The sequence below is a fragment of the Glycomyces terrestris genome (genome assembly GCF_003933745.1).
Classification (GTDB): domain Bacteria; phylum Actinomycetota; class Actinomycetes; order Mycobacteriales; family Micromonosporaceae; genus Glycomyces; species Glycomyces terrestris.
Map to the genome: position 1 here is coordinate 114,343 of NZ_RSEB01000003.1, position 455,062 is coordinate 569,404.

Here is a 455,062-nt window from a genome sequence, read left to right on the forward strand (position 1 = left end):
GTGGCCCACTCGCCGACGAGCCGGCCGTTGCGCAGCACCGTCATCCGGTCGGAGATCTCGTAGACCTGGTCGAGGAAGTGCGAGATGAACACCATCGCGGTGCCCTTGGCGGCGAGGCGGCGCATGACCCCGAGGAGGACCTCGACCTCGTCGCGGTCGAGCGAGGAGGTGGGCTCGTCGAGGATGAGGACCTTCGCCTCGATGTCGACGGCGCGGGCGATGGCGACGAGCTGCTGCATCGCGATCGAGTAGGACGAGAGCGGCGCGGCGACGTTCAGGTCGATCCCGATGTCGTCCAGGAGCTCCTTGGCGCGGCGGCGCATCGCGCGGAAGTTGATGAACGGCCCGAGGCGCGGTTCGCGCCCGGCGAGGAGGTTCTCGGCCACCGACAGGTTGTCGGTGAGGTTGACCTCCTGGTAGACCGTGGAGATGCCGGCGGCCTGGGCGGCCTTGGGGCTGGAGAAGCGGACCGGCTCGCCGTCGAGGAGGATCTCGCCGGCGTCGTGGCCGTGCACGCCGGTGAGCACTTTGATCAAGGTGGACTTCCCGGCGCCGTTCTCCCCCATGACGGCGTGGATCTCGCCGGGCCTGAGGGTGAAGTCGACGCCGTCGAGGGCGCGGACGCCGGTGAAGTCCTTCACGATGCCGGTCATGCGGACCAGGGCAGCGTCGGACATGTTCCCGTCCTTCGGTTGAGGGTGGAAGCGGCTCCGCCGCCCGGGCCTCGGGCCCGGGCGGTGGATCCGGTTCTGGGGCTAGAACTGGCGGTTCGGGAGCTCGGCCTCGAACTGGGAGGCGTCGAAGACGCCCTCCTCGACCGGCGTGAACTTCTCGACCTCGTCGCCTTCGGACACCGCGACCACGACGTCCATGAGCTGCTCGCCGAAGACCGGGTTGCACTCGACGATGTAGTTGAGCTTGCCGTCGACGCCGGCCTGGAACCCGGCCTTGGAGCCGTCGACGATGATGATCTGGATGTCGGTGCCGGGCGCGTAGCCGGCCTCCTCGATCGCCTGGATCGCGCCGAGGCCCATCTCGTCGTTGTGGGCGTACAGCAGGTCGATGCCTTCGAGACCGTGGGTCGTGATGAAGGTCTCCATGACCGCCTTGCCCTCTTCGGCGGTGAAGTTGCCCGACTGGGAGTCGACGAGCTCGTAGGCCAGGCCCTCGCCGTCGAGCACCTCGAAGAACCCGGCCTTGCGGTCGTTCGCCGGCGCGGAGCCGGTGGTGCCCTGGAGCTCCAGGATGCGGGTGACGCCGTCGGGGTCGGCGGCGAACGTGTCGACCGTCCACTGGCCGGCCTTGCGGCCCTCCTCGGCGAAGTCGGAGCCGAGGCGCGTCACGTACAGGTCCTCGTCGGCCGCCTCGATGCCGCGGTCGGCCAGCACCACGGGGATGCCGGCGTCCGCGGCCTCCTGGAGCACGTCGGTCCAGCCGGTCTCGACCACCGGTGCCAGGACGATGACGTCGACCTGCTGGGTGATGAAGTTGCGGACCGCCTCGATCTGCTTCTCCTGGTCCTGCTGCGCGTCCACGAACTTGAGCTCGGCGATGCGGTCGTCCGCCTCGGCGGCGGCCTGCACGGACTCGGAGTTGGCGGTGCGCCACGCGGATTCGGCGCCGACCTGGGCGAAGCCGACCACGAGGCCGTCGCCGCCCCCGTCGCCGGAGTCGTCACCGTTGCCGCAGGCGGCGGCGAGGGGGAGGAGGAAGACACCGGCACCGATGCCGGCAAAGGTCCTTCTTTTCACGGCGGGGGTCACCTTTCAGAATGCGGGGTGAATCAGAGAGTTGTGGATATTTGCGAGTACGCATGTTACCGCTCATATCCTTACCCGTGTTATCGCTCTCGTCAAGCGCGGCCCCCGTCCCGGAGCCGTAACGATTTCACAACGCGGCGCGAGCGCCCGCTCGGTAACTCCTGCGACGCCCGCGGCCTCCACAGCACGTCGCCGCCCGGATTCGCCTTGCGCGCCAAGACGAATAGCAGGTCAGACAGCCGGTTCAGGTAGGTCACGGGCACCGCGTGCGTGATCTCCGGCTCGGCCTCCAGGAGCGCCCACACCGACCGCTCGGCCCGCCGCGCCACCGTGCACGCCTGGTGCAGCAGCGCCGCCCCCGGCGTCCCGCCCCGCAGGATGAACGACCGCAGGCTCTCCAGGTCGGCGTTGCATTCGTCGATCCAGCCCTCCAGACGGGTCACATAGGACTCGTCGATGCGCAGCGGCGGGTGCTTCGGGTCCGGCGCCACCGGCGTCGACAGGTCCGCCCCGACGTCGAAGAGGTCGTTCTGGACCGCGAGGAGGATCGCCGCCTCCCGCTCCCCGATCTCCCCCGTCTGGAGCGCGAGCGCCGCGCCGACGACCGCGTTCGCCTCGTCCACGTCGCCGTACGCGGCGAGCCGCACATGGGTCTTGGGGACGCGGGTGAAGTCGGCGAGCCCGGTCGTGCCGTCGTCGCCCGTCTTGGTGTAGATCCTGGTGAGATTGACCGCCATACCCCCGACCATATAGCCTCCCCCCATGACACAAGTCGCGGTAATCGGTTCGGGACTCATGGGTTCCGGGATCGCACAGGTCACAAGCCTCGGCGGTTCCGACGTCACGCTGATCGACACGGACGAGGGGGCGCTCGACCGGGCGCTGGCGGCGATCCGCTCCTCCCTCGACCGCTTCGTCGCCAAGGAGAAGACCACCGCGGCGGCCGCCGACGCGGCGCTCGCGCGGATCACCGTCTCGACCGACATCGAGGCCGCCGCGGGCGCCTCGATCGCCGTCGAAGCGGTCTTCGAGCGCCTCCCGGTCAAGCAGGAGGTCTTCCGGAGGCTCTCGGCGGTCGTCGCCCCCGAGACGGTCCTCGCCACGAACACCTCGGCGATCCCGATCACGGAGATCGCCGCGGCCGCGACGCACCCCGAGCGGGTCGTCGGCACCCACTTCTTCTCGCCGGTCCCGATGATGCAGCTGTGCGAGCTCGTGCGCGGCATCCACACCGGCGACGAGGCCCTCGCGGCCGCCCGGGCCTTCGCCGAGGCCGCCGGGAAGACCTGCGTGGTCGTCAACCGGGACGTCGCGGGCTTCGCGACCACCCGCCTGATCTGCGCGCTCGTGAACGAGGCCGCGCGCCTGGTCGAGAACGGCGTCATCTCCGCCGAGGACCTCGACACGGCCTGCCGCCTCGGCTTCGGCCACCCGATGGGCCCGCTCGCGACCGCCGACCTCACCGGGATCGACGTGATCACGCACGCGACGGAGAACATCTACGACGACACCGCCGACCCGCAGTTCTTCCCGCCGGCGCTGCTGCGCCGCCTGGTCGCCGCGGGCGAGATCGGCCGCAAGAGCGGCAAGGGGTTCTTCGACTACGCGGAGTTATCCACAGGGCTGTGGACGACGCGTCCGCGGGCTACCGCACGACCAGGGTCGCGCGGGCGGGTGCCAGCACCCGCTCGCCGGCGCTGGTCGCGGTGACCGCGATCTCGACGGTGTCGCCCTCGACCCTGCGGACCTTGCCCTCGATCTCGACGGCGGTGCCGCCGGCGGGCACGACCACGGGCTTCGCGAAGCGCGCGGAGAACTCGGTCATGCGGGCGTCGACGCCCGCGGCGGCGAGCCATTCGAGGATCGCGCGGGAGACGAGGCCCATCGTGTACATGCCGTGGGCGATGACGTCGGGGAGCCCGGCGGCCTTCGCGGCGGCCTCGTCGAGGTGGATCGGGTTGTGGTCCCCGGAGGCGTCGGCGTACCGCTGGAGGTCCGCGCGCGCGACGGGGTAGGAGGTGGAGAAGACGACGGCGCCGGCTTCGAGCTCGGGCTGCATCACTGGGCGTCTCCCGCCACGAACAGGGTCGTCCACACCTCGGCGGCGAGGCCCTCGGCGTCGCGGACCTCGGTGCGGAGCGACAGGAGGTCGCTCCCGGCGACGGTCTTGATCGACTCGACGGTGACGGCGCAGGTCACCTCGGCGCCGGCGCGGAGCTCCCGGTGGTACGCGAAACGCTGCTCGCGGTGGAGGACGCGGCTCCAGTCGAGCCCGAAGTCGGGGTCGTCGATGAGCCGGTCCGCCGCGGGCAGCGTCAGCGAGATCAGGTAGGTAGGCGGAACCAGCCCGGTGTCGGCGAGGCCGAGGGCCTCGGCGAAGCGGGTCACCGACTCGGCGGTGACCGCCACCGGTTCGGTGGTCGGCAAGGACCGGCCCACATACGAAGTGTTGAGCATGTACCGGGAGCGGGGAAGACTAGCGGGTCTCTTTGTGGACCTGCGAGGTCTTGCAGCGCGGGCAGTACTTCTTGAGCTCGAGCCGGTCGGGGTTGTTCCGCCGGTTCTTCTTCGTGATGTAGTTGCGCTCCTTGCACTCCACGCACGCCATGGTGATCTTGGGGCGGACGTCAGTAGCCTTGGCCACGGTGAGTGCCTTCCTCTAACGGAGCCCGCCGCTCGGCGGGCTCGCCTTGCAAAACAAAAACGGCGACCAGCGTAACGCAGTGGTCGCGGATTGCCAAAAGTAGCGATGGGCAGGATCGAACTGCCGACACAACGATTATGAGTCGTTTGCTCTACCACTGAGCTACACCGCCGTGTGCTCACTGCCGCCAGATTGGCTCTGGGTGAGCAGTACAACACCAGTCCGCTTTCGCTTCGAGGTGTTTCCGAGCCCCCTTACGGAATCGAACCGTAGACCTTCTCCTTACCATGGAGACGCTCTGCCGACTGAGCTAAGGGGGCGTTCGCGAGGCTTCCCTCGCGGCCTTGACAAGAGTACATGACGGCGCCCGGTGTGCCGAACCGGGGCCCGCCTTGCGGTGCGGGCCACAGTCCCGGTTCAGACCACCCGCAGGCGCGCCTGGCCGCGGGTCCAGCCCTGCCCGTCGAGCCACGCGGCGAACCGGTCGGGCGGCAGCGGGCGCGAGAAGTAGTACCCCTGCCCGGCCTCGCAGTGGAGCTCCCGGAGCTGCTCGACGGTCTGGTGCGACTCGATGCCCTCGGCGACGACGTCGATCGCGAAGTGCCGGGCGAGGCCCAGGACGGCCTCGACGATCGCCCGGTCGTCGTCGTCGGTCGCCATGCCCTGCACGAACCGCAGGTCGATCTTGATCTCCTGCACCGGCAGCCGCCGCAGGTACGCGAGCGAGGAGTACCCGGCGCCGAAGTCGTCGACCGACAGCCGCACCCCCATCTCGTGGAGCCGGTCGAGGGCCGGGGTGAGGCGCGGCTCGCCGGAGACGACGTCGTCCTCGGTGATCTCGAACGTGAGCCGCTCGGCGGGCACCCCGTGCCGCTCGAGGAGCTCGGCGACCCGGTCGGGGAACCCGGCGTCGGCGAGGGTGCGCGGCGACAGGTTGACCGACATCGGCAGCGGCCCGTCCTCCCCGGCCCATTCGGCCGAGCGGCGCAGCGCCTCGTCGAGGACGGTCTCGGTGAGCTGCCCGAGCTGCCCGGTGGACGCGGCGATCGGGATGAACTCCTCGGGCGCGACGGTCCCGTACGTCGGGTGCGGCCAGCGCACCAGCGCCTCGGCGCCGACGACGGCCCCGCCCGCGTCGAGGGCCCGGTCGAGCCGGACCTTCGGCTGGAAGTGGACTTCGAGCCGGCCCCGGTCGAGGGCCCGGCGCAGGTCGGCGGCGAGGCCGATGCGCCGCAGGCTCTCGGATTCGAGCCCGGCGTGGTAGAGCTGGACGCCGTCGGCGGCGTCCTTCGCCTGCCTGGTGGCGCCGTCGGCGCGTTTGAGCAGCTCGTCGGCGTCGGCCGCGAAGTCGGGGTGGGTGACGACCCCGACGGCCCCCGAGAGGCTCACGGAGACGCCGCCGACCTCGAAGGGGCCCTGGATGCCCGCGCGGATGCGCCGCGCGGTCTCGACGGCGGCCTCCGTGGAGGCGAGCCGGGTCTGGAGGATGAACTCGTCGGAGTCGATGCGGCCGATGAACGACGCGGCCGGGGCCTGCTCCTTGAGCCGGCGCGCGAACTCGCGGAGCGCGGTGTCGCCGGCCTCGTGGCCGAGCGCGTCGTTGATCTCGTGGAGCGCGTCCACGTCGAACATGAACACCGCCACGACCTCGTTCGGGACGGTGATCGACAGCGCCTCCTGGAGCGCTTCGAGCGAGCGGCGGCGGCTCGGCAGCCCGGTGAGCGGGTCGTGGTAGGCGTCGTAGCGGAGCTGGTCGAGGAGGCGCTCGTTCTGGACGGCGATGCCGACGTTCGCGGCGATGGTCTCCATGAGCTGGAGGTCGACGGGGTCGAAGTGGGAGATCTCGCCGCCGATGCGGTCGGCCACGGACAGGCAGCCGTAGACCTCGTCGCCGGAGCGGAGCGGGACGAGCATCGCGCCGCGCAGGCCGGCCTCCTCGAGGGCGGCCTGCTGGGCCTTGGTGCCGTTCTTGGAGCTGAGCAGCACGCCTTCGCCCGAGGCCATGACGCCCTCCTGGAGGGCGCTGGGGATCGGGTCGAGGTCGGTGAGCCCGGCGTCGTCCAGTCTGGAGGTGAGCCTGATCTCCGGGTAGCGGCCGGACTTGGGCACCCACACGGTCGCCGACTCGGCGGTGAGGATGTCGCGCAGGCGCCCGAGCATCGCGTCGATGAGCCGGTTCGAGCTGACCGAGTCGACGACGAGCTGGGTGAAGTCGTTGAGCTCGCGCAGCACCTGCCGCTGCCGCCGCAGCGCCATGTAGCTGCGCGCGAGGTACACGAATCCGACGACGACGAGGCCGATGAGCAGGGCCGACCACGGGGTCGCGTCGAGGAGGACCACGAAGAGGACGCCGATGCAGGCGGCGAGCAGGGGCCCGATGAGCGTCACGAAGAAGGCGATCCACGCCTTGGCGACGCTGTCCCATCCGGACAGCGACCACAGGAGCGCCGAGATGAGCACGGTGGTGACGACGCCGACGGTGACGATGGCGCCGAGCAGGACCATCCAGGTGTAGGGGTCGACGGGGTCGCCGACGCCGACGACCTGCACGAAGATGACGGCGACCGCGGTGCCGGAGGTGGTGAGCCCGACGTTGAACAGCGGTTTGAGCACGCCGATGTCCTCGCGGAGGTACCGGCCCATGTAGTGGACGATCGAGACCGCGCAGCGCGCGGCGATGACCCAGAACGGGTCGAGGTACATCAGGGCGACGACGAGGGGGACGTCGGTGAGGTTGAAGGAGATCCGCAGTCCGCGCGCGTGGTGCTGGATCAGCAGGGTCTGCGAGACCCAGAACGCGGGGACGAAGATGAGCAGCTTGAGGATCGGGAAGTCGTCCGGGGGGCCGTACCACAGCAGTGATCCGGCCCCGAACGCCAGCACGAGGCTGGTGATGATCCAGGGCAGGACCCGGTACAGTGCCGCGAAGCGCGTCCTCGTCACTGCCCGGCTCCTGTCAGGACGCCGCCGAGGCGGCGGTCGTCACGCCACCTCGCCGGAGGAGGCGGGGAACACGGTCGTCTGACCGCTGTCGGGCGATCCGACCTCGCCCGAGCTGCCGCCGTGGGCGGAGACGGAGCCGACTTCGCCGGAGCTGCCACCGCCGTTCGCAGAGCCGACCTCGCCTGAGCTGCCGCCGGCCGCGGACGCGGTGCCGGCGATCAAGCCCAACAAGATGAGGCCCGTGGCGACGGCGGCGCCGAGTCTCTTCAGAATTCTGGCCGGTTTCACAGGGCCTCCCGTGAGTGGTGGGTACGTTCAGTCAAGGGGACCAGTTGAGCCCATGGTGCCACAGTCGGATCGCACTAGGGAAGGCTTGCGACCGTGATTCTCGCGCTCTTTCTGGTTCAGCCTTACGTGTCGGTAGGGCCGGTGGCCATTGTCTCCGATGGCCCGACCGGACTCGCTGACGGGTCGGCCGTTCGCTGCCCGTGACACGTATGACGCATGTAGGTTAGGCTCGCCTTACTCTCGCTGACGATCACACCTCGATGAAGGAATGACGCCAATGTCTGCTGACACCGCCTCCGCGCTGTCGTTCTCGGCCCGGATCCGCGAGGCATCGTGGTCGCGCCACCAGGGGCTCGACCCCGCCGCCGGAGCGGACGGCGATCGCGAGCCGGGCCTGTTCGACCGCCTCTTCGATGGTTCCCTGTCCGTCGCCGATTACACCCGCTGGCACGGGCAGCAGTTCTTCGTGTACGAGGCGATCGAGGCCGCGGGCGAGCGGCTCGCCGGCGATCCGGTGGCCGGGCCGTTCCTCTTCCCCGAACTCGCACGCCGCGAATCGCTCGAATCGGACTTGCGCTTCCTCATGGGACCGAAATGGCGCTCGGGGCTCGAACCGCTCCCCTCGACGCGCGCCTATGTGGACCGCATCCGCGCGTCGGCGGCCGCGCCGGCCGGGTACATCGCGCACGCCTACACGCGCTATCTCGGCGACCTCTCGGGCGGCCAGGCCTTCGGGAAGGCCGCGCGGCGCAACTACGGCTTCGACGGCGAGGGCGCCTCGTTCTACGACTTCGCGGACATCCCGAGCCCGAAGGCGTTCAAGGACGAGTACCGCGCCCGCCTGGACGCGGTCGACCTGCCCGGGGACGCGAAGGACGCGCTCGTGGCCGAGGTCCTGCTCGCCTACGACCACAACGGCGCGGTCCTGGCCGAACTCGGCGCGAACCTCGGGCGGAACCCGTTCGAGCCGAAGGTCGTGGCCGCGATCTGCCACCACATGAACCACGACCACGCGGACGACACGCTCGTGATCTGCCGCGGCGCCGGCGGGCAGCCGCGGGCGCACGCGGCCCGCATGACCGGCTTCGACGGCGAGGGCGCCGACTTCGCCGCGGCCGTCGGCGAGACCGAGGTCGCGATCCGGGTCGACTGGGCCCGGCCGCTGAGCGAGCGCGCCGAGGTGCGGCCCGAGATCGTGCGGATCTTCACCGAGTCGAAGGAGGCCCTCGACGGCGAGGCCGGGGCCGCCTGACCACTACCGTTCGGGATCGTCCTGATCGTCGCGACACGCCGGGCGGTGACGAATCTCCCCCGCCAGGCGTCCGCGGCGTTACCGTGGGCCGGTTGCCAAGCTCACGGACGGCCCCCCGGAGCCCGCGCGAGTCCGCGGTCCGACGCCCCGTCCGATGAGTCAGCCACTGACCCGGGAGTCTCGTTGTCCGACACCGGACCGGTCGCCGCTCCGATCAAGCGGCACGCCGCCCGGCCGCACCGCACGAGGGGCCAGCACCGCGCCTCGTGGGCCGCAGAGCTCTCCCCGCTGCTGGCGGGGACCCAGCGCCGCTACACCGCCGTCGTCGGCTCGGCCGTCGCCGGCGCCTCGATCGTCGCGATGGCGACCGCCGCCGGGCTGCCGTCCGGCGAGGAGCCCGCCCCGTCGCGCGCGGTCGACGACATCGCCGCCCTCGCCGCGGAGGCGAGCGTCCCCGAGACGGTCGCCTCGGGCGGATCGGAGGGCGCGACCGCGTCCCCGGCGGGCGCCGCGGCGGCCGCCGCGGAGGCGCCCGCGCAGTCGGAGCGCACCACCCCGGTGACGGGGCAGGACGCGCAGATCCGGTGGCGGCCGATGCTCGACCAGATCACCATCACGTCCCTGTTCGGCCAGCGCTGGGGCCGCAACCACAACGGGGTCGACTTCGACGCCGAGACCGGCGACCCGGTGTACGCCGCGTACCCGGGCACGGTCAAGCACGCGGGCTGGGAGTCCGGCTTCGGGAACCTCGTGGTCATCGACCACGGGGACGGCGTCGAGACGTACTACGCGCACAACTCGGCGCTGAACGTCGCCCCGGGCGACTGGGTCGACGCGGGGGCGCACATCGCCGACGCGGGGAACACGGGCTTCTCGTTCGGCTCCCACGTCCACTTCGAGGTGCATGTGGACGGGCAGCCGGTGGAGCCGCTCGGGTACCTGTCCGAGGCGGGCCTGGACCTGCGCTAGCGGTGCCCGGCGCCCCCGCGGGGCGCCGCCTACAGCTTGGTGACCGGCGCGAGCCTGAGGATGACCCATTTCGGTTCGCCGTCGCCGAAGTCGATGCGCGCCTGGGCGCGCGGGCCCGAGCCCTTGAGTTCGACGACGCGGCCGAGGCCGTACTTGTCGTGGGTGACGCGGTCGCCGACGTCGAGGACGGGCACGTCGCCGGAGTCGCGCATGACGATGGGCTGCCCGAAGGAGGGCGCCTTCGACTTGACGACGCGCGGCGGCGGGGCCGACTCGGACCATTCGATGAGCTCGCCGGGGATCTCGGCGAGGAACCGGCTGGCGGCGTAGTACTCGGGCTGCCCGAAGACGTTCCGGGTGCCGGCGCGGGTGAGGTGGAGGTGCTTGCGGGCGCGGGTGAGGCCCACGTACGCGAGGCGCCGCTCCTCTTCGAGGTCGCCGGGCTTGCTCATGGACCGCTCGTGCGGGAAGAGGCCGTCGTCGAGGCCGGTGAGGAACACCGTGTCGAACTCGAGGCCCTTGGCGGTGTGGAGGGTCATGAGCGTGACGACGCCGCCCTCCTGCGCGTCGGGGTCGGGGATCGAGTCGGCGTCGGAGACGAGGGCGACGTGCTCGAGGAAGGACGGGACGTCGGCGGCGAGGTCCTGCTCGTCGTCGTCGACGGTGCCGCGCACGACGGACTCGGTGAACTCGTGGGCGACGGCGACGAGCTCCTGGAGGTTCTCGATGCGGCCCTCGTCCTGCGGGTCCTTGGACTGCTCGAGGCCGTCGAGGTACCCGGTGTCGGTGATGAGCCTGTCGAGGACCTCCTCGGGCGGCGCGGTGCGCGCGAGCTCGGTCGCGGCGTCGATGATCTCGCAGAACCGCCTGATGCCGGGCCGGGCCCGCCCGGAGAGCCCGGGGGCCTCGTCGGCGCGGTGGAGGGCGGCGGGGAAGGAGATCCGCAGCCGGGCGGCGAGGGCCTCGATCTCGGCGACGGCGCGGTCGCCGACGCCGCGCTTGGGCGTGTTGACGACGCGCATGGCGGAGACGGTGTCGTCGGGGTTCGCGGTGAGCTTGAGGTAGGCGAGCATGTCGCGGACCTCCTTGCGCTCGTAGAAGCGGACGCCGCCGACGACCTTGTAGGGGATGCCGCGGCGGACGAACACCTCTTCGAACGCGCGGGACTGGGCGTTGGTGCGGTAGAAGATCGCGGTGTCGCCGAAGCTGGTCTCCTTGGCGTCGACGAGCTCGTCGATGCGGCCGGCGACCCAGGCGGCCTCGTCGTGCTCGTTGTCGCCGGTGTGGCCGAGGATGCGGCCGCCGGGGCCCTCGTCGCTCCAGAGGCGCTTCTCGCGGCCGCGCTCGGTGTTGTTGCGGATGACGCCGTTGGCGGCGTCGAGGATCGTCTGGGTGGAGCGGTAGTTCTGCTCGAGGAGGATCGTCTTCGCGTCGGGGAAGTCGCGCTCGAACTCGATGATGTTGCGGATGGTGGCGCCGCGGAACGCGTAGATGGACTGGTCGGCGTCGCCGACGACGCACAGCTCGGACTTGTCGTCGCCGGTGCCGACGAGTTCGCGCACGAGCGTGTACTGGGCGTGGTTGGTGTCCTGGTACTCGTCGACCATGACGTGCCGGAACCGCATCCGGTAGGACTTGGCGACCTCGGGGAAGGCCCGGAAGAGGTGCACGGTGGAGCCGATGATGTCGTCGAAGTCGACGGCCTGGGCGAGGCGGAGGCGCTCGTCGTACTGGGCGTAGACGTCGGCGACGAGCGTGGCGCGGGCGTCGTCGGCGGCGGAGGCGGCCTGGTCGGGGCCGATGAGCTCGTTCTTGAGCCGGGAGATCTCGGCGGCGAGCCAGCGCGGGGAGTGCTTCTTGGAGTCGAGGCCGAGGTCCTTGACGATCTGGGTGAGGAGCCGGCGGGCGTCGTCGGTGTCGTAGATCGTGAAGCTGGGCTTCCAGCCGAGGCGGTGGGCCTCGCGGCGGAGGATGCGCAGGCACGCGGAGTGGAAGGTGAGGACCCACATGGCGCGGGAGCGGGGGCCGATGAGGCCGTCGACCCGTTCGCGCATCTCGGCGGCGGCCTTGTTCGTGAAGGTGATCGCGAGGATCTCGCCGGGGTGGGCGCCGCGCTCGCTGAGGAGGTAGGCGATGCGGTGGGTGAGGACGCGGGTCTTGCCCGAGCCCGCGCCCGCGACGATGAGCAGCGGGGACCCGGCGTGTTCGACGGCTTGGCGCTGCGGTTCGTTGAGGCCGGTCAGGAGGTCGTTCATCGCCGTCAATTATGCCGCGCCGGGTACGACACTCCTCCGGCGCGGCATCACTCTTTCGGGGGCCCCGTGCGCGGCGGTCCGCCGCGGCTCGGACGCCGCTCCGGCGGCCCGCCCGGGCCCGGCGGCGCTTCGCTAGAGCGGTCCGCGGCCGGCGCGGAGGACGAGCATGGCGATCTGGACGCCGTCCTCGCCGAGGGCGGTGCGGTACTTCTCGAGGATGGCGCGCTCGCGGTCGAGGACGAGGCGGGTGCCGCCGTTGGCCATGCGGATCTCGCCGATGCGCTTGGAGACGGCGGCGCGGCGCTGCCAGAGGCGGATGAGCTCGTCGTCGAGCGCGTTGATCTCGGTGCGCAGGGCTTCGAGCTCGTCGGTGGTCACTTCGGTCTTCATCAGGGTCTCCTTGCGAGCGGATTCGGATCTCGGTCTCGGTCCGGGCGGTCGGCCCTGAGCGTGAAAAAAGCCCCGGGCGATCCGCCCGGGGCTGTAGGTCTGAGTTCAGCGCGACCTACGGCTCGGGAGATCCGTGCCGTAGTAAAAGTAAAATCGCGCGCTCTGAGTCACGCCGCAAGTATGCCACACGCCCGCCGGTCCAGCCAGCGGGCGTGTGGCCGTCATCGCACTGCGTGCGGTGGCGTCTAGCTGTCCGAGCCCCAGTCGGCGCGGGCGGCGCGGCGGCGCATGAGCACCATCGCGACGACGCCGGCGGCCAGGACCGCGCCGCCGATGGTGGCGACGTAGGTCAGGCTGGAGCCGGTGACGGGGAGCTGCGGCTTGGGCGACTCGGAGGGGACCTCCTCGACGACGATCTCGAACTCGATCTCGGCGGCGTACTCGGAGGCGAACTCCTCGGCGAGGATGAGGCGCTGGCCCTCGACGTCGGCGCCCTCGGCGTCGACCGGCACGAAGGTGCGGCCGGCGGGGGTGGTCCAGGTGATCGTGTCGGTCAGGAGCGTGACGCTGCTGGAGACGGCCTCGTCGAACTGGACGTAGAAGGTCTGGCCGTCGGTGAACTCGGTGACCTCGTCGCCGTTCTCGTCGATGACGGTCGCGCCCTCGGGCTGCGCGAAGGTCAGCGAGTCGAAGTTGGTGGCCACGGTGAAGGGGCCGACCTTGGTGCCGTCGGTGACGGCGTCGGCGTCGTCGACCTCGAAGTAGGGCTCGAAGTCGGGCTCCTCGACGGGCTCGGAGTTCGCGAGCAGGTAGTCGTGGACCGCGAGGACCGCGGTGTCGACGCCGGCCTCACCCTCGGTGGGGTCGGAGGCGGTGATGGCCCAGCCGTCGGTGAGCTCCCAGATGGCGGCCTGGGTGCCGGCGTAGGCGATCTGCTCCTGGGTGAACGGGTCGATGGTCTCGCCGGCGACGCCGGCGGCCTCGAGGAGCTCGGCGGCGTTGGTGCCGTCGTAGCCGTTCAGGAGGACGCCGAGCACGAGCGGGAGGTCCTCGACGGGGATGTCCTCCCAGGGGCGCTCCTCGTGGATCAGCTCCTCTTCGAGGCCGACCGTGATCTGGATGCAGTAGACGGTGCGGGTCTCCCCGTCACCGAGGTCGAGGCCGAGCATGACGGCCGTGGGGTCCTGGCTGTCGCCGTTGAGGCGGATGCCGGGCTCCTCGACGACGGTCCCGGACGCTCCCGACGGGGTGGGTTCCTCGTCCTGCGCTTGGGCCGCGGCGACGCCGCTGAGTCCGAGCATGACGCCCGCTGCCGCAGCGACCGTCCCTTTCAGGGCTTTGCTCATCATTCGTAGAAGTCCCTTTGCTTTTCCGAGGGATTGACGCGTTGAATCTTCCTCCGACACGTTAGCGGCCGCCCGCCGGTTGCACGCGGGGCGTGCGGGACGCTGAACTGGGGTCCCTTTGCGGGGCAACGAAAGCGGCGCGACCTCGATGAGGCGCGCCACTATAACGATTCGGTATCGACTCACGCTGTGCAGTGGGGACGGTGACGCGGGGCGACTGCTGGGGCGCGAGTGGCCGGAGCCGCGGGCGGATCGCTTGCCCGCGGCTCCGGCCGCACCATGCGCCGGGCCGAGATGAGAGCCGCTGGAGCGCGCCCGGGTCCGGACCGGGTCGACGTGGTCCGGAACGCTCCGGCGGCAGCGGGCGGGCCGGGGCCCGCCCGCGTCCTTGCGGTCTAGTGCGAAGCGCTGCGGCGCTTGGCGAACACGGTCGCGGTGAGGCCCGCGATCAGGAGCGCCAGGCCGCCCGCGAACGCGGCGGTCAGGCCGGCCCCGGTCTTCGGCAGCTGCGCGCCGCCGGACTCGGAGGGCCGGTCGGTGGGGGCGTCGAGGGCGAAGCGCCACTCGGCGGGGACGGCGCCCTCGCGCGGCTCGGCGAGGATGAGCTGCTGCGAGTCGCCGGAGATCACCCGGTTGGCCGCGTCGCCGGAGAGCGAGGACTCGGTGGTCGCCAGGAAGACCCGGCCCACCGGGAGGTCGTACGCGGCGGTGCCCTTGACGGTGATCTCGCTGCCGCCCTCGTCGAGGACGATCCAGAACTCCTCGCCGTCCTCAAGGGACTCGACGATGTCGCCGTCGGCCTCTTCGAGGCGGCCGCCGTCGGCTTCGAGCTCGACGGGCCCGGCGTTCGAGCGGATCGTGTACGGGCCGAACCGGCCGTCCTCGTAGCCCGCGTCCTCCTCGCCTTCGAGGTCGACGACGAACTCGGACGGGTCGGGCACGCGCCCGGGCTCCTCGGTCAGGTGCTCGTACACCTTGAGGACCGCCTCGTCCTCGCCCTCGTTGCCGCCCTTGACCGGGTTGTCGGCCAGCAGCTCCCAGTCGTCGGTGAAGTGCCAGACCGCGGCCTGCGTGCCCGCGTAGGCGACCTCGACGACCTCCTCGTCGGTCCACTCGGGGTTCACCTCGCCGCCGGCGGCCTCGATGAGCTCCTCGGCGCCGGCGTTCGGGTAGCCGTTGAACAGCACCCAGCGCACCGACTCGAGGTTCGCGACGCCCGACTCCTCCCAGTCGCCCTCGGCGTACGGGCTCTCGGTGTCGAGCGGGGTGCGGATGTCGATGCAGTACACCGTGTACGTCTCCTCGGAGCCGTGCGGCGTGAGCCCGAGGATGTTGGCCCACACGTCGAACCGCTCCCCGTCGAGGCGGCCGCGCAGCTCCAGGCCCGGTTCGGCCGTGGGGTCGCCCGTGATCGGCTCGGGCTCCTCCTGCGCGAGCGCCGGCCCTCCCGCGAGGACGGCGGCGAGCGCCGCGGCGGCGGCGAGCGGGGTGCGGATCGTTCTGAGTCTCATCGTGATTCGGTCCTCCTGGGAGTGGATTCGAGAGTGCGAGGCCCCTGTCATGTGGGGAACGAGCGCCCCCGCCGCGGCGGCGCGGGCGCTCCACCGAACGATGTGGAGAATCCTCCGAAAGTACGAGCCCAAACCGGGGCAAGGGCCGCGTGCCGCACTCCCGCAACACGCGAGCGCGGGCCGGACCGCCCCGCGGCGCGCTCTATAGTCGGAGTCATGCCGATCTCGAAAGCCGCCGCTCGCGGCATCACCGACGAATTCGCCCGGCGGAGGGGCCCCAAGACCGGGCTGGTCGTGGGCGCGCCCTGGGGGAACCCGGTGCTGACGGCCGCGCTCGAGGCGCTCATGCCCGCCGACCGCCTCACCGTCGTCGCCGACGCGCACTCCATTGAGGACCTCCGCGCGGCGCTCGCCGCCGAGGGCTCCTGGACCGCCGGCAACGTCACCGCCGTCGCCGACCTCGAAGAGGCCGAGCCGGCCGAGGACGTCATGCTCGCCGACCCCGTCACCGTCGAGGCCGAGGCGTTCATCGACCGGATCGCGCTCCTGCGCGAGAAGGTCGAGCCCGGCGGGGTCCTCTCCTTCGCCGCCACCCTCACCGCCCCCGCGCGCGAGGAGATCGCCGAACTGGTCGCCGACTACGGCATCGGCACCGACCTGATCGTGCGCTCCCTCCCGCCCGTGCGCATCCACAAGCTCCGCATCGGCTCCGCCTCCAAGCACGAGGGCGAGCCGCGCGCGATCGCGCCCGCCGAGGACCTCGCCCCCGCCTGGCGCGCCTCCTCGGTCGCCCTCACCCCGAACCTGCACCTCGACTCGAACGGCGTCATCGCCGCCGGCCTCCTCCTCGGCGCCGCCTGGGCCGCGAAGCAGGCCCGGCCCTCCTCGAAGGCGTGGGTCCTGCCCGCGCTCGCGGCCGTCCCGGTCGCCGCGTTCTTCCGCGACCCCCAGCGCGACGCCGACCTGCGCGGCGAGGACGACGAGCCCGAGGCCGTCATCGCCGCCTCCGACGGCCGCATCATGGCCGTCGAGACCGTCGTCGACGAGCGCTTCGGCGCCGCCACCGGCGCGGCCGGCGCCGAATGGCTCCGCATCGCCGCCTACCTGTCCCTCACGGACGTGCACATCAACCGCTCGCCGGTCGCCGGGGAGGTCGTCGACGTGTTCACCGAGAAGGGCGGGTACGCCAAGGTGGGCACCCCCGAGGCCGAGCACAACGCCGCCTGCTACACGGTGGTCGCCACCCCGCGCGGGCGCGTCGTCGTCGCCCAGCGGACCGGGGCCGTGCTGCGCCGCATCGTCAACCGCACCAAGCCCGGCGCGTCCCTCGCGAAGGGCGAGCGCTACGGCCTCATCCGGTTCGGGTCCCGCACCGACGTGTACCTGCCCGCGGGCGCGGCCGAGGCGGCCGTGGTCCCCGGGGAGGCGGTCCGGGCCGGCGAGACGGTGATCGCCCGCTGGCGCTAGCGGCGGCTACGCCTGGGCGGCGAGGTTCTTCAGGTCCACGACCTGGAGCGCGTCCTCGACGGCCGCCGACAGCGGCAGGTCGTCGAGCGCGTCCGCGTCCCACCAGCGCGACTCGCTGGTGGAGCCGCCCGCGGCCTCCACGACCTGGGCGGCGGACGGGTCGGGCACCGTCGCCGAGTAGATCGCCCGCACCCCGTGCCAGTCGAGCGGGTACCCCTCGGGGCCGATCGCGCGGCGGTGCCGGAACGACGTGACGTTGAGCAGGGTCCCGACCAGGGCCTCCTGGCCGGTCTCCTCGTAGATCTCGCGGGCGACCGCGGCCTCCGGGGACTCCCCGAAGTCGACGCCGCCGCCGGGCAGGTGCCAGGTGCCGCCGCCGGGGTAGCCCTCGGCGATGCGGGCGAGCAGGATGCGGCCGCCGCCGTCGGCGACGACCCCGTACGCGCCGAAGCGCTGGCCGCGGCGGCGCCGGCCCTTCTTCGCCTTCGCGGGCGGGACCGGCCGCGCCTCCTGCGGGGCCTTGTCGACGCGCCCGGCGAGCCGGTCGTCGGCGAGCCCGAGGGCCGCCGAGACGAACGGCGAGTGCGGCTCGGCCGCGGCGCGGGCCGGGTCGACCCACTCGGCGGCGTCCCCGGGGAAGTCCGGGTCGGGTCCGCCGGTGACGCGGGCGCTGTAGACGATCGCGTTCGTGTGGACGCCGCGGCGGGCGACCGCGACGGCCTCGAGCGGCCCCCCGACCGCCACCTCGTACCCGGTGTGCTCCCCCACGAGCCGCCCGGCGGCCCGCTTCGGGGGCTCCCCGTGGTCGATGACCCCGCCCGGCAGGTGCCAGGGCCCCGCATCCCTCCCCGCGCGCTTCCGGCGCGTCAGCAGGACCCGGCCGTTCTCGTCACGTACCTCCCCGTACGCAGCTATCCGGAATTGCATCCCTCAACTGTACGGCGTGTTCACGTGCGGTCGGCGAAGCTTGCGAGCGGCGGGCGGGGAGAGGCTACTCCCATTCGATGGTGCCCGGCGGCTTCGAGGTGACGTCGAGCACGACGCGGTTGATGTCGGCGACCTCGTTCGTGATCCGGGTGGAGATCTTCGCGAGCAGCTCGTACGGCAGGCGCGACCAGTCGGCGGTCATGGCGTCCTCGGACGAGACCGGGCGCAGCACCACCGGGTGCCCGTAGGTGCGGCCGTCGCCCTGCACGCCCACCGAGCGCACGTCCGCGAGGAGCACGACCGGGAACTGCCACACGGACCGGTCGAGGCCGGCCGCGGTGAGCTCGGCGCGCGCGATCGCGTCGGCGGCCTTGAGGATGTCGAGGCGCTCCCTGGTGACCTCGCCGACGATGCGGATGCCGAGGCCGGGGCCGGGGAACGGGTGGCGCCACACCATCGCCTCGGGCAGGCCCAGCTCCAGGCCGATCGCGCGGACCTCGTCCTTGAACAGGGTCCGCAGCGGCTCGACCAGGTCGAACTGGAGGTCGTCGGGCAGGCCGCCCACGTTGTGGTGGCTCTTGATGTTCGCGGTGCCGGTGCCGCCGCCGGACTCGACCACGTCCGGGTACAGCGTGCCCTGGACGAGGAAGTCGATGCCCTGCTCCTCGGCGATGCCGCGCGCGGCCGCCTCGAAGGTGCGGATGAACTCGCGGCCGATGATCTTGCGCTTCTCCTCGGGGTCCGTCACGCCCTTGAGCGCGGTGAGGAACTGCTCCGAGACGTCCACGGTGCGCACGTCGATGCCGGTGAGCTGCGCGTAGTCCTTCTCGACCTGCTCGGCCTCGCCGGCGCGCAGCAGTCCGTGGTCCACGAACACGCACGTGAGCTGGTCGCCGACGGCCTTGTGCACGAGCGCCGCCGCGACCGAGGAGTCCACGCCGCCCGAGAGGGCGCACAGGACCCGCTTGTCGCCGACCTGCGCGCGGATCGCCTCGACCTGCTCGTCGATGATCGCCGAGTTCGTCCAGTTCGGCTTGATCCCGGCGATGTCGTGCAGGAAGTGCCGGATGACGGCCTGGCCGTGCGGGGTGTGCGCGACCTCCGGGTGGTACTGGACGCCCGCGAGCCGCGACTCGAGGTTCTCGAACGCCGCCACCGGCGCGCCCGCGCTCGTGGCCACGACCGAGAAGCCCGCGGGGGCCTCGGTCACCGAGTCGCCGTGGCTCATCCACACCGACTGGTGCTCGGGCAGCCCGTCGAGGAGCTTCGACGGGCACAGCACGTCGAGCTCGGTCCCGCCGTACTCCGACCGGCCCGTCTTGGCGACCGTGCCGCCCAGGGCCTTCGCCATGGCCTGGAAGCCGTAGCAGATCCCCAGCACCGGCACCCCGGCCGCGAACAGGGCCGCGTCGACCTGCGGGGCGCCCTCGGCGTACACGCTCGACGGACCCCCGGACAGGATGATCGCCGCGGGCTCCTTCGCGAGCATCTCCTCCGCGGGCATGGAGGAGGGGACGATCTCCGAGTAGACGTGGGCCTCCCGGACTCGGCGCGCGATGAGCTGCGCGTATTGGGCCCCGAAGTCGACCACCAGCACCGTTTGTCGCATGCCACCAGCGTAACCGGTACTCGGCCTCACACCCGCAGGCGCGGCTACCCTTTTGACGTGCTCAACAACCCGGGCGTCGACGAGTCGTTCCGCCGGGTCGGCGACGACCTCAGGTCGTGGACCCCCGGCGAGGCCGCGCCGGTGCTGGCGGTGCGCGCGGCCTGCGGCATCGCCGTCGCCATGGCCGCCGTCGCGCTCCTGGGCCACCCGGGCTGGGGCCAGGCCGCGGCCATGGGCGCCTGGCTCGGCGGCGTCGCGCTCCTCACCCCCGGCACCCGCACCGGGCCCTCGCTGCCGCTCCTCGTCGGCCTCGCCGGGGCCCTCGGGGTGGCCCTCGGCGCGATCGCGAACCCGGTCGCCCTCGTCGCCGCCGCGGCCGCGTACGCGTTCACGCTCACGTTCGTCGGCTCGGTGACGCACATCGCGGGCGTCACGTTCACCGTCTCCGGCATCATGTTCTTCCTCGCCGAGCACATCACCACCGGCACCACCGTGCTCCTCGCGGCCGCCGCGGTCCTCGCCGGCGGCGTCCTCCAGGCGCTCATGGCGCTCCTGCCCCCGTACTTCCGGTGGGCCGAGGACCGCCGCACCCTCGCCGACGCGTGGCTCGCGCTCGCCGCCGAGGCCGAGACGCTCGCGTCGAACCCGAACGCGCCCTTCGACACCGAGGCCCTCCACGAGGCCGCCCGCGAACTCGACCGCCGCCGGGCCCTCCCGGCCGCGATCCTCGAGGCCCGCCGCCAGATCTACGCCGTCTCCGCCGCGATCGGCCGCACCGCCTCCGCGCGCGCCCGCGCCGACGCCCAGGACCGCGACACCGTCGCGTTCTACTCCGAGGCCCTGGAGATGGCCGCCCGGCTCCTCACCCACTTCGCCGGGCGCATCACCGCCCGGCGCCCCGCCGAACTCGACTGGGACGACCTCCTCGCCGGCCTGTCGCAGAACCCGATCGCGACCTCGACCGGGACGATGCCCACCGAGATCGGCGGGCTCCTGCGCACCCTCCACGACACCGGCGGCTTCGCCGAGCGGATCACCGCCGGCGGCGACGCCGTCGTCGCCGACCCCGCGCTCGCGCACGCCACCTCGACCGCCCGCCAGGCGATCGGGCAGCTCCGCGCCCGCCTCCACCGCCGCGACCCCGTCATCCACCACGCGCTCCGCCGCGCCGGCGTCATCGCCCTCGCCATGACCATCGGCCTCGTCTGGCCCACCGGGCACGGCTACTGGATCCCGCTCACCGCGTGGCTGGTGCTCCAGGCCGACTTCTCCGGGACGCTCACCCGCGGCACCACCCGCGCCGTCGGCACCACCGGCGGGGTCCTCATCGCCTCGCTCCTCGGGCTCCTCATCCCGCAGGGCCAGGTGTGGATCAGCCTCACGATCCTCGCGTTCGCGCTCGTCGCGTACCTGACGCGGCCGGTGTCGATGCTCGTGTTCGCCGCGGCCGTCTCCGGGTTCACCGTGTTCCAGATCGACCTCACCGGCGAGAACCCGGTGCTCGCCGCCGTCGACCGGGGCGCGTGCACGCTCACCGGCGCGGCGCTCGCCATCGGCTTCTACGTCCTGGTCCCGACCTGGCAGACCCGCCGCCTCGGCGACCTCCTCGGCGACCTCGTGGACGCCTACCGCGACTACGCCCGGCTCGTCCTCGACCGGCAGGCGCACCCGGCCGACTACGACCGCCGGACGATGCACGCCGCGATCGACCAGGTCCGGGCCCGCCGGGCCGCGCTCACGCAGGCGGCCGACCAGGCGAAGGCCGAGCCGGTCGCGGGCCCGGGGCCGCTCTCGGCGGACGTGCTCGGCGCCGAGGCCGCGCTCTCGCGGGCCGCGCGGGCCCTGGTGGCGGTGAACGCGACGATCGGCCGCGACGAGGAGGTCCCGGGCCTGGCGGGCGTGGACGACTTCGCGGACGCGCTCGACGCGGCGTACCTGCGGCTGGCGGCGCTGGCGCGGAACGCGGCGCCGCCGCGGGGCGTGGACCTGAGCGGGGCGACGCAGCGGCTGGACCGGCGCCTGGGCGCGATCGAGGACCGGGCGACCCGCACGCGCCGCAACGTGCTGCGCTGGGAGTCGGACAACGTGGTGGACGCGCTCGACGACGCGGCGCTGCTGATGTCGGGGTGGATCGACTAGAACAGGGCGGCCCGGGCCGCGGCGAGCGCGGCCGCGGCGCGCGCCTCGTCCTCCGCCCGGAGCGGTTCGAGTTCGATGAGGTCGAGGCCGACGACCTGGAGCTGGTCGGGCAGGCTGAGGTCGTTCGGGAGGCGCGGCACGGGCCGCCGCTCGCGGCCTTCGACGTCGGCGGCGAGGTCGGCGAGGGCCTGCACGAGTCCGTGCATCGCGTCGGCCCCGGAACGCCAGCGAGCGGGCGACCAGTGGCGCGTGCCTTCGACGACGCGCCCGATCGCCCGCTCGAGTCCGGAGCTCAAGTCCGCTACTCGCCCTGGAAGTAGGAGAGGAGGCGGAGCAGGTTCCAGTACAGGAAGATGAGGCCCGCGGTGAGGCCGAAGGCGCCGGCCCACGCGTACTTCTTGGGGGCGCCGTTCTGCGCGGACCACTCGATCATGTCGAAGTCGAGGATGAAGGAGAACGCGGCCCACAGGGTGAGCGCGATCGCGATGATCCACTGGAGGGTGGTCGGGTCGCCGCCGGGGGCGGCGAACAGGCCGAGGTTGACGCCGAACAGGCTCGCGACGAAGTTCACCAGGAGCAGGCCCGCGATGCCGAAGCCGGCGCCGACGATGACCTTGGTGAACACCGGGGAGTTCTTGAGGATGCGGAACTTGTACAGCGCCAGCATGCCGAAGAACACGAGGATGGTCGCGACGAGGGCGTTCACGACGATGCCCGGGAACTGCGCCTCCATGATCGCGCTGAACCCGCCGAGGACGAGGCCCTGCCCGATGCCGTACGCGAAGGCCACGAAGGGGTTCGTGACCGGCTTGAAGATCGAGAAGATGATGACGACGATGCTCACCAGGCCGCCGAGGGCCATGAGCATCCCGGCCGTGCCCACGGAGGAGGCGTCGCCGCTGCCGACCATCCCATAGGTGAGGAGCGCGGCGACGAACGTCGCGCCGACGAGGGCGACGGTGCGCACGATGACGTCGTCGATCGTCATGGCCTCGGCGCGGGGCGCCTGCGTCATCTGGCCGTAGGGGCCGTAGGCGGCGCCCATGTGCTGCTGCTCGTTGTACTGGGCCTTCGCCATGCTGCGAAGGGATGAGTTCCTGCTCTGCATTGCCATGACCTGAGGTCCTCCGTGAATGTTTCAGGGTGGTACCAGCCTATCCGGTTCCCGCCCCGATGACGACATCCGGCGGGGGCCTCGCGGCCCCCGCCGGATGTGAATCTACTCAGGAACTACGACAGGACGGTGATCCGGCCGAGCTCCGGCGCCTCCAGCGGGGACTCGGCGGTGCCGAACTCGGCGATGTAGTCCTCGAACGCGTCCACGTCGAGCTCGCCGAAGAGGCGGTTCTCGCCGGCGGCGAAGGCGGAGAAGGAGTCGCCGCCGTCGGCCAGGAACGAGTTCACGGTGACCCGGTAGACCTGGTCGGCGACGATCGGCTCCCCGTGGAGGGCGAGGGAGTCGGCGACGATCTGGTCGGTGCCGGTCTTCGTCTTGTCCCACGTGTACGTGAAGCCCTCGGAGACCTGGAGGACCAGGGTCGTCGAGCGGTTCGCGCTCGGCAGCTGCTGCTGGAGCGCCTGGAGGATCTGGGCGCCGGTCAGGTCGAGGGTGACGACGTAGTTCGCGAAGGGCTGCACGGTGAACACCTCGGCGTACGTGGCCTCCCCCGGCGTCCCCTCCGCGTACAGCAGGTCGGCCCTGACGCCGCCGGGGTTCATGAACGCGATCTCGGCCCCGCCGGTGTCGGCGCCGGCGGTGTTCCACAGCTGCGCGTCGGCGATGAGGCTCCCGAGCGGGAACTCCTCGGCGCGGGTCTGGCCGCGCTTGATGTCCTCGGCGAGGTGGCCGACGACGCGGCCCCCGGCCTCGGCCGCGAGCGGGCCGTACTCCTCCAGGATCGCGGTCTGGTCCTCGTCGGCGGCGACGTCGCGGGTGACGACGGTGTTGGAGCCGACCACGGTCGAGCGCACGATGTCCTTGGTGCGCTTGCTGTACGTCGCGTCGATCTCGGTGAACACGCGGCCGTAGTTGGACGCGGAGGTGACCAGGCGCGGGTTCCCGGCCGGGTCGTCCACGGAGCAGACGTACTCCTGGTGGGTGTGGCCGGAGACGATGACGTCGACGAGCGGGGTCATGGTCTCGGCGATGTCGACGATCGGGCCGGACATGCCGGTCGCGGTGCCGGCGGCGGACTCGCAGTCGTGGCCGGTGTCCCCGGTGACGGGGACGCCGCCCTCGTGGAGGAGCACCACGATCGCGTTGACGCCCTGGCGCTTGAGCTCGCGGGCGTACTTGTTCGCGGTCTCGACCTCGTCCTTGAACACCAGGCCCTCGATGCCGGACTTGGAGACGATGTCGCCGGTGCCCTCGAGGGTCATGCCGATGAAGCCGACCCTGACGCCGCGGCCGAAGTCCTTGACCCAGTACGGGTCGAGGACGGGCCTGCCGGTGACCTCGTCGACGACGTTCGCGCCGAGGTACGGGAAGTCGGCGCCCTCGAAGTCCTCGTCGCCCTCGATGATGCGGTTGAGCTCCTCGAAGCCGGCGTCGAACTCGTGGTTGCCGACGGCGGAGACCTCGACGCCCATGGCGTTGAGGGACTCGATGGTGGGCTCGTCGTCGAAGACCGCGGACAGGAACGGGCTGGCGCCGATGAGGTCGCCGGCGGCCACCGTCGTCGAGTAGCGCTCGCCCTCGCGGGCGAGGTCGAGGTGGGTGGCGAGGTACTCGGCGCCGCCGACGGGCGCGGTGTGGCCGGGCCAGGTCAGGCTCGAGGCGGCCTCGATGTTGCCGTGGAAGTCGTTGATCGCCAGCAGCTGGAGGTCGACCTCGCTGCCGTGGCCGCTGCCGTGGCCCGGGCCGAACGACCAGGCGCCGACCGCGATCGTCGTCGCCGCGAGCGCGAGCGCGGCGCCGGCCGCGACGGCGCGGCGTTTGAAGTTGAACATGGCTCTCCGTACGGGGTGGGGTGCGATGGGCGGGGCGGACGCGGGCCCGGCCTGATCCAATCATGGGACGATTGCCCGCGAGTCAACGCAGCATAACGCCTCGGCGAAGACCGGGCAACGTAGCACGCCGTGACCGTTCGCGCCCCCTTGCTCCCGGATGCTGGGAGGAACCGGTTTCCTTGGGCCGCAACGGTTCGTTACCGGCACGTAACCACCGTACGTCCACTTTGCCGAACCTTGCCCCATGCGATAACGGTTGCTACAGTCACTGCGAGAACATTTCGCATATACAGCTTGTCACTTGGTGGGGACCACCGCACCATGTGCGGACATCGACGAGCGCACGCCCACAGGGGGGTTACCCGTTGACGACCGGCTATTTCATGACCGAACAGCATGACACCCTCAGAGCCCGGGTCCGGGACTTCGCCGAACGCGAGGTCCGCCCGCTCATCCCCGAGATGGAATCCCGGAAGACCGTCCACCACGAGTTGTCCCGGCTCATCGCCGCGCAGGGCTGGCTCGGCGTCACCATTCCCACCGAGTACGGCGGCATGGGCATGGGCCACCTGGCAAAGACCGTGATCATCGAAGAGCTCGCCCGGGTCTCCGGCGCCATGGGCGCCATGGTCCAGGCCTCCCAGCTCGGTGTCGCCAAGATCCTCCACTTCGGCTCCGACGAGCAGAAGAAGACCTGGCTGCCCAGGGTCGCGGACGGCACCTGCCTCCCCACCATCGCCGTCACCGAGACCGCCTCCGGCGGGCACGTCCTCGGCATGCGCGCCAGGGCCGTGCGCGACGGCGACGACTACATCCTCAACGGCCACAAGGTGTTCGTCGGCAACAGCCATGTCGGCGACCTGCACGGCGTGGTCGTGCGGACCGGCCTGGGCCCCAAGGGGCTCACGGCGTTCCTCGTCGAGGCGGACCGGCCCGGGTTCGCGCTGGCGCCGCAGCAGTCCACGATGGGCCTGCACGGCTTCAGCTTCGGCGAGGTCCTGTTCGAGAACTGCCGGGTGCCCGCCGCGAACCGGCTGGGCGACGAGGGGGACGGCCTCGCGGTCGCCTACTCGTCGTCGATCCTGTACGGGCGCGCCAACCTCACCGCGGTCTCGCTCGGCATCCACCAGGCGATCCTCGACGCCACCGTCGAGTACGCCTCGGAGCGGGAGCTGTACGGCAAGCCGATCGCGGAGCTCGACAACGTGAAGCAGAAGATCGGGCAGATCACCTCGCGGCTGATGACGGCCCGCATCACCGCCTACCACGCGGCCCACCTGCTCGACCGGGGCGAGCCGTGCGACATCGAGCTGATGAACGCCAAGCTCGTCAACGTCGAGTCGGCGCTCGACTCGGCGCGCGAGGCGATGGAGATCCACGCGGCGATCGGCCTGACGACCGAGCGGCCGGTGGAGCGGTTCCTGCGGGACGCGTACCACATCTTCGCGCCCGCGGGGACGTCGGACGTGCAGCGCCTGCGGCTCGCCGAGGCCGCGATGGGACGGACCAGGGGCCAGTGGTCCGAGCGCATCGCGGCGAACGGCGGCGCGGTGGCGGTGCACTAGAGCGCACCATCCGGAGGGATCGGCCGGATCGGAACGCGGAAGAGGAGGCGGATACCGCCTCCTCTTTGCATCTCACCCCTGGAGCGGGTTCTCGCCGCCGTACGGGTCGCGGCCCTCGTTGCGCTCGCGGATGCGCTCCATCACCTTGGCCGCCATGCCCTTGATGATGTCCAGGCCCGGCCGGCCCCAGTCGTGGGTCTCGGTGTCGACCACGCACACGGTGCCGAGCGTGTTCCCGTCGTCGTCGATGAGCGGCGCGCCCAGGTAGGAGCGGATGCCGATCTTGTCGACCACGGGGTTCCCCGCGAAGCGCGGGTAGTCGCACACGTCGCCGAGCACGAGCGCCTTGCCGCGGACCACGACGTGCGGGCAGTAGCCGTGGTCGCGGTCCATCTCGCGGCCGACCTCGACCGCCTCGCCCGCGCCCGCGATGGCCTGGTTCCCGGCTTCGGCCTCCGGGGCGGCGAGGCCGGCGAAGTACTGCCGGTCCTCGTCGATGAAGTTCACCATCGCGTAGGGCGCGCCGGTGAGCTCGGTGAGCTCCTTCGCGAGCTGGTCGAACTCGGGGTCCGGCAGGTCGCCGATCCCCAGCTGGCGCAGGCGTTTGACCCGTTCGGGCGCGCGCGGGTCGTCGGGCGTGATCGTGAGACGGAACTCGTTCTCGGGCATGGACATTGCTGGCTCCTTTACCGGACGCTCGATGCAGCGGCCGACATCAGGTGCTTGGTCAAGGTGACCAGCACCAAGGTTGCGGAACGTGGATCGCGTGCGTCGCAGCAGACGATCGGGATATTCGGTTTGAGGTCCAGTGCGGCCCTGACTTCCTCCGGCTCGTAGTGGTACCCGGAGTCGAACTCGTTCACCGCCACGATGAAGGAGGTGCCGCGCCGCTCGAAGAAGTCGAGCGCCGGGAAGCAGTCCTCCAGCCGCCGCGTGTCCGCGAGCACGACCGCGCCGAAGGCCCCGTCCGACAGCTCGTTCCACATGAACCAGAACCGGTCCTGCCCGGGGGTGCCGAACAGGTACAGGATGTGCTGCGGGTCCAGGGTGATCCGGCCGAAGTCCAGGGCGACCGTGGTGGTCGTCTTGTCCCCCACGCCGGTGAGGTCGTCGGTGCCGATCGACGCGGTGGTGATGGTCTCCTCGGTGCTCAGCGGCTCGATCTCGGAGACCGCGCCGACGAAGGTGGTCTTGCCGACCCCGAAGCCCCCGGCGACGAGCAGCTTGATGGCGGTGGGCAGGGCTGGTTGTTGTGCGGGCGCTCGGTCAGAGTCGCCGTTGTAGGCCATTGAGGAGTGCCTCCAATACGGTTTTGTCGGTGGGATCGACGGCGGGATCGGGTGCGTGGGCGGTGACGGCGCCGCAGTCGACGAGGTCGGACAGCAGCACCTTGATGACCATGGCGGGGAGCCGCAGGTGGGCCGAGACCTCCGCGACCGAGATGGGCTCCCGGCAGAGGATCAGCGCTTCGGCGTGCTCGGCCTCCAGCTGCGAGGGACGCAGCTGCCCGGTGGAGCGGACCAGCGAGAGCAGGTCCAGCTTCGCCGTCGGGGCGGTGCGCCCGTTGCTGACGGTGTACGGCCGGACCAGCGGTCCCGCGTCCTCGTCGAGCAGTGGCCGGTGCTCGAAGTCGCCCATCAGCTCACCATTTCGCCGCTCGGTCTCCGGACCGGTGTCTCCAGGTACGGCCGCACGCTCTTGACCAGGATGGACATCTCGTAGCCGAGGACGCCCGCGTCCGCCTCCCTCCCGGCCGCCACGGCCAGGACCGCGCCCTGCCCGGCGGTCGAGACGAACAGCAGCGTGTCGTCCAGCTCCGCCACCACCTGCCGCACCCCGCCGGCCGAGCCGAACTGGGCGCCCGCGGAGCGGGCCAGGGAGAACATGCCCGACGCGATCGCCGACAGCTGGTCGGCCTGGTCGGTGCCCATGCCGTGGAACGCCTTCTTGATGCCGTCCGAGGACAGCAGCAGCGCGCTGCGGGTGTGCGGGACCTTCCTGATGAGGCCCGCCAGCAGCCAGCTGAGATCCGTGTGCGCGCCTGCCTCGTCGCCTGCCATTAGAACTCCTCATTCCTGTACGGAGAAGAAACGGATTCGGTGGGGATCTGCGGACCGGCGTCCGCGCGCTGCTGGCCCTGCTGGAACGCCGCCATGAGGCCGGGGTCGTGGCCCTGCTCGGAACCGCGCGACGACGGGACCGGGGCGTCCCGCAGCTGCGGCGCGAGGTGCGTCTGCTTGCTGCGCTTGGGCAGGGCGGGCCGCCCGTCCGGGCCCGCGGCCGGGGGGCCGCCGTGGCCGTTCGCGCGGGGGGACTCGATCGCCTGCATCTCCGCGGTCACCGGCAGGGCGCCGGTGTCGACCGAGACGGGCGTGTACGACGGCGCCGGGGCGTCCATGCGCGGCTGCGGCATCCCGTACGGGGCGTTGCCCGCCGAGGGCAGCGGGCGCAGCTGCACCGACGGCAGCTGCGGGGGCGTCTGGGCGCCCGGCTGGCGCACCGGCATCTGCGGGCTCGCGGCCGGCAGCTCCCGGGTCGGCTCCTTCGGCGGCGGCGTGTCCTCGCCGAGCAGCTCCTCGGGCACCACCAGGATCGCCTGGGTGCCGCCGAAGATGTTCGACTGCAACTGGACCGTGAGCGCGTGGCGGCGCGCCAGGGACGAGACGACGTACAGGCCGATGCGGCCGTCCGCGAGCAGCTCGTCCAGGTCGACCCGGTCCGGAGTCGCGAGCATCGTGTTGTAGCGGTTGCGCTCGTGGTTCTCCATGCCCAGGCCGCGGTCCTCGACCTCGACCGCCAGGCCCGTGCGCACGCGCTGGACCCGGATGAGCACCTGCGTGCCCGGCGCCGAGAACGTCGTCGCGTTCTCGACCAGCTCGGCCACCAGGTGGATGATGTCGGCGACCGCGTGGCCCTTGAGCGTGCCCTCGATGGGGCGCACCAGCTTCACGCGCGCGTACTGCTCCACCTCCGCGACCGCGGAGCGCAGGGCCTCGTACACGTTGACCGGGCGCGACCACTGGCGGTGCGAGGTCGCCCCGCCGAGGACCGCGAGGTTCTCGGCGTGGCGGCGGATGCGCGTCGCCAGGTGGTCGACCGAGAACAGGCCCTTGAGCAGGTCCGGGTCCTCGACCTGGTTCTCCAGCTCGTCCAGCTGCTCGATCTCCCGGTGGACGAGCGACTGGAGGCGGCGGGCCAGGTTCACGAAGATGCCGACGCGCGAGTGGACGTCGACCGCGTCGATCGGGCCGGTGGCGGCCGTCGGCTGCGGGACCGGGGCGCCGGCCGGCACGGGCGGCTGGGCGGGGGCCTGGGGGGCGACCGGGCGCACGCCGCGGGCCGCGACCGCCTCGGCGGCGGCGCGCAGGTGGCGGGCCTCGGAGGCGAGCAGGCGCAGGGCCTCCTCGGTCGAGGCCGCCCCGGCGCCGGGGTTCGGCAGGGGGACCGACCAGCGCTGGTCCTGCGGGAGCTCGCGCTGGAGGTCGTCGAGGATCTGCCAGACCTTGTAATGCGTCTCCACAGTGGAGCGGCGCACGGCCTGGACCTGGCGGCTGAGGTCGGCCTCCGCCTTCGAGGCGGCGCTCATCGCGAAGTACGCGACGACCGCGGCGAGGACGAGGGCGGAGCCGAGCACCGCCGGGACCATCCAGGAAGGACGGTCGGAGCCGGTCGCGGCGAACATCGCCGCGACGCCCGCGCCGAGCACCGCGACCGCAGCGAGCGGCAGCAGTGCGAGACGCGTCAAGCGGGGTTTGAGTTCCACCGGGGCGCCGGCCTCTTCGCCGGTGAAGCCTTGGGGCGCAGGCCCGGAGGGTTGAAAGCTATGAGTTGTGGACCGAGGTGTTTCGGGCATCGCCATCCTCACGACACTGGCCTATCGGCTTCCGCGATACCGGGAAGTGACAAAGTCATTGCAGCAGAAGAGAAGGCATCGCCCCCACCGGCTGACTCGACAGAATGGTATCAGCGCTCAGTTCTCTGGATAGCACGGCGGCCCTGCGCCGTCAACCTGCCGATGCATTCTGCTGCAAGGGGGAAACAGGCCGTTCACAGTGGCGCTTCGGCAGCTCAGCCCTCATGCGGTGGCGGAGCGTGACCACCTCCGCAGGAGCCCGGTGCGATCACCCGTTCGGGAGGTTCGCCCGGAGATGCTCGCGAATGCGACAAACGACACTCCGGGACCGGACGGTCCCACCCCGTCCGATCCCGTTGCCTCCCAAGTCCGACGCGCTGGCTCGTGCCCGAGACGGGACTTGAACCCGCAAGTCTCCCGACGGCCGGTTTTAAGCCGACTGTGTCTACCAGATTCCACCACTCGGGCCCGTATGCTGCCACGCTATCGGCTCCGCGGCACCCGTGGATTCCGCGAGTTTAGGGGTATACCGCTTCTACCTGCGAAGACCGCCAAGTGTCAGCATCCCGACACTGGGTCTGTTTTCCCAGGTGATAGAACGGCCCCTTCACGCACCACCGTCCACAAGGTCCCACAATCGGCGACAGCAGCGCGGCATCGAACCCGGCCCCACTTGGGCTTTCAAACGCACTCAGAGCGGACGCGCCGCACCACCCTGAAGTCTCCTTAGGACTCACATTCACCCCTCAGAGTGACGTCGCCCGCCCCACAACCTGACACAACTGAACTACCGCAACACAAGCCACAAGAGAGAGGAAGGCGGTCCCGAAGCACTCATCAGCGAGGGGGCGGCGTCGGATTGGGGTGGGGAGGTCTATCGGATACCTGACAGACCGTCTTCCGTCCATTTCGGATCGGTGGTTGAGCGCCTCCTGCCACCATGGGGCGGCGTGTTCATTTCAACTCACAGCAAAGGTGGCGAAATGCGAAGAGTTCTAGCGGCTTCGGCCATGGCCCTGATGATCGGGGCGGGGTGGGCCGCGCCCGCCTCCGCCGGGGCGGCCGAGACCGACCGGATCGTGCCGGCGGACGCGTCCGAGAGCGTCGTCTGCCAGCTCGCCTTCACGCAGGACACCAAGGTCCGGGAGATCCCCTACGCGAACTCGACCGTGCTCGGCGAGATCCCGGCCGGGGAGTGGGCCGACGGGACCTGGTGCGTCCCGTTCACCACCGGGGGCAAGCACACGACCTGCGGGACCTGGTCGAACATCTGGGTCGCCGTCGACGTGGACGACACCTGGGGCTTCGCGCACGTCGGCTGCCTGAGCGACTACTGGAGCCACTAGGACGCGACGCCGAGCAGTGAACGGAAAGGGCCGCCCCGCGCGATGCGGGGCGGCCCTGTCGCACGTCCGGAACTAGACGAGCTGCTTCTTCCTGGCGAAGTGGCAGGCCGCGCGGGTCAGGCCGTCGTGGTCGGAGCGCAGGAGCGGCTCGACCTCGATGCACTTGCGCTGGTCGTCGGCCGACAGCTCCTTGAACAGCGGGCAGCGCGTGCGGAACCGGCAGCCCGACGGCGGGTTCGACGGGCTGGGCACGTCGCCCTGGAGGACGATCCGCTCGCGGGTCCGCTCCTTGCGCGGGTCCGGCAGCGGGATCGCGGACATGAGGGCCTGCGTGTACGGGTGGGCCGGGCCGGCGAAGAGCTGGTCGGTGGTCCCCTCCTCCACGATCTTGCCGAGGTACATGACCGCCACCTTGTCGGCGATGTGCCGCACCACCGACAGGTCGTGCGACACGAACAGGTACGACAGCCCCAGCTCGTCCTGGAGGTCCTCGAGCAGGTTGATGACGCCGGCCTGGATCGACACGTCCAGGGCCGACACCGGCTCGTCCAGCATGAGCACGCGCGGCTGGAGCGCGAGCGCGCGGGCGATGCCGATGCGCTGGCGCTGGCCGCCCGAGAACTCGTGCGGGTACCGGTTGCGGTGCTCGGGGTTCAGGCCGACGATCTCGATCAGGCTGTTGACCCGGTCGCGGCCGCCGTTCTTGAACAGGCCGTGCACGCGCAGCGGCTCGGCGATGATCTCGAAGACCGTCATGCGCGGGTCGAGCGAGGCCATCGGGTCCTGGAACACCAGCTGGATGTCCCTGCGCATGGGCCGCATCTGGTTGCGCGACAGCTTCGTCAGGTCCTTGCCCTCGTAGAGGACCTCGCCGGACGTCGGCGTGATGAGGTTCATCATGAGCCGGGCCGTGGTGGACTTGCCGCAGCCGGACTCGCCGACGAGGGCAAGGGTCTCGTTCGCGCCGATCTCCAGGCTCACGCCCGAGACGGCGTGGACCGCGCCGACCTTGCGCCGCAGGATCCCCTTGGAGCGCACGGGGAACTCCTTGACCAGGTTCTTCCCGGCGATGACCGGGCTCGCCGCGGTCTGCGGAGTGTCGAGCATGGCGTTCACTTGTCCTCCTCCTCGTGGAGCGCGGCGGCCTCGGCCTCGGCGGCTTCGACCTCCGCTTCGACCGACAGGTCGGTCGCGACGGGCGCGAAGACGTCGTCGGGGGCCTTGCCCTCGAGGCGGTCCGAGAAGTGGCAGGCGGCCACGTGGCCGGAGCCGTTGATGGGCAGCAGGTCCGGCTCGACCTCGGCGCAGATGTCCTGGTGCATGGGGCAGCGCGGACGGAACGGGCAGCCCGGGGCCAGGTTGAGCATCGACGGCGGCGTCCCGTGGATGGGCGTGAGCCGGTGCTCGCGGCTCTCGTCCATGCGCGGGAGCGAGCCGATCAGGCCCAGCGTGTAGGGCATGCGCGGCTGGTAGAAGATCTCGTCGACCGAGCCGTGCTCGACGGGGCGCCCGGCGTACATGACCAGGACCTCGTCGGTGTGCCCGGCGATGACGCCGAGGTCGTGCGTGATGAGGATCAGCGCGGCGTTGACCTCTTCGCGGGCCTTCTCCAGGGCCTCGAGGACCTGGGCCTGGACGGTCACGTCGAGGGCCGTGGTGGGCTCGTCGGCGATGATGACGTCCGGGTTGTTGGCCATGGCGATGGCGATGACGACGCGCTGGCGCATGCCGCCGGACAGCTCGTGCGGGTAGGCGTCGACCCGCTGCTGCGGGTTCGGGATGCCGACCGAGTCGAGCAGGTCGATGCAGCGCTTGCGCGCCTCGGCCTTGGAGATGTCCGAGTAGTGCGTGCGGATCGCCTCGGCGAGCTGGAACCCGACGGTGTAGACCGGGTTGAGGCTCGTGAGCGGGTCCTGGAAGATCATCGAGATCTTCTTGCCGCGGATGCGGGACAGCTCGGCGTCGCCGAGGCCGAGGAGCTCGTCGCCCTCGAGCTTGGCGGAGCCGCTGATCTGGGCGGTCTTGGGCAGCAGGCCCATGATCGCCATCGAGGTGACCGACTTGCCCGAGCCCGACTCGCCGACGATGCCGAGGCTCTGGCCGCGGCGGAGCTCGTAGGAGACGCCGCGGACGGCGTGGACGAGCCCGTCGTCGGTCGGGAAGGAGACGGCCAGGTCCTTGACGGACAGGACGGTGTCGCCCTTCGCGCCGACGGCCCGGGACTTGTCCCCGTTGGTGGTGACCGAGATGTTCGACATGCCTATCGCCTCACCATCGTCTGTCGCGGGTCCATCGCGTCGCGCAGGCCGTCGCCGATGAAGTTGATCGTCAGCGCGATGAGGATGATCATGACGCCCGGGATGTAGAACAGGTACCAGTGCTCGTTGAACGCCGACGCGCCGGCGGCGTCGATGAGGAGGCCGAGCGAGGTGTCGGGGCTCTGGATGCCCAGGCCGAGGAACGACAGGGTCGTCTCGGAGAGGATGGCGAAGGCGATCTGGAGGGTCACGGACACGATGATGACGCTCATCGTGTTCGGGATCAGGTGCTTGGTGATGATGTGCCAGTCGGAGCCGCCCGCGCTGCGCGCGGCCTCGATGAACTCCTTCTCGCGCAGGGACAGCACCTCGGCGCGCACGGCGCGCGCGATCGAGGTCCAGCCGAACACGGCGAGGATGATGGCCATGTGGTACCAGCGCACCGAGGTGTCGATGGCGCCGGCGAGCGCACCGGTGATCACCAGGAACGGGATCACGAACATGATGTCGAGGAAGCGCATCAGGATGGAGTCGACCCAGCCGCGGTAGAACCCGGCGACGGCGCCGTAGAGCGCGCCGATGACGGTGGAGCCGATGGCCACGACGAGCGCGACGTTCAGGGACTGCTTGGTCGCCTGCATCATCGCGCCGAGCATGTCGCGCCCGGCCTTGTCGGTGCCGAACGGGTGGTCGAGGCTCGGGGCGGCCCAGGACGGGATCTCCGAGTGGATCTTGTAGTCCCACTTCCACAGGAAGGGCCCGACGTACGCGAACAGCACGATGACCAGGAAGATCACGAGGCTGATGACGGCGGCGCGGTGCCGGAAGAAGCGGCGGGCCACCATCTCCCACTGGCCGCGTTCCTTGGTGTTGATGGCCTCGGCGTCGAGGCGCGGGGCAGCGGTGTTACTCATAGCGGATCCTCGGGTCGAGCACGCCGTACAGGATGTCGGAGACCAGGACGCCGACCAGGACGACGATGCCGGAGATGAGCACGTAGGCCATGACGGCGAAGGTGTCGCCGGCGTTGATCGCCTCGAGCGAGTACACGCCCAGGCCCCGCCAGCCGAAGATGGTCTCGGTGACCATCGCGCCGCCCATGGCCCCGGAGAGGGCGAGGGGGGCGAAGGTGGCGACCGGGATGAGCGCGGTCCGCAGGGCGTGGCGCCGCATGACGGTGCCGTTGCGGACGCCCTTGGCCCGGGCGAGGCGCACGTAGTCGGAGTTCATGACCTCGAGCATGCTGGCGCGCTGGTAGCGCGAGATCGCGGCGTAGCCGCCGAGCATGAGCACCAGGGTGGGCACGATGAGGTAGGGCAGGGAGTCGACGAAGACCTCCCAGCCGTTGCCCTGGAAGCCCGTGGTCCCGGACCCGTAGGTCTGGAAGACGGTGGAGCCGATGATCTTGTTGAGCTGGACGGCGCCCTCCTTGAAGAGGGAGCCGAGCCAGAAGACCGGCATGGCCAGGAACAGGAAGCCGAGGAACGTCAGGACGTAGTCGGTCCTCGAATACTGTTTGACCGCGCTGACGACACCGGCGAGAATGGCGATGGCGATGGACGCGATGGTGGCGAACAGGACCAGCCGGAGGGTGATCCAGAAGCGCGAGGAGATCTCGTCGCCGATGGGCAGGGCGGTGCCCTCGATGGAGGGGCCCCACTTGCCCTGGAGGAGGCCGATGTCGCCGTTGGTGTCACCGAAGCCGGTGAGCCAGATCCAGTAGCGCTCGGGAACGGATCGGTCGTAGTACCACTGCGCCTCGAGGGCGTCGATGGTCGACTGGGGTACCGGCTCGCCGGTGGACTGCTCGAGCTCGAAGACCCTGTCCTGCACCGGGTCGTTCGACAAGTCGACCAGGGCGAAACACAGGATGGTGGCCCCCAGCAGCACCGGGATCATCATCAGGGTGCGCCGGATTATGAATACAACCATAATGCCTCGTTAACGGTTTCTCTGCTGTGGACCGGTCCGCCTGCCGACCGGCCCCGCCGCGCTCCCGCGCGGCCCTTCACTGGGCTCACTGACTCCCCATTCTGCGGCCCCGGGTTCTCGCGGGCCCTGCCTGTGAGCGATTGGCACTCTCTTTGGATCACTGCTTCCCGCCGGGCGGCCGGCGCGCTGCCTGCTGCGCGCCGGACCGCCGGTCAGGAGTGGGCGACTTGCGGGTAACTACTCCTCAGTGTCAGCCACACCCCATTCTGCAAGCCTTTGCAGAGATACGGGGGGTGTCAGGCAGTCTATGCCTCACTGTCTGCTACACCCCACTCTGCAATGTTGTAGGCGGCTCGTTGCTGGGAAGCCCAATTGTCCCGGACGTTGACCAACCTATCGGAGACCATCACCATCACGGGTGCGTCCACGATCGGGAGGACGTAGGCGTCCTCGATGACGCGCTTCACGGCCTCGTTGGCGCGCGCGGCGGCCTCGTCCATGTCCAGGGTGCCGTTGATCTCCTCGATGAGCGCGTCCAGGTCCGGGTCTTCGAGGTGGCCGTAGTTCGAGCCGGACTCGGAGTTCCAGTACTGGGCCGCGGAGCCGACGAACAGCGGGTCGGAGCTCCAGCCGAAGTTGATCATGTCGAAGTCGCCCTCGGCGAGGACCTCGCCGAGGCCGTCGGCCGGGATGGCGCGCAGCTCGACCTGGATGCCGAGGTCGGAGAGGGTGGCCGCGGTGAGCTCGCCGGTGATCTTGCGGGACTCGCGGGTCTCGAGGTAGCGGAAGTCGAGCTCGACCTCCTCGCCGTCGGGGGTGAGGAGGTTCCCGTCGCCGTCCCACGTGTAGTCGGCGGCCTCGAGGGTCGCCTTGGCCATCTCGATGTCGCCGGTGCCCTGGCCGGTCGCGGTCAGGAAGTCCTGGTAGTACTCCGAGCCGTTGCGGAAGAGGTGGTTGTTCTTCCGCTCGATGTCGGACTGCACGAACGCGTAGGTGCGGTCGATGATGTTCTCCAGGTCGATCGCCTGGAACACGGCCGTGCGCAGCTCGATGTCGGAGAGGAACTCGTTGCGGGTGTTGAGGTCGATGTGCTCCCAGTTGGGGCCGCCGGCGACCGAGTAGGAGACGCCGTCGGCGGTCTCGAGCTGGGAGATGGCCTCGGAGGTGGCCGAGAACGGCGAGGCGCCGTCGATCTCGCCGTTGCGCAGCGAGGTGACGATGTTCTCCAGGCCCTCGATGACGCGGAAGGTGAGCTTGTCGAGGGTGACCTCGGTGTCGCCGGCCCAGTCCTCGTTCGGCTCGTAGATGACGTACTCGCCCATGGCGGCGTCGGCGACCTTGTAGGGGCCGGTGGTCCAGGTGGGGGCGGTCTCGGAGAAGTACGCCTCGGCCGCGGCCATGTCCGCGGGGTCGTTCCGCCAGTCGAAGCCCTGCTCGTCGGCGATGTGGGAGGGGAGGGAGAGGACTTCCTCGAACTTCCACTCGGCGGAGTGGTAGGACTCGACGTACGTGACGGTGACCGTGCCGCCGTCGCCTTCGATGGAGGCGACCTGGGAGCCGTAGGTGGTGTTGGCCGGGGTGCAGCCGGCGCACAGGTCCTCGTTCCCCGAGCGGGCGTACCAGTGGTAGATGAAGTCGTCGACGCTGATCTCGGTGCCGTCGCCCCAGTTCGCGCCCTCCTTGAGGGTGTACTCGACGGTCACCGGGCTCTCGCTCACGAGCTCGGGCTCGGCGGCGAAGAGGCCCTCGTTGACGATGAACTCGCCGTTCTGGTCGAACTGGCCGGTGTACGGCCACATGCCGGCGAGCGCCACGCTCACGTACGCGTTGTTGCCGTCCGCCGTGTTCTGGTTCCAGCTGCTCCATCCGGCGTCGATGGCCCACGTGATCTCGCCGCCGTCCGCGCGCTGACCCGAGTTGCAGGTCGCGGCGTCGGTGATGCAGTCGTCCAGGCTGGACGAGGCCGCACTCCCGCCACCGCAGCCCGCCAAGGCCAGGGTGGTGCAGGCGAAGGCGGCGACGGCCGCCATGTGGTGTCGCTTCATGGTTCCTCTCGTGGGTGTGCGCCGCCGGACCGGACGGCGGGGAGGGCACCGTGGGGGGCGGTGTGCCTGCCGGGCCGAGTCGCCGCCTGGGGCCGGTGGAGGCTCCGTGTTCCGGTCGTGCCTTGCGAGCAGGGCCGGGGCGGCGGTCGGGTGACGCGAGGTACAGCCTTCCACGGGAAACGCGGGTTTCCAGCGGCCGAACCAGGAATGAGCTTCGTTCGTTATGTTCCCGTGATGTTCATTCCCTGAATGGCTGCGAAAGGTGGGATTTTCACAGCCTGCCTGGGAAAACCCGTCGCGACAGTGGAACGGGTCGGCCCGGCGGGCGCGGTCGCGGGTGTTGGAGGAGTTCGGGTCGCGGGGTGCGGGAGGGCGGCGGTGCCGCCGGCGGCGCAGCGCCGGCGAGGTCCGCCCGGGGCGCTCCGTCACCGGGGGGCCACCCGGCCGGATTCGCGCCAGAAACCAGACGAGCGGCGGAGCCCCCGAGGAGGGCTCCGCCGCCAGGGCTCAGCGAACCCTTACTTGATCTTCCACTCGCGGACGTTGAAGAGCGGGCCGGACTGCGAGTAGCCGTTGGCCAGCGGGCCCTCCAGGACCTGCGGGTTCCAGTAGATCGCCTGCGGCTCGTCGAAGACGGGCAGCGTGTAGGCGTCCGGGACCACGATCGCGTCGACGTCGTTCGCGAACTGCGCGGCCTCGTCCAGGTCGAAGGTCGAGCGGACCTTCGCGATCGCCTCGTCGGCGACCGGGTTGGAGTACTTGCCGTAGTTCGAGCCCGAGCCGGTCTCGAAGTACTGCGAGGGCTGCACGGTGAACGCGGCCGAACCGGACCAGCCGAAGATGATCAGGTCGAAGTCGGCCTCGGCCAGGACGTTGCCCAGCTCGCCGTCCGGGATCGCGACGAGCTCGAGCGCGATGCCGATCTGGGCCAGCTGCGCCTGGGCGAGCTCGGCGGCGAGCTTGCGGACCGGGTTCGTCTCGCCGTAGCGGACGTTGAAGGTCACGGCCTTGCCGTCGGGGGTCGTCAGGGTCTGGCCCTCGGCCGCGCCGGTGTAGCCGGCGGCGGTCAGGATCTCGGCGGCCTTGGCGATGTCGCCCGAGCCCTGGCCCGTCGGGCCGATGTGGTCGACGAAGTACTTGTTCTCGTTCGAGAAGAAGTGGTTGAGCTTCTGCGGGACGCCCGTCTCCGGGTAGTTCTTGTCGCAGATGTCCTGGCAGTTGATCGCGGTGAACACGGCCTTGCGCAGCTCGACGTCGGCGAGGAACTCGTTCTGGACGTTCGAGTCGAAGTGGATCCAGATCGAGCCGGTGTAGGTCTCGATGCTCATGTTCGGGTCCTCGGCGAGGAGCGCGTTCTGCTCCTCCGAGAACTCGCTCGGCCAGGCGCCGTCGATGGTGCCCTGGCGCATCTCGGTGACGATGGCCTCGGTGCCCTCGATGACGCGGAGGGTGAGCTTCTCGATGGTGGGCTTGATCGAGCCCTGGTAGTTCTCGTTGATCTCGTACACGATGTACTCGCCGAGCTTGGCGTCGACGACCTTGAACGGGCCGGTGCCGATGAGGCCCTCGCCGTCCGCGGTGGGGGTGGTGGTCTCGAAGTACTGGATCGCGTCGCCCATGACCTCGGGGTCGGTCTGCCAGTCCGCGAAGCCCTTGGCCTCGGCGACGTGGCTGGGGAGGTAGATGGTGCTGGCGAACTGCCACTCGGGGTCGGAGTAGCCGTCGACGTACGTCACGAGGATGGAGCCGTCCTCGGCCTGCTCGATCGAGGCGATCTGCGAGCCCCAGTCGATCGAGGCGGGCAGGGCCTTCTCCTGGTTGGCGTGCTCCGGCTTGCCGGACATCGAGTACCACTGGAAGATGAAGTCCTCGACGCGGACCGGCTGGCCGTCGGACCACTGGGCGTTCTCGTTGAGGACGTACTTGATCTGCATCGGCGCTTCCGAGACGAGCTCGGGGGCCTGCGCGAAGATCGCGTCGTCGTAGTGGAACACCGCTTCGGCGTCGAAGTCGCCGGAGCCGGCGGCCATCGGGGTCATGGCCTGGTGGCCGTAGGAGTTGTTGCCCGCCTGCGTGTTCTCGTTCCAGGAGGCCCACGCGGAGGAGACCGCCCAGACGATCTCGGTCTTGCCCGAGCCGCCGTCTTCGCCGTCGTTGCCGCCGCAGGCGGCGAGGGTGAGGGCAGCGCCGCCGCCGAGGGACAGGCCGCCGAGAGCTCTACGAGTCAGAGCCATGAGTGTTTCTCCTCCAGATATCGATGCCGAGGGGGCCTCCGGCTGGCCGCGAAAGCGCCGATGCCTCGCGTCCGGACGAACGGGTTGGGGGAAGGCGTGCTGCCCTCGGCGGTGTTGTGACAAACACTGGCACAGACGTGAGCGGATTGACACGGCGGAGGGCCCAACTGGAGTTTATTCGTGATGTATTCGTGACTTTGCGCCCTGCTCCGTGTGGTCTGAATGGACCGTGGGGCCGATGTGGCATCGGCCCCACGGGGGAATTCAGTGAATTATCGGGACGGAACGCAGTGAATCGGCGCCGCGATGCAGAGTCGAATTCGAGTCGCGTTCACCACTGCCCGCACCCGGCCCGGGTCACGGGGCCTGCCACTCCCGCACGTTCCAGGTCGGGCCGGCCTGGCTGGCCGGGTTCACCGGGTCGGTGAGCTCGATGAGCTTCGCGTTCCAGATGACCGACAGCGGGCTGGAGTACAGCGGCAGGGTGTACGCCTGCGCGACCGCCTGGGCGCTGATCTGGTTCGCGAAGTCGGCGGCCTCGTCCATGTCGAACGTGCCGCGCACCTTCGGGAGCAGCTCGTTGATGACCGGGTCGTCGTAGCCGCCGTAGTTCGAGGCCGAGTCCGTCGCGAAGTACTGGTTGGGACCGGTGGTGAACGCCGGGGAGCCGACCCACGAGAACACGATCATGTCGAAGTCGGCGCTGGAGAGCGTGCCAGCGAAGTCCTCGTCGCCGAAGCCCTTGAGCTCCAGGTCGATGCCGAGCGGCTCGAGCTGGGCCTGGATGACCTCGCCGGTGAGCTTGCGGATCTCGTTCGAGGTCGCGAAGCGGAAGTTGAAGACGACCTGCTCGCCGTCCTTCTCCAGCTTCCCGTCGCCGTTCCAGGTGTACCCGGCCGCGGTGAGGATCGCCTTGGCGGCGTCGAGGTCGCCGAGGCCGTAGTTCGCCGGGGTGAGGTAGTCCTGGTAGTAGGGGCTCTCCTCGGTGAAGAAGTGGTTGCCCAGCCACGGCACCTCGGTGCCGGGGAAGGCCCGCTCCTTGATCTCGCCGATGTTGACCGCGGTGAACACGGCCTTGCGCAGCTCGACGTCGGCGAGGAAGCCGTTGCGGACGTTGATGTCGAAGTGCGACCAGGTCGCGCCCGCGTACGTCTCGTACTTCCACTCCTCGGGGTTCTCGTCGAGCTCCTGGAGGATCTCCAGCGAGAAGTCGTTCGGCCAGCAGCCGGCGATGGTGCCCTGCCGCAGCTCGGTCACCTCGGCCTCGATGCCCGTCACCGGCCTCATCGTGAGCTTCGTGAACTTCGCCTTCTTCGAGCCCTGGTACTTCTCGTTGGGCTCGTAGACGATGTACTCGCCGAGCTTGTTGTCGACCGGCTTGTACGGCCCGGAGACGACCGTCCACAGGTTCTCGTTGAACCAGGTGATGGCGTCGCCCATGACCTCGGGGTCGGTCTGCCAGGCGGTGAAGCCGCCCTCCTCCTCGGCGTAGTGGCTGGGGAGGTAGACGCCGCCGGTGAACTTCCACTCCGGGTCCACGTTGCCCTCGGCGAACGTGAAGACGATGACGCCGGGCTCGGGCTCCTCGATGGAGGCCACGGTCGAGCCCCAGGCGGTGGTGGCCGGGAGGGCCTTCTCCTGGTTGGCGTGCTCGGGGTTGCCCGACAGCGAGTACCACTGGAAAATGAAGTCCTCCAGGCGGATCGGCTTGCCGTCCGACCACTGGGCGCCCTCCTTGAGGGTCACCTGGATCTGCATCGGGGCCTCGCTGATGAGCTCCGGCTCGCCCTCGAAGATGGCGTCGTCGTAGAAGACGTTGCCCTCGGGGTCGAAGTCGTAGCCGCCGCTGCCGGCCGACACCATCGGGGCCATCGCGAGGTGGCCGGCGGAGTTGTTGCCGGTGCTCGTGTTCTCGTTCCAGGCCTCCCACGGGTACGCGATCGCCCAGGTCAGTTCGCCGCTGGGTCCGCCGCCGCCGTCCTCTTCGTCGCCGCCGCAGGCCGCCAGCATGAGCGCGGACGACCCGCCGATGGTCAGTCCGCCGAGTGCTCTACGGGTAAGAGCCATGTGCTGTGTCTCCTCCATTGGGTCGGCCGAGGAGGAGCGCCCGTTCGCGGGTCCCGGGGAGGCGCCGTCGCCGGCCGGGCCGCGGAGGGGGCGGACGGCCGCCTCGGCAGTACTGGCACAAACGCTGCCATGTCGACCGACCGAAGGGAACGAGTCGGTACGGATTTGGCGGACCATTGTTACCCGACCGATATGTGCGGCGGGGGGCCGCCCGCAGTCGGACGGCCCCCCTCGCGCGCGGCGGTTCGCCTACGCGGGCTTCCAGTTCTGGACGTCCCACAGCGGACCGGACTGGCTGTTGCCGTTCGGGGTCACGCCGGCGAGCAGGTCCTGGTTGTAGATCGTGGACTGCGGCTCGTCGAGCAGCGGCAGCGTGAACGCGGCCGGCATGACGAGGGCCTCGACGTCGTTCGCGAACCCGGCCGCCTCCTCGAGGGAGGTGGTCGAGGTGACCCGTGCGATCGCCTCGTCGAGCCCGTCGAGCGAGTACGAGCCGAAGTTCGAGCCCGAGTCCGAGCCGAAGTACTGGAACGGCGCGGTGGTGAACGCGGGCGTGCCGGACCAGCCGAAGATGACCAGGTCGAAGTCGGCCTCGGAGAGGACCGGGCCCAGCTGGCCGTCCGGGATCGACGTCAGCGTCACGTCGATGCCGATCTCCGCGAGCTGCGACTGGACGACCTCGGCGATGAGCGTGCGGGTCGCGTCCCCGTCGCCGTAGCGGAACGTCAGCGTGACCGGCTCGCCGTCGGGCGTCATGAGCGTGTCGCCGGTGGTGTACCCGGCCGCGGCGAGCGCGGCGTTCGCGGCGTCGGCGTCGCCCGAGCCCTGCTGCGGGTCGGTCTGGCTCAGGAAGTCCTCGTGGAACTGGCTGTTCTGGCCGAAGAAGTGGTTCGTGCGGGCCGCGACCTCGGTGTCGGGGTAGGCGCGCTCGATGAGCTCCTCGTTGTCGATGGCGGTGAACACGGCCTGGCGCAGCACCTGGTCGGACAGGAACGCGTTGTTGGTGTTCGCGTCGATGTGGAGCCAGACGTTGCCCTCGTAGACGTTGACGGAGACGGCGTCGTTGCCGTCGAGCTCGTCGAGCGCCTCCTGGCTGAACTCGCTGGGCCAGGAGCCGTCGATCTCGCCGTTGCGCAGCGCGGTGACGATCGCGTCGGTGCCCTCGACGACCCGCAGGGTCAGCTTGTCGAGCCCGGGGTCCGCGCTGCCCTGGTAGTTCTCGTTGGGCTCGTAGATGATGTAGTCGCCCACGGCGGCGTCGGTGGGCGTGTACGGCCCGGCCGACCAGGTCGGCGCGGTGGTGCCGAGCCAGTCGGCGCTCGCGCCCATGACCGCCGGGTCGCTCTGCCAGTCCTCGAAGCCGTTCGCCTCGACGATGTGGCTGGGCATGAGGTTCGGGAACGCGAACTGCCACTCGGGGTTGAGGTAGCCGTCGATGTAGGTGACGGTGACGACGCCGTCGGCCTCGGTGATGGAGGCGACGTTCGCGCCCCAGTCGGTGGTGGCGGGCGCGCACTGCTCCTGGTTGCAGAACTCGGCGTTGCCCGACATCTGGTACCAGATGTAGATGAAGTCCTCGGCGCGGATCGGCTCGCCGTCGGACCACTGGGCGTTCTCGTTGAGGGTGTAGGCGACCGTGAGCGGGGCCTCGGAGGTGAGCTCGGGGAGCTTGGCGAGGACCGCGTCGTTGTGGACGAAGTCGCCGTCCGGGTTGAAGTCGCCGAAGGACGCGGCGGCGGGGGTCAGCACCTGGTTAAGGTAGCTGTTGTTGCCGTCGCTCGTGTTCGGGTTCCACGATTCCCAGCCCGAGCTGATCGCCCAGGTGACGTCGCTGTCGCCGCTGCCGCCGTCGCTGCCGCCGCAGGCGCCGAGCGCCCCTGCCGCGAGTGCCGCCGCGCCGGCCACGGCCAGTGCGGTCGCCCTTGCAGGTCGCATATGACCACTCCCCCTACTCTCCCTTGTGGCCGCGCCCCGGCGGGCGCGACTGGAACATCGTTGCACCTTGTCGGCCCGATTTCGGGGAGTTCCACGCAAGTCGGCAGGGCCGGTGCGCGAGGCGCCGGCCCTGGTCGCGAGGGTCATTCGGCTCTGAGTCCCCATTCGGCGACGTTGTAGAGGGCGCGCTGCTGGGAGGCCCAGTTGTCGCGGACGTTGACGAGTTCGGGGGTGGCGATGACGGCGACGGGGGTGTTCACGAGCGGGAGCTGGTAGGCGTTCTGGACGACGCGTTCGGCGATCTGGTCGCCGATGGCGGCGGCCTTGTCGGGGTCGGGTTCGAGGGCGAGGCTGTCGATGAGGGCGTCGAGTTCGGGGTCGTCGAGGCGGCCGTAGTTGGTGGGGGCCTCGGAGTCCCAGAACTGGCGCGCGGAGTTGACGATGACCGGCTGGGAGGTCCACCCGAAGGCGACCATGTCGAAGTCCGACTCGTCGAGGGTGGGGCCGAGCTCGGCGGCGGGGAAGGGCTTGAGCTCGACCTCGATGCCGATGTCGGCGAGGTTGAAGGCGACGAGGTCGGCCATGGTCTGGCGGTCGTCGGAGCCGTCGGCGTAGCGGTAGTTGAAGGCGACCTGCTCGCCGCCGGGGGTGTGGAGGAGGCCTTCCTCCCAGGTGTAGCCGGCCGCGTCGAGGGTGTCGCGGGCGAGTTCCATGTCGCCGGCGCCCTGCCCGGTGGAGGTGAGGTGGTCCTGGAAGCCGGGCGCGTCGTTGCGGTAGAGGTGGTTGAGTTTGCGGGCGGCGTCGGACTGGACGTTGGCGTAGGTGCGGGCGATGATCTCCTCGACGTCGATGGCCTGGAAGACGGCGGTGCGGAGGGCGGGGTCGGCGAGGAACTCGTTGTTCACGTTGATGTCGATGTGGTGCCAGAGGGGGCCGCGGTCGACGTTGAAGTGGATGCCCTCCTCGCCGGCGAGCTGGACGACGTTCTCGGCGCTGACGTTGCCGGGGCTGGCGCCGTCGACGTTGCCCTGGCGGATCTCGGTGATGATCGACTCGAGGGAGTCGAAGGACCTGAGGGTGAGCTTGTCCAGGGTGACCTCGGTGGAGCCGGCCCAGTCCTCGTTCGGGGCGAAGACGGCGTACTCGCCGACCTTCGCGTCCTCGATGATGAAGGGCCCGGCGGACCAGGTGGGGACGGTGGCGGAGAAGTGGGCTTCGGCCGCGCCCATGTCGGCGGGGTCGTCGCGCCAGTCGAGGCCCTGCTCGTCGGCGATGTGGGCGGGGTTGGAGAGGACGGGCTCGTACTTCCATTCGGAGGAGGCGTACGCATCGGTGTAGGTGATGACGATCTTGTCGGCGGTGGCGCCCTGCTCGATGGAGGCGACCTCGGCGGCGGTGGCGGCGGCGGGGGTGCAGCCGTCGCAGCGGTCGGGGTCCCCGGAGCGGGCGTACCAGTTGTAGACGAAGTCGTCGAGGCCGATGGGGTTGCCGTCGCCCCAGTTGGCGTCGGGGTTGAGGGTGTACTCGACCTGCATGGGGTGCTCGTTGACGAGTTCGGGCTCGGCGGCGAGGATCGCGTCGTTGACGACGAAGTCGGCGTGCTGGTCGAACTGGCCGATCGCGGGCCAGTAGGGGGCGGTGACCTGGAGGGTGTAGACGGTGTACTCGGCGCTCTGGTTGGGGTTCCAGCCGGTCCAGGAGCCGTCGATGCCCCAGGTGATCTCGCCGCCGTCGGCGCGCTGGCCGGAGTTGCAGGCGACGGGGTCGGCCGCGCAGTCCTGGAAGCCGCGGTCGCCGGGGTCCGCTCCGGTGCCGCAGGCGGTGGCGGTCATGACCAGGGCGGCGCCGAGGCCGATGGCGCCGGTTCGGGGTCGTCGTGCTCGCTGCATCCCTCTCCTCGTGGTGCTCGTGCGCTCGGGCGCCGGGAACGAGCCGGTTCACGCGGCTCTAGGCGAATATGAGCACGGGATGCCACTGCGCCCGAACTGTCCTCATTGACCGTCCATTGGGGGCAGAATGGAGGCGGCCGGGACGCGGACGCGCAGGTGGGCGGGGGCGCGGGGCGATTCCGGAAGGGAGGCGCGGATATCGGCGGTTTCACCGACATTCTCCGCGTTCGCCGCGGCGTCCGCCGATTGTGATCGAATCGGTATGAAGTTTGCGGGGGAGGCCGCACCCGGCCTCCCCCTGTTCACGCCGGCCGGCTCAGGCGTTCATCTCGGCGGGGAGGGGGCGCGAGTGGACGACGGTGAGCCGCGAGACGGCGCGGGTGAGCGCGACGTACAGGTGCCGGAGGCCGACGCCCTCGACGGTGGCGCCGCCGGTGGCAGGCGCCTCGACGATCTCGACCGGTTCGACGACCACGACGTGGTCGAACTCGAGGCCCTTGGCGAGGCTGGCGGCGACGAGTTCGACCCGGTCGAGGCCGGCCAGGAGGGGGGCGAGCGCCGCGGCGCGCTCGTCGGCGGCGATGACGCCGACGAGTCCCTCCTCGTCGAGCGCCTTGGCGACCGCGTCGCGGACGCCGGAGTCGAGGTCGGCGGCGGGGACGACGTCGAGGGAGCCGTCGGAGCGGATCGAGCGGGCGGGGGCGACGCCGACGCGCAGGTGCGGGAGGACCCGGTTGGCGAGTTCGATGATGACGGCCGGCACGCGGAACCCGGTGGTGAGCTCGGTGTGCTCGACGGCGTCCTTGCCGAGGTGCCGCATCTGGTCCTCCCAGGAGGCCGCGGCCCACGGGGTGGTGCCCTGGGCGAGGTCGCCGAGGACGGTGACCGAGCCCTTCCCGGAGCGGCGGGCGATGACCCGGCACTGCATCGGGGACAGGTCCTGGGCCTCGTCGATCACGATGTGGCCGAAGGAGGCCGAGGGGTCGCGCAGGTTCAGGTGCGACTCGAGCTCGTCGGAGACGAGGAGGTCGGCCGCGGTGGGCCTGGCGGGCCTGCCGGTGAGGAGCGCGGCCTCGGCCTCGGTGAGGATGCCGGCGGTCGCGTCGGCGCGGAACGCCGGGTCGCCGTAGAGCTTCTTGAGGACGGTCTTGGCGTTGAGCTTGGGCCACAGGGCGTCCAGGAACGACCGGACGGCCGGGGTGCGCTTGATCCCGGTCCCCCACTTGGCGTCCGGGGAGTGGCCGGAGCGGATCTCGGCCTGGCGGCGCACGCCCTGCACGATCGCGTCCTCGAGGGCCTTGCGTCCGGCGGTGTAGGTGCGGGAGTGCTTGCGGGCGTTCGCGAGCGCCTCTTCGAGGTAGGTCAGGCCGAGGCGCCAGCGCCAGCCGCCGTCGGCGATGAGCAGGCCCTCCTCGGGGGCGGCGCCGGCGGCGGCGAGGGCGGCGGGGACGGTGCCGACGTGCCCCCAGACGGCGCGTTCGCAGACGAGGGCGATGCGCTCGTCGTGCTTGACGAGCGCGGCCTCGTGGGTGTCGGCGGCGGTGGCGGTGTGGGCGCCGGTGAGCTGCTGGACGGTGGTCTGCCAGACGGAGGTCTCGCCGAGGGTGGGGAGGACGCCGGAGATGTAGGAGAGGAAGCCTTCGTTGGGGCCGACGATGAGGACGCCGGACTTGGTGAGCTTCCCGGTGTAGTTGTAGAGGAGCCAGGCGGCGCGGTGGAGGCCGACGGCGGTCTTGCCGGTGCCGGGGGCGCCCTGGACGCACAGGTTGACGGCGGCCTCGCGGCGGATGAGCTCGTCCTGGTCGGGCTGGATGGTGGCGACGATGTCGCGCATGGGCCCGGTGCGGGGGCGCTCGATCTCGGCGGTGAGGATGTCGGAGGCGACCTCTTCGCCGAGGACGAGGTTCTCGTCCTCGAAGCCGGTGAGGCGCGCGCCCTGGAAGCCGAAGCGGCGGCGCTTGGCGACGTCGCGGCGGTCGTGGGCGGAGGCGCGGTAGTACTGCTCGGCGAGGGGGGCGCGCCAGTCGAGGACGAGCGGGTCGTTGCGCTCGTCGCGGATGTGGCGGCGGCCGATGTGGAAGTCCTCGCCGTCGTCCATCCAGATGCGGCCGAAGAACAGGGCGATGTCGCGGTCGCTGAGGTCGGCGAGGCGCGGCACGGTGTAGTTGGCCATGGCCCAGCCGAAGTGCTGGTCCGAGCCGACGTCGCCGATGCCCAGGTTCTTCCCGGACTCGTCGAATTCGCCGGCGTAGGTGCGGTGGATGGCCTCGGTGAGGTCGCGCATGGCGGCCATGCAGGCGCGGGCGCGCTCGTGGTGGGCGATCTCGGTCTGGAGTTCGGCTTCTGACACAGGAGTCTCCCCGGTGGATTTGTCAGACGGTGCGTGGCTCGCGCGCGGGGCGCGGCCGGAGGTGCCTGAAAGGCGAACCGTCGACCCTACCGGGGCTTGACCTGGGCCTGCAATCGATTTACCGCACGCTCAGCGGCTTCACGTCCACGAGCCGCCCGTCGTCGCGGTGCAGGACCCAGCCGCCGCCGGGCGGCAGCTCGTCGGCGGGCTCCTGGGTGTGGGCGGCGAGGTCGTGGCCGTCGAGCGCGGCGACGGCGACGAGGAGCGCGGCGAGCACGGGGGCCTCGGCGCAGACGACGGCGGTGCGGCGCGGGTCGGGGAGGGCGCGCAGGGCGCGGGCGCCGAGCCAGACCGCGGCGTGCGCGGGCGTGAGCTTGGGGGCGTCCGCGGCGAGGTCGGCGGCGACGGCGCCCTGGAGGGCGAGGCGGCTCGCGAGCGGCGCGAGCGTGTCGGCGCAGGCGCGGCCGGGGCCGGACAGCAGCGTCGTGGGGTTGTACAGCTGGAGGAAGTCGGCGAGCGCCCAGGCCCGCCGGGACTGGGCGTCGGTGAGCCGGTCGTCGGGGCCGTCGGCGACGTGGCGCAGCAGGATGAGCGCGGACAGCATCAGCGGCCCCCGCTCACTGCGGGGGCGGGCGCGACACGGCATCGAGTCGGCCGGGCGAGGGCAACCGGGGGACGCATACCGTCGATGCTTCATCGGCAGATGAACGGCAGTTGAACCCGGACCTTGCGCGCAGGTGAACACTCCGCGGCAGAGCGGCCTAGCGCCCCTTCGGAAGTCGTGCGGCCCGGCTAGGAAGGCCGGTAGCGGAGGTCCTCGTACTCCTCGTGCCGCTGCATCCACCGGTCCACGAACGGGCAGGTGGGGTACGCCTTCGCGCCCTTGGCCCGCAGGTCGTCGAGGGCGTGGCGCACCAGGCGGTCGCCCCAGCCCTGGCCGCGCAGCGACCGGTCGACCTCGGTGTGCGGCAGCACCATGAACTCCTCGCGCTCGAGGTACTCGAGGTAGCCGAGCACGGCCCCCGAGTCGTCCCGCAGCTCGTACCGCTGCTCGTCGCCGTTCTCGACCACAGAAAGATCCGCCATGCCGCCACCCTATCCGGCCGGAGGCGCCCTCAGCCCGCCTCGACGGCCCGCGTCACGTCCGGCCGCCCCGGCAGCGCGGCCGAGGCGGCGGCCCCGGCGAGGCAGATGGCCGCGGCGGCGGTGAACACGTCGGCGTACTGGGCGGCGAGGGCGCGGTCGAGGGCGTCGAGGTAGACCGCCTGGCGTTCGAGGAACTCGGCCTCGGAGACGCCGAACGGGAGCGGGGTGTCGAGGTCGGCCGTGGACTCCTGGAAGCGGTGGAGGCTCCAGGCGGTGAGGGCCGCGACGCCGATGAGCATGCCCATCATGCGGGCGACGACCGCGAACGCGGCGGCGGTGCCGTGGCGGTCGGCGGGGACGGCGCGCAGGGCCGCCGAGGAGAGCGGGGCGACGGTGAGGCCGAGGGCGAGGCCGGCGACGGTGAGGCCGGGGCCGACGTCGGGGACGGTGGCGGCGATCCACGCGTACGCCCCTGCGGCCGTGGCGAACCCGGCGATCGAGGGGAGGCGCTCGCCGCAGCGGGAGGCGAGGGCGCCGCCCGCGACCGCGCCGATCGGCAGGCCCGCGAGGAACCACGTGAGCAGGAGCGCGCCGCCGGCCGAGTCGAGGCCGAGGAGGGTCTGGGCGAGCAACTGCGTGTCGACGAGGGTGACCATGAGGACCGCGCCCGCCGCGGCGCTCGCGGCGAGGCAGGCCGCGTACGGGACGCGGCGCACCCCGGCGGGGTCGAGGAGGCGGACCTTCGCGACGCGCTGCTGCACCGCGAAGAGGGCGAGGACGGCGAGGCCGCCCGCGATGGCCGGGAGCCCCCACGCCGGGAGCACCGCGTCCTCCGGCTCGGGGTTGTACAGGCCGATCGTGAACAGCCCCAGGGCGACCGCGAGGAGGGCGCCGCCGATGACGTCGATGCGGGCGTCCCGGCGCGGCGCCGCCGCGGGGAGCGCGACGTGGACGGCCGCCATGGCGAGGACCGCGAGCGGGACGTTGACCCAGAAGATGCCGCGCCAGCCGACGAGCGCCGCGATCCCCGCGCCCGCGAGGGGTCCGAGGACGGCGCCGAGCTCCTGGGCCGCGCCGACCCAGCCGAGGACGGCGGCGCGGCGGCGGGCGGCGAAGAGGTCGGCGGCGAGCGCCATCGTGACCGGCAGGAGCGCGCCGCCGGCGAGGCCCTGGAGGGCGCGGCCGGCAACGAGCGGGGCCAGGTCCTGGGCGAGGGCGCTGACGACGGAGCCGATCGCGAAGGCGGCCAGGCAGGCGTGGATGACGGGGCGGCGCCCGAACCGGTCGGAGACGCGCCCGAGGAGCGGCATCCCGGCGATGTAGCCGAGGAGGTACCCGGTGACCAGGGGCGTGGCGCGTTCGAGGTGGTTCACGGGGATGTCGAGTTCGTCGATCATGTCGACGAGGACGCTCACGAGGACGTACGCGTCGATGGAGCCGAGGAGGACGGCCGCCCCGGCGGCCCCGAGCGCGAGGCGCCGGCGCTCCCTACTGCGGGGCAACGATCTCGACCGGTTCGTCGTAGTCGTCGAAGGCGAGGGCGACCGTGGCGTCGCCCTGGGCGAACTCGGCCCTGACGACGCGGAGGCGCTCCTGGTCGAACCAGACGGTGGCGGTGTTCCAGTCGCCGGCGGCGGGCAGGAACTCGGCGAACGCGGCCGGGTCGAACACGACCTCGTACCGGTAGGTCGCGACGCCGTCGATCGTCTCGGCGTCCTCGGGGGTGGCGGACTCGACGGCGTCCAAGAGCGCGGCGACGCCGCGGTCGGGGTCGAGGAGCACGGTGGGGTCGTACGGGAGCATCTCGTCGCCGACGGGGATCTCCTGGTAGCCGCCGGTGGCGCCCTTGACGTAGGCGCTGTCGCCGACGATCGTGTAGTCGATCTCGAGGTCCATGCCGAGCGCGGTGATCACGCCGGCGCCCTCGGCCTCGCCGTCCGCGGTGACGACCCCGTCGGCGCGCTCGACCGCGAGCCCCTCGACGTCGCCGTCCACGGTGAGTTCGAAGTGGACGGACTCGGCCGCGGCCATCGCGGCGGCCGCGCTGGGCAGCGCCTCGTCGGCCGGGGGGAGGTCGTCGGCGCCGCCCGAGCAGGCGGCCAGGAGCGCGCAGGCGGCGAGGGCGGCGCCGGTCAGGGGGTGTCTCGATCGCATGCGCCGATCCTATGCCGCGCACGCTCCAGTGGGGAACGGCGAGCGCGGCGACCGCCCGCGGGGAGAGTGCGGGCGGTCGCCGCGGGGGACCCGGCGGTTGGGTGGCCGGGGCCCCCGCGCCGGCCGGACCGGGCGTGCCTAACTGCACGCGACGGTCGGCCAGTTCCAGTTGCCGTTGGCCTGGATGGTGAGGCCGAACGTGTTCCCGGCGCCGTTCGGGGTCGCGACGAGCTGCTGCGCGGTCGGGTAGGACGCGTTGCAGTTCCAGGTCGCGATGACCTTCGCGGGCGAGGGGATGTTCAGCGTGGTGCGCCAGTCGGACTTGCCGGAGACGGTCACGTTGAGGTTGTACCGGTCGCTCCAGCGCTGCCCGGCCGACAGCGTCGCGGTGCAGGCGCCGCCGCCACCGCCGCCACCGCCGCCGGTGGAGCCGACGGTGATGTTGGAGCTGCCGGTGGACTGGTAGCCCTCGGTCGCCATGATCATGTAGTAGCTGAAGGCGCCCAGGTTCATGCCGGCGCGGGCCCAGGCGTCGAAGTGGGCGCCGGTGTCGATGGTGCCCGAGCTGCGGGCGCCCTGGCGGACGCTCCAGTACTGGTTGAAGGTCCTGGTGCCCTCGACCGACGGGGCGTTGTAGCGCGTGGACTGGCCGAGCCAGTAGTTGCCGCCGTTGATGGTGGCGTTGCCGCGGTGCGAGGCGCCGCTGCTGGGGTTGTACGGGCCGTGCGATTCGACGATGTAGTACTCGACCAGCGGGTTCGACGTCCAGCCGTAGAGGGCCAGGTAGCCGTTGCTGCCGTGGTTGACCCAGCCGCTGTAGTCGACGATCCGGCGGCCGCCGTTGGCCCAGCCCTTGCCGCCGACCCAGTTGTTGGCGCCGTTCCAGGAGCTGCTGTAGTTCCCGCCCGCGCCGAGGGTCATCGAGGCCCGGCCCTGGGTGTCGGTCCAGAAGGAGTAGTAGTACCCGTTGTGGGTGCCCTCCTGGTTGGTGGTGATGACCTGCTGCGCCTGCGCGGCGCTCGGCATGACCAGCCCGGAGGCCCCGAGCGCGAGCGCGCCTGCGCCGCCGAGCAGCAGATTCCTGCGGCTGAAGATGCTTGGGGGCGGGTTGTACTTCATCCTGACTCCTCGGAAGGGTGTCGAGCGGCTCGTGCAGAACACCCGAGCCGCATCGAGAGACATCTATCTCTCGGTAGACACCATCGTGGACCGGACATAGGAACGTGTCAATAAGTTTCGGAAAACTATCGGAACTTTTCAAGGTCACTTGACCCGAAACGACCTGTGAACCCACAGCTCACGCCCAGACTCGCACGAAAAGCCTCGAAATCCGCCATCGTTGACCCGCGAAAGGATCACCCGACCCGCCGACCGAACTTCCGGAACTTTCAGAGCGCATGCAGCCGCGGTCCGCACCAGCTTTCGCAGCACGGCGGAGACAGCGAAAACGCCACCCGCGATGCGGATGGCGTCGAGGTTCTGCGTGGTGCCCCCGGCAGGATTCGAACCTGCGACACCTAGAGGATGTCCCGCTATCGATGGTGGTGCTGTCGTCGACCCGCTCTCGGTCAGACGGTGCGGGCAAGGTTGTTCAGGCGGGCAATGCCGAGCATCGCGACCGCGACGCCGTCGCCAGGCTGGCCGGTCGGGTGCTCGTCGATCGACGAAGCCGGGGATGGAGGTCGGGGCCCAGATGCCAAGGGCAGGTGTCATGGACGCGGTGGCCGACGTGGTCGTCTGCGGGACATTTCAGCGGCGACTGCCACGTAGAGTGGGGTGGCCAAGATGGCACGGGTGTGGCGAGAAGGCTGTGCATCATTGGGAACCTCGCCTTGGATGAGTGGCACGGCGAGGTATTCGAGGTCCTGTGATGGTCCGCTGAGCCTGATGCGGGTGGCGTCATGCAGCCCGTCTTCGGGATGGCCGAGCACTGCCATCGCAGCTTCGTTGCCGATGTCGGCATCCGCTCGGAGTAGGCGCCAGTCTTCGGCGAGGTCAGGTCGTGCTGAGAGGTTTTCCGCGATCACCGCCATGATGTTGGGGGTGGCTGAATACGCGACCAGCCTCTGGTTCTCTTCTGTAGGCTCTTCGCCGAGCACGTGGCGGCGGGACCCGGCGAGCATCACAATGCCGTTGGCGTCCTGCCCCCGAAAGAAGACGGTGTCAAACCCGTTCGTCGGACTCTCGGGCTCGTATCCGTTGCTGAGCCACCCCCAGCGCATCGGCATCGACCCTCGGAAAAATGCCGCCCCCGGCTGCACCCCTGTGCCGACCTGGTGGTGCCGGTCGATGTAGCGCTCTACGATGCGGAGTTTCGCCAGCCGCGCAGTGCGCGGCGGATCACCCTGGCGCAGGACGACGCTGGCGAGTTTCAAGTCCAAACCGAGCTCCATGCTCACTCGCCGGCGCTGCGCTGGGTCGATCTGCTCGAAAAGCATGTCGAGCTTGGCGTCTGAGATATACAGGAAGTACCGCAGCGGTGCTTTCCTCCTCCAGAACACGATGGCATCCTTTCGGGCTCGGCCAACCTTTCCATCGTCACAGATAGACCCGAGTTCCGCTGTCCACCACGGGCTCGCGAGCAAGCTGAGATTTCCTGGACTGTGCTGGTCCGTAGAACCCGTCAGCCATGGCTTCGGCGGATCCATCGCCGCGGAGGCGGCAATCGCGAAGCACTTTCCAGACTTTCAGTTTCGCGAAGGTGTGCTCGATGCGTGCGCGGACGTGGCGATGGGAGGCATTGTGGGCTTCCTTCCACTCCACCAGCGGCTCGTCCTTCTTCTGGCGCCGGTGCGGGATGATCGCTCGGGTGCCGGGGTAGCCGCCGTCGGCGATCACGGTCGCGGTGCGGGTGGCGTGGTCGATGCCGGACTCGCCGAATGCCTTCGAGTCGTTGCGGTTGCCCGGCAGCGGGATGCCGACGGCAACCACGAGCTGGGTATCAGCGTGAATGACGACCTGATGATTGGTCGAGTACCGGTAATTCTTCGACTTCGCGGCCACCGCGTGGTCACGGGTGGGAATCAGAGTGCCATCGACGATGAGGATCGTCTCGGGTGCGAAGCGCTGCCGTTGACGAAGCGCGAGTTTGGGGCGAGGTCGTCGATGATGCGGTCGGCAGCGGACTTCGACGTGCCGAACAGTGCCGCGATCTGGCGCATGGTCAGGTTCGTGCGCCAGTAGGTGGTCACCAACAGGACCTGGTCCTCGAATGCGAGACCCCAGGGGCGGCCCTTGAGCGTGGGATCGGCGCCCTCGGCGCGCAGTTGCCGAACGAGCTTGGCGAACTGCCGCGCAGTCAGGCCGCTGAACGTCTCGATCATCGCCTTGTCCGCTGCACTGATCACCCGTGTCACGCACGCATGATTGCATGCGCCCCAACATCTTCCGGGGCGGTGATCAGGGCGCTTCCAGGACGAGGAAAAGGAAGCACAGGAACGCCGAGTCGGGCGTCTTGACATCGTCGGGGAACTTCTCGTGGGCTCCGGGCGCCGGGGGCGGCTCGCTGACGACCGCAATCCGGAACCCGGCTTCGATGAATGCCCCGGTGACCGCCTGCAGCGGCCGGTGCCATTGCGACAGCAAGACGCTCTGGCCGCTGAAATCGCACTCCAAGCCGTACTCGTGGGTCGAGAAGTAGTTCCGGTCGGGATAGGACAACTTGTAGACGAAGGGGTGGTGGACGGCCACGATGAGCCGCCCGCCCGACACCAGCACGCGCCGCAATTCGGCGAGCGGTGCCGTCCAGTCCTCCAGGTAGTGCAGGACCAGGCATGCGACGACATCGTCGAACGCGTCGTCGGGGAATGGTAGGGGATCGTTGAGGTCTGCCTGCTGGAGTGCGGCGTCCTCGCCGAGCCGCCGCCTGGCCAGCTCGAGCATCTTGATGCTGGGGTCGACGCCGGTGACGATGGCGCCCCGGTCACGGAGCTCCTCAAAAATGGGTCCGGCACCGCAGCCGACGTCGAGGATCCGTCGCCCGGCCACATCCCCGGCCAGATCCAGGATCGCGGGCCGCGCGTAGTAGGCGTTGAGGAGGCTGGATTCGTTCTCGGCGGCGAATGCCTCGGCGAAGCCGTCGTAGTCGGCGGTCGGCGTCTGGTCGACGAGTCCGGCGGCGTTCTCGTGGTCTGAAGGCATGCGGGCCATTCTGACACGACTCGACCAATCCGCGACGGGAGGCAGCGACTGGCCTCGTTGCAAAGCGCACGACTGCTCCCACCGGAACATCCACTGACGACCTGGTGGCTGGTGGAGTAGCGGTAGTTCTTCGGCGGGGACCAGGGTGCCATCGACGATGAGGACGGTCTCGGGAGCGAAGCGTTTGCGGGGCCGCAGTGCCAGCTTCGGTCCCAGGTCGTCGATGATGCGGTCGGCGGCGGACTTTGAAGTCCCGAACAGGACCGCGAGCTGGCGCATCGTGAGGTTGGTGCGCCAGTAGGCCGTGACCAGCAGCACCCGTTCAGCAAAGCCCAGACCCCAAGGGCGGCCCTTGAGCGCGGGGTCGGCTCCCTCAGCTCGGAGCTGGCGGACGAGCTTGGCGAACAGGCGCGGACTCAACCCGCTGCACAGGTGCACCATCGTCTCGTCCGCCGCGCTGATCACACCGTCACGCAGGCACGATCCCATGAGCCTCAACCACTCTCGAGCTCAACCTGAAGCGCGGCGTTCGGTCAGGAGCGCGAATCCGTGGCGGTCAGATTTCACCGGTCTCCTCCGCGTCGCCGACGACCGCAATTAAAGGCCGCTGAACTCCGGCGTCCCCGACGTGCTCTGCGGGTCCGTCACGAACCCATGGCTTCTCGGGCGCGGTAGGCCCGGAGCTTGTTGCGGTTGCCGCACCGTTCCATCGAGCACCAGCGTCGTGTGCCTGGGCGCGAAGAGTCAACGAACACCATCGGGCAGTTGTCGCTCGCGCACTCGCGGATGCGCTCGGCCAGCGGCCCGGACAGCAGCGCGATCATCTCCCGTGCCAGCGTCGACAGCGCCTGCGACGCCCGCACGGGCGCTGCCCATTCAGAGGCGATGCCGTCCCCGGTGAGCCTGGGGGCCAACGGCGGGGCGGCGGCCGCCCGGTTGAGAACCGCTACCGCCTTCTCGGGGAGCGGGCGGTCCGCCGCGCGCGCATGCGCTGCATCCCAAATCGCCTGGCGCAGAGCCTTGCCCGCAGTCAGCTCACGGGCCGTCACGGGCACCGTGACCACTGCGTTCAACGGCGGCTGTGCCACCCAATCGCCCAGGTCGCCCGGTTCGTGGAGGATTTCGAAGACTGCGTACTGGCCTTCGCCGCCCGCGTGGGCGAAGTCCAGGCAGACCGCCCCGGCATCGAACCAGAACGATCCACCCTTCGGATCGTGCAGCAGCCGCCCCGTCGTACTTGCTCTCATGTAACCACTATAATCGGTTTCTCAGTCAACACCAGTTTAAGTGGTTACATCAGTCGAGGAGGCAACCGTGGTCGCACGGCACATCAACCCCGCCGGACTGCATCGGAGTCCGGCGTTCAGCCAGGCCGTCGTGGTCGAGCAACCCGCGAAGACGATCTACATCGGCGGGCAGAACGGCGTCGACTCCGAAGGCAAGCTTGTGGGCCCCACCGTCGGGGAGCAGTCCCTTCAGGCATTCCGCAACCTCGCGACCATCCTTGAGAGCGAAGGGGCGAGCCTGGCGGACATCGTGCACTGGCGGATCGCCGTGGCCGACGGCCACTCGTTCGACGAGGGCGTGGCCGCGTTCCAGGAAGTGTGGAACCGGGCCGACCCGCCGCCGGCCATCACCGTCCACGTCGTCGCCGGCCTCGGGCCGGGCTTCCTCGTCGAAATCGACGCCGTCGCAGCCGTCTGAATTCCAAGAACGTGACCGTCCACGGATCGGTGGACGGTCACGTCCCCTTTCCCAGCAGAGAAGCGACAGCAAACCGTGACGACCGTCCGCGACACCCCGAACTCCCAGCCGAACACTCCCGCGCCCATCTCAATCCGATCGACCATTGCGCTCGTCTGCCTCGCGCAGTTCATCATGGTGCTCGACGTGTCGATCGTGAACGTCGCGCTGCCCGCCATGCAGTCGGAGCTCCGCCTCGATCCCCAAGGGCTGCAATGGGTGGTCAACGCCTACCTGCTCACCTTCGCTGGCTTCCTGCTCCTGGGAGGCCGAGCCGCCGATCTCTACGGACGCCGACGCGTCTTCGTCGCGGGCCTGACCGCATTCGCCGCCGCCAGTCTCATCGGCGGGCTCGCCATCACACCCGGAACGCTGATCGCCGCGCGTGCGCTGCAAGGGCTCGGCGCGGCCATCGTCTCCCCGGCCACACTGACCATCCTGATCACCTCGATCCCCGACGGCCCGCAGCGCGCCAGGGCAATCGCCACCTGGGCGGCGGTCGGAGCGGTCGGCGGCGCAGCCGGGTCGCTCATCGGCGGCGTCCTCACCGACCACCTGTCATGGCGCGCGATCCTGTTGATCAACGTGCCGATCGGAGCGGTCGCCATCGTCGCCGCCCTGCGCCTCCTTACCGAAACCCGCGACCTTCGGGCCCGCAGGCTCGATCTCATCGGCGCGATCACGGTGACCTTCGGGCTCTTGGCGCTGGAGTTCGGGGTGCTGAACGGGTCGGGGCACGGCTGGGGATCGCCGCACGCGCTGCTGCCGGTGACCGCAGGCGTGCTCGCGCTGGCCGTGTTTGTCCTGGTGCAGGCCAGGTTCGCTCGGGTGCCGCTGATGCCACTGTCCGCCTTGCAGTCCCGCTCGATGTCGGGTGCCCTCCTCATGCAGCTCCTCCTGGGCGCGGCAGGGTTCGCGGTCTGGTACTTCCTTTCGCTCTACATGCAGCAGGAGCTGCACCTCAGCGCGCTCCAGGCGGGCCTGGCATTCCTGCCGCACACCCTCGCCATCATCGTCGCCTCCAAGGCCACGCCGCAGCTGGTCACCCGGATCGGCACGCGTCCCCTGCTGATCACGGGCGCACTGGTCTCGGCGACGGGCTTCGGCTGGCAGGCCACGGTCACACCGGAAAACGACCTGATCACCGGCATCATCCTGCCCGGAATACTCATCACCGGCGGCATGGGCCTGTGCTCCGCACCAATCACGATGACCGCCACCGCCGGGGCGAGTCCCGACGATGCGGGGATGCTCTCCGGCATCCTGAACGTCTCCCGCCAAGTCGGCGGTTCACTCGGCCTGGCCGCGCTGACTGCGCTGGCCGCAGGCGCCTCCGGGCGTCAGTCCTCCGAGTACGCACTGGAGTTCTGGGTCTGCGGTGCGCTCGCGACCTCCTCAGCGGTGGCCGCGGCCGTCCTTCCGAAGGCGCCGAGGAGCGAACCGAAAATGCCGAAGGGGGCTACGGCCCCGCCCGCGGCAGGAGCGATTGAACCTCGGGACTGCCTCCGCGAAGGAGCTGTCTAACTGATGAAACGTCCCGGTTGGCGTACTTCCCGCGGGTCACCGTCGTCTGTCATATGCCGCCCTCAAAGCGACGAGCCACGAGGGGGCTTCAGGATCCGGTCGCGTTGGGCGATGATGAAGGTCGCCGCCGCAATGCCAACAGTTCCAGCGGTCAGCCACGCCGGAACACTCCCGTAATCAAGTCCGCTAAGAAATTCGATCATGGGATCAGGCTAGGTCTCGGCAGGTCTACCTCTCCTCAAACCACGCCCCGCGGCGGAACGCTTGGCACACGAGATCATCCGTTCGACCGAAGCCGCTCTACGCGGAAGGAGGAGCCGCCCTCTTCCAGAGGCTGCGCTGTGGTTACAAGTAGCCGAGAGGGTCTACACGGTGTCGCGTAAGCCCCCCTTCTGGCTCATGGCCACCTGGGGGCAGGCGTGATCGCCTCGTGGTTTGAACGGAAATGTGCCCTCTAGCTGGGCTGACGTAGAGTGCCCCCGGCAGGATTCGAACCTGCGACACCTGGTCCCGGAAACCAGTGCTCTATCCACTGAGCTACGGAGGCGCGCCCGCCGGAGCGGACTGCACGATGCTACCAGTCCCGGCCGCGGGGGTCGAACGCAGTTCCGCCGGTGGAGATCACACCTTCGCGCGGTCCCGCGATTCCGGCCCGCGAGGGCGGGGCGGCGGGCATAGTCTGACTCCGCCGAAACCTCCGAGCCTAGCGGACACGCTGCGGTTTCGCGCCCTGAATCACCGACGAAACACATCATCTTGGGGAGCCCCCACGGTCCGACCACAACATGTATGATTCCCCTCTGTCAGGTCGGTGCTGTCGTACTCCACTCCCACCGCGTGGGGAGGGCGGCGCCGCCGTGCCGCCAGACCGCACGTCACGAGGGGACGCAGAGATGACCGGGCTCGCCACCACGCCATCCGCCACCACCACCGCTCCGCAGCAGCGCGGACCCGAGCCAGGCCCCGCCGCCCGGATCGCCGAGCGCATCCGCGCGCACGCCGCCGGACTGCCCGACGTGGACGCCGAGAAGGTCATCGCCCAGATCGAGGCCGGCCTGTGGCCCGGCGCAACCGAGACCGCGCTGCGCGAGCGCGCCGTCGAGATCACCTCGTCGAGCGTCGCCTCCGAGCCCACCTACTCCAAGCTCGCGGCCCGGCTCCTCGCCGAGCACATCGCGGAGGAGACCGCGGGCGAGGGCGTCACCTCGTTCACCACCTCGATCGCGGCCAGCCGCGACAACGGACTCCTCGCCGACGACCTCGTCGCGTTCGTGGAGGCCAACGCGGAGGCCCTGGACGCCGTCGTCGACGACGCCGCCGACGACCGCTTCGAGTACTTCGGCCTGCGCACCGTCTACGACCGGTACCTGCTGCGCCACCCCGAGCACCGCACCGTGCTCGAGCGCCCCCAGTACTTCATGCTCCGCGTCGCGTGCGGGCTGAGCCAGTCCGTCGAGGAGGCCGCCGAACTCTACCGGCTCATGTCGGCCCTGGCGTACCTGCCCTCCTCGCCCACGCTGTTCAACTCCGGCACCCGCCGCGCCCAGCTGTCCTCGTGCTTCCTGCTCGACTCCCCCAAGGACGAGCTCGACTCGATCTACGAGCGCTACAGCCAGGTCGCGCGCCTCTCCAAGTACGCCGGCGGCATCGGCATCGCCTGGTCGCGCGTGCGCTCGCGCGGCTCGCTCATCCGCGGCACCAACGGCCACTCGAACGGCATCGTGCCGTGGCTGCGGACCCTCGACTCGTCCGTCGCCGCCGTGAACCAGGGCGGGCGCCGCAAGGGCGCCGCGTGCGTGTACCTCGCCACCTGGCACGCCGACATCGAGGAGTTCCTCGAGCTGCGCGACAACACCGGCGACGTGGAGCGCCGCACCCACAACCTCAACCTCGCCAACTGGATCCCCGACGAGTTCATGCGCCGCGTCGAGGCCGACGCCGAGTGGTCCCTGTTCGACCCCAAGGAGACCCCCGAGCTCGTGGACCTGTGGGGCGACGAGTTCGACCGGGCGTACCGCGCCGCCGAGGCCGCCGGGAAGGCCCGCAAGACGATCCCGGCCCGCGAGCTGTACGGCCGCATGATGCGGACCCTCGCCCAGACCGGCAACGGCTGGATGACCTTCTCCGACACCGCGAACCGGACCTCGAACCAGACCGCGCGCAAAGAGAACGTCATCCACCTCTCGAACCTGTGCACCGAGATCCTCGAGGTCACCAACGACTCCGAGACCGCCGTGTGCAACCTCGGCTCCGTCAACCTCGCCGAGCACTGCACGCCCGAGGGCTTCGACTTCGAGCGGCTCGAGACGACCGTGCGCAGCGCCGTCAAGTTCCTCGACCGCACCATCGACCTCGGCTTCTACCCGACCGCCGAGGCCGAGAAGGCCAACCGCAAGTGGCGCCCGGTCGGCCTGGGCTGCATGGGCCTCGCCGACGTGTTCTTCAAGCTGAAGCTCGCCTTCGACTCCGAGGAGGCGCTCGCGCTCTCGACCGCGATCGCCGAGCGGATCGCCCTGGTGGCGTTCGAGACCTCCACCGGCCTCGCCGAGCAGCTCGGGGCGCACCCGAACTTCGCCGAGACCCGCGCCGCCGAGGGCGTGCTCCACATCGACCACTACCCGAACGCGCGGATCACGCTCACCGAGCGCTGGGACGCCGTGCGCGGCCGCATCGCCGAGCACGGCCTGCGCAACTCGCTCATGATCGCGATCGCGCCGACCGCCACGATCGCGTCGATCGCCGGCTGCGCCGAGTGCATCGAGCCGGTCGTCTCCAACGTGTTCAAGCGCGAGACGCTCTCCGGCGAGTTCCTCCAGGTCAACCGCCACCTGATCGCCGAGCTCAAGGAGCGCGGCATCTGGAGCGAGCAGGTCCGCCAGGCGATCGTCGTCGCCGAGGGGTCCGTGCAGGGCATCGCCGAGATCCCGGCCGACCTCCAGGAGCGGTACCGCACCGCCTGGGAGCTCCCCCAGCGCGCCCTGATCGACCTCGCGGCGGCCCGCACGCCGTTCATCGACCAGGCCCAGTCGCTGAACCTGTTCCAGGCCAGCCCGACCATCGGCAAGCTCTCGTCGATGTACCGCTACGCGTGGCAGCAGGGCCTCAAGACCACGTACTACCTGCGCAGCCGCCCCGCGACGCGCATCAACCAGACCACCGTCAGCGCCCAGCCCGCGGCAGTGGCGCAGCCGGCCGAGCTGGAGGTCATCCCGGCCGACATCGCGTGCTCCCTGGAGAACCCGGAGAGCTGCGAGGCCTGCCAGTAGGACCCGGCGAGGGGCGGCCCGCCCGGGCCGCCCCTCCCCCATGACTTCGAACTGCCCTGCACCCCAAGCGAACCCATAAGCGAGAGGACCCGCCCATGCTGCTCGACCCGGGCATGAACCTGACCCTGCGACCGATGAAGTACCCGGACTTCTACGACCAGTACCGGGCCGCCATCAAGAACACGTGGACCGTGGAGGAGGTCGACCTCGCCTCGGACCTGACCGACCTCGCGAAGTTCACGCCGCAGGAGCAGCACCTCATCCACCGGCTCGTGGCGTTCTTCGCCACCGGCGACACGATCGTCGCGAACAACCTGGTGCTCAACCTGTACCAGCACGTCAACTCCCCCGAAGGGCGCCTCTACCTCTCGCGCCAGCTCTTCGAGGAGGCCGTGCACGTGCAGTTCTACCTGACGCTGCTCGACACGTACCTGCCCGACCCCGACGAGCGCGCCAAGGCGTTCGACGCGGTCAACAACATCCCGTCGATCAAGCGGAAGGCCGACTTCTGCTTCAAGTGGATCGACGAGGTCTTCGACATGCAGGAGCTCAAGACCGGCGAGGACCGCCGCAAGTTCCTGCTCAACCTCATCTGCTTCGCCGCGTGCATCGAGGGCCTGTTCTTCTACGGCGCCTTCGCGTACGTGTACTGGCTGCGCAGCCGCGGCCTCCTCGACGGCCTCGCGACCGGCACCAACTGGGTGTTCCGCGACGAGTCCTGCCACATGAACTTCGCGTTCAGCGTCGTCGACGTGGTCCGCCAGGAGGAGCCCGAGCTGTTCGACGAGCAGATGCGGCAGCAGGTCACCGACATGCTGGAGGAGGCCGTCGAGGCCGAGCTCCAGTTCGCCGAGGACCTCATCGGCGAGGGCATGCCGGGCATGACCGTCAAGGACATGAAGTCGTACCTGGAGTACGCCGCCGACCAGCGCCTCGTGCGCCTCGGCATGCCGAAGAAGTGGGGCTCGGAGAACCCGTTCCCGTTCATGGCGCTCCAGGACGTGCAGGAGCTGACGAACTTCTTCGAGCGCCGGCCGACCGCCTACCAAGTGGCCGTGGAGGGCAAGGTCGACCTCGACGAGGAGTTCTGATCCCGGGCCGCAGGACGTCTCCCGCCTGCGGCCGAAAGGGCCCGGTGCGCATGCACCGGGCCCTTCCTCGTCCGTTCGCGCCGCCCCGGGGCGGCGCGCTTCGCTCGGCTAGCCGGCCCTCGCGAACGTCGAACCGGTGGCCTCGGTGCCATCGCCCAGCTGCGCGACGCACAGGAACGTGCCGTCGCCGGGGAGGTGGACGTCCGTGGTCCAGTCGACCGCGTCGCTGGAGACGAGCTGCGAGAGCGGCCCGCCGTCGGCCTGGCCGTTCACGCACGCGGCCGCCACGGTGGCGTCGGCGCGGGCGGCCTCGACGTCGGCGACCCCCTCGGGGAGCGGGCCGGTCGCGTACGCCTCCCACGCGTGGGGGGCGTCGCAGTCGGCGGCGGCGAACGCGGCGTCGAAGCAGGCCGGCTCGGTGACGCAGCCGGCGCCCTCGACGGCGAGCGTGCACTCGGGGGCGTAGTCGTCGACCATGGACTGCGCGGCCAGGTCGGTCGGCTCGTCGCCGCCGCCGAAGAGCCACACGCCGCCGACGACGAGCAGGGCGAGGATGGCGAGGCCGACCGCGCCCATGCCGATGAGGCGGCCCAGGCCCGAGCCGGTGTCGCCCTCCTTCAGGCGGCGCTCGCGGCGGGTCAGGCCGGTCTCGTTGCGCGGCACGGGGACCGGCAGGCGCGAGTCGCGGTCGTTGCGGTCGTGGCCGCCGCTGCCGAAGGACTCCCAGCGGGCCGTCTCGCTCGCGAGGCCGCCCGAGGGCGTCCCGGCCGCGGCCGGGCTCACCGGGGGGCTCACGGGCGGGCTGGGGAGGCGCGCGGGGCCAGCGGGGGCGGGCGCGGCGGCGCGGCGCGGCGGCGCGGGGTTCGCGGCCTCCGGGTCCGGTCCGCGGCCGCGGCGCTTGGCCGGGGCGAGGCGGAGGGTCTGCGGCGAGTCCGGCAGGCCGCCCAGCTCGGCGTAGCCGGGCGCGGGGGCCGCGGGCTCGCGGAACTCGGTCGGCGGCGACGCGTAGGCGCCGTAGAGCCCTGGGGAGGCGGGCGAGGGCGCGTGCGGCGGCTCGTCGGTGACGCGCGGGATGATCCCGGTGGACGCCTCGGGGATGCTCGCGAGGAACTCGCGGAACTCGACCGCGGTCGGGCGCCCCTCGGGGTTGTTGATGAGCGCCGTGCGCAGCATCTCGAGCAGCAGGGGCGATATGCCGGGGATCGCCGGGATCGGCTGGTCGAACAGGGCCGCAACCTCGTTGATGTCGAGGACCCCGTCGGCGGGGAAGCGCGGCGGGTTGCCGCTGAGCATCGCGTACAGGGTGGCCGCGAGCGAGTAGACGTCGGCGCTGGGGCCGACCTCGCGCATCTGGAAGACCTCCAGGGGCGCGTAGGCGGGGGTGGCCATCATCGAGAACCGCTCGCCCGGGCGGGGGGCGGGGATGAGGCTGGAGAGCCCGAAGTCGGCGAGCACGGCGTGGCCGTGGTGGTCGATGAGGAGGTTCGCGGGCTTGATGTCGCGGTGGACGATCCCGGCCTCGTGGGCCGCGGCGAGGGCGTCGGCGATGCGGATGCCGATCTCGATCGTGCGGTGCGGCGGGATGGTCGTGTGGCGGTCGAGCAGGTCGGCGACGGACCCGCGGCAGCGCTCCATGACGACGTAGGGGTTCGCCTGGTGGGTGAGGCCGGCGGAGAGCATCTTGACGACGCACGGGTGGTCGGAGAGGCGCCCGGCGGTCTGGACCTCGTGGCGGAACCGCTCGCGGGAGGCGTCGTCGGTGAGGGGGCGGGCCTCGATCTTCACGGCGACCTCGGCGCCGTCGTCGAAGCGCGTGGCGCTGTAGACGGTCGAGTAGGCGCCGCGGTCGATCTCGCTGAAGCCGGTGAGCCGCTCGATGCCGTGGAGGAGGGCTTCGGGGTCGAATTCGGCGCGCGCCCGCGGCGGGGAGAACGTCGCGGTCGCGGAGCCCTGAGGGGAGAGCGGACCGGTTGGAGCACCGTAGGACGACATGGTGTCCACTGGAAGCAGCCTCCGTTCTCGGCAGGCGGGCCCGCCGAAATGGGTATTGCATGGTTCAGGTCGTGCGCGGTCGGCGCCGGGGTGCTCGCCGCTGGTGCGATGACCCGGGCCTGGGGGATCCGAGTCATGGGACCTTTGACGAATAACGTTACGGCAACGCGCCCTCGATTCTGTATACCCCTAGACGAAAAGCCAGCGATAACTGGCCGAACGGATGATATGTCGCTTCCCGAGGGCGAAGCCCCGGTGGCGCATAGTGAACGCATCCCCCGTGTAGCGCGCGGGAGGACGGGCATTCCGGCGGCCTCCGCGGGAGTGCCCGTCCGCCCGCCGCGTCCCCCGCTCACGCCTCCGCCGCCGTGCCGTCCGCGCCCGCGCCGAGCGGGGCGCCGAGGGGGTGCGACTCGTCGAGGTAGTGCGCGGCCCACGCCGTGGCCTCCGGATCCTCGCCGAAGGACTTCAGCGTGATCCGGGCCCACGTCGCGGCCTCGCCGGGGCGGCCGTCCTCGTCGAGCAGGCGCGCGTAGCGGGCCACGATGGCCCGGCGCGGCCGGCCCAGGGACGGCTCGTCGTAGTGGGCCGCGAGGGCCTCCAGCAGCCGCAGCGCCTCGGCGCGGTCGCCCTTGGCGGCGTGCACGTCGGCCAGGAGCGCGGTGTTCGCGGCGCGGCCGGGTTCGAGGACGTCGTCGGTGACGAGCGCGAGCGCCTCCTCGGCCGCGGCCTCCGCGGTCGCCGGGTCGCCGGCCTCGAGGGCGCAGCGGCCTCTGAGGTTGTGCGCCAGGGAGATCAGCAGCGGGTGCCCGGTCTTCGCGCCGTACTCCTCGGCCCCGGCGGCGAGGTCGAGCGCGTGGTCGAGCGCGCCGATCGAGCGGGCCGCGAGGGCCCGCACGTACTTCGCGAAGCCGCGGCCCCAGTCGTCGTCGATGCGCTCGAAGTCGCGGAAGGACTTGCGCGCCAAGGCGTCGGCGCCTTCGGGGCGGCCGAGGCCGATCTGGGCGGCGGCGCCGATGGCGCGCAGGAGTCCCACGGCGAACACGTCGCCCGAGCGCTCGCCGATGGGCATGAACACGTCCGAGAGGCGCTTGGCCTCGGTGAAGCGGCCGGCCATGAGGAGCGCGAACGCGGACACGCCGCGGACCCAGGCGCGGCCGACCAGGTCCATCTGGCGCGCGAAGGCCTTCGCGGCCTCGCGCAGGACCTCGTCGGCGCCCTCGAAGTCGCCGCGGGCCACCAGGACCCAGGCGCGGTGCTGGAGGGCCCAGGCGAGGCGCTTGTCGTCGCCGACGCCGACCGCGACGTCGTAGGCGTCGAGGAAGCGGGCCTCGGCCTCGGACAGGTGCCCGGCGAGGAAGTCGAGGAGGCCGATGCGGCACTGGGCGTCGCAGCGGGGCCCGGCCAGGCCCTCGCGGCGCGACAGCGCCAGCGCGGCCGTCCAGGCCCCGCGGGCCTCGGCGAGCTCGCCCTTGTAGCGGTGCAGGCGCCCGCGGAGCAGGAGCAGCTGCGCGACGAGCTCGGAGGCGTCCTCCGGGAAGTCGTCGCCGAACAGGCGCGGGGACGGGTGGTCGTCGTCGCCGTGCGCGTGGTCCTCGTCGGGGATGAGGCCGATGTCGATCGCGAGGCCCTCGATCTCGGCCTCGGCCTCGACGGTGCGGCCGAGGCGGGTGAGGGCCCGGCCGCGCAGGAGGCGGTCGTCGTTGGAGAGCGTCGCGATGCGCTCGACGCCGTTGAGGAGGGCGACGGCGCGCTCGGGCTCGGAGGCGTCCATGGCGCGGTCGGCCTGCTTGCGGACGGCGTCGACCGCGAGCGGGAGGACGTTCCAGACCTCGTCGATCGCCTCGATCTCGACCTCGCGGGCGAGGGTGACGGCCTGCTCGGCGTGGAAGACGACGAGGTCGTCGGCGCTCTGGCCCTCCAGCTCGGTGTCGGCGGCCCAGCGGGCGATCTCGGCGTGCGCGTGCGCGGCGTCCGCCTTCCCGATGGGCGCGTACGCGGCCTGGCGCAGCAGCGGGGTCACGAAGCGGTAGCCGCCGTAGGAGCGGCGGCGCAGCATGCGGCGGTCGAGGAGCTCCTGGAGCGCGGGGTCGAACTCGCCGGGGACCTCCTTCTCGAGCAGCTGCGTGGCCTCGGGCGGGACGGCGTCGCCGAAGATCGAGGCGGCGCGCAGGAGCGCGCGGGCCGCGGGGCTGAGGGCGTCGATGCGGGCGCCGAGGACCTGCGCGAGGTCCCGCGAGAGGACCTTGCCGGTGAGCGAGCCCGCGGCGAGGCGCCACTGGTCGCCGGTGCCGGACAGCAGGCCCTGCTCGGTGAGGAGGGTGACGAGCTCGGCGAGGTAGTACGGGTTGCCCTGGGCGAAGCCGAGGAGGCGGTCCTCGTCGGGCTTCGGGAGGCGGCCGCCGCCGAGGAACTCGCGGAGCAGGCGGGCGGCGTCGGCGCCGGCGAGCGGCGGCAGCGGGTGGACCTCGGCCTCGGAGATGCGGGTGAGCACGCCGGAGGAGCGGGTGAGCTCCGGGCGGCCGTACAGCAGGACGAGGACGGGCCCGTGGATCTTGGCGAGGGCCACGCCGAGCGCGTCGATGCCGTCGAGCGAGGCGGTGTGCAGGTCGTCGATGATGAGCACGAGCGGGCCGTGCGTCGCCATGTGCGTGAGGAGCTCTGCGACGGCCTCGGGGATCGTGTACGCGTCGGACTGCTGCCCGGTGAACCCGCCGACCCGGTCGGCCGCGCCGGGGCGGCCGTGGCCGAGGAGGCCGAGGAGCACCGTGATGTTCAGGCGGCACTCGCCGTGGTCGGGGTGGCCGTCGGCGATGCGGCGGATCTTCGCCTCGGCGGTGGCGCGGTCGTCGTCGAAGCGCAGGCCGGCGGCCTTGCGCACGAGGTCGGCGAGGGGCCCGAAGCGGCGGCCCTCGCCGTAGGGGGCGACGCGCACGGTGAGCACGCGGGCGCCGCGCTCGGTGGCGAGGGTGCGCACCTCGCGGCCGAAGCGGGTCTTGCCCATGCCGGCCTCGGCGGTGTGGATGAGCACCAGCGGCTCGCCGCGGTCGATGACGGCTTCGAGGCGGCCGGTGACGCGCCCGATCTCGGCGTCGCGGCCGATGAACGGCGCGGTGTCGCCGAGGCTGGCGCGCGTGCCGGGCTCGTCCTCCAGGCCCAGGAGCTGGAACACCTCGACGGGCTCGCGCTTGCCCTTGAGGCGCACGGGGGTGAGCCGGCGCCAGGCGGCGGCGTGCTTGGTGGCGCGCATGGTCTCCTCGCCGGCCCAGATGGTGCCGACGGAGGCGATCGCGCAGATGCGCGCGGCGGTGTTCACGGTGTCGCCGATGACGGTGTACTCGAGGTTCGCCTGCATGCCGGCGACCACGAGGCCGGAGCGCAGGCCGATGCGCAGGCCGATCGGCAGGCCCCCGCCGGACTCGGCCTTGAGGAGGCGGCGGACGCGCTTCTGCATGGCCTGGGCGGCGCGGACCGCGCGCTCGGCGTCGTCCTCGTGCGAGAGGGGGGCGCCGAACACGGCCATGATGCCGTCCCCGGTGAGCTTGTCGACGTGCCCGCCGAACTCGTTGACGGCGGAGACGCACTCGGCGAGCAGCCGGTCGGTCACGGACGAGACCCGTTCCGGGTCCAGGCTCTCCGACCAGGTCGTGAAGTCCGAGAGGTCCCCGAAGAGCACCGTGACGTAGCGCCGCTCGGTCTGCGGCGCGGTCGCCTCGGGCGACAGGGGCGCGCCGCAGTTGTGGCAGTAGCGCGCGCCCGGGACGGTGGGCACGGAACAGAACGGGCAGGTCACAGCAGCACCAACGCCGAATCGGGGTTGTGTTGTTCCCCACTCCTTGTGGGAACGGGGCCAATCTTGCGCTTCACGCTGGCAAGGATACGTGGCCTAGCTGACAGCTGCCTGTGTGCAAGTCCCGTTTCCGCCCCCGGGACCGCCCGGAGCGCCGCAAACCCCCCGTGCAGGGGACGGCGGCCTCCTCCGATATCGCCGACCGGGGCCCGAACGGGTGAACGCGCCGGGGCCCGGGCGCGGCGTGCGCGCCCGGGCCCCGGGTCGGGTCGGTGCTAGGCGGTGACCAGGCTGGCCTTCTGGAACTCCTTGACGGAGGTGTAGCCGGTCTTGGCCATGGCGCGGCGCAGGCCCCCGAAGAGGTTCTGGGAGCCGTCCGAGGAGTTCGACGGGCCGTAGAGGATGGCCTCGAGGTCGGGGACCTCGATGTCGCCGGAGTCGCCCGGGCGGAAGCGGCCGCGGGGCAGCTTCGGGTGGGACGCGGCGGAGTGCCACCAGGCGCCGGCGGCCGGGGACTCGGCCGCGTCGGCGAGGATCGAGCCGAGCATGACCGCGTCGGCGCCGCAGGCGACGGCCTTCGCGATCGCTCCCGAGTTGGTGATCTCGCCGTCGGCGATGAGGTGCACGTAGCGCCCGCCGGTCTCGTCGAGGTAGTCGCGGCGGGCCGCGGCGGCCTCGACGATCGCGGAGGCCATCGGCACGTCGATGCCGAGCACGGTGTCGGTGGTCGACCAGTCGTCGGAGCCGACCCCGACGATGACGCCCGCCGCGCCGGTGCGCATCAGGTGCATGGCGGTCTTGTAGTTCGTGGCCCCGCCGACGACGACCGGGATGTCGAGGTCCGCGATGAACTGCTTCAGGTTCAGCACGTCGCCGCCGGAGGAGACGTGCTCCGCCGAGACGATGGTGCCCTGGATGACCAGCAGGTCCACGCCGGCCTCGACCGCGAGCGGCGCGAGCTCGGCCGTGTGCTGCGGGCTGAAGCGGATCGCCGTGGTGATCCCGCCGGCGCGGACCTCCGCGATCCGCTCGGCGATGAGCTCGGGCTTCACCGGTTCGGCGTAGATCTCCTGGAGGCGCTCGATCGCGTTCTCCGCGGGCGTGTCCGCGAGCTCCTTGAGCAGCGACGTCGGGTCGACGTAGCGGCACCACAGGCCCTCGCCGTTCAGGACGCCGAGGCCGCCGAGGCGGCCCATCTCGATCACGGACGCCGGGCTCATCGTCGCGTCGGACGGGTGCGCCACGGCCGGGATCTCGAACCGGTAGGCGTCGAGCTGCCATTCGGTGGAGACATCGTCGATGTCCCTGGTGCGCCGGGTCGGCACGAGCGCCACTTCGGACAGCCGCCAGCCGCGCGCCACGATCTTGCCGGGGCCGATCTCGACCAATTCCCGCACAGTCTCTCCTCCTACCGGGCCCGACTACCGCGTGTGGTAGTTGGGCGCTTCCACGGTCATCTGGATGTCGTGCGGGTGGCTCTCCTTGAGGCCCGCAGCGGTGATCCGGACCAGACGCCCGCGTTCATGCATCCCCTCGATGGTACCGGCCCCGGTGTAGCCCATCGCGATGCGCAGACCGCCGACCAGCTGGTAGACCACCTGTGCGAGGGTCCCGCGATAGGGGACCTGGCCCTCGACGCCCTCGGGGACGAGCTTGTCGTTGGAGTCGACCGCGTCCTGGAAGTAGCGGTCCTTGGAGTAGGACTTGGCCTGGCCGCGGGACTGCATGGCGCCCAGGGAGCCCATGCCGCGGTAGGACTTGAACTGCTTGCCGTTCATGTAGATCAGCTCGCCGGGGCTCTCGGCGCAGCCGGCGAACAGCTGTCCCATCATGACCGTCGACGCGCCCGCGACGATGGCCTTGGCGATGTCGCCGGAGTACTGGATGCCGCCGTCGGCGATGACCGGGACGCCGCGCTCGCGGGCGACGCGGACGGTGTCCATGATCGCCGAGACCTGCGGCGCGCCCACGCCCGCGACGACGCGGGTGGTGCAGATCGCGCCGGGGCCGACGCCGACCTTGATGCCGTCGACGCCCGCGTCGATGAGCGCCTGGGCGGCGCCCGCGGTGACGATGTTGCCGCCGACGATGTCGACCTTGTGGCCGAAGTCCTTGGCGATGAGCGCGATCATGTCGAGCACGCCGCGGGAGTGCCCGTGCGAGGAGTCGACGACGAGGAGGTCGACCCCGGCCTCGACGAGCTGCCCGGCGCGCGCGTACTGGTCCTCGCCGACGCCGATCGCGCCGCCGACGCGCAGGCGCCCGGAGTCGTCCTTCGACGCGTTCGGGAACTCCTCGCGCTTGGCGAAGTCCTTGACGGTGATGAGGCCGCGCAGGTAGAAGTCGGCGTCGACGATCGGGAGCTTCTCGATCTTGTGGCGCTTGAGCAGTTCGAGGGCCTCCTCGTTGGAGACGCCCTCGGGCGCGGTGACCAGGTTCTCCCTGGTCATGACGCTGGCGACCTTGACGGAGTGGTCGGTCTCGAAGCGCATGTCGCGGTTGGTGATGATGCCGACGAGCTTGCCCTTCTCGTCGGTGACCGGGAGGCCGGAGATGCGGTACTTGCCGCAGAGCTTGTCGACCTGGTCGAGGGTGTCCTCCGGCGAGCACGTGACCGGGTCGGCGACCATGCCGGACTCGGAGCGCTTGACGAGGTCCACCTGCTGGGCCTGCTCCTCCGCGGGGAGGTTGCGGTGCAGGATGCCGAGGCCGCCGAGCCGGGCCATGGCGATCGCCATGCGGGCCTCGGTGACGGTGTCCATCGGCGCGGTCAGGAGCGGCACCGAGATGCGGATGTTGCGGGTGAGCTGGGAGGAGGTGTCGACCTCCGCGGGAACCACCTCGGACTCGCCGGGCAGCAGCAGCACGTCGTCATAGGTGAGGCCGAGCGGGATGGCGCCGGCCGAGCCCATGGGCACCGTGGTGCCCCCGACACGCTCGCCGGCAGCGCCTTCGAGCCCTTGAATTCCGAAATCCCCTGAGAACGCCATGGACCAATGGTAGTGCCGTAACGTGCGTCGCCCCGCGTCGCACACGTCCCCGTGGGGTGTGATTCACGGCCCGGACCAGGTCGTCCGATGACCGGACGGAACGAGCGCGGAGCGCGGGGCCGGACCGGCGGGGACCGGAGCGGCCCGGAGGCGGGGCGCCTCCGGGCCGTCATGAGTGCGTCAGGGTGCGTTCCGCAGCGGGGCTACTCGAAGAGCTCGCCCGCCTCCTCGGAGATGCTGTCGACCACGTCGCTGTCCGAGACCGCGTCCCAGGCGTCGCCCGCGACGTCGCTCACGTCCTCCCACACCTCGGTGGCGTCGATGTCGGTGACGATGTCGGCCGCGCCGTCCACCACGTCGTCGAAGATCTCCTCCACGTTCTCGCCGAAGCTGTCGTCGCTCATCTGCCGTCTCCTCGCATCCGTCGGGGTTGTCTGCGGCCCATGCTAACCAGCGGCGCACGCCGTGTCAGCACCCGATTGCGACCCTGGCACGCATCCGGGAGTCATGCGCCGCGCACCCGCGCTCACCTGGCGCCGTCGGCTCGGGGCGTTAGGCTGGAACCGTGTATGAGGAGCCTCGCGACCCGTTCGCCGACGATCCCGACCACGCGGAGGCGCTCGCGCCGTTCGAACCCGAGCTGGACGACGACGACCGCGCCGACCTCCTCGAAGACCTCCACGAACTGGAGATGTTCGAGAAGGTGCTGCAACCGCAGGGCTTCCGGGGGGTCGTCGTCGACTGCGCCGACTGCGACGAACCGCACTACTTCACCTGGGGCCTGCTCATGGCCAACCTCCGCGGCCTCCTGGAGGCCAACTGCGCGCAGGTCCACGAGCCGGCCTTCGACCCCGACCCGGCGCACTACGTGACCTGGGACTACGCCCGCGGGTTCTCGGACTGCTGGCTGAAGACGCACGGCCAGGCCGACTGAGGTGGCCGACCCGTTCATCGCCCTCGTCGACGACGCCGGCTGCCCCGGCCCGCTCGCGGGCCTGCGGCTGGCCGTCAAGGACCTGTTCGACCTCGCCGGCACGCCGACGGGCGCGGGGAACCCGCGCTGGCTGGAGACGCACGCGCCCGCGGAGGCCGACGCCGAGGCCGTCGCGCGGCTCCGCGCCGCCGGGGCGCGCGTCGTCGGCAAGACCGTCACCGACGAACTCGCGTGGAGCCTGAACGGCTCGAACGTCCACTACGGCGTCCCCGAGAACCCGGCCGCGCCCGGGCGCGTGCCCGGCGGCTCGTCCTCCGGCTCGGCCTCCGCCGTCGCACTCGGCCTGGCGGACATCGGACTCGGCACCGACACCGGCGGGTCCATCCGGGTCCCGGCGTCCTACTGCGGCCTGTTCGGGCTGCGGCCCACGCACGGGCGGGTCAGCCTCGCCGGGGCCGTGCCCCTCGCGCCCACCTTCGACACCGCCGGGGTCCTCACGCGCGACGCGCGCACGCTGCGCCTGGCCATGGAGGCGCTCCTCGACGAGCCCGAGGAGGCGCACGCGCCGATCACGCGGCTCCTCGCGCCGCGCGACATCTGGGACGAGGTCCCCGACGCGACCCGCGACGCCCTCCTGCCCGCGGTCGAATCGCTCGGCCTCGACGTGGACACGGCCCCGTTCTTCGACGACCCGCACTTCGGGCTCGAGCACGAGAGCGCCACGGGCGCGAGCGGCGTCACGCCGCTCGAGTCGGCGCGCCGGGCCTACGCCGCGCTCCAGGCGTGGGAGGCGTGGCAGGCGCACGGCGCGTGGATCGAGGCGTCCCGGCCCGAGTTCGGACCCGGCGTCAAGGCGCGCTTCGCGAACGCGTCCAAGCTCACCGGGGCCGATGTCACCGGGGCGCAGCGGGTCCGCAGCGGCGTGGTGGCGCTCGTCAGGGACCGGCTCCCCGAGGGCACCGCGCTCGCGATCCCCGCCGCGCCCGGCCCCGCGCCGCTCATCGGAGCGGAGCCGGATCGCGAGGCCATCGTGCGCTTGACGTGCATCGCAGGGCTGTCCGGGGCGCCCGGGCTGGCCCTGCCCGCCGGCGAGGTCGAGGACCTGCCGGTCGGTCTTCAGCTCGTCGCCACTCCGGGAGGCGACGAGGTCCTGCTGGCGCTCGCCGACCGCTGAAGCGGCGGCGCCGCGGACCGGGCGGCCTCCCGTCCTGCCAGGCGGGGACCCGCGTCGGTCCGGTGTGGACGGTTCAGCAGACGAGCCCCGAGCGGAACGCCTCCGCCACGGCGTGGGCCCGGTCGCGCGCGCCGAGCTTGCGGAACATGCGGCGCGCGTGGGTCTTGACGGTGTCCTCCGAGACGAACAGGTCGCGGCCGATCTCGGCGTTCGACTTGCCCTCGCTCATGCCCCGCAGGACCTGGAGCTCGCGCTCGGTCAGCTTCATCCCCTGGAGGGTCGAGCGCTGCCGGGGGACGGTCTCGGTGACGCGCTGGAGGCTCGGGGAGGCGAACATGATCGCCTGGGCGAGCGCGACCAGGAGGTCGTCCGAGTTGTTGGACGGCGTGCGGATCACGCCCCGGGCGCCCGCGGCCACCACCATCGCGGCGGTACGGGGGTCCGCCGCGCCGGACAGCAGGACCCCGGTGCGGGGCGAGCGGGCGCGGACGGTCTTGACGAACTTGACCGGGTCCGGGGCGGCGAGCGCCACGTCCACGAGCACCACGTCCACCTGGCGGCGGCCGAGCTCGAGGAACAGCTCGGGCGATCCCTCGACCGACTTGACCGCCTGCGCCAGGCCCATGCGGGTCGCGCAGGCCGAGATCTTCTGTCCGGCTTGAGGAGTCTTAACACAGACCAGTACGGTTCTCACTTTGTTCTACCTTTCGGTGCGGTAGGCCGTGCGTGTCTCTCTAGATCCAGCACGCAGGCGGTCCGCCGCCATGACGCGGATTCGCGCGAATTTTTCGAGTGACTTTTCGAGGTTTCCGGGAGGAGGCGTGGACGCTTGGTGTTCGGGTTCGCTGACGCGAAAGCCTCGACCCTGATGGGAAACTGGGGGCATGACACAGCGAAGAGGCGGACGACAGCACCGGGCCGAGTCCCGCGATTTTGGTGATCATCGTTCACATCCACCTCGCCATGACCTGTCTAACGAACTAACGGCCCTGGAAGGTACGAGTTACGGCCGATATAAATCCTTGCGTGGCAAATGGTGGACAGGTCCGGCGATTCTCGACATTTCGCAGGTGCAATCGGATCCGTTCGCGCCGCCGAGCCGCGTCGCGCTCCGCTTCGACGCCGACGCCGCCGACCTCGTGCCCGCATGGCACGCCACGCCGGAGCGGCGCCGGGCCCTCGCGGTGCTCCTCGCGAAGCGGTTCCGGAAGGCCTGCCCGACAAGGGACCTGCGGATCGACGCGGGCGGCCAGGAGATCCTGCGCCGGGCCTCGTGCGAGGTCGGCGCGGACGGCGCGGTCGTGTTCCGGCTCGGCGCGCAGCTGCCGGGGCACGGGCGGCGCATCGCCGGGCGCCAGGCCGCGCGGCTGCTGTGCGAGGACCTGCCCGACGCCGCCGACGACGCGCTCGCGGTGGGCGAGGAGGAGGCGGAGCGGTGGATGCGGCACGCCGATGACGTTGCGGCCCTGCGGGAAGCGGTTGCCGCGCAGGGGCTGGTGGCGTTCGTCGCCGACGGCGCGATGCTCGCCCGCAGGTCCGGAGTGGACGACCGGCCGCTGGAGTCCGGGGTGCCGTTCCGCTCCCCCGACGCGCTCGCGGTCGAGGTCGAGCTCCCGCACGCGGGCACGGTGCGCGGCATGGGGATCGGGCCCGGCGTCACGCTCATCGTCGGCGGAGGCTTCCACGGCAAGTCGACCCTGCTGCGGGCCCTGGAGGCCGGGGTGTGGGACCACGTGCCCGGCGACGGCAGGGAGTTCGTCGTCGCCGACCGCACCGCCGTCAAGATCCGCGCCGAGGACGGGCGGGCCGTCACCGGCGTCGACGTCCACGCCTTCGTCGACCACCTGCCGTCCGGGGACGACACGCGGCACTTCTCGACCGAGAACGCCTCCGGCTCGACCTCGCAGGCGGCCGCGGTCGTCGAGTCGCTCGAAGCGGGCGCGCGGGTGCTGCTCATCGACGAGGACACCGCCGCGACGAACCTCATGATCCGCGACGCGCGGATGCAGGAACTCGTCGCGAAGGACCGCGAGCCGCTCACGCCGCTGGTCGACCTCGTGCGGTCGATGGCCGACGACCACGGCGTCGCCGTCATGCTCGTCATGGGCGGTTCGGGCGACTACATGGACGTCGCCGACCGGGTCGTGCTCATGGACGCGTACGTGCCCGAGGACGTGACCGCGCGCGCGAAGGCCCTGGCCGCCAAGCCGACCGGGCGGAAGGTCGAGGCCGGCGGGTTCCGGATGCCGCGGGCGCGCGTGGTCGACGCGCGGTCGGTGTCGTCGGAGTCGCGCGGGAGGCAGAAGATCCGCGCGGGCGGCACCGACGGGCTGCGGTTCGGGGAGTCCGAGATCGACGTGCGGGCCGTCGAGCAGATCACCGATCCGTCGATGACCGCCGGGATCGGGCTCGCGCTCGAGGCGGCCGTGCGGCGCGGCTGGATCGACGGGCAGGCGACGGTGGCCGAGGCGCTCGACCGGCTCGACGCGGCGCTGGAGGCCGACGGGGAGGCGGAGCTGCTGCGGATCAGGGACGCGGACTTCGCGATCCCGCGCCGGTTCGAGGTGGCCGCGGCGCTCAACCGGATGCGGGAGCTGCGGGTGCGGCAGGGAGAAGAAGGGGCGGCGTAGCCGAGGGGGCGGTGCTCCCGGGCGGGGCAGGTGAACCGGCCGTTTTCCGGCGCAAAAGTGCCTTCGCGGCTCCGATCCCCAAAGGCCGCGAAGGCACTTGAACTCTATCGGTTTCCCGACAGCTCCGCGACAAACTGTCGGGATGTTGACACTTGGGGTTCTCCCGCGGGCCGCGAGCGCAGGTGGGGACGCCGGAGGGCCGCCGACGATGTCGGCGGCCCTCCTCGTGTTCGCTTGTCGCCCAGGTGCTCCGGTGGACCGGGCCTAGTGGGAGTGGCCGTGGCCGCCGTGGGAGTGCGAGTGGCCGTGGCCGGCCTCCTCCTCTTCCTCCGGCTTGTCCACGATCGTCACCTCGGTGGTGAGCGCGAGGCCCACGATCGAGGCGGCGTTGAGCAGCGCGTTGCGGGTGACCTTCACCGGGTCGAGGATGCCGGCCGAGACCAGGTCCTCGTAGACGTCGGTGGCGGCGTTCCAGCCCTCGCGCCAGCCCTTGCCGGCGACGTTGTTGACGACCACGTCGCCCGACTCGCCGGCGTTGACGGCGATGCGGCGCAGCGGCTCGGAGAGCGCGGACTCGACGATCTTGAGGCCGACGCGGGCCTCGGGGTCGTCGAGCTCGACCTTCTCCAGGACGGTGATCGCGTGGACGAGGGCGGCGCCGCCGCCGGCGACGATGCCCTCCTCGACCGCGGCCTTGGTCGCGTTGACGGCGTCCTCGATGCGGTGCTTGCGCTCCTTCAGCTCGACCTCGGTGGCCGCGCCGACCTGGATGACGGCGACGCCGCCGGAGAGCTTCGCGAGGCGCTCCTCGAGCTTCTCGCGGTCCCAGGAGGACTCGGTGGTCGAGGCCTGCTGCTTGATCTGCGCGATGCGGGCGTCCACGGCCTCCTTCTCGCCGGCGCCGTCCACGATCGTGGTGGCGTCCTTCGAGACGGTGACGCGGCGCGCGCGGCCCAGGTGCGACAGGTCGGCGGCCTTCAGGTCGAGGCCGATCTCCGAGGAGACGACCTCGGCGCCGGTGAGGGTCGCGATGTCGCCCAGGATCGCCTTGCGGCGGTCGCCGAACGCGGGGGCCTTGACGGCGCACACGCGCAGGGTGCCGCGCAGGGCGTTCACCGTCAGGGTCGCGAGGGCCTGGCCCTCGACGTCCTCGGCGATGATCAGGAGCGGCTTGGAGGTCTCGACGACCTTCTCCAGCACCGGCAGGAGCTCCTCGATCGAGGAGACCTTCGCGTTGGTGATGAGGATGTAGGGGTCCTCGAAGACCGTGGTGCGCGAGTCCTGGTCGGTGATGAAGTTCGGGGAGATGAAGCCCTTGTCGAACTGCATGCCCTCGGTGATCTCGAGCACGGTCTCCAGCGTCGAGCCGTCCTCGACGGAGATGACGCCCTCGGCGCCGACCGCGTCCATGGCCTTGGCGATGAGCTCGCCGATCTCCGGGTCCTGCGCCGAGACGGCCGCGACCTGCGCGATGTGCTCGTGGTCGGAGATCTCGATGGCCTGGCGGAGCAGCTCCTCGGACACGGCGTTCGCCGCGGCCTCGATGCCCTTGCGGATCGCGATCGGGTTGGCCCCGGCCGTGACCGCCTTGATGCCCGCGCGGCTCATCTTCTGGGCCAGCACGGTCGCGGTGGTGGTGCCGTCGCCCGCGACGTCGTTCGTCTTGGTCGCGACCTCCTTCACCAGCTGCGCGCCGAGGTTGGCGTACGGGTCGGCGAGCTCGATCTCCTTGGCGATGGTCACGCCGTCGTTGGTGATGAGCGGCGCGCCGAACGAGCGCTGGAGGACCACGTTGCGGCCCTTCGGGCCGAGCGTGACCTTGACGGTGTCGGCGAGCTGGTCGATGCCGTGCAGCAGGTTCTGCCGCGCGTCCTCGGCGAAGTTGAGAATCTTCGGCATGGTTTCCCTTCCTAGGACACGAACGGGCCCTCGCTCACGGTGCGGCCGGCAGGCCGTCCGCGGGCGGGCGAGGGCCCGACGCGTTGGCTACTGCTCGACGACCGCGAGGACGTCGCGCGAGGACAGGACCAGGTACTCCTCGCCGGCGTACTTGACCTCGGTGCCGCCGTACTTCGAGTAGATGACCACGTCGCCGACCTTGACATCGATCGGGAGGCGGTTGCCCTTGTCGTCGAAGGCGCCCGGGCCGACGGCCAGAACGGTGCCCTCCTGCGGCTTCTCCTTGGCGGTGTCGGGGATGACGAGGCCCGAGGCGGTGGTGGTCTCGGCCTCGTTCGCCTGGACAACGATGCGGTCGCCCAGCGGCTTGATGGCAGCCTTGCTCACTTGGTTTCTCCAAACCTGACGTGTTCAGTACGGTTGTCCGCCACGACAGCGCGGGTCTCGTCGTCGCGGGTGCCGAGGCACCGGCCCGTGGCTGGCACTCTCACGGAGAGAGTGCCAATGCGATCATAGCGCTTAGCAATCTCGCCTTGCGAGTGCTAAGGCAGAGGTTAGTTCGTGCAGGTCGGGGCGTCAACCGCGGGTCTGCGACGTCATATCCCGCGGCACGCGGGCGCGGCCCGTGGGGGATCATGGGTCGCGTGGAACCCAGCCTGCTCGACTCCCTCACCGCGGACCCCGGCCTCCAGCGCACCGCCGCCGAGGCCCTGGAGCGCGACGGCGACCGCGCGCCGCTCGCTCTCCGCAAGGCGGGCGTCGACCCGGCCCTCGCCGCGGCGGCGCTGACGCTCGCGGACCTCCGCCGGCACGCCCGCGGCAAGTTCGGCGACCTCGCGGAGCGGCTGTACTTCACGCGGGCGGGCCTGGAGCAGGCGACGCGGTGGCCGGTGGCGCGGCGGCGCGCGGCCCGGTTCGCGGCGGCCGCGCACGAGGTCACCGACCTGTGCTGCGGCCTGGGGACCGAGGCGCTCGCGTTCGCCGAGGCGGGGCTGGCGGTCGCGGCCGTGGACCTGAGCGACGCGACCGCGGCGTACGCGAGGGCGAACGCGGCGGCGACGGGGCTGCGGGTCGACGTGCGGGTCGGGGACGCGCTGGAGGCGCCCCTCGCGGAGGCGGTGTTCGCCGACCCGGCGCGGCGCTCGGGCGCGGGCCGGCGGTTCGACCCGGCGGACTACTCCCCGCCCCTGGACGCCCTCCTGGACCGCCTCGCCGGGGCGCGCTTCGCGGCGGTCAAGCTCGGGCCCGGCATCGGGCACGAGTGGATCCCGGCGGGGGCCGAGGCGGAGTGGGTGTCGGTGGACCGGGACGTGGTCGAGGCGTGCCTGTGGCTCGGCGACGCGGCCGAGGTGCCGCGCCGGGCGAGCCTGCTCAAGGCCGGCGAGTGGCACGAGCTGACCGGCAGCGGCGAGGAGCGGGCCGAGACCGGCGCGGTCGCGGAGTACCTGTACGAGCCGGACGGCGCGGTCATCCGGGCCGGCCTGGTGGCCGAACTGGCCCGGGACCTGGAGGCGCACACGGCGAGCGAGCGGATCGCGTACCTCTACGGCGACCGGCTGACGGCGACGCCGTTCGCGCGGGCCTGGAGGGTCGAGGAGGTCTGGCCGCTGCACCCCAAGAAGCTCAAGGCGCTCCTGGCCGAGCGCGGCATCGGCCGCCTCACGATCAAGCAGCGCGGCACCGGCCTCGACCCGGCCGCGCTCCGCAGGCAGCTCAAGCTCAACGGCGCCGGGGAGGCGACCCTGGTGGCGACCAGGATCGGCGAGTCCCACGCCGCCCTCCTCTGCTCGGAGGTCTAAGCGGTCGCGAGCGGCCCGGCCTAGTCCAGCTTCGCGGTGAGGTCGACCTCGATGAGCTGGTCGGCGTAGCCGAGGCAGGTGACGCCGGTGACCGTGCTGGCGGCCTTGAAGGCCGGGCCGAGCTCGGGGTGCTCGGCGAGGCGGTGCCAGGCGCCGCCGACGACGCCGCTCTCGCCGCTGACGACGTAGACGACGGACCGCACGACGTCCGCCGGGCGGGCCCCGGCCGCGGCCAGCGCGGCGAGGCAATTGGCGGCGACCTGCTCGATCTGCCGTTCGAGGTCCCCGACCCCGACGACCCGCTCCTCGGCGTCCACGGGGCACTGCCCGGCGAGGAACGCGAGGCGCCCGCCCTCGACGATCGTCACGTGCTCGTATCCGCCGGTCGGGTGCAGCTGAGAATTCGACACGCCCCGAGGCTAGGGGCCGCAGTGCGGCGGGGCAACCGAATTCGCTTCCGGCCTCAGGCGATCCGGTAGCGGTGGTCTTCGATGCGGATGGCGATCTCGGCGATCGGGGTGCCGGTCATGAGCGCGATTGCCTCCCGGGCCGTCTCCTCGACTTCGACGAGATCGCGGCCCTGGGTGAACACCCCCGGCACCTCGGGAACCTCCACCGGGAACCACTCCCCGTCCTTCGGACCGACTATCGCGGTGTACGCCTTCAGCTCAGGCTCCCTTCGCCGTACGGATGACGCCCCGGGCGGTGTGCTCGGGCACCTCCCGGCACCTCGGCACGATGAGCCGGTCTCGTTGTCTCCGCTGCGAATCCGGGGAGGGTGTCACCCGGAAGAACGAGGCGGCCGCGCCCGGGGGCACGCAGGTGTCGCATACGCGACACACCGCGCGCCGGCGACGCTATTCGGGGTGGGCGAGGCGGTGGCGGAGGTTGGCGTCCTTCTCGGTGACCATGCGTTCGAGGTCGACCTGGAAGTTGGCGATGCGCTCGCGGAGGGCCTCGTCGGCGGCGCCGAGGATGCGGACGGCGAGGAGGCCGGCGTTGCGGGCGCCGGCGATGGAGACGGTGGCGACGGGGATGCCGGCGGGCATCTGGACGATGGACATGAGGGAGTCCATGCCGTCGAGGTGCTTGAAGGGCACGGGGACGCCGATGACGGGGAGCGTGGTCGCGGAGGCGACCATGCCGGGGAGGTGGGCGGCGCCGCCGGCGCCGGCGATGACGACCTGGAGGCCGCGGGAGGCGGCGGAGTCGGCGTAGGCGAGCATCCCGTGCGGGGTGCGGTGCGCGGAGACGACGCGGACCTCGTAGGGGATGTCGAACTCGGCGAGGGCGAGGGTCGCGGGCTCCATGGTGGGCCAGTCGGAGTCGGACCCCATGATCACGCCGACGCGGGGCTTCTGGTCTGCCATCTACTCGCCTTCCTGGAGCCAGTGGGCGGCCCGCAGGGCGCGGCGCCGCAGGAGGCCGGGGTCGTCGCCGCGGACGGTGACGTGCCCGATCTTGCGGCCCGGGCGGACCGCCTTGCCGTAGAGGTGCACGTGCGCGCCGGGGTCCTCGGCGAGGAGGTGCTGGAGGCGCTCGTCGAGGCGGGGGCCGCCGGGGGCGCCGCCGAGGACGTTCGCCATGACCGTGCAGGGCGCGACGGTCGCGGTGGAGCCGAGCGGGTAGTCGAGGACGGCGCGCAGGTGCTGCTCGAACTGGCTGGTCTCGGCGCCTTCGATGGTCCAGTGGCCGGAGTTGTGGGCGCGCATGGCGAGCTCGTTGACGAACAGGCCGCCGGCGGTCTGGAAGAGCTCGACGGCTAGCATCCCGCAGACGCCGAGTGCGGTGGCGACGGTCTCGGCGATGCGCTTCGCCTCGGCGGCGGTCGCGTCGTCGAGGTCCGGGGCGGGGGCGATGACCTCGGTGCAGATGCCGCCGGTCTGGACGGTCTCGACCACGGGGTAGGCCGCGGTCTCGCCGCGCGGGGAGCGGGCGATCTGGATCGCGAGTTCGCGCTGGAGGCCCATGCGCTCCTCGGCGATGAGGCGGATGCCGGAGGCGAGGACGGGCTCGGCGTCGGCGGGGGTGTCGACCATCCAGACGCCCTTGCCGTCGTAGCCGCCGGTGGCGGCCTTGAGGACGCAGGGGAGGCCGAACGCCTCGACGTCGGCGAGGGAGGCGACGGGGGCCCAGCGGGGCTGCGGGAGGCCGAGCTCGGTGAGCCGGGTGCGCATGGCCTGCTTGTCCTGGGCGTACAGGAGGGCCTCGGGGCGGGGCTGGACGTCGACGCCGTCGGCGGCGAGCGCGTGCAGGGCGTCCTGGGGGACGTGCTCGTGGTCGAAGGTGACCACGGTGCAGCCCTCGGCGAAGGCGCGGAGGTCCGCGAGGTCGCGGTAGTCGCCGAGGACGGTCGCGGTGGCGACGGCGGCGGCGCTCTCGGCCGGGTCGCCGGCGAGCACCTTGAGGCTCTGGCCGAGGGCGATGGCGGCCTGATGGGTCATGCGGGCCAGCTGGCCGGCGCCGATCATGCCCACGGTCGGGAGTTGGGTCGCGGCATCCACGGCGAGAGCCTAACCCGGGCGGGCGGCGGGCCGTCGGCATTGCGCACCGGGGGTGACCTGGGCCCTCGGCGCAGCTCGCGGCCCGTGTATTGGCACCGTCAACCTGTCATCGGATGTTCCGCGCCCGCGTCTTCGGCGAGTTGCTCGGGGGCGACGCCGAGGACGCCGCAGAGGGCCATGATGGTGAAGAACGCCGGTGTGGCGATGCGGCCGGTCTCGATCTTGCGCAGCGTCTCCGGGGAGATGCCGGCCTCGGCGGCGACGTCGAGGAGGCTGCGGGAGCCGCGGGCCGTGCGCAGCGCCCGGCCGAGGGCGCGGCCCCGGTCGTGCTCGTCGGGCCGCAGCGGCGGTCGGATCATACCGGTATTATAGTACCGGTATACAAATACCGGAACCGTCTGAGAGGCCGTCCATGATCGAGCTGTACTCCCCCGCCGAGATCGAGGCGATGCGCCCCGCGGGCCGCTTCGTGGCCGCGACCCTCGCCGAGCTCGAGCGGGTCGCCGAGGTCGGCATGAACCTGCTCGAACTCGACGACCTCGTCGCCCGCCGCATCAAGGAGGCGGGCGCGGTCTCCTGCTACGTCGACTACCACCCGTCGTTCGGCGGCAGCCCGTTCGGGAAGGTCCTGTGCACCTCCGTGAACGACGCGGTCCTGCACGGCCTGCCCTACGACTACAGGCTCAAGGACGGCGACCTGGTCAGCTTCGACTTCGCGGCCGAGGTCGACGGCTGGGTCGCGGACTCGGCGCTGTCGATCGTGGTCGGCGAGGCGCGCGAGCAGGACCTGCACCTCATCGACACCACGACGCGGGCGCTCGAGGCCGGGATCGGGGCGGCGCGGGCCGGGAACAAGATCGGCGACATCGGACACGCGATCGCGACCGTGGCGCGCGGCGACGGCCTGAGCGTGAACACGCAGTTCGGCGGGCACGGCGTGGGCCGCACCATGCACGGCGACCCGCACGTGCCGAACGACGGCCGCCCGGGCCGGGGCATGAAGCTCAAGCCGGGCCTGGTCATCGCGATCGAGCCGTGGTTCCTCCAGACGACCGACGAGATCGTCTACGACCCGGACGGGTGGACCCTGCGCAGCGCCGACGGCTCCCGCGGCGCGCACATGGAGCACACGGTGGCGATCACCGAGGACGGCCCGATCATCCTGACCGCCAGGGACTAGCGGGCCGGGCCGAGGGGACCGGAGGCTACGCGGCCGGGCCCGAGGACGCCGGCCGCTCCGCCTCGGCGCGCCGGAGGCGCTCCATGCGGTCGATCATGCGCTCGGACGCGATCTCCTCGGCGGTGACGGCGTACCCGTAGTGGTCGCGCCAGTCGCCGTCGATGTAGAGATACCGCTTGTGGAGCCCTTCGCGGCGCAGGCCGAGCTTCTCGGCGACGCGGTTCGAGGGGCCGTTCTCGGGCCGGATGTTCACCTCGATGCGGTGGAGGCGGCCGACCGTCAGGGCGTGGTCGACGACGAGGGCGAGCGCGGTGGCGGTGATGTTCTTCCCGGCGTGGCCGCGGTCGATCCAGTAGCCGGCGTACGCGGAGCCGAAGGCGCGGCGCACGATGTTGCCGACGGTGAGGCCGCCGACGAGCGTCCCCTCCCAGCAGACCGCGAGGGGCCAGCTGGTGCCGTCCTTGATCGAGCGCTTGAGGCCGCGGAGCATGGCGCGGAACGCGGCCGGGGAATGGGCTTCGTGCCAGGTGGTGCCGGTGCCGGGTTCCCAAGGGGCGAGCCAGGCTTCGTTGGCCCGGCGCAGTTCCGACCAGCGGTTCGCGTCGGAGCGGCGGAAGGGCCGCACGCTCACCGAACCGTGCTCGAGGCGCACCGGCCATCCGGGGTTGGAAAGGGTCATCGGTCTCGGTCCAGCTGCGGTAGTGGGACGGTCATCGGGGGCCGTCCGCTCTGGTATCAACGTGTCTCATCGGTTCCTGTCCAGCAGGAGCACGTCCACCGTGGACCCGGCGGGCACCCGGGTCGCGTTCTCGCCGATCGTCATCAGGCCGGTGGCCTCGGCGAGTCCGGAGAGCGTGTAGGAGCTCGAGCCGAGCGGGGCGACGGTGTAGCCGCCGCCGCGGCGCTCGGCGACGCGGACGGGCCGGAACTCCCTGAGCCCGCTCGGTGAGGATACGGGCTCGGTCAGGTTGGCGCGCACGCTGGGCCGGAAAACGGGCTCGGCGCCCGCGAGCCGCTGGATGAGCGGCCGCGCGATCACCTCGAACGCGATGGTGGCGGCGACGGGGTCGCCGGGCAGGCACACGACGGGGACCTCCTCGGGCCCGATCGTGCCGAACCCCATGGTCTCGCAGAGGTAGACGGCGATCGGGGTGAAGTCCACCGCGCCGTCGCGGGAGAAGGTGCGGCGGACCATGTCGCCGGGGCCCGTGCCGGTGCCGCCGGTGGTGATGACGAGGTCGGCGCGGAGGATCTGGTCGTCGAGGACGGAGCGGAGCGCGTCGGGCTCGTCGTCGCAGATCCCGACCCGGTACGCGTGCGCGCCGGCCTCGGAGGCGGCGGCGGTGACGAGGTGGGAGTTGACGTCGATGAGCTGGCCGGGCTGGGAGGGCCGGCCGGTGTCGACGAGCTCGTCGCCGGTGGCGATGACGACGACGCGCGGGGTGGGGCGCACGACGACGTCGGCGATGCCGGCGGCGGCGAGGAGGCCGACGAGCTGAGGCGTGACGCGGCGGCCCTCGTGGGCCAGGATCTCGCCGGCGGCGCGCTCGGAGCCCATGCGGCGCACGCCGTGTCCGCGGCGCGGCACCTGCCGGACGTCGACCGTGGCCATGCCCTCGTCGGTCCACGCCAGGGGCACGACGATGTCCGCGCCGACCGGGAGCGCGGCCCCGGCGGCGACGGAGAAGCAGGTGCCGGCGACGAGCCGCACCGGCCGCCACGAGGAGGCGGCGAGGTCGCCGAGGACCTTCAGGCCGACGCCCCGCTCGGGGCTGGCGCCGGCGATGTCGTCGGCGCTGCACGCGTAGCCGTCGATCGCGGCGTAGTCGAAGGCGGGCAGCGGCCCGGGGTTGACCGCGTTCTCGGCGAGGACCGACCCGGTCGACTGGGTCATGTCGATGTCGACCGGGGGCAGGGGTCGGACGAGCGCCAGCGCCTTCGACAGGAAGTCGGCCAATGGCGTCGCGTCGCCGGTCCCCATCGCTCCTCATCCCCCCGTCGGTCAGTTGCTCACCTGCGCCGCCTGGCGGCGGTGCAGTCAGTCCAGTGTCGCACTGAATTCGCGCAGCCAGGCGTTGAAGCCGGGCAAGTCGTGGCGCTGGGTGGCGAGCTCGATCAGGGTCTGGAGGTACTCGACGGGCTGGCCGGTGTCGTAGCGGCGGCCGCGGAGGATGACGGCGTGTACAGGGGTTCCGTTGGCGCGCATGGCGTCCATGGCGTCGGTGAGTTGGATCTCGCCGCCGCTGCCGGGCTTGGTCCGGTCGAGCACGGGGAAGATCGCGCCGGGCAGGACGTAGCGTCCGATGAGGATGAGGTTGGACGGCGCGTCCTCGCGGGCGGGCTTCTCGACGAGGCCGGTGACGGCGACGACGTCGGGCGTGTCGGTGGCCTCGACGGAGGCGACGCCGTACCGGGAGACCTCCTCCTCGGGGACTTCGAGCAGGGCCAGGACGATGCCGCCGGTCTCGGCCTGGAGGTCGATCATGCGCGGCAGGAGCTTGTCGTCGACCTCGTAGAACTCGTCGCCGAGGAGGACGGCGAAGGGCTCGTCGCCGACGTGGGCGGCGGCGCGGCCGACGGCGTGGCCGAGGCCCTTGGGGCGGCCCTGGCGGATGGTGTGGATCTCGGCGATGCGCTCGGGGGCCTTGACGACGTCGATGAGGTCGTCCTTGCCCTTCTCGGCGAGGGCGTCCTCGAGGTCGGGGCGGGTGTCGAAGTAGTCGACGATGGGGCCCTTGCCGCGCGCGGTGATGAGGGTGACGTCGTCGAGCCCGGCGGCGGCGGCCTCCTCCACGATGTACTGGAGGACGGGCTTGTCGACGATGGGGAGGAGCTCCTTGGGGACGGCCTTGGTGACCGGCAGGAAGCGGGTGGCGTTACCCGCCACGGGAATGACTGCTTTCGTGGCGCGGGGCGCGGTATCAGACATATGGCGAGGGTATCGTGGGCACGCTCCGTCAGGTCTCGGCCACCCTGGAGAACAGAACGTGAACGTCCCGCGCTCCCGGGCCGGCGGCCCCCTGCGGGCGCAGCCCGCCCGGTCGGCCGCGCCTCAGACGACGGCGACCCGCCAGGTGTCCCGGCCGGCGGCCTTGGCGGCGTACAGGGCCTCGTCGGCGGCGGCGAGGATCTCGTTCGCGGTGTCGGCGTGCTCGCCGAGGACGGCGACGCCGATCGAGACGGTCACGCGGAGTTCGCGCCCGCCGGAGGCGTCGTTCACCTTGAAGGGGCGGGCGGCGACGGAGCGGCCGAGGCGCTCGGCGACCGCGGCGGCCCCGGCGGCGTCGGTCTCGGGCAGCAGCACCATGAACTCCTCGCCGCCGTGGCGGAACGCGAGGTCGACCTCGCGGATCTGGCCGGTGACGCGGCGGGCGAGCTCGATGAGGACCTGGTCGCCGACCGGGTGCCCGTAGGTGTCGTTCACAGCCTTGAAGCGGTCGAGGTCGATCGCCAGGAGCGCGGAGGGCCGCTGGTAGCGGCGGGACCGCTCGGCCTCGCGGCGCAGCGACGTCTGCATGAACCGGTAGTTCCACAGGCCCGTGAGCGGGTCGGTCAGGCTCAGGCGCTGGGCCTGGCGGTGCAGGAGGACGTTCTCGACCGCGACCGACGCCTGCCCGGCGAAGGTGCGGAGCGTGTCGACGTCGCCGGGCTCGAAGTCCTCGCCCGCGATGCGGTTGTAGAGGACGAGGACGCCGAGGACGCCGGACTCGGTGCGGGGGGCGCCCGCGTCGTCGGTCTCGGCGGGGGCGCGGCCCTCGAAGGGCACCGCGACGATCGTGCGGGCGTCCGGCTCGGTCTCGGCGCGGCGGCGGCCGTTGAAGACGCCGTCGGCGATGCGCCCGTGCGCGGGCACGCCGCTCGCGGCGATCGAGCCGATGATGCCCTCGCCGAGGCGGATCGCGGCGGGCTGGTCGATGCCGAGGTCGCCTTCGCCGGCCCGCTGGCGCAGCTGGTCGGCGTCGTCCACGTCGACGAGCATGACGACGCCGGCCTCCGCGCCGGCGGTGACCATCGCGGTGTCGAGGATGACCTCCAGGATGCGGTCGAGGTCGAGCGTGGCGGTGAGCGTCTGGCCGAGGCGGCCGAGCTGGCCGCGCATCTGGTCGCGGGAGGCGGTCAGGGCGTTCACGTACGCCTGCGTCTGGGCGGTCATGCGGTTGAACGCGAGCGCGAGGTGGGCGACCTCGTCGCGGCCGTGGACGGGGACGCGCACGTCGAGGTCGCCCTCGGAGACGCGCTCGGCCGCGGCGGACAGCTCGTGGAGGGGCCGGGTGGTGGAGCGGGCGAGCCAGGCGGCCAGGCCCATCGCGCACAGCGCAGAGACGGCGACCATCGCGGCGAGCGTCCAGTACATGGGGGTGACGTTCGTGGCGACCGTGCCGATGCTCAGCGGCAGGAACGCGTCGGTGGCGTCCCAGCGGCCCGCGTCGACGTCGCCGACGCGCAGCGGCTCGGGGCGGCCGTCGCGCAGGACCAGGTCGGCGTCGGCGACGTTCGCGATCCGGTCGAGGAAGCCGCGGTCGACGACGCGGAACGCGGAGAACACGGAGACGGTGCCGTCGGCGTTCTGGACCTCGGCCTGCGCGCCGAGCGCGACGATCGGGCCCGCGCCGGCGTACGCGGCGGCCTCGCCGCAGTCGACCCAGGCGCCGTCGGGCGCCTCCGCGCCGACGTCGGGCGTGGCGACGTTCCCGGCGTCCTGGAGGCCGGTGAAGACGACGCCGTCGACGACGCGGCGGTCGACGACGAGCTGCGCCATCTCCAGCGCGTCGGCCGTGCCGCCGCTACTGTGGCTGAGTGCCACCACCGCGGCCGAGGCCTGGATGCGCTCGCAGATCGTGCCGAGGGTCGAGTCGACCGTCGTCACCGCCGAGCTCGCCAGCGCCTCCCCGCGGGAGTCCGCCAGGTGGGACATGACGGCAGCGACGAAGACGGCCCCCACCAGGACCGGCCCGAGCACGACGACGAGGAACGCCGTGGTGAGCCGTGAGCGCAGCGACACCGAAGCCCCCTCAAGTTCACTCCCTAGAAGACTACCTAGAGCTACCGACTGGACACGACATGGCATCTGGTTTTCCGGCAGTCTGGCCGAAAGGACGACTGCAATCGCCTTTTCGGGGGAATCCTTCCAGGTGAGCCTTGACAACGGAGGGATTTGGCATGCATGAGTCGAAGCGGGCGGCGCGCCGGGCGCTGCTGGAGGCGCGCACCGCGATGCCCGGGGCGGCCCGCGCGGCCGCCGACGTGGCGACGTGGAAGTCGTTGCGGGACTTCCTGATCGAGGCCGTCGACGAGGGCGCCACGGTCGCGGCGTACCGGCCCTTCGGGGCCGAGCCGGGCTCGGCGCTCGAACCCGAACTGCCCGAACGGCTCGCGGTGGTCTACCGGGTGATCGTGCCGGTGCTGTTGCCGGACAACGACCTCGCGTGGGAGCGGGTGAGCGGCGAAACGGCCCAGGAGGAACCGGGGCGGCCGGAGCCAGAGCAGGCGGGCGGGCCGCCGCGGATCGAGGACGCCGCGGCGGTGATCGTCCCCGGCCTCGCCGTCTCACATGACGGGATGAGGCTGGGCCGCGGCGGGGGCTCGTACGACCGGGCGCTGGCGCGGGTCGGGCCCGGGGTGCCGGTGGTGGCGCTCCTGCGCGACGGCGAGTTCGGGGTCGAGGTCCCGGCCGAGCCGCACGACCGGCCCGTGACGGGCGTCATCACGCCGTCGAAGGGGTTCGTGTCGCTGCGGTAGGGCGCGGGCGGGCGTGTCCGGCGGCGCACCCGCGGGGCGGATGGAATTAGCAGTCTCGGGCGTTGACTGCTAATGTCGATCGGGTCCCGTGTGAAGTCCTGGAGGTTGGACGTGCCTGTCTACGAATACCGCTGCAAGGAGTGCGGTTACGAGTTCGACAAACACCAGTCGTTCTCCGAAGCCAGACTGACCGACTGCCCGAGCTGCGAGGCCAAGGGCGCGCTCCGGAAGGTCTTCGGGAACGTCGGCGTGACCTTCAAGGGCAGCGGCTTCTACCGCACCGACTCGCGCTCCACCGACTCGTCGTCGCTGAGCTCGAACGGGTCGAAGAACGGCGCGAAGCCGAGCGAGTCGAAGACCGAGTCGAAGTCGGAGTCCAAGCCCGCGAAGACGGCGGCCGCGAAGGCAGCCTAGCGCCGCTCCCCGAGTCTCACGACGCCGGCGCCGCGGATGCGGCGCCGGCGTCGTCGCCGTTCACAGGGCGAGCACGACCGCGGTGGTGAGGACGAGCTGGGCGAGGGCGATCGGGACGAGGCCCTTCCAGCACAGGGCCTGGATCTGGTCGACGCGCAGGCGGGGCCAGGCGACGCGGAGCCAGATGACGACCGCGGCGAGCGCGCCGGTCTTCAGGAGCGTCCACAGCCAGCCGAGCGAGTCGGGGCCGGGGCCGCGCCAGCCGCCGAGGAAGAGGACCGCGGTGAGCGCGGCGACCACGACGATGCCGACGTACTCGGCGAGGAGCAGCAGCGCGAAGCGGAGCCCGGCGTACTCGGTGAGGTAGCCGAAGACGAGCTCGGAGTCGGCGACGGGCGCGTCGAACGGGGGCCGGCGGATCTCGGCCAGGCCCGCGGTGAAGAACACGAGCGCGGCCGGGGCCTGCCACAGGAGCCACCAGGGGTTCCAGGCGGTCACGATCGCGGGCAGGCTCAGCGTGCCGGCGGCGACGGCGACCGACGCGGCCGCGAGGACGAGCGGGAGCTCGTAGGCCATGAGCTGGGCGGCGCCGCGCAGGGCGCCCACGAGCGTGTACTTGTTCGCGGAGGACCAGCCGGCCATGAGGACCGCGAGGACGCCGACGCCGACGAGCGCGACGACCACGAACAGGCCCATGTCGAGGGCGGAGCCGACGAGGTCGCCGGGGCCGAGCGGGATGAAGAGGAGGACGAGCAGGTAGGGCAGGAGCGCGACGGCGGGCGCGAGCTTGAAGACGGGCTTGTCGGCCGCGTCCGGGACCAGGTCCTCCTTCTGCGCGAACTTGACGCCGTCGGCGATGAGCTGGGCCCAGCCGTGGAAGCCGCCGGCGTGCATCGGCCCGAGCCGGCCCTGCATGTGGGCCATGAGCTTGTGCTCGGTCTGGCCGACCACGAGCGGCAGCACCAGGAAGGCGGCGAGGACCGCCGCGGTCTTGACGGCGATCTCAAGCAGCATCGGGGTCCATCCAGTCGTCGGGGACGCCGGGCGGCCGCTTGGGGGCGCGCTTGCGGGCGGCGCCGTGCCCCTCGCCGGGCTCCTTCGCGCCCGGCCAGGGCTTGACGACGCGGGAGGCGAGCACGAAGTCCTTGCGGAGCGGGTGGCCCTCGAACTCGGGGGCGAGGAGGAGCGGCCGGAGGCCGGGGTGGCCGGGGAAGTCGACGGAGAACATCTCGTGCGTCTCGCGCTCGTGCCAGTCCGCGCCCGGGTAGAGGCCGGTCACCGAGGGGACGGCCGCGGCGGTGAGCGTGCGCAGGAGGACCCCGCGGCGGCCGGCGACCGACCAGAGGTGGGCCACGATCCGGAAGCCCTCGGGGCCCTCGTCGACGGCCGAGAGCCAGTCGAAGAAGTCGCAGCCGAGGACGTCGCGGCAGGTGCGCACGGCGTCGGGCCAGCGCTCGGGGGCGACGTCGGCGACGGCGCGGGCGCCGTCCGCGCGGGCCTCCGCGACGCCGAGGGCGTCGCGGACGCGGTCGGTCCAGGGCGGCTCGCCGGTCATTCGGGCCTCCGCAGGGGCGGGCGCAGGCTCGGCCGCTTTGCCGCCTGTCCGGCCCGCGGGCGCCGGAGCGGCTCGGCGGCGATCTGGCGCTGGAGCTGCCCGATGCCGTGCAGGAGCGCCTCGGGGCGCGGCGGGCAGCCGGGGACGTAGACGTCAACGGGGATGAGCTGGTCGACGCCCTTGGTGACGCAGTAGGAGTCCCAGTAGGGGCCGCCGGAGTTCGAGCAGGCGCCGAAGGAGATGACGTACTTCGGTTCGGGCATCTGGTCGTAGAGGCGCTTGACCGCGGGCGCCATCTTGTCGGTGACGGTGCCGGAGACGACCATGAGGTCGGCCTGGCGCGGCGAGTGCGCGAACGGGATGACGCCGAGGCGCATGAAGTCGTGGCGGCTCATCGACGCGGCGATGAACTCGATCGCGCAGCAGGCGAGCCCGAAGTTGAAGACCCACAGGGAGTACCGGCGGCCCCAGTTGAGGACGAACCGGATCGGCTCGCCGACGACGCCGGCGGATGCGCCGTGTCCGGGGCCGGGCCGCGCGGGGAACGGGAGCCTCACCGCCACCGCAGGACCCCCTTCCGCCAGGCGTAGGCGAGGCCGAGGGCGAGGACGCCGACGAACAGGCCCATCTCGGCCGCGGCGGTGGCGCCGAACGCGCGGAAGACCGCGGCCCACGGGAACAGGAACACGGCCTCGACCGCGAAGAGCACGAACAGGAACGCGTACACGTAGAAGCGGATGTGGACCTGGGCCCAGTCGCCGCCGACGGGGTCCACGCCGCACTCGTACGCCGAGCCCTTGGCGCGGGAGGGGGCGCTCGGGCGCAGGAGGGCGTTCGCGGCCATCGCCGCCGCCACGAACGCGAAGCCGGCCAGCAGCAGCACCCCGAAGGCCGCGTAGTCGCCCAGGCGCGAGGTGTCCATATCGACACCCTAATGCCGCGAAGGGGTCCCGCGATACCCGTGCGCGCGGGTTTCGGGGCCGGAGCGGCGCGCGGACGACGCGCGGTCGCCGCGGATCGGTGCCCCGCGCGCCGCAACCGAGCGGCACTCACACACGTGTTGGTCCCGTACACCCGCAGATCGAGCTGACACAGGAGAGGGGGCACCGCCCGTGACCGCTGCCGGCGCACCGCCGCTCCGCGACCCCGCCGCGGTCGAGGCCGAATTCGCCCTGGTCGTGGGCGGATGGGCGCAGGACGTCCTTCGGGGACCCCGTGATCGGGCCGCCGACAGTATTGTCGACATGGCGACCCCCCCTCGTGTCTCCGGCTTCGCGAAAGCGACAATGGTTGCCGCCGGGCACGAGCTTCAGGGCCCGTTGAACGCCCTTGTTTCCCCTACCTGCGCAGGAGCCGATGTGCGAACGGAGGCGGAGTTCACCGACCTCTACGAGAGCCACTTCTCGGAGCTCGCCGCCCAGGTGTGCGCGTACCTCGGTGACGCCACCGAGGCCCAGGACCTCGTGCAGGAGGCGTTCCTGCGGGCCTGGCAGCGCTGGGACAAGGTCGGCGGGTACGAGGAGCCGGTCGCGTGGGTGCGCCGCGTCGCGTGGAACCTCGCCACGAGCCGGCACCGCCGGAACCAGGTGGCGCGCAGGTTCCTCCAGAAGTCGCAGGCCCCGGAGGCCGCCCCGGCCGCGAGCCCCGACCACGTGGCGCTCGTCGCCGCCCTGAAGCAGGTCCCGGCCAAGCGGCGCCAGGCGCTCGTCATGCACTACATGGCCGACATGACGATCAGCGCGATCGCGAAGGAGACCGGCGCCCGCGAGGGCACCGTGAAGTCCTGGCTGCACCGCGGCCGCAAGGAGCTCGCCGCGATCCTCACCGACCCGAACGACACCGCGGTCCTGCGGACCGCCCCGAAGGCCGCGGCGGCCCGCGCGGCCGAGACCGACCCCGACACCATGCCGATCCGCATCCGCCGCGCCGTCACCGGCGCGCCCCGCGTGCCCCGCGCCGCGAACCGCCGAGCTTCCGTGAAGGAGGACCGTTCATGAGTTCCGATCGCGAGCACGAGACGGTCAAGGCGGCGTTCGACGACCTCAAGGCGCAGTCCTCCGCGCAGTTCCCGCCCCCGCCCGTCGACGAGCTGATCATGCGCGGCCCGGCCGCGCTGCGCCGCCGCCGCCTCGTGTCGCTCGCCGCCGTCGTCGGCGCGTGCACCGCCGTGACCGCGGGCGGCTTCGCCGTCGCGCAGACCCTCGGGCCGCTCAAGGGCGAGCCCGACGCGGCCGAGACGCCGGAGAGCTCGGTGTCCGCGGGCGAGTCCGACGAGGGCCCGACCGGGCTCCCCGGCAGCCCCACCCGCGACGAGAGCGACGGCGACACCGCCACCACGTTCACGCCCTCGCCGCCCGCCGACGACATCGAGGCGCTCCTCATCGAGGGGCCGTTCGCGGGCGCGTGGGCCGAGGCGTGCGCGCCGGGCCTCCAGGACGCCGACTTCGAGTCCTGGGAGATCACCGGCGACACCGGCTGGACGATCGCGTTCGCGGCCGAAGGCGACGCGGACGGCGACGGCGAGACCGACACCGTCCTGGCGCTCACCTGCGGCGGGCAGACCGGCGTGGCCGCGTTCGCCGCCGCCGAGGACGAGGACGGCGAACCCGTCCTGGCGTCCTTCGGCTGGGTGTGGCAGCCCGACGGCGCCCACGAGCCGACCGCCGTCACCGCCGTCGCGGACGGCACCGTCGCGGTCGAGGGCCTCGACGCCGCCACCGGGGAGGCGTGGACCGCCGCGTACGCGTGGGACGCCGAGGAGCAGGCGTTCGCGCCCGTCGAGGACGGCGCCACCGGCGAGCCCACGGCCGACCCGAGCGAGACCGCCTCCACGCCCGCCGAGACGCCGTCCTCCGACGGCGCCACGGACGGCACCACGACGTCCTGACGGAGCCGCGCGGCCGCCCCTCCGGCGTGTCGCGCGTCCAGCATCCGGGACGGCCGGATCGGCGCAGATGCGGCCCCGGACAGCCGAAACCGGAGGTCTGTGTCACCCATCCGGGCCGCCGGTCCCATACAGTGAGAGAAAGCGCACCTAGTGGTGTCGCCTACATCGCGCCCGCCGCGCTGGGTTGGCACCGCCGCCGCGCGCCCGCGTAGCATCGCAAGTAAGACCATGGCAGGACCCGCCGGAAGGCGCGGCCCGGCCGGCCCGATCAAGCCGCAGTCCCTGCGCGCCCCAGAACCCGCAAGAGGAGAACTAGGTGAACACCGTCCGGCAGCTCGACCGGGTCGTCATCCGCTTCGCAGGGGACTCCGGCGACGGGATGCAGCTCACCGGTGACCGCTTCACGGCGGAGACCGCCAAGCTCGGCAACGACCTGTCGACCCTCCCGAACTACCCCGCCGAGATCCGGGCCCCCGCCGGCACCCTCCCGGGCGTGTCGAGCTTCCAGATCCACTTCGCGGACACCGACATCCTCACCCCCGGCGACCAGCCCGAGGTGCTCATCGCGATGAACCCGGCCGCGCTCAAGGCGAACCTGCGCGACCTCAAGTCCGGCGGCACCATCGTCGTCAACACCGACGAGTTCACCAAGCGGAACCTGACCAAGGTCGGGTACGACGACAACCCGCTGGAGGACGGATCGCTCGACGACTACCAGGTGCACCCGGTGGCCCTCGCGAGCCTCACGATCGCCGCGCTCGCCGACTTCGACGTGTCGAAGAAGGACGCCGAGCGGTCCAAGAACATGTTCGCGCTCGGCCTCGTCTCCTGGATGTACTCGCGGCCCACCGAGGCCACCGAGGACTTCCTGCGCGCCAAGTTCAAGTCGAAGCCGGCCATCGCCGAGGCGAACATCGCCGCGCTCAAGGCCGGGTGGAACTACGGCGAGACCGCCGAGGCGTTCGCCGTCCGCTTCGAGATCCCGCCGGCGAAGCTCGCCGCGGGCACCTACCGGAACATCACCGGGAACACCGCGCTCGCGTGGGGCATCACCGCCTCCGGCGTCGCGTCGGGCCTGCCGGTGTTCCTGGGCGCGTACCCGATCACCCCCGCCAGCGACATCCTCCACGAGCTGTCCAAGCACAAGCGGTTCGGCGTCACCACGGTCCAGGCCGAGGACGAGATCGCCGCCGTCGGCGCGGCGCTCGGCGCGTCCTACGGCGGGGCCCTCGGCGTCACCACCTCCTCGGGCCCGGGCATCGCGCTCAAGTCCGAGACGATCTCGCTCGCGGTGTCCCTGGAGCTGCCGCTCGTCGTCGTCGACGTCCAGCGCGCCGGCCCCTCGACCGGCATGCCGACCAAGACCGAGCAGGCCGACCTCGTGATGGCCATGTTCGGCCGCCACGGCGAGGCCCCGATCGCGGTCCTCGCGCCGCAGTCCCCGTCCGACTGCTTCGACATCATGCTCGAGGCGGCCCGGATCGCGCTCACCTACCGGACCCCGGTCATGGTCCTCTCCGACGGCTACATCGCCAACGGCGCCGAGCCGTGGAAGCTGCCGGAGCTGTCCGACCTGCCCGACCTGTCGGTGGAGTTCGCGACCGAGATGAACGCCGTGGACGCGAAGGGCGAGGAGATCTTCCTGCCGTTCCAGCGCGACCCCGAGACGCTCGCGCGCCCGTGGGCCGTGCCCGGCACGCCCGGCCTCCAGCACCGCATCGGCGGCATCGAGAAGGCCGACGGCACCGGCGACATCTCGTACGACCCGGTCAACCACGACCACATGGTGCGCACCCGCGCCGCGAAGATCGCCGGCGTCGAGGTCCCCGACCTCGAAGTGGACGACCCGACCGGCGACGCGAACGTGCTCGTGCTCGGCTGGGGCTCCACGTGGGGCCCCATCGGCGCGGCCGTCAGGGCCCTGCGCGAGAAGGGCGTCTCCATCGCCCGCGCGCACCTGCGGTACCTGAACCCGATGCCGCGCAACACCGGCCGCGTGCTGGAGCGGTACGACAAGGTCGTGGTGCCCGAGATGAACCTCGGGCAGCTCGCCCTGCTGCTGCGCGGCGGCTTCCCCGGGACCGACGTGGTCGGCTACAACAAGGTGCGCGGGCTGCCGTTCACCTCCAACGAACTGACGGACGCCCTCGAGGAGGTCATCAAGAATGGCTGATGCGGTGAAGCTGGACGCCCCCAAGCTGAAGGCCAAGGACTTCAAGTCGAGCCAGGAGGTGCGCTGGTGCCCCGGCTGCGGCGACTACGCGATCCTCGCCGCGGTCCAGTCGTTCCTGCCCGAGCTGGGCCTGGAACGCGAGAACATCGCGTTCGTCTCCGGCATCGGCTGCTCCTCGCGGTTCCCGTACTACCTGAACACGTACGGCCTCCACTCGATCCACGGCCGCGCCCCGGCGATCGCCACCGGCCTCGCCGTGTCGCGCCCGGACCTGTCGGTGTGGGTCGTCACCGGCGACGGCGACGCGCTGTCGATCGGCGGCAACCACCTCATCCACGCGCTGCGCCGCAACGTGAACCTGAAGATCCTGCTGTTCAACAACCGGATCTACGGCCTCACGAAGGGCCAGTACTCCCCCACCTCGGAGCCGGGCAAGCTGACGAAGTCGAGCCCGGTCGGCTCGGTCGACGCGCCGTTCAACCCGCTCTCGCTGGCGCTCGGCTCGGAGGCCACGTTCGTGGCCCGCACGCTCGACTCCGACCGCGCGCACCTGCACGAGGTGCTGCGGGCCGCGGCCGAGCACGAGGGCTCGGCGTTCGTCGAGATCTACCAGAACTGCCCGATCTTCAACGACGGCGCGTTCGAGGTCCTCAAGAACCCCGACACCCGCGACGAGTCGCTCATCCGCCTCCGCGACGGCGAGCCGATCCGGTTCGGCGACAAGGTCGTCGTGCAGTCCGGGTACGGGCTCCAGGTCAAGGACGCGGCCGAGGTCGACGAGTCCGAGGTCGTGGTCCACAAGGCCGACGTCGACGACCCGGCGTACGCGTTCGCGCTCTCGCGCCTCTCGGGCGTGGCCCTCGACCACACCCCGATCGGCGTCTTCCGCAGCGTCAAGCGCCCCACGTACGACAAGGGCGTCCGCTCCCAGGTCGACGAGGCCAGCGCCGGCGTCGACCGCAAGGAGGCCCTCGACCGGCTCCTGCACGCGGGCGACACGTGGACCGTGCTGTAGCGCAGGCGAACTGAGGACGGCCGGGCCCGTTCGGGCCCGGCCGTCGTGCTCACACGAGGGGCTGGAGTTCGGCGGCGGCCTCGCGCAGGCGCGCGCTCATGGGCTCCCAGCGCTCGCGGATGTCGGTGAGCGGCATGGCGACGGCGAAGACGACGCGTTCGGCGGGGCTGCCGTCGCGGCGGACGACGACGCCCGCGCAGGCGACGTCCTCCTTGAACTGGCCGAGCTCGGCGTAGACGCCGGACTCGCCGTAGACGGCGAGGTCGTGCTCGAAGGCGTCGGGCTCGATGAGGGTGCGGCCGGTGAAGCGGCGCATCCCGGCGGCCTTGAGGAAGCGGGCCCGGTCGTGCGGCGGGAGGGTCGCGAGGAGCGCCTTGCCGAGCGCCGTGGCGTGGGCGCCGTCGTCGAAGCCGACGATGAGGTCCTCCACGTGCGGGCTGCGGTTGCCTTCGATGACCTCGGTGACCGCGGGGCGGTCCTCCACGAAGCGGGCCACGAACGTCGAGTAGCCGGTCTCGGCGGAGAGGCGGCGCATGTAGTCGCCGCAGGTCTTGGGGCCGGCGATGGCGCGCGTGAGCTCGGAGTAGCGGTCGGAGACCTCCAGGCCGAGCGAGTAGCGGCCCTCGCCGTCGCGGCGCAGGTAGCCCTCGTAGACGAGGGTGCGCAGGAGGTTGTAGGCGGTGGCGCGGTTGAGGCCGCACTCGAACGCGATGCGCGGGGCCGAGACGCCGTCGGCGTGGCGGCCGACGAGCTCCATGATGCGCAGTGCCCGCTGGACGCTCTGGATGAGCTTCGTCGGTTCGGCGCGCGCGGGCGCGTCGTCCGCGTCGCCGTCGCGCTCGGACGAGATCCCTGGTCGCTGCCGGTCCACCATGCCGCCGCTCCAATTGCACACCCAGGACCTGACGGCTGCGGCGCCGCGCGGGCGCCCGCCAGGTCGGCCGTGATCTAACTATATAAACAACAGCCGGTTGCGTTCCGGTCGCATACAGGGCAGTATCGAGGTGTCAGCACCGTTCGCGAACCGGCTCCGGCCGGCCGCGGACAAACCGCGGCGGCGGCGTCGAGTCCCCACCAAACTTCCTCGTCGAAGCCGCGGAACATTCGAATAAACGAAACGCGGCGGCTCCCTCCCACCAGGGCCGCCGCGTTTCGCATTCCCGCCGCAGGGCTCGAAAGCCGTTGCGGGGCAAGGCGATCCGCGGTCGATCCCGACCTGTACCGGCTGATCACGCCGGGTTCAACCGTCGCACACGCTGCGTGCGCGAGTCAAGGCCGATCACTCGTCTTCGTGAACGCACGGGCCGAATCCCGCGTTGTGAGCGCGAATCCGGGCGCTTGGAGTACGGTTGCCGACGTGCCCACCGCCGTCCGGGACCCCGCCCGACCCAAGACCTCCACGACGATCGCGGCCGCCATGAGCGTGCAGGTCGCGGCCGTCCTGCCGCTGTTCCTCTTCGGCGGCCTCGCCGTGCAGATCGCCGCCGAGCTGCGCATGGGCGTCAGCGGGATCGGGCTCGTCTCGGGCCTGTACTTCGCGGTCTCGGCGCTCACCACGGTCCCCTCCGGACGGCTCGTCGACCGGTTCGGGGCGCTCGTCACCGCCAGGGTCGCCGTCGGGCTGTCGGCGCTCGCGCTGCTGCTGATCGCGGCGGCCGCGCACCATCCGCTCGCGCTGGCGGCGTTCCTGGTGCTGTGCGCGCCCGCGAACGGGCTCGGGCAGCTCGCGTCGAACGTGGTCCTGAGCGAGTGGGCGCCCGCGAACCGGCGCGGGCTCCTGTTCGGGGCCAAGCAGGCGTCGGTGCCGCTGTGCATCATGCTCGGCGGCCTCAGCGTGCCCGCGGTGGCCCTGACGCTCGGCTGGCGGTGGGCGTTCGTCTTCGGCGCGGCCCTGGTGCTGGCGGCGCTCGTCCCGCTCGCGGGGCTCGGGCGGCCCGCGACGCGCCCGAAGGTTCCCGGCGCGAAGGCGTTCGACCGGCAGCTGCTCGTGTTCGCGGTCGCGACGTTCCTGGGGGCGACCGCGGCGACGCCGATCGGGTCGTTCCTCACCACGTACACGGTGGACATCGGCGGGTCCGAGAGCTGGGCGGGGCTGAACCTGACGATCGGCGGCATCGCCGGCGTCATCGGGCGCACCGCGTTCGGCGCGGTCGGCGACCGCGGGAACGCCCGCGAGTTCCTCGTCATCACGCTCATGCTCGCCGGCGGGGCCGCGGGCGTGGCCACGTTCCTGTTCGAGCAGCCGTGGCTGCTGCCGCTGGGCACCGTCGCGGCGTACGCGCTCGGCTGGGCTTGGCCGGGCCTCATGAACCACGCGGTGACCCGGCGGTACCCGGACGCGCCCGCGGTGGCGACGTCGGTGACGCAGACCGGGATCTTCCTCGGCGGGGCCGTGGGGCCGATCGGCTTCGGGCTGGTGGCCGACCACTTCGGGTGGGGCGCGGGCTGGATCGCCGTCTCGGCCGCGATGGCGGCGTCGGCGCTGTTCATCGTCGCCGGCAGCACGGTCTTCGCGCGGCCCCGGCATTGACGTTCCTCGTTGCGGCGCGGACGACTCCCCGTTCCCGCCCCGTCTCGTCCGACACCGTCACACGATAAGGTGAGGCTGTGGTGACCACCCGACGTGCGCAGACCGCGCTGACCTTTACCGACGAGGCGTTCGCCGAAGCGATGCGCGCCTCGCTCGACCTCGTCGAGGAGCGGCTGCTCAAGGCCGTCGACACGGAGCAGCCGCTGCTGCGCCAGTCCGGGTCCCACCTGATCCGGGCCGGCGGGAAGCGCTTCCGGCCGATGCTGACGCTCACGTGCGCGCACCTGGGCGACCCGAGCCGCCCGAACATCCTGGAGGCGGCCGTCGCGCTCGAGCTGACCCACCTGGCGACGCTCTACCACGACGACGTCATGGACGAGGCCCTCGTGCGCCGCGGCGCCCCGAGCGCGAACGCCCGCTGGGACAACTCCGTCGCGATCCTCACCGGCGACTACCTGTTCAGCCAGGCCGCGCAGATCATGGCCGAGCTCGGCACCGAGGCGGTGCGGCTCCAGGCCGCGACGTTCGCGCGGCTCGTGCGCGGCCAGATCAACGAGACCATGCCCCGGCCCGAGGGCATCGACGCCGTCGAATGGCACCTGGAGATCCTGTCGGAGAAGACCGGGTCGCTCATCGCCACGTGCGCGAAGTTCGGGGCCTGGTTCAGCGGCGCCGACAAGGCGGTCACCGCGATCGCCGAGGAGTACGGCGAGGTCATCGGCGTGGCGTTCCAGATCGCCGACGACATCATCGACATCGCCTCGGACGCCTCCGGCAAGACCCCCGGCACCGACCTCCTCGAAGGCGTCCCGACCCTCCCGGTCCTGTACGCCCTCGCCGACGACGACCCGGCCGGCGCGCGCCTGCGCGAGCTCGTGGCCGGCCCCGTCGCGGAGGAGGACCTGGAGGAGACCCTCGCGCTCCTGCGCGGCTCCGAGGCCCTGGAGCGGGCCAAGGAGACCCTGCGCCAGTACCAGGCCCGGGCCCGGGCCCTCGCCGCGTCCCTCCCCGAGGGACCCGCCCGCAGCGCCCTGGGCGACATCTGCGACTACATGCTCGAACGCGACGCCTGACACCGGTGCCCGCCGACCTGGCATAATCGATCGTGCTCGTATATACGAGAACACACGGTGATCGAGGAGGCACGATGGTCATGACCCTCGCACGAGAGACGAACGACGCAACCGACTACGATGGTGCGGAACGGGAGTTCCGTGAGCTTCTGACCATCGCGGATGAGATGGACGCTCCCAACCACAATGTCGAAGTCTTCGGGGGGAACATCGTCGTGTCGCCGTGGTCGAGGTGGACGTACGCCAAGCCGATGGAATCCGTGCTCGAACAGCTCCGGAGCCACGCGCCGGAGGGGTACTCGGCCCGAGAAGCGCCGTTCAAGTTCATCTTCCCGACGTCGCACGGAGCGCTTGGGCCGGACCTCTATGTAGTGAACCTCGATATGGCGCAGAACGACACACCGTTCGCCCCGGGCGAATCGCTCGCCATGGTCGGCGAGTTCACCTCCCCCTCGACCCGCGGCAACGACCTCACCGTCAAGCTCGACATCTACGGTCGTACGGTCCCGGTCTACCTGCTCTTCGACATGAAGCAGCGGGAGCTGACGGTGTACTCCGACCCGTCGGAGCGCGGGTACCTGACCCACACCACGGTCCAGTTCGGCAAGCACGTCCAGATCCCCGCACCGTTCGACTTCGAACTCGACACCTCGGCGTTCACCGCCTGACCGAGCGCACAAGGAGAGGCCGCGGGGTTCCCCGCGGCCTCTTTTTGTGCGTCAGGTGTTCAGGAAGGTCCCGGCCTGGGCCACGATGTCGAGGAGGAAGCCCGGGGCCACGCCGAGGACGAGGGTCGCGGCGACCCCGGCGGCGACCACGGTGCCCGCCATCGGGCTGGGCAGGTTGACCGTGGGCGCGTCGGGCGCGGGCTCGTTGAGCCACAGCAGGACGACGACCCGCAGGTACGGGAACGCCAGGATCGCCGAGGAGACGACGCCGACGATCACCAGGCCGAGCTCGTCGGCCTGGAGGGCCGCCGCGAACAGCGAGAACTTCGCGGTGAAGCCGCTGGTGAACGGGAGCCCGGCGAGGGCGAGCATGAGGATCGTGAAGATCACCGCGGTGCCCGGGGACTTCTTGCCCAGGCCCGCCCAGCGCGCCAGGTGGGTGGCCTCCTCGTCGCCGTCGCGCACCAGCGAGACGACCGCGAAGGCCGCGATCACCGTGAAGCCGTAGGCGGCCAGGTAGAACATGGTCTGCCCGACGGCCTCGCCGAGCGCGATCACGCCGATGAGCAGGTAGCCCGCGTTCGCGATCGAGCTGTACGCGAGGAGCCGCTTGATGTTCCGCTGCGTGACCGCGAAGATCGCGCCGCCGATCATCGTCGCCACCGCGATCACGGTGAGGATCAGGTGCCAGTCCCACGCCGAGGACGAGAGGCCGACGTTGAACACGCGCAGCAGGCCGCCGAAGGCCGCCACCTTCACGCACGCGGCCATCAGGGCCGTCACCGGCGTCGGCGCGCCCGTGTAGACGTCCGGGGTCCACATGTGGAACGGCACCGCCGCGGCCTTGAACAGCAGCGCGACCGCGATCATCGCGACGCCGATGTACAGGAACATGCGCGGCTGGCCGGAGCTGACGCCCGCCTGGTTGATCCCGGCGAGGTCGACCGTCCCCGCGAAGCCGTACAGCATCGCCATGCCGTACACGTAGAACGCGGACGCGAACGCGCCCAGCAGGAAGTACTTGAGCGCGGCCTCCTGGCTGATGAGGCGGCGGCGCTTCGCGAGGCCGCACAGGAGGTAGAGCGGCAGGCTCAGCATCTCCAGGGCGACGAACATCGTGAGCAGGTCGCCGGCGGTCACGAACATCATCATGCCGGTCACCGCGAACAGCGTCAGCGGGAAGATCTCCGTCGCGCCGTCCTCGCGGCGCTGCTCCACGTCCGCCGCCGAGTCGGCCACGACCGCGGCCTCCGCGACGAAGTCGCCGCCCTTGACGGTGCGGCGCTCGGCCAGCAGCAGGACCGCCACGATCGACAGGATCGCGATGGTGCCCTGGAGGAACAGGCCTGGACCGTCCACGATGACCGAGCCGATCGCGGTGCCGCCCAGGGAGAACACCGGACCGCTCTTGTCGGCGTTCAGGACGACCGCGACGAACGCGCCCGCGAGGGCCGCCACCGCGAGGACGACCTGGACCGGCAGCCGCCGGGCCTTCGGGACCGCGGCCTCCACCAGGAGCCCGACGAACGCCGCGACGAACACGACGACCATCGGGGCCAGGCCGGCCCAGTCGATCGTGACCGCTGTGGACTCATTCATTGGTGGCCCCCAGGGGAAGGTCGGCGGGCTCGTCGGCGACGAACCCGAGCGTGTGGTCCACGGCCGGAGCGACCGCGTCGATGAGCGGCTGCGGGTAGAACCCGAACCCGAGGATCGCGATCACCAGCGGCGCCACGAGCGCCTTCTCGCGCAGCGTCAGGTCGCGCTTCATCGCGGGCACCTCGTCGAGCGCCGGGTTCCGGTCGCCCTGCATGGTGCGCTGGTACATCCAGAGCACGTACGCGGCGGCGAGGATGATCCCGAGCGCCGCGACGACCGCGACCGGCTCGTTCTCGGTGAACGCGCCGAACAGGACCAGGAACTCGGAGATGAACGGCGCCGTGCCCGGCAGGGACAGCGACGCGAGGCCCGCGAACAGGAAGATCCCGGCGAGCAGCGGCAGGGTCTTCGCGGCCCCGCCGTAGTCCTTGATCTGCGCCGAGCCGCGCCGCAGCGTCAGGAAGCCCACGACGATGAACAGCAGGCCCGTGGCGAGCCCGTGGTTGAACATGTAGAGGACCGCGCCCGTCGCCGACTCGGACGTGAACGCGAAGATCCCCAGGCCGATGAAGCCGAAGTGCGCGATCGAGGTGTACGCGACCAGGCGCTTGAGGTCGGTCTGGCCGATCGCCACGAACGCCGCGTAGACGACGCCGATGACGGACATGCCGATCACCCACGGCGCGAACGTCCGCGTCGCGTCCGGGAACAGCGGGAGGCAGTACCGCAGGATCGCGAACGTGCCGATCTTGTCCATGACGCCGACCAGGAGCGCCGCGACCGCGGCCGGGGCCGCCCCGCCCGCGTCCGGGAGCCAGGTGTGGAACGGGAAGAACGGGGCCTTGATCGCGAACGCGATGAAGAACCCGAGGAACAGCCAGTTCTGGAGCGTCCCGGCGGCCATCGGCTCGGCGTCCACGAGGGTCTGCCAGTCGAACACGCCGCCGTTGTTCACCCACAGGGCGATCACGGCGACGAGCATGAGCAGCCCGCCCAGCAGCGAGTACAGGAAGAACTTCACCGCGGCGTACTGCTTCTTCGGGCCGGAGCCGTAGGAGCCGATGAGGAAGTACATCGGCACGAGCATCGCTTCGAAGAAGAAGTAGAACAGGAGCACGTTCGAGGCGAGGAACGTCGCGAGCATGGCCGCCTCGAGCGCGAGCACGAGCGCGAAGAACGCCGGGACGCTGCGCGTCACCGCGTCCAGGTCCCGCCAGGCCGCGAGCATCGCGATCGGCGTGAGCCCCGCGGTCAGGACCACCAGCAGCAGCGCGATCCCGTCGATGCCCCAGGACAGGTTCAGGTCCCAGGCCGCGATCCAGGTGTAGGACTCGGTGAACTGGAGCCAGGGCGCGTCGTCGGCGTAGTCGAAGCCGACCGCCACGAGCGCGGCGAGCACCGCGACCGCGGCCGCGAAGCCGAGCGCGGTCCAGCGGGCCGCGTCCGCGTTCTCGCGCTTGATCGACGCGGTCGCGACCGCCCCGACCAGGGGCACGGCGACCAGGGCCGACAGCAGCGGGAGTTCGTTCATTGGGTGACCACCACCATGAGCGCGGCCACCACGATGACCGCCCCGGACAGAATGGACAGGGCATAGGAGCGGACGAAACCGGTCTGGAGCGTCAGCAGGCGCCGCGAGGAGCCGCCGATCGCGGCCGAGAGGCCGTTCACGGCGCCGTCGACGACGCGGCCGTCCATGGCGACCGAGGCGCTGGCCGCGAGGCGGCTGGGCCGCTCGAACAGGCCGCGGTTGACGGCCTCGCCGCCGAGGTCGGCGCGGGCGGCGCGGATCGGCCAGGCGGCGGCGCGCGGCACTTCGTCGGTGCCGCCGCGGAACAGGAGCCAGGCGAGCGCCGCGCCGAGGACGACGGCGGCGGTGGTCGCGACGGTGACCTGGAGGTGCGTCAGGTGGCCGTGGGCCTCGTGGTGCTCGCCGAAGACGGGCGTGAGCCACTCGGTGACCGGCGAGGCCATGAGGCCGCCGGCGGCGAGCGAGCCGAGTCCGAGGAGGACGAGCGGGCCGGTCATGATCGCCGGGGACTCGTGCGGGTGCACGTCCTCGGTCCACCGCTTGGGGCCGTGGAAGGTGAGGACGAACAGGCGGGTCATGTAGAACGCGGTGAGCGCCGCGCCGAGGAGGGCGGCGCCGCCGACGACCCAGCCCTGCCAGCCTTCGCGGGCGAAGGCGGCGGCGATGATCGGGTCCTTGGTGAAGTAGCCGGAGAACGGGAACAGGCCGATGATCGCGAGCCAGCCGGCGGCGAACGTCGCGTACGTGAGCGGCATCGTCCGCCACAGGCCGCCGAAGCGGCGGATGTCGGTCTGGTCGTTCATGGCGTGCATGACCGAGCCGGAGCCGAGGAACAGGCCGGCCTTGAAGAAGCCGTGGGCGAGCAGGTGGATGATGCCGAGCGCGAACGCGCCGCCGCCGAGGCCGACGGCGAGGAACATGTAGCCGATCTGGGAGACGGTGGACCAGGCGAGGACGCGCTTGATGTCGTCCTTGGCGCAGCCGACGATCGAGCCGAACAGGAGCGTCAGGGCGCCCACGACGACGACGGCGGTCTGCACGTCCGGGTTCAGGCTGAAGATCGCGTTCGAGCGGGCGATGAGGTAGACGCCCGCGGTGACCATGGTGGCCGCGTGGATGAGCGCCGACACCGGGGTCGGGCCCTCCATCGCGTCCGGGAGCCAGGTCTGGAACGGCCACTGGCCCGACTTGCCGCACGCGGCGGCGAGGAGCAGCAGGCCGAGCGCGAGGCTCGTCGTGGTCGAGAGTTCGGAGGCCCCGCTGAAGACGCCCGCGAAGTCGAGGGTGCCGAGCGTGCCGAGCATGAGGAACATCGCGAGGAGGAACCCGACGTCGGCGACCCGGTTGGTGAGGAACGCCTTCTTGCCGGCGGTCGCGGCGGCGGGCTTGAGCTGCCAGAACGCGATGAGGAGGTAGGAGGCGAGGCCCACCCCCTCCCAGCCGACGAACGTCATGAAGTAGTTGCCGCCGAGCACGAGGACGAGCATCGCGGCGGCAAACAGGTTGAAGTAGGCGAAGAACTTCCGGCGCTCGGGGTCGTGGGACATGTACCCGACCGCGTAGACGTGGATGAGGAAGCCGACGCCGGTGATGAGCAGGCAGAAGACCGCGCTCAGCGGGTCGAGGAGGAGGCTCGCCTCGATGTCGAGGCCCCCGACGGACACGATCGTGAACAGGTCGAGGAACGCGCTCTTGTCCTCAAGGCCCGCAAGGGAGCCGAAGAGGGCGAGGGCGAGCGCGAAGGCGGCGCCGATGGTGATGACGCCGAGCCAGTGGCCCCACCTGTCGGCGCGGCGGCCGGCGAGCAGGAGGACGGCGGCGCCGAGGGCGGGCAGGGCGATGAGCGCCCAGGTGAAGGACAGCAGCCCCTCCGCGGGCGCGTACGAGATTTCGTCCACAGTGTCCCCTCTAGGCCTTCAGGAGGTTGGCGTCGTCGACGGAGGCGGAGCGCCGGGACCGGTAGATCGCCATGATGATCGCCAGGCCGACCACGACCTCGGCGGCCGCGACGGCCATGACGAAGAACGCCATGACCTGCCCGTCGACGGTGCCGGTGGTGCGCGCGAAGGTCACCAGCGTCAGGTTCCCGGCGTTGAGCATGAGCTCGACGCACATGAACACGACGATCGAGTTGCGCCGCACCAGGACGCCGACTGCGCCGATGCAGAACAGGGCCGCGGCGAGGATCAGGTAGTACTCGGGATTCACGAGTCCCGCCCTTCCGTGTGCTTCGGGGCCGCCTCAGCGGGGGTGAGCTGGCGCGGCGGGACGTACTCGGACAGCGAGGCCGGCTCGATGGAGCCGTCGGGCCGCAGCGCGGGCGTCGCGGTCGAGTCCGAGGTGGCGAACACGCCGGGCCCGGGCTTGGGTCCGGGGTAGTTCCCGGGCCGGAACCGCTCGCGGCTGTGCTCCCGCTGGCCGCGGTGGCCGCCCTTCTTGGCGACGTGCGCGAACATGAGCGCGCCGACCGCGGCGACGGTGAGGACGCCGGAGACGATCTCGAACGGGAACAGGTACGTCGAGAACAGGGCCTCGGCGATCCGCTCGACGTTCCCCTGGCCGGCCGGCCCGGCGGGCTCGGCGACGACCAGGCCGGAGACGGCGCGGGCGAGGCCGGAGGACAGCAGCGCGGCCATGCCGACGCCGAGGAGGACCGCGAAGAGCCGCTGGCCCCTGAGGGTCTCGAACATCGAGTCCTTGGAGTCGCGCCCGAACAGCATGAGCACGAACAGGAACAGCATCATGATCGCGCCGGTGTAGACCATGATCTGCACGAAGCCGAGGAACGGCGCGTGCTGCATGATGTAGAAGACCGCCAGGCACATCATGGTGACCGCGAGCGAGAGCGCCGCGTGGATCGCCTGCCGGGACAGGACGAGTCCGAGGGCGCCGGCGACGGCGACCGGCGCGAGGATCCAGAAGAAGACGGCCTCGCCGGCGGAGCCGGACTGGGCCAGGACGGCGGCCTGGGCGAGATCGGTCACTGCCGGCCCCCGTTCTTCCTCGCGAGCATCTCCGTCAGGGAGAACTCGGCCCCCTCGCTCGCGCCCGGGTTGACCGGGCCCGACTCGTAGTACGCCTTCTCGCTGTCGCCCAGGCGCATCGGGTGCGGCGGCTGCTCCATGCCCTCCAGGAGGGGCGCGAGCAGCTCCTCCTTGGTGAAGATGAGGTCGCGGCGGTCGTCGCGGGCCAGCTCGTACTCGTTGCTCATGGTGAGCGAGCGGGTCGGGCAGGCCTCGATGCACAGGCCGCAGAAGATGCAGCGCGCGTAGTTGATCTGGTAGGTCTTCGCGTACCGCTCGCCGGGCGAGAACCGCTCGGCCTCGGTGTTCTCCGCGCCCTCGACGTAGATCGCGTCGGCCGGGCAGGCCCAGGCGCACAGCTCGCAGCCGATGCACTTCTCCAGGCCGTCCGGGTGCCGGTTGAGCACGTGGCGGCCGTGGTAGCGCGGCTCGAGCTTGGAGGGCTTCTCCGGGTACTCGACGGTCACCTTCGGCTTGAACATGTGCGAGAAGGTGACGCCGAAGCCCTTGGCGAAACCGGACATTACCCCTCCTCTTTCTCGTCGGTGGAGCGCGAGCCGTTGATCGGCACTGCGGAAGTGTTCGCCGGTTCGAGCTGCTTGAGCGAGCGCGGGTTCGGCGGGACCGCGAGGTCCAGCGGCGGCACCGGGAAGCCGCCCAGGCCCGTGTCGGGCTCGGCCGGGTCCTCGTAGGGCTTGCGGCTGGGCCAGAAGAAGATCAGGGCCATGACGACGATCGCCGCGCCGCCCGCGAACGCGATCCGGGTCGGCAGGTCGTTGCCGGTGTCCAGGCCGATGTTCATGGCCGCCAGGACCATGAGCCACACCAGGGAGACCGGGACGAGGACCTTCCAGCCCAGGTTCATGAACTGGTCGTAGCGCAGGCGCGGGAGCGTGCCGCGCAGCCACACGTAGAAGAACAGGAACGCCAGGACCTTCCCGAAGAACCACACGAGCGGCATGAAGCCCTCGTTCGCGCCCGGCCACCAGGAGTCCGGGAACGGCGCGGCCCAGCCGCCGAGGAACAGCGTCACGGCCAGGGCCGACATCGTCACCATGTTCACGTACTCGGCCAGGAAGAACGAGGCGTACTTCAGCGACGAGTACTCGGTCGCGAAGCCGGCGACGAGCTCCGATTCGGCCTCGGGGAGGTCGAACGGGGCCCGGTTCGTCTCGCCGACCATCGCGATCACGAAGATGACGAAGCTCGGGGCCAGGACCAGGAAGTACCAGCCCGGGAGGGTGAACTCGGCGCCGCCGAGCGACAGCGGCAGGCCCTCGGCCTGCGCCTCGACGATCGCGCCGGTCGACATCAGCCGCGACTGGAAGAACACTGCCAGGACCGCGAGGCCGAGCGCGATCTCGTACGAGATCACCTGCGCGGCGGCGCGGAGCGCGCCCAGGAGCGAGTACGCCGAGCCGGAGGCCCAGCCCGCCAACACGATCCCGTACACGCCGAGCGCCGAGCAGGCGAGGATGACCAGGACGCTCACCTCGAAGTCGGTGAGCTGGAGCTCGGTCTCGATGCCGAACACGTTGACCTCGGGCCCGAAGGGGACCACCGAGAACGCGGTGAACGCGCACGCGACCGCGATGACCGGCGCCGCGATGAACACGACGCGGTCCGCGGTGCGCGGCATCGTGTCCTCCTTGAACGCCAGCTTCAGGCCGTCCGCGAGGGACTGGAGGAGGCCGAAGGGCCCGTTGCGGTTCGGGCCGGGCCGCACCTGCATGATCGCGACGACGCGGCGCTCGTACCAGATGGTGAACAGCACCAGCAGGACCAGGACGACGAAGACGAGCACGCCCTTGACCAGCATCAGCCAGACGGGGTCGTTCATGAGTTGACCGCCTCCACTTGCTCTCCTTCGGCCGGGCGGGGCACGTTCGGGTAGGCGCGGATCTGGACCACGTCGCCCGAGCCCGCGCCCAGGTGGCGGTAGATCCCGCGACCGGGCGCGTTCTGCGGCAGCCAGACCGTGCCCTCGGGCATGTCGGTGACCTTGAGCGGCAGCGTGATCCCGCCGATCGCGGTCGAGACGGTCACGCCCGCGCCCTCGGTCGCGCCGATCGCCTTCGCGGTCGCCGCGCTCAGGCGCACCACCGGGTCGGGGGCGCAGCCGGCGAGGTGCGGGTTGTTCTCCTGGAGGGAGCCGCCGTCGAGCAGCTGCCGCCAGGTGGCGAGCACCGCCTTGCCGTCTTCATGCGCGCGCGCCGGCCGGTCGGCGGCCCAGTCGGGGGCGGGCTGGCGGGTGATCGGGTCGGGGAGCCCGGCGAGTTCGGCCCGCACGGTCCGCGTGTCGGCCAGGCCGAGCTTGACCCCCATGGCGTCCGCGAGCGCGTCGAGCACGGCGTGGTCGCTCATGAGGTCGGACTCGACGACCGTGTCGAAGGTCCGCAGGCGGCCCTCCCAGTCGAAGTACGCCCCGGCCTTGCCGGTGACGGGCGCGACCGGGAGGATCACGTCGGCCACGCGGGTGACCGCGGAGTGGCGGATCTCCAGGGAGACGACGAAGCGGGCCGCGTACAGGGCGGCCTCGACCGCGGGCGCGTCCGCGAAGTCGTACGGGTCGACGCCGCCGACGAGGAGGCCGTCGATCTCGCCGTCGGCCGCGGCCTGGAGGATCTGCCAGGCGCCGCGCCCGTCCGCGCCGGGCAGGGACTCGACGCCCCAGTACTCGGCGAGCTGGTCGCGGTCGGCGGCGTAGGAGGCGAGGCCGCCGCCGGGCAGGAGCCCGGGGAGGCAGCCGGCCTCGACGGCGCCGCGGTCGCCGGCGCGGCGCGGGATCCACGCCAGGCGGGCGCCGGTGGCGCGGGCGAGGCGCACCGCGGCGGAGAACGCGCCCTCGACGGTGGCGAGGCGCTCGCCGAGGAGGAGGACCGCGCCGTCCTCGGCGAGGGCGTCGCGGACGTAGCCGCCGCGCGTCCACTCGTCGAGGAGCTCGGCCTCCTCGCCGGGCAGGGACTGGATCAGGTTCGCGTTCAGCTTGCGGGTGCCGCGGGTCGCGAACGGGGCGACCACGTGGACGCGCTGGCCCCGGTTGCGGACGGCCTTGCGCAGGCGCAGGAACGCGATCGGGCACTCCTCCTCGACCTCGAGGCCGGCGGCGACGACGACGGGGGCGTGCTCGAGGTCCTCGTAGGTGACCGCGCCGCTGGAGGGGTACACCCCGGCGACGGCGTGCGCGAGGAACTCGGACTCCTCGGTCGAGTGCGGGCGGGAGCGGAAGTCGATGTCGTTGGTGGCGAGGGCGACCCGCGCGAACTTGGAGTACGCGTAGGCGTCCTCGACGGTGAGCCGGCCGCCGGTGAGGACGCCGACGCGCCCGGAGGCGTTCTCGCCGGCGGCGCCGAGTCCGGCGGCGGCGCGGCGCAAGGCCTCGGGCCACGACGCCTCGCGCAGGGACCCGTCGGCCTCGCGGACGAGCGGCTTGGTGATGCGGTCGGCCGCGTCGACGTAGGACATCGCCCAGCGGCCCTTGTCGCAGTTCCACTCCTCGTTCACGGCCGGGTCGTCCCCGGCGAGGCGGCGCAGGACCTTGCCGCGGCGGTGGTCGGAGCGCTGCGCGCACCCGGCCGAGCAGTGCTCGCACACGCTGGAGGAGGACACGAGGTCGAACGGGCGGGAGCGGAACCGGTACTGGGAGCCGGTGAGGGCGCCGACCGGGCAGATCTGGACGGTGTTGCCCGAGAAGTAGGACTCGAACGGCTCGTCCTCGTAGACGCCGACCTGCTCGAGGGCGGAGCGCTCCATCAGCTCGATGAAGGGGTCGCCGGCGACCTGGTCGGAGAAGCGGGTGCAGCGCGCGCACAGGACGCAGCGCTCGCGGTCGAGGAGGACCTGGGAGGAGATCGGGAGCGCCTTCTTGTAGCGGCGCTTGTCCCCCGGCTCCATGCGGGTCTCGGTGCGGCCGGTGCTCATCGCCTGGTTCTGGAGGGGGCACTCGCCGCCCTTGTCGCAGACGGGGCAGTCCAGGGGGTGGTTGATCAGGAGGAACTCCATGATCCCCTCCTGGGCCTCCTTGGCGACCTCGCTGGTGTGCTGGGTCTTGACGACCATGCCCTCCATGGCGGTGGTCGTGCAGGAGGCGGCGGGCTTGGGCATGCCGCGCCCGTTGCCCATGTCGGGGACGTCGACGAGGCACTGGCGGCAGGCCCCGGCGGGTTCGAGGAGCGGGTGGTCGCAGAAGCGGGGGATCTCGATGCCGAGCTGCTCGGCGGCCCGGATGATCAAGGTGCCCTTGGGGACGGTGACCTCGACGCCGTCGATGGTGAACGTGACTTGATCGGTCATGTCAGTGGGCTCCGATCTTCTCGGCGTCGTTGGAGGGCCTGTCGAACAGGGGCTGCTTGTGGCCCTCGATGTAGTCGAGGTAGTCCTGCCGGAAGAACTTCAGGGAGGAGGTGACGCAGGAGGTGGCGCCGTCGCCGAGGCCGCAGAAGGAGCGGCCGAGCAGGTTCTTGCAGGCGCTCTCCAGCAGCTTGAGGTCGGCGAGCTCGCCCCTGCCGGAGAGGATCCGCTCGTAGACGCGGACCATCCAGTAGTTGCCCTCGCGGCACGGGGTGCACTTGCCGCAGGACTCGTGCTGGTAGAACTTCAGCCAGCGCCAGCAGGCGACGACGGGGCAGTCCTGGTCGGAGAAGATCATGACCGCGGTGGTGCCGAGGATGGACCCGGCCTTGGCGACGTTGTCGAAGTCGAGCGGGACGTCGATGGAGTCGGCCGAGAGCATCGGGGTGGAGGACCCGCCGGGGGTGAAGAACTTGAGCTCGTGGCCCTCGGTCATGCCGCCGGCGAGCTCGATGAGCTCGCGGAGGGTGGTGCCCATGGCGCACTCGTACTGGCCGGGGCGCTTGACGCGGCCGGACAGGGAGTAGATCATCGTGCCCGCGGCGTTCTCGGAGCCGAGGTCCTTCCACCACTGGGCGCCGCCGAGCACGATGTGCGGGACGGCGGCGATGGTGCCGACGTTGTTGATGCAGGTGGGCTTGTTGTAGAGCCCGTGCGTGGCGGGGAAGGGCGGGCGCAGGCGCGGCTGGCCGCGCTTGCCTTCGAGCGAGTCGAGGAGGGCGGTCTCCTCGCCGCAGATGTAGGCGCCGGCGCCGGAGTGGATGACGACCTCGAGGTCGAAGCTGGAGCCGAGGATGTCCTCGCCGAGGTAGCCGGCCTCCTTGGCCTCGCGGACGGCGTTGCGCAGGCGCCGGGCGGCGTGGATGGCCTCGCCGCGGACGTACACGAAGGCCCGCGAGGCCTTGATGGCGTAGGAGGCGATGATGATGCCCTCGATGACCGCGTGCGGGTCGTTCATCATGAGCGGCAGGTCCTTGCAGGTGCCCGGCTCGCCTTCGTCGGCGTTGACGACCAGGTAGTGCTCCTGGCCGTCGTCGGGCACGAACTGCCACTTCATGCCGACGGGGAAGCCGGCGCCGCCGCGGCCGCGGTGGCCGGACTCCTTCATGAACTCGATGAGGTCGGCCTGGGTGTGGCCCAGCGCCTTGCGGAGCGCCTTGTAGCCGTCGAGCTGCTCGTAGACGTCGAGGCGCCAGGCGCCGGGCGAGAGCCAGCGCTTGGTGACGACGGGCTTGAGCTTGTCGAGGACGGCTTCGCGGGGACGCCGGGGACCGGGCACGGTAACGCTCACTTCGCTTCCTCGGGTTCTCTGGACAGGAGGGGGGCGTCGGGGTCGTACGCGGGCGCGGCGATGCCGGCCTCGGCGGCGAGGCGGGCCCCGGCGAGCGTGGCGTCCCCTTGGGCGTTGCCCTCGAGTCCGGCGGTGCGCTCCTCCTCGAACCCGGCGAGCTGCACGGAGATCTCGCGGAGGGTGCACAGGGGGGCGCCGCGGCTGGGGATGGGGCGGCGGCCTTCGCGGAGCTCGTTGACGAGGTCGAGGGCCTTGGCCTCGTCCATGTCGTCGTAGAACTCGTAGTTGACGGTGACGACGGGGGCGTAGTCGCACGCGGCGAGGCACTCGGCGTGCTCGAGCGTGATCTTGCCGTCCACGGTGGTCTCGTCGTGGCCGACGTCGAGTTCGTCGCTGAGCGCGTCGAAGACCTTCTGCCCGCCCTTGGCCTGGCAGAGGGTGTTGGTGCACACCGAGACGAGCCAGTCGCCGGCCGGTTCGCGCTTGTACATGGTGTAGAAGGTCGAGACCGCCTGCACCTGGGCCTTGGTGATGCCGAGGACGTCGGCGCAGAACGCGATGCCGTCCTCGGAGACGTAGCCGTCGTGCGACTGCACCAGGTGGAGCAGCGGCAGGAGCGCCGAGCGCTCGCGGCCCTCGGGGTAGCGGACGAGGATGGCCTCGGCCTGCTCGCGGATCTTCTCGGGGTAGTTCACCTGTCGCAGCCTCCCATGACCGGGTCGAGCGAGGCCCCGCCCGCGATGACGTCAGCGAGCAGGCCGCCCTCGGCGAGCGCCGGGATGGCCTGGAGGTTGACGAAGGAGGGCTCTCTGAGATGGACGCGGAACGGCCGGGTGCCGCCGTCGGAGACGGCGTGGACGCCCAGTTCGCCGCGCGGGGCCTCGATGGCGGCGTACACCTGCCCGGCCGGGACCCGGAAGCCCTCGGTGACGAGCTTGAAGTGGTGGATCAGCGCCTCCATCGACTGGCTCATGATGTGCCGGATGTGGTTGAGGCTGTTGCCCATGCCGTCGCCGCCGAGGGCGAGCTGGGCGGGCCAGGCGATCTTCTTGTCCTCGACCATGACCGGGCCGGGCTCGAGCTTGTCGAGGCCCTGGGCGATGATGCGCAGGCTCTGGCGGATCTCCTCGAGGCGGACGAGGTACCGGGCCCAGGCGTCGGCGCCGTTGTGGGTGGGGACCTCGAAGTCGTACTCGTCGTAGCCGCAGTACGGCTGGGTCTTGCGCAGGTCCCACGGGAGGCCCGCGGAGCGCAGGACGGGGCCGGTGACGCCGAGGGCGAGGCAGCCGGAGACGTCGAGGTAGCCGACGCCCTGGGTGCGCTCCTGCCAGATGGCGTTGCCGGTGAGGAGGCCCTCGTAGTCGTCGAGGCCCTTCGGCATGTACTCGACGAAGTCGCGGATCATCTGCACCCCGTTCGGGGGCAGGTCCTGGGCGAGGCCGCCGGGGCGGACGTAGGCCATGTTCATGCGCAGGCCGCAGACGGCCTCGAAGATGTCGAGGATCTTCTCGCGGTCGCGGAAGCCGTAGATCATCATCGAGAGCGCGCCGAGCTCCATGCCGGTGGTCGCGAGGGCCACCAGGTGGGAGCTGATGCGGTTGAGCTCCATCATGATCACGCGGATGACGTCGGCGCGCTTCGGCACCTCGATCCCGAGGAGCCGCTCGACGGCGAGGCAGTACGCGGTCTCGTTGAAGATCGGCGCGAGGTAGTCGGCGCGGGTGACGAACGTGGTGCCCTGGACCCAGGTCCGGTACTCCATGTTCTTCTCGATGCCGGTGTGCAGGTAGCCGACGATGGGGCGCACGGAGCGGACCGTCTCGCCCTCGAGTTCGCACACGAGGCGGAGCACGCCGTGCGTGGACGGGTGCTGCGGGCCGAGGTTGATGATGAGGCGCTCTTCGTTGACCGGGTCGACGGAGGAGACGAGCTCGTCCCAGTCGCCGCCGGTGACGGTGTAGACGCGGCCCTCGGTGGTGTCGCGCTCGGCCGCGTAGGCGTCCGTGGAGTGGTCTGTAGTGGTCACTTGTACGACCTCCGCTCGTCGGGCGGGCCCGGCTGCTGTTCGCGGGGGGCTCCGCCGCCCCGCACCCCCCGGGGGGCATTCGGCGTCACTTGTAGCTCCTTCGCTCGTCCGGCGGAGGTATGTGCGCGCCCTTGTACTCGATGTCGATGCCGCCGAGCGGGTAGTCCTTCCGCTGCGGGTGGCCCTCCCAGTCGTCGGGCATGAGGATGCGGGTCAGGTGCGGGTGGCCCTCGAAGACCACGCCGAACATGTCGTACGCCTCGCGCTCCTGCCAGTCGGCGGTCGGGTACACCGAGGTCACCGAGTGGACGACCGGGTTGTCGAGGCCGACGGCGGTCTCGAGGCGGACGCGGCGGCGGTAGGTCATCGACGTCAGGTGGTAGACGACGTGGAGCCGGTTGCGCTGGTCCGGGTAGTCCACTCCGGACACCGAGTTGCAGAGCTCGAAGCGGAGGCCCTCGTCGTCGCGCATCGCCTTGCAGACCGCCTCGGTGCGGTCGGGCGCGATGTAGATCGTGAGCTCGCCGCGGTCGACGACGACCGCGCGGGTGACGTCCTCGCCGAGGAGTTCGCGCAGGGCGCCGACGACCTCGTCGAAGTAGCCGCCGAGCGGCTCGGGGGTGGAGACGATCTCGCCCGCGGTGGGGGCGGCCTGGACGAGGCCGCCGAAGCCGGAGGTGTCGCCGGTGCCCTCGGTGCCGAAGAGGCCCTTGCGGGTCTGCATGCCCACGGGCTGGACGCCGTCGGGGCGGTCCCGGCCGGTGCCGGTCGCGTCGTCGGTCATCGCTTCGCCACCGCCTTCCGGATGCGCAGCTGCTCCTCGGTGCCGGCCTTGACGGCCTCGGTCCACTCCTTCTTGCGCTGCTTGTCGAAGCGGTAGGAGGAGGGCATCGCGCCGGGCTTGACGACCGGCTCGGGGAGGTCGGCGAGGGCCTGGCGGCGCTTCTCGCCGAGGGGCTCGTGCTGGACCTTCTCGTGGAGCTTGAGGATCGCGTCGAGGAGCATCTCGGGGCGGGGCGGGCAGCCGGGGAGGTACATGTCGACCGGGACGACGTGGTCGACGCCCTGGACGATCGCGTAGTTGTTGAACATGCCGCCGGAGGTCGCGCACACGCCCATCGACAGGACCCACTTGGGCTCGGCCATCTGGTCGTAGATCTGGCGCAGGACCGGCGCCATCTTCTGGCTGACGCGCCCGGCGACGATCATGAGGTCGGCCTGGCGCGGGGAGGCCCGGAAGACCTCCATGCCGAAGCGGCCCGTGTCGTAGCGGGCCGCGCCGGTCGCCATCATCTCGATGGCGCAGCAGGCGAGACCGAACGTGGCCGGCCACATCGAGGCCCGGCGGGTCCAGTTCACCAGCGCCTCGACGGTGGTGAGGATGATGCCTTGCGGGAGTTTCTCTTCTACACCCATGGTGGAGCCTCAGTCCCAGTCCAGTCCGCCGCGGCGCCATTCGTAGGCGTAGGCGACGAACAGCGCGGCGATGAACATGAGGACGGCCCAGAACCCGAAGATCCCGAGCACGTCGTGGTGGACCGCCCACGGCACGAGGAAGATGATCTCGATGTCGAAGACGATGAACAGCATGGCGGTGAGGTAGAACTTCACCGGGAACTTGGTGGGGCTCGACGTGGTCGGCGCGGGCTCGATGCCGCACTCGTACGGGTCTTCCTTGGCGCGGTTGCGGCGGCGGGGGCCGGCGATCCGCGAGGCGATCACCGAGACGACGCCGAAGCCGCCTCCGATCGCGAGCATGATGACGACCGGTACGTAGACTTCCATCCTCAGAGCCTCCTTCCCAGAGTCGGAGTGACGAACCGCATCCCGTTGACGATCCGGTCGGCGGCGTCGCGCCCGGGCCGGTCGGTGAGGTTCGCGAGCAGTTTCAGTACGACGCGCATGAGCGCGGGACGCTTCAGGCCGTGCTCGGTGCACAGCTTCATGACGGCGGGCCGGCCGATGAGGTGGACGAAGATCCCGCCCATCCGGTAGTAGGAGCCCCACAGGTCGTCCATCCGGTCGGCGTACGCCCGCAGCAGCGCCTCGCGCCGGGGGACGCTCGGGGCCCGCATCGCGGCGGCGGCGACCTCGGCGGCGACCTCGCCGGCCTCGATCGCGTAGGCGATGCCCTCGCCGTTGAAGGGGTTGACCATGCCGCCGGAGTCGCCGACGAGCATGAGGCCGCGGCTGTAGTGCGGGGTCCGGTTGAAGCCCATGGGGAGCGCGGCGCCGCGCACGGGCCCGTCGGCGTTGGCCTCGTCGGCCAGGCCCCACTCCGCGGGGGTGTTGGCGAGCCAGTCGCGCAGGAGCGCGCGGTAGTCCGTCCTGCCGTAGCCGTCGGAGGAGTTGAGGACGCCGAGGCCGGCGTTGACGCGGCCGTCGCCGAGGCCGAAGATCCAGCCGTAGCCGGGCTGGAGGACGTCGGGCTCGGCGGCGGTGCGCAGGGAGAGCCAGGACTCAAGGTACTCGTCGTCGTGCTTGGCCGCCGACTTGTAGTACTGGCGGACCGCGACGCCCATGGGGCGCCGCTCGTTCCGCTTGAGGCCGAGGGAGAGCGCGAGGCGGCCGGAGACGCCGTCGGCGGCGATCACGAGGGGCGCCCTGAACTCGGCCGGCTCGCCGCCGTCGCGCACCGCGCTGACGCCGCGGACGCGGCCGGCGAGGTCGAAGAGGGGGGCGGTGACCTTGACGCCGGTGAGGAGCTTCGCGCCGGCGTCGACGGCCCGGTCGGCCAGGAGCTGGTCGAAGTCGTACCGGGTGCGGGTGAGGCCGTAGTCGGGGAAGTCCTGGAGGGCGGGCCAGTCGAGCTCGATGGCGATGTCGTCGGCGACGACGCGCAGGCCGCGGTTGCGGATCCAGCCGGCGGACTCGGAGGTGTCGACGCCCATCTTGAGCAGCTGCGCGACCGCGCGCGGCGTCAGGCCGTCGCCGCAGACCTTCTCGCGCGGGAAGCGGGTCTTCTCGAGCAGCAGTACGTCGAGGCCCCGGGCGGCCAGGTGGTGGGCTGCGGCCGAACCACCGGGCCCGGCGCCGACGACGATGACATCGGCATCCGGGGCTGCGTGAGTGGTCACGGGCGTCCTCTCAGGCGAATGGGGTGGTGATCATTTACACGACCGACCCGCTTGTGAAGCTCTTCACAAGCGTTTGCGGCAAGTCTAGAACTTCGATATCTACGCCCTGTCACTTAGGTCGGCCTAAGTTGTCATTATTCGAGGTCACGAGCCGTACGGGCGTACTTGAACCAGAGTTGCGGGAGCGCTGGGAGCGGCAGCCGTGACGGGACGCGCGAGAGTGATAAAGCCGACAGTTGATGACCCATATAACTGTCGATGCCTGGAAACACTCTCGTAACACGAACAGGGGTCGCGATCACTCCCGAGCCGGGGCGATGCGCAAATGGGGCGACACGTGGCGAGCGCCACATCGTTCAAATTTGAACTTTGCCGGGGGTACCGCTATGGTCGATGGGTAATTCAAATCTGAACTACTTCAAATTTTCCTGGAAGAGGCTGAACATGAGCGTCGAACCCGTCAAGGTCTCCGTGATCTTCTACTCGGCCACCGGCAACGTCACCGCGCTGGCCCGCCAGATCGCCGCGTCCGCGGAAAAGGCCGGCGCCGAGGTGCGCCTGCGCCGCGTCACCGAGCTGGCCCCGCAGGCCGCGATCGACTCGAACCCGGCCTGGGCCGCGAACGTCGCCGAGATCGCCTCGATCCCCGAGGCCACCCCGGAGGACGTCGACTGGGCGGACGCCGTCATCGTCGGCTCCCCGACCCGCTTCGGCAACATCGCCTCCCAGCTCAAGCAGTTCCTCGACACCCTCGGCGGCCTGTGGTTCCAGGGCAAGCTCGCCGGCAAGGTCTACTCGGGCTTCGCCTCGGCCTCCGGCAAGCACGGCGGCAACGAGTCCACCCTGCTGGCCCTGTACAACTCGTTCCACCACTTCGGCGGCATCGTCGTGGCCCCCGGCTACTCGAACGAGATCCTGTTCGCCAACGCCTCGCCGTACGGCGTGTCGCACTGGAACGGCTCGGACATCGACGAGACGACCCTGGCCGCCGCGGGCGCCCAGGCCGAGCGCGTCGTCGAGACCGCCGCGGCCCTCAAGGCCGGCCGCGCCGCCATCGCCTCCGCGTAAGCCGCGCGAACAGCCCGGTCGGACTCCCAAGGGCACCTGCGGGAGCCGGCCGGGCTGCGTCGTACTCAGGCGGCGTCGTACTCGGGCCGGTACCCGGGCGGGCGCGCGCTCGGCACCGCGGCGCACCGGGACCGCACGTCCTCAGGCGGCCTGGATGCGGGCGACGATGCGCTTGGCGAGGTCGCCCAGGACCTTGGCCTCCTCGCGCGAGAGCTCGTCGAAGATGAGCGAGCGCACGGTCCGCACGTGCCCGGGGGCGGCCCGCTTGAGCACCTCGCGGCCGCCGTCGGTGAGCGCGGCGAGCGTCGAGCGGCCGTCGGTGGGGCAGGCGGAGCGGCGCAGCAGGCCGTCCTTCTCGAGGCGGCGCGCCACGTGGGACAGCCGCGAGAGCGAGCCGTTGCACAGGTAGGCGAGGTCGCTCATGCGCATCGTCTGGTCCTCGGCGTGCTCGAGCACGACCAGGACCCCGTACTCGAAGTGGCTCAGGCCCACGTCCCGGCGCAGGGACTGGTCGAGCGCGCCGGGCAGGCGCATGACCAGGCCGATCAGCGGCAGCCAGGCCGCCATCTCCTCGTCGTCGAGCCACGGCGCCTCATCACTCATGCCCCAAGCTTAACTTCACTACTTGATACATCAAGCAACCCGAGTATCCTTTTCATTGAAGGTTCAAGAGACTGGAGTCCCGATGCCCACCCGTCCCGGCGCCGCGTTCGACGCCTTCCTCGAGACGACCGCGCCCCGCGCGGCCGAGCGCCGCGACTGGACGCCCGCCGACGGGGCCCTCCCGGCGCTCTACCTGAGCCACGGCGCCCCGCCGCTGTTCGACGAGGCCGACTGGATGGACCGGCTCTTCGCCTGGGCGCAGGGGCTCCCGCGGCCCAGGGGCGTCCTCATCGTCTCGGCCCACTGGGAGGCCGCGCCGCTCATGATCTCCAGCCCCGACCCGGGCACCCCGCTCGTGTACGACTTCGGCGGCTTCCCCGAGCGGTTCTACCGGATGGCGTACGCGACGCCCGACGCGACCGCGATGGCGGACCGGGTCGCCGCCGCGATGCCCGACACCGAACCGCTGCACCGGCACGCGAGCCGCGGCCTCGACCACGGCGCCTGGGTGCCGCTCAAGGTCATGTACCCGCACGCCGACGTCCCGGTCCTCCAGCTGTCGATCCCCACGCACGACCCCGACCGCCTCCTGGACCTCGGGAGGCGCCTGCGGCCGCTGCGCGAGGAGGGCTACCTCGTGATCGGCTCCGGCTTCATGACCCACGGGCTGCCGTTCGTCGACTTCCAGCACCCCGAGCGGGTGCCCGGGTGGTCGGCCGACTTCGACGTCTGGGCCGCTGAGGCCCTGGCGCGCGGCGACATCGACGAGCTCGCCCGCTACCGCTCGCAGGCCCCGGGGATGCCGTACGCGCACCCCACGGTCGACCACTACATCCCGCTGTTCGTCACCTACGGCGCCGCCTCCGACCAGGAGCAGCCCGCCGAGACGGTGATCGACGGCTACTGGTTCGGCCTCTCGAAGCGCTCGTTCCAGCTGGCATAGGAGACCGCGGGCAGGTGATCGTCATCCCCGGCCCGCACGCGCCGCCCGCGCCGCCCACCGCGGCGCGGGCGGCGCTTCGCGTTCCGGCGCGGCCTACTTGAAGCCGCGGTGCATGGCGACGGCGCCGCCGGCGAGGTTGCGCCAGGCGACCTTCCTGAAGCCGGCCTTGACGATCCGGTCGGCGAAGGCCGGCTGGTCGGGCCATTCGAGGGTCGACTCGGAGAGGTAGCGGTACGCGTCGGCGTCGGAGCCGACGCGGCCGGCGACCTTCGGGAGGACGTGCTTGACGAACACGCCGTGCGCCTTGCGGTACGGCTTCCACACGGGCGTGGAGACCTCGCACAGGACCATGCGGCCGCCGGGGGCGAGCACGCGCAGGATCTCGGCCAGGCATCCGTCGAGGTCGGCGACGTTCCGGATGAAGAAGGAGCCGGTGACGGCGTTGAAGGCGTTGTCGGCGAACGGCAGGTGGAGCGCGTCGGCGTTCACGAGCGGAACCTGGCGGTCCTTGTGCGCCTTGAGCATCCCGAGGGAGAAGTCCACCCCGACGACGTCGGCGCCGGACTTGGCGAGCTCCGCGGTGGAGACGCCGGTGCCCGCGCCGAGGTCGAGGCAGCGCTCGCCCGGCTGGAGGCTCAGGGCCTCGCGCACGGCGCGGCGCCAGCGCTTGTCCTGACCGGCGACCATGACGGTGTTGGCGCGGTCGTAGTTCGGCGCGACGCGGTCGAACATCGCCGCGATCCGGCCGGGCTCTTTACGCGGGGTATTCGCTTCGTTCGCCTCGATCACCACCACAGCCTCGCACACCCCGCAGAGAAAATCCGCCGGAGCCCTGTCGGTGTGGGCCCCGGCGGATCAAGGGGTTATATCGGGCGCGCGCAGGGGTTCACGCGTCGCGTGCGGCCATGAGGGAGCAGGGAACGGCCGCGCGCTCGCCCGGAGAGGGAGCTTCGCTGGGTCCCGTCGGAACTGCTTGGGGGGCAGTCGGAGCCGGAGCGGCCGGTGCTGCGGTCACTGCGCCTCCTCGTCGTCGTCGGGACCGGCGCAGGAGTGCCGCGGCTCAGTCTGGGATGACGCTGAGAGATCCCCCGAGTGCGGTCTGCGCTACAGGATGAGCTTGACGCATGGAGGCTGTGATGTCGATCTATGAAACCGAACCGTTATCGCGCGTAACCCATCCGATAACTAGCAGGTGGGCGCGGTCACAGCAGGCGGACGAGTCGTCACGATGGGCCCGAATCCCGAGGTTGAGGCCGGTTTAGGCCTACAACTCCCGCAACGGGGGGCGGGAGGGCGGCGGCGGGGCGCGCCGTGCGCGCCCCGCCTTCTCCAGGGGATACACGGAGAGGCGGGGACCTCTCCGGTGAATCGAGGCTGACGGCCCGGTGAACGACACGGGCCTCGTTCAGCATCGCGGACGGACCGGCCGTCCGGCAAGCGTCGAGATCGAAGTGTTATCTCCTGGGACGGTTCCTACCGCTCTGTGAGACGGCCCTTGAGCACGGTGGCGGTGCAGTTGCCGGCGGCGCCCGAGACGAGGGCGGCGTAGGGGTCATCGGTGTCCACGGCGAAGACGGCGAGGTCGGCGCGGGCGCCCTCCTTGAGGACGCCGATGTCGTCGCGGCCGAGGGCCTTGGCGCCGCCTTCGGTGGCGGCGCGGACCAGCCACTCGTTCAGGCCCTCGCCGCCGTCGCCCTGGGCGAGGGCGAGCTTGCGGAGGACGGGCCATTCGGCGGCGACGTCGAGGTCGGGGGCCGAGGCGCGCGAGTCGGTGCCGATCGCGACGGTGTTGCCCTCGGCGCGCAGGGCCGCGACGGGCGGCTCGCCGGCTTCGAGGCGGGCGTTCGAGCGGGCGCAGAGCGCGACGGCGGTGCCCTTGGCGCGCAGGAGCTCCCGGTCGGTCTTGTCGAGGTGGACGCCGTGGGCGACGTGCGAGTCGGCGCCGAGCCAGCCGACCTTGTCCATCTGGGCGGCCGGGGAGTGCCCGGCGCCGCCGTCGGCGAGTTCGAGGGCGAGGCCGGCGCGGCGGTTCATGAACGCGAACGGCCCGGAGCCGCGGCGCACGAACATGTCCTCGTGCATGGTCTCGGCGAGGTGGGGGTGGAGGCGGATGTCGAGGGTGCGCGCGAGCTCGGCGAGGCCCTTGCCGACGTTCGTGCCGAGCGTGTAGAGCGTGTGGGGGCTGATGCCGACGGCGACGTCGGAGTTGTTGACCGCGCGGGTGTCGGTGACGACCTCGCGCCAGGCGGTGCGGCGGACCTCCCAGGCGGCGTCGTCGATGAAGCACGCCTCCCAGTAGGCGACGCCGGCGAGGTCGGAGGCGAGGAGCGGCGCGAAGCCGGCGGCGGGAGTGACGACGTCGGCGACGGCGGTGACGCCGTGGCGCAGGGACTCGTCGATGCCCTCCTGCACGGACGCCTTCCACACCTCGTCGGCGGTCTCGGGGTTGCGCCGGGCGAACTCCTGGATCCACTCGAAGAACTCTTTTTCGTTGCCGTACATGTCGGCGAACGCGGTGTAGCACAAGTGGGTGTGGGCGTTGACCAGGCCGGGCGTCATGACGCCGTCGAAGGCGGTGGTCTCGTCGGCCTCGGGGGCGCCGTCGGCGGGGCCGACGTAGGCGATCCGCCCGCCGTCGACCCCGACCGCGCCCTCCCGGATCGGGTCGCCCGCGAGCGGGACGACGACGGGGGCGGTGTAAACGTGCATGGTCCCGAGCTTACTCAGGGTTCCTATGCGGACGCCTCCAGCGCCGCGTACGCCGGTCGGACGACCTCCTCCAGGAGGCGGCGGCGCTCGGGCTGGTGCAGGAAGGCGGCCTTGACGGCGTTCTCGGTGCAGCGCTTGACCTCGGCCCAGCCCCAGCCGAACGTCTCGGACAGGAGCTGGAACTCGCGGGAGGTGTGGGTGCGGCTCATGAGGCGGTTGTCGTTGTTGACGGTGACGCGGAAGCCGAGGTCGTACAGGTCCTTGATCGGGTGCGTCTCGATCGACTCGGCGCCCTCGGTCTGGAGGTTCGAGGACGGGCAGACCTCGAGGGCGATGCGGCGGTCGCGGATGTAGTGCGCGAGGTGGGAGAGCTTCGCCTCGTCCCCGCTCAGGTCGATGTCCTTGATGAGCTGCACGCCGTGGCCGATGCGGTTCGCGCCGCACACCGAGACCGCGCCCCAGATCGACTCGGGGCCGACCGACTCGCCGGCGTGGATGGTGAACGGCATGTTCTCGCGGCGCAGGTACTCGAAGGCCGGCAGGTGCGCCTCGGCCGGGTTGCCGATCTCGCCGCCGGCGATGTCGAAGCCGACGACGCCCTTGTCGCGGTAGGCGGTCGCGAGCTTGGCGACCTCGAGGGTGCGGTCGGCGTGGCGCATCCCGCACAGGATGGTGCGGGCGGTGATCCGGTGCCCGGCCGCCGCGGCGAGGCGCTCGCCCTCCGCGAACCCGGCGAGGGTGGCCTCGACGACCTCCTCCAGGGCGAGGCCGCCGCGCAGCTGCTGCTCGGGGGCGTAGCGGAGCTCGGCGTAGACGACGCCGTCGGCGGCGAGGTCCTGGGCGGCCTCGGAGGCGATGCGGAAGCAGTGGTCGGCTTTCTGGGACACGGCGATCGTGTGGTCGAAGGTCTCCAGGTAGCGGGCGAGGGTGCCGGAGTCGGCGGACTCGAAGAACCAGTCGGCGAGCGCGCCGGCCTCGGTGGCGGGCAGCTCGTGGCCGATCTCGTCGGCGATCTCGATGAGCGTCTGCGGGCGCACGCCGCCGTCGAGGTGCTCGTGGAGCACGACCTTGGGGGCCGCGCGCAGGTCGTCGTGGGAGAGCGTCTTCTGATTCATCCCATGAATATAGTCAGGCGCGTTCGCGGGCGCGCCTCACAGCCGGACCTCGTCCCAGTGGACGGGGCGCTCGTTGTCGAAGACCACGGCCCACTCCAGGGCCCAGCGCCGGTGCCACACCAGGTTGTCGTCGACGCCGCGCGGCAGGGGCTGGCCGGCGCGCCGCGCCTGGTCGCACTGCCAGTCCAGGCAGTAGTAGAGGTCGAGCATCTCGGCGACGACGGCCGGGTCCCGGGTGGGGGTGAGCTGGCGGTCGCGCCAGGTCCCGAAGGACTCGGGGCGGCGCAGGTCCGGCAGGAGCTCGGGGAGCTCCTCGGAGCAGGGCACGGCCGGGTCGAGGTGGTCGACGAGGCCGAGGAGCCACGCGACGGTGTACAGGCTCTCGAGCTGGTCGGCGTAGCGGCCGCGGTCGCCCCTGCCGCAGGCGATGAAGCCCCACTCGTCGGGGGCGAGGTGGTCGAGGACGTGCGCGTCCAGGAGCCAGCGCATCGCGAGCTCCTCGGGCATGTCGAACACGCGGGCCTGGACGACGTTCAGGATCGCGGCGCGGGCCTCGACGTGGCCGCGGGGGCGCAGCCGGGGCATCCGGCCCTCGGGGAACGGGAGCGGGAGCTGCGCGGGCGGCGCCGGTATGCCGAGCGCGTTGAGGCCGTCCGCGGTGCGCATACGAAGGGTCCGGGGATCAGAGGTCACCGTCGGCATGGGGCTCCCTACCACTTTGGGGTTCACCTGTGGGGGTGAGTGCGCGTTCACTCGGTGGGGGTGGTTGTGAAGAACTGTAGCGTCCACCACAGGCCGGAGTCAACGTGGGCCGCGGAAACTGGACGGGTTCTATACCTGTGTTACGCAGGAGTTTCTTCGCTGGAGTCGCGTGTCGAAAGTGTCCGGAGGACCGATTCGACCGCCTTGTGACAGCTGCCATTCGACACGTGTTCGAACCTCGCGGCACTGGAAGCTACTTCCGAGTACAACTCTCCCAACGAGACCCGCGTCACGAACGGCAACGGCGGCGGCGCCGGGCGCCGGTATCCCGAGTGCGTCGCGGCCCATGTCGCGGAAGACCGCGGCGCACACCGGCGCCGCACCAGGGGGGTCTTGCAGCGCCGGCGCGGCGGCCGGGCCCCCACGGGGTCCGGCCTTCGCGCGGACGCCGCGACCGGGCATCCTTACAAGGTGAGCAGTCTCCAAGTCGTCGCGGGCCGGTACCAGCTGGTCCGCCCGATCGGCGCGGGCGGGATGGGCCGCGTCTGGCAGGCGGTCGACCAGCAGCTCGACCGCGAGATCGCCGTCAAGCTCGTCAAACCCGACCTCCTCGACGGACCCCAGCGGTACGAGGCCGCCGCCCGCTTCCGCCGCGAGGCCCGCGTCACCGCCCAGATCGGGCACCCCGGCGTCCCGGCCATCTTCGACGCCGGCCTCGACGACGCCTCCGGCGAGCTCTTCCTCGCCATGGCGTACCTGCCCGGCCTCAACCTGCGGGACCTCCTCGACGAGGCCGGCCCGCTCCCCGCGGACTGGACGCTCGCCGTCGGCGCCCAGCTCGCCTCCGTCCTGGAGGCCGCGCACGCCAAGCAGGTCATCCACCGGGACCTCAAGCCCGCCAACATCATCGTCGGGCCCGCCGGGCTCGTGCACGTCGTCGACTTCGGCATCGCCGCCGTCCTCGACCTCGACGCCGCCCGCCTCACCGCCACCGGCGACAAGCCCGGGACGCTCAACTACATGGCGCCCGAGCAGATCCGGGCCCAGCCGGCCGGACCGGCCGCCGACCTGTACGCGCTCGGGGCGCTCCTGTACGAGATGTCGACCGGCGAGCGCCTCTTCGCCGACCGCGGCTCCGCCTACGAGGTGCAGACCGCGCACCTGAAGGAGCTCCCGGACCCGGTGCGCCGCAGGCGCCCCGACATGCCCGCCGAACTCGACGGCCTCGTCTCGCGGCTGCTGTCGAAGGAGCCCGCCGACCGCGGCTCCGACGCCGCGGCCGTCTACCTGCGCCTCGCCGAGCTCCTCGCGGCCGCGCCCGCCTCCAAGGCGCCGACGCGCGACTGCGGCGACCCCACCTGGCCGTTCCGGGCGCCGCTCGCGCCCGCGCGGGTCGCGGCCGAGGCGGCCGCGATCTCGCCGCGCCCCACCGCCGACCGCGGCACCGAGCGGCTCGCCGAGGCCGACCTCGCGTACGCCGCCGCCGACTACAGCACCGCGCTCACCGCGTTCCGGTCGCTCGCCAAGGACTACGAGACCCCCGACCCGGCGCTCGCCCTGCACTGCCAGGTGCGGGCCGCGCAGTGCCTTGCGGCCCTGGGGAACGCGGCCAGCGCCCTGGCGGGCCTGTCGAGCGTGATCGAGCGGCAGCGGCGGCTCCTGGGCGAGCGCGCGCGGCCGGTGCTGCGCTCGCGGCGCGTGGAGGTCGACATGCTCGCGGCCGTGGGCTCGGGGCCGGAGGCGCACCGGCGCCTGGCGGTGCTGGTGCCGGAGATGGCGGCGGCGCTCGGCCCCGCGGATGCCGATACCATCGAAGCCGAACGGCTGCTTCGGGCCTGGTCCGCGCCGCCCCAGGCGGGACCCGGGTGGCCGACGCCGCCCTCCGCCTCGCCTGGGAGTCCTCCTCGATGACCGCCCCCGGTCCCTATGCCCCGCCCGTCGACGAGAAGAAGCGGCTGAGCGCGCACCGCGCCGGCCGCGCCGCCACCTACCTGTGGGCGCTCTCGCCGGTCCTCACGTGCGGGTACGCGACGCCGGTGATGCTCGCGATCGCGCTCGCCCGGCGCCGCGACAACCTCGTGCTGGCGGCGCTCATCGTGCACTCGGCGCTGCTGGCGTCCTCGTGCCTGGTGATGGGCACGTACGCCGACAAGGTCCCGCTGTGGGGCGACGTGCTCATCTACTCGTCGTGGGGCATCGCGGCGATCGGCGGAGCCGCGCACCTGCTGGTGATCCGGCCCGCGGTGTTCCCGGCGGGGCCGCGCCCGCAGGTGCCGGTCGCGCACCTGTCGAACGCCGAGGTCCTCGACCGGGCGCGGAAGCTGCGCGAGCAGGCCCGGCGCACGGCGGAGGCGGACCCGATGCTGGCGAAGCGGCTCGCGATCGGCCGGCCGGACCTGCCGCGGCAGTTCGACGACGGCGGGCTGGTGGACGTGAACCACGCGCCGCTGCACGTGCTCACGTCGCTGCCGGGGGTCACGGAGCGGAGCGCGCGGCAGATCCTGGAGTGGGTGGAGCGGTCGGGGCCGTTCGCGAGCCTCGGCGAGGTGATGCTCGTGATCGAGATCAGCCCGACGTTCGAGCACCACCTGCGCGAGTACTGCGTGTTCATCCCCTAGCGGGGGTTCAGGGGCGGGGTTCAGGGGCGCAGTTCGGCGAGGACGGCGACGGCGGCGCGGGCCGCGTCGTCGGCGTACGTCGAGGGGAACGCGTCGACCAGGCGCCAGCCGGCGCGGCGGAGGGCGCGGTGGCGTTCGAGGTGGGCGCGGGGCCCGTCGGGGTGGACGTCGCAGAGGACGCCGAACGCGGCGTCGCCTTCGCCGACGACGAGGTCGATCTTCCAGTGGCCCACGGGGTAGCCGTGCCTGACGGCGGCGTCGGCGCCGGCGAGGGCCCCGGCGAGCTTGGTGCGCCATTCGCCTTCGGGTCCGTCGCCGGGGAGGGCGGCGGGGGCGCGGTCGGCGTAGTCGAGGAACTCGCCGACGAGGCCGCCGGGCGCGTCGAGGGCGGTGACGACGTGGAGGTGCTCGCGGGCGCGGGTGACCATGACGTTGAACAGGTTCGCGCCGGCGAGGAACCGCTTGCGGCCGGCGGGGTCGCCGGGGGCGACGCCGAGGGAGGCGATGACGGTCTCGGACTCGCTGCCCTGGAAGGCGTGGACGGTGCCGGTGCGGATGCGGTGGGCGCGGATGGCCTCGAGGTCGAAGCGGCGCATGACGGCCGCCTCGATGGCCTCGGCCTGGGCGCGGAAGGGCGAGAGGACGGCGAGGCCGCGGTCGCCGTTCGCGACGAGGTCGGCGAGGAGGGCGAGGGCGCGGTCGACCTCGGCGGCGACGACGCCCTGGGCGTCGGCGGCGGGGGCGTCGACGCGGTGGACGGTGATGGCGTCGGTCTCCTGGACGCGCGGGTGGGCGGTGGCGGGCCGGACGCGCCCGCCGTAGAACTTGGCGGCGGAGAAGCCGATGAGGTGGGGGACGCTGCGGTGGTGCTCGGTGAGCTCGACGACGGGCCCGGCCCCGCAGGCGAGGTCGTAGAGGCTGACGCGGCCGGTGTCGAGGCGGGCCTCGAGGGCTTGCAGCCCGTGGCGGTCGAGGACGTCGCGGAGTCGGGCGTCGGAGGCGAAGGACACGAACTTGAGCTGGCGCGGGTCGCCGGCGACGACGGCGCGGCGGGCGCGGGCGAGGACGGGGGCGGCGCGGAGCTGGTTGACGTGGCTGGCCTCGTCGACGATGACGAGGTCGAAGGCGCCGGCGCGGGCGGGCAGGACCGCTTCGGCGTCGGCGATGGTGCCGATCCAGAGGGGGACGGCGCGCAGGAGGGCGGCGGTGTCGACGTGTTCGAGGACGGCGCGCCGCTGGGCCTGGTCGCCGCGGTACTGGGCGGTGCGGAGTTCGCCGAGGGCCCGGTCGGCCCTGCCGGAGCGGCGCTCGGCGGAGGCGGCCTCGGCGCGCAGGGCGGCGCCGAGGGCCTGGGCGGCGTCGCGGTCGGCCTGTTCGAGGCTGCGCCACAGGGGTTCGAGGCGGGGGCCGCCTTCGGCGGCGAGCCGGGCCATGGCCTGCACGTCGCGGGCGATCTCGAGGCACTGCTGGAGCGCGGCGGAGTCGGCGGCGGCGCCGGTGAGGCGCTGGAGGGTGCGGCGGGCGCGGCGGCGGCGCCAGCGGGTCCAGGGCCAGCCGCCGCTGCCGCGGGTCGCGGCGGCGGCCGCGGCGACGGCGTCGAGGTCGGCGTCGCGCAGGCCGGGGAAGTCGTCGAGGAGGAACACGGGGGCGTCGAGGGCGCGGAGCCGGCGGCGCTCCAGGTCGAGGCGGGTCTCGACGGCGCGTTCGACGCGGCGGAGGAGGTCGATGGCGTCGGCGCCGGCGCGGCGGGCGGCCTCGGCGTCCTTCCTGGGGACGGCGTCGCGGGTGGCGACGGCGCCGCTGCCGCGCCGTTCGGTGTCGCCGAACATCATCGGCTCGGGTCCGGGGTGGCGGTCGAGGAGCCCGGCGAGGACGTCGGCGGCGTACACGGACTGGGTGGCGATGAGGACGGACCGGCCGTTCGCGACGGCGTCGAGGGCGATGGCGGCGAGCGTGTGGCTCTTGCCGCAGCCGGGCGCGCCGGCGACGACGGTGACGGGGGCGGTGCGGGCGCTGCGGACGGCGGCGGCCTGTTCGGGGCCGAGGGGCAGCGGGGAGCGGACCTCGGCGGCGTCGGGGCCGGGGGCGGGGGCGGCGGTCCCGTAGACGGCGGCGAGGGCGGTCGATTCGAGGCCGGGGCGCTCGGCCCAGTCGTGGAGGCTCTGGCCGATGGGGCCGGATTCGACGCGGGGCCCGGCGAGGTAGACGACGGATCGGGCGAGCACGACCGGTCGGGTGTCTTCGGGGTCGGCGCGGTGGGCGACGGCCTTGACGGCGTACCCGGCGGCGGTGGCGGCGGCGAGGAGCCAGGCGGGGTCGGCGAGGTCGCCGCCGGTGCGTTCGGGGGCGAGGACGGCGGCGAGGCGCCGGGCGTGCTCGGTGCCGGCGAGCCTGGGGTGGAAGGCGAGGTCGCCGGCGGGGACGATCTTGTGGTCGAACGGCTCGGTCTGGGCGACCTCGAGGCGCACGGGCCGGGTGACGAGGGGGATGGCGAGGCGCCTGCGGCGGCCGTCGACGCGGTGGACGCCCATGACGACGCCCCAGCCCTGCCGCAGGAGCCGCTCGTCGCGGTGGAGCTCGTCGTGGGCGGCGAGTTCGGCGGCGCCGGGGACGGTGGTGAGGCTGCCGCCCCAGGCGGCCTTGGGCCCGACCTCGTCGGTGTCGGGGGCCGCGACCTTGTTGACCGGGGCGAGGTCGGCGAGGGCGGTCAGGATGCGGGCAGGGTCCATGGCGGCAGTGTACGGGCGGGGGGCGACGCGGCGGCGGCGCGCGCGGGGACGCGGAAGGCCCCGGGGCGGGAGGTGCCCCGGGGCCCGGCGTCGCGCGCGGCTCGGGTCCGCGCGGCGGGTCCTACTCGATGCAGAGGACGCCGGTGGTGCGGCCGAACTGGTCGCTCAGCTCGTAGTAGCTGGTGGTGCAGTTGGCGATGGCGCCTTCGACGTCGGGGGCGGCCCAGTCGGCGGTCTCGAACGTGATCGCCTCGGTGACGGTGGTGTCGGCGGCCGCGTCGGCGCAGTCGACCTGGTACCACTCGGTGTCCGCGCTGGACATGCAGGAGCCGGTGTCGGGGGTGACCGGGGTCTTGCCCTCGGCGTTCGGCTGGGCGAGGGCCTCGATGCAGAAGAGGTAGTCCACGTTGCCGGTGGTCATGTCGTAGATCATGTTCCAGTCGGTCCACGGCTTGCCGGGCAGGTACGCGCCGACCTCTTCGCCGCAGGTGTCGTGGATCGCCTGGGTGTCGGCGATGTCGCCGCCGGAGGCGGTGATGCCGGGGTCGGCGACGATGTTGGTGATGGACCAGAACGCGGTCGGGTCGGCGCAGTCGACCTCGAAGACGGCCGGGTCGTCGCTGAGGACCTCGTAGGGGAGGCAGTCGCCGGCGGCGGCCTCGGCGGCCGCGTCGACCTGGTCGCCGCTGACCTCGGTGCTGTCCGTGGTGTCCGAGCCGGCGTCTTCGAGGATGCCGCAGCCGGTCAGGGCGAAGGCGCCGGCGAGGCCGATGCCGCCGACGGCGAGCAGGCGGCGGATGGGTCCGAATGTCGTGTTCATTGGCTGCTTTCTGTGCGGCACCGCTCATCGGGTCGGACGGTGCACCTGAGTTCGACGTGAACATATGCGGGGCCGTCGACTACCGACGTGGCAGGTGTCGTCACGCACGGGCTCGGCAGCGCGCTGACCTGCGGTCGGAGGGCTTTCACGAGAACGTGGGCCAGTGCCCATGACCAGGATCACGATGGTTGCAATTCGGTCAAGGAACGGGATCGGCGCGGTGCGCTCAGCGCGGTTCCCGTTGCGTCCGTTCGGTTCGCGACGCGGTTCGGAACCGGCCGGGGACGTGCGATGCGGGTGCGTCCCGTCGGGGACGTCCGGGATGAGGAGGGCGCGGGTTCCGCCCAATGGTCTCCGCGCCCTCCGGTCCCGGGGCCTCGGCCGGTCGGGCCGAGGGGGTCGGCACTAGCCGATCTCGACGAAGTGCTTGGTGCCGTCGAGCGACCAGACGTCCTCGAAGTAGAGGAGGTAGGTCTCGGCGCCGGTCGGGATCTCGACGCAGGAGGAGCCGGAGGCGGAGGAGCCCGGCGAGACCTCGGCGGTGTCCATGATGTTGTTCTCGACGACGTTGAGGCAGTCGACGCTGTCGTAGAAGGTGCCGTCGGCCCAGATGCCGAAGGTCGCGTCGAGCCACAGGGTGCCGGTCTCGGCGCCGTTGTAGGTGCCGTCGATCGTGACGAGCGCGAACTGGTTGCCGGCGGCCGGCTCGGTGTTGAACTCGTTGGCGCCCATGACGGCGTCGGTCGCGTCGAGCTCGACGGCGCTGCCGGTGAGGGACCAGTCGGTGATCTCGACGGTGGAGCCGGCCGGGAGCGGGGACTCGGGGCTGGTGCCGTCGCCGCCCGCGGGGGCCTCCTCCGCTCCGCCTTCGGCGGCCTCTTCGACCTGGGTCTCCTCGGCGCCGGTGTCGCCGCCGGAGGCGTCTTCCCCGGCGCTGCACGCCGACAGGGCCGCGAGGGCGATGAGGGCGGCGCCGCCGGCGGCGAGGAGGCGCTTCGAGATCTCGGGGAATTCGATGTTCATGGGAAACCTTCCGTGTGGTTCTGTTCGTTGTTAGAAGCTTGTGAAGTTACTTCACGAGAATAGTAGACTGTGTCGAGCCTCCGCAACGCGGGGTGGGTTACGATTCGATAAATCAAGACAGGAGCCCGCATGACCACCCGTGACGCCGGCCCAGGCGAGACCATCACGCTGACCGACCTCGCCCGCCTTGCCGCGGTCGGGCGCAACGCCGTCAGCAACTGGCGCCGCCGAGAGCCCGACTTCCCCGCCCCCGTCGACGACTCCGCCCGCCGCCCCCGCTTCTCCTTGTCCGCCTTGGAGACCTGGGCCGAGTCCCACGGCCGCTCCCTCCACGTCACCGGCGCCGACCGGCTCTGGTTCCGCCTCTCCGGCGCCCACCCGACGGCCGAGGCCGCACTGGAGGCCGTGGCCGCGGCCTTCGACGGCGAGCCCCGCGGCCCCCTCGCCCCCGCCCCCGACCCGGACCTCGTCGCCGAGGTGCGGGCCCTCGCCGCCGAGATGCCCGCCTCCGACCTGTTCGAGTTCTTCATCGAGCGCGCCCGCGAGGCCGCGGGCACCGGGGTGCCGCCGGGCATCGCGCCGCTCGCCGACATCGCCGCCGCCGTGAGCGGCGAGCGCTTCGCCGACCGCGCGGGCAAGGCGGTGCACGACCCGGCATGCGACGAGGGCGACCTCCTCGCCGCGGTCGCCGCGCAGCTCGGCCCGTGCCGGGTGCTCGCCGGGCAGGACCTCTCGCCCGCGCGCGCCGCGATCGCCGAGCGGCGCCTGCGCCTCCTCGACGGCAAGCTTCGCGGCGGCGGCGCCGAACGCGCCGACGTCGTCGCGCGGGTGGGGGACTCGCTCCTCGCCTCCCTACCCGCCGACCGCTACGACCTGGTCGTGTGCGACCCGCCGTTCAACGTCAAGGACTGGGGCCACGACCGCCTCCCCGACGGCGACGACCCCCGCCTCGCCTACGGGACCCCGCCGCGCACGGAACCGGAGCTGGCGTGGGCGCTCCACTGCGCGGCCCTCCTGGCCCCCGGCGGGCACGCGGTCGTGCGCATGCCCGCGCAGGTCGCGCACCGCCGCTCCGGTCGGCGCATCCGCTCCGAACTCCTGCGCTGGGGCGCGCTCCGCGCCGTCGTGGACCACCCGGAGGCCAAGGCGCACATCTGGATCCTCGCCCCGCGCGGCGAGACGAGCCAGCTCCTGGTCGCCAACGGCCGCGGCTTCGCCGAGACCTGGCGGCACTTCACCGCCGCCCCCGACGCCCCGATCGCCACCGCCGACGCGGTCACGGTCCCGCTCATGCGGCTGTGGGACGAGGACGTCGACGTCTCCCCCGCGGTCTACCTCGCGAGCGCGGCGGGCGGCGCCGAGGACCTCGCCGACGCGGTCGCGCACCTGAGCGCCCGCCTCGGCGAGATCGCCGAGCGGCCGCTGCCCCGGTTCGGCTCGGGCCCCGAGCTGTCGGCCCCCGAGACGAGCCTCGGCGACCTCGAACGCGACGGCCACCTCGTCGTCGCCCCCGGCGGCGGCGCGGAGGGCGGGGTGCGGTGCGTGATCGTCGACCCGGTCGGCGAACCGCCGGTGCGCATCGGTCTGAGCGGGGAGGCGTCGGAGACGCAGTGGACGATCCGCTGCGAGCCCGCCGTCGACCTCGGCTGGATCGCCGCGGTCCTCGCGGCCCGGCTCCCGGCCGCCTCGAAGCGCACCGCGACGGGCGCCAAGCGCCGCATCCTGTCGGTGAAGATCCCGCGCCTGGCGCTGGCCGACCAGCAGCGCCGCGGCGACGCGTTCGCGCGCCTCGAAGCGGTGCGGGCGGACCTGGCCGAGGCCGGCCGCCGGGCCGAGGCGCTGGCCGCAGAGGCGGCGGCGGGCCTGGTGTCGGGAGCGGTGACGGTGGAGGACTGAGGGGGCGACGAATGGGCGACGGCCGGGCGGAGGCCCGGCCGTCGCTTCGTCTCTCGGGGCCGCCACCTGCGGTGGGGCCCGTGTTCGGAGCCGCTGACAGGATTCGAACCCGCAACCTACTGTTTACAAGACAGTTGCTCTACCGTTAAAGCTACAGCGGCCGGTCTGCGCCGACCTCCCAGCGAGACGGATCGATTCTAGCCGACCGGCATCGCGTGCCGAGACCCCCGGAACGGCCGACGGGCGGCCGGTCCCCGCGGGGACCGGCCGCCCGTCTGTCACCACCACCAGATGCGCAAGGATCTGGCGACGGTGTTAGCCGATGAGGCCGTTGGAGTCGTCGACCTGGGTGACGTCGTCCAGGTTGCACTTGGCCGAGTTGCCGAGCACGCCGTTGCCGTAGCCGCCGATGCCGCCCATGGCGTCGACGCAGCGGAAGTCGACGTGCACGAGCGGGGCGCCGTAGGAGGCGACCAGGGCCGACTGCTTGTCGTGGAAGACCGCGTCACCGTAGGCGCTGCCGAAGTCGTCGGCGTCGTTGCCCCCGTCGCCGTCCTCGTGGTCCATGTTGCCCTCGGTGCCCATGCCCCACTTGAGGCCGGCCTCGGAGGTCACGGCGTTCAGGATCGTGCCGGCGTCCTGGGTGACGGGCGCGAGCGCGTCCTGGGCGTCGGTGATGTCCGCGGCGAACGACGGCGCGGCGATGGCGGCGGACGCCGCGGCACCGGCGAGGATGGCTGCGACAGTGCGCGAAACCTTCATGCTTTGTCCCTTTCGATTGGGTAAGGACGCTTTCGCCCCTTTAACGATGGTCAGTCTTGCACGGATACGGCCTCGTCCACATTGTTTTCCGGACCCCGTTCGGTCCGTATTCGGTTCGGCGTCGCGGCTGCGTGCACCGGGCGGGCGCCGATTCCCGGGATTCGCGGCGGCGCTTCCCGGGCACTCGTGCAGCGGTCTTGCGGCGCCTCCGGGTTCGGGGGTCCCCTAGGCTCTGAGGCAGTCGACCCGAGCGCGGAGGCATGGCATGGACGGCGCGGAGACGCCCGCCGGACCGGCGGCGGCGAGGCCGCGGGCGCCCGCGCCCGTGGCGGTCGCGGTGGCGCTGCTGTGGCTGCTGGTCGCGGGCCTGGCGTGGATGACGGCGGTGTCGGCGGCGCTCACGGCGTTCCAGGTGTCGACGCTCGCGCCCGATCCGCTGCGGCTCCTGGCCTTCCTTGAGCCGCTGGTGTTCCTGGGCTCGGCGGCCGCGGTCGGGCTGCTGGCGGTGAAGCTGTGGACGGGCCGGGACTGGGCGCGCCGGGTGGTGCTCCTGCTCTGCGCGGTGGTGCTGGTGACGGCGCTGCTGACGGGGGTGGCGCTGAACGTCGGGGCGGGGATGGCGGGCGCGGCGGTGTTCGCGCTGCTGCTGGTGCTGGTGGTGGCGGCGCCGACGCAGCGCTGGTGCGACCGGGACGCGCCGCGGCACAGCCCGCGCATCGGGGACCGGGCGGAGCCGCCGTTCCTGGTGGTCGCGGAACTGGTGCTGCTGTGGGCGGTCGTGGTGCTGGCGCTGTGGTTCAGCGCGCAGGCGCTGCGGGCGAGCGGGCTGGGGATGGCCCCGCCCTGGGCGGCGCCGGCGCTGCTGGCGGCGGCACTCGTCCACGGCGCGTTGAACCTCGCGTTGACGCGGCGCCGCGAGTGGGGGCGGATCGGGACGGCCGGGCTCGCGGTCGCGTACGGCCTCGCGCTGCTCGCCGCCGCGGGAGTGCTGCTGGCGCAGGGCGGGTCGTGGCTGCTGCCGCTGGTGCTGAGCCTGGTGCCGGCGGCGTTCGCGTGGGCGCTGCTGGGCGGGGACTCGAAGTCGTGGTGCGGGGGGTGAAGCGGCCCGCCGGGTCGATGGCGGCGGGCCGCTCGCTCAGGCGCCGCGGTTCACGGTGCGGCGCAAGGGGTCACCTGAGACCGTAGGCGCGGATGGCGGTGTGCTCGACCTCGGTGCCGCGGTCGTCGACGGCGGTCATGCGGACCGAGACCCACCTGGCGCCGCGCGGGTGGACGAGCGCGGCCGCGGCGGTGTCGCCGTCGCGGTCGAGGTCGACGGACGTCCAGGTGGCGCCGTCGTCGTAGGAGACCTCGAAGGTCATGTCGACGGCGTGGACGACGGGCCCGTCCTCGTTGGCGGCGAGGGTGAGGGTGAGCTCCTGGCAGCCGCGCCTGGGCGCGTAGCCGCCCTCGATGTCGTCGGAGGCGAGCTGCACGACCGGGAGCGGGATCTCCTCGACCCCGCCGGCGGCGACGGGGGCCGAGTCGAAGGTCCATGCGGCGGTGGCGCTGGTGCCGAACCGGTTCACGGTCGAGGGCGCGGTGGTCTCGGCGGTGATCGTGTAGCGGCCGGCGTCGCCGGCGGGGAGCGCCGCGAGGAGGTTCTCCCAGTAGAAGTCCATGCCCTCGGCGGCGGCGATGGTCTCGCCGTCGCGACTGAGGGTGGCGTTCCCCTTGGCGCCCACGAGGATCAGGACCTCGTCGTTGCCGCCGCCGACGAGGCCGAGGGCGGCGCCGAGCACCTGGCCGCCGTCCTCGTCGGCGCGGACGGCGTACGAGACGGCGGCGGAGAGGCCGCCGCGCGGCATGACCCGCTCGGTCTCGCCGGGGGCGAACACGGCCTCCTGGGCATTGACGAAGCCGTCGAGGAGGAAGCCCTCAGCGTCGAGCTCGCCGGCCTGGAGGCTGCTGTCCCAGTGGATCTCGGGGCCGGCGGTGTAGTACACGGTCCGCTCGGAGGGGACGGCCGTGTCGACCAGGAGGCAGAAGCCCATCCCGATCTGGCGGCCGGTGTAGTCGCCGTAGTCGCAGGTCTGGCCGGCGCCGGGGGTGCCGAGGTGGCGGTATTCGGTCTCGACCTCGGCGAGGTCGTCGTCGTCCACCGCGTACGCGGGGTCGGCGGGGAAGCCGGCGGGGTCGTGGAAGGCGAGGTGGTAGGCGTACGGGTCGTCCGCTCCGGCGGGGGAGGCGAGGACCGGCTGGTAGAGGAAGCCGAGCTCGAACCCGGGGAGGTCGGGCTCGGGCAGCAGGTACGCGTCGATGCGGGGCCCGGCGAACGTGCCGTACCCGAGGTAGTTGTCCTCGCTGCGGGCGTCGATGCTGATGGCGCCGGTGAGCAGCTGCGCGTCCTCCTGCTCGACCGCGACGGCGACGGGCGCGGCGGCGGCGCCGTCGAGGACGAGCGACACGGGCTCCTCGCCGATCGTCACCGCGGTCATGCCGAAGACGTGCTGGCCGCGCGCGGTGTCGGTGGGATCGGACCAGAAGCCCGAGACGACGACGTAGTCCCCGGGCGGGAGGTCGGCGGCGCCGTGCCCGTACTCGTCGACCGGGATGAAGTCGAACGCCTCGGAGTCCTGGTCGGCCCAGAGCACCCAGGAGCCGTCGGGGGCCTTGCCGTGGCGGTTGAGCAGGGTGAGGTCGAGCCGCCGGGTCTCGGCGTCCGCCGCGGCCGCGGCGGTCGCGGCGGAGGCGGGGACGAGGCCGGCGTACTCGCGCTCGTCCAGTTCGGACTCGCGGGCGGCCGCGGCGTCGGTCTCGCCGGCGCGCAGGAGCTCCGAGACGTTGTAGCGGCGCGGGTCCTCGTCGCCGGCCTGGATCGCCGCGACGCGGTCGGTCGGGACGACGACGAGGTCGCCGCTCGGCGAGGGCGGGGTGAGGAACGCGGCGTCCTCGCGGCCCGCGGCCGGGTCGATCGCGGTGGTGCCGTTGGGGAGCACGGTGACGCGGTCGCCGGTCGGGAGGATGACCGCGGTGGCGGCCGGGTCGCCGGCGGACGCCGGGGGCTCGGCGTGCACCGCGGTGCCGCCGGTGAACACGGAACCGGCGAGCACCGCCGCGGCCGCGGAGGCGGCCGCCGTTCCGATGAAGTCGGGTCGTCGCATGTGGAGGTCCTCTGCGGAAGACTCGGGCGGGCCGGTCGGCCCGCCCGAGTCCAAGGCGCTCCCCGGGCCCGGAAGGGTTGCACCCCGCCGGGCCGGTTCGGGCTACTCGTCCCGGAAGGAGTAGATCTGCGACCCGGCCGGGGTGAGGCAGGCGAGGCGGCTGTCGGTGGCCGCGCACGCGTACACCTCGAGGTCGATGCGCAGGTCGGCGCGGGAGCCGTCGCGGCCGAGGCCGATGACGTTCCCGACCGCGGTCCCGAACGTCGACCGGGCCGGCCAGGTGAGGGCGCTGCCGCCGTCGATCGGGTCGAAGGTGACCTCGAGGTTGTTGTTCACCGTCTCGAAGTCCTGGTCGTACAGCTGGGTGCGCACGTCGTCGCCCGCGTAGTACTCGGCCATGATCCGGTTCCCGAGCGGCTCGATCCACCCGTACTCGCGGTCGTCGAAGTCGTGCGCGATCTCCTTCGCATCGGCGTCGTACACGTGCCAGTGGTACGCGTTCGTCGTCTCCGGCACCAGGTCGCCCACGCACACCAGGGTCTCGCCGCACACGGTGACGGCCTCCGGCGGGACCTCCCCGGACTGGATCTCGATGCTCTGCACCTGCGACAGGTCCTCGACGTCGTACACGTTCAGGTCGTACCCGGTCTCCTTGTCGACCGCGACGTACAGGAGCCCGTCCCACGCGTAGTACAGGTCCTCGACGGTCTCGATCTCCTTGGAGGACACCGCCTCCCCGGACTCCAGGTCGTACACGTGGGTGACGCCGTTGCTGGTGACGGCCCACAGGCGGCCGTCGCCGTTCGCGCGCGCGGTCGGGGACGCGATGTCGTCGGGGGTGCCGACCAGGTTCCAGTTCGCGACCGTCACGCCCTCGTCGAACGCCCACGACGACTGCTGCTCGCCCGCGGCGTCGTACACCTCGAACGCGTCGCCGCCGACCGGGCCGATCACGAGGAGGTCGCCGGAGCGGGCCGCGTCGCGCGCCCACGAGGTGACCGTGTTCCGCACCCTCCCCGTCTCCCAGTCGAGGAAGACGAACTTGTACTCGGCGCCCGCCTCGACCTCCTGGGAGAACGCGATGAGCTCCTCCGAGACGAAGAAGACGGGGTTCCAGCCGTCCCCGGGGAGGACCTGCTCGGCGTCCCACAGGAGCTCGCCGGACCGGTTGTCGACGGCGCGGACGTGCAGCTCCTGCCCGGACGGGTCCGACGAGGACGTCGTGTAGAACATCGCGGACCGGTCGCCGACCGACCGGACCTCGTAGATCCCGTCGTCGACCTCGCCGTCCAGGGCCTGCGCGGCCCCGACCTCGCGCAGCTCCTCGGCGAACGGCCGCTGCTTGTACGGGTTCGTGAACCACCACACGCCGACCGCGGCGGCGGCGACGAGCACGACGGCGGCCACCCCGATCGCGATCCACTTCGGAGGGATGCGGCGGGCCTTGTACTCGGTGCCGCGCCGCGGCGGCTCCGGCGCCTTGTCGTCCCCGCCGCGGCGCAGCGGGATCGTCTGGTCCGAGCCGGGCGTCACCGGCGGCAGCCCCAGCGACGGGGCCGTCAGCTGCGGCGGCGACGAGGGCATCGGCGCGGGCGGCGTCACCGGCGCGGCCGAGGTGAGCGCGAGCGCCGCGCCCTCCGAGACCGGCAGCTCGGGCTGCTCGAGGACCGTCGGCGCGATCCCGAGTCCTTCATGGAGCATCTTGGCCACCATGGGCATCCGCGACGAGCCGCCCACCAGGAACAGGCCCGCCAACTGCTCCGGGCGCCGGCCCGTCAGCGCCAGGACCCGCTGCGTCTCGCCGACCGCCCGCGACAGGAGCGGCCGCGAGATCTGATCCAGCTCACCGCGGGTCAGGTGCAGCGACTGCGCCATGTCCGGCACCGTCACCGGCGCCACCGAGGAGCGCGACAGCATCTCCTTCGCGCCGCGCACCTCCTCCCACAGCTCCCGCCGGTTGCGCAGTTCGCTGGCGCCGCTGGGCTGCTCCAGCCGCTTCCAGATCTCCGGCTCGCGCTGCCGCACCGTCTCGCCGATGTGCGCGACCAGCGCCGCGTCGAAGTCGAGCCCGCCCAGGTCCGGCAGGCCGCCGTCCGCGAGCACCCCGAACGAGCCGTCCGGTCGCCGCTCCAGGACCGCGATGTCGAGCGTCCCGCCCCCGAAGTCGAACACCGCGAGCGGCTGCCCGGGCGCGACCCGGTGCGACAGGCGCGACGTGTAGTAGTGCGCCGCCGCCACCGGCTCGGTGAGGATCTGCACCGGCCGGTACCCCGCCTGCGCGGCCGCGTCGTGCAGGGCCGCGCGCCGCTGCTCCGACCACGCCGCCGGGCACGTCAGGACCGCGTTCGGCAGGTGCCCGACCGACTCGATCGCCGCCCGCGCCACCCGCGACAGGATCGCCGCGAACGCCGCCGTCACCGGGATCTCCCGGTCCCCCAGCAGGATCGTGCGGTCCGAGATCCGCTGCTTCGGGTTCGGCTCGAACCGCTCGGGCGCGGTCAGCGCCAGCCGCTCCGCGTCCTTCCCGGTGTGCAGCGTCCCCGCCGGGTCGAGGAAGACCGCCGAGGGCATCACCGGCGAGCCGTCGAACAGGAGCGGGCGCGTGCGGCCGTCGGGCCACACCACCACGGCCACGGTGTGCGAGGTACCGAGGTCGACGCTGAGCAGGTAATCGGCCGGCATACGGGTGCAGCTCCGGGGGCTAGGGCGTGCGGGATCGTTCCAGATTAGTGCGGCGGGGCGAGTCCGGTGGCCACGGGACCACCCGTGGTGGCGGGCCGGTCGGACGGCCCGGAGGCGCCCCGCGGCGGGCCCGGGCCGCGCCGCCGCGGGCGGGGCGCGTCCCGGTCGCGGGTCAGCGGCGCTGGCGCTGGACCTCGGCGAGCGCGATCGAGGCCGCGACCGAGGCGTTCAGCGACTCGACCTCGCCGGAGATCGGGATGCCCGCGCGGTGGTCGCACGTCTCGGCGACCAGCCGGGACACGCCCTTGCCCTCGTCGCCGACGACGATGAGCAGCGGGTCGGCGGCGACCGGCAGGTCGAACACGTCGACGTCCCCGCCGCCGTCCAGGGCCACGGTCATGAACCCGGCCTGCTGGCACGCCTGGATGGTCCGCGTCAGGTTGACGACCTTCGCGACGGGCAGCCGCGCGGCGGCGCCCGCGGACGTGCGCCAGGCGACGGCCGTCACGGACGCGGCGCGCTTGGACGGGATGATGAGCCCGTGCCCGCCGAACGCGGCCGTGGAGCGGATGATCGCCCCCAGGTTCCGCGGGTCGGTGACGCCGTCGAGCGCGACCAGCAGCGGCGCGGTGCCGGAGGTCTGGGCGATCTCGAGGAGGTCCTCGAACTCCGCGTACTCGTACGGCTCGATCTGGAGGCCGATGCCCTGGTGGAGGGCGTTGTTCGTGCGCCGGTCGAGGTCGCGGCGGGCCAGCTCCTTGATCGGCAGGTCGCGGTTCCCGGCCAGGCGCACCGACTCGGCGACCCGGTCGTCGAGCTCGGTGCCGAACGCCACGTACAGGGCCGTCGCGGGGACCTTCGCGCGCAGCGCCTCCAGGACCGGGTTGCGGCCCAGGATCATCTCGGGCTCGTCGGCGCGCCGCGCCTGCGTGCGGGGCCGCGACTTCCCGATGTTCGTCGTGCGCCCCTCCGAGGCGGCCTTGGCGCGCTCGGCGGCCTGCTTCCGCTGCGTCTTCTGGGGCTTGTCGTCGCCGGTGTACTCCTTGTGCCACGGGCGGTCGGCGGCCTTCAGGGTGCGGCCCTTGCCCGCGAGGCCCTTCTTCTGGCCCCCCGAGCCCTTCTGCGGGCCGGCCTTGCTGGTCTTGCGACGGTTCGGGTGCCCGCCCTTGGTGCTCATCGGTTCAAGTTCCCCAGTGGTGTCGGTCGTCGTCTGCGGACAGGCGATCGCCTAGTCCACGGTCCACACGGGACCGCGAGGGGTGTCCTTGACGGTGATGCCGGCGTGCGCGAGGTCGTCGCGGATGCGGTCGGCAGCCGCGTAGTCCTTGCGGGCCCTGGCCTCGGCGCGCTGTTCGAGTGCGAGCTTCACGAGCGCGTCGACCGCGCCGGTGAGCTTCGCGTCCCCCGGGTCGTCCCAGTGCGGGTCGAGCGGGTCGAGGCCGAGCTGGTCGAGCATAGCTCGGACGCCGGACGCGGCGCGGGCCGCGGCCGCGTCGTCACCCGCGTCCAGCGCGGCGTTGCCCTCGCGGGCCATGTCGTGGATCACGGCCACGGCCGCGGGCGTGTTCAGGTCGTCGTCCATCGCGGCCGTGAACTCCGGCGGCAGGGACCCGCCGATGACGGCCTCCGCGCCGAGCGCCTCCACCGCGCGGCGCACGAGGTTCGACAGCCGCTCCCACGCCGACTGCGCCTCCCGCAGCAGGTCCTCGGAGAACTCCAGCGGCGACCGGTAGTGGCCCGTCGTCAGGTAGTAGCGCAGGTCCGCGGGACCGAAGCCCTTCTCCCCCAAGGATTCGACGCTGAGCGTGTTCCCCAGGGACTTGCTCATCTTCGTGCCGGCGAGGTTGAGCAGGCCGCCGTGGACCCAGAAGTTCGCGAACCCGAGCCCGGCCCCGCGCGACTGCGCGAGCTCGTTCTCGTGGTGCGGGAACATGAGGTCGGTGGCGCCGCCGTGGATGTCGAACGCGTCGCCGAGGTAGCGGCGGGCCATCGCGGAGCACTCGATGTGCCAGCCGGGCCGGCCGCGCCCCCACGGGGACGTCCACGCGGCGTCCTCGGGCTCGCCGGGCTTGTGGGCCTTCCACAGGCCGAAGTCGCGGGAGTCGCGCTTGCCGCCGCCGGGCTCGGCGCTGGCGAGCATGTCCTCGGGGCGGCGGTGGGAGAGCTCGCCGTACGCGGGCCAGGAGGAGACGGAGAACCACACGTCGCCGGCGGGGGTGGCGTAGGCGTGGCCGCGGTCGACGAGCTCGGCGATGAGGTCGATCATCTCGGTGATGTGGCCGGTGGCGCGCGGCTCGTACGTGGGGGGCGCGACGTTCAGGGCGGCGTAGTCGCGGGCGAGGCGGCGCTCGTTCTCGTAGGCGATGGCCCACCAGGGGCGGCCCTGCTCCTCGCCGCGCACGAGGATCTTGTCGTCGATGTCGGTGACGTTGCGCACGTACGTGACCTGGTAGCCGTCGCGGCGGAGCCAGCGGATGAGCACGTCGTAGGCGACGCCGCCGCGGAGGTGGCCGAGGTGCGGGGGGCCCTGGACGGTGAGGCCGCACAGGTATACGCCGACGCGGCCGGGATTCCGGGGCTGGAATTCGCGGATCGATCGGGTGCCGGTGTCGTACAGTCGCAGGCTCACGCGTCAAGTCTAGACAACGGGGCGGTTCGCTTAGCGCGCCGAGGGCCGCGTGTCAAGGGCTCGCGATCGGGGCGGGCGGCGCGTCCGGCGGGTGGCCGGGGCGGGCGGGGCGGGTGCGCCGGGGCGGGCGCGGGCCGGGCCGCGAGTAGTACTCCGGTACTGCGCCGGAGGGGCGCCTCCTCCTCGGGAACGACCCCGGAATCGGTCCTCGCGCCCATGTGCGGAGGGCGCTGTCGCTCATAGACTGAGGCCGTCCCTGACCCGCGATCCCCGATGGGAGCCCAATGATCACCGCGAAGGGTCTGTACAAGCGGTACCGGAAGACGGTCGCCGTAGACCACCTCTCGTTCGACGTCCGGCCCGGCGTCGTCACCGGATTCCTCGGCCCGAACGGGTCCGGGAAGTCCACCACCATGCGCCTCATGCTCGGCCTCGACCACGGCGAGGGCGAGACCCTGTTCGACGGGAAGCGGTTCGGCACGATCCGCCGCCCCATAAACGAGGTCGGGGCGCTCCTGGAGGCCAAGCCGTTCCACCCCACCCGGTCGGCCCGCAACCACCTGCGGATGCTCGCGGCCGGGAACCGCATCCCCGACCGGCGCGTCGACGAGGTCATGGAGTTCGTCGGCCTCGGCGACGTCAAGCGCAAGAAGCCGAAGGGGTACTCGCTCGGCATGGCGCAGCGCCTCGGGCTCGCGCAGGCGCTCCTGGGCGACCCGCGGATCCTCCTGCTCGACGAGCCCACGAACGGCCTCGACCCGCACGGCATCCACTGGATGCGCGACGTCCTCAAGACGCTCGCCGCCGAGGGCCGCACCATCTTCGTGTCGAGCCACCTGCTGTCGGAGATGCAGCTCATGGCCGACGAGCTGGTCGTCATCGGCCGCGGCACCATGATCTTCAACGGCGACGTCGACACGTTCGTCCGCGAGTTCACGCAGTCGCAGGTCGTCGTGCGCGGCCCCGACACCGCCGGGTTCACCGCCGCGCTCGAGGCCGAGGGCGGCGAGGTGAAGGCCGAGGACGGCGCGCTCGTCGTCTCCGGGCTCGAGATCGGGAAGGTCGGGCACCTCGCGTTCACGACCGGGGTCGAGCTCCACGAGCTGTCGACCCGCCGGGCCTCCCTGGAGGAGGCGTTCATGTCCGCGACCGGCGCCTCCGAGGAGTTCGTCGCCAAGGAACCCGTGCGCGCCGGCGGACCGGCCGCCCCCGAAGGAGAGGCCCTCTGATGCTCGACGCACTGCGCTTCGAGTGGACGCGTCTGCTCACGCTCCGCTCCACGTACTGGCTCATCGGGATGGGCCTGCTCGTCACCACCGGCGTCGCGGTCCTCCTCGGGGTCGCGGGCCGCAACGACCCGATCAGCACCGAGGTGCTGTGGATCGCGCTCAACGGCGCAGCCGGGTTCGGACTGCCGTTCCTGGCCGTGTTCATGGCGATCATCGGGATCTTCGCGTGCGGCCACGAGTACCGGCACGGCACCATCCAGCCGACCCTGACGTCGCTGCCGCAGCGCAACCGGCTCATCCTCGCCAAGCTCGCCGTGGTCCTCACGACGACGCTCGCCGTGACGATCGTGCAGATGGCGATCAACCTCGGCGTCGTCTACGTCGTGTGGGGCGAGGCGCCCGGCCTGTTCGAGGACCCGCTCGGGACCGCCCTCATCGGGTACGTCCTGTACGTGCTGCTGTACGTCCTCGTCGGCTTCGGCCTGGGCCTGCTGTTCCGGGGCGTGCCCTCGGCGCTCGTGGTCATCTTCCTGATGCCGCTCATCATCGAGAACATGATCTTCGGCCTCTCGAACATCCCGCAGCTCGACTGGCTCGTCCCGGTCGTGAAGTTCCTGCCGTTCACCGACGGCGCCCGCCTCATGGAGCTCGCCGCCCCCGACTTCGGACCCGGCGCGCCCGACTTCGACCTGTTCTCCCGCTGGGCCTCCGGCGGCGTCTTCGCCCTCTTCGCCGCCCTCATCCTCAGCGCGGCCTGGATCCTCTTCAAGAAGCGCGACGCATAACACCCACCGCGCGACACAGCGGCCCGTGGCCTTCGCCACGGGCCGCTGCCGTCAGTCCCGGCTGCCCCTCGGGCGGGGTCGCCGATCCGCGGTGTCCGACCCCTACTGGGCCGCTTCGAGTTCGCGCCGGACCAGGTCCGCGGTCTCGATCGAGTTCAGGGCCGCGCCCTTCATGAGGTTGTCGGCGACCACGAAGAACTCCAGCGAGTTCGGGAAGTCGATCGACTGCCGGATGCGCCCGACCTGCGTGCCGCTCCTGCCGACCGAGTCGACCGGCATCGGGAACACGCCGTTCGCCGGGTCGTCGACGAGCGTGACGCCGTCGGCCGCGCCCAGCACCCGGTGCGCGTCCGCGACCGTGACCTCGCGCTCGAACGTCGCGTGCACGACCTGCGAGTGCCCGACCGCGACCGGCACGCGCACGCACGTAGAGGCGACCTTCAGGTCCGGGAGCCCCAGGATCTTGCGGGACTCGTTGCGGACCTTCAGCTCCTCGCTCGTCCAGCCGTCGTCCTTCCAGCCGCCGACCTTCGGCACCACGTTCAGCGCCAGCGGCGCCCCGAACGGCGCGTTGAACTCCTCGCCGAGCACCAGCCGCAGGTCGCTGCCCATGGTCCCGACGCCCTCGACGCCCGCGACCTTCTGCAACTGCGCGTACAGCGCCTCCAGCCCGTCCTTGCCCGAGCCCGAGGCCGCCTGGTACGACGCCACCGACATCGACACCAGCCCGAACTCCTCGTTCAGGGCCGCGAGCGTCGGGATGAGCGCCAGCGTCGTGCAGTTCGCGTTCGCGATGATGCCCTTCGGCCGGTTCGCGGCCTCCCCCGGATTCGCCTCCCGGCACACCAGCGGCACCTCCGGGTCCATCCGGAAGTGCCCGGACTTGTCGATCACGACGACGCCCTTCGCGGCCGCCACCGGCACCCACTCCGCGCTGACCTCGTCGGGCAGGTCGAAGTGCGCGATGTCGATCCCGTCGAACGCCTCCGCCGAGATCGCCTGCACCGTCAGCACCTCGTCGCCGACGTCCAGCTGCTTCCCGGCCGACCGCGGCGACGCGATCAGCCGCACCTCGCCCCAGTTCCCGCGCTCCTCGGCGATGAGCCGGCGCATGATCGACCCGACGACGCCCGTGGCGCCGACGATCGCGACGTTCAGCTTGCGTCCCACGGCTACCGCCCCGTCCCCGCGTAGACGACGGCCTCTTCCGAACCGCCGAGCTCGAACTTGTCGTGCACCGCCCGCACCGCCGCGTCCAGGTCGGTGTCCCGGCACACCACCGAGATCCGGATCTCCGAGGTGGAGATGATCTCGATGTTCACGCCCGCGTCCGCGAGCGCCTGGCAGAAGTTCGCCGTCACACCCGGGTGCGAGCGCATCCCGGCGCCGACCAGGGAGATCTTGCCGATGTGCTCGTCGTAGATGAGCTTCTCGAACCCGATCGCCTCCTGGTGGCGCTTGAGCTCCCCGGTGGCCTTCGGCCCGGACTCCTTGGGGAGGGTGAAGGAGATGTCGGTGTGGCCGTTCCCCGCGGTCGACACGTTCTGCACGATCATGTCGATGTCGACCTCGGCGTCGGCGATGACCTGGAAGATCGAGGCCGCCGCGCCCGGCTTGTCGGGCACGCGGGTGACGGTGATCTTGGCTTCGGAGCGGTCGTGTGCGACGCCGCTGATGAGTGCTTGCTCCACGGGAAGCTCCTCCATGTAACCCGACACGATCGTGCCGGTCTTGTTCGAGTACGACGAGCGGACGTGCAGCGGGATGCCGTAGCGGCGGGCGTACTCCACGCTGCGCAGGTACAGGATCTTCGCGCCGGACGCGGCCATCTCGAGCATCTCCTCGAAGGTGATGGCGTCGAGCTTCTTCGCGTTGGGCACGATCCGCGGGTCGGCGGAGAACACGCCATCCACGTCCGAGTAGATCTCGCAGACGTCGGCCTCGAGCGCGGCGGCCAGCGCGACCGCGGTCATGTCCGAGCCGCCGCGGCCGAGGGTCGTGATGTCCTTCGTGTCGGGGCTGACGCCCTGGAACCCGGCGACGATCGTGATGTAGCCCTCGTCGAGGGCCGCGCGGATGCGCCCCGGCGTGACGTCGATGATGCGGGCCCCGCCGTGGACGGCCGTGGTGAGCATCCCCGCCTGCGAGCCGGTGAAGGACCTGGCCTGGAAGCCGAGGTCGTTGATCGCCATGGCCAGCAGCGACATCGAGATGCGCTCGCCGGCGGTCAGGAGCATGTCGAGCTCGCGCGGCTCGGGGACGGGGGAGACCTGGGCGGCGAGGTCGAGCAGCTCGTCGGTGGTGTCACCCATGGCGGAGACGACGACGACCACGTCGTCGCCGCGCTTTCGCGTGGCCACCACTCGCTCAGCGACGCGCTTGACGCGCTCGGCATTCTCGACCGATGATCCGCCGTACTTCTGCACGACTAGCGCCACGGGTTTCACCTCACTCGCTCATGTCTCGCGTGGTATTCACGGCGCCCACTGGGGGGCGGCCATGTCACCTTAGCTGCGCCTACCGGTGTGTCGCCAGGTCGTTCCGGGTGCCGGGACAGAGAATCGGCCGGTGGGAACGAGAAGGACGAACCGGACGGTGGCGGCGCTCACGGTCACCGCGCTGCTGGCGCTCGCGGGATGCGGGACCGCGACCGCCGAGGACCGCCCCGAGGAGGCGCCGCGGCGCCACAGCGCCCAGGCGACCCTGATCGGGCGCGCCGCCCGGGCCCTGGACACCGCCTTCACCGCCGAGTACACGTGGTCGCAGGGCGGCACGGTCACCGTGTGGGCCGCCGAGGACGGCACCTGGCGCGTCGACGTCCCCGACTGGGCGCTCGGCGGCACCGTCGACGTGTCCGTCGCGTGGACGACCGGCGGGTTCTTCCAGTGCGCGGCCGGCCGCTGCGTCAAGCTCGCCGGGATCACCGGCGAGGTCCCGCGCGAGTACGACCCGCACGTGCAGCGGCCGTTCGTCGAATGGCTGCCGCAGCTCCTCGACCGGCACCTGCCGTTCTCGGTCGCGCAGGACGGCGACTGCTTCACGCTCACCCCGAACACGGTCGTCGTCGACCCGCCGATCCCGCCGGGCGAGTGGTGCCTCGACCAGGCCGGCACGATCCTCGCGGTCGAGAGCGCCGCGTTCGGCACCCTCGAACTCGCGCGCGAGCCCGCCGCGGCCGCCGCGACCGTCGAGCTCCCCGGCGACGTCGTCGACGAGGAGCCGCTCGGCGCCGAGGCGCCCCCCGAGCCGACCCCCACGCCGGCCGCGTCCGCGACCGCACCGGCCGGGACGCCCTCGGCGACGCCGCCGGCGACCGCGGCGCCGTCCCCCGAAGGGACGACCGGAGAGTAAGGAAAGCGACAGGACGTGCGGTTTCGACTGCCGAGCGTGGCACCATGAACGGTGGCGACGACGCCGACCCGCCCGGACCGGCCGCCCCCGGGGCACCCGCCGGCAGCGGGCCCCGCTGCCACTGAAGGAGCGCGCATGAACACACCCACCGACCGCCACGCCACGACCGCGGTCCCCATCCACCCGCTGCTGGCCACCCGACACTCCACCCGGGCCTTCGCCCCCGGCGTCGACCTGAGCGACGCCCAGGCCGCCGCGCTCCTCGAGGCCGCCCGCTGGGCCCCGAGCGCCGGCAACACGCAGCCGTGGCGGTTCCTGCTCGCGCGCCGCGACACCGGCGAGTTCAAGCGCGTCCTCGACTGCCTCAACCCCGGCAACCGCGACTGGGCCTCGCACGCCTCGGCGCTGCTCGTCGCCGTCCGCACCGACGCGAACGCGAAGGGCCCGCTCTCGCACGCCATGTACGACCTCGGCCAGGCCATGGCGCACCTGACGTTCCAGGCCGCCGCCGAGGGCCTGACGGTCCGGCAGATGGGCGGCTTCGACGCCGCGGCGCTGGCCGCGGAGTTCGACCTGGCGGCGCCGCTGGTGCCGACCACGGTGGCGGCGATCGGCGTCGCGGGCGACCCGGCCGCGCTGCCGGAGTCGGTGGCGGGCCCGGACCGGGCGGCGCGCGTGCGCCTCGCGGTCGACGAGCTGCTCATCCGGCCGTAGCGGCGCGCCGCCCGGGCGGCTGTCGGGTTCCGGACGGCGGCGCGTCCACCGCGCCGCGCCGTCCCACGATCCGGGCATCGGGATCGACCGGCGCGGGTTCCGCGGTGTACGCTCGCGGGGTCATGCGGTACTCGATGCTCCTTATCTGCCGCGGCGGGGCCAACTAGGTCGGCTCCCTCGCCGCGGGTTCTCGCATGCCGGCTGGATCAGTCCCCAAGACTCAGACCACCAGCGTCATTTCCCAGGAGCATCCGTGACATCCGATTCTTCCCGCAGCTCGGCCGCGCCCTTCGCCGAGCGTGCGAAGCGCTACCAGCCGTACCACTCCCAGTTCAAGGTCGCCCTGCCCGACCGCACCTGGCCCGACCGGGTGATCGACAAGGCGCCGGTCTGGTGCGCGGTCGACCTGCGCGACGGCAACCAGGCGCTCATCGACCCGATGACCCCCGACCGCAAGAAGAAGATGTTCCAGCTGCTGGTCTCCATGGGCTACAAGGAGATCGAGGTCGGGTTCCCGTCGGCGTCGCAGACCGACTTCGACTTCGTGCGGATGCTGATCGAGCAGGACCTCATCCCCGAGGACGTCACGATCCAGGTCCTGACGCAGTGCCGCGAGCACCTGATCGAGCGGACCTTCGAGAGCCTGCGCGGCGCGAAGCAGGCGATCGTCCACTTCTACAACTCGACGTCGGTGCTCCAGCGCCGCGTCGTGTTCGGCCTGGACAAGGACGGCATCACCGACATCGCGACGCAGGGCGCGCGGCTGTGCCTGAAGTACCGGGAGATCCACACCCCTGACACGGCGATCCGCTACGAGTACTCCCCCGAGTCGTACACGGGCACCGAGCTCGACTACGCGGTCGAGGTGTGCGCGAAGGTCGCCGAGGTCATCCAGCCGACGCCGGACTGGCCGCTGATCGTGAACCTGCCGGCGACCGTGGAGATGGCCACCCCGAACGTGTACGCCGACTCGATCGAGTGGATGCACCGCAACCTGCCGAACCGCGAGTCGCTGATCCTGTCGGTCCACCCCCACAACGACCGGGGCACCGGCGTGGCCGCGGCGGAGCTCGCCGTCCAGGCCGGCGCCGACCGCGTCGAGGGCTGCCTGTTCGGCAACGGCGAGCGCACCGGCAACGTATGCCTGGTGACGCTGGGCCTGAACCTGTTCAGCCAGGGCGTCGACCCGGAGATCGACTTCTCCAACATCGACGAGATCAAGCGCGCCGTCGAGTACTGCAACCAGCTGCCGGTCCACGAGCGGCACCCGTACGCGGGCGACCTGGTGTACACCGCGTTCTCCGGTTCGCACCAGGACGCGATCAAGAAGGGCTTCACGCACCTGGAGGCCGACGCGGACGCGGCGGGCGTCCCGGTCGACGACTTCACCTGGGGCGTCCCGTACCTGCCGATCGACCCGAAGGACGTCGGCCGCACCTACGAGGCGGTCATCCGCGTGAACTCGCAGTCCGGGAAGGGCGGCGTCGCGTACGTCATGCAGAGCGAGTTCGGCTTCGACCTGCCGCGGCGCATGCAGATCGAGTTCAGCCAGGCGATCCAGCGGCGCACCGACGCGTCCGGCAAGGAGATCTCGACCGAGGAGATCCACGAGGTCTTCCGCAGCGAGTACCACCCGGAGTACCAGCCGCGCACGCGCCTGGTCGTGGAGGACCACAACACGACGTACGCCGACGAGAAGCTGACGCTGGACGCCACGATCGTCCTGGACGGCGTGGAGCAGAAGGTCACCGGCAACGGCAACGGCCCGCTCTCGGCCTTCACCGACGCCCTGGCCACGGTCGGCGTCCACGTCGAGGTCCTCGACTACGCCGAGCACGCCCTGTCGGCCGGCCAGCACGCCCAGGCGGCCTCCTATGTGGAGTGTGCGATCGACGGCCGCACCGTCTGGGGCGCGGGCGTCCACCCGAACATCGTCCTCGCGACGATGCGCGCGGTCGCCAGCGCCTACAACCGCGCCTGAACCGTCGCCGGGGCGCGAGCCCCGGCGAGGTCGCCGACCCGAGCCGAAGAACCGGCTCCGACGCGCACGAATCCAAGCGGGCGCCCAAAAGGCACCCGCTCACCAAGGGTCCCAACACCAATGGGACCGATGAGGCGGCGCCGGCGACCGAACAGCAGCAAGAAACCCGTGGGGGCGGGCCGCATCGCGGCCCGCCCCCACGGGCATCCCCAGGGTTATCCACAACCAGCGCAAGCAGCGAAAACACCGATACCCACAGAGTTATCCACAAGTACGATGTTCACATTCGACACTTGCTGGGCCCTTCTGTTGTAGTGGATAGCAAAAACGTCATCCGGTATCGGCGGGATGGCGGCGACAGAGGGGATTCGCGAACGTCGCCATACCGAGGCCCGAGCGCGGGAAGCCGCCCGCGCACCGGGTCCCCGCCGGTACCACCGCTCCGCGGAGCATGCGGGCGGCCGCCCTGACGAGGACGGCCGCCCGCAACAACCAAGAACAAGCACCGAACCCGACCCGACCAAAACTGACCGATCGGGCCGCGCCGTCGGGTCAGTCGATCTCGACTGACAGCCGGACGGTGACGGTGTCGCCTTCGTCGACGCCGCCGGCCCGCCTCCGGACGGCCGCTTTCAGCGGGACGATGTAGCGCCCGTCCTTGGGCCACAACGAGGTCTCCCAGGAGACTCCGCCCATGCGGGCCGTCACGGGGACCATGCCCCACCCGTAGCTGACCACCGCCGAGGCCGCCGCCAGCTCGCGGCAGCCGTCTTCGGGAACGGTCACGAAGTACCAGGGCGCCGGCCCCCGCCAGTGCCAGACCTCGCCGCTGAACTCCAGTTCCATGCCTCCGAGGATACGAACCCCGCCCGACACACCCGACCCGCTTCGGCCGGCCCGACCTCGATCGGAGAGGCGCAGAGGCGGTCAGCCGTGGGTGGTGCCGGCGCCAGGGAGCAGGTCGAGCGGGGAGGTGCCGGCGCCCTGGGGTCGGTCGGGCCCAGATGCTGCCCGCCGGAGGCGGGTCAGGCTGGGGTGCTGGTGCCGATGAGGCGGGCTCCGGTGGTGGTGCGGGGGCGGAAGGGGTCACCGGGGGCGAGGACGAGGTAGCTGCCCGGGCCGAGTTCGCGGTGCTCGTCGGTGATCTCGCCGAAGAGGACGTAGTAGCTGCGGGCGAGGCCCTCGTGGAGGTCGGATTCAGGCCACTCGATCCCGGGTACCAGGTCGTAGAGCCAGCCGTCGGCGCGGCCGGGGCCCGGGAGGCGGCGGCGGATGACTCCCGGGGCGACCTCGACGGGTTTGACCGCGTCGACTTGGACGGCCTGGATGTCGTTGCGCGCCTTGTTCATAGTCCCGTGCATGACTCGATCCTCCCGGGTGCCGGAGGCGCGGACCAGTGACAGGATCGTCATCTTGGGGTACTTTCATGCCATGAGTCTTCATCGCGTCGCCGCCCTCGTGCAACCCCCGCAGGCCGAGTTCGAGCTCGCCAGCGCCGCCGAGGTGTTCGGGCTGGACCGGCCGCGGCTGCCGAGCCGGTACGAGTTCACGGTGTGCACCGAGCACCCGGGGATCGTGCCGACGAAGACCGGGTGGGCGCTGGCGGTGACCGTGGGGCTGGAGGCGCTCGAGACCGCGGACACGGTGCTGATCCCCGCCTGGTCGCAGAAGGACGTGCCGTCGAGCGAGGCGCTGCTCGGGGCGGTGCGGGCCGCGCACGCGCGCGGGGCGCGCATGGTGGCGATCTGCACCGGGGCGTTCCTGCTCGCGGAGGCGGGGCTGCTGGAGGGGCGGCGGGCGACGACGCACTGGCGGTACGCGGCGGAGCTGGCGGCGCGGTATCCGGGGGTGGACGTCGACGCGGACGCGCTGTACGTGGACGAGGGCGACATCGCCACCAGCGCGGGGACCGCGGCGGGGATCGACCTGTGCCTGCACCTGGTGCGTTCGGACCACGGGGCGGGGCTGGCGTCGCGGATCGCGCGGCACATGGTGATGCCGCCGCACCGGGAGGGTGGGCAGCGGCAGTACGCGGTCGAGCCGGTGGACGAGCCGACGGAGTCGCTGGGGGCGGTCCTGGAGTGGGCGGCGGAGCGGCTGCACGAGCCGTTGAGCGTGGAGGACCTGGCGGAGCGGGGGCGCATGTCGGCGCGGACGCTCGCGCGGCGGTTCGACGAGCAGTTGGGCACGAGCCCGGGCCAGTGGCTGCTGTCGCAGCGGATCGCGGCGGCGCAGGCGCTGCTGGAGGACACGGACCTGCCGGTGGAGAGCATCGCGGTGCGGGTGGGCCTGTCGTCGGCGCTGAACCTGCGGCGGCGGTTCCGGGACCGGTTGGGGACGACGCCGGCCGCGTACCGGCGCGCGTTCGGGCGGGACGCCGTCGGCGCTGGTCAAGGCCGGTTCGGTGCGGTCTCGGCCCGGTGAGATGTCGCATGCGTCTGGTACAACCGAACGGTGTCGAGGCCTCGTGAACCCCTGAGCGCCTTCCGCACCGTGCTCAAGCGCGGCGGCGGTGAGCGCCCCACCTTTCCGCTGTCGCTGCACGTGCTGCTGATGGTGGTGGTCGCGGTGCTGCTCCTGTCGGGGCTGTTGTGGCTGCTCACCTCCGACTTGACGTCGCCGCTGAGCCCGGACCCGAACGACCGCACCACGCTCGAGGTGATCCGGCTGTCGCTGTATGCGATCGCGGGCATCGGCGGTGTCATCGCGCTCACGGTGTCGTACCGCAAGCAGCGGATCACGGAGGCGACGGAGATCCGCGAGTCGACGAAGCTGTTCAACGAGCGGTTCGCGTCGGCGGCGGAGCAGTTGTCGTCGCAGCGCGCGGCGAACCGGCTCGCGGGCGTGTACGCGATGGCGGCGCTCGCCGACGACTGGGACGCGGGCCGCCAGACGTGCATCAACGTGCTGTGCGCGTATGTGCGGATGCCGTACGAGACGCCGCCGTTCCGGCACGAGCGGGAGGCGGCGAACAATCCGCGGCGGTTCCGGCCGGTCCTGGAGGAGCGGCTGATCCGGCACTCGGTCCTGAACGTGGTGGGCGAGCGGCTGCGCCGCGCCCCGGTCCCGGGCCGCACCTGGCATGAGCACGACTTCGACTTCACCGGGACGAACCTGGACGGCGGCAATCTGAACGACGCCCTGTTCCTGGGCCGGGTCTCGTTCGCGTTCGGGCGGTTCACGGCGGGCACGATCGACTTCTCGCGGGTGCGGTTCGAGGGCCCGGTGGACTTCAACCGGGCGCGGTTCCTCGGGGCGCGGCTGCGGTTCGCGGAGACGCGGTTCGCGGGCCCGGTGCTGCTCACGGAGACGACCGTGGCTGCGGGCGTGCTCGATTTCAGTTCGGCGCACTTCACGCGGGACGTGTCGTTCGACGGCGCGCTGTTCGCGGGCGGGCAGGTGCATTTCGCGAAGACGGTCTGCTCGTCGCCGGTGCTGGGCGCGAAGCCGCTCCTGGACTTCCGCGGCGCCCGCTTCGCGGGCACGGCGGTGGTGTTCGACCGGCCCGACATCAGCGCCGCGACGCTGGACTTCTCGCAGGTCGCGGACTGGTCGCATCCGCCGGTGTTCAATCTGGCCGACGAGCCGGCCACGGTGCGGCTGCCCGAGGACGCGCCGGAGCGATGAGCCTGACGACGCCGCCGCGGCCGTACGACGTGCTCGCGCTGTTCCCGGGCCTGGCGCGACTGGGGCGGCCGGCGGTCCGGCTGCATCCGCGGCGCGGCGAACCGGCGGCGGGCGGGAGCTCGCTGGGGCGCTCGATCGTGTGAAGGGCGAGGTCCCGGCGGCGGGGCGGCGGGGCGGCGGGGCGGCGGGGCGGCGGGGCGGCGGGGCGGCGGGGCGGCGGGGCGGCGGGGCGGCGGGGCGGCGGGATTCTAGGCACTGCCGCCGCAGGTCGTCAAGGTCGGGCGAGCCAGGTGCGGGCGCGGGGCGGGAGGTTCGGGTCGGTGTCGCAGTTGTCCCTGGGGGCGAGGGCGGTTCGGAGGTGGAGGAGGTGGGCGGTGATCGCGGCGGTGGGGAGGGCGAGGACGGCGAGGGAGGGGACCTCCACCCAGAGTCCGATGAGGACGGCGGCGGTGAGGGTGAGAAGGGTGCCGGCGGCGGTGAGCCATGGGATGGGGGCTTCGGGGCGGTGGAGGCGGCGCCAGGTGCCGACGAGGGCGAAGACGCCGATCATGCCGAGCATGGTGCCGAGGACGAGGAGGCCGCCGGTGGCGACGGGGACGAGGCCGCCGATCTCGGCGCCGATCGAGAGGAGGAAGCCGCCGAGGAACAGCGCGAGGAGCTGCGTGATCGCGGCGGTGGTCACCGCGGCGAGGCCGGTCATGTAGAGGACGCGGCCGCCGGGGGTGAGGTCGCGGACGCGCACGCGGTGCGGGCAGGCGCCGGGCGCTGCCGCGGGCCGTTCGCCGGGCTGGTCCTGGTCGCCGCGCGGGCGCGGGATGCCGGGTTCGACGGTGATGCGCAGGTCGCCCCCCGGTGGGGCGGAGTCGGGTTCATCGGTGGTGTGGAGTACGTCGTCGCGCGGCGTGCCCGAATCCGGGCTGCCGGTGCCTCCGAGGGATTCGGGGCGCGGGTCACCACTGTGGGCGGTTGCGCCGGTGCTTGGCGCGGTCTCCGGGCCGGCGGCGAGGCGTGGGTCGGCGGCACGGGCGTTTGCGCCCGGGGCGTCGATGCGCAGGTCAACCCCGGACGCGGCGGAGCCCGGGTCGGCGGCGAGGCGTGGGTCGGCGGCACGGGCGTTTGCGCCCGGGGCGTCGATGCGCAGGTCAACCCCGGACGCAGCCTCCAGGTCGCCGTTGAGGGCGGTTGCGTCCATTCTCAGCTCATTGCCGGACGCGGCGGAGCCTGGGCCCGCGGCAGGGGCGTCTGTGCCCGCGGCGTCGAAGCGCAGGTCGGCGCCGGGCGCGGTGGCGCGCGGGGCGCCGTTCGGGGTGGCGTCCGGGTCCGTGGTCTCGTGTTCCATTGGGGCGCTTCCGGTTCGGGGTGGCGGGGTCCCGGCCGGGTGGGGCCGGGACCCGCATTCTATGGCCCCGCGGCGGCGGTGCTCAGCGGTAGGCGGAGGACTGGAGGGTGTAGAGCTCGGCGTACGCGCCGGCGCGGGCCATGAGCTCGTCGTGGGTGCCTGCCTCGGCGATGCGGCCGCCGTCGAGGACGACGATGAGGTCGGCCATGGAGACGGTGGAGAAGCGGTGCGAGACGAGGACGGTCACGGTGCCGCGGGCCCGGCCGGCGCGGACCTCGTCGGCGAAGCGCTCGAAGAGGGCGTGCTCGGTCTGCGGGTCGAGGGCGGCGGTCGGCTCGTCGAAGACGACGAGGAGCGGATCGGGGCGCATGCGGCCCCGGCCGATGGCGAGTTTCTGCCACTGGCCGCCGGAGAGGTCGGTGCCGTCGTCCCAGCGGGCGCCGAGGCGGGTGTCGAGGCCGCGCGGGAGGTCGTCGATGACGTCCTCGGCGCCGGCGCGGGTCATGGCGGCGCGAACGGTCGCGTCGTCATAGCCGCCGTGCAGGTCGCCGATGCCGACGGTCTCGCGGGCGGTGAACTCGAAGCGGGTGAAGTCCTGGTAGGTCGCGCCGATGCGCGACCGCCACTCGTCGGTCTCGAACTCGCTCAAAGAGGTGCCGTCGACGGTGATGCTCCCGGACGTCGGCTGGTAGAAACCGGACAGGAGTTTGACGAGGGTGGTCTTGCCGGCGCCGTTCTCGCCGACGAGCGCGACGACCTTCCCGGCGGGGAGGGTGAGCGTGACGCCGTCGAGGGAGGCCCGTTCGGACTCGGGGTAGGCGAAGGAGACGCCGTCGAGTCGGATGCCGGACTCGAGCCGGTCGGGGACCGGGAGCGGCACGGCGGGCCCGCTGGACTGCTTCGCGTACGCGCGCAGCCACAGCAGGCGGGTGCCGAGCTTCCCGGTGCGGACCAGGAGCGCCGACTGGATCGCGATGCCGCCCGCGGCGCCGGCGACCATGCCGATGAGGGAGACGAGGAGGACGACGTCGCCCGCGGTCGCCTGCCCGCGGATCGCCAGGTAGAGGACGATGCCGATCCCGGCGGCCATGCCCGCGGCGGAGAGGACGCCCTCGCCGGTGGCCATGCGGGCGGCCCGCCACTGGCCCCGGTTGCGCTCGGCGACGACCGCGGCGCCGGCCTCGTGGTGGCGGCGGCCGATCTCGGCGGCGGAGCCGAAGACGCGCAGCTCCTTCCCGGACTCGGCGAGCGTGGCGACCTCGAACAGGTGGCGGCGGCGCCGCTCCGGTTCGCTCGTGGCCTCCTGCACCTCGACCTCGATGTCCCCGGCACGCTTCGCGATCGCCATGGCGCCCAGGGAGACGAGCGGGAACACGAGGAGGAGCGGGTGGACGGCGGCGAGGAGGGCGCCGCCGACGCCGATCGTCACGAGCGCGCGCAGGCACTGCGCGAGCCAGTTGACGCCGCCCGCGAGCAGCCACCGGTCCTCGCGGATGCGCTGCACCTGGTCGAGGTGCCCGGGCCGCTCGTGGTGGTCGAGGCCCGGCGGGGTGCCCATGAGCTCCATGACCTCGCGGTCCGAGGCGCGCGCGGTGTGGTCGAGGACGAGGAACACGAGCTTGACGTAGACGAAGACGACGGTCCAGATGAGGGCGACGCCGAGCGCGAGCCCGCCCGCGGCGGTCCACGCCGCGCGGGCGTCCCCGGTCTGGACGGCGTCGATGAGGACCTTGGTGAGGTACACGGTGGCCGGCATGAGCACGGCCTGGGCGACGCCGAGGACGATCTGGACGGCGGTGGCCTTCGGGTGGGCGCGGAAGCCGACGGCGAGGGCGTACTTCAGGCCGCGCAGGCCGTTCGCGAGGCGGTGGATCACTGCTGCTCCTGGGAGGTTCGGGCGAGGCGGTCGGCCTGGAGGGTGAACGCCTCGGCGTAGCGGCCGCCGAGGGCCATGAGGTCGTCGTGGGAGCCGTCCTCGACGACGCGGCCGCCGTCGAGGACGACGATGCGGTCGGCGCGGCGCACCGTCGAGAACCGGTGCGAGATCACGATCGTGGTCAGGCCCGCGGTGATGTCGAGGAACTGCTCGTACAGCTCGGCCTCGGCGCGCACGTCGAGGGCCGCGGCCGGCTCGTCGAGGATGAGGACCTTCGCGCCGGCCTGGACGGCGAACAGGGCCCGGGCCAGCGCGATCCGCTGCCACTGGCCGCCGGAGAGGTCGGTGCCGCCGCCGTACTCGCTGGAGAGGACGGTGTCGAGTCCGTTCGGGAGGGATTCGACGAGGGCGCGGATGCCCATGGGCTCGCAGGCCTTCCAGATGCGGTCGGTGTCGGCGGCGAGGTGGGGCGCGCCGAAGGCGATGTTGTCGCGGACGGTGAGCTGGTAGCGGGTGAAGTCCTGGAAGAGGGCGGAGAGGCGGGTGCGCCAGGCGGCGGGGTCGACGGCGGCGAGGTCGGTGCCGTCGGCGGTGATGCGGCCGCCGGTGGGTTCGTAGAGGCCGGCGAGGAGTTTGACGAGGCTGGTCTTGCCGGCGCCGTTGTGGCCGACGACGGCGAGGGAGGTGCCGGCTTGGATCTCGAGGTCGAGGCCGGCGATGACGGGGCGGTCGGCGCCGGGGTAGGCGAAGTCGACCTGCTCGAAGCGGATGGTCTCGGCGGGGGCGGTGGCGGGGAGTTCGGCGGTGGGGGTGGGGTTCCCTTCGGCGAGTTCGTGTTCGAGGGCGAGGACTTTGGGGACGGGGAGGGCGCCGAGGCTGAGGAAGGCGGCGGTGTCGTCGAAGGCGGAGAAGTTGAACATGGTGGTGAGGGCGACGAGGTAGACGGCGAGGGCGGCGAAGCCGACGGCGCCGGTGAGGCCGGCGTCGGCGAGGGCGAAGGCGGTGGCGGCGGTGAGGGCGAGGAGGGTGCCGATGACGCCGACGGCGGTGGCGGGGCGGAGGCGCTGGTGGCGGGCGGCGTGGTCCATGCGGTCGTGCCACTGCCGGTCGTAGCGGTCGAGGAGCCAGTCCATGAGGCCCCAGACGCGGATCTCCTTGGCGGGGGCGGCGGTGATGGCGAGGTCGCGGAGGTACTCGGTCTCGCGCATCTCGGTGGAGCGCATGTAGGCGGTCTTGCCGACGCGGGTGTAGTCGGCCTGCATGGCGATGAAGATCGCGGGCCAGGCGAGGAGCCAGGCGAGGCCGAGCCAGGGGTTGAAGTGGGCGAGGACGGCGGAGGCGCCTGCGGCGGAGAGGAATTCGGGGGCGATGGCGGCGAGGCCGCGGATGGCGCGTTCGGGGCGGATGAAGTCGGCGCCGAGTTGGCGGGCGATGCGCAGGAGGGCGAGGACGTGGTCGTCTTCGAGGTGGGCGATGCCGACGGGGCGGGCGACGGCGGCGAGGAGGCGGTCTTGGAGGAGGAGTTCGAGGTCGCGGCCGAGGTTGAAGGCGACGGCGTCGTGGAGGTGGGAGACGAGGCGGCCGAGGAGGAGGGCGGTGGCACCGGCGGCGAGGAGGAGGTAGGCGGTGCGGGCTTCGGGGGAGCCGGGGCCGGCTTGGGCGGCGGCGGGGACGGCGCCGATGAGGAGGCCGGTGGCGACGGTCATGGCGAGGGGAAGGGCGGCGGTGAGGACGGTGGTGGCGGCGAAGAGGGCGGTGCGGGGGCGGCTGATGCGGGGCAGGAGGCGGACGACGGCGAGGACGGCGCGGGCGGACTCGTACCGGTCGGAGGCGGGGCCGCTGGTCACTGGGGGTGCCATATGAATCCATTCATGACGTCATGATGACTGTTCGATGACACCATAGCAGGGTCAGCGGCGCCGCGGGGCGTGCGCCGCCCGCAGGGCGGGTGGGCGGGCTCCGTGTACTGCCATCCCGAACCCCCACCCGCCCGGGGGAAGAATAAGGTGCGATCCTCCCGCTCGGGACCGACGAAAACCGGCCCCCGCGGCCCTCATGTCACCCGATCGAGTGCCACCGCGGGCCCGGGTAGGCTTGATCCTCGTGTCAGCGCCCAATCTCGTCAATCTCGAAACCGTCTCGAAGGCCTACCCCGACCAGGTGGTCCTCGATGCGGTCTCCCTCGGCATCGCCGCCTCCCAGCGCGTCGGCGTCGTCGGCCGCAACGGCGACGGGAAGTCGACGCTGCTGCGCCTCATCGCGCGCGCCGACGAGCCCGACTCGGGGCGCGTCGTGCACACCGGCGGCACCCGCGTCGCGGTGCTGGGCCAGACCGACGGCCTCGACGACGCCGCGACGGTGCGGGAGGCGCTGTTCCAGGGCGCGGACGCGCACGAGTGGGCGTCGTCCCCGCGGGTCCGCGAGATCCTCACCGGCCTGTTCGGGGGCCTCGACGCGCCCGTGCTGCCGGAGGGGCTCGACTCGCGGATCGGGGTCCTGTCGGGCGGGGAGCGGCGGCGCGCCGATCTGGCGCGGGTGCTCACCGCCGACGCCGACCTGCTGCTGCTCGACGAGCCCACGAACCACCTCGACATCGAGGGCATCGCGTGGCTGGCCGGGCACCTGAACGGGACGCGGGCGGCGATCGTGGTCGTCACCCACGACCGGTGGTTCCTCGACGAGATCTGCGACCGCATCTGGGACGTGCAGCGCGGCAGCGTGTTCGAGTACGACGGCGGGTACTCGGCGTACGTGCTCGCGCGGGCCGAGCGGGAGCGGCAGGCGAACGTCGCCGAGGAGAAGCGCCAGAACCTCATGCGCAAGGAGCTGGCGTGGCTGCGCCGGGGACCGAAGGCGCGCACGTCGAAGGCGAAGTTCCGGGTGGACGCCGCGAACGAGCTCGTCGCGAACGAGCCGCCGCCGCGCGACACCGCCGAGCTGGTGTCGTTCGCGACCGGGCGGCTGGGCAAGACCGTGTTCGAGGCCCAGGACGTCACCGTCAAGGCCGGCGACCAGACGCTCCTGGAGCACCTCGACTGGATCCTGGGCCCGGGCAAGCGGATCGGGCTCCTCGGCGTCAACGGGGCCGGGAAGACCTCGCTGCTGCGGACCCTCGCCGAGGCCGCGGACTGGGACGGCGCGGGCGAGCGGCAGCCGGCGGCGGGCCGCGTCAAGGTCGGGCGCACCGTCAAGCTCGCGTGGCTGACCCAGCACATGGAGGACCTCGACGGGTCCTGGCGGGTGCTCGAGGCGATCGAGCTGGTCGCCAAGCGGGTCCAGTTCGGGAAGAAGGAGATGAGCGCCGGGCAGCTGGCCGAGCGGCTCGGGTTCGTCGGCGGCCGCCAGCGCACGCTCGTGCGGGACCTCTCGGGCGGGCAGCGGCGGCGGCTCCAGCTGGCGCGGCTGCTCATGGCCGAGCCGAACGTGCTGTTCCTCGACGAGCCCACGAACGACCTCGACATCGAGACGCTGACGCAGCTGGAGGACCTGCTCGACGACTGGGCGGGGACGATGGTGGTGGTCAGCCACGACCGGTACTTCACCGAGCGGGTCGCGGACGAGACGTGGGCGCTGCTGGGCGACCGGCGGCTGCGGATGCTGCCGCGCGGGGTCGAGGAGTACCTGGAGCGGCGCGGCGAGGCGGTGAAGGCCGGCACGGGCAAGGGCGCGGCCGGAGCGCGTGCGGGCGAGTCGCCCGCGGCCGCACCGCAGGCGGCGAAGCCGTCGGGGGCCGTCGACCGGGCCGTCCAGAAGGAGCTGTCCAAACTGGAGCGGCGGCTGGAGCGGACCGAGGAGAAGATCGCGGGGGTGCACGGGGAGATGGCGGCGTTCGCCACCGACCCGGCGAAGCTCGCCGAGCTCCAGGGGCGGCTGACCGCGCTCGAGGCCGAGCGCGACGAGATCGAGGAGCGGTGGATGGAGCTCGCCGAGTAGGCGCGGGTTCCGTTGCGGCCCTTGCTGCTTCCCGGTCGGCACGGGACGGGGCGCGGGGCCGCGGACGGTCACGGCTCCATAACGGAGCCAAAGATCCTATCAGTTTCGAACGCTCCCATACCGGTTGGTAACCGACTCTTCATTCACTGATTTATGGGGGTCTTCCAGGGTCTTCACTTTATGTTGTGACTTCCCTAACCTCGGTTTGAAAGCCCGAAAGGGCCGGTTCCACCGAACTGTGTCTTCCGCGCGGATGCGTCCCATCTCTTCGCTTCGCGTGGTGAACAACTGAACCGAGAGGGAGTACCCCCCGATGACCGTCTCGCACCGTTCCGTCCGCCGAATATCCGCCGCCGCCATCGCCGGCGCCGCGGCGGTCGGCTCCATCGCCTTCGGCGGCCTGGCCGCCCACGCCGAACCCCTCGGCGAGATCCTGGGGGCCGCCTCCCCCGACGCCATCCCCGGCGAGTACCTCGTCGTCCTCGAGGACGACGCCTCCTTCTCGGCGCAGGTCGAGGACGTCGAGGACGGCGGCGCCGACGTCGTCGAGACCTACCGCGGCGTCGACTCCTTCCTCATCGAGTCCACCGAGTCCGAGGCGCGGGCGATCGCCGCGCAGGACGGCGTCGCGTTCGTCGAGCAGAACGCGGTCGTCACCGCCGCCGCCGTCCAGCCCGGCGCCACCTGGGGCCTCGACCGCATCGACCAGCTCGACCTCCCGCTCGACGGCGACTACGAGTACCTCGGCACCGGCTCGGGCGTCCACGCGTACATCGTGGACACCGGCATCAACGCCTCCCACAGCGAGTTCACCGGCCGCGTCGGCAACGGCTACGACTTCATCCAGAACGACTCGACGCCGCAGGACGGCAACGGGCACGGCACCCACGTCGCCGGCACCGTCGCCGGCACCACGTACGGGGTGGCGAAGAACGCGACCCTGCACGGCGTCCGCGTCCTCGACAACGCCGGCTCCGGCACCACCGCCGGCGTCGTCAACGGCATCAACTGGGTGCGCACCAACGCGATCAAGCCGGCCGTGGCGAACATGAGCCTGGGCGGCGGCTACTCCGCGTCGCTGAACAACGCGGTCGAGGCCGCCGTCGACGCCGGCGTCACCTTCGCCGTCGCCGCCGGCAACGAGGACCAGAACGCCTGCAACGTCTCCCCCGCGTCCGCGCCGTCCGCGATCACCGTGGCCGCCAGCGACGACACCGACACCCGCGCGTACTTCTCCAACTTCGGCTCGTGCGTCGACGTGTTCGCCCCCGGCGTGGACATCACCTCCGCCTGGCACACCTCGGCCACCGCCACGAACACCATCTCCGGCACCTCGATGGCCTCCCCGCACGTCGCGGGCGCCGTCGCGGTCTACCTGGGGCTCAACCCGAGCGCCACCACCGACCAGGTCGCCGCCTGGGTCACCGGCAACGCCGGCGAGGGCCGCGTCTCCGACACCCAGGGCAGCCCGAACCTGCTGCTGTACACCGGGACCGGCGACGGCGGCGGCGAGCCGAGCGACTGCGCCGCCACGAACTCGACCCGCACCGCGATCGCCGACCGCGCCACCGTCAACTCGACCCTCGCGGTCGCCTGCGACGGCACCGCCCGCTCCAACAGCACCGTGGCCGTGAACATCACCCACACCTGGCGCGGCGACCTCGCGATCTCCCTGATCGCCCCCGACGGCACCGCCTACACGCTCAAGACCGCCTCCAGCGGCGACTCGGCCGACAACGTCATCGCGACCTACACGGTGAACCTGGCGAACGAGACCGCCGCCGGGACCTGGACCCTGCGCATCGTCGACGCGTACGCCGGGGACACCGGGACCCTGAACAGCTGGACCCTCGAGCTCTGATTCCCCCCGACAACTGAATAGCGGGCGCCGGACGGGCCCTCCCCGTCGGCCGCAGCACCCGGACACCGCGACCTGGAGCCGTCGCACCGTCCGCCACCCCGCTGCGCGACCGGGCCCCCCGGCGCCCGCCCCGAGACTCGGGCCGGCGGCCCCCCGCCGGCCCGGATCCGGTCCCCGCACCCGCAGTCCCACCCATCCCGTCCCGGCACCGGACGCGCCGGGACCACCCGAAGGGATCGAAAGTCCATGACACCCATCAGGAAGCGAATGAGCGCCGCAGCGGCGCTCACCGCCGCGGCGCTCACCGCGCTCGCGTTCACCGCCACCGCCGCCGAAGCCGAGCCGCAGTACGGCACGATCCTCGGCGAGGACGCCGCCGGCGCCATCGCCGGCGAGTACATCGTCGTCCTCGAGGACGACGCCTCGTTCTCGACCCAGGTCAAGAGCGTCGAAGGCGGCGGCGCCGACGTCGTCGAGACCTACCGCGGCGTCGACGCGTTCCTCGTCGAGTCCACCGAGCTCGAAGCCCGGGAGATCGCCGCGCAGGACGGCGTCGCGTTCGTCGAGCAGAACGCCGCGTTCACCACCCAGGCCACGCAGTCCGGCGCCACCTGGGGCCTCGACCGCATCGACCAGCGCAACCGGCCGCTGTCGGGCACCTACACCTACAACTACACCGGTGCGGGCGTGCACGCCTACATCATCGACACCGGCATCAACGCCTCCCACTCGCAGTTCAGCGGCCGCGTCGGCAACGGCTACGACTTCATCTCGAACGACTCGACCCCGCAGGACGGCAACGGCCACGGCACCCACGTCGCCGGCACCGTCGGCGGGACGATCCACGGCGTCGCCAAGGGCGTCACGCTCCACGGCGTGCGCGTCCTCGACAACGCCGGCTCCGGCACCACCGCCGGCGTCATCAACGGCATCAACTGGGTCCGCACCAACGCGATCAAGCCCGCCGTCGCGAACATGAGCCTCGGCGGCGGCTACTCCGCGTCCCTGAACAACGCGGTCACCCAGGCGGTCTCCTCCGGCGTCACCTTCGTGGTCGCCGCCGGCAACGAGTCCACCAACGCCTGCAACCGCTCCCCCGCCTCCACCCCGACGGCCATCACCGTCGGCGCCACCACCTCCACCGACGCGCGCGCCAGCTACTCCAACTTCGGCTCGTGCCTCGACGTGTTCGCGCCCGGCTCGTCGATCACCTCCGCGTGGCACACCTCGACCTCGGCCACCAACACCATCTCCGGCACCTCGATGGCCTCCCCGCACGTCGCGGGCGTCGCCGCCCTCTACCTCCAGGCCAACCCGAGCGCGTCGCCCTCCGCGGTGTCGAGCTGGATCACCTCCAACGCCACCACCGGCGTCGTGACCAGCCCCGGCTCCGGCAGCCCCAACCGGCTGCTCTACACGTACCTCTGATCCGGTGAGCGGCCCCCGCCGCTCACCCGCACGGGCCGAGGCCCTGCGCCCCAAGCGCAGCGCCTCGGCCCGTTCGTCTGTTTCGGACAGTTGGCGGGAGTTGGTCATTCACTGATCCATACATCCGGTACGAACCCTTTACACGATTTGTTCTCTCGTTTAGGCTCACTGCCAGGGTCTGACGGCCCGTCCCGCGGCCGCAGCGCCCGGACGGGCGCCGCGGACCGGGCCGAGGGGGCCCGGTCCGCGCACGCCGCCGGCCCCCGCCCCCGCTCCCCCCAGAGCACCGGGCCCCACCCGACCCCCCTCCCCGGACCGCGGCCCAAGCACCGCGCCCGGGCACGACCGAAGGAGTCCCCTTGTCAACGGCAGGAATCAGCAAGCCCCGGCGCCGACACGCGCGCACCGCCGCGGCCATCGCCGCCGCGGCGGTCGCCGCAGGCGGGTCCGCCATCGCCGCCACCTCGTACGCGAACGCCGAAGCGCCCGCGGCCGCCATCATCGGCGCCGACTCCCCCGACGCGATCGACGGCTCCTACATCGTCGTCCTCGACGAGCGGGCCGAGGGCCTCACCGCCCTCGCCGACGACCTCGGCGTCGACGTCGAGATCGCGCACACCCTCGACACCCTCAACGGCTACGTCGCCGAGCTCACCGAGGCCGAGGCCCTCGAGCTCGCGGCCGACCCCGACGTCGCGTACGTCGAGCAGGACCAGGTCGCGCACGCCAGCGAAGTCCAGACCGACCCGCCCTCGTGGGGCCTCGACCGCGTCGACCAGGACGCGCTCCCCCTCGACGCCGCCTACGAGTACACGCAGACCGGCGCCGGCGTCGAGGCGTTCGTCCTCGACACCGGCCTGAACGCCACCCACGCCGAGTTCCAAGGGCGCGTAGGCGAAGGCTACGACTTCATCGACGACGACGCCGACCCCGCCGACGGCCACGGCCACGGCACCCACGTCGCCGGCACCATCGCCGGCAGCACGTACGGCCTCGCCAAGGACGTCACCGTCCGCGCCGTCCGCGTCCTCGACGACAACGGCTCGGGCTCGTACTCGGCGATCATCGCCGGCGTCGACTGGGTCGCCGAGCACGCCACCGGCCCCGCCGTCGCCAACATGAGCCTCGGCGGGTCCTTCAGCCAGGCCCTGAACGACGCCGTCGCCGCCGCCGTCGACGCCGGCGTGACCTTCGCGATCGCCGCCGGCAACGAGGGCCAGGACGCCTGCGGCGTCTCCCCGGCCTCCGCGCCCTCCGCGATCACCGTGGGCGCCACCGACGACGGCGACGCCGCCGCGTCCTTCTCCAACTTCGGCGACTGCGTCGACCTCCTCGCCCCCGGCGTCGGCATCACCTCCGCCTGGATCGGCGGCGACGACGCCGAGCGCACCATCTCCGGCACCTCCATGGCGACCCCGCACGTCGCCGGCGTCGCCGCGCTCTACCTCGAGTCCCACCCCGAGGCCGCCCCCGGCGACGTCGCCGCCGCCCTCACCGGCGGCGCCGTCCCCGACGCCGTCTCCGGCGTCAACGGCAGCCCGAACCTGCTCCTGAACACCGGGTTCCTCGGCTAGCGACCTCCCCGGGACGCGCAGGGGGCCCGCGCCGTCCGGCGCGGGCCCCCGCCGCGTTCACGGCTTGCGGGCGATCCCGGCCATCTGGGTGCGCTCGTACGGCTCGAGCTCGGCCGCCGCCCGCACCGGGCGACCGGGCTCGCCGGGGTACCAGCGCGGGATGTACTCCAGGCCCGGCGCGACCATGTCCATGCCGAGGAAGTGGCTCTCCAGCACCGGGACCGGGCGCATCCAGCCGTTCCCGAGGGTCTCGATGCACGCCGCCGACAGGGCCGCCTGCGCCGGCTCGCCCGTGTCGGGCCAGGCCGTCAGCAGCAGGTGGCTGCCGGAGGGCAGGGCCGCCATGAGGGCCGCGATGATGTCGTTCGGGCGCTGCTCGTCGCTGATCTGCATGATCATCCCGACCAGGAGCAGCGCGACCGGCCGGTCGAAGTCGAGGAACGCGCGGATCTCGGTGCGCGACAGGATGTCGTCGGGGTCGGTCAGGTCGGCCTGGATGACGATCGCGGCGTCGTTCCCGGCCAGCATGAGCTCCGCGTGGGCGACGACCATCGGGTCGTGGTCGACGTAGACGACCTTCGCGTCCGGGTTGATCCCGGCCGCGACCTGGTGCGTGTTCTGCGCGGACGGCAGGCCGCACCCGATGTCGAGGATCTGGTCCATCCCGGCGGTCCCCACCAGGTACTCGACGCCGCGGATCAGGGCGCTGCGGTTGAGCTTCGCGCACTCGCGGGCCTGCGGGACGTGCTGCGCGAACACGTCGGCGGCGGCCCGGTCGACCGCGAGGTTGGTGGAGCCGCCCAGCAGCGCGTCGTAGACGCGCGCGGTGGCGGGGACGGTCGTGTCGGTGCCCGGCGGCAGTTCGATGTCGTCGTCGTGCATGGCGTGCCTTCCAGCCGGTCGGAGGCGCGGGGCGCGGCCCCGCGCAGGGGTCTCCGTCCGACGGTACCGGCGCCGGGCGGCGCGCGTCGGACACGCAGTGCGGCTTGGGGATCGGGAGGCGCGCCTCAGCCGAGGGTGGCGAGGAGCTCGCGGCAGACCTGCTCGCAGATGCGGCACTCCTGGGCGCACTGGGCGCAGTGCTCCATGGCGGCGTGGCCTTCGCAGAGCTCGGCGCAGGCGCGGCACGCGGTCGCGCAGACTTCGAGCATCCCGCGGGTGATCGCGGCGTCGTAGCCGGTGTGGCGGGAGAGGACCTGGCCGGTGGCGAAGCAGATGTCCGCGCAGTCGAGGTTGGTGCGGACGCAGTTGACGAGGGCGGCGACGTCCTCCTCGCCGAGGCAGGCGTCTGCGCAGGCGGTGCACGCCTGGGCGCAGCTGAGGCACTCGCGGATGCAGCGCGCGAGCTTCTCCTGGTCGATCCCGTCGAGGTCGGCCGGGTAGTTCTTGATCATCTCGTTGACGAGTTCCATCGCACGTCCCCCTTCACAGCACGGTCCCCCGCGCCGCGCGGGCCCCCGTCGCGTCGCGGCGCGGGCCGGAGGGTACCCGCGGTCCGGCGCGGCATGCGGTCGGCGGGAGCCGGGTTCGCCCTCCCAGGGGGTCGGGGCACGTCGTGCCGCGGTGCCGTCGTGCCGTGGTTGTGTGCCGTGGTCTTGTGCCGCGGTTCGCGCACGCCGTGACCAGGCATGCGAACGGGCGGCGACCGGAGGCCGCCGCCCGTTCAAGGTCGTGCCGACCGTCAGGCGATGAGGTCCATGCCGTTCCAGCCGGTGCCGATCCGGGTGGCGGAGGTGAGGTCGCCCCTGCCGTCGCCCGGGTACAGGAACAGGTAGCCGTCGGACTTGCGGCGGGCCACGAGGTCGGCGTGCCCGTCGCCGTTGAAGTCGCCGACAGCGGTGACGGCGTTCATGCCGCCCCAGCCGCAGCCGACCTTGACGCCGTTCTTCACGCCGCCGCCGGCCTTGCCGCCGTAGAAGTACATGCAGTTGTCGGAGTTGCGCACCGCGATCACATCCGCGATCCCGTCGTGGTCGAGGTCGCCCGGCGAGGTGATCTCCTTGAAGGAGTTCCAGCCGGTGCCGATCTTGACCTTCGCGCCGAGGGCGCCGTCGCCGCGGCCGGGGAACATCCACAGGGTGCCGGTGGACTTCTCGCGGGCGAGGACGTCGACCCTGCCGTCGCCGCTGAAGTCGTGCCCGGAGACGATGGCGCTCATGGCGTTCCATCCGGACCCGATCTTGTACGGATCGTCGTAGCCGCCGAAGCCCTGGCCGGGGACGACGTACAGCTCACCGGTGGAGGTGATGCGGGCGAGGACGTCCGCGAGGCCGTCGCCGTCGATGTCGCCGGCGGTCTCGAGCAGGTTCACGCCGCCGAAGTCCCCCCAGCTCCAGCTCTCGGTGAAGCCCCCGGTGCCGTTCCCGAAGTAGATGTACGCGGTGTCGTCCGAGTTGCGGCGGGCGACGACGTCGGTGCCGCCGTCCTCGTCGAGGTCGTACGTGCGGTCGGAGACGAGCCCGGCGAGGCGCATCTTGCCCCAGCCGGAGCCGATCGACTGCCCGTCGGACATGTACCCGCTCTCGTACACGGTCTTGCGGTAGAGGGCGCCGGTGCGGGAGTCGACGAGCGCGAGCTCCTGGTAGCCGTCCTGGTTCAGGTCGCCGAGCGGGGTGATCTGGCTGTAGTCGCGGTCCCAGTTCGCGTCGCCGAGCGAGTGGTCGAGGGCGATCTCCTCGCCGCTGGCGCTGGGGTACACGAAGAACTCCTGGGTCGAGCCGACCCGGTACATGATGTCCTCCCACGTGTCCCCGTCGATGTCGCCGAGGTTGACGAGCAGGTCGACGTAGTTCCATCCGGCGTTGAGGTAGGTCTCGGGCGCGCCGAAGGTGCCGTCGCCGTTGCCGTGGTAGACGTACAGTCCGCCGGTGGACTCGCGGGTGGCGATGAGGTCGGGGACCCAGTCGCCGTCGTCGTCGAGGGTGGTGAAGACGCCCATCTTGTTCCAGCCGCTGCCGGCCGCGATCCGGGTGCCGAGGCCGCCGTTCCCGTTGCCCGGGTAGGTGTACAGGCTGCCGGTGCGGGTGTCGCGCGCGACGAGGTCGGCGTGGCCGTCCTGGTTCACGTCGCCGGCCATGGCGACGTCCATGTGGCCCCAGCCGGTCGCCATGGTGCTGGCGGTGCCGAGGGTCCCGGCGGTGGTGCCGCGGTAGAGGACGAGCGCGCCGTCGGACTTGCGGACCGCGACGAGGTCGTCGACGCCGTCGCCGCTGTAGTCCTGGTAGGCGGGTTCGAGCGGCGGGAGCGGGTTGTGGAACTCGACGTAGTTGTTCGCGAGGTTCGAGTCCAGCGTGTCGAGGTAGGGGCTGTCGTGGGCGGGGGCGATCTCGACGCCGCCCTGGACGCCCGAGCCGGCGACGGTCTCGACGTCGATGCTGAAGGGCATCACGGAGCTGACGTCGACGGTGTCGACGTAGCAGACCACGTCGAACCGGTCGAGGAGCGTGTCGGTGGCGTTCGCGTACTCGGCCGCGAGCTCGGACTCGTCGACGCAGTCGAAGACGCCGTAGGCGTCCGAGACGCCCTGGAGCTCCATGCCGTCGGGGATGCGCGCGCGGATCACGTAGGAGCCGCGGTCGTCGAGGGACATGTCGAACCCGGTGGCGGGGCCGCGGTTCGTGTAGGTGAGGGTGCCGCCGGTGTAGACGCCGCCGTTGCCGACCTGGAGGTCGTACAGCTTCTGCGAGGTGACGACGGCGATGTGGCCGGCCTGCGCCGCGGCGGCCGGGTCCTCGGGCTCGGTCCAGGACGCGGCGGTCGTGAGTCCGAGCAGCTGCTCGGACTCCGGGTCCCAGGTCCAGTCGCCGTACCGCTCGGCGAACGTGGCGCTGTCGACGGTGTGCACCTTGTAGGTGCAGTCGCAGACGTCGATCGGGCCGGGCGCGGCGGACGAGACCGTGTACGAGACCGGGCCGCTGAGGGTCAGCGCCGTCCCGGGCTGGTTCACGAAGTCGGTGATGAGGCAGACCGTGCCGTCGATGACGGCCGAGGAGGGGTCGAAGCAGTTGTCGTAGTCGGCTACCACGTCGCCCGCGGGCAGGTTCGCGGCCCGCCGCGGGATCGAGTCGCCGAACTCGACGACGATCGCCGCGGTGTCGGCGGGGAGGTCGTCCTCTTGGAAGAAGGTCGGGGTCGCGACCGCGGTGGTGCCGGGCGTCACGCCCGTGACGGTGACGTCGCCGTGGAGGAACGGCTGCCCGTCCTCCTGGGCCGCGGCTGGGGCGGCGAGCGCGGCCGCGGCCGTGAGGCCGATCGCGGCGCCCGCCAGCAGGCGCGTGGCGACGCGCCCGGGGGAATCGGGGTTCATTGAGCTCCTTGTTCAATTGGGCGGGGTTCGGGTGGGGTGTCGAGGAGTCCGACGTGGACTAGACGCATTGTTTCAGATATCGGTTGTACGAGTGGGGCGTGAACGGCGGCGGCCCGGTCCGGGCCGCCGCCGTTCACGCGGGCGGGATCACGCGATGAGGTTGAACGCGTTCCAGCCGGAGCCGATCTGCACCGCCGACGTGAAGTCGCCCTTGCCGTCGCCCCGGTACAGGAACAGGCGGCCGTCGGACTTGCGGCGGGCGACGAGGTCGGCGTGCCCGTCGCCGTCGAAGTCGCCCGCGGCGGTCACGGCGTTCATGCCGCCCCAACCGCAGCCGACCTGCACGCCGTTCTTCACGCCGCCGGTGGCCTTGCCGCCGTAGAAGTACATGCAGTTGTCGGAGTTGCGCACCGCGATCACGTCCGCGATCCCGTCGTGGTCGAGGTCGCCCGGTGAGGTGATCTCCTTCATCGCGTTCCAGCCGGTCCCGATCTTGACCCGGGAGCCGACCGTGCCGTCGGCGTCGCCCGGGTACAGCCACAGGACGCCGGTCGCGGCCTCGCGGGCCACGATGTCGACGCGGCCGTCGCCGTTGAAGTCGTGTCCGGAGACGATGGCGCTCATGGCGTTCCATCCGGTGCCGGTCTTGACGCGCTCGCCGTGGCCGCCGAACCCGTCGCCGGGGTAGGTGTACAGGACGCCGGCGGAGGTCCGGGCGAGGACGTCGGGGAGGTTGTCCCCGGTGAGGTCGCCCGCGGCCTCGACCAGGTTCATGCCGCTGAACTCCGAGCCCCAGGAGATCCTGGGGCCGAACCCGCCCCCGAGCGCGCCCGGGTACAGGTAGGTCGTCCCGGTGGAGGCGTTGCGGGCGAGGAGGTCGGTGGTGCCGTTCTGGTCGAAGTCGTACTCGCGGTGCGCGTCGACCTCGGGGAGGCGCATCCCGCCCCAGCCGGAGTCGGCCAGGGTGACGTAGTCGTACACGGTGCCCAGTGCGGTGATCGAGGCCCGGTAGAGCGCCCCGGTGCGGGCGTCGGTGAGCGCGAGCTCGATGCTGCCGTTCCCGCCCATGTCGCCGATGCCGACGATCTGCCCGTACCGGCGGTCCGAGTCCAGGCTGCCGAACCAGCGCTCGTACTCGACGGGCGCGTCGCGGGTGGAGAGGAACACCCAGTACTCCTGGTCGGGGGCCATGCGGTACACGAGGTCGTCGATGCCGTCGGCGTCGACGTCCCCGAGGTTCGTCATGGCGTCGATCCACTGGTTGCCGTCGCCCCAGGTGCCGACGAGCGCGAACCGGCCGTTCCCGCTGCCGGAGTATTCGAAGAGGCGGCCGTCGTGCCTGCGGGTGGCGACGATGTCGACGGTGCCGTTGCCGTCGGTGTCGGCGGCGGTGAACACCTCGATCGGCCCCCAGCCGGAGCCCGACTGGACCCGGGCGGTGAAGCCTCCGGCGCCGTCGCCGGGGTAGGTGTAGAGGACGCCGGTCCTCGTGTCGCGGGCCAGCAGGTCGGAGTGGCCGTCGCTGGTCACGTCGCCGGCCATGACGACGTCCAGGTGGCCCCAGCCGGCCGAGACGACGGTGCCGGAGCCGAGGGTCTCGGACTCGGTGCCGCGGTAGAGGACGAGCGCGCCGTCGGACTTGCGGACGGCGATGAGGTCCTCGACGCCGTCCTCGTCGAAGTCGTTGCGCGGGAACTCGACCACCTGCGCCATGTTCTGGAGCGCGCCGACGTTGTCCATGAAGTCGGCTTCGAGGCTCGCGCCGCCGACGCCGGTCGTGTGCCCGACGACTTCGGCGTAGCCGAGGTCGTACCCGTCGCCGGTGAGGTCGACGGTGAACGTGAAGTCGACGGTCTCGCCGGCCGCGAGCGGCGTCATCAGGAAGCAGTACAGGTCGAAGCGGTCGAGGACGGTCTCGCTGCGCTCGTACTCGGCGGGCAGCGACTCGGGGTCGAGGCAGGACCAGTCGCCGCCGCCGTCGGAGTCGATCGAGTCGAGCGAGGTCCCGTCGGGCAGCTGCACCCGGATCGAGGCGGACCCGTAGTCGTCCTCGCGGTTGTAGATCGTCGCGGGCCCGTTGTTGGTCACCGGCACGGTCACCGTGTCGGTCTTCCCGACCGCGCCTTCGATGTCCCCGCTGGGGATCTGGAGGTCGAAGGGGTTCGCGGAGGTGGCGACGGAGATGACGCCCTCCCACGCCGCGAGCTCGGGGTCGGCCGGTTCCGTCCAGGCGCCGCCGGTCGTGATGCCGAGCAGGTTCTCGGACTGCGGGTCCCAGGTGAGGTCGCCGAAGTCCGCGGCGAGGGTCGCCTCGTCGATCGTGCGGACGGAGTAGACGCAGCCGCAGACCTCGAACGGCCCGAGCGCGTCCGCGTCGACCGCGTACCCGATCGGCCGGGTGAACGAGAGCACCGAGCCGGTCGCCCCGGTGAAACCGGTGATGACGCACTCGACGCCGCCGCGGACCTGGTCGTGCTCGACCGGGCGGCAGTTGTCGTAGTCGGCGACGGCCGCGGCGCCCCGCTGGCGGAGTCCCATGCGGGAGAAGGAGTCGGAGAACTCGGCGACGACCGCGGCCGCGTCGCCGGACAGGTCGCGCTCCTGGCGGAAGACCGGTGCGACCGTCACGGTCGAGCCGGGCGCGGCGCCGGTGACGGGCGCCGGGTCGCCGTGGAGGAACGGGTGGTGCGGATCGGGCTCGGTCGAGTCGGGGGCGTGGACCGGCATCTCCTGGTCGGCGTCGGCGTGCGCCACGATGCCGTCGACCGTGATGGTGAAGGTGTACGGGTAGACCTCGCCCACGACCGCGTCGGCGGGCGCGGAGACGTCGAAGTCGAAGTACGTGTAGCCCTCGACGCTCGGGTCCGTGCAGGTGAGGACCGTGCCGTCCACGGCGCACCCGTCTCCGGGGGTGATCGTGAAGGGGACCGCGGCGTCGTCGAACCTGAGTTCGTAGCCGACCTCGTGGGACTCGCCTTCGTGGCCGGCGGCGGGGCGGAGCTCGATCTCGACCATGGCCGACTCGGTCCCGCCGGCCGCGGGGCCGCCGACCGAATGGCCGTACCAGACGTCGTCGAGCCCGGGGATCTCAGCTGCGGCCGCGGGGGCCGCGAAGGCGACCGCCGCGACCGGGGCCGCCAGGGCGAGCGCCGCGATCCGCGCGGCCGATCGCCCCGAGGTGCGGGGTTCGGAGTGCAATGGGGCTCCTGTTCAGTTGGAGGCATTGGGGGGAGTCGTGGGGGTCCGACTTGGAGTACACGCCTCGTCTCCGAAACCGGTTGCACCGCCGGGACGCGGAAGGGCGGCCCGCACCGCGGGCCGCCCTTCCGCCGGCTCAGGTCATGCGGTGACGCGGTCGAGGACGATCGGGCCGCGCTCGACCGGGGCGTCGCCCACGCTCCACCGGCCCGCGAGGGACTCCTTCGCGGCGGCGAAGCGGTCGGGGGTGTCGGTGTGGAGGCGGAAGACCGGTTCGCCGGCCTTGACGGGCTCGCCGACGGTCTTCAGGATCTCGACGCCCGCGCCGAACTGGACGGGCTGGCCCTGGCGCTCGCGGCCGGCGCCGAGGCGCCAGGCGGCGACGCCGACGGCGTAGGCGTCCATCTCGGTGACGTGCCCGTCGGCGTCGGCGGTGACCTCCTCGGTCTCGCGGGCGGTCGGAAGCGGGGCGTCGGGGTCGCCGCCTTGGGCGCCGATCATGGCGCGCCACTTGTCCATCGCGCGGCCGTCCTGGAGCGCGGCGGCCGGGTCGGCGTCGGGCTGCCCGGCGGCGGCGAGCATCTCCTCGGCGAGGGCCACCGTGAGCTCGACGACGTCGGCGGGGCCGCCGCCGGCGAGGACCTCGACCGATTCGCGCACTTCGAGGGCGTTCCCGGCGGTGCGGCCCAGCGGGATCGACATGTCGGTGAGGAGCGCGCGGGTGTCGGTGCCGTGGTCGGTGCCGAGGCGGACCATGGTCTCGGCGAGCTCCTTCGCACGTGCGAAGTCCTTCATGAAGGCGCCGGAGCCGACCTTGACGTCGAGGACGATCGCGTCGGCGCCCTCGGCGATCTTCTTGCACATGATGGAGGACGCGATCAGCGGAATCGACTCCACAGTGGAGGTGATGTCGCGGAGGGCGTACAGCTTCTTGTCGGCGGGGGCGAGGTCGCCGGTGGCCGCGCAGATGACCGCGCCGATCTCCTTGAGCTGCGCCACGACCCGGTCCTCGGTCAGGTCGACCTGGAAGCCCGGGATCGACTCGAGCTTGTCGAGGGTGCCGCCGGTGTGGCCGAGGCCGCGGCCCGACAGCTGCGGGACGGCGACGCCGAACGCGGCCACGAGCGGGGCGAGCGGGAGCGTGATCTTGTCGCCGACGCCGCCGGTGGAGTGCTTGTCGACGCACTGCTTGCCGACCGCGGCGAGGTCGAGGGTGATCCCCGAGCGGATCATCGCGGCGGTCCAGTCGGCGATCTCGCGCGGGAGCGCGCCGTTCAGGAAGATCGCCATCGCGAGGGCCGACATCTGCTCGTCCGCGACGTCGCCCTTCGTGTAGGCGTCGATGACCCAGTCGATCTGCGCGGTCGAGAGCTCGCCGCCGTCCCGTTTGGTGCGGATGACGTCCACAGCGGTGATCATTCGTTGTCCCTCACTAGTTCCGATGGTGGAAACCCGAACGGCATCGGGGCGGCCCGCCGGGCCGCCCCGATGCCGAGGGGTCCGATTCAGTTGGCGGACAAGTGGTCCGGGCCGAACGCGCCGGGCAGCAGGGCCCCGACGGTGGTCGGCTCCGGCCGCTCGTCCACGAGGCAGTCCGGGCCGCCGTGCTCGAACAGGAGCTGGCGGCAGCGCCCGCAGGGGGTGAGGGGCTCCCCCGCGCCGTCGACGCACGCGATCGCGACCAGGCGGCCGCCGCCGGTGGCGGCGAGCTGCGAGACCATGCCGCACTCGGCGCACAGCGTCAGGCCGTACGAGGCGTTCTCGACGTTGCAGCCGGAGACGATCCGGCCGTCGTCCACGAGGCCGGCGACCCCGACCGGGTACTTCGAGTACGGGACGTACGCGTGGCGCATCGCCTCGCGCGCGGTCGCGCGCAGGGCCTCCCAGTCGACGGTCGTCACTTGTCCCCCGGGTTGTAGGGCACGCCGTCGGCCTTGGGGGCCCGGGCCTTGCCGATCAGGCCCGCCACGACCACGAGCGTGACCGCGTACGGGAGCATCTGGAGGAACTCGCCGGGCACCGACGAGCCGGCCGCCGACAGGTCGCGCGCGATCTGCGTCGTGAAGCCGAAGATGAGCGCGCCGGCGAGGACGCCGAGCGGGTTCCAGCGGCCCACGATCATGACCGCGAGCGCGACGAAGCCGAGCCCGGCCGTCATGTTCTTGTTGAACGCCAGGGAGTTCCCGAGCGTGAACCAGGCGCCGCCGAAGCCGGCGAGGAGGCCCGCGGCCACCACGTTCCAGTAGCGGAGGCGGTTGACGTCGACGCCCATGGAGTCCGCGGCCGCCGGGTGCTCGCCGACCGCGCGGGTCCGCAGGCCCCAGCGGGTCCGGTACAGCAGGAACCACACGACGACGACCATGGCGAGGCCGACGTACACGAACAGCTTCTGCTGGAACAGGACCGGGCCGAGCACGGGGATGTCCGCGAGCGGGCCCCAGGTGATCACGGGCATCGAGAACGCGTCGTTGAAGCCCTCGGCCTTCTTCAGCTGGTCGTACATGAAGCTGGTGAAGCCGAGCGCGAGCAGGTTGAGGATGACGCCGACGACGACCTGGTTCACCTGGTACCTGGTGGCCAGGAGCGCGAGGAGCATCGTCGAGAGCGAGCCGGCGATCATGGCGCCCGCGAGGCCGGCGTAGACGCTGCCGGTGATGTTCGCGATGAGCACGCCGGTGAAGGCGCCCATGAGGAACTGGCCCTCGATGCCGATGTTGATGACGCCCGAGCGCTCGCAGACGACGCCCGAGAGCGCGCCGAAGATGTACGGCATCGACAGGAACAGGGCCCCGGCGAGGATGGACTCGGCCCGGAAGACCGTGCCCTCCTGCGAGTAGGCCCAGAACAGCAGGGCGAGCACGAACGCGGCCACGGCCGCGGTCGACGCGAGCTTGAAGCGGCGCTGCGGCAGGCCGGCGATCATCCACGCGCCGGCGGCGGCGCAGACGGCGCCGAGGACGACGACGGCGGCGAGCGTGGGCGCGGCCCAGCGGGCGTCCGTCAGGGTCCGGTCGACCGCGATCACGGTGGTGCGGCCGCCGAGCCAGGCGACGGCGGCGAGGACGAGCAGGAGCCCGAGGACGGCGTAGGTGGCGCCGGCCTTCGGGTGGCGGGCCCGGGCGCGGTCGTCGACCAGCGCGGGCGCGGGCGCGGTGTCCACTGCCATGGGGCTCACCAGCCTTTCGCTTCGAGGGTGACCAGGCCGCCGCGCGGGGTGCGCAGGTGCAGGATCGCCTTGACGAGGGCCGGTGCGGCGATGAACAGCACGATGGTGGCCTGGAGCAGGGTCGAGATGTCGACCGGGACGTCCGGCTGCGCCGAGAGCGCGCCGGCCTTGAGGGCGCCGAACAGGAGCGCCGAGGCGACGATGCCGCCGGGGTTGGCGCGGCCGAGCAGCGCCACCGTGATGCCTGAGAACCCGTAGTCGAGGGCGGTGTTCGTGGTGATGCCGCCGGAGGAGACGCCGAGTGCGAGGGCCGCGCCGCCGAGGCCGGCGAGGGCGCCCGCGGCGGTCATCGTGGTGGTGTAGGTCGAGCCGATGCGCATGCCAGCGGTCGCGGCCGCGTGCTCGTTGAAGCCGACGGCGCGGATGCGGAACCCGAACGTGGACTTCGACAGCAGCCACCAGGTGAAGACCGCGGCGGCGATGCCGATGACGAGCGCGAGGTTGACGCGCAGCGACGGGTTGAGCGAGGACAGGAGCGTCGGGAGGACCGCCGAGTCGTCGACCGGCTTGGACACCAGGTCGGGCTTGGTCTCGGAGTGGAGGAACGCGGTGCCGAGCGCCCACACCAGGAACAGGGCGGCGATGTTGTTCAGCATGATCGAGGAGATGACCTCGTGCGCGCCGGTGCTGGCCTTGAGGACGCCGGGGACGGCGCCGAGGAGGCCGCCGGCGACGCCGCCCGCGATGATCGCGAGGGGCAGGTGCAGCCAGATCGGCAGGTCGAGGCTGAAGCCGACGATGAGCGCGCCCATCATGCCGAAGATCAGCTGGCCCTGGGCGCCGATGTTGAACAGGCCGGCGCGGAACGCGAGGCCGACGGCGAGGCCGGTGAAGATGAGCGGGGTCGCGTACGTCAGGGTCTCCGACAGCGGCCGCAGCAGGTTCCCGAACTCGGCCTGGCCGGCCTGGTACTGCTCGAGGGTGTTGAAGTTGAGGATCGCGCCCTCGAACAGGGCGGTGTAGGACTCGACGACGAGGTCGCGGGAGGCGTACCAGGCGTCCTGGGGCCGGGCGAAGAAGTACGAGAACGTCGAGCGGGTGTACTCGTCGGAGACGATGAGGAGGACCGCGCCGATGAGGAAGGCCAGGAGCAGGGAGTAGATCGTGACCATGACCGAGTTGGCCTCGGTCAGGTAGCGGCCGAAGAGGCGCATGAAATTGGGCTTGGGTTCGGGGGACTGGTCCGCCTCGGGCTTGCCGGCGGCCGGGGTCTCGGTCTGCGTGCTCAACGGTCACCTCCATCGGCGTCGTCGCGGGCGGGTTCGGTGGCGGCGGAGGCGCCGACCATGAGGCGGCCGATGACCTCGCGGGGCGTGTCGGGGGCGACCTCGCCGACGATGCGGCCGTTGTAGATCACGGCGATGCGGTCGGCCAGGGCGTAGATCTCGTCCAGTTCGGACGAGATGAGGAGGACCCCGGTGCCGGTGTCGCGCTCGGCGACGAGGCGGGAGTGGATGAACTCGGTGGCGCCGACGTCGACGCCGCGGGTCGGCTGCGCCGCGACGAGGAACCGGCGGGGCCGGGAGAACTCGCGGGCGATGATGACCTTCTGCTGGTTGCCGCCCGACAGCGACGAGGCGCTCTCCTCGGGCGACTGGGTGCGGATGTCGAACTCGGCGATCGAGTCGACGGCGCGGCGGCGCACCGCGCCCGCGTCGACGACGCCGCCCTTGGAGTACGGCTCGTCCTTGTACTGGTTGAGGACGATGTTCTCGGCGACCGAGAACTCGGCGACGAGGCCGTCGCGGCCGCGGTCCTCGGGGATGTAGCCGAGGCCGTCGGCGATGCGCCGGGCGGGGCCGCGGCCGTGGACGTCGCGGCCGTCGATCGAGATGTGGCCGGAGTCGGGCTTGACGAGGCCGAGGATCGCGCGGGCGAGCTCGGTCTGGCCGTTGCCCTCGACGCCGGCGAGGCCGACGATCTCGCCGGCGTGCACGGTGAGTTCGAGGCCGTCGAGGACCTTGACGCCGGCGTCGGAGACGACCGTGAGGTCCTTGACCTCGAGGCGGGGCTCGCCGGGGTCGGCCGGGGTCTTGTCGACCCGCAGCGAGACGGCGCGCCCGACCATCGCGGAGGCCATCTCGGCCTCCGACGCGGACGGTTCGAGCTCGGCGACGACCTTGCCGCGCCGGATCACCGTGACGGTGTCGGCCACGGCCTGGACCTCTTTGAGCTTGTGGGAGATGAACAGGATCGACGTGCCGGACTTCGCGAGGTTGCGGATGATCTGGAGCAGCTCGGTGATCTCGGCGGGCGTGAGCACCGCCGTCGGCTCGTCGAGGATGAGCAGCTCCGTCTTCGGCCCGGACAGGGCCTTGACGATCTCGACGCGCTGCTGGACGCCCACGGGCAGGTCCTCGCAGACCGCGTCGGGGTCGAGCCGCAGCCCGTACTGCTCGGAGACGTCGAGGACGGCCTTGCGCGCGGCCGCGGCCGAGAGCACCCCCAGACCTCGGGTGTGCTCCCGGCCGAGCTGCACGTTGTCCGCGACGCTGAAGGGCCCGACGAGTTTGAAGTGCTGGTGCACCATCCCGATCCCGGCGGCGATCGCGTCGCCGGGGCCCGAGAAGGAGACCGGCTCCCCGTCGATGAGGATCTCCCCGCTGGTGGGCGTGAGGATCCCGTAGAGCATGTTCATGAGCGTCGACTTGCCCGCGCCGTTCTCACCGAGGATCGCGTGGATCTGGCCGGGCTCGACCACCAGGTCGATGTCGTCGTCGGCGGTGAACGAGCCGAACTTCTTCGTCAGGCCCTTCAGTTCGAGTCGCAAATTCGTGTCCTCTGTGCTTCGTTCCGCCCGGTTACGAGGCGACGGGGCTGGCGGCGGACTCGACGACGAGCGTGCCGTCGATGATCTGCTGCGTCAGCGCGTCGATCTCGGCCTTGGTCTCGTCGGAGACCGCGGACTCGAAGTCGTGGAACGGCGCCAGCGCGACGCCCTCGTTCGCGAGCGTGCCCACGTACGAGGTGGCCGAGGCGTCGTTCGCGTCGTCGTCGTCGTTCGCGTTCTCGTAGGCGGTCAGGACCGCGTCGCGGACGGCGACGTCGAGGGCCTTCTCGGCGGAGGTGATGATGACCGAGCCGTAGTCGGTGGACTCGAAGCCGTCGGTGTCGACCCAGATGGCGTTGACGCCCTCGTTCTCCTGGGCGGCGGTCAGCGCGCCGATGCCGGCGGGGCCGGCGACCGGGAAGAGGATGTCGGCGCCCTGCGAGATGAACGTGTCCGAGGTGGACTTGCCGGCGGCGGCGTCCTCGAAGGAGTTGAGGAAGGTGCCGGACTGGGAGGCGACGTCCCAGCCGAGCAGCTGCACGTCGGTGCCCTTGTCGGCGTTGTGCTTCTCGATGCCCTCGGCGAAGCCGTCCATGAAGATGGTCACCGGCGGGATCTGCATGCCGCCCCAGGTGGCGACGGTCCCGGACTGGGTCTGCGAGGCGGCCACGTAGCCGGCGAGGAACGCCGACTGGGCGGTGTCGAACTGGATCGAGGAGACGTTGGCGACCTCGGAGAAGCCGTCGACGGTCGCGAACGGCACGCCGGGGTTGGCCTCGGCGGCGGTGTTCACGTTCTCGGTCATGAGGCCGCCGACGCCGACGATGAAGTCGCAGCCGTCGTCGACCGAGGCCTGGAGGTTCGGGTCGTAGTCGTCGGTGTTGGACGACTCCTTGTAGCTCACCTCGATGTCGGAGTTCTCCGCCTGCGCGGCCTCCATGCCGGCCCAGGCGGACTCGTTGAACGACTTGTCGTCGATGCCGCCCGAGTCGGTCACCATGCAGGCGCTGAACGACGCGTCGGCGTTGTCGCCGCCGTTCGAGTCGGACGGTGCCTCGCCGCATGCGGCGAGGGCGGCGAGGCCGACGGCGGAAAGGCCCGCCAAGGCCAGCTTGAACGGCTTGACAGCCATTACGGTCTCCTTTGACAATCCACGGGGGTACGTCGATACCCGCCTAATCATGGCCGCACACGTTGGCCTCTGACACGCTCCTTGATGATTTCGTTACCGAAACATCCTATGACTGAGACCAGGAATGATCAGGTGTTTCGCCCCTACTACGGCGGCATTGCGTCCCGGCGCGGCCCCGGGGACCGCGCCGGGGCGGGTCCGGCGTCACCAGAAGACGGCGACGCCCGCGGTGACGGCGATGAGGGCGCCGGTGGCCCAGAAGTGGCCCGCGGCGACGCGGTCGCGCTTCTTCCACACGGGGACGGCGATCATGACGGCGAGGAGGAGGGCGAGGACGGACTTGACGCCGATCTTCGCGTGGTTCGCGTCCGGTTCGACGCTGGCCAGGCCCGCGAGGACGATGCCGGTGGCGAGCTGGACGGCGATGCCGTAGAGCATCGCGGTGTTGAAGTCGAACTTGCGCGACAGCCACGACACGAGCCAGCCGCCGAAGACCGCGGCGAAGCCGAGCAGGTGGAGGTAGCGCAGCACGAGGTGCACGAGATCCATGCCGCGGAGTATTCCAGAGTGCGGGACCGGTGACGCTACTGCGCCGCCGGTCCCGCTGCCGCTGTCACATCGCGGGCGCTAGGAGACCCGGTGGGCGCCTTGGGCGGCGCGGGCGGTGAACACGCGCGGCGCCGGGAGCCCGGCCTGGGCGGCGGCGTCGACCACGGCGGCCTCGACCTTCGCGGCCGAGGACGCCTCGACGAGGGCGATCGCGGAGCCGCCGAAGCCGCCGCCGGTCATGCGGGCCCCGAGGGCGCCCGCGCCGAGGGCGGCGTCCACGGCGGAGTCGAGTTCGACCGAGGAGACCTCGTAGTCGTAGCGCAGCGAGGTGTGCGAGGCGGTGAGGAGCTCGCCGATCGCGGCGGTGCGGCCCTCCTTGAGCAGGGCCGCGGTGGCGAGGACGCGCTCGTTCTCGGTGAGGATGTGCCGCATGCGGCGGTTGAGGCGCTCGTCGTCGAGCTGCGCGTGCTTGGGCGCGTCCCGCAGGTGGCCGACGCCGAGCTGGCGGGCGGCCTCCTCGCAGTCGGCGCGGCGGGCCGCGTACTCGCCGTCGGCGTGCCGGTGCGGGGCCCGCGTGTCGACGACGAGCATGGTCAGGCCGTCGGCGGCGAGGTCGAAGGGGACCTGCTCGCGGGAGAAGTCGCGGCAGTCCATGAACATGACGCGGCCCTCCTCGCACAGGAGCGAGGCCGACTGGTCGAGCACGCCGGTGGGCGCGCCGACGTACTCGTTCTCGGCCTTCTGCGCGATGCGGGCGGCCTCGGCGCGGTCGATCTCGTGGCCGTACAGGTCGGCGAGCGCGATGAGGGCCGCGCACTCGAGGGCGGCCGAGGAGGACAGGCCCCCGCCGACCGGGACGTCCGAGTGCAGGGCGATGCGGACGGGGCCGACCGGGTAGCCGGACTCGTTGAGCGCCCACGCGACGCCGGCGAGGTAGCCGGCCCAGCCCGCGACGGGGCCCTCCGCGGGGCCGGCGAGGGCGGCGGCGCGCACCGTCTCGCCCTCGCCGAAGGTGGAGTGGAAGGCCCACTCGTCGGACTTCGCGGCGGCGGCGACGGCGTAGAACGGCAGCGCGAAGGGCATCACGAAGCCGTCGTTGTAGTCGGTGTGCTCGCCGATGAGGTTGACGCGGCCGGGCGCGGCCCACACGCCTTCGGGTTCGGCGCCGAAGGCGTCGCGGAAGGCGGCCGCGGCGGTCCGGGCGAGCTCGGCGGCGTGCGGGTCAGGTGTGTTCGTCATGTCGTGGCGTTTCCGGTTCGGGTGATGGGCGGGTGGGGGCGGCTACCGGCGGGCGTGCCGGTAGTACTCCCAGGCGTCGGCGACCATGCGGTCGAGGCCGTCGCGGCTGGGCTTCCAGCCGAGTTCGGTCCTGGCGCGCTCGGAGGAGGCGACGAGCTCGGCGGGGTCGCCGGCGCGCCGGGGGCCGACCAGGACGGGGAAGTCCGTCCCGGTGACCTCCTTGACGACGGCCACGACCTCCTTGTTGGAGAAGCCGTTGCCGTTGCCGAGGTTGTAGATCTTGTGCTCGCCGGGCGCGGCGGCGCCGAGGGCGAGGAGGTGGGCCTCGGCGAGGTCGGCGACGTGGATGTAGTCGCGGACGCAGGTGCCGTCGGGGGTCGGGTAGTCGTCGCCGAAGATCGCGAAGGACTCGCGGCGCCCGGAGGCGGCGTCGAATGCGATCGGGATGATGTGGGTCTCCGGCTCGTGGTTCTCGCCGTGCCACACGCCGGCGCGGTCGCGGTAGGCGCCGACGACGTTGAAGTAGCGCAGGGAGACCGCGGCGAGCCCGTGGGCGGTGGCCTCGGACTGGATGGCCATGTCGCTGGAGAGCTTCGTGGCGCCGTACGTGGAGGTGGGGGCCTTGACGGCGTCCTCCTTGATGGGCACTTCGAGCGGGTTGCCGTAGACGGCGGCGGTGGAGGAGAACACGAGGGTGCGCACGCCGGCCTCGCGCATGGCGGCGAGGAGGGCGAACGTGCCGTTGGTGTTGGCCTCCCAGTAGATCTCGGGCTTCTCCATGGACTCGCCGGCGGCGATGAGGCCGGCGAAGTGGAGGACGCCGTCGAAGGAGCCGTCGAGGACCTCGGCGACCTCCTGGACGGGCCTGCGCACGAGGGTCGCGCCCGCGGGGACGCGCTCGGCGGCGCCGGTCGAGCAGTCGTCGAGGACGACCACGTCGTGGCCCGCCTCGAGCAGCATCGTGGCGACGATCGATCCGATGTAGCCGGCGCCGCCGGTCACGAGGTATTTCACAGTGCCCCCTTCGGGCTGTCCTTCTGCAAGAGCGCGGCCGAGGTCTCGGGTCCGAGGTCGTGGACCCATCCGCCCATGACGGACTCCGAGGAGGCCAGGAACTTCACTTTGCCCGGGCCGCGGCGGATCGAGACGAGTTCGAGGCGCAGGCGCCCGAACTCGCGGCCCTCGCCGACGGGCGCCTGGTGCCAGCCGGCCATGTACGGCATCTGCTCGCCAGGGTAGGCGTTGTCGCAGCGCTTGAGGACCTCCAGGTAGAGCGGCGCGAAGGAGTCGATGTACTCCTCGGGCAGCTCGGCGAGGTCGGCGAACCGGCGGTCCGGGTAGAGGTGGACCTCGAAGGGCCAGCGGGCGGCGTACGGCGTGAACGCGATCCAGTGCTCGTTCTCGGCGATGACGCGGGGGCCGCCGCGCTCGGACTCGAGGATGTCGTCGAACAGGTCGCGGCCGGTGGCGGCGCGGTGGCGCTTGTTGGCGTCGAGGTGCTTGCGGGTCTGCGGGGTGACGTACGGGTAGCCGTAGATCTGCCCGTGCGGGTGGTGGAGGGTCACGCCGATCTCGACGCCGCGGTTCTCGAAGCAGAAGACCTGGGCGACGTCGCCGCGCGCGGAGAGGTCGGCGGTGCGCTGGGCCAGGGCCCGCACGATGAGCGCGACCCGCTCGGGGCTCAGGTCGGCCAGGGACGAGTCGTGGTCGTCGGAGAAGCAGACGACCTCGCACCGGCCCGAGGCCGGGGCCGCGTTCTCCATGCCGGTGACCTCGGCGGGCGGGAGCGGGCCGGGCTCGCCGAAGCCGCCGAAGGAGGGGAAGCGGTTCTCGAAGACCGCGACCTCGTAGCCGGGGGCGGGGATCTCGGTCAGCTCCTCGCCGTCGGAGGGGCACAGCGGGCAGGCGACGGGCAGGGTGGGGCGGTCGGACCGCCCGGCCGAGACGGCCACCCACTCGTCGCGGAGCACGTCGTACCGGATCTCCCCGGCGCTGACGCGGCCGCCGAGGTCGCGCTTGTCGGCGAACGAGGCGCGGCCGGCGCCGGGCGCGGTGTTGAAGTAGTGGATCTGGCGGCCGTCGGCGAGGCCGCCGGTCTCCATGTGGAACGCGCTCATGGTCTCTTCTCGGTTCGGCTGGCGGCGTCTTCGGTCGGGTTCGGGGCGGGGCGGGCGGGGGCCCGCCTGGCGGGGCCGTGCGGCTCCGCGGCCGGGACGGGGGCGAGCACGACCTGGTCGACGTGCTCGCCGAGGGTCCGGCGGGCCTCCTCGTCGAGGAGGGAGTCGGTGACGACGACGTCGGCGTCGCCGAGGGACGCGATCGTGGCGATGCCGACGACGTCGAACTTGGTGTGGTCGGCGACGACCACGAGGCGCCGCCCCTTGGAGGCCAGCGTGGACACGGTCTCGGCCTCGAGGAGGTTCGGGGTGGTGAACCCGGCCCGCTCGGACATGCCGTGGACGCCGAGGAAGACGGTGTCGACGTTGACCTTCTCGAGGGAGGCGACGGCGAAGGGGCCGACGAGCGCGTCGGAGGGGGTGCGGACGCCGCCGGTGAGGATGACGGTCTGGTCGGGCCGCCCGGCCCGGTAGAAGACGTCGGCGACGGGGACCGAGTTGGTGACGACGGTGAGGTCGGGGACGTCGGTGAGGCGGTGCGCGAGCGTCCAGGTGGTGGTCCCGGCGGAGAGGGCGATGGCCTGGCCGGGGCCGACGAGGGTCGCGGCGGCGTCGGCGATGGCCTGCTTCTCGGCCTCCTGGCGGACCTGCTTGACGGCGAAGCCGGGCTCGGAGGTCGAGCCGAAGTCGACCGCGGTGGCGCCGCCGTGGACCTTGGCGACCAGGCCGCGCTCGGCGAGGGTCTCGAGGTCGCGGCGGATGGTCATGTCCGAGACGCCGAACTCCTCGACCAGCTCGGCCACGCGGACCGCCCCGGTCCGGTGCACGCGTTCGGCGATCCGGCTCTGTCGCTGCTGGGCCAGCATCGGCGGCTCTCCTTCCGATCCCGTCTTCCGATCAAGATCCAACACAATTAAACATCAGGATCGGCCGGGCCGCAATACCCGGTGGTCGCTCTCTCGGCCCGGATGTCAGAATCGGTCCATGACCACTGCCGACCGCAAGCCCCGCGTCCTCTCCGGGATCCAGCCCACCTCGGACTCGTTCCACCTCGGGAACTACCTGGGCGCGCTGCGGCAGTGGGTGGCCCTCCAGGACACCGCGGACGCCTTCTACATGGTCGTCGACCTCCACGCGATCACCGTCGATCACGAGCCGAAGGTATTGCACGAGCGCTCGCGGGTGAGCGCCGCGCAGCTCATGGCCCTCGGCGTCGACCCCGAGCGGTCCGCGCTGTTCGTGCAGTCCCAGGTCCCCGAGCACCCGATGCTCGCCTGGATCATGGGCGCCGAGACCGGCTTCGGCGAGGCCAGCCGCATGACCCAGTTCAAGGACAAGTCCGCCAAACAAGAACGCACAACGGTCGGGCTGTTCACCTACCCGATCCTCCAGGCCGCCGACATCCTGCTGTACCAGACCGACCAGGTCCCGGTCGGCGAGGACCAGCGCCAGCACCTCGAGCTCACCCGCGACCTCGCGATCCGGTTCAACACCGCGTACGGGCAGACGTTCACGGTCCCCGACGCGTTCATCGTCAAGGAGACCGCGACGATCAAGGACCTCGCCGAGCCCGCGAAGAAGATGTCGAAGTCCTCGGCCAGCCCGCGCGGGTGCCTGTACCTGCTCGACGAGCCGAACCAGATGCGCAAGAAGATCAAGAGCGCCGTCACCGACTCCGACGCCGAGGTCCGCTACGACCCCGAGGCCAAGCCGGGCGTATCGAACCTGATGAACATCTACGCGGCCCTGGGGAACACGACCCTGGAGAAGCTCGAGGCGGAGTACGCCGGGCGCGGCTACGGGGACTTCAAGGGCGACCTGGCGGAGGTCGTCGCCGACTCGCTCGGCCCGATCGCCGCCCGCACCAAGGAGTACCTGGCCGACAAGGCCGAGCTCGACCGGGTCCTGGCGAAGGGGGCGGAGAAGGCGCGGCACGTCGCGGCGCGCACGCTCGCGAAGGCGTACAAGAAGATCGGCTTCTTCCCGCCGGTGGCCCTTTAGTGGATGCGGGCGCGGCGGGACCCGCCGGGAAGCCGCCGACCGTGACCGTGGGCGTCGCCATCCCGGTGCCCGCGCCCTGGGGCGACCTCCTCGACCGGGCCCGGATCGCCTCCGGCGACCCGCTCGGCGGGATCGTGCCCGCGCACCTGACCCTGCTGGGGCCCACCGAGATGCCGCGGTCCGCGCTGCCGGCGTTCGGGGAGCACCTGGGCTCGGTGGCCGCGGCCTGCCCGCCGTTCGACCTGCACCTGCGCGGCACCGGCTCGTTCCGGCCGGTGACCGAGGTGGTGTTCGTGGCGGTGGTCGACGGCATCGCCGTCTGCGAGCAGCTGGAGTCGGCGATCCGCCGCGGCCCGGCCGCGCGCGAGCGCACCTTCCCGTACCACCCGCACATCACGATCGCCCACAACGTGAGCACCGAGGCGCTCGACCGCGCCTTCGCGTCGCTCGCGAAGTTCGAGGCGAAGTTCCGCGTCGAGTCGTTCACGCTCTACACGCACCCGACGCCGGGCGCGTGGACGTTCGAGACCCTGGCGGGCGCCCCGATCCCGTGGACCCCGCGCGCGGTCTTCCCCCTCGGCGCGGGAAGCAGTCGGTTACACGCTGCAATACGCTTGCGGCATGGGCAGACTCAAGGTGCGCCTCGATGCCGGGTCGGAACGGGCGCTGAACTGGCTTATGGCGGAAGGCCGCACGAAGACGGAGGCGGTCCGATACGCGGTGTGCTACGGCTATCGCGACCTGCTCATCGAGCGGGCGAAGGCGGACCCGAAGCTCGCCGACGATCCGAGCTATCGCGCCGAGCTCGCGCGGGCCGAGCGCAGCGAACGACTTTAGCCGCCGGGCGATGCCCGGCGGCTCGTTGCGCGGTGGCCGCCGGCAGTCGGCCTAGAAGTCGAAGAGGTCCTCGAAGACGCTCTTGCGCTTCTTCTTCTTGTAGTGGTAGTCGTCGCCGTGGTGGCGGCGGTCGTCGTAGTGGTCGTCGCGGCGCCGGTCGTCGTAGCGGCGGTCGTCGTGGCGCCGGTCGTCATAGCGCGGCTCGCGCGGGGGCGGGCCGACCGGGGCGGCCGCGGCGGGCGGGCCGGCGTGGAACTTGGCCTCGAAGTTCATCAGGTGCTCGAGTTCACCGCGGTCGAGGAAAATGCCCTTGCATTCGGAGCACTGCTCGACAACGACGCCGTTGCGCTCGTACTGGTGCATCGGATTCTGACATTTCGGACAGAGCATCTGCATCATGACAACAACATATCGTGGATCGGCCATACATGCCCAACCGGAAGCGGGCGCCCCGGCTGTGAGTTCTCACAGCTAGAGCGCCCGTCAGCGGCCCGTTAATGGGTGAAGTGGCGCGTTCCGGTCAGATACATCGTGACGCCCGCTTCCTTGGCGGCGGCGATCACTTCCTCGTCGCGGACGGAACCGCCCGGCTGGACGACGGCCTTGACGCCGGCGTCGATGAGGATCTGGAGGCCGTCGGGGAAGGGGAAGAACGCGTCGGAGGACGCGACGGACCCGGCGGCACGCTCGGCGCCGGCGCGCTCCACCGCGAGCTTCGCGGAGTCCACGCGGTTGACCTGGCCCATGCCGACGCCCACGGAGGCGCCGCCGGAGGCGAGGAGGATCGCGTTCGACTTCACCGAGCGCACGGCGCGCCAGGCGAACTCGAGGTCGGCGAGGGTGGCCGCGTCGGCGGGCTCGCCGGTGGCGAGGGTCCAGTTCGCGGGCGAGTCGCCGTCGGCGTCGACGCGGTCGGGCCGCTGGGCGAGCACGCCGCCGGAAATCGGCTTGAGCTCGATGCCGGCCGGGGTCCACGCGGGGGCGCGCAGGAGCCGCAGGTTCTTCTTCGCGGACAGGATCGCGACCGCCTCGTCGGTGAACAAGGGGGCGACGACGACCTCGGTGAAGATCTCGGCGATCTGCGCGGCGGCCTCGGCGTCGACCTCGGCGTTCGCGGCGATGACGCCGCCGAAGGCGCTCAGCGGGTCGCAGGCGTGGGCCTTGCGGTGGGCCTCGGCGATCGTGGCGCCGGTGGCGATCCCGCACGGGTTGGCGTGCTTGATGATCGCGACGGCGGGCGCGTCGAAGTCGTGCGCGGCGCGCCAGGCGGCGTCGGCGTCGGTGTAGTTGTTGAAGCTCATGGCCTTGCCGTGGAGCTGCTCGGCCTGCGCGAGGCCGGGCGCGCCCGGGACGGCGTACACGGCCGCGTCCTGGTGCGGGTTCTCGCCGTAGCGCAGGTCCGCGAGCTTCGCGGCGGGCAGGGCGAGGAAGTCGCCGAGGCCCTCCCCGGCCTGCTCGGCGAGCCAGGTCGCGACGGCCGAGTCGTAGGTCGCGAGGTGCGCGAACGCCTTGGCGGCCAAGCGGAGCCGCTGCTCGGCGGTGGTGCCCTCCTTGGCGGCGTCGCGGATCCACGAGTAGTCGGCCGGGTCGACGACGACCGCGACGTTCGCGTGGTTCTTCGCGGCGCCGCGGACCATCGAGGGCCCGCCGACGTCGATCTTCTCGACGACGTCGTCGAAGCCCGCGCCGGCGGCGATGGTCTGCTGGAACGGGTACAGGTTGCTCACGAGGAGGTCGAACGCCTCGATGCCGAGCTCGGCGAGCTGCGCGCGGTGGGACTCGCGGCGGACGTCGGCGAGCATCCCGGCGTGGACCTTCGGGTGCAGGGTCTTGACGCGGTCGTCGAGGATCTCGGGGAACCCGGTCAGGTCCTCGACCTTGGTGACGGGGACGCCGGCCTCGGCGATGCGGGCCGCGGTGGACCCGGTGGAGACGAGCTCGACGCCGGCGGCGTGGAGGTCGCGGGCGAGGTCGACGACACCGGTCTTTTCGAAGACCGAGATGAGGGCCCGCTTGATGAGCTTGCGCTCGGACATGAATGCACTGCTCCTGATCGAATGATGACTGCGGCCCAGGCGTTCGACCGCAGTAACAGGTTCAGCAGTGCCGCTCCCTGGTGGTACTCCACCCGTGGCGTCCTCTGAAGGCTCCCCCTCAACAACGAGCTGCCCGGTCCGTGCCACGGGAAGCCTCGAAAGGACGTCACTCGCCAGTCGCGACCGGCCGAGCCTAACACGGCCGGACCGGGCTCCGGCCCGGCGACCGCGCGTGAGCGTCGCCACCACGGCCGGGAAGCGAGGGCCGCCAGGACCGCGCCGACCGCGTTCATGAGCGCGTCGTCGACGGACACGACCCGGCCGGTCAGGAACGCGAACTGGAGCGCTTCGAGCGCGACGGCGGCCGCGGCGGCCCCGAGCGCGACCGCGCCGAGCCCGATGCGCAGCCGCACCGGGAGGAAGAACCCGGCGGCGGCGAACACGAGCAGGTTCCCCGCCAGCTGCTCGACGACGGTGCGCGGGGAGGCCCCGGCCAGGTCGGCGAGGTCGACGAACGGGACCAGCTGGACCGCGTTCGGGCCCTCCCGCGAGGTGAGGCCGAGGAACAGGAGCGGGACCGAGCCAGCGACCGCGCCGACCTCGGCGAGCGAGTGGAGCCAGGCTTCGCGGCGGGGGCGGCCGCGGCGCACGCGCCGGGCCGCGAGCGCCCACGCGACGCCGAACGCCAAGGGCAGCAGCGCGAACGCGACGGCGAGGGTGGTCGCCTCGAGGGCGTTGACGGCGAGGGGTGCCTGCATGCGGCGATGCTAGCCGAGGACGACCCGGCGGCCCTCGACCTTCCAGCCGTCGCGGACCATGCGGCCGACCGACTCGACGAGCTGGGCCCGCTCGGCCTCCTTGATGCGCTCGGTCAGGGTCTCGACGGTGTCGTCGTCCTCGACCGGGACGGCGCACTGGGCCACGATCGGGCCGGTGTCGACGCCGGAGTCGCAGATGAACAGGGTCGCGCCCGCGATCTTGACGCCAGCGGCGAGGGCCTCGCCGGGCCCGTTCATGCCCGGGAACGCCGGCAGCAGCGAGTTGTGCGTGTTGACGTAGCGGCCCGGGAACGCGTCGAGGAAGCGCGGCCCGCACAGCTTGAGGAACCCGGCGGAGACGACGAGGTCGGGCTCGTAGGAGGCGACCTCGGCGGTCAGGGCCGCGTCCCACTCGTCGCGGGTCGCGTAGTCCTTGACCTTGTGCACGAAGGTCGGGACGCCGGCCTTCGCGGCGCGCTCGGCGCCGTACGTGCCGTCGCGGTCGGCGCCGACGGCGACGACCTCGGCCCCGTAGGCGGGGTCGGCGCAGGCGTCGAGGAGGGCCTGGAGGTTCGAGCCGGAGCCCGACACGAGCACGACGAGTTTGGCGGTCACGGGTGACACGGTAACGCGTCGTCCCGGCTCGGCGCCGGTTCGGGGATGACCACCGTGTCTCTGCGCACCAGCTCGGCCTCGGCGGCGCGGCGGTGGACGGCGAACAGCCGCGCGATGAGCGCGGCCCCGACGAGGCCGATGAGGAACTGCACGCCGGAGACCCCGGCGACCGCGAGCGGGTCGGGGCCGAGGTCGGCGAGGAGGTCCCGCCCGGCGGCGCCGCCCGAGAGGTAGGCCAGGAGCCCGAGCGTCAGGGCCGCGGTGGCGGCGGCGAGGACCGCCGCGGTGGTGACGCGCGGAAGCCGCTGGTCCGGGGACCGGTACGTGAGGACCACGCCGAACACGGCCGCGAGCATGAGCGGCAGGCCGACCAGGACCGTCGCGTAGTCCGGGAGGGGCACGTTCGGGACGGCCGCGAACACCGGGAACGCCGGGAGCGGCCCGAGCTCGACCAGCTCGGTCTGCACGGCCGTGCCGGAGCCGACGGCGAACCCGGGGCCGGCGAGGTACGCGGCCGCCCACACGGCGAGGTTCGGCAGGAACAGGAGGCTGAGCAGCGCCACGATCCACGACGCGTTCCCGTACAGGGCCAGCGTGTCGGCGACGACGGGCCCGCGCACGGCGAACGCGGCGCCCGTGGCGGCGGCCCCGAACGCGAGCAGCGCGCCCGCGGTGATGAACCCGGTGCGCAGGCCGCGGCGCAGCCACACCGACGCGGTGGCCCACGGCAGGACCCCGGCCTCGCGGGCCGAGCCGTACGCGGCCGAGGCGGCGACGAGCGGGACGGCGTGCAGGAGCGCGGGGAGCATGTCGGCGTCGAACGGCCCGCGGGAGCAGAGCGCGACCGCCGCGGCGACGAGTCCGGTGTAGAGGATCGTGACCAGCCCGGCGGCGGCCCGGACGGCGGCGGCGTCCCGCCCGCCGATCGCGCGCGTGGTCCCGGCGGCGGCCTTCGCGAGGCGCCAGGCGATGAGCACGGTGAGCGCGAGCGGGGCGACGCTCAGGTGGAGCGGTCCGATGTCGACCGGGACGCCGTGCCCGGCGAGCCACGCGGTGCCGGCCGCGGCGGCGACCACGGACACCGGCCCCTGCGCGCCGGCCTGCCACCAGCCGAGGATGACGCACACCAGGATCGGCGTGAACACCGTTGTGGCGCACCAGATCGTGGTCGCGAGCGCGGAGGCGAGGAGCGCGCGCGGGCGCTTGGGGCGGGCCCGGGGCCCGGGGTCGAGGACCTCGGTCTCGCGGTCGGACTCGCGCTGGCGCGGCGTGGAGTGGTCGAGGCGCACGGTGTCGCGCTGCGCGGACCCTGCTCTGCCAGGGCGTCGGTTCGGTCGTCGCTCCACGCCGCCCAGTCTGTCACAAGGGGGCACGGCGAGCACGGTTCCCATGACGGGCGGGCGAATGCGAGGATGGGTCCGGGACGTCCGGCCGCCGGGGCCGGGCCCGGAGGAGGCAGCGCATGGAGGGTCCGGGCGACTTCTACGCCACGGTGGACGTCGAGGAGGTCGTGGACGGGGACACGTTCCGCGCCTACGTCGACGGCGAGAAGATCCGGGTGCGGATCATGGGCATCAACTCCCCCGAGTCGGGCGGGTTCCGCGACGAGGAGGACTGGGGCGCCGAGGCGAAGGTCTACGCCAAGACCAGGCTCGAAGGCCGCACGGTCACGCTGTTCACCGACCCGGGCGACCCGATGTACGACCAGTACGACCGGCTGCTCGCGCACGTGGTCATGGAGAACGGCATGAACTACGCGGTGCTCGCCGTGGCCGAGGGCATGGCGCACACGTACATCATGCGCCACCAGGAGCTGACGATCGGCGACACGCTGCGCAAGGCCGAGCGCCTCGCGAAGGCCGAGCGGCGCGGGATGTGGAAGTCGCTCAAGGAGGACGGGTAGCGGGCGCCGGTCCGCAGCGGGCCGGAGCGCGGTCGAGCGCTCCGGGCTCGTCGGACGCGCCCGCGGCGCTCAGGCGCGCTCGAGGTAGTGGAGGACGGCGGCGACGCGGCGGTCGAGGCGGTCGTCCGGGGTGAGCCCGAACTTGAGGAAGATGTTCCGGATGTGCTTGTGGACGGCGTTCTCGGTGATGAACAGCCGCTGCGCGATCGCACCGTTGCCCAGGCCCTCGGCCATGACCGACAGGACCTCCTTCTCGCGGGGCGTCAGCCGCTCGACGGGGTCGTCGGCGCGGCGCTGCGCGAACAGCTGCGCGACCACCTCGGGGTCGATCGCGGTGCCGCCGCCGGCGACGCGGTGGAGGGCCTCCACGAACGCGTCGACGCGGCCGACGCGCTCCTTGAGCAGGTAGCCGACGCTGCGGGCGCCGTCGGCGAGGAGGTCGGTCGCGAACGACTGCTCCACGTACGCGGAGAGGACGAGGACCGCGAGGCCCGGGTGGGCGCGGCGGGCCGCGACGGCGGCCTTGATGCCCTCGTCGGTGTGGGTGGGCGGCATGCGCACGTCGACGACGGCGACGTCGGGGCGGTGCTCCTCGACGGCGGCGAGGAACGCGGCCGGGTCGCCCACGGAGGCCACGACTTCGAAGCCCTCCCCTTGCAGCACCAGGTTGAGGCCCTCCCGCAGGAGGGTGTCGTCCTCGGCGATCACGATCCGCACGGCAGCTCCACTCTGATCTCGGTCGGCCCGCCGGGCGGGCTGGCGACGGTCGTCGTCCCGTCGAGGGCCTCGACGCGGCGCGTGATGCCCGCGAGGCCGGAGCCGGCGGCGGCGTCCGCGCCGCCGCGGCCGTCGTCGGCGACGGTCACGGTGAGCGTATTCCCCCGCCGCCGCACCTCGACCGACGCGCCCTTCGCGCGGGAGTGCTTGGCCACGTTGGTGAGCGACTCGGCGACGACGAAGTAGGCGGTGGCCTCGACGCTCGCCGGGCACCGGCCGGGGACGTCCACGTCCACGGTGCACGGCACGGCGCAGTCGGAGGCGAGCGCGTTCAGCGCCCCGGCGAGCCCGCGGTCCTCCAGGACGGGCGGGAGGATCGAGCGGACGACGGCGCGCAGTTCGGCGAGCGCGTCCTCGACGGTGTCCTGGGCGCGGCCAAGGATCTCGACGGCGCGGTCGGGGTCGCGCGGGACCTCGCGCTTGGCGGCGCCGACGAGGACGGCGACGGCCACGATCCGGTTCTGGGCGCCGTCGTGGAGCGCCCGTTCGATGCGGCGCAGCTCGACGGCGTGCGCGTCGAGGGCGGCCGCGCGGGTCGCGGTCAGGCGGGCGACGCGCTCGGACAGGTCGATCTCGGGGTCGGGGCCGAGGAAATGGAGGCCGGGCCGGGACTGGAGTTCGAGGAGCTTGGGCCCGAACAGGAGCCAGAGGGCGAAGACGGCGATGCCGGTGGCGAAGCCGAGGGCCGCGGAGGTCGGGGAGTCGGCGTCGAGGAGCCCGGAGAGGATCTGCCGCTCCGAGTCGGGCGCGAACGCCCACCAGATCGGGTACGTGACGTCGCGGACCGCCACGAACGGCATGTTGATGAGGACGGCGCCGAGGATGAGGCCGAAGGTGCCGTGGAGGAAGACCCACGCGAGGTCGCGGCGCGCGGTCGGGTCGGCGCGCAGCTCCTTCAGCGTGCGGGGCGGTTCGGCGTCGGGGCCGGCGTACGGGGTCTCGACCTCGTGGCCGAGGCGCTGGAGGCGGCGGCGCTCGAGCCCGGCGAGGATGCGGACCCACTGCATGACGGGGTGCACGAGGAACCGGCCGGCGCCCAGGAGCGCGAGGAGGCCGGCGAAGGCGACGACCGGGATCGTGTAGAGCGCGAGGATGCCGAAGCCGGCGCCGACCGCGCCGTACCCGGAGGCGCGCAGCGACGCCATGAGCACCGGGCCGAGCCCGCGCCCGTCGCCGTCGGGGCGCAGCTGGGCGTCGAACCACGCTCGCACGCGCCCGCGCCTGCCTGCGGCCATGCCGTCCCTCCAAATCCGCTCGGCCGAACCGTTCGCGCCGAGCCTCCCGCCCGGCGGTGCGCCGGGCGTCCGCCCGGCCGTTTTCGCTGCTCGGGCATCGCTCGGCCAAACCTCTGCCGAGCTTCCGCTTGGCCATACCTCCACCAAGCTTCGCTTGCCCGTACCGCAGCCAAGCTCGCTCGGCCATACCTCCACCGAGCTCCGCTCGGCCATACCTCCACCAAGCTCCGCTTGCCTGTACCTCTGCCAAGCTCCGCTTGGAAACGTACCCGCGCGGGGCGGCCGCGTCGCTACAGCCAGCTGTACCCGGGCCCCGAACCGGGTACTACCGCTGGCTGTACCCGCCCGACTCAGGCTGTCCCCACCCCGGACCCGGCAGCTGACCTCATTGGAACGGGACGCGAATCGCCATAGCGTGCAGTCATACAGGAAACCCGGAGGCACACCCGATGACCGTCATCCTCGCCGCACCCCCCAGACCCGTGGCCCTCGCACCGGCGCTCGCGCTGCGGGAGGTCACCAAGACGTACGACGGGGCGCACACCGTCCTCGACCGCGTCAGCCTCGACGTCCCCGGCGGCGCGTTCATCGCCGTCATGGGCGCGCCGGGCTCCGGCAAGTCCACGCTCGTGCACTGCGCGGCCGCGCTCGACGACCCCACCGGCGGCGAGGTCCGCATCGCCGACCGGCGCGTGACCGGGCTCGGCGAGGCCAAGCGGACCCTGCTCCGGCAGGGCCGGATCGGCTTCGTGTTCCAGTCGTACAACCTGCTGCCGTCGCTCACGGTGGAGGAGAACCTGGCGATGCCGCTGCGCCTCGCCGGCGCCGCGGAGGACCGCGACTGGCTGCGGCACCTCGCCGAGCGCACCGGCGTCGCGCGGTTCCTCCGGCGCCGTCCCGGCGACCTCGCGGCGGTGCACCAGCAGCGGGCCGCGGTAGCGCGGGCGTTCGCGTCCCGGCCCGACCTGGTCGTGGCCGACGAGCCGACCGGGGCGCTCGACGCGGACGAGGCCGCCGAAGTCCTCGACCTCATGCGCGCGCTCGTCGACGAGTGGGCGCCCGGCCTGCTCATGGCCACGGGCGACCCGGCCGCGGCCTCCCGCGCGCACGCGACGTTCGCCCTCGAAGGGGGCCGGCTGCGGCCGGTCCTGACCGCGGTCTGAACCGGGGACGCGGCAGGGCCCGCCGTCCGGGGGACGGCGGGCCCTGTCGTGCGGGTGTCCTTGCGGGTGTGTGCGGGTCAGGCGGCCTCGACGGCGGCGCGGCGCCCCAGCAGCGCGGTGGCGCTGGCGAGGAGGCCGACGGCGGCGACGACGGTCACGAGGTAGAGGCCGGGGCGGTACTGGGCGATCGAGGTGGCGGCGCCGCCGGAGATCAGGCCGGTGACGACCGCGAGGACGACCGCGCCGCCGATCTGGCCGGAGGTCTGGACCAGGCCGGAGGCCAGGCCCTGCTCGTCGTCGGCGATGCCCTCGGTGGCCTGGACCATGACCGACGAGAAGCCGATCGCGAAGCCGAGGCCGAGCAGCAGGAACGCGGGCAGGTAGTCCGCGAAGTAGTTCGGCTGGGCCGAGCCGCCGCGCAGGATGAACCAGAGGTAGCCGAGGACGAACGCGGCCATGGAGGCGATGATCATCGACTTGGTGCCGTAGCGGTCGATGAACTTGCCGGCGATCGGCGAGAGGATGGCGACGATGATGCCGGCCGGGGCCAGCGCGAGCGCCATCTGGATCGGCTCCCACTGGAGCGTGTTCTGGAGGTACAGGGACACGATCGTCTGGAAGCTGATGTAGGAGCCGAAGATCGCGAGCGCGGCCAGGTTGGCGCGGACGATCGACTTGACCTTGAAGATGCTCAGGCGCACCAGCGGGTGGGCGACCTTGTTCTCGATGACGAAGAACGCGCCGAGGAGGACGACCGCGGCCGCGGTGGTGGCGGTGACGACCGGCGTGAAGCCGGTCTCGGGGACCGTGACGATGGTGTAGACCGCGGCGAGCATGCCGCCGGTGAGGGTCGCGGAGCCGAGGAAGTCGATGTGGCCCTTCTCGCGCTCGCCGTTCTTGGGCACCACGAAGAACGCGGCGATGAGGACGGCGGCGACCACGACGACAGGCGCGTAGAACGTCAGGCGCCAGTCGACGCTGGTGAGCAGGCCGGAGGCGATGAGGCCGGAGGCGTACCCGGTGGCGCCGAAGACCGTGAAGATCGACAGGGCCTTGTTGCGGTCGTGGCCTTCCTTGAAGGTGGTGGTGATGATCGACAGGGCGGCCGGGGCGGTGAAGGCGGCGGCGACGCCCTTGACGATGCGGGAGGCGATGAGCAGGCCCTCGTGTTCGACGAGGCCGCCGACGAGGGAGGCGACGCCGAAGACGACGAGCGCGGTCAGGAAGACCTGGCGGCGCCCGAGCAGGTCGGACATGCGTCCGCCGAGGAGGAGGAGGCCGCCGTAGCCGAGGATGTAGCCGTTGACGATCCACTGGAGCGAGGCGGTCTCGAGGCCGAGTTCGGCGCCGATCGACGGGAGCGCGACGCCGACCATGGAGACGTCGAGGGCGTCGAGGAACATCGCGAGGCCGGCCACGAAGAGGACGGCCCAGAGCTTTGGCCCCCAGCGGCTCGGGGTGTGTGAGGGGGGATCGACAGGCTTCGAAGTGGTGGTGGCCTGCGGATTCGTGTCGGTGATCGTCATGCAGACGAACTTACATGCACGTGCATTGGATGTCAACACATCAAATGCGTGGACATTAAATGTCTTGACATGGTAATCTCCTGGTCATGGAGGCTGTCGTAGGCGAAGACGTGTGCGCGAAGTGGTCTGAAACACTCCGCGTGTACCACAACACATCGTGCGAGCTCGAGAACGAGCTCCAGGACGGGCACGACCTGGGCCTGAGCGAGTTCGAGGTGCTCAAGATCCTGTCGCGCAGCTGCAAGGGCGCCGGCGGCAAGGCGAAGATGAAGGAGCTCGAGGCCGAGATGTACCTCAGCCAGAGCGCCCTCTCGCGCACCGTCACGCGCCTCGAGAAGGACGGCCTGGTCACCCGCGCCACCTGCGACTTCGACCGCCGGGCGAACTTCCTCATGCTCACCCCGGCCGGGCGGGAGCGCTACGAGGCCGCGGCGCCGACGTACCGGGCCGTGCTGGTCCGGCATTTCGCCTAGCGCGGGCGGTCGCGCGCCAAGCGGTTGCCGCCCACCGGGTCGGGTGGCGGAAGCCGTTGGGGCGCATGCGCACCTGGGCGGTTTCGGACGGCATACCCCGCTCTGCCGTGACGGTCGGTAAGGTGAGGTGGAGAGCAGTCACAACCGATCCGGCATGGAGAGTGGATGTCATGACTCCCCCAGAGAACGACCGACCCGACGACGAGGACGGCGGCACCTTCAAGCTGAAGCCCGGCGCCGGCGCCCCGACGCCGCCCCCGGCCCCCGCGGGGGACGAGTCCGGCCTCGACCGCACCATGAAGATCTCGCGCAGCGACGCCCCGCAGGGCACCCCTCCTCCGCCGCCCTCCCCGCTCGGGAACCCGACCGGCCCGGCCGACCCGCCGGGCGCGCCGTACGCCGAGACCACCGTCATGCCGCAGTCCGGCGGCTCGCAGACCGGCTTCCAGCCCGCGGGCACGCCGCCGCCCCCGCCGCCCGGCCCGCTCGGGTCCGGCCAGCTCCCGCAGACCGGCCAGCAGCCGTACGGCCAGCCGCAGCAGCCCGGCGGCTACCCGCCGCCCCCGCCGCAGGCGGGCTTCCCGCAGCCCCAGGCCACCGGCCCCGCCGGCGCCGCGCCCGAGGGCATCAAGCGCATCGGCCTGATGGTGCTCATCGCCGCGGGCGTGAGCCTCCTCGGCAACATCGTCGTCTTCGCCACCTTCGGCGGCTTCTACGTGGGCAGCGCCGTGTTCGGCATCCTGTTCGCCGCCGCCTGGGGCTGGTACGGCTGGGCCCTGCCGCAGGGGAAGATCACCTCCGCCGGCCTGCGCCTGACCGGCATCATCCTGGTCATGATCGGCGCCGGCTTCTCGATCCTGTCGGTGCTCACCTCGTTCGGCGCGTTCGCGCTGTTCGGCGGCCTCGGCGCGATCCTGCTGCTCCAGAGCCTGGTCATGGCCGGCGCGCTCGGCTACGCGAGCCTCATCTACCTCAAGGACGAGCAGGCGAAGGCGTACATCAAGGGCCCGCAGGCCGCGGTCCCCGGCGGCTACCCGCCGCCCGGCTACGGCCAGCAGCCCGGCGCGTACCAGCAGCAGCCCCAGCAGGGCTACGGCCAGCCGCAGGCCCACCCGGGCCAGCCGCAGCAGCCCGGCGGCTACCCGCCGCCCCCGCCCGGGTACGGGCAGCCGGGCCAGCAGCCGCCGCAGGGCTACGGCCAGTAGGACTTCCAACCCGCAACGGTCGCGACTAAGCTCACTCGTATGAACTGGCCGCGGCGCCGACGATCGCCACGAGCGACGCAGGCGCCGCGGCCTCCGTACGAGGAGGTACACCCATGTCTGCATCCGGCGCGCCGATACGCGTGGTGGTGGCGAAGGTCGGGCTCGACGGCCACGACCGCGGAGCGAAGGTCGTGGCGCGCGCGCTGCGGGACGCGGGCATGGAGGTCGTCTACACCGGCCTCCACAACTCCCCCGAGCAGGTCGTCGCCACCGCCCTCGCCGAGGACGCCGACGCGATCGGCCTGAGCATCCTCTCCGGCGCCCACATGACGCTGTTCCCGCGAGTGCTGAAACTGCTCGACGAGCACGACGCCCGCGACATCGTCGTATTCGGCGGCGGCATCATTCCCGACGAGGACGCCGCGCAGTTGCGCGAAGCCGGAGTGGCGCAGATATTCGGCCCCGGCGCTTCCACGCAGGCGATCGCCGAATGGGTCCGCGGCCATGTGCCCTCACCCGATCAGGGCAGCCGCGCGGCCGTGTGAACGGCCGCTGCCAGCGGAAACGTCCGCCGCAAAAAATTCTTTGGGGAGACCGTAACCGGCCCCCGCGGCCCTCGTTCTTATAAGTGTCAGACGCGGAAGCGAAGCCGCCGAAGACGCATCAGCAGTCGGCCGAAAGGCCGCCGGACGATAACGCAGCCGCTTCATCGGGGGTTCACTTCCGCAAGCGCCGGGTTATTGAGCTGTGCCACAAGCTGCCGATGCCCTGTCGATTGAGGGGTGGCGATAGGGCATCGTGCCTAAGGGAATCAAGCCTTTGAGGGGTGGGCTTGGTTCCCGCTGAGGGGACCGGACGCCTGAGGGGTGCGTCCGGTCCCCGCCTCTTTCCCCCGCGGACTCCCCGCCGCGGCCCCGCCGGGCCGCTCCGCCTCACCGTCCCCCGCATGTGACCGTGAAATCCTCGACCTCGTCACACCTGCCGCCCGCCGCCCGGCCCGGCGCCTCGCGCGGGGTTACCCTGCGATAACGGGCACCTGACACTCTCCTCCGCCTGACCGGACCCGGTTCGCCGAGGCCGCGGCCCGCACCGGGCCCGGGCGGGGAGGCGCCAGGCCGTCCGGTCAAAGAAGACTAGCTAGTGGAGCGGACTCTACAGTGGATCTGTACGAATACCAGGGCCGCGCACTGTTCGCCCGGCACGGAGTGCCGGTTCTGGACGGCGGCGTCGCCACCACCACACAGGAGGCCGTGGAGCTCGCTGAGCGCCTCGGCGACCGGGTGGTCGTCAAAGCGCAGGTGAAGGTCGGCGGACGCGGGAAGGCCGGCGGCGTCAAGCTCGCCGACACCGTCGACGAGGTGAACACCCACGCGACCAACATCCTCGGCATGGACATCAAGGGCCACACCGTCGAGAAGGTCATGCTCACCGTGACCGCCGACATCGACGAGGAGTACTACTTCTCGTACCTGCTCGACCGCGCGAACCGCACCTTCCTGTGCATCGCGTCGACCGCGGGCGGCATGGAGATCGAAGAGGTCGCCCACACCGCCCCCGAGAAGGTCGTGAAGCTCCCGATCGACGCCGGCGTCGGCGTCACCCCGGAGATCGCCGACGGCATCGTGACCAAGGCCGGCTTCCCCGAGGACCTCCGCGACCAGCTCGTGGACGTGTTCGTCAAGCTCTGGGGCGCCTTCGTCGCCGAGGACGCCACCCTCGTCGAGGTCAACCCGCTCGTCCGCACGCCCGAGGGCAGGGTCCTCGCGCTCGACGCGAAGGTCACCCTCGACGAGAACGCGGACTTCCGCCACCCCGAGAACGCCGAGTTCGAGGACAAGGCCGCCGTCGACCCGCTCGAGCAGCGCGCCAAGGACTCCGGCCTCAACTACGTGAAGCTCGACGGCTCCGTCGGCATCATCGGCAACGGCGCCGGCCTCGTCATGTCCACCCTCGACGTCGTGTCGTACGCCGGGGACAACCACGGCGGCGTCAAGCCCGCGAACTTCCTCGACATCGGCGGCGGCGCCTCCGCCGCGGTCATGGCGAACGGCCTCGAAGTGGTCCTGTCGGACCCGCAGGTCAAGTCCGTGTTCGTGAACATCTTCGGCGGCATCACCGCCTGCGACGAGGTCGCCCGCGGCATCCTCGGCGCCCTCCAGACGCTCGCCGACCGCGGCGAGGACGTCACCAAGCCGCTCGTCGCCCGCATCGACGGCAACAACGCCGAGGCCGGACGCCAGATCCTCGCCGACGCGAACCACCCGCTCATCACCGTGGTCGAGACCATGGACGCCGCAGCCGACAAGGCCGCCGAGCTCGCGAACAAGGGGGCCTAGGCAATGGCTATCTTCCTCAACGAGAACAGCAAGGTCATCGTCCAGGGCATGACCGGCTCCGAGGGCATGAAGCACACCCGCCGCATGCTCAAGGCCGGCACCGAGATCGTCGGCGGCGTGAACCCGCGCAAGGCCGGCACCAAGGTCGACGTCGACGGCGTCAGCCTCCCGGTGTTCGCCTCCGTGCAGGAGGCCATGGCCGAGACCGGCGCGAACACCTCCGTCGTGTTCGTGCCCCCGGCCTTCTCCAAGGCCGCCGTGGTCGAGGCGATCGACGCCGAGATCGAGCTCGTCATCGTCATCACCGAGGGCATCCCGGTGCACGACTCGGTGGCGTTCTGGAACCACGCCGAGTCCAAGGGCAACAAGACCCGCATCGTGGGCCCGAACTGCCCCGGCATCGCCTCCCCCGGCAAGTCGAACGCCGGCATCACCCCCGCCGACATCACCGGCGCCGGCCCCATCGGCCTCGTCTCCAAGTCGGGCACGCTGACCTACCAGCTCATGTACGAGCTGCGCGACATCGGCTTCTCGACCTCCGTCGGCATCGGCGGCGACCCGGTCATCGGGACCACCCACATCGACTGCCTCAAGGCGTTCGAGGAGGACCCGGAGACCAAGGCGATCGTCATGATCGGCGAGATCGGCGGCGACGCCGAGGAGCGCGCGGCCGAGTACATCAAGAACCACGTGACGAAGCCGGTCGTCGGCTACATCGCGGGCTTCACCGCGCCCGAGGGCAAGACGATGGGCCACGCCGGCGCCATCATCTCGGGCTCGGCCGGCACCGCCGAGTCGAAGCAGGCGGCCCTCGAGGCCGCCGGCGTCAAGGTCGGGAAGACCCCGAGCGAGACCGCCCGCCTCATGCGCGAGGTCATCGAGAACCTCTAGCGCGAACGAGCGGAACGGGGCCGGGCGGCAGCGCCCGGCCCCGTCGCCGTCTACGCCTCCTCGATCCAGAAGTTGTCGTGCCGGGCGAAGAACGCCTTGCGCTCCTCGTCGTCGAGCTCGCCGAGGGTGAGCAGGCCCTCGAAGTACTCCTCGCGAGGCGCGCCCGGGTGGAACATGAGCAGCATCGAGGCGGGCTCGCCGGACTCGTTGCGGAAGCCGTGGACGCCGCCCTCGGGGACGTGCACGAAGTCGCCCGGCTCGTGGTCGACCCACTTGGCGCCGTTGAAGATCCGGATCGTCCCCGACAGGATGTAGAAGGACTCGGAGATGGTGCGGTGGAAGTGCGGGTCCGGCCCGGAGCGGGCCCCGCTCATGTTCCACTGGTACAGCCCGAACTGGCCGTTCGTGGTCGCGCCGGTCGCCAGGTAGCCGGCGGAGCCGCCGTTCGGGAACCGCAGGTCGGGCGGGGCCGAGGCCGCCCGGAAGGACGCGCTCATCTCGCCGTCGCCGAAGTAGCGGGGTTCGGGGTAGGACATGTCGCTCACTCTCTCTCATGCGCCGCGGGGTTCGCAGTGCAGACGACCCGGAGCGCGGGAACTCATCGCCGGGCCCGCGTCCGACGGTACCGGGCCGTCCGGCATATTGGTACGCGGCACTAGCCGACCGGCAAGCGCCGGGGCGCGAGACGACTGGAGACGCCGATGACCGAGACCGTGCTGTTCACCGGCGCCGCCGTCCTCGACACCGCCGCCGGGGCGCTCGTCCCCGGACAGCGGGTCCTGGTGCGCGACGGGGAGATCGCGGCCGTCGGCGCCGACGTCGACGCGCCCGACGCGCGGACCGTGGACCTGGGCGGGAAGACCCTCATGCCCGGCCTCATCGACTGCCACGTGCACGTCAACGCCCACACCGCGGACCTCGCCGGCCTCGGCGACCACTCCCCCGCGTACGTCGCCGTCACGGCCGCGATCGAACTGCGCGCGATGCTCCACCGCGGCTTCACCACCGTACGCGACCCCGGCGGCGCCGACTTCGGCCTCCACGACGCCCTCGCCGAAGGGCTCATCGACGGGCCGCGGCTCCACTTCGGCGGCAAGGCCCTCTCGCAGACCGGCGGCCACGTCGACATGCGCCCCCGCGGGCGCACCGTCCGCGACGACCACCGGTGCTGCCCCGACCTCGGCCTCGTCTGCGACGGCGTCGACGGCGTCCGCAAGGCCGCCCGCGAGCAGCTGCGCACCGGCGCCCACCACGTCAAGATCATGCTCTCCGGCGGCGTCGCCTCCCCCACCGACCGCATCGACTCCACCCAGTTCTCCCTCGCGGAGATCCGCGCGATCGTCGAGGAGGCCGAGGCCGCCAACCGCTACGTCGCCGGGCACGCCTACACGGCCCGGGCCGTCAACCGCGGACTCGCGGCCGGCGTGCGCTCCATCGAGCACGGCAACCTCATCGACGAGTCCAGTGTGGAGCTGTTCCTGGAGCACGGCGCGTTCCTGGTGCCCACCTTGGTGACCTACCGCCGCATGGCCCTCGAAGGCGCCGAGTACGGGCTCTCCGCGGGCAATCTCGCCAAGAACGAACTCGTCCTCGACGCCGGCCTCGAAGCCCTCCGCCTCGCCAACGACGCCGGCGTCGCGATCTGCTACGGCTCCGACCTCCTCGGCGGGATGCGCCGGCACCAGTTGCAGGAGTTCACGATCCGCGGCGCCGTCATCCCCGCCGCCGACGTCCTCCGCTCCGCCACCGTCACCGCCGCCCGCCTCCTCGGCGAGGAGGGCCGCCTCGGCCAGGTCGTCCCGGGCGCCGCCGCCGACCTCCTCGTCGTCGACGGCGACCCCCTCGCCGACCTCGCCGTCCTCACCGACCCCGAGACGCACCTGAAGCTGGTCATGCAGGGCGGCAAGGTGAAAGCGGGCTCACTGGAGTGACCCCAGGGGCGCCGCGCGAGGACGCCACGACTTGCAGCGGTTTGCTAACTTCAATGGGCTCCAGTACATCCCAGGACCCGGGGGCTCCCTTGAACACGACACCCGAGAGCGGCATCGCCGACGCGCTGGCGAAGGCCATGGACATCGTCCGCGACGGACGGCAGGCGCAGGAGGACGCCGGCGCGCAGGCCGTCGAGGTCCGCGCGGCCGACGGCATGATCAGCGTCTCGGCGACGCTGGCCGGCAAGGTGACCGTCGACATCGTCGACCCGCGGGCGGTGCGGCTCAGCAAGGAGTACCTGAGCGAGGAGATCACCAACGGCGTCAACGCCGCCCTCGACGCCGCCCGCGAACAGGCCGGCGTCCCCGGCGCCATCGACCTGGACGCCCTGTCGGAGAAGGTCGAGGAGATCCAGCAGCAGTCGGTGCAGCAGCTCTCCTCGTTCATGAACACCCTCGCCGCCTCCCACACCAGGATCGTCCAGGCCGCCGCCCAGGCGAAGGGCGTCGAGTGATGTCGAGCCTCCACATCGACCCGGACGCCCTCGACGGCGCCGGCCAGGCCATGGAAGCGGTCGCCGAGAGCTTCTTCGCGGCCGTCGAGGGCTTCGCGTCGAGCATCGAAGGCGTCACCGAGGCCTGCGGCGCCGACGAGATCGGCGGCCTCATCCAGCAGGCGCACACCGAGGTCTTCGAATGGGCCAAGGAGTGCTTCCAGGAAGCGGCCCAGGAGATCGCCGACGCCGGCTTCGACGTGCGCGACTTCGCCAAGCAGCACCTCGACGCCGACAGCGCCATCGCGCAGATCTTCACGCAGCTCAACTCCGACCTCGGCGGCGGTGCCTGATGGGCATGACGCTCCCGTCCGAGCTCGTCAGCCTGCTCGGCATCCTCGGCTTCGACTGGCCGCAGTCGGACGAGACGAACCTGATGAGCTTCGGCCAGTCGTGGATGGACTTCAGCGGCGACCTGGGCAACGTCGGGGCCGAGGCCGCCGCGGCCTCCGCGAGCGCGTGGGCCGACCAGGTCGGCAAGGACATCGACGCGTTCAAGACCTGGTGGGAGGGCGAGGAGAGCCCCCGCAAGGTCATCGAGGACGGCGCGATCGGCGCCATGATCGCCGGCGTCGGGCTGATGATCTGCGCGGTCATCGTCCTGTGCCTCAAGATCATGGTCATCGTCCAGCTGATCATCCTCGCCGTCCAGATCGCCATGGCGATCGCCCAGGCCGCGGTCACCTTCGGCGCCTCCCTCGTCCAGATCCCGATCTTCCAGCAGCTCGCCCGCACCATCGTGAGCAACCTCTTCCAAGAGGCGATCTTCAAGCTCCTGGAGGCGTAGATGCCCGGTCCGAACAGCAGACGCAGCGGCGGCGCCAACCCGCTGATCCGCGCGGCCCTCGACTTCCTGAAGAAGAACCGCAAGCGCAAGGGCGGCCCCAACCGGATGAGCGGCGCCTCACTGCGCCACCAGCAGCGGGGCGAGCTCAAATGGAGTGCCAGGGAGGGCGGCTACCGGGGCAGCGGATACCACCACCGCCCCGGCGGCAACGACTACCCGGGGCGCCGGATCGATCCGCCGGTCTCGCGGCACACCAACGGCGTGTACGAGGCACGGCCGGAGTTCCAGAATCCGAGTCCTCCGCCTCCCTTCGTGCCGAAGAAGAACGGCACCGTCAACACGTTCTTCCCCGACGACTGGTCGCCGCAGAAGGTGGACCGGGCCACCACGGAGGCGTTCAAGAACGGCCGCAAGTTCATCGACGACCAGGGCGTCCCGCGCTGGGAGGGCGAGTTCGACGGCGTGAAGATCAAGGGCGGCTGGGACCCCGACACCGGTAAGATCGGACACGGCTACCCGGCACGGGTCGCGGACCAGTAGAGGAATTCGAGGGTTGATGGACATCCGTTTCTACCGCGACGCGGACGGCTCCACCAAGTACGAGGTCGGCGACCGGAAGCGATACGCCGCCCTCGGCATGTGGCTGTCCTGGGACGTGGACCTCTCCTTCACCGCCTGCCTGGACGCGCTGCGCGCGGTCGACGACGCCGCCTCCGGCAGGGACGCGGACGCGGGCTTCGAGGGCAACGAGTTCGACATCGCGATGAACAGCCGCGAGGCCGTGTTCAGGAACCTCCACGCCGACCAGGTCCCCCCGAGCACGTACCCGATCGCCGAGGTCCGGTCGGCGACTGAGGCGTTCTGGCGGTTCCTGCTCACCGTCCCGGCGAACCCGAACGTGACCTACGAGTACCGCCCCGACCTGCCGCCCCACTTGGCGAGCCTCCTCAAATGGGAGGAGTACTGGAAGCGCCCGCACCCCTACCGCGGCCGCATCGAGGGCATCCCCGCGACCGGCCCGGCCTGACCCCCGGTCCGCGGCCGCCGGCGGGACGCCGCCAGACCGGAGCGCCGGCCGACATCGCGGACGCGTGAACACCGAAGGCGCGGAAGGCGTTCGCCTTCCGCGCCTTCGCCGTCCGGTCAGAGGTCGAAGTGGCACGCCACCTTGTGGCCCGGGGCCGCCTCGCGCCACTCCGGCTCCTGCTCCGCGCAGACGTCCTGCGCCCACGGGCAGCGGGTGCGGAAGCGGCAGCCCGAGGGCGGGTTCGCCGGGGACGGCAGGTCGCCCTTGAGGATGATGCGCTCGCGGGCGGCCTCCTTCTCCGGATCCGGTTGCGGCACCGCGGAGAGCAGCGCCTTCGTGTACGGGTGGCGGGGGTGCTCGTAGATCGTCTCGGAGTCGGCCTCCTCCACGAGCCGGCCGAGGTACATGACCCCGACCCGGTCCGACAGGTGCCGCACCACCGCGAGGTCGTGCGCGATCACCAGGTAGGTCAAACCGAACTCGCCCTGGATCTCGTCGAGGAGGTTCATGACCTGCGCCTGGATCGAGACGTCGAGCGCGGACACCGGCTCGTCGCACACGATCAGGTCCGGGCGCAGCATGAGCGCGCGGGCGATCCCGAGGCGCTGCCGCTGGCCGCCCGAGAACTCGTGCGGGAACCGCTCCAGCACGGTCTTCGGCAGGCCCACCGCGTCCAGGGTCTCGACCGCGAGCCGGCGCCGCTCCTCCTTCGAGCCGACGCCGTGGACCTTGAGCGGCTCCGCCAGGAGCATGTCCACGTTGTGGCGCGGGTTGAGCGAGCCGAGCGGGTCCTGGAAGACCATCTGCATGCGGGAGCGGAACCGCCGCAGCCGCTCGCCCTTGAGCGCCGTCACGTCGTCCCCGCCGAGCGTCACGCGGCCGGCCGTCGGCTCCTCCAGGCGCAGCACGGCCCGCCCGAAGGTGGTCTTGCCGCAACCGGACTCGCCGACCAGGCCGTACGTGCCGCCCTGCGTCACGCTCAGGCTCACGCCGTCCACGGCCCGGACGTGCCCGACGGTGCGCTCCACGACCACGCCGCGGCGGATCGGGAAGTGCACCTTCAGGTCCTCGACCTCGAGCAGGGCGGGCCCGGCGGCGGGGAGGTCGGGCTCCTCGACGCGCTGGGCCGGGATGACCGCATCGCCCTGGGGCGTCACGTCTTCGGGCTCGGTGCTCATGCGACCTCCTCGGCCCTGACGCAGCGGTGGGCGTGCGCGGACCCGATCAGCGGCGGCTCGCCGTCGACGCACGCCTCGGCGACGCGGTCGCAGCGCGGCGCGAACGCGCAGCCGTCCTTCCAGCGGATGACGTCGGCGATCGAACCGCGGATCGGCGTCAGCGGCTCGTGGATCGGCAGGTCCAGCTTCGGGATCGACCCGAGCAGCCCGACCGTGTACGGGTGCGTCGGCCGCGCGAACAGCTCGCGCACCGGCGCCGACTCGACCACCCGCCCCGAGTAGAGCACGTTCACCTCGTCGCACATGCCCGCCACGACCCCGAGGTCGTGCGTGATCATGAGCAGCGCGGTGCCCTCGTCCTCCACCAGGTCCTTGAGCAGCTCCAGGATCTGCGCCTGGATCGTCACGTCGAGCGCGGTCGTCGGCTCGTCGGCGATGAGCAGGCGCGGCGCGCACGCGACCGCGATCGCGATGAGCACGCGCTGGCGCATGCCGCCCGAGAGCTGGTGCGGGTACTCCTTGAGCCGCCGCACCGGGTCCGGGATGCCGACGCGGTCCAGCAGGCTCGCGGCCTCCTGGTTCGCCTTGGCGCCCTTGAGACCCCGGTGCCGCTCCAGGACCTCGGTGATCTGCCTGCCGATCGGCACCACCGGGTTCAGGCTCGACAGCGGGTCCTGGAAGACCATGGCGAGGTCCTTGCCGCGGCGGCGGCGCATCGCGGCCGGCGTGAGCGCCAGCAGGTCGGTGCCGTCGAACACGGCCCGGCCGCTGACGTCGGCGCCGCCGCGGCTGCGGCGCCCGCCCCCGGCCGGCACCGCCTGCGGCGCGGCCGCGGCAGCCTTGACGGCGCCCGGCGCGGGCTCCGCGGCCGCGGCCTGGACCGGCTCGGGGGCCTTGGCGCGCCTGCCGCCCCGGCCCTTCGGCAGCAGGCCCATGACGGCGAGGCTGGTGACGGACTTGCCGCAGCCGGACTCGCCGACCAGGCCGACGATCCGGCCCTCCTCCACGGAGAACGAGACGCCGTCCACCGCGGTCGCGTTGCCGAACGCGACCCGCAGGTCCTCTACTTCGAGCAGTGCCACTACTCCTGCCTCCTCAGCCTCGGGTCGAGCGATTCGCGCATGGCCTCGCCGAGGAGGGTGAAGCCGAGGGCGGTGACGATGATGCCCACCGCCGGATAGATCGCGAGCTGCGGTGCGCCCGAGAGGAACCGCTGCGCGTCGGCGAGCATCGTCCCCCACTCGGGGCTCCCCGGGTCGGGGTTCCCCAGGCCCAGGTACGACAGCGCCGCGGCCTCGATGATCGCGGTCGCGAGCACGAGCGTGGCCTGCACGATGACCGGGCCCAACGAGTTCGGCAGGATGTGCGAGACCACGATCCGTCCCTTGGGGACACCCAGGGAGACCGCGGCCAGCACGTAGTCCGAGTGCGCCTGCGCCAGCATCGAACCGCGCAGCAGCCGCGCGAAGATCGGGATCTGCGCGACGCCCACCGCGATCATGACCGTGCTCAGCGACGGGCCGAGCAGCGCCGCGACGCTGAGCGCCAGCAGCAGCATCGGGATCGCGAGCGCCACGTCCACCGCGCGCATGATGACGGCCTCGACGCGCTCGCCCCAGCGGCCCCCGAAGGTGCCCGCGGCGGCGGCCACGCCGCCGATCACGGCGCCGGCGACGAACCCGATGAGCGTCGCCACGACGCCGACCAGCAGCGTCTGCCGGGCCCCGACGATCATGCGGGAGAACATGTCCCGGCCCAGGTGGTCCAGGCCGAACCAGTTCTCCGCGCGCGGCCCCGGGAAGATGTTCCGGTTGAGGAACACCTCCTTGCCCCAGGTCTGCGCGGTCGGGTCGTACGGGGCGATGACCGGCCCCAGGACCGCGACGACGACGAACAGGCCGACGATGACGGCGCCGGTGACGGCCATCGGGGAGCGCTTGAGCCGCCGGAACGACTGGCGCAGCAGCGAACCGGTCTGCGCCTCGCGCGCCGACACGCTCGCCTCGATGAGCCGGTCGAGCTTCTCGATTCTCGCGGTCGTCATTTGCGCACCCGCACTCTCGGGTCGAGCAGACCGTACGACAGGTCCACCAGCAGGTTGATGACGACGTAGAACACGGCGATCACCAGGATGAAGCCCATGAGCGCCGGGTAGTCGCGCTCGGTCGTCGCCTGGTAGACGAAGGAGCCGATGCCGCCGAAGGAGAACACGGACTCGGTCAGGACCGCGCCCGCGAACAGGCTGCCCAGGAGCAGGCCGATGATCGTCGCGATCGGCAGCATCGCGTTCCGCATGACGTGGCGGCCGCGGATCACCGACGGCTTGAGGCCCTTCGCGTCGGCGGTGCGCACGTAGTCCTCGCCGACGACGTCGAGCACGCTCGCGCGGGTGATCCGCACGATGACCGCGAGCGGGATCGACGACAGCGCGATCGCGGGCAGCACCAGGTGCAGGACCGCGTCCCAGGCGACGTCGAACTCGCCGGTGATGAGCCCGTCGAGGACCCGCAGGCCCGTGACGTCCGTGTACTCGGTGCCGGCCGAGAGCCGGAACGTCGTCGGCAGCCACCCGAGCTCCTGCGCGAACACCACTTTCAGCATGGCGGCCAGGAAGAAGATCGGGATGCACGTGCCCAGGAGCGAGCCGGAGACGGCCGCGAAGTCGAGCCACGACCCGCGGCGCTTCGCCGCGAGGTAGCCCAGCGGGATGCCCACGCCGACGGCGATGAGCATGGCGGCCAAGGACAGTTCGATGGTGGCGGGCAGCCGGTCGGCGAGTTCCGTGGCGACGGGCCGCCCGCTCGACAGCGAACTGCCGAAGTCGAGGCGGACGACCCGTCCGAGGAAGTCGGCGTACTGGACCCAGATGGGCTCGTCGAGCCCCAGGGCGGCCCGCAGCGCCTCCCGCTGCTGTGCCGTGGCGTTCTCGGGGAGCAGCTGGTTCTCGGGTCCGCCCGGGAGGGCTTTGAACCACGCGAACAGCAGCAGCGAGAGTCCCAAGAGCGCCACGGACAGCTGCAGGAGGCGCTTGACGGTGTAGCGCAGCATGTTCCGCTAGGTGTCGTTCGGTCAGGAACCGGTGGTGAAGGAGACCTGCGAGAAGTCCTCCCGCGTCAGCGGGGAGACGTCCGGCGGGTACACGTTCGGCGCGAACGCGATCGACGGCGGCGAAGACGAGATCGGCAGACCCGGGAGCTCCTCCATCACGGCCTCGTTCGCGGTCTTCCACAGCTCCTCGCGGGTGGCCTCGTCAGGCTCGGTGTTCGCCGCGGCGATCGAGTCGAAGACCTCGGCGTTGTCGAAGCCCCACTCGGTGGAGGGGGCCGCGAACCAGGTGCCCAGGAAGTTGTACGGGTCGGCGAAGTCGCCGGTCCAGCCGAGCAGGTACAGCGGGCACTCGCCGCTGCGCGTGGTCGGGATGTACTCGACCCAGGTGATCGGACGGGCCTCGACGGTGACGCCCGCGGCCTCGAGGTCGGAGGCGATGATGTCGAAGATGTCCTTCGGCGCCGGCATGTACGGCCGGGTCACGTCGGTCGGGTAGCAGAACGTGAGGGTCAGGTCCTCCGCGCCGGCCTCGGCGAGGAGCTCCTTGGCCTTCTCGGTGTCGTAGTCGTAGGTCGCGACGTCGTCCGAGTAGCCCGGCAGGCTCGGGGGCATGAACTGGGTCGCGACCATGCCGCCGGCGGGGAGCACCGAGTCGACGATGCGCTGGCGGTCGACGGCGTAGGAGAGCGCCTCGCGGACGGTGTGGTTCTCGAGCGGGGTGTGGCCCTGGGTGTACGCGAGGTACAGCAGGTTGAAGACGCCGCGGATCGGGACCTGGTAGCCGCCGTCGAGGAGCGCCTGGGCGTCCGCGGGGGCGGCGAGGTCGTAGCCGTGGATGTCGCCGGCCTCGAGGGCCTGGCGGCGGGCGGTCTCGTCCGAGATCGTCTTGAAGATCAGGGTCTTGACCTTGGCGGGCTCGCCCCAGTAGTTGTCGTTGCGGACGAGGGTGACCTCTTGCTCGCTGTGGTTCCAGTCCTGGAGCATGTAGGGGCCGGTGCCGGCGAGCGTGCCGACGGTCTGGGTGTACTCCGGCAGCGGCGAGTCGGCGGCGGGGATGGTCACATCGGCGACGGCGTCGATCGAGGCCGGGCTGATGATCGAGAGCGACTCCAGCGTGAACGCGCCCGGGAAGCTGGACGTGTAGTGGCTGATCTTGATCGTCGCGTCGAGCCCGTCGGCGGTGCAGCCCTCGAAGATCGACTCGGTCTCGATGCCCATGGCCGGGTCGTTCTCGGCGAAGCCGCCGAAGACCGAGGAGTAGTAGTAGGTGAAGTTCGGGGACTGGAAGCCGCCCTTGAAGTTCGCCCACCGGTCGAAGTTCTTGCAGACCGCGGCGCCGTCGAGCGGGGTGCCGTCGTGGAAGGTCACGCCCTCACGCAGGTGGAAGGTCCACTCGGTGCCCTCGGGGTTCTGCTCGAAGGACTCGGCGAGGCCCGGCACGGTGTCGGTGCAGTCGGCGTCCAGGAGCGTGTCGAAGACCTGCCGGTTGACGCGGAAGGTCTCGCCGTCGGAGGCGAGGATCGGGTCCAGGCTGGTCGGGTCGCCGGGGGTGCCGAAGACGAACGGCTGCGACTCGTTGGCCGCCTCGTCGATCTGGGGCTCCCCGTCGGTCCGCTCCGGGCAGGAGAAGTCGAAGTCCTCGGCGGTGTCGGCGTCGCCGCCGGTGTCGCCGTCGGATCCGCAGGCAGTGAACAGGCCCACTGCCATGGCGGCGCCCGCCGCTGCGGCGAGGGCGCGCCTCACTGGGGTTGGGGACATGCGCATAGGTTGTCTCACCCGTCGGTCGTTGTGGGTATTCGGAGGTACCACACAGACTAGGACACGGTGAGTTACACCACTGTTAAGCGTTATGTGATCGTGACCGTTCCGCCGGTTATTGTTACCGAAACCGTACTAATCGCCTGGAAGTGAAAACCGTTGGGCCCCAACGGCTTTCAGAAACACCCAGGCGCGGGCGCGGAGCGCCCGGGGCGGCCCGCCCGACGACTCGCGGGGGCGCCGCGCCGGGGCCGGATCGTCCACTCAGTCCATGTCCCGGCGGCCCGAGAAGGCCCGGCCGAGGGTCACCTCGTCGGCGTACTCCAGGTCCCCGCCCACCGGGAGCCCGCTCGCCAGCCTGGTCACCTTGAGCCCCATGGGCTTCAGCAGCATCGCCAGGTAGGTGGCGGTGGCCTCGCCCTCGGTGTTCGGGTCGGTGGCGAGGATGAGCTCGGTGGTCTCGCCGGCCTGGAGCCGCACCATGAGCTGGCGGATCCGCAGGTCGTCGGGGCCGATGCCCTCCAGCGGGTTGATGGCCCCGCCGAGCACGTGGTACCGGCCGCGGAACTCGCCGGTGCGCTCGATCGCGAGGACGTCCTTGGGCTCCTCGACGACGCAGATGAGCGCCTCCGACCGCCGCGGGTCCCGGCAGATGCCGCACTGCTCGGCCTCGGTGACGTTCCCGCACACCTCGCAGAACCGCACCTGCGCCTTGACGCGCTCAAGCGCCGAAGTGAGCCGCTCGACGTCGGCGCTCTCCGACGCGAGCAGGTGGAACGCCAGCCGCTGCGCGCTCTTCGGGCCGATACCGGGCAGCTGCCCGAGCTCCTCGATGAGGTCGCCCAAAGCCCCGTCGTACAAGGATTCTCCTCTGTGATTCCGCGTGTCGCTGGTGCGTGTTGGTGTCGGTGGAACGCCGCAGCCGCGGCGCCCGGGGGGCCGGGGCCGCGGCGGGGCGGTCGGGCTACATGCCGGGGAGGCCGAGGCCGCCGGTTATGCCGCCGAGGGCGTCGCCGAGCGGGCCCATCTTCTCGGCGGCGAGCCGCTTCGCATTGTCGTTGGCGGCCTGAACGGCCGCGATGACGAGGTCCTCGAGGGTCTCGACGTCGTCGGGGTCGACGGCCTGCGGGTCGATCTTGATGGCCTTGAGCTCACCGTCGCCGGTGACCGTGGCGGTGACGAGCCCCCCGCCAGCCGAGGCGCTGACCTCAGTCTCGGCGAGCTCGGCCTGGGCCTTCAGCATGTCGGTCTGCATCTGCTGCGCCTGCTGCAACAGCTTCTGCATGTCTCCGCCTGGGAACATGTCCATCACTTCCTCCGGCTCCTGATCTCCTGGTCTGGAGCCAGCCTAACCGCCCCGGCCGACGCCCGACTCCCGAGCACGCCCACCAGGCCGGCGGCCACAGCGCGCTGCCGGTAGGAGCAAGAGAGAGGTCGTGCGGTTTGCGCAAGATAGGTCGTGCGCCGCGGTGTGCCCTCAGCCGCTGGCCTGGCCGGGGATTCGCGTCCAAGGTGTGCGGTGCGACCGCTGGGCCGCCCCCACTGCGCACTGCCGGCAGGCGCTGCGGGCGCGCGAGTCAGGTCGAGCGTCGCGGTGTGCCCTCAGCCGCTGGCCTGGCCGGAGATTCGCGTCCAAGGTGTGCGGTGCGACCGCTGGGCTGGCCCAACTGCGCAGTGCCGGTAGGCGCTTGCGGGTGCGTCCGCCGGGCCGGCGGGCCACTGCGCACTGCCGGTGGCCGCTAGTTAGGTCGTGCGCCGCGGCGTGCCGTCGGCCGCTGGTCGGGCGGGCGGATTCGCGTCGTCCAAGGTGTGCGGGTGCGCCGGCTGGCTGCCGGCGGCACCCGCGTTCTCACCTCGCGAGTGTGGTTCGCAGGAGCCGCGCGAGGATGCATCCTCGCGCGGTCTTCGGGGGCGGTCCCCGGGGTTTCCCTCAATTACCGCCGGTCCTGCGAACTCCTGACCGGTCCGACTTCCCGCTCTCCACCTCCACCGGCGAGAAGTCGTTTTTGCTATCAACAATCACATGTCGGGCAACTGTTGCCAAGCATTGATTTCCCGCCTGTGGATAACTCGGTGGATGCGAGCGTCTTCGCAGGTCAGGCGCTTGTGGATAACCGGCATGGGTCAGGCGATCTGCTTGGCGCCGAAGGCGTTGGTCAGGAGTTTGACGGCCTGCTCCTCGCTGGTGCCGAAGCCGCCCGGGGCGACCGGGTCGTCGGGGCTGGGCTCGTCGTAGTCGTCTTCCGGCGGGGGCTCCTCGACCGCTTCGGCAGCGGGGGGCGGGGCCTGGCGGCCGGGGGCGGCGGGGCGGGCGGGCGGGGCGCTGCGGGGCGCGGCCGACCTAGGCGCCGGGGCCGCCGGCGCCGTTCCCGTCGCCGCTTTTGGGAGGCTCCCGGCCTCCCCGACCTCGCAGCGGATCTTCCAGGTGCCGCCGAGGACCTCGCCGAGGACGCCGACGACGATGCCGTACGCGGGCTCCTTCTGGAGGTTCTCGGCGTGGAAGGCGTGCTTGAAGGCGAGCACCACCTCGCCGTCGACCGCGTCGGCGATCGTGGCGTCCTGGAGCAGGGCCGCGGTGGTGCGCTTGCGGTCCTTGACGGCCATCATGATCCGGTCCCACTGGCGGCGGATCGACGCGGCCGAGGTGCCGCCCGCCGCGGCGGCGGGCTCCACTTCGGGTTCGTAGACCGGGGCGGGCGCGGGCTCGGACCAGTCCTCGGCGGGCGGTTCGTCTTGTGAGGCAGCGGGTTCCGGGACCGGCGGGGCGGCCGGGGCCGCGTCCTCCCATGGCGGGACGTCGGCGGCGGGCTGCGGTTCCGGGGCTGGGGGAGCCGCGGGCGCGGCCGGCGCGGGGCGGACGGCGGCGGGGTCGGCATGAGGCGCGGCGGGCCGGGCCGGGGCGGCAGGTCGGGCGGGGGCGGCGAGGGCCGCTCCGGCGGCGCGCTGTTCGAGGGTCTCGAGGCGCTGCATGAGGCCGGCCATCGACTCGTCGGAGCCGGGGAGGATCGCGCGGACGCAGGCGAGTTCGAGGAGGAGGCGCGGGGCGGTGGCGCCGCGCATGCCGGCGAGGCCCGCGGCGACGACCTCGGCCATGCGCGTGAGGGTCGAGGTGCCCATGCGGGTGGCCTGGCTGGTCATCTTGGCGAGCTGGTCGGCGGGGGCGTCGACGAGGCCGTTGGAGCCGGCGTCGGGCACCTGGGTGAGGACGATGAGGTCGCGGAGGCGCTCGAGCAGGTCGCCTGCGAAGCGCCGGGGGTCGTGGCCGCCTTCGACGACGCGTTCGACGACCTCCATGACGGCGGCGCCGTCGGCCGCCGCGAACGCCTCGCACATCTCGTCGAGGAGCCCGGCGTCGGTGACGCCGAGGAGCCCGGCGGCGCGCTCGTACGTGACGCCTTCGGGCCCGGCGCCGGCGATGAGCTGGTCGAGGACGGAGAGCGTGTCGCGGGCGGAGCCGCCGCCGGCGCGTACGACGAGCGGCAGGACGTCGTCGGCGACGACCGCGCCCTCCTCGTCGCACAGCTTGCGGCACAGTTCGCGCATCGCGGGGGGCGGGATGAGGCGGAACGGGTAGTGGTGGGTGCGCGAGCGGATGGTCGGGAGGACCTTGTCCGGCTCGGTGGTGGCGAAGATGAACAGCACGTAGTCCGGGGGCTCTTCGACGAGCTTGAGGAGCGCGTTGAAGCCCGCCGCGGTGACCATGTGCGCTTCGTCGATGATGTAGATCTTGAAGCGGGAGTCGACGGGCGCGAATACGGCGCGTTCGCGCAGCTCGCGGGCGTCGTCGACGCCGCCGTGGCTGGCCGCGTCGATCTCGATGACGTCGACCGAGCCGTGGCCGTCGGCCGCGAGCGCGCGGCAGGATCGGCATTCGCCGCAGGGCTCGGGGGTGGGGCCCTGGGCGCAGTTGAGGGAGCGGGCGAGGATGCGGGCCGAGGAGGTCTTGCCGCAGCCGCGGGGACCGGAGAAGAGGTAGGCGTGGTTGAGGCGGCCGGCGCGGATGGCGTTGATGAGCGGTTCGGTGACGTGCTCCTGGCCCACGACTTCGGCGAAGGTCTGCGGCCGGTATTTGCGGTAGAGCGCGAGTGCCACGTCGTCCTCCTGCTGGTTCCACTCCCCGGCGGCGCCGGTTCGCGGCGCGCCTGAAGCCAGGGTACGGCCTGGGTCCGACGTTCTGCGGCTGACCGGTGCTCTTGGTGCGGCGGGCACAGGGCGGGCGGGGCGCGGGGCGGAGGCCGCTCTGCGGACGGGCGGCCGCGGCGCGGGCGGGACCATCAGGTGCCGCCGGCCGTTCGGGCTGCGGCCGGGGCCGCTGAGCGGGTGCTTAGACTGCGGTCCGGCGTCCGAGCCGGGCACGTGCGGCGCGGGGGCCTTGGGGGGATTCCTGTGGGTTCGGAGTGGCCCGGAGGACATGAAAGCGGTATCCTCCTAGAACTGCAATAAATTTAAACGTTTCAATCTTAGGAGTCCCCCCGTGCGTACCCCCGCTCCGACCCGCCGCGCGCGGCTCGCCCGGTGGCTGGCCGCCGCCGCGGTCGCCGTCTGCGCCGCGGCCGGGTTCACCGTCGCCGGCCAGGCGCCGGCCGCCGCGGTCGAGACGAACACCTGGTACCGGATCGTCAACGACTACTCCGGCCTCGCCGTCAGCGTCCAGAACGGCTCGACCTCCACCGGCGCGCTCGCCGTCCTCGCCGCCCCCTCCACCGCAGCGAACCAGCAGTTCCGCTTCGTCGACTCCGGCGGCGGCTACTACCGGATCCAGGCCCGGCACTCGAATCAGGTACTCGACGTCTACGCGAAGTCCGCCGCGAACGGCGCCGACGTCGTGCAGTGGACCGACAACGGCGGCACCAACCAGCAGTGGCAGGTGAACACCCAGTCCGACGGCTCCGTCGAACTCGTGAACCGCAACTCCGGCAAGGCCCTCGACAACTGGGAGCGCTCGACCGCCGTCGGCGGCCGCGTCTCGCAGTACGACCGCATCGGCGAGGAGACGCAGCACTGGAAGCTCGTCCCCGTCGAAGGCGCCGGCACCGCCGGGAACGGCTCCCTCACCGACCCCAACCTCCAGTACTACGGCCGCTGGAACACCGCGAATGCCTCGTACTACACGATGGGCTGGGCCGGCGGCTACGTCGAGTCGGCCTTCACCGGCTCCTCGATCGGCGTGCGCCTGCGCGGCGCCATCGACCTGTACTACTCCATCGACGGCGGCGCCGAGACCTGGCTGCGCGCCGTCTCGGGGAACGTAGCCATCAGGTCCGGGCTCCCCTCCGGGACGCACACGATCCGCATCGGCTTCCGCGAGCGCGCCGGCTCCTACACCGGCGACCCCGCGTTCGGCGGCCTCATCCTCGCCGCGGGCGGCGCCACCGCGCCGATCGCGCGGCCGGCGAACTTCATCGAGTTCATCGGCGACTCGATCACCGTGGGCCAGCCCAACGGGAACCGGCCCTTCACCGCCTACGGCTACCTCGTCGGCGACGACCTGAACGCCGGCCACGCCCAGGTCGCGCAGGGCGGCGCGTGCCTTGTCAGCACCTCGGACGGGTGCTGGGGCATGATGGACTGGTTCCGGCGCACCTCGAACGCGTCCACCGGTGACGACTGGGACTTCTCCCGCCACCAGGCGACGGCCGTCGTGATCAACCTGGGCACCAACGACGTCGGGCACGGCGTCTCGACGACCGCGTTCCAGCAGCACTACATCGTGATGCTCGAACGCGTCCGCCAGGCGTACCCGAACGCGCACATTTTCGCGATGGAGACGTTCCGGGGCCGCTACAGCCCCGAGACGCAGAACGCGGTGAACGCGCGGGTGGGCGCCGGGGACTCGCGAGTCCACTTCGTCGACACGACCGGCTGGCTGCCGGATGCGTCCGACCTGGTCGACAGCGTGCACCCGAGCGATTCGGGGCACGCGAAGATCGCGGACCGGCTGGCGCCGATCATCGACCGGTACCTCTAGGCGACCGCGGCGCCCGCTCCCGGACGGGGGCGGGCGGCGCCGCGCCGTCAGGCCTCGCGCTGGAGTTTCGCGACCTCGTATTCGAGGCCCTCGCGGGTGAGGCGCAGCTGCTCCTCGGCGACCTCGACGGCTTCGAGGAAGCTTCGGGCGCGCGCGAGCTGCCGGATGCGGTCCTCGGCCTCGCGGTCGCGGCGCCCGTCGTGGTCGCGGCGGTACTCGGCGACGGCCCGGTCGGCCTCCTCGCGGGCGCGCTCCTGGGTCTGTCGCATGAGTTCGGACGCCTGCGAGCGGGCCTGGGCGATGATCTGCCGCGAGTAGTGCTGCGCCTGGTTGACGTAGCTCTCGGCCTGCTGCTGCGCCTGGGAGACGAGGTTGACGGCGGTGGAGGTGGGGGTGGCGGGCGCGGACGACTGGAGGCGCTGGGAGTTCTGCTGCGACTGCCAGGACCGCAGCGCCTCCTTCAGCTTCTCCGCGTCGGTCCGCAGGGCGGCCTCGCGCTGGTCGCGGCTGGCGAGTTCGTCGGCCACGCGTTCGAGGAAGCGGTGGACCTCGTCGGGCTGGTAGCCGCGGCGGGTCAGGCTCGTCAGGGAGAACCTGGCGTTGTTGACCTGCCCGACGGTGACCTTGGGTCCCGACGACCGGTAGCTGTACATGATGGAACGTCCTCTCTCACTCGCCCGTGGGCTCGAAGTGCACGGCCTCGGACCGGACGCCGGAGGCGGCCAGGTGCTTCCTGGCCGACTCCACCATGCCGGGCGGGCCGCACACGTAGACGTCGGCGCCGGCGCAGCGGCCGTGCGCCACGGCCAGCTCCGCGGGGGAGCCGATGCGGATGCCGGAGCCGAACATGTCCTCGTCGACGCACGGCACCAGGTCGAGCCAGTCGTACGCGGCCGCGAGGGCGCGCAGCTGGTCGAGGCAGTAGAGGCCCGCGGGGGTGCGCGAGCCCCAGTACAGGCTGGTCGGGCGGGGGGCGGCGGCCAGCTGCTCGACGAGCGCCTTCATCGGGGCGACGCCGGTGCCGCCCGCGATCATGGCGACCGGGCCGCGGCCGGGGCGCAGGGTGAGCCCGGTGCCGGTGGCCGGGCCGACCCGGAGGGTGTCGCCGGGCCGGACGAGGGAGACGAGGGCGCTGGAGACCTCGCCGCCGTCGACGGCGCGGACGTGGAGGTCGAAGGTGCCGTCGGCGCGCGGGGCGTTCGCCGGCGTGTACTGGCGCCAGACCCGCGGCCGCAGGTTGGTGCACAGCGAGACGGACTGGCCGGGCAGGTAGTCGAGGCGGGTGCCGGGGGCGAGGGTGAGGACGGCGGTCTCGAGGTCGCGGCGGTCGTGCGCGACGACCTCGGCGTCCCACCAGGCCGGGGTGTAGTGGGCGGCCGCGTCGGCGGCGTCGGCCATGGTCGCGGAGACGAGGCCGTACGCCTCGGCCCAGTCGGCGGCGATCGCCGGCGTCCAGTGCGGGCCGCTGAAGTGCTCGAGGGTGGCGAGCAGGGCCTCGCCGACGGCCGGGTAGTGGCCGCGCAGGGCCCCGAACTTGCGGTGGTCGCGGCCGAGCGCCTGGAGGGTGGGGACGACCTCGTCGATGGTGTCGACGTTGCTGACCACGGCCCCGAGCGCGTTGACGAGCTTGTCGCGCTGCGCGGCCATGTTCATGGGGAACAGGTCGCGGGTCTCGGGGTGGGTGAGGAACAGCGTCGAGTAGAAGTACAGCGGGACCTGCTCGCCGTGGGCGGCGACCAGGCTCCAGTTCTTCTTCAACCGGTCGGCGTCGATCATGCGCCTAGTCGTCCGCCCCGATGACGTCGGGGGCGACGGACTCGAGGACCTGGCCGACGGTGTCGATGATGTCGCGCGGCACGTCGAGCTCCTCGAGGACCGCGGTGAGGTGGGCGCCGACGGCCTTGTACTGGCCGACGGAGATGTCCATGTGCCGGTGGGCCTCGGCGAGCTCGCGGCCCTCGTAGGCCTTGGGGCCGTCGAGGACCTGGGAGATCAGGGCGACCTGGTGGCGCTTGAGCTGCGCGAGGTCGGTGTCCGCGAAGAACCCGGCGAGCTCGTCGTCGGCGAGCAGGCGCCGGTAGAGGCGCTCGACGGCCTCGGTGACCGCGGGCGCGCCGCCGATGCGGTCATACGCGGACATCGGTTGTGCTTCGGCTGCATTCATAGTCAGTCATCCTCAAAGGTGATTTCCGATACGCGTCCGAAGCCTACCGACGATGCACCGCAAGGTCCATAGTGTTCCTCATGTTTTAACGGAACCGCTTGTTGCGATGGTAAATCGAATGCGCATCGTCACTGTCCGCATGCGTGTCCGGCCATTCACGACGAGCGATGCGCCGCGGCGCCCGCCCCTGACCAGGGGGCGGGCGCCGCGGCCGCCGCTACTGCGCCGTGAGCGCCTCCGTCGGCGACAGGCGCGAAGCCCGCACCGCCGGGTACAGGCCCGCGACCGCGCCGATGACGAGCGTCGCCGCCACGCCCCCGGCGCTCGCCCAGTACGGGACGACCGCCGGCCACTCCCGCACCGCCGCGAACACCGCGGTCACCGCCGTCCCCAGCAGCACCCCGCCCACGCCCCCGAGGGCGCTCAGCAGCAGCGACTCCGCCAGGAACTGCACCCGGATCTGGCCCTTCGTCGCCCCCAGCGACCGCCGCAGCCCGATCTCGCTGCGCCGCTCCAGGACCGAGATGACCATCGTGTTCGCCACCCCGACCCCGCCGACGAGCAGCGCCACGCCGCCCAGGCCCAGCAGCATCCCCGTGAACGCCGTGTCCACCGCGTTCTTCGCCGCCAGCGCGTCCGACGGGCGCGACACCTCGACCTCGTCGGGCGCCTCCGGGTTCGCCGTCCCGGCGAGCACGCTCGCGACCTCCTCCACGTACGCCTCCTCGGCGCGCGCGTACACCGTGGTCGGGTGCCCGTCGAAGCCGAGGTACGCGGCCGCGGCCTCCCAGCCGACCAGGACCGCGAGGTCGAGTTCGGGGGCGAGCGCGACGGGTTCGAGGATGCCGACGACGGTGAACCAGCGGCCGCCCACGTACACCTCGACGCCCTCGCCGACCGAGGAGATGCCGAGCTGCTCGGCCGCGGAGGCGCCGAGGACGACGGCCGGGTAGCGGGCGGTCGCCGCGTTCAGCCAGGCGCCGTGGGCGAGGTCGCCGCCCACGGTCTCCAGGAGGTCGAGCTCGGCGGCGAGCACGTTCATGCCGCCCGAGCGGCCCTCGGGGATGTGGTCGGAGCGGTACACGTTCGTGTCGGGGACGGCGCCGGTCGCGGCCACCGTGTAGACGGGCGCGATCCGGTCGACCATCGCGGTCGCCTCGAACGGCAGGACGCCCTCCTCGCCGGACAGCATCGACGTGCCCGGCTGCACCGTGAGGAGGTTGGTGCCGAGGGCGGCGAGCTGCCGGTCGAGCTCGGCGCGGCTGGAGGAGGAGATGCCGACGACGCTGATCATGGCGGCGATGCCGATCGCGATGCCGAGCGCGGAGAGCCAGGCGCGCAGGGGCCGGGTGCGCAGGCCGGTGGCGCCGACGCGGAGGACGTCGCCGGCGTGCATGCGGGCGGGCCGCAACGGCCGGGCGTCCGGCGCGGGGGACGCCGCGGGCGGGGGCCCGCCGGGCGGCGGCGGGGCGCCGGGCGGCGGACCCCCTGTTCCCGTTGCAGCCGTTGCCATTCAGACCACCTCCCCGTCGCGCATGGCGACCTGGCGGGGCAGGGAGCGGGCGATGTCCTGGTCGTGGGTGATGACCACGACGGTGGTGCCGGCCTCGTGCAGTTCGTGCAGGAGCGCCATGACGCCGGCCCCGGAGACCGAGTCGAGGTTGCCGGTGGGCTCGTCGGCGAGGAGGACGGCCGGTTCGCCCACGATGGCGCGGGCGACCGCGACGCGCTGGCGCTCGCCGCCGGAGAGCTCGTTGGGGAGGTGGTCGAGGCGGTGGCCGAGGCCGACGCGGTCGAGGGCCGCGGCGGCGCGGGCGCGCCGTTCGGGGCCGCGCCGGCCGGAGTAGAGCAGGCCGTCGGCGACGTTGTCGAGGACCTGCTGGCCGACCGCGAGGTGGAACTGCTGGAAGACGAACCCGATCCTGGTGGCGCGCAGGGCCGAGAGCTGCTTGTCGCGCAGGCGCGCGACGTCGAAGCCGTCGATGCGGACGGTGCCCTCGCTGGGCCGGTCGAGGGTCCCGATGAGGTGGAGCATCGTGGACTTGCCCGAGCCGGAGGGGCCGACGATCGCGCACATCTCGCCGGCGTCGATCCGCAGGGTGACGCCGCGGAGGGCCCGGACGCCGCCGGGGTAGGTCTTCGAGACGTCCTCGAGTTCGACGACCGGCCGGGGGCCCGTCCGCGGCGGGTCGGTGCGGGGCTCGGCGAGGACGGTCATGAGGGCACCACCACGGACTGGCCCGCTTCGAGGCCCTCGCCGCTGATCTCGACGTAGCCGTCGGCGAAGAGGCCGGTGTCGACCGCGACGACCTCGGTGGCGTCGCCGTCGACGAGTTCGACGCCGTAGCCGCCTTCGGCGAGGCCGAGGAGGGCCTCGACGGGGACGGCGAGGACGTCGGCGGCGCTGTCGCCGGCGAAGCCGACGTCCACACTGGCCTGGTCGAGGCTGTCGAACACGGCGGCGTCGTCGGCGGCGACGGTGACCTCGAGGTAGGTGGTGGTCTCGGTGTCGCCGCCCTGGCCGGTGTCCTCGGAGACGGCGGTCTCGGAGCCGGTGACGGTGCCGGTCGCCTCGGTGCCGTCGGGGAGGGTGATGGTGACGGGGTCGCCGACGACCACGAGCTCCTGGTAGTCGAGTTCGACCTCGACGGTGACGACCTTGTCGAGGCCGGTGTAGGTGAGGACGGCGCCGCCGGCGGCCTGCGCGTTCGCGCCGAGCTGGACGTCGACGGTGTCGACGCGGACCGCGGCGGGCGTGAACACGACCCGGCCGAGCTCGACCGCGCCGGTCTCCTCGAGGCCGAGGTCGTCCTGCCACTCCTCGACGGCCGCGGCGGTCGCGTCGGTGTACTCGTCGTCGACGGTGAACCCGTCGTAGCCGAGGGCCGCGAGGTTCTCCTCGAACTGCTCGACGTCGGCGCCCTCGGTGCCGGCCGCGAGGGGCCGGTACGCGGGGAGCGCGCCGTACATGAGGATCACGGGCGTGTCGTCGACGTCGTAGAGGACGTCGCCGCGTTCGAGGACGTCGCCCGCGGCCGGCAGGCCGGTGATCGTGCCGTTGAGGAGGCAACCGAGGTCGAGGGCGTCGCCGTAGCCGAGGTCGCCGGCGACGGACACGGTCTCGGTGAGCGTCGTCTGCCGGATCTCGGCGGTCGCGGGGGTCTCCGCGGTGGCCTCGGCCTCGGATTCCCGGAAGTACGAGCGGAGGTCGACGCCGAGGGCGGCGGCGACGGCGCCCGCGGCGGCCAGCGCGATGGCGGCGCCGGCGACGGCCTTCCCGGCGCGGCCCTTGCCGCGGCGGCGCGCCATCACTCGTCCTCGCTGTCGTTCTGGGGCCCGCCGGGGCCCTGGGGCGCGAGGTCCTGGCAGGCCTCCTGGGCGGCCTGCATCTCCTCGCCCTGGGGGTCGACGCCGAGTTCGTCGCTGTTCATCATGATGCCGCCGTTGGGTTCGGGGTCGGGGAAGCCGGGGACGCCGTTCTCGCGCATGCACTCGGAGTACGCCAGGAGCGCCTCGTACACCTCGGGGTCGAGGTCCTCGCCGCCGTTGGGCTGGGGGCGCTGGTCCTCGCAGGCCTCTTCGGCGGCCTTGAACTCCTCGGACTCGGGGTCGACGTCCTCGTTCAGGCCGAGGCTGATGCCGCCGCCCTCGTTCTGCTCGGGGTCGGGGAACTCGGGGACGCCGTTGTCGCGCATGCACTCGGAGTAGGCGAGGGCCTGCTCGAAGGCGTCTTCGCTGCCGGCGTCGTCGCCGCCGGTGTCCTCGGAGGCGGTCGCGTCGCCGTCGACGGAGGCCACGCCCCCGTCGCCGCCGTCGTCGCCGCACGCGGCGGCGGAGAGGGCCGCGAGGCCCAGGAGGAGTGCGATCAGGTATCGCCTCATGGTGTTCGCCTTTCGCTGTTGGCGCGGCCGGGGGCCGGTTCGCCCCGGCCGCGCCGCCAGTACACCGCCCGGGGCGTTGCGCGGCCGTCATCCGGAACGGCAATGCCGCGGCAACACCGGGCGGGCGAAGATGGGGGCATGAGGATCCTGGTGGTCGAGGACGAGCCGCTGCTCGCGGACGCGGTCGCGGAGTGGCTGCGCGGCGACGCGCACGCGGTGGACGTCGCACTCGACGGCGGCGCGGCCCTGGAGCGGGTCGGCGTGAACGACTACGACGTGGTGGTCCTGGACCGGGACCTGCCGGTCGTGCACGGCGACCAGGTGTGCCGGGAGATCGCGGCGGCCGGCGGGGGGACGCGGGTGCTCATGCTGACCGCGGCCGCCGACGTCGACGACCGGGTCGCCGGGCTGTCGCTGGGCGCCGACGACTACCTGCCGAAGCCGTTCGCGTTCCGGGAGCTCGCCGCCCGCGTCTCGGCCCTGGGCCGGCGGGCCCGGCCCGCCGCACCGCCGGTCCTGGAGCGGGCCGGGATCACCCTCGACGTCCACCTGCACCAGGTGTTCCGCGACGGCCGGTACATCCCGTTGTCCCGCAAGGAGTTCGCAGTCCTGGCCGAGCTCCTGCGGGCCGAGGGCGCGCCGGTGTCGGCCGAGCAGCTGCTGGAGAAGGCGTGGGACGAGCACACCGACCCGTTCACGCAGGCGGTGCGGATGACGATCCTGAAGCTGCGCCGCAAGCTCGGGGACCCGCCCGTGGTCCTCACCGAACCTGGAGTGGGGTACCGGATCCGATGAGGCTCACACTGCGCGCGCGCCTGACCCTGGTGTACGGCGGCCTGTTCGTCGTCGCCGGCGTCCTCCTGCTGCTCCTGACGTACAGCCTGGTGCGCGAGCACCTGCCCGAGCCGGGCGAGGCCCGCACCACGATCACGGGCTACTCGTCGACGGACATCCCGCTGCCGGAGCCGGGCCAGGACCCGGAGCGGTACGCGCAGGACGTGAAGTTCGTGGTCGCCGGGGAGGTCTGGGAGGACGCCCTGTACGTGATCGCCACCCAGGGCGGGCTCTCGCTCGCGCTGGTCGGCCTCGCGACGGTGGCGCTCGGCTGGTTCGTCGCGGGCCGGATGCTCCGGCCGCTGACGCAGATCACGGACACGGCCGCGCGCATCGCGGAGGCCCCCGCGGCCGGGCAGGGCCTGCACGAGCGCATCCGCGTCGAGGGCCCGCAGGACGAGCTGCGGGAGCTCGCGGAGACGTTCAACCGGATGCTCGAGCGCCTCGACCACTCCTTCGACGGCCAGCGCTCGTTCCTGTCCAACGCCTCCCACGAGCTGCGCACCCCGCTGACGGTGACGCGCGCGCTCCTGGAGGTCGCGGTCAACCGGCAGGGCGCCTCGGCGGACACGCGGCAGCTCGGCGAGACGCTCCTGGAGGTGAACGCCCGCCACGAGCGCCTCATCGACGGCCTGCTGCTGCTCATGCGCTCCGACCGGGAGCTGGGCGAGCGCTCCTACGTCGACCTCGCGGACATCGCCGAGCACGTCGCGGCCCAGACGCCCGCGCCCGGCGTCGCGGTCGCCACCTCCTGCGGGGAGGCGCCGGTCCGAGGCGAGCCGGTCCTGCTCGAGCGCCTGGTCCAGAACCTGGTCGAGAACGCCGTCCGCTACAACGCGCCCGAGGACGGCTGGGTCGAGGTCGCCACCCGCACCGAGGACGGCCGCGCGGTCCTGGAGGTGTCGAACTCCGGCCCGGTCATCCCCGCGTTCGAGGCCCCGGGCCTGTTCGAGCCGTTCCGCCGCCTCGGCACCGAGCGCCTCGCCACCGCTTCGAAGGGCGCCGGCCTCGGCCTCTCGATCGTCCGCGCCGTCGCCCAGGCCCACGGCGGCGAAGCGACCGCGGTCCCCCGCCCCGAGGGCGGCCTCACGGTCACCGTCACCCTCCCGGCGGCCTGACCCTGGAAACGCGGAAGACCCCGGCTTGCGCCGGGGTCTTCCTGCTGTCGAGCCGCCTGTCGGAATCGAACCGACGACCTTGTTATTACGAGTAACACGCTCTGCCGACTGAGCTAAGGCGGCTGGGTCTCCCACGCACCCGACAGAGCCCGCTTATCCTTGCTGCCTTCCGGCCCTGGGGAGGTTCACGCGATGACGCCGCATGGGAGACGGGCGAAAGTCTACCGCATCCGCCTCTCCGCGCCGAACGGGGAGCGCCCGCAGCGGTCCCGGTGCAACGCAGGTCACCTCGATCAACCCGGTTGGAGCGCGTTCGGGGCGTCGGGTAAGGTACTCGGCGGAGGATTCGCATAGTGGCCTAGTGCGCACGCTTGGAAAGCGTGTTGAGTGAAAGCTCTCAGGGGTTCGAATCCCCTATCCTCCGCCACTCGCCGGGTTTTCGAACCCGGCTTTTTCTTTGCCTCGGATCTCGCTGGCGGAAGCGCTGGCCGGAACCGGCCGCTTGAAAGCCCCCGCTGCGACCGCCGGCGAACCGGGCCTGCCGCGCGCCCAAGCCCCCCGGGAACATCCTGCTGGACGCGGTAGTGGTGCGCCTGCTGCGTATCGCAGCCGGGACTCGGTCGCATCGACCCACCCGGCCGGGCATACGCGGAGCGGGGCGGGACCGTTGGGTCCCGCCCCGCTTGCGCTGCCTGTCGGCGCTTACGCGCCGCCCTCGCCGGCCATGCCGCCGCGCGGGCCCGCTCCCGGGCTCTTGGGCGGCATGGTGCCGGTCCCGGCCCCCGGGCTCTTAGGGGCGCGCTCGCCGGCCAGTTCGGCCGGGGGCGTGTCCGGGATGCCCGCGGGCTTGTCGGCGCCGCGGAACGTGAGGTTCGTCTTCTCGATGTCCTTCGGGTCGCCGTCGACGTCGACGATGACGATCTGGCCGGGCACGAACTCGTTGAAGAGGATCTTCTCCGAGAGCGTGTCCTCGATCTCGCGCTGGATCGTGCGGCGCAGCGGCCGCGCGCCCAGGACGGGGTCGTAGCCCTTGTGCCCGAGGTACAGCTTCGCGTTGTCGGTCAGCTCCAGGGCCATGTCGCGGTTGGCGAGCTGGTCCTCGATGCGCTTGACCATGAGGTCGACGATCGCGACGATCGCCTCCTGCGTGTGCTTCGGGAACACGATCGTGTCGTCGATGCGGTTCAGGAACTCGGGGCGGAAGTGGTTCTTCAGCTCCTCGTTGACCTTCTCCTTCATGCGCTCGTAGTCGCCGGTCTCGGACGAGTCGGCCTGGAAGCCCAGCGACACGGCCTTGCCGACGTCCCTCGTGCCGAGGTTCGTGGTCAGGATCAGCACCGTGTTCTTGAAGTCGACGATGCGGCCCTGGCCGTCGGTCAGGCGGCCGTCCTCCAGGATCTGGAGGAGCGTGTTGAACACGTCCGGGTGGGCCTTCTCGATCTCGTCGAACAGGACCACGGAGAACGGCTTGCGGCGGACCTTCTCGGTGAGCTGCCCGCCCTCGTCGTAGCCGACGTAGCCGGGAGGCGCGCCGACGAGGCGCGACACCGTGTACCGGTCGTGGAACTCGGACATGTCGAGCTGGATGAGGGCGTCCTCGGAGCCGAACAGGAACTCCGCGAGCGCCTTCGCCAGCTCGGTCTTGCCGACGCCCGAGGGGCCGGCGAAGATGAACGAGCCGGAGGGCCGCTTGGGGTCCTTGAGCCCGGCGCGGGTGCGGCGGATGGCCTTGGAGACGGCCTTGACGGCGTCCTCCTGCCCGATGATCCGCTTGTGGAGCTCCTCCTCCATCTTGAGCAGGCGGGAGGTCTCCTCCTCGGTCAGCTTGTAGACGGGGATGCCCGTCCAGTTCGCGAGGACCTCGGAGATCATCTCCTCGTCGACCTCGGTGACCTGGTCGAGGTCGCCGGCCTTCCACTCCTGCTCGCGCTTGGCGCGCTTCTCGTGCAGGCGCTTCTCGGTGTCGCGCAGGCGCGCGGCGGCCTCGAAGTCCTGCGCGTCGATCGCGGACTCCTTCTGGCGGCGGGTCTCGGCGATCTCCTCGTCGATCTCGCGCAGGTCCGGCGGTGCGGTCATCCGGCGGATTCGCATGCGCGCGCCCGCCTCGTCGATGAGGTCGATCGCCTTGTCCGGCAGGAACCGGTCGGAGATGTAGCGGTCGGCGAGCGTCGCGGCCTGCACCAGGGCGCCGTCCGTGATGGAGACGCGGTGGTGGGCCTCGTAGCGGTCGCGCAGGCCCTTGAGGATCTCGATGGTGTGCGCCAGGGACGGCTCGGCCACCTGGATCGGCTGGAAGCGGCGCTCCAGGGCGGCGTCCTTCTCGAGGTACTTGCGGTACTCGTCGAGGGTGGTCGCGCCGATGGTCTGGAGCTCGCCGCGGGCGAGCATCGGCTTCAGGATCGAGGCCGCGTCGATCGCGCCCTCGGCCGCGCCCGCGCCGACGAGGGTGTGGATCTCGTCGATGAACAGGATGATGTCGCCGCGGGTCTTGATCTCCTTGAGGACCTTCTTCAGGCGCTCCTCGAAGTCGCCGCGGTACCGCGACCCGGCGACGAGCGCGCCGAGGTCGAGCGTGTACAGCTGCTTGTCCTTGAGGGTCTCGGGGACCTCGCCCTTGGTGATCGCCTGCGCGAGGCCCTCGACGGCGGCGGTCTTGCCGACGCCGGGCTCGCCGATGAGCACCGGGTTGTTCTTGGTGCGGCGCGACAGGACCTGCATGACGCGCTCGATCTCGCGCTGGCGCCCGATGACGGGGTCCAGCTTGCCGTCGCGCGCGGCCTGGGTCAGGTTGCGGCCGAACTGGTCCAGCACGAGCGACCCGGACTGCTGGGCCTCCTGGGAGGTGCCGCCGGCGGTCGCGCCCGCGGGCTCCTTGCCCTGGTAGCCGGAGAGCAGCTGGAGGACTTGCTGGCGGACCCGGTTGAGGTCGGCGCCGAGCTTGATGAGGACCTGGGCGGCGACGCCCTCGCCCTCTCGGATGAGGCCGAGCAGGATGTGCTCGGTGCCGATGTAGTTGTGGCCCAGCTGGAGCGCTTCGCGCAGGCTCAGCTCCAGGACCTTCTTCGCCCGGGGGGTGAAGGGAATGTGCCCGGAAGGGGCCTGCTGCCCCTGGCCGATGATCTCCTCGACCTGCTGGCGCACGCCTTCCAGGGAGATCCCCAGACTCTCCAGGGCCTTCGCCGCCACGCCCTCGCCCTCGTGGATGAGGCCGAGCAGGATGTGCTCCGTGCCGATGTAGTTGTGGTTGAGCATCCTGGCCTCTTCTTGAGCCAGGACGACCACGCGTCGGGCACGGTCCGTAAACCGTTCAAACATGCGCTTCTGCTCCTCGCGTCCGCCGCTACTTCGTCGTCGTTACTGGTCGTGGCTTGCAAAACCCTGTGGGTACACCTTATCCCCCGGGTCCGCGGACGGCGGGTGCCACGTGGGTGACAACAAGCGTGCACCCTCGGCCATTCCTGGTGATAACAGGTTCGCTCTGAGCGCAATACCCGCGCCGCCCCGTTCCAATCGGCGGCGCGCCCGCGGGCGCTTCCCGGAAGCGCGGAAACGCCCGCTCCCCGAGGACGGGGAGCGGGCGGAGATCGGGCGCCGGACTAGTTGTGCGCGGCGTTGTACTCCTCGACGATGGCCTGCGGAATGCGGCCGCGGGGCGACACGTTCTTGCCGGAGCGGGCGGCCCACTCGCGGATGGCCTTGTTCTGCTCGCGGTCCACGGACTGGCGGCGCGGGGCGGCCGCGGTGCCGCGGACGGGGCCGCGGGGGGTGCCGAGCGAGTACCGGCCCAAGCGGGTGCCCGCCTCCTGGAATTTCTCCAGGGCGTCGCGCAGTTCTTTGGCGTGCGCGGCGGAGAGGTCAATCTCGTAGGCCTGGCCGTCGATGGCGAATTTGACGGTCTCCTCAGCGGTGCTGCCGTCGATATCGTCGATCAGGATGACCTGTGTCTTCTTCGCCATGGCATATTCCCCTCGGACCGGCCCAACAGTGCCTATTTGCGCTTCTTAGTGCCAGAGCATATACGAGTCCCTATGAGAAAGGAAAGAGGGTGGAGCGAAAGATCTGTGAATGGATCGCTACCGTCCAGCTCACGGGATGGCATTCGGTGCGCTCTGCGGTCTTGCGGAATGGCGCGGGGCGGGCGTGGAAAAGGGACCGCATCGGGTTAATCCGCGGTCGGCGCGAGTGGCGCCGGGCGGGTCCCGATGCGGTCCCTTTGCTTTGCTATTCGGGTTTCACCAGCGGGAAGAGGATGGTCTCGCGGATGCCGAGTCCGGTGAGCGCCATAAGGAGCCGGTCGATTCCCATGCCCATGCCGCACAGCGGGGGCATGCCGTACTCCATCGCGCGCAGGAAGTCCTCGTCGACGCCCATGGCCTCGTCGTCGCCCTTCGCGGCCTGCCTGGCCTGGGCCTCCATGCGCTCGCGCTGGATCACCGGGTCGATGAGCTCGGAATAGCCGGTCGCGAGCTCGAAGCCGCGCACGTACAGGTCCCATTTCTCGGTCAGGCCCGCGGTGGTGCGGTGGCCGCGCACGAGCGGGGAGGTCTCCTCGGGGTAGTCGAGGACGAACGTCGGGGCGTGGAGGCCGTCGACGACGAGGTGCTCGAACAATTCCTCGGCCAGTTTCCCGGGGCCCCACTTCGGGTCGACGCCGAGTTCGACTTTGTCCGCGTACGCGCGCAGCGTCTCGTAGGGCGTGTCGACGGTCACGGTTTCTCCGAGCGCTTCGGAAAGGGACCCGAAGAGGGTGATCTCGGCCCAGTCGCCGCCGAGGTCGTAGGTCGAGCCGTCGGCGAGTTCGACGATCTCGGAGCCGAACACCGAACGGGCCGCGCCTTGAATGAGCGACTTCGTGAGCGCCCCGATCGTGCGGTAGTCGCCGTACGAGCGATAGGCCTCGAGCATCGCGAACTCCGGCGAATGCGACGAGTCGGCGCCCTCGTTCCGGAAGTTGCGGTTGATCTCGAATACGCGGTCGATCCCGCCGACCACGCACCGTTTCAAATAGAGCTCCGGGGCGATGCGCAGGTACAGGTCGAGGTCGTACGCGTTCATGTGCGTCACGAACGGCCGCGCGGTGGCGCCGCCGGGCTGGACCTGCATCATCGGGGTCTCGACCTCGACGAAGCCCTCGCCGTCGAGCTGGTCGCGCAGCGACTTGACGACCTTGGCGCGGTTGCGCACGGTCGCGCGGGCCTCGGGCCGCACGATGAGGTCGACGTAGCGCTGGCGGACCCGGGTCTCCTCGGCGAGCGCCTTGTGCGCCACCGGGAGCGGGCGCAGGGCCTTGCCGGTGATCTGGAAGGAGTCGGCCATGACCGACAGCTCGCCGCGCTTGGACGAGACGACCTCGCCGGTCACGCCGATGTGGTCGCCGATATCGGCCAGCCGCTTCCACTCGGCGAGGGCCTCCTCGCCGACCTTGCCCTGGGAGAGCATCACCTGGAACTCGGTGCCGTCGCCGTCGCGCAGGCGGGCGAAGGCGAGCTTCCCGGCCAGGCGCACGAAGATCACCCGTCCGGTGGTGGAGACGACGACGCCCGAGGACTCGCCGTCGGCCAGGTGCGCGAACTGCTCGCGCAGCTCGGCGAGCGTGTGGGTGCGCGGGTAGCCGAGCGCGTACGGCTCCTTGCCTTCCGCGAGGAGGGCGGCACGCTTCTCGCGCCGGATCTTCATCTGCTCGGGAAGGTCGTCGCCGGTCTCAGTGCTGTCTTGCTCGTGCTCGGTCACGTCTTACAGGGTAAACGCCGCGTCCGGCGGCGGTCGTGCGAGTTTCGCCCCCGCGAGCGCAGGTCACAGCGCCCGCGGCCGGGGGCGGTGCGCGGCTACTCGGTGACGGCCGGGAAGTCGATGGCGAAGGCGGGGTAGCCGACGACGCGGTCGGGGGTCCCGGCGGTGTCGGCGGAGGTCGCGCGCGCGAGTTCGCGGGGGCGGCGGCCGGTCGCGTCGGCCCAGGCGACGGTGCCGCGCAGGGCGAAGACGCCGCAGGCGTGCTGCGGGGCGATCTCGCGGGGGCGCAGGCTCTTGATCGCCTCGGCGGTGGCGGCGTCGATGCGTTCGGCGGTGGCCTGGTCGTGGTAGTGCGACAGGTCGGTGGAGCAGAGGAGGACCGAGTCCTCGCCGGCCTCCTCGATGAGGGCCGCGATGACGCGCGCGGTGTCCGGGGTCTGGCTCATGCCGCAGGCGACGGGCGTGACCTCGATGTCGTCGCCGAGGGCGACCTGGAGGAACGGCAGCTGGACCTCGAGGGAGTGCTCGGCCTCGTGCGGGAGGCGGGAGGAGCCGACGACGTGCGTGGCGGCGGCGCGGACCTGCCCGAGCGGGGTCTCCCAGCCGGTGTAGGGCGCCGCGGCGTGGCCGCGGAGCGGGTAGTGGTGGGAGGGCCCGACGAGGACGACGCGCCTGACGCGGCCGCGGTGGGCGGCGAGGCGCGCGTACACCTGGGCCGCCACGGGCCCGGAGTAGCGGTATCCGGCGTGGGGCACGATGTAGGCTGCCGCGAGCGGTTCGTTCACGGGGCCGGCCTCGTCGATGAGGCGCTGGACGTCGCGGCGCAGCCGGCCGGGGTCGGCCGGGTAGAAGCGGCCGGCGACGGCCGGGGGCCGCACGGTTTCGGATTTCGTCGAAGGCATCGCAGGTCTTCCGGTGGTGGGTTCGCGTGGTGGGTTATGGCTGACTTACTGACGGTGCGGCGATGCGGATCGGTTGCCGCCTGGGACCCCAGTCTCCCGCCGGTCCCTCGAAAACTCCGGGAACGCGCGCCCCGCAACGTCCGCACTGTCCGCTATCCGACACTGCATATCGGTCAATGCGGTACCAATCACGCACGATGAGGGCTTCGCCACAGTCGGCGCAGCTGGTCGTCTGGCCGTCCGGGTCGTGCACGTTCCCCGTGTACACGTACTTCAGGCCCGCGTCGAGCGCGATCCGGCGCGCGCGCCGGAGGGTGGACGGGGGCGTGGGCGGCACGTCCCGCATCTTGAAGTCCGGGTGGAAGGCCGTGAAGTGCAGCGGCACTTCGGGGCCCAGGTGCGCCGCGATCCACTCGGCCTCGGCCGCGATCTCCGCGTCCGAGTCGTTGTGGCCCGGGATCAGGAGCGTCGTGATCTCGGTCCACACGTCGGTCTCGTGCACCAGGTATTCGAGTGTGTCGAGGACCGTCCTCAGTGAAGCGAAGGCGATCTTCTCGTAGAACTCCTCGGTGAACGCCTTCAGGTCGATGTTCGCGGCGTCCATATGGGAGTACAGCTCCCGGCGGGCCGGGGCGGTGATGTACCCGGCCGACACCGCGACCGCCTTCAGGCCCGCCTCGCGGGCGGCGTCGGCGCAGTCGGCCGCGTACTCCAGGAACACCGTCGGGTCATTGTAGGTGAACGCGATCGACTTGCAGCCCAGGCGCTTCGCGGTGGCGGCGAGCGTCACGGCATCCGCTTGCGAGGAGAGGGTGTCGATCTCACGCGACTTGGAGATGTCCCAGTTCTGGCAGAACCGGCACGCGAGGTTGCACCCGGCGGTGCCGAAGGAGAGCACGGGCGTGCCGGGCAGGAAGTGGTTGAGCGGCTTCTTCTCGACCGGGTCGACGCAGAACCCGGAGGAGCGGCCGTACGAGGTGAGGACGATCTGGTCGCCGTGGCGGGCCCGCACGAAGCACAGGCCGCGCTGGCCCTCGCGCAGGCGGCAGGCCCGCGGGCAGACCGTGCACTCGATGCGGCCGTCGTCGAGGGCGCGGTGGAACCGGGTACCGACCGTGAACTCGTCGGCGCCTTCCACTCGCGGCCTACTGGGGGTGAGGGCGGCCATACGACAACGGTAGCTCTCGCTCAGTTGCCGCTGCGTTACGGGCAGAGAAAAGGGCCGCGCAGCCAGTGCGCGGCCCTCCGTTCGTCCGGTTCGGGTGGGCGCTTAGTTGAGGCGCTCGCCGGTCGCGGCGTGGAACACGTGCTCGTGGCCCGGCTCGGGCACTACGTACACGGTGTCGGCCAGGCGCGGCACGTTGGCCGACTCCGTGCGCACGACGAACCGCTCCGAGGAGCCGTTGTACGCGGCGTGGCCGTAGACGTACGCCTCCGAGCCGAGCTCCTCGACGAGGTCGACCTCGATCGGGATGCCGCCCGAGCCCTCCGCGCCGAGCTTGCAGTGCTCGGGGCGGATGCCGATGGTGACCTGCTGGTCGCCGCCCTGCTGGGTGGCGGCGTCGCGGACCTCGCGCGAGAGCGGGAGGGTCACGTCGCCGAAGAGCGCGCCGGCCTCGGTGAGGGACACGGTCTTGATGTTCATCGCCGGCGAGCCGATGAAGCCCGCGACGAAGGTGTTGCCCGGCTTCTCGTAGAGGGTGCGGGGCGTGTCGCACTGCTGGAGCAGGCCGTCCTTCATGACCGCGATCCGGTGGCCCATGGTCATGGCCTCGATCTGGTCGTGGGTGACGTACACGGTGGTGATGCCGAGGCGCTTCTGGAGCGAGGCGATCTGCGAACGGGTCTGGACGCGGAGCTTGGCGTCGAGGTTCGACAGCGGCTCGTCCATGAGGAACACCTGGGGCTCGCGCACGATCGCGCGGCCCATGGCGACGCGCTGGCGCTGACCGCCCGAGAGGGCCTTCGGCTTGCGGCCGAGGTAGTCGGTGAGGTCGAGGAGCTTGGCGGCGTCCTCCACGCGCTGCTTGATCTCGGCCTTCGGCATGCGGCGCAGCTTGAGGGCGAACGCCATGTTGTCGAAGACGGACATGTGCGGGTAGAGCGCGTAGTTCTGGAAGACCATCGCGATGTCGCGGGACTTCGGGGGGAGGTTCGACACGTCGGTGTCGTTGATGAAGATCGAGCCCTCGTCGACCTCTTCGAGGCCGGCGAGCATCCGGAGGGAGGTGGACTTCCCGCAGCCCGAGGGGCCGACGAGGACGAGGAATTCGCCGTCCTGGATCTCGATGTTCAGCTTGTCCACCGCGGGCTTCTCGGTGCCCGGGTAGATGCGGGTGGCGCCCGCGTACGTCACTGTCGCCATGATGTTCCCTTTCACTGGCAGGCACGTGCCAGACGATCCGTGGTAAAAGGCGGTTGTCAGCGCCTGCCCGGGAATCACCATGGTGTCCCCGCGCTGGGACGCGCGCAGCGCGGTGCGAGCACCGCGGAGCGTGGTGTGAGCCTAACCTCGCGGGGAAGCCTTTGCCAAGTCGGCCCCGAACGTTTGTCCGGATTATCAGGGGCCTTTACCGAACCGTTACTCGACCCGCAGGGCCTGGAGCAGGCGCTCGTCGCCGACGACGTCGCAGATCCCGAACGGCAGCCGGCCCCACAGCGCCAGCGCGATGTCGGAGGCCGAGCCGGCCGCGCGGGCCTGGAGCTCGGTGCGGGCGTCGGGCTGGTCGAGGAGCGCGACCCGGCCTTCGCGCAGGCGCACGAACCAGGTGGCGTCGGCGTCCTGGGCGAACAGCTGGACGAGGCCGTTCGCGTGCGGGTGGGCGCCGCGGCGGGCCCCGGAGGGGATGAACGCCTCGAAGGCCTCGGTGACGGCCTCGGCGGCGAGGGCGGCGGGGACGGGCGCGGTGGCGCCGACGGCCATCTGGAGGTCCCAGCGGGCGAGCCCGGTGGCGACGGCGACGCGGCGGTGCCAGAACTCGGCGCGCCACTCCACAGGGGCCCAGGTCCAGGCGGGGGACTCGGGGCCGCGGGCCTCGACGGCGTCGAGGACGGCGGCGAGGGCCTGGTCGTAGGCGTCGAGGACGGCCTGGCCGGCGGCGGCGGGCGGGGGCGGCTGGGGGACGTCGCGGTCTTCGGCGGGGGCGGCGAAGAGGGCGTCGACGGTCCAGCGGTAGAGGCGGGCGAGTTCGAGGAGGATGCCGGCGACGGTGGTGTCGGGCCGGGAGGGGGCGACGCGGTCGAGCACGCCGGGCTCGCAGACCGAGCGCAGGCCCGCGGCCTCCGTCTTCAGTTCGGTGAGGTAGTCGGTGATGCGCAGCTTAGCCATGGTGACCGCCGTTCCTCGTAGCCTGCGAAAAGTTTAGGCTTCCGGATGTGACACACGCCAGTCCATCGCCCAGCGGGAACGACCGGAACACGCTCAGCGCGTACACGACGCTGCGCCTGGGCGGGCCCGCGCGGGAGCTCGTCGAGGTCGGGTCGTCCGAGGAGGCGGTGGAGGTCCTGCGCGCGGCGCAGGGGCCGACGCTGGTGCTCGCGGGCGGGAGCAACGTCGTGATCGGCGACGGGGGCTTCGACGGCACGGTCGTGGTGCTGCGGGGCGGCGGCATCGAAGTGGTCGACCGCAAGAAGCGCGTCCGAGTCCAGGCCGGCCAGAACTGGGACGAGTTCGTCGCCTGGACCGTCGAGCACGAGCGCGCGGGAGTGGAGTGCCTCAGCGGTATCCCTGGTTCCGTCGGCGCGACCCCGATCCAGAACGTCGGCGCCTACGGCCAGGAGGTCGCCCAGACGATCGAATCGGTCCGGGTATGGGACCGCCAGACGAACGAGATCCGCGACTGGACCCCCGAGGAATGCCGTTTCGGGTACCGCCAGAGCGCCTTCAAGCACAATGACCGCTACTTCGTGATGAGCGTCGACTTCTTGCTCAGAGAGATGGGCCCGCTTTCGAAGCCGATCGCCTACGCCGAGCTCGCGAAACGCTTGAACGCCAACGTCGGTACGAGCGCCCTGCTGACGGAAGTCCGCGAAGCGGTGATCGAACTGCGCCGGAGCAAAGGCATGGTCCTCGACGAGGCCGACCACGACTCATGGAGCGCGGGTTCGTTCTTCACGAACCCGGTCATGGGCGCCCATGTCTTTCACGAACTCACTGAGAAGGCCGGTGGTGAACCCCCGCACTGGGGGACTTCCGACGGCCAGGTGAAGGTCTCCGCGGCGTGGCTGATCGGCGCGGCGGGCTTCGAGAAGGGCTACCGGAGGGGAAACGTCAGCCTCTCGACGAAGCACACCCTGGCCCTGACCAACCGCGGCGGCGCCACGGCGGCCGAACTCCTCGCCCTCGCCGCCGAAGTCGCCGACAAGGTGGAGCACGACTTCGGCATCCGCCTCCACCCCGAACCGGTGATGGTCAACGCCGCCCTCGAACCGGAGGTCAGAGCTGAACGCTTGGCCAAGCGAGCCGGTCTCACGACCGACGAAATTCTCGCGGCGACCCAGGAAGCCCGCGAGGAGCACATGCGCTCAATCCAGGAAACCCTCGGCGCCCAAGAAGATCGTCTTCGCGAGGACAACAACTAGGCCGTTCGGGTGCGCGGCAGACGCGCCGTGCACTCTGGGCGCCCTACAGGCGGCCAGATCGGATATACTCGATGAGATAGATATCCGGGAGGTGACCATGACCAAGACCCTGATCGACATTGACGACGAGCTTCTCGCCCGAGTCATGACGGCGACCCATTCCACGACGAAGAAGGAAGCCGTCAACAAGGCCCTCGCGCTAAGCCTCGAATCTGACTCCGTAAAGCGGATGGAGGCCCTCAGGCGGATGCAGAGACGAGCCCAGGAAGGCTTGTTGGACTTCGACGCCCTGGATGACGACGAGTGAAGTATCTCGCCGACACTAGCGCCCTGGTGCGCATCATTCGACGCCAAGTCGACCCGGAGTGGGAAGCTGTTGTAGCGCAAGGCCAAGTGGGCATCTGTGAACCCGTGCTTCGCGAAACGATGAAGATCGCGCGAAAGCGCGAATACGAAGACCAGCAAGCCGATCTAATCGAAGCATACGGATGGGTCGCGGTACCGCCGATGACCTGGGACTACGTTCGCGGCATGGGCAGCGATCTCGCACGCCACTCCATGCACAACATGTTCAGCGTCGCCGACTACCTGGTCGCGGCGATCGCAATTCAGATGAAGCTCGTAGTGCTGCACGACGACAAGGACTTTGTCGCGGCCGCCGAGATCTTCCCTCAGCTTGAACAGCAGCGCATCACCGAGTTCCCGGAGCTCGGCTTAGCGGAGGAGGGCGGCCGCTTCCATCGCTGCGTAGGTGGCGATGATCCCCGCGCCCGCGCGCTTGATGCTCGTCAGGGCCTCCAGGAACGCGGCGTCCCGGTCGATCCAGCCGCGTTCGGCGGCGGCCACGATCTGGGCGTACTCGCCGCTGATGTGGTAGGCCGCCACCGGGACCGGGCTGCGCTCGGCCGCGGCCTTGACGATGTCGAGGTACGGGAGCGCGGGCTTGACCATGACGATGTCGGCGCCCTGCTCGATGTCGAGGTCGATCTCGAGAAGCGCCTCGGCGGCGTTCGCGGTGTCCTGCTGGTAGGTGCGGCGGTCGCCCTGGAGCTGCGATTCGACCGCGTCGCGGAACGGGCCGTAGAAGGCGCTGGCGTACTTGGCGGCGTAGGCGAGGAGGCCGGTGTCGGTCTTGCCGGCCGCGTCGAGGGCGGCGCGGACGAAGCCGATCTGGCCGTCCATCATCCCGGAGGCGCCGAGGAGGTCGGCGCCGGCGTCGGCGAGGGCGAGGCCCATCTCGGCGTAGCGGTCGAGGGTGGCGTCGTTGTCGACCGAGCCGTCGGGGCGCAGGACGCCGCAGTGGCCGTGGTCGGTGAACTCGTCGAGGCAGAGGTCGGGGATGACGACGAGGTCGTCGCCGATCTCCTCCTTGATCGCCCGGGTGGTGACGTTGAGGATGCCGTCGGGGTCGGTGGCGGCCGAGCCGATCGCGTCGCGGACGGCGGGGACGGCGAAGGGCATGAGGCCGCCGAGGCCGGCCCGGGCGGCCTCGACCGCGAGCTTGCGGACGGAGTCCACGGAGTGCTGGTGCACGCCCGGCATGGTGGCGATCTCGACCGGTTCGGTCAGGCCCTCCTTGACGAACACGGGGAGGACGAGGTCGCTCGGGTGGACGCGGGTCTCGGCGACGAGACGGCGCAGGGCCGCAGTGCGGCGCAGCCTCCGGGGCCGGATCACGGGGTAGTCGGAGCTGTTCGGCACTGCGGCCTCCTCTGGCCTTCGGTTGCTAGCGGAATCGGAGGGCCGTGGGGCCCTGGACCTTCTGGCCGCGGCGGGTCTTGATCGGGCCCTCGGCCAGGCGCTGCTTGAGCTCCGTGGCGTACTCGGCGAGCGCTTCGATCAGGTCGGGCACCGAGGCGTTCTCGGGCTTGGCGTCCACGCGCAGGCCGAACTCGGTCGCGGTGTCCGCGGTGGCCGGGCCGATGCACGCGACGACGGTGCGCTGGTGCGGCTTGCCGGCGATGCCGACGAGGTTGCGCACCGTGGAGGACGAGGTGAACAGGACCGCGTCGAAGCCGCCGGACTTGATGGCGTCGCGGATGTCGGCGGCGGGCGGCGAGGCGCGCACGGTGCGGTAGGCGGTGACGTCGTCGACCTCCCAGCCGCGCTCCGACAGGCCCTGGACGAGCGTCTCGGTGGCGATGTCGGCGCGGGGCAGGAGCACGCGGCCGACCATGTCGAGGATCGGGTCGTGCGGCGGGAAGACCTCGAGGAGGCCCTCGGAGGACTGCTGCCCGGTCGGGAGGAGCTCGGGCTCGATGCCGAACTCGCGCACCGCGTTCGCGGTGGCCTCGCCGATGCAGGCGATGCGCAGGCCGCCGAAGGCGCGGGCGTCGAGGCCGTGCTCCTTGAACTTCTCCCAGATGGCCTTCACGGAGTTCTGGCTGGTGAACACGATCCAGGCGTAGCGGCCGTCGACGAGGCCCTTGATGGCCCGCTCCATCTGGGCGGGGGTGCGGGGCGGCTCGACGGCGATGGTCGGGACCTCGCAGGGGATGGCGCCGTAGGCGCGCAGGCGCTCGGACATGACGCCGGCCTGCTCCTTGGTGCGCGGGATGAGGACCTTCCAGCCGTACAGCGGGCGGCCCTCCCACCAGGCGAGCTCGTGGCGGTCGTCGACGCCGGGGCCGATGGTGAGGACGACCTGCCCGGCGTAGCCGAGGGCGGCCTCGACGAACGTGTCGACCGAGGAGGTGGTGGTGTACTCGGTCTCGCCGGTCGCGTCGCCGGTGACGGCGACCGCGGTCTCGCCGGAGACGCCGCCCGCGAGGAGGATGTCGCGCAGGGAGGAGAGGTCGGAGACGTCGGCGGTGACGGTGAGGGAGCCGCGCTTGATCGCGTCGGCGATGACGAGCGGCTCGACGGAGGCGATGTCGTCGATGTCGATGACGGTGCGGATCTCGCCCGGGGGCATGCCGGCGTAGACCGCGACGGCCTGGGCGTGGCTCATGCCTGGGATGACCTCGAAGCGGGCCTGCTCGGCGGAGGCGGCCTTGATCTCGGCCTTCGCCAGGCGGTTCGGGTAGGCGTCGCCGACGATGAGGCGGGCGATGTTCTCGCCCTCGCGCGCGGCGGCGGCCATGAGCTTGCCCTGGTCGGACGGGGAGGACTCGATCAGCTTGATGCGGGTCTCGTCCCCGTTGATCTCCTTCGCGGCCTCGATGAGCGACTGCGGCAGCGACCGGTCGTAGTAGACGCGGTCGGCCTCGCGGATCGCGTCGAGGGCGCGCTTGGTCAGCAGTCCCGGATCGCCTGGGCCGGTTCCGACGAAACGCACGCGGCCCACCGGCTTACGGGCACTGGTCATGTTCTCTCCATCAACAATCGTCTGAGCTTGGCGTCTACTTCAATAGTTGCTCGGCACCCGCTTCGAGCAGGTCCTCGGCGAGCGACCTCCCCGCGGCCGCGGCCTGCTCGGCCAGCTCAGGGCCGCCCGCGTCGGTGAGCGTGGCGGTGGTCGAGAGCCGTTCGATGACGGAGCCGTCCACGGAGCCGACGGCTCCGCGCAGATACAGGTCGACTTCTCCGGGATCGGCGCCTTCGGCGACGTCGGCGAGCGCGGCGACGGGAGCGCTGCACCCGGCTTCGAGTCGTTGCAGAAGTGCGCGTTCGGCGGCGACGGCGGCCTGCGAGTACCGGTCGTTGAGCTTACTTGAGATCAGCCCAGATGTCATGTCGGCTTTGCGGCATTCGACCGCCAATGCCCCTTGTGCGGGAGCGGGAAGCATCACCAACGGGTCCAGGTATTCCGTCACCTCCGCCTGGCGGCCGACCCGCTTGAGGCCGGCGGCCGCGAGGATCACTCCGTCGAGGTCCTTGCCGACCCGGCCGACGCGGGTGTCGACGTTGCCGCGGATCGGCACGCACTCGAAGCCGCGCCCCAGGGCGTTCAGCTGCGCGATGCGCCGGGGCGACCCGGTGCCGATGCGGGCGCCGGGGCCCAGGTCGGCGAGGGTGCGGCCGTCGGCGGCGACGAGGACGTCGCGCGGGTCCTCGCGCGGCGGGACGGCGATGACGAGGTGCTCGGGCTGCGCGGTCGGCAGGTCCTTGTACGAGTGGACCGCGATGTCGATCTCCTCGCGGTCGAGGGCTTCGCGGAGCTGGTTGACGAAGACGCCGACCCCGAGCTCCGCGACCGGGACCGTGGTCCCGTCCCCTGTGGTCTTGATCTCCACGAGTTCGACGCGCTCGCCCGTCAGGCGTGCGATCGCGTCCGCGATCATGCCGCTCTGCGCCAGCGCGAGCTTCGATCCCCTGGTCCCGACTCGGATCACGGGCTTGGTTCCCTTCTCAAGACTGCGGCGGCGGCGTCTTCCCGGCCGGTGCAGTCGCTGCGGTTTCGGACGTCGAGGCGGGCGAGGGGGCGAGCGCGTCGGCCACGGGGGCCGTCGCGGGGCTGACCTTCAGGGCCTCGGCGAGGTGGTCGCCCTGGGCGGCGGCGAGGACCGCGGCGTCGAGGGCGAAGAGGTCGCGCAGGGCGCGCGCGTAGTCGGGGGCGCCGGGCTGGCCGGCGAGCTCGCGGACGCGGACGGTGGGCTCGTGGAGGAGGCGCTGCACGACGCGGTGGACGGTGCGGGCGACCTCGGCGCGCTGGTCGTCGGTGAAGTCGCCGCGGCGGGCGACGCGGGCGAGCTCGGCCTCGACGATGTCGGCGGCGGCAGAGCGGAGGGCGGCGACGGTGGGGGTGACGGCGTCGGCGCGGAGGCTCTCGTTGTAGGCCTCGATCTCCTCGGCGAGGAGGCGCTCGACCTCGGCGAGGGTGTCGGCGGCGGCGCCGGCGGCGTCGGCCTTCTGGATCTCGGCGATGTCGACGACGGTGACGCCGGGCAGGAGCGCGACCTCCTCGGCGACGTCCTTGGGGAGGGCGAGGTCGCAGACGACGAGCGGGCGGGTGCGCCCGGCGAGGTGGGCGGCGCGCAGGACCGGCTCGGGCGAGGAGGTGGCGCAGACGAGGAGGTCGGCGTCGGCGGCGAGGCCGGCGAGGTCGCCGTAGTCGGCGGCGGTCGCGTCCCAGACGGCGGCGAGGCGCTCGGCCTTGGCGCGGTCGCGGTTGGCGACGGCGAGGGAGGCCACGCCGGAGCGGGCGAGGGTCGCGGTGGCGAGCGAGCCCATGGAGCCGGCGCCGACGACGGCGGCGCGGGTCTCGGTGAGGCCGTTCTGGAAGCCGTGGACGGCGAGGGCGCGCTCGGCGAGGTCGAGGGCGGCGGTGACGATGGAGGGGGCGGCGGCGTCGACGTCGGTCTCGGCGTGGATGCGCTTCCCGACGCGCAGGGCCTGCTGGAAGAGCTCGTGCAGGTGGCGGCCGACCTGGTCGGCCTCGCGGGCGGTGTCGTAGGCGTCGCGGAGCTGGCCGAGGATCTGGGGCTCGCCGGCGACCATGGAGTCGAGGCCGGCGGCGACGCGGAAGGCGTGGGCGACGGCGTCGGCGCCGTGGCGCACGTAGCCGCAGGAGGCGAAGTCGAGGTCGGCCTGGGTCTCGGTGAGGCCCCAGACGCGGTGGAGCTCGTCGACGACGGCGGCGAGCCCGCCGTGGAAGCTGGCGGCGACGGCGTAGACCTCGACGCGGTTGCAGGTGGAGAGGACGACGGCCTCGCGGACCTCGCCGCCGCGCAGGAGGGCGCGCGCGAGGTCGGCGGCGGCCTCGGGCCCGACCGCGAGCCGTTCCAGGGTCTCGACCGCTGCGCTGCGGTGCGAGATGCCGACAACCAGGAGGTTCACTTCACCGTTCCCGTCTCTTGTTGATCTGGGTCTCCGACCTGCCGAGCGACTTGTGGTGCTCGTGGAATGAGAGGATCTGCAGCTCGACGGCCAGGTCCACCTTGCGGACCGCCACCCCGGGAGGGACGGCGAGCACGCACGGCGCGAAGTTGAGAATGCTTGTGACACCAGCATCTACGAGAAGGTCGGCCACGTGTTGGGCGGCCGCGCCGGGTGTGGCGATCACCCCTATGTTGATGCCTTCGTCACGCACGGCCGCGGCGAGGAGCGCCACGTCGCGCACCCGCAGGCCGTCGAGATCCCTCCCAATGATGCCCGGGTCGGCGTCGAAGAGGCCAACGATGTCGAACCCGCGTTCGGAGAAGCCGGGGTACCTGGCCAGGGCCTGCCCCAGGTGGCCGAGGCCGATGATGGCGACGCGGGAGTCCTTGGTGAGTCCGAGCACAGCGGCGATGTGGGCGGCGAGGCCGGCGACGTTGTAGCCGACGCCGCGCATGCCGGAGGCGCCGAGCTGGGAGAGGTCCTTGCGGAGCATGGCCGAGTTCACGCCGGTGGCGGCGGCGAGGGTCTCGGAGGAGACGGTGTCGACGCCGGACTCGGAGAGGGTGCCGAGGGCGCGGAGGTATTCGGGCAGGCGCCTGACCACGGCGGCCGGCAGGTCGCCGGCCGCGGCCGGCGGGGCGGCGGCCCGCTGGTCAGTGCCTTCACCGGTGGTCGTCAATGCTGGAGCTCCAGGTCCGCTTCCGCGCCGTCGTTCACCGGCGCGCCACTCAGCTTAGGACGCGCCGGGGGTGGGAGGTCGCACAGGCAGCGCTAACGTCGCGCGGCCCGGGGCGGGGCGGGGTGTCGGGGAGGCGTCGGCGGGGTGAACGGGACTCGGCGGCTCGCGGGCGCCGCGCGGTACACCCCCGTAACACCGGGCCGAGCCCGGCTGTACCGAATTGCGAACGTCCCGGCGAGCCGCCGTCCGCCAGAATTCTGCCCTAATTGACCGGAGTAGCCCGGTATTTCGGAGATTTCTCGGTGTGTCGTCACTTGGCGAGGTCGCGGAGGAGCCGCGGGACGTCGACGTCCCAGTAGCCGTGCTCGCGCCCGTCGAGGAGGAGCACGGGCAGGCGGTCGCCGTAGTCGCGCGCCAACGCGGCGTCGCCGGCGACGTCGATCTCGGACCACTCCTCGCCGGTCCGCTCCTTCACGAGGTCGAGCGCGGCGCGCGCCTCGCCGCACAGGTGGCAATCCCTTGTAGTCAGCAGCGTCAGCCTGTTCACCCTGCTCCCTCCGTCGAAATGAAAAGCCGGACGGGATCGCACAGCTTGTGCGACACCCTCCGTCATTCCTCGCTCACTATTGAGGCACAACCGGTCCGCGGCCGCGGACCACCGAACGTTTGGGGAGGTAATGGTGGGATTCCGCCCCCGCAACGAAGGGTACGCCGGCGCCTCGGGCGCGCGCCGACATCGTCCCCTCCGCACCCGTCACCGAGCGCGACACGCCGATCGCAAATACGCGTCGCCGACCCCGCCGATTTCTAGACTCAGGCGGGTCAGTCCCTGCGGGACCCGATCGCATGACTCGGCCCGACGACCCCTCACACGAGGAGGCCACTAGTGCCCGGTATTGCACCGACCTTGGCTGTCGCAAGCCATGACTCGGCAGTGCTCACAGCAGACATCGCCCCCGTCCTCCGCTCCGGTTCGATCGCCGACGCCCTGACCCGGCTCCCCGGCCCGACCTTCGAGCGCCTGAAGCAGGCCGTGTGGACGGTCCTGTCCCTCGACACCGGCACCGCCGAGCAGCACCAGGTGCGGCCCGGCCGGGGCGCCGGACCCGGCGCGGCCGGCGGCGCCGCGGCCGAGCCGCGCGGCGGCGACCACCACGAGGACCAGGTCGACGGCGACGAGGTCGCCGACCTGGTGGCGCGCGCCCAGGCCGGCGAGCCGGGCGCCTTCGGGGAGATCTACGACCGCTACAGCGACACGGTCTACCGCTACATCTACTTCCGCGTGAACAACGCCCAGCTCGCCGAGGACCTCGCGTCCGAGACGTTCCTGCGGGCGCTGCGGCGGATCTCCAGCTTCAGCTGGCAGGGCAGGGCGTTCGGCGCGTGGCTGGTGACCATCGCGCGGAACCTCGTGGTCGACCACTTCAAGTCCGGCCGGTACCGCCTCGAGATCGTCAAGCCGGACGTCCTCGGCGCCGACCAGCAGGAGACCGACCCCGCCACGTCCCCCGAGACCGCTGCGCTGGAGAAGCTCACGAACGCGACGCTGCTGACGGCGGTCAAGAAGCTCAACCCCGACCAGCAGGAGTGCATCGTGCTGCGCTTCCTCCAGGGCTTCACCGTCGCCGAGACGGCCCGCACCATGGGCAAGAACGAGGGCGCGGTCAAGGCCCTCCAGTACCGGGCCGTGCGCACGCTCGCCCGGCTGCTGCCCGACGGCTTCCGCGGCTGAGCGGCCGTCCGATCCCCGCCGACCCCGTCCCGCACCGCGCCGCGAGCGCGGTCGGGAAACCGACAGAACCCGTTCCCAAGGGCTTCGGCCCGCGAGCTTGTAATCGACGGCCCGCCTCCTCACGGCGGACCGGAACTGCCAGGTCAGGGTCCTTTACCGGCCCGATACCGCCGCGAGGCCCCGCTGCGACGAGGACGATGTGGTCCGAAACGCAAGCTTCGCGGCGAACCGTAACCTCAGGGGCTACTCGTGCGTTGTTCTCAGTACAGGAGCAGGATCCATGCAGTGAGAGGGGGTGTGCCCGGTGACATTGAACCCTATGGAGCGCCGTCGCGCGGAGGAATTCGCGCGGCTGCTTGACTCCGGCGGTCCCACCCTCCCTCACTCGCGCCGCAGCGCGGACCCATCGGGTGCGTCAGCAGAAGCGTTCGCCGAACTCGTCGGCGTCACCGAGCGGCTGGGCGGGCTGGGCGACCAGCTCTTCAACGCGACCAGGCCGTCGCGGGACTGGCAGGACGCCACCCGCAGGCGGCTCATGGCCGTGGCCGAGGAAGAGGGCATCGGCGTCACCGCCAGGCACCGCGCCAGCGCGGCCGTGCCCGACACGAACAGGGCGCCCGTCCGCGACGAGATGTTCCCGCGCCGCCCCCGCGGCGGCCGGCGCATCGCGATCGTCGCGGCCCTCCTCACCGGCACCGTCGCGATCTCCGGGGTCTCCGCGGCCTCGGGCGACGCCCTCCCCGGCGAGACGCTGTACGAGGTCAAGCGCTCCACCGAGCGGGCGCAGCTCGCCTTGGCGGGCAACGACCTCGGACGGGCGCAGCTGTTCCTGGAGTTCGCGCGCACGCGCATCCAGGAGGCCGCGCTCGTGTCCGACGACGACGCGGCGGCCGCGAAGGCGCTGGGCGACGCGGCCGCGGAGCTGAAGAGCGCGAGCGCGCTCCTCGGCGAGCTGGCGGTCGCGAACGGCGACGCCGCGCCGCTGGACTACCTCGACCTGTTCGCGAACGAGCACCGCTGGGTGCTCGAGGACCTCGTCGAAGGGCTCGAGGGTGAGGCGAAGGACGCCGGCGCGGAGCTGGTGTCGGTCCTGGAGGCCGCGGCGCTGCGCTCGGTGGAGCTGCGCGGCGCGCTCGACTGCACCGACGCGGGCGGCGAGGCGGACGAGCTCGGTCCGATCCCGGGCTCGTGCGCGCAGAACGCCGTCGACGCGACCGAGCCGGCCGACTCCGGCGCCAGCACCGGCACCGGCACCGGCGAGGAGGCCGAGGCCGACCCGGGCGGCGGCGAGCCGACCGCGGGCGGGGAGGACGCGGACGCCACCACGGGTGAGCCCGACCCGGCCGACGAGGGCACGCCGGCGTCCGACCCGGCGAGCGGCGGGGCGAGCAGCCCGGCCGACGACGGGCAGTCGCCGAACGCCGAGACCGAGGACGACGTCCTCGGCGAACTCACCGGGATCATCTCGGACCTGTTCGATTGATCACCCGCCGCGGCCCGCGCCGCGGCGGCGAAGGCAGGGTGCGGAGCGGGACCGGGGCGCCTCACGGGGCGCCCCGGTCCGCGTCCGCGGCCGCTGCGGGGAGCAACGGCGCATTTCGGGCCAGGTGCGGCCATCCGGCGCGGCCGGGACGAGACATGAACAAGGCCACACTGGAAATTCACCGGGCTCGCGTCCTCGCGTTACAGGGCGTCTGCCTTGGGCTTGTAGGCTTTTAGGGTGTCTGAGATCGAGGCTTCCTCCAGCGCCTCCGCCACTCCCCGTCCGTCCGTGCGGGGCGGCGGCGTCGCTCGCACGCAGTCCAACGCCCACTCCGTCGTCGTCGAGCCCGCCGCGCCCGGCGAGGACGAGCTCGCCCAGATCCCCTCCGCGGCCTTCTTCGACGTCGACAACACCCTCATGCACGGCGCCTCCACGTACTACCTCGCGCGGGCGCTCGCCCGCCACGGCGTCCTGTCCGGGCGCGACATCCTCGGCTTCGCGTGGAAGCAGGCCCGCTTCAAGTTCCAGGGCGTCGAGCACCACGGGCACATCTCGCAGATCAAGTCCTCCGCGCTCGAACTGGTCGCCGGGTTCCCCGTCGACGAGATGCGGGCGCTGTGCGAGGAGGTCGTCGACCGCGACATCTCCCCGCGCATCCTCGCGCCGGTGCGCCGGCTCGCCGAGCGGCACCTCGAGACCGGCCAGGAGGTGTGGCTCGTGACCGCCAGCCCGGTCGAGCTCGCCGGGGTCCTCGCCTCGCGCCTGGGGCTCACGGGCGCGCTCGGCACGATCGCCGAGATCGAGAACGGCTGCTACACCGGCCGGCTCGTCGGCGACCTCATGCACGGCCCCGCGAAGGCCGACGGGATCGCCCAGCTCGCGGCCGAGCGCGGCCTCGACCTGGCGCTGTGCACCGCGTACTCCGACTCCGCGAACGACCTGCCGATGCTGCGCAAGGTCGGGCGCGCGATCGCGGTCAACCCGGACACGCGCCTGGCCCGCCAGGCCCGCCACCACGGCTGGCCGGTCCTCGACTACCGGCGCGGGCGCCGCGCCGCGAAGCTCGCGCTGCCCGCCGCCACGGCCGCGGGCGTGGGCGCGGGCCTGCTCTACCTGTACAAGTCCCGCGAGCGCGACTAGCGCCCTTGGACACCGCGCAGCGGCTCACCCTCGCCGGGGCGGCGGCCCTCGCCGTCGCCTGGCTCGCGTGGCCGTCCCCCGACCGCCCCGAGACGCTCGCGGCCCCGCCGGCGCAGCCGACCGTGTGGGAGACGTGGGACGCCGAGCCGGTCGACTGGCCCGGGGTGGTCGACGGCCGGGCGTGGACGCCGCTGCGGGTCCTCGACGAGGACTCGGCGCTCGGCACCGACGAGGCCGGGAGCCTGCTGTACGTCGAGCTCGACGAGGCCGGCGACGCCGCGGTGACGGTGGTGGCCGAGCCCGGCGGGGTGCCGGGCGTCGTGGCGGCCGCCGCGACCGACGAGCGGCTGGCGTGGATCGCGTCCGTGCCCGACGAGCAGGGCCGGGTCGTGTCGCAGCTGTGGACGGCGCCGCGCGGCGCGGACGGGCGGCCGGGCGAGGCTGCGGTGCTGACGGCCGACACCGGGGACGTGATCGCCTCCGGGTCGGCGTACGACCTCCAGTTCGCCGCCGAAGGGCTGCACTGGCTCTCGACCGCGCGCGGGGAGGCGCTGGTGACCGAGCACCGGTCGATCCCGGTCGGCGGGGGCGAGGTCGCGGTGACCGGGCACCTGGGCGCGTGGCAGGCGGCGGCGTGGCCGTGGCTGGCGAGCGCCGGGTCCGACTCGCTCGGCGGGGCGCAGCTGGTGCGCACCGACACCGGTGCGGGCGTGAAGGTCTTCTCCGGGGCCGAGGAGCTGACGCTGTGCTCGGCGACGTGGTGCCGGCTGATCGTGACCGCCGACGACGGGGCCCGGACCGACCTGATCCGTCCTGACGGGACGGACCGGGTGACGGTGGCCGAGGGGTTCACGTCCGCGGTGTCCCCCGACGTGGGGCTCATCGACCGGTTCGAGCCGCTCGTGGAGCGCGGCGCGGGCGCGGGCGACGCCGCGGTGGTGACGCTGTTCGACCTCGAAGCGGGCGAGGCGTACCTGGTGGCGTCGAGCGCCGGGCAGACGGGCGCGGACGCGCGCAGCGTGTGGTGGTCGACGGGCACCGCGGACCTGTTGGTGTGGCACGTGCTCGACCTCACGGACCTGGCTTGATGTGAGGCGATCGCGCGCCGGGCGCGGGTAACGTCGATGCCGTGACCACACCGCACCTCGCCCCGGCCCGCCCGCAGATCATGGGGGTCCTCAACGTCACCCCCGACTCCTTCTCGGACGGCGGGCGGTACCTGGACTTCGGCGACGCGGTCGCGCACGGCGAGCAGATGGGCGCCGAGGGCGCGGACCTCATCGACGTCGGCGGCGAGTCGACCCGGCCGGGGGCCGAGCGGGTGGACGCGGCGACCGAGACCGCGCGCGTGGTCGACGTGATCGCGGCGCTCGCCGAACGGGGCCTGGCGGTCTCGATCGACACGACGCGGGCCGCGGTGGCGGCCGCGGCGATCGAGGCGGGCGCGAGCGTCGTGAACGACGTGTCGGGCGGCCTCGCGGACCCGGACATGGCGCGGGTCGTGGCGGACACGGGCGTGCGGTGGGTGCTCATGCACTGGCGCGGGCACTCGGCGGACATGCAGCGCCTGGCGCGGTACGAGAACGTGGTGGCCGACGTCAAGGCCGAGCTCGAGGACCGGGTCGAGGCGGCGCTGGACAGCGGCGTGGACCGCGAGAAGCTCATCCTGGACCCGGGTCTGGGGTTCGCGAAGTCGGCCGAGCACAACTGGCGGCTGTCGGCGCACCTGGACGAGTTCGTGGCGCTGGGGTACCCGGTGCTGTTCGGGTCCTCCCGCAAGTCGTACCTGGGGTCGCTCCTGGCCGACGAGAGCGGGAAGCCGCGCCCGGTGGGGCAGCGGGAGGCGGCGACGCTGGCGACGTCGGTCCTGGCGTTCGAGGCCGGGGCGTGGGGCGTGCGGGTGCACGACGTGGCGGGCACCGCGGACGCGCGCGCGGTGTGGGCGGCGACGCGCGCGGCGCGGTAGCTGACGGATCGCCGACAGGGCCCGGTCGGGCCGCGGCCGGGACGCCGGGGCGGACCTGCGGGTTCGCGCGGCCCGGGGCGGGGCGCGGTGATCGCGATCGCGTCTCGGAAGTTGGAACTGCTGTTGCCGATGCACGTGGCACACCCGTAGCATTCGGCTCGTACTTCATCCAGAGCAGCTGAGGGGTCCGGCCCTGCGACGCTGCGGCAACCACCGACGTGCTCGGCAGGTGCCAAATCCGGCCCGCTCCGGCGGGAAAGATGAGGGAGGAGCCTTCTCGCATGTCGAATGCCCTGTTCGCCGACAGCCCCGCCAAGGGCCTGGTCTGCCGCAACTGCAACGCCACCTACGACCTGGTCGCCCAGCACGCCTGTTGGCAGTGTTTCGGGCCCCTCGAAGTCGACTACGACCTCGAGGAGCTGGCGAAGGTGACGCGGGAGCGGATCGAGGCGGGCCCGCAGAACATCTGGCGGTACGCGCCGCTGCTGCCGGTCGGCGTCCACCCGGAGGACCGGGTGAGCCTGAACCCCGGCCTGACCCCGCTCATCGACGCGACCCACCTGGCGAAGGCCCTGGGGATGCGCAAGCTATGGGTCAAGGACGACAGCGCGAACCCGACCCACTCGTTCAAGGACCGGGTCGTGTCGACCGCGGTGTCGGCGGCCGTGAAGCTCGGCTTCGACCGGTTCGCGTGCGCGTCCACGGGGAACCTGGCGAACTCGGTCGCGGCGCACGCCGCCCGGGCCGGCGTCCCGTCGATCGTGTTCATCCCCTCGGACCTGGAGCCGGGCAAGGTCGTGCAGTCGGCGATCTACGGCGGCACGCTCGTGGCCGTGCAGGGCTCCTACGACGACGTGAACCGGCTGTGCTCGGAGCTGACCGAGACCGACGAGTTCGAGTCGACCGCGTTCGTCAACGTGAACATCCGCCCGTACTACGCGGAGGGCTCGAAGACCCTCGGGTACGAGGTGGCCGAGCAGCTGGGCTGGCGGCTGCCGGAGCAGGTCGTGGTGCCGATGGCCTCGGGCGAGCTGCTCACCAAGATCCACAAGGCGTTCGAGGAGGCCGCCGAGATCGGCCTGACCGAGCCGGGCAAGGTCCGGGTGTTCGGGGCCCAGTCGGCCGGGTGCAGCCCGATCGCCGACGCGTTCGACGCCGGCACCGACGTGATCACCCCGGTGAAGCCGACCGGGATCGCGAAGAGCCTGAACATCGGCGACCCCGCGGCGGGCCCGTACGCGATCGAGGCGTGCCGCTCCACGGGCGGCGGGATGGCGAAGGTCTCCGACGACGAGATCCGGGACGGCGTGAAGCTTCTCGCCGCGACCACGGGCGTGTTCGCTGAAACGGCCGGCGGGGTCGTCGTCGCTACGCTCCGTAAGCTCTTGGAGTCGGGTCAGCTCGATCCGGAGGCGGAGACGGTCATCTACAACACCGGCGAGGGACTGAAGACCCTGGACGCCGTGTCGTCGCTGGTCGGGCCGACGCACACCGTGAAGCCGTCCCTGAAGGCAGCGAAAGAAGCGGGACTCCTGCAATCGTGAGTGGAGGGTGGGAGTTCGGAACGCGGACAAATAAAACGCTTTCCGAACTCCTGAAATTATCACTCTGAGTGACCGATGTGAAGTGATGTGTCGGGTACCCGACAAAAAGAAGCGAAGTTCGGGTCTTGACCGTATTCACTGAATGAGCAAGAATTCTTGGTGCGGGAGGCCGCAGCAGTCCTGTCGCCACTCACCCGGTTGACTGCGAGTCCTGGGGCTAGAACGTGTCGAGCAGCGCCAGCCGGTGTCAGGAACTGCGGTCTCCCGACCATGCTGCCCCCGGTCGATGACTTCCCGGAAGCCGCCTCCCCCAAACCCGCTCCACGCAACGGGCGCAATGCGCTTGCCCGCGTCGCACCCCTCTGCCAGGCTCGGCCCATGACGCATTTCGACATCGTCCGGGTGGACCCCTCGAATCAGGCGCTCGTCGAGTCCTGGCTCACCGCACAGGAATCGGTGCAGGCCCACGACTTCACGGGGCTGAGCCCCTGGAACCCGCTCGGCGCGCTCGCGGGACTCGTCGTCCCCGACCCCGACGTCCGCCGCGAACGCTGGGCGGCCGTGTGCGACGGCGCGGTCCTCGGCTACCTCGGCCTGCACCTCTCCGACCGCGACAACACGCACCTCGCGAACTTCGAGATCGGCGTGCGGCCCGAGTCGCGGCGCCACGGCGTCGGCTCGGCCCTGCTGCGGCACGCCGAGGAGCGCGCGGCCGAGGAGGGGCGCACCACGATCTCGACCTGGCTCGCGGTCCCGCACGAGGACTCCCCCGACGTGCGCGGCGACGGCGGGCCGTTCCTGATCGACAAGGGCTACAAGCGGTCCCTGGAGGCCGCGGTGCGGGTGTGCGAGCTCGCGACCGTCCTCGACGAGGACCTCGACCGGCTGTGGGAGGAGAGCTGGGCGAAGGCGGAGGGCTTCGAACTGGCCGTCTTCCACGGCGAACCGCCGGCGCACCTCATCGACGGCGTCGCGTACCTGCACGCGCGCATGTACACCGACATGCCGCTGGGCGACTGGGACCTCCAGGAGGGCCGCATCACGGCCGACACCGTCCGCCTGTGGGAGCGCCAGCGGCTCCTGCGGGGCGTCCTGAACATCCAGAGCGCGGTGGTGCACAAGGAGAGCGGCGAGGTCGCCGGGCTCACCGAGATCCACGTCCGCGCCGGGGACGAGCGGCACTGCCTCCAGGGCGACACGATCGTCGACCCGCGCTTCCGCGGCCACCGGCTCGGCACGATCCTGAAGATCGCGAACCAGCGGCGGCTCCAGTCGATGCGGCCGTGGATGCGCTACGTGTGGACCGGGAACGCCGAGTCGAACACGCACATGATCGCGATCAACGAGGCCGTCGGGTACCGGCTGGCCGGGCACGAGACGGTGTTCCAGAAGCGGCTCGGTTAGCGGCGGCTCGGCTGGAAGCGGCTCGGCTAGTGGACGAGTCCTTCGTGGATGCGGCGGCGTTCGGCGTGGAGTTCGGCGATCCGCTCGCGCGCGGCCTCGTCGCCGGCGCGGGCGGCCTCGCGCAGGGCGTGGATCTCGTCCTCGAGGTCGAGGCCGCGGCGGTTGAGCTCGAAGAGGCTCTCGTTCACCTCGGGCTCGGGCGTCTCGCGGATCGCCCTGGCCCCGGCGGCGGTGACGCCGAACGGGGCCAGGCGGGCCGCGTCGAGCTCGAACGCGCGCCGGTGGCCGGTGACCTTGTCCATGCGGTCGCTGCCCTCGCTCTGCATGTGGGACAGGCCGGTGTGGGCGTAGAGCCACCACATGGTCTCGCCGTCGAGGTGGCGCACGTTGTAGCCCCAGGGGGCGAGGGCCTGCGCGAGGGTGCGGTGGTTGTTGCGGTAGACCGTGCGCGGGTCCGCGGCCGGTTCGAGCAGGCTCAGGCCGATCGAGGGGCTGTGGTGGTAGGCGCGGTGGCCCGTGGCCTGCGCCGGGACCCAGTTGCAGCCGAGGACGGGCGAGAGGATCGCCGGCTCGCCGTGCCCCTCGGCGAGGTAGGCCGCGGCCTCCCGGTGGAGCCGGGCGACCAGGCCGCGGTGGATCGCGTCGTCGTCGTCGAGGCGGGTGGTGAGGACCCAGCCCTTCCTGCGGGCCTTGGCCTCCGCCGCGGCCCAGGCGGCGAGGTCGGGGACGAAGTCGCGCTTGAGCTCGGTCTCGGCGACGCGCAGGTACGGGCGGCTCTCGGCGAGGGCGTCGAGGCGCTTGCGGGCCTGCGGGGGCATGTCGCGGTCGACGGCGACGACCCACACGAAGTCGCGGTCCTCCTGGGCGTCGAGGGAGGCGACCGTCAGGTGCTCCATCATCAGCTGGCGGTACGCGAACCACTGCTCGTCGAAGACGCCGATGCCGTGGCGGGTGGCGATGACGTGCAGGAACTCCTTGCCTCCGGGTGCGGCGGCGCGCAGGCGGCGGCGCAGGGCGGCTAGCGGCTTCGGGCTCATGGGCTCACTTTCTGCGGGCGGCTGTGTGGGGGTAACGCTCGGAGCGCGCCGAGGGTTGCTCCCGCCGGAGTGAACTGTGCGCCAAATCTTCCGCTCAGGCGAGTCGCGCCCGCCACCAGTCGAGGGTCTCGGCGAGGGCGGTGTCGGTCGGCGTGGGCTCGTCGCCGAAGGTGTCGGTGAAGTCGTGCGACTCCATGACGTACGGGCCGTCCCACTGGTGGCGGGTCTCGGCCATGCCCTTCATGGCGGGCTGGGCGAGGCCGACGACGCGGATGAGGACCCACCAGGGCATGCGGGAGACGCGGACGGGGCCGCGGCCGAGCAGGCGGGCCATGGCGTCGACCATGTCGCGCTGGGAGGCGGCCGGAGCGGTGGGGACGTGCCAGGGGCGGCCCCAGGCGCGGTCGTCGCCGCCGAGGCGGATGAGGGCGCGGGCGACGTCGGGGATGTAGGTGAAGGAGTGCGGCGCGTCGGGGTCGCCGAGGACGGTGACGCCCTTGCCTTCGACGACGGGACGGACGATGCGCTCGCCGAGCATGGCGTCGGCGAGGGCGCCGGGCCCGAAGTAGTCGGAGCCGCGGGCCTCGGTGAAGCGGAGGTCGCCGGCGGCGTGGAGGGCCATCGCGTCCTCCCACATCTTGATGCGGATGCGGCCCTTGTGCCCCGGGGAGCGCAGCGGGGTGCGCTCGGTCATGGGCGCGGTGACGGGGCCGTACACGTAGAGGTTGCCGGTGTTGACGAGGCCGGCGCCGTGGGCCTTGGCGGCGGCGAGGATCGCGGCGAACATGGGCGGCCACTCGTCGGCCCACTGGTGGTAGCCGGCGGGGTTGGCGCAGTTGTAGATGACGTCGGCGCCCTTCGTGGCGGCGGTGAGGGCGGCGGCGTCGCGGGCGTCGACCTTGACGTGCTCGATGCCGGGCGTGCTGGGGCCGCCGGAGCGGCTGAGGACGCGGACGCGCTCGCCGCGCCCGGCGAGGATCGCGGCGACGGTGGAGCCGATCTGGCCCTTGCCGAGGATGACGTGGTCGGTCACGGGAGTTCCCTTCTCAGATAGAGAGCGGTGCTCTCTGTTGAGAACAACGATCTCACATTCGCGGCGCCAATGCAAGAGCAGTGCTCTCGAATTTTGGCGGGTGCTCTCGGAGACGCCGAACGGCCGCACCGGTGCCGGTGCGGCCGTTCAGGGTTCGCGGTCTAGCCCTCGCGATTGTGCGCGTAGTTCTCCAGGTACTCGAGCTGCTCGGGGTCGAGGCTGGGGCGTACGCGCTCCATCGCCTGCTCGACGTGGGCGGCGGTGACGACGCTGGCGTCGAGCGACTCGCGCATGGCGGTGAGCGCGGCCTCGCGCACGAGCGCGGCGCAGTCGGCGGCCGAGTACAGCCACAGCTCGTCGGCGACCGCGGCGAGGTCCACGTCGTCGGCGAACGGCACGTTCTTCGCGTTGGCGCGCAGGATGTCCGCGCGCCCGCGCGCGTCCGGCGGCGGCACGTAGACGAGGCGCTCGAGCCGGCCGGGGCGCAGCAGCGCGGGGTCGATCATGTCGGGCCGGTTGGTGGCGCCCACGACGACGACGTCGTGCAGGGCCTCGGCGCCGTCGAGCTCGGTGAGCAGGGCCGCCACGACGCGGTCGGCCGTGCCGCCGTCCGTGCCGGCGCCGCGCACCGGCGCGAGGGCGTCGAGCTCGTCGAAGAACATCAGGGTCGGACTGGCCTGGCGGGCGCGGCGGAACAGGTCGCGCACGTTCTTCTCCGACTCGCCGACCCACTTGTTCAGCAGCTCGGAGCCCTTGACGCTCATGACGTTCGCGTGCCCCTCCCCCGCGACCGCGCGCACGATGTAGGTCTTGCCGCACCCGGGCGGGCCGTACAGGAGGATGCCGCGCGGGGCCTCGATCCCGAGGCGGGTGAACGCGTCCGGGTAGGTGAGCGGCCACAGCACCGTCTCGGTGAGGGTCTGCTTCAGGTCCTCCATGCCGCCGACGTCGGCGAGGGTGAGCCCGCCGAGCTCGACGGCGTCGCCGCCGAGGCTGGTGGGCCGCACCGACTCCAGGGCGCCGTCGAAGTCGGCCGGCTGGAGCGCGGTGGCCCCGCCGTCCTTGGCGCGCAGCGCGGCCCGCACCCCGGCCTCGCGGACCATGACGGCGAGGTCGGAGGCGACGTAGCCGGGGGCGCGGTGCGCCACGGACTCGAGCTTCACGTCCTCGGCGACCTTCATCGAGCGGGTGAAGTAGACGAGGAGGTCGCGGCGGGCCTCGGCGTCGGGCATGGGGACGACGACCTCGTGCTCCAGGCGCGAGCGGAGCGCGGCGTCGACGTCCTCGGTGCGCGCGGTGGTGCACACCACGGCGTGCTCGCCCGGTTCGGCGAGGACCTCCTCGACGAGGCGGGAGAACATGGTGCCCAGCGGGGTCCGGCGCCCGGCCGGGGCCAGGTGCTCGACCCCGCGGACGAGGAGCACGCCCGGGACGGGGAGCGCGGCGACGGCGGCGCGGAGCCGGTCGGCGGCGGCGTTCGCCTCGAGGGCGGCCAGGTCGGAGCCGGAGACCTCGCTGACGCCCGCGCCGACCGCCGCGGCGACCGAGCGGACGACGGTGGCCTTCCCGGCGCCCGAGGGGCCCGAGACGAGGACGCCGAGGGCCATGTCGGTGCCGACGACCTTGAGGACCTCGCGGTGGTTGAAGCCGAGGTCGAGGAGTTCGCGCAGTTCCTCGGCGGGGATCTTCGCGCCCGCGAGCTCGTCGTAGGGGATCGGCGCGACGCCCGGGACCGCTTCGGGCGCACGGGGTTCGGCGAGCGGCGCGCGGGTCTCGGCCCGCGGGCGGACGGCGGCGGCGCTGCCGCCGTAGGAGGCGGGCATGCGCTCGCGGCCGGCGGGGAGGGGGGCGTCGGCGGCGGCGCGGGTCGCGCCGACCCACTCGACGCGGGTGTCGGAGGTGATCATCGCGCCGCGGGCGGGGCTGGCCTCGACCACGTTGAGCACCATGGTGGTCCAGCCCATGCCGAGGGTGTTGTTCAAGGTGCGGCGGGTGGCCGTGACGGCGTCGCGGGCGGCGGAGCCGAGCTCGATCGGCAGGAGCGACACGTCGTCGCCCTCGCAGACGACCTTCGACAGGAGTGCGAGGCGCAGCGTGTCGGGGTCGACGACCGCGACCGCGGAGGCCGGGCCGGACAGGACGACCCGGTCGGCGGCGGTGAGCTCCACGGGCGCGAGCCGCACGGGGTCGCCGTCGCGGGCGCCGATGTTGCCGAGGGTGAGGTCGTCGGCGTAGAGGGCGCGCCGGGAGGCGTACCGGTCGGCTTCGAGGACGATCGCGGCGGTCGCGCGCCGCCCCGTGATCCCGACGGCGTCGCCGGGGCGCAGGCCCAGGGCGGTGAGGGCCTCGGGGTGGAGGCGGACGATGCCGCGCCGCGCGTCGAGCGCGGCGCGGGCGCGGGTGGCGGTCAGTGTGAGGGTGCCTGCTTCGGTCACGCGGCCCAGCCTATTACGGGCGGGGCCCGGTCGGCGACGCTCGCCTTCGGGCCCCGGGGTCGGACATGTCGGTTCGCCGCCGCCCCGGCCGCGAGTGCTCCGGCGGGGTGCGGACAGTCGGGACGGGCTCGCTGCGGAGGCGGCGTCTCGGCGGAGGCGGTGCCGTCGGCCCGGTCGGCGGCGTCCTCGATCCCGCGCGGCTTCGCCCGCGAGGCGAACGGGGTCCGGGGCGGCCGGCGGCCCGGCCGCCGGGCTACTCCTCGGCGGGGGTGAGGTCCATGCGGTAGACGGTCTTGCCGTCCTCGAGGAGGACCGCGGTGGAAGCGCCCTGGTCGGCGAACTCGCGCCAGCGCTCGCCCAGCCAGGACTCGGCGTCGCCCTGGCTGCCCAGGTCGCTGTCGGGGGTTTCGAGCGTGTTGCCTTCGGCGTCTTCGAGCTTCCAGGTCCAAGTCATGGGGCAACAGTACGCGATCGGGCGGGCGCGCGGTCTGCGAAGCCCGGCGTCACCAGTCCCACCGGTCGCTCGCCGGGGCGGTCACGGGAGTGCGTTCGACCTGCGGGGGCTCCGCCTCGGCGCGGCGGGGCCCGAAGGCCGCGGCGAGCGCGAACAGGGTCCACAAGGGCAGCAGCGCGATCCACAGCCAGGCCGGGGAGACGGGCATGGGGGCGAGGGTCGCGACGCCGCGGTCGACGGCGTCGAGGACGGCGAGGCCGCCGACGATCGCGGTGAAGCCGCCGAGGAAGCGCACGCCGGCGCGGAACCAGGAGCGGCCGGCGAGGAGCCAGCCGCAGCCCCACAGGGCCACCGCGAGCGCTTCGTAGTCGGCCCGGCCGGACCACACGGCGAGGACGAACAGCAGTGCGCCGCAACCGGTCGCGATGGCGGAGAAGGTCATCGCGCCGGCGCGCGGCGGATTCGGGGAGCGGGCGGCGCCGAGCCAGCCGGCGCCGGCGAGGAAGAGCAGGGCGGCGGCGAAGGCGACGGCGGCCTGGAACTCGAGGCGGTCGGTGAAGCGGGCGCCGAGCCAGTCGCAGGTCGCGGGCAGGTCGGCGGTGTCCTGGAGGCCGCACTGCCAGGCCTTGAGGGAGCGGAGCGGGTCGCCGGCGACGCGGGCGGCGTCGGCGCCGCAGGGCGGGAGGACGGAGGGCGCGGTGCGGTAGGCGCCCGGCTCGTCGAAGCAGTTGCCGACGCCGGTGCCGTCCCACCACAGGTCGAGGCGGTTGCGGTGGCGGGCGCCGTCCTCGCGTTCGCCGAAGACGTTGCCGCTGAAGGTGTTGCGGTCGCCGCCGAGGCCGGTGTCCTGGCCGGGGGTGCCCCAGGCGGCGACGGCGGCGGTCTGCTGGTCCCAGATGCGGTTGCCGGTGACGGCGGTGCCGGTGCCGTCGGCGACGAGGACGCCGACGCCGGAGGGGTAGGCGCGGTCGGGGCAGAGGACGCCGTCGGCCCAGTCGCGGTCGGCGGGGTCGCCTTCGCAGGCGGCGGTGCCGAGTCGGTGGTAGTGGTCGGTGTTGTTGCCGTACAGGACGTTGTCGGCGGCGGTGACCTCGGCGGTGGGGCCGGTGTCGGCGACGACGAGTCCGGTGGTGTTGCCGTGCAGGCGGTTCGCGGTGGCGGTGGCGGTGGTGGCGGTGCCGCGGATCTCGAGGCCGGCGGTGTTGCCGGTCGCCTCGCAGCCGGTGACGGCGGCGTTCGAGTTCTCGACGAGGATGCCCGCGGTGTCGGCGGTCTCGGCCGTGCAGTCGGTGAGGGCGACGCCGGTGGAGTCGGCGATGTGGAGGCCGGCGCCGTCGCTCTGGAAGGCGCCGACCTCGACGAGGGCGGCGCTCTCGACGGCGGTGAGGCGCAGGGCGGCGCCGCGGGCCTGGCCGAAGGCGATCCCCTTGAGGTAGAGGCCGGAGGCGGCGTGGGCGGTGAGGACGGTGTCGGCGGTGAAGCGGGCCGAGATCTGGACGTCGTCGGGGCTGTCGCCGAGGCCCTCGATCTGGAGGCCGGGGGTCTCCAGGACGATCGCGGCGTCCACGGCGTAGTGGCCCGGGAGGACCTGGATGCGGGCGCCGGGGGCGGCGGCGGCGATCGCGGCGGGCAGGTCGCGGTAGCCGTCGGCGAGGCAGTCCTCCTGGAGGCGCTCGTTGGCGATGCGCTCGTTGTAGACGACGCCCTCGTTGCGCTCGGTGAAGTCCTCGGCGTCGGCGGTGCAGACGAGGAGGAGGTCGCCGTCCTCGCGGTAGGCGGGCGGTTCGGCGGCGGGGAGGGCGGGGAAGGGGTCGGGTGCGGCGATGCGGCCCTCGGTGGCGGTGCCACCGACGTAGCAGGTGAAGACGAGCACGGCGAGCACGCCGGTCATGAACGCGAGGGCGGCGAGCCGGTGGTCGGGGCGGTCATTGAGGCGTGTGGGGGGCACGGAGACAGGGTAGCCCGCGGCGCACACGGTGTGAAGAGGCCTGAATCGGCTGGGGCCCAAACATTTCGGGCATCGCGGCGGGGTCGTCGCGGCATACCGCCCCCGGTTGGGGCGGTATGCCGCTTGCGCAGCGGCTGCGCCGTCTGCACTGGCAGCCAGTACAGAGAAAGGGAGAACCACTCACTTTACAGTGAGCGGTCCTCCCTCGCGGTACTCAGTCGGCCTGAGCGAGCACTCCCGAAGGGGCGCTTGCTACATCATGCCGCCCATGTCGCCCATGCCGCCGCCGGCGGCGCCGGCGCCTTCCTTCTCCGGGGCGTCGGCGACGACGGCCTCGGTGGTCAGGAACAGGGCGGCGATCGACGCGGCGTTCTGGAGCGCCGAGCGGGTGACCTTGGCCGGGTCCGGGATGCCGGCGGCCAGCATGTCGACGTACTCGCCGGTGGCGGCGTTCAGGCCCTGGCCCTTGGGCAGGCCCTTGACCTTCTCCACCACGACGCCGCCCTCGAGGCCGGCGTTCTCGGCGATCGCGCGGAGCGGCGCGCCGAGCGAGCGGCGGACGATCTCCACACCGGTGGCCTCGTCGCCCTCGGCCTCGACCTTCTCGAAGGCCGAGTCGGCCTGGACGAGCGCGGTGCCGCCGCCGGGGAGGATGCCCTCTTCCACGGCCGCCTTGGCGTTGCGCACGGCGTCCTCGACGCGGTGCTTGCGCTCCTTCAGCTCGACCTCGGTGGCCGCGCCGACCTTGATGACGGCCACGCCGCCGGCCAGGCGCGCCAGGCGCTCCTGGAGCTTCTCGCGGTCGTAGTCGGAGTCGGAGTTCTCGATCTCGGCGCGGATCTGGTTGATCCGGCCCTGGATCGCGTCCTCGTCGCCAGCGCCGTCGACGATGATGGTGTCGTCCTTGGTGATGACGACCTTGCGGGCCTGGCCCAGCAGGGACAGGTCGGCGTTCTCGAGCTTGAGGCCCACCTCTTCCGAGATGACCTGGCCGCCGGTGAGGATGGCGATGTCGCCGAGCATGGCCTTGCGGCGGTCGCCGAAGCCGGGGGCCTTGACCGCGGCCGACTTGAAGATGCCGCGGATGCGGTTCACCACGAGGGTCGGGAGGGCCTCGCCGTCCACGTCCTCGGCGATGATGAGGAGCGGCTTCGAGGTCTGGGTGACCTTCTCGAGCGTCGGGAGCAGGTCCTTGATCGCGGAGATCTTCTGGTTCGCGATGAGGATGTAGGGCTCCTCGAGCACGGCCTCCATGCGGTCCTGGTCGGTCACGAAGTAACCGGACAGGTAGCCCTTGTCGAAGCGCATGCCCTCGGTGAGCTCGAGGTCGAGGCCGAAGGTGTTCGACTCCTCGACGGTGATGACGCCTTCCTTGCCGACCTTCTCCATGGCCTCGGCGATGATGGCGCCGACCGTGGCGTCGCCGGCCGAGATGGAGGCGGTGTTGGCGATCTGCTCCTCGGTGTCGACCTCGGTGGCCGACGCCTGGAGGTGCTCGACGACGGCCGCGACGGCCTTCTCGATGCCCTTCTTGATGGCGATCGGGTTGGCGCCGGCGGCGACCGCGCGGAGGCCTTCCTTGACGAGGGCCTGCGCGAGGACGGTGGCGGTGGTGGTGCCGTCGCCCGCGACGTCGTCGGTCTTCTTGGCGACCTCCTTGACGAGCTCGGCGCCGATCTTCTCGTAGGGGTCCTCGAGCTCGATCTCCTTGGCGACGGACACGCCGTCGTTGGTGATCGTGGGGGCGCCCCACTTCTTGTCCAGCACCACGTTGCGGCCCTTGGGGCCGAGGGTCACCTTGACGGCCTCCGCGAGGGTGTTCATGCCCCGCTCGAGCCCGCGGCGAGCCTCCTCGTCGAATGCGATCATCTTCGCCATTGCAGATGGCTTCCTTTCGGATAACGTTCGTTGTCGACGGTGAGGCGGCATTCCCGCGACGGTGGGCCCAGGGCCCGTCCACCTCATCGCTGTCCTTAGCGTTAGCACTCCCCAGCGGCGAGTGCCAAATCAGGTATAGCACTCTCGCCTTGAGAGTGCCAATCCGGGGCACGAAACCAGTGGTGGAGCGCGCGCCCGCCCGGACGGGGCCCGGCGAGGGCGCGGCCGGGCGCCGCGAACAGCCCCCGCGGCGCCGAACGCCGCCGCGCCGCGGGACGGGATCAGGGCGTCGGGGAGGGCGATCCCGGGTGGCCGGGCTCGCCCGGGCCGGTGTACCCGCCCGGGGCCGCCGCGCCCGACGCCTCGGCCGAGAGCGAGGTCGCCGAGACCGACTCGGTGCGCCCGCGCAGCCACGCGTACGTGCACAGCGCCGCCGACAGGATCCAGATCATCGGCGCCAGGAGCAGCAGCGCCATCACCGCCTCGGTGACGATCGTGAGGACCGCGGCGAGCCAGCCCGCGAAGACCGCGTGCCACAGGCCCGCGAGCAGCAGCCCGACCAGCGCGATGACGAGGTTCGCGGCGACCGCGACGAGCACCACGATGACGAGCCGCCCGAGCGCGGGCCAGAACGCCGAGTGCGTCAGCTGGACCGAGCGCGCGTACGGGCTGCGGTGCGCCTCGAAGACCGCGGCCGGGGCCATGAGGCTGAGCGCGAACACCGCCCACAGGCCCGGCAGCACACACAGCACCAGGCCGACCGCGATCGTGACCCAGGCGAGCAGCAGCCACAGGAAGAACCTGCCGCCGCGCTTGAACCCGAACGAGAACGCCTCCCCGAGGCTGAGGAAGCCCCCGGCCGCCTCGGCCGCCGCCGTGCGGACCGCGGCCAGGACCGCCGAGCCGGAGACGTACAGGACCGCGAGCGTGAGCACCAGGCCGATGAACCCGGCCAGCGCGCCCGGGGAGTACTCGCGCGCGAACGCGCCCCAGTCGGTGACGACGATGTCCTGCTTCGGGGCGCGCACGTTGTTGTTGTAGGCGCCGAGGACCCAGCGGGGCAGGACCACGCCGATGAGCAGGATCAGGCCGACGGTGCGCCACGAGCGCTGGACGACGTCGAAGGAGGCGTGCCACCAGCCCTCGAAGGCGTCGGTGACGAGGGGGTCGCCGCCGGAGAAGCGGCCCGAGGGCTCCTCGGACTGCCCGGAGTTCCAGTAAGGATCGTCGCTCATAGGGCGGATCGTAGACCAGCCAACCGTGCATATCAGACAAACGACCGCAGCGCATCCGTTCGGGGACGCCCGGTTGTCCGATTCGCCCGCCGCGGGCGGGCGGACGCATTAGCGTCTGCGGCAGGTGTCGGCGCGCGCGGCGCCGGGTACAGGCGGCGGATCGCCGAGAGACAGGGAGGGCCGGAGATGTCCCATCGCGAGCACCCCGCAGCGGCCGGCCGAGAGAAGACGTTCTTCGGGCATCCGCGCGGCCTGGCCGTGCTGTTCGGCACCGAGATGTGGGAGCGGTTCAGCTTCTACGGGCTCCAGGGCATCCTGCTGACGTTCCTGACCGCGAGCGTGCTCCAGAACGGGCTCGGGCTGGAGGACACGGTCGCGGTGCCGATCGCCTCGCTGTACTCGGGCGCGGTGTACCTGACGTCGCTGCCGGGCGGGTGGCTCGCCGACCGGGTGCTGGGCGCGCGGCGCGCGGTCCTCATCGGCGGCGTCGTCATCATGTTCGGCCACATCTCGATGGCGATCCCGGTCGAGGGGCCGGGGCTGGTGTTCTTCGGCCTGTTCCTGGTGGTGCTCGGCTCGGGCCTGCTGAAGCCGAACATCTCGGTGATGGTGGGGCGGCTGTACGACGGGGACTCGGACGCGCGGCGCGACTCCGGGTTCTCGGTGTTCTACATGGGCATCAACCTGGGCGCGTTCCTCGGCATCCTGGTGACGCCGTACCTGGCGGGCGAGGACCGGTGGCACCTGGGCTTCGGCGCGGCCGCGGTCGGGATGGCGCTGGGCCTGCTGTGGTACGTGCGCGGGTGGCCGCGGCTGACGAACGCCGGCATCGGGCCCTCGCGGCCGCTGGCGCCGGAGGAGCGCGGCAAGGTCGTCCGCATCGTCGTCGTCTCGCTGGTGGTCGCGGCGGTCGCGATCGCGGTTTGGGCGGCGACGGGGACGCTGACGCTCGCGACCGTGCCGACGGTGGTGACGATCCTGTCGATCGCGGCCGCGGTCTGGTACTTCGTGTACATCTTCGGGGAGGCGAAGGACGTCACGGCGGCCGAGAAGGCGGGCCTGCGCGCGTACGTGGGCCTGTTCGTGGCGGCCGTCGTGTTCTGGATGCTGTACCTCCAGATGGGCTCGATCCTGACGGCGTTCGCGGCGAACTCGGTGGACCTCGACTCGTGGGGCTTCCATCTGCCGGCGGGCGGGGTGCAGAACTTCAACTCGATCGCGATCCTGGTGTTCTCCCCGATCTTCGGCGCGATCTGGCTCAAGGCCGGCGAGGGCTTCGGGACGGCGTACAAGTTCGCGCTCGGCGTGGGACTGACGGGCCTGTCGTGGGTGCTCCTGGGCTGGCTCCAGGGCCGCGCGGACGGGGGCGTGCTGGTGGCGCTCGGCTGGATGGCCGTGGTGTACCTGCTGCTGACGTGGGGCGAGCTGTGCGTCTCGCCGGTCGGCCTGTCGGTGACGACGCAGCTGGCGCCGGCCGCGCTCAAGGGGCAGCTCATGGGCGTGTGGTTCCTGGGCCCGGCGGTGGGGACGCCGCTGGGCGGGCAGGCGTACGCGTTCCTGGTGCCGAAGGTCGGCGAGCAGGCGTTCTTCTACCTCCTCGCCGGGCTCGCGCTCCTGGCGGCGGTGGTGCTGGCGGTGTGCAGCCCGGCGCTGCACCGGCTCATGGGCCGCGGCGGGCACGGCCCGGACGCGGTGCTGGAGACGCCGCCGGAGCCGCGGGCGCGGTAGCGGCTCAGCGGCCGGTGAACCAGGCGCCCGCCTGGCTCATGAAGCGGCGCACCGCGCTCTGGCGCGGGATGATCGCCTCCGCGGGGGCGGGGTGGGCCGCGGGGAATCCGGGTTCGATGAGGCGGGGCTTGAGCGGCTCTGCGGGCTTGATCCACGAGTCGGTCTCGGCGCCTTCGGGATCGGCGGCCCAGTGGCGGCCGACGCGGTCGAGGCCGATCGCGTAGACGGTGGCGCCGCTGCGGTCCACGCGGATGCGCAGGAAGCACTTCTGGTCGATGACGGACATGCCGGCGAACAGCTCGTTCGCGTTGACGCCCAAGCGGTTGGCGACGACGAGGTAGAGGCCCACGAGCCAGGTCCCGGCGAGGCCGATGATCGGCAGGTACAGCAGGTAGGTGATCCAGGAGACGTCGTCGGCCTGCTTGACGAGCAGGGACCCGCCCCACGCGAGGGCGGTCTGGGCGAGCCCGTGGACGGCGCCGAGCAGGTAGTGCCTGGTGGTGCGGCTGCCCTGGCCCGGGTGGGCGAAGCCGACGCCGGCGCCGATGAGCACGGCGGTGACGGCCACGAACGTGCCGGTGCCCTCGAGGATGGAGACGGTCGCGATGAGGCCGACGACGGCCATGAGGACGACGAAGCCCTTGTTCAGCCACGGCAGCCGGGCGAAGATCCCGAGGGCGTAGCTGAGCGACTTGGCCTTCGACGGGTAGGTCTGGGTGAGGCGGTACTCCCGTTCGGGCGCATCGGGTTCGGGCACCGAGCGCCGCGGGGCGGTGAGCTCCTCGGGCAGGGTGTGGGTCGGCGAGAGGTACGCGCCGCCGCCGCCGGCGCCGACGAGGTGGCGCACGCCGTCCACCTCCGCGTAGTGCGCGTAGTGGTGGCGGTCGCCGGTGAGGATGAGCGGCACGAGGCCGCCGCGGGCGGCGATGACGTCGCGGATGAAGTGGTCGATGCGGTCGAAGGACCGCGGGTCCTCGGCCGTCCACAGCCAGGAGGGCTGCGCGATGCACAGGATGACCTGGTCGCCGGGCTGCATCTGCTCGGCGGCGCGGCGGAAGTACTCGATCTGGTTCTGGTCGAGGTGGGTGTCGAACTGCACGTCGAGGGCGAACAGCCACCAGCGGTGCGGCAGGTTGAGCGCGAAGTAGGAGCGCTTCTGGAAGGTGCGGTAGCCGCCGATGGTGCGGCCCTCGGTGAACTGGCGCGCGAAGGCGGTGAGGCCGTCGAACCAGTCGTGGTTGCCGGGGATCGCGTACAGCGCCACGGGGTTCCCGGGGTTCGCGGCCTCGTACGGGCCCTTCATGCGCTGCTCGTACTCGACCCAGTCCCCCGCCGGGTAGACCTCGTCGCCGCCCATGACGAGGACCGAGCCGCGCGGCAGGCGCTCGCCGCCGACCTCGAGCTCGTTCTGGGCCATGAGGTACGCGATCGAGTAGGTCGCGTTGAAGCCGTCGCCGATGTCGGCGACGTAGTCGATCCACAGCTCGTCGGTCCCGGAGTGGTCGTACACCGGCTGCGGCCGGCCGCCGATGATCTCGCGCTTGTCGACGTACCCGCCGAAGACCCGCGCGAGCCCGAACCGCATGCTCGTGTCGACGAGCGTGCGCGGCGACAGCCACCGCACGGGCTTCTGGGGGACGAAGCGGAGCTGCTCGGGGGAGAGGTCCTCGGGGCGGCGGGGCATAGGGCCCATGATGGCACGGTTTGGGCGCCAACGGAACCCGCCGAAACCGTTTCACGTCGCGCGCGGCCGCGGCCTAGACTCGCGCCATGACCGAGATCCGCTTCGCCGGCCCCGGCGACATCGACGAGATCGTGCGGCTGCGCGGCATCATGCTCTCGCAGTGGATGGACACCGCGGACAACGGCTGGCACGCCGACACCGCCGCGGTCATCGCGCGCCGCCTGGCCGAGCCGGAGCCGTCCATGGTCATCCCGGCGGTCGACGCCCCGGACGGGTCGGGGGCGCTGGCGGCGTGCGCGGTCGGGCTCGTCGACGAGCGGCTCCCGTCGCCGCGGAACCGCAGCGGCCGGTTCGGCCTCGTCATCAACGTGGTGACCGATCCGCGCTGGCGCCGGCGCGGGTTCGGGCGCGCGTGCATGGACGCGCTCATGGACTGGTACGAGGCGCGCGACGTCCGCATCCTGGAGCTCACCGCGACCGAGGCCGGGGAGGGCCTGTACCGGTCGTTCGGGTTCGAGCGGCTCGGCGACGCGGTCATGATGCGGCGGACCTCGTTCTGAGCCGCCGCCACAGGCAGAGGGCCAGGAGGCCGAGCGCGACGGGCGCGGCGGCGGGGCCCCACCAGGTCCAGTTCGCGGCCGCGACGGCCGCGGTCGGCGCGGGGGCGGGGGCGTCCCGGCAGTCGCCGATGCCGCCGGCCGCGTCGACGTGGAAGCAGTCGGCGCCTGAGAACCCGTGGGGCGCACCGGTGCCGAGACCGGCGGCGATGCCGTGGGCGAGGACGGCGAGGAGCAGGGCGGCGAGGGCGAGGACGCGCACGGCTCACTCCCGCACGCTCAGCGACGGGAACCGGAACCAGCTCCTGATCGCGAGGAGCAGCAGGACCGCGAACGCGAGCGCGGCGAGCACGACCGCGGGGAGGACGGGCCCGATGAGGGCGATGACCGCGAGCGCGCTGATCGCGGCGATCCGGGACGCGGGGGTGCGGCCGGTGGCGGCGCGGGTGAACGCGGCGTTCCCGGCGAGGTTGAGCGCGGGCCCGCCGGCGACGGCGGCGACGGTCGCGGCCCCGGCGGTCCCGTAGGGGTCGGCGAGCACGAGGGCGGCGCCGGCGAGCGCGACCGCGGCCCCGGCGACCATGAGCGCCTTCGCGAGGCGCGCGGCGGCTGCGTCGGGGGCGTCGGCCCGGGTCGCGCGGAGGTAGAGGCGCCACAGGACGGCGACGGTCGCGATCCCGAGGAGCGCGGCGAGGGCGGCCGGCAGCGCGAACCCGGTCCCGTCCGCTCCCGCCGCCATCTGGCGATGCTATCGCGGCGCGGCGGCCCGCACGGCCGCTCGGCGGCAGTGCTCAGCGGCCGCTCGGCGGCAGGGCTCGACGGCCACTCGCGGCGGGGCTCAGCGGCCGCCCGCGGCAGGGCTCAGAGGAAGAGGCAGAAGGGGTGCCCGGCCGGGTCGAAGAGGACCCGCACGTCCTCCTGCGGCTGGAAGTCGGCGAGGCGGGCGCCCTGCTCGACGGCGTGGGCGACCGCGACGTCGAGGTCGTCGACGTGGATGTCGAGGTGCTGGGTGGCGTGCGGGCGGCCGGGCTCGGCGGGCCACACCGGGGCCTGCCAGTGGCGCTCGTACTCGAAGTTCAGGGTGAGGCCGCCGGTGCGGACCTGCGCCCAGCCGGCCGCGTCGGGTTCGTGCTCGCGCGGCGGATCGCTCACGGCGACCTCGGCGCCCAGGAGTCGGGCGTAGAAGTCGGCGAGCGCCCGGGGGTCGGGCGCGGTGACGGTGATGGCGTTCGGTGACAGTCGCGTGCCGCTCATCGCGGGAGGGTAGGCGCGGCGGCCCCGCCGCAAACGCGGCCGGGGCCTCCGGGTCAGGCCGCGTCCAGGGCCGCGGTGATCTTGCGTGCCATCTCGGCCATGGTCGGGCTGGGTTCGCCCTTGTGGGCGCGGCTGGCGGCGTCGAGGGCGACGGCGATCGTGCGGCGGAAGTTCTCGGCCTCGGACGGGTCCTGCTCGCGCAGGAGCCGCACCGACGCGGTGAGGGCGGGGAGGACCTGGTCGGCGAGGGCCGCGGACGACCTGGCCTGGAGCTTGAAGTCGCGCTTCTTCTCGGCGAGGACGTGGCCGACCGCGCCGGTGGCGGCGGTGAGGGCGTGGCTCCCGCCGGTGGCGACCTTGTGGGCCGAGCCCGCGATGCCCGCGTAGGACATGAGGGTGACGGCGCCGAAGGCGGCGGTGCGGATGGTGGACTTGTCCTGGGCGGTGAGTTCGACGGTCATCTCGGCTCCTTGCGTAGGCGGGTGGCGGCCGCGGCGTCCTGGTTCGACGATAGGCCGCGGCGGTTCGGCGTCGGACGCGATTCCCCGTCCGCGGCGCGGGCGGGGCGGTGTTCGTCCGTGCCTGAACTCTGCGCGCGGATGCTGACAGCGCGCTGACACGCCGCTGATGGTCGGGGCCCCGCCGGGACCCGACCGGCCCCGGTCGGGGCCCTGCGGTCAGCGGGGTCCACTGCACAGCCTTCGAATCAAAGACCCGTCAGAAAACGGTCTCTAGTCGATCGCAGGCGCTTCGGAGGCCGCGTATTGCAGTTACCGAATACCGGTGCCCCCTGGCTCAACCCGCCCCCGCCATGATCGGAGCCGTCAAAGGCTGAACCGAGGCACGGCGAAGGGCCGCCCTCACACACCGGCGGCCGTTGCGCTGCACCGGAACCAAGTACCGCATCGTCGACAAATCCGTAGTAACCTCTGGTAACCCCGCAACGACGCGCCCATCCCCTGTGACCTCAGGAGTCTTCGGCATGCCCGATTCCCCCGGCGAAGGCGGCCAGTTCGCCGCCGACCTCTACGAGCTTTTCGAAGTGGCCCAGAAGGACCTGCGTCCACTGGCGGAGTTGTACAGCGGTTTCTCCTCCAGCGTCGACGGCTCGAACTCATACGATCTGGATCCCGCACCGGCGGGCGGCACCGTCTTCGGCGGCCAGGGGGCACTCCGCTCCGGGTCCGCGCTCACCGCGCTGCGAGACGACGTCCAATACGCCTTCGCGCTCAGCAGCCAGCACATCGAGTCGGCGGCCGCGACGCTCATCGAGGTGGCCGAGAGCTACGCGGGCACCGACGACGAGACCCGATCGGACTTCGACGCCTTCGTGTCCGAGAACTACCCGGACGGCGCCGAATCGACGCCTGCGGCGTCGCCGACCTACCCCGCATCAGGCGGGGGCCCCGTTCCCAGAGACTGACCTCACCACGGATCGAAGAAAGGCGCCGATCTTGGCAGGCAACCCGTACAGCCTCGAGCAGCTCGATCAGGACCTCTACGACCTCGCGTCCAAACTCCACGAGATGAAAGCACTGGAACAGACCATCGACGAGTTCTGGGCCAGGGTCGGCGTCCAGGCGATCCCGCTCGTCGGCACCTGGTTCCAACTGATCTACGACGAGATCACCTCCGGGCAGGAGGGCGTCATCATCAGCAGCGACGCGGCGGTGCTCGAGGACCTGCCCGACCGGTGCAGGCGACTGGTCGGCATCGACTCCGCGCCCTTCCACGACGCGGCCGCGCTCTTCGAGTCGACCGCCGCCGACATGGTGGGTATCGAAGGTGCTCCCGGGAACATCCTCAGCAACATCGGGAACTGGTACGGCGACGCGGCCGAGGCGTTCGAGGAGTACTTCTCCGCCTATTCGCCCGCGCAGGCCCGCCAAGCCGAGCTGTTCGCCTCGACCATCAACGCCTGCTCTTCACTGGAGGCGGCGGCCCTCCAGGCCAACGCCGCGGTGCAGTCCCTGATGGCGGAGGCGCTGAAGATGGCCGACCAGATGATCGCCGCGTACAAGGACACGCAGAAGGCGCTGGAGGTGAACCTGGTCATCGGCATCCTCGGCATCGCCGCCGCAGGGTTCGGCGTCGTCGCCGCCGCGGGCGCCGCAGCCGCGATCGCCGGAGCAGCCTCCAGCGGCGCGGGTTCGCTGGTATCGAGCATCTACGCCTTCAGCCAGATCGACGCCCAACTCGAGGCGTCCGACTCCAACACCCTCGTCAGTTCGATGAGCAGGAATCTCGCCTCCACCGAGACCGCGATCATGCAGGCCGACGAGGAGATCTACAGCGCGATCGAGGCGCTCCGGGGCAACTGGAGCATGCGGGAGATCGCGATTCCGGCGCCGCCCGGTTCCGATGAAGTGGACACCGAGAGCTTCCACCATGAATCCAGTCTCTGAGTACGGCCCGCGGGCTCGAAAGCCGCGCTTCGGCTCGCGCCGCATGCTGCTGGCGGTCGTCGCCGCACTCGTGCTGATCGCCGCGACCCTGGCCGTCGCACTCCCGCTCCTGTCCGCCCCGGACTACCAGGCCGCGGCGCCCTCCTCCTGGAACGAGGTCTGCCTGGGCGACCCGTCCGCGATGCAGGAGGTTCTGGACTCCCCCGAGCCGGCCCCGCCCAAGCCCCGGATCTCCGGTCCCGAGGGCTCGTACGCCTCGTACGTCTGCGAACTCGAATGGGACCCCGGCTCCGACGGCTTGACCGGGCAGCGACTGACACTGGACATCAAGGTGTTCGACGAATCCGAGCCGCTCGGATACGACGGCTTCCTCGACCCGCAGTCCGGCTCTCCGGACTGGGACCTGGAAGCCGACTCGGTCGAGGGATTCGAGCACGGCGTCTGCGTCGACCACGTCCGGCTTCCCGCGCCCTATGCGGAGTGCATGGCAGCGGACAGCAACCTCGAGCTCATCGTCCAGATCTGGCCCGCCACCACGCAGGGCGAGTACCCGAGCACCGAGTTCGGCCCCGGGGCCGTGCCGATCCGGGACCTCACCGTCGCGGTCGGGGAGCTGGTGCGGTCGGCGTTCCGGGCCTGAGCCTCATGGGGCGCCGTGGACCGCGGCGCCGTGGAGGAACGTGTCCTGGACGTTCCAGACGTCCGGGTTCAGGGCGAGGCGGGCCGAGTACCACATGCGGTAGCCGGGCCTGCCGTACTCCGAGGAGACGATCATCGTGGCGCGGTAGAGGTGGTCGTGCTGGAACGGCTTGGTGCGCGGGACGGTCGACTTGGCGGAGTTGGCGAACGCGGTCGGGGTCTCGCCCGCGAGGAAGAGCAGGTCGCCGTCGCGGCCGGTGGAGCCGATGACCGTGTCGTTGAGCAGGCCGATGTACTCGTCGCCGTCCTTGTGCACCGAGAGGTGCCACGGCTCCTTCTCGCGCTGCATGCCGCCCACGGCGACCGCGACCGGCGTGCCCCAGTCGGCCTTCGCCGGAGTCGCGCCGCCGACGGTGTACTCGACGCGGTTCGGAGAGCGGGTGATGTTGACCGCCCACATGACCCAGCGGCCGTCCTCGTACAGGAACGCCGGGGACAGCGGCCGGCGCACCTTCATGGAGCTGCGCAGCGCCTCCGCCGGCGCGGACCAGTTGACGCCGTCGGTCGAGGTCGCGTACTTGATGCGCTCCTGGGTCAGCTCGGGGATGACCACCCGCCAGAACACGTACATCGTGTTCCCCGGCCCCATCGCCAGGTCGGTGTCGGAGTTGTAGGGCCCGGGCAGGCCCGGCTGGTCGTCGATCGGGTTCGACAGGCCGGCCGGGACGACCCAGTTGACGCCGTCGTGGGAGGCGGCGATGTTCGGGTCCTCGTGCGCGGAGTTGCTGCCGGGGTACGGGGTGTGGGCCATCCAGAACTCGTACCCGTTCCAGCCGTCCGGGAAGTGGAGCACGCTCGGGTGCGTGGTCTGGCCGCCGGCCGGCGACACGTGCGTGGGGATGGTCCGCTTGCCGCCGTAGGGGCCCCACACGCGGCCGGGGACCTCGAGCTCCTCGTCCGGGACGGCGGGCCCGCACGGCTCCAGGACCGCCGATCCCTCCACTGTGGTCTGCTCGCCGCCGCGTTCGAGGTCGGCGGCGAAGGCGACCCGGCCGCCGCTCGCGGGCACCGGCGCCGTGCCGGACAGCGAGCCCTCGCCGGGCGCGGGGACCTCGGCGCCGGGCAGCAGGGTCCCGGAGACGGCGGTCGCGGGCAGCGGACCGGAGGCGGCCTCGACGCGCACGTCCGCGACCGTCCAGGCGTCCCCGGCCGGCGCGTCGAGCGGTTCGGTCAGCAGGAACTCCGCCTCCAGGTCGCCCGCGGCGCCGCACGTCGCGGCCGCGAAGTCGAGCACCGGCGCGGCGTCCCCGGATTCCTGCGCGAACGACGGGATGCCGGCGATGAGCGCGGAGAGGACCCCGGAGGCGATCACCGCGAGGCGCTGGCGCGCGGTCGAACTCATGGCCGGATCCTTTCGCCGAGGCTATGCGGGATGGGTGACCGTCACGTCGAAGGCCGCGAGCAGGCCGACGGGCTCGGAGCTGGTGACGCCGTCGGCGCCCTCCCACAGCGGCACCGCGCTCGGCAGCGCGAACGTCTGCCCCTCGGGCGGGAACACAGGCGGGTCCACGGTCTCGGTGGGCAGCAGGCGGAGCGGGCCGGTGTAGAGGAAGACGGGCTCGCCGCGCACGCCGACGCCGGGCACGCGCTCGGCCCGGAACTCCAGGCCGGTCCTGAACACGAGCGACTGGTCGGCCGGGTCGTACTGGTAGGAGCCGAGGCTCTCGGGGCGCAGCGAGACCGCGACCTGCCCGAAGGCGACCTGCGGCTCCCCGGCCATCGCGAACACGAGGTTCGCGGTCGTCATCGCCTGCTCGCCCGGCTGCCGGGCGAGGTCGACCTCGCCCGCGAACGCGCCCGTGCCGAGCGGCTCGGACTGGCCGAGGAGGTCGATCGTCGCGCCGGGACTGGTGATCGCGACGCGCCGGAAGTTGAGGTTGGCGCCGTCCTGCTCCTGGACCTCGACGGCGGGCGGCGCGGCCCACTCGGCCGGCGCGGCGGCGGTCACGGCCGTGGCGGCCAGGACCGCCAGCGGCGCCGCGGCGGCGACGAGAGCGAGCCGGTGGCGGCGCAGGAAGGTCGGGAACACGAATCGGAGCTTAGCGATGTTCTGCGGTTCCGCACCCGTTTGGCGGCAATTCGGGGGAACGGCCGCCGCGGCCGGCGCTCCATGTGGACGATGGCGTTCCGTGGGCACCGGGGCAGCTCGGGCCCGACTTCGGAGGAAGCCAGCATGAACCACCTGAATCGCGGCGCGGCGCGGTGCCTCGCCGCCGCGGGCGCCGTCCTCGCCGCCGCCGCGCTCCTGGCCGCTCCCGCTGCGGCGCAGGCGCCTCCGACGGGGCTCGTGGCCGCCGGGAACTACGACTACGACGGGGACGGCCTCGACGACGTGGTGGCCCGCCGCGACGAGACCGGCGCGCTGGAGCTGTGGCCGGGGGACGGCGCGGGCGGCTTCGGGCCCCGCGCCGTCGTCGCCCGGGACTGGGGCGGCCTCGACCTCATCGAGACCGCGGGCGACCTGAACGGGGACGGGCGGGCCGACCTCGTCGGCCGCATGGCCGCGACCGGGGCCCTGAACTTCTACGCCGGCAACGGCGCCGGCTTCGACCCGCCGGTGCGGATCGGCCGCGGCTGGGAGGTCATGACCGCGATCGCGGCGGGGCACGACTACGACGGGGACGGCCTGCGCGACCTCCTCGCCGTCGAGGCGGGCACCGGGACGCTGTGGCTCTACCCGGGCACCGGGACCGGCACGCACGGCCGCCGCACCGCGATCGGCGCCGACTTCGACCGGGTCAGGGAGCTGACCGCGGTCGGGGACATGAACGAGGACGGGCACGCCGACGTCGTCGCGGTGCGCGAGTCGGACGAGTGCATGTACTTCTACGCCGGCCCCGGCAGCGAGGGCTTCGCGCCGCCGGTCCTGTTCGACTGCGGCTGGGACGTCATGGAGTCGGCGGCGGCCGTCGGCGACTTCGACGGCGACGGCCACGCCGACTGGCTCGGGCGCGAGCGCGCCGCGAACCTGCTGTACCTGTTCAAGGGCGACGGCCTCGGCGGCTACGGCTCATCCCCGGTCGTCGACTCCGGCTGGAACTCGATGACGATCGCCTGAGGGCTCCGGCGAGGAGGTCCGCTGCCGCGGGCTTCCGACCGGGGCGCAGCGCGAGAGCCGCTCCATGAGCGCCCGCGGCGAGCAGTGCCGTTCGAGGTGGTCCCAGGCGGCGGCCTGCTGCGCGGCGTACGCGACCGGGTCGGTCGCGAGGCGCGTCGCGGTCGCGGCGACGTCGGCCGGGGCGCAATAGACCGCGGCGGGCCCGAAGGTGGGCTCGAAGCGCGGGTCCATGATCACCGGGACGCCGGCGGCCATCGCCTCGAGCGGCGCGCGGCCGAAGGCCTCGAGGCCGTCGGAGGCGATGAAGTAGACCATGAGGTCGATGCGGGACAGGAACTCGCGGGCGGTCATGACGTTGAACTCGTGCACGGTCCAGTTGGCGGGCAGCCGGTCGAGGACGCGGGCGGGCGCGGCGGCGCCGCCGAGGACGTGGACGTCGAACGGGTCGGCGTCCGGGTAGCACTGGAGCAGCACGGCCGGGTCCTCGGGCCATTTGAGCTCGTGGTCGCGGGAGTGGCGGCCGATGCGGATGCGGCCGTCGCCCGCGCGGCGCGCGGGGAGGCGCCAGTCGGCGACGTCGATCGTCTCGGTCCACGGCTCGGCGGCGAGGTCGAGCGCGGCGATCTCGGCGGCGTGGTGGCGGCGCAGGGCGGCGAGGACGAGGGGGCCGCCCGCGAACCAGGTGGGCCGGCCGAGCCACTCCTCGACGTTCCGCGCGACCGTGGCGATGTCCCAGGCGTGCTCGCGGGGGCCCGTGTCGCCGTAGAACCGGTAGGGCGTCTGGTTGACGAGGACGGCGGTGCGGGCGGCCGTGACGGCGGGGCGCCGTTCGAGCGGCGTGGTCATCACGATCGGGAGGCGCACGAGCGCGAGCGCGCACTCGACCTCGGCGTCGCGGTCGACGAGGGTCGCGGCGCCGGCGTCGACGAGCGCCTGGATGCGCGGGTGGATCGGCGCGTTCGGGCCCCACGCGTACACGGGGTGGTGGAGCAGGCCGAGCTTGAGGCCATGCTCGTGCCAGGACTTGATCTCGGCCTCGTTCGCGGAGGTGGTGCCGCCGGGCAGGCCGAAGTGGGAGATCACGAGGACGTCGAACTCGGCGCGGGCGGGCCTGGCGGACGCCTGCTCGTCGAGGCGCTGCCATGCGGCGACCGACCTGATGAGCGCGAGCCGGTCGGCGACGGGGAGTTCGCGGGCGGCGGCGACCTTGCGGGCGTCGTCCACAGCGGACCCGGGGAAGCCGCCGGCGAGGCCCTCCTCGACGCGGCGCATGCGCTGGACGGCGGCGGCCTCCGCGCCGGGTCCGGGGCTCCGGGCGAGCCGGTGCAGCAGGGCGACGGTGCCCTGCCGGGCGGCGACGTCCTTGCGCAGCTTGGCGATCCGCACGGCGGTGCGGCAGCAGAGGACGGCGAGGACGAGGAGGACCGGGCCTGCGGCGAGCAGGGGCAGGTTCATCGGGCGCCTCCAAGGCTCGGCGTGCGGATCGGTGCGGCGGGGCCGGGCACGGCCGGGCGGGCGGGGACGTCGACGCCGAGGCTTGCGACGCGGCGCAGCAGGGCCTCGGGTGAGAACCGCTCGTGGACGACGCGCCGCCCGGCCGCGGCGCGCTCGGCCCGGTAGGCGGGGTCGTCGGCGAGGCGGCGCACGTGGGCGGCGACGCCGTCGGGCTCGCAGTAGAGGGCGCCGTCGGCGAACAGCTCGGCGAAGGCCGGCGGCAGGATGCACGGGACGCCGGCGGCCATGGCCTCCAGGGGGGCCCGGCCGAACGCCTCCACGAGGTTCTCGTCGATGAAGTACGAGTACGCGTCGACGCTCCAGAGGAACTCTGCGGCGGACATCGCGCCGAAGCGGTGCGAGGTCCAGCGCGGCGGGATCTCGCCGAGGATGCGGCGCAGGGCGTCGTGCCCGCCGAGGAGGTGCACTTCGACGTCGTCGGCGTCCGGGTAGGCGGCGCGCAGGCGGGCGGCCATGTTCGGGAACTTGGTGACGTGGTCGCGGCTGTGGCGGCCGAGCCGGAACGGCTCGCCGGGGGCGCGCTCGCGCGGCGCCGGGGGCGTCCACTGCGCGACGTCGATGGTCTCGTACCAGAAGTCCTCGGCGAGGTCGACGCCGTCGAGTTCGGCGGCGTGGTGGGCGCGCAGCGTGTCGCGCACGGCGGGGCCGATCGGGTACCAGGTGTGGCGGCCGAGCCAGGCGGTGACGTTGCGGTGCACGTCGCGCACGCTCCAGGCGGTGCCGTAGCCGCCCGCGAGGCCGTACTCCTCGAACGGGGTCTGGTTCACCAGGAGCACGGTCCGGTCGGCGTCGATCCGGGGCCGGTCCTCCATGAGCCGTTCGAGGGCGACGGGGAACCGCACGATGGCGAGGTCGCAGCGGACGGTGTCCTCGGGGTCGACGCGGACGACCTGCTCGCCGTCGACGAGGTCGAGGAGGCGGGGGTCGACGGGCCGGCCCATGGCGCGGTCCTTGACCGGGTGGTGGACGAGCCCGACCTTGAGGCCGGCGTCGCGGTAGGCGAGGATCTCGGCCTCGTTCGCGGAGGTCGTGCCGCCGCGGAGGTTCAATGTGGACACGATGACGACGTCGAGGTCGAGTTTGCGCGGGGTCCGGGCGGCGACGGCCGCGCGGTGCGCGCACAGGGCCGCGAGCGCGCGGACCTGGCTCTCGTAGTGGCCGTCCTCGTTCTCGGCGATCGCGGTGAGCGCGGCGTGCGCGGACTGGGACCAGCCGTGGAGGAGCCGCAGCTCCCACTGCTCCAGCAGCCGCCGCTTCGACTCGGGCAGGCCCGAGCGGGAGGCCTTGGCGCGCTCGGGCTTGACGGCGGCGGAGCGGAGCCGGTCGTGGACGCGCCGCAGGGCGAGGTGCACGGCGCCGGCGGCCAGGCACAGCGCGGCGGCCGCGGCCCCGGCGGCCGAGCCGGCGGCCCAGGCGGCGGCGAGGACCGCGACGGCCGCGGCGGCGGCGAACGCGGTGCGGCGGCGGCGCCGGACCGCGGTCGTGACGAGGCCGGCGGCGGCGGCGCGGAGCCGCTGCTTCCAGCGGCGCTCGGACTTCGGGGCCTTAGGGGCGGGCAGGGGCGCGTCGCCGGGGGCGGGTTCGGCGGACTGGACGCGCAGGCGCTGCTCGGCGAGGCCGGGGTGCTCGAAGCGCAGGAGTTCGGCGTAGGCCGCGGTGGGGACGACCACCGGCGCGGTGTGCCGCTCCTCCAGGTCGATGAAGTCGAAGCCGTGCTCGGCGGCGGACTTGAGGACGAGTTCGTCGATGAGGGCGGGCCTGCCCCTGACGTCCACCCATTCGGGGCAGTGGAGGAGGCCGACGGCCGCGCCGCGGGCGGTGCGCCGGGCGGCGTCGTCGAGCATGGCGCGGCGGCGCTTGTCGAGGCGGCTCCAGTCGGCGGCGTAGATCCGCTCGTACGCGATCGCCTCGCTCTCGGCCTTGCCGCGCACGATGTCCTGGCTGATCGGGAAGGGCCGGGGCCGCGGCACGGAGGCGAGGAACGGCGAGGCGCCCTCCTTGGCGATCCGCCGGTGCCACTGGACGAACCCGGAGTGGTAGGCGAAGCGGCCGGCGGACATCCAGTGGCGCGAGACCTCGCCGGCCGAGAGCGTGTCGTCGGCGTGGCGGACCAGCGTGAGCGGGCCCGCGTCCTTGAGGCGGAGGGCGGCCTTGCGGCCGAACGCGGCCTTGACGCGGAGCCGGTACTCGGAGTCGGCGGTGCGGCGGACCTCGTCGTGGAAGCCGATGCGGCCCATGACCTCGCGGGCGCGGATCATGATCGGCGTCGACCGCGCGGCGAGGACGGCGACCTGGGGGTCGATGACGAGCGAGAGGTCCTCGTTGACGGCGATGCTGAACGACTCGGTCATGACCAGCTCGGGCCGGTCGAGGAGCGGCCGCACCTGGCGTTCGAGGCGGCGCGGGTGGGCCCAGTCGTCGGAGTCGAGCCCGGTGATGAACTCCCCCGCGGCGACGGCCATCGCGCGGTTGCGGGCCTGGTACGTGCCGGCGTTCTCGGGCTGGACGAGGAGTCTGACGCGCGGGTCGATCCCGGCGGCCTGGAGGAGCACGTCCTCGTAGGCGGGACCGGAGCCGTCGTCGACGAGGAGGAGCTCCCACCGCTGCCACGACTGCGCGGCGACCGACCGGACGGCGCTGAGGAGTCTCGCGTCGGGCTGGAAGCAGGTCATGACGACCGAGATCAGGGGCCCGTCCTCGACGGCGGGCACGGGGGCGGTGCGGAGCCGGTCGATGCTCAGGCCGTCGCAGTCGAGCTCGGGCCAGCCGGCGAACGCCTTGAAGCGCCGCAGGTAGGTGGCGGCGTCGCCGCCGCGGCCGGGGTGGGCGTCCTGGCAGTGGAGGGCGCGCCCCAGGACGTCGGAGCGGCCGCGGTAGGAGCGTTCGAGCTGCTGGACGCGGTCGCCGCGGCCCAGCAGGTACGCGGTCATGACGTGGAGTTCGCGGTACTGCTTGGGCATCCGGTCGCCGAGGCGGCGGTGCGCGAGGTCGAACAGGGCGAGCGCGTTCGCGCGCTGCTCGGCGGTGGCGGCCTTGTACCCGAGGGCGGCGCCGAGCGCGCAGACCGCTTCGAGGTCGAGGACGGCTCTGTCGAGGCGGGCCCTGTTGCCGCGGGCGTCGAGGAGGGCGTCGGGGTCGTTCGGGTACGCGAGGCGCGCGAGGACGTGCGGCGCCAGCCGCGAGTCGTGGTACTGCCCCCACTCAAGGATGTCCGCGACGTTGGAGGCCCGTGCCGTGCTGAGCGAACGCCCGATCAGGCGGTTGATGGAACCGGTCACGAGCGGGAACGTTACGGGCTCCCCCCGCGTCCGAGTCTCAACCGCGCGGCGTGTCGCCGCTCCTGACCTGCGGGCCGACTCGCGCATGCGTTCGACTCGCACCCGGCGGCGGCGCGATGAATCCGCGGCGGCCGCGTCGTCTACCCGGGCGAGAGCACATCGCGCACTAGGAGGAGCATCATGGCCGCGGAGTCCAAGGGTCCGGTCTCGTACTTCCCGTCGATCGAGGAGCGGTACGGGCGGCCGATCGCCGCCTGGCTGGAGCTGATCGAGGGCAGCGGGGTGAGCGGGCACAAGGCGCTCGTGGACTGGCTGAAGGCCGAGCACGGGCTCGGGCACGGGCACGCGAACGCGCTCGTGGCCTACCACCTGAACCCCGGGAAGTGGCCGGCGTACACGGCCTGACGGTCAGGCGAGGAGTTCGGCGTCGTGCTCCTCGAAGAGGCGCCGCATCGCGTCCGGGCCGCGGTCGGCGGCGGCGTGGATCGCGTTGATGAGCGCGTTCGTCTTGGGGCCCATCACGAGGAGGTACCGGGCGGGCTCGGGGCGGGGGTTCCAGTAGGTGTGGGCGGTGCCGCCCGGGACGATCGCGGCGCCGCCGGCCGGCACCTCGACCTCCTCGTCGCCGATGCGCACGCCGAGGACGCCTTCGAGGACGTACCAGGCCTCGTCCTCGCCGTGGCGGTGGAGCGGGGCCTGCTCCAGGCGCTCGCCGTCGGCGGCGCCCTCGGCCTCCCACTCGGCGAGGACGATGCCGGAGCCGGGCGGCGCGAGGGTCCTGCCGCGCAGGGCCGGTTCGAAGGTCTCGGGGATCGACATCGGCTGCCGCCTTCGGGTCCTCGGGTACTGCCGCTCCGACCATAGCGGCCGGCGCCGACGGCGCGGGCCGACGCGGCGGTCAGCGCATGGCGTGCACCATGCGGACGTAGTCGCCGAAGGCCTTGTCGAGCATGTCCGGGTCGAGGCCGTAGTGGGCGAGGCTGTACTCGTGGCCGCGCTTCATGCCGGGGCGGGCGAGGACGTCGTGCAGGTTCTGCTCGTCGCGCGGTGTGAAGTCCATGCCGAGGCGCTTGAAGACGCCGGGAAGCTCGTCGTAGGGGTTGGCGGTGAGCTGGTGGTAGGAGACGTCGACGACCCGGTCGCGGGCGAGGGTGGTGCGCACGTCGCGGCCGATCTCGACCATGCGGGAGAGCATCTCGAGCCAGTCCTGGCCGATCTGGTGCGGGTCGTACTCGCGGTTGCAGATGGCGACGCCGGTCTCCATGAGCGAGCACCAGGAGCCCATGACGGTGTTCGGGTCGCGGTGCGTCCACACGATCTGCGCGTCCGGGAAGACCCGCATGAGGACGCCGAGGTGCTCGAGGTGGTAGGGGGACTTGAGGACCCAGCGGCGGCGCGGCGCGCCGAACTGGAGGACCTGGAGCACCTGCTTGTAGTACTGGTAGTCCGGGAGGAAGTCGTGCTCGTCGAGCCACCGGCGGTAGCCCGGCATCCGGAACGTCACGAGGTGGTTGCGGCCGTGCGGGAGCGCGAAGACGCACTCCTCGGGCGACTCCGGCTCCATCGGGTGGATGTCGGGGAGCACCGGCGAGAAGAAGTGCCCGAAGCGGGCGGCCTGGCGGGCGACCTTGATGCGGTGGCGGCGGACCTTCTCGTCCATGTCGGCGCGGTCGGTGGCCTGGAGCTCCCACATGAGGGGCGCCCGGTTGCCCTCGGGGTAGGCGAGGATCTTGTGCGCCAGGGTGGTCGCGGTGCGGGGCATGCCGGTGACGATGATCGGCCGTTCGATCGGCTCGTCCAGGATCTCCGGGCTCTCGGCGACGAGGCGGCGCACCCGGAAGCGGTTCGTCATGCGGCCCTTGAGGTCCGAGGTGAAGCCGGTCCAGCCGAGCGGCGAGATCGTGCGGACCTTCGCGACCTGGCGGAGGAGGAAGCGGAAGTCCTCCACGAACCGCTCGTCGCCGGCGGCGGTGCCGCCGGAGGCGGCCTCGGCCTGGCGGACCAGCCGGTCGAAGAAGCCGTCCACGTCGGCGGTCTGGCGCCGCATGGTGGTCTGCATGGCGGCGTTGAGGGGGACGACCAGGCGGGATACGCGTCGCACGGGACGAGTCCTTCCGGGGGAGGGGAACAGGGGTCTCGCCACCGCATCCTCGCACGCCCGCCGAAGTCGATCAAGGGCGAGACTCCATTGAGGCCGTGCTCACTTCGGGAGGGAACGGGCCCGCCGGTTCAGCGGTTCAGGCCGGTGCCGTGGACGCCGTGCTCGTCGATGAGCTTGAGCTCGTCGTCGGTGAGCGGCGGGAAGTCGAGGGCCTTGACGTTGTGGTCGAGCTGCCACGTGGATGAGGCGCCGATGAGCGCGGAGGTGACCTCGGGGCGGCGCAGCACCCACTGGAGGGCGAGCTGCGCGAGCGACTGGCCGCGGCCCTGCGCGAGCGCGTTCAGGGCGGCGGCGCGTTCGCGGTACACGGCGTCGATGGCGTCGGGCGAGAGGAAGGCGCTGTTCTCGGCGCGGGCGCCGGCCGGGATGCCCTGGAGGTACTTGTCGGTCAGGAGCCCTTGGGCGAGCGGGGAGTAGACGACGAGCCCGAAGCCGTCGGCGGCGGCGGTGTCGAGCAGGCCGCTCAGTTCGGGGGTGCGGTCGAAGACCGAGTACCGCGGCTGGTGGACCAGGAGCGGGACGCGTTGGACGCGAAGGAGTTCGGCGATGGCGTGGGCCTGCTCGGGGGTGTAGTTGGAGACGCCGGCGTAGAGGGCCTTGCCTTGGCGGACGGCGTCGGCGAGGGCGCTCGCGGTCTCCTCCAGGGGCGTGGACGGGTCCGCGCGGTGGTGGTAGAACACGTCCACGTAGTCGGTGCCGAGGTCGCGGAGGCTGTGGTCGAGGGAGTTCAGGAGCGACTTGCGCGACCCGCCGCGGAGGTACGGGCTGGGGCCGATCGGGTTGCCGGCCTTGGTGGAGAGCACGAGCTCGTCGCGGTAGGGCGCGAGGTCGCGGGCGAGGACGCGGCCGAAGACCTGCTGGGCGGCGCGGTGCGGCGGCCCGTAGCGGTCGGCGTTGTCGAAGTGGGTGATGCCGAGGTCGAAGGCGTGCAGGATGATCTCGCGCTGGGTCTCGTACGCGTAGTCGGTGCCGAACTTCTGCCACAGCCCGAGGGAGAGCGCGGGCAGGTCGAGGCCGCTGCGCCCAGCGCGCCGGTAGGCCATGCGGTCGTAGCGGTCCCGGGCGGCGGCGTGGGTGGTCTCGAAGGCGCCGTGGGTCATGGGAGTGCCCTTTCGGTCGGGGGGTCGCGGAACGGGCCCGCTCATGGGGTGGATGGTAGTCGGCCCGCAATCTATACTACATCGATAGGATAAATAGATTACGAGCCGCGGTCGTGCGGTGCGAGGAGCGACATGAGCGCCGAATACCTCTGGTACATCCCGAACCAGGCCCGCCCCGGCCACCGCGGCGACGACGCCGTCGAGGGCCACAACAGCCTGGAGACCCTGACGAGCCACGCCGAGGCCCTGGAGGCGCACGGCTGGGGCGGCGCGCTCCTCGGCACCAGCTGGGGGCGGCCCGACACGTTCACCGTCGCGACCGCGCTCGCGGCCCGCACCACGACGTTCAAGCCGCTCATCGCGATCCGCCCCGGCTACTGGCGGCCCGCGCACTTCGCCTCCGCCGCGGCCACCCTCGACCACCTCACCGGCGGCCGCGTCCTGGTGAACATCGTGTCCGGGCAGGACGACCTGGCCGCGTACGGCGACAGCGAGGGCGACCAGGCCCACCGCTACGCCCGCACGAGGGAGTTCATGCAGATCACGCGCCGGCTCTGGACCGAGGAGCGCGTGACCTTCCGGGGCGAGCACTTCGCCGTCACCGACTCGGCCCTGGAGCTCCGGCCGGTGGCCGAGGGCGAGCGGCGGCACCCGCGGCTGTACTTCGGCGGCGCGTCCGAGGCCGCCGAGCGGGTCGCGGCCGCCGAGGCCGACGTGCAGCTGTTCTGGGGCGAGCCCCTCGACGGCGTGCGCGAGCGCATCGAGCGGCTGCGGAAGCTCAGCGAGGAGGTGGGCCGCGAGCACCCGCCGCTCGAGTTCGGGCTGCGCATCACCACGTTCGTGCGCGACACGACCGAGCAGGCGTGGGCCGACGCCGAGGCGAAGGTGGCGACCATGGCCGCCGGGAACCAGGAGTACCTGCGCGACGCCCGCCGCCGCACCGCGGTGGGGCAGCAGCGCCTCCTCGACCTCGCCGCGCGCGGCGAGGTCCTCGACGACAACCTCTACACCGCGCCGGGCCGGTTCGGAGGCGGCGGCGCGGGCACCACGTGGCTCGTCGGCTCGGCCGAGGACGTCGCGAAGTCCCTGCGGCGGTACCGCGAACTCGGCATCACGCACTTCGTCCTCTCCGACACCCCGTACCTGCCGGAGATCAAGCGGCAGGGCGACCGGCTGCTGCCGCTCCTGCGCGACTGAACGCGCGAGGCCGCCGGGCGCGGACGCGCCTGGCGGCCTTCGTGGTCGCGTCCTACTGCCCGGGGTCGGCCTGGCGCTCCCGGGCCTCCTCGATGAGCCGGCGCGCGAGCTCGCGGGTGCGCGCGGACTGGTTCACGAAGCCGGCGACGATGTCGTGGGTGCGGTCGCGCGCGGCGTCGGCGGCCGTCTCGTACGTCTCGATGACCAGGGCGGCCTGCTCGACCGGCGTCAGCGACGCGGCGGCCGGGAGGAACTCGACGTCGACGAGTGCGCCCGCGATGTTCGCGGTCACCGCCACCTCGCCGCCTTCCGAGACGATCCGGACGCTGGTCGCGTCGACCAGGTGCCGGACCGGCATGGCCTCGCCGCGGAGCGAGGACATGCGCTTCTCGAAGTCCGCCATGAAGGCCGCGAGGTCGAACTCCTCGGACTGCTCGGGCTGCTCGGGCTGCTCGGGGGTCTCGCTCACTTGCTCTCCTTGTGCTCGCGCGGCCCGGCGGGAGCGGCGCCCGCTCCCCCGCGAGGTGGTCTGACAATGCTATTGCGTTGCGGGTTAACAGAAGTGGTAGTAGGCATGACGGTCTTCCCTCGCCTGCGTTCCGGTTTCACATCGTCTTGCGCCGCGACCGCCGCCGCGCGGCCGCGAGTCCTTCGAGGACCAGCAAGGCCCCGAAGGCGATCCACAGCGGAGCGACCAGGAGCCACACCGCCGCCAGGGCCTCGACCTGATCGGGGACGAGCGCGTCCCGCAGCGGCGCGGCGATCAGGAACACCGCCGACCACGCGCCGCCCAGCAGCAGCGCGACGTACGTGTGGCGCGGCGGGTAGTGGTCGCGCATCCGCTGGTTCACCTCGGCCTTGAAAGCGGGATCGCCCTTCCACGCCTCCCAGATGATGAAGCGGCGCTCCTCCCCCGTGGAGGAGGCGAGAGCGCCGACTTCATTGCGCACCACACGCTCCCGAAGCTCGGCCTGAGTCCGCGGCAGATCGTCGGGGGGCAGCTGCGAGAACAGCCCGCGGCGCTCGGCGACCTCGAACTTGAGCTCGTCGAGCTTCACCCCCGGGACGGCGAACCCGCGGTAGAACACCGCGAACACGCCCGCCAGCCACAGCACGATCCCGCCGATCACGACCACGAACTCGACGGCGCTAGCCTCAAGAGCGCTCACCCGCCGTCCTGCACCGCACCCGGCACGCCGCCCAGCAGGCTCTTGAGGCCGGTCATCGGGTAGCCGGTGAGCATGTCGCCGAGCGCCCCCTTGCCGAAGACGTCGAGGTTGTAGGCGCCGGTCATGCCGGGGACGTTGAGCTTGCCCGAGCCCCACAGGTTGCCCATCGCGTCGAAGATGTCCTTCGCGTTGTCGCCCTGGTAGTTCGAGCGGAACCCGTTGCCGGGGAACGGCAGGTCGTTCTTGATGGCGCTGGAGAGCTGGTCGAACTTCAGGCCCGTGCCCTTGCCGAGCGCGCCGAAGCCGAGGTCGATCTGCTTGTGGGCGCCGAACTTCGAGAGGACGCGGCCGAGGTCGCCGACGATCTCGTTCAGCTTCGTGAAGCGGGTCGAGAGCATCTGCATCGCGTCGCCGAGCTTGGTCAGGTGCTTCATGATCTTCGCGCCGACGTTCATCGCGTCGACCACGATGCCGCCGATCATCGCCGCGAACGAGCCGCCGAGCGTGATCCACGAGGAGGCCAGGGCCGCGAGGGCGTACATGATGGCGCGCGACACGAAGTCGCAGATGAGCTCCAAAATGAGCCCGCGGGTGACGGCGGTCCAGATGCCCATGACCATCATGTAGTTGCCCATGATGCTCGAGGCGGTGCCCGCGCCCTGGATGGCGCTGCCGAAGTCGGCGGCGAGGAGGCGGTAGGCCTCGGCGGCGTCGCCCTGCCACTCCGAGAGGGACTCGACCTCGGCCTGGAGGTCGGCGCCGGCCTGGTCGAGGACCCCGGCGATGTTGTTCCAGGTGTCCTTGGTGGCGTTGATCGCGCCCGGGTCCCCGGCGACCCACTCCAAAGGCTCCCTGAGGAAGTCGACGTGCTCCACGAGGAACCCGACGCCGGCCATCAGGAACTCCTTGAAGGGGTTCGCGACGAACGCGAGGAGGTCGAGCGCGGCGACCGTGCCGTTCATCGCGTACTCGAGCCCGGTGTCGGAGTTCATGAGGTCCTGGGCGCTCGCGAGGGCGCGGGCGCCGTCGAGCTCGCCCATCGGCGGAGCGTCGGCGGTGTCGTTGACGATGAGGTCGTTCACTAGTTGCCGCTCCTGATGTACGTGTTGAAGGTCTCGGCGACCGAGGAGTCGCACTCCACATAGGCGTCGCACGTGGCCTTGACGCGGGCCGTGGTCTCCTGGGCGGCCTCGCGCGCGGTCTCGATGAGGTTCGTGGCGATCGCGGCGAGTGCCATGGCGCCGAGCGCGAACGGCGCGTTGATGATTCCGAAGTCGAGCATGGAGCCCGAGCCCTTGGCCTCGGCGGCGGCGTACGCCTGTGCGACGGGGCCGATCACCTTGGAGTCGATGTTGTCCACGTGCGTCTCGAACGCGGCGGGGTCGGGGACGTTGAAGCCTTCGCCCACGGGTCACTCCTGCCCTTCGGAGCGGGCGCGCGCCTGGCGGACCAGCTCGTTGTCCTCGCCGAACACCTCGGCGAGGGCGCCGGTGGCGTTGCGGCCGGCGCTGTCGGCGGCCTGGCGGTAGACGGCCTTGATCATCTCGGCGAGCGAGACCGCGGACATCTGCCTGATGCCGGGGCCCAGGCGGAGTTCCTGGAGGGCGCCGCCCACGCCGACGGTCACCTCGACCTCGCCGTCGGGGGAGGCCGCGGTGGCGGAGGCGCCGGCCATGGCGTCGCCGAGGGAGGAGGCGCGCTCCACCATGGAGGCCATGCGGGTCTGGAAGTCCCGCATATAGCCTTCGGGGTCTTCGAACACTGAGGGCAACGTTCGACCACCTTTCAAGTCGGGGATTGCGCTCATCTGGAGACGCCCGCGGTCGCCCGCGAGGTTCGCCTTCGGTGACACTCTTCACACAAAGTTCACCAAAGTTACGTCCAGATGAACAGGAGTTGTGTTGTTTCCCGTCAAGGGAACGTCAAGACGCGTCAAGAGTATCGTCGGCCCGCCAATGCCGCAATTCGTTCAGCTGCAAGGCGAAAGCCCAGTTCACGAGGACACTGGCGCGATCGTCACCGTCTAATCTTCGATGATGTGATCATGTGGATGTCTTAAACATCTGGAGTCGAGTGCTTCGATCCGGCCGGGTGGAGGCCGAGGCGCGCCTCGCGGCCGATCAGGCTCGCCCGCACCGGCGGCGGTGCGCATGGTCGAGGGGTTCCGGGGTTGCGGACGAGGAAGCGCTCGGCCGCGAGGCGGGCGGTGCCGGCGTGGCCGCCGCGGCGCGGGGCGTGGAGGACGCTCAGGCTTCGGCGCGGGCGACCGCGTGGGCGGCGCCGAAGCCGAGGCTGCGGGCGGTCGCGGCGCCGCCGCGGACGCGCAGGGCCGCCTCGGTGTGGTCGCCGAGGTCCTCGACGCCGAGGGCGGCGGCAAGCGCGCCGTCGCCGACGACGATGCGCAGGCGCCGCCAGGCGGCGGCGGGGAACACCGCCCGAAGGCACGCGGCGAGGTCGATCACCTTGAGCCGCACCAGGTTCCCGGTCTCGGCGAGGTCGGGGACGGTGATCGCGACGGTGACGCGTTCGCCGGGCGCGGCGGCCCTGACGGCGTCCTCGGCGGCGGTGAGGCGCCCGGTGCCGAGGACGGCCACGAGGCCGTCGGCGGCGAGGTCGACGGGGCCGGCGCCGAGGAGGTCCACGAGCCCGTCCGGCGCGTCGAGCGGGTCCGCGGCCGCCGCGGCGGGCGGCGCGAACGGGAGGCGCGGCGGCTTCCAGGCGTCGTGGAGGTCGAGGGCCGCGAGGTGGCCGCAGGCGCGGGCGCGGTCGAAGGGGTCCCCGAAGCCGGGGGCGAGTTCGGCGAGGAGGCCGGAGCCGGTGAGGAGGGTGAGCGCGAGCTCGGCGAGGCGGACCCGGCGTCCGGGGGCGACGGTCTCGAGGCCGAGGGCGAGCAGGAGGGACTCGAGGCGGGCGAGCTGGGTCAGGACGGCGCGCCCCGGTTCGTCGTCCACGACGCCGGCGAGGGAGCGGAGCTGGAGCCGGCCGCCCGCGGCGGTGTCGCCGGCGAGGGGGAGGCGCTCGAGCCAGGCGCGGGCGAAGCGCTCGAGGGCGTCCTGCGCGGAGGCGGGGGCCGCGGCGGCCTCGGCGACCGGGGCGCGCTCGGCCACGGCGACGAGGACGGCCAGGTAGAGGGCGCGCTTGCCCGGGAAGTTCGAGTAGACGGCGCCGCGCGTGAGCTCAGCCCGCTCGGCGATCCGGTCGACCTTCGCGGCGGCGTACCCGTGCTCGACGAACTCCGCGCGCGCGGCGTCGAGGACCGCCGCGCGGGTGCGCGCCTGCTGCTGGGCTCGTGTGAGTCTCGCCATAGTCGCTCCTTCTCCAGCGGTCGATCTCAGGATATGTGAACATCCCGATGTCGTCGTCATCCGGATTCGAACGGGAAGGTTTCCCTGCTCGGCGGCCGGGGAATCCTGGCGCATCGAGGAGGAGGCGAACATGGCGAAACAGAAGGACGCGGCCCCGGAGGCCGCCGAGCCGGCGACGGAGACCGACGCGATCCGCATGTCGGACCTCGCGAACGAGGGTGCCGATGTCGGTGAGCTGCACGGGAAGGAGCTGCTCGACGCGGAGGAGTGGGAACGGGAGCCGCGGCGCGGGATCCGCCCGGTCGTGGTGGCGGTCGCCGCCGCGGGCGTCGCGGCCGTCGCGGTGGTGGCGATCAAGATCGCGTACGACCGGCGCAGCCGCGCCCACGGGTACCGCAAGGCCCTGGAGCAGCTCGAAGAGGCCCGGGACACACTGCTCTCGGCGGCCGCCGAACTGCCCGAGCGCGGACGCGAGGTGCTGCACCGGGTGACGCGCCGCTGAGTTGGTGTATGGTCGGGCAGAGCTTCTCAACGCCGCCGTGCGATGTCCGAGCGGCGTTTCTCAACCTTCGACGAATCAGGCGAACCATCTCATCGATCCAGCGGTCCGACTCCAGTCGGATCACCCTGTGGCACGCGGTGTCGAAACCGCGGCCGGTCGCCGCATGCCCCCCGACACCCCCAACAGCTTTCGCGCCGGAGTCATCGGCGCGGAATAAGGGCCGCCCCGGCGGCCCGCCGAACAACAGGAGGAACACATGGCCACCGGCACTGTGAAATGGTTCAACGGCGACAAGGGCTTCGGCTTCATCGCCCCCGACGACGGCTCTGCGGACGTGTTCGCGCACTTCTCCGCGATCCAGGGCACCGGTCGCCGTGACCTTGAAGAGAACCAGCACGTCGAGTTCGAGATCGAGCAGGGCCAGAAGGGCCCGCAGGCCGCGAACATCCGCGTGCTCTAAGCGAACCGGGACGGCGGCGCATTCCGCGCCGCCGTTCTGTGTCTTCGCACCACCTCCGCTGCGGCCCGCGTCTCCGGCGCGCCGCCGCGCACCACCCGTCTCGCAGCCGCGGAGAAAATCCGCGAGAATCTTCCCCGGGGATGTCGAGAACCCGTCTCGGGCTCCGTCCCAGGGGTGTCGGCGCCGAGGGACGGCGCCTGAGACGGAGGATGGCAGTCATGGCCAAGTACCTGTTGCTCAAGCACTACCGCGGCGGACCGAAGCCGCACCCGAACGCGGTCTCCCTCATGGACGACTGGACGCCGGAGGAGATCTCCGAGCACATCGCGTTCATGGGCCGGGTCGCGGACGAGCTGCGCGAGCGCGGCGAGTTCGTCGACGCGCAGGCCCTCGCGTTCGAGGGCGAGTTCGTGCGCTACGGCGGCGAAGGCCGGGCCCCGGTCACCGACGGCCCGTTCGCCGAGACCAAGGACGTCATCGCCGGCTGGATGATCATCGACGTCGACTCCAAGGAGCGCGCCTACGAGGCCGCGGCGCACCTGTCCTCGGCCCCCGGCAAGGACGGCAAGCCGCTCCACGAGTGGATCGAGGTCCGGCCCTTCCTGACGCACCCGCCGGTCGTCGAGTAGTCGAGGGTCCGATGTTCGATGCACACCTGCTGCGGGATCTGACGCCGCAGGTCCTGGGGGTCCTCGTCCGCCGCGGAGCCGACTTCGCGGCGGCCGAGGACGCCGTCCAGGACGCGCTCGTCGAGGCCGTGCGCCGCTGGGACGCGGCCGCGCCCGACGACCCGAAGGGCTGGCTCGTCACCGTGGCGTGGCGCCGGTTCCTCGACGCCCGCCGCTCGGCCTCGGCGCGGGCGATGCGCGAGGTGCACGTCCACCGCGAGCCCGCGCCCGGCCCGGCCGAGCAGGCCGACGACACGCTGCTCCTGCTGAGCCGCTGCTGCCACCCGGCGCTCACGCCCGCCTCGGCGATCGCGCTGACGCTGCGCGCCGTCGGCGGGCTCACCACCTCGCAGATCGCGCGCGCGTTCCTGGTGCCCGAGTCGACGATGGCGCAGCGCATCTCACGCGCCAAGCGGACCCTCGCGGGCGAGCGGTTCGAGCGGCCCGGGGACGTGCGCGCCGTGCTGCGGGTGCTCTACCTGATGTTCGACCAGGGCTTCATGTCAGCGGCCGTCGCGGACGAGCGCGGCGGCACCGACCTGGCCGCGGAGGCGATCCGCCTGGCGCGCCAGCTCGTGGCGTCCGTGCCGGACGACCCCGAGGCCGCCGGCCTGCTCGCGCTCATGCTCCTGCACCACGCGAGGCGTGACGCCCGCACCGACGCCGCCGGGGACCTCGTGCCCCTCGCGGACCAGGACCGGTCCCGCTGGGACACCGCGATGATCGCCGAGGGCGTGGCGGTCCTCCAGGGCGCGCTCGCGCACGACCGGCTCGGGGAGTACCAGGCGCAGGCCGCGATCGCGGCGCTCCACGACGACGCGGCGTGCGCGGAGGAGACCGACTGGCCGCAGATCCTCGAGTGGTACGACGAACTCGTGCGGCTCGACCCCGCCCACCCGGTGGTGGCCCTGAACCGCGCGGTCGCGGTCGGGCACGTCGACGGCCCGCTGGCCGGGCTGCGGCTGGTCGAGGCGCTCGACCCGGCGCTGCCGCGCCGCGACGCGGTCGCCGCGTACCTGCACGAGCGGGCCGGGAACGCGGCTGAGGCCGCGCGGCTGTACGCGCGGGCGGCGCGGAGCGCGCCCAGCTCGGCCGAGATGGGCCACCTGCTCAGGCAGGCGGCCCGGCTGAACCGGGCGCGCTCCGGATCGGATTGACGCTCAGCGGAAGTCGTCGGCGTGCTCGGCGGCCCACTGCGCGAACGTGCGGGCGGGGCGGCCGGTCACGGCCTCCGACGTGGGGCCCCACGCGAGGGCCTCGCCGCCGGCGAGCATGTCGAGGAGCGCGGCCGGCATGAACTGCTCGGCGACGTGCCGCGGCAGCTCCTCGACCGCGATCTCGCGCCCGATGGCCCGGCCGATCGTCGCGACCTGCTCGCGCTGCGACATGTGCGCCGGACCGTCCACGATGTACTTCTGGTACTCGTGGCCGGCGTCGAGGAGCGCGGTGAGCGCCACCTCGGCGATGTCGCGCTCGTGGATCGGGTTCACCTGCGCGTCCGGGTAGGGGACGCGCACGAGGCCCTCGGCGCGGATCGAGTCGGCCCACCACAGCGAGTTGGTGGCGAACATGGCCGGGCGCACGAAGGTCCACGCCAGGTTCGAGGCCTCGAGCGGGCGCTCGGCGGCGAGGTGCGAGGCCGCGATCGGGTTCGACTCGTCGCCGGCGGCGGACGCCGAGGACAGCAGCACGACGTGCTTGACGCCGGCCGCCTCCGCGGCGGCGATGAAGTGCTCGATCCCTTCGTGCGCGGCGTACATGAAGACCTTCTCCACGCCGTCGAGGGCGGGGGCGAGGGTCTCGGGGGCGGTGAAGTCGACGCGGGCGGCCAGCGCGCCGCCCGGCAGCTCCGTCGCGCCGGGGACGCGGCTGGCCGCGCGGACGGGGACGCCGGCGAGGACGAGCTGCGCGATGACGTGGCGGGCGAGGGTGCCTCGCGCGCCGGTGACCAGGACGGTCATGGCGGGTTTCCTTTCGGGTGGTGTTCCGGTGCTGCGGCCAGCCGCGCGAGGATGCGCGACAGGGTGTCGCCGTAGCGGGTTTCGAACTCGGGTTCGCCGACGTCGACGCCGAAGAGGTGGCGTGCGGTGCGGCGGAAGACGGCGGGGGCGAGGACCATGCCCATCATGGCGAGCTGGACCGCGGCCAGGTCGAGGTCGGGCGCGAAGTCGCCCTGCGCCTGGCGGGCGCGCATGCGCTCCTGCTCGGCCTCGATGTCGGCGGAGGACTCCTCCTCCGGCTCGTCGTCGGCCAGCGACTGCCACAGCACCAGGCGCACGATCCGGGGGTCGGCGAGGTTCTTGCGCAGGTACCAGCGCATGAGCTCCTCGGGCGGCACGTCGGGGGCGTCGTGCTCCCGCTCGGCGTCGAGCCACTCGCGCTGGATCGCGCGGTACAGGCCCTCCTTGCCGCCGAAGTAGTAGCTCACCAGCTGCTTGTTGACGCCGGCGCGCGCGGCGATGGCGCTGACGCGGGCGCCCTGGTAGCCGTTGGCGGCGAACTCGGTCAGGGCCGCGTCGAGGAGCTTCGCCTTGGTGCGCTCGGCGTCGCGGACGCGCTCCTCGGGGGCCGGCCGCCGGTTCGTCTTCGGTTCCACGCCAGCACTGTAGCACATAATCATCCATTTGTTTGATTGGATCATCCGCTTGGATAATTAGGGGGCAGTCACTGCCTTGTGGCAGTGACTGCCTATACTTGCCGCATGGACCTGAAGCACCGCAAGAAGCTCGCCGCGATGCACCGCATCCAGGAGGCGGCCCTCGACCTGTTCGAGGAGCAGGGCTTCGACGCGGTCGCCATCGAGGCGGTCGCCGCCGCGGCGGAGGTGTCGCCGCGGACCGTCTACCGCTACTTCGGAACCAAGGAGATGCTGGTCATCTGGGACGAGGCGGACGAGTTCCCGGTCAGCCCGCTCGCGGCGGAGTTCGCCGTCGCCGACCCGATCGGGATGCTGCGCGGCACCTTCCGGGCCGCGTTCGCGGCGATGGACGAGGCGCAGCTGCGCCTGATCCGGCGCCGCGTCGCCCTCATCTACCGGACCCCCGCGATCGAGGCCGCGTACCTCCTCCACTCCTACGAGAAGTCCCGCGCGATCGCGGCGGCCGTCGGGCCCGCCAGCGGCGACGCCTTCGGCACCGAGGTGTTCGTCCACGCGTTCGTGGGGGCCGTCGTCGGCGCGATGCGCCACTGGTGCCACTCCGGATTCGCCACTCCCCCTTTCACGTTCGTGGACCAGGCCCTGACCCTCCTCGAACACGGCTTCGGAAAGCGAGCTGCCCCATGACCGCGGTGAAGAACGTCCTCGTCTCCGGCGCGAGCATCGCGGGACCCGCGCTCGCCCACTGGCTGGGGCGCCGGGGCGTCCGCGCCGTCGTCCTCGAGAAGGCCCCGGCCCGCCGCACCGGCGGCTACGCGATCGACCTCCGCGGCAAGGCGGTCGACGTGGCCGAGCGGATGGGCGTCCTCGACGGCGTGCGCGCGGCCGGGACCGAGATCGCCGGGGCCAGGATGGTCGGCGCCGACGGGCGCACCCGCGCCGCGCTCGGCACCGGCCTCATCGCGCCCGAGGACCGCGACCTCGAGATCCTCCGCGGCGACCTGGTCACCCTCCTCCACGAGGCGGCCCCCGACGCCGAGTACCGCTACGGCGACTCGATCACGGCCCTGGAGGACCGCGGCGACCGCGTCGCGGTCGAGTTCGCCTCGGGCGCGGCCGAGGACTTCGACCTCGTGGTGGGCGCGGACGGCCTCCACTCCCACACGCGCGCCCTGGCCTTCGGCCCCGAGCGCCCGTTCCGGCGCTTCCTCCAGTCGTACGTGAGCATCGCAACCGTCCCGAACCGCCTCGGCCTCGACCGCGAGGCGGTCCTGTTCAACACCCCCGGCCGCGTCGCGGCGCTCTACCACACCCCGCGGGCCGCGGGCGCCAAGGCGCTCCTGTTGCACCGCACCGGAACCGAGACGGACATCGACCGCCGCTCCCCCGCCGAGCAGCGCGCCCACCTGCGCGAGGTGTTCGCCGGGACGGGCTGGGAGACCGACCGCATCCTCGCCGACTTCGAGGACACGGACGACTTCTACTTCGACTCGGTCACCCAGATCCGCATGCCCACCTGGTCGAAGGGGCGCGTGGTGCTCCTCGGCGACGCCGGCTACTGCCCCTCACCGATGTCCGGGCAGGGCACCAGCCTGGCCCTCGTCGGCGCGTACGTCCTCGCCGAGGAGCTCGCGGCCCGCGACGAGCCCGAGGCGGCCCTCACCGCGTACGAGCGCCGCATGCGCCCCTACGCGGAAGCGAACCAGGCCATCGCCGCCCCGGGCCTCGACTTCATCGCCCCCGCCACCGGCTTCGCGATCAAGGCGCGCAACGCGCTCCTGAAGTCGGGCCCGCTGCTGCGCCTCCTCAGCCGCTTCGACTCCAAGCTCTCGCGGGCGGCCGAGGCGATCGACCTCGACGCCCGCTGAGGCGCGGCCACCGGCCTCGCGGTCGGCGGCCGCGCCGTGCGGCTACGGCAGGTTGGCGATCACGAAGGGCGCGTGGCCGTGGAGGTGGTTGCTCCAGCCCCCGGTGACCGGCGCGCCCGCGGACAGCAGGTTCGTGGAGTCGTTGCCGACGTCCAGTTTCCAAGCGGTCCACGAGATCTTGTTGGCGGCCATCCAGTCGACCCAGCGCTGGGCCTCGTCGAGGCAGACGCGCCCGTCGAGGCCGCCGTCGGCGGCGCTCGCGCCCCATTCGGTGACGAACAGGGCCAGGCCCGCGTTCAGCGCGGTGTTCGCCTTGTCGCGGTTCCACTGCGTGTGCGTGCACGAGTAGAAGTGCAGCGTGTACATCAGGTTCGTGCCGGACACCGGGCTGGCGGCCGCGACGTCGACGTCCTGGGACCAGGTCGGGGTGCCGAGGACGACGAGGTTGTCGGGGTCCTGCGCGCGGATCGCGGCGACGACGGCCTGGTGGTACGCCTTCACCGTGCTCCAGGAGACCTGCTCGGGCTCGTTGTACGGCTCCCAGATGACGTTCGGCAGGTGGCCGTAGCGGTCGGCGAGGTCGGTGAAGAACGCGACCGCCTCCGACTGGTGCTGGTGCGCCTGGTGCGCATGGAAGTCGACGATCACGTAGACGCCGGCCTCGGCCGCGTTCTGGATGACGGTCTCGACCTCGGACTTCCACCGGTTCGGGTCGTCGAGGTACGCGCCCGCGGGCTCGACGCCCATGGCGACGCGGAAGACCTCGATGTTCCAGTTGTCGCGCATCCACTCCAGGGCGGAGAGGTTCTGGGCGTACGGCTGGGTCTGCCAGTGCAGCCACATGCTGGAGACGCCGCGGAGCTGGATCTCCTGGCCGTCCTCATTGCACATGTTGTTGCCGCACACGCTGAGCTTCCCGTGCCGCTCGACCGGGGTGCCGGCGGGCGGGTCGGTCGGGTCGGGGTCGGTGGGCTCGGGGTCGGTCGTCGGCTCCTGGCTGCCGCCGCCGTCGCATTCGACGCCGTTGATCGCGGCGTTCTCGATCGCGCCCGCGGTGCCGTTGGCGGTGAAGCCGAAGACCTCCCGGGTCTGCCCGGCGGCGACGGCGCCGTTCCAGCCCGCGTCGGACGCCTCGAAATGCGATCCGCTCAGGCTCTGCCCGGTGACGTTCCAGGCGCTGATGCCGGAGACAGCGCCGGTGAAGTCCCATTCGACGGTCCAGCCGTCGATCGCCTCGCCCGCGGTGATGCTGACGCTGGCCTGGAAGCCCGAGCCCCAGCTGTTCACCACCGTGTACTCGACCTCGCAGCCTTCGGCCGCGTTCGCGCCCTGCGCGGCCGCGATGGTCACGGCGCTCGCTCCGAGCGCCGCGACGGCCGCGCCGATCGCGGCCAGTCGTCGTCTTCGTCCCTGCATCGGCTTGCCCTTCGATTGCGATTCCAACCGGGAGCGGAAGCGCTCCCAGTCAACATATCGAAGTTTGCCAATGCTTTGCCGCCGCGTCAAGCGGGCAGGGGCGCGCAGCGGGCGAGCCTCCAACGAACCCGGGACAGTCCGCCGCGCGTTCGCGAAGGGGCGCAGGGAGGCAGGGGCGCCGCCCGAGGGCGGCGCCCCTGGAACCACTACTCGGGGTTCTCCTGGAGGGCGCGGACCTCGATGCGGGAGCCGAGCGCTGCCGAGGCCTGCTCGGCCCACGCGAGGGCCCGCTCCTGGTCCGGCGCTTCGATGATCCAGAAGCCGCCCACGTACTCGGCGGCCTCCGTGAACGGGCCGGGCGTGCGGGTCGGGGTCGCGCCGGTGGCGTCGACGGTGACCGCGGTCGACGGCGGGTGGAGCCCGCCGGCGGTGACGAACGCGCCGGCCTCGACCAGGTCGGTGTTGAACTTGCCGACGGCGGCCATCACGGCCTCGAGCTCGGCGGGGTCCATCTCCTGCATCGACTCCATGGTCGGCTCTTCGGCCGCGTCGTGCGGCAGCGTGAGGAAGTACTGGGTCATGGGGATCAGCTCGCAATCTGTGGTCGTGGAACAGTGGTGGATTCAGCGCCGCCGTCGCGCGGCCCTGAGCTTCAGGTCCTCCACGCACACTAGGCCGACGTCGACGATCCGGCCGCTGAGGCCCCGATCGCGCAGGTCGTCCCCGGCTCGCTGCTCGGCCTCGAGGTGCGCGGCGAGGTCGGCGTCCTCGGGGCTCGCCTCCTCGGCTTCGATGAGGTACCGGAACTGGTAGCCGACCAGTTCGGGCGCGTACGTGAAGGTGCCCTCCGGGGTGAAGCGGGAGGCGAACATGTCGTGGTCGCCCTGCTCGGCGCGCAGCCGCTCCCGTTGCGCCGCGGTGAGGTCCTCGAAGCGGCCGCGGACCGTGGCGCGGTAGGTGCGGCTCACGCCGCGGCCTCGCTGCGCGTGGCGGCCGCGAACAGGGCCGTGATCTCCGCGGTCGTGCGGGCGGCGTCGTCCTGGGACGCGCTGAGCCGCGCGGCCGCGCTGTCGAGCACGGTGCGCACCGCGAACGCCATGGTCCGCGGGTCGAAGTCGCGCATCTCGCCGCGGCGCTGGCCGTCCTCGAACAGCGCGACGAGGTCGCCGAGCGAGGCGGCGGCGCGGTCGCCGTAGTACTGCGGGTCGCGCCGCCCGAAGTGCTCGACGACCGCGATGAGCGCGCGGGCCGAGTCCGGCTGCCGCGCACAGAACTCCAGGAAGGTGCGGATGTACGCGGCCAGCCGCTCGCCGCTGGGCGCGGGCGCCGCGAGGACCGCGGCGAGCTGCGGCGCGAGCGCCCCGGCCACCGAGGCGGCGACGGCCGCGGCCAGCTCGTCCTTGCCGGCGTAGTTGCCGTGCACGGCGCCGCGGCTGAAGCCCGCGTGCTCCGCGACGGCGTTCAGCGACGTCCCGGCGACGCCGGCCCGCGCGTACAGCTCGATCGCGGCCGCGACGAGCCGCTGGCGCGTCGCCTCCTGGCTCTCCCTGCGCGTCAGCCTCCCGGCCGGCGCGGTGGTCTCCCGGTTCACGCGATTCAGGATACAGGTCGGTATCTGGATGTCAAGCTGTATCCGAGATTCAGTCGCGGTCGTGCCACCAGTCGGTCCAGCGCTGCTCCAGGGCCTTGAACTCGGCGTCGGGGAGGCCGAAGGTGCTCAGGACGGCCATGGCCGTGTCGGAGCCGGGCGCGCCGGCGACCGCCAGCAGGCCCGGGCCCCAGGCGTCGACGGTGACGCCGAGCTGCCGCGGGGAGCGGAACCAGACGTCGCCGGCGAGGTCCATCGCCGGGGCGGCGTAGGGCGCGCCGGGCGGGGCGTCCTGGCCGTCGAGGCCGAGCCGCGCGAGGACGGCGCGGCGGGGCGTGGCGGGGGCGCTGAAGAAGAGCGTGCGGCGCGCGGCGCCGCGGGGGCGCTCGAGCGCGAACCGGAGCTGGTGCAGGAAGGTGATCCAGCCTTCGGTCACCTCGTCGTAGTAGGCGTCCCAGTCGGCGTCGCCCGAGAGCGGGGCGCGGGTGAGGACGACGCGGGCGCCGTCGGCGTGCGGTTCGACGGCGAACCGGTCGCCGCCGTTGGCGGTGAGGAGGCGGCGCGCGGGGTCCTCGTGGACGTCGGTGAAGTAGATCGAGTCGATCTCGGCGTCGAGCGCGGCGGTGTCGCCGCCGCTGTCCCAGCCGTGCCACTGCCGGAGGGCGTCCCGGTCGCGCAGCGCGTGCCACACCTCGTCGGCGGGGGCCGCCACGACGACCTCGATCCGCGGCGTCGTCGGCGTGCTGTCGTCAGTCATCGTTCGGCTCCTGTTCGGTTGCGGTGGAAGGCGAAGGGTGGCCGCCGACCACGAGGCGGTAGGGGCGGCCCCCCGGGCTGTCGTACGCCTCGGCGGCGCGGTGGACGGCCGCGGCGAGGTCCTCGGCGAAGCGGTGCACGTCCGCGGCGCTCGCAAAGCGCAGGTCGGCCTCGATCGTGAAGGTGAGCAGGCGCTTGCCCTGCTCCTCGGCCCGGGCCTGCATGCGCGCCACGTCCCGCACGGTGGCGGCGGCGACCCCGACGAGGTGCCCGGCGGCGAACCGGTCCTGGAGGCGCGCGGCGCCCTCGTCGGACGCGGGCTCGTGGCCGAGCACGGCGGGGTCGACGACGAACGCGCCCGGCTTGGCCCGGAAGAGCCGCTCGACGAAGCCGCGGCGGCGGCGCTCCTCGACCAGCTCCACGAGCTCGGCCGCCTCCATCGCGCGCAGGTGGTAGTTCACCCGCTGCCGGGGCAGGTCGAGCGCGGCCGCGAGCTGGGTCGCCGAGGCCGGTTCGCGCAGCTCGCGGAGGAGCCGGCGGCGCAGCGGGGAGAGCGCGGCCATGACCCGCTCGGGGTCGTCCACGAAGGTGATCGCGTCGCTCATGCCCCCAGTATTCAATTGAAAAATGAATTTGTCAAATGATCTCAGGGGACGGCATGGTCTTGGGTCGGCGTGGCCTCAAGGATCAGCGCGGCCGGTCCGCCAGCACCAGGCCGCGATGCCGACGCGGTTCGCGGTGCCGAGCTTGGCCTGGATGCTGGCGACGTGCGTCTTGACGGTGCCGACCGAGATGAACAGCTCGGCCGCGATGTCGGCGTTCGACAGGCCGCGGGCGACGAGGCGGGCGAGCTCGGTCTCGCGCACGGTGAGCGGGTTCGGGGCCGCGGCGGTGCCGGCCGGCGCGAGGTGCTTGAGGAGGCGGACCGTGACGGCCGGGCTGATCAGGGACTCGCCCGCGACGGCGGCGCGGACGGCCTCGGCGAGGAGCGCCGGGCCGGAGCGCTTGAGGATGAAGCCGCACGCGCCGGCCTGGAGGGCGGCGTGCACGTACTCGTCGTGGTCGAAGGTGGTCACGACGACGACCCGCACCGGGTCGGCGTCGGCGGCCAGCAGGCGCGTCACGTCGAGGCCGTCGAGGCGCGGCATCCGGATGTCGACCAGGGCCACGTCGGGCCGGACCGAGCGGGCGAGCGCCACCGCCCGGGCGCCGTCGGCGGCCTCGGCGACGACGGCCATGTCGGGCTGGGCGTCGATGAGGCGGCGCAGGCCGCGGCGGACGCCGTCCTGGTCGTCGGCGATGAGGACCCGGATCGTCACGCGGCCTCCCGCAGGAGCGGCAGCGTCGCCGCGACGAGCCAGCCGCCGTCGCCGGGCCCGGCGCGCAGCTCCCCGCCGAGCGCTTCGAACCGGGCGGTCAGGGCGAGGAGTCCCGTGCCGCCGTGGCCCTTCAGGCGCGGCAGGCGGGGCCGGGGGGATTCGCGCCCGCCCGCACTGAGGATGCGGATCTCCAGCGCCGCATCGTGAGCGGTGAGCGCGACCTCGACGCCGCCGGCGTGCGGGGCGTGCCTGCGCACGTTCGTGAGCGCCTCGGCGACCAGCCGGTAGACCGCGTCGGCGGCCTCGCGCGGCACCCGGCCCGGCAGGTCCGGATCGAGTTCGAGGACCACCGGCGCCCTTGCGGCGGCGGCGAACCGGTCGACCAGCTCCGGCACGTCGGCCACCCCGTACGTGCGGGCACCGGGCGACTCGCCGCCGCGGAGCATCCCGACCGTGCGGTCCATGGCCGCCAGCGCCTCCAGGCCGGCGCGCTCGATGCGCGCGAGCGCCTCGGGCGCCTGCGCGGGGTCGCCTTCGGCGCGCGTCGCCTGCGCGTCGAGCACGATGCCGGTGACGTCGTGCGCGACCAGGTCGTGCAGGTCCCCGGCGAGGGCGAGGCGTTCGCGCCTGCGCATCTCGGCGCGCGTCCGCTCCCGGCGCCGCGCGGCCAGCCGCCGGGCGAGGCCGGTCGCGACCGCGCCCAGGGCGACGAGTGTCCATGCGCCGGTGAAGAAGACGTATTCGGTCCAGGTGGCGGAGGTGCCGAGCAGCATCCGCAGCGGCTGCGCGCCGAGCGCGGCCGCGGCCAGTGCTCCGGCGAGGGCCGCGCGCCGGGCGGGCGCGTGGCGCACGGCCGACGCGGCCAGTCCGGCGAGCGCGGCGAGCTCCAGCAGGAGCCAGAACCCGGCGGCCCCGGTGACCGGGACCCGGTGCAGGAGCGTGCACAGCAGCGAGACCGCGGCGGCCGCGAGGGCGGCCGTGCCGGTCCGGCGGTACCGGCCCGCGCGTGCGCCGGGGGCGGCGAGCGCGACCGCCGCCGCCACGGCGGGCAGGACCGCGGTCCACGGCGCCCAGGCGAGGCCGACCGCGCCTCCGATGACGACCGCGGCCGCGGCTCCCGCGCCGAATGCCTGCTTGACTTGCGTTCTCACGACCATGCCGCGAACCGTACCGAGGAGGGGCGAGGCGCGGCCTCTGCCGAAAGACGGATCTTCCGTCCGGGCGGTCCCTCCGACGGCCGATGTCGGAAGGGGCCTGCGCGAACGCAGGCTGGACGCAACCGATCCGTGAGGAGGCCCCGATGGCCCTGACCCCGTCCCCGCCGCGCCGCGGCCCGCTCGCCCGCCTGGTCGCGGCGCGGCCGCTGCTGAGCTTCTTCGTCCTGTCGTTCGCGCCGTCGTTCGCGTACGAGTTCGTGTGCATCCTGGTGCTGCGGCTTCCGTTGGTGCCGTGGATGTTCGCCGCGCCGTTCATCGGCCCGTTCGCGGCGGCGTTCCTCGTCACCGCGGCCGTCGAGGGCCGGGCGGGCACGCGGGCGCTGGTGCGGGACCTGGTGCGCTGGCGGGTGGGCTGGCGCTGGTACGCGGTGATCGCGCTCGGCCTGCCGGCGTTCCTGATGCTGTGCGTGCTGCCGCTGCCGGGCGCGGCGGCGGCGTTCGATCCGGACCTCTCGGAGGTCGGCCCGTGGCTGGCGGGGTTCGCGCTCGTGCTGGTCGTCGGCGGGCCGCTCGGAGAGGAGCCGGGCTGGCGCAACTTCGCGACGCCGCGCCTCCAGGAGCGGTTCGGGCCGGTGCTCGGCACGCTCGTGCTCGGGGTGCTGTGGGGGCTGTGGCACCTGCCGCTGTTCCTGATCGAGGGCTACAACCACGCCGGGGGCGACCTCGCGGCGACCGTCGGCCCGTACCTGGTGTTCCTCGGGTTCACCGTGGCGATCGCGTTCCTGTTCACGTGGCTGTACAACAGCACGTCCGGGAGCGGGCCCGTGGCGGTCGTGGCGCACACGTTCTTCAACGTGACGCTGCTGCCGGTGCTGTTCCCCGGCGTGGAGAACAGCTTCCCGTACGAGGTGGTGCAGCTCGCGGCGTTCTCGGTGCTCGCGCTCGTGCTGCTGGCGGCGACGCGGGGGCGCCTGGGGTGGCGGGGGCCGCAGGCGGTGGAGGCCTGCGGCCCCGCGTCCGGGGGCGCGTCTCCTAGTCGCGCGGCGTCAGGCGCACGCGGCGCAGGAGCTGCGCGTTGAGGGCGACCACGATGGTGGAGGCCGACATCAGCACCGCGCCGACCGCGGGGCTGAGGGTGATCCCGACGCCGGCGAGGACGCCGGCCGCGAGCGGGATCGCGGCGATGTTGTACCCGGCGGCCCAGCCGAGGTTCTCGATCATCTTGCGGTAGCTGGCCTTCGAGAGGCGGCGGACGCCGCCGACGCCGCGCGGGTCCGAGGACGCCAGGACCACCCCGGCGGACTCGATCGCCACGTCGGTGCCCGCGCCGATCGCGATGCCCACGTCGGCCCGCGCGAGCGCGGGCGCGTCGTTGACGCCGTCGCCGACCATCGCCACCCGCAGGCCGCGGGCCTGGAGGTCGGCGACGGCGCGGTCCTTGTCGGCGGGCAGGACTTCGGCGAAGACCTCGTCGTCGGCAGTGAAGCCGAGGTCGGCCGCGACCGCTTCGGCCACGGCGCGGGCGTCGCCGGTGATCATCGCGATCTTCTGCACGCCTTGGGCCTTCAGATCGGCGACGGCCTGCTTCGCCTCGGGCCGGACCTCGTCTTCGAGGGCGATCGCGCCGAGCACGGCGGGGCCTGTGTCCTCAGCCGAGCCGTCGAGGGCGATGAGGTGGAGGACGGTCGCGCCGCGGCCCGACCAGGCGCCGATGTCGGCCGCGAGGTCCTCGGGCGCTTCGATGCCGAGCTCCCGGAGCAGCGCGGGCCCGCCGACCGCGTACCGCTTGCCGTCTACAGTGGCCTCGACGCCGCGGCCGGTGCGCGAGCGGAAGTCGCTCGCGTGCGCGCCTTCGCCGTGCGCGCGGCCGTGGTGGGCCACGATCGCGCGGGCGAGCGGGTGCTCGGAGTCGGACTCGACGGCAGCGGCGAGGTGCAGCACCTCGTCGGCGTCGCGGCCGGCGGCCCCGGCGATGCCGGCGACGGTGTGCTCGCCCTTGGTCAGGGTGCCGGTCTTGTCGAACAGCACGGCGTCCACAGTGCGCATCCGCTCGATCGCGAGGCGGTCCTTCACGAGGATGCCGGCCTTGGCCGAGACGGCCGTGGTGATCGATATGACCAGCGGGATCGCCAGTCCGAGCGCGTGCGGGCAGGCGATCACGAGGACGGTGACGGTGCGGACGACGCCGGAGGTGACGTCGCCGAGGAGCGACCACACCGCGAAGGTGAGCACGCCGGCGCCCATGGCGATGTAGAACAGCAGCGCCGCGAACCGGTCGGCGAGGACCTGGCCCCGGCCGCGCGACTCCTGCGCCTGCGAGACGAGTCGCTGGATGCCGGCGAGGGCGGTGTCGTCGCCGACCGCGTCGATGCGCACGCGGATCGCGGAGTCGGTGGCGACGGTGCCGGCCACGACCCGCTCGCCGGGGCCGCGCGGCACGGGCCGCGACTCGCCGGTGATCATCGACTCGTCCATCTCGGCCGCACCGTCGACGACCTCGCCGTCGGCCGGCACGCGGGCGCCGGAGCGGACCAGGACCACGTCGCCGACGCCGAGTCCGCCGGCGGGCACGGTCTCGACGGTCCCGTCCTCGCGCACGCGCTCGGCCTCGTCGGGCAGCAGCGCCGCGAGCGCGGCGAGGGCCCCGCGGGCCTGGCCGATGGCCTTCATCTCCTGCCAGTGGCCGAGCAGCATGATCGTGACGAGGGCGCCGAGCTCCCACCAGAACTCGAGGTCGAAGTAGCCGAGACTCGTTGCGAGGGAGGCGAGGTACGCGACAGAGATGGCGGTGGCGATGAGGAGCATCATGCCGGGGGCGCGGTCGCGGATCTCGCGCACGCCGCCGACGAGGAACGGCCAGCCGCCGTAGAGGAAGACGGCCGTGCCGAGGACGGGCCCGACGAGGCCCATCCCGGGGAAGTCCAGTGTGTACCCGAACCAGTCCATGATCATGTGGCTCGTGGCGACGAGCGGGACCGTCAGGACCAGGCTGAGCCAGAACTTGCGGCGGAACGCCTCGGGGTCGTGCCCGGCGTGCTTGTCGTGGCCGCCGTGCCCGGCGTGGGCGTCATGGCCGCCGTGGGCGGAGTGCGCGGCGTGGTCGCCGGGCGCGCTCGGCGCAGCGGCGTGGGCGCCGTGGTCGCGGCCGCTGTGCGCATCGTGCCCGGCATGACCGGAATGGTCGGCGTGCTCGGTGTGATCGGCGTGTTCCTCACGCGCGGCTTGGTGTTCGTGGCCGCCGTGCGCATCGTGCCCGGCACCGCCGCCGTGCCCGGCATGATCGGGATGCCCGCCGTGGTCGGCGTGATCGGCCTGCTCCTCATGCGCGGCATGGGGTTCGCGGCCGGCGTGGGCGTCGCCGCCGGCGGGGGCTCGGTGCCTCGCGTCGTCACCGTGGGCGTGGTGCTCGCTCACTGGAGGCTCCTTCCATATGGTTGGCAATCGACCTGACCATATACCCCATGGGGGTATCTGGCAAGCCGGTACAACCGATGCGCCCGCCCTGATATTCCCAGGCCGGCGGCCGGTGTCCGCACTCCCGCCGCAGGTCGGAACCGCAGCGGGCGCTTCCCGTGATACTACTAACATGGCTAGTAGTAGGGGGCGGCGTCCGGGTGCGGTCGCCCGCCAAGCCCGGGGTGGCTCCGCATCCCAAAGGCGGCCATCGGCGCCGCCCGGGCCCGGCGGCCGCGGGCGTAGGGTTCAGGCCGAGAAGGAGGTCCCGATGCCCAGACTCGGCGAGCTGGAGGCCGCGATCATGGAGGTCCTGTGGTCGGCGCCGGGCCAGGCCACGGTCCGCGACGTCCTCGGCGCCCTCGACCGCGAGCCGGCACCGGCCTACACCACCGTGATGACCGTGCTGGACAACCTGCACCGCAAGGGGACCGTGACCCGCGAACGCGCCGGCCGGGCCTGGGCGTACCGGCCCGCGCAGTCGCGAGAGGAGTTCGACGCCGAGGCCATGGCCGCCGTGCTCGAATCCTCCTCCGACCGCAGCGCCACCCTGCTGCGCTTCATCGGCAAGATCGGCCCCGAGGAACTCGCCCGCCTGCGCGAAGTGCTCGACGCCCAGGAGGGCTCGCGATGATCGCGGCGGCGCTCCTCCTCGCGTACGCCGCGGCGCTCGGGCTGCTCGGCCCGCGGCTGCTGGACCGGGCCCGCTGGGCCGTCGCCTCCCCGCGCCTGGCGATCACCACCTGGTTCGCGCTCGCGCTCTCCTTCGTCCTCGCGCTCGTCCTCGCCGGGGCGGCGATCGTGATGCCGGCCGAGGTGTTCCGCGAAGGCGCCGCGCACGCCGCCGAGCACTGCTTCGCCGCGCTCCGGGAGCTCCACGGCCCCGTCGGCGGCACGCTCATCGGCGCCGCCGCGCTCGGCCTGAGCTGGGCCGTCCCGCTGCGGGCCGTCACGGCCGGAGCGCTGGTCGCCCGCTCGACCGCGGTCGAGCGGGCCCGGCTGCGCCGCGCGCTCGCGAGCGCCCCGTGGGACGGCGGCCTCGGCGCGGTCGTGATCGCGTCCGCGCGCCCCGGCGCGTACTGCATCCCCGGCAAGGGCGGCCTGGTCGCCGTCACCTCCGGCACGCTGGCACTGCTCGACCGGCCGCAGCTCGACGCGGTGCTCGCGCACGAGCGGGCGCACCTCGCCGGCCGCCACCACCTGCTGATCGCCTTGGCGCAGACGGGAAAGCGGGCCTTCGGCTGGTTCCCGCTGTTCGCGCGCCTGCCCGAGCGCGTCGGCCACCTCGTCGAACTCGCCGCCGACGACGCCGCGGCGCGCAGCGCCAGCCGCGGCACCCTCGCCCGCAGCCTGCTCAACGTCGCGGCCGCTCAGGCCCCCGCCGAAGCGCTGGCGGTCAGCGGCGGCGACACCGTCGCCCGCATCGAGCGCCTGATCGACGCCCCGGCCGCCCCCGGTCCCGCGGGTGTCGGGACCATCCTGGGCGGCAACCTCGCCGCCGTCGCGGCGCCGCTCCTGATCCTCGCCGGGCCGATCCTGACCGCGGTCGGCTTCGCCTGCTGCCAGGTCTGACGCCCCGGCGACGGGGCCGGGTGGCGCGTCCCGCATTTATCTACTATGTTGCTTAGTAGACAAATGCGAAGGAGTCCTGCGTTGATGGATCGACCGCACCCGGACGGCGTCGGCCGGTGACCGCGATGACCCTGCTCACCGAGCCGCGTTCCGACCGCTGCGACCGGGCGCGCGAGGCCCTGCTCCGCCTGTCGGCCGAGTTCGACGTCGTGGTCACCGAGATCGACCTCACCGGCCGCGAGGGCCGCGGGCTCGCAGTCCAGCACGCCGTCTCCGCCGCGCCGGGCCTGCTCGTCGACGGCGTCCTGTACAGCTGTGGCGAACTCGACGCGGCGCGCCTCCGCTCCACCCTCGCGTCGGTCCGGCCCATCGGCGGCTGAGACCCCCCGCCCGTCCGTCCTCCCCCGAAGGAGCACCCTGCTCGTGAAGCCGTCACCGTTCCGTCGCAAATGGACGTCCGTCGCCGTCGTGGGCGGCCTCCTCGCCTCCGCGGTCGCCTCGTCCCCCGGCTGGGCCCAGCGGGACACCTCGGAGATCAACGACGAGATCGAGGAGACCGAGCAGGACCTGACCGCGGCCGTCGAGGCGTACAACCAGCTCGCACAGGAAGCGCAGGACAACCGCGAGATGGTCGCCCAGACCCAGGAGTCCCTCGACGCGGCCGAGGCCGAGCTGCGCGCACTCCGCGAGCAGCTCGCCGACTACATGACCGCGACCCACGTCGAACAGGGCATCGGCGACGCGGCGCTCCTCCTCGAATCGGGCTCCCCCGACGCGTTCGTGGAGCGCCTCGACCGGCTCAACGCCGCGAACCTCTACAACTTCGCGCTGCTGGACGAGCTCAGGACCGCCTCCGAGGAGTACACCGTCCAGCTCGACCTCCTGGCCGACCTCCAGACCGACCTCGACGAGCAGGAGGCCGACCTCGAACGGCAGCAGGAGGAGCTCAACGCCCGCATGGACGACCTCGACGAGGAGTGGCAGGCCGCCGCGGGCGACGAGATCGCTGACTACGACCTGCCGCACATGACCGACGACGAGTACGCCGTGGTCTCCTTCGCCCTCGACCAGGTCGGCAAGCAGTATGTCTGGGGCACGGCCGGTCCCGACACCTACGACTGCTCCGGCCTCGTCCTCCGCGCCTACGCCCAGATCGGCATCGAGCTCCCGCACAACGCCGCGGCCCAGTACGACTCGACCGCGAGCATCAGCCGCGAGGAACTCCAACCCGGCGACCTCGTCTACTACAACGACCTATCCCACATGGGCATGTACATCGGCAACGGCCTCATCGTCCACGCCCCCAACTCCCGCACCGTCGTCAAGGTCGTCGAGCTCGACCACGGCAACGTCTACTACGGAGCCACGACGATCCTCCACTGACCGGTCGAGGACGACCCTCACTCCGGGGCGAGGAGGTTGACCGCCACCGTGGCCGCGAGTGCGACGGCCGCGACCGGGGCCCAGATCGCGCGCTCCACCGCACTGGTCGAGATCAGGTTGGCCGCCACACTGAGGGCGAGGAAGGCGACGACCACCCACCCCGCAACGGGCAGTGCCGCGTCGGGCAGCGGGGACCAGCTGATCATCCGCGCCCGGCGCAAGACCGTGAGGGCCAACAGGACCATGGCCCCTGCCGCGATCCCGCTCGCCACCCGGAATCCGGTGGGCAGATGCACGTTCCGGCCCCCGTAGGCGGCCCTGCCCCACGGCGCGCCCGCGGCGAGCGCGACCTGGAAGGCGGCGACGAGGACGAACATCGCGGCGGCGAGGGCGGCCGCGAACTCGAGGGTGCTCATATCTGGAAGATACCTCAACTGTATCTGTCAGATATATTGAGGGGCATGGCCAACTCGCAGACGGAACTCGCCGTCCTCGCCGTCCTCAGCATTCGCCCCACGACCGGGTACGCGATCCGGGAACTTGTCCACGAACGCCTCAGCGCCTTCTGGAGCGAGAGCTTCGGGCAGATCTATCCGGCCCTGGCCCGGCTGCGCGAGGCCGGGCTCATCGAGGTGACCCCGGGGGAGCGGACCGGCTCGGCCCTGCACTCCCTGACCGACGCGGGCCGCGAGCACCTGCTCGACATGCTCAGCGAGCCACCGGTGGCGGCCCGGCCCCGCAACGGCGTGCTGCTGCGCCTGTTCTTCGGCGACCTGCTCGGCCCCCGGGCCTGCGCCGCCCTGGTCCAGGCCGCGAAGGAGCGGAGCGAGCGGCAACTGGCCGACCTCGCCGCCGCCCGCGCCGAGGTCGAGGCCGAACGGGCCGCGGACCCCGCGGACGCCACCCGAACCCGCTACTGGCTGCTGACGATCGCCGCCGGAGAACACGCCGCCCGCGCCGCGATCGCCTGGGCCGACGAGGCCCTGGCCGAACTCGCCGACCTGGAAGCCGGCGAGAACCGGTAGCCCCTGCGGGGAGTGCGCCCGCTTCGCGCGCTCCGCCTCGCCCAGAGGCGGTAGTCGCGGATGGCTCCGTCCGTATCGAGAACCCGTGGAGACGACTGCGGGGGCACTGTCCGAAAACAGTGCCCCCGCAGGTGGATCGCGTCTGCGTGCGGTGTGTGGCGGAGGATGCGGGATTTGAACCCGCGATCGGGTATCACCCGAAACCCGCTTAGCAGGCGGGCGCACTAGGCCACTATGCGAATCCTCCAGGAGCCGCACGTCAGACGTACGAGCATCGAGCATACCGGTAGGCGGCACGGGGGGCCAAGCGGGTTCGGGTCGGTCAGAGCCAGCTCACGTGGGGCGCGACCAGGAGGTATCCGACGAACGCGGCGATGTCGAGGAGGGTGTGGGCGACCACCAGCGGGCCGGTGCGCTTCCACTTCAGGAAGCAGAGCGCGAAGACCGCGCCCATGACGGCGTTGCCGATGAAGCCGCCGAAGCCCTGGTACAGGTGGTAGGTGCCGCGCAGGAGGGCGTGGGCGGCGATGATCGCGGCCGGGCGCCAGGCGAGCTGGCGCAGGCGGGTGACGAGGTAGCCGACGCCGATGACCTCCTCCAGGATCGCGTTCTTGAGGGCGGCGAGGACGAGGACCGGGACGGCCCACCACACGTCGTTCAGGTTCGCGGCGGCGATGGTCGCGTTCAGGCCGAGGGCGCGGGCGGTGAAGTAGAGGGCCAGGCCGGGGATGCCGATGCAGGCCGCGAGGGCCGCGCCGCCGAGGAGGTCGAAGGCGGGCCGGCGGGGGTCGAGGCCGATGAGCCGGAACGGGTTCCCGCGGTCGAGGCTGAGGACGTGCAGCGCCAGCGCGACCGGGGCCATCGCCAGCGTGAGGCTCACGAGCTGCTGCGCGAGGTCGTACCAGGGCCGCTCGGCCTCGGCGCGCGCCGAGTTCATGGACTGGACCGAGTCGGCGAGGCCGCCGGGCTCGGTGAGGGTGCCGACGATGCTGACGATCGACCAGACCGCCGACGCCCCGAGCGAGAGGGCGAGCACGATGACGACCTCGCGGCCGACCGCGCGGCGGGAGAGGAGGGGGGCCTCGGTGTGCGACATGCGCACCAGAGTGCCAGAGCCGGGGAGGCGCGCAGCGGGACGGGACCGGGCGGGGCTGCGCCGATCGCACGCCGTGTGCGACGCGTCGCCGCGAGCCGGGTGCATGATCGCAGGGACAGGGCGAGGTGCTGTGAAACTCATCCCACTCGGCGACGCTCACCTTCGCGGCACCTCGCCCGTCTACGCCCCGTCGCCGCGCCGCGCCTGTCGGTTTATTGACACTGCGCTTGCAACATCAGGTAAGGTTAGCCAGTCCTTACCTGAGAGGGGTACCCTATGCGGCTCGCGATCGCGGAGGCCCTCCCGGGCGCGCCCGCATTCGCCGACCGCCCGGTCCCCGCCCCGCACCCGATGCGCGCCCTGCGCGCGGTCGCCGCGCGGGTCGAGCACGAGGTCAGCCCCCACCCGATCGCCGGCATCCGCGCTTGGCTGTACGGCGACCGCGCGCCGAGCGCCGTCGCGTTCCCCGCCGTCGACCTCGCGTCCGGCGAGCGCGTCGAGGAGCTCATGGCCGCCGCCGCGGCGCTGTGGGGCGGCTCCGCCCACGCGAACGCGGCCCTGGCGTGGAAGACCTACTGCTACTGGACCCTCGCGCCCGCGGTGCTGGGCTACGTCGCCGCCCGCCGCGTCCCGGTGATGGACGCGGCGAACACGGTCTTCGCGATCAGCGACGAGGCCCCGATGTTCTCGGTGCGCCAGGTCCGCCCGCGGTTCCTGGCGCTCCCCCACGACCCGTGCGCCGGCCACCCGGACGTCGAGGTCGTGCCGAATGAGGGCGTGCTGCTGGACCGCTTGCGCGCCACCGTGTTCGAGGGCCACCTCGGGCCGGTCCTGGACGCGTTCCTGGCCCGGGTCCGGGTCGGGCGCCGCACGCTCCTGGGCTCGCTGGCCTCGGGCCTGTCGTACGCGGTCGCGGCGATGGCGCCGGTCGTGCCGGACCCCGACGAGGTCCTCGCGAAGACCCTGCTCGACGCGTTCGACGTCGCGCACCTGGTCGACGTCTCCACCGACGAGGCCGGGCGGCTCCTGTACCGGCGCCGCACCTGCTGCCTCGCGCTCACGATCGAGGGCGGGCGCACCTGCTCGACCTGCTGCGTCCAGAGCGATCGCTGCTAGCAGCGGTTTCGCGGCGCGCCGCGTTTGATAGATTGGCGCTTGCCCTGAGGGGCGCTGGAGAAGTCGCATAGTGGACTAGTGCAGCGGTCTTGAAAACCGCCGTGGGTGTCAAAGCCCACCGTGGGTTCGAATCCCACCTTCTCCGCCACCGCCGCTCGCGTCCCGGCCGCACCGGCCCTGGACACGGAAAAGGACTCAGCACCCCGGCACGGTGCTGAGTCCAGGAATAGAGTAACCCCATGGCGCAACATGCTTCACTTCCGGGTCGGGATATTCACAGAATCGTTACCATGGCGGGCCGCTGCGAGGCGGTCGACGGCATCGCCCCCTTCAACGAGCAGACCACCCTCGCGATGTCGAAGCATCCTGACAAGCACCGCAGGCATTTCGTTGTGCCCCTGAACGACTCGGTGATCGCGTACGCCGGCGCGGAGGTCGTCGGAGACGTCGCCGAGGCCGAGCTGGCGGTCGATCCGGACCACCGGAACCGCGGCGTGGGCGGGCGGCTCCTCGACGGGGTCCTCGACTGGATCGGGCCGGTCGCGCGCGAACTGCGGGTGTGGGCGCACGGCGACCTGCCGGCCGCGCAGCGGTTCGCCGCCGCGCACGGGTTCGACCGGGCGCGGGTGCTGTACCAGTTCTCGCGGGAGCTCACCGGCTTCCCCTGGCCCGCAGCGTGGCCGGAGGGCGCGAGCCGGAACTGGCCGACCGGGGACGCCGCCGCGGCGACGCTCGCCGACGGGGTCCGCCTGCGGCCCTTCAGGACCGGGCGGGACGAGGCGGAGTGGCTGCGCGTGAACGCCGCGGCGTTCGCCGACCACCCCGAGCAGGGCCGCTGGACCGCGGCGGACCTGCGTGCGCGCCAGGAGGAGTCCTGGTTCGACCCGGACGGGCTCCTGGTCGCCGAGGACGCGGACGGGATGCTCGGCTTCCACTGGACGAAGGTCGAGGGCGGCGTCGGCGAGGTGTACGTCCTCGGCGTCGACCCGCGAGCCCAGGGCACCGGCCTCGGCCGCACCCTCACGCTCGCGGGACTCGCCCACCTTGCGGCCCACGGCATCCGGCAGGTGGACCTGTACGCGGACGAGTCGAACACGAAGGCCGTGGCCCTGTACCGCAAGCAGGGATTCGAGGTCGTGCGCACCGACGTGCAGTGGTCCAGGCGGCTGCGCTGATCAGGCGCGGGAGAGCGCCCCGGCGGGGTAGTCCTCTTCGCCGGGCAGGACCAGCCGCGCCTCGCCCTCGCGGAGGCTGACGCGCGGCAGGATCGGCGACATCTCGCGCTGCTCGGCGGCTGCGAAGACCTCGCCGACGGTGGAGTAGCGCGAGAGCTCGGCGAGCGTGGTGGCCTCGGGCATCGACATCTGGCCGCCGTACTGGCACACGGCCTGCTCGGGGCCGATCCAGGTGGCGTACTCGGGTTCGCGCACGCGGATGCGCGGCTGGAAGCCCTCGGCGAGGGTCGCGACGTAGATCCAGGTGTCGAAGCGGACGGGCTCGTACTCGGGCGTGACCCAGCGGGCCCAGGCGCGCTGGAGGGCGACCATCGCGCCGGTCTCCTCCTCGACGGCCCGCACGCCGGTCATGGCGACGTCGGGGTCGTCGGGCTTGTGCCGCCCGCCGGGGAAGCCGTACAGCGAGCCGCGGGGGCCGGTGCCGGAGCGCTCGTAGGCGGTGTCGACGTCGAGGTGGGCCCAGCGCTCGCGCGCGGTGGCGCCCGGCAGGTCGGCGCGGCCGATGGCCGGGAGGCCGAAGGGCTCCTTCGCGGCGTGGCGCAGCAGGAACACGCGCAGCGGGGCCTCGCGCAGCAGGACCACGACGGCGGCGCGCTCGGGTTCGGCGGGAGCGCCCTGCTCCTTGAGGCGGTCGAGGGCGCGGGAGGCCGACGCCGAGTCGACCGCGCGGAAGTCCCACTTCCCGAAGCGCTGGATGGACATAGCACTCACGCTAGACCAATCGCGGCCCGCGCCAGTGGGCAACGGCGGAAACGGACGCGGCCCGGCCGCGAGGGCCGGGCCGCGTGCTGCGGGAGTTACCCGAGGAACTGGATGGGCAGGTAGAACAGGGCGCCCACGAGTGCCGCGATCGGGAACGTGATGATCCACGCGATGACGATCGACCGGGCCACGCCCCAGCGGACGGCGCGCTTGCCGCCGGTGGAGCCGACGCCCATGATCGCGGAGGTGATGGTGTGCGTGGTGGAGATCGGCGCGCCGAGCAGCCACGTGTTCGCGTACAGCACCGAGGAGGCGACGGTCTCGGCCGCGAAGCCCTGGGGCGGGCCGAGGTCGATGATGCGCCGGCCCATGGTCTTGATGATGCGCCAGCCGCCGGCGTAGGTGCCCGCGGCCATGACGGCGGCGGAGACCCAGTAGACCCACTGCGGGATGTGCGTGGCGCTGTCCTGGATGCCGCCGACGTAGAGGGCGAGGACGATGACGCCGATGATCTTGGCGGCGTCCTGCATGCCGTGGCCGAGGGCCATCGCGGCGGCCGAGACGGTCTGCGCGTGGCGGAAGCCGCGGTTGAGCTTGTCGGGGCGGCCGTTCTTGAAGATCCAGTACACGGCGATCATGACGAGGAAGCCGAGGGCGAAGCCGACGACCGGGGAGACGATCGTGGGGAGCACGATCTTGTCGACGATGCCGCTCCACAGCACCCAGCCGTTCAGGCTGCCGGTGATGACCAGGCACCCGGCCATGGTCGCGCCGACGATGCCGCCGAACAGGGAGTGGGAGGAGGAGGTCGGGAGGCCGAAGTACCAGGTGATGAAGTTCCAGGTGATGGCGCCGAGGAGGCCGGCCATCACGATGAGGAGGCCGTCGATGCCGGTGGGGAGGACCACGAGGCCCTCGGCGACGGTCTTGGCGACCTTCGCGCCCAGGTGCGCGCCGACGAAGTTGCCGACCGCGGCCATGCCGAGCGCGACCCGGGGTTTGAGGGCCCGGGTCGAGATGGAGGTCGCGATCGCGTTCGCGGAGTCGTGGAAGCCGTTGGTGTACCCGAAGAGCAGTGCCGCGGCGATGCACAGGTACACCGCGATGAGGACGCTGTCCACGCTCAGGATTCCTTGACGTAGACGGACTCGACGACGTTGGAGACCGACTCGAAGGAGTCGCAGGCGGCCTCGAGCTCGTCGCCGACCTCCTTGAGCTTCATGACGGTCAGGGCCTCGTACTCGCCGGAGTACAGGCGCACCAGGAGCATGCGGTAGGCGCGGTCGCCGTCGTTCTCGAGGCGGTTGCACTCGACCCAGAAGTCCTGCATGGAGGCGTTCAGGCCCTTGAGCTTGGGCATGAACTCGACGAGGAGGTCGGCCTGCTGGCCGAGGACGGTGATCTGCTCGATCATCTCGCGCGGCAGGGCCGGGAGGTCGGAGAGGCCGTAGAGGTAGACGAGGTTCGCGGCGGCCTCGATGTGGTCGAGGATGTCGTCGAGCTTGCCCGCCAGGTGGTACATGTCCGTGCGGTCCATCGGGGTCACGAACGTGGAGTTGACCTTGTTGAACAGGCGGTGCGTCAGCTGGTCGTTGTCGTGCTCGACGTCGACGAGGCGCTCGGAGATCTTCTGGAAGTCGGGCTGGTCGTCGCCCAGTTCGGCGAGGATCCCGACCCCGCGGCGGATGTTGTCCGCAGCGTCGTTGAAGAAGGCGTAGAACGCGTCGTCCTGAGGCTTCAGCGAGAACCGCACCGGGCACCCCTGCTTTCGGTCGCTTTGACTGTCCTCACTGTACCGATCGGGCGTGGGGACGGCTGGAAATCGTCACGCCGAAGTTAACATCCAGGTGAACGCGAGACAAGATTGCGAAGGCGGCTGTGCGTGATTCCACGAAACCGCTCCAAGCTGCGGTTATGCAAAGGTTTCACTTGAATTCATCTAGCGTTCACCTTCGATGTATTCGGCGTCCTCGAAGCGGACACCGTCGCCGCTTCCGGGCAGTCCGCCGGGGTTCCCCGGATCGCGGAGTTTAATCCGGTCCGGCGGCTCAGTTCGCGGAGTCCGCGAGCCGCCCGAGCGCGCCGACGACCGAGTCGGACTTCGTCGTGTACCAGAACGGCGGCAGCGAGTCCCGCATGAACTTCCCGTACGAGCGGTTCGTCTGGAGCCGCGAGTCGAGGATCGCGACCACGCCGCGGTCGGTGGTGCGGCGGATGAGCCGCCCCGCGCCCTGCGCGAGCCGGATCGCCGCGGCCGGGACCGACACCTCGGCGAAGCCGGAGCGGCCGGCCGCGTCGGCGGCCTCGGACCGGGCGGCCGTCAGCGGCTCGGTCGGGCGCGGGAACGGGATGCGGTCGACGACCACGAGCCGGCACGTCATGCCCGGCACGTCGACGCCCTGCCACAGGCTCATGACCCCCAGGAGGCACGTCGAGTCCTCCTCCTTGAACCGCTTCACCAGCGACCCGAGCGTCTCCTCGCCCTGGAGCAGGATCGAGTAGTCGGTCTTGGCGCGCAGCAGCTCCGCCGCGGCCTCGGCCGCCCGCTTCGAGGAGAACAGGCCGAGGGTCGCGCCGCGGCTGGCCTCGACCAGGCGCAGCAGCTCCTTCCCGGCCTCGTCGGAGAGCCCGGAGGCGGTCGGGCGCGGCAGCGACGCCGCGACGTAGAGGATGCCCTGCTTGGCGTAGTCGAACGGCGAGCCGACGTCGAGGGAGGTCCAGCCGTGCCCGTCGGCGGGCAGGCCGATGCTGCGGGCGACGGTGTCGAACTTCCCGCCGAGCGTCAGCGTCGCGGACGCCGCGATCACGGTGCGGTCCTCGTACAGCATCGCCGAGAGAAGCCCGCCGACCGAGAGCGGCGCGGCGACGAGCGTGGGGCCGTTCGGTTCCGCCCAGATGACGTCGTCCCCCGCGGGGCCGACGCACCGGCCCGCGGTCTCGATCGCCTCGACCAGGCCGGCTTTGAGCTGCTGGGCGCTCAGCTGCTTCTTCGTCTCGGCGTCGAGCGCGGCCAGATGGGTCGTGGCCTTGACGCAGGCGGCGTTGATGAGGTTGAGCGCCTCGGACAGCGGCGCGGGCAGGTCGCCGGAGAAGCGCTGCTCCCCCGCCATGTTCAGGGCGTTCTCGAGCGAGTCGGCGGCCTCGCGGATCTGGTCGGCGACATCGGTGTCGATGAGCCGGCGGCCGCGCTGCGCGAGCCAGCGCAGCCGGGCCGGGTGGAGTTCGGCGCGGGCGGCGTTCGTGACGCGGTCGACGAGCTCGTGGGCCTCGTCGATGATGAGGACCTGGTGCTCGGGCAGGACCGAGCGCTCGTTCATCATGTCGATCGACAGGAGCGCGTGGTTGGTGACGACGATGTCGGCCTCGTGGGCGCGGGCCCGCGCGAGCTCGGCGAAGCAGTCGGGGCCCTGCGCGCAGTCCTTCGCGCCGGGGCACTCGCTGGAGGTGGTCGAGCCCTGCTTCCAGGCGCGGTCGCTCACGCCCGGGTCGAGGTCGTCGCGGTCGCCGGTGTCGGTGTCGTTCGCCCAGTCGAACAGGCGCTGGACCTGCTTCGCGAAGGACGCCTGCTGGCCGGCCCACTTGAGCTGCTCGGTGCCTTCGAGCATGCCCTCGTCCTCCTCCTCGTCGCCCGCGATCTTGCGCTTGCAGAGGTAGTTGTGGCGTCCCTTGAGGAGCGCGAAGGACGGCTTGCGGCCGAGGACGGGCGCGACGGCCTCCACGAGGCGCGGCAGGTCGACGGCGACGAGCTGGTGCTGGAGGGCGAGCGTCGCGGTCGAGACGACGACGGTCTTGCCGGTGGCGAGCGCCGCGCACAGGTACGCGAGGGACTTGCCGGTGCCGGTGCCGGCCTGCACGAGCAGGTGCTTCCCGGAGTCGACGGCGGTGGCGACGGCCGCGCACATCTCGCGCTGCCCTTCGCGGGAGGCGCCGCCGGGGGTGGCGGCGACGGCGGCGTCGAGGATCTTCAGGGCTTCGGTGTCGGCGCTCATGCCTCCTTGGCCGCCTGCCGGCCGCTGTCGATCGGGTCGCCGCCGGCGTGCGCGGCCGCTATGGTCGCGTCGCCGTCGCCGAGCCCGCGGGCCTGCGCTTCGCGGCGGGCCTCCTTGAAGCGGTTGAGGGCGCGCACCGTGCCGTTGACGATCGCCAGGAGCGGCACGGCGACGAGCGCGCCGATGATGCCCCACACGAAGCCGCCCGCGGTGACGGCGAGGACGATCGCGAGGGGGTGGAGCTTGACGGCGCGGCTCATGAGGAACGGCTGGAGCAGGTTCGACTCGAGCTGCTGCACGGCCAGGACGATGCCGAGGACGATGAGCGCGTTGACGAGTCCGTTCTCGGTGCCGACGAGCGCGACGACGACGGCGACCGCGCCCGAGACGGTGGCGCCGATGATCGGGATGAACGCGCCGAGGAACACGAGGGTGGTGAGCGGCAGCCACAGCGGGATGTCGAGCAGCCACAGGCCGAGGCCGATGAAGATCGCGTCCACGGCGGCGACGACCACGATGGTGCGCATGTACTGGACGAGCGTCGACCAGCCGGCGCCGCCGGCGTACCGCATCGACTCGGTCGCCGGGCGCGGGAGCCAGCCGGTGAGGAAGGTCCAGATGCGGCGGCCGTCGCGGATGAAGAAGTAGGTGGTGAACAGGACCAGGAACAGGCCGGTGACGAAGTTGCCGAGGCCGGAGGCGGTGGACCCGGCGACGTCGAGTCCGGTCTGGACGATGGTCTGCTGGTTCTCGCTGTACCAGTTGGTGATGTTGCCCTGGATCTCGGCGAGGACCTCGGCGACGTCGGCGCCGTCGAGGCCCCACGGGCCGGACTCGAGCCAGTCCTGGGCGTCGCGCAGGCCGGTGACGATCGAGGCGTAGAAGTCGGGGATGCCGACGATGAACTGCTGGATGACGAACGTGATGATCGCGCCGACGGCGGCGAGGCCGGCGACGACCACGAGGATCGACGCGAGGGACTTGTTCCAGCCGTGGCGGATCAGCCAGCCCGCGACGGGCTCGAGCATGGCGGCGAGCAGGAAGGAGATGACGACCGGGATGACGACCATGGTGACCTGGCTGAGCAGGTACAGGACCACGGCCAGGAGCGCCCCGATGATGAGCAGCCGCCACGACCACGCCGCGCCGACGATGAGGCCGGTCGGGACGTAGCGGCGCTCGGGGTGCTCGGCGTCGGCGGGGGCGAGGTCCTCGGGGGGCACGTCGCCGCCTGCGTCGACCTCGGGGACGTCGTCGGGCCCGGCGAGCGCCCGCTCGGCGACCGGGTTGACCCGCATGCCGACCCACAGCTGTCTGGCCCGGGCGGTCGTACGGCGGAATCGGCTCACGGTCTCTCCCAAAGACGCGGGTGCAACGTCACCACGTACCGTACCGGTTCGGTGCGACCATCCCCATCCAGCCAGCACCACCGAGACCGGGCCCGCAGGCGGCACCGACCTCACGTTGTCGCACCCGCCGGGCACCCTTGTGCCGGGGGCCCAGCGGCGCGACACACGAGCCCGCGGGGGGCGGACCGGCCCGGCCGCCTCATGTTTCCTCCGGCTTACTCTCGCGCGCCGCTTCCGAATCTGCGGACACCGAAGTGTCGGCGGCCTCGGGCAGTCTTGAAGCGGGGTCCCCCGATGCCGACACACCCGGGCTCGGGGACGGGACGTTCCGGGCGTGAGTCCCGCCGCTCGCGGTGCGGGCCGGGCCCCGACTGGCGGTAGGGTGGGGCGCTGTGACCGATACTCCGTTGGACTCGACGACCGGCCTCCCCGTGCGCCTGCTGCACGACCGCCTCCTCGTCCGGGAGGACGCCGACTCCGAGCGCCGCTCGGCCGCCGGGATCGTCATCCCCGCCACCGCCCAGATGGGCCGGCGCCTGCACTGGGCCGAGGCCGTGGGCGTCGGACCGCTCGTCCGCTCCGTCGAGAACGGCGACCGCGTCCTCTTCGACCCCGAGGACAAGGCCGAGGTCGAGATCCAGGGCCGCACCTACATCCTCCTGCGCGAACGCGACATCCATGCCGTCGCGGCCAAGCGCGTCGACAACGACGGCACGGGGCTCTACCTCTGATGCGCGTCGCGGTCGCCGGGCTCGGCCTCATCGGCGGCTCCGCCGCGCTCGCCCTCGCCGAGGCCGGCCACGACGTGATCGGCCACGACCCCGACCCCGCGACCCGCGCGGCCGCCGCCGCGCACGTGCCCGTCGCCGCCGACCCGGCCGACCTGCTCGACACTGACGTGGCGGTCGTCGCCGCGCCCATGGGACGCCTCGCCGCAGTCGCCGCCGAGACGTTCCCGGCCGGCCGCTACCGCGGCCTGGTCACCGACGTCGCCTCCGTCAAGGGCGCGGCCGCCGCGGCCTTCGCCGCGCATCCGCGCTTCGTCGGCGGACATCCCATGGCCGGCAAGGAGACCGCCGGGTTCTCCAGCGCCGAGCCGGGCCTGTTCCGCGACCGCGTCTGGGTCCTGTGCCTCGAGGACGGGACTGCGCTGGACGACTGGCTGCTGCTCGCGCGCCTGTGGACCTCGATCGGCGCGCGCGTCGTCCCGGCCACCGCCGCCGACCACGACCGCGCCGCGGCCCGGATCTCCCACCTCGAGCACCTGGTCGCCGCCGCGCTCGTCCTCACCGCCGACGACCCGCTGTCGCGGTCGCTCGCGGCCGGGTCGTTCCGGGACGGCACCCGCGTCGCGGCGAGCCCGACGCAGCTGTTCGCGGGGATGGTCGAGGGGAACCGCGAGATGCTCGCGGCGGCGCTCGACGACCTCGGCGCCGAGCTGGGCGCCGCCCGCCTCCACCTCGAGGAGCACGCCCGGCGCCCGGAGGCGGTCGCCGACTGGTTCGACCGGGCCCGCGCGCTCCGCGCGGCCTGGCCGCCCGAGCCCGGGGAGACGGAGCGCGTGCCGCTCGCGCACGGCGCGCTGCTGGACCTGGGCAGGGCCGGAGGCTGGATCGAAGCGGTCGAAAGTGAGGTCGCGGTCGGCCGCTTGCCTCGCGTACAGTCCACTTCATGAGAAGAATCGATCAGATCGCCGACAAGTACGTCGAGGACGCCATCGCCCTCAGTCCGCTGTTCGCCACCTCCATGGGCGTCTCCGGCCACGACCATGAGATCGACGACCTCTCGCCCGCGGGGCTCGAAGCGCAGGCCGCGCTCAACCGCCAGGCGATCGCCGACCTGGAGGCCGCCGAGCCGGCCGACGAGCGCGAGCGCGTCGCCAAGGACGCCATCCTGGAGCGGCTGCGCCTCCAGTTGGAGCGCCACGAGGCCGGCGACGCGTACCTGGACCTGAACGTGCTGGCGTCCCCCGTGCACGGCGTGCGCCAGATCTTCGACCTGATGCCGAAGGACGGGAAGGTCGCGGCCGAGAACATCGCGGCCCGCCTGGCCGCCGTCCCGGCCGCGTTCGAGCAGTTCACCGAGACGCTGCGCGCCGAGGCCGCCGCGGGCCGCGTGGCCGCGAAGCGGCAGGTGCTCGAGGTGGCCGTCCACTGCGACAACTGGAACGGCGCCAAGGGCAAGGACACCGACTTCTGGGCCGGTCTGGCGAACTCCGTGACGATCGACGGCGAGCCGATCAAGACCGGGCCGCTGCGCATCGCGTTGAGCAACGGCGCGAACTGGGCGCGGGCGGCGGCGACGAAGTTCGCGCTGTTCCTGCGCGAGGAGCTGGCCCCGCAGGCGCCCGAGAAGGACGCGGTCGGCCGCGACCGCTACTCGCGCGCGTCCCGCTACTTCATCGGCGCGGAGATCGACCTCGAGGAGACGTACGCGTGGGGCTGGCAGGAGCTGGCCCGCATCGAGGAGGACATGCGCGCGACCGCCGAGCGGATCAAGCCGGGCGCGTCGATCGACGAGGTCGTGGCCTTCCTCGACCAGGACCCGAACGAGAACTTCACGGACAAGGAGCTGTTCCGCGACTGGATGCAGGAGCTGGCCGACTCCACGATCGCCGACCTCGCGGACAAGCACTTCGACATCCCCGCGCAGATCCGCAAGATCGACTGCAAGATCGCGCCGACCGAGGACGGGGCGATCTACTACACCGGCCCGAGCGAGGACTTCTCGCGTCCGGGCGCGATGTGGTGGTCCGTGCCGGAGGGCCAGAAGCTGTTCGGCAAGTGGCGCGAGAAGTCCACGGTCTACCACGAGGGAGTCCCCGGCCACCACCTCCAGGTCGGCCAGACCATGGCCCGCGTGGAGCTGCTCAACCGCTTCCAGCGCCAGATGATGTGGTGCTCGGGCCACGGCGAGGGCTGGGCGCTGTACTCCGAGCGGCTCATGGACGAGCTCGGCTACTACGAGGACGACCCGGGCGGCCGCCTCGGCATGCTCGACGCGCAGGCGTTTCGCGCCGCCCGCGTCATCGTCGACATCGGCCTCCACTGCGAGTTCGCGATCCCCGAGGACAACCCGTTCGGCTGGCGGCCGGGCGAGGAGTGGGACGGCGAGAAGATGTTCGAGTTCATGAAGGCCCACACCCGCACCATCGAGGACGACATGCTGTCCTTCGAGCGCAACCGCTACCTCGGCTGGGCCGGCCAGGCCCCGTCGTACAAGGTCGGGGAGCGCCTGTGGATGCAGGCCCGCGAGGACTACAAGGCGCGCAAGGGCGCCGAGTTCAGCCTCAAGCAGTTCCACACCGACGCCCTGAACCTCGGTTCGATGGGCCTCACCCCGTTCGCCGAGGCGCTCGCGCGCCTCTAGGGACGACCCCGCTCGGCCTCGATCGCGCTAGGCGTGGTCGAGGCCGAGTTCCATCTCCGGCTTCCCGTACCAGGCCCGGAGCCGGTCGGCGCCGCGGCGCAGGGCCGCGATCTCGGCGGCGGTGAACCCGCGGACGCGCCAGGTCTCGATGACCACCTTGTCGCGCTTCGGGGTGGCCTTCCAGTTGCCGATGACCTGGCCGTCGAGGAGGATCGCGGAGTTGAACCGGGGCCGGTCGGGGAACAGGGACCGGGGCACCGAGTGGTGGAGGACCCAGTCCTTCGTGTCGGTGTAGGAGCACAGCATCTCGTCGAAGCCCTGCACGAAGTCGACCACCGGCCCGCCGTCGCGGGGCTCGGGGCGCTCGCCGGTGTGGTAGAGGACGCGGCCGTCGACGCGCAGCTCCTTCAGGCCGGTCCCGTCGGTCTTGAGCTCGTCGACCGCGGCCTTCGCGTCGGCGACCTTGAGCGTGCCCCAGCGGGTGAAGTCCTTGACGGTCGCGGGTCCGCGCGAGGTGAAGAAGCGGCGCGCGAGTTCGAGGACCGCGGCGTCGCGGTCGATCTCGCCGGCGGGGATGCGCTCGTCGAAGTTCGCGTACGTCTGCTTCCCGTCCCGCGGCACGCCCGAGCAGATGCGGCCTTCGAGCTCGGCGTGGAACAGCAGGTGGATGAGGCGCTGCCCGGTGGGCTCGGCGACCCCGCCGGCCGCGAGCGCCTCGCTGGCCTCCTCGCGCGTCAGGTGCTTCCCGCCTGCCGTGGCCGCTTCGAGGAGGTCGTCCCCGCGCCCGAGTTCGGCCTGGTCGAGGCCGAGGCTGCGGTACTGGGTGCCCGCGACCTGCTGGACGCGGTGGGTGGTGGCCGCGAGCATCATGCGCAGGTCCTCGACGGGCACGGTGTGCCAGGTGGTGCGCAGCACGTGGGTGCGTACGACCGCGCCCTGTTCGAGGAGCGCGTCGACGGCCCCCTGCCCGGCGAACGCGAGGCCGTCGCCGTCGGGGACGGCCCGCATGGCGGGCGTGAGCTTCGAGGGGTGGTACTCCTGCGACTGGACGGCGCCCAGGTGCCGGAACGCGTCGAGGGGCGTCGCGAGCCGCTCGCCCCAGAGCCGCTGGGAGTGGGCGCGCCAGTCGGCGATCTCGGTCGGCGTGAGGTCCCCGGTGGGTGTTGACATTCGCTCATGCTAGCGGCAGGAGGCGGCACGAGTGCTCCCCAGAACCGCCCGCCCCAATGGCCGGAATCACGAGGCCGCGGCTTCGCGGACCGGGTGGACGCGGTTGCGAGGAACAGCCACAATTGCGGCATGTCCCTTCCGAACGCGGTCCTCAGGCTCTCCACCGACGTCCTCGCCGACATCAACGACGACGAGCGCCTCGCGTTCGCCTACGCGCACGGCCCGGCCCTCTCCGGTTTCGGCGAGGAGGCCGAGCTCGTGTGCGTCTGGGAGACCGCCGAGGTCCCCGCGGAGGCCAGCCCGGAGGCGACGCACCTCACGGTGGCGCGCTTCCAGGACCTGCTCGCCCAGCTCGACCGCGGCGAGGGCTGGGAGCACCCGTCGTCGGAGGCGCTCCGCGTCATCGGCGCGTTCTCCGAGGGCACCCTCCTCGCCGACGACTCCGAGCTCGGCTCGAAGGCCCGCGCCGAGGTGACCGAGTTCCCGCAGGCCCTCGCCGACGCCTCCCGCGAGGCCGTCGCCGCCGAGGCCGACGACCTCGCCAAGCGCCTGGGCGACGCCGCCGACCCCTGGGACCTGGCCGAGACCCTCACCACCGGCCTCCACCGCGCCTACGTGGCCCTCTTCGCCGCCGGCGGCTACTTCTTCCCCGGCCGCGACAACCGCGCCGACTTCGTCGCCCGCTACCTGCTGGGCGACGAGGTCCCGGAGGCTGAGGCCGCGGTCTGGGCCGCCGCCCGCTCAGAGCACCGCAGCGAGGACCTGCCCGAGGCCTGGCGCCACCTGGCGAAGGTCGTCCTGGACAACTGCTGACGGCTCGATTGGCAGACCAGCCGACTGTTAATCGGCGGCTCCTTGGTTCGAGTGGGACGGGACGAATGACCCAGCACACACCATCGAACCCGGTTGCAGGAGCGATCCAGAGCCAGGTAAGGTTATGCCCGGCCTGATCGAACAGATCAAAGCCAGGCAAGCGCCCCTAGCTCAACGGATAGAGCATCTGACTACGGATCAGAAGGTTGGGGGTTCGAATCCCTCGGGGCGCGCCATAAAGAGAAGCCGGGTCTGAGACCCGGCTTCTCTGTGTATCTAGCTGTCCTTACCTACGTCGAACGCTGGGATTCAGATGCCTGACACCAGCTCGTCAAGCCTCCAGCTAGCGCAGGCCGAGCCAGCCGATCAGCAGGATCGACGGCAACGCAACGAAAGCGGCGACGCTTCCGGCAACGATCACGATCGCCGCGATTGCTGCGATCCGCTTGGCGTCCTCGCTTCGGGATGAGGTCAGCTGCTGATGTGACAGCATCTAGGATCCTTTCTGTCTACGTGTTATGGCTCGTAGGCAGGGTGCCGCGCCGCGACCGGACTTCCAAGCTAGGCAGTGGCGCGGCATCCGGGCCTGAGGTCGTCGGAGGACCTCCCAGCCAATTATCTGACAGATAGTAGCACCTCTCGAGGCGAGACCGTCAAGCCCCCTCGAGCCAGGTGCCGAGCCCAAGATCCTGAGCAGAGCAGCGATCTCGTGTAGCATGTAACTATACAGTACTCCTATCACCTGATAGTCTCTGCCAGATTGGATGACCATGGTCTCAGTCGAAATCTCGGAGGACCTGTACCAATACATTCAAAAACATGCGGTCCCACTAGAAGACTCGGTGGACTCGGTGTTGAAACGTCTCCTTGGCTTGGACAAGGCCAAGGTTGCTGCCCTCGCTGCTGAGGCACCCGCCCAGCCCTCGGGCACAACCGAGCATGGGGCCCTTCAGCCCCTGGTTACGGCAGGGCTACTGAACGAAGGCGATGAACTTCGGTGGCACCGCGCCAAAAAAGGAGTGACCTTCGATGCCAAGGTCGGCCCTAACGGCACCATCGAACTCGACGATGGGCAGCTCTTCGAATCGCCTTCCGGGGCGGCGGTCGCTGTGGCCGGCGGAAATCACCCTGGATGGGACGTCTGGTCCCACCTTCGCAGCGGTATGACCCTTTCGCAGCTCCGTTCGATGCTGAACTCCGCGAACGACCAACCGACCGATCTTTCAGACGACTGGAAGTCGCAGCTGAAGATGGTCCTCAGCCGCCTCCCGCATGGAGCTTGGACCTCCTACGGCGATCTGGGGCGCCTGCTTGGCCGGAACCCTCGCGAGTTGGGGCTCCATCTCAGCACCACGGAGATCACCAATGCACACCGCGTGCTCCAGCACAACGGCCGCATCTCTCCGGGTTTCCATTGGGTAGGAACTGATCGGGGTGACGTCAGGGTCCTTCTCCGACGTGAAGGTGTGCTGCCTCAACGGGGATCGGTAGCCGACCCATCCCAGCGACTGAGCCTGGAAAGCCTCCGCAAACTGCTTCAGCATTAATGCTGCATTTTCGTGCCGGTCAAGGGTCCTGAATCAGGGTCCAGCTTGGGGACATCCTCCGCTTGCGCCTCGCCCGGTCGAGCGCCGCAGCGAGATCGCGCTTCAACGCGTGCTCGCGAAGCCTGCGCCGGTCGGCTGGGGTGCTGGCCATGGGGACTCCTGGGGTCGGGAGGGGACCAATTGTATGGGCCGGGCGGCAGCGGGGCGTTCGGAGCGGTTGCGGCGGCCTGCCAGAATCGCTCCATGGACCCCTACTCCGCCTACGACCCCAATGCAGGCACGCCCGCGAACCAGGGTCCCAACGCCGCGCCCGCCCCTCTGGGCTACACGCCCGGCCCCGAGACGACCCACAGCATCGGGTACCCGCCACCGGGGCCCCCGCTTCCGCCGGGGCCGTATCCGGCCGCGAACCCCTACGCGGGCAACGCCTACCCGCCCGGGTACCCCGGCATGCCGCCGCAGTACGCGCCCGTCCCTCCGCCGTCCTCGGGGATTCCCGCCGCCGGCTGGATCGGGATCGCCCTCGGCATCGTGCTGGTCATCGGCCTGGGCGTCACCGGCCTCGTGATCACGCTCGACCGCCCCGACGCGCCCGACGTCACCGCCTCGGACACCGACGGCGGCTCGGGCGGGGACTCGGGCGGGACCTCCGGCTCCGATCCGACCGACACCGCCACGGACACCGCCGTCGCGGACCCGGTCGCGGATGCGGCGGTCGGGGACTGCTTCTCCAATTACGGCGACGAGACCACCCCGGACCTGGAGACGGCGGTCTGCGGGACCGGCGCCTTCGAGACGATCGAGATCGTCGAGGGCGCTTCCGACCTCACGGCGTGCGACGGCCTGCCCACCGCCGACCTCGCGGTCTCCTCCACCGGCGCCGCCCGCGTGCTGTGCTTGAGCTACAACGTGATGGAGGGCGACGACGCGTACCACGCCCAGGTCGGCGACTGCGTCTACGGCTCCTCCACCCCCGGCACCGCGTGGAACGTCATCGACTGCCAGGACGGCGCGTTCAAGGTCATCGAACGGCTCGAAGACCAGTCCAGCATCGACGCCTGCACCGACTCGACCTACTACATCTACGGCGTCGGCTACTCCACCGGACAGACCTATCTGGACACCACACTGTGCCTCCAGATGATGTACGCCAGCGGCGACGCCGGCTACGCCGAGGTCGACAACTGCATGTCCATGAACTCCGACTACACCTACTTCGAGTTCGTCTCCGACTGCGGCGACGGCAACGTCTACGTCACCGGCCGCGCCAACGAACTCGTCGACGGCGAGAGCTGGTGCAACGGCTGGGGCTGGGCCTACGAAGAGGTCCCCGACTTCCCGGAACTCTCCTTCACGATCTGCTGGGGCTGGCTGTAGCCCAACGGGGTCCACAGCCGCGGCCGCGGCGCCTGCGATCGTGGACCCCGCCGGTGGCTGCCGGGCGCTAGACTCTCGGATCGTGATCGGCACATGACCCCTTGTGCCGCTAAGTGAATGAGGAGCAGTGGTCACCATGGGAATCCCCGACCCGGAAGCGTCCCGGCAGCACCTCGAAGCGTGGAAGGGCAGGATCGATCGGCTCGCCGCCGACACGCAGGAGATGAGCACCCGGTTCGGCGAGCTGAAGGCGGTCGGAGCCGACCCGGACGGGCTCGTCCGGGTCACCGTCGACTCCAGCGGCAACATGGTCGACGTGCAGCTCAGCGAGCGCACCCGCCGGATCGACACCGAGTACACCGGCCGGGCGATCCTCGCGGCGGTCGCGGCCGCGCGGGCGCAGATGGCGGAGGCGTCGGCGCAGATCATCTCCGAGACGCTCGGGTCGGACTCGGCTGCCGGGCAGGCGATCGCGGATCGCGTGCGGTCGCAGCTCATGCCCCAGTCCGGCGAGGAGGGCTGAGCGCCATGGGAACCGGATTCAACGTCGAGCCCGAGGAGCTGCGGCAGCACGCCCGCAACCTCGAGGCGCTCAAGGAGCGCTTCGACGCGGTCATGAACGCGAGTGCGTACATCGAGCAGGACGACGAGGCGTACGGGACGCTGTGCGGCTGGATCTCCGGCTGCCTCGAAGAGCGGCACCAGAAGCAGGACGAGATCACGGCGTACCTCGCCGAGAACTTCACCATCGCAGCCAACGCGCTCCGCGCCGCCGCCGACGACTACGAGGCGAGCGACTCGGAGTCCCAGTCGGCGTTCGCCGAACTCCAGGACCGGTTGGGAGGCTGAGGATGTCCGACGACTCCCTCATCGCGCCCGTCCAGTCGACCAACAAGTGGTACACCGGGGCCGGCCCGCTGGACTCCTATCACGGGATGATCGACGCGTTCAAGTCCGAAGGCTGGGTGGACGACCTCCTCGCCGGCGGCGGCTTCGCGCTCGAGGTCGTCGGGTCGGTGCTCGACCCGTTCAGCGCGCTGCTGTCGGCGGGCTTGGGATGGGCGATGGAGTACTTCGAGCCGCTGCGCGAGATGCTGCAGGAGGTCACCGGCAAGGCCGACGTGGTCATGGCGCACGCGCAGACGTGGAGCAACATGTCCGGCGAGCTCCAGGCGATCGTCGAGCAGCTCACGGTGCACCTGGATTCGGACATGCCGACCTGGACCGGCGCGGCCGCCGACGCCTACAAGGCGCTCATGGCGCACAACGTCACCTCGGCCTCCGCGCTGGCGGCGACGGCCGAAGCGATGGCCGCCGCGACCGAGGGCGCCGGAAGCCTGGTCCAGATCACGCACGAGCTGGTGCGCGACCTGATCGCCGAACTGGTCGGTCACGTCATCGTGTGGGCGGTCGAGGCGATCTTCGTGGTCACGATCCCGGTGATCGCGGCGCAGATCGTGGCGGCCGTGGTGAAGTGGGCGGGCATCATCATGGGCTACGGGATGGCGCTGGTGCAGTCGTTCGCCAATCTCAAGATCCTCCTGGGGGTGTGAGCGCGATGCGTCAGGCTTTGCGACTGCTCCTGCTCCTCGGCGCCGGCTTCCTGCTGGCGCGGAAGGGCGGTGACGGCCCCGACAGTCCCGACGGGAACGGCGGCGACATCGACCCGCTCACCGGCCGCCCCAAGGACTCCGAGGAACGACAGGAACGCCTGAACTTCCAGGGCAAGAACGCCTCGTCCCAGATGGCCGAGGTCCACGACATCGCCGAGACGGAGGCCGAGACAGGTCGAGCCGACGGCTCACAGAGCTCCGGTGACAGCACCAGCCCCGACGACACCGACACCTCGACCACCACAGAGCGCGATCCGGATCTCGATCGACTCGAGAACCGAATCGACAACGTGAAGGAGCACCTCCAGTACAAGGACCTCGACGCGGCCCGCAGAGAATTGAACGGCGAGATCGTCGCCACCAAGAGCGACGGCACTCCATGGGACCACGTCCACGAAGTCCGGGACGCGCAGAACGCACTGATGAACATCATCAACAAGGCGAAACGGAAGCTCGACGACCCGCGCACGAGCGACGAGGACAAAGCGGCCTATCAGGACCTGCTCTCACAGGCGAGTAACATGCTCGACTACTCGGAAGGTTTCGTACCCCGCTCCTGACCGCGGCGACAGGCTATCCAGACTAGGAATGGAACGACATGAAGAGGGCGGACTACCGCGAATCGCTCGAAGAGCTCACCGGCGACCGGTGGCCGGAACCGGGTTCCGATGCGACCCGGCTGGTCCGCAACGCGTACGCGGCCTACACCAAGCCCGCCGAGGCGCTCACCGTCGAGGAGCTTCGTCTGCTCATCGGACAGCAGGTGGCTCTCGAATGGACTGTTCCTTTTGCCATCGACGAGCTCGAGCGCGATCCCTTGGCCGAGGGCGACATGTATCCGGGGGACCTCATGAACGCGTGCATGTCGCTTCCGGAGGCGTATTTCGCCGATCACCGCGATGAGAAGGACCGACTGCGCGAGATCGCCGTGCGGATAGACGCGGGCGACTGGGATCTGGCGTTCTCCGACCGGCATTCCGATTGGCGTTCAACCTGATTGACGGGCAATCCGCGGTGCGACCTCGAGTCCGCCGCTACTGCTGGAGTTGGGTGAGGGTTCGGGTGATTCGGGGGGCCTGGTCGGTGTGGAGGCGGAGTTCCACCTGGCCCTGCCATTCGGGGTTGGTGGTGCTCAGGTCGTATTCGGCGAGGAGCTGGTCGGGCTTGGGGGCGGAGATTCTGACGTCGTAGCGGGCGAGGTCGCGGACGGGGACGTCGATGTGCTTGAAGCGGCGGGCGGTGATGAGGAAGCGCTCGTCGGTGAGGGCGATGGCGGCGGCGGTGGGGTTGCGCTTCCAGTTGGCGCGGCGGCCGGGGGTCTTGAGGTTGCGGTAGGTGACCGAGCCCGGGGCGCCTTCGACGAGGATGAGGAGGCCTTCGGCGCGGAGGGTGTCGCGGAGGTCGTCGGGGAGGCGGCCGGTGCCGAAGAGGAGGCGCTGGAGAGCGTTCATGGCCGCAGTGTAGTGGGCCTGCGGCTCGGCGAGGGTGAACAACGGGTGCCGGGGGCTGGTGCCGGTGGGGCACACTGGGTTCGGTTCGGGACCCCGACCGGGCCCGGACGCTCCCTACCCCCCTTGAGGAGTCATGTCGTGAAGAGACGGAACGTGCTGCGGGCGATCGCGATCGGGGCGCCGCTGGTCGGCGCCGGGGCGCTCGGCGCCGGGATCGCGGCGGCGGACACCGCGAACTTCAAGGTGATGGTGACCGAGCAGGTCGCGAACAAGGTGTTCGTGTTCGACAAGAACAAGGCGTTCACCGACGCGAACGCATACAAGACCTGGAGCCCCGGCACGGGCGGCTGGTCGAACCTGTCCGACTGCCGCATCCGGGACACGGCGCAGTTCGGGGCGATCGGCCTCGCGGCCGCCTCGGGCGGCAGGGTCGGGGTCTGGAACATCACCGACGAGAAGCACCAGGAGCTCAACGACGTGCTGTGGAGCGCCACCCCCGGTGGCAATCCGCATGCGCTGGAGCGCATCCCGAACGTCGGCGCGTTCGTGGCGGCTTCGTCCGACGGATACCTGACAGTGTACGGCCCCACCAAGGTCTCCGATCCGTCGACGCTCGCCAAGGTGCAGACCGTGTCGCTGCCCGGCGCGCACGGGGTCGTCTGGGACCCGAACAACAATCTGCTGTGGGCCTGCGGGAACAAGGTCGTCCAGGCGTACACCGTGAGCGGGACGTACCGGAACGTCCGCCTCAAGGCGCACAGCAAGAAGGTCGCCCTCTCGGGCCTCGGCCACGACCTCCAGGCGGACTTCTCGAACTCGTCGCTGCTCCAGGTCTCGGACTCGTACGGGGTGTACTCGGTCAACAAGACGACCCTCGCGAAGACGACGCTGCACACCACGACGCGCATCAAGGCGTACGTGAAGATGGCGGGCGGCGAGCACTTCTACGTGCGCGGCGACAATGCCGGCTCGCGCGACTGGGGCAGCCCCACGGTCGTGTTCTCGCAGTCCACCGACCGGACCCGGACGGGCGCGGAGTTCTACAAGGCGCGGTACTACACCACCGCGTACAACTAGAGCGGCGCCTCGCGGGCGGCGTCAGGAGAGCTCGACGCGGTCGCCGGTGCGCACGGTGCCGGTGGCGATGACGTCGGCGTAGAAGCCGAAGCAGGTGGCGCGGCCGTAGCCGGGGACGTCGATGCGGTGGTTCGCGGCGAGGGTCTTGAGCAGGCCCGGGTCCGCGGGAGCGTCGGGGCCGTGGGCGATCGACGGGATGATGCAGCGCGGGGTCGGGAGCGCGGCCTCCAGGACCACGTCGTCGCCGATCGTGATCCGCTGCCCCGGTGCGGGGTCGGCGGGGAGGTCGAGGATCAGGTTGGGGCGGAAGCGGCTCGGGTCGACCGCCGCGCCGTGCTCGGCCGCGAGCCGCGCCAGGGCGCCGGTGGTGACGAGGTGGAGCGGCCCGAAGTCGAAGAAGCGGCCGTCGGCGGCGCCGCGGACCGGCTGGACGTCCTCGCCGCCGGGCTCGGCGTCGGCGGCCCACTCGGGGATCATGCCCGGCTCGTCGGGCCACCAGTGGTGGCGCTTGACCTGCGCCGGAGCGGTCCGGGTGAGGCGGACCGGGCGGCCGAGCCAGGCGGAGAGCGCCGCGTCGGCCTCCGGGGTGCCGGCGGTGACGGGCGCGCCGCCCGGCACGGTCAGCTGGACCTCCGATTCCCCTTGGCCCGCAAGGTAAACGGCCGTGACGTCGAGGAGCGCGCCCCACAGGCGCGGCTGCTTGCCGGTGCCGATCGTGCCGTCGGCGTCGAAGCACGCCCACGTGCGGTCGCCGTCCAGGCCACGCGTGCCGATCGCGGTCTCGGTCAGGTGCTCGGCGGCGGCGGACTTGAGGGGGTGGCGGCGGATCGCGGCGAGAGTGTTCACGGACTGCATCGTATGCCGCGCTGCCGTGCGGCAGGCCAGGTCCCGCGGCGGCCGGGCGGCGGGGCCGGGCGGGCCGAGTGGACCGGGGCTGGAGGGCCCGGCCAGAGCGGGCCCGCGACGACGTACGGGCGAGCCCGCGGCGTGAACGGCGCGGGAGTGGTCCGCGTCAGCCCTGCTCCGCGAAGGCGAAGAGGACCGGCGACTCCTTGATCTGGTCCGGGAGTTCGAGGGACCACTCGACGCCGCCGTCGTAGTCGACGAAGGACGCGGTGCCGCCGTCGCGCGAGACGTACCCGTCGGCCTGGAGCGTCGTGCAGGACGACGTGGAGCCGGAGCTCGCGGCCTCGCCGGTGTGCAGGTCGATCACGCGCGTGCCCGCTTCGGCGTGGGGCGTGAAGCCGCCCTTGAAGGCGCCGTAGGGGCCGTAGTCGTCGACGACGCACGCGTAGCGGCCGGTCGGGTCGACGCCGACCAGGCCGATCACGAGCGGCTCGGCGCCGGTGAGGCCGCCGACCCGGATGGTCTCCAGGACCGTGCCCTCGGCGTCGATCCGGTAGAGCTCCGAGACGTCGAGGTTGTGGTAGAGCGCCTGGGCCGTGCCGTCCTCGGCGGTGTACCAGCGCAGGCGGCATCCCACCGGTTGCAGGTCCACAGTGGTCGGCAGCTGGCCGGCCTCGGGCGAGAACCACTCGGCCTCGCCCCACGCCTGCACGGGCATCGGGGTGGTGTCGCCGATGGCCGCGCCGGACTCCGCGCCCCAGACGGCGCCGCGGTGGACGAGGAGCGCGGAGCCGTCGGCGAGCCAGGTCGGGTCGATGCAGGCGTGGTCGAGGGGGTACGCGGCGGCGGTGGTGATCTCGCCGGTCTCGAGGTCGCCGAACTTCAGGGACGCGTTCGGGGAGGCGCCCTCGATCCAGGCCGCGGTGCGCTGGCGGGGGTCGATGGTGAGGGTGGCGCGCAGGACGGTGCCGACGTCGCCTTCGGCGTCCCACACGCCGGAGAGGTCGAGCACGGGTTCGGCGGCGGGCGCCTCGCCGGGGTCGGCGCCGGGCTCCCAGCGGTAGAGGCGGTGGTCGTCGCCGAGGCCGTAGAAGACGGCGTCGTCGGCCTCGTCGCGGTCGGCGGCGGGGTCGCAGGCGGCGGTGGCGAGCAGGGCCAGGGCGGCCCCGGCGACCGCGGCGCGGGTCCTGGTGCGCGTCATGTGGTCCTCCTTCGTCAGCCGGCCCGGTAGGTCCCGGCGTCCTTGTCGGCCATGCCGTGTCGGGCGATGAGGTCGAGCCAGGCGAGGTAGTTCGCCGAGGACGCGGTGGGGTCGATCCGCTCGGCGCCGAACGCCTCGCGCAGGGCCTGGAAGCCGCGCGTGGTCTGCGGGCCGAAGTCGCCGTCGATCGCCATGTCCGTGATGCCCGCGAGATCCCTTGCGGCCCACTGGATGATCGTGGTGTCGGTCTGGTAGTCCCAGTCGGCGGCGACGGCGCGGCGGCCGCGGTCGACGTGGATGTGGTTCCAGTGGGAGCCGTCCGGGTCGTTGTGGCAGTGGAGGACGGTGCCGAAGTGCTTGCGGCAGACCGCAATCACGGCGAGGTAGCGGCGCCTGAGGTAGCGGCGGCGCTCGCGCCCGTGCTTGGCCGTGTCCACGTAATGGCCTGAGCCCCAGTCGAACCGGGTGAAGTCGATGGCGGCGCCGTAGCGGTGGTAGCCGGGCTTGCAGACCTTCGCGCCGGCGACGCCGGTCCACTGGTAGCCCCACGGGCCGTCGCTGCGCGCGTGCGCCTGCCCGAGGGCGTGGAGGTCGCGCATGACGCGGCCGGCCTGGGTGTGCGTCTCCTCGTGCATCGTGAAGGAGGTGACCGAGGGGTGCACGCCGTACCCGGTGTCGCTGAAGGCGGTGCGGTAGCGCATCTTCCAGGAGGTGTCGTAGAGCCAGTCGCGGGTGATGTCGGGGAGCTCGCAGCTCGACCTGGCGAACGCCTTGCTGCTGCTGGGGAATGCCATGGGTCCTCCTCCGCGCTACCGGTGCCCTCTGATGTGGATGGTGGTGCCGTCGGTCTCGAGTCGCAGCCCGGGCCGCCCGGGGACGGCGAGGACCTGGCCGAGGCAGGCGCAGTCGCGGGCCGCGCCGCCGGGCCCGGTCTCGGTCCCGCCGTCGGCGAAGCGGGTCTCGGTGATCGTGCCGTCCCGGTCGGAGTAGAGGCTGACGTGCGCGTCGCCGGCGACGGCGGCCATCGGTCGGCCCGCGCCCGCGACCGTCCCCGCGGGGGCGAGGACGAGCGCGGGGGACGCGGACTCGGTGAGGCGGCCGGTGTAGGCGAACTGGGTGCCGGCGCCGTCGGCGACGGCCGCGAAGAGGCCGCGGTCGGTCTCGGCGAGGACGGTGCCGTAGCCCTCGCCGAGGCCGGAGGCGAGCGGCTGCTCGGTCCAGGTGCGGCCGCCGTCGGCGCTGACGGCGAGGTGGCTGCGGGAGAGGACGGCCAGGTGCTCGTCGGGGCCGCCTTCGATCGCGACGGCGAGGCCGTTGCCGAGCGGGGTGGCGGCGGTGGCGATGCCGGAGCGGATGGCCTCGGGGACGGGCAGGTCGACGTACGCGCCGACGCCGTCCCGGACGCGCACGAGCGCGGGCCGGGCGCGGTCGGGCGCGAGTTCCCTCGCGCCGGTGACCCACAGGATCGCGCCGGCCGCGGCCATCGAGTGGGGCGTGAAGTCGGCGGGCAGCGGCAGCGGGAGCGGCGGCCCGAGGACGCCGGTGACGGTCTCCGCGCTCTCGACGGGTTCGAGGACGCGGAGGGCGTGGCCGGCGTCGGGTTCGGCGGTGAGCACGAGGAGCTCGCCGTCCCGGCCGGTCCAGCCGGCCGCGGCGGCGCAGACCTGCGGGTTCCCGGCGGCGCGGGCGGGCCGCGCCGGGACCCCCGCGGCTCCGGCGACGAGGGCGGCCGCTCCGGTGAGGACGGTGCGGCGGGTCAGGCGCGGAGTGGCGCCTGCGCTACCAGTGAAGGCCATGGGAGCACTATGACCAATGATGCTGCCTTATACGGCCGAATCGCGAACTTTCATTCCATAGTGGTATTGCAATCCGGATCGGTGCGTGATCACAGCCAGACGAGGGCGGCCAGGCCCGCGGCCGTGGCGGTGACGGCGAGGACGGCGCCGGCGGCGGTGAACCGGCCGATCGGCACGCGGAGGCGCTGGTCGGCGGGCACCCCGGGGCGGCGGCCGGTGACGAGGTCGAACCAGAGCAGCGTCGCCATGGAGGCCCACGGCAGGACCAGCGGGCCGACGTTGGTGCCGATGAGGGCGGCGAGGAGCGCGTCCTCGCGGCCCGGCGGGATCACCGATTCGACGGCGGCGTAGGCGGGCAGGTTGTTGACGAGGTTCGACAGGCCGGCACCGGTGAGGCCCGCGCGGAACACGCCCGCGTCCCCCGCGCCGGTGCCGGCGAGGGCCGAGACGAGGGCGTCGCCGCCGTGGCGCATGAGCGCGGGCACGACCAGGAACAGGCCGGCGGTGAGGACGAGGAGCCGCCACGGGATGAGGTCCCAGGACAGGAGGTCGCGGCGGCGGCGCAGGCAGTGGGCGACGAGGACGGCGGCCGCGGCGGTGGAGACGAGCTGGATCGGGACGTCCGCGACGACGGCGGCGACGAACCCGGCGCAGACCGCGGCGGCGGTCCAGAAGAGGCGGCGGTCGGCGATGCGCGGCGACCGGGCGGGGACGAGGTAGCGGTCGCGTTCGCGGTGGCGGCGCCGCCAGAACCCGAGCCAGAGGCAGAGGGCGGTGACGGCGAGGACGGCGAGCTGCGGGGCCCACATGCGGGCGGCGAACGCGAGGGGGTCGAGGCCGATGCGGTCGGCGGCGAGGAGGTTCGTCAGGTTCGAGACGGGCAGGAGGAGGCTCGCGGTGTTCGCGAGCCAGACGGTCGTCATGGCGAGCGCGAGCGCGGGGGCGCGGGTGGCGGCGGCGAGGGCGAGCATGACCGGGGTGAGCAGGACGATCGTGGTGTCGAGGTTGAGGAAGACGGTGGTCGCGGAGGCGAGGAGGACGCAGCAGGCGAACAGCGCGGCGTGGCTGCCGCGCCCGGCGCGGGCGAGGCCGAGCGCGGCCACGTCGAACAGCTGGGACGCCTGCACGATCGCGACCATGACCATGACGGTGCCGAGGAACAGCACGAGCGGCGCGACGCGCCCGAGGCTCGCGAGGGCGTCGCCGTTCGGGAGCGCCCCGGTGGCCCAGCACAGCAGCCCGGCGGCGAGGACGCCTAGGCTGACGAGGTCGAGCCGGTCGAGGCGGAGGCGCCGCACGCGCGTCGGGGTTTCGGTCACCGGGCCAATGGTAGGAACGCCGCGGCCCGGCGGCCACGGTCAGTGACCGGGTCGTCGGGCCGCGGGATGGCCGTGCCCCGGCGGCGAGAGCTCGTCTCGCCGCCGGGGCGTTCCAGCGCGGCGCCCGGGCTGGACACCGGCGGGCCGGTGGCGGTCGTCGCTTCGCAGGACTCAAGCCGATCGCGCAGCGCCAGGGCATGACCGTGGGCGAGCTCGCCGGGCACGTCAAGGGCGAGTTCCTCGGCGGTGCCGCGGACCTCGCGGAGGCGCGTGCGGCTCAGCCCTTGGTCACCGTGAGCTTGTCGCCGAGGTCGGTGGTGCCGACCTTGACGGTGTCGCCGTCGGTGATCTTGCCTTCGAGGAGCTCGCGGGAGAGCGGGTCGCCGATGGAGGACTGGATGAGGCGGCGCAGCGGCCGGGCGCCGTAGACGGGGTCGAAGCCGCGGTCGGCGAGCCAGGACTTGGCGGCGTCGTTCACGTCGAGGCGCAGGCGCCGGGCCTCCATGCGGCGCTCGAGGTGGCCGAGCTGGACGGTGACGATCTCCTTCAGGTGGTCGTGCTCGAGGGCGTGGAAGATGACGATCTCGTCGAGCCGGTTGAGGAACTCGGGCTTGAAGTGGTTGCGGATCGCGGCGAGGACCTGGTCGCGCTTGGCGGTCTCCTCCAGGAGCGGGTCGACCAGGGCCGAGGAGCCGAGGTTCGAGGTCATGATGAGGATGACGTTGCGGAAGTCGACGGTGCGGCCCTGGCCGTCGGTGAGGCGGCCGTCGTCGAGGACCTGGAGGAGCGTGTCGAAGACCCGCGGGTGGGCCTTCTCGACCTCGTCGAGCAGGACGACGGAGTACGGGCGGCGGCGGACCGGTTCGGTGAGCTGGCCGCCCTCCTCGTAGCCGACGTAGCCGGGCGGGGCGCCGATGAGGCGGGCGACCGAGTGCTGCTCGGTGTACTCGCCCATGTCGATGCGGATCATGGCGCGGTCGTCGTCGAACATGAACTCGGCCAGGGCCTTCGCGAGCTCGGTCTTGCCGACGCCGGTGGGCCCGGCGAAGATGAACGAGCCGGTGGGCCGGTTCGGGTCGGAGAGGCCGGCCCGGGCGCGGCGGAGGGCGTCGGAGACGACGGTGACCGCTTCGAGCTGGCCGACGACGCGCTCGCCGAGGACGTCCTCGGCGTGGAGGAGCTTGTGGGTCTCGGACTCCTGGAGGCGCCCGGCGGGGATGCCGGTCCAGGACGAGACGACGTCGGCGATCTCGTCGGCGTCGATCTCCTCCTTGAGCATCGGCTGGTGGGCCGGGTCGGTGTCGGCGGTGGCGAGCTCGGCCTCGGCCTCCTGGAGCTGCTGCTCGAGTTCGGGGATGCGGCCGTAGCGCAGCTGCGCGGCCTTCTCCAGGTCGTACTCGCGCTCAGCGCGCTCGGCCTGGGTCTTGAGGTCGTCGAGCTCCTCCTTCAGCTCGGAGACCTTGCCGATGCGGCCCTTCTCGGACTCCCACTGGCGGGAGAGGGCGGCGAGGCGCTCGCGCTCGTCGGCGAGCTCGCGCTGGAGGTGGGCGAGGCGCTCGGCGGAGGCCGGGTCGTCCCGCTCGTTCTGGAGGGCGGTCTCCTCGATCTCGAGGCGGCGCACGGCGCGCTCGATGGTGTCGATCTCCTCGGGGCGCGAGTCGATCTCGATGCGCAGGCGGGACGCGGCCTCGTCGACGAGGTCGATGGCCTTGTCGGGGAGCTGGCGGTCGGGGATGTACCGGGCCGAGAGCTGGGCGGCGGCGACGAGGGCGGAGTCGGTGATGCGGACGCCGTGGTGGACCTCGTAGCGCTCCTTGAGGCCGCGCAGGATCGCGACGGTGTCCTCGATGGACGGCTCGCCCACGTACACCTGCTGGAAGCGGCGTTCGAGGGCGGCGTCCTTCTCGATGTGCTCGCGGTACTCGTTGAGGGTGGTGGCGCCGATCATGTGGAGCTCGCCGCGGGCCAGGGCCGGCTTGAGCATGTTGCCGGCGTCGAGGGAGCCCTCGGACTTGCCGGCGCCGACCATAGTGTGGAGCTCGTCGATGAACGGGATGATCTCGCCGTCGGAGGACTTGATCTCCTCCATGACGGACTTGAAGCGCTCCTCGAACTGGCCGCGGTACTGGGCGCCGGCGATCATGCTGGCGAGGTCGAGGAGGATGACGCGGCGGTCGCGCAGCGACTCGGGGACGTCGCCGGCGACGATGCGCTGCGCGAGGCCCTCGACGATGGCGGTCTTGCCGACGCCGGGCTCGCCGATGAGGACCGGGTTGTTCTTGGTGCGGCGGGACAGGACCTGGATGACGCGGCGGATCTCGGTGTCGCGGCCGATGACCGGGTCGACCTTGCCGGAGCGGGCGGTCTCGGTGAGGTCGACGCCGTACTTCTCGAGCGCCTTGTAGCCCTGCTCGGGGTCGGAGGAGGAGATCTTGCGGTCGCCGCCGCGCAGGGTGGGGAAGGCGCTGATGAGCTTCTTGTCGGTGGCGCCGAGCTCGGTGAGGTGGCGGCCGGTCTCGCCGCCGGCCTGGGCGAGGCCGGCGAGGAGGTGCTCGGTGGAGACGTACTCGTCGCCGTAGTCGGAGGCGATCTTGTCGGCGGCGTTGATGGCGCGCAGGGACTCCCGGGCCATGGACGGCTCGGAGACGGACGGGCCGGAGGCGGACGGGAGCTCGTCGATGCGGCGCTCGGTCTCGGCCGAGACGGTGCCGGGGGTGACGCCGACGAGCTGGAGGAGTCCGGGCGCGGTGGAGCCGTCGACGGTGAGGAGCGCGTCGAGGAGGTGCCAGGGCTCGACGGCGGGGTTGCCGTTCGCGGCTGCGGTGCGCGCGGCCTGGGAGATCACCTCGCGGCTCTTGGTGGTCAGGCGGTTGACGTCCACTGCGGTCTGCCTTCCTCTCGCTGGTTCGCTCGTGGGGGCGGCTCGGATGCCGGGTCCGAGCGGCCTCGGCGGCCGGATGCCGGGCCGCCAAGTTGAGTCTAGACGGCTCAAGTTTTAACGGTGAACTTACGGCGTTCGCCCTCAGCGAACCCGCGGGCGAATTCCGGGCAAGCGTAAAGCCCCGAGCCCGGCGGGCTCGGGGCTTTCCAGTTCCGGGCGCTACTTGCGGGCGCCGGTGAGGCCGAAGATCGACTTGATCTTGGCGAGGAGGCCGGGCTTGGCCTTCTCGGACCCGGCGTCGGTCGTCTCGATCGCGGGCGCCTCGGCCTGGGACGGGACGGCCTTCTCGGGGTCGGCCGCCGCCTCCTCGGGCTCGTCGATGGCCTCGGCCACCGGCGCGGTGGTCGCGGCGTCGGTGGGCGCCGCCTCCGAGGGCTTCTCGGACTCGGCGACCGGCTCGAGCTCCTCGACGGGCTCCTCGGCGGGCGCGGTGACCGGCTCGGGGTCGGCAGCGGCGGCGGGCTCGGGCTCGACGTCCGCGGTCGCGGCGGCGGTCTCGGCCTCGGGCTCGGCCGCGACCTCGACCGCGGGCTCCTCGACGGCCGCGGGGGTCTCGTCGGCCGCGGCCGCGGGGGCCTCGGCCTCCTCGGCGGCGGCCTCTTCGGCCGCGTCTTCGTCCTCGGCTCCGGCGACGAGTAGGGCGCGGAACTCGGCGACGGTGAGGACCGGGACGCCGGCCTCCTCGGCCTTCTTCAGGCGCGCCTCGGTGGGCTTGACGGTGTCGTCGACGACCAGGTGGGTCACCGTCTTGGTGAACTGTTTGGCGAGCGCGACATCGGCGTCGGACTCGGCGATCGCGCGGGCGGTGTCGGCGTCGGGGCCGGTGCCCAAGACGATGATCCGGACCTTATCTCCCGTCTTCGTCGGCACGGGGACCTCCCTTATTCGTGATTCTGCGGCTGCGGGGCACTGCGGGCCAGAGGGCCAGGCTCTTGTTCGAAAGCGTACCGGGTGTCCGGGTCGGCGCGGCCCAGCGGCGAGCCTTTATTCCCCGCGGACGCCGCCTCTTCGCTGGAGGGCCGCCTCGATCCCGGCGACGCGGTCCGAGAGCAGCGTGATGGCGCCGACCGCCCTCGACATTGGATCGTCGCCGCCGCCGCCCAGGGTCTGCTCGCGCCGGAACGCGTCCTTGACGGCCGCCCAGCGCGCCTCGCGCTCGGGCGTGAGGCGCCCGCGCAGCTCGCCGAGTTTGAGCAGGTTCGACTCCGCGCCGGAGGCGAGCGTCTGCGCCTCGCCCGCGTAGTGGTCGTCGATCACCGCTTCCAGCTCCTCGTCGTTCATGACCGGGACGACGCGCTCGGCGAGCCGGTTCATGTTCCGGTACGAGCCCTGGAGCAGGAACGGCGGCTCGGTGCGCGCGGCGTCGTCGGTCGCCGCCGACGCGATGTACGCGAGGTTGTTGCGCAGCACGGTCTCCTGGATGCGCAGGAGCTTGCGCAGGACCGACAGGACCTGGTCGAGCTCGCCCGCCGAGTACGGGTGCGCGAGGCCCTCGGGGGCTGCGGTCGGGTCCCCGGCGGCGAGGCGGAGGAGCAGCTGCACGTCGGCGCGGCCGCGCCCGGCGAGCGGGGCGGTCACCTGGTTCGAGGTGAGCGCGTTCTCGATGTACGACTGGGCGAAGACCTGGTCGCGTCCGGAGAGGACGTCGCCGAGGTTCCACACGTCGGCGCGGTTGGCGAGCATGTCGGGGATGCGGAACTTCTGGCCGGCCTCGGTGTACGGGTTGCCGGCCATGCACACCGCGAACCGCTTGCCGCGCAGGTCGTACGTGCGGGTGCGGCCGTTCCAGACGCCCTCCATCTTCCGCTGGGCGTCGCACAGCGAGATGAACTTCTGGAGCAGCTCGGGGTTGGTGTGCTGGATGTCGTCGAGGTAGAGCAGGACGTTGGAGCCGCATTCGAGCGCGAAGTTGATCTTCTGGACCTCGGCGCGGGCGGTCGCGTTCGGCGCGTCGGCCGGGTCGACCGAGACGGTCTCGTGCCCGAGCGCGGGGCCGTTGACCTTGACCAGGAGCATCCCGAGCCGGTCGGCGACGTACTCCATGAGGGTCGTCTTGCCGTAGCCGGGCGGGGAGATGAGCATGAGCATGCCCGACTGGTCGGTGCGCCGGCCCTCGCCTGAGCCCGCGCCGACCTGCTTGGCGAGGTTCGCGCCGATGAGCGGCAGGTACACGTCGTCGATGAGCTGGTTGCGCACGAACCCGGCCATCGTCTTGGGCTTGAACTCCTCGATGCGGAGCGTGCGGCGGTGGCGCTCGATGAGGTCGGCGCGGCGGCGCTGGTAGGCGCGGTAGCCGGGGAGCACGGTGCGGCGGAAGCGCCCGGTGCGCGCCAGGAACTCGTCCAGGCGGAGGGTCAGGACGCGGTTCTCGATGCGCGCGTGGGTGCCGAGGAGCCCGGGGACGGCGGCGGTGAGCTCGGCGTCGAGGTCGGCGGCGTCGCCGGGGGCGGTCAGGAGCGCGAGGGCCTCGGGGAGGTCGGCGCGGTCGAAGCGGTCGGTGTCGGCTTGCGCGATGAACGCGTCGAGCCAGTTCCACGCCAGGCCCCACTTGAGGACGAGGTCGCCGAGGGCGGCGAGGTCGTCGTCCAGGGCAGCCCGGGCGGCGGGTCCGACGTGGTTCGCGAAGGCCGCGAGGAGGGCGCGGGCCCGGCCGGAGGCGGCGAAGGCGGTGCCGGAGGCGAGCTGCTCGGCGAGGTACTCGGCGGCGAGGCCGGTGTCGGGGGCGAACGCCTCGGTGCGCAGGGCGGGGGCGGCGGCGAGGAAGCCGCCGAGGGCGGCCTCCAGGTCGGCGACGAGTCCGGCCATGACGTCGGCGCGGCCGAAGGTGTCGCGGGCGCGCGCGAGCGAGCGGGCCTGGGCGCTCCAGGCCGCCTGGCGCTCCTTGCCTTCGGCGTCGCCGCCGGCCGCGTGCCAGAACAGGCGCGCGAGGGCCCGCTCGGCGGCGGGGTAGCGGAGCAGGCCGGCGCGCTGGTGGAGACGCAGCGCCTCGGCGAGGATCGCGGCGGCGTCGGCGTCGTGGACGCCGCGCTCGTAGCCCTCGTCGTAGCGTTCTGCGGCGGCCGCGGCGACGAACTTCGGCAGGTCCGCCTCGGCGAGGAGCTTCGCGGCGCCGTGCTCGGCGAGGAGGGCCGCGGCCAGGTGCTCGGACCGGTAGACGTCCGCGTTCTCCGAGGGCAGGAACTGCTGCCAGTACGGCTTGGTCTCGGCGAAGCCGGGGTCGTCCACGACGTGCCGGTAGTCGGTGCCGGTGAGGGAGAACGCGAGCGCGTCGCCGCTGGGGACGAGCGTCAGGTCCAGGGGCTGGGTGTTGACCGGGATGCGGTGCTCGCCGAACTTGACGGCGTCGCCGTCGAAGAGGTCGATGCGGTCGGTCAGGGCGCGGCCGGCCTCGGCGCGGGCGGCGGCGATGCGGCCCTCGATCTCCTCGGCGCGCACGGTGTCGTCGAGGCCGCGGAGCTCGCCGACGACCTTGCGGAGGCGCTCGACCATCGGGTCGGTCGCGAAGTAGGTGTTGACCTCGTCCAGTGAGGACAGTGCCTGGGTGCGGCGGGCGACGGCTTCGAGGATGCGGTCGGCGGAGGCGGCGAGCTGCTCGGCGCGGCGGGCGGCCTCGTCGAGGAGGTGCTGCTTGCGGGAGGAGAACGCCTCGTAGACGTCGGTGCGCTTGTCGGCGAGCTGAGCGAGGAACTCGTCGAAGTCGGCGAAGCGGGTCTCGAGGTTCTCGATGGCGAGCAGGAGGCGGCCGAGCTGCTCGTCGCAGGCGGCGGGGGTGTCGGCGGCGCTGATCGCGGCGGTGACGGACTGGCCGAGGAGCGCGAACTCGGCGGCGAACTCGGCCCTGCCCTCGCCGACGGCGAGTTCGCGGCGGCGCGCGGCGAGGGCGGCGCGGGCGCGGTTGACGGCGGCGAGGACTTCGGAGACGCGCCCGAGGATCGCGGTGCGCACGACGGCGTCGCCGATGTCGAGGTTCGCGACGACCTCGGTGAGCGTCTCGAGGCCCTGCTGGCGGGCGTCGAGGTCGTCGAGGACGGGGTTCGCCTCGGCGACCGTGGCGATGGCCTCGGCCTTGCGTTCGAGGTCGGCGATCTGCTCGTGGTAGGCGGTGAACGCGTCGTCTCGCTCCAGGAACGCGACGGCGCGGCGGCCGGTGGCAGCGAGCGACTCGGCGACGTCGGCGGCGAGGGCGTCGATGCCGCCGAGGTCGATGTAGCGGGTCTCGCGGAGGGTCACGAGGTGCCCGGAGGCGCCGCGGAGCTCGGTGAGGAGCCCGACCCACTCCTCCGCGGTCTTGGGGGTCTCGCCGCGGGCGCGGCGCAGGAGCTTGACCGTGTCGGTCCGGGCCTGTTCGAGGGCCTGCTCGGCTTCGGCGGTGAGCTCGGCGACCGTGGCGTACTCGTCGAGGACGGCCTCGGCGGTGTCCCTGACCTGCTTGAGGGTCTCGTCGAGGCCGTGGAGGCCCTCGTCGCCGAGCCAGGGGTAGTCGTCGAGGCAGCGGACGGCGGCGGCGATGAGCGCTTCGAAGACGGCCTGCGCGGGCTGCATCTCGCGGACCATGCGGGCCACCGAGAGCGCGTCGGAGACGGCGCGGACGGCCTCGGCGTTGCCGATGCGGTGGATCGGGGTGTCACCCGACTCGGTTTCGGCTGCATGGGACTCGGAGCAGAACGGGGTGGCCCACACCTGCATGGGGTGGACGCGGGTGGCCTCGTCGCCGCTGGCGCGGAAGGCGACGAGGGTGCCGTCGTCGAAGACCGCGTAGCCGTGGACGCTCATGGGCGCCGCGACCTCCTTGCGGATCACGTTGTACGGCAGCAGGAGCGAGCGGCCCTCGGCCTGGTCGTAGAAGACGTAGAGGACGTCCTCGCCGTTGGGCGAGCGGATGACCTTCTTGAAGCGCAGGCCGGCGCTGTCGTGGTCGAAGGTCTTGAGCCTGCCCTCGTTGAGGTAGTAGCCGCCGGGGAAGATGAGGCCGTGGTCCTCGGGCAGGCGGCGGCAGGCGGCGCCGATCGCGTCGGCGCGCACCACCGTGGCGGTGCGGGTGTTGTAGACGAGGTGGCGGGCGACGGTCTCCTTGTACGGGAGGATGCGCAGGAGGATCAGGGGCCCGATGCGCGCGTAGGCGATCTCGGCGTCGGCGAGGGACTGGAGGGGCTCGGCCACGGGCTCGGAGTAGAGGCCCTCGCCGGAGTCGGTGTTGTCCTCGATCTTGACGGTGAGGTCGCCGTTGACGCACTCGACGAAGATCTCGTCCTCGATCGAGACGTGCGGGTGGCGGCCGGTGACGTGGTGCTCGCGGGTGGTCTGGATCCACTCGAAGTCGTACGGCTCGGGCCAGACCGCGTCGGCCTCGCCGCGGGCGTCGATGTAGTCGGCGGTGCCGTCGGGGCGGAGCTGCCAGCGCAGCACGCGCTGGTCGGCGAGCTGCTCGCCGATCTTGAAGACGGCGAGGAGGCGGGTGTCGACCTCGCGGACCTGGAGGAGCTCGGCGGAGCGGTAGTAGCGGTAGATCTCGGTGAAGTCCGCGGTGAACTTCGGGTCGTCGAGGAGGTGGCCGGGCTCGGCGACCTCGGTGAACTCGAAGTTCCCGCTCTCGCGCCCGAAGTCGTGGAGGGCGAAGACGTCGGCGACGCCGGTCTGCGACTTGAGTCCCATGTGGACGTTGTAGCCGAAGAGGAGCCGGTCGCCGACGCGGGCGATGTCGCGGGGGACGCAGTTGTTCGCGGTGCGGATGCGCGTGGTGCCCAGGAGGGTGAGCTCGGTGGAGCCGAACGCGCCGGTGCGGGCGGCGTTCAGGGCCTCGGCGCGGTCGGCGAGTTCGGCGGCGTAGCCGGCGAGGCGGGAGGAGAGGACCTCGTAGGTGCCGCCGTCGAGGGAGGAGTCGAGCGGGGCGGCGGGGGCCTGCTCGGGCGCGGCGGTGGTCTCTTCGGCCATGGGTTCCCCTGGGAGCGTTGGGATCGGATGCGGCGTTCCGGCGGAGCGGGACTCGGGTGCGGACGCGGGGGCGGCGTCGGCGGCGGGCTCGGGTGCGGCGGTCGGGCGGCCGCCGCGGCCCGCCGCGGGCCCCTGGGGTGGCGGGGCCCGCGGCGGGCTGCGGACTAACGGGCGGCGACCTCGACCGCGGGGCGCTCGGCGACGCCGAGTTCGCGGGCCTTGGTCAGGAGGCCGCTGAGGGAGCCTTCGTCGCCGCCGCCCTGGATGAGCTTGAGGAGCGCGGCGGAGACGGTGAGGTTCTTGACGTCCTCGGTGCCGATCCCGGCGAGGACGCCCTTGAGGTCCTCCGCGAACGACGTGGAGCCGTTGCCCCAGGCCGCGACCGCGGTCTGGGCGACGTCGGAGTGGGCGACGAAGCCGTCGACGGCCTTGCCGTAGCCGATGGCGCCGACGACCCGGTCGAAGAACTGGGTGTCGCCGCCGACCAGGGAGATGTCGGCGTTCGACAGGCCCGCGGAGATGACCCCGGCCTGCTGCTCGGCGATGGACCGGCGCGCTTCGATCTCCATGGCGCGCAGCTCCTTCTCGGCCTCCAGGCGGAGGCGGTACTCCTCGTGCTCGCGGGAGGCGTTCGAGAGCGCGTCCATCGCGACGGCCTTCTCGGTGAGGCCGGCGGACTCGGCGAGGAGCTTCTCGCGCAGGGCGTTCGCCTCGGCGGTGCCCTTCGCGGCGGTCGCGGACGCCTCGGCCCTGCCGATGGCGGCCTGGGCCTCGGCCTCGGCCTTGCCCTTCGCCTCGGCGGCCTTCGCCTCGGCGAGCCCGCCCTTCTCGATCGCGTCGGCCTCGGCCTCGCGGACCTGGACCTCGGCGAGGCCCGGGGCGGCGGCGAGGGCCTGGTCGCCCTCGGCCTGGCGCATCTTGGCGCGGGCCTCGAGCTCGGCGGCCTGCTGGGCGGCCTCGGCCTCGGTGAGGCGCTGGCGGGCGAGGTGCTTGGCGGCGACCTCGGCAGCCTCGGCGGCCTTGATGTCCTTGACGAGGTTCTCCTGCGCCTCGGCCTCGGCGAGGATGATGACGCGCTGGCGCTCGCGCTCGGCCTCCTCGGTGGCGCGCAGGCGCTTGATGCCCTCCTCCTGCTCGGCGACGGTCTTCTCGACGGCGATGCGCTCGCGGATGACGTCGGCGATCTCGCGCTTCTGCGCCTCGAGCTCCTTGTTGGCGGCGATGCGGGCGAGCTCCTCCTCGCGCTCGCGGGCGACGACCTCGAGGACGCGGTCCTTCTCGATGCGCTCGGTCTCGACGGCGAGGACGCGCTCGCGGTTCTTCTCGGCGACGGCGATCTCGCGGAGGCGGTTCTCGTGCTGGATGCCGGTGGCCTCCTCGGTCTTGATGCGCGCGGTCTCGCTCTTGAGGCGCTCCTCGGCCTGGACCTTCTGGACCTCGGCGGACTCGCGGGCGCGGAGGGTCTCGATCTCGCGCTGCTGGCGGATCTCGGCCTCGGTCTGGCGGCGCTCGAGTTCGAGGACGGCCTCGCGGGCCTCCACGTCCTGGCGCTTGATCTCCTTCTCCTCGTTGCGGCGGTGCTCGTTCGTGGTCACCGACTCGCGGGCGGTCAGCTCGGTGATCTTGCGGATGCCCTGGGCGTCGAGGATGTTCTGCGGGTCGAGGTGCTCGACCGGGGTCTGCTCGAGGTAGTCGATCGCGGCGTCCTCGAGGGAGTAGCCGTTGAGGTCGGTGCCGATCACGTTGAGGATGCGGTCGCGGAACTCGTCGCGGTTCGTGTACAGGTCGGTGAAGTCGAGCTGCTTGCCGACGGTCTTGACGGCCTCGGAGAACTTGGCGTTGAACAGCTCCTGGAGGGTCTCCTGGTCGGAGGCGCGCTTGGTGCCGATGGCGCCGGCGACGTTGATGACGTCGTCGGCGGTCGCGTTGACGCGCACGAAGAACGTGATCGAGATGTCGGCGCGGATGTTGTCCTGGCAGATCAGGCCGTCCTTGCCCGCGCGGTTGATCTCGATGGTCTTGACCGAGATGTCCATGTACTCGGCGCGGTGGATGATCGGGAGGACCAGCGCGGAGGTGAACGAGACCTTGCGGGTGCGGAGCTTGGTGACGACGAGCGCCTGCCCGGGGGCGACCTTCCGGTAGAGCCGGATGATCATGAGCAGCAGGCCCAGGAAGATGAGCGCGGCGACCACGAGCGTGATCAGGGTAGCCGAGTTGGAGGCGTCCATTCGGTGGTTCCTAACGAGACTTCAGAGGGGGATCGTGAGTGACGGGCGTGAAAACACGATAACCAAGCCCTGCCGGTTGCGGGGTCCGCGGAATTCCCTCCGGCACGATCCGGGGGTCTAGGCCTCGACGACCTCGAGGCCCGGCGGGAGCGCGACGGGGACGACGAGGAACACCTGGTCGGCGGCGTCGTAGTCGAAGACGACGACCTTGGAGTGGCGCGCGAACAGGCTGTCGTCGATGCCCTCGGGCTCGTGCGGGGAGCGGCGCACGTTGATGAGGATCACCGCGCCCTCCTCGTCGATGACCTCGGCCTGCCCGGAGTCGAGGGTGACGGTGCCGGTGCGCACGACGCCGATCTTCCCGACGAGGTCGGCGTGGCCGGTGGCGGGCGCGTCGTCGAACAGGCGCGAGAGCGGGCGGGTGAGGAGCTTCGCGCCGAGCATGCCGACGCCGAGGCCGGCGACGAGCACGGCGATGCCGGAGGCGGCCGCGGGGATGAACACGTCGGCGCTGCGCACCCAGGTGGTGCCGAGGACGGTGACGATCCAGCCGAGGGTGATCCACAGGGACAGGACGACGGTGACCGGGACGGCGCCGAAGCCGAACGCGCCCCAGAACCCGCCGGCCTCGACCTCGGGGTCGGCCCCGCCGTCCACCGCGTCCACGTCGAGGGCGCCGACGACCACGGCGAGCCAGTACAGGACCACGACGATGAGGCCGAAGGAGAACACGACCGGAGGGAAGGAGAGGGCGATGTCCAGGAACTCACTCATGGGGCATGGGTCCTTCTCGGCGAATCCGGGGACGGTCCGGGGGCGCCGCGGGGCGGCGCTCGGGTCGCGTCGACGGTTCGGTGGGCCGTGCGCGCGGGGCGATCCGCACGCGCGGGTGGCGGGTCAGGGCACTCGCGGGTCAGCGAGATCGGGCTTGCTTCTAGGGTAATGCACGCGTCCCAGCGGGGGAAGGCTGCGCAAAGCGGACGTTCGCGCCCCGCCGCGGGGGCGTTCGCGGCGGCGCCGGGCCGGGCCGCCGCGCGAGCGGCCGCGCCGCGCCGGTCCGCGATAAGGTGTGACCGGTTGTACAGCCGCCGTCCGGGCGCGCCCGGAGCGGTCCCGAACCCGCTTGAAGGGGAGGCCCGGTGCCCGGTTTCCAGACTGCGCTGGCGAACGCGGCCGCCGCCTGCGACGCGGCCGCCGCGCGGGCCGGCCTCGCGGCCCAGCGGCTCGGCGACGCCGCCTTCCAGACCCCTGTGGACCCCGCGCTGCTGGACGCCGAGCGCCAGGTCGCCGACGCCGCGGCCGCCTCCGCGCAGCAGCTGCGCACCGATCCCGAACTGCTCCAAGCGGGCCGGATCGTCCTGCACGAGGGCCGCTCGATCCCGCTGCTGGTCCCGTTCGGCGCCCACGGGCACCTCGCGACCTCCGTGGACGCGCGCGTCGAAGGCGTCGCGGCGCTGGTGCGCACCGCGGTCCTGCACGCGGTCGCGACCCGCGAACCGAACGGCCTGCGCGTGGTCGGCATTGACACCGCGACCCTCGGCGCCTCCTTCGCGCCGCTGCGGCCCCTCGCCGACGCGGGCGTCGTCGAGGCGGTCGCGACCGACGCGCGCGCCGCCGCCGACGCCGTCGCGCTCGCCGAATCCCAAGTGGCCGAGCACATCGCGGGGAAGCGCACCGACCGGATGCTCCTGGTCGTGGCGTCCCTCGGGGACGCGCCGCGCGCCCTCGTGGAGCGGATCGACGCGGTCGCCCGGTCCGGGCTCGCCCACGGCGTCACCGTCCTCGGCTGCGGGCTGCCCGAGCTCCCGCAGGCCGCCGTCATGCACGCCGTCGGCGAGCACGTGGAGGTCACCAATCCGCCCGCGGCCCCGTTCGGCCGCGGCGACCGCCTCGCCGCGCCCGTGGCCTGGCCCGACGCCCCCGACCCGTCCTTCGTGGCCGGTGAGGCCGCGCGGCTCGCCGAGCGCGCCCGGGCCGCCGCGACCCTCACGTTCGCCGACCTCATCCCGGCCGCCCCCGAGTCCGGGGACCCCGCCCGCGGCCTCGAAGTCCTCATCGGACGCGATGCGGCCGGGGAGGTGCGGCTGCGCTTCGACGACGCCACCCCGCACTGGCTCGTCGGCGGCCGCACCGGCGGCGGCAAGACCGTGTTCCTCCTCGACGTCCTCTACGGGCTCGCGTCCCGGTACGCCCCTTCGGACCTGGCGCTGTTCCTCCTCGACTTCAAGGAGGGGGTGTCGTTCACCGAGTTCATCCCGACCGAGCGCGACCCGAGCTTCATCCCGCACGCGCGCGCCGTCGGCGTCGAGTCCGACCGCGAGTACGGCCTCGCGGTCCTCACCACCTTGAACGAGGAGATGACGCGCCGCTCGAACGTCATGAAGCGCTACGGCACCGCGTCCTTCTCGGGCCTGCGCCGGCACGAGGCGTACCCGCGGATCGTGTGCGTCGCCGACGAGTTCCAGGTCCTCCTCGCCGGGAACGACCGGGTCGCCTCCGAAGCCGTGGCGCTGCTGGAGAACCTCGCCCGCAAGGGCCGCTCCTACGGCGTCCACCTCGTGCTCGCGTCCCAGACGATCTCCGGCATCGAGGCGCTGTGGGCCAAGAAGGACTCGATCTTCGGGCAGTTCCCGATGCGCATCGCCCTCCCCGGCGCGCGCACCGTCCTGGAGCCCAACAACGACGCCGCCGCGCGGATCTCGCTCGGGCAGGTCGTCGTCAACCCCGAGGGCGGCACCGCCGGCGCCGACCGCGTCGCCCGCTTCCCCGACACCGACCCCGACGTCATGCTGCGGCTGCGCGAGCAGCTCGGCCGCGCCCACGCCGGCGTCGGCGCGCCCCGCGTCTTCTACGGCTACCGGCCCGTCCACCTCGCCGAGACCCTGCCCGGGGAGCGCCGGCCCGGCCGCGCGCTCCTCGGCCGCGAAGTGTCCCTCCACCTCGCCGCCGCGGGCGTCGACCTCGACCGGCGGCCCGGCCGCAACCTCGCCGTCCTCGGCTCCGACCACGCCGGCGGCGAAGCCCTCGAAGCGGCCGCCGAAGCCCTGGCGGGCAACGGCACCCAGGTGTGGGGCGCCGACTTCACCGGCCACGCCGACCTCCGGCACGCCGCCGCGCGGCTCGCGCCCGACGCGTTCGCCGCGGCGCTCGCCGAGATCCCCGACGGCACCGTCCTCGCCGCGTGGGGCCTCGACGCCGCCGCCCTCGACGCCAAGGGCCAGAAGGCCCTGCGCGACCTGCTGCGCACCGGGCCGGCCCGCGGCGTCCACGTCCTCGGCTGGTGGCGGAACTTCCGCCGCTTCACCGACGACATCGGCGGCACCGCCGGCCGCGAGGACGTCGCCTGCGCCCTCGTCCTCAACCTCCCCGGCAGCGAGATCATGGGCCACTTCGGACCCCAGTTCCAGCACTGGAGCCCCCGGCCCGGCCGCGCGCTCCTGGTCGACCGGCACGCCGACACCGCCGGCGGCCGCCTCGTCGTCCCCTTCACCCGCCCCGAAGGCCACGCGCCCGGCCCGCAGCGCAGCGGCGAGGGCCCCGCGATCGAGAGGACCCGCCAGTGAGCGCCTTCGACGACTACCTCGCCCAGCTCCGCCGCCTCGACGAGGCCCGCCGCACCGCCGACGAGGCCGCCGCCCGCACCGCCACCGCCGCCGAGACCCTCGGCCAGCGGACGCAGCGGATCGCCGAGCAGGCCGCCGCCCAGCGCACCGCCGTCGACGACCTCGCCCGCCAGGCCCGCACCGCGCCCCCGCAGCGCGCCGCGCCCCCCGCGCCCCTCGGCGACCCGCACGCCGAGCTCGCCGCCGCCGAGCACGACCTGGGCACCGCCGCCGCCGAACTCGAGGACGCCCGCTACCTCGCCCACCGGGCCCCGTGGCTGCCGCGCTGGCGCGCCGACGAGCGCAACGGCCTCGTCTACGGCGTGTTCGCGCTCGCGTGCGTGTTCGTGCAGCTCGCCGTCCTCCGGTTCGTGCGCGCCGACGGGCCCCTCGGGATCGCCGGTCTCGCCGCGATCCTCATCGCGGCCCCGCTCGCGGCGTTCTGCCTGGGCTGGCTCACGATCGGCGTCGCCTCCCGGCCCCGCATCGGCGACGAGCACGCGAAGCTCGAGCGGAACTTCCGCCTCGGCCTCGTCCTCTGCGGCTCGACGCTCGTCGTCGGCTGCCTCGGCTTCTTCAGCTGAGCGGGTCAGGCGTCCTTGCGGCGCTTGAGGAGGTAGACCAGGCCCACGGCCGGGAGGACGAGCGGGACGTAGCCGTAGCCGGAGCCGAAGTGGGACCACACGGACGGCTCGGGGAACCAGGCGGGGTCCGCGAAGCTCAAGGCGCCCACGGCGAGCACGCCGGCGAGTTCGACGCCGACCGCCGCGAGGGCGGTGCGGGACGCGCCGCGGACGATCGCGACCGCCGCCACGAGGTAGATGAGCGCGGCGACCGCGCTGAGGGAGAAGCTGAGCGGGGCCTCGCCGAACTTGGTCGCGACCTGGTAGCCCGCGCGGGCGCCGGCCGAGACCGCGAACACGATGTACACGAGCACGATGAGGCGGCCGAAGCCGTCGGCGAGGGTCCGCGGCGGCGCCGCCTGGGGTTCAGCCGACATGGATCTGGTACTCCCAGATCTGGTGGACGCGCAGCAGCAGCGCCGCGACGACGACCCCGGAGGCCGCCACCGTCCCGATCCCCCAGCGGCTGCGGTCGATCGACCCCCAGAACGCCGCCGCGACCGGCACCAGCATCGCGGTGACCAGGTACGAGAAGAACAGGCCCTTGCCGCCGCCCGGTTCGCCCGGGACGATCGCGATCCCGGCGACGAGCTGCGCGAGCAGGAACGCCTCGAGGACCGCGACGCCCGCGAAGTGGCGGCGCGACACCTGCCGCGAGCGGGCCGTCTCCACGAAGAACCAGGCGCCCATCGCCAGCGCGGCGGCCTGCGCGGCCAGGTAGAGCCATTCGATCACGCACCCGACGCTAATACAGGCCCGCGGCGGGGCGTCCGCGGCCGGACCGGGGAGTGGCCGCGTACGCTGACCCCCGCAACCCCGTGCGACCCTCTGACCCCCTTGGAGCCCCCGTGTCCCTCCCGCGCGCCGCCGCCGGCCTCGCCCTCCTCGCCTGGTTCGGCGTCTGCGCCGCCGTCGTCGTCTGGTGCGTCTCGTACCTGTTCTGGGGCGAGTACCGCACCGTGACCGTCCTCGACGACGGCGAGGCGCCGAACTGCGTCGGCACCTGGTGCACCGACGGGACCGCGATGCGGTCCCCCGCGACCGTCGAGACGGCATCGGGGACCGAGGAGATCACGGTCCTGGGCGACTACGAGGCCGGGACGGAGCTCCCGATGCTCATCGGCCCGCTCCCGGGCCTGGGCCTGACCTCCCGCTTCGAGGCGGTCTTCCCGCTCATCCTCGTCCTCGGGCCGCTCATCGCCTCCATCCTCGTCAACCTCGCGTTCTGGACGGGCGACCGGGACTGACCGCGCCGCCGTCTCAAGCAGCGGGCGGCGTCGGCCCGCGCGGCTAGACTTCGCTGCATGGCAGACCTGACCCACGTGGACTCCACCGGCGCGGCCCGGATGGTCGACGTGTCCGGCAAGGACGTGTCCCAGCGCTCGGCCCTGGCCACCGGCCGCCTCGTCACCACGCCCGAGGTGGTCGCGGCGCTGCGCGCGAACTCCCTCGCCAAGGGCGACGCCCTCGCCACCGCCCGCATCGCCGGGATCATGGCCGCGAAGCGCACCCCGGACCTGGTGCCGCTGTGCCACCCGATCGCGATCAGCGGCGTGCAGGTCGAGCTCACCGTGACCGACGACGGCGTCGACATCGCCGCCCGCGTCACGACCGCCGACCGCACCGGCGTCGAGATGGAGGCCCTCACGGCCGTGTCCGTCGCGGCCCTGACCCTGGTCGACATGGTCAAGGCCGTCGACCCCGCCGCCGTCATAGCCGACGTCAAGGTGGAGGAGAAGCTCGGAGGGAAGACCGGCACGTGGCACAGGTGAAGGTCACCGTCGTCGTCGCCTCGAACCGGGCCGCCGACGGGGTTTACGAGGACGAGTCGGGGCCGATCCTCGCCGAGGGCTTCCGCTCGCACGGCTTCGACGTGACCGGACCGGTCGTCGTCCACGACGGCGCCGAAGTGGGCCGGGCGCTCCGCGAGGCCATCGCCGCCGGCGCCGACCTCGTGGTCACCTCCGGCGGCACCGGCCTGACCACGCTCGACCTGACCCCGGAGCAGACCAGCCGGGTCGTCGACTTCGAGGTCCCCGGGATCGCCGAGGCGATCCGCGCGGCCGGCCTCGCGAAGACCCCGCACGCGGCCCTGTCGCGGGGCATCGCGGGGGTCGCGGCCCGGACCCTCATCGTGAACCTCGCCGGTTCGCGCGGCGCCGCGAAGGACGGCCTCGCCGTGCTGACGCCCGCGTTCGTCGAGCACGCGGTGTCGCAGCTCCACGACGGCGACCACGAGAGGAACGCATGAGCGACACGATCAGCTGGACCGAGGCCCGCGAGACCGCTTGGGCCGCAGGCTACGACGCGAAGCCGGCCCCCGCCGAGCTGCCGTTCGACGAGGCCGCCGGGTCGGCGCTGGCCGCGCCCCTGGTCGCCGTGTCGGACCTGCCGGCGTTCCCGACCTCCGCGGTCGACGGCTGGGCCGTGGCCGGGCCCGGCCCGTGGCGCACCGGCGGCGAGGTCCTCGCCGGGCACGTGCCCGGCCCCCTCGAACCGGGTGCGGCCGTGAAGATCGCGACCGGCGCGCAGGTGCCCGAGGGCGCCGACGGCGTCATCCGGCTCGAGCACGGCACCGTCGCGGACGGCTTCGTCACAGGCCCCCACGCGCGCGAATGGCGCGAGGCCGGCGAGGAGGCCCGCCGCGGCGAGGAGCTGCTGCCCGCCGGCACCCCCGTCACCCCGCCCGTGATCGGCCTCGCCGCCGCCGCGGGCCACCTGACGCTCCCGGCCCACGGCCGGCCGCGGGCCCGCGTCGTCGTCTTCGGCGACGAGCTCCTCACCAGCGGCGTCTCCGGACAGGGCCGCATCCGCGACGCGCTCGGCCCGATGGTCCCGCACCTGCTGGCGGCCGCCGGCGCCGACGCCGGGCCGAGCATCGGCCCCGTCGAGGACACCCTGGAGGCGCACGTCGCGGCCCTGCGCGAAGCGCTCGCCGGCGCCGACCTGGTGTGCACCACCGGCGGCACCATGGTCGGGCCCGTCGACCACCTGCACGCCGCGCTCGCCGAGATCGGCGCCGAGTACGTGCTCAACACCGTGGCCGTTCGGCCCGGGTTCCCGATGCTGCTGGCGCGCACGGCCGACGGCAGGTTCGTCGCCGGGCTCCCCGGGAACCCGCAGTCGGCCGTGATCGCGGTCGTCACCGTCGTCGCGCCGCTCCTGGCGGGCCTGCGCGGCCTGCCGCTGCCGCCGCTGCGCTCGGTCGAGCTCGCCGAGGACGTGCCGGGCCGCGGCTCGTTCACGCACCTCGCGCTGGTCGACCCGGCCGGGCGGCGGCTCGCCCACCACGGTTCGGCGATGCTCCGCGGCCTCGCGGGCGCCGCCGGGTTCGCCGTGATCCCGCCCGACGACGAGGCGCCGGCCGGGCGCGTCGTCGACCTCGCCACCGTCCCAGGAGTCCAGCCGTGATCCGCGCCCGCGTCCTCGACGCCCCGCTCGACGTCGCCGAGCACGAGCGGGCGGTCGCCGCCGCCGAAGCCGGCGCGGTCGTCTCCTTCGCGGGGGTGGTCCGCAACCACGACCACGGCCGCGGCGTCCTCTCGCTGTCCTACGAGGGGCACCCGTCCGCGGGCGAGGAGCTGCGGCGGATCGCCGAGGAGATCGCGGCCCGGCCCGGGGTGCGCGGCGTCGTCGTCTCGCACCGGGTCGGCGACCTCGCGATCGGCGACCCGGCGCTCGTGGCGGCCGTCGCCGCCGAGCACCGCAAGGAGGCGTTCGAGGCGTGCGCCGACCTGGTCGACGAGGTGAAGGCGCGCCTGCCGATCTGGAAGCACCAGCACTTCGACGACGGCACCGACGAGTGGGTCAACTGCCCCTGAGCGCCCCGGTCAGCGCTCGGCGGCGTCGCCCTTCTTGCGGCCCAGGGCCTTCACCAGGACCACGCCGCCGACGACGACGATGAGCAGGCCGAGCAGGATCGCCGCGAGGGCGGCGCCGGCGTTCGAGTCCTCCTCCGCCGCAGCGACTGTGGATTCCTCAGTGGACGGTGCGGGGGCCTCGCTGGTCGCGGCGCCGCCCGTCGCGCCCGTGGGCTCGGCGGCCGGCCCGGAGCCGGGGGCGTAGAGCCCCTCGGGGATCGACTCGACGGTGAACGACACGGCGTCGTCGACGCGGTGGCCGTCCTCGGAGATCACCCGGAACGCGACCGTGTAGGCGCCGGGCGCGGTGTACAGCATCGGCTGCGTGAACGTGTCGCCGTCGAACACCGGGTCGGCGACGTCGACGACCGCGCCGGTCGGGTCGGTCACGGCGATCTCGGTGGAGGGCCCGTCGAGGACCTCCGAGAACGTCGCCGACACCTCGGCGGGGGCCTCCGCGAGGATCGCGCCGTCCTCGGGGTCGGTCCCGGTGAGCGCGGCGTGCGCGGCGGCGGGGGCGGCGAGTCCGAGCGACAGGACCCCGCCGGCCGCTGCGGCCAGCGCGATCGCGATGCCGCCTTTGATTCGGGTCGTCTGCATTTCGCCATAGTGCCACGGCCCGGTCGGTTCCCCGGTGGGGGAATCGTCACACCCTCCACCGGTGCGCCGGGACGCGGTCACGGAGGGTCACCGACGGGCGGGAGAATGGCCCGGTTGACGCAGATAGTACCGCTCACCCTCGTGTTGACGATCGCCGGAAGTTGTGGTGTGCTTACGTCCATGGTTGAACCGATCCGATGGGGAATCCTGGCGACCGGCGGAATCGCATCGACCTTTGTGGAAGATCTTGCCCTCCTCGACGATTGCCGCGTCACCGCTGTGGCCTCTCGATCGGCGGAGCGCGCCGCCGCGTTCGCCAAGAAGTACGACATCCCTCACGCCCTGGACTCCGTCCAGGCGCTCGCGGCCAGCGACGAGGTGGACATCGTCTACGTCGCCACGCCGCACTCCCATCACTACCTGCCGACGCTCCAGCTGCTGGAGGCCGGCAAGCACGTGCTGTGCGAGAAGGCGTTCGCGTACAACGCCGCCCAGGCCCGGACCATGTTCGACGTCGCCCGCGAGCACCAGCGGTTCCTCATGGAGGCCATGTGGACCCGCTGCAACCCGGCGATCCGGGAGATGCGCCGGGCCATCAAGGAGGGCATGATCGGCGAGGTCGTGTCCGTGAACGGGAACTTCTCGTTCGCCGGCGACATCCCCCCGTCGCACCGGCTGCGGAACCCGGAGCTCGCCGGCGGGGCCCTCCTCGACCTCGGCGTGTACCCGGTGACGTTGGCGCACTTGGCGCTCGGGGTCCCCGAGTCGGTGTCGGCCGTGGCCGTCATGGACGAGGTGACCGGCGTCGACGCGCAGACCGCGATCACGCTGAAGTACCCGAAGGCGGTCGCGCAGCTGTCGTGCTCCTATCGCGGCGGTCCCGCGAACGAGGTCGTGATCGCCGGGACCGAGGGCCGGATCGAGCTGCGCGAGTACGCGTACCGGCCGAGCGGGTACACGCTGGTGCGGTACGACGAGGCGCCGCGGGAGTTCGAGGCGCCGTACGTGGGCCACGGCTACGTGCACGAGGCCCTCGAGGTGCACCGCGCGCTGCGGCAGGGCCGGCTGGAGTCGACGCTGGTGCCGCCGCAGAGCACGATCGAGGTCATGGAGATCCTCGACGAGGTGCGGTCCGCGATCGGGCTGCGCTACCCCGGCGAGACGCACCCGAAGCAGTCGTGAGCGGTGCGCGGGTCGCCCCGCGCACCGTCCCCTCCTAGTATTCGATCGCCTTCTGGGCCTCGGCGCGCCTGGCGGCGATCGCGGCGTGCTTCTCGCGCAGCCACGCCACGCGGGCCTCGGCGGTCTCGATCGCGGTGTCCTCGGCCTGCTCGACGACGATGCCGCGGCTGGCGGCCTCCTCGCGGAAGATCCGGTCGAGGTTCGGCAGGAGCGCCATGACGGGGCCGGTGAAGTACCCGGTCGCGGCCTCCTTGGTGAAGATCCAGCCCTTGTACTCGATCTCGCACACGACCTGGCGGCGGCCGGCCTCGGGGTCGCGGATGGCGAGGTCGGCGACCATGGCCCACAGGGTGAAGATCGCGGAGGTGGCCTTCTCGGAGACCCAGCCGCGGCCGGGGACGGGCGGCAGCAGGTTCTCGATCGTCTCGGTGAACGTGTCGGTCGAGAGCTTCTGGAGGATGCCGTCGAGGGAGCGGGTGCGGATCGCCTTCACCTTGTGCCACTTGGCGGTGCCGCCGTCGAAGCCGACCTCCTTGGGGCCGATGTCGATCGTCCCGAAGTTGTCGAGGAGCCCCAGGAGCATCCCGGTGCCGGTCGGGGGCTTGTTGCCGGCGGTGATGAGCTTCGCGAGGCTCCACTGCCATTCCTCCTGGACGGGCTGGGCGGGCAGCGGGAGGCGGGCGAGGAGCTCTTCGAAGTCGCCTTCCTTGAAGGCGGACTTGGTGTTGGCGGCCAGGTCGACGGCGGCGTCGCGCTTCTGGACGGCGAAGCCGGTGGCGGCGTCGACCTTGCCCTTGGCGAACCCGGTGGCGGCGTCGCGCTTCTCGCGGGCGCTCTCGACGCCGACGTCGACGACCATCTTCCCGGCGTCCTGGGCGCGCTGCTTCATCTGCTCGAGGCGGTCTTTCATTCCCATGCGAGCAACATACCGGTTTCCGGCAACCGGGCGGTGACCCTGCGGCGCCGGACCGCCGCAGGGCGCCGTCCTAGCGGTCGAGGTTGTCGCGGGCCCTGTCGCGCATGCCGTCGGGCATGTCGCGGGCGGCCAGGCCCATGACGTCGATCTTGTCGCCGACGAGGGACTGGGCCATCTGCGCCATCTTCAGGGCGTGGGTGGCGGTGGCCTCCTGGACCAGCGCCATGATGGTGGGGGCGAGGGACTGGCGCATGCGCATCGCCTGCTCGTCGATCCCGATCTCGGCGACCTTGCCTTCGGCGTCGAGCTTGACGCGGATGCGGCCGTCCTCGGAGCGGACCTCGACGGCGTCGGCGCCGAGCTGCTCGCTGAGCTCGTTGAACTTGGCGAGCATCGACTCGGCCTCGGCCTGCATCCGCTCGAGGCGGCGCATCATCGCCTCGGGGTCCCTGGGGCGGTCGGTCATCGGGGCTCCTCGGCGTCGACGGGGGCGAGGCCCGGATCGAGGTCCTCGGGGGACAGGGGGGTGCCCATGATCGCGCCGACGCGCTGCGCGAGCTCGGCCTGCGTGCGGCGGTCGGCGGCGCGGATGGTCTGGACGATGAGCTCGCCGAGCTCGACGCCGGACATCTGGTACGCGCTCATGCGCAGGTCCAGCTCCCTGATGTTGCCGGCCGCGCCGGTCACCACGCGGACCGCGCCGTCCTCGCTGACGGCCTCGCCTGCGAGCTCCACGGCGAGGCGCTCGATCTCCTTCGCCTTGCGCCGCATGTCCTCGGCCGGATCTTCCGGCATAGCGCTCTCCTCCCGGGCGTGCGCGCCCGGTGGTTCCGGGCGGCGTCCCACGATGCTAGCGAGGGGCCGCTACCGGCGGTGACGGGCACGCCTCGGGTTCGACCGCGGCCGGCTCACTGGTGGCGGCGCCGGAAGTCGATCCCGGAGCCGTCGGCGAACCGCACCCGCTTGTACAGTCCGGCGGGCTTGCGCCGCCGCAGGATCCTGGTGTGCCGCACCCGGTCCACGTCGCCTTCGTACGTGTAGGCGGTGTCGCCGACCTCGACCACGGTCGCCACGGGCACCGGCCCGTCGAGTTCGGTCTCCGGCCCCGAGCCGCTCCAGAACTTCGCGTGGCTCGGCCCGGTCGGGGCCACGAACGCGACCCGCCGGTTGGTGAACACCCACCAGCCGCGCCGCCGCAGCGCCGGCGTGACGAGCCGCCCCGCGACCGACCCGGACCCCTTGCCGTGCAGGACGACCGCGGGCCCCTTGGTGCGGGTGCCCCCGCTCTCGCCTCCGCCGCCGCCGAGGCCGTCGGCGAGGAGCACCAGCACGATGAGCACGACCACGGAGCCGACGATCCACAGCAGCGTCAGCCCCACGACCTTGAGCGTCCGCCTCCCGAGCTGGTCGCCCGTCAAGGGCGGCTTCGGGATGCCGTCCAGCGCGGGCAGGCCCCACACGGGGGCGGCCTCGATGAGCCGCTCGTCGGGGCGCAGCCAGTGCTGGAGGACGCGCGGGGCGTCGCGCGTGAGGTCGAGTCGCGGCCGGTTCGCCATGGGTCAGCGCTCGAGTCCCTGGAGGATCCGGTTGAGCTCGGCCGCGGCCTCGTCGTCGGACGCCTGGTAGTCGGCGGCGGTGCCGCGCAGCTGGATCGCCGAGCCGCCGAGCGCGCTCTCGACCGCGGTGATCGCCTCGGCGAGGCCCTCGGTGTTGTCGCGGTAGGCCTCCTCGAACCCGAACGCGCCGGTCAGGCCCCAGGTCATCTGGGCGACCGAGGCCTCCTGGGCGACGTTCTGGATGGCCCCGGCGTTCGTCGCGAGGCCGTCGAAGCTGCCCGCGGTCGTCTCCAGTTCGGCGAGGTCGACGGTGACGGGCGCGCCGGTGGTGCCGCCGGAGCCGTACATGGCGCTGGACAGCGCGTTCGACGCCGCGCCCTTCGCGGTGGCCTGGGCGGTGCCGCGGCCCTGGAGCAGGCCGGTGCCGGCCTTGACGCCGACGTTCTTGAGCACGCCGAGCCACAGGCCCTTGCCGGCGAGCTCGAACCCGTTCGTGGGGTTGATGCCGCGGAAGGGGTTCTTGCCGAGGAACTTGAGCATGACCGTGGCGAGCCGGGAGAACACCTTGACGCTCTTCTGCACCCACTGCATGGCGCGCATGAACATCGAGAAGCCCTTGGCGGCGGCGCCGAGGATGAACGTCGCCACGGACGCGCCGAACGTCCAGGCGCTGTTCGCCAGCGCGATGAGGCCGCGGGTGACGAGCCACGACAGGAGCTCGGCGACGATCGAGCGGATGCAGCCCTCGATCGCCTCGGAGAGGGCCTGCGCCCAGCCGAGGAGCGTCTTGACGCTCAGGGCCTCCTGCGACGCGGCCATGATCGCGGCCTCGATGGCGGTGAGCTGGTTGTACGCGGCGTCGGCGGCCTGGCCGGACCAGCCGGTGAGGTTGGCGCGGACGGCGTCGCCGGTCTCGCCGCTGAGGGCGCCGAGCGCGTCGCCGACCTGGCCCCAGACCTCGCCTTGGCGGGCCATCTCGTCCTTGTCGCCCGCGACGGCGTCCATGAGCTCCTGGAGCGGGTCGATGAGCTCGATGAGGAAGCCGAGGCCGGCGTTGACGAGCGCGTAGATGGGGTCGCGGACGGCGAGCAGGCCCTGCATGGCGATGCCGGCGATGTCCGCGGGGATGCCGGCGGCGGAGGAGAGGCGGTCGTCGCCGGCGATGGTGCCGTAGATGTTCTCGGCGAGGCTAGTGGCGGAGCCGACGACCGGGGTCGAGTTGACGGCGCGCCGGAAGTCGCCGGGCGCTTCGGGGGTCCCGTACTGGGTGATGTCAGAGCCGTGCTGATCCGACATTCGCGCTCCTCTGGGCGTGTAGGGCGGGCGGCGCGGGGTGGGCGCCGTCGTTCCACGCTATCGCATCGCGGCCAGGGCGTCCCGGACGCGGCGCGGCCCGCGCACGCGGCGGGGCCGAGGGGTGGCGGGCTGTCACTATGCTGTGGATTCGGACGGTTCGGCCCCCGCCCGAGGCGCCGTCCCGCGAAGACCGACCGGCACTGGTACCCCCCGGAGTGATGCCCCATGCCATGGATCGACGTCGACCCCCAGCGGCTGCGCGACGCGGCCGCCCAGCTCAAGCCGACCGCGGACGAGGTGCAGGCGGTCGCCGACTACGCCCGCGAGTCCGACCCCGACTGGTGGACGTGGGGCCTGGGCGGCCTCCCGTTCGCCGGGCTCTACTTCGGCGTGTCGGAGCTGGTGTTCCACCCGTGCCTGGAGGACGCGAAGGCCGGGATCGAGGGCCTGTGCGCGCGACTCGAGGAGTGCGCCGACGCCCACCAGGACGCCGACGACGGCATCGCCGCCGACCTCGCGCGGATCGCCGCGGAGCTCGGCCGATGAGCGACGTGCGGGAGCCGACCTGGAACGACGGGCCGCTGCCGGAGCAGGCGGCGGTGAACGACTGGACGCCCGGCGTCACGGACGCGTACGACGCCTTGGCGGGCAAGGGGTCCCGCGGCGCGGGCGCCGACGAGGCGCACACCGGCCTGCACCAGTGGGCGAACGCGTTCCTGTCCGGCAGCGGCAACGACGTCCGCCGCAACCGGGCCGGCGACGCCGTCGGAGCCGACACGCGCGTGAGCGGCCGCGACTCGGACGGGAACCTGCTGTACAACGCCCGTGCGCAGCACTCGAACTCGGGCATGAACATGCTCCAGAGCGCGACCGCGCCGATCACGGCGGGCCTGAACACGGTCGGCAACGTGTTGAAGATCGAGGGCTGGAACGACTGGGACGGGATCGCGAATGCGGTCACCGGCCTCGCGGGCGACATCGGCGCGGTCATGGACATGGCGAAGCAGTACGAGGCGTTCGTGGAGTGCGTGACCGATCCGAAGTTCGATCCCGTCCAGTGGCTCGCGGGGACCCTCATCGACTTCCTCATCCAGCTGTTCCAGCCGCTGGAGGACCTGGTGGGCCTCGTGTCCGGCAACGAGTCGCGGATGCGGAAGTCGGCCGAGATGTGGGTGCGGGTCGCCGACGGCTGCCGGCAGGCCGGCGACTACATCACCGAGACCGGGGAGGCGGCGCTCGCCGACTGGGTCGGCGCCGACGGCGACGCGGCCCGCATGAGCGTCGGGGAGATGGGGCAGACCGTCTCGGTCATGGGCTTCGCCGCGGTCGGCATGAACGCGCTGCTCACGGAGATGGCCGAGCTCGCGAAGATGCTGCGGCAGGACATCGTGGACCTCATCGCCAAGGGCGTCTCGTGGATGCTCTCGACGCTCCTCCCGCAGGTGGCCGCGAGCGTCGCGACGTTCGGGGCCACGATCGCCACGGCCGTCGCCACCGGGGTCGCACGGATCGCGTCGATGGTCATGAGCGCGTTGCGGTCCATCGCGCAGGTCCTGCGGATCTCGGCCGCCGCCGGGAAGGTCGTCTCGACCGTCGCCGCGATCCTCCAGCGGATCCGGCCCTTCCTCGACTTCATCAAGGACCACCGCACGGAGATCGTCAACGGCACCCGCCTCGCCCAGCAGGCGCTCCAGTGAATTGGGCGTGGCTGCGCGCCCTCGGCCCGGCCTACGCGGCCCCGTACGAGATCGCCCGCCACCCGCTCGCCGAGCACGCCCTCCACCCGCACGAGTACTACGCCGCGGGCCGCAGCCTCCGCCGCGGCCGGCTCCGCCTCCGCGACGTGCCCTCGCTGTTCGCCTCCCCGCGACGGGGATCGGGCAGCGGCTTCCTCGTCTTCGAGTCGGACCTCTTGGGCCACATCGAGGACGTCCCCGGCACGCGGCCGTTCACGCCGGTCCTCCTCATCGACGGCGCGCCCGCGGCCACCGGCTTCGGGACCGCCGACATCATGCTCGACCCCGGTCCTCACCTGGTCGAATACCAGTCCGGCGCCTCCGCGGGGTATTGGCCCGTCGACCTCGCGCCGGGCGGCACGGTCCGCCTCACCGCCTTCACGCGCCAGCGCCTCGGCCCCGCCGGTGTGCTCCGCGACCTGCACCTCATCCCCACGGGCGCCGCCCCGCTCCGGCTCGGCCGCCGCTTCACCATGTACGCCACCATGATCGGCGCGGTCGCCGGGTTCGGGGCCCTCGTGCTGCCCCTGGCCGACGCCCCGGTCGCCCGGACCCCCGGGCTCCTCCTCGCGGCCGCCGCGGCCGCCGTCGGCGCCGCCGCCGGGCACTGGCTCGCCCGCGGCGCCGAACGCCTCGTCCTCGACCACGCCGAGCGCCGCCTCGCCGGCCGCACCCGCTTCGCCGTCCACCGCCCCACGGCGTTCCCGAACGGCTCCTGGCGCCCGATCGACCCGCGCGACCCCTCGCCCCCGCAGGCCGACGCCGACATGGCCGCGCTCCGCCTCATCCTCACGTACGTGCAGGTCCCGCACGCCGTCGACTTCGGCCGCGGTTCCCGCGCTCCGCTCCGCCGCCGCTGGCGACTCGGCGAACCCGTCCCGACCCGCCTCGTCGGCCCGCACCAGTACGACCCGAGGCGCCCGGTCGACGAGGCCGCGGAGACCGAGGCGGCGGCCAAGCGCCGCAATCGGTTCGGCGAGTCCTATCCCCCGGAGTCGCGGCCCTGGGTCCCGGCTCCGGTCGTCCGCATCGACGGCGAACCCGTCCCGGCGCTCTGGGGCGTGAACGAATACCGTCTCCAGCCCGGGGAGCACGAGATCCACCTGGCGATCCCGGGGCCGCCGGAGGTCCTGACCGGCGAGCACACCGAGATCGACCTGGCCGAGACGAACCGCACCGTCCGACTCGCCGAGAACGCTACGGCCGCAATCGAAGCGGCGGCCGAGATCGAGATGACCCCGGACCCCGAAGGCTGGGAACTCGCCCACTACGCGGGCTCCTTCACCACGGATTGAGGACCGGGCCGACTCGGCGCAATGAACCGGGCTGACTCGGCAGTGGACAACGGGTCAGACTCCGCGCGATGAAGAGCCGGGCCAACTCCGCGCAATCTAGAACCGGGCCGACTCCGCGCATGGAAAAACCGGGCCGGCGGCTCTCGCCGCCGGCCCGGTTCAGCGTCCGCTACGCGTACGGGTCGTCGTTCTCGTTCCCGATGCCCCACACGTCGTCGTCCTCGGTGAGCCAGGTGCCGGTCTCCTGACCGTCCTCACCCATGGCCCCGCCGGGACGACCGCCGCCGGCACCCATCATGCCGCCGGCCATGCCACCACCGCGGCCCATGCCGCCCGGCCCGCGCCCACCGGCACCGCGACCACCCGCGCCGGCACCGGCGCCACCGCGCCCCATGCCGCCACCACCGGCCATCATGCCGCCGACACCGCCGGCTCCGAGGCCTCCGGGAACGCCGCCGCCGGCCCCCAGGCCGCCAGCACCGCCACCCATGCCACCACCGGGCCCGCCGCCGATACCGCCGCCTCCGAGGCCGCCTCCTCCGAGGCCACCGCCGCCACCGCCGGCCAGACCACCCGAAGGCATGTCGTCCGGGTCAGGCGTGGTGGGAGACCACGGGTTGTCGTCCAACCCACCGGGGTCGTTCCCGCCGGGGAGGTTCGGGTCGCTCGGGTTCGGCGGGGGGTCGAACGAGGGCGTCGGGGGCTTGTCGGTGCCGGGCATCTCCGGCGGGTTCATGGAGTCCATGCCGCCGGGCGCCTTCGGCATGCTGCCGCCGCCACCGCCGCCGGGCGGGTCGTACCCGACCGGGGGCTGACCGCCGTCGCCGAGGTTCGTCTGCTGCGTGGCGGGCTTCTCCGGGTTGAAGCTCGCGACCTCGCCGTTGGCGTAGTCGCGGCGGCCGACAATGTCGTCGTTGACGTTGTTCAGGCGCTGCTGGTAGTTCTCGTTGATGTCGCCGACGTCTTGGTTGATCTGGCCCTCGGCGTCCGCCTGGGCCATCTGGCGGGCCTGCTCCTGGGAGAAGCTGCCAGGTTGGTAGCCGTTCGCTTCGCTGTTGTAGTACTGGTAGTAGTAGTTCGTGCGGTCTTCGACGAACGACTGGACCTCGTCCTGGTAGCCGGTTTCGAGGCCGGCCATCTCCATGATCTTGTTGCCGCTCTCGTTCGCGCAGACGTCGCCGACCTTCTCGCAGTCCCCGTCCCAGAACGCGGGCCGGATGTGGAACTCGGCGGAGTCGAACCAGCCGCCGTCGTCGACCCAGATCAGGGGGGCGGGATAGGGGACCTCGCCCGAGTCGCCACCCTGGAGTTCGTAGATCGAGGACTGCGTGTTGCCGAGCAGCGGCAGGATCCCGTTCTCGCCGGTGATCTTCTCGGTGACTTCAGCGATGTTCCGCTTGACGATGTCGATCTGCTCGGAGAACGCGTCGAAGTCGTCGCCGGTCCACTCCATGCTGAGTGCCTCGACTGCTTCTTGCAGGCGTGCCTCAAAGTTGGAGAACTCGTTGTTGAAGGTCTGCCAACCGTCCTTCACCGCTCCGATGGCGTAGTTGTCGCCGTCCGCTCCACGAAGCTGTTGAACAATCGCGCTCACCTGCTGTCCACCTGGAGTGGACATTCCGGAAGGCTTTGGCTTGATGTTGGCGGTCTGCCCGGCTTGAGGGATCGCCGACATGAGTTCGATCCAGGGCTGCTCGCCCGGATTCTCCTTGTTCTGGCAGTCGCCGTTACCACAACCGCGGTTCCCGGTGAAGTTCTGCTGGAACCGGGTCGTGTCCATGGCATCGCCGGTGTCCATGTTGGTGTACGTATCGGCTTCGTACTCGCCGTAGTCGACGTTGTCGCCCATCTCGCTACTCCTGACCGATCCGGTCATTAATCATTTGGTTGACCGACGGGGCATATTCCTCGACCAACCATTGTTGAAGCGCCGCATCATCAAACGGATACGCATAGTCTTCTTCCGAACCGGGCAGGATGTCCGAGTTCTCGTTGTAGAGCTCTTCGCCGGTGTCGTGGTTGTAGTTCACCTCGGCGTAAAACAGCCACTGACCTTGACGACCGATGAGGGTCAGGGCCCACTCGAACTCTCGGTCCATGACGATGAGCTTGCCTTCATCCCACTCGTCTCCCAGTGGAATCTCCTCGATGACCTGGAGAGTGGAGTCCTGCTCCTTCAAACCCTCGATGTCATCGACGGTGCGCTGTGTATAGCTGGCCTTGGCTTGATCCTCGTTCTCCCAGGGCACGATCCCGCCCCAGAGCTCGCCGTCATTCTCGCTGATGGTCCCGTCTGCGAGCTCGAAGCTCTTCACGGTGACGAGTCCGTTGCAGGTCAGCGCTTCGCCGTCCATGCCTTCGCCCCAGGCATTGTTATTGAGCGCGCCGCCGTCGATCTCCTGGATCTGCATGTAGTCGACGATCGGCTGAAGGTTGTCGAGAACGTCGCAGCCGCCGGGCCAGGATCGCATCTCCTCGGCGAGCGGATCGGTCGTTCCGCCGTCGGTGCCGTCGCCGCTGCTGTCGCCGCCGGAAAGGGCGTTGCAGCCGGATGCGAGGAGGAGCACCGCGCCGCCGAGGGCGACCAGGCGTCCGTTTGCAAACTTCATGCGATTCAAACTTCCTTCTGCTGTTCAGCTCGGCCTGGAGGGGCAGGCGCTAGAGCTCACCCTCGTAGGACCGCATCTCGGAGACGTTCGCGTCTTCCGAGGCGTCGTTCGCCTCGATCGACTCGTCGAGCTTCTGGAGCATGCCGTAGGAGTTGCTGCGCAGCTGCTCGAGGGCCTGCCAGGTGGCGGAGTGGTATTCCGCGTACTTGGTCTTGGCCTGCTGAGCGGACTGCAGCTGGCCGAACCGGGGCTCGCGGTTGAGGATTTTCTCGTCCTTGAACATGGGCATGAGGGTGTCTTCGAGGGGGTCAAGGATCTGCTCGCGCACAGCCCTCTGGAATTCCCGTGCGGCTTCGGGATCGAACTTCCGTTGCTCGGCCATCAGGGTTTCCTCCGGGAGACGGTAGATGTCTGGCTGGGTGGGTTATGGCTCGATTTCAGGTTAGCAGGAGCTCGCAACACGTACAGGTCCCGAGTTCAGGGCCCCGGTGCAGCTGAAATCGGCAGCACGACAAGCACTTTCTGATGGCTGGGAAAGACGTCGGCAAACCGCTCCGGTTCGATCAGGTGTAGAGGTCGTCTCCGTCGGTGAGGCGGAGGATTTCCGTGGCGGTGTCGGGGTCGATGGTGCCGTCGTTGTCGATGGCGGACTGGAGGCGGGCGCGGAGGCCGTGGAGGGTGGCGCGGAGGTATTGGAGGTTGCGCCAGGTGGTGGCGTGGAAGTCGGCGTACTCAGCGGTGGCACCGGGAGCGGTGCCGAAAGCGGGGGCTTTCCTCAAGGCGCCGTCGCGGAGGGACGGGAGGATGTCGTTCTCGAGCTCGTCGATGAGGTCGCCGAGGAACTGGCGGTGGCGCTCGAGCGCGGCGGGGTCGAAGGCGCGGGCGGGCATGCGGGACTCCTTATCTCCTAGGCGTAAGGATCGTCGTCTTCGTCGACGACGCCCCACAGGTTCCCGTCCTCGGCCAGGTCGGCCTCGTCCGTCGACCGGGCGGCGCCGGTCGCCGCGGGCGCGGTCCACGGGTCGGCGATGATCGCGCTCGTGGCCGCGGCGGTGCCGACCGCTGCCGGCACCGCGCTGGGTGCGGCCGCGTCGCCGCTCGGTCGGTCCTCCTCGGCCGCGTCCTCGCTCAAGGTCGGCGGCTGGAGGGACGGCTCGTCCGCGGCCCGGGGCGTCTCGGTGCCGGTGGGCTGGTCGAGGGGCGGGGGTTCGAGGTCCATGTACGCGGGGTCGGCGGCGGCCGGGTAGTCCTTGTCGCTGCGGACGGTGCGGAGCGAGCGGAGCTCGGCTTCGGTGTCGGCGTTGCGGCGGACGAGGTCGTCGTCGACGGCGGTGTGGCGGGCCGCGTAGGCGCCCCAGCTCTGCTCGACGAGGGTGGCGTAGTGCTCGGTGGCGTCGGCGACGGCGAGGTCCTTGGCCTCCTCGACGGTGAGGCCCTGTGCGGGGTCGAGGCCGTCGCGTTCGACGGCGTCGGGCCTGGCGTACCGGTCGATGTGGTGGAGGATGCGCTCGTCGATGTAGTCGATGATCTCGGTGGCGAGCGCGGGCTCGGCGCCGGCGAGGGCGAGGACGTGCTCGGCGTCCTGGCAGGTGTAGCGGATGCAGTCGCCGTGCCACCAGGCGGGCCGGATGTGGACGGACACCCAGCTGTGCCAGTCGCCGTCGATCCAGAACTGCGCCGCGGGGTAGGGGATCTCGCCGGCGCCGCCGCCCTGGATCAGGTGGAGGGCGTCCTCGGCGGCCTGGAGGCTCGCGGCGGTGGCGTCGACGTCGTCGATGAGGTCTTCGACGAGGCCGCGGGTCTGGTCGCAGGCGGCTTCGAAGGCGTCGAAGCCGGCGCCGGACCAGCCTTCGGCGAGGTCGGCGAGGTGGGAGCGGATGCGTTCGGGCCAGTCGGCGAGGCGGCCGGAGACCTCGTCGGTCCAGGCGGTGCGCAGGTGCTGGAGCGAGTGGGCGTCGGCGTCGTCGGGCCGGACGGCGGCGAGCGCGGCGCGGAAGTCGGCCCCGGTCGGGTACGACGTCGCCGTCGCCTTCGGGCGGTGCGACTGCCCCTCGACCGGGACGGCGGCCATGACCTGCTGCCAGTGCCGTTCGGCGGGGTGGGCGGTCGCGTTGCCGCAGTCGGGGTGGGAGCAGCCGGGCCGGCCGGCCCCCGCGGCGTCGAGTGCTGAGGTGGACTCGTTGTCGCTCATCGGTCTTCACCTCGCGAGGGGAACGGGTGGCGTGACCTCTTCACCGTACCAACTGCGAGGGCTTCACGACAGCACCGCGAAGGCGCCTACCGGGGGCGGCGCCGGCGGAAGACCAGGGCGGCGAGCAGGACGGGGAGCACGAGGAAGACGAACACGACGATCACCGGGGCGAGGTGCTCGCCCGTGCCGGTCCCGGCCGTCCACGCGGTCGGCCGGCCCCAGCCGGCGTACAGGGCGGCCGGTTCGACGAGGAACGCGTCGAGGCGCTCGCCTTCGGTGCAGGGGCCGTCGACCTCGATGTCGACCTCGGTCGCGGGGCCGCCGCCGTCGGGGGTGAAGGCGCCGGTGCAGACCTCGTCGCCGCCGCCGGAGACGTGCGCCCGCTCGACCACGGCGGTCCCGTGCGTTCCGGAGCCGTCGGCCGCGGCCCGGAACGCCGTATATCTGACGGCGGTGATCGCGAGGGCGAGGAGCGGGACGGCGGCGAAGGCGGCGAGGACGAGCGCGCGGCGCCGGGGCGTCACCGCCATTCGACCGACTCGGGGTTCGTGAACCGGTCGGGGGCGTGGTCTTCCCACAGGTTGAGGAGCGAGTCGGGGATGCCGAGGGCGGGGCCGCCGCCGTCGAAGAGCGCGCCGGTCTCGCCGTCGCCCTTGTACACCGGGAAGATCGAGGAGACGCCCTGGAAGACGTGCATGGCGTTGGCGACGCTGGCGTGGCGGCCGCCGGGGGTCATGGTGGCGACGTTGACGCCGTACACGAGGAGGCCTTCGAGCATGTTGGCGAGTCCGGCGCCGGCGATGTCGAGCGGGTCGACGGGGTTGCCCTGGACCTGCTGGAACCCGACGGTGAACGCGGTGAGGCCGCCGGTGAGGGTCGCGCAGCCGGTGGAGACGGCGATGAGGTAGGACTCGATGCTCTTCATGGACGCGACGAGGCTGGTGGCGACGGTCTGGGCGCTGGCCATGATCGCGGGCGCGCCGGGGGCGGTGAGGACGCCGGCGAGGGCGGCGAGGTAGGCGGCGAGGAACGCGTCCATGACGATCGTGCAGGCGGTGAGGAACAGCCAGTAGACGGTGAGCATGACCGAGAAGGCGAGGAGCTGGGCGCCGATGAGGAAGGCGGTGACGGCGAGCTGCTGGAGCTGGGCCTTGACGTTCCCGGCGGCCTCGCGGAAGGCGTCGGCGTCGTCGCCCTTCCAGTTCCCGTCGTTGACGGTGTCGACCTCGGCTTGGAGGGCGTCGGCGGCCTCGATGTTCTTCTCGGCGAGGGAGACCCAGGCGCCGGCGGCCTTGAGGATGTCGCCGGGGTTGCACTGGTTGAGGTAGATGCCGGTGGCCATGGCCTGGACGGCGAGGCCGAAGACGACGGCGGGCGGCGCGATGGCGACGGCGCAGGACTTGATGACGCCGTTGTAGTACGGCGACATCTCCTCCCCCGCGTCGTAGAGGCTCTTCCCGGTGGACATGCGGCGGCTCCCTCAGTTGCCGCCGAACGCCTTGGCGCAGGCGTCGTCGGTGTCGGTCATGTCCTGGGCGCACGCGTCGAGGGCGTCCCGCAGCTGCCGGAAGCACTCGGCGGCGCCGGCCATGGACTCGGTGACGGTGGCGGTGGCGGCGGAGTACGCGGCGGCCATGGGGAGCGTGACGGTGGTGTAGAGGCTGCGGTCGATCTCGCTGAGGGCCGGGAGGTCCTCGTTGGTGGACTCGAGGACGGGGACGACCTTGCCGTCGATGCCCTCGCCGAGCCGGCGGACGAACTCGGGGTCGAAGATCCGGGTCATGCGCGTCCTGCCTTCCTCTGGAGGGTCTCGTTGGCCTGGGCGATGCGGTCGACGATCCGGGTCGTGGCAGCGCCGGCGCGTTCGGCGTCGTCGGGGGCATTGTCGATCGTCTTCGCCACTTCGTCGGGGAGGCCGGCGCGGGCGCGCTCCTCGGCGAGTCGCCCGACCTCCTCGCGGGCGCGGGCGATGAGGGAGGTGAGGGCCGCGCTGAGGCCCTCGACGCCGCGGCCGCGCGCGTCGGGTCCGATCCAGACGGCGGCGACGGCGCGCTCGGAGGTGGAGGTGACGGTGAGGTCGCCCTCGTCGCTGGCGGCCTCGGCGGTGAGGACGTCGCGGGCGGGTTCGGCGCGGGCGGCCTGCGCGGCGCGCATCGAGTTGAGGACGCCGTCGAGCCGGTTGGCGATGGCGCGGTCGAACTCGGGGTCGCGGCTGAGGGTGTGCTGGGGGGCCTCGATGCCGAGGCGGCCGCGCATGACGGCGGCGAAGTCCTCGAAGCCGCCGGTCGCGGCGGCCTGCTGGAGGCCGGTGACGGCGTCGATGCCGGCGGCGAGGGCCCGGTCGGACTCGGCGCCGGGGCGGGGCGTCCGCGCGGCGAGTTCGACGACGAGGTTCGCGATGGTGCTCGGGCTCTGGCGGAAGCCGGCGGGAGAGACCTCGACGGTGATGCGGCCTTCGCGCACGCGTAGCGTCACGTGCTCGTCGAGGTCGGTGAAGACCTGGTCGGCGTCGTTCACAGTCGCGGCTCGCTTCGCTGGAGGTCACTCCGAGGATAGCGAACCGCGCGGTCGGTGACCGTGCCGTTTCGTGCCGGATCGGGCGGCGCCGGCCCTGCCGCTACTGCGTGTTCGCGCCGTTCTCGAGCGGCCACACGGTGGCCTCGACGGAGCCGACGAGTTCGAGCGGGCCGACGAGGGAGGCGGTGCGGGCGACGGTGAAGTCGTCGAGGGCGAGGAGGCTGATACCGCCGCGGCTCTGGGCGACGGCGGCGTAGAACGCGCCGGTGCCCTTGTCCTGGAAGACCCAGCCGGGCCGGGTGTCGGTGGGGATGGTGGGGACGTTCGGGCGGGAGGCGGGGAGGCTCCCGGTCGCGGACGTGTCGGGGGCGTAGGGGGCCTGCGGGTGGCGCGGTTCGGGCGCGTAGTGGTGCGGCTGGTCCTGCGGGTCGGGTTCCACGGGCGTCTCCGTGTAGTCGGGGATCTGGTAGCGGGTCGGGTCGCCGGAGACCGGGATCGGCGGCGGCGTCGCGTGGTGGTGGTCGGGCACGGCGATCAGGGTGCGCATCTCGACCTTGCCCGCAATGAAGCTGACGAGCCACAGTCCGGCGGCGAGGGCGAGGAGGTCCACGCCCACGGCGAGGAGTACCCGCAGGTTCGCGTTCGAACCGGTGGCGAACTGCGCCAGGGAGAGGAGTCCGGCGGCGAGCGCGAAGACGACGAGGCCGACGAGCGCGCCGGCCATGACGGCGGGCCGGCCGAGGCGCGGCACGGGCGCGGAGGGCCACTTCTCGGAGGCGCGGACGCCGCCGAGGGCGGCGGCCGAGAGCGCGGCGACGGCGAGACCGGCGACGGCGAAGGCGACGCCGGCGGCGGTGAGCCGGCCGGCGATGTCGTCGATGTAGTCCATGGTGGTCTCCGCGTGGTCGGGCTGGCGCTGCGTGCGGCGGGCGGTGCAGGGCTGACGGGCTCTATTGTGCGGCTTGATCGTAGGTCACCGCGCGCTCCTAGTTTAGTGTCGGATTGCCGACACGCAGTGATCACGGCCATCGGATTGATATCGCCCGGCTTATCTGTTTCAGTTCTTCATGTCCGGCCTCACGGTCGCTCTTCGGCCCGACGAAGGTGCGTTCCGTCAGGGGTGCGGCATATGATGAGGGCAGACCCCGCAATGGGTTGGGAGACAAGAAACATGAGTGAAAATTGCGTTACGTGAGATTCTAGTGGCTCGTGTGACGGAAGGATGGGACTGATGACTGTGAGAGAGACACTCTGGACGGTGGCCGCGCACGCCCAGGCCGGCGCCGAGATCAACACGCAGGGGATCATCGGGTTCTTCCTGTCGAAGATCGCCCCGATCCTCCTGGCGATCCTCGGCCTCATCTTCATCGCCCGCGCCAACAAGGGCGAGGTCAGCCGGGTCCTCACCTCGTCGACGATCGCCATCATCGGCATCGCCTTCATCGCCGGCGCGGTGGTCCTGGTGGCCGTCGGCGGCGGCCTGGTCGACGTGCTGTTCAGCCAAGAGGACTAGCAAGCCCCCACATCGCCCCTGAGTAGTGAGGCCGGACGGAGGACGCCCATGCGCTTGCGCACCGACGACGACATCTACCGTGCCCGCCTGCTGTACCTCGGCCCTCCCGGATACACGCTCCCCGTCCACCTCCCGTACGGCCAGTACGGGGCGTTCGCCGCGCTCCTGGCCCTGTTCATGTTCGTGCGCTGGGCCTTCACCGGCGACGTCGACCTCTTCCCCGCCATCGAGATCTCCCTCGCCCTCGTCGCGACCTCGCTGATCTTCCGCTACGTCGACGCCGACCGGCCCGCGACCACCGTCATCCGCACGCTGCTCACCGACTGGAAGCACACGCGGGGCAACGGCCACGAGGTCCGGATCCCGGCGTTCACGACCCGTTCGATCCGCCTGCGGCCCACGCTCGTGGAGCCCGTCCGAACCGAGGAGCGCCTATGAGCGGCGAGGACCGCCGTCAGCCAGTCGCCAAGTTCTCCGCCCCCCGCCCCCCCGCGCCCGTGCGGGACCGGGAGCGGTCGTCCGGCGACCTCGGCGACGACGCCACCGCCCTCGCGGACGCGGTGTTCCGCGCGGAGCCCGCGAGGGGGCCCGGCCGGGCGGAGCCGGCGGGCGGTCCCGTGCGGACGGAGTCCGCGCCGGCCCGGAGCGGGCCGTCGCAGCCGCTCCCGCAGGGCGAGCCGACCCGGCCGAGCCAGCCGTCCCCAGTGGAGTCACTGCGACACGCGTCGCCACCTGCGTCGATGACCCCTCCCTCCACCGCTCGTCCACAGGGTTATCCCCAGAGTTATCCACAGAATCAGCCGAGTTATCCACAGGGGTATCCACAGCGTTACCCACAGGCTCCCACCAGCGGGAATCCACAGGGTCATCCACAGCGCAACGGAAGTTATCCACAGCAGGGGCCGAGTTATCCACAGGCTCCTGACCAGGGTCGCGGGAGTGTTTCCACAGGTCGCCGTCAGGCGGCGCAAACCAGTACACAACGGCCTCCCGGGCAGGACCTCGTGCCGGTGCGGCAGTCGCGCGCCGAGGCGGTGCCGGTGCCGTCCGGCGACGCCAAGCCGGTCCGCGTCAAGCCGATCGGGGCGCAGAAGGAGCGCCAGCCGCTCCGGGAACTGAGCCTCACCGAGATCGCCGGGCACGTGACGTTCACGCCCGCGTCGGTCACCGCCTGGTACAAGCTGCCGGGCGTCCGCTGGTCCTTCCGGCCCGACCTCGAGCGCGAGGCGCTCATCATCGCGGTCGCCGAGCAGTACGCCGGCCTCGCGGGCATGCGCGTCCACCTGCGCCGCACCACCCGGCCGTTCCCGGCCGACCAGTGGGCTCGCACCGTCGACCGCCACACCGCGCGGCCGCTGCGCACCGTCCCGGGCGGCACCAGCTGGGCCGACCACCTCGTGGCCGCGCAGCGCCACCTCCAGCAGCTCTCCCACGCCGAAGGGGAGACGTTCCTCGGCATCACGTTCTCGCGCCGCGGCGCGTTCGACCAGCTCGGCGAGAAGGTCGGCCGCATGTTCGGCCGCGGCACCAAGCTCTCCGAGCGCGAGAAGATCGAGAAGCGCAGCCTCCAGTTCGACGAGGTCCTCGGCTCCTTCGGCGTGCGCGCCCGCCGCGCCACCACCGAGGAGCTCGAGTGGCTCGTCTACCGGTCGGTGGCCCTCGGCATGGAGCCGCCGCGCCTGCTCTCGGGCTCGAACCAGGACTGGGAGCCCGGCGACGTCCTCGCCCTGACCGAGTCGATCGAGCGCTATCGCAGCCCGTACGGGTCCACCGTCAAGCTCGTCAACCGGCTCACCGGCGAGGAGAAGCACACCGCGGTCCTCACCGTGGGGCGCATGGAGGAGCTCGAGATCCCGCAGCGCCACGAGCCGTGGCTGCACTTCCACGAGCGCTGCCCGTGGCCGGTCGAGCTGTCGAGCCGCATCGACATCCTCGGCGCCGGCGAGGCCTTCCGCGACCTCGACCACCGGCTCCGCCTCATCCGCTCCCAGCAGCGCGACTACGACGAGCACGCGATGGACGCCCCGCCGGAGCTCCAGCGCCTCGCCGAGCGCGCCCTCGGCGTCGGCGACGAGATGACCACCGGCCTGCCGATCGACGCGGCCCGCGCCCACGGCTGGCACCGCCTCGCCGTCACCGCGGACACGAAGGAGGAGTGCCTGGAGCGCGCCCGCACGCTCATGCAGATGTACCAGCGGGACATGCGGATCAGCCTCCAGCACCCAAAGAACCAGGACTGGCTCGCCCGCGAGTTCATCCCCGGCGAACCGGTCGCCCAAACCGGGTACGTGCGCCGCATGCCCGTCAAGCTCATGGCCGCGGCCCTGCCGCAGGCCGCCTCCGTCGTCGGCGACCGCCGCGGCGACCTCATCGGCCGCACCGCCGGCACCTCTCGCAGCCCGGTCTTCCTCGACCTGCACTTCGCCACCGAGGTCCGCGAGAAGTCGGGCCTGTCGGTGTTCGTCGCCGAGCCCGGCGGCGGCAAGTCGACCCTGATGGGCGCCATCGGCTACCTCGCCGCCCGGCGCGGCGTCCAGGTCACGCTCCTCGACCCGTCGGGGCCGCTCGCGAAGCTCTGCGAGATGCCCGAGCTCAAGCCGTTCTCGCGCGTGCTCAACCTGACCGGCTCGGAGTACGGGACGCTCGCGCCGTACGCGCTCATCCCGTCCCCGCGCCGCGAGCACTACGCCGACACGCCTGACGGGCAGCGCGAGTACGACATCGCCGTCTCCAACGCCCGCTCCGAGCGGCGCATGCTCGTCCAGGACATCTGCGCGATGCTCCTGCCGCCGCAGGTCCAGCGCGAGGCGAGCACGGCCCGCCTGCTGCGCCACGCCGCCCGACACGTCCCGGCCGAGGAGGACTCCGCGCTGGAGGACCTCGTCGAGTCCCTCCAGGAAGCCGAGGACCACGTCACCGGCGACGGCGCCGAGCTCGCGGCGCTCCTGCTCGACACCGCGGAGATGCCGCTCGCGAAGCTGTTCTTCGGCAACCCCGACAAGGGGGTCCTGGAGGACGACACGGCGCTCACGGTGATCACCATGTCCGGGCTGCGCCTGCCTGACCTCGGCATCGAGCGCGAGTACTGGTCCGCGGAGGAGGCGCTCGCGCTGCCGATGCTCCACACCGCGCACCGGCTCGCCGTCCGCCGCGCCTATGGCGGCGACATGCACCGCCGCAAGCTCGTCGGCCTCGACGAGGCCCACTTCATGGAGGGCTGGAAGTCCGGGCGGTCGTTCCTGGTGCGGCTGGCCCGCGACTCGCGCAAGTGGAACCTGGCGGCGCTGGTGGCCTCGCAGAACCCGAAGGACATCCTCGGGCTCGACGTCCAGAACCTGGTCTCGACCGTGTTCGTGGGCCGCATCGCGGAGGACGCGCAGATCGCCGAGGAGGCGCTGAAGCTGCTGCGCGTGCCCACCGGCGTCGGCTACGAGTCCGTGCTCGCGTCCCTGTCCGAAGTGGACGCGTCCGAGACGCGGAAGCTCCCCTACCGCGAGTTCGTCATGCGCGACGTCGACGGCCGCGTCCAGCGCATCCGCGCCGACTTCAGCTGGGTCCGCGGCCTGCTCGACCACCTGAACACCACGCCCGGGGAGGACCAGTGACCGACCCCTCCGCCCACGACCTCGCCCCTCCCGCCCCCCGCCACCTAGCCCGCCTGGGCGGCCGCGCCGCCCGGATGCTCCTGGTCCTGGCCGCGGCCCTGGGCGCGCTGGTCTTGACGCCGAGCGCGGCCGGGGCACAGGGAGACGAGGGCTGCTCGGACTACGAGTGGCACACGGCCTGGTCGCAATGCGTCGAGGAACTGCCCGAGGCGCAGGAGCTCCAGTGCGAGGCGGCACCCCAACCCGCCTCGCCCGACTCCGGCATGGCCGGCTGGTTCGCCGAACCGAGCCAGCTCGACCAGAGCGAGGGCATCGGCACCTACAGCAGGTACGGCTACGCGGGCTACCAGCTGCCGATGTACGGCTCCCAGCAGATGAGCGTCGGCGGCCAGTGCGTGGACTCCGTCTCGATCCCGAACGGCGCCGACACCGCGAACGCCTTGGCGAACATGGAGTTCAACCTGTCGGTCGCCACGGTCGGGGCCGCGAACTCGATGCGGCAGGCCGCGTGGGAGCCGGACACCATGTGGGGCTGGTCCAACCGCTTCATGGAGCAGGGCACCGAGGTGCTCTACCGCCAGATCTTCACGGTCTTCGGCGCGGTCACGGTCGGCCTCATCGGCCTGTACCTGCTGTGGCGCTCGCGCCAGGCCGACATGAACAACGCCGTCACCACCGTGGCGTGGGCGGTGCTCATCCTCGTGCTCGTCACGGCGGTGGTGCGCTGGCCGGTCAAGGCCGCCGAGTACACCGACCAGGCGCTGACGATCGGCATGGACTTGAGCACGGTGCTCATCAGCGACGACACCGCCGACGGCTGCGTGCGGATCGACGGCCTGACGCAGCAGGAGTACGAGGACCTCAAGGAGGACAACGAGGCCAACCCGGACTTCTGCATCGACACCCGCTCCGCCGCGGTCACCGCCTCCGACACTGTCTCCGGGCAGGTCCTGTACCAGAACTGGCTGCGCACCATGCTCGGCCAGAGTGAGGAGGTCACGTTCCAGGAGCGGAACGGCGAGGTCGTCGAGGACGGCGAGGGCAACCCGGTCGTCACCGAGTCGAACACGGCCTACAAGTACGGGCCGGCGCTCTTCGCCGCGCAGGCGATGTCCTGGCAGGAGAACGAGGAGGCCGAGGACTCCGCGACGGTCCGCAACCGGCTCATCGAGGAGAAGCAGGAGCTCTGGCAGAGCCTGGTCGCGCAGATCCAGACCGAGGACCCGGAGGCGTACGCGAACATCAGCGGCCAGCGCGCCTGGGAGCGCACCGGCACCGGCCTGCTCGCGCTGCTGACGGCGATCTTCTTCTCGCTGTTCGACCTCACCGCGTCGATCCTCATCATCCTGGGCTTCATGATCGTGCGGTTCGCGATCGTGGCGCTGCCGATCATCGGCACCATCGCCCTGCTCCGCCCGGCGGGCGGCCCGTTCAAGCGCCTGGTGAACACCGTCCTGGGCGCGATCATCAACGTCGCGATCTTCTCGCTCGCGGCGGTCATCTACATCTGGGCGTCGAGCCGCATCCTCCAGACGGCCATGCCCGTGTGGCTGCAGGTGGTCATGATCGGACTCCTGGGCGTCGCCGCCTGGCTGCTCCTCAGACCCGGCAGGCGGATCGCGGGCCTGGTCGGCGGCAGCGGCCCGGCGGACGCGTTCCTCGGCCGGCGCGGCGGCGACTCCGAGCGCAGCGCCGAGCGCGAACGCGAGCAGGAGCGGGCCCGGATGCGCCGCGACGACGCCCGCCCCGAGGAGTCCTCCGACACCGTGCGCCCCCTGCGCGCTGGGAAGGGCGACTCGCTGCCGGAGCAGCAGACGACACCGGACAAGCCCGTCGGCTCCACGAGCGGCGCGGGCTCCAGCACGTCCACCGGTTCCGGTGGTGGAGAGGTCTACCGGCCTTCGAGAAGGGAATGACGGATGAACCGCGCCCTCCGGATCATCTTCTCCCGCTACGGGATCGTCGTCATCATCCTCGTGCTGGTGCTGGGCGTGATCGCGCTCGCGAACCGGCGGCAGGAGACCCCGCTCGACGGCACGAACGGCGTCGACGGCACGGACGGCGCCGCGTCCTCTGAGGCGTTCACCGAGGACGACGGGTTCGCGACCGAGGACTGCACCGGCGACGACTGCTACGCCGAGGAGGAGCTGCCGCAGGAGGCGGTCGACCGGGCGGTCGAGTTCACCGCGGCCTGGCTCAACCCGGGCGGCTCCGGGCAGGCGGCCTGGTTCGATTCGATCGAGCCGTACATGACCGCCGAGACGGCCGAGGCGATGACCGGCGTCGACCCCGAGACGGTGCCGGCCGAGGAGATCAGCGGCGAGCCCGCCGCCGACGGGTCAAAGGTGAGCATCCCGCTCGACACGGGGACGCTGACGCTGACGATGCTCGAGGGCGCCAACAACTGGACCGAGAACGGCTGGCTCGTTTCGGCGATCGACTGGGAGCAGTCATGAGCATCGTCAGCAGTGAAGCGGCGTCGAAGGAGCGCGCGGACGACCCCGCGGCGCCGCGGGTGCCGAAGCGGCTCAGGCCGCTGGTGTGGACGCTCGCGGTCCTGAGCGTCTGCTGCCTGGGCGCGGTCGTGTCGATCGTGCAGCTCCTGTCGGACCAGTCGGACGAGGAGGACGGCAACGTCGTGCTCGCGGGCTGCGGTACGAACGTGGTGATCGACCCGGACTCGGAGTTCCCCGAGATCGGCCCGTACAGCTCCGAGCAGATCGGGAACGCCGCGGTCATCATCGCGGTCGGGCAGGACCTCGAAGTACCGGTGCGCGGCTGGGTGATCGCGGTCGCCACCGCGATGCAGGAGTCGCGGCTGACGAACCTCGGGCACTTGGGCGAGGACAACGACCACGACTCGCTGGGCCTGTTCCAGCAGCGGCCGTCTTCCGGTTGGGGGACGCCGGACCAGGTCACCGACCCGGTGTACGCCTCCACGAAGTTCTACGAGAAGCTCGTCAAGATCGACGACTGGGAGACGCTGCCGCTGACCGTGGCGGCGCAGCGGGTGCAGATCTCGGCGTTCCCGGACGCGTACGCGAAGCACGAGCCGCTCGCGACGGAGATCGTGAACACGCTGACCGGCGGCGGCGCGAACGTGTCGGCGGTGAGCACTCAGCTGGGCACGTGTGCGCAGCCCGGTGAGCTGTCGGCGGCGGGCTGGATGTCCCCTGTGGCCGGGCCGGTGTGGTCGGGGTTCCAGACTCCGGAGCGCCCGACGCACAACGGCGTCGACATCGGCGCGCCGCGCGGCGCGACCGTGGTGGCGGCCTCGAGCGGGACCGTGATCACCTCGGAGTGCAACGCGAGCCTGCACGGGCAGCCGTACTCGTGCGACGTCGACGGCTCGCCGGAGGTGGCCGGCTGCGGATGGTACGTCAACATCCTCCACGCCGGCGACTACCTGACCCGCTACTGCCACTTCGGGTCCGCGCCGCTGGTGAAGGAGGGCGACGTGGTCCAGGCGGGCCAGATCCTCGGCTACGTCGGCTCCTCGGGCCGCTCCAGCGGCCCCCACCTGCACTACGAGACCCACCTGAACGCCGACCGCAGCCCGGCGGGCGCGGTGGACCCGGTGGCGTTCATGCAGCAGATGGGCGCCCCGCTCGGCTGACGGGCTTCGTTCGCCTCTGCGGTTCACCACCGGTCCGGCCGACAGTGCGATGAGCCGGCCGGACCGGTGAGCGTCCCTGGAAGGCGACCGCGGGTCAGCCGTCTACGTGCAGTCCGAATCCGCTGCGGCCGGCAGGTTCCAGCCCTTCCTTCAGGTGCAGCGAGGGGATCTCGTAGTCGCCGAAGTTCTGCCGCCGGTACGGGATCGGCTCGGTCGACTCGATGGTGAGGAGGCGCTGCTCCCATGCCTTGGCGACGTCCGCGTAGTCGTCCTCGGTCATGCGGTCGGTGCCGTACAGCACGAACGGCGGCAGGACCTCGATGCCCGGGTAGTAGAGGATGCCGTGCTGGATCGGGAACAGCAGGTCGTCGATGGGGCCGTTGATGCCGCGGGCGGCGTAGTGCGACTCCGGTCCGCCCGCGGTCACCGACAGCAGCGCCTTCCTACCGGCGAGGGTGCCCTCACCGAAGCGCTCGCCGTACTTGACGTCGCTGTGCTCGCCGACGCCGTACGCGAAGTGGTAGGTGAACACCCGGTCCACCCAGCCTTTGAGGATCGCGGGCATCGCGTACCACCACAGCGGGAACTGGAAGACGATCGTGTCCGCCCACAGCAGCTTCTCCTGCTCGGCGCGGACGTCGAGGGTGAGCTCCCCGGCGTCGAACGCCCAGCCCGAGTTCAGGGCGACGTTCAGGGGACTCGAGGCGTGGGGACCGAAGTCCGCGGCGTCCACGACGGCCTTCCAGTTCATCGCGTACAGGTCGCTCACCCGGACGTCGTGCCCTGCGGACTCCAATACGGACACTGCGAGGTCTTTCAGGGAGCCGTTGAGGGACTTGGGCTCGGGGTGCGCGTAGACGATGAGCGTCTTCATGTGAACTCCTTCTGATCGGGTGCCTTCCATACTGGGCACCGCAACCGCCGCTGTTCAGGGGCGCTGCTTCCGTCGGACGGGACTTCCTGGTAACGGCAGGACCACCCTCGCGGCCGCCGCCGCGGTCATACTTGGGGCATGACTTCGGGCCTGGACGACCTCGCGAGCTTCCTGCGGACCCGGCGCTCCCGGATCGACCCGGCCAGCGCCGGCATCCCCACCGACCGGCGCCGCCGGGTCGAGGGCCTGCGCCGCGAGGAGGTCGCGCACCTGTCCGGGGTGAGTGTCGACTACTACGTGCGCTTGGAGCAGGGCCGCGCAACGCAGCCTTCCGAGCAGGTCCTCGACGCGCTCGCCCGCGTCCTCGGCCTCGACGAGACCGAGCGGGGACACCTGCACCGGCTCGCCCGGCAGCGCCGCCGCGCGAAGGCGCCGAACGGGCGGGTCCGGCCGGAGCTGCTGCGGGTCCTCGACCTGGTCGCCGACGCGCCCGCGCTGATCATGGACCACCGCTTGGACGTGCTCGCGGGGAACCGCCTCGCCGGGCTGCTCTACAGTCGGCCGCTCCGGGGCCTGAACACCGCCCGGCACCTCTTCCTCGAGGAGTCCGAGCGGGGCCTGTACGCGGGTTGGGAGCAGTGCACGCTCGACGTGGTCGGGCATCTGCGCCTGGCCGCCGGGAGGTTTCCGGAGGATCCGCGGCTGGCTTCCCTCATCGGCGAGCTGGCGATGGGCAGTGAACGTTTCCGCCGCCTTTGGGCCCGTGCGGACGTGCGGGCGCGGACGCACGGGCGCAAGTCGTACCGGCACCCGCTGGTGGGAGCGCTGGACCTCCACCAGGAGAACTTCGCGCTCCCTGATGAGCCGAGCATGGAGCTGATCGTGCTCTCCGCGGCCCCTGGTAGCCCCGCCGAGGACGGGCTGCGTCTCCTCGCGGCCCTCGGCGCGGAGAGCGGCGACCCGCATCCCGTAGTGAACGCTCCGGTCCGCGAGTGACGCGACGACATCGCTGCCGGGAACGCGAAAGCGGCCCTCCCGCGGATCTGGCTGGAGTGGTGAGCGAACCGGTGGCCGGACCCGCAGTCACGCGAGTCTGGCCGGCGTCCGCGAGAACTCACATCAGTCGTCAGCGTCCATGAGGCCGTCGCCGCCTCCGAGCGAGGCCACGCAGTCGTCCTCGACGGTGAGTTCGAACGAGAAGGTCTCCTGGTTCAGTTCCCCTTGGAGCGTCACCTCGGCCGCGAACGCGGCGGTGGAGTCGTCGGCGGACTCGGCGGGGTCGACGCTGACCCATCCCGTGGTGGGGCCGTTGGTGGCGGCCCAGTCGTCGATGGCGGCGTCGAGTTCCTCCGGCGTGATGCCGGAGAACGGGTTGCATTGGATCTCGCTGGCGGCCTGCGGGTTCCGGGTGCCGACGATGTAGGTCAGGAACTCGGAGGCGAGGGACTCGGGGTCGATGATGTTGCCGGTGGAGCCTTCTGACCCGTCTGAGCCGGTGGAGCCGGGTTCTTCCTCTTCGGGCTGGGTGGCGTCGGAGACGCAGTAGGTGCCGTCGTTCTCCTGCACGGTGACGACGAATTCCTCGTGCCGCTGGGTGCCTTGGTAGATGTAGGAGACGGTGCCCGTGATGGATATTCCGTCGCTGGCGGGTACGGGGTCACCGGTTTGGAGGTCGATGTCGGTGATGCCGCCGAGCTCGTCGGCATACGACTCGCGGATCGCGTCCAAGTCCCCCGGGGCGAGTTCCGGGGAGGCGTCTTCGCAGAGCGCGGCTTCGGCGCGGTCGAGGTCTTCGTTGGAGCCGTAGCGAAGGTAGCTCCAGGCGGCCCCTTCCGCGTCCGTCGCGGCCTGGTCGCGCGGGTCCTGGTTCTCCTCGCTGCCGCTGGCGGCGATGCTCGGGGCGGCCCAGGCGCCGAGGGCGAGGACGATGGCCCAGGCGCCGGCCATGGCGCCGACGCGGGGCCATTTGCGGGGCGGGTCGGCGTATTTCGCGGTCTCGGGGTCGTCGACGGGGACGACGCGGTAGCGCTTGCCGGCGGCGTCGCCGACGATGGCGGGGCCGGACGGGCGGGCCGTGCGGGCGCGCCTGATGGTGCGGCGGAACAGACCCTTGCGCATGGGACCACCCTATTGGACGGGACCCACTCGGCTCAACCGGAAGCTGCCGGGGACGCACCCCGTCGCCGATTCGGGTCCCGGGGGCCGCGCCCGGTGGAACACTGGCGGTGCGGGAGGGCGGCATGGGGTTCACGACGGTGGAGCGGACGAGTCCGGACGGGTTGTTCAGGGCGGTGTACCGGGAGTTGCTGGTGCCGTCGTTCCCGCCCGAGGAGCTGGACGCGGAGGACGTGCTCGCCGCGGCGCTCGAGGACGGTTCGGCGAACCTGTTCGCGGTGGTGGACGAGGCGGGCGCGCCGGTCGCGGCGGCGTTCGGGGAGTGGTCGGCGGAGTCGCGCGTCCAACTGCTGACGTACCTCGCGGTCGGGCCCGCGGCGCGCGGCGGCGGGATCGGCGGGCGGCTGCTGCGGGAGGCCGTCGGGGCCTGGGCCGCGCGCCGGGACCCGTGCCTGGTGGTGGCGGAGATCGAGGACCCGGACGCGCCCGCGGACGAGGCGCACGGCGACCCGCGCCGGCGCCTGGCGTTCTACGAGGCCGCGGGCGCGGAGGTCCTCGACGTCCCGTACTTCCAGCCGGGCATCGGGGGCCCTGAGCGGCGCGTCCACGGGATGCTCCTGCTGGTCCTGCACGCCGCCCCGGAGCTGCGGCTCGGCGAGCGGGTCGACGGGGAGGCGCTGCGCCTGTTCATGGAGGACTACCTCGAGGAGGTCGAGGGCGGCGTCGGCGCGGACGCGGAGACGGCGGCGCTGTTCGCGGCCCTGGACCGTCCCGGCGGGGTCCCGATGGGCCCGTGGCACCCTGGGAAGTGAACGGGGCGTTCACTACGGGCGTGTAGACGCGGCGTTCAGCGTCCGGCGTGCTCCAGGTACTGCATCAGGTTCGCGGCGGACTGCTCGAGTTTCCCGTCGCCGCCGATGACGGCGCGCAGGTCCTCGGGTTCGCAGGGGCGGCGGTCGGCGAGGCGGGCGATGTCGAGGAAGTGCGGGGCGGTGTCGGTGCGGCGGTAGGCCGCGAGCTTGTGGTGGCCGTCGATGAGGAACGCGGCGCAGTCCTGCTCGTCGCCGGGGGGCTCGGAGCGCAGGAGGACGGCGAGGGGCCGGCGGCCGCGCCGGATCTCGTCGGCGTACTCGCCGACGGTGGCGTCGTCGAGCGGCGGCCAGTGGTCGGTGGGGATGACGGCGGTGCCCTCGGTGCCGATGGCCTCGTACGGGTACCACCACGCGGAGCGGTTCTCGCCGAACGGCTCGATGTGCACGTTCGCGTCGGGCCAGCGCCGGACGCCGTACGCGCCGGGCTGGAGGAGGCGGAGGATGGGGGCGGCGAGGGCGACGGGGTCGGCGTCGCGGTCGGGTCCGCGGAGGCGTTCGCGCATGTCGCGGAGGCTCTCGCGGTGGCGGGCGTCGCGGGTGCGGATCGCGAACCGGTCGATGGACCCGGAGCCGGTGTAGCCCTCGACGATGAGAGGCCGCCACCCGACGCGGAGGGCGCTGGCGCCGTCGTGCCCGCCGACGGCCAGGGTGCCGTCGCCGTCGTCGACCTCGACGACCTCGTATCCGAGCGACTGGGCCAGCCGCATGATCATGTCGCGTCTCCAACCTGCCGCGGGGTGCCGCGGGCGTTCGATGCCGTGCGGACCGCGCCCACCCTAGTACCCCGAAACACGCGGGTTGAAAACCGTGCCGACGGTGGCGGGGCGGGTTTTTCGGGGACACCGCGGTCCGTGGCGCGCGCTTACACTGAGTGCCATCCCCGCCTCACCCCTCCGGAGAGCCGACCCATGGCCGAGCCGCCCCCGCAGTACCCCGTGTACCCGGCGTACCCGCCGCAGTATCCGTACGCTTGGGCGCAGCCGCCGCGCCGTCCGGGCCTGACGACGGCCGCGGTGGTCCTCATGTGGGTGCAGGTGGGCCTGGGCCTGATCGCCGGGGTCGCCACCGCGTACTCGCTGACCGCGAACCGGGACGTGTTCGCGGCGCTCGTCCCGGGCCTGGCGGACTGGGTGCCGCTGGTGCTGCTCCTGTTCTCGGCGCAGGCGCTCCTGTTCGCCGCGCTGCGGTCCCTGTTCGCGGTGCGGATCATGCGGCGCAGCCGGTCGGCCCGGCACGGCGCGATCGTCGTGGAGGCGGTCGCGATCGCGTTCCAGGTGACGTGGCAGATGGTGCTGTACTCGGCGTCGATGCCGGCCCACGTCGAGTCGGGGCGGTCGTTCACCTTCCAGTTCGACTGCACGGGGATCATCCTGTCGATCCTGATCCTGTGCTTCCTCGGCCCGGCGCGGTCGGCGCGCTGGTGCGACCGCTGACTCGAATCCCGTTGCCCACTGTGGCGCGGGCACCTTATGGTGGGGCGCGAAAGTGAGGGTTGCTCCGTGACCAAGTTGAACCAGATCATCGCGATCGAGAAGAGCGTCAAGGCGAAGGCCGCCCGCGCGCTCGGGGACGCCGGGCGCGAGCTCGCGAAGGCGCCGCTGCTGTCGGGCATCTCCCGGACCTACCAGCCGAAGGACGAGGAGGGCGAGCAGCTGCCGCCGGAGTCCACGAAGGTGCAGCGGCGGGTCGAGGAGCAGCTGCGCGAGGTCTCCGCGGCGATGACGCGCCTGTTCGACGTGACCGCGACGAAGGACCGCACGAACGCGGTCGCGACCGCCGACGTCAAGGTCGACGGCGAGGTCCTCCTGGCCGACGTCCCCGTCACGTACCTGCTGTTCCTCGAGAAGCAGCTCGCGGACCTCCAGGCGTTCGTGAAGGGCCTGCCGGTCCTGGACGCCGCGGAGTCGTGGACGTTCAACGAGGCCGCGGACTGCTTCGCGACCGACCCGGTGCGGACGGTCCGCACCAAGAAGGTCCCGCGCAACCACGTGAAGGCCGAGGCGACCGAGGAGCACCCGGCGCAGGTCGAGGTGTACTACGAGGACATCCCGGTCGGCTACTGGACCACGGTGAAGTTCTCCGGCTCGGCGCCCGCGAAGCGGGTCGCGCAGCTCTCGGACCGCCTGGAGAAGCTCGTGATCGCGGTGAAGTTCGCGCGCGAGGAGGCGAACGGCACCGAGGTCGTCGACGAGCAGATGGGCGCGAAGGTCTTCGGGTACCTGCTCGGCGACTGACACAGACCCCCCTGTTTTGAGCGACAGGGGTGGCGCGCAAGCGCCGAACCACGCTGAAACTGAGATTCAGTCGTAGCAGCACGCGGTTGTGTTGGGGGTTCGAGTCCCTCCCCTCCGGCCAGACCAGCCGGAGGGTGGCCCAATCGGTAGAGGCGTACCGCGAAGACTCAGACTCTCGCTCCAGTATCAGCATTCGCCACGCCGCGCGTCCGGCGAGTAGTCCTCTGGGACACAGGAGTTGAAGGTTCGAATCCTTCCCGCCGCACCACATGCGGTGGTAGCTCAACGGTAGAGCACTGTGCTAGCAGCAGACTCAACGGCTACCGCAGGGCGAAGCGGCCACTATGTGGCACATGGCGGCCCGGTGTCGAGGTCAACGACCCGGGCCGCACCTCCCCGCGGCCCCCCGGGCGCGGGGCGGGCCCGACCGGCCGGGTAAGGCTGTCCCTACCGGCGAAATGCCTGCTCGCAGGCTCGAAGACGGGTCCCGCGGGGACGAGTATTGACAGCATGAAACAGATCGTCAAGCAGCTCGGCGCCGACTCCGCGTACCTGCTCTCCTCGTTCCCCATCGCGCTCCCGGCGTTCGTGATCACCGTGACCGGCTTCGCCGCCGGCGTCGGCACCGCGGTCGTCTGGGTGGGCGTGCCGATCCTCGCCGCGACCCTGCTGGCCATGCGGGGCCTGGCCGCGGCGGGCCGGTTCCAGCTCGAATCGGTCCTCGGCCGGCCCGTGGCCCCGCCCCGCTACCGCCGCGCCCCCGAGGGCTCCTCGGCGCTGCGCCGGTTCCTGACGCCGCTCACCGACGGCCAGTCGTGGCTGAACCTCCTGTGGGGCCTGGTCAACTTCCCGCTCGCCGTCGCCGGCTTCACCGTCGCGCTGTCCTGGTGGGCCGCGACCGTCGCGTCCCTCGCGTACCCTCTGTACGCCTGGGCGATCCACCGCGCCGGCGGCGACGACGGCATCGAGTACGCGACCCGCTGGCTCGGCTGGGGCGACTCCTACCTCGCCGTCTCGGCCCTCTCGGTCGCCGGCGGCCTCGTCATGGCCCTGCTGCTCCCGCTGATCCTGCGCGGCTTCGCGCTCACCCAGGCCGGCCTGTCCCGCGGCCTCCTCGCCTCGCTGACCGAGGCCGACCACCCGCACGGCCCCGTCCGCTCGGCGCTCGCCGACGCCGAGGTCACCCGCGTCCAGGACCGCCTCTCCGCGGCCTGAACCCGACTCGCGCCCGAGGGCGGCCGCCGCACGCGGCCGCCCTCCCCGCGTGCCCGCGAGCGCCCGCCCGCGGTGATAGGTTGGCCCGCATGGCATCGCACGGGCACCACCACGGCGGCGACGAGCAGGCGGCGTTCGACTTCGCCGAGGCCGCACCCCGGTTCCGCGAGCAGGCCGACGCCGAGACGCCCCGGTACCGGCGCCTCGCCGCCGCCCTCGCCGACCCCGGCGCCCGGGTCGCCGCCGACATCGGCTGCGGGGCCGCGAGCATGGCGTTCGCGCTCGCCGAGACGATCCCGGGCCTGCGCGTCACCGCCGTCGACGCCGAACCGGCGATGCTCGACCTCGTCCGCGAACGCGCCGCCGAACGCGGCACCCCCGTCCGCACCGCCCTCGCCTCCGTCGACGACCCGGACGCGCTCGCCGCCGCCGTCGACGGCCCCGCCGACTTCATCTGGGCCGGCCACGTCATCCACCACGCCGCCGACCCCCAGGCGGCCCTGGACCGCCTGGCGGCGCTCCTGGCCCCCGGCGGGCGCCTCGCGATCGGCGAAGGCGGCACCGCGCCCCAGTTCCTCCCCGCGAACCTCGGCATCGGCCGCCCCGGCCTCGAACTGCGCCTCATCGAGGCCGGCGCCCGGCGCCTCGCCGACGAACTCGCCGCGCACGGCGGCACCCCGCTCCCCTACGGCTGGAACCTCGCGCTCGAGCACGCCGGCCTCACCGGCGTCGAGACGCGCAACGAACTCGTCGCCAAGACCGCCCCGCTCACCGGCCCCGACCTCGACCACGCGATCGCGGCCCTGGAGACGAAAGTCGGCTGGTTCGAGCGCTACCTCACCGCCGAGGACCGCGACACGTGGACGCGCCTCCTCGACCCCGAGGGCCCCGACTGGCTCGGGCGCCGCCGCGACCTCCACCACCTCGGCATCGACACCGTCTACACCGCCGTGCGACCCGCCTAGGTCACTCCTCGGCGTCCAGCGTCCCCGACTCGATCTCCAACTGGAACAACCGGTCGAGCGCCGCCAGCCCGTACACGTCCTCCACGCCCTCCGCGCACGCGAAGTCGCTGAGCAGGTCGAACCCGTCGCCGACCCCGAGCCGCCCCAGCCGGTACGCGGCCTCGATCCGCCCCGACCAGTGGAAGCACGAGTCGACCGCGAGCACCGAGTACGCCTCCACGCCCGCCTCCGGGTCGATCCCGTGCATCGCCTCGGCCGCGTCGATCCCCAGATGGTGGTCCATCACGGACTCGACGCCCTTCACCAGCCGCCACAGCGCGTCCCGGGCGTCCTCGAGGTTGTCGTCGGCGAGCTGCTCCGCGCAGATGATCCGCAGCCGCGCCGTCACCAGCGGCGCGTTCGCCAAGTGCCGCAACGCCATCGCCGCCGCGGGCCGGTTCACGCGGCGCAGCGCGTTCGCCGCCGAGTGCCGCACGTACTCGCTCACCCCGTCGTCGGTGACCAGCTGCATGAGCGCGATCGCGGCGGGCCGGGCGGCACTGTCGGCGAGCGCGCTGGCCGCGTCGAGCCGGTACTTGTCGCCGACGGCCGGGTCGGTGGCGATCGCCTCCAGGGCCTGCACGGCGTCGCCGAGGTTGAAGCGGCTCATGTGCTCCGCGGCCTCGAGCCGCACCTCGACGTCCACTTCGGAGGCGACGGTGACGGGCGCGAGCCGCAGCGCCATCGCCTCGCCGCCGAGGTCGACGAGGTCCTGGATGAGCTGGACGCGCACGTCCGCGTCGACCGACTCGTCCTTGATGGACGCCACCAGGTTCGTCATCGCGCGGTCGCGCCGCTCGGCGTGACCGTCCGCCTCATGAGCCTCGCCCGCGTCCCAGAACCCGTGCCGCGCTTGCGGACCGGACGGCGCGGCGGGCCCGACGCGGGCGAGCTGGCGGCGGCGCTGCCACAGGCCCGTGGCCCAGGTGGCGGCGATGGCGGGGCCGAGGAGGCCGTAGCCCCAGAACCGGTTGATCTCGAGCAGTTCCACTACGGGGACCGGAGCGAGGACGGAGGAGAACCTGAGCGTCCAGAGCCCCATTGCGTCTGCGTTCGCCATACGTTGAACCTCGGGTAGAAGCGGTCTTCTGTGCTGCCTGAACTTCTCGGTACGGCGCCGTGCGGGGCCCCGGCCGGGGCCGGACGCAGAGGGCCGGGCATAAAGCGTAGTCCTCCAACGCGAACGGCGGTCGCACAGGGTGTGCGACGGGCACCGGTGCGCGGTTGCCGCCCGCCCGCCGCGAAGTTACCGCCCAGTCAACCCCGCGACCTGCGCATTCGCGGGTGCCACAATCTCGCTTCGGGGCTGTACGATCGGAGGCACCGGTGGAACCCATCCCCGTGTCCGGCCCAAGCCCCTGAGCAGACGAGGCGTGTTAGAGCTATGACGTATCCGCCCCCCGGCGGCGAGAACCCGCAGTACCAGCTGCAGCCCGAGCCGCAGCAGCCCAGCGACCCCTACTCGCAGGGGTACAACACGCCTCCGCCTCCCACGAACTACTACCAGCAGCAGCCCGGCTACTCCCAGCCGCAGATGCAGCAGCCGCCCCAGTACACCCAGCCCGGGCCGCCGCCGGTCGGCGTGCAGCCCGGATACCCGACCGCGCCCGGCTCGGTGCTCCCGCCGCCGATCCCGCCGGCCAAGCAGGGCGGCAACCTCTTCCTGATCCTCGGCATCGTGGTCGGCCTCGTGGTCGTCCTCGGCGTCGCCGCGGTCCTCCTCATCCCCAAGCTCACCGAGGACGACGCCGACCCGCAGGCCGACGGCGGCGGCAACGAGACCAGCGAGTCCGCCGAGGAGCCCGAGCAGTCCGACGAGCCCGCCGAGGAGCCGTCCGAGGACGGCGGGGAGGATGGCGGCGACTCCGGCAGCACCCTGGAAGGCTGGGGCACCCCGGTCAACTCGGACTCGTTCGACGCGAACACCCCCGAGGGCGCGGCGATCACCTACCGCATCGCGGCCGACACCGACGACGACGCGGCCCTCCAGTCGGTCGTCTGCGCCGAGCCGAGCAGCGACATGCAGTTCGACGTCGACTGGGAACTCGACTACACCGGCGGGAACTACGGCTTCCTGCTCTGGAGCATGTCCAAGGAAGAGAACGGCGAGACCAAGGTGTGGGTCGGCTGGACCATGGACGACCTCGCCCCGGACTCGGCCGATGACCTCTCCACCGGCTACACGTTCACCGCCGTGGAGGAAGAAGGCGCTTGGAAGCTCTGCCACGTCGAGTATTAGTTCGGCCCGGAAGGCAGGGACAGCTTGACCAGGTGCGGCCCGCGTTCGCGGGCCGCACCTGGTTTCATCTTCAGCGAGAAGGCCGGGGCGCTCCTGCTAGCAATTGCAGTCGCCCGGCGTGACCGCTTCCCACCCGGAGACGGTCTGCCTCCGCGCCCAGTCCTCAACCCGCTCACCAGGGGGTCGCCTTCCCTCCCGGCGTCTTGCGGGCATTCGAAATCAGGGTCCAGGATCGCCCCAATCGCGCGCGCTCAGAAAGTTATCCACAGGCCGGAAATCATTTGTTGACGCTCCGTGACGCTTCGGCGACCGTTGACGTATGACACAGATTTCGACGTACCGCACCGCTTCGGCGACACTGACCGATCCGTTCTCGGGGAGCGACCCGCTCGAGCCCTGCGAAGACCTGCTCCTGCGCTTCGAGACGGTCTTCGAATCCGACTTCAGCCAGGTCGCGACCGGCCGCACGGCGGCCTGGATCCACGGCTTCGACGTCCTGCCGCCCGGGGCCGACCAGCGCGAGTGGCCGGTCGAGAGCTCCTCGGACCCGCCGCTGGCGGAGGTCACGGTGGTCGACGGGCTCCCGGTGACGACACTCGCCCGGACCCTGGTCGACTGCGCGGCCGACCTCCCGCGGCTCGAGGCGGTCGCGGCCGCCGACCAGATCCTGCGCGCCGGTGTCGAAGTCCAGCGCCTCGCGGACGCCCTCGAACCGCTGCACGGCGACCGGCTGCGGCGCGCGAACGCGACACTGCTCGCCGCGGACCCGCGCGCCGAGTCGCCGATGGAGTCGTGGACGCGCTGCCTCATCGCGGACGCGGGCCTGCCCGCGCCGGTCCCGCAGCTGCGGACGCGCGCGCCGAACGGCAGATCGCGCTTCCTCGACCTCGGCTGGGAGCGGTGGCGGGTCGGGGTCGAGTCCGACGGCATGGCCGCCCATCTTGGCCTCGCGGCCGAGACGGGCGACCGGCGCCGCCACCACCTGCTCCAGAATCTCGGCTGGGACGTCGAGGTCCTGACCGCCTCGGACGTCATGGAGCACCCGCGCCCGTGGCTGGTCAAGCTGCGCGACCTCCTGCTCGCCAAGGGATGGGAGCCGAGCGCCAACGAGCTGCACGACATCGACGCGCGAATCGAGGCGGTGTCCATGGCGCTCAAGCGATAGCGGCGGTCAGGCGCGCACTGAGACGGACCGGGAAGGCGCCACGGTCGCAGCCGTCAGAGTGGGTGGGCGAAAGGCGTGGAAGCAGGGTGGGCTGGGCGACGGGCGGGTGGGTGGAAGCGGGGTGGGTGGGGGGAGGGGGAGGGGGAGGCCCCCCAGGAGGGGCCCGGTGCTGAGCGGGGGTGGGACGGGCCGGGTCCAGCGGGTGAAATCGCGGACCTGCGTTCGGGCGCGGGCGGGCTAGGATCGTTGCGAGCGATGTTCGAGTACGACGGGGAGCGCACGTGGCCGAGGGGACCTTCAGCGGGTTCGCGCGCCCGGCGGAACCCACGCCGCAGGAGATCAAGGCGTGGGCGCTCGACCCGTACTCGACCGCTCCCGAAGGGCGCCAGTGGGACCTCACCCTCGCCACCGACGAGCTCGCCGACACCTGGCTGGAGCTCGCCGGGGACCCGACCTGCCCGAAGCGGTCCTTCGCGCTGCACGTCCTCTACATCTACGCCGGCGACGCGGTCCGCACCAAGTTCCGCGTCCACCCGCGCAAGCACGTCGACCGCCTGCTGGAGGCCGCGTCCGAGTCAAGGGACCAGTATGTTGGACTGTGGGCAGCCAACACCAAAGCGCTGATCCGCCAACCCGACCTGTTCGACTACCACGAATGGTGCAACGGCGGCCTGGTGCGCCGGCCGCGGCGGCTCAACCCCGGCCCGACGAGAAGATGAGAAGCCATGGCACCGCTTGAACAGGCCCCGCGCGCATGAACCCCTCCGACCCGAACCTGCGCATCTCGAACGCCGAGCGCGAGGCCGTCATCGCCCGCCTCCACGCCGCCACCGAAGAGGGCCGCCTCGACCTCGACGAGTTCGCCGAGCGCTCCGGGAAGGCGTACGAGGCCCGCACCTACGCCGAGGTCGAGCGCCTCCTCGCCGACCTGCCCGAGCCCACCGGCGCCCTCGCCGTCCCGCCCGCCGCGGCCCCCGCGCCCGCCGGCGCGCCCACCGAGATGCGCCTCGCCCCGAAGGCCTCCGCCCTGGAACGCAAGGGCGACTGGGTCGTCCCGCCGAAGCTCGTCGTCGACGCCAAGGCCAGCTCCGTGAAGCTCGACTGCCGCCACGCCGTCATCCGCTCCGGCACCGTCGACATCGAGCTCAACCTCGTCGCCTCCTCCCTCGAGGTCGTCCTCCCCAAGGACGCCTACGCGACCGACGACAATACGGACGTCATGGCGAGTTCGCTATCGAATCACGCCCCCTACAAGGGACATTCGGGCATTCGCTTCACCTTCTCCGGAAAGGCGAAGGCGAGTTCCGTGACGTTCCGCCACGAGCGCCGATTCCTGTGGTGGCGCTGGTAGACCGCTCCCGCCGAAACGCGGAATTCACTGAATGACCAGCGGTGGAAACCTTCGATGTAACGGCCTCATAACAGTCATGCCGGATACCGGCATTCTCCTCATACGAGGGTTTACACCGAACCTTCCTCGCAATAGGCTCTTTTCCGTGCGCCGCGGCCACGGCAAGTGACCTTGCAGTGGAGGATCAGTCACCCTCCGCGGTGCGCACCCCCTTGAGAAGGAGCTCATCGCATGGGAACTCCGTACCCGCACCCATCACCACGCGCGTCGAGGCGCATCAGAGCGAGGACCAGGGCCGCCGCGGCGGCCGCCGCCGTCCCCGTCGTGGTCGCCGCGCTCACCACTGCCGCGGCGGCCCCGGCCGCGGCCGAGCCGCCGCTGCTCGACACCGTTCCGCTGTACGACAAGGGGATCGCCGCTCCCATCGAGTACGAGGACGGCTACTACGTCGTCCAGCTCGCGGCCGATCCCGTCGCGACCTATGACGGCGGCGTCTCCGGCCTCGAGGCGACGGCGCCCGCCGCCGGCGACACGATCGACTTCGAGGCCGCCGAGGTCGAGGAGTACACCGCGTTCCTCGCCGACGAGCGCGCCGAGGTCCTCGCCGAGCACGACATCGCCGCGGTCAACGAGTACGACACGGTCTTCAGCGGCTTCTCCGCGCACCTCACCGCGGCCGAGGCCGAGGCGCTCGCCCAGAGCGGCGACGTCCTCTCGGTGGTCCCCGACGTGATCTACGAGCCCACGGGCTCGGCGGTCGACACCACCGACTTCATGGGCCTCGCCGGGCACGACGGCGTCTGGGAGGAGGAGTTCGGCTCGCCCAGGGACGCGGGCGAAGGCGTGATCGTCGGCGTCATCGACTCCGGCGTCTGGCCGGAGAACCCGGCCCTGGCCCCGCTGTCGGAGCCGCGCCCGGACCAGGACGTGATCGACGAGAAGTGGAAGGGCGAGTGCGTCACCGGCTCCGACCCCGACCCGGCCGCGAACATCGAGTGCAACAACAAGCTCATCGGCGCGCGCTGGTACGACTCGCGCGGCATCGCCGGGGACAGCTACGCCTCCCCGCGCGACGCTGACGGCCACGGCACGCACACGGCCACGACCGCCGCGGGCAACTACAAGACCCGGGTGGAGATCGACGGCGAGCGGATCGGGACGATCTCCGGTCTGGCCCCCGCCGCGCGCGTCGCCGCCTACAAGGTCTGCTGGCCCGGGGCCGGCTGCTCCGGCGCCGACATCCTCGCCGCCATCAACGACGCGGTCGAGGACGGTGTCGACGTCATCAACTTCTCGATCGGCTCGATCGGCACCGCGGAGTTCCTGAACTCGACGTCGTGGGCGTTCCGCAACGCCGCCGCCGCGGGCGTGTTCGTCGCGGCCAGCGCCGGCAACAACGGCCCGACCTCGACGGTCGACCACCAGGAGCCGTGGGTGACCACGGTCGCGGCGTCGTCGCACGACCACACGTACCGCACCGAGCTCGAGTACGGCCGGCAGGAGATCGCCGCGTCCGGGCTCGTGGGCGAGGCCGAGTGGAAGGTGAAGCTGGCGGTGGACGCCGCGTTCGCCGACGCCGACCCGGCCTCGGCCGCGGAATGCGACGCGGGGACGCTCGACCCGGCGAAGACCGCCGGGTTCGCGATCCTCTGCGTCCGCGCGAACACGTTCACGGCCAACGCCAACACGGTGGCGGCCGCGGGCGGTGTGGCGCTGATCGTGCGCGACGCGTCGGAGCGCGGCGTGGCCAACTCGGTCTCGGCGCAGAAGATCCCCGTGGTGCACGTGAACTACGAGGACGGCCTGGCGCTCGAGGAGTGGGTCGACTCGAAGAGCCGGCCGCGGGTCGAGGTCGAGACGTCGGAGTACTTCGAGCAGAACGCGCCGACGATGGCGTCGTTCTCCTCGAACGGTCCGGCGCTGTCGGCGGAGCAGAACCTGCTGAAGCCGGACATCACGGCGCCGGGCGTCGACGTGCTGGCGGGCATGACGCCGGAGAACCACAACGGCAACGACTTCGGCGCCATCTCGGGTACCTCGATGTCGAGCCCGCACATCGCGGGCCTGGCGGCGCTGATGGCCGCGGCGCACCCGGACTGGTCGCCGATGGCGATCAAGTCGGCGATCATGACGACCTCGTACCAGACGGACCTGGAGGGCGACCCGATCCAGCGGGGGGCCGAGGACGCGACGCCGTTCGACTACGGCGCGGGGCACGTCGACGCGCCGGAGATGTTCGATCCGGGCCTGGTGTACGAGTCGGACAACCTCGACTGGATCCAGTACGCGTGCGGCACGCCCGAGGCGTACAAGATCCAGTCGCTGTGCGACGAGGCCGGGTCGATCGAGCCGTCGCAGCTGAACTACCCGTCGGTCACGGTCGCGGACCTGACCGGCGTGTACGAGGTGACCCGCACGGTCACGAACGTCTCGGACAAGAAGTCGACGTACAAGGCGGAGATCACCGCCCCCGCGGGCTTCGAGGTCGAGGTCGACCAGTCGCGGCTGACGCTCGAGCCGGGCGCGTCGGCGTCGTACACGCTGACGATCACCCGCACCGACGCGGCGTTCGGCACGTGGGCGTTCGGCGACATCACCTGGGTGGAGAAGAAGGGCCACCGCACGGTGCACGAGGTGCGCTCGCCGATCGTGGTGAAGCCGTCGCAGCTGTCCGCCGCGGACGAGGTGGTCTTCACGGGCGCTTCCGGTTCGGAGGAGCTGTCGGGTGTGTCGGGCTTCGACGGGACGCTGGGCGTGACCGTGTCGGGCCTGGTGGCGTCGGAGGTCTCGACCGCGACGCTGTCGGGCGCGGACGGCTCGTCGTTCCCGGTGGGCGCTCCGGCGGAGAACGAGCACGTGGCCTCCTTCGAGGTGACGACGCCGGCGGACGCCGAGTTCGTGCGGTTCGCGACGTTCGACGGCGACCTGCCGCCGAGCACCGACCTGGACGTGTTCGTGTACGTCAAGGAGGGTGAGACGCTCACGCACGTGGCCGACTCGGCGACGGGCAGCTCGAACGAGACGGTGACGCTGGAGGGCGGTGAGACGTATGTGGTCTTCGTGGACTTCTACGCGGGCTCGACGTCCTCGGTCGACGTCAAGCTGCACACCTGGGTCGTGCCGGGCTCGGACGAGGGGAACCTCGCGGTGTCCCCGGCCGAGCAGGATGTGGCGACCGCGGGGCCGTACTCGCTGACGCTGTCGTGGGCGGACCTCGCGGCGGGCTCGCGCTACCTCGGGAGCCTGGAGTACGCGGCCGACGGCGAGGCGATCGCCTCGACGGTGGTGAGCATCGCGGCCTGAGTGCGCTTGCGCGCTTGAGGGTATGAACGAGTAGGGGCGTCCGCCGCGGTTCGCGGCGGGCGCCCTGTCGCGTGCCCGGGGGCGGGCGATTGACCCGAGCGGGTGCGCACGTTAACATCGAATCTCCTCAATTCCTCGATTTCAGGTGGTCCGCAATGAGAAGAAAGCGCATACCTCCCCTCGCGGCGACGGTGCTGACCGTCGCCGCGCTGATCGCGGCCGGGTCGCCGGCGCTCGCCGAGCCGGGACGCGGCGGGGACGGCCCGGGGCGCGGGGACCGGGCGTGCGACGCCGCGGCCCCCGGCGCGCTCGGCGGCGACCTCGGCGCGCACGACCCGGGCCTGTACGCCCCCTGCGAGGAGGGCGAGCCCTGGTACGTCTTCGCGACCGGGTGGGGCCCGCTCGGCGACGGCAACATCACGATCCGCACCTCGCTCGACGGCGGCGCCACCTGGACCTATGTGGACACCGTGTGGGACGTCAAGCCCGCGTGGCTGACGGAGGCCGTGCCCGGCGTCGACAACCTGTGGGCGCCGGAGATCGTCGAGGACGACGGCCGCTTCCTGCTCTACTACTCGGCCTCCACGTTCGGGAGCCAGCGCTCGGTCATCGGCCTGGCGACCAACACGACGCTCGACCCGACCGACCCCGACTACGGGTGGGTCGACCGCGGCCCGGTCTGGGAGTCGGAGCAGGGCGACCCGTACAACGCGATCGACCCGACGGTCCTCCAGGCCGGCGGCCGGCACTACCTCGCGTACGGGTCCTGGTGGAGCGGCATCTACATGCTCGAACTCGACTGGCCCGCGGGGACGGTGGCGGAGGGCGCGGTCCCGGTCCACGTCGCGGGGCGCGGCGGCGCCGGCGTCGAGGCGCCCGCGCTCGTCAAGCACGGCCGCTACTACTACCTCTTCACCTCGTGGGACCGCTGCTGCGCGGGCGCCGACTCGACGTACAGCATCCGGGTCGGCCGCTCGACGTCGCCGACCGGGCCGTTCACCGACCGGGACGGCGTGGCGCTCACCGAGGGCGGCGGCACGCTCGTCCTGGGCGCGCACGGCGACTACGTCGCGACCGGCGGCCAGTCGATCCACAACGGGCTCATGGCGTACCACTCCTACCACGAAGACGGGCACTTCGACCTCGGCATCGAGGCGATCGAGTGGAGCCGCGGCTGGCCCGTCCTCGACGGCGCCTAGCGGACCCAGCGCCCCCGGCGGGTCGATGTCCGGGTCGATGCGCCGCTCGCACGGTGGAGGGGCCCCAGATCCCGGCGCCGGATCGGGGAGGCCGCCAAGCACATCGGCCGGACGGCGGCCGCCCAGGTCGCTGACACCGCCGAGATCCACCCACCCCACCCGCCCTGGGGAGCCTGCGGCCATCCTCCCGCCCGGGTCCGACGCTTCGGCGCCCCGCGGGCGGGCGCGGGCCCGGATCTCCCCCGAACGAGTGAACGGCGCCCCAGGGCCGGAAGCCCCGGGGCGCCGCTTCGCGCTGTGGCGCGGTGGAGGCGCTAGGCGTACGGGTCGTCCTCCGCGTTGCGGATGATGCCCCAGATCTCCTCGTCCTCTTCGAGCCAGTCCTTGTGCTCGCCTTCGGGACCGTCCTCGCCGCCCATGCCGCGGGCGCCGCCCATGCCGCCGCCCATCATGCCGCCCATGCCCATGCCGCCGCCGGAGCCGCCCATGCCGGCGGCCGTGTTGCCGGCCGCGCCGAGGCCGGTCGCGGAGGCCGAGCCGACCGGGAAGGACCCGCCGGAGCCGAGCGTCGCGGAACCGGCCCCGCCGGAGGCCAGACCGCCGGAGACCCCGCCGGGCGGCTCCAGGCCGCCCGCGCCGCCGCCACCGCCGGCCCCGTCGAGCGACGAGCCGCCCGCGTCGAGGCCGCCGGAGCCGGCGTCGAGGCCGCCGTAGGAGTCGGCGAGCATGTCCGAGGAGTCGCGGAACGTCGACGGACTCGACGGGTACGCCTCGGGCTGGAACGTGGAGGCGGACTCCTCCGCGTTCTCCCAGCGGTTCACGACGTCCTCGTTCGCGACCCGGGAGCGCCCTTCGTAGTCCTCGACGCCCACGTTCACGTCGGAGCTCATGTTCTCGTTGGCGTCGGCCCGCGCCCACGCCGCGGCCTGCTCCTGTGTGATCGGCGGCTCGTCGTTCTTGTGCTTGCGCATGTAGTACTCGGTCTGGTTCTCGACGTAGTCGTTGACCTCGTGCACGTACTCCTTGTCGAAGCCGCCGAGTTCGAGCAGCGCCCCGATGATGCCGCCGTCGTGGTCGCAGCCGGCCGAGACGTCGCACTCGCCGGAGCGGAACGGGGGCCGCACGTGGATGTACGGTTCGGTGTACATCGTGGACGGGTCCGGGATCCAGTACTGCGGCGCGGGGTACGGCAGCTCGCCGGAGTCGCCGCCCTGGAGGCCGTAGAACTCGTCGGCCTTCTGCTCCAGCAGCCCGACGGCGCCGGTGGTGGCGTCGCCGATGTCGTCGCACACCGAGGCGCAGTTGGTGAGCACGATCTCGACCTGCTCGGCGAAGGCGTCGAAGTCGGCGCCCTTCCAGGTCTCCGAGAGGGTGCGGAGCGCGGACTTGAGCATCGGCGCGATCCCGTTGGCGGGGTCGGTGTCGAAGTCGTTCTTGAACGTCTGCCAGTGCTCCGAGACCATCCGCAGCGCGTACTTGTCCGGGTCGTCGGGGCGGACCTCGGCCACGAGGTTGCGGATCGCCTGCTGGCTCGGCGCCGGCGTGCCCTTGGTCTCGACCGTCAGCATCTGGACCTGGCCGGCGATGGGGATGGCCGAGACGAGCTTGATCCAGGCCGCCTCGGCCTCGTTGTAGACGTTCTGGCAGTCGGCCCGGGTGCAGGGCTGGCCGGAGAGGAAGAGGGCGTCGGCGTCGCGGCGCTGGTACTCGACGACGGTGGAGTCGTCGGGGCGGGCGCTCTCGTAGTCCTCGCGGGGACCGCGGCTGCCGTGGCGCCCGTCCTCGTCGTCGTCCTCCTCCTCGTCTTCGTCGTCGCCGTCCTCGTCGTCCTCTTCTTCTTCGTCGTCGTCGCGGTCGTCCTCGTCGCGGTCGTCGCCGTCCTCGCGGTCGTCGTCGTCGCGCTGGTCGTCGTCTTCGTCGCGCTCGTCGTCGCGCTCGTCGTCGTCGCGGCCGGTGTCGCCGCTGGTCTGGGTGTCGGGCATGTCGTTCACGCCTCCGTTCGCGACAGGTCGGTGGCCGAGGCGTCATCGGTCTCGACGGCGCGCTGCGCGACGCCGTCGACGGTGGCGATGATGCCGGCCAGGTCGGCTCGGAGGTCCTGGAGGTTGGACCAGGTCTGGCGGTGGAATTCGCGGTACATCTCGCGGGCGGTCTGGCCCGAGTCGAGGAGGCCGAAACCGGGCTCCACGCCGAGTTCGTTGCCGTGCCGCAGCCGTTCGATCAGCGTTTCGAGGTAGTCCAAGCGGCCCTGGGCGACCTCGCGGAACTCGGCGAGGGCATCGGGGTCGACGGAGCGATCGGACACGGGGTCACACTCCAAGGGGGACGAGGGTTTGAGTCCAAAGCGGTCTCAATTCTATCCACCCTGCGCCACAACATGGGTACTCAGAGTTGCGGCATTTGTCCGGTTAGGACCATTCTCGCGAGGTCGGTACAATCGATATTCCCCCTGTTTGGCACGACTCCGGGAGACCACTCCTCCGAATGGACGGAATTGCGCACGGCCGCAAGGGATCAGGAAGCGAATCCAAGACCAGGGGAAACTCTCGTCCCAGTGTCAACTTCGGACACAGACGGAAAAGGCGGCCCCGCTGTGCGGAACCGCCTCTCCCGTCGCTGTCGTGAACGGGCCGTGAATGCGCCCGGTCCGTTACGCGTCGACCCGCTCGGGGGCCGGCTCGGACTCGCGAAGGTTCTCCGGCGGGGGCGCCACGAACTTGTAGCCGACCTGCCGCACGGTGCCGATCATCGACTCGTACTCCGAGCCGAGCTTGGCGCGCAGGCGCCGCACGTGGACGTCGACGGTGCGGGTGCCGCCGAAGTAGTCGTAGCCCCACACCTCCCGCAGCAGCTGCTCGCGGGTGAACACGCGCCCGGGGTGCTGGGCGAGGAACCGCAGCAGCTCGAACTCCTTGTAGGTCAGGTCGAGCGGGGCGCCCTTGAGCTTCGCGGCGTACGTGTCGGGGTCGACGGTGAGGTCGCCGGCGCGGATCACCGCGGGCCCGGCGGCCGTGGCCGCGTTCGGCTTCCCGGTGGTCAGCCGCAGGCGCGCCTCGACCTCCGCCGGGCCGGACGAGGCGAGCAGGAAGTCGTCGACGCCCCAGTCCGCCTGGAGCGCGGCCAGGCCGGCCTCGGTGACGATCGCGAGGAGCGGGACGGTCAGGCCGGTGGCCTGGAGGACGCGGCACGTGGCGCGGGCGTCGGCGAGGTCGGACCGGGCGTCGACCATCACCGCGTCGGGGCTCGGCCCGCTCAGCAGCGCCCGCACGTCCCGGCCGGCGTACCGCGCGCGATGCGGCAGCAGCTCCAGGGACGGCAGGATCGACTCGGGGGACTCCGGCACGGGGTTGGATGTGAGGATCAGGATTTCCAAGGCAGTCCTCCGCTGGTAGGTGAGCACACGCGACTATCGCTCTTCCCGGCTTCGGCGACGGGCGGGCTTACATGCGGTAGGTGGAGTCCTGTCAAAGTGTAAACGGTCACCTGGCAAATGACCAGCGTCACGACGGTGCAACCTCACGATGCGGGACGGCGCGCCGCAAGGCCGCCGCAAACCGCCGTTCACTCCGGCGACACGCGCCGCTCACAGGCCGCCCCGGTCCGTCACCCCCGCGGGTGGTCGCGCCGACACCCGCTTTGCGGCCCTTCGAAGGTGAACGGTGCACAAGGGCCTTGCCGTAGGCTGGGACCGTGTCGTACAGCCGACCCAACGAGACCTGGGGCTACGAGCCGCCGGAGGCGGCCCCTCCCGCCGAGGCCCTGGGCCCGGACCGCCCCGAGGAGCCGAGCCGCGCCGAGGTGCGCCGCGCCGCCGCCGAGGCCGCCGCCCCGCGCCGCCGCGCGGACACCGGCGCGTACCGGGCCGTCGGCCCCGACGGCCGCGAGGACCACACGCTCCCGCCCCCCGCCCCGCACCTCCTCCACCGCCTGCCCGCGCTCGCCGTCGTCATCGTCGTCAGCGCCGGGCTCGTGCTCGGCGCCCAGATGGAGCGGCCCGTCTACGCCGCCGGGATCGCCGTCCTCCAGATCGCCGCGGTCGTGCTCGTGACGTGGGTGCGCCGCATCGAGGGCGCGTGGCTGACCGTCGCGGTCGCGTCCGGGCTCGCGATCGCCGCCGACTGGGTCGCCGTCACCTGGCAGCCGGTGTCGCTCCTGCCGGTCACCGTCCTCCTCGCGCTCGCGTTCGCGGCCGCGGTCGCCGGGCAGCTGGCGCGCCGCACCCACGACGGGGTCACCGAGAGCCTCGGGTTCACGATGGTGCTGTGCCTCGCCGTGTGCGGGTACGCGTGCTACATCGCCCTGTCGCGCCTGGGGTCGGCGCCGCCCGCGATGTACTCGGCGGTCGTCGCGGCCGGGACCGCGGTCCTCGCCGCCCGCGCCGTGGACCTCGTCATGCCCGACCCGCGCATCAACCGGCAGGTCACCCGCGGTGCGTTCGGGATCGTCATCGGCACCATGTGCGGCACCGCGTCGGCCGCGTACGCCGGGCTCGTCATCGAGGGCCCCGACCCGCGGCACGCCGCGATCGGCGGCCTCCTCATCGCGCTCATCGCGGTCCTGTCGGACCTCGCGTGCGGGTACATGTCGGCGTCGCGGCGGATCGACGGCGCCGGCGCCGCCCCGAACCCGGTGGTCAGCGCCGCCGGGCCGCTCCTGGCGTTCGCGGTCACGGGCCCCGTCGTGTACCTCTTGAGCGCCTACTACATGATCGACTGACGCACCCCTCGCGCCGCACACCCCGAGACTCCCTGGAGCCCCCTGGTGAAGATCCTCCGCCGCATCCTGATCACCCTCGTCGTCGCCGCCGCCCTCCTCGCCCTCGGGGACCGGGTCGCGAACGCGGTCGCCGAGCGGCGCATCGCGACCGAGGTCGCGGCCACCGCCGCCGACCACGGCGCCTACTCCGACCAGCGCCCCGACGTGACGATCCACGGCTGGCCGTTCGCGACGCAGGCGTGGACCGGCGACTTCGAGCAGATCGACATCACCCTCCGGGACGTGGGCGCGAACGGCCTGGTGTTCCCCGAGCTCGCCATGACCGCGCACGACGTGGACGCCGACTGGCGCGAGCTCAGCGACGGGGGCGACGCGGTCGCGCGCACCCTCGACGTCTCCGGCGAGATCGCGATCGACTCGGTCGAGGCGCTCCTGGCCGAGCAGACCGGCTGGGACCTCCAGATCGACGAGGACGGCACCGCCACGCTCTCGGCGACCGAGGAGATCGGCGGGATCTCGGTGGACCTGGAGGCCAGCGGGCAGATCGCCGTCGGCGAGGGCGCGATCAGCTTCACGCCCGACGCGGTGGAGTCGGTCACGCAGGGCCTGCCCGCGTCGATCCAGCCGCTCGTCGACGAGTTCGCGTCCCAGTTGACCTCGTCGGTCGAGATCCCCGAACTGCCGTACGGGATCACGCTCGCGGAGATCGCGTTCGAGGGGGACGTGGTCGCGATCTCGGGCACCGCCGAGGACGTCGTCCTCACCTGAGCGGTCACCGCCCGATCGCGTTCGGTGGGGTCCGCAGTCCAGATCGCGAGAACGGGTGTGGATTCGGCCCGGGAAGTCTGCTAGCGTTCTGGCCATGCGCAAGCCGATGCTCACCAAGCGGCGCGCGATCGACTACTGCATGATCGCGGCCACGCTCTGTCGAATGCCTTAGGCGACTCGCCCGGCCCCGGAGGCCGAACGGCAGTCGCCGCATTGCGGCCCAGCGTGCGCAGCACGACCAAGTGCAGATCAGAGCAAGGCTTGCTTCCACAGGTTCCACTCCCCCGTGCCGTCCGCCGGCGCGACCGGAACCGGTCTCGATTCCAGGACCGACGATCCCCTGGATCTCCCTGCTCGCCCAGCCGTGGGAACACGGCGCCTCCGCACCGCCGGGCCCTCTCGAACTCGGAACAGTCGATACCAAGCCATTCCAATTCAGCGTTCAGGAGAGAACACCCATGGCCCGTGAAGACGTGCTGGTCACCGCCGACTGGGCGGAAGAGAACCTCGACACCCCCGGAGTCGTGTTCGTCGAAGTCGACGAGGACACCTCGGCCTACGACAGCGGCCACATCAAGGGCGCCGTCAAGATCGACTGGAAGGACGACCTCCAGGACCCGGTCCGCCGCGACTTCGTCAACCAGGAGCAGTTCTCGCAGCTGCTCTCGGAGCGCGGGATCGCCAACGACGACACCGTCGTCCTCTACGGCGGCAACAACAACTGGTTCGCGGCCTACGCGTACTGGTACTTCAAGCTGTACGGCCACGAGAGCGTGAAGCTCCTCGACGGCGGCCGCAAGAAGTGGGAGCTCGACGCCCGCGACGTCACCACCGAGGTCGTCAAGCGCGAGCCGACGAACTACGTCGCCAAGCCGCTCAACTGGGACCTGCGCGCCAAGCGCGACGAGGTCGAGGCGGCCATCGGCGTCAAGAACCTCATCGACGTGCGCTCCCCCGACGAGTACGCCGGCCGCCTCCTGGCCCCGGCCCACCTCCCGCAGGAGCAGTCGCAGCGCGCCGGCCACATCCCGACCGCGCTGAGCGTCCCGTGGTCGAAGGCCGCGAACGAGGACGGCACCTTCAAGTCCGAGGAGGAGCTCCGCGAGCTCTACGTCGGCGAGGCCGGCCTCGACGAGACCAAGTCGACGATCGCGTACTGCCGCATCGGCGAGCGCTCCAGCCACACCTGGTTCGCGCTCCGCGAGCTCCTCGGCTACGAGGACGTCAAGAACTACGACGGCTCCTGGACCGAGTACGGGTCGCTCGTGGGCGTCCCGATCGCGCTCGGCGACGAGCCCGGCACCAAGTGACCGGCGACGGAACGGAAAGGAAGCACCATGTCTGACAGCTGCGCTGCACCCGACCAGGACCTGGCCCTGCCGGCGTCGGTCGACCTCGAGAAGGAGACGGTCCTCAGCGGCACCGTCGTCAACGACGAGGGTGAACTCGTCCAGGGCGCGTACGTGCGCCTCCTCGACGGCACCGGCGAGTTCACCGCCGAGGTCGTCACCGGCGAGGGCGGCCAGTTCCGCTTCTTCGCCGCCCCCGGCAAGTGGACGCTCCGGGCGCTCTCGCGCTACGGCGACGCCACCGGCGAGATCGAGGCCGCCCGCGGCGTCAACGAGACCAAGCTCGCCGTGAGCCGCTAGACCGACCGGGGCGATTCAGCTCGTAACCCAGTCCGGAAGGGCCCGAACACGTTCGCGTGTGCGGGCCCTTTTTCATTGCCGGGCGCGGCGCCCGGCCGGTCTCGGCACGAGTGGGGTCGCCGCTCGCGCGGGGGTCTCCCGCCGGGCCACCTTCTCATGACGACACCGAGGGGCCCACCGCTCGCGCGGGGCCCTTCCCGTCCCGGTCTCCTCGGGTCGCTCGGCCCGCGGTCCTTGCTTCGCGGGCCGAGCGGCCCGCCGCTACTTGGCGAGTTCGCGGTAGCGGACGGCCTTGGTCTCCGGGTCGTAGAACCCGGCCGGGGTGCGCAGGATGACGTTGACGCGGTTCCAGGCGTTGATCTGGGCGCACATGGCGACCAGGGCCGCGATCTGCTCGTCGTCGTAGTGCTTGCGCACGGCCTCCCAGGTCTCGTCGCTGACGCCGTGCGGGTTGTCGGCCAGGCGCGCCGACTCCTCGGCGAGCGCGAGCGCGGCCCGCTCGGCGTCGTCGAAGGCGGGCGCCTCGCGCCAGACGGTGACGAGGTTGAGCCGCTCGGGGTCCTCGCCGGCGTGCACGGCGTCCTTGTAGTGCATGTCGGTGCAGAACCCGCAGCCGTTGATCTGGCTGGCGCGGAGCTTCACGAGCTCCATCGTCGCGTGGGGGACGGTGCTCGCGGTGTGGAAGAGCTTCTCGTTGGCGAGCATGTTCTTGTAGTACGCCTTGGCGAACTCGGTGTCGGTGAAGGCGAGTCGGGCTTCCATGGGTGTTCCCTTCTATCGGGGCCGGTGGACTTCGTGGATTCCGGTGAGCTTGTCGGGGTTGCGGACCATGTCGACGGCGACGATGCGGCCGTCGGCGATGCCGAGGAGGGTGATGCCGCCGACTTCGCCGCCGATGACGGTGAGGAGGGCGGGGCCGCCGTTGACGGAGGTGAGGCGGTGCTCGAACTGCTCGTACCTGGCGGTGACGCCGGCGAGGAACCGGGCGACCCTGTCGGCGCCGCGGATGGGGTTGCGGGCGGCGCGGACGACGCCGCCGCCGTCGGAGGTGAGGACGGCCTCGGGGTCGAGGAGCGCGGTGAGCCCGTCGATGTCGCCGGAGACGACCGCGCGGGAGAACGCCTCGACGACGTGGCGGTGCTCGGCGGGGTCGACGTCGAAACGGGGCTGGCGGCGCTCGACGTGCTCGCGGGCGCGGCTGGCGAGCTTGCGGCAGGCGGCGGGACTGCGCCCGAGCGCGGCGCCGACCTCCTCGAAGGTGAGGCCGAAGACGTCGTGGAGGACGAACGCGGCCCGCTCGGCGGGGGTGAGGGTCTCGAGGACGACGAGCATCGCCCAGGACAGGGAGTCGGCGAGGCTCACGGAGTCGGCCGGGTCGGGGGCGGTCTCGACCGGTTCGGGCAGCCACGGCCCGACGTACGCCTCGCGGCGGACCCGGGCGGACCTGAGCACGTCGAGGGCGAGCCGGGACGTGGTGGTCACGAGCCAGCCGGTGAGGTCCTCGATCGCGTCGATGTCGCTGCGCTGCAACCGGAGCCAGGCGTCCTGGACGACGTCCTCGGCTTCGGCGACGGACCCGAGGAGGCCGTACGCGACACCGACGAGGCGCGGGCGCAGCTCCTCGAAGCGGGCCAGCGCGCGGCCGGTCGCCGGGTGGCGGCCGGCGGTCGCATCGGGTTCGTTCATGTCGGGAGGACGGGGCATGGTTCAAGAGTGTGACAGCCGATCGCTGATTGTGACGGGTGTCTCGCGGATCGGGTAGGGCAGACTTGGGCTCGTGTTCTCGAACGTCTCGGCGCGGTGGCGCCGGCGCCTGCGCGTCGCGGTCGCGGTGTGGGCGGTCCTGCTGCTGGCGGCCGCGTTCGCGGGTTCGCGCGCGACGGTGCGGGAGCAGGTCGCCGCGCCCGAGGCGCGGGCGGTGATGGACGCGCTGCTCGGCGAGGCCGCGGCGGCGGTGACGGGCGCGGCGGTGCTCGCGGCCGGGCCGCTGGAGTCCGAGCCGTGCGAGGTGACCCCGGTGCGGGCGGGCGCGTCGCTCTCGCGCGACCTCCAGGTCTCGGGCGCCACAGTGGAGCAGGTCGAGGCGCTCGCGGCGCGGTTCGGGCTCGAGGCGTCCCCTGACGCGTCCGCGGCGGTCTGGTCGGGCGACGCCGACGGTTACATCAGTCTGCGGGTCTCGGCCGAGCAGCCGGACCCGCCGGGCGGGCGCTGGTCGGAGCCGGTCCTCGTCCAGGCCGTCACCGGGTGCCGGCCCCTCGAAGGCGGGCCCGCGTCCTTCGCGCCCGACCCGCCGCCGGGGGCGACGGCGGCGTGGCGGTACGGCGCGGTCCCGTGCCCGGGCGGGGAGGCGCTGTCGTCGTGGACCGAGCCGGTGGAGGCCGAGCCGTTCCTGGTCCACGAGACCACCGGCGGCTGCGCGTTACTTGTCGATGTCGCCGACGACGAAGAACATGGAGCCGAGGATCGCGATCATGTCCGGGATGAGGCACCCGGTCATGAGGGTGGCCAGGGCCTGCACGTTCGCGTACGAGGCGGTGCGGAGCTTGAGCCGGTACGGGGTCTTCTCGCCGCGAGAGACGAGGTAGTAGCCGTTGGCGCCCAGCGGGTTCTCGGTCCACACGTAGGTCTCGCCCGCCGGCGGCCTGAAGATCTTCGGGAGCTTCACGTTCACCGGGCCGGGCGCGTTCACCGCCGCGGCCAGGCACTGCCTGGCGAGTTCGATCGAGGCGGCGACCTGGTCGAACAGGCACATGAAGCGGGCGTAGCAGTCGCCTTCGGTGCGGGTCACGACCGGCACCTCGAGGCGCCCGTAGTCGAGGTACGGCTCGTCGCGGCGCAGGTCGAAGTCGAGGCCGGAGGCGCGGGCGACGGGCCCGGAGACGCCGTACGCGGCGGCCGCCGCGGCGTCGAGGACGCCGACGCCCTTGGTGCGGGCCGCGAAGATCTCGTTGTGCCGCAGCAGCTTGTCGAGCCGGACCATGCCGTGCTCGACCTCGTCCACGGCCCGGCGGGCGCGGTCCTCCCAGCCGTCCGGCACGTCCTGCTTCAGGCCGCCCACGCAGTTGTACATGTAGTGGATGCGCCCGCCGCTGGCCTCCTCCATGACGGCCTGGAGGCGCTCGCGCTCGGTGAACGCGTAGAACATCGGGGTGATCGCGCCGATCTCGAGCGGATACGAGCCGATGAACATGAGGTGGTTGAGGATGCGGTTCAGCTCCGCGAGCGCCATCCGCAGCAGCACCGCCCGGTGCGGCACCTCGATGCCCGCGAGCCGCTCGGCCGCCAGCGCGACCCCGAGCTCGGAGGAGAACGCCGAGAGCCAGTCGTGCCGGTTCGCGAGCAGCATGATCTGCCGGAAGTCGCGCACCTCGTACAGCTTCTCGGCGCCGCGGTGCATGTACCCGACGATCGGCTCGCACTCGGTGACGCGCTCGCCGTCGACGCGTAGCCGCAGGCGGAGCACGCCGTGGGTCGACGGGTGCTGCGGCCCGATGTTGAGCACCATGTCGGCCGCTTCGGTGCCGGCGCCGACACCGACGATCAGCTGTTCGCTCACCGGCCCATCGTCCCAGTTTCGGGCGCGTTCGGGAAGAGGAGCCGCCGCGGACGCGCCGTCCCTTAGATTGGCCGTGCAGGCGTGGCCGCGTGTTGCCGGGCCCTGGCATCCTAGACGGAGCATCCGACATGGGAGGTGTGGCCGAGTATGGACCGCGATCAGATGCGCGCCTCGGAGAGCGACCGGCAGGTCGTCATGGAGCGCCTGCGTCAGGCGGTGGAAGAGGGCCGCCTGGACGTCGGCGAGTACCAGGACCGGGTGGACGCCGCCATGCGCGCCCGCGTGTACTCCGAGCTCGACGTGCTCATCTCCGACCTCCAGCAGCTCCCGCCGCCCGGGTACCAGGAGGCGTCCATGGAGCCGACGCAGGTGATGCGCCCGCAGTCGCTGTCCAAGGCCAACCAGCAGCTGCGCGAGAGCGCCGAGGCCCGCTCGAACCGGTGGAAGATCGCCGGCGTCGCCATCGCTATCGCCGCCGCGGCCTGCCTCGTCATCGTCATCGTCTCGCCCGAGCTGTTCCTCTACATCGCGATCGGCGTGCTCGTCGTCCTCGTCCTGTTCGTCGTGGCGGCCTTCTCCGGCCTGTTCTGACGCTCCGGCTCCCGCATCCGAGCCGGGATCGCAGTCAATCCAGCACCGGGAGCGGCCACGCGCCCCGGTGACCGCGCTGCGTCACCGTCGCGTACCCCGACGTGAGCGAACGTTCCATATAGTCCGAAGGTGAACCACCGAACGGCCCGCCGGGACTCCGGCCGACCGCCAATCGGAACGGAGCAGCCGTGGACAACCCCTTGATGGACGTGGAGGGCGCCCGGGCCCGGCTCGAGGCGTGGAAGGCGCGGGCCGAGCAGCGCGCCGCCGAGACGCAGGCCGCCGCCCTGGGCCTCCAGGCCCTGCGGATCACCGCCGCGGACGACAACCGCATCGTGGACGTGACGATCGACCACACCGGGAACCTGCTCGACGTCAAGTGCAGCGACCGCATCACGCGCCAGGCCGCCGAGCACACCTCGCGGGCGGTCGTGGAGGCGTACCGGAACGCCAAGCGCAAGCTCGCCGAAGCCGCCGCCGAGGTCGTGCGCGACACCGTCGGCGCCGACTCCGCCACCGGCCGGGCCCTCCTGGCCGGGTACGCGGCCGGCGAGGAGGAGCGGCCGTGAGCGGCGTGCAGGTCGACGTCCAGGAGCTGTGGACGCACGCGAACCACCTGCGCGCCCTCCAGGAGCGGTTCACCGCCGTCCTGAACGCCAGCTCCCACATCGCCATGTCGGACGACGCGTACGGGCAGCTCTGCGCGATGCTCCCGCCGATCCTCGAAGAGCGGCACCGGAACCAGGACGAGGGCGTGCGCACGATCGCCGAGAACTACGGGCTCCTCGCCGACGCGATCGACGAGTGCGCCAACGCGTACGAGGAGACCGACTCGCTCACCGCCGACGACTTCAAGCACCTCGAACCCGGACTGTGAGGCGGCGCCGTGAACGACCTCATCGCGAACGCCGGGCAGATCAAGCCCGGCCAGGCCGGGTACCGCGACGGCGGCACCGGGTTCGGCTTCTACGAGGACTACCAGGACCTCAGCCAGGCCATCGAGAGCGGCTCCTGGATCGACGGCTCCATCGCCGGGCTGGGCGCCGCGCTCAACGCGGCCTCCACCGTCATCGACCCGTTCAGCACCCTCCTGTCGATGGGGATCGAGTGGGCGATCGAACAGGTCCAGCCGCTCAAGGACGCGCTCGACTGGCTCGCCGGCGACCCCCAGACCGTCGAGACGCTCGCGATGACGTGGGACAACATCGCGAACGAGCTGTTCGCGATCGGGGAGGAGCTCCAGTCCTTCCTGGACCGGGACCTGCCGAGCTGGCAGGACGACGCGGCCGACGCCTACCGGGCGATGGCCGCCGAGAACGTCGACGTCACGGGCGGCTTCGGGGGCACGGCGCTGGCGATGGCGTCCGCGACGCGCGGCGCCGGGACGCTGGTGACGATGGTGCGGGAGTTCGTGCGCGGCTTCGTCGCCGACTGCATCGCGAAGGTCGTGGTGTGGCTCGCGGAGGTCGTGTTCTCGGTCGGCCTGGCGACCCCGGTCGTGGCGGCGCAGCTCGCCGTCGCGGTCGTGAACTGGGTGGGGAGGATCTTCGGCTGGCTCATGGGCCTGGTCACCTCGATCTCCGCCCTCCGCGACCTGCTGGACCTGTGAGGTGTCGGCCATGCGCACCGCGATCGCGACCGCCGTCAGGACCGCCCTCGTGCTCGGCGTCCTCGTCTCGCTGACCGGGCTCCACCGCCGCAAGCGCCCCCGCGGCGGCGGTGGCGGCGACAGCCCCCGCCGCAGCCACGGGGACGGGCCCGCCGCGAAGAAGCGGCGCGTCTACACGCCGCCGAAGGGCAAGGTGGGCGCGGAGATGCGCTCGCGCACCGCGCAGGCGAAGAAGGCGCGGCCCGCGAACGCCACCAAGGGCCCCGACGGCCACTACCGCACCCCGGACGGCAAGTACGCCGGCTCCGACGGCCGCCAGCAGGACGGCGCGGGCGCCGAGCGGCGCGTGATCGACCGGATCAAGGACCGCTACGAGGACCACGCCTACCGGGGTCCGGCCGCGGCCACCACGAAGCCGCTCACCGGCGAGATCAAGTCGGGCCCGAACAAGGGGCCGTTCGACATCCCGGCGGGGACGCCCCGCTACTACGACGGGTTCGTGAAGCGGAACGGCAAGTGGTACGGGGTGGAGACGAAGAGCGGCAGCGCCAAGCGCACCCCGCAGCAGCGGGCGATCGACGAGTGGCTCAACCAGCCTGGCAACACGATGACGACCAGCGACGGTAAGGTCCTCCATGGTGTCATCACCTTCGAGGGCGAGTAGGGCCCGGCACCGACAGGGAGAGAGGCCGCCATGATCGAACTCTTGTTCTGGCACGAGCCGCGCGTGCCGAGCCCCGCGCAGGCCGAGGCTCGCTATCAGCAGGTCCTCGACGACGAGCGGCCCGTGCGGCTCGGCGAGCTCGACCAGCGGCTCCAGGACTTCGTGCGCGACGCGCGGTCCCGCGCCCCGCAGGCCGAGATCCTCGAGCTCGGCCGCGCCGGCGGCGAGCCGCTGTACTCGCGGCACGGGATCGCGGTCCTGTTCCCCGAGGAGGTCCTCAAGGACGTGTACCCGAAGCTCACCGCCGCGGCGGACGAGCCGCGCCTGCACCTGTACGACCGCAGCGACGGCTCGGTGACGGGCATCGACTCGGACCCGGACGTCCAGCTCGACTGAGCCCGAAGGCGTTCGCGGACAAGCGGAACGGGGCGGCCGGACGATCCGGCCGCCCCGCTGCGCGCGCGTCTACAGCGGCGTGACGTCGCAGTTGTTCAGCGTCCCCTGGCGCAGGACCTCGAGGGCGCGCTCGGAGACGACGAGGCTGCCGTTGGCGGAGGCGCCGAAGTCGTCGGAGCGCTCGGTGCCGGTCAGCTGGAGCCACTGCCACTTCGGCAGGTCGATCGGTCCTTCGGCGAGCTCCTCGGCGTCCTCGCCGAGGACGACCTCGGCGTCGGCGAGGCGGTAGCCGGACAGGCCCGCCGCGCCGATGAGGCCGGCCAGGTGCTCCGTGACGACGAAGCAGGGGGTGGACTCCAGGATCTCGTCGCCGAGCCAGTCCTGGATCACGTACTGGAGCCGGGACACGACGGGCGGGTGCACCGAGGTGTCCATGACCGTGTCCTCGCCGAGCTCGCCGGCGACTTCGGGCTCCAGGAGGTAGTAGCTCATGGGCGAATCCTAACTTAAGGGACGGGCGGGTTGAAGTTCGTGCCCAGCTTGAGGTCGATCCTCGTCGCGTGGTCGAGGATCTGCTGCCGGGTCGCGTTCGGGTAGTCCTTGTAGAACTGGTTCCACTCCTTGCGGATCTGGCTCAGGTGGACGCGGCTGTTCACCTGCCCCTTGGGGATGCCGCGCAGGTTCTGGAGCGAGTGCATCTCGGCGGCGCTGAAGCGGCCCGGGTAGCGGCGCAGGACCTGCTGCTCGACGGCGTGGTGGACGACCACCTTGCCCTTGAGCTTCGGGTGCTGCTTGAAGAACGTGCCCTTGTAGTCGTTGTTCAGGGCGTTGCCGACCCGCGCCCGCCACCGCGAGCGGGTGGCCTTCTGCGCGGTGCTCTTGACGGCCTTGTTGACCCAGTTGCCGCCGCCCTTGCCGGTGCGGAAGAAGCGGGTGTTGCTGATGAGCCCGGAGATGATCTTCGCGCCCTTGGCGGTGGTCTTGCGGGCGGCGCGGGTGCGCATCCTAGCCATTGAGCACCGCCTCGATCGCCATGTCCAGGAGCATGTCGATGAGCTTGGAGGTGATCATCTTGAAGATCGGGATCTGCGCCAGGGACGCCCCGAACGTCGCCACGGCGGTCGCGATCGCCTGCGCGATCTGGATCGCGAGCGTCACCAGCTGGACGATCATCTGCATCTTGAGCGCCAGGACGACGCCGGCCGCGATCATGAGGCCGATGCTGATGATGTTGGACGGCTCGCCGATGTCCGCGATGTTCCGGACCGCGGACTCGCCGTCCTCCCATTCGGACTTGAACGCGTCGATGTCCTTGCCGGTGTTGTTGTCGATGACGGTCTTGGCGGCGGCCTCGAGCTTGTCGATCGCGCCGGTGATCTGGTCGGCGAGGCTCGTCCAGGTGTCGCCGAGGTTGTAGAGCTTCTCCTCGTCGGGCTCGGGCCAGTCGTAGCCGAGCATGCTGAGGAGGCTTCTCAGCTCGGAGGGCAGTTGCAAGCCCATGGGGGCTCCTTCGAAGGGGAGGGGACACTTCGCAGTGCCCGGGGTACGGAGCGTTATGAAGGAGTTGATGCGGGCCGGTGCCGGCGGCCGTTGGGGGAGCGGGAGAGCGGGGAAGGGGGATGCGGGACCGGGGCGCGGGGCGCTAGCGGCCGAGCGCGTCGAGGAGCTCGCGGAAGAGCCGCTCGATCTCGGCGTCGTTGGACTCGTGGTCCTCGGCGAACTGCCGCAGGGTGTTGGCGTAGTCGACGAGGTCCTCGATGTTCGTCGAGATGCACTCGGTGATGGCCTCCATGCAGACCTGGTGCGCCAGGTCGAGCAGGCTGCCGATCATGTCGCCGCCGAACGAGTCCGCCAGTCCGTCCACTGAGGACTTGAACTGGTCGAACAGGCCCTGCACCATCTCGGTCGCGGCGTCGAGCTGCTGCGCGCCCTCGCGGATGGAGTCGGGGTTGATGTCGATCTTCACGACCCGCCTCCCTGGAGCTTCGCCATGACGGTGCTGATGTGCGCGGTCATCTCCCGCATCTGCCGCACGCCCTGCTCCTGGATCTGGGCGACGGCCGCGCCGATCGCCTCCAGGTCGGGCGTGGGCACGTCGGCCGCGAGCGCCTCGGCGCGGGCGTCGAGCGCGGCGTTCACGGCCTTCGCGAGCTCCAGTTCGAGGTATTCGGTGCCCTCCTTGAGGACCCGCTCCTCGGAGAAGCGGACCTTCTCGACGCGGCCGTTCGCGCCGAGGACGACCTCGATGCGGCCGTCCGCCGCCTCCGCGGTGATGGGCGGGACCTGCTGGTCCTGCTGCTGCTTCTTGACTTCATCGAGCGCTGAGCGGGCTTCCGCCAGCTGCTGGGCGATGGCTTCCTCTCCGAACATGCCGCCTCCGGGGGGTCTCAATGGACTCGGTTCGAGCTCCAGCATAGACCGGAGACGCCACTTTGGGGTCCCCTGCAAGTGCCGCTCCACCAGGGGATTCGGCAACCTTGTTCACCGTGAGTCAGGAGTTCGCTTCGTCGCCCTTCGCACCGGTTCGGACGGTTCCGCCGCGCAGCGGGTCCGCCTTGGCCGGGTCGGGGAGGTAGTCGAAGGGCTCGTCGCGGTCGCACCGCAGCCAGCCGTCGCGCACGTGGAGCCGGGCGACCTGGACGGTGGAGCGGCGCCCGCCGCCGGGGTGCGTGAAGTAGTAGAGGAACGCCTCGTCCGGGCCCTGGGTGAGGGCCATGGCGTGGTGCCCGAGGGCCTCGTCGAACGCGCGGCGGCCGGGGCCGGCGAGGAGCGGGACCGGCTGGGCGTGCCAGTGCTCGAGGTCGGTGGAGCGGTGGACGAGCAGGCCCGACCAGCCGTCGGTGACCATCCAGTAGACGCCGCCGAGCGCGAAGACCGTGGGGCCCTCCTGGGCCTGGCCGGTGACGGCCGGGCCGGCCGGGGTCCAGGCGTAGAGGTCGTCCGAGTCGGCGGCGTAGATGCGGCTCTCGCGCTGCTCGTCCTTGAACCACATGCGCCACCGGCCGTCCGGGAGCCGGTGCACGGTCGCGTCGATGGCGCGCTCCGAGTCGGTGTCGACCGTGGACTGGTACTGCCAGGTCGCGAGGTCGCCGGAGGTGTAGTGGCGGATCTCGGCGGGACCGGTCCAGTCCTCGCGGACGCCCTCGAGGTAGGTGACGTACATGTGCCAGCGGCCCTCGTGGCGCAGGACCTCCGGGGCCCACCAGGTGTCGTGGTTGTCGCAGTCGGGTCCGGCGGCGGTGCCGGCGTAGGTCCACTCGCGACCGTCGGGGCTCGTGGCGTGGCCGATGTCGGTGCCGTGGACCCAGGCGACGCCCGCGTCGGGCTGGTTGGCGCGGCGCTGGGTGTAGAAGAGGTGCCACAGTCCCGTCTCGGGGTCGTGCACGACCGTGGGGTCGGTGGGCCCGTCGAAGACCGGGTCGGTGAACAGGGGCGCGGGGGCGCGGAGGTCGTCGGGGCGCGGGGCAGGACCGGTCGTCATGGTTTCTCCACGGGGAGTCGGCGGCCGGGTGGCCGGGCCTGGCGGGGTGCTTGAACGGTAGCTGAAGCAAACGCTTGCCGCAAGTTGGCGCGGAGCGCAGTGCCGGGGCTCCGGACCGGGAGGGCCGGGTGCGGGCGGCGGGCCGCCCGCGTCCGGCTCAGAGTCGTCTGCTCCAGTGCGGCATGGGGATCGGCACGAACCTGATGCGGGTGCCGGGGCGGGCCTGCGCGGCGGCGGCCTGGGCCTCGGGGCCGACGACGCCGACCACGGGGTAGCCGCCGGTCGTGGGGTGGTCGGCGCCGAACAGGATCGGCTGGCCGTTCGAGGGGACCTGGAGCGCGCCGGCCGCGATGCCCTCGCTCGGCAGCTCCTTGGCCGGGTCGGTGCGCTTGAGCACTGGACCTTCGAGCCGCAGCCCGATCCGGTTGGAGTGCTCGGAGACCGTCCACACGCCGCGGGTCAGCTCCGCGACCGCCTCGGGCCGGAACCACTCCAGGCGCGGGCCCAGGTGGAGCTTCATGACGATCTCGCCGCCGATGCCCGCCCACGGCGTGGGCCACTGGGTCGGCAGCGGCGGGTGGGCCGGGCTCGGGCCGAGCGGGATCGTGTCGCCGTCCTTGAGGGGGGCCGGGCCCAGTCCCGACAGCAGGCACGTCGAGTGCGAGCCGAGGCTCGACTTCGGGTGCAGCCCACCGGAGAACGCGAGGTAGGACCGCACGCCGACCTCGGCGGGCCCGGCGTCGAGCACCGAGCCGGCCTTGAGCTTCACGGGCTGGCCCCAGGACTCGGGCCGCCCGTCGACGGTGACGGCGCAGGGCGCGCCGCCGACCACGACGGTGACGTTCCGGTGCGCTTTCACGGTGCAGCCGTTCAGGGTCGTCTCCAGCGCGCAGGCCCCGGTGGGGTTGCCCGCGAGCTGGTTCGCGAGCCGCCAGGAGGGGTGGTCGGCCGCGCCGGAGGGCGGCACCGCGAGGTGGCCCCAGCCGGGCCGGCCGGCGTCCTGGCAGGTCGTGAGGACGCCCGCGCGCAGGATCTCGATGTGGCTCATACGCGCACCGCCGCGAAGCGCACCCGAGTGCCGGGGACAAGGAGCGCCGCGGGCTCGCGGTGCTCGTTCCACAGCCGGCCGGGGTTCGTCATCGTCGCGATGAGCTGCCAGCCGCCGGGGCTCGTGCGCGGGTAGACGCCGGTGTAGGGGCCGGCGATGCCGACCGAGCCGGCCGGGACCGTCGTCCGAGGGCTCTCGCGGCGCGGCGCGTGGTAGCGCTCGGGCAGGCCCTCGAGGTAGGCGAACCCGGGCGAGAAGCCGCAGAACGCCGCCTCGTACTCGATGCCGGAGTGGATGTCGGCGACGTCGTCGGGGCGCACGCCCCACAGGGCCGCGACGGCTTCGAGGTCGGGGCCGTCGTAGCAGACGGGGATCTCGACCGCGTCACCCGCGGCCTCGGGCTCGTCGGCCAGGGGCCAGCCGGGGAGTTCGGCGGCGAGGAGCTCGGGCTCGTCGATCCCGTCGACGAGGACGGTGGTCGCGCCCGGGACGAGGTCTTCGGCCTCCAGCAGGCCCGACATGCGGCGGCTCTGGAGCGAGCGGTAGCAGGCGCGGGCCGCGGCCGTCGTGCCGCAGTCGATGAGGATGCCCCTCGGGCCGGCCGGGAGGGGCCTGAGCCGGGGGGCGGCGGTCGTTCTTCCGGTGCTCACGAGAAAGCCTCCACGTCGATGCCTCGTTCGTTGAATGCGGCCCGGATCGACGCGGCGACCGCGACCGCGTCCGGACCGTCGCCGTGCACGCAGATCGACTCGGCCGCAACCGGGGTGCGGCTCCCGTCGATCGCCGTGACCTCGCCGTGCAGCGCCAGGTCGACCGCTTGCGCGACCGCGGCCTCCGGCGCGAGCAGCGCGCCGGGGGCGCCGCGCGGCACCAGGTGCCCATCGCCCAGGTAGCCGCGGTCGGCGAACGCCTCGCCCGCGACCCGCAGCCCGGCCCCCGCGGCGGCGCGGTCGAGTTCGCTCCCCCGCTGCGTCAGGACGACCCCGACGCCGGCGAGGCGCGCGCCCTCGACGACGGCGGCGGCCTGGACCGGATCGCGTCCGGCCCGATGGTAAAGGGCGCCATGGGGTTTCACATACGCGACGGGCGAGCCCGCGGCTTCGGCGAAGACCCGCAGCGCCCCGATCTGGTAGGCGACCTCGGCGGCGAGTTCGCGCGCCGGCACGTCCATCTCGCGGCGCCCGAATCCGGCGAGGTCCCGATAGGACACCTGCGCCCCGATTCGCACCCCGGCGGCGGCGGCGAGCTCGCAGACGCGCTGGAGGGTGGCGGGATCGCCGGCGTGGAAGCCGCAGGCGACATTCGCGCTCGTGACGATCCGCAGCAGCGCGGCGTCGTCGGTGAGCTCCCAGCGGCCGAAACCTTCCCCCAGGTCCGCGTTGAGGTCCATGCCGTCAACGGTACCGGATCACTCTTTCGGGCGCATTTTGCGCACTCGGGTGCTCCAGGCCACGATTCTTGTCGGACCGGGCGGCAATGCTTGGCCCCAGAATGTCGTCCCCCTCTGGGTGGGTGGGGGTTTGGGATGGTATACGGCCTTAGGTATGAGGAGCCGGGAGCCGGGAGCCGGGAGCCGGGAGCCGGGAGCCGGGAGCCGGGAGCCGGGAGCCGCATCCGCGACGCCGGCTGGGCCGTCGGGAACCGGCCGCGAGCCGCGAGCCGGAGGGGCCCCTAGTCCTGGGGCGTGTTGCGGCGCAGGACCAGGGTGCCGCGCTCGTGGTCGAGGTGCCGGGCCGTGAAGTCGGGGTGGGCCTCGGCCCAGCGGGCGGCGATGGCGCGCTCGTCGGGGCGGTCGGCGTCGTCGAGGACGACCAGGGCGTCCTCGGCGAGGCGCTCGGCCAGGAGCGGCAGCGCCGGGTAGCGGGCCTGCGGGCCCGTCGCGCCGGGCGGACCGTCGACCAGCAGCATGTCGATCTCGTTGCCGGGAACCAGCTTCGGGTCGTACCAGCGCCAGGTCTCGCCGCCGAGGTCCACATCGGTCAATGGCGCGTCGATCACCCGGCCCCAGCCGCCGAGGCCCCGCGAATCGAGTTCCGCGCGCGTCTGCGCCGCGTAGTGCGGGTCGTGCTCCAGGGCGATCACCTGGCCGGAGCCGATCGAGCGGGCGATGAGCGCGAGGACCACCGTGCTCGTCCCGGAGCCGCATTCGAGCACCCGGGCGCCGCCTCGCGCCGCGGCCTCCTCGGCGAGGAACCGCGTGAGCTCGGGTCCGGCCGCCCAGCCGCGCATCCGCGGCAGCGGCCCGCCGGGGCCCGTCAAGCGGTACAGGGCCATGAGGTCTTCGACCTGGGCGTACACGGTGCGGGCGGTCAGCTTGGCGGCCTTGCGATCCGCGCTCGCGGCGGCCTCGATCGCGTCGAGCCGCCGCTCGATGCCCGCCTGCGTCTCGCGCAGGCCCTCGACGGCCTCGCCGAGCTGCTTGAGACGCTCGGTCAACTCGATGAGCAGCATCCGGTCGGACGGTCCCATGGCACTGCCCCCTTCGCGGGTCCACGGCGCAATGGGCCCACCCTAGGACAGATCAGCCCCCGAAGCCAGCCACCCGCCGACCGCACCTCCTTTGTTCACCTCCGCTCCTGCCGCCCCCGGCCCCCTCCCCTCCCTCCCCTCCTCTCCGATCCCGCATCCAGCCCCTTCCCCTCCGCGGCCCGTTTCCCTAGGCGGCGCCTGCCAGACCTGACTTCGCGAATGCGCCCCTCTCGCATTCCCTTTTGGGGGCCCCTCCCCCTCCCGCCCGCTCGCCCCTCTCGCATTCCCCTTTCGGGCCCCCTCCCCCTCCCGCCCGCGCCTCTCCGCCCGCTATCGCTGGTCTTTGCCTGCGCTTCTCCCTCCGCGCTCCCGCCTAGCGCTCGTCATTCCCCCACTGCTCCTCGTCGCGCTCCTCCACGGCTCGTCTTTCCCACGCTCCTCACTCACCTTCCCCTGTCGCTCGTCCTAGCCCGCGCTCTCTCCGCGCTTCCCCCGTACCGGTCGTCCTCCCCGCGTACCTCTCCATGCCCCTGCTGTTGCCCCTTCCGCTCGCTCTTCGACGCGCCTTGTCGCGGCCCGGCACCCGGGCCCGGCACCTGCGGCGGCGCTCGCTCCCGGTTGCTGGGGCCTTTGTCAGTCGCCCAGGGCCCGTGCGAAGTCGGCGATGAGGTCGTGGGCGGCCTCGATGCCGGTGGAGAAGCGGATGAGGTCGTCGTGGATGCCCTCGGCGGCGCGTTCTTCGGGGCTCATGCCGGCGTGGCTCGTGGCGGCCGGGCGGGTCATGAGCGACTCCACGCCGCCGAGGCTCGGCGCGATGTACGGGATCCGGACCCCCTTGAACAGGGCCGCGGCCGCCTCGACGCCGCCGGCGGGTCGGAAGGAGAACACCGAGCCGTACCCGTCGAACAGGTCCGTGGCCCGGGCGTGGTCCGGGTGGGACTCCAGGCCCGGGTGGTTGACCTGCGCGATGCCCTGGTGCCCCTCCAGGAACCGGGCCAGCGCGAGCGAGGTCGCGCCCTGCTGGCGCACCCGGAGCGCGAGGGTCTTGAGGCCGCGGGCGAGGAGGAATCCGGCGTGCGGGTCGAGGCTGCCGCCGTAGAGGTTGAGGACGTGGCGGATCTTCCCGATGTTCGCCTCCGTGCCGGTGACGACGCCGGCGACGAGGTCGGAGTGGCCGTTGAGGGCCTTCGTCGCCGAGTGGCAGACCAGGTCGAAGCCGACGGTGTGGGGCCGGAAGACGACCGGGGTGGCGAACGTGTTGTCGATGATGCTGGTGAGGCCGTGCTCGCGGCTGAAGGCGGCGATGCCCGCGAGGTCGGCGACGCGCGCGAGCGGGTTGCTGATGGTCTCGACGATGAACGCCTTCGTCTGGGGCCGCAGGGCCTCGGTCCAGGCGTCGCGGTCGTCAGGGCCGACGAAGTCGACCTTCCAGCCCAGGCGCGGGGCCTGCTCGGTGAGGAAGTGGTGGGTGCCGCCGTAGAAGGAGCCGGCGGCGATGACGTGGTCGCCCGCCTCGAGGGTCGCGAGGAGGGTGGTGGTGATGGCGGCCATGCCGGAGGCGGTGGCGACCGCGGCCTCGGCGCCTTCGAGGGCGGCGAGCTTGCGGTGCAGGTGCACCTGGGACGGGTTGGTGTTCAGGCGGATGTACTGGAGTTCGTCGTACGACTCGCCGGGGACGGTCTCGAAGACGGTGCCCTGGTAGAGGGGGTGGACGACCGATCCTCCGTGGGCGGGCCGGGGTTCGGCCGCGTGGACGGCGACGGTCTCGAATGCGGTGGTCTCGATGTCGTGGCTCGGTTCGCTCATGGGCCAACCGTACGGAGCCGGGATCGAGGTCGCATCTGTCGTTCGACCTGAATCGAGGGTCGGATTTCCCCTGCTTTCGGGGGGCTTGATCTCCCTATTTCGAGGGAGGGCGCTCCTGGTCGAGGCTGGCAAGGTAGGCGTTGTACACCTCGTGGGGGTCGTCCTCCGGCCGGCCGCTGGCGCTGGCGCGTTCGGCGATCCGGTCGAGGCGCCGGCCCTCGCGCTCCTCGGAGCGGGCCCATTGTCCGATGAGGACGATGATGATGATGAGGCTGGGGATCTCGCCGAAGCCCCAGGCGATGCCGCCGCCGGCGCGCTGGTCGGCGAGGAGGTCGCCGACCCACGGGATCGCGATCTGGGTGTACCAGCCCTCGGCGATGAGGCCGGTGCCCATCATCAGGGTCACGCCGAAGATCGCGTGGAAGACGATCGAGATGAAGTAGAGGAGGACCTTGGCGGGGTAGGAGAGGGGCCGCGGCTTCGGGTCGGGGCCGATGACGACCCAGAAGAAGAGGCTGCCGGCGGCGAGGAAGTGCGCGGTCATGAACAGGTGCCCGAAGTGGCTCCGCATGGCCCACTCGAACATCCCGGTGAAGTACATGAGGTACAGGCTCGTCAGGTAGATGAGGAGGGCGATGAGCGGACGCGACACGAAGCGGGACCAGCGGCTGTGGATGGCGGCCAGGAGCCACTCGCGGGGCCCGCCGGCCCGGTCGGGCTTGAGGGCGCGCAGCGCGAGGGTCACCGGCGCGGCCAGGACCAGCAGGATCGGGGCGAGCATGTTGAGCGCCATGTGCTGCACCATGTGGGCGCTGAACAGGACCATGCCGTACTTGCCGAGGCCGGTCGAGGTGGTGAGGACGACGACGGCCCAGCCCGCGCACCACAGGGCGGTCCGGTACCAGGGCCAGGCGTCGCCGCGGCGGCGCAGCCGCACCACGCCGGCGATGTAGAACCCGGCCATCGCGAGCGCGGCCGTGCAGAACAGGACCGACGGGTACCAGTCGGTGAGGATGCGCGCCAAGGAGACCGGCTCGGGCGTGGGGAACCCGAGGAGGGCCGTGTTCGGGTCGGGGAGCTCCTCGGCCGGGGGCGGGGTGACCGAGAGGGAGGAGGCGAGGCCGAACGCGACCGCCATGAGGCCGAGCTCGACGGCGGCGAGCCGGTTGAACGCGCCCCGGTCGCCGTGCTCGACCGCGGGGAGGGCGCGGCGGCGGTGGGCCCAGCCGAGGACGCCGCCGGCGGCGAGGACGGCGAGCTTCGCGAGCGCGATGCGCCCGTACGCGGACTCCCACAGGTCGGTGAAGGCGACGTTCGCGATGAAGACGACGAGCCCGGAGGCGGCGACCGCCGGGTAGGCGAACGCGGCCGCGAAGGAGTAGCGGCGGGCCGCGACCGCGGGGTCCTTGCGGGCGATGAACAGCGCGAAGAGGCCGCCGGCCCAGAACGCGGCGGCGACGACGTGGATGAGGAGCCCGTCGACGGCGATCTGGTGGTTGCCGTTCGAGGCCGAGTGCCCGGTGAACACGGGCGGGAGGGAGGCGGCGAGCGCGAGCGCGGCGGCGCAGGCCGCGCCGGGGACGGTGAGCGCGCGGGCGGCGACGAGCGCGGCGGCGCCGGCGAGGAGCACGGTCAGGCCGAGGGCGCGGCCCTGCTCGTACTGGGCGATGTAGGACCACACGCCCGGGACGGTGACCTCGGACAGGGGTCGCGCGAACGTGTTCGCGAAGTCCACCGGAAGGCTGATCGCGGCCGTGAGCGCCCACACGCCGGAGGCGGCGGCGCCGACGCGCAGCCACCGCCAGGACTGGGCGGCGAGCCGCGACCGGTCCCCTTCGCGGCCGGGCAGGAAGCACGCGGCGGCGATGGTGCAGCCGACCGCGGCGAGCATCGCGAGGTCGTACGCGTACTTGAGGAGGCCGGCGGCCCAGGTGACGGCGGGGTCGGCGGCGGCGAGCCCGGGGAGGGCCGCGACGTCGACGGCGCCGCCGAGGTCGAGCGCGATGACCGCGGCGAGCAGCCCGGCCGTCGCCGCGGCCGCGACGGCGAGGACCCGCAGGCCCCGGCCGGGGTGCGCCGCGCGCAGCCCGGTTCGGGGACCGCGACCGCCGCCAGGTATGGTGTCGGCGGTGTTTTGGCTGGTCTCGGTCGATGCGGTCACGTAACCCAGCATGGCTGATTGTTCCAGCTCACGCCCCACCGGGTGGGGTCAGATATCTCCGGCGACTCCCCGGCCCGGGCATGCGCCGACCCGCGGTGTCGGGGTCATAAGGCACGATCACGGTGCGCCGTCCGCGAGGCCCGACCAGTCGCAGCGTCGAGGGCGGGGTCGTATTTTCTATGGTGGATCGCGATGGGAATCATCGAAAGACGCGGTGAGATCATGAACCTGCTCCAGGGAGGCGGCGGAGTGCTGGGCAACATGCACTTCACGTTGGACGGCTCGGACGACCCGTCCAACGTGCTGAACCTCATGGCGCTCGACGCCTACGTGAGCGGCGCGCAGCCGCACGCGGTGGTGCGGGCGCTCGACATGGTCGCGGACGACGTGGACCTGATCCCCGAGGGCGGGTCGCTCATCCGGTCGATCTCGGGGACCTCGTTCCTTCAGCTCGTGACCGGCGAGGGCTGGACGCTCCGCACGCAGCGGTGGCGGGACGGCTCGGGCCAGGCGGTGGTGACCGCCGAGACGCGCGAGCGCGCCGAGGAGATCGCCGCCTACGTCACCGACCGCACCGGCTCGGTCGAGGAGGTCGGCGAGGACAAGGTCGACATGGGCTTCTGGTACCGGTCGGCGCGCGGCCCGTTCCGCTCCACCCGGTCGATCAGCGCCCCGCGCTGGCCCGAGATCGAGCGGAACTACTCGTCCAGCGCCGGGTCGGCGCTCGGGAAGCTCATGGCGACGCAGTCCTCGGACGTGACCGGCCGCCTCGTGCTCTTCCACGGCCCTCCCGGCACCGGCAAGACGACGGCGCTGCGGGCGCTGGCGCGCGAGTGGGCGCCGTGGTGCCAGGTGGACACCGTCCTCGACCCGGAGGCGTTCTTCGCGGACCCGTCGTACCTGATGGAGGTCATCATCGGGTCGGAGATGGACCTCGCGCTCGACACCGACCTGACGCCGGGCGAGCCGCGGCGCGAGCACTGGCGGCTCATGGTCCTGGAGGACTGCGACGAGCTCATCCGCGGCGAGGCGAAGGAGGCGTCGGGCCAGTCGCTCGCGCGCCTGCTGAACCTGACGGACGGCCTGCTCGGCCAGGGCCGGGAGATCATGGTCGCGATCACCACGAACGAGCGCCTCGACCGGCTGCACCCGGCCGTGGTCCGCCCGGGCCGGTGCCTGGCGCAGATCGAGGTCGGCGAGCTGTCGCCGCTGGAGTCGAGCGACTGGCTCGGCGGCGAGCAGGTCCGCGAGCCGATGACGCTCGCGGAGCTGTACGCGCGCCGCGCCGGCACCGACCCGAACCGCACGGAGCCGCAGGTCCCGCAGCAGCAGGTCGGCCAGTACCTGTAGGCCGGCCCCGTCAGTGGACGGGGTCGATGAAGTACACCGAGCTGGTGCCCCAGTCGCAGACGGCGAGGCGCCCGTCCGGGGCGACGGTGATCCCGGTGGGGCTCGCGAAGCCGTCGGCGACGGTGGTGCGGGTCCCGTCCGGTTCGATCATCTCGACGGTCGAGCCGCCGTAGTCCACGACGTAGACGGCGTCGCCGCCCGCGGGCGCGATGCCGGGTCCGGGGCTGGCAAGCTCGGTGTTCACGTGCTCGGCCGCGGTCGAGCCGGCCGCGACGTGCGAGACGCCGCCGTTGATGTTGCTGACCATGAGGTCGCCGTTGTCGAGTTCGACGGCGCCGACCGGGGTCTGGAGCCCGGTGGCGACGGTCCGGGTGTTGCCCTCGGCGTCGGCGGCGAGGATCTCGTCGGTCTGCCGGTTGGCGATGAGGAGTTCGCCGGCGGCGTTGAAGGACAGCCCGGCCGGGGTCGCGAGCCCCTCGACGAAGACCTCGGGTTCGCCGTCCTCGCTGAAGCGCCACACGACGTCGCCGCTGTAGGAGGCGGCGTAGACGACGCCGTCGTCGCTGATCGCGAGCCCGGAGGGCCCGTTCAGGTCGCTCGCGAAGGTGCTGCGCTCGCCGTCGGGCGTGAAGCGCTCGATGGTGCCGCCGGACCAGTTCGCGATGTAGAGGGCGCCGTCGGCGTCGAACGCCATGCCCACCGGGGACGAGAGGCCGTCCCAGGCCGCCTCGCCGGGCCCCTGGAGCGAGCCGTCGGTGCCGGCGGGCTCGGGTCCGCCGCTGCACGCGGTCGCGGCGAGGACCGCGGCGACCGCCGGGGCGGCCAGGAGGCGGCGGGCCCGGGACGCGGTGCCGCCGTGTCGAAGGTCGTCGTTCATGTGCGTCGCACTCCGTCTCGGTCGGTGTCGGTTCGTCGCTGGCGCTAGGCGTTCGAGCGCGCTCGAACGCAAGCGTGCGCCGGGGGCGCCGCGGCAGAGGCCGTCCGCGGCGCTCCCGGCGCGGTCACGGGGTGAGGGCGCCGCCCCACTTGATGAGGGCGCTGCCGATGGACATGCCGCCCCCGAACGCGGCCAGGAGGACGCCGTCCCCGGGCCGCAGGTGGCCGGCGCGGTTGGCGTAGTCGAGCGCGATCGGGACGGAGGCGGCGCCGGTGTTCCCGAACTCGTCGACGACCAGGTGGTGGCGGGCCCGGGTGAGGCCCAGGCTCGGCTCGATGTCGCGGAGCATCCGCCCGTTCGCCTGGTGCGGGATGAAGTGCCGCACCTCCTCCTCGGTGGCGTCGGCCTTGCGCAGGATCTCCTTGACGGCCAAGGGGAGCTGCTCGGTGACGAACTCGCGCACCGCCCGGCCGTCCATGGTGAAGTACTGGCCGGGGTCGTCCGGCGGCACGTCGCGCGAGGGCGTGCGGCTGCCGCCGTTGGGGACCTCGATCATGCGGTGGTGCATGCCGTGGGTGCGCAGGCTGGTGGCGACCAGGCCGTGGTCCTCGGCGACGGGGCCGAGGACGACGGCGCCGGCGCCGTCGCCGAAGAGCACGGCGGTGCGGCGGTCGGCCGGGTCGATGATCCGCGAGTACACGTCGGCGCCGACGACGAGCGCGTAGCCGTCGCGGAGCCGGGCGGCGGCGGCGTCGAGCGCGAACAGGAAGCCCGAGCACACGGCGTTCACGTCGTAGGCGGGGACGCCGTCGGCGCCGAGCCGGTGCTGCACGATCGCGGCGGTCGCGGGCTGCGGGTGGTCGGGCGTCGACGTGGCGACGATGATCTGCTCGAGCTGCCCGGGCAGGATGCCGGCGTCGTCGAGGGCGGCCTGCGCGGCGGCGGCGGCGAGGTCGGAGGTCGCTTCGTGCGCGGCGGCGTAGCGGCGGGTGCGCACACCGGTCTTGCGGACGATCCATTCCTCCTCGACGCCGGCGCGGGCGCCGACCTCGTCGTTGCCGACGACGGTCGCGGGCAGGTGGGAGCCGGTGCCGACGATCCCGATGCGGGTCGGCGGCGCGGCGGTGCGGGTGGACATGTGAGGTCACCTCAGTCAGGGTCAGCACTCCCGGTGGGGAGCAGCGGGTTTCGGTCGGGGTCCGAAGAACTCGTGGTCAGGCCGCGGCGGCGGCGGGGTCGAGGACGCGCCAGCCCCGGTGGTCGGCGCGGCGTCGCAGCTCGGGGTCGGCGCCGACGACCACGGCGGTGCCGACGGCGTCGAGCATCGGCAGGTCGCTGGCGTGGTCGCCGTAGGCGACGCAGCGGGCGGGGTCGAGGCCGCGGAGCCGGGTGACGGCCCGCACGACGTGCGCCTTGCCCTCCCCGATCACGGGGTGGTCGATCTCGCCGGTGAGGCGGCCGCGGCGCACGATCACCGGCGCGCCGTGCACCTCGCTGGCGCCCAGCAGCGCCCCGATCGGGTCCAGGCAGGCGTAGAACGAGCCGGACACGAGGACGGTGGGGACGCCGGCGCGGCGCAGCTCCTCGTGCTCGGCGACGACGCCGTCGACGAGGAACCCGGGCTCGGCGAGCTCCGCCTTGAGCCAGGCGTGCCCGGCGGCGGCGAGCCGCTCGGCGGACTCGCCCGCGTAGCAGCGGTAGTAGGCCCGGTTGACCTCCTCGCGGGGGACGCCGGAGGCGGCGAGGTCGCCGAGGCGGTCCCGGATGACCCGGTAGGCGCCGGCCGGTTCGCCGCGCGAGTCCAGGTAGAACTCGAGGAACCGGAACATGCTCTTGACGGAGATGAGGGTCTCGTCGACGTCGAAGAAGGCGGCGTCGACGCCCTCGTGCTCAGACACCGGCCCCCACTTCGGCGCCGAGGCGCGACTCGTGCGTCACGGCGTGGGCCGCGCGGCGGTGCTCCTTGCCCTCGATGAGCTCGGACTCGAACGCGGTGAACGCGACCTCGGTGAGCGCGCAGCGGCGCCCGGCCTGGTGCACGCCGATCTCGGCGGTGAAGGAGAGCCGGGTCGGGTCGCCGACGTCGGCGCGCGTGACCTGGTACTCGATCTCCGCGGCGAGCGGGAACAGGAAGTTCTCGAACGAGGTGCGCATCGAGTCGATGACGAAGTAGTAGCCGCCGCGCCGCTCGGGGTCGACGTAGTACCGCTCGGTCACGGCGAGGAACATCTGCCGGGCCGCCTCGACCACGACCATGCCCTGGACGTGCTGCCCGGTCTGGTGGTCGAGCAGGAGCTCGTTGTCGTTGTGGATGCGCAGGGCGGCCCGGTACACGCCCGGCCCGGTGCTGCGCAGCGCGGCGATCAGCGCGTTCGACTCCTGTCGCTTGTGGACCTCGTCGGTGCCGAGGGGCTCGGTGGCGTGCGGCTCCAGGAGCATCCGGTGCGCGACGCCGACGCGGCGGACGACGGCGTGCAGCCGGTCCCAGTCGGCGGCGGTGACGCCCTGGCCCGGGCGGAGCGAGATCTCCTCGCCGGCCTCGCCGTAGAGGCCCGACTGGAGGTCTTCGAGGAGCTGGCTGATGGTGAGGACGTCGGGGTGTTCGGAGCTGAAGCCCTGAAACCTGACGCCGACGACGATGAGGGTTCTGCTGGAATTCGGCATTCGCTTGTCCATCCGCTAAGGAGTGGCTGTGAACGGGATTCCGCGCGACACTGCGACGGCGATGCGGACTCCGGATCGGTCCACTGGGGCCTCGGAAGGTCCGGAAGAGTTGGCGCCATTGGGAATTGCGGTGTACTCATTCAGGATATGCAGGGCACGCTCTGTGAGCAACCATCCAGTTAGTGTTGTGAATCAACTCACACAAAGCAACTCAAAATATGACAGAATCATTTCCGGATCGTGTGCGGGACCTGAACCGACTGTTGCCGTCGTACTGCAATGCCATGAATACGAGCTCCAATGAGGGCATTTACCCCATTCGCGATGTGCAATTCGGTCCGTTGGGGACTCGCGGCCCGGTGATCACCGCAAGTGGCGCGCTCCTCTCGCAACGCAACCACCACTGTGGTCCGAATCGGCGCTTGCGTCACATCGGCCGCGCACTCCACTCCGGCCCCGCCGGTGGGGGACGGAAAACGGGCGAGGCCCCGCCGCCAGGCGGGGCCTCGCCCGTGCGTCGCTCGGCCGGGTCAGGCGGGCCCGTCCAGGAGCCCGCGGGCCTCGAACACCTCGCGCGCGGCGCTCATCGCGTTCAGCGCCGCCGGGAACCCCGCGTACACCGCCATCTGGATGATCGTCTCCACCACCTCCTCGCGGGTGCCGCCGACGTTGAGCAGCCCGTGCACGTGGACCTTCAACTGCGGCAGCGCGCTCCCGAGCGCCGTGCAGGCGGCGACGGTCACGATCTCGCGCGAGCGCAGGTCGAGGCCCTTGCGCACGTACACGTCCCCGAAGGCGAACTCGATGATGTAGCGGCCCAGGTCCGGCGCGATCGACTCGAGGCTCGCGATCACCGCCTCGCCCGCGTGGCCGTCGATCTCGGCCAGGGCCTTCCAGCCCCGGTCGTAGCGCGAGCCCTCCGGCTCGACCTCGGCGTCGGCGAACCCGGGCTCGTCGTCGTCGCGGGCCTCGAAGACCTCGCGCGTCGCGCCGATCGCGTTGAGCACCTTCGGGAATCCGGTGTAGGGCACCAGGTGCATGATCGCCTCGACGATCTCGCGCCGGCCCAGCCCGATGTTGAGGGCCCCGTTGACGTGGAACTTCAGCTGCGGCAGGGCGTGACCGAGCGCGGTGAGCGCCCCGATCGTCGCCAGCTGGCGCTCCCGGAGGTCGAGGTCCGAGCGGTGGTAGACGTCCCCGTACGGGAACTCCACGGTCATCCGGCCCAGGTCCGGGGCGATGTCGTCGTAGCCGTGGACCACGGGCGGGTCCTCGTCTCCGGCGAGCCGCCGCAGGATCCCGATGCCGCGTTCGAAGCGGTTCTCCATGGACACCATCCTAAGAGCTCAGCGGCGCCGGCTCAGCTCGGGGAAGTCGGGGTTCGTCGCCATGACGCCCGCCTCGCCCCAGCGGGCCTGCGGGATCTCGTGCACGACCACGGTGATCTTGTCCAGGGGCGCGCCGGTGACCTCGTGGGTGGTCGCGGTGAGCGCCTCGATGAGCTTCTGGCACTGCTCGTCGGTCTGGTTCGGCCAGGTGGTGACGGTGATGAACGGCATCTCGATCTCCTTGCGGTTATGCGGAAACGGACCGGGGACGGCGGGCGGCGGCCGCGAGCAGCCCTGCCGCGGCGACCGCCGCCGCCCCGGTGGCGACGACGCCCGTCCAGCCCGCGAAGGTCCACACCGGACCGAGCGCGGCGCTCGCGGCGGCGCCGGCGAGCAGGCAGACGAGCATGTACAGCGACGAGGCCCCGCCCTGGCTGCCGGGCGGGGCGGCGGCGGCCAGCAGCACCAGGACCGCGGGCTGGCAGGCGAACACCCCGGCGAACAGGGCGAGCACCCCGGCCGTGACGACCGCCGGGTGGGCGGCGAGGCCGAGGAGCGCGATCCCGGCGAGCACCGCGGCGAGCCCGGAGAGGACGACGGCGGGCGCGCCGATGCGCGGCACGAGCCGCCCCGCGAGGGGCGCGCCGACGACGCCGACGAGCCCGGCCAGGTTGACCAGGCCGATCGAGGCGGCGTCGAACCCGAAGGGCTCCTGCTGGAGCCGGTAGGTCAGGAACGTCGCCACCCCGAGGTAGCCGAAGAACAGGCACGTCCCGAGCGCGAGGAGGCGCACGGTGGCCGCGCCGCGGAACAGCCCGAGCACCGCCGCGTACGCCTTCGCCGCCGGGCCGGCGGCCGCGGGCGCGGCCAGGTTCGGCAGCGTCAGGGCCGCGCCGGCGGACAGGAGGTTGAGCGCGGCGGCGCCGAGGACCGCGGTGCGCCAGTCGGCGGCGTCCGCGACGACGCCGGTCATGGAGCGCCCCAACGTGATCCCGGCGACCGACGCGCCGATGACGAGGCCGAAGAACATGCCCTTCATCTCCGGCGGGGCCAGGCGCGGCATGAGCGCGATCATCGCCGAGGGCACCGCCGCGGCGACGATCCCGGCGACCGACAGCAGCGCCACGAAGAGCCCGAAGCCGGGCGCGAAGACCGCCAGGGCCAGCAGCACCGCGAGGCCGGCGGCCCCGGCGGAGCCCATGGCGCGCAGCGGGAGCCGGTCGGTGAGCGGCCCGAACAGGAAGAACGACAGGGCGTAGGCGAGGCTCGCGGCGGTGAACGCGAACCGGGCGTCCTGGTCGGCGACGCCGAAGTGCGCGGCGATCTCCGGGAAGATCGGCTGCGTCAGGTACACCGAGGCGACGGCGAGGCAGGTGGCGACCGACGCGGTGGCGGCGGCCGCCCACGGGACGGCGGTGCGCTCGGCCGCGGCGGCGGGCAGGGCTCGGACGCTCATGCGGTCACCCCGAGGCCCGCGCGCCGCCGTCGACGGTCAGGAACGCGCCGTTGACCATCGCGGCCTCCGCGGAGACGAGGTAGGCGACGGCGGCGGCGACCTCGGCGGGGTCGACGAGCCGCCCGAGCGGGACGCCCGCGAGGACCTCCTTCTGGAGGTCGTCCGGCGGGAGGTCGAGCAGCGCGCCCATGTCGTCGAGGATCTCCGTCCACAGGCCGGTGTCGGTGGCGCCCGGGTCGACGGTGTTCACGCGGATGCCCTTGGGGCCCAGGTCCTTCGAGACGGCCTTGGCGAGGCCGCCGAGGCCGGCGTTGACGACGGCGTTCACGACGAGCAGCGGGCTCGGCTCGAGGCGGAAGACGCCGTTGACGAACACGATCCGGCCCGCGCCGCGCGCGGCCATGCCGGGGGCGACGGCGCGGGTCAGGCGCATCGCGCCGAGGAGCTTGCCGTTGACGGTGGCCTCCCAGGCCGCGTCGGTGGCCTGCGCGAGCGGCCCGACGGGGCCGTCCCCGGCGGCGTGCACGAGGATGTCGATCCGGCCGCGCTCGGCGAGGACGGCGGCGACGCCGGCGTCGGTGTCGGCGGTGTCGTTGATGTCGAGGCGCCGGGTGCTGAGCCGCTCGGCCGCTTCGGGGGCGAGGCCGGCGGCGAGGCGCTCGCGGGCGGCGTCGAGCCGGGCCTGGTCGCGGCCCAGCATGACGACGTGCGCGCCGTCGCGGGCGAGGCGGGCGGAGACGGCGCCGCCGACGCCGCCGGTGGCGCCGCTGACGAGCGCGACCTCAGGGTGCTGCGGTGTGGACATGGTGCTCCGTTCGGGTCGGGCGCGCCGCACGGGCGGCGTCGCGGGTGGGGCCGCCGGATCGGCGGCCCGGAATGGTCGTCGTCGATCTCCAGGAGCGGCCGGGGCGGCCCAACTCCCAGGTCACGGACTGATCGGCGCGCGGTACACTTCCGCGATGCCCACAGGTTCCACGGCCCGCCCGACCGCCCAGCGCACGCGCGACGCGCTGCTGCGCGCCGCGTACGAGGAGTTCACCCTCTTCGGTCCGGCCGGCGCCCGCGTGGACCGCATCGCCGACCGGGCCGGCTGCAACAAGCAGCGCCTCTACGCGTACTTCAAGAGCAAGGAGAACCTGTTCGGCGAGGTCATGCGCGAGGCGCACCGGCGCCTCGCCGAGGAGGTGCCGCTCCCCTCGGACCGCGAGGAGCTGGACGAGTACGTGGGCCGGGTCTTCGACTTCCACCGCCGCGACCAGAGCATCGTGCGCCTGCTGGCCTGGGAGGGCCTGACGTACGGGCGGGCGGCCCTGCCGTGGGCGGAGGAGCGGCGGGCGTTCTACGAGGTCAAGCTGACCGCGCTGCGCAAGGCGATCGGCGGGGACGACCCGGCGATGCTCGCGGCGCTCCTCATCGAGCTCATCGCGATCGCGTCCTGGCCGTTCGTGGTCCCGCAGCAGCGGCGGCTCCTGTACGAGGAGTACCGCCCCGAGGTGACCACTGTGGACGCCCTGCGGGACTCGCTGAACACGCTGGGGCGCGCCAGCATCGCGGCCGTGGCGAGGACGCCGGCCGAGTAGCGCCGGACGGGGGGCCATGCGCGGTCACCTCGAATCGGTCGCGGCCCCGGCCGGAGCCGGGGCCGGTCGCTATGCGCGGGTGCGGAACTCCTGGAACGAGGGGCCGGTCAGCTTCAACTGGGCGTGGATGTCCGCGCCGAGTCCGAAGTGGCCGATCGCGCCGCCGTAGTTCTGCTGGTAGCTCATCCACAGCACCACGACGTTCACGACGCGGTTCGCGCCGGGCAGGCCGGGGTCAGGGAACGGGTCGGGCAGCTCGGCGCGGTAGTGGGCCGCGCCGCCCGCGTCGGCGATGAAGACGTTCGGGACGCCGAGCGGCCCGGGCCTGGTGGGGCCGGCCGGGTCGAGGTCCCGCTGCCGCAGCGACATCACCGTGTAGACGCTGTCGGGGATGAGCCCGGTGAACCAGAACTCGAAGACCGCGGCGCGGCCGTCGCCGGTCGTCGTCACCTCGAGCTGGCCCCGGGCCCTGCGCCACTGCCCCAGGGTGATCGGGTCGCGGCGGCGGGGGCCGTCGGCCGCGCGCAGGTCCGGGATCGGGACCTCGTGCAGCGGGTAGCTCGGGCGCACGACCTCGTGCGCGTCGGGACGCTGCTCGGGGGCGAACAGCATCGGGTAGTTGCTGCACGGCAGCGGCAGCGGCAGCGTGTACAGCTCCATGCCGTCGTCGTCGGCGGTGAGCTCGCGCAGGATGCGGTACGGGGCGAGCTCGCCGAACGGCGGCAGCGGGCTGTCGGCGGCGACCAGCGCCGATCCCCAAGCGGGCGTGACGGTCCCGTCGTCGGCGGCGCGGTTGATGCGGCCGATGGTGACGAAGTTGCCGTCCTTGTCCATGATCTCGCTGGGCGGATACGCCGGTCCCTGGGTGCTGACGCTGAGGTCCAGGACGGTGCCGGCCACGGCTCAGACCCGCTCGTAGCAGCGGGTGTAGAGCCCGCCGGGGCCGCCGGTGATGTAGCGGTCGCCGGCCTGGGCGACGATCTCCTTGTAGCGGGTGTCGGTGAACGGCGCCAGGTACTCCTCGACGGGGCAGGAGAAGCCGGAGACGAACAGCACGCCGGGCTGGGTGCTCACCGCGGTGTGGTACGCGCTGAACGACTCGACCTGCTCGGACTCGCGGACCACCGCGAAGATGGTCTCCTCGCGCCAGGCGCGGTACGCCTCGTACGCCGGGGGCTTGACCTCGACGTAGCGCAGCTGCACGTACGGGGTCTGCGGCAGGTCCGTGCCGGGCTCCTTGGGGGCCTCCACGAACCGCACGACCTGGCGCCGGAAGTCCCCGGCGGCGTACGGGCCGACGGCGGTCCACAGCGGGTCGGCGTCGGGCGCGGTCGCCTCGATCGCGTCGAGTCCGTCGAGGACCCGCAGTTCGAGGAGGGTGTCGGCCTCCAGGCAGCGGTAGAGGATCCGGTCCTTGCCGGGGGTGGCGGCGAGGTGCTCGCTCCACGCGGCGGCGGCCTCGTCGCGCCGGTCGGCGGCGACGGGGAGTTCGGTGACGAGCAGGAGGGTGGCGGACATGGCGGTTCTCCAGATCGGTGTGGGGTGGCACTGAGGACCGAGACCGGCCGGGGCCGCGTGCGTCCGCGGCGGCGTCGGCGGTCCCGCCGGCTTCCGGCGCGAACGGGTCTCGATCGTCTTTGGACGGTCGGGGAACGTGGGAATCCGTGCGGCGCTGCGACGGGGCGTGCGGTGGTCCGATTCGCACGGTGAGCCGAATCGGCTTGGCGCCATTGGGAACCGGCGCCCGGATGGAGTGCGATGTACACGTTCAGCATAGGAAGCACACCCTCCGTGAGCAACCATCCGGTTAGTGTTGTGGCTTTCTTCACACAAAGCAACGCAATAGGTGACGATCGCATTGCGAACTCGTGTGCGGGCGTTGAACCGGGAGCATCCGGACCGCCACCGCGCGGCCGTTGCGTAGCCGCCGTCCCGGCTCCGCGTTTCGATCCCCTCCCGGGACGCCCCCCGCGGGTTAGGCTCGACCGCGGTCACCCCCGGACCGAGTGAACATCCGAGCACCTCAGGGGGACACACGTGCAACACCGAACCGCCAGCGCGCGCCGGGCCCGGCGCCTGACCCTGGCCGGCGCCGCCGGGCTCGTCGCTGCCGCGGCCGCGACGGCCATCGCCTGCAACACCGCCGGCACCGGCCCGGCCGCGCACGCCGCCGCGGTGAGCTACGACCCGCTCGCGCCCGCGCTCGGCTTCAACTCGTTCGTCGAGGACCGGACCGTGCTCGCCTCGACCGAGTCCGAGGGGCCCGTCGCCACCGGCGGCGACCTCGTCCTCGACGGCTACTACAACGTCATGATCCACCCGGTCGGCAGCTACACGGCGCCCGGCGACACCGTGCCGAGCGCGCTCGTCGTCGGCGGCGAGGTCGACTTCGGCGGCGGCGAGCCCGGCTCGGTGGCGAAGGTCCTCAGCGGCGGCTACGTCAAGATCGGCGACACCTCGGGGGTCTCGGTCCTCACCACCGACCAGAACAACGCGAGCGTGAACACGCAGGTCGTGCCCGCCGGCGGGGCGTACAACTCGACGCCGCGGATCGAGCTGAACTCGAAGGAGCCGGCGGACGCGGTCGCGCAGGCCCCGATCGACTTCGGCGCGGCCTTCGCCGAGCTGCGGGCGAACGCCGCGGCCCTGGCCGTGTGCGAGGCGAACGAGGTCCGCATGGTCGACGAGGGACTCCAGACCGTCCCCAAGGGCGGGGTCCAGCCGAACCAGCGGATCTCGATCCAGGGCATGGACCCGAACCGGACGAACGTCCTCAACGTCACCGGCGAGGACCTGAACGACCTGTCGGAGCTGGTGTACCTGCTCCAGCCGACCGAGAGCGGCCCGCTGCTGATCAACGTGGACACGTCCGGGACCGGCGGCGAGATGGACTGGTTCGTCAAGAACCAGCCGGGCGCGGGCGGCATCCTCGGCGCGCCGTACATCCTGTGGAACTTCGGCGAGACCACGCGCCTGACGCTCACCGGCGGCGACTCCCTCGAAGGGAGCGTCCTCGCGCCGGACGCCGACTACACGGACCTGAGCCCGTCGAACGTGGAGGGCCAGATCATCGCGAAGAACGCCAGCCACGGCACCGTGCGCGCCAACGGCGGGGAGATCCACCACGCGCCGTTCGGCAGCACGCTCGCCTGCGAAGACGGCGACCAGACGACCCCGGCCTCGACGACCCCGTCCGACGTCACCAACTCGATCCAATCGGAGACCCCGTCCGGGGACGGCCCGAGCGGCGGCTCCGAGGGCCCCTCGACCGGGGACAGCACGGGCGGCGGCTCCGAGGGCCCCTCGAACGGCGACCGGACGGGCGGCTCGGACGGTTCGCACGGTGACGGGCACGGCTCGGACGACCTGGCGACCACGGGCGCGTCGATGCGGCCGCTGCTGTTCGTCGCGGTCGCGCTGCTCGCGGTCGGCGGCGCGGTGGTGGCCCTGACGTACGCGCGAAGGAGCACGCGAAGCTGATGCCCGCCCCGATCGACCGCGCCTCCGCGCACGCGTGGACGGCGCTCGTCCTCACCGCGCTCGCCGGTGCGGTCGACGGGGCCGGGTTCCTCGCCCTCGGGCAGCAGTTCGTCGCCAACCAGACCGGGAACGCGGTGCTGCTGGCGGTGGCCGTGTCCGGGGAGGTGACGGGCCGCGGCGACGGGCTGTCGGCGGTCGGGCCGCTGTGGTCGCTCGCCGGGTTCGCGCTGGGCGCGGTGGCCGCGTCGCTGGCCACGCGGCGGCACGTGCTCACCAGTTTCGGCGTCCCGGTGCTGCTCGTGGCCGAGGTGGTGCTGCTGGCGTCGGCGGGGCTCGCGGGGAGCGCGGAGCCCGCGATCGGCCTGGCGGCGGTCGCGATGGGCGTCCAGAGCATCCACGCCGCCCGCATCGGCCTGGCCGGGGTGACGACGACGGTGCTCACGGGGACGCTGATCGCGCTGTCGGTCAATCTCTCCGGGAGCCGCGAGGACCTGCGGTCGGCCCGGCTCCAGGCGGGCGTCTGGGCCGTGTACCTCGCGGGCGCCGGGCTCGGTTCGGTGCTGGCGCACGAGGTCTCGTTCAGCGCGGTGTGCTGGTCGGCCGCGGGCGTGGCGGCGCTGATGGCCGCCGCCGGGTTCGTCGAGGACCGCCGCCTGCGGTCGCGGGCCTAGGCCGCGAACGCGCGCTCGGGTTCGCGCTTGGCGGCGACCAGCGCCGCGGCCGCGGCCTCCCAGGCGGGGTGGCGGAACTCGAAGCCGGCGGCCTCGAGCCGGGCGGGCACGACGCGGCGGCTCTTGAGCAGGACCTCGGTGTCGCTGCGGAGGACGAGCGCGCCGATCTCGGCCATCCACCCGGTCGCGGGGACCGCGAACCGGACGCCCATGGCGCGGCGCAGGATGCGCATGAAGTCGCGCTGGCGCAGCGGGTGCGGGGCGGCGAGGTTGACGGGCCCGGCGAGGTCGTCGCGTTCGATGAGGAACAGGACGGCGCGCGCGAAGTCCTCCTCGTGGATCCAGGACACGAACTGGCGGCCTCCGGCGACCGGCCCGCCGATGCCGAGCCGGGCCATGCGGCAGAACGCGTCGAAGGCCGAGCCGCGGTCGGGGTTCATGACGATCGCGGTGCGCATCGCGACCTTGCGGGTGCGGGGCGTCTGGGCTTCGTCGAGGGCGCGCTCCCAGGCCCGCGCGATGTCGATGCTGTAGGACCAGCGGGCGGGGACGCCGGGCTCGGCGCCGCCGATGACGCCGGTCTCCTCGTCGTTGGCGCGGTCGAAGGTGTGGGCGTAGATCGTCGCGGTCGAGGCCTGGAGCCACACGGCCGGCGGGTGCTCGGCGGCGGCCAGGGCCTCGCCGATGACGCGGGTCGAGTCGACCCGGGAGGCCATGACCTCGTCGCGGTAGGCGGCGTCCTCGCGGATGTGGACGGCCCGGCCGGCCAGGTTGACGACCGCGTCGGCGCCTTCGAGGGCCTCGGTCCAGGGTCCGAGGGTGCGGCCGTCCCAGTGGAGGTGGTGCGGGGCGGTCGGGTTGCGGGTGAGCACGGTGATGCGGTGGCCCGCGGCGAGCAGGCCGCGTTCGAGGACGGCACCGAGGTTGCCGGTGCCGCCGGGGATGACGATCTTCATGGGGTACCTCCTTGTACACCAAGGCTACCCCAGGTCTTGAACACGTTCAATTATGATCTGGGCCTCGCGCGGGCGGCGCGGCGGCGGGCCGACTTCTCCCGGGATCGGCGGTTTCAGTCCCCGGGCGCGCTCGTCGTGGAACGATCCGACCTGGACAGGGAACCGAACGGGAAGGACCGATCCATGAAGCGAAGGAACAAGCAGAAGGCCGTCGCCATCGGGGCCGCCGCCACCGCCGTGGCGGCCGGCGCGGCGATCGCGGTCGCGGTGAGGACCAGGCGGGTCGCGCCGATCGGCAAGGTCCGCCGGGACAAGTTCGACCGCTGGTTCGACACCCTCGACGTCGACGGCAACGACTACATCACCGAGGAGAACCTCCGCGAGGCCGCCGACCGCGTCCTGGGCGCCCGCGGCGTCCCCGTCGAGAGCCCGATGGGCCTCGAGCTCCGGGAGGCCACCCTCCGCCTGTGGACCGACTTCATCGCCCCGGCCGCCGAGGACGACGACGCCCGCGTCTCCCGCCGGGAGCTGCGGTCCGCGCTCGCCCGCAACATGCTCGCCGACCGCATCGCGGCGGCCGCGAAGCTCGCCTACGTCGCCGACGCGTACTTCGCGATCACCGACGAGGACGGCGACGGCCTCATCAGCTCCGGCGAGTTCGTGCAGCTCATGCGCAACTGGAACGGCGTCGACTACGTGGAGAGCCACCGGCTGTTCGAGTTCCTCGACGCCGACCACGACAACCGCATCTCGCCCGACGAGTGGCGGCGGGCGATCTTCGGCTTCTTCCTCGGGAGCGAGCGGAACCACCCGGTGAACGACCTCATGGGCAAGGTCGGCAGCCCGATACTGGCCCCGGCCGACTTCTGACCGGGGGCGGGCCGCCGCGCGCACTCGCGAACCGAATGCGCTGCGGCTCTGCGGGAACCGCGAGCGACGTGAACGGGCCGGCGGATGCGCCGACATGCATCAGCCGGCCCTTCGCCGTGCCCACCCCCGGCCGGTCACTCCCGGGTCGCGGCGACGGCCTCCTCGATGAAGGCGGCCTTCCCCGCGGTGTACGCCTCGCGGTCGTCGCCGTGCTGCTCGGCGAGGAGGCGCTTCAGGTCCCCGTAGCGCCGCGCGAGCGCGCCGTCGCACCGCAGGGCGTCGCGGAACCGGATCTGCTCGCTCCAGCGGGGGTGCCCGGCCGCGATGAGGTGCAGGTGGGCTTCGCGGTGGCGGCCGGTGGCGTCGGGCTTGACGAAGAAGCGGCGCCAGGGGCGGCCGTCGAGGTCCGGCGGCACGAAATGCCAGCCGGCGGCGGCGAGGTCCGGTCCGACCTCGGCGGCGGCGAGGTCAAGGTCCCGCACGGTCACCGCGAGGTCCACGATCGGCTTGGCGGCGAGGCCCGGCACCGAGGTCGATCCGACGTGCTCGATGCCCTCGACCAGGCAGGGAGCGAGGATCGGCGCGAGCACCGCCCGCTCGGCGGCGGCGCGGACGGCCCACTGCGGATCGTGCGGCCGCACTTCGGCGCGCTCGTGCGCCCACGCCGGGATTTGATCACTCATGTTCTGCACCAATGCATCCCGATCGGTCTCTGGTCCGCGTCTCCTGCACCTTATGCGCCGGTGCCACCCAGTCCGAACGCGGCTGCGGTCCTGGAGGGCAGCGCGTCTGCTCGGTCTGGGGCCGCATTGTCGGAGGGGTGGCGTAGCCTGCCGGGGTCGAGCGAGGAGGACCCGGGTGAAGTTCAGGAAGATCGACGAGAAGCTGTCCATGCGCAGGCCGCTGGTGGAGGATGAGCGGTTGCGGCCGCTGGAGGACGACCTCGACTTCGACGTCGAATGGAGCGAGCTGCTCATCGAAGGCGCCGACTGGACCGGCGCGCACGGCGACGGAAGCCTGGAGTCCTCGGCGGTCCGGAACTCGGACCTGTCGGGCGCGGTCCTGTCGCCGTTCGAGGTCGTGGATGTGGTCGTGGACCACTCGGTGCTGTCGAACGCCCGCTGGGAGGAGGCGACCGCTCGCCGCGTCGAGATCACCGAGAGCCAGCTCGTGGGCTGGCAGGCCCAGTTCTCGCTGGTGCAGGACCTCTACGTCGCGGATTCCCGGGCCGACTTCGCGGGCATCTCGATCGGCACCGCCAAGGGCCCGGTGGTGTTCGAGCGCTGCCGCTTCACGAACGCGACCTTCCTCGGCGACTTCTCGAAGGCGGTCTTCATCGAATGCTCGTTCCCCGGCGCCGACTTCTCCCGCGTGTCCAACGCGAAGGGCTGCGACTTCCGCCGCGCCGAGCTCGGCGGCATCACCGGTCTGATGAGCCTCAAGGGCGCCCTGATCACCGCGGACCAGGCGGTCGAGATAGCCGGCGAACTCGCCGTGGCGGCCGGCTTCAAACTCGCCTGACCGGGGCTCGGACCCCGCTCACGGCGGCCGACTCGGTCATGACCGTTTCGTGCAGCGGCCGTTCGGATTCGACGCTAGCCTGAAGCGCATGACCCTCCTTCACGTGCCGTACCACCTCGATCGACACCACCCCGACCTCGGCATCCCGCTCCCGGCCGGTGCCGAAGTCCAGGAGGTGGTCGCAGACCTGCCCGTAGGCGAGGTGTGGGCGCGGCTCGTGGGCCTCTACGACCACGTCGCCGAGACCGTCGCCGCGCACGCCGGCAGCGGCAGCGGCAGCGGCAGCGGCAGCGGCAGCGGCAGCGGCAGCGGGACGCTAACCGTCGTGTCGGGCGACTGCACGGTCTCGATCGGGATGGCCGCGGGACTCCAGCGCGCGGGCATCGACCCGGCGATCGTGTGGATCGACGCGCACGGAGACATCCAGACGCTCGAGACGACGGAATCGGGTTACCTGGGCGGCATGGCGTTGCAGTTCCTCCTCGGCTACCGCGCCGACCTCGTCGCGGCGCCGCTCGGGCTGCGCCCGCCGGCCCAAGACCGCGTTCTGCTGGTCGACGCCCGCGACCTGGACCAGGCCGAAGCCGACTTCCTTGAGACCGCGCAGGTGCGCCGCCGCGAACTGGCAGACCTGTCCGCAGACGACCTCCCGGATGGCCCGATCCTCCTCAACCTCGACCTGGACACCCTCGACCCGGGCGTACTGCCCGGCCTCCGCTATCCGGCGGCCGACGGACCCGACGAGCCGACCCTTCTTCAAGCGGTCCGCACCATCATGGAAACCGGCCGGGTCGCGGCCCTCAACGTTGCCTGCACCTGGGAACCGGGTATCGAAGCCGCCACCGACGAAGCCGGGGCGATCGAAGTCCGCGAACGACTGGTGGCCACGATCCTCGAAGCGGCCTCGGGCCCATCCCACCGGTGACCGGGTCGGCCTCGACCGAGCACCGACTGTCCTCCCTGAAACCAACTGAACCCTCCGCTGACCCCACCTCGGGGCCGGCGGGCCGAAGGTCGTCCTGGCTCCTCCCGACCGGGCGACCGCGGTCGGGTCTGGCTGGACCAGACCGAGGGGGCCGGGCGCGTCAGCCGAGTTCTTCGAAGGTCCCGGAGTGAACTTCACCGATCCGGCCGCCGTGGTCCTCGAACGACCAGAAGCCGGTGATCGTGTGGTTGTGGAAGTTCATGACGTGGGTGACCGCGGTGCCGGAGACCTCGTTCCACCCGAGCAGGTAGACCCGGGGTGTCACCTCGGCGACGTGCAGATCGACGGTCCCGGAGGCGCTCTCCGTGGCGCCGTCGATCTCCGCGTACTGGAGCTTGTTGCCCTCGGCTCCGAATATGTTGTGGAGTACGACCCCGTTGTCCAACCGGATCACGAAGGTCTTCCCCGCGAACGCGAAATCACCCATCTCAAGCCCTTCTTCACACTCGCCGCTGCACACACCGTGAACCAAATCCGCTCGAGCGCCGACCGAAGTCCAACCTAAGATCCGGCCCACGGCCAAGTCCCCGATTTCCCGATTCCTCCGGTTTCAACCCTCCTCTCAGTCAACAGTGAACCGACCTCCGGACAGCTGCGAGGTCGCAGCATCGTCATCGCCAGCGCAGACCCCGATCTCGCTTCCAGTTCCGGCCACGGTCGCAGCCGCAGAATCGAGTTCGTCGAGAAGCGTCGGCGGTGCGGAGCAGTCTCGGATCGCCTGGTCTGCGAGTTCGAGGCGGCTGCGGAATTCGAGGTCGTCGGTGGCCGCCAGCGCTTCGAGGGTGGTCTGCCTGCGGTGGAGCGAGCGGTCGAGCCATTCGCGCCATTTCGGGTCCGCTTCGGCTCGGGCCACCGTCCGGGGCCTCCAAACCGGCATCGGCGCGCCCGACACCGCGAATCGCGGATTCGGTTTCAGCGCTTCAGGTCCGGGAAGGAAGTCGCGGATCGCGGCCTCGGTCCAGCCGCGCGAGCGCAGCATCGGCTTGGTCAGCCACACCGACCGGTCCCCGATCCGCACATACTGCGGCCGAGAAGGCGGCGACTCGTCGGAGGAGGGCCGGGCTTCTTCGGAGGCGAGCCCGGCTTCTCGCGCCGGTTCGAGCCACGGCGGTCCCGAGGATGCTGACGCCTCCGTTTCGAAAGGCCCCGTGTTCCGAGACGGGCCGCTGATCGGTGCCGGCGGGGGCGGGTCCATCGCGTCAGCGAGCGGGCCTTCGCGCTTTCGCCCTGAAGGCCGGTTCTTCGACTTGGGCCGCTTCGGTTTTCGTTCAGCCAAGGGTGGCGTTGGCGATTCGGCGATGGCGGGCGAAGGCTCGGTTGTCGCAAGGTGGACCGCGGGCGGCGCCTGGCCGGTGTCACCGTGTTCCGGGCCGGGCGGCCGCAAAGCCGCTGCGGCCGGTGTCTGCCTGTCGTCGGGGCCGCCCCCGAGGTGCCGCTCGGCCGCGGCGGAGGGCGGCTTTCCTGCCGGTGCCGGGGTTTCGGCTTCGGGTGGGTTCGCCTCGGCCGCGATCGCTGCCGCCGCGGCGGCTTGGAGTGCGGAGCGGGTGAGGGATTCGACCAGCCACCTGGTGAAGTGGTCGCGGAGGACCTCGGCGGGGACCGTGTCGAACGGGAGTGCTTCGGCCATCATCTCGGGGCCGGGCGGGCCGGTGGTGGTCGCCGCGGCGCTGGTGGGCCGGGTGTGGTTGCGGGTGCTGTCGGATGTCGTGGTCGTCGTCATCGCGCCGTCCTTCAGTTGTCGCGCGTCGCCCGGAGGTTCGGCGCGGTATTCAGTTGCTGGTCCGAAACCTATCGGCGGGGACCGACAGTTTCCGGTCCGTTGTCCCCGATCGGGTGATATGTGATGGCGTTCACGTGCGGTGGCGTCAACGGATCGTCAAGAGCGCCCGGGCCGACTTCACCCGCGAGGGCGGAGGCAGGGCAGACTTGCCGGCATGCGTGTACTCCTGCTCGGACCATTCGACATCCGCGATGACAAGGACCAGCCGGTCGAGCTCGCCGGGGCGCGGCTGCGGGCGCTCGTGGCGAGGCTGGCGTTCGAGGCGGGCCGCGAGGTGTCGGCCGACGCGCTGATCGACGCGATCTGGGAGGACGATGCGACGTCGTCGAACGCGTTGCAGGCGTTGGTGTCCCGGGTGAGGCGGGCGATCGGCGCGGACAAGGTGACGCGCGGCGCGGCCGGGTACCGGCTCGACGTCAAGCCCGGCGACGTGGACCTCGTCAGGTTCGAGCGCCTCGCGGAGGCCGGCCGGCGCGGCGGCGATCTCGCCACGCTGCGCGAGGCCGAGTCGCTGTGGCGCGGCCCCGCGCTCGCCGACCTGCTCGACTACCGGTTCGCGCAGAACGAGGCCGTGCGCCTCGAACGCCTGCGCACCGAGACCACCCGCGACCGCCTCGCCCTCGAGGTCGCCACCGGCACCGACGTGCTCGCCGAACTCGAACCGCTCGCCGCCGCCCACGCGCTCGACGAGCGCTGGCAGGCCCTCCACATGCGAGCGCTCTACGCGACCGGACGCCCCGCCGAAGCCCTCGACGTGTACGAGCAGACCCGCGAACGCCTCGCCGACGAGCTCGGCGCGGACCCGTCGAGCGAGCTCGCCGACCTGCACCTCCAGATCCTGCGCCAGAGCGCCGCCCCCGCGGAGCGGCCGGTGCGGCGCTCGAACCTGAAGTCCCAGTTGACGAGTTTCGTCGGCCGCGAGGACGACCTCGCCGCGCTCGTGAACGCGGTCGAGGAGGCCCGGCTGGTGACCGTCACCGGCCCGGGCGGAGCCGGGAAGACCCGCCTCGCGACCGAGACCGCCGCCCGCATCGCCGCGAGCGGGTCCGCACCGGACGGCGTGTGGTTCGTGGAGCTCGCCTCCACCACCGACGGCACCGACGTGGCCCCGGCCGTGCTGCGCGCCATCGGGGCCCGCGAGGCCGGCCTCCTCGCGCCCTCCCTGCACGACGCCGAGTCCCGCCTCGAGGAGTACTTCGCCGACCAGCGCGCGCTCCTCGTCCTCGACAACTGCGAGCACCAGCTCGACGGCGTCGCCGACCTCGCCGCGCGCCTCCTCGGTGCCTGCCCCGGCCTGCGCGTGATCACCACCAGCCGGGAGGCGATCGCGATCGGCGGCGAGCGGCTGTTCCCGATCCCGCCGCTGGCGGTCTCCGACGAGGACCCCGCGTCGAGCCCCGCGGTGCGCCTGTTCGTCGAGCGGGCCGCCGCGGTGCGGCCCGGGTTCAAACTCGACGCGTCGAACACCGAAGCGGTCGTGGAGATCTGCCGCCGCCTCGACGGCCTCCCCCTCGCCGTCGAACTCGCCGCGGCGCGCATGCGGGCCCTGGACGCGGCCCAGATCGCGGCCCGCCTCGACGACCGGTTCGCGCTCCTGGCCGGCTCCGACCGCACCGCGCCCGCCCGCCACCGCACCCTCAGCGCCGTCATCGCCTGGAGCTGGGAGCTCCTCTCGGACGCCGAGAAGTCCCTGGCGATGCGCATGTCCGTCTACCCGGCGGGACTCGCGCTGGAGCGGGTCGAGGACCTCGACGCGCTCGCCGGGCTCGTCGACAAGTCGCTGGTCGACCGCGACGGCGAGCGCTACCGGATGCTCGAGACGATCCGCTCCTATGCCGTTGCGCGCCTTGAGGAGAGCGGCGACGCCGAGACCGTGGCCGACGCGATGGCGAAGCACTGCCTGGAGTTGGCGGAGGCCGCCGACGCCGAACTGCGCACCGCCGCCCAGATCGAGGCGATGGCGCGCCTGACCGCCGAGCACGGCAACCTCGTCACCGTCATCGGCCGCGCCGCGGCGACCGCGGACATCGAGACCGGTCTGCGCATGGTGGCGGCCATGTTCTGGTACTGGCACCTGCTCGGCAGCCACACCGAGTTCCGGCACTGGACGAACGCGGTGCTCGCCGTCCCGGCCGAGATCCCCGAGCCGCTTCAGGCCGCGGCCCGCATCCTCGAAGGGATCGTCGCCACCGAGCAGGACGGGTACGCGGCCGGGGAGGCCGCGATCCGCGAAGGCGTCGCGATGGGCAGCGGGATCGCGGCGGGCCCGGCCCGGTTCCTCGTGTCGATGGGGCCCGCGTTCCTGCCGGACGCGCCGCCGGCCGACGAGCGCGGGCTGGACGGCTGGGAGCTCGGGACGGCGCTGCTGATCTCGGCCGCCGCCGGGAGCGTCCTCAGCGGCGTCGAGGGCGCCGCGCCGGTCGACCGCGCCCAAGCCGTGTTCGCCGAGCTCGGCGAGCGCTGGGGCCTCGCCTCGGCCCTGCGCATCCAGGGCGAACGCTCCGGCTGGCACGGTGATCTGGAGGCGGCCGAGCGGGCGGCCGAGGAGGCGGCCCGGCTCCTCGACGAGCTCGGCACCCGCGGCGACGCGAGCGAGGCGTACGCCGAACTCTCGTGGCGCTACGCCGCGAACGGCTCGATCGAACGGGCCTGGCAGGCGCTCGACCGCGGCATCGCGCTCGCCGAGGCCGCCCGGGAGCCGAACAGCCTCGCGTACGTGCGCTGGTTCCGGGTGCCGGTCCTCATCAGCGAGGGGCGCTACGACGAGGCGCTCGCGGAGCTGCCCGCCGCCGAGCGCTCCCTCGACGGCGCGCCCGGCCTCGCGGAGCGGATGCGCGTGCTCTCCGCGGCGTGCAGGGACCTGCTGACCGTGCTCCGCGGCGAGGGCCGAGCCGGCGCGATCGCGGGCCTGGACCCCCGGTTCCTCGAAGGCGCGGCGGTCGCGGACCTCGCGATGGCCTCCCGGATCTCGGCCGCGGCCGCGCTCGCGGAAGGCGATGCGGCCCTTGCGGCCCGCAGGCTCGGCTTCGGGCGCGGAATGCTGGGCGCGGACGACGGCCGCGGCTACGACACGGCGCTGCGCACCGAGGAGCGGGCGCGTGAGGCGTTGGGCGACAAGGCGTTCCAGGAGGAGTACGACCGCGGTGCGGCGCTCGGGCGCGAGGACGCCGCCGAGGTGCTCGGCCGGTAGGCGCGGGACGGCGCCGCCCGCGACCGGTTCGGTCGCGGGCGGCGGGGTTTCCGGTCGCGGTGGTTCAGGACCCGTACTGGATGGTGAGGCTGCCGACGCCGCTGGCGACGGTGATCGTGTAGTCGGCGTCGGCGGTCGGGTCGGTGGCGATCTCGATGTGCTGGTCGCCGATGCCGCCGTCGTGGAGGACCTCGTAGACGGTGCCGTCGTCGGGGACGGTGAGCACGACGTCGCCGGTGCCGGCCTCGACGGAGATGTCGCCGAGGACCTGCGCGAACTCCAGGGTCACGTCGCCGACGCCGGTCACCACGGTGGTGTCGGTGGTGCGGAGCCCTTCGCCGGTGACGTCTCCGATGCCGGTGTCGATGTCGACCGCGCCGTCGAGGCCGTCGAGGCTGACGTCGCCCACGCCGGTCTCGGCGGTCGCGTCGGCGCCGGCCGGGAGGCCGAGGGTGTAGTCGGTCTCGCACTGGTCGACGTCGAGGCCGAGGAAGCGGCCCTGGTCGCATTCGCCTTCGGCGCTGAAGCGGTCGCCGTCCCACTCCTCGCTGGTGTCGGGCGCGGCGCCGAGCCACTGCGTCTTGAGGCGGAACTCGAGGGCGGTGCCGGCCGCGGCCTCGAAGCGGAGGTCGCCGACCTCGGCGCGGACCTCGGCGGCGGCCACGGCGCGGTCGAACTCCTCGGTGCGGGTGGCGTCCTCTTCGGAAGAGGAGATCATCCAGGCCCAGGAGCCGAAGGCGAGGAGGCCGGTGAGCAGGGCCGCGCCGGTGACGGCGCCGCCGACGATCCACCACGCCTTGCGGGCGGGGTAGGCCGGTTCGTCGGGCGTGTCGGCGGTGGCGGGCTTGACGGGGGTGTCGATCATGACCGGTCCTTTGCGTTTCCTTGCAGGAACTTGAGAATGGCGAGGACGCGGCGGTTGCCGCTGTCGGTGGGCGGGAGCCCGAGCTTCGCGAAGATCGAGTTGATGTGCTTGCTGACGGCGCCTTCGGAGAGGAACAGGACCCCCGCGATCCCGGCGTTCGAGCGGCCTTCGGCCATGTGCGACAGGACCTCTCGTTCGCGGGGCGTGAGCCGGTCGAGCTCGTCGCCGTCGCGGCGGACCAGCAGCTGGGAGATGACCTCGGGGTCGAGGGCGGTGCCGCCGTCCGCGACGCGGCGCAGCGAGTCGAGGAACTCCTCGACGTCGGCCACGCGGTCCTTGAGCAGGTACCCGATGCCGCGCATCTGGCCGGTGAGGAGTTCGACGGCGTAGCGCTCCTCGACGTACTGGGAGAGCATGAGGATCGCGAGGTCCGGGTAGCGGCGGCGCAGGACGAGTGCGGCGCGCACGCCTTCGTCGCTCTGGTCCGGCGGCATCCGCACGTCGGCCACGACGAGGTCGGGGCAGTCGCGCTCGACCGAGCGCAGCAGGGCCTCGGCGTCGCCGACGGTGTCGACGACCTCGATGCCGCCGACCTCCATGAGCCTGGCGAGGCCCTCGCGGAGGAGGACCGAGTCTTCGGCGATCACGACGCGCATGGCAGCTCCGCTTCGATGGTGGTGGGCCCGCCGAGCGGGCTGGTCAGGGTGAACCGGCCGTCGACCGAGCGGACCCGGTCGGCCAGGCCGCGCAGGCCCGTCCCGGACTCGGGGTCGGCGCCGCCGCGGCCGTCGTCGACCACGCGCAGGCGCAGCACGTCGGCGCCTTCGTCGTCCTGGGCGAGGGTCACGTCGACGGCGGCGTGCTCGGCGCCGGAGTGCCGGGCGGTGTTCGTGAGCGCCTCGGAGATTACGAAGTACGCGACCGCCTCGACGTCGCGGGGCACGCGCCGCTCCATGACCACCTTGAGCCGCACCGGGATCGGCGACCGCGCGGCGACCGCGGAGAGCGCGGCGTCGAGGCCGCGGTCCTCGAGGACGGCCGGGTGCAGGCCGCGCACGAGGTCGCGCAGTTCGGTGAGGACCTGCTTCGACTCCTCGTGGGCGTCGGCGAGCGCACGCTTGGCGTCCTCGGGCAGGTCGGTGAGGGTGGCGCGGGCGATCCCGAGGTTCATGGCGAGGGAGGTGAGCCGCTGCTGCGCGCCGTCGTGCAGGTCCCGCTCGATGCGCCGCCGCTCCGCGTCCGCCGCATCCACAGTGGAGTCGCGGCTCTCGGTGAGGTCGGTGACGCGCAGCTCCAGCTGCTGGGCCCTGGTGGTGCCCACCAGGAGCTGCCGCGCGATGAGCGCGTCGAGCTCGGCCAGGCCCCGCGTGATCCAGGGCGCCGCCAGCAGGAGCACGACGCCGCCGAGCAGCAGCGCCCAGTGCCGGACGCCCAGGCCCGAACCGAGACCGAGCAGCGGCGCGGCCATCATGGCCGGCGCGATCGTCCACGCGGTCACGGCGATCACCGCCGCGAAGGAGCCGTAGAACCCGGCGATGACGTGGTACGAGAAGTGCCGCCACGTCTTCGCGCTGCCCACGACCGCGAGGAGCGACCCCCACGTGAACGTGACCGGCGGCGAATGGTCTGCGGGCCAACGGGTCCCGAGGAACGCGCTGTGCCTCGACCGCTGCACGGCGGTGAGCGCGGCGCTGGTGAACAGGATCGCGGCGAGGGCGACCGCGGGGATCACGATCGTCACGAGTCCCGCTGCGCCCATGGCGAACAGCACGCCGATGACGATCCCGCCCAGCGTGCCCACCACCGACCCGGTCACCAAGTGTACGAGGGAGAGCCAGGTGCGCCCGTCCCACAGGCCCGCCGCGATCACGCGGGGAGCTCGGCGCCAGGGGAGCGCCTGCGGCACTGAGATGTCCATGCCTAGAACACTAAGCAGATCCGCAGCTCGCGGCATTGCCCCAGGCGCCCGACTTCAGGGTGAACTTTCCTCTACCCCGCCGCTTCAGCCGCCACCCGCAGCCGACGCCGCCTCGATCGAGGCACGGGCCGCAGCCCAGCTCCCCCTCCGCGGCGGGTGCGGCGCCCGCGTCGCGGGCGGCGTCTCGCCACGACATCTGGAAGCTCCTGGTCGAAGTCGCCATCGAGACCGGCATGCGGTGGGACGAGATCACCGAGCTGTGGTCAAGGACTTTGAGCCCAAGCAGCACCGCATCCGCGTATCGCGGGCCGCCGTCCAAGTCAACCGGCGGTTCCACCCGCAGGGCGGGTGTTTCCTAAGCCGCCTAAGGACCACGAGCAGCGAGTCCTCCGCATTCGCGAGGGCCTGACCAAGGGAATCAAGGACCACATCGCCACCCACAACCTGAAATAGGAAGACCTTCTGTCCTGGTACATCCCTGAGGCCACCGAGCCCGGTGTCATCGAACCCGCGCCGACTGGCTTGGACCGGGCCAAACTCAACGAGAAGGGCTAGACGTACCGCCACTGCACCATGCGCGCCTACACTGCCGGGGGGTGCCGCTTCCAGCACTGCAAGGGGCAACGGCGGTGTACCACCGCAAGCGTCGGGCGTCGGGGACCAGCCGCGCAGGCAGCGCCGTTGAGACACCGACGGACATATCCCAAGTCGATGGTTCCGCAAGAAGGTCATCCGACCCGCCCTCGCCGCCGCTGATCTGCCGGTGGACATCCGGGTGCACCTGTCGCGCCATGCCCACGCCTCGTGGCTCATCAACCGCGGCGCGACCCTAATGGACATCATGGAAGGACCAGCTGGGGCATGCCAGCATCCTCACCACTGAGCGCTACCTCCACATCGTGGACGACTCCGGCACGGCGGCGCACGAGATCGGCGGCGAGAGACCAGGCGAAAACGCAGCTGAATGAGGCGGCAATGACGATCCAGCAGGAGAGCGGACCTGCGTGACGGCCCCAGCCCGGGTCTGCTGGTGGAATCGGAACGTGCGCTCAATGCCGAAGAGACGCAGCCATGCCAACCACCTAAGTTCAGTAGACCAAGGTCGAGGATCGCAGCTTGTCAGCCACCGTCGTATGCCACCTGAAGCCGAACCGTGCCCTTGGCGGTGTGGAGAAAAGCGTCGCCCTGCCCAGCAAGAGCTTCGGCACCTGTTTCATCCAGAATGATGCGACTGTCAGTTGAGCTCTTTACCCGAAGGGCGAGTTGAGCGGGAAAATTGGAGCGGATTGTCGTCGAGATGACATCGGCGCTTGGGCGTTGCGTGGCTGCTATTACGTGGATTCCGGCAGCGCGAGCCTTCTGCGTAAGGCGCTTAAGCAACGACTCAATTTGCTTCTTCTCGTCAGGATCGCTTGTGAGGTCGGCATACTCATCCAAAACGATGACAATCCAAGGCTTTTGATCAGTTTTGCCAACCTTCGAGTTGTACTCGACGAGCTTTCGCGTGCGTATCGCCTTCATGTCCTTGTAGCGCATGGCCATCTCTTCGACGGTCTCCTCGAGAATCTCGATGGCGTCGGCTGCATCCATACCGATCACGCCGTCAAGATGAGGATCGTCCTCGAAGTCAACTAGCTCGGTACCCTTGGGGTCAACGAGACGGAGTCTCAGCGCGCTCTTGTCGTACCGGACAAGGCCCTTAAGAATCGTATCCAGGGCTACCGACTTCCCTGATCCGGTGGTTCCCGCCACCAACAAGTGCGGTGAGTCCGCAGAAGACAGGTCAACCGTGACCGGGTTGCCTTCGATATCTGCACCCAAGGGCGCGATGAGCCTCAGGGGATCGACCTGGCACTGACGCCACAAATTCTTGGCGTCGATTCCGAACTTCTCGTCGTCGATCTTAGGGATTTCGAAGAGAACGGCGCCACGGTCCTTACGTGTGAGGATGTTGAACCCGGAGGGAAGTTCCAAGGCCAGGAAGATCTCGTCCCGCCGGTTGATGAGCTTATCCACCGTGACACCCGGACTTGGGATGAACCTGAATATGTAGAAACCTGGCCCTTCCTTCCACATTTCGGATTCCGGAGCGACTACATCGACCTTGTGTCGGGCGAATACATTGAGGACCTTGTTGTATCGATCCCGCAGCTCTTCCTCGGCAAGCCCCACATGTCCAGCCGTAAGTGGAGTATGATCTGCCCTTGGGTCGGAGGGACGCGTTGCCGGCGATTCCGACTCGGCAGAATCGACTGTCACTTCGGCGCCTGAGCCAGGTGTCGTTGAACTTCCCGAAGGCGGGAGTCCGGCCGACTTCCCTCTTGAACTCAGCAGGTCGGCTTCGCCGGCGACTCCCTTGATTTCATCCAGGCCTGCAGCGACGACGACAGGGTTGGCGCTGACAGGGTCGAGGTTGGCACGCAGGGCGGTGATGAGGTTGAGAAGCTCGTGCTTGTTCAATCTCACCAGAGCATGTCTGCCAAGGCTTCCAACCTCGGGAGCCGCCTTATCCTCCTCCGCTGCGATGGCAACCGCGACGCCGGTGACCTGTCCGAGCTGGACCTGCTCAGAGCGCAGAGCGTCAAGGACCTTCGCCTGAAGCTGCTGATGATCTTCCGTCCCGACGAAAACTCGAGACGGAAGGTCTTGTGGATGCATGGCATGTCCGCTGGTCTGAGCAATCGCGGCCGCAAGTTCGTCAAGCCAGAATGGACGGTCATGGCGCGTCTCGCCGTCTGATCGGAAGGCGTCGACACAGAGGTCGGTTGTGCGGTTGAGCTGCTCCTCAGCCGAACCGATGTCAAATACTTGGCGGAACTTCGATTCGGCGACCAGGACATCCAGCCGAATAATGCCGTCATCCTGGACGGTCAGCACGAATCGTCCCAGATCAGCTCTAGTCTTGTGCCCGCGGCCGAACCAACGGTGGTGCTCATCAAAGCTGATCCATGTGACCAGGCTGGGACCCTTGGTGGCGACGGGGAACTGCTGGTCGATGACATACCGTGTGGCGACCAGTCCGACGACCTCGTTGACCGTGGTGCCGATGCCGAGGGAGCGCAGCACGGCGCCAGGAGCGACGTTGCGACCGACCTCGTAGAACCGCGTCGCGATATCTTCTGCATCCTCCGCGGTGGCGACATGAATCTGCTCCAGGCGGCGCTGCAGGCGTTGGACGACGAACTGCCGACCAGTCTGCGAGCTGACGATTAGGGTGTAGGACTCGTTCTTGCCGACGTTGGGCCTGACGAGGATGACGTCAGGGCGGTTGTGGAGAGCATCGATCTGTTCCCGACCGATGAAGCTGTCGAGAGTGACGACCCAATGGGCTACATCGTGCAGGGTGGCGAACAAGGCTTGGTGCTGGTCGAACTGCACCTGCATCTCGAAGTAGTCGATGCCGTCGACGCTCTCCCGGGAGACCGGAGAGCGGCGGTCGTACCGCACGCACAAGGTCGACCAAGATTCAAGGGTCTCGTCAGCGGTTTCAGGCAGCAGCGCTCTCACGACGTTCTCACTGGTCTGAGCCAGGTTGTGGGAAGCGGGGTGCTTCCATGGGTTGAATGAGCCTGACAAGGACTCCTTCTTGGTGCTCTCCTTGATGCTGGTCTGTGTGCCGAAGAGAGCCGGTGCTAGGGCCACGTCGATGGTGTCCGCAAGGCCGGACAGGTCTGCCTCTTGGTCGGGTTCCCACGCCTGCAGAATGAGTTGGACATCTGGAAGGAAGGTGTCCTCGGAGATCTCCGCGCCAGCGAAGTGAAGGTCAAAGCCCTGGATGATCTCGTGATGGGTGTGCTGAGGAGCCAGCACGACTAGGTCAACCTTCAGACGAGGGTTCTTGGACCTTACCTGCTTGGCCACTCGCATCGGCAGGACAGGGTCACCGTTGCGATCCAGGAGCAGCACGCGGAGGCCGTCAAGCTTGTGGGGGTAGGTCGTGAGGTAGTCGGTGATGACCCGGACCATCTCGTCAATCGCCGTTTCATCGACGCTGGAGAGCCATTCCTTGGACTCGTTGCCGCCGACACGGACCGGCGCGTACTCTTCGTGGCCGGCCGATTCACGCATCGGGATGGCGATCGTGCCGCCGGGTCCGACGAGTACCGCTGGGGTCCCATGTGGGGAGATACGGCCGATGGCGTCGAAGAAGAGGTCTTCGTTCTCCTGGTTGAGACTAAGGCCGCCTTCCTTGTTGAGGGCGGTCTTGATGCTTTCGGCGATCTCCTCGTAGTTCTTTGCCAGCCAGCGCAGCTTTAGCGGGTGCGTAGCCAGCATCATCATGCGGTGATCGGCCAGTTCGACGACATCGGACAGGACGACGGCAGCAAGGTCAAGGTTCGGAGCGTTTTCGGGAACTAGCGTGGTGCGCGCTTCGCGCAGTACGCCTTCCCATTCGCGGACATACGCGTTGATGCTCTCGGCGTCAAGGCCGCCAGCGAACCGCTCAAATTGCTCTAGCTTGAGGCGTTCGAGCTGAGCCGCGAAATGTGATTCGAGAGTATGCGCAGGCTCGGCGGTGTTCCACTGGCGGGGGTCGTTGAATTTCTCGAGGAAGGAGTCGAAGGTCAGATTACTGGCATGGCCAGGAGGGTTGCGCCAGCCTTGGATGAGAGCCGCCAGGGCGATCTGGCCGGGGATTCCCAGAGGCTCCCAGCGAAACCGTCGCTGCGTGCCGCCGTCCATCTCGACCAGGAAGCGCAGCGCAGCCCACTCGGTGTTCGGGTCGAATGGCTCATTTTCCTCCGGCAGAGGCGGCTTTGTCAGGTCAAGGAGGTAGTCCTTTACCTCGAGGGTCAATCGAAGACCGGTGGAGTCCTGAATGTCTCGCAGAGTGCGTGCGTACAGGAATGCGAATAGCCAGCGGCTCCACCTCCCTGATTCCTGATTACCTTCAAGACTAACAACAACGGAGCCTTCCTCCTCGTCGGAGAAGAAGGTGAGCTCTCTCAGCAGGGCACGGATCGGGTCAGGGACGGACTGCGAGTCCGGGAAGGCGAGCTTCTCGACTTTGCGGCGCAACCGCTTAGACAACAGTTCGGCTCCGCCGACGGGAGCCTCGTCGAGGAAGCGCTGTGCGGATTCCTGATCTCCACGGTCTAGTGCGTCTTCGATCGCCAGGGAGTCGAACTCGTCGACCCGCTCGGCGTCCTTCCTCTCGATCTCCTGCCGGACCTGTTGGCCCAGCCCGATCTTCTTGGACTTCTGCCCGAAGACTTCCAGCCAGAGCGTCAGGTCCTGCAGGCGACGCAGTGCGCGAGGATCCTGCGAAGAGCCGCTGCGGTTGAGGTTCAGCACGAGGCTTTGCATGCGCGATTTCGCAGTCTCGGCGTCGGTACCGATGTGGCGCAGGGAATCCTCGCTGAACTCGGTCGCGGCAATCCGCTCTATGAGGTCGTCCTCGCTGATCTCCTTACCGTTGGGCTGTTTGAACGCGCTGACCGCGACGTTCTTCTGGATCCGGGCGGGCAGTGCGGTGGGCTTGAGAAACAGGTCTCGGTCCGGGAAGAGCTCGAGAGCAGGCAAAGCGGCAGAGATCTCGGGATATACCAGGCCAGGAGTGTGGATCTGAGTTGCAGCGACCTTCTGTGCCGTCTCGACCAGGAATGTCGCCCAGCGGTGCAAAGATCGCGGCTCGACCTCGGTGACGACTCGCCAGATCTGCGGAAGGAAATTGGACATCAGAGCCGGAACAGTTCCGGGGCTACCCGCTTCCCGCCAGGCTTCGTCTAGGAACCTGTCGAACCCGCTCTCGCTGGAGGTGTCCTTGTGGCTACCAAGGATCGTGGCGTCATCTAGGGCATTCATGGCTGCCAGGCCCTGCGCGTCCGGAGATTGCCCCCACTCGAAGAGCAGCACTGCCGAGCCCTGTCCAGAGTTTCGCCACTTGGTCAGCTGTTCCTGGGGAGCCAGCAAGTATTCATCAGGAACGCCCTCG

At 71.9% G+C, this 455,062-nt stretch carries 413 protein-coding genes, 10 tRNA genes, 1 other RNA gene, 9 pseudogenes and 2 riboswitches (2 of these 435 running past the window's edge); of the genes and pseudogenes, 157 read left to right on the plus strand and 276 right to left on the minus strand.

Annotated elements, in window-relative coordinates:
- The 3 genes from EIW28_RS10470 to EIW28_RS10480 all read right to left on the minus strand — a co-directional run.
- Positions 1-677, minus strand: partial view of a sugar ABC transporter ATP-binding protein gene (locus tag EIW28_RS10470; RefSeq protein ID WP_125247680.1) — the 5' end (the start) only. It extends 844 nt beyond the left edge of the window; 677 of the gene's 1,521 nt are visible here — the first part of the coding sequence; the start codon lies at positions 675-677; the stop codon falls past the left edge of the window.
- A gap of 78 nt (positions 678-755) precedes the next feature.
- Positions 756-1,751: an ABC transporter substrate-binding protein gene (locus EIW28_RS10475; protein WP_197717197.1), complete on the minus strand. Its 996-nt coding sequence runs from the start codon at positions 1,749-1,751 to the stop codon at positions 756-758.
- Between the two features lie 101 nt (positions 1,752-1,852).
- Entirely contained in the window at positions 1,853-2,497 is a 645-nt protein-coding gene (locus EIW28_RS10480) for a cob(I)yrinic acid a,c-diamide adenosyltransferase (RefSeq protein WP_125247681.1), read from the minus strand.
- A 25-nt stretch (positions 2,498-2,522) separates the two neighbouring features.
- Between EIW28_RS10480 and EIW28_RS10485 the strand changes: the two genes are divergently transcribed.
- A complete protein-coding gene (locus EIW28_RS10485) occupies positions 2,523-3,470 on the plus strand; it encodes a 3-hydroxyacyl-CoA dehydrogenase family protein (RefSeq protein WP_125247682.1) in 948 nt (315 codons plus the stop codon).
- Here EIW28_RS10485 and EIW28_RS10490 read toward each other — a convergent pair.
- The 7 genes from EIW28_RS10490 to EIW28_RS10520 form a co-directional block, all read right to left on the minus strand.
- Entirely contained in the window at positions 3,406-3,819 is a 414-nt protein-coding gene (locus EIW28_RS10490) for a MaoC/PaaZ C-terminal domain-containing protein (protein WP_125248323.1), read from the minus strand. The two genes, EIW28_RS10485 and EIW28_RS10490, sit on opposite strands and share 65 nt — an antisense overlap.
- Positions 3,819-4,199 (minus strand): FAS1-like dehydratase domain-containing protein, encoded by a 381-nt coding sequence (locus EIW28_RS10495; protein ID WP_158630361.1) that lies wholly within the window; start codon positions 4,197-4,199, stop codon positions 3,819-3,821. The genes EIW28_RS10490 and EIW28_RS10495 overlap by 1 nt, the downstream gene beginning before the upstream one ends.
- A 37-nt stretch (positions 4,200-4,236) precedes the next feature.
- Positions 4,237-4,404, minus strand: coding sequence for a 50S ribosomal protein L33 (gene rpmG / locus EIW28_RS10500; RefSeq protein ID WP_125247684.1), 168 nt, complete (start codon positions 4,402-4,404; stop codon positions 4,237-4,239).
- A gap of 100 nt (positions 4,405-4,504) precedes the next feature.
- Positions 4,505-4,576, minus strand: a tRNA-Met gene (locus tag EIW28_RS10505).
- Between the two features lie 75 nt (positions 4,577-4,651).
- A tRNA-Thr gene (locus EIW28_RS10510) sits at positions 4,652-4,724 on the minus strand.
- 97 nt (positions 4,725-4,821) lie between these two features.
- The gene (locus EIW28_RS10515) at positions 4,822-7,347 is read right to left on the minus strand and encodes a putative bifunctional diguanylate cyclase/phosphodiesterase (RefSeq protein WP_125247685.1); all 2,526 of its coding nucleotides are present in this window, start codon (positions 7,345-7,347) and stop codon (positions 4,822-4,824) included.
- Between the two features lie 39 nt (positions 7,348-7,386).
- A complete protein-coding gene (locus tag EIW28_RS10520) occupies positions 7,387-7,569 on the minus strand; it encodes a hypothetical protein (protein ID WP_125247686.1) in 183 nt (60 codons plus the stop codon).
- Between the two features lie 343 nt (positions 7,570-7,912).
- On the opposite strand from EIW28_RS10520, the gene EIW28_RS10525 reads away from it, so the two are divergent.
- A complete protein-coding gene (locus tag EIW28_RS10525) occupies positions 7,913-8,887 on the plus strand; it encodes a biliverdin-producing heme oxygenase (protein ID WP_125247687.1) in 975 nt (324 codons plus the stop codon).
- 183 nt (positions 8,888-9,070) lie between these two features.
- Positions 9,071-9,856: a M23 family metallopeptidase gene (locus tag EIW28_RS10530; RefSeq protein WP_125247688.1), complete on the plus strand. Its 786-nt coding sequence runs from the start codon at positions 9,071-9,073 to the stop codon at positions 9,854-9,856.
- Positions 9,857-9,885: 29 nt separating this feature from the next.
- Here EIW28_RS10530 and pcrA read toward each other — a convergent pair whose 3' ends face one another.
- From pcrA to EIW28_RS10550, 4 genes are all read right to left on the minus strand, one after another.
- Entirely contained in the window at positions 9,886-12,111 is a 2,226-nt protein-coding gene (pcrA, locus tag EIW28_RS10535; protein ID WP_125247689.1) for a DNA helicase PcrA, read from the minus strand.
- A 132-nt stretch (positions 12,112-12,243) separates the two neighbouring features.
- A complete protein-coding gene (locus EIW28_RS10540) occupies positions 12,244-12,582 on the minus strand; it encodes a chorismate mutase (RefSeq protein WP_269462604.1) in 339 nt (112 codons plus the stop codon).
- Between the two features lie 164 nt (positions 12,583-12,746).
- Positions 12,747-13,850 carry a Cys-Gln thioester bond-forming surface protein gene (locus EIW28_RS10545; protein WP_125247691.1) on the minus strand — a complete coding sequence of 368 codons (1,104 nt, stop codon included), beginning with the start codon at positions 13,848-13,850 and terminating at the stop codon, positions 12,747-12,749.
- A 392-nt stretch (positions 13,851-14,242) separates the two neighbouring features.
- Positions 14,243-15,358, minus strand: a complete 1,116-nt coding sequence (locus EIW28_RS10550) for a Cys-Gln thioester bond-forming surface protein (RefSeq protein WP_158630362.1) — start codon at positions 15,356-15,358, stop codon at positions 14,243-14,245.
- A 216-nt stretch (positions 15,359-15,574) separates the two neighbouring features.
- On the opposite strand from EIW28_RS10550, the gene EIW28_RS10555 reads away from it, so the two are divergent.
- Entirely contained in the window at positions 15,575-16,825 is a 1,251-nt protein-coding gene (locus tag EIW28_RS10555; protein ID WP_125247693.1) for a phosphatidylserine decarboxylase, read from the plus strand.
- 6 nt (positions 16,826-16,831) lie between these two features.
- On the opposite strand, the gene EIW28_RS10560 is transcribed toward EIW28_RS10555, so the two are convergent.
- Together EIW28_RS10560 and guaA are read right to left on the minus strand one after the other, a co-directional pair.
- Positions 16,832-17,752, minus strand: a complete 921-nt coding sequence (locus EIW28_RS10560) for an NUDIX hydrolase (RefSeq protein WP_125247694.1) — start codon at positions 17,750-17,752, stop codon at positions 16,832-16,834.
- A 64-nt stretch (positions 17,753-17,816) separates the two neighbouring features.
- On the minus strand, positions 17,817-19,361 hold the full coding sequence (guaA, locus tag EIW28_RS10565; RefSeq protein ID WP_125247695.1) for a glutamine-hydrolyzing GMP synthase: 1,545 nt from the start codon (positions 19,359-19,361) through the stop codon (positions 17,817-17,819).
- A 57-nt stretch (positions 19,362-19,418) separates the two neighbouring features.
- Here guaA and EIW28_RS10570 point away from each other — a divergent pair, with 57 nt between their 5' ends.
- Positions 19,419-21,500 carry an FUSC family protein gene (locus tag EIW28_RS10570; protein ID WP_125247696.1) on the plus strand — a complete coding sequence of 694 codons (2,082 nt, stop codon included), beginning with the start codon at positions 19,419-19,421 and terminating at the stop codon, positions 21,498-21,500.
- Here the strand turns inward: EIW28_RS10570 and EIW28_RS10575 are convergent.
- The 3 genes from EIW28_RS10575 to EIW28_RS10585 form a co-directional block, all read right to left on the minus strand.
- Positions 21,497-21,796, minus strand: coding sequence for a hypothetical protein (locus EIW28_RS10575; protein ID WP_125247697.1), 300 nt, complete (start codon positions 21,794-21,796; stop codon positions 21,497-21,499). The two genes, EIW28_RS10570 and EIW28_RS10575, sit on opposite strands and share 4 nt — an antisense overlap.
- Before the next feature lie 5 nt (positions 21,797-21,801).
- Complete coding sequence (locus EIW28_RS10580) at positions 21,802-22,578, minus strand: Bax inhibitor-1/YccA family protein (RefSeq protein ID WP_158630363.1); 777 nt, start codon at positions 22,576-22,578, stop codon at positions 21,802-21,804.
- Between the two features lie 152 nt (positions 22,579-22,730).
- A complete protein-coding gene (locus EIW28_RS10585) occupies positions 22,731-24,449 on the minus strand; it encodes a bifunctional metallophosphatase/5'-nucleotidase (protein ID WP_125247699.1) in 1,719 nt (572 codons plus the stop codon).
- Between the two features lie 383 nt (positions 24,450-24,832).
- Between EIW28_RS10585 and EIW28_RS10590 the strand changes: the two genes are divergently transcribed.
- A complete protein-coding gene (locus EIW28_RS10590) occupies positions 24,833-26,014 on the plus strand; it encodes an acyl-CoA dehydrogenase family protein (protein WP_125247700.1) in 1,182 nt (393 codons plus the stop codon).
- A 72-nt stretch (positions 26,015-26,086) separates the two neighbouring features.
- Here EIW28_RS10590 and EIW28_RS10595 read toward each other — a convergent pair whose 3' ends face one another.
- From EIW28_RS10595 to EIW28_RS10620, 6 genes are all read right to left on the minus strand, one after another.
- Positions 26,087-26,689, minus strand: a complete 603-nt coding sequence (locus EIW28_RS10595) for a GAF domain-containing protein (RefSeq protein ID WP_197717198.1) — start codon at positions 26,687-26,689, stop codon at positions 26,087-26,089.
- An 11-nt stretch (positions 26,690-26,700) separates the two neighbouring features.
- Positions 26,701-27,303 carry a GTP-binding protein gene (locus EIW28_RS10600; RefSeq protein WP_125247701.1) on the minus strand — a complete coding sequence of 201 codons (603 nt, stop codon included), beginning with the start codon at positions 27,301-27,303 and terminating at the stop codon, positions 26,701-26,703.
- Positions 27,281-27,652, minus strand: coding sequence for a DUF742 domain-containing protein (locus EIW28_RS10605; protein ID WP_125247702.1), 372 nt, complete (start codon positions 27,650-27,652; stop codon positions 27,281-27,283). The genes EIW28_RS10600 and EIW28_RS10605 overlap by 23 nt, the downstream gene beginning before the upstream one ends.
- Entirely contained in the window at positions 27,652-28,074 is a 423-nt protein-coding gene (locus EIW28_RS10610) for a roadblock/LC7 domain-containing protein (protein WP_125247703.1), read from the minus strand. The genes EIW28_RS10605 and EIW28_RS10610 overlap by 1 nt, the downstream gene beginning before the upstream one ends.
- A complete protein-coding gene (locus EIW28_RS10615) occupies positions 28,074-29,759 on the minus strand; it encodes a sensor histidine kinase (RefSeq protein ID WP_197717199.1) in 1,686 nt (561 codons plus the stop codon). The genes EIW28_RS10610 and EIW28_RS10615 overlap by 1 nt, the downstream gene beginning before the upstream one ends.
- Before the next feature lie 493 nt (positions 29,760-30,252).
- Positions 30,253-30,335, minus strand: a tRNA-Leu gene (locus EIW28_RS10620).
- A gap of 515 nt (positions 30,336-30,850) precedes the next feature.
- Here EIW28_RS10620 and EIW28_RS10625 point away from each other — a divergent pair.
- Positions 30,851-31,213, plus strand: coding sequence for a hypothetical protein (locus tag EIW28_RS10625; protein ID WP_125247704.1), 363 nt, complete (start codon positions 30,851-30,853; stop codon positions 31,211-31,213).
- A 72-nt stretch (positions 31,214-31,285) separates the two neighbouring features.
- Here EIW28_RS10625 and EIW28_RS10630 read toward each other — a convergent pair whose 3' ends face one another.
- The 20 genes and pseudogenes from EIW28_RS10630 to EIW28_RS10725 form a co-directional block, all read right to left on the minus strand.
- Positions 31,286-32,320: an ABC transporter ATP-binding protein gene (locus EIW28_RS10630; protein ID WP_125248326.1), complete on the minus strand. Its 1,035-nt coding sequence runs from the start codon at positions 32,318-32,320 to the stop codon at positions 31,286-31,288.
- A 5-nt stretch (positions 32,321-32,325) separates the two neighbouring features.
- Positions 32,326-33,471, minus strand: a complete 1,146-nt coding sequence (locus EIW28_RS10635; RefSeq protein WP_125247705.1) for an ABC transporter ATP-binding protein — start codon at positions 33,469-33,471, stop codon at positions 32,326-32,328.
- A gap of 2 nt (positions 33,472-33,473) precedes the next feature.
- On the minus strand, positions 33,474-34,385 hold the full coding sequence (locus tag EIW28_RS10640; protein WP_125247706.1) for an ABC transporter permease: 912 nt from the start codon (positions 34,383-34,385) through the stop codon (positions 33,474-33,476).
- A complete protein-coding gene (locus EIW28_RS10645) occupies positions 34,378-35,403 on the minus strand; it encodes an ABC transporter permease (RefSeq protein ID WP_125247707.1) in 1,026 nt (341 codons plus the stop codon). Before EIW28_RS10645 ends, EIW28_RS10640 begins: the two co-directional genes overlap by 8 nt.
- Before the next feature lie 305 nt (positions 35,404-35,708).
- On the minus strand, positions 35,709-37,448 hold the full coding sequence (locus tag EIW28_RS10650; protein ID WP_125247708.1) for an ABC transporter family substrate-binding protein: 1,740 nt from the start codon (positions 37,446-37,448) through the stop codon (positions 35,709-35,711).
- Positions 37,449-37,966: 518 nt separating this feature from the next.
- Positions 37,967-39,682 carry an ABC transporter substrate-binding protein gene (locus EIW28_RS10655; RefSeq protein WP_125247709.1) on the minus strand — a complete coding sequence of 572 codons (1,716 nt, stop codon included), beginning with the start codon at positions 39,680-39,682 and terminating at the stop codon, positions 37,967-37,969.
- A 357-nt stretch (positions 39,683-40,039) separates the two neighbouring features.
- Entirely contained in the window at positions 40,040-41,749 is a 1,710-nt protein-coding gene (locus tag EIW28_RS10660; protein WP_158630364.1) for an ABC transporter substrate-binding protein, read from the minus strand.
- A 249-nt stretch (positions 41,750-41,998) separates the two neighbouring features.
- Entirely contained in the window at positions 41,999-43,684 is a 1,686-nt protein-coding gene (locus EIW28_RS10665; protein WP_125247711.1) for an ABC transporter family substrate-binding protein, read from the minus strand.
- Positions 43,685-43,827: 143 nt separating this feature from the next.
- Positions 43,828-45,573, minus strand: coding sequence for an ABC transporter family substrate-binding protein (locus EIW28_RS10670; RefSeq protein WP_125247712.1), 1,746 nt, complete (start codon positions 45,571-45,573; stop codon positions 43,828-43,830).
- Positions 45,574-45,889: 316 nt separating this feature from the next.
- Complete coding sequence (locus EIW28_RS10675) at positions 45,890-47,866, minus strand: HelD family protein (protein WP_125248327.1); 1,977 nt, start codon at positions 47,864-47,866, stop codon at positions 45,890-45,892.
- A 175-nt stretch (positions 47,867-48,041) separates the two neighbouring features.
- Positions 48,042-48,527, minus strand: a complete 486-nt coding sequence (locus tag EIW28_RS10680) for a hypothetical protein (RefSeq protein WP_125247713.1) — start codon at positions 48,525-48,527, stop codon at positions 48,042-48,044.
- A 188-nt stretch (positions 48,528-48,715) separates the two neighbouring features.
- Entirely contained in the window at positions 48,716-49,009 is a 294-nt protein-coding gene (locus EIW28_RS10685) for a GNAT family N-acetyltransferase (protein WP_125247714.1), read from the minus strand.
- 29 nt (positions 49,010-49,038) lie between these two features.
- Positions 49,039-50,511: an MFS transporter gene (locus tag EIW28_RS10690; protein WP_125247715.1), complete on the minus strand. Its 1,473-nt coding sequence runs from the start codon at positions 50,509-50,511 to the stop codon at positions 49,039-49,041.
- Positions 50,498-51,163, minus strand: a complete 666-nt coding sequence (locus EIW28_RS10695) for an LppX_LprAFG lipoprotein (protein ID WP_125247716.1) — start codon at positions 51,161-51,163, stop codon at positions 50,498-50,500. The genes EIW28_RS10690 and EIW28_RS10695 overlap by 14 nt, the downstream gene beginning before the upstream one ends.
- Before the next feature lie 138 nt (positions 51,164-51,301).
- Entirely contained in the window at positions 51,302-52,282 is a 981-nt protein-coding gene (locus EIW28_RS10700) for a glycoside hydrolase family 11 protein (protein ID WP_125247717.1), read from the minus strand.
- A 590-nt stretch (positions 52,283-52,872) separates the two neighbouring features.
- Positions 52,873-53,664: a DUF7019 family protein gene (locus EIW28_RS10705; RefSeq protein ID WP_125247718.1), complete on the minus strand. Its 792-nt coding sequence runs from the start codon at positions 53,662-53,664 to the stop codon at positions 52,873-52,875.
- A gap of 37 nt (positions 53,665-53,701) precedes the next feature.
- A pseudogene (locus tag EIW28_RS10710) lies at positions 53,702-54,519 on the minus strand (transposase).
- A 43-nt stretch (positions 54,520-54,562) separates the two neighbouring features.
- Entirely contained in the window at positions 54,563-55,303 is a 741-nt protein-coding gene (locus EIW28_RS10715) for a class I SAM-dependent methyltransferase (RefSeq protein WP_125247719.1), read from the minus strand.
- Positions 55,304-55,398: 95 nt separating this feature from the next.
- Positions 55,399-55,792: pseudogene (locus EIW28_RS10720) on the minus strand (helix-turn-helix domain-containing protein); the annotation flags it as partial.
- Positions 55,793-55,947: 155 nt separating this feature from the next.
- Positions 55,948-56,550 (minus strand): CGNR zinc finger domain-containing protein, encoded by a 603-nt coding sequence (locus tag EIW28_RS10725; RefSeq protein ID WP_197717200.1) that lies wholly within the window; start codon positions 56,548-56,550, stop codon positions 55,948-55,950.
- Positions 56,551-56,617: 67 nt separating this feature from the next.
- Here EIW28_RS10725 and EIW28_RS10730 point away from each other — a divergent pair, with 67 nt between their 5' ends.
- Together EIW28_RS10730 and EIW28_RS10735 are read left to right on the plus strand one after the other, a co-directional pair.
- Positions 56,618-57,007, plus strand: coding sequence for a RidA family protein (locus tag EIW28_RS10730; RefSeq protein WP_125247720.1), 390 nt, complete (start codon positions 56,618-56,620; stop codon positions 57,005-57,007).
- Positions 57,008-57,082: 75 nt separating this feature from the next.
- On the plus strand, positions 57,083-58,570 hold the full coding sequence (locus EIW28_RS10735; RefSeq protein ID WP_125247721.1) for an MFS transporter: 1,488 nt from the start codon (positions 57,083-57,085) through the stop codon (positions 58,568-58,570).
- A gap of 62 nt (positions 58,571-58,632) precedes the next feature.
- Here EIW28_RS10735 and EIW28_RS24170 read toward each other — a convergent pair whose 3' ends face one another.
- Together EIW28_RS24170 and EIW28_RS10740 are read right to left on the minus strand one after the other, a co-directional pair.
- Positions 58,633-58,773, minus strand: a complete 141-nt coding sequence (locus EIW28_RS24170) for a hypothetical protein (protein ID WP_158630365.1) — start codon at positions 58,771-58,773, stop codon at positions 58,633-58,635.
- Positions 58,774-59,044: 271 nt separating this feature from the next.
- A tRNA-Arg gene (locus EIW28_RS10740) sits at positions 59,045-59,117 on the minus strand.
- 346 nt (positions 59,118-59,463) lie between these two features.
- Here EIW28_RS10740 and EIW28_RS10745 point away from each other — a divergent pair.
- Together EIW28_RS10745 and EIW28_RS10750 are read left to right on the plus strand one after the other, a co-directional pair.
- Positions 59,464-61,836: a ribonucleoside-diphosphate reductase subunit alpha gene (locus EIW28_RS10745; RefSeq protein ID WP_125247722.1), complete on the plus strand. Its 2,373-nt coding sequence runs from the start codon at positions 59,464-59,466 to the stop codon at positions 61,834-61,836.
- 95 nt (positions 61,837-61,931) lie between these two features.
- Positions 61,932-62,927: a ribonucleotide-diphosphate reductase subunit beta gene (locus EIW28_RS10750; RefSeq protein WP_125247723.1), complete on the plus strand. Its 996-nt coding sequence runs from the start codon at positions 61,932-61,934 to the stop codon at positions 62,925-62,927.
- A 108-nt stretch (positions 62,928-63,035) separates the two neighbouring features.
- Here EIW28_RS10750 and EIW28_RS10755 read toward each other — a convergent pair whose 3' ends face one another.
- The 5 genes from EIW28_RS10755 to EIW28_RS10775 form a co-directional block, all read right to left on the minus strand.
- Positions 63,036-64,919: a protein kinase domain-containing protein gene (locus EIW28_RS10755; protein ID WP_232013985.1), complete on the minus strand. Its 1,884-nt coding sequence runs from the start codon at positions 64,917-64,919 to the stop codon at positions 63,036-63,038.
- Between the two features lie 352 nt (positions 64,920-65,271).
- Positions 65,272-68,691 carry an adenylate/guanylate cyclase domain-containing protein gene (locus EIW28_RS10760; protein WP_158630366.1) on the minus strand — a complete coding sequence of 1,140 codons (3,420 nt, stop codon included), beginning with the start codon at positions 68,689-68,691 and terminating at the stop codon, positions 65,272-65,274.
- 293 nt (positions 68,692-68,984) lie between these two features.
- A complete protein-coding gene (locus EIW28_RS10765) occupies positions 68,985-70,106 on the minus strand; it encodes a GuaB3 family IMP dehydrogenase-related protein (protein WP_125247726.1) in 1,122 nt (373 codons plus the stop codon).
- A 24-nt stretch (positions 70,107-70,130) separates the two neighbouring features.
- A complete protein-coding gene (guaB, locus tag EIW28_RS10770; RefSeq protein WP_125248329.1) occupies positions 70,131-71,621 on the minus strand; it encodes an IMP dehydrogenase in 1,491 nt (496 codons plus the stop codon).
- Positions 71,622-71,902: 281 nt separating this feature from the next.
- The gene (locus EIW28_RS10775; RefSeq protein WP_125247727.1) at positions 71,903-72,103 is read right to left on the minus strand and encodes a hypothetical protein; all 201 of its coding nucleotides are present in this window, start codon (positions 72,101-72,103) and stop codon (positions 71,903-71,905) included.
- Positions 72,104-72,264: 161 nt separating this feature from the next.
- Here EIW28_RS10775 and EIW28_RS10780 point away from each other — a divergent pair, with 161 nt between their 5' ends.
- A complete protein-coding gene (locus EIW28_RS10780; protein WP_112135072.1) occupies positions 72,265-72,633 on the plus strand; it encodes a DUF5319 family protein in 369 nt (122 codons plus the stop codon).
- Between the two features lies 1 nt (position 72,634).
- Positions 72,635-73,807, plus strand: a complete 1,173-nt coding sequence (locus EIW28_RS10785) for an amidase (protein WP_125247728.1) — start codon at positions 72,635-72,637, stop codon at positions 73,805-73,807.
- Between the two features lie 73 nt (positions 73,808-73,880).
- Here EIW28_RS10785 and EIW28_RS24905 read toward each other — a convergent pair whose 3' ends face one another.
- Complete coding sequence (locus EIW28_RS24905; RefSeq protein WP_091052314.1) at positions 73,881-74,501, minus strand: helix-turn-helix transcriptional regulator; 621 nt, start codon at positions 74,499-74,501, stop codon at positions 73,881-73,883.
- Positions 74,502-74,691: 190 nt separating this feature from the next.
- Between EIW28_RS24905 and EIW28_RS10795 the strand changes: the two genes are divergently transcribed.
- Entirely contained in the window at positions 74,692-76,437 is a 1,746-nt protein-coding gene (locus tag EIW28_RS10795; protein WP_125247729.1) for an ABC-ATPase domain-containing protein, read from the plus strand.
- 264 nt (positions 76,438-76,701) lie between these two features.
- On the opposite strand, the gene groL (EIW28_RS10800) is transcribed toward EIW28_RS10795, so the two are convergent.
- Both groL (EIW28_RS10800) and groES read right to left on the minus strand, forming a co-directional pair.
- Positions 76,702-78,336: a chaperonin GroEL gene (gene groL, locus EIW28_RS10800; protein WP_125247730.1), complete on the minus strand. Its 1,635-nt coding sequence runs from the start codon at positions 78,334-78,336 to the stop codon at positions 76,702-76,704.
- An 87-nt stretch (positions 78,337-78,423) separates the two neighbouring features.
- Entirely contained in the window at positions 78,424-78,723 is a 300-nt protein-coding gene (gene groES / locus EIW28_RS10805; RefSeq protein WP_125247731.1) for a co-chaperone GroES, read from the minus strand.
- 257 nt (positions 78,724-78,980) lie between these two features.
- Here groES and EIW28_RS10810 point away from each other — a divergent pair, with 257 nt between their 5' ends.
- Positions 78,981-80,135, plus strand: coding sequence for a class I SAM-dependent methyltransferase (locus EIW28_RS10810; protein WP_197717201.1), 1,155 nt, complete (start codon positions 78,981-78,983; stop codon positions 80,133-80,135).
- A 20-nt stretch (positions 80,136-80,155) separates the two neighbouring features.
- On the opposite strand, the gene EIW28_RS10815 is transcribed toward EIW28_RS10810, so the two are convergent.
- From EIW28_RS10815 to EIW28_RS10835, 5 genes are all read right to left on the minus strand, one after another.
- A complete protein-coding gene (locus EIW28_RS10815; protein ID WP_125247733.1) occupies positions 80,156-80,545 on the minus strand; it encodes a Rid family hydrolase in 390 nt (129 codons plus the stop codon).
- 53 nt (positions 80,546-80,598) lie between these two features.
- Positions 80,599-80,751: a type II toxin-antitoxin system HicB family antitoxin gene (locus EIW28_RS10820; RefSeq protein WP_197717202.1), complete on the minus strand. Its 153-nt coding sequence runs from the start codon at positions 80,749-80,751 to the stop codon at positions 80,599-80,601.
- Positions 80,752-80,992: 241 nt separating this feature from the next.
- The gene (purE, locus tag EIW28_RS10825; RefSeq protein WP_125247735.1) at positions 80,993-81,505 is read right to left on the minus strand and encodes a 5-(carboxyamino)imidazole ribonucleotide mutase; all 513 of its coding nucleotides are present in this window, start codon (positions 81,503-81,505) and stop codon (positions 80,993-80,995) included.
- Entirely contained in the window at positions 81,506-82,639 is a 1,134-nt protein-coding gene (locus EIW28_RS10830) for a 5-(carboxyamino)imidazole ribonucleotide synthase (RefSeq protein ID WP_125247736.1), read from the minus strand.
- A gap of 98 nt (positions 82,640-82,737) precedes the next feature.
- Positions 82,738-82,998, minus strand: coding sequence for a helix-turn-helix domain-containing protein (locus EIW28_RS10835; protein ID WP_125247737.1), 261 nt, complete (start codon positions 82,996-82,998; stop codon positions 82,738-82,740).
- 53 nt (positions 82,999-83,051) lie between these two features.
- Here EIW28_RS10835 and map point away from each other — a divergent pair, with 53 nt between their 5' ends.
- A complete protein-coding gene (gene map / locus EIW28_RS10840; protein WP_125247738.1) occupies positions 83,052-83,819 on the plus strand; it encodes a type I methionyl aminopeptidase in 768 nt (255 codons plus the stop codon).
- A 25-nt stretch (positions 83,820-83,844) separates the two neighbouring features.
- On the opposite strand, the gene EIW28_RS10845 is transcribed toward map, so the two are convergent.
- The 4 genes from EIW28_RS10845 to EIW28_RS10860 form a co-directional block, all read right to left on the minus strand.
- A complete protein-coding gene (locus EIW28_RS10845) occupies positions 83,845-84,498 on the minus strand; it encodes a GNAT family N-acetyltransferase (RefSeq protein ID WP_125247739.1) in 654 nt (217 codons plus the stop codon).
- A 66-nt stretch (positions 84,499-84,564) separates the two neighbouring features.
- Positions 84,565-85,800 (minus strand): molybdopterin molybdotransferase MoeA, encoded by a 1,236-nt coding sequence (locus tag EIW28_RS10850; protein WP_125247740.1) that lies wholly within the window; start codon positions 85,798-85,800, stop codon positions 84,565-84,567.
- Positions 85,801-85,857: 57 nt separating this feature from the next.
- Positions 85,858-86,748 carry a UTP--glucose-1-phosphate uridylyltransferase gene (locus tag EIW28_RS10855; RefSeq protein ID WP_125247741.1) on the minus strand — a complete coding sequence of 297 codons (891 nt, stop codon included), beginning with the start codon at positions 86,746-86,748 and terminating at the stop codon, positions 85,858-85,860.
- Between the two features lie 123 nt (positions 86,749-86,871).
- A complete protein-coding gene (locus EIW28_RS10860) occupies positions 86,872-88,821 on the minus strand; it encodes a diguanylate cyclase (protein WP_125247742.1) in 1,950 nt (649 codons plus the stop codon).
- Positions 88,822-88,979: 158 nt separating this feature from the next.
- On the opposite strand from EIW28_RS10860, the gene EIW28_RS10865 reads away from it, so the two are divergent.
- Positions 88,980-89,558, plus strand: coding sequence for a 5-formyltetrahydrofolate cyclo-ligase (locus tag EIW28_RS10865; protein WP_125247743.1), 579 nt, complete (start codon positions 88,980-88,982; stop codon positions 89,556-89,558).
- A gap of 111 nt (positions 89,559-89,669) precedes the next feature.
- Positions 89,670-89,972 carry an FmdB family zinc ribbon protein gene (locus EIW28_RS10870; protein WP_125247744.1) on the plus strand — a complete coding sequence of 101 codons (303 nt, stop codon included), beginning with the start codon at positions 89,670-89,672 and terminating at the stop codon, positions 89,970-89,972.
- A gap of 60 nt (positions 89,973-90,032) precedes the next feature.
- On the opposite strand, the gene EIW28_RS10875 is transcribed toward EIW28_RS10870, so the two are convergent.
- The 4 genes from EIW28_RS10875 to EIW28_RS10890 are packed head-to-tail and all read right to left on the minus strand — an operon-like array spanning position 90,033 to position 92,449.
- Positions 90,033-90,986 (minus strand): complex I subunit 1/NuoH family protein, encoded by a 954-nt coding sequence (locus EIW28_RS10875; protein WP_125247745.1) that lies wholly within the window; start codon positions 90,984-90,986, stop codon positions 90,033-90,035.
- Entirely contained in the window at positions 90,976-91,527 is a 552-nt protein-coding gene (locus tag EIW28_RS10880; RefSeq protein ID WP_125247746.1) for an NADH-quinone oxidoreductase subunit C, read from the minus strand. Before EIW28_RS10880 ends, EIW28_RS10875 begins: the two co-directional genes overlap by 11 nt.
- A complete protein-coding gene (locus EIW28_RS10885; RefSeq protein WP_125248330.1) occupies positions 91,524-92,084 on the minus strand; it encodes an NADH-quinone oxidoreductase subunit B in 561 nt (186 codons plus the stop codon). The genes EIW28_RS10880 and EIW28_RS10885 overlap by 4 nt, the downstream gene beginning before the upstream one ends.
- Positions 92,081-92,449, minus strand: coding sequence for an NADH-quinone oxidoreductase subunit A (locus tag EIW28_RS10890; protein WP_125247747.1), 369 nt, complete (start codon positions 92,447-92,449; stop codon positions 92,081-92,083). The genes EIW28_RS10885 and EIW28_RS10890 overlap by 4 nt, the downstream gene beginning before the upstream one ends.
- A gap of 436 nt (positions 92,450-92,885) precedes the next feature.
- On the opposite strand from EIW28_RS10890, the gene EIW28_RS10895 reads away from it, so the two are divergent.
- From EIW28_RS10895 to EIW28_RS10910, 4 genes are all read left to right on the plus strand, one after another.
- Positions 92,886-93,524: an RNA polymerase sigma factor gene (locus EIW28_RS10895; RefSeq protein WP_197717203.1), complete on the plus strand. Its 639-nt coding sequence runs from the start codon at positions 92,886-92,888 to the stop codon at positions 93,522-93,524.
- Positions 93,521-94,414 carry a hypothetical protein gene (locus EIW28_RS24175; protein ID WP_158630367.1) on the plus strand — a complete coding sequence of 298 codons (894 nt, stop codon included), beginning with the start codon at positions 93,521-93,523 and terminating at the stop codon, positions 94,412-94,414. Before EIW28_RS10895 ends, EIW28_RS24175 begins: the two co-directional genes overlap by 4 nt.
- A 316-nt stretch (positions 94,415-94,730) precedes the next feature.
- Positions 94,731-96,587 carry a 2-oxoacid:acceptor oxidoreductase subunit alpha gene (locus tag EIW28_RS10905; RefSeq protein ID WP_125247749.1) on the plus strand — a complete coding sequence of 619 codons (1,857 nt, stop codon included), beginning with the start codon at positions 94,731-94,733 and terminating at the stop codon, positions 96,585-96,587.
- Positions 96,580-97,602, plus strand: coding sequence for a 2-oxoacid:ferredoxin oxidoreductase subunit beta (locus EIW28_RS10910; protein WP_125247750.1), 1,023 nt, complete (start codon positions 96,580-96,582; stop codon positions 97,600-97,602). The genes EIW28_RS10905 and EIW28_RS10910 overlap by 8 nt, the downstream gene beginning before the upstream one ends.
- 49 nt (positions 97,603-97,651) lie before the next feature.
- Here the strand turns inward: EIW28_RS10910 and EIW28_RS10915 are convergent, their stop codons facing one another.
- Positions 97,652-98,476, minus strand: coding sequence for an IclR family transcriptional regulator (locus EIW28_RS10915; protein WP_125247751.1), 825 nt, complete (start codon positions 98,474-98,476; stop codon positions 97,652-97,654).
- Between the two features lie 483 nt (positions 98,477-98,959).
- Here EIW28_RS10915 and EIW28_RS10920 point away from each other — a divergent pair, with 483 nt between their 5' ends.
- The 3 genes from EIW28_RS10920 (at position 98,960) to EIW28_RS10930 (ending at position 101,873) form a co-directional block, all read left to right on the plus strand.
- The gene (locus EIW28_RS10920) at positions 98,960-100,132 is read left to right on the plus strand and encodes an MFS transporter (protein ID WP_125247752.1); all 1,173 of its coding nucleotides are present in this window, start codon (positions 98,960-98,962) and stop codon (positions 100,130-100,132) included.
- 140 nt (positions 100,133-100,272) lie between these two features.
- Positions 100,273-101,205, plus strand: coding sequence for a polyprenyl synthetase family protein (locus tag EIW28_RS10925; RefSeq protein ID WP_125248331.1), 933 nt, complete (start codon positions 100,273-100,275; stop codon positions 101,203-101,205).
- A gap of 74 nt (positions 101,206-101,279) precedes the next feature.
- The gene (locus EIW28_RS10930; RefSeq protein ID WP_125247753.1) at positions 101,280-101,873 is read left to right on the plus strand and encodes a Uma2 family endonuclease; all 594 of its coding nucleotides are present in this window, start codon (positions 101,280-101,282) and stop codon (positions 101,871-101,873) included.
- 51 nt (positions 101,874-101,924) lie between these two features.
- On the opposite strand, the gene nuoN is transcribed toward EIW28_RS10930, so the two are convergent.
- The 15 genes from nuoN to EIW28_RS11005 all read right to left on the minus strand — a co-directional run bounded on the left by nuoN (position 101,925) and on the right by EIW28_RS11005 (position 118,770).
- Positions 101,925-103,472 carry an NADH-quinone oxidoreductase subunit NuoN gene (gene nuoN, locus EIW28_RS10935; protein WP_125247754.1) on the minus strand — a complete coding sequence of 516 codons (1,548 nt, stop codon included), beginning with the start codon at positions 103,470-103,472 and terminating at the stop codon, positions 101,925-101,927.
- Positions 103,465-105,003, minus strand: a complete 1,539-nt coding sequence (locus EIW28_RS10940; RefSeq protein ID WP_125247755.1) for an NADH-quinone oxidoreductase subunit M — start codon at positions 105,001-105,003, stop codon at positions 103,465-103,467. The genes nuoN and EIW28_RS10940 overlap by 8 nt, the downstream gene beginning before the upstream one ends.
- Positions 105,000-106,901, minus strand: a complete 1,902-nt coding sequence (gene nuoL / locus EIW28_RS10945; protein WP_125247756.1) for an NADH-quinone oxidoreductase subunit L — start codon at positions 106,899-106,901, stop codon at positions 105,000-105,002. The genes EIW28_RS10940 and nuoL overlap by 4 nt, the downstream gene beginning before the upstream one ends.
- A gap of 10 nt (positions 106,902-106,911) precedes the next feature.
- The gene (gene nuoK / locus EIW28_RS10950; RefSeq protein ID WP_125247757.1) at positions 106,912-107,211 is read right to left on the minus strand and encodes an NADH-quinone oxidoreductase subunit NuoK; all 300 of its coding nucleotides are present in this window, start codon (positions 107,209-107,211) and stop codon (positions 106,912-106,914) included.
- Positions 107,208-107,987, minus strand: a complete 780-nt coding sequence (locus EIW28_RS10955; protein ID WP_197717204.1) for an NADH-quinone oxidoreductase subunit J — start codon at positions 107,985-107,987, stop codon at positions 107,208-107,210. The genes nuoK and EIW28_RS10955 overlap by 4 nt, the downstream gene beginning before the upstream one ends.
- On the minus strand, positions 107,984-108,550 hold the full coding sequence (nuoI, locus tag EIW28_RS10960) for an NADH-quinone oxidoreductase subunit NuoI (RefSeq protein WP_125247758.1): 567 nt from the start codon (positions 108,548-108,550) through the stop codon (positions 107,984-107,986). The genes EIW28_RS10955 and nuoI overlap by 4 nt, the downstream gene beginning before the upstream one ends.
- Positions 108,550-109,866, minus strand: coding sequence for an NADH-quinone oxidoreductase subunit NuoH (gene nuoH / locus EIW28_RS10965; RefSeq protein ID WP_125247759.1), 1,317 nt, complete (start codon positions 109,864-109,866; stop codon positions 108,550-108,552). Before nuoH ends, nuoI begins: the two co-directional genes overlap by 1 nt.
- Positions 109,863-112,319 carry an NADH-quinone oxidoreductase subunit G gene (locus EIW28_RS10970; protein WP_125247760.1) on the minus strand — a complete coding sequence of 819 codons (2,457 nt, stop codon included), beginning with the start codon at positions 112,317-112,319 and terminating at the stop codon, positions 109,863-109,865. Before EIW28_RS10970 ends, nuoH begins: the two co-directional genes overlap by 4 nt.
- 1 nt (position 112,320) lies before the next feature.
- Positions 112,321-113,667, minus strand: a complete 1,347-nt coding sequence (gene nuoF / locus EIW28_RS10975) for an NADH-quinone oxidoreductase subunit NuoF (protein ID WP_232013929.1) — start codon at positions 113,665-113,667, stop codon at positions 112,321-112,323.
- On the minus strand, positions 113,664-114,362 hold the full coding sequence (nuoE, locus tag EIW28_RS10980) for an NADH-quinone oxidoreductase subunit NuoE (RefSeq protein ID WP_125247761.1): 699 nt from the start codon (positions 114,360-114,362) through the stop codon (positions 113,664-113,666). Before nuoE ends, nuoF begins: the two co-directional genes overlap by 4 nt.
- Complete coding sequence (locus EIW28_RS10985; RefSeq protein WP_125247762.1) at positions 114,359-115,693, minus strand: NADH-quinone oxidoreductase subunit D; 1,335 nt, start codon at positions 115,691-115,693, stop codon at positions 114,359-114,361. Before EIW28_RS10985 ends, nuoE begins: the two co-directional genes overlap by 4 nt.
- Positions 115,694-115,778: 85 nt before the next feature.
- The gene (locus EIW28_RS10990; protein WP_125247763.1) at positions 115,779-116,477 is read right to left on the minus strand and encodes an NADH-quinone oxidoreductase subunit C; all 699 of its coding nucleotides are present in this window, start codon (positions 116,475-116,477) and stop codon (positions 115,779-115,781) included.
- Positions 116,474-117,109, minus strand: a complete 636-nt coding sequence (locus EIW28_RS10995) for a NuoB/complex I 20 kDa subunit family protein (RefSeq protein ID WP_112134718.1) — start codon at positions 117,107-117,109, stop codon at positions 116,474-116,476. The genes EIW28_RS10990 and EIW28_RS10995 overlap by 4 nt, the downstream gene beginning before the upstream one ends.
- A 9-nt stretch (positions 117,110-117,118) precedes the next feature.
- Positions 117,119-117,478: an NADH-quinone oxidoreductase subunit A gene (locus EIW28_RS11000; protein WP_112134716.1), complete on the minus strand. Its 360-nt coding sequence runs from the start codon at positions 117,476-117,478 to the stop codon at positions 117,119-117,121.
- 2 nt (positions 117,479-117,480) lie between these two features.
- Complete coding sequence (locus EIW28_RS11005; RefSeq protein ID WP_125247764.1) at positions 117,481-118,770, minus strand: geranylgeranyl reductase family protein; 1,290 nt, start codon at positions 118,768-118,770, stop codon at positions 117,481-117,483.
- 444 nt (positions 118,771-119,214) lie between these two features.
- Between EIW28_RS11005 and wrbA the strand changes: the two genes are divergently transcribed.
- Positions 119,215-119,838: an NAD(P)H:quinone oxidoreductase gene (gene wrbA, locus EIW28_RS11010; protein WP_125247765.1), complete on the plus strand. Its 624-nt coding sequence runs from the start codon at positions 119,215-119,217 to the stop codon at positions 119,836-119,838.
- Between the two features lie 141 nt (positions 119,839-119,979).
- Here the strand turns inward: wrbA and EIW28_RS11015 are convergent, their stop codons facing one another.
- The gene (locus EIW28_RS11015) at positions 119,980-120,441 is read right to left on the minus strand and encodes a MarR family winged helix-turn-helix transcriptional regulator (protein ID WP_125247766.1); all 462 of its coding nucleotides are present in this window, start codon (positions 120,439-120,441) and stop codon (positions 119,980-119,982) included.
- Positions 120,442-120,523: 82 nt separating this feature from the next.
- On the opposite strand from EIW28_RS11015, the gene EIW28_RS11020 reads away from it, so the two are divergent.
- Positions 120,524-121,384, plus strand: coding sequence for a dioxygenase family protein (locus EIW28_RS11020; protein WP_125247767.1), 861 nt, complete (start codon positions 120,524-120,526; stop codon positions 121,382-121,384).
- A 93-nt stretch (positions 121,385-121,477) separates the two neighbouring features.
- Here the strand turns inward: EIW28_RS11020 and EIW28_RS11025 are convergent, their stop codons facing one another.
- The 4 genes from EIW28_RS11025 to EIW28_RS11040 form a co-directional block, all read right to left on the minus strand.
- Positions 121,478-122,116, minus strand: a complete 639-nt coding sequence (locus EIW28_RS11025) for a class I SAM-dependent methyltransferase (RefSeq protein ID WP_125247768.1) — start codon at positions 122,114-122,116, stop codon at positions 121,478-121,480.
- Positions 122,117-122,857: 741 nt separating this feature from the next.
- Positions 122,858-124,093 (minus strand): amidohydrolase family protein, encoded by a 1,236-nt coding sequence (locus tag EIW28_RS11030; RefSeq protein ID WP_125247769.1) that lies wholly within the window; start codon positions 124,091-124,093, stop codon positions 122,858-122,860.
- A 23-nt stretch (positions 124,094-124,116) separates the two neighbouring features.
- Positions 124,117-125,208 carry an adenosine deaminase gene (locus EIW28_RS11035; protein ID WP_125247770.1) on the minus strand — a complete coding sequence of 364 codons (1,092 nt, stop codon included), beginning with the start codon at positions 125,206-125,208 and terminating at the stop codon, positions 124,117-124,119.
- Between the two features lie 36 nt (positions 125,209-125,244).
- On the minus strand, positions 125,245-125,874 hold the full coding sequence (locus tag EIW28_RS11040) for a DUF4272 domain-containing protein (protein WP_158630368.1): 630 nt from the start codon (positions 125,872-125,874) through the stop codon (positions 125,245-125,247).
- Positions 125,875-126,381: 507 nt separating this feature from the next.
- Between EIW28_RS11040 and EIW28_RS11045 the strand changes: the two genes are divergently transcribed.
- Entirely contained in the window at positions 126,382-127,821 is a 1,440-nt protein-coding gene (locus EIW28_RS11045) for a serine/threonine-protein kinase (RefSeq protein ID WP_125247772.1), read from the plus strand.
- Positions 127,776-128,528: a ComEA family DNA-binding protein gene (locus EIW28_RS11050; RefSeq protein WP_125247773.1), complete on the plus strand. Its 753-nt coding sequence runs from the start codon at positions 127,776-127,778 to the stop codon at positions 128,526-128,528. Before EIW28_RS11045 ends, EIW28_RS11050 begins: the two co-directional genes overlap by 46 nt.
- A 20-nt stretch (positions 128,529-128,548) precedes the next feature.
- Here the strand turns inward: EIW28_RS11050 and EIW28_RS11055 are convergent, their stop codons facing one another.
- The 3 genes from EIW28_RS11055 to EIW28_RS11065 all read right to left on the minus strand — a co-directional run bounded on the left by EIW28_RS11055 (position 128,549) and on the right by EIW28_RS11065 (position 133,100).
- Complete coding sequence (locus tag EIW28_RS11055; RefSeq protein WP_125247774.1) at positions 128,549-131,257, minus strand: AAA domain-containing protein; 2,709 nt, start codon at positions 131,255-131,257, stop codon at positions 128,549-128,551.
- Positions 131,258-131,378: 121 nt separating this feature from the next.
- Positions 131,379-132,077: a hypothetical protein gene (locus EIW28_RS11060; RefSeq protein WP_125247775.1), complete on the minus strand. Its 699-nt coding sequence runs from the start codon at positions 132,075-132,077 to the stop codon at positions 131,379-131,381.
- Between the two features lie 405 nt (positions 132,078-132,482).
- Positions 132,483-133,100, minus strand: a complete 618-nt coding sequence (locus EIW28_RS11065; protein WP_125247776.1) for a hypothetical protein — start codon at positions 133,098-133,100, stop codon at positions 132,483-132,485.
- Between the two features lie 129 nt (positions 133,101-133,229).
- Here EIW28_RS11065 and EIW28_RS11070 point away from each other — a divergent pair, with 129 nt between their 5' ends.
- A complete protein-coding gene (locus EIW28_RS11070) occupies positions 133,230-134,996 on the plus strand; it encodes an N-6 DNA methylase (RefSeq protein WP_125247777.1) in 1,767 nt (588 codons plus the stop codon).
- An 88-nt stretch (positions 134,997-135,084) separates the two neighbouring features.
- On the opposite strand, the gene EIW28_RS11075 is transcribed toward EIW28_RS11070, so the two are convergent.
- Both EIW28_RS11075 and EIW28_RS11080 read right to left on the minus strand, forming a co-directional pair.
- A tRNA-Thr gene (locus EIW28_RS11075) sits at positions 135,085-135,157 on the minus strand.
- Positions 135,158-135,311: 154 nt separating this feature from the next.
- Entirely contained in the window at positions 135,312-135,758 is a 447-nt protein-coding gene (locus tag EIW28_RS11080) for a hypothetical protein (RefSeq protein ID WP_125247778.1), read from the minus strand.
- 265 nt (positions 135,759-136,023) lie between these two features.
- On the opposite strand from EIW28_RS11080, the gene EIW28_RS25375 reads away from it, so the two are divergent.
- Positions 136,024-136,857: a hypothetical protein gene (locus EIW28_RS25375; protein ID WP_125247779.1), complete on the plus strand. Its 834-nt coding sequence runs from the start codon at positions 136,024-136,026 to the stop codon at positions 136,855-136,857.
- A gap of 70 nt (positions 136,858-136,927) precedes the next feature.
- Here EIW28_RS25375 and EIW28_RS11090 read toward each other — a convergent pair whose 3' ends face one another.
- The 4 genes from EIW28_RS11090 to cysS form a co-directional block, all read right to left on the minus strand.
- Positions 136,928-138,901: a hypothetical protein gene (locus tag EIW28_RS11090; protein WP_125247780.1), complete on the minus strand. Its 1,974-nt coding sequence runs from the start codon at positions 138,899-138,901 to the stop codon at positions 136,928-136,930.
- Positions 138,902-139,003: 102 nt separating this feature from the next.
- Positions 139,004-141,583, minus strand: coding sequence for an Hsp70 family protein (locus EIW28_RS11095; RefSeq protein ID WP_125247781.1), 2,580 nt, complete (start codon positions 141,581-141,583; stop codon positions 139,004-139,006).
- A gap of 172 nt (positions 141,584-141,755) precedes the next feature.
- The gene (gene rlmB, locus EIW28_RS11100) at positions 141,756-142,760 is read right to left on the minus strand and encodes a 23S rRNA (guanosine(2251)-2'-O)-methyltransferase RlmB (RefSeq protein ID WP_125247782.1); all 1,005 of its coding nucleotides are present in this window, start codon (positions 142,758-142,760) and stop codon (positions 141,756-141,758) included.
- A gap of 51 nt (positions 142,761-142,811) precedes the next feature.
- Positions 142,812-144,212, minus strand: a complete 1,401-nt coding sequence (gene cysS, locus EIW28_RS11105) for a cysteine--tRNA ligase (RefSeq protein WP_125247783.1) — start codon at positions 144,210-144,212, stop codon at positions 142,812-142,814.
- Positions 144,213-144,496: 284 nt separating this feature from the next.
- On the opposite strand from cysS, the gene EIW28_RS11110 reads away from it, so the two are divergent.
- Together EIW28_RS11110 and EIW28_RS11115 are read left to right on the plus strand one after the other, a co-directional pair.
- Positions 144,497-145,441, plus strand: coding sequence for an ATP-binding cassette domain-containing protein (locus EIW28_RS11110; RefSeq protein ID WP_125247784.1), 945 nt, complete (start codon positions 144,497-144,499; stop codon positions 145,439-145,441).
- On the plus strand, positions 145,441-146,226 hold the full coding sequence (locus tag EIW28_RS11115) for a hypothetical protein (RefSeq protein WP_125247785.1): 786 nt from the start codon (positions 145,441-145,443) through the stop codon (positions 146,224-146,226). Before EIW28_RS11110 ends, EIW28_RS11115 begins: the two co-directional genes overlap by 1 nt.
- 102 nt (positions 146,227-146,328) lie before the next feature.
- Here the strand turns inward: EIW28_RS11115 and EIW28_RS11120 are convergent, their stop codons facing one another.
- Together EIW28_RS11120 and EIW28_RS11125 are read right to left on the minus strand one after the other, a co-directional pair.
- On the minus strand, positions 146,329-147,396 hold the full coding sequence (locus EIW28_RS11120; RefSeq protein WP_125247786.1) for an aspartate-semialdehyde dehydrogenase: 1,068 nt from the start codon (positions 147,394-147,396) through the stop codon (positions 146,329-146,331).
- Positions 147,397-147,398: 2 nt separating this feature from the next.
- Complete coding sequence (locus EIW28_RS11125) at positions 147,399-148,664, minus strand: aspartate kinase (protein WP_125247787.1); 1,266 nt, start codon at positions 148,662-148,664, stop codon at positions 147,399-147,401.
- 130 nt (positions 148,665-148,794) lie between these two features.
- Between EIW28_RS11125 and EIW28_RS11130 the strand changes: the two genes are divergently transcribed.
- The 3 genes from EIW28_RS11130 to leuA all read left to right on the plus strand — a co-directional run bounded on the left by EIW28_RS11130 (position 148,795) and on the right by leuA (position 152,272).
- A complete protein-coding gene (locus tag EIW28_RS11130; protein ID WP_125247788.1) occupies positions 148,795-149,577 on the plus strand; it encodes a hypothetical protein in 783 nt (260 codons plus the stop codon).
- Positions 149,578-149,712: 135 nt separating this feature from the next.
- On the plus strand, positions 149,713-150,291 hold the full coding sequence (locus EIW28_RS11135; RefSeq protein WP_125247789.1) for a nitroreductase family protein: 579 nt from the start codon (positions 149,713-149,715) through the stop codon (positions 150,289-150,291).
- 253 nt (positions 150,292-150,544) lie between these two features.
- Positions 150,545-152,272 carry a 2-isopropylmalate synthase gene (gene leuA, locus EIW28_RS11140; RefSeq protein ID WP_125247790.1) on the plus strand — a complete coding sequence of 576 codons (1,728 nt, stop codon included), beginning with the start codon at positions 150,545-150,547 and terminating at the stop codon, positions 152,270-152,272.
- 552 nt (positions 152,273-152,824) lie between these two features.
- Here the strand turns inward: leuA and EIW28_RS11145 are convergent.
- Both EIW28_RS11145 and EIW28_RS11150 read right to left on the minus strand, forming a co-directional pair.
- Positions 152,825-153,118 (minus strand): DUF1905 domain-containing protein, encoded by a 294-nt coding sequence (locus tag EIW28_RS11145; protein WP_125247791.1) that lies wholly within the window; start codon positions 153,116-153,118, stop codon positions 152,825-152,827.
- Between the two features lie 179 nt (positions 153,119-153,297).
- Positions 153,298-153,633: a cupin domain-containing protein gene (locus EIW28_RS11150; RefSeq protein WP_197717205.1), complete on the minus strand. Its 336-nt coding sequence runs from the start codon at positions 153,631-153,633 to the stop codon at positions 153,298-153,300.
- 70 nt (positions 153,634-153,703) lie between these two features.
- On the opposite strand from EIW28_RS11150, the gene EIW28_RS11155 reads away from it, so the two are divergent.
- From EIW28_RS11155 to EIW28_RS24180, 3 genes are read left to right on the plus strand one after another with little or no spacing between them, the layout of a single operon-like run.
- Positions 153,704-154,696: a GlxA family transcriptional regulator gene (locus tag EIW28_RS11155; RefSeq protein ID WP_125247792.1), complete on the plus strand. Its 993-nt coding sequence runs from the start codon at positions 153,704-153,706 to the stop codon at positions 154,694-154,696.
- A gap of 30 nt (positions 154,697-154,726) precedes the next feature.
- Positions 154,727-155,899 (plus strand): pentapeptide repeat-containing protein, encoded by a 1,173-nt coding sequence (locus EIW28_RS11160; protein ID WP_125247793.1) that lies wholly within the window; start codon positions 154,727-154,729, stop codon positions 155,897-155,899.
- Positions 155,896-156,042, plus strand: coding sequence for a hypothetical protein (locus EIW28_RS24180; RefSeq protein ID WP_158630369.1), 147 nt, complete (start codon positions 155,896-155,898; stop codon positions 156,040-156,042). Before EIW28_RS11160 ends, EIW28_RS24180 begins: the two co-directional genes overlap by 4 nt.
- A 128-nt stretch (positions 156,043-156,170) precedes the next feature.
- Here the strand turns inward: EIW28_RS24180 and EIW28_RS11165 are convergent, their stop codons facing one another.
- The 3 genes from EIW28_RS11165 to EIW28_RS11175 form a co-directional block, all read right to left on the minus strand.
- Entirely contained in the window at positions 156,171-157,091 is a 921-nt protein-coding gene (locus EIW28_RS11165; RefSeq protein WP_125247794.1) for a hypothetical protein, read from the minus strand.
- 229 nt (positions 157,092-157,320) lie between these two features.
- Entirely contained in the window at positions 157,321-159,114 is a 1,794-nt protein-coding gene (locus EIW28_RS11170; RefSeq protein ID WP_125247795.1) for an ABC transporter ATP-binding protein, read from the minus strand.
- On the minus strand, positions 159,111-160,973 hold the full coding sequence (locus tag EIW28_RS11175; protein WP_125247796.1) for an ABC transporter ATP-binding protein: 1,863 nt from the start codon (positions 160,971-160,973) through the stop codon (positions 159,111-159,113). The genes EIW28_RS11170 and EIW28_RS11175 overlap by 4 nt, the downstream gene beginning before the upstream one ends.
- 244 nt (positions 160,974-161,217) lie before the next feature.
- Between EIW28_RS11175 and EIW28_RS11180 the strand changes: the two genes are divergently transcribed.
- The 4 genes from EIW28_RS11180 (at position 161,218) to EIW28_RS11195 (ending at position 167,910) form a co-directional block, all read left to right on the plus strand.
- Positions 161,218-163,047 (plus strand): ABC-F family ATP-binding cassette domain-containing protein, encoded by a 1,830-nt coding sequence (locus EIW28_RS11180; protein ID WP_232013931.1) that lies wholly within the window; start codon positions 161,218-161,220, stop codon positions 163,045-163,047.
- 313 nt (positions 163,048-163,360) lie between these two features.
- A complete protein-coding gene (locus tag EIW28_RS24915; protein WP_125247798.1) occupies positions 163,361-164,908 on the plus strand; it encodes a S8 family serine peptidase in 1,548 nt (515 codons plus the stop codon).
- Positions 164,909-165,175: 267 nt separating this feature from the next.
- Positions 165,176-166,336 (plus strand): S8 family peptidase, encoded by a 1,161-nt coding sequence (locus tag EIW28_RS11190; protein ID WP_197717206.1) that lies wholly within the window; start codon positions 165,176-165,178, stop codon positions 166,334-166,336.
- 359 nt (positions 166,337-166,695) lie between these two features.
- Entirely contained in the window at positions 166,696-167,910 is a 1,215-nt protein-coding gene (locus EIW28_RS11195) for a S8 family peptidase (RefSeq protein WP_232013932.1), read from the plus strand.
- 57 nt (positions 167,911-167,967) lie between these two features.
- On the opposite strand, the gene EIW28_RS11200 is transcribed toward EIW28_RS11195, so the two are convergent.
- The 15 genes from EIW28_RS11200 to EIW28_RS11275 all read right to left on the minus strand — a co-directional run bounded on the left by EIW28_RS11200 (position 167,968) and on the right by EIW28_RS11275 (position 187,313).
- The gene (locus EIW28_RS11200; protein WP_125247800.1) at positions 167,968-168,792 is read right to left on the minus strand and encodes an SAM-dependent methyltransferase; all 825 of its coding nucleotides are present in this window, start codon (positions 168,790-168,792) and stop codon (positions 167,968-167,970) included.
- Positions 168,793-168,917: 125 nt separating this feature from the next.
- The gene (locus EIW28_RS11205) at positions 168,918-169,322 is read right to left on the minus strand and encodes a four-helix bundle copper-binding protein (protein WP_125247801.1); all 405 of its coding nucleotides are present in this window, start codon (positions 169,320-169,322) and stop codon (positions 168,918-168,920) included.
- A gap of 269 nt (positions 169,323-169,591) precedes the next feature.
- Entirely contained in the window at positions 169,592-172,216 is a 2,625-nt protein-coding gene (locus EIW28_RS11215) for an FG-GAP repeat domain-containing protein (protein ID WP_125247803.1), read from the minus strand.
- A 147-nt stretch (positions 172,217-172,363) separates the two neighbouring features.
- The gene (locus EIW28_RS11220; protein WP_125247804.1) at positions 172,364-175,414 is read right to left on the minus strand and encodes an FG-GAP repeat domain-containing protein; all 3,051 of its coding nucleotides are present in this window, start codon (positions 175,412-175,414) and stop codon (positions 172,364-172,366) included.
- Positions 175,415-175,555: 141 nt separating this feature from the next.
- Positions 175,556-176,833, minus strand: coding sequence for a thymidine phosphorylase (locus EIW28_RS11225; RefSeq protein ID WP_125247805.1), 1,278 nt, complete (start codon positions 176,831-176,833; stop codon positions 175,556-175,558).
- 86 nt (positions 176,834-176,919) lie between these two features.
- Positions 176,920-177,315, minus strand: a complete 396-nt coding sequence (locus EIW28_RS11230) for a cytidine deaminase (RefSeq protein WP_125247806.1) — start codon at positions 177,313-177,315, stop codon at positions 176,920-176,922.
- Complete coding sequence (locus tag EIW28_RS11235) at positions 177,312-178,580, minus strand: ABC transporter permease (RefSeq protein WP_125247807.1); 1,269 nt, start codon at positions 178,578-178,580, stop codon at positions 177,312-177,314. The genes EIW28_RS11230 and EIW28_RS11235 overlap by 4 nt, the downstream gene beginning before the upstream one ends.
- A 5-nt stretch (positions 178,581-178,585) precedes the next feature.
- Complete coding sequence (locus tag EIW28_RS11240; RefSeq protein ID WP_125247808.1) at positions 178,586-179,869, minus strand: ABC transporter permease; 1,284 nt, start codon at positions 179,867-179,869, stop codon at positions 178,586-178,588.
- Positions 179,866-181,410 (minus strand): ABC transporter ATP-binding protein, encoded by a 1,545-nt coding sequence (locus tag EIW28_RS11245; protein ID WP_125247809.1) that lies wholly within the window; start codon positions 181,408-181,410, stop codon positions 179,866-179,868. Before EIW28_RS11245 ends, EIW28_RS11240 begins: the two co-directional genes overlap by 4 nt.
- Before the next feature lie 31 nt (positions 181,411-181,441).
- Positions 181,442-182,542: a BMP family lipoprotein gene (locus EIW28_RS11250; RefSeq protein WP_125247810.1), complete on the minus strand. Its 1,101-nt coding sequence runs from the start codon at positions 182,540-182,542 to the stop codon at positions 181,442-181,444.
- Positions 182,543-182,746: 204 nt separating this feature from the next.
- The gene (locus tag EIW28_RS11255) at positions 182,747-183,091 is read right to left on the minus strand and encodes a hypothetical protein (protein ID WP_125247811.1); all 345 of its coding nucleotides are present in this window, start codon (positions 183,089-183,091) and stop codon (positions 182,747-182,749) included.
- A gap of 78 nt (positions 183,092-183,169) precedes the next feature.
- Positions 183,170-184,330, minus strand: a complete 1,161-nt coding sequence (gene galK, locus EIW28_RS11260; protein ID WP_125247812.1) for a galactokinase — start codon at positions 184,328-184,330, stop codon at positions 183,170-183,172.
- 42 nt (positions 184,331-184,372) lie between these two features.
- Entirely contained in the window at positions 184,373-185,344 is a 972-nt protein-coding gene (gene galE, locus EIW28_RS11265; RefSeq protein ID WP_232013934.1) for a UDP-glucose 4-epimerase GalE, read from the minus strand.
- Positions 185,341-186,447, minus strand: coding sequence for a galactose-1-phosphate uridylyltransferase (gene galT / locus EIW28_RS11270; protein WP_197717207.1), 1,107 nt, complete (start codon positions 186,445-186,447; stop codon positions 185,341-185,343). Before galT ends, galE begins: the two co-directional genes overlap by 4 nt.
- Positions 186,444-187,313: a DeoR/GlpR family DNA-binding transcription regulator gene (locus EIW28_RS11275; protein ID WP_125247814.1), complete on the minus strand. Its 870-nt coding sequence runs from the start codon at positions 187,311-187,313 to the stop codon at positions 186,444-186,446. Before EIW28_RS11275 ends, galT begins: the two co-directional genes overlap by 4 nt.
- A gap of 118 nt (positions 187,314-187,431) precedes the next feature.
- On the opposite strand from EIW28_RS11275, the gene trpS reads away from it, so the two are divergent.
- The 3 genes and pseudogenes from trpS to EIW28_RS11290 all read left to right on the plus strand — a co-directional run bounded on the left by trpS (position 187,432) and on the right by EIW28_RS11290 (position 189,285).
- Positions 187,432-188,448 (plus strand): tryptophan--tRNA ligase, encoded by a 1,017-nt coding sequence (trpS, locus tag EIW28_RS11280; RefSeq protein WP_125247815.1) that lies wholly within the window; start codon positions 187,432-187,434, stop codon positions 188,446-188,448.
- A pseudogene (locus EIW28_RS11285) lies at positions 188,448-188,966 on the plus strand (2'-5' RNA ligase family protein); the annotation flags it as partial. The gene trpS and the pseudogene EIW28_RS11285, both read left to right, overlap by 1 nt.
- 103 nt (positions 188,967-189,069) lie before the next feature.
- On the plus strand, positions 189,070-189,285 hold the full coding sequence (locus EIW28_RS11290; protein WP_125247816.1) for a hypothetical protein: 216 nt from the start codon (positions 189,070-189,072) through the stop codon (positions 189,283-189,285).
- Between the two features lie 51 nt (positions 189,286-189,336).
- Here the strand turns inward: EIW28_RS11290 and EIW28_RS11295 are convergent, their stop codons facing one another.
- The 5 genes and pseudogenes from EIW28_RS11295 to EIW28_RS11315 all read right to left on the minus strand — a co-directional run bounded on the left by EIW28_RS11295 (position 189,337) and on the right by EIW28_RS11315 (position 194,040).
- Positions 189,337-189,684 (minus strand): TFIIB-type zinc ribbon-containing protein, encoded by a 348-nt coding sequence (locus EIW28_RS11295; RefSeq protein ID WP_232013936.1) that lies wholly within the window; start codon positions 189,682-189,684, stop codon positions 189,337-189,339.
- A gap of 95 nt (positions 189,685-189,779) precedes the next feature.
- Positions 189,780-191,321, minus strand: coding sequence for a bifunctional phosphoribosylaminoimidazolecarboxamide formyltransferase/IMP cyclohydrolase (purH, locus tag EIW28_RS11300; protein ID WP_125247817.1), 1,542 nt, complete (start codon positions 191,319-191,321; stop codon positions 189,780-189,782).
- A gap of 26 nt (positions 191,322-191,347) precedes the next feature.
- Positions 191,348-191,512: riboswitch (ZMP/ZTP riboswitch) on the minus strand.
- Positions 191,513-191,590: 78 nt separating this feature from the next.
- Positions 191,591-192,079: pseudogene (locus tag EIW28_RS11305) on the minus strand (VanZ family protein); the annotation flags it as partial.
- Between the two features lie 9 nt (positions 192,080-192,088).
- Positions 192,089-192,703: a phosphoribosylglycinamide formyltransferase gene (gene purN / locus EIW28_RS11310; RefSeq protein ID WP_197717208.1), complete on the minus strand. Its 615-nt coding sequence runs from the start codon at positions 192,701-192,703 to the stop codon at positions 192,089-192,091.
- On the minus strand, positions 192,691-194,040 hold the full coding sequence (locus EIW28_RS11315; protein ID WP_125247819.1) for a cell division protein PerM: 1,350 nt from the start codon (positions 194,038-194,040) through the stop codon (positions 192,691-192,693). The genes purN and EIW28_RS11315 overlap by 13 nt, the downstream gene beginning before the upstream one ends.
- Positions 194,041-194,156: 116 nt before the next feature.
- Between EIW28_RS11315 and EIW28_RS11320 the strand changes: the two genes are divergently transcribed.
- On the plus strand, positions 194,157-194,597 hold the full coding sequence (locus EIW28_RS11320; RefSeq protein ID WP_125247820.1) for a thermonuclease family protein: 441 nt from the start codon (positions 194,157-194,159) through the stop codon (positions 194,595-194,597).
- Positions 194,598-194,666: 69 nt separating this feature from the next.
- On the opposite strand, the gene EIW28_RS11325 is transcribed toward EIW28_RS11320, so the two are convergent.
- Both EIW28_RS11325 and EIW28_RS11330 read right to left on the minus strand, forming a co-directional pair.
- Entirely contained in the window at positions 194,667-195,314 is a 648-nt protein-coding gene (locus EIW28_RS11325; RefSeq protein ID WP_125247821.1) for a response regulator transcription factor, read from the minus strand.
- On the minus strand, positions 195,302-196,609 hold the full coding sequence (locus EIW28_RS11330) for a sensor histidine kinase (protein ID WP_125247822.1): 1,308 nt from the start codon (positions 196,607-196,609) through the stop codon (positions 195,302-195,304). Before EIW28_RS11330 ends, EIW28_RS11325 begins: the two co-directional genes overlap by 13 nt.
- 449 nt (positions 196,610-197,058) lie before the next feature.
- Here EIW28_RS11330 and EIW28_RS11335 point away from each other — a divergent pair, with 449 nt between their 5' ends.
- A complete protein-coding gene (locus tag EIW28_RS11335) occupies positions 197,059-197,772 on the plus strand; it encodes an ABC transporter ATP-binding protein (RefSeq protein ID WP_125247823.1) in 714 nt (237 codons plus the stop codon).
- A 77-nt stretch (positions 197,773-197,849) separates the two neighbouring features.
- On the opposite strand, the gene EIW28_RS11340 is transcribed toward EIW28_RS11335, so the two are convergent.
- Positions 197,850-199,298, minus strand: coding sequence for an MFS transporter (locus EIW28_RS11340; protein WP_125247824.1), 1,449 nt, complete (start codon positions 199,296-199,298; stop codon positions 197,850-197,852).
- A gap of 86 nt (positions 199,299-199,384) precedes the next feature.
- Between EIW28_RS11340 and EIW28_RS11345 the strand changes: the two genes are divergently transcribed.
- The 5 genes from EIW28_RS11345 (at position 199,385) to sucD (ending at position 204,203) form a co-directional block, all read left to right on the plus strand.
- Positions 199,385-199,771, plus strand: coding sequence for a MarR family winged helix-turn-helix transcriptional regulator (locus tag EIW28_RS11345; protein ID WP_125247825.1), 387 nt, complete (start codon positions 199,385-199,387; stop codon positions 199,769-199,771).
- Between the two features lie 170 nt (positions 199,772-199,941).
- The gene (locus tag EIW28_RS24185; RefSeq protein ID WP_158630370.1) at positions 199,942-200,976 is read left to right on the plus strand and encodes a hypothetical protein; all 1,035 of its coding nucleotides are present in this window, start codon (positions 199,942-199,944) and stop codon (positions 200,974-200,976) included.
- A 113-nt stretch (positions 200,977-201,089) separates the two neighbouring features.
- Positions 201,090-201,521: a cobalamin B12-binding domain-containing protein gene (locus EIW28_RS11355; RefSeq protein WP_125247826.1), complete on the plus strand. Its 432-nt coding sequence runs from the start codon at positions 201,090-201,092 to the stop codon at positions 201,519-201,521.
- 612 nt (positions 201,522-202,133) lie between these two features.
- Positions 202,134-203,312, plus strand: a complete 1,179-nt coding sequence (gene sucC, locus EIW28_RS11360) for an ADP-forming succinate--CoA ligase subunit beta (protein WP_125247827.1) — start codon at positions 202,134-202,136, stop codon at positions 203,310-203,312.
- Positions 203,313-203,315: 3 nt separating this feature from the next.
- Complete coding sequence (gene sucD / locus EIW28_RS11365) at positions 203,316-204,203, plus strand: succinate--CoA ligase subunit alpha (protein WP_125247828.1); 888 nt, start codon at positions 203,316-203,318, stop codon at positions 204,201-204,203.
- A gap of 50 nt (positions 204,204-204,253) precedes the next feature.
- Here sucD and EIW28_RS11370 read toward each other — a convergent pair whose 3' ends face one another.
- Positions 204,254-204,739 (minus strand): cupin domain-containing protein, encoded by a 486-nt coding sequence (locus EIW28_RS11370; protein ID WP_125247829.1) that lies wholly within the window; start codon positions 204,737-204,739, stop codon positions 204,254-204,256.
- 165 nt (positions 204,740-204,904) lie between these two features.
- On the opposite strand from EIW28_RS11370, the gene EIW28_RS11375 reads away from it, so the two are divergent.
- The 6 genes from EIW28_RS11375 (at position 204,905) to EIW28_RS11400 (ending at position 208,502) form a co-directional block, all read left to right on the plus strand.
- Positions 204,905-206,134, plus strand: a complete 1,230-nt coding sequence (locus EIW28_RS11375; RefSeq protein ID WP_125247830.1) for a metal-dependent hydrolase family protein — start codon at positions 204,905-204,907, stop codon at positions 206,132-206,134.
- 89 nt (positions 206,135-206,223) lie between these two features.
- Entirely contained in the window at positions 206,224-206,649 is a 426-nt protein-coding gene (locus EIW28_RS11380) for a YbaB/EbfC family nucleoid-associated protein (RefSeq protein WP_158630371.1), read from the plus strand.
- Positions 206,649-206,981 carry a PE domain-containing protein gene (locus EIW28_RS11385; RefSeq protein WP_125247832.1) on the plus strand — a complete coding sequence of 111 codons (333 nt, stop codon included), beginning with the start codon at positions 206,649-206,651 and terminating at the stop codon, positions 206,979-206,981. Before EIW28_RS11380 ends, EIW28_RS11385 begins: the two co-directional genes overlap by 1 nt.
- A gap of 5 nt (positions 206,982-206,986) precedes the next feature.
- Positions 206,987-207,475: a hypothetical protein gene (locus tag EIW28_RS11390; RefSeq protein ID WP_197717209.1), complete on the plus strand. Its 489-nt coding sequence runs from the start codon at positions 206,987-206,989 to the stop codon at positions 207,473-207,475.
- Entirely contained in the window at positions 207,476-208,015 is a 540-nt protein-coding gene (locus EIW28_RS11395; RefSeq protein WP_125247834.1) for an EndoU domain-containing protein, read from the plus strand.
- Positions 208,016-208,031: 16 nt separating this feature from the next.
- A complete protein-coding gene (locus tag EIW28_RS11400; protein ID WP_125247835.1) occupies positions 208,032-208,502 on the plus strand; it encodes a hypothetical protein in 471 nt (156 codons plus the stop codon).
- A gap of 116 nt (positions 208,503-208,618) precedes the next feature.
- On the opposite strand, the gene EIW28_RS11405 is transcribed toward EIW28_RS11400, so the two are convergent.
- The 8 genes and pseudogenes from EIW28_RS11405 to EIW28_RS11440 all read right to left on the minus strand — a co-directional run.
- Positions 208,619-209,680, minus strand: a complete 1,062-nt coding sequence (locus EIW28_RS11405) for an ABC transporter ATP-binding protein (RefSeq protein WP_125247836.1) — start codon at positions 209,678-209,680, stop codon at positions 208,619-208,621.
- Positions 209,677-210,762 carry an ABC transporter ATP-binding protein gene (locus EIW28_RS11410; protein ID WP_125247837.1) on the minus strand — a complete coding sequence of 362 codons (1,086 nt, stop codon included), beginning with the start codon at positions 210,760-210,762 and terminating at the stop codon, positions 209,677-209,679. The genes EIW28_RS11405 and EIW28_RS11410 overlap by 4 nt, the downstream gene beginning before the upstream one ends.
- On the minus strand, positions 210,762-211,724 hold the full coding sequence (locus EIW28_RS11415; protein WP_125247838.1) for an ABC transporter permease: 963 nt from the start codon (positions 211,722-211,724) through the stop codon (positions 210,762-210,764). The genes EIW28_RS11410 and EIW28_RS11415 overlap by 1 nt, the downstream gene beginning before the upstream one ends.
- Entirely contained in the window at positions 211,721-212,728 is a 1,008-nt protein-coding gene (locus tag EIW28_RS11420) for an ABC transporter permease (protein WP_125247839.1), read from the minus strand. The genes EIW28_RS11415 and EIW28_RS11420 overlap by 4 nt, the downstream gene beginning before the upstream one ends.
- 21 nt (positions 212,729-212,749) lie before the next feature.
- Positions 212,750-214,492 (minus strand): ABC transporter substrate-binding protein, encoded by a 1,743-nt coding sequence (locus tag EIW28_RS11425; protein WP_408612207.1) that lies wholly within the window; start codon positions 214,490-214,492, stop codon positions 212,750-212,752.
- A gap of 258 nt (positions 214,493-214,750) precedes the next feature.
- Positions 214,751-215,347 carry a recombination mediator RecR gene (recR, locus tag EIW28_RS11430; protein ID WP_125247840.1) on the minus strand — a complete coding sequence of 199 codons (597 nt, stop codon included), beginning with the start codon at positions 215,345-215,347 and terminating at the stop codon, positions 214,751-214,753.
- 103 nt (positions 215,348-215,450) lie between these two features.
- Positions 215,451-215,789, minus strand: coding sequence for a YbaB/EbfC family nucleoid-associated protein (locus EIW28_RS11435; RefSeq protein WP_125247841.1), 339 nt, complete (start codon positions 215,787-215,789; stop codon positions 215,451-215,453).
- Positions 215,790-216,685: 896 nt separating this feature from the next.
- A pseudogene (locus EIW28_RS11440) lies at positions 216,686-218,578 on the minus strand (DNA polymerase III subunit gamma and tau); the annotation flags it as partial.
- Between the two features lie 382 nt (positions 218,579-218,960).
- Here EIW28_RS11440 and EIW28_RS11445 point away from each other — a divergent pair.
- Positions 218,961-220,454 carry an RICIN domain-containing protein gene (locus EIW28_RS11445; protein ID WP_125247843.1) on the plus strand — a complete coding sequence of 498 codons (1,494 nt, stop codon included), beginning with the start codon at positions 218,961-218,963 and terminating at the stop codon, positions 220,452-220,454.
- A 47-nt stretch (positions 220,455-220,501) separates the two neighbouring features.
- Here EIW28_RS11445 and EIW28_RS11450 read toward each other — a convergent pair whose 3' ends face one another.
- The 7 genes from EIW28_RS11450 to EIW28_RS11480 form a co-directional block, all read right to left on the minus strand.
- On the minus strand, positions 220,502-221,107 hold the full coding sequence (locus tag EIW28_RS11450) for a DivIVA domain-containing protein (protein ID WP_125247844.1): 606 nt from the start codon (positions 221,105-221,107) through the stop codon (positions 220,502-220,504).
- Between the two features lie 16 nt (positions 221,108-221,123).
- Positions 221,124-222,230: a globin domain-containing protein gene (locus EIW28_RS11455; RefSeq protein ID WP_125247845.1), complete on the minus strand. Its 1,107-nt coding sequence runs from the start codon at positions 222,228-222,230 to the stop codon at positions 221,124-221,126.
- Positions 222,231-222,234: 4 nt separating this feature from the next.
- On the minus strand, positions 222,235-222,594 hold the full coding sequence (locus EIW28_RS11460) for a group I truncated hemoglobin (RefSeq protein ID WP_197717211.1): 360 nt from the start codon (positions 222,592-222,594) through the stop codon (positions 222,235-222,237).
- A gap of 241 nt (positions 222,595-222,835) precedes the next feature.
- Entirely contained in the window at positions 222,836-224,014 is a 1,179-nt protein-coding gene (locus EIW28_RS11465) for an ABC transporter permease (RefSeq protein WP_125247847.1), read from the minus strand.
- Positions 224,015-224,131: 117 nt separating this feature from the next.
- Complete coding sequence (locus EIW28_RS11470) at positions 224,132-224,836, minus strand: ABC transporter ATP-binding protein (protein ID WP_125247848.1); 705 nt, start codon at positions 224,834-224,836, stop codon at positions 224,132-224,134.
- Positions 224,833-225,927 carry a peptidoglycan-binding protein gene (locus EIW28_RS11475; RefSeq protein WP_125247849.1) on the minus strand — a complete coding sequence of 365 codons (1,095 nt, stop codon included), beginning with the start codon at positions 225,925-225,927 and terminating at the stop codon, positions 224,833-224,835. Before EIW28_RS11475 ends, EIW28_RS11470 begins: the two co-directional genes overlap by 4 nt.
- Complete coding sequence (locus EIW28_RS11480) at positions 225,927-226,499, minus strand: hypothetical protein (protein WP_125247850.1); 573 nt, start codon at positions 226,497-226,499, stop codon at positions 225,927-225,929. The genes EIW28_RS11475 and EIW28_RS11480 overlap by 1 nt, the downstream gene beginning before the upstream one ends.
- 138 nt (positions 226,500-226,637) lie before the next feature.
- Between EIW28_RS11480 and EIW28_RS11485 the strand changes: the two genes are divergently transcribed.
- Positions 226,638-227,294: a response regulator transcription factor gene (locus EIW28_RS11485; protein WP_125247851.1), complete on the plus strand. Its 657-nt coding sequence runs from the start codon at positions 226,638-226,640 to the stop codon at positions 227,292-227,294.
- Positions 227,291-228,451, plus strand: a complete 1,161-nt coding sequence (locus EIW28_RS11490) for a sensor histidine kinase (RefSeq protein ID WP_125247852.1) — start codon at positions 227,291-227,293, stop codon at positions 228,449-228,451. Before EIW28_RS11485 ends, EIW28_RS11490 begins: the two co-directional genes overlap by 4 nt.
- Positions 228,452-228,501: 50 nt before the next feature.
- On the opposite strand, the gene EIW28_RS11495 is transcribed toward EIW28_RS11490, so the two are convergent.
- Positions 228,502-228,574: transfer RNA gene (locus EIW28_RS11495), tRNA-Thr, on the minus strand.
- Positions 228,572-228,665, minus strand: an RNA gene (ffs, locus tag EIW28_RS11500) — signal recognition particle sRNA small type. The genes EIW28_RS11495 and ffs overlap by 3 nt, the downstream gene beginning before the upstream one ends.
- Positions 228,666-228,790: 125 nt before the next feature.
- On the opposite strand from ffs, the gene EIW28_RS11505 reads away from it, so the two are divergent.
- A tRNA-Ser gene (locus tag EIW28_RS11505) sits at positions 228,791-228,878 on the plus strand.
- A 377-nt stretch (positions 228,879-229,255) separates the two neighbouring features.
- On the opposite strand, the pseudogene EIW28_RS11510 reads toward EIW28_RS11505, so the two are convergent.
- The 7 genes and pseudogenes from EIW28_RS11510 to EIW28_RS11540 form a co-directional block, all read right to left on the minus strand.
- Positions 229,256-231,766 (minus strand): annotated as a pseudogene (locus tag EIW28_RS11510) (ATP-dependent Clp protease ATP-binding subunit); the annotation flags it as partial.
- Positions 231,767-232,047: 281 nt separating this feature from the next.
- On the minus strand, positions 232,048-232,407 hold the full coding sequence (locus tag EIW28_RS11515; RefSeq protein WP_125247854.1) for a histone-like nucleoid-structuring protein Lsr2: 360 nt from the start codon (positions 232,405-232,407) through the stop codon (positions 232,048-232,050).
- A gap of 265 nt (positions 232,408-232,672) precedes the next feature.
- The gene (gene lysS, locus EIW28_RS11520) at positions 232,673-234,127 is read right to left on the minus strand and encodes a lysine--tRNA ligase (RefSeq protein WP_125248339.1); all 1,455 of its coding nucleotides are present in this window, start codon (positions 234,125-234,127) and stop codon (positions 232,673-232,675) included.
- A gap of 149 nt (positions 234,128-234,276) precedes the next feature.
- Complete coding sequence (gene amrB / locus EIW28_RS11525; RefSeq protein WP_125247855.1) at positions 234,277-235,083, minus strand: AmmeMemoRadiSam system protein B; 807 nt, start codon at positions 235,081-235,083, stop codon at positions 234,277-234,279.
- A gap of 34 nt (positions 235,084-235,117) precedes the next feature.
- A complete protein-coding gene (amrS, locus tag EIW28_RS11530; protein ID WP_125247856.1) occupies positions 235,118-236,251 on the minus strand; it encodes an AmmeMemoRadiSam system radical SAM enzyme in 1,134 nt (377 codons plus the stop codon).
- A 102-nt stretch (positions 236,252-236,353) separates the two neighbouring features.
- Positions 236,354-237,448: an ABC transporter ATP-binding protein gene (locus EIW28_RS11535; RefSeq protein ID WP_125247857.1), complete on the minus strand. Its 1,095-nt coding sequence runs from the start codon at positions 237,446-237,448 to the stop codon at positions 236,354-236,356.
- 216 nt (positions 237,449-237,664) lie between these two features.
- Positions 237,665-238,411 carry a hypothetical protein gene (locus tag EIW28_RS11540; protein ID WP_125247858.1) on the minus strand — a complete coding sequence of 249 codons (747 nt, stop codon included), beginning with the start codon at positions 238,409-238,411 and terminating at the stop codon, positions 237,665-237,667.
- A gap of 47 nt (positions 238,412-238,458) precedes the next feature.
- Between EIW28_RS11540 and EIW28_RS11545 the strand changes: the two are divergent.
- The 3 genes and pseudogenes from EIW28_RS11545 to EIW28_RS25655 form a co-directional block, all read left to right on the plus strand.
- Positions 238,459-239,508, plus strand: a pseudogene (locus EIW28_RS11545) (UDP-N-acetylmuramate dehydrogenase); the annotation flags it as partial.
- Positions 239,509-239,761: 253 nt separating this feature from the next.
- On the plus strand, positions 239,762-239,971 hold the full coding sequence (locus tag EIW28_RS11550; RefSeq protein ID WP_125247860.1) for a type II toxin-antitoxin system VapB family antitoxin: 210 nt from the start codon (positions 239,762-239,764) through the stop codon (positions 239,969-239,971).
- Positions 239,968-240,312: pseudogene (locus tag EIW28_RS25655) on the plus strand (PIN domain-containing protein); the annotation flags it as partial. The gene EIW28_RS11550 and the pseudogene EIW28_RS25655, both read left to right, overlap by 4 nt.
- Positions 240,313-240,378: 66 nt before the next feature.
- On the opposite strand, the gene hemB reads toward EIW28_RS25655, so the two are convergent.
- The 6 genes from hemB to EIW28_RS11585 form a co-directional block, all read right to left on the minus strand.
- Positions 240,379-241,365 carry a porphobilinogen synthase gene (gene hemB, locus EIW28_RS11560; protein ID WP_197717213.1) on the minus strand — a complete coding sequence of 329 codons (987 nt, stop codon included), beginning with the start codon at positions 241,363-241,365 and terminating at the stop codon, positions 240,379-240,381.
- A 25-nt stretch (positions 241,366-241,390) separates the two neighbouring features.
- Positions 241,391-242,971, minus strand: a complete 1,581-nt coding sequence (locus EIW28_RS11565) for a bifunctional uroporphyrinogen-III C-methyltransferase/uroporphyrinogen-III synthase (protein WP_125247861.1) — start codon at positions 242,969-242,971, stop codon at positions 241,391-241,393.
- Between the two features lie 34 nt (positions 242,972-243,005).
- Complete coding sequence (gene hemC, locus EIW28_RS11570; protein WP_187350599.1) at positions 243,006-243,938, minus strand: hydroxymethylbilane synthase; 933 nt, start codon at positions 243,936-243,938, stop codon at positions 243,006-243,008.
- A gap of 16 nt (positions 243,939-243,954) precedes the next feature.
- Complete coding sequence (locus EIW28_RS11575) at positions 243,955-245,382, minus strand: glutamyl-tRNA reductase (RefSeq protein ID WP_125247863.1); 1,428 nt, start codon at positions 245,380-245,382, stop codon at positions 243,955-243,957.
- 1 nt (position 245,383) lies between these two features.
- On the minus strand, positions 245,384-246,103 hold the full coding sequence (locus EIW28_RS11580) for a redox-sensing transcriptional repressor Rex (protein ID WP_125247864.1): 720 nt from the start codon (positions 246,101-246,103) through the stop codon (positions 245,384-245,386).
- Between the two features lie 310 nt (positions 246,104-246,413).
- Positions 246,414-246,650, minus strand: coding sequence for a glutaredoxin family protein (locus EIW28_RS11585; protein ID WP_197717214.1), 237 nt, complete (start codon positions 246,648-246,650; stop codon positions 246,414-246,416).
- Positions 246,651-247,037: 387 nt separating this feature from the next.
- Here EIW28_RS11585 and EIW28_RS11590 point away from each other — a divergent pair, with 387 nt between their 5' ends.
- The 7 genes and pseudogenes from EIW28_RS11590 (at position 247,038) to EIW28_RS11620 (ending at position 255,372) form a co-directional block, all read left to right on the plus strand.
- Positions 247,038-247,835, plus strand: coding sequence for an ECF subfamily RNA polymerase sigma factor, BldN family (locus EIW28_RS11590; RefSeq protein ID WP_197717215.1), 798 nt, complete (start codon positions 247,038-247,040; stop codon positions 247,833-247,835).
- Positions 247,836-248,154: 319 nt separating this feature from the next.
- Positions 248,155-249,318 (plus strand): DUF5667 domain-containing protein, encoded by a 1,164-nt coding sequence (locus tag EIW28_RS11595; RefSeq protein ID WP_125247867.1) that lies wholly within the window; start codon positions 248,155-248,157, stop codon positions 249,316-249,318.
- A gap of 237 nt (positions 249,319-249,555) precedes the next feature.
- Positions 249,556-250,458 (plus strand): HAD family hydrolase, encoded by a 903-nt coding sequence (locus EIW28_RS11600; RefSeq protein ID WP_197717216.1) that lies wholly within the window; start codon positions 249,556-249,558, stop codon positions 250,456-250,458.
- Positions 250,459-250,463: 5 nt separating this feature from the next.
- Positions 250,464-251,546 (plus strand): hypothetical protein, encoded by a 1,083-nt coding sequence (locus EIW28_RS11605; protein ID WP_125247868.1) that lies wholly within the window; start codon positions 250,464-250,466, stop codon positions 251,544-251,546.
- An 80-nt stretch (positions 251,547-251,626) separates the two neighbouring features.
- Positions 251,627-252,421, plus strand: a pseudogene (folP, locus tag EIW28_RS11610) (dihydropteroate synthase); the annotation flags it as partial.
- Between the two features lie 165 nt (positions 252,422-252,586).
- Positions 252,587-252,691: riboswitch (SAM riboswitch) on the plus strand.
- 14 nt (positions 252,692-252,705) lie between these two features.
- Positions 252,706-253,968, plus strand: coding sequence for a threonine synthase (gene thrC, locus EIW28_RS11615; RefSeq protein ID WP_125247869.1), 1,263 nt, complete (start codon positions 252,706-252,708; stop codon positions 253,966-253,968).
- Between the two features lie 378 nt (positions 253,969-254,346).
- Complete coding sequence (locus EIW28_RS11620) at positions 254,347-255,372, plus strand: GNAT family N-acetyltransferase (protein ID WP_158630372.1); 1,026 nt, start codon at positions 254,347-254,349, stop codon at positions 255,370-255,372.
- A gap of 26 nt (positions 255,373-255,398) precedes the next feature.
- On the opposite strand, the gene EIW28_RS11625 is transcribed toward EIW28_RS11620, so the two are convergent.
- The 7 genes from EIW28_RS11625 to EIW28_RS25380 form a co-directional block, all read right to left on the minus strand.
- Positions 255,399-256,409 carry a glycosyltransferase gene (locus EIW28_RS11625; RefSeq protein WP_125247871.1) on the minus strand — a complete coding sequence of 337 codons (1,011 nt, stop codon included), beginning with the start codon at positions 256,407-256,409 and terminating at the stop codon, positions 255,399-255,401.
- A 94-nt stretch (positions 256,410-256,503) separates the two neighbouring features.
- Positions 256,504-257,442, minus strand: a complete 939-nt coding sequence (locus tag EIW28_RS11630; protein ID WP_125247872.1) for an NAD-dependent epimerase/dehydratase family protein — start codon at positions 257,440-257,442, stop codon at positions 256,504-256,506.
- Between the two features lie 161 nt (positions 257,443-257,603).
- Complete coding sequence (locus EIW28_RS11635) at positions 257,604-259,877, minus strand: AAA family ATPase (RefSeq protein ID WP_125247873.1); 2,274 nt, start codon at positions 259,875-259,877, stop codon at positions 257,604-257,606.
- A 253-nt stretch (positions 259,878-260,130) separates the two neighbouring features.
- Positions 260,131-260,331, minus strand: a complete 201-nt coding sequence (locus EIW28_RS11640; RefSeq protein WP_125247874.1) for a hypothetical protein — start codon at positions 260,329-260,331, stop codon at positions 260,131-260,133.
- A 49-nt stretch (positions 260,332-260,380) separates the two neighbouring features.
- Positions 260,381-262,279: a right-handed parallel beta-helix repeat-containing protein gene (locus EIW28_RS11645; protein WP_125247875.1), complete on the minus strand. Its 1,899-nt coding sequence runs from the start codon at positions 262,277-262,279 to the stop codon at positions 260,381-260,383.
- A gap of 252 nt (positions 262,280-262,531) precedes the next feature.
- Positions 262,532-264,157 carry a chaperonin GroEL gene (gene groL, locus EIW28_RS11650; RefSeq protein WP_125247876.1) on the minus strand — a complete coding sequence of 542 codons (1,626 nt, stop codon included), beginning with the start codon at positions 264,155-264,157 and terminating at the stop codon, positions 262,532-262,534.
- A gap of 281 nt (positions 264,158-264,438) precedes the next feature.
- Positions 264,439-265,392, minus strand: a complete 954-nt coding sequence (locus tag EIW28_RS25380; protein WP_125247877.1) for a hypothetical protein — start codon at positions 265,390-265,392, stop codon at positions 264,439-264,441.
- A gap of 186 nt (positions 265,393-265,578) precedes the next feature.
- Here EIW28_RS25380 and EIW28_RS11660 point away from each other — a divergent pair, with 186 nt between their 5' ends.
- On the plus strand, positions 265,579-267,120 hold the full coding sequence (locus EIW28_RS11660) for a peptide MFS transporter (RefSeq protein WP_125247878.1): 1,542 nt from the start codon (positions 265,579-265,581) through the stop codon (positions 267,118-267,120).
- A 4-nt stretch (positions 267,121-267,124) separates the two neighbouring features.
- On the opposite strand, the gene EIW28_RS11665 is transcribed toward EIW28_RS11660, so the two are convergent.
- A complete protein-coding gene (locus EIW28_RS11665) occupies positions 267,125-268,804 on the minus strand; it encodes a metallophosphoesterase (protein WP_158630373.1) in 1,680 nt (559 codons plus the stop codon).
- Between the two features lie 86 nt (positions 268,805-268,890).
- On the opposite strand from EIW28_RS11665, the gene EIW28_RS11670 reads away from it, so the two are divergent.
- Positions 268,891-269,364 carry a GNAT family N-acetyltransferase gene (locus EIW28_RS11670; RefSeq protein ID WP_125247880.1) on the plus strand — a complete coding sequence of 158 codons (474 nt, stop codon included), beginning with the start codon at positions 268,891-268,893 and terminating at the stop codon, positions 269,362-269,364.
- On the opposite strand, the gene EIW28_RS11675 is transcribed toward EIW28_RS11670, so the two are convergent.
- The 4 genes from EIW28_RS11675 to EIW28_RS11690 all read right to left on the minus strand — a co-directional run bounded on the left by EIW28_RS11675 (position 269,339) and on the right by EIW28_RS11690 (position 271,076).
- Positions 269,339-269,623: a hypothetical protein gene (locus tag EIW28_RS11675; protein WP_125247881.1), complete on the minus strand. Its 285-nt coding sequence runs from the start codon at positions 269,621-269,623 to the stop codon at positions 269,339-269,341. The genes EIW28_RS11670 and EIW28_RS11675 overlap by 26 nt on opposite strands.
- Before the next feature lie 3 nt (positions 269,624-269,626).
- A complete protein-coding gene (locus tag EIW28_RS11680; protein WP_125247882.1) occupies positions 269,627-270,100 on the minus strand; it encodes a low temperature requirement protein A in 474 nt (157 codons plus the stop codon).
- 122 nt (positions 270,101-270,222) lie between these two features.
- Complete coding sequence (locus tag EIW28_RS11685) at positions 270,223-270,615, minus strand: VOC family protein (RefSeq protein WP_125247883.1); 393 nt, start codon at positions 270,613-270,615, stop codon at positions 270,223-270,225.
- 53 nt (positions 270,616-270,668) lie between these two features.
- Positions 270,669-271,076, minus strand: a complete 408-nt coding sequence (locus tag EIW28_RS11690; protein ID WP_125247884.1) for a hypothetical protein — start codon at positions 271,074-271,076, stop codon at positions 270,669-270,671.
- A 521-nt stretch (positions 271,077-271,597) separates the two neighbouring features.
- On the opposite strand from EIW28_RS11690, the gene EIW28_RS11695 reads away from it, so the two are divergent.
- From EIW28_RS11695 to EIW28_RS11705, 3 genes are read left to right on the plus strand one after another with little or no spacing between them, the layout of a single operon-like run.
- Positions 271,598-272,038: a hypothetical protein gene (locus tag EIW28_RS11695; protein WP_125247885.1), complete on the plus strand. Its 441-nt coding sequence runs from the start codon at positions 271,598-271,600 to the stop codon at positions 272,036-272,038.
- Between the two features lie 31 nt (positions 272,039-272,069).
- Entirely contained in the window at positions 272,070-273,020 is a 951-nt protein-coding gene (locus EIW28_RS11700) for a hypothetical protein (RefSeq protein WP_125247886.1), read from the plus strand.
- Positions 273,004-273,660 (plus strand): hypothetical protein, encoded by a 657-nt coding sequence (locus EIW28_RS11705; protein WP_125247887.1) that lies wholly within the window; start codon positions 273,004-273,006, stop codon positions 273,658-273,660. Before EIW28_RS11700 ends, EIW28_RS11705 begins: the two co-directional genes overlap by 17 nt.
- A gap of 3 nt (positions 273,661-273,663) precedes the next feature.
- Here EIW28_RS11705 and EIW28_RS11710 read toward each other — a convergent pair whose 3' ends face one another.
- Both EIW28_RS11710 and EIW28_RS24190 read right to left on the minus strand, forming a co-directional pair.
- Positions 273,664-275,061, minus strand: coding sequence for a hypothetical protein (locus tag EIW28_RS11710; protein WP_125247888.1), 1,398 nt, complete (start codon positions 275,059-275,061; stop codon positions 273,664-273,666).
- 21 nt (positions 275,062-275,082) lie between these two features.
- Entirely contained in the window at positions 275,083-275,748 is a 666-nt protein-coding gene (locus EIW28_RS24190; protein ID WP_158630374.1) for a hypothetical protein, read from the minus strand.
- 144 nt (positions 275,749-275,892) lie between these two features.
- Here EIW28_RS24190 and EIW28_RS24195 point away from each other — a divergent pair, with 144 nt between their 5' ends.
- Positions 275,893-276,777, plus strand: coding sequence for an FG-GAP repeat domain-containing protein (locus tag EIW28_RS24195; protein ID WP_158630375.1), 885 nt, complete (start codon positions 275,893-275,895; stop codon positions 276,775-276,777).
- Here the strand turns inward: EIW28_RS24195 and EIW28_RS11720 are convergent.
- Positions 276,730-278,232, minus strand: a complete 1,503-nt coding sequence (locus EIW28_RS11720; RefSeq protein ID WP_125247890.1) for a glycosyltransferase — start codon at positions 278,230-278,232, stop codon at positions 276,730-276,732. The genes EIW28_RS24195 and EIW28_RS11720 overlap by 48 nt on opposite strands.
- Positions 278,229-281,570: a glycosyltransferase gene (locus tag EIW28_RS11725; RefSeq protein ID WP_158630376.1), complete on the minus strand. Its 3,342-nt coding sequence runs from the start codon at positions 281,568-281,570 to the stop codon at positions 278,229-278,231. The genes EIW28_RS11720 and EIW28_RS11725 overlap by 4 nt, the downstream gene beginning before the upstream one ends.
- A 180-nt stretch (positions 281,571-281,750) precedes the next feature.
- Between EIW28_RS11725 and EIW28_RS11730 the strand changes: the two genes are divergently transcribed.
- Positions 281,751-281,975: a DUF4287 domain-containing protein gene (locus EIW28_RS11730; protein WP_125247892.1), complete on the plus strand. Its 225-nt coding sequence runs from the start codon at positions 281,751-281,753 to the stop codon at positions 281,973-281,975.
- Between the two features lie 3 nt (positions 281,976-281,978).
- Here EIW28_RS11730 and EIW28_RS11735 read toward each other — a convergent pair whose 3' ends face one another.
- The 3 genes from EIW28_RS11735 to EIW28_RS11745 all read right to left on the minus strand — a co-directional run bounded on the left by EIW28_RS11735 (position 281,979) and on the right by EIW28_RS11745 (position 284,831).
- Positions 281,979-282,389: a cupin domain-containing protein gene (locus EIW28_RS11735; protein WP_125247893.1), complete on the minus strand. Its 411-nt coding sequence runs from the start codon at positions 282,387-282,389 to the stop codon at positions 281,979-281,981.
- 79 nt (positions 282,390-282,468) lie between these two features.
- Positions 282,469-283,671 carry a sulfotransferase family protein gene (locus EIW28_RS11740; protein WP_125247894.1) on the minus strand — a complete coding sequence of 401 codons (1,203 nt, stop codon included), beginning with the start codon at positions 283,669-283,671 and terminating at the stop codon, positions 282,469-282,471.
- 128 nt (positions 283,672-283,799) lie between these two features.
- Complete coding sequence (locus EIW28_RS11745; RefSeq protein WP_125247895.1) at positions 283,800-284,831, minus strand: aldo/keto reductase; 1,032 nt, start codon at positions 284,829-284,831, stop codon at positions 283,800-283,802.
- Between the two features lie 132 nt (positions 284,832-284,963).
- On the opposite strand from EIW28_RS11745, the gene EIW28_RS11750 reads away from it, so the two are divergent.
- Positions 284,964-286,028, plus strand: a complete 1,065-nt coding sequence (locus EIW28_RS11750) for an LLM class flavin-dependent oxidoreductase (RefSeq protein WP_125247896.1) — start codon at positions 284,964-284,966, stop codon at positions 286,026-286,028.
- 52 nt (positions 286,029-286,080) lie between these two features.
- Here EIW28_RS11750 and EIW28_RS11755 read toward each other — a convergent pair whose 3' ends face one another.
- The 6 genes from EIW28_RS11755 to EIW28_RS11780 form a co-directional block, all read right to left on the minus strand.
- Positions 286,081-286,497 carry a hypothetical protein gene (locus EIW28_RS11755; RefSeq protein WP_125247897.1) on the minus strand — a complete coding sequence of 139 codons (417 nt, stop codon included), beginning with the start codon at positions 286,495-286,497 and terminating at the stop codon, positions 286,081-286,083.
- Between the two features lie 136 nt (positions 286,498-286,633).
- Positions 286,634-287,197: a hypothetical protein gene (locus tag EIW28_RS11760; protein WP_125247898.1), complete on the minus strand. Its 564-nt coding sequence runs from the start codon at positions 287,195-287,197 to the stop codon at positions 286,634-286,636.
- A complete protein-coding gene (locus EIW28_RS24200; RefSeq protein WP_158630377.1) occupies positions 287,194-288,279 on the minus strand; it encodes a hypothetical protein in 1,086 nt (361 codons plus the stop codon). Before EIW28_RS24200 ends, EIW28_RS11760 begins: the two co-directional genes overlap by 4 nt.
- Positions 288,279-288,605 (minus strand): hypothetical protein, encoded by a 327-nt coding sequence (locus tag EIW28_RS11770; protein WP_125247899.1) that lies wholly within the window; start codon positions 288,603-288,605, stop codon positions 288,279-288,281. The genes EIW28_RS24200 and EIW28_RS11770 overlap by 1 nt, the downstream gene beginning before the upstream one ends.
- 3 nt (positions 288,606-288,608) lie before the next feature.
- Positions 288,609-288,959, minus strand: a complete 351-nt coding sequence (locus EIW28_RS11775; protein WP_158630378.1) for a YbaB/EbfC family nucleoid-associated protein — start codon at positions 288,957-288,959, stop codon at positions 288,609-288,611.
- A 484-nt stretch (positions 288,960-289,443) separates the two neighbouring features.
- Positions 289,444-290,502 (minus strand): TetR/AcrR family transcriptional regulator, encoded by a 1,059-nt coding sequence (locus EIW28_RS11780; protein ID WP_125247901.1) that lies wholly within the window; start codon positions 290,500-290,502, stop codon positions 289,444-289,446.
- 130 nt (positions 290,503-290,632) lie between these two features.
- Here EIW28_RS11780 and EIW28_RS11785 point away from each other — a divergent pair, with 130 nt between their 5' ends.
- The 4 genes from EIW28_RS11785 to EIW28_RS11800 all read left to right on the plus strand — a co-directional run bounded on the left by EIW28_RS11785 (position 290,633) and on the right by EIW28_RS11800 (position 293,289).
- Positions 290,633-291,004, plus strand: coding sequence for a hypothetical protein (locus EIW28_RS11785; protein WP_125247902.1), 372 nt, complete (start codon positions 290,633-290,635; stop codon positions 291,002-291,004).
- A gap of 256 nt (positions 291,005-291,260) precedes the next feature.
- The gene (locus tag EIW28_RS11790) at positions 291,261-291,464 is read left to right on the plus strand and encodes a cold-shock protein (protein WP_125247903.1); all 204 of its coding nucleotides are present in this window, start codon (positions 291,261-291,263) and stop codon (positions 291,462-291,464) included.
- 218 nt (positions 291,465-291,682) lie between these two features.
- Entirely contained in the window at positions 291,683-292,093 is a 411-nt protein-coding gene (locus EIW28_RS11795) for a YciI family protein (protein WP_125247904.1), read from the plus strand.
- Between the two features lie 11 nt (positions 292,094-292,104).
- On the plus strand, positions 292,105-293,289 hold the full coding sequence (locus tag EIW28_RS11800) for an RNA polymerase sigma factor (RefSeq protein ID WP_125247905.1): 1,185 nt from the start codon (positions 292,105-292,107) through the stop codon (positions 293,287-293,289).
- Between the two features lie 3 nt (positions 293,290-293,292).
- Here the strand turns inward: EIW28_RS11800 and EIW28_RS11805 are convergent, their stop codons facing one another.
- A complete protein-coding gene (locus EIW28_RS11805; RefSeq protein WP_125247906.1) occupies positions 293,293-294,093 on the minus strand; it encodes an NAD(P)H-binding protein in 801 nt (266 codons plus the stop codon).
- Positions 294,090-294,728: a TetR/AcrR family transcriptional regulator gene (locus EIW28_RS11810; protein ID WP_197717217.1), complete on the minus strand. Its 639-nt coding sequence runs from the start codon at positions 294,726-294,728 to the stop codon at positions 294,090-294,092. The genes EIW28_RS11805 and EIW28_RS11810 overlap by 4 nt, the downstream gene beginning before the upstream one ends.
- 105 nt (positions 294,729-294,833) lie before the next feature.
- Here EIW28_RS11810 and EIW28_RS11815 point away from each other — a divergent pair, with 105 nt between their 5' ends.
- Both EIW28_RS11815 and EIW28_RS11820 read left to right on the plus strand, forming a co-directional pair.
- Positions 294,834-295,415: a TetR family transcriptional regulator gene (locus tag EIW28_RS11815; RefSeq protein WP_158630379.1), complete on the plus strand. Its 582-nt coding sequence runs from the start codon at positions 294,834-294,836 to the stop codon at positions 295,413-295,415.
- The gene (locus tag EIW28_RS11820) at positions 295,412-296,596 is read left to right on the plus strand and encodes an FAD-dependent monooxygenase (RefSeq protein ID WP_125247908.1); all 1,185 of its coding nucleotides are present in this window, start codon (positions 295,412-295,414) and stop codon (positions 296,594-296,596) included. The genes EIW28_RS11815 and EIW28_RS11820 overlap by 4 nt, the downstream gene beginning before the upstream one ends.
- A gap of 42 nt (positions 296,597-296,638) precedes the next feature.
- Here the strand turns inward: EIW28_RS11820 and EIW28_RS11825 are convergent, their stop codons facing one another.
- From EIW28_RS11825 to EIW28_RS11860, 8 genes are all read right to left on the minus strand, one after another.
- Positions 296,639-298,012, minus strand: coding sequence for a cellulase family glycosylhydrolase (locus EIW28_RS11825; protein ID WP_125247909.1), 1,374 nt, complete (start codon positions 298,010-298,012; stop codon positions 296,639-296,641).
- Positions 298,013-298,218: 206 nt separating this feature from the next.
- Positions 298,219-298,593: a YciI family protein gene (locus EIW28_RS11830; protein ID WP_125247910.1), complete on the minus strand. Its 375-nt coding sequence runs from the start codon at positions 298,591-298,593 to the stop codon at positions 298,219-298,221.
- Between the two features lie 42 nt (positions 298,594-298,635).
- On the minus strand, positions 298,636-298,980 hold the full coding sequence (locus tag EIW28_RS11835; RefSeq protein ID WP_125247911.1) for a DUF6204 family protein: 345 nt from the start codon (positions 298,978-298,980) through the stop codon (positions 298,636-298,638).
- Positions 298,977-299,603 (minus strand): TetR/AcrR family transcriptional regulator, encoded by a 627-nt coding sequence (locus tag EIW28_RS11840; protein WP_125247912.1) that lies wholly within the window; start codon positions 299,601-299,603, stop codon positions 298,977-298,979. The genes EIW28_RS11835 and EIW28_RS11840 overlap by 4 nt, the downstream gene beginning before the upstream one ends.
- 49 nt (positions 299,604-299,652) lie before the next feature.
- Positions 299,653-300,357 carry an SRPBCC family protein gene (locus EIW28_RS11845; protein WP_125247913.1) on the minus strand — a complete coding sequence of 235 codons (705 nt, stop codon included), beginning with the start codon at positions 300,355-300,357 and terminating at the stop codon, positions 299,653-299,655.
- Positions 300,350-300,961, minus strand: coding sequence for an ArsR/SmtB family transcription factor (locus EIW28_RS11850; RefSeq protein ID WP_125247914.1), 612 nt, complete (start codon positions 300,959-300,961; stop codon positions 300,350-300,352). The genes EIW28_RS11845 and EIW28_RS11850 overlap by 8 nt, the downstream gene beginning before the upstream one ends.
- A gap of 75 nt (positions 300,962-301,036) precedes the next feature.
- Positions 301,037-301,675 (minus strand): response regulator, encoded by a 639-nt coding sequence (locus tag EIW28_RS11855; protein ID WP_125247915.1) that lies wholly within the window; start codon positions 301,673-301,675, stop codon positions 301,037-301,039.
- The gene (locus EIW28_RS11860) at positions 301,672-302,826 is read right to left on the minus strand and encodes a sensor histidine kinase (RefSeq protein ID WP_158630380.1); all 1,155 of its coding nucleotides are present in this window, start codon (positions 302,824-302,826) and stop codon (positions 301,672-301,674) included. Before EIW28_RS11860 ends, EIW28_RS11855 begins: the two co-directional genes overlap by 4 nt.
- Before the next feature lie 149 nt (positions 302,827-302,975).
- Between EIW28_RS11860 and EIW28_RS11865 the strand changes: the two genes are divergently transcribed.
- A complete protein-coding gene (locus EIW28_RS11865; protein ID WP_125247917.1) occupies positions 302,976-303,911 on the plus strand; it encodes a CPBP family intramembrane glutamic endopeptidase in 936 nt (311 codons plus the stop codon).
- On the opposite strand, the gene EIW28_RS11870 is transcribed toward EIW28_RS11865, so the two are convergent.
- Positions 303,865-305,784: a heavy metal translocating P-type ATPase gene (locus tag EIW28_RS11870; RefSeq protein ID WP_232013943.1), complete on the minus strand. Its 1,920-nt coding sequence runs from the start codon at positions 305,782-305,784 to the stop codon at positions 303,865-303,867. The two genes, EIW28_RS11865 and EIW28_RS11870, sit on opposite strands and share 47 nt — an antisense overlap.
- Here EIW28_RS11870 and EIW28_RS24925 point away from each other — a divergent pair, their 5' ends adjacent.
- The 5 genes from EIW28_RS24925 (at position 305,785) to EIW28_RS11890 (ending at position 309,240) form a co-directional block, all read left to right on the plus strand.
- Positions 305,785-306,282: a hypothetical protein gene (locus EIW28_RS24925; RefSeq protein ID WP_232013944.1), complete on the plus strand. Its 498-nt coding sequence runs from the start codon at positions 305,785-305,787 to the stop codon at positions 306,280-306,282.
- Positions 306,283-306,556: 274 nt separating this feature from the next.
- Positions 306,557-306,919, plus strand: coding sequence for a BlaI/MecI/CopY family transcriptional regulator (locus tag EIW28_RS11875; RefSeq protein ID WP_125247919.1), 363 nt, complete (start codon positions 306,557-306,559; stop codon positions 306,917-306,919).
- Positions 306,916-307,857 (plus strand): M56 family metallopeptidase, encoded by a 942-nt coding sequence (locus EIW28_RS11880; protein ID WP_125247920.1) that lies wholly within the window; start codon positions 306,916-306,918, stop codon positions 307,855-307,857. The genes EIW28_RS11875 and EIW28_RS11880 overlap by 4 nt, the downstream gene beginning before the upstream one ends.
- A 116-nt stretch (positions 307,858-307,973) precedes the next feature.
- On the plus strand, positions 307,974-308,237 hold the full coding sequence (locus tag EIW28_RS11885) for a thioredoxin family protein (protein ID WP_125247921.1): 264 nt from the start codon (positions 307,974-307,976) through the stop codon (positions 308,235-308,237).
- A 43-nt stretch (positions 308,238-308,280) separates the two neighbouring features.
- A complete protein-coding gene (locus tag EIW28_RS11890; RefSeq protein ID WP_125247922.1) occupies positions 308,281-309,240 on the plus strand; it encodes a C40 family peptidase in 960 nt (319 codons plus the stop codon).
- A gap of 17 nt (positions 309,241-309,257) precedes the next feature.
- On the opposite strand, the gene EIW28_RS11895 is transcribed toward EIW28_RS11890, so the two are convergent.
- Positions 309,258-309,656 (minus strand): hypothetical protein, encoded by a 399-nt coding sequence (locus EIW28_RS11895; protein ID WP_125247923.1) that lies wholly within the window; start codon positions 309,654-309,656, stop codon positions 309,258-309,260.
- Positions 309,657-309,701: 45 nt separating this feature from the next.
- Between EIW28_RS11895 and EIW28_RS11900 the strand changes: the two genes are divergently transcribed.
- Positions 309,702-310,265, plus strand: coding sequence for a helix-turn-helix transcriptional regulator (locus EIW28_RS11900; protein WP_125247924.1), 564 nt, complete (start codon positions 309,702-309,704; stop codon positions 310,263-310,265).
- 156 nt (positions 310,266-310,421) lie between these two features.
- On the opposite strand, the gene EIW28_RS11905 is transcribed toward EIW28_RS11900, so the two are convergent.
- A tRNA-Ser gene (locus EIW28_RS11905) sits at positions 310,422-310,512 on the minus strand.
- A 75-nt stretch (positions 310,513-310,587) separates the two neighbouring features.
- Entirely contained in the window at positions 310,588-311,361 is a 774-nt protein-coding gene (locus EIW28_RS11910; protein WP_125247925.1) for a CPBP family intramembrane glutamic endopeptidase, read from the minus strand.
- Between the two features lie 276 nt (positions 311,362-311,637).
- On the opposite strand from EIW28_RS11910, the gene EIW28_RS11915 reads away from it, so the two are divergent.
- The 3 genes from EIW28_RS11915 to mshD all read left to right on the plus strand — a co-directional run bounded on the left by EIW28_RS11915 (position 311,638) and on the right by mshD (position 313,652).
- The gene (locus EIW28_RS11915; protein ID WP_125247926.1) at positions 311,638-312,477 is read left to right on the plus strand and encodes a hypothetical protein; all 840 of its coding nucleotides are present in this window, start codon (positions 311,638-311,640) and stop codon (positions 312,475-312,477) included.
- A gap of 56 nt (positions 312,478-312,533) precedes the next feature.
- Positions 312,534-312,625: transfer RNA gene (locus tag EIW28_RS11920), tRNA-Ser, on the plus strand.
- A gap of 91 nt (positions 312,626-312,716) precedes the next feature.
- A complete protein-coding gene (gene mshD, locus EIW28_RS11925; RefSeq protein ID WP_125247927.1) occupies positions 312,717-313,652 on the plus strand; it encodes a mycothiol synthase in 936 nt (311 codons plus the stop codon).
- Here the strand turns inward: mshD and EIW28_RS11930 are convergent, their stop codons facing one another.
- The 5 genes from EIW28_RS11930 to EIW28_RS11950 all read right to left on the minus strand — a co-directional run bounded on the left by EIW28_RS11930 (position 313,653) and on the right by EIW28_RS11950 (position 319,752).
- On the minus strand, positions 313,653-314,414 hold the full coding sequence (locus EIW28_RS11930; protein ID WP_125247928.1) for an NUDIX hydrolase: 762 nt from the start codon (positions 314,412-314,414) through the stop codon (positions 313,653-313,655).
- A gap of 95 nt (positions 314,415-314,509) precedes the next feature.
- Positions 314,510-315,535: an inorganic phosphate transporter gene (locus EIW28_RS11935; protein ID WP_125247929.1), complete on the minus strand. Its 1,026-nt coding sequence runs from the start codon at positions 315,533-315,535 to the stop codon at positions 314,510-314,512.
- A gap of 2 nt (positions 315,536-315,537) precedes the next feature.
- Entirely contained in the window at positions 315,538-316,167 is a 630-nt protein-coding gene (locus EIW28_RS11940) for a DUF47 domain-containing protein (RefSeq protein ID WP_125247930.1), read from the minus strand.
- A gap of 295 nt (positions 316,168-316,462) precedes the next feature.
- Complete coding sequence (locus EIW28_RS11945) at positions 316,463-318,403, minus strand: ATP-dependent DNA helicase (protein ID WP_125247931.1); 1,941 nt, start codon at positions 318,401-318,403, stop codon at positions 316,463-316,465.
- Positions 318,400-319,752: an AI-2E family transporter gene (locus EIW28_RS11950; protein ID WP_125247932.1), complete on the minus strand. Its 1,353-nt coding sequence runs from the start codon at positions 319,750-319,752 to the stop codon at positions 318,400-318,402. Before EIW28_RS11950 ends, EIW28_RS11945 begins: the two co-directional genes overlap by 4 nt.
- Before the next feature lie 392 nt (positions 319,753-320,144).
- Between EIW28_RS11950 and EIW28_RS11955 the strand changes: the two genes are divergently transcribed.
- From EIW28_RS11955 to EIW28_RS11965, 3 genes are read left to right on the plus strand one after another with little or no spacing between them, the layout of a single operon-like run.
- Positions 320,145-320,483 carry a GroES family chaperonin gene (locus tag EIW28_RS11955; RefSeq protein ID WP_125247933.1) on the plus strand — a complete coding sequence of 113 codons (339 nt, stop codon included), beginning with the start codon at positions 320,145-320,147 and terminating at the stop codon, positions 320,481-320,483.
- Positions 320,483-321,427 carry a prephenate dehydrogenase gene (locus EIW28_RS11960; protein ID WP_125247934.1) on the plus strand — a complete coding sequence of 315 codons (945 nt, stop codon included), beginning with the start codon at positions 320,483-320,485 and terminating at the stop codon, positions 321,425-321,427. The genes EIW28_RS11955 and EIW28_RS11960 overlap by 1 nt, the downstream gene beginning before the upstream one ends.
- The gene (locus EIW28_RS11965) at positions 321,424-323,121 is read left to right on the plus strand and encodes a DUF885 domain-containing protein (RefSeq protein ID WP_125247935.1); all 1,698 of its coding nucleotides are present in this window, start codon (positions 321,424-321,426) and stop codon (positions 323,119-323,121) included. The genes EIW28_RS11960 and EIW28_RS11965 overlap by 4 nt, the downstream gene beginning before the upstream one ends.
- A 27-nt stretch (positions 323,122-323,148) precedes the next feature.
- Here EIW28_RS11965 and EIW28_RS11970 read toward each other — a convergent pair whose 3' ends face one another.
- Positions 323,149-324,291 (minus strand): winged helix DNA-binding domain-containing protein, encoded by a 1,143-nt coding sequence (locus tag EIW28_RS11970; protein WP_125247936.1) that lies wholly within the window; start codon positions 324,289-324,291, stop codon positions 323,149-323,151.
- A 129-nt stretch (positions 324,292-324,420) separates the two neighbouring features.
- Between EIW28_RS11970 and EIW28_RS11975 the strand changes: the two genes are divergently transcribed.
- Positions 324,421-325,104 carry a hypothetical protein gene (locus EIW28_RS11975; RefSeq protein ID WP_125247937.1) on the plus strand — a complete coding sequence of 228 codons (684 nt, stop codon included), beginning with the start codon at positions 324,421-324,423 and terminating at the stop codon, positions 325,102-325,104.
- A 160-nt stretch (positions 325,105-325,264) separates the two neighbouring features.
- Positions 325,265-325,340, plus strand: a tRNA-Arg gene (locus EIW28_RS11980).
- Positions 325,341-325,447: 107 nt separating this feature from the next.
- Here the strand turns inward: EIW28_RS11980 and EIW28_RS24205 are convergent.
- Positions 325,448-325,597, minus strand: a complete 150-nt coding sequence (locus tag EIW28_RS24205; protein WP_158630381.1) for a hypothetical protein — start codon at positions 325,595-325,597, stop codon at positions 325,448-325,450.
- Between the two features lie 277 nt (positions 325,598-325,874).
- Between EIW28_RS24205 and EIW28_RS11985 the strand changes: the two genes are divergently transcribed.
- From EIW28_RS11985 to EIW28_RS12015, 7 genes are all read left to right on the plus strand, one after another.
- Positions 325,875-326,651 (plus strand): restriction system modified-DNA reader domain-containing protein, encoded by a 777-nt coding sequence (locus tag EIW28_RS11985; RefSeq protein WP_158630382.1) that lies wholly within the window; start codon positions 325,875-325,877, stop codon positions 326,649-326,651.
- Between the two features lie 243 nt (positions 326,652-326,894).
- Positions 326,895-328,028, plus strand: coding sequence for an LppU/SCO3897 family protein (locus EIW28_RS11990; protein WP_125247939.1), 1,134 nt, complete (start codon positions 326,895-326,897; stop codon positions 328,026-328,028).
- Between the two features lie 136 nt (positions 328,029-328,164).
- Entirely contained in the window at positions 328,165-328,551 is a 387-nt protein-coding gene (locus EIW28_RS11995) for a YbaB/EbfC family nucleoid-associated protein (protein WP_232013989.1), read from the plus strand.
- Positions 328,552-328,556: 5 nt separating this feature from the next.
- Positions 328,557-328,877: a type VII secretion target gene (locus EIW28_RS12000; RefSeq protein WP_125247941.1), complete on the plus strand. Its 321-nt coding sequence runs from the start codon at positions 328,557-328,559 to the stop codon at positions 328,875-328,877.
- Positions 328,878-328,879: 2 nt separating this feature from the next.
- Positions 328,880-329,581, plus strand: a complete 702-nt coding sequence (locus tag EIW28_RS12005; RefSeq protein ID WP_125247942.1) for a WXG100 family type VII secretion target — start codon at positions 328,880-328,882, stop codon at positions 329,579-329,581.
- A 5-nt stretch (positions 329,582-329,586) separates the two neighbouring features.
- Positions 329,587-330,201 (plus strand): polymorphic toxin type 28 domain-containing protein, encoded by a 615-nt coding sequence (locus EIW28_RS12010; RefSeq protein WP_125248344.1) that lies wholly within the window; start codon positions 329,587-329,589, stop codon positions 330,199-330,201.
- A gap of 38 nt (positions 330,202-330,239) precedes the next feature.
- Positions 330,240-330,638 carry a contact-dependent growth inhibition system immunity protein gene (locus EIW28_RS12015; RefSeq protein ID WP_125247943.1) on the plus strand — a complete coding sequence of 133 codons (399 nt, stop codon included), beginning with the start codon at positions 330,240-330,242 and terminating at the stop codon, positions 330,636-330,638.
- Positions 330,639-330,675: 37 nt separating this feature from the next.
- Here the strand turns inward: EIW28_RS12015 and EIW28_RS24000 are convergent, their stop codons facing one another.
- Positions 330,676-331,092, minus strand: a complete 417-nt coding sequence (locus EIW28_RS24000; protein WP_148102611.1) for a hypothetical protein — start codon at positions 331,090-331,092, stop codon at positions 330,676-330,678.
- Between the two features lie 138 nt (positions 331,093-331,230).
- Between EIW28_RS24000 and EIW28_RS12020 the strand changes: the two genes are divergently transcribed.
- Positions 331,231-332,169 carry a DUF6528 family protein gene (locus EIW28_RS12020; RefSeq protein ID WP_125247944.1) on the plus strand — a complete coding sequence of 313 codons (939 nt, stop codon included), beginning with the start codon at positions 331,231-331,233 and terminating at the stop codon, positions 332,167-332,169.
- 21 nt (positions 332,170-332,190) lie between these two features.
- Here EIW28_RS12020 and EIW28_RS12025 read toward each other — a convergent pair whose 3' ends face one another.
- From EIW28_RS12025 to EIW28_RS12070, 10 genes are all read right to left on the minus strand, one after another.
- Complete coding sequence (locus EIW28_RS12025; protein ID WP_197717220.1) at positions 332,191-333,015, minus strand: MOSC domain-containing protein; 825 nt, start codon at positions 333,013-333,015, stop codon at positions 332,191-332,193.
- Between the two features lie 166 nt (positions 333,016-333,181).
- Positions 333,182-334,216 carry a hypothetical protein gene (locus EIW28_RS12030; protein WP_125247946.1) on the minus strand — a complete coding sequence of 345 codons (1,035 nt, stop codon included), beginning with the start codon at positions 334,214-334,216 and terminating at the stop codon, positions 333,182-333,184.
- Between the two features lie 14 nt (positions 334,217-334,230).
- Positions 334,231-335,010 (minus strand): hypothetical protein, encoded by a 780-nt coding sequence (locus EIW28_RS12035; RefSeq protein WP_125247947.1) that lies wholly within the window; start codon positions 335,008-335,010, stop codon positions 334,231-334,233.
- Between the two features lie 15 nt (positions 335,011-335,025).
- On the minus strand, positions 335,026-336,012 hold the full coding sequence (locus tag EIW28_RS24210) for a hypothetical protein (RefSeq protein ID WP_158630383.1): 987 nt from the start codon (positions 336,010-336,012) through the stop codon (positions 335,026-335,028).
- A gap of 89 nt (positions 336,013-336,101) precedes the next feature.
- On the minus strand, positions 336,102-337,331 hold the full coding sequence (locus tag EIW28_RS12045; protein ID WP_197717221.1) for an ArsB/NhaD family transporter: 1,230 nt from the start codon (positions 337,329-337,331) through the stop codon (positions 336,102-336,104).
- A 277-nt stretch (positions 337,332-337,608) separates the two neighbouring features.
- A complete protein-coding gene (gene clpB, locus EIW28_RS12050; protein WP_125247948.1) occupies positions 337,609-340,212 on the minus strand; it encodes an ATP-dependent chaperone ClpB in 2,604 nt (867 codons plus the stop codon).
- A gap of 219 nt (positions 340,213-340,431) precedes the next feature.
- A complete protein-coding gene (locus EIW28_RS12055) occupies positions 340,432-341,142 on the minus strand; it encodes a hypothetical protein (RefSeq protein ID WP_125247949.1) in 711 nt (236 codons plus the stop codon).
- A 114-nt stretch (positions 341,143-341,256) separates the two neighbouring features.
- Positions 341,257-346,203 carry a DNA repair ATPase gene (locus tag EIW28_RS12060; protein WP_125247950.1) on the minus strand — a complete coding sequence of 1,649 codons (4,947 nt, stop codon included), beginning with the start codon at positions 346,201-346,203 and terminating at the stop codon, positions 341,257-341,259.
- A 164-nt stretch (positions 346,204-346,367) separates the two neighbouring features.
- On the minus strand, positions 346,368-348,434 hold the full coding sequence (locus tag EIW28_RS12065) for an SPFH domain-containing protein (protein ID WP_125247951.1): 2,067 nt from the start codon (positions 348,432-348,434) through the stop codon (positions 346,368-346,370).
- A 117-nt stretch (positions 348,435-348,551) separates the two neighbouring features.
- Positions 348,552-349,208, minus strand: coding sequence for an OB-fold-containig protein (locus EIW28_RS12070; protein ID WP_125247952.1), 657 nt, complete (start codon positions 349,206-349,208; stop codon positions 348,552-348,554).
- Positions 349,209-349,573: 365 nt separating this feature from the next.
- On the opposite strand from EIW28_RS12070, the gene EIW28_RS12075 reads away from it, so the two are divergent.
- Both EIW28_RS12075 and EIW28_RS12080 read left to right on the plus strand, forming a co-directional pair.
- Positions 349,574-351,997, plus strand: a complete 2,424-nt coding sequence (locus tag EIW28_RS12075) for an FtsK/SpoIIIE domain-containing protein (protein ID WP_125247953.1) — start codon at positions 349,574-349,576, stop codon at positions 351,995-351,997.
- On the plus strand, positions 351,994-352,620 hold the full coding sequence (locus EIW28_RS12080) for a hypothetical protein (protein ID WP_125247954.1): 627 nt from the start codon (positions 351,994-351,996) through the stop codon (positions 352,618-352,620). The genes EIW28_RS12075 and EIW28_RS12080 overlap by 4 nt, the downstream gene beginning before the upstream one ends.
- Positions 352,621-352,625: 5 nt before the next feature.
- Here the strand turns inward: EIW28_RS12080 and EIW28_RS12085 are convergent, their stop codons facing one another.
- Together EIW28_RS12085 and EIW28_RS12090 are read right to left on the minus strand one after the other, a co-directional pair.
- The gene (locus tag EIW28_RS12085; protein WP_125247955.1) at positions 352,626-353,036 is read right to left on the minus strand and encodes a hypothetical protein; all 411 of its coding nucleotides are present in this window, start codon (positions 353,034-353,036) and stop codon (positions 352,626-352,628) included.
- Positions 353,026-353,394: a hypothetical protein gene (locus EIW28_RS12090; protein ID WP_125247956.1), complete on the minus strand. Its 369-nt coding sequence runs from the start codon at positions 353,392-353,394 to the stop codon at positions 353,026-353,028. Before EIW28_RS12090 ends, EIW28_RS12085 begins: the two co-directional genes overlap by 11 nt.
- Positions 353,395-353,507: 113 nt before the next feature.
- Here EIW28_RS12090 and EIW28_RS12095 point away from each other — a divergent pair, with 113 nt between their 5' ends.
- The 5 genes from EIW28_RS12095 to EIW28_RS12115 are packed head-to-tail and all read left to right on the plus strand — an operon-like array spanning position 353,508 to position 356,480.
- A complete protein-coding gene (locus EIW28_RS12095; protein WP_125247957.1) occupies positions 353,508-353,906 on the plus strand; it encodes a hypothetical protein in 399 nt (132 codons plus the stop codon).
- A gap of 57 nt (positions 353,907-353,963) precedes the next feature.
- Entirely contained in the window at positions 353,964-354,431 is a 468-nt protein-coding gene (gene moaC / locus EIW28_RS12100) for a cyclic pyranopterin monophosphate synthase MoaC (RefSeq protein ID WP_125247958.1), read from the plus strand.
- On the plus strand, positions 354,419-354,910 hold the full coding sequence (locus EIW28_RS12105) for a MogA/MoaB family molybdenum cofactor biosynthesis protein (RefSeq protein ID WP_232013945.1): 492 nt from the start codon (positions 354,419-354,421) through the stop codon (positions 354,908-354,910). Before moaC ends, EIW28_RS12105 begins: the two co-directional genes overlap by 13 nt.
- Complete coding sequence (locus EIW28_RS12110; protein WP_125247959.1) at positions 354,907-356,070, plus strand: molybdopterin molybdotransferase MoeA; 1,164 nt, start codon at positions 354,907-354,909, stop codon at positions 356,068-356,070. Before EIW28_RS12105 ends, EIW28_RS12110 begins: the two co-directional genes overlap by 4 nt.
- A complete protein-coding gene (locus EIW28_RS12115) occupies positions 356,067-356,480 on the plus strand; it encodes a molybdenum cofactor biosynthesis protein MoaE (RefSeq protein WP_125247960.1) in 414 nt (137 codons plus the stop codon). Before EIW28_RS12110 ends, EIW28_RS12115 begins: the two co-directional genes overlap by 4 nt.
- A 9-nt stretch (positions 356,481-356,489) precedes the next feature.
- On the opposite strand, the gene EIW28_RS12120 is transcribed toward EIW28_RS12115, so the two are convergent.
- Positions 356,490-357,119: a copper resistance CopC family protein gene (locus tag EIW28_RS12120; RefSeq protein WP_125247961.1), complete on the minus strand. Its 630-nt coding sequence runs from the start codon at positions 357,117-357,119 to the stop codon at positions 356,490-356,492.
- Between the two features lie 180 nt (positions 357,120-357,299).
- Here EIW28_RS12120 and EIW28_RS12125 point away from each other — a divergent pair, with 180 nt between their 5' ends.
- Positions 357,300-358,301 (plus strand): Gfo/Idh/MocA family protein, encoded by a 1,002-nt coding sequence (locus EIW28_RS12125; RefSeq protein ID WP_125247962.1) that lies wholly within the window; start codon positions 357,300-357,302, stop codon positions 358,299-358,301.
- A gap of 34 nt (positions 358,302-358,335) precedes the next feature.
- Here the strand turns inward: EIW28_RS12125 and EIW28_RS12130 are convergent, their stop codons facing one another.
- The 5 genes from EIW28_RS12130 to EIW28_RS12150 form a co-directional block, all read right to left on the minus strand.
- Positions 358,336-359,217, minus strand: coding sequence for a hypothetical protein (locus EIW28_RS12130; protein ID WP_125247963.1), 882 nt, complete (start codon positions 359,215-359,217; stop codon positions 358,336-358,338).
- A 70-nt stretch (positions 359,218-359,287) separates the two neighbouring features.
- Positions 359,288-359,683: a YbaB/EbfC family nucleoid-associated protein gene (locus EIW28_RS12135; protein WP_125247964.1), complete on the minus strand. Its 396-nt coding sequence runs from the start codon at positions 359,681-359,683 to the stop codon at positions 359,288-359,290.
- Entirely contained in the window at positions 359,680-360,012 is a 333-nt protein-coding gene (locus tag EIW28_RS12140) for a YbaB/EbfC family nucleoid-associated protein (protein WP_125247965.1), read from the minus strand. The genes EIW28_RS12135 and EIW28_RS12140 overlap by 4 nt, the downstream gene beginning before the upstream one ends.
- 113 nt (positions 360,013-360,125) lie before the next feature.
- Positions 360,126-360,773 carry a hypothetical protein gene (locus EIW28_RS12145; RefSeq protein WP_125247966.1) on the minus strand — a complete coding sequence of 216 codons (648 nt, stop codon included), beginning with the start codon at positions 360,771-360,773 and terminating at the stop codon, positions 360,126-360,128.
- 3 nt (positions 360,774-360,776) lie between these two features.
- Positions 360,777-362,069, minus strand: coding sequence for a WXG100 family type VII secretion target (locus EIW28_RS12150; protein ID WP_125247967.1), 1,293 nt, complete (start codon positions 362,067-362,069; stop codon positions 360,777-360,779).
- 225 nt (positions 362,070-362,294) lie between these two features.
- Between EIW28_RS12150 and EIW28_RS12155 the strand changes: the two genes are divergently transcribed.
- Genes EIW28_RS12155 through EIW28_RS12165 form a run of 3 tightly spaced genes read left to right on the plus strand, consistent with a single transcriptional unit; the run spans position 362,295 to position 365,100 of the window.
- Positions 362,295-362,615 (plus strand): type VII secretion target, encoded by a 321-nt coding sequence (locus EIW28_RS12155; RefSeq protein WP_125247968.1) that lies wholly within the window; start codon positions 362,295-362,297, stop codon positions 362,613-362,615.
- A complete protein-coding gene (locus EIW28_RS12160) occupies positions 362,612-363,766 on the plus strand; it encodes a WXG100-like domain-containing protein (protein ID WP_125247969.1) in 1,155 nt (384 codons plus the stop codon). Before EIW28_RS12155 ends, EIW28_RS12160 begins: the two co-directional genes overlap by 4 nt.
- On the plus strand, positions 363,763-365,100 hold the full coding sequence (locus EIW28_RS12165) for a hypothetical protein (RefSeq protein WP_125247970.1): 1,338 nt from the start codon (positions 363,763-363,765) through the stop codon (positions 365,098-365,100). The genes EIW28_RS12160 and EIW28_RS12165 overlap by 4 nt, the downstream gene beginning before the upstream one ends.
- Before the next feature lie 169 nt (positions 365,101-365,269).
- Here EIW28_RS12165 and EIW28_RS25385 read toward each other — a convergent pair whose 3' ends face one another.
- From EIW28_RS25385 to EIW28_RS12215, 10 genes are all read right to left on the minus strand, one after another.
- Positions 365,270-366,949: a hypothetical protein gene (locus EIW28_RS25385; RefSeq protein ID WP_187350600.1), complete on the minus strand. Its 1,680-nt coding sequence runs from the start codon at positions 366,947-366,949 to the stop codon at positions 365,270-365,272.
- 4 nt (positions 366,950-366,953) lie between these two features.
- On the minus strand, positions 366,954-367,709 hold the full coding sequence (locus tag EIW28_RS12175; protein WP_125247971.1) for a hypothetical protein: 756 nt from the start codon (positions 367,707-367,709) through the stop codon (positions 366,954-366,956).
- Positions 367,710-367,758: 49 nt separating this feature from the next.
- On the minus strand, positions 367,759-367,992 hold the full coding sequence (locus tag EIW28_RS12180) for a hypothetical protein (RefSeq protein WP_125247972.1): 234 nt from the start codon (positions 367,990-367,992) through the stop codon (positions 367,759-367,761).
- A 280-nt stretch (positions 367,993-368,272) separates the two neighbouring features.
- Positions 368,273-368,599 (minus strand): hypothetical protein, encoded by a 327-nt coding sequence (locus EIW28_RS12185; RefSeq protein WP_125247973.1) that lies wholly within the window; start codon positions 368,597-368,599, stop codon positions 368,273-368,275.
- Between the two features lie 17 nt (positions 368,600-368,616).
- Positions 368,617-369,900 (minus strand): WXG100 family type VII secretion target, encoded by a 1,284-nt coding sequence (locus tag EIW28_RS12190; protein ID WP_125247974.1) that lies wholly within the window; start codon positions 369,898-369,900, stop codon positions 368,617-368,619.
- 86 nt (positions 369,901-369,986) lie between these two features.
- Positions 369,987-370,430, minus strand: coding sequence for a hypothetical protein (locus EIW28_RS12195; RefSeq protein ID WP_125247975.1), 444 nt, complete (start codon positions 370,428-370,430; stop codon positions 369,987-369,989).
- A complete protein-coding gene (locus tag EIW28_RS12200) occupies positions 370,421-371,368 on the minus strand; it encodes a WXG100 family type VII secretion target (RefSeq protein WP_125247976.1) in 948 nt (315 codons plus the stop codon). Before EIW28_RS12200 ends, EIW28_RS12195 begins: the two co-directional genes overlap by 10 nt.
- 12 nt (positions 371,369-371,380) lie before the next feature.
- Positions 371,381-371,683 carry a type VII secretion target gene (locus EIW28_RS12205; RefSeq protein ID WP_125247977.1) on the minus strand — a complete coding sequence of 101 codons (303 nt, stop codon included), beginning with the start codon at positions 371,681-371,683 and terminating at the stop codon, positions 371,381-371,383.
- Positions 371,680-372,417 carry a hypothetical protein gene (locus EIW28_RS12210; protein ID WP_125247978.1) on the minus strand — a complete coding sequence of 246 codons (738 nt, stop codon included), beginning with the start codon at positions 372,415-372,417 and terminating at the stop codon, positions 371,680-371,682. Before EIW28_RS12210 ends, EIW28_RS12205 begins: the two co-directional genes overlap by 4 nt.
- Positions 372,418-372,517: 100 nt before the next feature.
- Entirely contained in the window at positions 372,518-373,306 is a 789-nt protein-coding gene (locus tag EIW28_RS12215; protein ID WP_125247979.1) for a hypothetical protein, read from the minus strand.
- A gap of 342 nt (positions 373,307-373,648) precedes the next feature.
- Between EIW28_RS12215 and EIW28_RS12220 the strand changes: the two genes are divergently transcribed.
- From EIW28_RS12220 to EIW28_RS25390, 6 genes are read left to right on the plus strand one after another with little or no spacing between them, the layout of a single operon-like run.
- Positions 373,649-373,930, plus strand: coding sequence for a hypothetical protein (locus tag EIW28_RS12220; protein WP_106363021.1), 282 nt, complete (start codon positions 373,649-373,651; stop codon positions 373,928-373,930).
- 48 nt (positions 373,931-373,978) lie between these two features.
- The gene (locus EIW28_RS12225; RefSeq protein WP_197717222.1) at positions 373,979-374,368 is read left to right on the plus strand and encodes a hypothetical protein; all 390 of its coding nucleotides are present in this window, start codon (positions 373,979-373,981) and stop codon (positions 374,366-374,368) included.
- Positions 374,365-377,535, plus strand: coding sequence for an ATP-binding protein (locus tag EIW28_RS12230; RefSeq protein ID WP_125247980.1), 3,171 nt, complete (start codon positions 374,365-374,367; stop codon positions 377,533-377,535). The genes EIW28_RS12225 and EIW28_RS12230 overlap by 4 nt, the downstream gene beginning before the upstream one ends.
- A complete protein-coding gene (locus EIW28_RS12235) occupies positions 377,532-379,451 on the plus strand; it encodes a hypothetical protein (protein ID WP_125247981.1) in 1,920 nt (639 codons plus the stop codon). Before EIW28_RS12230 ends, EIW28_RS12235 begins: the two co-directional genes overlap by 4 nt.
- A 3-nt stretch (positions 379,452-379,454) precedes the next feature.
- Complete coding sequence (locus EIW28_RS12240) at positions 379,455-379,991, plus strand: hypothetical protein (RefSeq protein ID WP_125247982.1); 537 nt, start codon at positions 379,455-379,457, stop codon at positions 379,989-379,991.
- A complete protein-coding gene (locus tag EIW28_RS25390; protein ID WP_125247983.1) occupies positions 379,988-381,151 on the plus strand; it encodes a M23 family metallopeptidase in 1,164 nt (387 codons plus the stop codon). Before EIW28_RS12240 ends, EIW28_RS25390 begins: the two co-directional genes overlap by 4 nt.
- A gap of 94 nt (positions 381,152-381,245) precedes the next feature.
- On the opposite strand, the gene EIW28_RS12250 is transcribed toward EIW28_RS25390, so the two are convergent.
- Entirely contained in the window at positions 381,246-382,025 is a 780-nt protein-coding gene (locus EIW28_RS12250) for an NAD(P)H-dependent oxidoreductase (protein WP_125247984.1), read from the minus strand.
- 150 nt (positions 382,026-382,175) lie between these two features.
- Between EIW28_RS12250 and EIW28_RS12255 the strand changes: the two genes are divergently transcribed.
- Entirely contained in the window at positions 382,176-383,021 is an 846-nt protein-coding gene (locus EIW28_RS12255) for a helix-turn-helix transcriptional regulator (RefSeq protein WP_125248347.1), read from the plus strand.
- Between the two features lie 123 nt (positions 383,022-383,144).
- On the opposite strand, the gene EIW28_RS12260 is transcribed toward EIW28_RS12255, so the two are convergent.
- Entirely contained in the window at positions 383,145-384,143 is a 999-nt protein-coding gene (locus tag EIW28_RS12260) for a hypothetical protein (protein ID WP_125247985.1), read from the minus strand.
- Positions 384,144-384,265: 122 nt separating this feature from the next.
- Here EIW28_RS12260 and EIW28_RS12265 point away from each other — a divergent pair, with 122 nt between their 5' ends.
- Positions 384,266-384,952, plus strand: a complete 687-nt coding sequence (locus tag EIW28_RS12265; protein ID WP_125247986.1) for a GNAT family N-acetyltransferase — start codon at positions 384,266-384,268, stop codon at positions 384,950-384,952.
- Between the two features lie 35 nt (positions 384,953-384,987).
- Here the strand turns inward: EIW28_RS12265 and EIW28_RS12270 are convergent, their stop codons facing one another.
- Complete coding sequence (locus EIW28_RS12270) at positions 384,988-385,725, minus strand: hypothetical protein (RefSeq protein ID WP_125247987.1); 738 nt, start codon at positions 385,723-385,725, stop codon at positions 384,988-384,990.
- Between the two features lie 195 nt (positions 385,726-385,920).
- Between EIW28_RS12270 and EIW28_RS12275 the strand changes: the two genes are divergently transcribed.
- From EIW28_RS12275 to EIW28_RS12290, 4 genes are all read left to right on the plus strand, one after another.
- Complete coding sequence (locus EIW28_RS12275) at positions 385,921-386,445, plus strand: hypothetical protein (RefSeq protein WP_125247988.1); 525 nt, start codon at positions 385,921-385,923, stop codon at positions 386,443-386,445.
- 66 nt (positions 386,446-386,511) lie between these two features.
- On the plus strand, positions 386,512-387,246 hold the full coding sequence (locus EIW28_RS12280) for a DUF7873 family protein (RefSeq protein ID WP_125247989.1): 735 nt from the start codon (positions 386,512-386,514) through the stop codon (positions 387,244-387,246).
- Positions 387,247-387,756: 510 nt separating this feature from the next.
- On the plus strand, positions 387,757-388,461 hold the full coding sequence (locus EIW28_RS12285) for a sensor domain-containing protein (RefSeq protein ID WP_125247990.1): 705 nt from the start codon (positions 387,757-387,759) through the stop codon (positions 388,459-388,461).
- A gap of 89 nt (positions 388,462-388,550) precedes the next feature.
- On the plus strand, positions 388,551-389,426 hold the full coding sequence (locus EIW28_RS12290; RefSeq protein WP_125247991.1) for a class I SAM-dependent methyltransferase: 876 nt from the start codon (positions 388,551-388,553) through the stop codon (positions 389,424-389,426).
- Position 389,427: 1 nt separating this feature from the next.
- Here the strand turns inward: EIW28_RS12290 and EIW28_RS12295 are convergent, their stop codons facing one another.
- Positions 389,428-390,525 (minus strand): hypothetical protein, encoded by a 1,098-nt coding sequence (locus EIW28_RS12295; RefSeq protein ID WP_125247992.1) that lies wholly within the window; start codon positions 390,523-390,525, stop codon positions 389,428-389,430.
- A 324-nt stretch (positions 390,526-390,849) separates the two neighbouring features.
- Here EIW28_RS12295 and EIW28_RS12300 point away from each other — a divergent pair, with 324 nt between their 5' ends.
- From EIW28_RS12300 to EIW28_RS12325, 6 genes are all read left to right on the plus strand, one after another.
- Complete coding sequence (locus EIW28_RS12300; RefSeq protein ID WP_125247993.1) at positions 390,850-391,704, plus strand: hypothetical protein; 855 nt, start codon at positions 390,850-390,852, stop codon at positions 391,702-391,704.
- Positions 391,705-392,023: 319 nt separating this feature from the next.
- Complete coding sequence (locus tag EIW28_RS12305) at positions 392,024-392,869, plus strand: hypothetical protein (RefSeq protein ID WP_125247994.1); 846 nt, start codon at positions 392,024-392,026, stop codon at positions 392,867-392,869.
- 281 nt (positions 392,870-393,150) lie between these two features.
- On the plus strand, positions 393,151-393,588 hold the full coding sequence (locus EIW28_RS12310) for a hypothetical protein (protein ID WP_125247995.1): 438 nt from the start codon (positions 393,151-393,153) through the stop codon (positions 393,586-393,588).
- Positions 393,589-393,623: 35 nt separating this feature from the next.
- Entirely contained in the window at positions 393,624-394,220 is a 597-nt protein-coding gene (locus EIW28_RS12315) for a DUF1707 SHOCT-like domain-containing protein (RefSeq protein ID WP_125247996.1), read from the plus strand.
- 231 nt (positions 394,221-394,451) lie between these two features.
- Positions 394,452-397,523, plus strand: coding sequence for a S8 family serine peptidase (locus tag EIW28_RS12320; protein WP_125247997.1), 3,072 nt, complete (start codon positions 394,452-394,454; stop codon positions 397,521-397,523).
- Between the two features lie 155 nt (positions 397,524-397,678).
- Positions 397,679-398,722 carry an arabinan endo-1,5-alpha-L-arabinosidase gene (locus tag EIW28_RS12325; protein ID WP_125247998.1) on the plus strand — a complete coding sequence of 348 codons (1,044 nt, stop codon included), beginning with the start codon at positions 397,679-397,681 and terminating at the stop codon, positions 398,720-398,722.
- Positions 398,723-399,036: 314 nt separating this feature from the next.
- On the opposite strand, the gene EIW28_RS12330 is transcribed toward EIW28_RS12325, so the two are convergent.
- The 3 genes from EIW28_RS12330 to EIW28_RS12340 all read right to left on the minus strand — a co-directional run bounded on the left by EIW28_RS12330 (position 399,037) and on the right by EIW28_RS12340 (position 402,095).
- Positions 399,037-400,713 carry a hypothetical protein gene (locus EIW28_RS12330; protein ID WP_125247999.1) on the minus strand — a complete coding sequence of 559 codons (1,677 nt, stop codon included), beginning with the start codon at positions 400,711-400,713 and terminating at the stop codon, positions 399,037-399,039.
- Positions 400,710-401,027: a hypothetical protein gene (locus EIW28_RS12335; protein WP_125248000.1), complete on the minus strand. Its 318-nt coding sequence runs from the start codon at positions 401,025-401,027 to the stop codon at positions 400,710-400,712. The genes EIW28_RS12330 and EIW28_RS12335 overlap by 4 nt, the downstream gene beginning before the upstream one ends.
- 345 nt (positions 401,028-401,372) lie before the next feature.
- Positions 401,373-402,095, minus strand: a complete 723-nt coding sequence (locus tag EIW28_RS12340; RefSeq protein WP_112137400.1) for a winged helix-turn-helix transcriptional regulator — start codon at positions 402,093-402,095, stop codon at positions 401,373-401,375.
- Positions 402,096-402,412: 317 nt separating this feature from the next.
- Between EIW28_RS12340 and EIW28_RS12345 the strand changes: the two genes are divergently transcribed.
- The 4 genes from EIW28_RS12345 (at position 402,413) to EIW28_RS12360 (ending at position 405,855) form a co-directional block, all read left to right on the plus strand.
- Complete coding sequence (locus EIW28_RS12345) at positions 402,413-403,438, plus strand: hypothetical protein (protein ID WP_125248001.1); 1,026 nt, start codon at positions 402,413-402,415, stop codon at positions 403,436-403,438.
- 45 nt (positions 403,439-403,483) lie between these two features.
- A complete protein-coding gene (locus EIW28_RS12350; RefSeq protein WP_158630384.1) occupies positions 403,484-404,206 on the plus strand; it encodes an LmeA family phospholipid-binding protein in 723 nt (240 codons plus the stop codon).
- Between the two features lie 458 nt (positions 404,207-404,664).
- A complete protein-coding gene (locus EIW28_RS12355) occupies positions 404,665-405,516 on the plus strand; it encodes a sulfurtransferase (protein ID WP_125248003.1) in 852 nt (283 codons plus the stop codon).
- A 27-nt stretch (positions 405,517-405,543) separates the two neighbouring features.
- The gene (locus tag EIW28_RS12360; RefSeq protein WP_106362999.1) at positions 405,544-405,855 is read left to right on the plus strand and encodes a DUF1416 domain-containing protein; all 312 of its coding nucleotides are present in this window, start codon (positions 405,544-405,546) and stop codon (positions 405,853-405,855) included.
- Positions 405,856-406,116: 261 nt separating this feature from the next.
- Here EIW28_RS12360 and EIW28_RS12365 read toward each other — a convergent pair whose 3' ends face one another.
- From EIW28_RS12365 to EIW28_RS12385, 5 genes are all read right to left on the minus strand, one after another.
- A complete protein-coding gene (locus tag EIW28_RS12365; RefSeq protein WP_197717224.1) occupies positions 406,117-406,617 on the minus strand; it encodes a carboxymuconolactone decarboxylase family protein in 501 nt (166 codons plus the stop codon).
- Between the two features lie 12 nt (positions 406,618-406,629).
- The gene (sigJ, locus tag EIW28_RS12370; RefSeq protein ID WP_125248004.1) at positions 406,630-407,541 is read right to left on the minus strand and encodes an RNA polymerase sigma factor SigJ; all 912 of its coding nucleotides are present in this window, start codon (positions 407,539-407,541) and stop codon (positions 406,630-406,632) included.
- A 21-nt stretch (positions 407,542-407,562) separates the two neighbouring features.
- The gene (locus EIW28_RS12375; RefSeq protein ID WP_125248005.1) at positions 407,563-407,922 is read right to left on the minus strand and encodes a hypothetical protein; all 360 of its coding nucleotides are present in this window, start codon (positions 407,920-407,922) and stop codon (positions 407,563-407,565) included.
- 90 nt (positions 407,923-408,012) lie between these two features.
- Positions 408,013-408,261: a hypothetical protein gene (locus EIW28_RS12380; RefSeq protein WP_125248006.1), complete on the minus strand. Its 249-nt coding sequence runs from the start codon at positions 408,259-408,261 to the stop codon at positions 408,013-408,015.
- 13 nt (positions 408,262-408,274) lie between these two features.
- On the minus strand, positions 408,275-409,360 hold the full coding sequence (locus EIW28_RS12385; protein WP_197717259.1) for an NADH-quinone oxidoreductase subunit D: 1,086 nt from the start codon (positions 409,358-409,360) through the stop codon (positions 408,275-408,277).
- 198 nt (positions 409,361-409,558) lie between these two features.
- Between EIW28_RS12385 and EIW28_RS12390 the strand changes: the two genes are divergently transcribed.
- The 6 genes from EIW28_RS12390 (at position 409,559) to EIW28_RS12415 (ending at position 412,671) form a co-directional block, all read left to right on the plus strand.
- Positions 409,559-410,002 (plus strand): DUF1707 SHOCT-like domain-containing protein, encoded by a 444-nt coding sequence (locus tag EIW28_RS12390; RefSeq protein WP_125248008.1) that lies wholly within the window; start codon positions 409,559-409,561, stop codon positions 410,000-410,002.
- 188 nt (positions 410,003-410,190) lie between these two features.
- Positions 410,191-410,571: a YbaB/EbfC family nucleoid-associated protein gene (locus EIW28_RS12395; protein ID WP_125248009.1), complete on the plus strand. Its 381-nt coding sequence runs from the start codon at positions 410,191-410,193 to the stop codon at positions 410,569-410,571.
- Positions 410,568-410,879 carry a type VII secretion target gene (locus EIW28_RS24215; protein WP_158630385.1) on the plus strand — a complete coding sequence of 104 codons (312 nt, stop codon included), beginning with the start codon at positions 410,568-410,570 and terminating at the stop codon, positions 410,877-410,879. The genes EIW28_RS12395 and EIW28_RS24215 overlap by 4 nt, the downstream gene beginning before the upstream one ends.
- A 9-nt stretch (positions 410,880-410,888) precedes the next feature.
- Positions 410,889-411,611: a WXG100-like domain-containing protein gene (locus EIW28_RS12405; RefSeq protein WP_125248011.1), complete on the plus strand. Its 723-nt coding sequence runs from the start codon at positions 410,889-410,891 to the stop codon at positions 411,609-411,611.
- A 10-nt stretch (positions 411,612-411,621) separates the two neighbouring features.
- Positions 411,622-412,275, plus strand: coding sequence for a hypothetical protein (locus EIW28_RS12410; RefSeq protein WP_125248012.1), 654 nt, complete (start codon positions 411,622-411,624; stop codon positions 412,273-412,275).
- A 30-nt stretch (positions 412,276-412,305) separates the two neighbouring features.
- A complete protein-coding gene (locus EIW28_RS12415; protein WP_125248013.1) occupies positions 412,306-412,671 on the plus strand; it encodes a hypothetical protein in 366 nt (121 codons plus the stop codon).
- Between the two features lie 69 nt (positions 412,672-412,740).
- On the opposite strand, the gene EIW28_RS12420 is transcribed toward EIW28_RS12415, so the two are convergent.
- The 12 genes from EIW28_RS12420 to EIW28_RS12480 form a co-directional block, all read right to left on the minus strand.
- Entirely contained in the window at positions 412,741-413,163 is a 423-nt protein-coding gene (locus EIW28_RS12420; RefSeq protein WP_125248014.1) for a hypothetical protein, read from the minus strand.
- Between the two features lie 14 nt (positions 413,164-413,177).
- A complete protein-coding gene (locus EIW28_RS12425) occupies positions 413,178-413,684 on the minus strand; it encodes a hypothetical protein (protein ID WP_125248015.1) in 507 nt (168 codons plus the stop codon).
- The gene (locus EIW28_RS12430) at positions 413,677-414,171 is read right to left on the minus strand and encodes a WXG100-like domain-containing protein (protein ID WP_125248016.1); all 495 of its coding nucleotides are present in this window, start codon (positions 414,169-414,171) and stop codon (positions 413,677-413,679) included. Before EIW28_RS12430 ends, EIW28_RS12425 begins: the two co-directional genes overlap by 8 nt.
- A gap of 142 nt (positions 414,172-414,313) precedes the next feature.
- A complete protein-coding gene (locus EIW28_RS12435) occupies positions 414,314-414,637 on the minus strand; it encodes a WXG100 family type VII secretion target (protein ID WP_125248017.1) in 324 nt (107 codons plus the stop codon).
- Positions 414,634-415,041, minus strand: coding sequence for a YbaB/EbfC family nucleoid-associated protein (locus tag EIW28_RS12440; RefSeq protein WP_158630386.1), 408 nt, complete (start codon positions 415,039-415,041; stop codon positions 414,634-414,636). Before EIW28_RS12440 ends, EIW28_RS12435 begins: the two co-directional genes overlap by 4 nt.
- A gap of 121 nt (positions 415,042-415,162) precedes the next feature.
- Entirely contained in the window at positions 415,163-416,152 is a 990-nt protein-coding gene (locus EIW28_RS12445) for a family 43 glycosylhydrolase (RefSeq protein ID WP_125248019.1), read from the minus strand.
- A 157-nt stretch (positions 416,153-416,309) separates the two neighbouring features.
- Positions 416,310-417,200 (minus strand): 5-oxoprolinase subunit C family protein, encoded by an 891-nt coding sequence (locus EIW28_RS12450; RefSeq protein WP_125248020.1) that lies wholly within the window; start codon positions 417,198-417,200, stop codon positions 416,310-416,312.
- Positions 417,197-417,850, minus strand: coding sequence for a 5-oxoprolinase subunit B family protein (locus EIW28_RS12455; protein WP_125248021.1), 654 nt, complete (start codon positions 417,848-417,850; stop codon positions 417,197-417,199). The genes EIW28_RS12450 and EIW28_RS12455 overlap by 4 nt, the downstream gene beginning before the upstream one ends.
- Entirely contained in the window at positions 417,847-418,590 is a 744-nt protein-coding gene (locus EIW28_RS12460) for a LamB/YcsF family protein (protein WP_125248022.1), read from the minus strand. The genes EIW28_RS12455 and EIW28_RS12460 overlap by 4 nt, the downstream gene beginning before the upstream one ends.
- Positions 418,591-418,871: 281 nt before the next feature.
- The gene (locus EIW28_RS12470) at positions 418,872-419,669 is read right to left on the minus strand and encodes a class I SAM-dependent methyltransferase (RefSeq protein ID WP_125248024.1); all 798 of its coding nucleotides are present in this window, start codon (positions 419,667-419,669) and stop codon (positions 418,872-418,874) included.
- Between the two features lie 633 nt (positions 419,670-420,302).
- Complete coding sequence (locus EIW28_RS12475) at positions 420,303-421,475, minus strand: trans-sulfuration enzyme family protein (RefSeq protein WP_125248025.1); 1,173 nt, start codon at positions 421,473-421,475, stop codon at positions 420,303-420,305.
- A gap of 94 nt (positions 421,476-421,569) precedes the next feature.
- On the minus strand, positions 421,570-423,636 hold the full coding sequence (locus EIW28_RS12480; protein WP_125248026.1) for a cytochrome c oxidase assembly protein: 2,067 nt from the start codon (positions 423,634-423,636) through the stop codon (positions 421,570-421,572).
- A gap of 192 nt (positions 423,637-423,828) precedes the next feature.
- Here EIW28_RS12480 and EIW28_RS12485 point away from each other — a divergent pair, with 192 nt between their 5' ends.
- Positions 423,829-424,986 carry a DUF5925 domain-containing protein gene (locus EIW28_RS12485; RefSeq protein WP_197717225.1) on the plus strand — a complete coding sequence of 386 codons (1,158 nt, stop codon included), beginning with the start codon at positions 423,829-423,831 and terminating at the stop codon, positions 424,984-424,986.
- Positions 424,987-424,996: 10 nt separating this feature from the next.
- Here the strand turns inward: EIW28_RS12485 and EIW28_RS12490 are convergent, their stop codons facing one another.
- The 8 genes from EIW28_RS12490 to EIW28_RS12525 all read right to left on the minus strand — a co-directional run bounded on the left by EIW28_RS12490 (position 424,997) and on the right by EIW28_RS12525 (position 432,116).
- Complete coding sequence (locus tag EIW28_RS12490; protein ID WP_125248027.1) at positions 424,997-425,863, minus strand: NHL repeat-containing protein; 867 nt, start codon at positions 425,861-425,863, stop codon at positions 424,997-424,999.
- A 124-nt stretch (positions 425,864-425,987) separates the two neighbouring features.
- A complete protein-coding gene (locus tag EIW28_RS12495; RefSeq protein ID WP_125248028.1) occupies positions 425,988-427,001 on the minus strand; it encodes a 3-oxoacyl-ACP synthase III family protein in 1,014 nt (337 codons plus the stop codon).
- 76 nt (positions 427,002-427,077) lie between these two features.
- A complete protein-coding gene (locus EIW28_RS12500; protein ID WP_125248029.1) occupies positions 427,078-427,761 on the minus strand; it encodes an HAD family hydrolase in 684 nt (227 codons plus the stop codon).
- Positions 427,754-428,527, minus strand: a complete 774-nt coding sequence (locus EIW28_RS12505; protein WP_158630387.1) for an AfsA-related hotdog domain-containing protein — start codon at positions 428,525-428,527, stop codon at positions 427,754-427,756. Before EIW28_RS12505 ends, EIW28_RS12500 begins: the two co-directional genes overlap by 8 nt.
- A gap of 530 nt (positions 428,528-429,057) precedes the next feature.
- Positions 429,058-429,855, minus strand: coding sequence for a carboxymuconolactone decarboxylase family protein (locus EIW28_RS24945; protein WP_187350601.1), 798 nt, complete (start codon positions 429,853-429,855; stop codon positions 429,058-429,060).
- Positions 429,856-429,873: 18 nt separating this feature from the next.
- A complete protein-coding gene (locus tag EIW28_RS12515) occupies positions 429,874-430,086 on the minus strand; it encodes a tautomerase family protein (RefSeq protein ID WP_125248032.1) in 213 nt (70 codons plus the stop codon).
- A 16-nt stretch (positions 430,087-430,102) separates the two neighbouring features.
- On the minus strand, positions 430,103-431,311 hold the full coding sequence (locus EIW28_RS12520; protein ID WP_125248033.1) for an MFS transporter: 1,209 nt from the start codon (positions 431,309-431,311) through the stop codon (positions 430,103-430,105).
- Between the two features lie 4 nt (positions 431,312-431,315).
- Entirely contained in the window at positions 431,316-432,116 is an 801-nt protein-coding gene (locus tag EIW28_RS12525) for an SDR family NAD(P)-dependent oxidoreductase (protein ID WP_125248034.1), read from the minus strand.
- A gap of 154 nt (positions 432,117-432,270) precedes the next feature.
- Between EIW28_RS12525 and EIW28_RS12530 the strand changes: the two genes are divergently transcribed.
- Positions 432,271-432,891 carry a TetR/AcrR family transcriptional regulator gene (locus EIW28_RS12530; RefSeq protein ID WP_158630388.1) on the plus strand — a complete coding sequence of 207 codons (621 nt, stop codon included), beginning with the start codon at positions 432,271-432,273 and terminating at the stop codon, positions 432,889-432,891.
- A gap of 69 nt (positions 432,892-432,960) precedes the next feature.
- Here EIW28_RS12530 and EIW28_RS12535 read toward each other — a convergent pair whose 3' ends face one another.
- Both EIW28_RS12535 and EIW28_RS12540 read right to left on the minus strand, forming a co-directional pair.
- Positions 432,961-433,791, minus strand: coding sequence for a hypothetical protein (locus EIW28_RS12535; protein WP_125248036.1), 831 nt, complete (start codon positions 433,789-433,791; stop codon positions 432,961-432,963).
- 3 nt (positions 433,792-433,794) lie between these two features.
- Positions 433,795-434,409, minus strand: coding sequence for a hypothetical protein (locus tag EIW28_RS12540; RefSeq protein WP_125248037.1), 615 nt, complete (start codon positions 434,407-434,409; stop codon positions 433,795-433,797).
- A 519-nt stretch (positions 434,410-434,928) separates the two neighbouring features.
- Between EIW28_RS12540 and EIW28_RS12545 the strand changes: the two genes are divergently transcribed.
- Both EIW28_RS12545 and EIW28_RS12550 read left to right on the plus strand, forming a co-directional pair.
- The gene (locus EIW28_RS12545) at positions 434,929-436,371 is read left to right on the plus strand and encodes a choice-of-anchor A family protein (RefSeq protein ID WP_125248038.1); all 1,443 of its coding nucleotides are present in this window, start codon (positions 434,929-434,931) and stop codon (positions 436,369-436,371) included.
- Entirely contained in the window at positions 436,371-437,042 is a 672-nt protein-coding gene (locus EIW28_RS12550) for a DUF1275 family protein (RefSeq protein WP_125248039.1), read from the plus strand. Before EIW28_RS12545 ends, EIW28_RS12550 begins: the two co-directional genes overlap by 1 nt.
- On the opposite strand, the gene EIW28_RS12555 is transcribed toward EIW28_RS12550, so the two are convergent.
- The gene (locus tag EIW28_RS12555) at positions 437,039-437,998 is read right to left on the minus strand and encodes a TIGR01777 family oxidoreductase (protein WP_125248040.1); all 960 of its coding nucleotides are present in this window, start codon (positions 437,996-437,998) and stop codon (positions 437,039-437,041) included. The two genes, EIW28_RS12550 and EIW28_RS12555, sit on opposite strands and share 4 nt — an antisense overlap.
- A 183-nt stretch (positions 437,999-438,181) precedes the next feature.
- On the opposite strand from EIW28_RS12555, the gene EIW28_RS12560 reads away from it, so the two are divergent.
- Positions 438,182-438,868: an EF-hand domain-containing protein gene (locus tag EIW28_RS12560; RefSeq protein WP_125248041.1), complete on the plus strand. Its 687-nt coding sequence runs from the start codon at positions 438,182-438,184 to the stop codon at positions 438,866-438,868.
- 134 nt (positions 438,869-439,002) lie between these two features.
- Here EIW28_RS12560 and EIW28_RS12565 read toward each other — a convergent pair whose 3' ends face one another.
- Positions 439,003-439,551, minus strand: coding sequence for a GrpB family protein (locus EIW28_RS12565; RefSeq protein ID WP_125248042.1), 549 nt, complete (start codon positions 439,549-439,551; stop codon positions 439,003-439,005).
- Positions 439,552-439,726: 175 nt separating this feature from the next.
- Between EIW28_RS12565 and EIW28_RS12570 the strand changes: the two genes are divergently transcribed.
- Both EIW28_RS12570 and EIW28_RS12575 read left to right on the plus strand, forming a co-directional pair.
- Positions 439,727-440,389 carry a pentapeptide repeat-containing protein gene (locus EIW28_RS12570; RefSeq protein WP_158630389.1) on the plus strand — a complete coding sequence of 221 codons (663 nt, stop codon included), beginning with the start codon at positions 439,727-439,729 and terminating at the stop codon, positions 440,387-440,389.
- Between the two features lie 103 nt (positions 440,390-440,492).
- Positions 440,493-441,314 carry an arginase family protein gene (locus EIW28_RS12575; protein ID WP_197717226.1) on the plus strand — a complete coding sequence of 274 codons (822 nt, stop codon included), beginning with the start codon at positions 440,493-440,495 and terminating at the stop codon, positions 441,312-441,314.
- A gap of 160 nt (positions 441,315-441,474) precedes the next feature.
- On the opposite strand, the gene EIW28_RS12580 is transcribed toward EIW28_RS12575, so the two are convergent.
- Together EIW28_RS12580 and EIW28_RS24220 are read right to left on the minus strand one after the other, a co-directional pair.
- Complete coding sequence (locus EIW28_RS12580) at positions 441,475-441,801, minus strand: MoaF-related domain-containing protein (protein ID WP_125248044.1); 327 nt, start codon at positions 441,799-441,801, stop codon at positions 441,475-441,477.
- Positions 441,802-441,936: 135 nt separating this feature from the next.
- A complete protein-coding gene (locus EIW28_RS24220) occupies positions 441,937-443,094 on the minus strand; it encodes a hypothetical protein (protein ID WP_158630390.1) in 1,158 nt (385 codons plus the stop codon).
- Positions 443,095-443,308: 214 nt separating this feature from the next.
- On the opposite strand from EIW28_RS24220, the gene EIW28_RS12590 reads away from it, so the two are divergent.
- Positions 443,309-446,344, plus strand: a complete 3,036-nt coding sequence (locus EIW28_RS12590; protein ID WP_125248045.1) for a BTAD domain-containing putative transcriptional regulator — start codon at positions 443,309-443,311, stop codon at positions 446,342-446,344.
- Between the two features lie 64 nt (positions 446,345-446,408).
- On the opposite strand, the gene EIW28_RS12595 is transcribed toward EIW28_RS12590, so the two are convergent.
- The 4 genes from EIW28_RS12595 to EIW28_RS12615 all read right to left on the minus strand — a co-directional run.
- Complete coding sequence (locus EIW28_RS12595; RefSeq protein WP_125248046.1) at positions 446,409-447,209, minus strand: DUF4097 family beta strand repeat-containing protein; 801 nt, start codon at positions 447,207-447,209, stop codon at positions 446,409-446,411.
- On the minus strand, positions 447,206-447,865 hold the full coding sequence (locus tag EIW28_RS12600; RefSeq protein ID WP_125248047.1) for a response regulator transcription factor: 660 nt from the start codon (positions 447,863-447,865) through the stop codon (positions 447,206-447,208). The genes EIW28_RS12595 and EIW28_RS12600 overlap by 4 nt, the downstream gene beginning before the upstream one ends.
- A complete protein-coding gene (locus EIW28_RS12605) occupies positions 447,853-449,127 on the minus strand; it encodes a sensor histidine kinase (RefSeq protein ID WP_125248048.1) in 1,275 nt (424 codons plus the stop codon). Before EIW28_RS12605 ends, EIW28_RS12600 begins: the two co-directional genes overlap by 13 nt.
- A gap of 1,119 nt (positions 449,128-450,246) precedes the next feature.
- Positions 450,247-455,062, minus strand: partial view of an FtsK/SpoIIIE domain-containing protein gene (locus EIW28_RS12615; protein ID WP_125248050.1) — the 3' portion only. The gene runs 203 nt beyond the window's last position; only the last 4,816 of its 5,019 coding nucleotides appear in the window; its start codon lies off the right edge, out of view; it ends in the stop codon at positions 450,247-450,249.

Coding starts and splice junctions, on each gene's coding strand:
- EIW28_RS10590 (WP_125247700.1), top strand. CDS start 24,833: ATGACCGAACAGCATGACACCCTCAGAGCCCGGGTCCGGGACTTCGCC.
- EIW28_RS10605 (WP_125247702.1), bottom strand. CDS start 27,652: ATGGGCGACTTCGAGCACCGGCCACTGCTCGACGAGGACGCGGGACCG.
- EIW28_RS11945 (WP_125247931.1), bottom strand. CDS start 318,403: ATGAGCGCCGACACCGAAGCCCTGAAGATCCTCGACGCCGCCGTCGCC.
- EIW28_RS11095 (WP_125247781.1), bottom strand. CDS start 141,583: ATGCCGGCCGATTACCTGCTCAGCGTCGACCTCGGTACCTCGCACACC.
- EIW28_RS11375 (WP_125247830.1), top strand. CDS start 204,905: ATGACCGAGACCGTGCTGTTCACCGGCGCCGCCGTCCTCGACACCGCC.
- EIW28_RS12290 (WP_125247991.1), top strand. CDS start 388,551: ATGGCATCGCACGGGCACCACCACGGCGGCGACGAGCAGGCGGCGTTC.
- EIW28_RS24210 (WP_158630383.1), bottom strand. CDS start 336,012: ATGGCCTTCACTGGTAGCGCAGGCGCCACTCCGCGCCTGACCCGCCGC.
- EIW28_RS12580 (WP_125248044.1), bottom strand. CDS start 441,801: ATGGGTGATTTCGCGTTCGCGGGGAAGACCTTCGTGATCCGGTTGGAC.
- EIW28_RS11990 (WP_125247939.1), top strand. CDS start 326,895: ATGGACCCCTACTCCGCCTACGACCCCAATGCAGGCACGCCCGCGAAC.
- EIW28_RS12060 (WP_125247950.1), bottom strand. CDS start 346,203: ATGGCCGAAGAGACCACCGCCGCGCCCGAGCAGGCCCCCGCCGCCCCG.
- EIW28_RS12300 (WP_125247993.1), top strand. CDS start 390,850: ATGACGTATCCGCCCCCCGGCGGCGAGAACCCGCAGTACCAGCTGCAG.
- EIW28_RS10600 (WP_125247701.1), bottom strand. CDS start 27,303: ATGGCCTACAACGGCGACTCTGACCGAGCGCCCGCACAACAACCAGCC.
- purH (WP_125247817.1), bottom strand. CDS start 191,321: ATGTCCGAGCGCAAGCTCATCAAGCGGGCCCTCATCTCGGTCTTCGAA.
- EIW28_RS12450 (WP_125248020.1), bottom strand. CDS start 417,200: ATGAGCCACATCGAGATCCTGCGCGCGGGCGTCCTCACGACCTGCCAG.
- EIW28_RS11135 (WP_125247789.1), top strand. CDS start 149,713: ATGAACACACCCACCGACCGCCACGCCACGACCGCGGTCCCCATCCAC.
- EIW28_RS12360 (WP_106362999.1), top strand. CDS start 405,544: ATGTCTGACAGCTGCGCTGCACCCGACCAGGACCTGGCCCTGCCGGCG.
- EIW28_RS11025 (WP_125247768.1), bottom strand. CDS start 122,116: ATGTTCGACCGCGTCGCGCCGAACTACGACCGCGCCAACACCGTCATG.
- EIW28_RS11035 (WP_125247770.1), bottom strand. CDS start 125,208: ATGAATCAGAAGACGCTCTCCCACGACGACCTGCGCGCGGCCCCCAAG.
- EIW28_RS24000 (WP_148102611.1), bottom strand. CDS start 331,092: ATGAACGCTCTCCAGCGCCTCCTCTTCGGCACCGGCCGCCTCCCCGAC.
- EIW28_RS10580 (WP_158630363.1), bottom strand. CDS start 22,578: ATGGCGAAGGCCCAGTACAACGAGCAGCAGCACATGGGCGCCGCCTAC.
- EIW28_RS12190 (WP_125247974.1), bottom strand. CDS start 369,900: ATGAGCGACAACGAGTCCACCTCAGCACTCGACGCCGCGGGGGCCGGC.
- EIW28_RS24220 (WP_158630390.1), bottom strand. CDS start 443,094: ATGACGACGACCACGACATCCGACAGCACCCGCAACCACACCCGGCCC.
- EIW28_RS11595 (WP_125247867.1), top strand. CDS start 248,155: ATGGAGCGCCGTCGCGCGGAGGAATTCGCGCGGCTGCTTGACTCCGGC.
- EIW28_RS11880 (WP_125247920.1), top strand. CDS start 306,916: ATGATCGCGGCGGCGCTCCTCCTCGCGTACGCCGCGGCGCTCGGGCTG.
- EIW28_RS11090 (WP_125247780.1), bottom strand. CDS start 138,901: ATGCGACGACCCGACTTCATCGGAACGGCGGCCGCCTCCGCGGCCGCG.
- EIW28_RS11895 (WP_125247923.1), bottom strand. CDS start 309,656: ATGAGCACCCTCGAGTTCGCGGCCGCCCTCGCCGCCGCGATGTTCGTC.
- EIW28_RS10555 (WP_125247693.1), top strand. CDS start 15,575: ATGCCGATCTCGAAAGCCGCCGCTCGCGGCATCACCGACGAATTCGCC.
- EIW28_RS24175 (WP_158630367.1), top strand. CDS start 93,521: ATGAGTTCCGATCGCGAGCACGAGACGGTCAAGGCGGCGTTCGACGAC.
- EIW28_RS10750 (WP_125247723.1), top strand. CDS start 61,932: ATGCTGCTCGACCCGGGCATGAACCTGACCCTGCGACCGATGAAGTAC.
- EIW28_RS11820 (WP_125247908.1), top strand. CDS start 295,412: ATGACCGCGGTGAAGAACGTCCTCGTCTCCGGCGCGAGCATCGCGGGA.
- EIW28_RS11000 (WP_112134716.1), bottom strand. CDS start 117,478: ATGGAAGTCTACGTACCGGTCGTCATCATGCTCGCGATCGGAGGCGGC.
- EIW28_RS10635 (WP_125247705.1), bottom strand. CDS start 33,471: ATGTCGAACATCTCGGTCACCACCAACGGGGACAAGTCCCGGGCCGTC.
- EIW28_RS12215 (WP_125247979.1), bottom strand. CDS start 373,306: ATGGACTACATCGACGACATCGCCGGCCGGCTCACCGCCGCCGGCGTC.
- EIW28_RS11385 (WP_125247832.1), top strand. CDS start 206,649: ATGTCGAGCCTCCACATCGACCCGGACGCCCTCGACGGCGCCGGCCAG.
- EIW28_RS25385 (WP_187350600.1), bottom strand. CDS start 366,949: ATGGGCGACAACGTCGACTACGGCGAGTACGAAGCCGATACGTACACC.
- EIW28_RS10640 (WP_125247706.1), bottom strand. CDS start 34,385: ATGAGTAACACCGCTGCCCCGCGCCTCGACGCCGAGGCCATCAACACC.
- EIW28_RS11845 (WP_125247913.1), bottom strand. CDS start 300,357: ATGACTGACGACAGCACGCCGACGACGCCGCGGATCGAGGTCGTCGTG.
- EIW28_RS10795 (WP_125247729.1), top strand. CDS start 74,692: ATGACACAGCGAAGAGGCGGACGACAGCACCGGGCCGAGTCCCGCGAT.
- EIW28_RS11370 (WP_125247829.1), bottom strand. CDS start 204,739: ATGTCCTACCCCGAACCCCGCTACTTCGGCGACGGCGAGATGAGCGCG.
- EIW28_RS10675 (WP_125248327.1), bottom strand. CDS start 47,866: ATGGCCGCCATGCGCGACCTCACCGAGGCCATCCACCGCACCTACGCC.
- EIW28_RS12560 (WP_125248041.1), top strand. CDS start 438,182: ATGAAGCGAAGGAACAAGCAGAAGGCCGTCGCCATCGGGGCCGCCGCC.
- EIW28_RS11065 (WP_125247776.1), bottom strand. CDS start 133,100: ATGAACATCGAATTCCCCGAGATCTCGAAGCGCCTCCTCGCCGCCGGC.
- EIW28_RS11640 (WP_125247874.1), bottom strand. CDS start 260,331: ATGACTTGGACCTGGAAGCTCGAAGACGCCGAAGGCAACACGCTCGAA.
- EIW28_RS10680 (WP_125247713.1), bottom strand. CDS start 48,527: ATGCTGTCCGCGCTCATCCTGCTGCGCCACGTCGCCGACGGCCCCGAC.
- EIW28_RS11745 (WP_125247895.1), bottom strand. CDS start 284,831: ATGACCCACGGCGCCTTCGAGACCACCCACGCCGCCGCCCGGGACCGC.
- EIW28_RS12385 (WP_197717259.1), bottom strand. CDS start 409,360: ATGGTGCTCAACATCGGGCCGCAGCACCCGTCGACCCACGGCGTGCTC.
- EIW28_RS11235 (WP_125247807.1), bottom strand. CDS start 178,580: ATGGCAGTGGACACCGCGCCCGCGCCCGCGCTGGTCGACGACCGCGCC.
- EIW28_RS24945 (WP_187350601.1), bottom strand. CDS start 429,855: ATGGAGAACCGCTTCGAACGCGGCATCGGGATCCTGCGGCGGCTCGCC.
- EIW28_RS10775 (WP_125247727.1), bottom strand. CDS start 72,103: ATGAGCGACGACAGCTTCGGCGAGAACGTGGAGGAGATCTTCGACGAC.
- EIW28_RS11490 (WP_125247852.1), top strand. CDS start 227,291: ATGAGGCTCACACTGCGCGCGCGCCTGACCCTGGTGTACGGCGGCCTG.
- EIW28_RS11175 (WP_125247796.1), bottom strand. CDS start 160,973: ATGGCACCCCCAGTGACCAGCGGCCCCGCCTCCGACCGGTACGAGTCC.
- EIW28_RS11710 (WP_125247888.1), bottom strand. CDS start 275,061: ATGAGTTCGACCGCGCGCCAGCGCCTCGCGGTGATCGCCTCCGGGGTC.
- EIW28_RS11620 (WP_158630372.1), top strand. CDS start 254,347: ATGACGCATTTCGACATCGTCCGGGTGGACCCCTCGAATCAGGCGCTC.
- EIW28_RS10865 (WP_125247743.1), top strand. CDS start 88,980: ATGCATGAGTCGAAGCGGGCGGCGCGCCGGGCGCTGCTGGAGGCGCGC.
- EIW28_RS24170 (WP_158630365.1), bottom strand. CDS start 58,773: ATGATCGAATTTCTTAGCGGACTTGATTACGGGAGTGTTCCGGCGTGG.
- EIW28_RS10930 (WP_125247753.1), top strand. CDS start 101,280: ATGGTCATGACCCTCGCACGAGAGACGAACGACGCAACCGACTACGAT.
- EIW28_RS10915 (WP_125247751.1), bottom strand. CDS start 98,476: ATGGTGGACCGGCAGCGACCAGGGATCTCGTCCGAGCGCGACGGCGAC.
- amrS (WP_125247856.1), bottom strand. CDS start 236,251: ATGGCCGCCCTCACCCCCAGTAGGCCGCGAGTGGAAGGCGCCGACGAG.
- nuoH (WP_125247759.1), bottom strand. CDS start 109,866: ATGAACGACCCCGTCTGGCTGATGCTGGTCAAGGGCGTGCTCGTCTTC.
- EIW28_RS12270 (WP_125247987.1), bottom strand. CDS start 385,725: ATGATCATGCGGCTGGCCCAGTCGCTCGGATACGAGGTCGTCGAGGTC.
- EIW28_RS11720 (WP_125247890.1), bottom strand. CDS start 278,232: ATGAACCTGCCCCTGCTCGCCGCAGGCCCGGTCCTCCTCGTCCTCGCC.
- EIW28_RS11030 (WP_125247769.1), bottom strand. CDS start 124,093: ATGCACGTTTACACCGCCCCCGTCGTCGTCCCGCTCGCGGGCGACCCG.
- EIW28_RS11975 (WP_125247937.1), top strand. CDS start 324,421: ATGTCCCTTCCGAACGCGGTCCTCAGGCTCTCCACCGACGTCCTCGCC.
- EIW28_RS12590 (WP_125248045.1), top strand. CDS start 443,309: ATGCGTGTACTCCTGCTCGGACCATTCGACATCCGCGATGACAAGGAC.
- EIW28_RS11485 (WP_125247851.1), top strand. CDS start 226,638: ATGAGGATCCTGGTGGTCGAGGACGAGCCGCTGCTCGCGGACGCGGTC.
- EIW28_RS12530 (WP_158630388.1), top strand. CDS start 432,271: ATGCCCACAGGTTCCACGGCCCGCCCGACCGCCCAGCGCACGCGCGAC.
- EIW28_RS10595 (WP_197717198.1), bottom strand. CDS start 26,689: ATGTCCATGCCCGAGAACGAGTTCCGTCTCACGATCACGCCCGACGAC.
- mshD (WP_125247927.1), top strand. CDS start 312,717: ATGGCGCAACATGCTTCACTTCCGGGTCGGGATATTCACAGAATCGTT.
- EIW28_RS11960 (WP_125247934.1), top strand. CDS start 320,483: ATGCGCGTCGCGGTCGCCGGGCTCGGCCTCATCGGCGGCTCCGCCGCG.
- EIW28_RS11335 (WP_125247823.1), top strand. CDS start 197,059: ATGACCGTCATCCTCGCCGCACCCCCCAGACCCGTGGCCCTCGCACCG.
- EIW28_RS10610 (WP_125247703.1), bottom strand. CDS start 28,074: ATGGCAGGCGACGAGGCAGGCGCGCACACGGATCTCAGCTGGCTGCTG.
- EIW28_RS10550 (WP_158630362.1), bottom strand. CDS start 15,358: ATGAGACTCAGAACGATCCGCACCCCGCTCGCCGCCGCCGCGGCGCTC.
- EIW28_RS12230 (WP_125247980.1), top strand. CDS start 374,365: ATGAGCGGCGAGGACCGCCGTCAGCCAGTCGCCAAGTTCTCCGCCCCC.
- EIW28_RS12320 (WP_125247997.1), top strand. CDS start 394,452: ATGGGAACTCCGTACCCGCACCCATCACCACGCGCGTCGAGGCGCATC.
- EIW28_RS10990 (WP_125247763.1), bottom strand. CDS start 116,477: ATGACCGACGACGCGACCGGCACCGGCCGGGACCGCCCCGACGGCGTC.
- EIW28_RS11690 (WP_125247884.1), bottom strand. CDS start 271,076: ATGACCGTCGAACTCACCGCCCAGGACAAGTCCACCATCCGCACCGCC.
- EIW28_RS11550 (WP_125247860.1), top strand. CDS start 239,762: ATGACCAAGACCCTGATCGACATTGACGACGAGCTTCTCGCCCGAGTC.
- EIW28_RS12240 (WP_125247982.1), top strand. CDS start 379,455: ATGAACCGCGCCCTCCGGATCATCTTCTCCCGCTACGGGATCGTCGTC.
- EIW28_RS11460 (WP_197717211.1), bottom strand. CDS start 222,594: ATGTCCGCGTATGACCGCATCGGCGGCGCGCCCGCGGTCACCGAGGCC.
- EIW28_RS12325 (WP_125247998.1), top strand. CDS start 397,679: ATGAGAAGAAAGCGCATACCTCCCCTCGCGGCGACGGTGCTGACCGTC.
- EIW28_RS12135 (WP_125247964.1), bottom strand. CDS start 359,683: ATGACCGACCGCCCCAGGGACCCCGAGGCGATGATGCGCCGCCTCGAG.
- EIW28_RS11330 (WP_125247822.1), bottom strand. CDS start 196,609: ATGGCCGCAGGCAGGCGCGGGCGCGTGCGAGCGTGGTTCGACGCCCAG.
- EIW28_RS12315 (WP_125247996.1), top strand. CDS start 393,624: ATGAACCCCTCCGACCCGAACCTGCGCATCTCGAACGCCGAGCGCGAG.
- EIW28_RS12195 (WP_125247975.1), bottom strand. CDS start 370,430: ATGGCGGTGACGCCCCGGCGCCGCGCGCTCGTCCTCGCCGCCTTCGCC.
- EIW28_RS12010 (WP_125248344.1), top strand. CDS start 329,587: ATGCGTCAGGCTTTGCGACTGCTCCTGCTCCTCGGCGCCGGCTTCCTG.
- EIW28_RS10670 (WP_125247712.1), bottom strand. CDS start 45,573: ATGCAGCGAGCACGACGACCCCGAACCGGCGCCATCGGCCTCGGCGCC.
- EIW28_RS11200 (WP_125247800.1), bottom strand. CDS start 168,792: ATGCACGACGACGACATCGAACTGCCGCCGGGCACCGACACGACCGTC.
- EIW28_RS12030 (WP_125247946.1), bottom strand. CDS start 334,216: ATGACGCGCACCAGGACCCGCGCCGCGGTCGCCGGGGCCGCCCTGGCC.
- EIW28_RS12130 (WP_125247963.1), bottom strand. CDS start 359,217: ATGGGAATGAAAGACCGCCTCGAGCAGATGAAGCAGCGCGCCCAGGAC.
- EIW28_RS12035 (WP_125247947.1), bottom strand. CDS start 335,010: ATGGCATTCCCCAGCAGCAGCAAGGCGTTCGCCAGGTCGAGCTGCGAG.
- EIW28_RS11470 (WP_125247848.1), bottom strand. CDS start 224,836: ATGACCGTCCTCGCCGAGCCCCGCACCGACCCGCCGCGGACGGGCCCC.
- EIW28_RS12410 (WP_125248012.1), top strand. CDS start 411,622: ATGCGCACCGCGATCGCGACCGCCGTCAGGACCGCCCTCGTGCTCGGC.
- EIW28_RS11320 (WP_125247820.1), top strand. CDS start 194,157: ATGGAGGGTCCGGGCGACTTCTACGCCACGGTGGACGTCGAGGAGGTC.
- EIW28_RS11420 (WP_125247839.1), bottom strand. CDS start 212,728: ATGCTGCGCTACACCGTCAAGCGCCTCCTGCAGCTGTCCGTGGCGCTC.
- EIW28_RS24195 (WP_158630375.1), top strand. CDS start 275,893: ATGAACCACCTGAATCGCGGCGCGGCGCGGTGCCTCGCCGCCGCGGGC.
- EIW28_RS12525 (WP_125248034.1), bottom strand. CDS start 432,116: ATGTCCACACCGCAGCACCCTGAGGTCGCGCTCGTCAGCGGCGCCACC.
- EIW28_RS10695 (WP_125247716.1), bottom strand. CDS start 51,163: ATGCGATCGAGACACCCCCTGACCGGCGCCGCCCTCGCCGCCTGCGCG.
- sigJ (WP_125248004.1), bottom strand. CDS start 407,541: ATGAACGAACCCGATGCGACCGCCGGCCGCCACCCGGCGACCGGCCGC.
- EIW28_RS10485 (WP_125247682.1), top strand. CDS start 2,523: ATGACACAAGTCGCGGTAATCGGTTCGGGACTCATGGGTTCCGGGATC.
- EIW28_RS11225 (WP_125247805.1), bottom strand. CDS start 176,833: ATGATCACCGCTGTGGACGTCATCCGCACCAAACGGGACGGCGGCGAG.
- EIW28_RS11070 (WP_125247777.1), top strand. CDS start 133,230: ATGACCACCCGTGACGCCGGCCCAGGCGAGACCATCACGCTGACCGAC.
- EIW28_RS12000 (WP_125247941.1), top strand. CDS start 328,557: ATGGGAACCGGATTCAACGTCGAGCCCGAGGAGCTGCGGCAGCACGCC.
- EIW28_RS12225 (WP_197717222.1), top strand. CDS start 373,979: ATGCGCTTGCGCACCGACGACGACATCTACCGTGCCCGCCTGCTGTAC.
- EIW28_RS11345 (WP_125247825.1), top strand. CDS start 199,385: ATGGAGGCTGTCGTAGGCGAAGACGTGTGCGCGAAGTGGTCTGAAACA.
- EIW28_RS24185 (WP_158630370.1), top strand. CDS start 199,942: ATGACTCCCCCAGAGAACGACCGACCCGACGACGAGGACGGCGGCACC.
- EIW28_RS12125 (WP_125247962.1), top strand. CDS start 357,300: ATGGTTGAACCGATCCGATGGGGAATCCTGGCGACCGGCGGAATCGCA.
- EIW28_RS11435 (WP_125247841.1), bottom strand. CDS start 215,789: ATGTTCCCAGGCGGAGACATGCAGAAGCTGTTGCAGCAGGCGCAGCAG.
- EIW28_RS12425 (WP_125248015.1), bottom strand. CDS start 413,684: ATGGCTAGGATGCGCACCCGCGCCGCCCGCAAGACCACCGCCAAGGGC.
- pcrA (WP_125247689.1), bottom strand. CDS start 12,111: ATGAACGACCTCCTGACCGGCCTCAACGAACCGCAGCGCCAAGCCGTC.
- EIW28_RS11985 (WP_158630382.1), top strand. CDS start 325,875: ATGGTCTCAGTCGAAATCTCGGAGGACCTGTACCAATACATTCAAAAA.
- EIW28_RS12250 (WP_125247984.1), bottom strand. CDS start 382,025: ATGAAGACGCTCATCGTCTACGCGCACCCCGAGCCCAAGTCCCTCAAC.
- wrbA (WP_125247765.1), top strand. CDS start 119,215: ATGAGCGTCGAACCCGTCAAGGTCTCCGTGATCTTCTACTCGGCCACC.
- nuoI (WP_125247758.1), bottom strand. CDS start 108,550: ATGTCCGGTTTCGCCAAGGGCTTCGGCGTCACCTTCTCGCACATGTTC.
- EIW28_RS12555 (WP_125248040.1), bottom strand. CDS start 437,998: ATGAAGATCGTCATCCCCGGCGGCACCGGCAACCTCGGTGCCGTCCTC.
- amrB (WP_125247855.1), bottom strand. CDS start 235,083: ATGCCTTCGACGAAATCCGAAACCGTGCGGCCCCCGGCCGTCGCCGGC.
- EIW28_RS11790 (WP_125247903.1), top strand. CDS start 291,261: ATGGCCACCGGCACTGTGAAATGGTTCAACGGCGACAAGGGCTTCGGC.
- EIW28_RS11995 (WP_232013989.1), top strand. CDS start 328,165: ATGGGAATCCCCGACCCGGAAGCGTCCCGGCAGCACCTCGAAGCGTGG.
- EIW28_RS12440 (WP_158630386.1), bottom strand. CDS start 415,041: ATGTTCGGAGAGGAAGCCATCGCCCAGCAGCTGGCGGAAGCCCGCTCA.
- EIW28_RS10685 (WP_125247714.1), bottom strand. CDS start 49,009: ATGGCGGATCTTTCTGTGGTCGAGAACGGCGACGAGCAGCGGTACGAG.
- EIW28_RS12460 (WP_125248022.1), bottom strand. CDS start 418,590: ATGGACCTCAACGCGGACCTGGGGGAAGGTTTCGGCCGCTGGGAGCTC.
- EIW28_RS11780 (WP_125247901.1), bottom strand. CDS start 290,502: ATGGCGAGACTCACACGAGCCCAGCAGCAGGCGCGCACCCGCGCGGCG.
- EIW28_RS11850 (WP_125247914.1), bottom strand. CDS start 300,961: ATGAGCGACGCGATCACCTTCGTGGACGACCCCGAGCGGGTCATGGCC.
- purE (WP_125247735.1), bottom strand. CDS start 81,505: ATGGCAGACCAGAAGCCCCGCGTCGGCGTGATCATGGGGTCCGACTCC.
- EIW28_RS11705 (WP_125247887.1), top strand. CDS start 273,004: ATGAATCCAGTCTCTGAGTACGGCCCGCGGGCTCGAAAGCCGCGCTTC.
- EIW28_RS11395 (WP_125247834.1), top strand. CDS start 207,476: ATGCCCGGTCCGAACAGCAGACGCAGCGGCGGCGCCAACCCGCTGATC.
- EIW28_RS12430 (WP_125248016.1), bottom strand. CDS start 414,171: ATGGGCTTGCAACTGCCCTCCGAGCTGAGAAGCCTCCTCAGCATGCTC.
- EIW28_RS12070 (WP_125247952.1), bottom strand. CDS start 349,208: ATGAGTGAGTTCCTGGACATCGCCCTCTCCTTCCCTCCGGTCGTGTTC.
- EIW28_RS11795 (WP_125247904.1), top strand. CDS start 291,683: ATGGCCAAGTACCTGTTGCTCAAGCACTACCGCGGCGGACCGAAGCCG.
- EIW28_RS11115 (WP_125247785.1), top strand. CDS start 145,441: ATGCTCGACGCACTGCGCTTCGAGTGGACGCGTCTGCTCACGCTCCGC.
- EIW28_RS11390 (WP_197717209.1), top strand. CDS start 206,987: ATGACGCTCCCGTCCGAGCTCGTCAGCCTGCTCGGCATCCTCGGCTTC.
- EIW28_RS12595 (WP_125248046.1), bottom strand. CDS start 447,209: ATGATCGACACCCCCGTCAAGCCCGCCACCGCCGACACGCCCGACGAA.
- EIW28_RS12260 (WP_125247985.1), bottom strand. CDS start 384,143: ATGCGCAAGGGTCTGTTCCGCCGCACCATCAGGCGCGCCCGCACGGCC.
- EIW28_RS11565 (WP_125247861.1), bottom strand. CDS start 242,971: ATGACCAGTGCCCGTAAGCCGGTGGGCCGCGTGCGTTTCGTCGGAACC.
- EIW28_RS12390 (WP_125248008.1), top strand. CDS start 409,559: ATGGACCGCGATCAGATGCGCGCCTCGGAGAGCGACCGGCAGGTCGTC.
- EIW28_RS11355 (WP_125247826.1), top strand. CDS start 201,090: ATGTCTGCATCCGGCGCGCCGATACGCGTGGTGGTGGCGAAGGTCGGG.
- EIW28_RS10835 (WP_125247737.1), bottom strand. CDS start 82,998: ATGATCCGACCGCCGCTGCGGCCCGACGAGCACGACCGGGGCCGCGCC.
- EIW28_RS11110 (WP_125247784.1), top strand. CDS start 144,497: ATGATCACCGCGAAGGGTCTGTACAAGCGGTACCGGAAGACGGTCGCC.
- EIW28_RS11540 (WP_125247858.1), bottom strand. CDS start 238,411: ATGGCTAAGCTGCGCATCACCGACTACCTCACCGAACTGAAGACGGAG.
- thrC (WP_125247869.1), top strand. CDS start 252,706: ATGTCGAATGCCCTGTTCGCCGACAGCCCCGCCAAGGGCCTGGTCTGC.
- EIW28_RS11465 (WP_125247847.1), bottom strand. CDS start 224,014: ATGCACGCCGGCGACGTCCTCCGCGTCGGCGCCACCGGCCTGCGCACC.
- EIW28_RS10645 (WP_125247707.1), bottom strand. CDS start 35,403: ATGGTTGTATTCATAATCCGGCGCACCCTGATGATGATCCCGGTGCTG.
- EIW28_RS11865 (WP_125247917.1), top strand. CDS start 302,976: ATGGCCCTGACCCCGTCCCCGCCGCGCCGCGGCCCGCTCGCCCGCCTG.
- EIW28_RS10875 (WP_125247745.1), bottom strand. CDS start 90,986: ATGCTGCTTGAGATCGCCGTCAAGACCGCGGCGGTCCTCGCCGCCTTC.
- EIW28_RS11060 (WP_125247775.1), bottom strand. CDS start 132,077: ATGAACACGACATTCGGACCCATCCGCCGCCTGCTCGCCGTCGGCGGC.
- EIW28_RS11670 (WP_125247880.1), top strand. CDS start 268,891: ATGACCGAGATCCGCTTCGCCGGCCCCGGCGACATCGACGAGATCGTG.
- EIW28_RS24205 (WP_158630381.1), bottom strand. CDS start 325,597: ATGCTGTCACATCAGCAGCTGACCTCATCCCGAAGCGAGGACGCCAAG.
- sucD (WP_125247828.1), top strand. CDS start 203,316: ATGGCTATCTTCCTCAACGAGAACAGCAAGGTCATCGTCCAGGGCATG.
- EIW28_RS10995 (WP_112134718.1), bottom strand. CDS start 117,109: ATGGGTGTAGAAGAGAAACTCCCGCAAGGCATCATCCTCACCACCGTC.
- guaB (WP_125248329.1), bottom strand. CDS start 71,621: ATGGGCTCGGCCGGCGCCATCCCGCTCGGCCTCACCTATGACGACGTG.
- EIW28_RS10940 (WP_125247755.1), bottom strand. CDS start 105,003: ATGAACGAACTCCCGCTGCTGTCGGCCCTGGTCGCCGTGCCCCTGGTC.
- EIW28_RS12415 (WP_125248013.1), top strand. CDS start 412,306: ATGATCGAACTCTTGTTCTGGCACGAGCCGCGCGTGCCGAGCCCCGCG.
- EIW28_RS11020 (WP_125247767.1), top strand. CDS start 120,524: ATGCCCACCCGTCCCGGCGCCGCGTTCGACGCCTTCCTCGAGACGACC.
- EIW28_RS12475 (WP_125248025.1), bottom strand. CDS start 421,475: ATGAGCGAACCGAGCCACGACATCGAGACCACCGCATTCGAGACCGTC.
- EIW28_RS11040 (WP_158630368.1), bottom strand. CDS start 125,874: ATGCGCACCGCGGACGGCCTCAACGCGCTCGGCATACCGGCGCCGCCC.
- EIW28_RS11830 (WP_125247910.1), bottom strand. CDS start 298,593: ATGACCCAGTACTTCCTCACGCTGCCGCACGACGCGGCCGAAGAGCCG.
- EIW28_RS10745 (WP_125247722.1), top strand. CDS start 59,464: ATGACCGGGCTCGCCACCACGCCATCCGCCACCACCACCGCTCCGCAG.
- groL (WP_125247876.1), bottom strand. CDS start 264,157: ATGGCGAAGATGATCGCATTCGACGAGGAGGCTCGCCGCGGGCTCGAG.
- EIW28_RS12065 (WP_125247951.1), bottom strand. CDS start 348,434: ATGGACGCCTCCAACTCGGCTACCCTGATCACGCTCGTGGTCGCCGCG.
- EIW28_RS10585 (WP_125247699.1), bottom strand. CDS start 24,449: ATGTTCAACTTCAAACGCCGCGCCGTCGCGGCCGGCGCCGCGCTCGCG.
- EIW28_RS11475 (WP_125247849.1), bottom strand. CDS start 225,927: ATGGCGCGCCGCCGCGGCAAGGGCCGCGCCGGGAAGGCCGTCGCCGGC.
- EIW28_RS12155 (WP_125247968.1), top strand. CDS start 362,295: ATGCCATGGATCGACGTCGACCCCCAGCGGCTGCGCGACGCGGCCGCC.
- EIW28_RS12505 (WP_158630387.1), bottom strand. CDS start 428,527: ATGCCGAATTCCAGCAGAACCCTCATCGTCGTCGGCGTCAGGTTTCAG.
- EIW28_RS12565 (WP_125248042.1), bottom strand. CDS start 439,551: ATGAGTGATCAAATCCCGGCGTGGGCGCACGAGCGCGCCGAAGTGCGG.
- EIW28_RS11930 (WP_125247928.1), bottom strand. CDS start 314,414: ATGTCCATCCAGCGCTTCGGGAAGTGGGACTTCCGCGCGGTCGACTCG.
- EIW28_RS12140 (WP_125247965.1), bottom strand. CDS start 360,012: ATGCCGGAAGATCCGGCCGAGGACATGCGGCGCAAGGCGAAGGAGATC.
- EIW28_RS11800 (WP_125247905.1), top strand. CDS start 292,105: ATGTTCGATGCACACCTGCTGCGGGATCTGACGCCGCAGGTCCTGGGG.
- EIW28_RS12005 (WP_125247942.1), top strand. CDS start 328,880: ATGTCCGACGACTCCCTCATCGCGCCCGTCCAGTCGACCAACAAGTGG.
- EIW28_RS10910 (WP_125247750.1), top strand. CDS start 96,580: ATGGCTGATGCGGTGAAGCTGGACGCCCCCAAGCTGAAGGCCAAGGAC.
- EIW28_RS12085 (WP_125247955.1), bottom strand. CDS start 353,036: ATGTCGGCTGAACCCCAGGCGGCGCCGCCGCGGACCCTCGCCGACGGC.
- EIW28_RS10560 (WP_125247694.1), bottom strand. CDS start 17,752: ATGCAATTCCGGATAGCTGCGTACGGGGAGGTACGTGACGAGAACGGC.
- EIW28_RS11480 (WP_125247850.1), bottom strand. CDS start 226,499: ATGAGGCGATACCTGATCGCACTCCTCCTGGGCCTCGCGGCCCTCTCC.
- EIW28_RS11145 (WP_125247791.1), bottom strand. CDS start 153,118: ATGGAACTGGAGTTCAGCGGCGAGGTCTGGCACTGGCGGGGGCCGGCG.
- EIW28_RS11915 (WP_125247926.1), top strand. CDS start 311,638: ATGCGGCTCGCGATCGCGGAGGCCCTCCCGGGCGCGCCCGCATTCGCC.
- EIW28_RS12605 (WP_125248048.1), bottom strand. CDS start 449,127: ATGGACATCTCAGTGCCGCAGGCGCTCCCCTGGCGCCGAGCTCCCCGC.
- lysS (WP_125248339.1), bottom strand. CDS start 234,127: ATGAAGATCCGGCGCGAGAAGCGTGCCGCCCTCCTCGCGGAAGGCAAG.
- EIW28_RS12275 (WP_125247988.1), top strand. CDS start 385,921: ATGGCCGAGCCGCCCCCGCAGTACCCCGTGTACCCGGCGTACCCGCCG.
- EIW28_RS12175 (WP_125247971.1), bottom strand. CDS start 367,709: ATGAAGTTTGCAAACGGACGCCTGGTCGCCCTCGGCGGCGCGGTGCTC.
- EIW28_RS12495 (WP_125248028.1), bottom strand. CDS start 427,001: ATGTCCACCCGCACCGCCGCGCCGCCGACCCGCATCGGGATCGTCGGC.
- EIW28_RS25380 (WP_125247877.1), bottom strand. CDS start 265,392: ATGAGCGACGATCCTTACTGGAACTCCGGGCAGTCCGAGGAGCCCTCG.
- EIW28_RS11825 (WP_125247909.1), bottom strand. CDS start 298,012: ATGCAGGGACGAAGACGACGACTGGCCGCGATCGGCGCGGCCGTCGCG.
- EIW28_RS12110 (WP_125247959.1), top strand. CDS start 354,907: ATGAGCGACACGATCAGCTGGACCGAGGCCCGCGAGACCGCTTGGGCC.
- EIW28_RS10845 (WP_125247739.1), bottom strand. CDS start 84,498: ATGACCCTTTCCAACCCCGGATGGCCGGTGCGCCTCGAGCACGGTTCG.
- EIW28_RS12145 (WP_125247966.1), bottom strand. CDS start 360,773: ATGGCGAACCGGCCGCGACTCGACCTCACGCGCGACGCCCCGCGCGTC.
- EIW28_RS11970 (WP_125247936.1), bottom strand. CDS start 324,291: ATGTCAACACCCACCGGGGACCTCACGCCGACCGAGATCGCCGACTGG.
- rlmB (WP_125247782.1), bottom strand. CDS start 142,760: ATGAGCACCAAGGGCGGGCACCCGAACCGTCGCAAGACCAGCAAGGCC.
- EIW28_RS11875 (WP_125247919.1), top strand. CDS start 306,557: ATGCCCAGACTCGGCGAGCTGGAGGCCGCGATCATGGAGGTCCTGTGG.
- EIW28_RS10545 (WP_125247691.1), bottom strand. CDS start 13,850: ATGATGAGCAAAGCCCTGAAAGGGACGGTCGCTGCGGCAGCGGGCGTC.
- EIW28_RS12120 (WP_125247961.1), bottom strand. CDS start 357,119: ATGCAGACGACCCGAATCAAAGGCGGCATCGCGATCGCGCTGGCCGCA.
- EIW28_RS11150 (WP_197717205.1), bottom strand. CDS start 153,633: ATGCACGGGACTATGAACAAGGCGCGCAACGACATCCAGGCCGTCCAA.
- EIW28_RS10850 (WP_125247740.1), bottom strand. CDS start 85,800: ATGGGGACCGGCGACGCGACGCCATTGGCCGACTTCCTGTCGAAGGCG.
- EIW28_RS11455 (WP_125247845.1), bottom strand. CDS start 222,230: ATGATCGACGCCGACCGGTTGAAGAAGAACTGGAGCCTGGTCGCCGCC.
- EIW28_RS25375 (WP_125247779.1), top strand. CDS start 136,024: ATGGACGGCGCGGAGACGCCCGCCGGACCGGCGGCGGCGAGGCCGCGG.
- EIW28_RS10755 (WP_232013985.1), bottom strand. CDS start 64,919: ATGTCGTCCTACGGTGCTCCAACCGGTCCGCTCTCCCCTCAGGGCTCC.
- EIW28_RS11625 (WP_125247871.1), bottom strand. CDS start 256,409: ATGAGCCCGAAGCCGCTAGCCGCCCTGCGCCGCCGCCTGCGCGCCGCC.
- EIW28_RS12015 (WP_125247943.1), top strand. CDS start 330,240: ATGAAGAGGGCGGACTACCGCGAATCGCTCGAAGAGCTCACCGGCGAC.
- EIW28_RS11055 (WP_125247774.1), bottom strand. CDS start 131,257: ATGGACCCTGCCCGCATCCTGACCGCCCTCGCCGACCTCGCCCCGGTC.
- EIW28_RS12220 (WP_106363021.1), top strand. CDS start 373,649: ATGACTGTGAGAGAGACACTCTGGACGGTGGCCGCGCACGCCCAGGCC.
- EIW28_RS11535 (WP_125247857.1), bottom strand. CDS start 237,448: ATGGCGACAGTGACGTACGCGGGCGCCACCCGCATCTACCCGGGCACC.
- EIW28_RS11295 (WP_232013936.1), bottom strand. CDS start 189,684: ATGATGCAGATGCTCTGTCCGAAATGTCAGAATCCGATGCACCAGTAC.
- guaA (WP_125247695.1), bottom strand. CDS start 19,361: ATGCGACAAACGGTGCTGGTGGTCGACTTCGGGGCCCAATACGCGCAG.
- EIW28_RS12540 (WP_125248037.1), bottom strand. CDS start 434,409: ATGTCCGCCACCCTCCTGCTCGTCACCGAACTCCCCGTCGCCGCCGAC.
- EIW28_RS12285 (WP_125247990.1), top strand. CDS start 387,757: ATGAAACAGATCGTCAAGCAGCTCGGCGCCGACTCCGCGTACCTGCTC.
- moaC (WP_125247958.1), top strand. CDS start 353,964: ATGGCAGACCTGACCCACGTGGACTCCACCGGCGCGGCCCGGATGGTC.
- EIW28_RS10525 (WP_125247687.1), top strand. CDS start 7,913: ATGTCTGCTGACACCGCCTCCGCGCTGTCGTTCTCGGCCCGGATCCGC.
- EIW28_RS12305 (WP_125247994.1), top strand. CDS start 392,024: ATGACACAGATTTCGACGTACCGCACCGCTTCGGCGACACTGACCGAT.
- EIW28_RS10880 (WP_125247746.1), bottom strand. CDS start 91,527: ATGACCGGCGAGCCGCCCTGGACCGACCGCGTCCGCGACGCCCTCGGC.
- EIW28_RS11275 (WP_125247814.1), bottom strand. CDS start 187,313: ATGCTGGCCCAGCAGCGACAGAGCCGGATCGCCGAACGCGTGCACCGG.
- EIW28_RS11965 (WP_125247935.1), top strand. CDS start 321,424: ATGAGAAGAATCGATCAGATCGCCGACAAGTACGTCGAGGACGCCATC.
- EIW28_RS11255 (WP_125247811.1), bottom strand. CDS start 183,091: ATGGATCTCGTGCACCTCGTGCTGCGCTACCTCCACCTGCTCGGCTTC.
- EIW28_RS11695 (WP_125247885.1), top strand. CDS start 271,598: ATGCCCGATTCCCCCGGCGAAGGCGGCCAGTTCGCCGCCGACCTCTAC.
- EIW28_RS12265 (WP_125247986.1), top strand. CDS start 384,266: ATGGGGTTCACGACGGTGGAGCGGACGAGTCCGGACGGGTTGTTCAGG.
- EIW28_RS12550 (WP_125248039.1), top strand. CDS start 436,371: ATGCCCGCCCCGATCGACCGCGCCTCCGCGCACGCGTGGACGGCGCTC.
- EIW28_RS11685 (WP_125247883.1), bottom strand. CDS start 270,615: ATGAGCGGCACGCGACTGTCACCGAACGCCATCACCGTCACCGCGCCC.
- EIW28_RS25390 (WP_125247983.1), top strand. CDS start 379,988: ATGAGCATCGTCAGCAGTGAAGCGGCGTCGAAGGAGCGCGCGGACGAC.
- trpS (WP_125247815.1), top strand. CDS start 187,432: ATGACCACTGCCGACCGCAAGCCCCGCGTCCTCTCCGGGATCCAGCCC.
- EIW28_RS10480 (WP_125247681.1), bottom strand. CDS start 2,497: ATGGCGGTCAATCTCACCAGGATCTACACCAAGACGGGCGACGACGGC.
- EIW28_RS11215 (WP_125247803.1), bottom strand. CDS start 172,216: ATGAACCCCGATTCCCCCGGGCGCGTCGCCACGCGCCTGCTGGCGGGC.
- EIW28_RS11415 (WP_125247838.1), bottom strand. CDS start 211,724: ATGACGACCGCGAGAATCGAGAAGCTCGACCGGCTCATCGAGGCGAGC.
- EIW28_RS11405 (WP_125247836.1), bottom strand. CDS start 209,680: ATGAGCACCGAGCCCGAAGACGTGACGCCCCAGGGCGATGCGGTCATC.
- EIW28_RS12600 (WP_125248047.1), bottom strand. CDS start 447,865: ATGCGCGTCGTGATCGCCGAAGACTCGGTCCTCCTCCGCGAGGGCCTC.
- EIW28_RS11205 (WP_125247801.1), bottom strand. CDS start 169,322: ATGGAACTCGTCAACGAGATGATCAAGAACTACCCGGCCGACCTCGAC.
- EIW28_RS12180 (WP_125247972.1), bottom strand. CDS start 367,992: ATGTTCAAGGACGAGAAAATCCTCAACCGCGAGCCCCGGTTCGGCCAG.
- EIW28_RS11680 (WP_125247882.1), bottom strand. CDS start 270,100: ATGGCGGCGGGAGCGGACGGGACCGGGTTCGCGCTGCCGGCCGCCCTC.
- EIW28_RS12515 (WP_125248032.1), bottom strand. CDS start 430,086: ATGCCGTTCATCACCGTCACCACCTGGCCGAACCAGACCGACGAGCAG.
- EIW28_RS12420 (WP_125248014.1), bottom strand. CDS start 413,163: ATGAGCTACTACCTCCTGGAGCCCGAAGTCGCCGGCGAGCTCGGCGAG.
- EIW28_RS11165 (WP_125247794.1), bottom strand. CDS start 157,091: ATGGACGCAACCGCCCTCAACGGCGACCTGGAGGCTGCGTCCGGGGTT.
- galT (WP_197717207.1), bottom strand. CDS start 186,447: ATGAGCGCGTTCCACATGGAGACCGGCGGCCTCGCCGACGGCCGCCAG.
- EIW28_RS10630 (WP_125248326.1), bottom strand. CDS start 32,320: ATGCTCGACACTCCGCAGACCGCGGCGAGCCCGGTCATCGCCGGGAAG.
- EIW28_RS11250 (WP_125247810.1), bottom strand. CDS start 182,542: ATGGCTGTCAAGCCGTTCAAGCTGGCCTTGGCGGGCCTTTCCGCCGTC.
- EIW28_RS10725 (WP_197717200.1), bottom strand. CDS start 56,550: ATGAGAGCAAGTACGACGGGGCGGCTGCTGCACGATCCGAAGGGTGGA.
- EIW28_RS11815 (WP_158630379.1), top strand. CDS start 294,834: ATGGACCTGAAGCACCGCAAGAAGCTCGCCGCGATGCACCGCATCCAG.
- EIW28_RS24915 (WP_125247798.1), top strand. CDS start 163,361: ATGACCGTCTCGCACCGTTCCGTCCGCCGAATATCCGCCGCCGCCATC.
- EIW28_RS10655 (WP_125247709.1), bottom strand. CDS start 39,682: ATGGCTCTGACTCGTAGAGCTCTCGGCGGCCTGTCCCTCGGCGGCGGC.
- EIW28_RS12490 (WP_125248027.1), bottom strand. CDS start 425,863: ATGAACGACGACCTTCGACACGGCGGCACCGCGTCCCGGGCCCGCCGC.
- EIW28_RS11870 (WP_232013943.1), bottom strand. CDS start 305,784: ATGATCATGGACTGGTTCGGGTACACACTGGACTTCCCCGGGATGGGC.
- EIW28_RS12200 (WP_125247976.1), bottom strand. CDS start 371,368: ATGTCCACCGGGAAGAGCCTCTACGACGCGGGGGAGGAGATGTCGCCG.
- galK (WP_125247812.1), bottom strand. CDS start 184,330: ATGACGAACACACCTGACCCGCACGCCGCCGAGCTCGCCCGGACCGCC.
- EIW28_RS11015 (WP_125247766.1), bottom strand. CDS start 120,441: ATGAGTGATGAGGCGCCGTGGCTCGACGACGAGGAGATGGCGGCCTGG.
- EIW28_RS10665 (WP_125247711.1), bottom strand. CDS start 43,684: ATGCGACCTGCAAGGGCGACCGCACTGGCCGTGGCCGGCGCGGCGGCA.
- EIW28_RS11665 (WP_158630373.1), bottom strand. CDS start 268,804: ATGCCCCGCCGCCCCGAGGACCTCTCCCCCGAGCAGCTCCGCTTCGTC.
- EIW28_RS10660 (WP_158630364.1), bottom strand. CDS start 41,749: ATGGCTCTTACCCGTAGAGCACTCGGCGGACTGACCATCGGCGGGTCG.
- EIW28_RS11735 (WP_125247893.1), bottom strand. CDS start 282,389: ATGTCGATCCCCGAGACCTTCGAACCGGCCCTGCGCGGCAGGACCCTC.
- EIW28_RS11805 (WP_125247906.1), bottom strand. CDS start 294,093: ATGACCGTCCTGGTCACCGGCGCGCGAGGCACCCTCGCCCGCCACGTC.
- EIW28_RS12295 (WP_125247992.1), bottom strand. CDS start 390,525: ATGGCGAACGCAGACGCAATGGGGCTCTGGACGCTCAGGTTCTCCTCC.
- EIW28_RS11785 (WP_125247902.1), top strand. CDS start 290,633: ATGGCGAAACAGAAGGACGCGGCCCCGGAGGCCGCCGAGCCGGCGACG.
- EIW28_RS10700 (WP_125247717.1), bottom strand. CDS start 52,282: ATGAAGTACAACCCGCCCCCAAGCATCTTCAGCCGCAGGAATCTGCTG.
- EIW28_RS10970 (WP_125247760.1), bottom strand. CDS start 112,319: ATGACCGATCAAGTCACGTTCACCATCGACGGCGTCGAGGTCACCGTC.
- EIW28_RS12160 (WP_125247969.1), top strand. CDS start 362,612: ATGAGCGACGTGCGGGAGCCGACCTGGAACGACGGGCCGCTGCCGGAG.
- EIW28_RS10855 (WP_125247741.1), bottom strand. CDS start 86,748: ATGTCTGATACCGCGCCCCGCGCCACGAAAGCAGTCATTCCCGTGGCG.
- nuoN (WP_125247754.1), bottom strand. CDS start 103,472: ATGAATGAGTCCACAGCGGTCACGATCGACTGGGCCGGCCTGGCCCCG.
- EIW28_RS11910 (WP_125247925.1), bottom strand. CDS start 311,361: ATGTCGCACACCGAGGCCCCCCTCCTCTCCCGCCGCGCGGTCGGCCGC.
- EIW28_RS11750 (WP_125247896.1), top strand. CDS start 284,964: ATGAGCGCCGAATACCTCTGGTACATCCCGAACCAGGCCCGCCCCGGC.
- EIW28_RS10490 (WP_125248323.1), bottom strand. CDS start 3,819: ATGCAGCCCGAGCTCGAAGCCGGCGCCGTCGTCTTCTCCACCTCCTAC.
- EIW28_RS11450 (WP_125247844.1), bottom strand. CDS start 221,107: ATGTACAGCTACCGGTCGTCGGGACCCAAGGTCACCGTCGGGCAGGTC.
- EIW28_RS12470 (WP_125248024.1), bottom strand. CDS start 419,669: ATGGGACCGTCCGACCGGATGCTGCTCATCGAGTTGACCGAGCGTCTC.
- EIW28_RS11155 (WP_125247792.1), top strand. CDS start 153,704: ATGAGTCTTCATCGCGTCGCCGCCCTCGTGCAACCCCCGCAGGCCGAG.
- EIW28_RS12520 (WP_125248033.1), bottom strand. CDS start 431,311: ATGAGCGTCCGAGCCCTGCCCGCCGCCGCGGCCGAGCGCACCGCCGTC.
- EIW28_RS11340 (WP_125247824.1), bottom strand. CDS start 199,298: ATGACGATCACCGACACGAATCCGCAGGCCACCACCACTTCGAAGCCT.
- EIW28_RS11900 (WP_125247924.1), top strand. CDS start 309,702: ATGGCCAACTCGCAGACGGAACTCGCCGTCCTCGCCGTCCTCAGCATT.
- EIW28_RS12355 (WP_125248003.1), top strand. CDS start 404,665: ATGGCCCGTGAAGACGTGCTGGTCACCGCCGACTGGGCGGAAGAGAAC.
- EIW28_RS11290 (WP_125247816.1), top strand. CDS start 189,070: ATGGGCAGACTCAAGGTGCGCCTCGATGCCGGGTCGGAACGGGCGCTG.
- EIW28_RS12185 (WP_125247973.1), bottom strand. CDS start 368,599: ATGCCCGCCCGCGCCTTCGACCCCGCCGCGCTCGAGCGCCACCGCCAG.
- EIW28_RS12150 (WP_125247967.1), bottom strand. CDS start 362,069: ATGTCGGATCAGCACGGCTCTGACATCACCCAGTACGGGACCCCCGAA.
- EIW28_RS12205 (WP_125247977.1), bottom strand. CDS start 371,683: ATGACCCGGATCTTCGACCCCGAGTTCGTCCGCCGGCTCGGCGAGGGC.
- groL (WP_125247730.1), bottom strand. CDS start 78,336: ATGCCGAAGATTCTCAACTTCGCCGAGGACGCGCGGCAGAACCTGCTG.
- EIW28_RS12485 (WP_197717225.1), top strand. CDS start 423,829: ATGGGAATCATCGAAAGACGCGGTGAGATCATGAACCTGCTCCAGGGA.
- EIW28_RS10890 (WP_125247747.1), bottom strand. CDS start 92,449: ATGGACACCTCGCGCCTGGGCGACTACGCGGCCTTCGGGGTGCTGCTG.
- EIW28_RS11730 (WP_125247892.1), top strand. CDS start 281,751: ATGGCCGCGGAGTCCAAGGGTCCGGTCTCGTACTTCCCGTCGATCGAG.
- EIW28_RS11425 (WP_408612207.1), bottom strand. CDS start 214,492: ATGCGCATGTCCCCAACCCCAGTGAGGCGCGCCCTCGCCGCAGCGGCG.
- EIW28_RS11660 (WP_125247878.1), top strand. CDS start 265,579: ATGTCCCATCGCGAGCACCCCGCAGCGGCCGGCCGAGAGAAGACGTTC.
- EIW28_RS11400 (WP_125247835.1), top strand. CDS start 208,032: ATGGACATCCGTTTCTACCGCGACGCGGACGGCTCCACCAAGTACGAG.
- EIW28_RS10625 (WP_125247704.1), top strand. CDS start 30,851: ATGCGAAGAGTTCTAGCGGCTTCGGCCATGGCCCTGATGATCGGGGCG.
- map (WP_125247738.1), top strand. CDS start 83,052: ATGATCGAGCTGTACTCCCCCGCCGAGATCGAGGCGATGCGCCCCGCG.
- EIW28_RS11080 (WP_125247778.1), bottom strand. CDS start 135,758: ATGAAGGTTTCGCGCACTGTCGCAGCCATCCTCGCCGGTGCCGCGGCG.
- EIW28_RS12445 (WP_125248019.1), bottom strand. CDS start 416,152: ATGACGACCGGTCCTGCCCCGCGCCCCGACGACCTCCGCGCCCCCGCG.
- EIW28_RS24180 (WP_158630369.1), top strand. CDS start 155,896: ATGAGCCTGACGACGCCGCCGCGGCCGTACGACGTGCTCGCGCTGTTC.
- EIW28_RS10650 (WP_125247708.1), bottom strand. CDS start 37,448: ATGAAGCGACACCACATGGCGGCCGTCGCCGCCTTCGCCTGCACCACC.
- EIW28_RS11515 (WP_125247854.1), bottom strand. CDS start 232,407: ATGGCGAAGAAGACACAGGTCATCCTGATCGACGATATCGACGGCAGC.
- EIW28_RS10715 (WP_125247719.1), bottom strand. CDS start 55,303: ATGCCTTCAGACCACGAGAACGCCGCCGGACTCGTCGACCAGACGCCG.
- EIW28_RS12365 (WP_197717224.1), bottom strand. CDS start 406,617: ATGGAAGCCCGACTCGCCTTCACCGACACCGAGTTCGCCAAGGCGTAC.
- EIW28_RS10925 (WP_125248331.1), top strand. CDS start 100,273: ATGCGCGCCTCGCTCGACCTCGTCGAGGAGCGGCTGCTCAAGGCCGTC.
- EIW28_RS11190 (WP_197717206.1), top strand. CDS start 165,176: ATGAGCGCCGCAGCGGCGCTCACCGCCGCGGCGCTCACCGCGCTCGCG.